416 protein-coding genes, 3 tRNA genes, 1 pseudogene, 1 CRISPR repeat array and 3 riboswitches (2 of these 424 only partly in view) are annotated in these 461,373 nt (G+C 68.2%); of the genes and pseudogenes, 273 read left to right on the forward strand and 147 right to left on the reverse strand.

The features are described 5' to 3' along the window. Window positions 1–77, reverse strand: the beginning of a protein-coding gene (locus TFU_RS04360; RefSeq protein ID WP_011291322.1) for a thiolase family protein. Its footprint begins 1,099 nt before the window's first position; only the first 77 of its 1,176 coding nucleotides appear in the window; its start codon is at window positions 75–77; the stop codon falls past the left edge of the window. A gap of 230 nt (window positions 78–307) precedes the next feature. On the opposite strand from TFU_RS04360, the gene TFU_RS04365 reads away from it, so the two are divergent. Then, window positions 308–997 carry a RibD family protein gene (locus TFU_RS04365; protein ID WP_041428210.1) on the forward strand — a complete coding sequence of 230 codons (690 nt, stop codon included), beginning with the start codon at window positions 308–310 and terminating at the stop codon, window positions 995–997. Beyond that, complete coding sequence (locus TFU_RS04370) at window positions 994–1,455, forward strand: dCMP deaminase (protein ID WP_011291324.1); 462 nt, start codon at window positions 994–996, stop codon at window positions 1,453–1,455. The genes TFU_RS04365 and TFU_RS04370 overlap by 4 nt, the downstream gene beginning before the upstream one ends. Window positions 1,456–1,492: 37 nt before the next feature. On the opposite strand, the gene TFU_RS04375 is transcribed toward TFU_RS04370, so the two are convergent. Next, window positions 1,493–4,009, reverse strand: coding sequence for a DEAD/DEAH box helicase (locus TFU_RS04375; protein ID WP_011291325.1), 2,517 nt, complete (start codon window positions 4,007–4,009; stop codon window positions 1,493–1,495). Window positions 4,010–4,431: 422 nt separating this feature from the next. Here TFU_RS04375 and TFU_RS04380 point away from each other — a divergent pair. Further along, window positions 4,432–4,505, forward strand: a tRNA-Ile gene (locus TFU_RS04380). 188 nt (window positions 4,506–4,693) lie between these two features. On the opposite strand, the gene TFU_RS04385 is transcribed toward TFU_RS04380, so the two are convergent. Together TFU_RS04385 and TFU_RS04390 are read right to left on the reverse strand one after the other, a co-directional pair. Then, window positions 4,694–5,071: a hypothetical protein gene (locus TFU_RS04385; protein ID WP_011291326.1), complete on the reverse strand. Its 378-nt coding sequence runs from the start codon at window positions 5,069–5,071 to the stop codon at window positions 4,694–4,696. A gap of 173 nt (window positions 5,072–5,244) precedes the next feature. After that, window positions 5,245–5,718, reverse strand: a complete 474-nt coding sequence (locus TFU_RS04390; protein ID WP_016188390.1) for a MarR family winged helix-turn-helix transcriptional regulator — start codon at window positions 5,716–5,718, stop codon at window positions 5,245–5,247. A 241-nt stretch (window positions 5,719–5,959) separates the two neighbouring features. On the opposite strand from TFU_RS04390, the gene ctaD (TFU_RS04395) reads away from it, so the two are divergent. Then, a complete protein-coding gene (gene ctaD, locus TFU_RS04395) occupies window positions 5,960–7,582 on the forward strand; it encodes an aa3-type cytochrome oxidase subunit I (RefSeq protein ID WP_370492649.1) in 1,623 nt (540 codons plus the stop codon). A 252-nt stretch (window positions 7,583–7,834) separates the two neighbouring features. Here ctaD (TFU_RS04395) and TFU_RS04400 read toward each other — a convergent pair whose 3' ends face one another. The 6 genes from TFU_RS04400 to TFU_RS04425 all read right to left on the reverse strand — a co-directional run bounded on the left by TFU_RS04400 (window position 7,835) and on the right by TFU_RS04425 (window position 15,638). Further along, a complete protein-coding gene (locus tag TFU_RS04400) occupies window positions 7,835–8,740 on the reverse strand; it encodes a cutinase/poly(ethylene terephthalate) hydrolase (RefSeq protein WP_016188393.1) in 906 nt (301 codons plus the stop codon). A gap of 559 nt (window positions 8,741–9,299) precedes the next feature. Beyond that, a complete protein-coding gene (locus TFU_RS04405) occupies window positions 9,300–10,205 on the reverse strand; it encodes a cutinase/poly(ethylene terephthalate) hydrolase (RefSeq protein ID WP_011291330.1) in 906 nt (301 codons plus the stop codon). Window positions 10,206–10,708: 503 nt separating this feature from the next. Beyond that, window positions 10,709–12,229, reverse strand: coding sequence for a hypothetical protein (locus TFU_RS04410; protein ID WP_011291331.1), 1,521 nt, complete (start codon window positions 12,227–12,229; stop codon window positions 10,709–10,711). Between the two features lie 87 nt (window positions 12,230–12,316). Continuing rightward, window positions 12,317–13,492, reverse strand: coding sequence for a zinc-dependent alcohol dehydrogenase (locus TFU_RS04415; RefSeq protein ID WP_011291332.1), 1,176 nt, complete (start codon window positions 13,490–13,492; stop codon window positions 12,317–12,319). 163 nt (window positions 13,493–13,655) lie between these two features. Then, complete coding sequence (locus TFU_RS04420) at window positions 13,656–14,564, reverse strand: manganese catalase family protein (RefSeq protein ID WP_011291333.1); 909 nt, start codon at window positions 14,562–14,564, stop codon at window positions 13,656–13,658. Window positions 14,565–14,798: 234 nt separating this feature from the next. Then, window positions 14,799–15,638 (reverse strand): SigB/SigF/SigG family RNA polymerase sigma factor, encoded by an 840-nt coding sequence (locus TFU_RS04425; RefSeq protein WP_016188396.1) that lies wholly within the window; start codon window positions 15,636–15,638, stop codon window positions 14,799–14,801. 335 nt (window positions 15,639–15,973) lie between these two features. Here TFU_RS04425 and TFU_RS04430 point away from each other — a divergent pair, with 335 nt between their 5' ends. The 3 genes from TFU_RS04430 (at window position 15,974) to TFU_RS04440 (ending at window position 18,718) form a co-directional block, all read left to right on the forward strand. After that, window positions 15,974–17,041: an SDR family NAD(P)-dependent oxidoreductase gene (locus TFU_RS04430; RefSeq protein ID WP_011291335.1), complete on the forward strand. Its 1,068-nt coding sequence runs from the start codon at window positions 15,974–15,976 to the stop codon at window positions 17,039–17,041. Window positions 17,042–17,168: 127 nt separating this feature from the next. Then, entirely contained in the window at window positions 17,169–17,987 is an 819-nt protein-coding gene (locus tag TFU_RS04435; protein ID WP_011291336.1) for a nucleotidyltransferase, read from the forward strand. Then, entirely contained in the window at window positions 17,984–18,718 is a 735-nt protein-coding gene (locus TFU_RS04440) for a metallophosphoesterase family protein (RefSeq protein ID WP_011291337.1), read from the forward strand. The genes TFU_RS04435 and TFU_RS04440 overlap by 4 nt, the downstream gene beginning before the upstream one ends. 55 nt (window positions 18,719–18,773) lie before the next feature. Here TFU_RS04440 and TFU_RS04445 read toward each other — a convergent pair whose 3' ends face one another. Continuing rightward, the gene (locus tag TFU_RS04445) at window positions 18,774–19,151 is read right to left on the reverse strand and encodes a DUF3140 domain-containing protein (protein WP_011291338.1); all 378 of its coding nucleotides are present in this window, start codon (window positions 19,149–19,151) and stop codon (window positions 18,774–18,776) included. A gap of 163 nt (window positions 19,152–19,314) precedes the next feature. On the opposite strand from TFU_RS04445, the gene TFU_RS04450 reads away from it, so the two are divergent. Both TFU_RS04450 and TFU_RS04455 read left to right on the forward strand, forming a co-directional pair. Continuing rightward, the gene (locus TFU_RS04450; RefSeq protein ID WP_016188397.1) at window positions 19,315–19,761 is read left to right on the forward strand and encodes a DUF6789 family protein; all 447 of its coding nucleotides are present in this window, start codon (window positions 19,315–19,317) and stop codon (window positions 19,759–19,761) included. Window positions 19,762–19,836: 75 nt separating this feature from the next. After that, complete coding sequence (locus tag TFU_RS04455; protein ID WP_011291340.1) at window positions 19,837–20,241, forward strand: ChaB family protein; 405 nt, start codon at window positions 19,837–19,839, stop codon at window positions 20,239–20,241. A 45-nt stretch (window positions 20,242–20,286) separates the two neighbouring features. Here TFU_RS04455 and TFU_RS04460 read toward each other — a convergent pair whose 3' ends face one another. Further along, window positions 20,287–21,291 carry a glycosyltransferase family 9 protein gene (locus tag TFU_RS04460; RefSeq protein ID WP_011291341.1) on the reverse strand — a complete coding sequence of 335 codons (1,005 nt, stop codon included), beginning with the start codon at window positions 21,289–21,291 and terminating at the stop codon, window positions 20,287–20,289. Window positions 21,292–21,419: 128 nt separating this feature from the next. On the opposite strand from TFU_RS04460, the gene TFU_RS04465 reads away from it, so the two are divergent. The 3 genes from TFU_RS04465 (at window position 21,420) to TFU_RS04475 (ending at window position 25,688) form a co-directional block, all read left to right on the forward strand. Further along, window positions 21,420–22,367, forward strand: a complete 948-nt coding sequence (locus TFU_RS04465) for a Rieske 2Fe-2S domain-containing protein (RefSeq protein ID WP_011291342.1) — start codon at window positions 21,420–21,422, stop codon at window positions 22,365–22,367. Window positions 22,368–23,293: 926 nt separating this feature from the next. Then, on the forward strand, window positions 23,294–24,334 hold the full coding sequence (locus tag TFU_RS04470; protein ID WP_155983565.1) for a glycosyltransferase family 9 protein: 1,041 nt from the start codon (window positions 23,294–23,296) through the stop codon (window positions 24,332–24,334). Between the two features lie 130 nt (window positions 24,335–24,464). Then, window positions 24,465–25,688 (forward strand): glycosyltransferase, encoded by a 1,224-nt coding sequence (locus tag TFU_RS04475; protein WP_011291345.1) that lies wholly within the window; start codon window positions 24,465–24,467, stop codon window positions 25,686–25,688. Window positions 25,689–25,718: 30 nt separating this feature from the next. Here the strand turns inward: TFU_RS04475 and TFU_RS04480 are convergent, their stop codons facing one another. Beyond that, on the reverse strand, window positions 25,719–27,752 hold the full coding sequence (locus TFU_RS04480; RefSeq protein ID WP_011291346.1) for a trypsin-like serine peptidase: 2,034 nt from the start codon (window positions 27,750–27,752) through the stop codon (window positions 25,719–25,721). Window positions 27,753–28,125: 373 nt separating this feature from the next. Between TFU_RS04480 and TFU_RS04485 the strand changes: the two genes are divergently transcribed. Further along, window positions 28,126–29,487 carry a cellulase family glycosylhydrolase gene (locus TFU_RS04485; protein WP_011291347.1) on the forward strand — a complete coding sequence of 454 codons (1,362 nt, stop codon included), beginning with the start codon at window positions 28,126–28,128 and terminating at the stop codon, window positions 29,485–29,487. Between the two features lie 111 nt (window positions 29,488–29,598). Here TFU_RS04485 and TFU_RS04490 read toward each other — a convergent pair whose 3' ends face one another. After that, window positions 29,599–30,999 carry a cellulase family glycosylhydrolase gene (locus tag TFU_RS04490; RefSeq protein ID WP_011291348.1) on the reverse strand — a complete coding sequence of 467 codons (1,401 nt, stop codon included), beginning with the start codon at window positions 30,997–30,999 and terminating at the stop codon, window positions 29,599–29,601. A 252-nt stretch (window positions 31,000–31,251) separates the two neighbouring features. Between TFU_RS04490 and TFU_RS04495 the strand changes: the two genes are divergently transcribed. Continuing rightward, window positions 31,252–31,884, forward strand: coding sequence for a 3'-5' exonuclease (locus TFU_RS04495; RefSeq protein WP_011291349.1), 633 nt, complete (start codon window positions 31,252–31,254; stop codon window positions 31,882–31,884). A 246-nt stretch (window positions 31,885–32,130) separates the two neighbouring features. On the opposite strand, the gene TFU_RS04500 is transcribed toward TFU_RS04495, so the two are convergent. Then, window positions 32,131–32,655 carry a GNAT family N-acetyltransferase gene (locus TFU_RS04500; protein WP_016188402.1) on the reverse strand — a complete coding sequence of 175 codons (525 nt, stop codon included), beginning with the start codon at window positions 32,653–32,655 and terminating at the stop codon, window positions 32,131–32,133. A 71-nt stretch (window positions 32,656–32,726) separates the two neighbouring features. Further along, window positions 32,727–33,398 (reverse strand): AAA family ATPase, encoded by a 672-nt coding sequence (locus TFU_RS04505; protein WP_011291351.1) that lies wholly within the window; start codon window positions 33,396–33,398, stop codon window positions 32,727–32,729. Window positions 33,399–33,461: 63 nt separating this feature from the next. On the opposite strand from TFU_RS04505, the gene TFU_RS04510 reads away from it, so the two are divergent. Further along, window positions 33,462–34,211 (forward strand): PIG-L deacetylase family protein, encoded by a 750-nt coding sequence (locus tag TFU_RS04510; RefSeq protein ID WP_049754920.1) that lies wholly within the window; start codon window positions 33,462–33,464, stop codon window positions 34,209–34,211. Window positions 34,212–34,241: 30 nt separating this feature from the next. On the opposite strand, the gene TFU_RS04515 is transcribed toward TFU_RS04510, so the two are convergent. After that, window positions 34,242–34,859, reverse strand: coding sequence for a TetR family transcriptional regulator (locus tag TFU_RS04515; protein ID WP_011291353.1), 618 nt, complete (start codon window positions 34,857–34,859; stop codon window positions 34,242–34,244). Between the two features lie 397 nt (window positions 34,860–35,256). Here TFU_RS04515 and TFU_RS04520 point away from each other — a divergent pair, with 397 nt between their 5' ends. Further along, entirely contained in the window at window positions 35,257–36,027 is a 771-nt protein-coding gene (locus TFU_RS04520; RefSeq protein WP_038043447.1) for a DeoR/GlpR family DNA-binding transcription regulator, read from the forward strand. A gap of 12 nt (window positions 36,028–36,039) precedes the next feature. Here TFU_RS04520 and TFU_RS04525 read toward each other — a convergent pair whose 3' ends face one another. Further along, window positions 36,040–36,441, reverse strand: coding sequence for a VOC family protein (locus tag TFU_RS04525; protein ID WP_016188407.1), 402 nt, complete (start codon window positions 36,439–36,441; stop codon window positions 36,040–36,042). Between the two features lie 311 nt (window positions 36,442–36,752). Here TFU_RS04525 and TFU_RS04530 point away from each other — a divergent pair, with 311 nt between their 5' ends. The 7 genes from TFU_RS04530 to TFU_RS04560 all read left to right on the forward strand — a co-directional run bounded on the left by TFU_RS04530 (window position 36,753) and on the right by TFU_RS04560 (window position 46,534). Continuing rightward, window positions 36,753–37,769, forward strand: a complete 1,017-nt coding sequence (locus TFU_RS04530; RefSeq protein ID WP_011291356.1) for a LacI family DNA-binding transcriptional regulator — start codon at window positions 36,753–36,755, stop codon at window positions 37,767–37,769. A gap of 348 nt (window positions 37,770–38,117) precedes the next feature. Further along, window positions 38,118–39,836: an ABC transporter substrate-binding protein gene (locus TFU_RS04535; RefSeq protein WP_011291357.1), complete on the forward strand. Its 1,719-nt coding sequence runs from the start codon at window positions 38,118–38,120 to the stop codon at window positions 39,834–39,836. A gap of 116 nt (window positions 39,837–39,952) precedes the next feature. Beyond that, a complete protein-coding gene (locus TFU_RS04540) occupies window positions 39,953–40,948 on the forward strand; it encodes an ABC transporter permease (protein ID WP_011291358.1) in 996 nt (331 codons plus the stop codon). Then, a complete protein-coding gene (locus tag TFU_RS04545) occupies window positions 40,945–41,859 on the forward strand; it encodes an ABC transporter permease (RefSeq protein WP_011291359.1) in 915 nt (304 codons plus the stop codon). The genes TFU_RS04540 and TFU_RS04545 overlap by 4 nt, the downstream gene beginning before the upstream one ends. Window positions 41,860–41,862: 3 nt before the next feature. Further along, window positions 41,863–42,813, forward strand: coding sequence for an ABC transporter ATP-binding protein (locus TFU_RS04550; protein WP_011291360.1), 951 nt, complete (start codon window positions 41,863–41,865; stop codon window positions 42,811–42,813). Window positions 42,814–42,817: 4 nt separating this feature from the next. After that, complete coding sequence (locus tag TFU_RS04555; RefSeq protein WP_011291361.1) at window positions 42,818–43,750, forward strand: ABC transporter ATP-binding protein; 933 nt, start codon at window positions 42,818–42,820, stop codon at window positions 43,748–43,750. A gap of 291 nt (window positions 43,751–44,041) precedes the next feature. Then, on the forward strand, window positions 44,042–46,534 hold the full coding sequence (locus tag TFU_RS04560) for a glycoside hydrolase family 2 protein (protein ID WP_041427778.1): 2,493 nt from the start codon (window positions 44,042–44,044) through the stop codon (window positions 46,532–46,534). Between the two features lie 124 nt (window positions 46,535–46,658). Here TFU_RS04560 and TFU_RS04565 read toward each other — a convergent pair whose 3' ends face one another. Both TFU_RS04565 and TFU_RS15575 read right to left on the reverse strand, forming a co-directional pair. Continuing rightward, window positions 46,659–47,225 (reverse strand): class F sortase, encoded by a 567-nt coding sequence (locus TFU_RS04565; RefSeq protein ID WP_011291363.1) that lies wholly within the window; start codon window positions 47,223–47,225, stop codon window positions 46,659–46,661. Then, complete coding sequence (locus tag TFU_RS15575; protein WP_049754921.1) at window positions 47,203–47,760, reverse strand: hypothetical protein; 558 nt, start codon at window positions 47,758–47,760, stop codon at window positions 47,203–47,205. Before TFU_RS15575 ends, TFU_RS04565 begins: the two co-directional genes overlap by 23 nt. Window positions 47,761–48,076: 316 nt before the next feature. Here TFU_RS15575 and TFU_RS04575 point away from each other — a divergent pair, with 316 nt between their 5' ends. Then, on the forward strand, window positions 48,077–48,730 hold the full coding sequence (locus tag TFU_RS04575; protein ID WP_011291365.1) for an HD domain-containing protein: 654 nt from the start codon (window positions 48,077–48,079) through the stop codon (window positions 48,728–48,730). On the opposite strand, the gene TFU_RS04580 is transcribed toward TFU_RS04575, so the two are convergent. Further along, window positions 48,695–48,970, reverse strand: a complete 276-nt coding sequence (locus tag TFU_RS04580; RefSeq protein ID WP_011291366.1) for a DUF4031 domain-containing protein — start codon at window positions 48,968–48,970, stop codon at window positions 48,695–48,697. The two genes, TFU_RS04575 and TFU_RS04580, sit on opposite strands and share 36 nt — an antisense overlap. A 10-nt stretch (window positions 48,971–48,980) precedes the next feature. Then, window positions 48,981–49,430: an Lrp/AsnC family transcriptional regulator gene (locus TFU_RS04585; RefSeq protein ID WP_011291367.1), complete on the reverse strand. Its 450-nt coding sequence runs from the start codon at window positions 49,428–49,430 to the stop codon at window positions 48,981–48,983. A 157-nt stretch (window positions 49,431–49,587) separates the two neighbouring features. Here TFU_RS04585 and TFU_RS04590 point away from each other — a divergent pair, with 157 nt between their 5' ends. From TFU_RS04590 to TFU_RS04620, 7 genes are all read left to right on the forward strand, one after another. Next, window positions 49,588–50,448, forward strand: coding sequence for a tryptophan 2,3-dioxygenase family protein (locus TFU_RS04590; RefSeq protein ID WP_011291368.1), 861 nt, complete (start codon window positions 49,588–49,590; stop codon window positions 50,446–50,448). A gap of 41 nt (window positions 50,449–50,489) precedes the next feature. Further along, on the forward strand, window positions 50,490–51,731 hold the full coding sequence (kynU, locus tag TFU_RS04595) for a kynureninase (RefSeq protein ID WP_011291369.1): 1,242 nt from the start codon (window positions 50,490–50,492) through the stop codon (window positions 51,729–51,731). 408 nt (window positions 51,732–52,139) lie between these two features. Next, window positions 52,140–52,988, forward strand: coding sequence for a hypothetical protein (locus TFU_RS04600; protein ID WP_011291370.1), 849 nt, complete (start codon window positions 52,140–52,142; stop codon window positions 52,986–52,988). Between the two features lie 274 nt (window positions 52,989–53,262). After that, the gene (locus TFU_RS04605) at window positions 53,263–54,354 is read left to right on the forward strand and encodes an ADP-ribosylglycohydrolase family protein (RefSeq protein WP_227480830.1); all 1,092 of its coding nucleotides are present in this window, start codon (window positions 53,263–53,265) and stop codon (window positions 54,352–54,354) included. A 156-nt stretch (window positions 54,355–54,510) separates the two neighbouring features. After that, the gene (locus tag TFU_RS04610; RefSeq protein ID WP_011291372.1) at window positions 54,511–56,259 is read left to right on the forward strand and encodes an ABC-ATPase domain-containing protein; all 1,749 of its coding nucleotides are present in this window, start codon (window positions 54,511–54,513) and stop codon (window positions 56,257–56,259) included. 123 nt (window positions 56,260–56,382) lie between these two features. Next, on the forward strand, window positions 56,383–57,324 hold the full coding sequence (locus TFU_RS04615) for a proteasome assembly chaperone family protein (protein ID WP_011291373.1): 942 nt from the start codon (window positions 56,383–56,385) through the stop codon (window positions 57,322–57,324). 9 nt (window positions 57,325–57,333) lie between these two features. Next, entirely contained in the window at window positions 57,334–58,467 is a 1,134-nt protein-coding gene (locus TFU_RS04620; RefSeq protein WP_011291374.1) for a quinone-dependent dihydroorotate dehydrogenase, read from the forward strand. A 105-nt stretch (window positions 58,468–58,572) separates the two neighbouring features. Here the strand turns inward: TFU_RS04620 and TFU_RS04625 are convergent, their stop codons facing one another. Next, on the reverse strand, window positions 58,573–59,538 hold the full coding sequence (locus tag TFU_RS04625; protein ID WP_011291375.1) for a carbohydrate kinase family protein: 966 nt from the start codon (window positions 59,536–59,538) through the stop codon (window positions 58,573–58,575). Between the two features lie 145 nt (window positions 59,539–59,683). Then, complete coding sequence (locus TFU_RS04630; protein ID WP_011291376.1) at window positions 59,684–60,712, reverse strand: hypothetical protein; 1,029 nt, start codon at window positions 60,710–60,712, stop codon at window positions 59,684–59,686. Between the two features lie 496 nt (window positions 60,713–61,208). Here TFU_RS04630 and TFU_RS16285 point away from each other — a divergent pair, with 496 nt between their 5' ends. Beyond that, window positions 61,209–61,340: a hypothetical protein gene (locus tag TFU_RS16285; protein WP_255266130.1), complete on the forward strand. Its 132-nt coding sequence runs from the start codon at window positions 61,209–61,211 to the stop codon at window positions 61,338–61,340. Between the two features lie 62 nt (window positions 61,341–61,402). Here the strand turns inward: TFU_RS16285 and TFU_RS04635 are convergent, their stop codons facing one another. Then, window positions 61,403–62,476, reverse strand: coding sequence for a coiled-coil domain-containing protein (locus tag TFU_RS04635; RefSeq protein WP_011291377.1), 1,074 nt, complete (start codon window positions 62,474–62,476; stop codon window positions 61,403–61,405). Between the two features lie 384 nt (window positions 62,477–62,860). Between TFU_RS04635 and TFU_RS04640 the strand changes: the two genes are divergently transcribed. The 16 genes from TFU_RS04640 to TFU_RS04710 all read left to right on the forward strand — a co-directional run bounded on the left by TFU_RS04640 (window position 62,861) and on the right by TFU_RS04710 (window position 79,707). Then, window positions 62,861–63,814: a methionine ABC transporter ATP-binding protein gene (locus tag TFU_RS04640; protein WP_038043468.1), complete on the forward strand. Its 954-nt coding sequence runs from the start codon at window positions 62,861–62,863 to the stop codon at window positions 63,812–63,814. After that, on the forward strand, window positions 63,811–64,494 hold the full coding sequence (locus TFU_RS04645) for a methionine ABC transporter permease (RefSeq protein WP_011291379.1): 684 nt from the start codon (window positions 63,811–63,813) through the stop codon (window positions 64,492–64,494). Before TFU_RS04640 ends, TFU_RS04645 begins: the two co-directional genes overlap by 4 nt. Window positions 64,495–64,563: 69 nt before the next feature. Further along, window positions 64,564–65,421 (forward strand): MetQ/NlpA family ABC transporter substrate-binding protein, encoded by an 858-nt coding sequence (locus TFU_RS04650; RefSeq protein ID WP_011291380.1) that lies wholly within the window; start codon window positions 64,564–64,566, stop codon window positions 65,419–65,421. 234 nt (window positions 65,422–65,655) lie between these two features. Beyond that, window positions 65,656–66,954 (forward strand): ABC transporter substrate-binding protein, encoded by a 1,299-nt coding sequence (locus TFU_RS04655; RefSeq protein WP_011291381.1) that lies wholly within the window; start codon window positions 65,656–65,658, stop codon window positions 66,952–66,954. A gap of 343 nt (window positions 66,955–67,297) precedes the next feature. Beyond that, window positions 67,298–68,167 carry a carbohydrate ABC transporter permease gene (locus TFU_RS04660; protein ID WP_016188417.1) on the forward strand — a complete coding sequence of 290 codons (870 nt, stop codon included), beginning with the start codon at window positions 67,298–67,300 and terminating at the stop codon, window positions 68,165–68,167. Further along, window positions 68,167–69,081: a carbohydrate ABC transporter permease gene (locus TFU_RS04665; protein ID WP_011291383.1), complete on the forward strand. Its 915-nt coding sequence runs from the start codon at window positions 68,167–68,169 to the stop codon at window positions 69,079–69,081. Before TFU_RS04660 ends, TFU_RS04665 begins: the two co-directional genes overlap by 1 nt. A gap of 20 nt (window positions 69,082–69,101) precedes the next feature. Beyond that, window positions 69,102–70,532, forward strand: a complete 1,431-nt coding sequence (locus tag TFU_RS04670) for a GH1 family beta-glucosidase (protein WP_038043471.1) — start codon at window positions 69,102–69,104, stop codon at window positions 70,530–70,532. Window positions 70,533–70,640: 108 nt separating this feature from the next. Continuing rightward, window positions 70,641–71,663, forward strand: a complete 1,023-nt coding sequence (locus TFU_RS04675) for a LacI family DNA-binding transcriptional regulator (protein ID WP_011291385.1) — start codon at window positions 70,641–70,643, stop codon at window positions 71,661–71,663. 90 nt (window positions 71,664–71,753) lie between these two features. Next, the gene (locus TFU_RS04680) at window positions 71,754–71,957 is read left to right on the forward strand and encodes a hypothetical protein (RefSeq protein ID WP_081430397.1); all 204 of its coding nucleotides are present in this window, start codon (window positions 71,754–71,756) and stop codon (window positions 71,955–71,957) included. 100 nt (window positions 71,958–72,057) lie between these two features. Then, window positions 72,058–72,750 (forward strand): hypothetical protein, encoded by a 693-nt coding sequence (locus tag TFU_RS04685; protein ID WP_011291386.1) that lies wholly within the window; start codon window positions 72,058–72,060, stop codon window positions 72,748–72,750. Between the two features lie 510 nt (window positions 72,751–73,260). After that, a complete protein-coding gene (locus TFU_RS04690; RefSeq protein ID WP_011291387.1) occupies window positions 73,261–76,494 on the forward strand; it encodes a nitrate- and nitrite sensing domain-containing protein in 3,234 nt (1,077 codons plus the stop codon). A 201-nt stretch (window positions 76,495–76,695) separates the two neighbouring features. Further along, window positions 76,696–77,097: a roadblock/LC7 domain-containing protein gene (locus TFU_RS04695; protein ID WP_011291388.1), complete on the forward strand. Its 402-nt coding sequence runs from the start codon at window positions 76,696–76,698 to the stop codon at window positions 77,095–77,097. 20 nt (window positions 77,098–77,117) lie between these two features. Further along, window positions 77,118–77,612: a DUF742 domain-containing protein gene (locus TFU_RS15765; protein WP_011291389.1), complete on the forward strand. Its 495-nt coding sequence runs from the start codon at window positions 77,118–77,120 to the stop codon at window positions 77,610–77,612. Between the two features lie 34 nt (window positions 77,613–77,646). Beyond that, window positions 77,647–78,234, forward strand: coding sequence for a GTP-binding protein (locus TFU_RS04700; protein ID WP_011291390.1), 588 nt, complete (start codon window positions 77,647–77,649; stop codon window positions 78,232–78,234). Window positions 78,235–78,344: 110 nt separating this feature from the next. Then, window positions 78,345–79,136 carry a class I SAM-dependent methyltransferase gene (locus TFU_RS04705; protein WP_011291391.1) on the forward strand — a complete coding sequence of 264 codons (792 nt, stop codon included), beginning with the start codon at window positions 78,345–78,347 and terminating at the stop codon, window positions 79,134–79,136. Between the two features lie 136 nt (window positions 79,137–79,272). Continuing rightward, entirely contained in the window at window positions 79,273–79,707 is a 435-nt protein-coding gene (locus TFU_RS04710) for a CBS domain-containing protein (RefSeq protein ID WP_011291392.1), read from the forward strand. Between the two features lie 79 nt (window positions 79,708–79,786). Here the strand turns inward: TFU_RS04710 and TFU_RS04715 are convergent, their stop codons facing one another. The 3 genes from TFU_RS04715 to TFU_RS04725 are packed head-to-tail and all read right to left on the reverse strand — an operon-like array spanning window position 79,787 to window position 84,681. Further along, the gene (locus TFU_RS04715) at window positions 79,787–80,941 is read right to left on the reverse strand and encodes an acyl-CoA dehydrogenase family protein (RefSeq protein WP_011291393.1); all 1,155 of its coding nucleotides are present in this window, start codon (window positions 80,939–80,941) and stop codon (window positions 79,787–79,789) included. Beyond that, window positions 80,941–83,031: an acetyl/propionyl/methylcrotonyl-CoA carboxylase subunit alpha gene (locus tag TFU_RS04720; RefSeq protein WP_011291394.1), complete on the reverse strand. Its 2,091-nt coding sequence runs from the start codon at window positions 83,029–83,031 to the stop codon at window positions 80,941–80,943. The genes TFU_RS04715 and TFU_RS04720 overlap by 1 nt, the downstream gene beginning before the upstream one ends. A gap of 24 nt (window positions 83,032–83,055) precedes the next feature. Further along, window positions 83,056–84,681, reverse strand: a complete 1,626-nt coding sequence (locus TFU_RS04725) for a carboxyl transferase domain-containing protein (protein ID WP_011291395.1) — start codon at window positions 84,679–84,681, stop codon at window positions 83,056–83,058. Between the two features lie 99 nt (window positions 84,682–84,780). Here TFU_RS04725 and TFU_RS04730 point away from each other — a divergent pair, with 99 nt between their 5' ends. Together TFU_RS04730 and TFU_RS04735 are read left to right on the forward strand one after the other, a co-directional pair. Beyond that, entirely contained in the window at window positions 84,781–85,353 is a 573-nt protein-coding gene (locus TFU_RS04730; protein WP_011291396.1) for an SACE_7040 family transcriptional regulator, read from the forward strand. 76 nt (window positions 85,354–85,429) lie between these two features. Further along, window positions 85,430–86,785: an NAD(P)/FAD-dependent oxidoreductase gene (locus TFU_RS04735; RefSeq protein WP_011291397.1), complete on the forward strand. Its 1,356-nt coding sequence runs from the start codon at window positions 85,430–85,432 to the stop codon at window positions 86,783–86,785. A gap of 86 nt (window positions 86,786–86,871) precedes the next feature. Here TFU_RS04735 and TFU_RS04740 read toward each other — a convergent pair whose 3' ends face one another. The 3 genes from TFU_RS04740 to TFU_RS04750 form a co-directional block, all read right to left on the reverse strand. Next, window positions 86,872–87,078, reverse strand: a complete 207-nt coding sequence (locus TFU_RS04740) for a heavy-metal-associated domain-containing protein (protein WP_011291398.1) — start codon at window positions 87,076–87,078, stop codon at window positions 86,872–86,874. 36 nt (window positions 87,079–87,114) lie between these two features. Further along, on the reverse strand, window positions 87,115–87,402 hold the full coding sequence (locus tag TFU_RS04745; protein ID WP_011291399.1) for a metal-sensitive transcriptional regulator: 288 nt from the start codon (window positions 87,400–87,402) through the stop codon (window positions 87,115–87,117). Window positions 87,403–87,503: 101 nt separating this feature from the next. Then, window positions 87,504–88,148, reverse strand: a complete 645-nt coding sequence (locus TFU_RS04750; protein ID WP_011291400.1) for a hypothetical protein — start codon at window positions 88,146–88,148, stop codon at window positions 87,504–87,506. A gap of 188 nt (window positions 88,149–88,336) precedes the next feature. On the opposite strand from TFU_RS04750, the gene TFU_RS04755 reads away from it, so the two are divergent. The 3 genes from TFU_RS04755 (at window position 88,337) to TFU_RS04765 (ending at window position 90,074) form a co-directional block, all read left to right on the forward strand. Then, window positions 88,337–88,591: a DUF2630 family protein gene (locus TFU_RS04755; protein ID WP_016188427.1), complete on the forward strand. Its 255-nt coding sequence runs from the start codon at window positions 88,337–88,339 to the stop codon at window positions 88,589–88,591. A 114-nt stretch (window positions 88,592–88,705) separates the two neighbouring features. Next, entirely contained in the window at window positions 88,706–89,368 is a 663-nt protein-coding gene (locus tag TFU_RS04760) for a DUF4126 domain-containing protein (RefSeq protein WP_011291402.1), read from the forward strand. Between the two features lie 52 nt (window positions 89,369–89,420). Next, the gene (locus TFU_RS04765) at window positions 89,421–90,074 is read left to right on the forward strand and encodes an HAD family hydrolase (RefSeq protein ID WP_370492494.1); all 654 of its coding nucleotides are present in this window, start codon (window positions 89,421–89,423) and stop codon (window positions 90,072–90,074) included. Window positions 90,075–90,155: 81 nt separating this feature from the next. On the opposite strand, the gene TFU_RS04770 is transcribed toward TFU_RS04765, so the two are convergent. The 6 genes from TFU_RS04770 to TFU_RS04795 all read right to left on the reverse strand — a co-directional run bounded on the left by TFU_RS04770 (window position 90,156) and on the right by TFU_RS04795 (window position 96,246). Next, window positions 90,156–90,770 carry a superoxide dismutase gene (locus tag TFU_RS04770; RefSeq protein ID WP_011291404.1) on the reverse strand — a complete coding sequence of 205 codons (615 nt, stop codon included), beginning with the start codon at window positions 90,768–90,770 and terminating at the stop codon, window positions 90,156–90,158. A gap of 293 nt (window positions 90,771–91,063) precedes the next feature. Then, complete coding sequence (locus TFU_RS04775) at window positions 91,064–91,519, reverse strand: MaoC family dehydratase (RefSeq protein ID WP_011291405.1); 456 nt, start codon at window positions 91,517–91,519, stop codon at window positions 91,064–91,066. Window positions 91,520–91,670: 151 nt separating this feature from the next. Continuing rightward, entirely contained in the window at window positions 91,671–92,042 is a 372-nt protein-coding gene (locus TFU_RS04780) for a hypothetical protein (RefSeq protein WP_011291406.1), read from the reverse strand. 405 nt (window positions 92,043–92,447) lie between these two features. Then, window positions 92,448–93,578 carry an enolase C-terminal domain-like protein gene (locus tag TFU_RS04785; RefSeq protein WP_011291407.1) on the reverse strand — a complete coding sequence of 377 codons (1,131 nt, stop codon included), beginning with the start codon at window positions 93,576–93,578 and terminating at the stop codon, window positions 92,448–92,450. Between the two features lie 137 nt (window positions 93,579–93,715). Continuing rightward, complete coding sequence (ald, locus tag TFU_RS04790) at window positions 93,716–94,837, reverse strand: alanine dehydrogenase (protein ID WP_011291408.1); 1,122 nt, start codon at window positions 94,835–94,837, stop codon at window positions 93,716–93,718. 113 nt (window positions 94,838–94,950) lie between these two features. Next, window positions 94,951–96,246 (reverse strand): amidohydrolase family protein, encoded by a 1,296-nt coding sequence (locus TFU_RS04795; protein ID WP_041427795.1) that lies wholly within the window; start codon window positions 96,244–96,246, stop codon window positions 94,951–94,953. A 297-nt stretch (window positions 96,247–96,543) separates the two neighbouring features. Here TFU_RS04795 and TFU_RS16290 point away from each other — a divergent pair, with 297 nt between their 5' ends. Further along, a complete protein-coding gene (locus TFU_RS16290; protein ID WP_255266129.1) occupies window positions 96,544–96,678 on the forward strand; it encodes a hypothetical protein in 135 nt (44 codons plus the stop codon). Window positions 96,679–96,732: 54 nt separating this feature from the next. Next, window positions 96,733–98,787 (forward strand): cytochrome c oxidase assembly protein, encoded by a 2,055-nt coding sequence (locus tag TFU_RS04800; RefSeq protein ID WP_041427798.1) that lies wholly within the window; start codon window positions 96,733–96,735, stop codon window positions 98,785–98,787. Window positions 98,788–99,051: 264 nt separating this feature from the next. On the opposite strand, the gene TFU_RS04805 is transcribed toward TFU_RS04800, so the two are convergent. The 5 genes from TFU_RS04805 to map all read right to left on the reverse strand — a co-directional run bounded on the left by TFU_RS04805 (window position 99,052) and on the right by map (window position 103,300). Next, a complete protein-coding gene (locus TFU_RS04805; protein ID WP_011291411.1) occupies window positions 99,052–99,462 on the reverse strand; it encodes a hypothetical protein in 411 nt (136 codons plus the stop codon). Between the two features lie 77 nt (window positions 99,463–99,539). Further along, window positions 99,540–100,292, reverse strand: a complete 753-nt coding sequence (locus tag TFU_RS04810; RefSeq protein WP_011291412.1) for an AAA family ATPase — start codon at window positions 100,290–100,292, stop codon at window positions 99,540–99,542. A gap of 79 nt (window positions 100,293–100,371) precedes the next feature. Next, a complete protein-coding gene (locus TFU_RS04815; protein ID WP_011291413.1) occupies window positions 100,372–101,031 on the reverse strand; it encodes an O-methyltransferase in 660 nt (219 codons plus the stop codon). Between the two features lie 25 nt (window positions 101,032–101,056). Next, window positions 101,057–101,770 (reverse strand): metal-dependent hydrolase, encoded by a 714-nt coding sequence (locus TFU_RS04820; RefSeq protein ID WP_011291414.1) that lies wholly within the window; start codon window positions 101,768–101,770, stop codon window positions 101,057–101,059. 678 nt (window positions 101,771–102,448) lie between these two features. After that, window positions 102,449–103,300, reverse strand: coding sequence for a type I methionyl aminopeptidase (gene map, locus TFU_RS04825; RefSeq protein ID WP_011291415.1), 852 nt, complete (start codon window positions 103,298–103,300; stop codon window positions 102,449–102,451). Window positions 103,301–103,338: 38 nt separating this feature from the next. On the opposite strand from map, the gene TFU_RS04830 reads away from it, so the two are divergent. Both TFU_RS04830 and npdG read left to right on the forward strand, forming a co-directional pair. Further along, on the forward strand, window positions 103,339–103,563 hold the full coding sequence (locus tag TFU_RS04830) for a hypothetical protein (protein WP_011291416.1): 225 nt from the start codon (window positions 103,339–103,341) through the stop codon (window positions 103,561–103,563). Between the two features lie 60 nt (window positions 103,564–103,623). Beyond that, the gene (gene npdG, locus TFU_RS04835) at window positions 103,624–104,310 is read left to right on the forward strand and encodes an NADPH-dependent F420 reductase (RefSeq protein ID WP_041428215.1); all 687 of its coding nucleotides are present in this window, start codon (window positions 103,624–103,626) and stop codon (window positions 104,308–104,310) included. A 74-nt stretch (window positions 104,311–104,384) separates the two neighbouring features. Here the strand turns inward: npdG and pglX are convergent, their stop codons facing one another. The 6 genes from pglX to TFU_RS04865 form a co-directional block, all read right to left on the reverse strand. Next, on the reverse strand, window positions 104,385–108,053 hold the full coding sequence (gene pglX / locus TFU_RS04840; protein ID WP_011291418.1) for a BREX-2 system adenine-specific DNA-methyltransferase PglX: 3,669 nt from the start codon (window positions 108,051–108,053) through the stop codon (window positions 104,385–104,387). 102 nt (window positions 108,054–108,155) lie between these two features. Beyond that, on the reverse strand, window positions 108,156–108,356 hold the full coding sequence (locus tag TFU_RS04845) for a DUF397 domain-containing protein (protein ID WP_016188439.1): 201 nt from the start codon (window positions 108,354–108,356) through the stop codon (window positions 108,156–108,158). Window positions 108,357–108,557: 201 nt separating this feature from the next. Beyond that, complete coding sequence (locus TFU_RS04850; RefSeq protein ID WP_016188440.1) at window positions 108,558–108,743, reverse strand: DUF397 domain-containing protein; 186 nt, start codon at window positions 108,741–108,743, stop codon at window positions 108,558–108,560. Between the two features lie 135 nt (window positions 108,744–108,878). Beyond that, on the reverse strand, window positions 108,879–109,064 hold the full coding sequence (locus TFU_RS04855) for a DUF397 domain-containing protein (protein ID WP_011291419.1): 186 nt from the start codon (window positions 109,062–109,064) through the stop codon (window positions 108,879–108,881). 513 nt (window positions 109,065–109,577) lie between these two features. Beyond that, entirely contained in the window at window positions 109,578–109,763 is a 186-nt protein-coding gene (locus TFU_RS04860) for a DUF397 domain-containing protein (protein WP_016188441.1), read from the reverse strand. Between the two features lie 5 nt (window positions 109,764–109,768). Beyond that, the gene (locus TFU_RS04865) at window positions 109,769–110,623 is read right to left on the reverse strand and encodes a helix-turn-helix domain-containing protein (protein ID WP_011291421.1); all 855 of its coding nucleotides are present in this window, start codon (window positions 110,621–110,623) and stop codon (window positions 109,769–109,771) included. 142 nt (window positions 110,624–110,765) lie between these two features. Here TFU_RS04865 and TFU_RS04870 point away from each other — a divergent pair, with 142 nt between their 5' ends. Beyond that, the gene (locus tag TFU_RS04870; RefSeq protein ID WP_011291422.1) at window positions 110,766–111,116 is read left to right on the forward strand and encodes a hypothetical protein; all 351 of its coding nucleotides are present in this window, start codon (window positions 110,766–110,768) and stop codon (window positions 111,114–111,116) included. Beyond that, entirely contained in the window at window positions 111,116–111,592 is a 477-nt protein-coding gene (locus tag TFU_RS04875; protein WP_011291423.1) for an ATP-binding protein, read from the forward strand. The genes TFU_RS04870 and TFU_RS04875 overlap by 1 nt, the downstream gene beginning before the upstream one ends. Before the next feature lie 513 nt (window positions 111,593–112,105). Here the strand turns inward: TFU_RS04875 and TFU_RS04880 are convergent. Further along, on the reverse strand, window positions 112,106–112,969 hold the full coding sequence (locus TFU_RS04880; protein WP_016188442.1) for a helix-turn-helix domain-containing protein: 864 nt from the start codon (window positions 112,967–112,969) through the stop codon (window positions 112,106–112,108). A gap of 190 nt (window positions 112,970–113,159) precedes the next feature. On the opposite strand from TFU_RS04880, the gene TFU_RS04885 reads away from it, so the two are divergent. Both TFU_RS04885 and TFU_RS04890 read left to right on the forward strand, forming a co-directional pair. After that, window positions 113,160–113,483, forward strand: a complete 324-nt coding sequence (locus tag TFU_RS04885) for a hypothetical protein (RefSeq protein ID WP_016188443.1) — start codon at window positions 113,160–113,162, stop codon at window positions 113,481–113,483. Continuing rightward, window positions 113,483–114,088: an ATP-binding protein gene (locus TFU_RS04890; RefSeq protein WP_011291426.1), complete on the forward strand. Its 606-nt coding sequence runs from the start codon at window positions 113,483–113,485 to the stop codon at window positions 114,086–114,088. The genes TFU_RS04885 and TFU_RS04890 overlap by 1 nt, the downstream gene beginning before the upstream one ends. Before the next feature lie 444 nt (window positions 114,089–114,532). Here the strand turns inward: TFU_RS04890 and TFU_RS04895 are convergent, their stop codons facing one another. The 3 genes from TFU_RS04895 to TFU_RS04905 all read right to left on the reverse strand — a co-directional run bounded on the left by TFU_RS04895 (window position 114,533) and on the right by TFU_RS04905 (window position 118,165). After that, window positions 114,533–115,570, reverse strand: a complete 1,038-nt coding sequence (locus TFU_RS04895; protein WP_011291427.1) for an LLM class F420-dependent oxidoreductase — start codon at window positions 115,568–115,570, stop codon at window positions 114,533–114,535. Between the two features lie 128 nt (window positions 115,571–115,698). After that, window positions 115,699–116,541: a 3-methyl-2-oxobutanoate hydroxymethyltransferase gene (panB, locus tag TFU_RS04900; protein ID WP_011291428.1), complete on the reverse strand. Its 843-nt coding sequence runs from the start codon at window positions 116,539–116,541 to the stop codon at window positions 115,699–115,701. Window positions 116,542–116,803: 262 nt separating this feature from the next. Beyond that, window positions 116,804–118,165: a glutamine synthetase family protein gene (locus TFU_RS04905; RefSeq protein ID WP_011291429.1), complete on the reverse strand. Its 1,362-nt coding sequence runs from the start codon at window positions 118,163–118,165 to the stop codon at window positions 116,804–116,806. A gap of 214 nt (window positions 118,166–118,379) precedes the next feature. Here TFU_RS04905 and TFU_RS04910 point away from each other — a divergent pair, with 214 nt between their 5' ends. Beyond that, complete coding sequence (locus TFU_RS04910; protein WP_011291430.1) at window positions 118,380–120,113, forward strand: NAD+ synthase; 1,734 nt, start codon at window positions 118,380–118,382, stop codon at window positions 120,111–120,113. A gap of 54 nt (window positions 120,114–120,167) precedes the next feature. Here TFU_RS04910 and TFU_RS04915 read toward each other — a convergent pair whose 3' ends face one another. From TFU_RS04915 to TFU_RS04925, 3 genes are all read right to left on the reverse strand, one after another. Further along, window positions 120,168–120,503 carry a hypothetical protein gene (locus TFU_RS04915; protein ID WP_016188445.1) on the reverse strand — a complete coding sequence of 112 codons (336 nt, stop codon included), beginning with the start codon at window positions 120,501–120,503 and terminating at the stop codon, window positions 120,168–120,170. Between the two features lie 204 nt (window positions 120,504–120,707). Next, window positions 120,708–122,525, reverse strand: coding sequence for a carbohydrate-binding module family 20 domain-containing protein (locus TFU_RS04920; RefSeq protein WP_011291432.1), 1,818 nt, complete (start codon window positions 122,523–122,525; stop codon window positions 120,708–120,710). A gap of 352 nt (window positions 122,526–122,877) precedes the next feature. After that, window positions 122,878–126,000 carry a bifunctional [glutamine synthetase] adenylyltransferase/[glutamine synthetase]-adenylyl-L-tyrosine phosphorylase gene (locus TFU_RS04925; RefSeq protein ID WP_011291433.1) on the reverse strand — a complete coding sequence of 1,041 codons (3,123 nt, stop codon included), beginning with the start codon at window positions 125,998–126,000 and terminating at the stop codon, window positions 122,878–122,880. Window positions 126,001–126,062: 62 nt separating this feature from the next. Between TFU_RS04925 and TFU_RS04930 the strand changes: the two genes are divergently transcribed. Continuing rightward, window positions 126,063–126,386: a DMT family transporter gene (locus TFU_RS04930; protein WP_011291434.1), complete on the forward strand. Its 324-nt coding sequence runs from the start codon at window positions 126,063–126,065 to the stop codon at window positions 126,384–126,386. Between the two features lie 199 nt (window positions 126,387–126,585). Here the strand turns inward: TFU_RS04930 and glnA are convergent, their stop codons facing one another. Further along, window positions 126,586–128,010, reverse strand: a complete 1,425-nt coding sequence (glnA, locus tag TFU_RS04935) for a type I glutamate--ammonia ligase (RefSeq protein ID WP_011291435.1) — start codon at window positions 128,008–128,010, stop codon at window positions 126,586–126,588. A 216-nt stretch (window positions 128,011–128,226) separates the two neighbouring features. Here glnA and TFU_RS04940 point away from each other — a divergent pair, with 216 nt between their 5' ends. Next, on the forward strand, window positions 128,227–128,718 hold the full coding sequence (locus TFU_RS04940; protein WP_016188448.1) for an RDD family protein: 492 nt from the start codon (window positions 128,227–128,229) through the stop codon (window positions 128,716–128,718). An 81-nt stretch (window positions 128,719–128,799) separates the two neighbouring features. Here the strand turns inward: TFU_RS04940 and TFU_RS04945 are convergent, their stop codons facing one another. The 8 genes from TFU_RS04945 to TFU_RS04980 all read right to left on the reverse strand — a co-directional run bounded on the left by TFU_RS04945 (window position 128,800) and on the right by TFU_RS04980 (window position 138,340). Beyond that, on the reverse strand, window positions 128,800–129,528 hold the full coding sequence (locus TFU_RS04945) for a DUF4191 domain-containing protein (protein ID WP_011291437.1): 729 nt from the start codon (window positions 129,526–129,528) through the stop codon (window positions 128,800–128,802). 75 nt (window positions 129,529–129,603) lie between these two features. Next, the gene (lipA, locus tag TFU_RS04950; RefSeq protein WP_011291438.1) at window positions 129,604–130,542 is read right to left on the reverse strand and encodes a lipoyl synthase; all 939 of its coding nucleotides are present in this window, start codon (window positions 130,540–130,542) and stop codon (window positions 129,604–129,606) included. 49 nt (window positions 130,543–130,591) lie between these two features. Beyond that, window positions 130,592–131,293, reverse strand: coding sequence for a lipoyl(octanoyl) transferase LipB (gene lipB / locus TFU_RS04955; RefSeq protein WP_041427809.1), 702 nt, complete (start codon window positions 131,291–131,293; stop codon window positions 130,592–130,594). A 339-nt stretch (window positions 131,294–131,632) separates the two neighbouring features. Then, the gene (sucB, locus tag TFU_RS04960) at window positions 131,633–133,375 is read right to left on the reverse strand and encodes a 2-oxoglutarate dehydrogenase, E2 component, dihydrolipoamide succinyltransferase (RefSeq protein WP_011291440.1); all 1,743 of its coding nucleotides are present in this window, start codon (window positions 133,373–133,375) and stop codon (window positions 131,633–131,635) included. An 84-nt stretch (window positions 133,376–133,459) separates the two neighbouring features. Further along, a complete protein-coding gene (gene lpdA, locus TFU_RS04965) occupies window positions 133,460–134,839 on the reverse strand; it encodes a dihydrolipoyl dehydrogenase (protein WP_011291441.1) in 1,380 nt (459 codons plus the stop codon). 80 nt (window positions 134,840–134,919) lie between these two features. Then, window positions 134,920–136,419: a leucyl aminopeptidase gene (locus TFU_RS04970; RefSeq protein ID WP_011291442.1), complete on the reverse strand. Its 1,500-nt coding sequence runs from the start codon at window positions 136,417–136,419 to the stop codon at window positions 134,920–134,922. 206 nt (window positions 136,420–136,625) lie between these two features. Beyond that, window positions 136,626–137,378, reverse strand: a complete 753-nt coding sequence (locus TFU_RS04975) for an adenosylcobinamide-GDP ribazoletransferase (RefSeq protein WP_041427812.1) — start codon at window positions 137,376–137,378, stop codon at window positions 136,626–136,628. Between the two features lie 5 nt (window positions 137,379–137,383). Then, window positions 137,384–138,340, reverse strand: a complete 957-nt coding sequence (locus tag TFU_RS04980; protein ID WP_107491028.1) for a bifunctional adenosylcobinamide kinase/adenosylcobinamide-phosphate guanylyltransferase — start codon at window positions 138,338–138,340, stop codon at window positions 137,384–137,386. Window positions 138,341–138,574: 234 nt separating this feature from the next. On the opposite strand from TFU_RS04980, the gene TFU_RS04985 reads away from it, so the two are divergent. Further along, entirely contained in the window at window positions 138,575–138,781 is a 207-nt protein-coding gene (locus tag TFU_RS04985) for a hypothetical protein (protein WP_011291445.1), read from the forward strand. A 106-nt stretch (window positions 138,782–138,887) separates the two neighbouring features. Here the strand turns inward: TFU_RS04985 and TFU_RS15580 are convergent, their stop codons facing one another. Both TFU_RS15580 and TFU_RS04995 read right to left on the reverse strand, forming a co-directional pair. After that, the gene (locus tag TFU_RS15580; protein ID WP_011291446.1) at window positions 138,888–142,391 is read right to left on the reverse strand and encodes an ATP-binding protein; all 3,504 of its coding nucleotides are present in this window, start codon (window positions 142,389–142,391) and stop codon (window positions 138,888–138,890) included. Further along, window positions 142,388–143,638 carry a metallophosphoesterase family protein gene (locus TFU_RS04995; protein ID WP_011291447.1) on the reverse strand — a complete coding sequence of 417 codons (1,251 nt, stop codon included), beginning with the start codon at window positions 143,636–143,638 and terminating at the stop codon, window positions 142,388–142,390. Before TFU_RS04995 ends, TFU_RS15580 begins: the two co-directional genes overlap by 4 nt. Before the next feature lie 234 nt (window positions 143,639–143,872). On the opposite strand from TFU_RS04995, the gene TFU_RS05000 reads away from it, so the two are divergent. The 3 genes from TFU_RS05000 to TFU_RS05010 all read left to right on the forward strand — a co-directional run bounded on the left by TFU_RS05000 (window position 143,873) and on the right by TFU_RS05010 (window position 146,927). Continuing rightward, entirely contained in the window at window positions 143,873–144,232 is a 360-nt protein-coding gene (locus TFU_RS05000) for a hypothetical protein (protein ID WP_011291448.1), read from the forward strand. 137 nt (window positions 144,233–144,369) lie between these two features. Then, complete coding sequence (locus TFU_RS05005; RefSeq protein WP_011291449.1) at window positions 144,370–146,214, forward strand: polymorphic toxin-type HINT domain-containing protein; 1,845 nt, start codon at window positions 144,370–144,372, stop codon at window positions 146,212–146,214. Between the two features lie 242 nt (window positions 146,215–146,456). Next, a complete protein-coding gene (locus TFU_RS05010; protein ID WP_011291450.1) occupies window positions 146,457–146,927 on the forward strand; it encodes an SMI1/KNR4 family protein in 471 nt (156 codons plus the stop codon). Between the two features lie 207 nt (window positions 146,928–147,134). Here the strand turns inward: TFU_RS05010 and TFU_RS05015 are convergent, their stop codons facing one another. Continuing rightward, window positions 147,135–148,139: an aldo/keto reductase family protein gene (locus TFU_RS05015; RefSeq protein ID WP_011291451.1), complete on the reverse strand. Its 1,005-nt coding sequence runs from the start codon at window positions 148,137–148,139 to the stop codon at window positions 147,135–147,137. Window positions 148,140–148,202: 63 nt separating this feature from the next. Next, window positions 148,203–148,799, reverse strand: a complete 597-nt coding sequence (locus TFU_RS05020) for a DUF3043 domain-containing protein (protein WP_016188454.1) — start codon at window positions 148,797–148,799, stop codon at window positions 148,203–148,205. Window positions 148,800–148,957: 158 nt separating this feature from the next. On the opposite strand from TFU_RS05020, the gene TFU_RS05025 reads away from it, so the two are divergent. From TFU_RS05025 to rpsD, 8 genes are all read left to right on the forward strand, one after another. Further along, window positions 148,958–149,698: a PspA/IM30 family protein gene (locus TFU_RS05025; RefSeq protein ID WP_011291453.1), complete on the forward strand. Its 741-nt coding sequence runs from the start codon at window positions 148,958–148,960 to the stop codon at window positions 149,696–149,698. Beyond that, window positions 149,695–149,979 (forward strand): PspA-associated protein PspAA, encoded by a 285-nt coding sequence (locus TFU_RS05030; RefSeq protein ID WP_011291454.1) that lies wholly within the window; start codon window positions 149,695–149,697, stop codon window positions 149,977–149,979. Before TFU_RS05025 ends, TFU_RS05030 begins: the two co-directional genes overlap by 4 nt. A 141-nt stretch (window positions 149,980–150,120) precedes the next feature. After that, complete coding sequence (htpX, locus tag TFU_RS05035; protein ID WP_011291455.1) at window positions 150,121–151,041, forward strand: zinc metalloprotease HtpX; 921 nt, start codon at window positions 150,121–150,123, stop codon at window positions 151,039–151,041. Between the two features lie 3 nt (window positions 151,042–151,044). Further along, complete coding sequence (locus TFU_RS05040) at window positions 151,045–151,665, forward strand: PspA-associated protein PspAB (RefSeq protein ID WP_011291456.1); 621 nt, start codon at window positions 151,045–151,047, stop codon at window positions 151,663–151,665. Between the two features lie 48 nt (window positions 151,666–151,713). Continuing rightward, the gene (locus TFU_RS05045) at window positions 151,714–152,814 is read left to right on the forward strand and encodes a glycerate kinase family protein (RefSeq protein ID WP_016188455.1); all 1,101 of its coding nucleotides are present in this window, start codon (window positions 151,714–151,716) and stop codon (window positions 152,812–152,814) included. A gap of 207 nt (window positions 152,815–153,021) precedes the next feature. Continuing rightward, entirely contained in the window at window positions 153,022–153,372 is a 351-nt protein-coding gene (locus TFU_RS05050) for a HesB/IscA family protein (RefSeq protein WP_011291458.1), read from the forward strand. A 162-nt stretch (window positions 153,373–153,534) separates the two neighbouring features. Continuing rightward, window positions 153,535–154,509, forward strand: a complete 975-nt coding sequence (locus tag TFU_RS05055; RefSeq protein ID WP_011291459.1) for a carbohydrate kinase family protein — start codon at window positions 153,535–153,537, stop codon at window positions 154,507–154,509. A gap of 344 nt (window positions 154,510–154,853) precedes the next feature. Next, window positions 154,854–155,465, forward strand: a complete 612-nt coding sequence (rpsD, locus tag TFU_RS05060; RefSeq protein WP_011291460.1) for a 30S ribosomal protein S4 — start codon at window positions 154,854–154,856, stop codon at window positions 155,463–155,465. Between the two features lie 77 nt (window positions 155,466–155,542). Here the strand turns inward: rpsD and TFU_RS05065 are convergent, their stop codons facing one another. After that, window positions 155,543–155,779, reverse strand: a complete 237-nt coding sequence (locus tag TFU_RS05065) for a sulfurtransferase TusA family protein (RefSeq protein ID WP_011291461.1) — start codon at window positions 155,777–155,779, stop codon at window positions 155,543–155,545. A 429-nt stretch (window positions 155,780–156,208) separates the two neighbouring features. Between TFU_RS05065 and coxB the strand changes: the two genes are divergently transcribed. The 4 genes from coxB to TFU_RS05085 all read left to right on the forward strand — a co-directional run bounded on the left by coxB (window position 156,209) and on the right by TFU_RS05085 (window position 160,721). Further along, a complete protein-coding gene (gene coxB / locus TFU_RS05070) occupies window positions 156,209–157,027 on the forward strand; it encodes an aa3-type cytochrome oxidase subunit II (RefSeq protein ID WP_038043503.1) in 819 nt (272 codons plus the stop codon). After that, window positions 157,028–158,719 (forward strand): aa3-type cytochrome oxidase subunit I, encoded by a 1,692-nt coding sequence (gene ctaD, locus TFU_RS05075; protein ID WP_011291463.1) that lies wholly within the window; start codon window positions 157,028–157,030, stop codon window positions 158,717–158,719. A gap of 12 nt (window positions 158,720–158,731) precedes the next feature. After that, window positions 158,732–159,157 (forward strand): cytochrome c oxidase subunit 4, encoded by a 426-nt coding sequence (locus TFU_RS05080; RefSeq protein WP_011291464.1) that lies wholly within the window; start codon window positions 158,732–158,734, stop codon window positions 159,155–159,157. A 256-nt stretch (window positions 159,158–159,413) separates the two neighbouring features. Further along, window positions 159,414–160,721: a L,D-transpeptidase gene (locus TFU_RS05085; RefSeq protein WP_016188459.1), complete on the forward strand. Its 1,308-nt coding sequence runs from the start codon at window positions 159,414–159,416 to the stop codon at window positions 160,719–160,721. A 412-nt stretch (window positions 160,722–161,133) separates the two neighbouring features. Here the strand turns inward: TFU_RS05085 and TFU_RS05090 are convergent, their stop codons facing one another. From TFU_RS05090 to TFU_RS05105, 4 genes are read right to left on the reverse strand one after another with little or no spacing between them, the layout of a single operon-like run. After that, window positions 161,134–162,780, reverse strand: coding sequence for a cytochrome bc1 complex cytochrome b subunit (locus tag TFU_RS05090; protein WP_011291466.1), 1,647 nt, complete (start codon window positions 162,778–162,780; stop codon window positions 161,134–161,136). Beyond that, the gene (locus TFU_RS05095; protein ID WP_011291467.1) at window positions 162,780–163,877 is read right to left on the reverse strand and encodes a cytochrome bc1 complex Rieske iron-sulfur subunit; all 1,098 of its coding nucleotides are present in this window, start codon (window positions 163,875–163,877) and stop codon (window positions 162,780–162,782) included. The genes TFU_RS05090 and TFU_RS05095 overlap by 1 nt, the downstream gene beginning before the upstream one ends. Then, window positions 163,870–164,793 (reverse strand): cytochrome bc1 complex diheme cytochrome c subunit, encoded by a 924-nt coding sequence (locus TFU_RS05100; RefSeq protein WP_011291468.1) that lies wholly within the window; start codon window positions 164,791–164,793, stop codon window positions 163,870–163,872. The genes TFU_RS05095 and TFU_RS05100 overlap by 8 nt, the downstream gene beginning before the upstream one ends. Before the next feature lie 16 nt (window positions 164,794–164,809). Further along, window positions 164,810–165,364, reverse strand: a complete 555-nt coding sequence (locus tag TFU_RS05105) for an aa3-type cytochrome oxidase subunit III (protein WP_255266128.1) — start codon at window positions 165,362–165,364, stop codon at window positions 164,810–164,812. 350 nt (window positions 165,365–165,714) lie between these two features. On the opposite strand from TFU_RS05105, the gene TFU_RS05110 reads away from it, so the two are divergent. Together TFU_RS05110 and trpD are read left to right on the forward strand one after the other, a co-directional pair. Further along, window positions 165,715–166,146: a hypothetical protein gene (locus tag TFU_RS05110; RefSeq protein WP_011291470.1), complete on the forward strand. Its 432-nt coding sequence runs from the start codon at window positions 165,715–165,717 to the stop codon at window positions 166,144–166,146. A gap of 217 nt (window positions 166,147–166,363) precedes the next feature. Continuing rightward, window positions 166,364–167,410, forward strand: coding sequence for an anthranilate phosphoribosyltransferase (gene trpD / locus TFU_RS05115; RefSeq protein ID WP_011291471.1), 1,047 nt, complete (start codon window positions 166,364–166,366; stop codon window positions 167,408–167,410). A gap of 64 nt (window positions 167,411–167,474) precedes the next feature. Here trpD and TFU_RS05120 read toward each other — a convergent pair whose 3' ends face one another. From TFU_RS05120 to TFU_RS05130, 3 genes are all read right to left on the reverse strand, one after another. Beyond that, entirely contained in the window at window positions 167,475–167,750 is a 276-nt protein-coding gene (locus TFU_RS05120; protein ID WP_011291472.1) for an Lrp/AsnC family transcriptional regulator, read from the reverse strand. Between the two features lie 32 nt (window positions 167,751–167,782). Beyond that, on the reverse strand, window positions 167,783–168,562 hold the full coding sequence (locus TFU_RS05125; RefSeq protein WP_011291473.1) for a rhomboid family intramembrane serine protease: 780 nt from the start codon (window positions 168,560–168,562) through the stop codon (window positions 167,783–167,785). Between the two features lie 74 nt (window positions 168,563–168,636). Further along, a complete protein-coding gene (locus tag TFU_RS05130) occupies window positions 168,637–170,409 on the reverse strand; it encodes a DEDD exonuclease domain-containing protein (RefSeq protein WP_011291474.1) in 1,773 nt (590 codons plus the stop codon). A gap of 157 nt (window positions 170,410–170,566) precedes the next feature. Here TFU_RS05130 and TFU_RS05135 point away from each other — a divergent pair, with 157 nt between their 5' ends. From TFU_RS05135 to TFU_RS05145, 3 genes are all read left to right on the forward strand, one after another. Further along, window positions 170,567–171,916 (forward strand): NYN domain-containing protein, encoded by a 1,350-nt coding sequence (locus TFU_RS05135; RefSeq protein ID WP_011291475.1) that lies wholly within the window; start codon window positions 170,567–170,569, stop codon window positions 171,914–171,916. A gap of 225 nt (window positions 171,917–172,141) precedes the next feature. Then, window positions 172,142–173,137, forward strand: a complete 996-nt coding sequence (locus TFU_RS05140; RefSeq protein WP_011291476.1) for a C40 family peptidase — start codon at window positions 172,142–172,144, stop codon at window positions 173,135–173,137. Between the two features lie 699 nt (window positions 173,138–173,836). Next, window positions 173,837–174,859 (forward strand): NlpC/P60 family protein, encoded by a 1,023-nt coding sequence (locus TFU_RS05145; RefSeq protein ID WP_011291477.1) that lies wholly within the window; start codon window positions 173,837–173,839, stop codon window positions 174,857–174,859. Window positions 174,860–174,947: 88 nt separating this feature from the next. Here TFU_RS05145 and TFU_RS05150 read toward each other — a convergent pair whose 3' ends face one another. Further along, complete coding sequence (locus tag TFU_RS05150) at window positions 174,948–176,744, reverse strand: AMP-dependent synthetase/ligase (RefSeq protein WP_011291478.1); 1,797 nt, start codon at window positions 176,742–176,744, stop codon at window positions 174,948–174,950. A 328-nt stretch (window positions 176,745–177,072) separates the two neighbouring features. On the opposite strand from TFU_RS05150, the gene TFU_RS05155 reads away from it, so the two are divergent. From TFU_RS05155 to TFU_RS05165, 3 genes are all read left to right on the forward strand, one after another. Beyond that, on the forward strand, window positions 177,073–177,444 hold the full coding sequence (locus tag TFU_RS05155; RefSeq protein WP_152436233.1) for a hypothetical protein: 372 nt from the start codon (window positions 177,073–177,075) through the stop codon (window positions 177,442–177,444). A 129-nt stretch (window positions 177,445–177,573) separates the two neighbouring features. Further along, a complete protein-coding gene (locus tag TFU_RS05160; RefSeq protein WP_011291480.1) occupies window positions 177,574–178,521 on the forward strand; it encodes an ROK family glucokinase in 948 nt (315 codons plus the stop codon). 47 nt (window positions 178,522–178,568) lie between these two features. Further along, window positions 178,569–179,267, forward strand: a complete 699-nt coding sequence (locus tag TFU_RS05165; protein ID WP_011291481.1) for an endonuclease/exonuclease/phosphatase family protein — start codon at window positions 178,569–178,571, stop codon at window positions 179,265–179,267. 49 nt (window positions 179,268–179,316) lie between these two features. Here TFU_RS05165 and TFU_RS05170 read toward each other — a convergent pair whose 3' ends face one another. Then, window positions 179,317–180,057, reverse strand: a complete 741-nt coding sequence (locus TFU_RS05170) for a hypothetical protein (RefSeq protein ID WP_041427825.1) — start codon at window positions 180,055–180,057, stop codon at window positions 179,317–179,319. A gap of 590 nt (window positions 180,058–180,647) precedes the next feature. Between TFU_RS05170 and TFU_RS05175 the strand changes: the two genes are divergently transcribed. From TFU_RS05175 to thiI, 3 genes are all read left to right on the forward strand, one after another. Then, complete coding sequence (locus tag TFU_RS05175) at window positions 180,648–181,466, forward strand: lysophospholipid acyltransferase family protein (protein WP_011291483.1); 819 nt, start codon at window positions 180,648–180,650, stop codon at window positions 181,464–181,466. Between the two features lie 296 nt (window positions 181,467–181,762). Continuing rightward, window positions 181,763–182,788: a 6-phosphofructokinase gene (locus TFU_RS05180; RefSeq protein ID WP_011291484.1), complete on the forward strand. Its 1,026-nt coding sequence runs from the start codon at window positions 181,763–181,765 to the stop codon at window positions 182,786–182,788. A gap of 161 nt (window positions 182,789–182,949) precedes the next feature. Continuing rightward, window positions 182,950–184,218: a tRNA uracil 4-sulfurtransferase ThiI gene (gene thiI, locus TFU_RS05185; RefSeq protein WP_011291485.1), complete on the forward strand. Its 1,269-nt coding sequence runs from the start codon at window positions 182,950–182,952 to the stop codon at window positions 184,216–184,218. 49 nt (window positions 184,219–184,267) lie between these two features. On the opposite strand, the gene aroF is transcribed toward thiI, so the two are convergent. Beyond that, window positions 184,268–185,314, reverse strand: coding sequence for a 3-deoxy-7-phosphoheptulonate synthase (aroF, locus tag TFU_RS05190; protein ID WP_011291486.1), 1,047 nt, complete (start codon window positions 185,312–185,314; stop codon window positions 184,268–184,270). A 292-nt stretch (window positions 185,315–185,606) separates the two neighbouring features. On the opposite strand from aroF, the gene TFU_RS05195 reads away from it, so the two are divergent. Beyond that, window positions 185,607–186,209: a sulfite oxidase-like oxidoreductase gene (locus tag TFU_RS05195; protein ID WP_011291487.1), complete on the forward strand. Its 603-nt coding sequence runs from the start codon at window positions 185,607–185,609 to the stop codon at window positions 186,207–186,209. 10 nt (window positions 186,210–186,219) lie between these two features. On the opposite strand, the gene pknB is transcribed toward TFU_RS05195, so the two are convergent. The 4 genes from pknB to thiO all read right to left on the reverse strand — a co-directional run bounded on the left by pknB (window position 186,220) and on the right by thiO (window position 190,429). Next, window positions 186,220–188,151, reverse strand: a complete 1,932-nt coding sequence (gene pknB, locus TFU_RS05200; RefSeq protein ID WP_041427829.1) for a Stk1 family PASTA domain-containing Ser/Thr kinase — start codon at window positions 188,149–188,151, stop codon at window positions 186,220–186,222. A gap of 103 nt (window positions 188,152–188,254) precedes the next feature. Next, window positions 188,255–189,055, reverse strand: a complete 801-nt coding sequence (locus TFU_RS05205; protein WP_011291489.1) for a thiazole synthase — start codon at window positions 189,053–189,055, stop codon at window positions 188,255–188,257. Between the two features lies 1 nt (window position 189,056). Further along, window positions 189,057–189,257 (reverse strand): sulfur carrier protein ThiS, encoded by a 201-nt coding sequence (gene thiS, locus TFU_RS05210; protein WP_011291490.1) that lies wholly within the window; start codon window positions 189,255–189,257, stop codon window positions 189,057–189,059. Beyond that, a complete protein-coding gene (gene thiO / locus TFU_RS05215) occupies window positions 189,254–190,429 on the reverse strand; it encodes a glycine oxidase ThiO (RefSeq protein ID WP_011291491.1) in 1,176 nt (391 codons plus the stop codon). The genes thiS and thiO overlap by 4 nt, the downstream gene beginning before the upstream one ends. Then, a riboswitch (TPP riboswitch) is annotated at window positions 190,422–190,534 on the reverse strand. It overlaps the preceding gene by 8 nt. A gap of 119 nt (window positions 190,535–190,653) precedes the next feature. Between thiO and TFU_RS05220 the strand changes: the two genes are divergently transcribed. Both TFU_RS05220 and thiE read left to right on the forward strand, forming a co-directional pair. Next, window positions 190,654–191,013, forward strand: a complete 360-nt coding sequence (locus TFU_RS05220; protein ID WP_016188470.1) for an Rv2175c family DNA-binding protein — start codon at window positions 190,654–190,656, stop codon at window positions 191,011–191,013. 72 nt (window positions 191,014–191,085) lie between these two features. After that, entirely contained in the window at window positions 191,086–191,742 is a 657-nt protein-coding gene (thiE, locus tag TFU_RS05225) for a thiamine phosphate synthase (protein ID WP_011291493.1), read from the forward strand. Window positions 191,743–191,781: 39 nt separating this feature from the next. Here thiE and TFU_RS05230 read toward each other — a convergent pair whose 3' ends face one another. Continuing rightward, window positions 191,782–192,699 carry an SDR family oxidoreductase gene (locus tag TFU_RS05230; protein WP_041427834.1) on the reverse strand — a complete coding sequence of 306 codons (918 nt, stop codon included), beginning with the start codon at window positions 192,697–192,699 and terminating at the stop codon, window positions 191,782–191,784. Between the two features lie 184 nt (window positions 192,700–192,883). Here TFU_RS05230 and TFU_RS05235 point away from each other — a divergent pair, with 184 nt between their 5' ends. After that, complete coding sequence (locus TFU_RS05235) at window positions 192,884–193,390, forward strand: YbaK/EbsC family protein (RefSeq protein WP_011291495.1); 507 nt, start codon at window positions 192,884–192,886, stop codon at window positions 193,388–193,390. Window positions 193,391–193,415: 25 nt separating this feature from the next. Beyond that, window positions 193,416–194,024, forward strand: coding sequence for a GNAT family N-acetyltransferase (locus TFU_RS05240; protein WP_011291496.1), 609 nt, complete (start codon window positions 193,416–193,418; stop codon window positions 194,022–194,024). Here TFU_RS05240 and metF read toward each other — a convergent pair. After that, window positions 193,942–194,880, reverse strand: coding sequence for a methylenetetrahydrofolate reductase [NAD(P)H] (gene metF, locus TFU_RS05245; protein WP_011291497.1), 939 nt, complete (start codon window positions 194,878–194,880; stop codon window positions 193,942–193,944). The genes TFU_RS05240 and metF overlap by 83 nt on opposite strands. A gap of 85 nt (window positions 194,881–194,965) precedes the next feature. Between metF and TFU_RS05250 the strand changes: the two genes are divergently transcribed. Further along, window positions 194,966–196,036 carry a polyprenyl synthetase family protein gene (locus TFU_RS05250; RefSeq protein WP_011291498.1) on the forward strand — a complete coding sequence of 357 codons (1,071 nt, stop codon included), beginning with the start codon at window positions 194,966–194,968 and terminating at the stop codon, window positions 196,034–196,036. 403 nt (window positions 196,037–196,439) lie between these two features. On the opposite strand, the gene TFU_RS05255 is transcribed toward TFU_RS05250, so the two are convergent. Beyond that, window positions 196,440–196,937 (reverse strand): transcriptional regulator BldD, encoded by a 498-nt coding sequence (locus tag TFU_RS05255; RefSeq protein ID WP_011291499.1) that lies wholly within the window; start codon window positions 196,935–196,937, stop codon window positions 196,440–196,442. Window positions 196,938–197,455: 518 nt separating this feature from the next. Here TFU_RS05255 and pyrR point away from each other — a divergent pair. The 13 genes from pyrR to metK all read left to right on the forward strand — a co-directional run bounded on the left by pyrR (window position 197,456) and on the right by metK (window position 212,649). Then, window positions 197,456–198,079, forward strand: coding sequence for a bifunctional pyr operon transcriptional regulator/uracil phosphoribosyltransferase PyrR (pyrR, locus tag TFU_RS05260; RefSeq protein ID WP_011291500.1), 624 nt, complete (start codon window positions 197,456–197,458; stop codon window positions 198,077–198,079). Continuing rightward, a complete protein-coding gene (locus tag TFU_RS05265) occupies window positions 198,079–199,020 on the forward strand; it encodes an aspartate carbamoyltransferase catalytic subunit (protein WP_011291501.1) in 942 nt (313 codons plus the stop codon). Before pyrR ends, TFU_RS05265 begins: the two co-directional genes overlap by 1 nt. Further along, a complete protein-coding gene (locus tag TFU_RS05270; RefSeq protein WP_011291502.1) occupies window positions 199,017–200,312 on the forward strand; it encodes a dihydroorotase in 1,296 nt (431 codons plus the stop codon). The genes TFU_RS05265 and TFU_RS05270 overlap by 4 nt, the downstream gene beginning before the upstream one ends. Window positions 200,313–200,395: 83 nt before the next feature. Further along, window positions 200,396–201,559, forward strand: a complete 1,164-nt coding sequence (gene carA / locus TFU_RS05275) for a glutamine-hydrolyzing carbamoyl-phosphate synthase small subunit (RefSeq protein ID WP_038043546.1) — start codon at window positions 200,396–200,398, stop codon at window positions 201,557–201,559. Between the two features lie 92 nt (window positions 201,560–201,651). Next, window positions 201,652–204,963 (forward strand): carbamoyl-phosphate synthase large subunit, encoded by a 3,312-nt coding sequence (gene carB / locus TFU_RS05280; protein ID WP_011291504.1) that lies wholly within the window; start codon window positions 201,652–201,654, stop codon window positions 204,961–204,963. 182 nt (window positions 204,964–205,145) lie between these two features. Continuing rightward, a complete protein-coding gene (locus tag TFU_RS05285) occupies window positions 205,146–206,036 on the forward strand; it encodes a dihydroorotate dehydrogenase electron transfer subunit (protein ID WP_011291505.1) in 891 nt (296 codons plus the stop codon). Between the two features lie 45 nt (window positions 206,037–206,081). After that, complete coding sequence (locus tag TFU_RS05290) at window positions 206,082–207,035, forward strand: dihydroorotate dehydrogenase (RefSeq protein ID WP_038043548.1); 954 nt, start codon at window positions 206,082–206,084, stop codon at window positions 207,033–207,035. Window positions 207,036–207,341: 306 nt separating this feature from the next. After that, window positions 207,342–208,043 carry an orotidine-5'-phosphate decarboxylase gene (gene pyrF / locus TFU_RS05295; RefSeq protein WP_011291507.1) on the forward strand — a complete coding sequence of 234 codons (702 nt, stop codon included), beginning with the start codon at window positions 207,342–207,344 and terminating at the stop codon, window positions 208,041–208,043. Between the two features lie 306 nt (window positions 208,044–208,349). Beyond that, window positions 208,350–208,667 carry an integration host factor, actinobacterial type gene (gene mihF, locus TFU_RS05300; RefSeq protein WP_011291508.1) on the forward strand — a complete coding sequence of 106 codons (318 nt, stop codon included), beginning with the start codon at window positions 208,350–208,352 and terminating at the stop codon, window positions 208,665–208,667. A gap of 182 nt (window positions 208,668–208,849) precedes the next feature. Continuing rightward, window positions 208,850–209,440, forward strand: coding sequence for a guanylate kinase (gene gmk / locus TFU_RS05305; protein ID WP_011291509.1), 591 nt, complete (start codon window positions 208,850–208,852; stop codon window positions 209,438–209,440). A 145-nt stretch (window positions 209,441–209,585) separates the two neighbouring features. Continuing rightward, the gene (gene rpoZ / locus TFU_RS05310) at window positions 209,586–209,852 is read left to right on the forward strand and encodes a DNA-directed RNA polymerase subunit omega (protein WP_011291510.1); all 267 of its coding nucleotides are present in this window, start codon (window positions 209,586–209,588) and stop codon (window positions 209,850–209,852) included. 133 nt (window positions 209,853–209,985) lie between these two features. Then, complete coding sequence (gene coaBC / locus TFU_RS05315) at window positions 209,986–211,224, forward strand: bifunctional phosphopantothenoylcysteine decarboxylase/phosphopantothenate--cysteine ligase CoaBC (RefSeq protein ID WP_011291511.1); 1,239 nt, start codon at window positions 209,986–209,988, stop codon at window positions 211,222–211,224. 231 nt (window positions 211,225–211,455) lie between these two features. Continuing rightward, a complete protein-coding gene (gene metK, locus TFU_RS05320; RefSeq protein WP_011291512.1) occupies window positions 211,456–212,649 on the forward strand; it encodes a methionine adenosyltransferase in 1,194 nt (397 codons plus the stop codon). Between the two features lie 66 nt (window positions 212,650–212,715). Here metK and TFU_RS05325 read toward each other — a convergent pair whose 3' ends face one another. The 5 genes from TFU_RS05325 to TFU_RS05345 form a co-directional block, all read right to left on the reverse strand. Then, complete coding sequence (locus tag TFU_RS05325; RefSeq protein ID WP_011291513.1) at window positions 212,716–213,921, reverse strand: DUF418 domain-containing protein; 1,206 nt, start codon at window positions 213,919–213,921, stop codon at window positions 212,716–212,718. Between the two features lie 219 nt (window positions 213,922–214,140). Then, the gene (locus tag TFU_RS05330; RefSeq protein ID WP_011291514.1) at window positions 214,141–214,605 is read right to left on the reverse strand and encodes a nitroreductase/quinone reductase family protein; all 465 of its coding nucleotides are present in this window, start codon (window positions 214,603–214,605) and stop codon (window positions 214,141–214,143) included. Window positions 214,606–214,681: 76 nt separating this feature from the next. Continuing rightward, a complete protein-coding gene (locus TFU_RS05335; RefSeq protein ID WP_011291515.1) occupies window positions 214,682–215,872 on the reverse strand; it encodes an acyl-CoA dehydrogenase family protein in 1,191 nt (396 codons plus the stop codon). A 74-nt stretch (window positions 215,873–215,946) separates the two neighbouring features. Then, complete coding sequence (locus tag TFU_RS05340; RefSeq protein WP_011291516.1) at window positions 215,947–217,182, reverse strand: CaiB/BaiF CoA transferase family protein; 1,236 nt, start codon at window positions 217,180–217,182, stop codon at window positions 215,947–215,949. Further along, complete coding sequence (locus TFU_RS05345) at window positions 217,179–217,553, reverse strand: DUF3870 domain-containing protein (RefSeq protein WP_016188475.1); 375 nt, start codon at window positions 217,551–217,553, stop codon at window positions 217,179–217,181. The genes TFU_RS05340 and TFU_RS05345 overlap by 4 nt, the downstream gene beginning before the upstream one ends. Before the next feature lie 382 nt (window positions 217,554–217,935). Between TFU_RS05345 and TFU_RS05350 the strand changes: the two genes are divergently transcribed. Continuing rightward, window positions 217,936–218,655: an SAM-dependent methyltransferase gene (locus TFU_RS05350; RefSeq protein WP_011291518.1), complete on the forward strand. Its 720-nt coding sequence runs from the start codon at window positions 217,936–217,938 to the stop codon at window positions 218,653–218,655. Window positions 218,656–218,662: 7 nt separating this feature from the next. Here the strand turns inward: TFU_RS05350 and TFU_RS05355 are convergent, their stop codons facing one another. The 3 genes from TFU_RS05355 to TFU_RS05365 all read right to left on the reverse strand — a co-directional run bounded on the left by TFU_RS05355 (window position 218,663) and on the right by TFU_RS05365 (window position 222,993). After that, window positions 218,663–219,457 carry a nucleotidyltransferase domain-containing protein gene (locus TFU_RS05355; protein WP_011291519.1) on the reverse strand — a complete coding sequence of 265 codons (795 nt, stop codon included), beginning with the start codon at window positions 219,455–219,457 and terminating at the stop codon, window positions 218,663–218,665. Between the two features lie 68 nt (window positions 219,458–219,525). Then, window positions 219,526–221,559, reverse strand: coding sequence for a primosomal protein N' (locus tag TFU_RS05360; protein ID WP_011291520.1), 2,034 nt, complete (start codon window positions 221,557–221,559; stop codon window positions 219,526–219,528). Between the two features lie 108 nt (window positions 221,560–221,667). Then, the gene (locus tag TFU_RS05365) at window positions 221,668–222,993 is read right to left on the reverse strand and encodes a glycoside hydrolase family 6 protein (RefSeq protein WP_011291521.1); all 1,326 of its coding nucleotides are present in this window, start codon (window positions 222,991–222,993) and stop codon (window positions 221,668–221,670) included. Window positions 222,994–223,560: 567 nt separating this feature from the next. Between TFU_RS05365 and fmt the strand changes: the two genes are divergently transcribed. The 9 genes from fmt to TFU_RS16025 all read left to right on the forward strand — a co-directional run bounded on the left by fmt (window position 223,561) and on the right by TFU_RS16025 (window position 231,028). Then, on the forward strand, window positions 223,561–224,493 hold the full coding sequence (gene fmt / locus TFU_RS05370; RefSeq protein WP_011291522.1) for a methionyl-tRNA formyltransferase: 933 nt from the start codon (window positions 223,561–223,563) through the stop codon (window positions 224,491–224,493). Window positions 224,494–224,581: 88 nt separating this feature from the next. After that, a complete protein-coding gene (locus TFU_RS05375; RefSeq protein WP_011291523.1) occupies window positions 224,582–226,012 on the forward strand; it encodes an RsmB/NOP family class I SAM-dependent RNA methyltransferase in 1,431 nt (476 codons plus the stop codon). 43 nt (window positions 226,013–226,055) lie between these two features. After that, window positions 226,056–226,724, forward strand: a complete 669-nt coding sequence (rpe, locus tag TFU_RS05380; protein ID WP_011291524.1) for a ribulose-phosphate 3-epimerase — start codon at window positions 226,056–226,058, stop codon at window positions 226,722–226,724. Between the two features lie 223 nt (window positions 226,725–226,947). Continuing rightward, window positions 226,948–227,078: riboswitch (FMN riboswitch) on the forward strand. A gap of 100 nt (window positions 227,079–227,178) precedes the next feature. Continuing rightward, window positions 227,179–227,796, forward strand: coding sequence for a riboflavin synthase (locus TFU_RS05385; protein WP_011291525.1), 618 nt, complete (start codon window positions 227,179–227,181; stop codon window positions 227,794–227,796). Further along, a complete protein-coding gene (gene pnuC, locus TFU_RS05390) occupies window positions 227,793–228,455 on the forward strand; it encodes a nicotinamide riboside transporter PnuC (protein ID WP_011291526.1) in 663 nt (220 codons plus the stop codon). The genes TFU_RS05385 and pnuC overlap by 4 nt, the downstream gene beginning before the upstream one ends. Before the next feature lie 41 nt (window positions 228,456–228,496). Further along, window positions 228,497–229,729: a bifunctional 3,4-dihydroxy-2-butanone-4-phosphate synthase/GTP cyclohydrolase II gene (locus tag TFU_RS05395; RefSeq protein ID WP_011291527.1), complete on the forward strand. Its 1,233-nt coding sequence runs from the start codon at window positions 228,497–228,499 to the stop codon at window positions 229,727–229,729. A 21-nt stretch (window positions 229,730–229,750) separates the two neighbouring features. Continuing rightward, on the forward strand, window positions 229,751–230,263 hold the full coding sequence (ribH, locus tag TFU_RS05400; RefSeq protein ID WP_011291528.1) for a 6,7-dimethyl-8-ribityllumazine synthase: 513 nt from the start codon (window positions 229,751–229,753) through the stop codon (window positions 230,261–230,263). A 60-nt stretch (window positions 230,264–230,323) separates the two neighbouring features. Then, on the forward strand, window positions 230,324–230,794 hold the full coding sequence (locus TFU_RS05405) for a PH domain-containing protein (protein WP_011291529.1): 471 nt from the start codon (window positions 230,324–230,326) through the stop codon (window positions 230,792–230,794). 93 nt (window positions 230,795–230,887) lie between these two features. Continuing rightward, window positions 230,888–231,028, forward strand: a complete 141-nt coding sequence (locus tag TFU_RS16025; RefSeq protein WP_155983531.1) for a hypothetical protein — start codon at window positions 230,888–230,890, stop codon at window positions 231,026–231,028. Between the two features lie 39 nt (window positions 231,029–231,067). Here the strand turns inward: TFU_RS16025 and TFU_RS05410 are convergent, their stop codons facing one another. The 4 genes from TFU_RS05410 to TFU_RS05425 all read right to left on the reverse strand — a co-directional run bounded on the left by TFU_RS05410 (window position 231,068) and on the right by TFU_RS05425 (window position 235,780). After that, window positions 231,068–231,976 (reverse strand): aldose 1-epimerase family protein, encoded by a 909-nt coding sequence (locus TFU_RS05410; RefSeq protein ID WP_016188478.1) that lies wholly within the window; start codon window positions 231,974–231,976, stop codon window positions 231,068–231,070. 173 nt (window positions 231,977–232,149) lie between these two features. Beyond that, complete coding sequence (locus TFU_RS05415; protein ID WP_011291531.1) at window positions 232,150–234,651, reverse strand: protein kinase domain-containing protein; 2,502 nt, start codon at window positions 234,649–234,651, stop codon at window positions 232,150–232,152. A 155-nt stretch (window positions 234,652–234,806) separates the two neighbouring features. Further along, window positions 234,807–235,133 (reverse strand): DUF2470 domain-containing protein, encoded by a 327-nt coding sequence (locus TFU_RS05420; protein ID WP_011291532.1) that lies wholly within the window; start codon window positions 235,131–235,133, stop codon window positions 234,807–234,809. Between the two features lie 101 nt (window positions 235,134–235,234). Then, window positions 235,235–235,780, reverse strand: coding sequence for a YceI family protein (locus TFU_RS05425; RefSeq protein ID WP_011291533.1), 546 nt, complete (start codon window positions 235,778–235,780; stop codon window positions 235,235–235,237). A gap of 126 nt (window positions 235,781–235,906) precedes the next feature. On the opposite strand from TFU_RS05425, the gene TFU_RS05430 reads away from it, so the two are divergent. From TFU_RS05430 to TFU_RS05480, 11 genes are all read left to right on the forward strand, one after another. Then, complete coding sequence (locus TFU_RS05430) at window positions 235,907–236,383, forward strand: MarR family winged helix-turn-helix transcriptional regulator (protein WP_041427845.1); 477 nt, start codon at window positions 235,907–235,909, stop codon at window positions 236,381–236,383. Window positions 236,384–236,452: 69 nt separating this feature from the next. Beyond that, window positions 236,453–237,157 carry an SseB family protein gene (locus TFU_RS05435; RefSeq protein WP_011291535.1) on the forward strand — a complete coding sequence of 235 codons (705 nt, stop codon included), beginning with the start codon at window positions 236,453–236,455 and terminating at the stop codon, window positions 237,155–237,157. A gap of 81 nt (window positions 237,158–237,238) precedes the next feature. Then, window positions 237,239–238,045, forward strand: a complete 807-nt coding sequence (locus TFU_RS05440) for a prepilin peptidase (RefSeq protein WP_011291536.1) — start codon at window positions 237,239–237,241, stop codon at window positions 238,043–238,045. An 82-nt stretch (window positions 238,046–238,127) separates the two neighbouring features. Further along, window positions 238,128–239,309, forward strand: a complete 1,182-nt coding sequence (gene aroC / locus TFU_RS05445) for a chorismate synthase (RefSeq protein ID WP_011291537.1) — start codon at window positions 238,128–238,130, stop codon at window positions 239,307–239,309. Window positions 239,310–239,342: 33 nt separating this feature from the next. Then, complete coding sequence (locus TFU_RS05450; protein ID WP_011291538.1) at window positions 239,343–239,861, forward strand: shikimate kinase; 519 nt, start codon at window positions 239,343–239,345, stop codon at window positions 239,859–239,861. A 209-nt stretch (window positions 239,862–240,070) separates the two neighbouring features. Then, the gene (gene aroB, locus TFU_RS05455; protein ID WP_011291539.1) at window positions 240,071–241,177 is read left to right on the forward strand and encodes a 3-dehydroquinate synthase; all 1,107 of its coding nucleotides are present in this window, start codon (window positions 240,071–240,073) and stop codon (window positions 241,175–241,177) included. Between the two features lie 153 nt (window positions 241,178–241,330). Beyond that, the gene (gene efp, locus TFU_RS05460) at window positions 241,331–241,894 is read left to right on the forward strand and encodes an elongation factor P (RefSeq protein WP_011291540.1); all 564 of its coding nucleotides are present in this window, start codon (window positions 241,331–241,333) and stop codon (window positions 241,892–241,894) included. Further along, the gene (gene nusB / locus TFU_RS05465) at window positions 241,894–242,322 is read left to right on the forward strand and encodes a transcription antitermination factor NusB (RefSeq protein ID WP_011291541.1); all 429 of its coding nucleotides are present in this window, start codon (window positions 241,894–241,896) and stop codon (window positions 242,320–242,322) included. The genes efp and nusB overlap by 1 nt, the downstream gene beginning before the upstream one ends. A 40-nt stretch (window positions 242,323–242,362) precedes the next feature. Then, complete coding sequence (locus TFU_RS05470) at window positions 242,363–243,121, forward strand: methyltransferase domain-containing protein (RefSeq protein ID WP_011291542.1); 759 nt, start codon at window positions 242,363–242,365, stop codon at window positions 243,119–243,121. A 71-nt stretch (window positions 243,122–243,192) separates the two neighbouring features. Then, the gene (locus tag TFU_RS05475; protein ID WP_011291543.1) at window positions 243,193–244,467 is read left to right on the forward strand and encodes a DNA polymerase IV; all 1,275 of its coding nucleotides are present in this window, start codon (window positions 243,193–243,195) and stop codon (window positions 244,465–244,467) included. A 268-nt stretch (window positions 244,468–244,735) separates the two neighbouring features. After that, window positions 244,736–245,113 carry a DUF3040 domain-containing protein gene (locus tag TFU_RS05480; protein WP_011291544.1) on the forward strand — a complete coding sequence of 126 codons (378 nt, stop codon included), beginning with the start codon at window positions 244,736–244,738 and terminating at the stop codon, window positions 245,111–245,113. A gap of 39 nt (window positions 245,114–245,152) precedes the next feature. Here TFU_RS05480 and TFU_RS05485 read toward each other — a convergent pair whose 3' ends face one another. The 3 genes from TFU_RS05485 to TFU_RS05495 are packed head-to-tail and all read right to left on the reverse strand — an operon-like array spanning window position 245,153 to window position 249,749. Further along, window positions 245,153–247,519 carry a transglutaminase TgpA family protein gene (locus tag TFU_RS05485; RefSeq protein WP_011291545.1) on the reverse strand — a complete coding sequence of 789 codons (2,367 nt, stop codon included), beginning with the start codon at window positions 247,517–247,519 and terminating at the stop codon, window positions 245,153–245,155. Further along, window positions 247,516–248,736, reverse strand: a complete 1,221-nt coding sequence (locus TFU_RS05490; RefSeq protein WP_041427850.1) for a DUF58 domain-containing protein — start codon at window positions 248,734–248,736, stop codon at window positions 247,516–247,518. Before TFU_RS05490 ends, TFU_RS05485 begins: the two co-directional genes overlap by 4 nt. A 26-nt stretch (window positions 248,737–248,762) precedes the next feature. Then, window positions 248,763–249,749 carry an AAA family ATPase gene (locus tag TFU_RS05495; RefSeq protein WP_011291547.1) on the reverse strand — a complete coding sequence of 329 codons (987 nt, stop codon included), beginning with the start codon at window positions 249,747–249,749 and terminating at the stop codon, window positions 248,763–248,765. A gap of 298 nt (window positions 249,750–250,047) precedes the next feature. Here TFU_RS05495 and mraZ point away from each other — a divergent pair, with 298 nt between their 5' ends. The 19 genes from mraZ to TFU_RS05590 all read left to right on the forward strand — a co-directional run bounded on the left by mraZ (window position 250,048) and on the right by TFU_RS05590 (window position 271,981). Further along, the gene (mraZ, locus tag TFU_RS05500; protein ID WP_011291548.1) at window positions 250,048–250,479 is read left to right on the forward strand and encodes a division/cell wall cluster transcriptional repressor MraZ; all 432 of its coding nucleotides are present in this window, start codon (window positions 250,048–250,050) and stop codon (window positions 250,477–250,479) included. A 254-nt stretch (window positions 250,480–250,733) separates the two neighbouring features. Then, entirely contained in the window at window positions 250,734–251,726 is a 993-nt protein-coding gene (gene rsmH / locus TFU_RS05505; protein WP_011291549.1) for a 16S rRNA (cytosine(1402)-N(4))-methyltransferase RsmH, read from the forward strand. A 74-nt stretch (window positions 251,727–251,800) separates the two neighbouring features. After that, window positions 251,801–252,220 carry a hypothetical protein gene (locus TFU_RS05510; RefSeq protein WP_011291550.1) on the forward strand — a complete coding sequence of 140 codons (420 nt, stop codon included), beginning with the start codon at window positions 251,801–251,803 and terminating at the stop codon, window positions 252,218–252,220. A 62-nt stretch (window positions 252,221–252,282) separates the two neighbouring features. Beyond that, window positions 252,283–254,244 (forward strand): peptidoglycan D,D-transpeptidase FtsI family protein, encoded by a 1,962-nt coding sequence (locus TFU_RS05515; RefSeq protein WP_011291551.1) that lies wholly within the window; start codon window positions 252,283–252,285, stop codon window positions 254,242–254,244. A 242-nt stretch (window positions 254,245–254,486) separates the two neighbouring features. Beyond that, on the forward strand, window positions 254,487–256,091 hold the full coding sequence (locus TFU_RS05520; RefSeq protein ID WP_011291552.1) for a UDP-N-acetylmuramoyl-L-alanyl-D-glutamate--2,6-diaminopimelate ligase: 1,605 nt from the start codon (window positions 254,487–254,489) through the stop codon (window positions 256,089–256,091). A 354-nt stretch (window positions 256,092–256,445) separates the two neighbouring features. Then, the gene (gene murF, locus TFU_RS05525) at window positions 256,446–257,858 is read left to right on the forward strand and encodes a UDP-N-acetylmuramoyl-tripeptide--D-alanyl-D-alanine ligase (protein WP_011291553.1); all 1,413 of its coding nucleotides are present in this window, start codon (window positions 256,446–256,448) and stop codon (window positions 257,856–257,858) included. Continuing rightward, window positions 257,855–258,910: a phospho-N-acetylmuramoyl-pentapeptide-transferase gene (gene mraY, locus TFU_RS05530; protein WP_011291554.1), complete on the forward strand. Its 1,056-nt coding sequence runs from the start codon at window positions 257,855–257,857 to the stop codon at window positions 258,908–258,910. Before murF ends, mraY begins: the two co-directional genes overlap by 4 nt. Before the next feature lie 3 nt (window positions 258,911–258,913). Beyond that, window positions 258,914–260,326 carry a UDP-N-acetylmuramoyl-L-alanine--D-glutamate ligase gene (murD, locus tag TFU_RS05535; RefSeq protein ID WP_041427854.1) on the forward strand — a complete coding sequence of 471 codons (1,413 nt, stop codon included), beginning with the start codon at window positions 258,914–258,916 and terminating at the stop codon, window positions 260,324–260,326. Between the two features lie 199 nt (window positions 260,327–260,525). Next, a complete protein-coding gene (ftsW, locus tag TFU_RS05540; RefSeq protein WP_011291556.1) occupies window positions 260,526–261,902 on the forward strand; it encodes a putative lipid II flippase FtsW in 1,377 nt (458 codons plus the stop codon). Further along, a complete protein-coding gene (gene murG, locus TFU_RS05545) occupies window positions 261,899–263,038 on the forward strand; it encodes an undecaprenyldiphospho-muramoylpentapeptide beta-N-acetylglucosaminyltransferase (RefSeq protein ID WP_011291557.1) in 1,140 nt (379 codons plus the stop codon). Before ftsW ends, murG begins: the two co-directional genes overlap by 4 nt. Beyond that, window positions 263,035–264,453 carry a UDP-N-acetylmuramate--L-alanine ligase gene (gene murC, locus TFU_RS05550; RefSeq protein ID WP_011291558.1) on the forward strand — a complete coding sequence of 473 codons (1,419 nt, stop codon included), beginning with the start codon at window positions 263,035–263,037 and terminating at the stop codon, window positions 264,451–264,453. Before murG ends, murC begins: the two co-directional genes overlap by 4 nt. 66 nt (window positions 264,454–264,519) lie before the next feature. Further along, window positions 264,520–265,254, forward strand: coding sequence for a cell division protein FtsQ/DivIB (locus TFU_RS05555; protein ID WP_011291559.1), 735 nt, complete (start codon window positions 264,520–264,522; stop codon window positions 265,252–265,254). A gap of 382 nt (window positions 265,255–265,636) precedes the next feature. Then, a complete protein-coding gene (ftsZ, locus tag TFU_RS05560) occupies window positions 265,637–267,046 on the forward strand; it encodes a cell division protein FtsZ (RefSeq protein ID WP_011291560.1) in 1,410 nt (469 codons plus the stop codon). A 74-nt stretch (window positions 267,047–267,120) separates the two neighbouring features. Next, window positions 267,121–267,846: a peptidoglycan editing factor PgeF gene (gene pgeF / locus TFU_RS05565; protein WP_011291561.1), complete on the forward strand. Its 726-nt coding sequence runs from the start codon at window positions 267,121–267,123 to the stop codon at window positions 267,844–267,846. Next, a complete protein-coding gene (locus TFU_RS05570) occupies window positions 267,843–268,565 on the forward strand; it encodes a YggS family pyridoxal phosphate-dependent enzyme (protein WP_011291562.1) in 723 nt (240 codons plus the stop codon). Before pgeF ends, TFU_RS05570 begins: the two co-directional genes overlap by 4 nt. A gap of 120 nt (window positions 268,566–268,685) precedes the next feature. Then, window positions 268,686–269,207 carry a cell division protein SepF gene (locus TFU_RS05575; protein WP_038043538.1) on the forward strand — a complete coding sequence of 174 codons (522 nt, stop codon included), beginning with the start codon at window positions 268,686–268,688 and terminating at the stop codon, window positions 269,205–269,207. A 39-nt stretch (window positions 269,208–269,246) separates the two neighbouring features. Next, window positions 269,247–269,552: a YggT family protein gene (locus tag TFU_RS05580; protein WP_011291564.1), complete on the forward strand. Its 306-nt coding sequence runs from the start codon at window positions 269,247–269,249 to the stop codon at window positions 269,550–269,552. Window positions 269,553–269,682: 130 nt separating this feature from the next. Next, window positions 269,683–270,525 carry a DivIVA domain-containing protein gene (locus TFU_RS05585; RefSeq protein ID WP_011291565.1) on the forward strand — a complete coding sequence of 281 codons (843 nt, stop codon included), beginning with the start codon at window positions 269,683–269,685 and terminating at the stop codon, window positions 270,523–270,525. 64 nt (window positions 270,526–270,589) lie between these two features. After that, complete coding sequence (locus TFU_RS05590; RefSeq protein WP_011291566.1) at window positions 270,590–271,981, forward strand: hypothetical protein; 1,392 nt, start codon at window positions 270,590–270,592, stop codon at window positions 271,979–271,981. A 139-nt stretch (window positions 271,982–272,120) separates the two neighbouring features. Here TFU_RS05590 and ileS read toward each other — a convergent pair whose 3' ends face one another. Beyond that, on the reverse strand, window positions 272,121–275,303 hold the full coding sequence (gene ileS / locus TFU_RS05595; RefSeq protein ID WP_011291567.1) for an isoleucine--tRNA ligase: 3,183 nt from the start codon (window positions 275,301–275,303) through the stop codon (window positions 272,121–272,123). 375 nt (window positions 275,304–275,678) lie between these two features. Between ileS and TFU_RS05600 the strand changes: the two genes are divergently transcribed. The 3 genes from TFU_RS05600 to TFU_RS05610 all read left to right on the forward strand — a co-directional run bounded on the left by TFU_RS05600 (window position 275,679) and on the right by TFU_RS05610 (window position 277,670). Beyond that, window positions 275,679–275,945, forward strand: coding sequence for a hypothetical protein (locus TFU_RS05600; RefSeq protein WP_011291568.1), 267 nt, complete (start codon window positions 275,679–275,681; stop codon window positions 275,943–275,945). Window positions 275,946–276,195: 250 nt separating this feature from the next. Next, entirely contained in the window at window positions 276,196–276,744 is a 549-nt protein-coding gene (locus TFU_RS05605) for a signal peptidase II (RefSeq protein ID WP_011291569.1), read from the forward strand. Next, window positions 276,741–277,670 carry an RluA family pseudouridine synthase gene (locus TFU_RS05610; protein ID WP_011291570.1) on the forward strand — a complete coding sequence of 310 codons (930 nt, stop codon included), beginning with the start codon at window positions 276,741–276,743 and terminating at the stop codon, window positions 277,668–277,670. The genes TFU_RS05605 and TFU_RS05610 overlap by 4 nt, the downstream gene beginning before the upstream one ends. Window positions 277,671–277,742: 72 nt before the next feature. On the opposite strand, the gene TFU_RS05615 is transcribed toward TFU_RS05610, so the two are convergent. The 5 genes from TFU_RS05615 to TFU_RS05635 all read right to left on the reverse strand — a co-directional run bounded on the left by TFU_RS05615 (window position 277,743) and on the right by TFU_RS05635 (window position 287,067). Beyond that, complete coding sequence (locus tag TFU_RS05615) at window positions 277,743–282,428, reverse strand: DEAD/DEAH box helicase (RefSeq protein WP_011291571.1); 4,686 nt, start codon at window positions 282,426–282,428, stop codon at window positions 277,743–277,745. After that, window positions 282,425–285,832 carry a hypothetical protein gene (locus tag TFU_RS05620; protein WP_011291572.1) on the reverse strand — a complete coding sequence of 1,136 codons (3,408 nt, stop codon included), beginning with the start codon at window positions 285,830–285,832 and terminating at the stop codon, window positions 282,425–282,427. Before TFU_RS05620 ends, TFU_RS05615 begins: the two co-directional genes overlap by 4 nt. 257 nt (window positions 285,833–286,089) lie before the next feature. Continuing rightward, complete coding sequence (locus tag TFU_RS16030) at window positions 286,090–286,422, reverse strand: hypothetical protein (protein WP_011291573.1); 333 nt, start codon at window positions 286,420–286,422, stop codon at window positions 286,090–286,092. Between the two features lie 70 nt (window positions 286,423–286,492). After that, a complete protein-coding gene (locus TFU_RS16035; protein ID WP_016188499.1) occupies window positions 286,493–286,819 on the reverse strand; it encodes a hypothetical protein in 327 nt (108 codons plus the stop codon). After that, on the reverse strand, window positions 286,816–287,067 hold the full coding sequence (locus TFU_RS05635) for a hypothetical protein (RefSeq protein ID WP_041427861.1): 252 nt from the start codon (window positions 287,065–287,067) through the stop codon (window positions 286,816–286,818). Before TFU_RS05635 ends, TFU_RS16035 begins: the two co-directional genes overlap by 4 nt. A 347-nt stretch (window positions 287,068–287,414) precedes the next feature. On the opposite strand from TFU_RS05635, the gene TFU_RS05640 reads away from it, so the two are divergent. The 5 genes from TFU_RS05640 to TFU_RS05650 all read left to right on the forward strand — a co-directional run bounded on the left by TFU_RS05640 (window position 287,415) and on the right by TFU_RS05650 (window position 290,966). Then, the gene (locus TFU_RS05640) at window positions 287,415–287,723 is read left to right on the forward strand and encodes a Scr1 family TA system antitoxin-like transcriptional regulator (protein ID WP_011291575.1); all 309 of its coding nucleotides are present in this window, start codon (window positions 287,415–287,417) and stop codon (window positions 287,721–287,723) included. A gap of 35 nt (window positions 287,724–287,758) precedes the next feature. Further along, complete coding sequence (locus TFU_RS16295) at window positions 287,759–287,947, forward strand: Scr1 family TA system antitoxin-like transcriptional regulator (RefSeq protein WP_219821482.1); 189 nt, start codon at window positions 287,759–287,761, stop codon at window positions 287,945–287,947. Between the two features lie 151 nt (window positions 287,948–288,098). Beyond that, a complete protein-coding gene (locus TFU_RS15775) occupies window positions 288,099–288,344 on the forward strand; it encodes a DUF397 domain-containing protein (protein ID WP_081430403.1) in 246 nt (81 codons plus the stop codon). A gap of 504 nt (window positions 288,345–288,848) precedes the next feature. Next, window positions 288,849–289,763, forward strand: a complete 915-nt coding sequence (locus TFU_RS05645) for a hypothetical protein (RefSeq protein ID WP_011291577.1) — start codon at window positions 288,849–288,851, stop codon at window positions 289,761–289,763. A gap of 351 nt (window positions 289,764–290,114) precedes the next feature. Beyond that, a complete protein-coding gene (locus TFU_RS05650) occupies window positions 290,115–290,966 on the forward strand; it encodes an SAM-dependent methyltransferase (RefSeq protein WP_011291578.1) in 852 nt (283 codons plus the stop codon). A 102-nt stretch (window positions 290,967–291,068) separates the two neighbouring features. On the opposite strand, the gene TFU_RS05655 is transcribed toward TFU_RS05650, so the two are convergent. The 3 genes from TFU_RS05655 to tnpA form a co-directional block, all read right to left on the reverse strand. Further along, window positions 291,069–291,359, reverse strand: coding sequence for a DUF664 domain-containing protein (locus TFU_RS05655; protein WP_081430448.1), 291 nt, complete (start codon window positions 291,357–291,359; stop codon window positions 291,069–291,071). Between the two features lie 86 nt (window positions 291,360–291,445). Then, window positions 291,446–292,639, reverse strand: a complete 1,194-nt coding sequence (locus TFU_RS05660) for an RNA-guided endonuclease InsQ/TnpB family protein (RefSeq protein ID WP_011291580.1) — start codon at window positions 292,637–292,639, stop codon at window positions 291,446–291,448. After that, window positions 292,640–293,038, reverse strand: a complete 399-nt coding sequence (gene tnpA / locus TFU_RS05665) for an IS200/IS605-like element ISTfu1 family transposase (protein WP_011291581.1) — start codon at window positions 293,036–293,038, stop codon at window positions 292,640–292,642. A gap of 595 nt (window positions 293,039–293,633) precedes the next feature. On the opposite strand from tnpA, the gene TFU_RS05670 reads away from it, so the two are divergent. Then, the gene (locus TFU_RS05670; protein WP_104612997.1) at window positions 293,634–294,515 is read left to right on the forward strand and encodes a hypothetical protein; all 882 of its coding nucleotides are present in this window, start codon (window positions 293,634–293,636) and stop codon (window positions 294,513–294,515) included. A 509-nt stretch (window positions 294,516–295,024) separates the two neighbouring features. Continuing rightward, window positions 295,025–295,210, forward strand: coding sequence for a hypothetical protein (locus tag TFU_RS05675; RefSeq protein ID WP_227480842.1), 186 nt, complete (start codon window positions 295,025–295,027; stop codon window positions 295,208–295,210). Between the two features lie 186 nt (window positions 295,211–295,396). Here the strand turns inward: TFU_RS05675 and TFU_RS05680 are convergent, their stop codons facing one another. Both TFU_RS05680 and TFU_RS05685 read right to left on the reverse strand, forming a co-directional pair. Next, window positions 295,397–295,711 carry an AzlD domain-containing protein gene (locus tag TFU_RS05680; RefSeq protein WP_011291584.1) on the reverse strand — a complete coding sequence of 105 codons (315 nt, stop codon included), beginning with the start codon at window positions 295,709–295,711 and terminating at the stop codon, window positions 295,397–295,399. Further along, window positions 295,708–296,439 (reverse strand): AzlC family ABC transporter permease, encoded by a 732-nt coding sequence (locus tag TFU_RS05685; RefSeq protein WP_011291585.1) that lies wholly within the window; start codon window positions 296,437–296,439, stop codon window positions 295,708–295,710. The genes TFU_RS05680 and TFU_RS05685 overlap by 4 nt, the downstream gene beginning before the upstream one ends. A gap of 309 nt (window positions 296,440–296,748) precedes the next feature. On the opposite strand from TFU_RS05685, the gene TFU_RS05690 reads away from it, so the two are divergent. The 3 genes from TFU_RS05690 (at window position 296,749) to TFU_RS05700 (ending at window position 299,962) form a co-directional block, all read left to right on the forward strand. Continuing rightward, window positions 296,749–297,411 carry a PaaI family thioesterase gene (locus TFU_RS05690; RefSeq protein ID WP_011291586.1) on the forward strand — a complete coding sequence of 221 codons (663 nt, stop codon included), beginning with the start codon at window positions 296,749–296,751 and terminating at the stop codon, window positions 297,409–297,411. Between the two features lie 695 nt (window positions 297,412–298,106). Then, on the forward strand, window positions 298,107–298,910 hold the full coding sequence (locus tag TFU_RS05695; RefSeq protein WP_011291587.1) for an NAD-dependent epimerase/dehydratase family protein: 804 nt from the start codon (window positions 298,107–298,109) through the stop codon (window positions 298,908–298,910). A 137-nt stretch (window positions 298,911–299,047) separates the two neighbouring features. After that, complete coding sequence (locus TFU_RS05700; protein WP_011291588.1) at window positions 299,048–299,962, forward strand: serine/threonine-protein kinase; 915 nt, start codon at window positions 299,048–299,050, stop codon at window positions 299,960–299,962. Here the strand turns inward: TFU_RS05700 and TFU_RS16300 are convergent. The 6 genes and pseudogenes from TFU_RS16300 to TFU_RS16310 all read right to left on the reverse strand — a co-directional run bounded on the left by TFU_RS16300 (window position 299,923) and on the right by TFU_RS16310 (window position 304,340). Further along, window positions 299,923–300,807 (reverse strand): ABC transporter ATP-binding protein, encoded by an 885-nt coding sequence (locus tag TFU_RS16300; protein ID WP_370492657.1) that lies wholly within the window; start codon window positions 300,805–300,807, stop codon window positions 299,923–299,925. The two genes, TFU_RS05700 and TFU_RS16300, sit on opposite strands and share 40 nt — an antisense overlap. After that, window positions 300,808–301,629, reverse strand: a pseudogene (locus tag TFU_RS16305) (ABC transporter ATP-binding protein); the annotation flags it as partial. 37 nt (window positions 301,630–301,666) lie between these two features. Continuing rightward, window positions 301,667–302,083 (reverse strand): lasso peptide biosynthesis B2 protein, encoded by a 417-nt coding sequence (locus tag TFU_RS05710; RefSeq protein WP_011291590.1) that lies wholly within the window; start codon window positions 302,081–302,083, stop codon window positions 301,667–301,669. Beyond that, window positions 302,080–302,352 carry a lasso peptide biosynthesis PqqD family chaperone gene (locus TFU_RS05715; RefSeq protein WP_011291591.1) on the reverse strand — a complete coding sequence of 91 codons (273 nt, stop codon included), beginning with the start codon at window positions 302,350–302,352 and terminating at the stop codon, window positions 302,080–302,082. The genes TFU_RS05710 and TFU_RS05715 overlap by 4 nt, the downstream gene beginning before the upstream one ends. Continuing rightward, window positions 302,333–304,165: an asparagine synthase-related protein gene (locus tag TFU_RS05720; protein ID WP_011291592.1), complete on the reverse strand. Its 1,833-nt coding sequence runs from the start codon at window positions 304,163–304,165 to the stop codon at window positions 302,333–302,335. The genes TFU_RS05715 and TFU_RS05720 overlap by 20 nt, the downstream gene beginning before the upstream one ends. A gap of 52 nt (window positions 304,166–304,217) precedes the next feature. Further along, window positions 304,218–304,340, reverse strand: coding sequence for a hypothetical protein (locus TFU_RS16310; protein WP_255266122.1), 123 nt, complete (start codon window positions 304,338–304,340; stop codon window positions 304,218–304,220). A 671-nt stretch (window positions 304,341–305,011) separates the two neighbouring features. Between TFU_RS16310 and TFU_RS05725 the strand changes: the two genes are divergently transcribed. Next, on the forward strand, window positions 305,012–305,584 hold the full coding sequence (locus TFU_RS05725; protein WP_011291593.1) for a hypothetical protein: 573 nt from the start codon (window positions 305,012–305,014) through the stop codon (window positions 305,582–305,584). A gap of 41 nt (window positions 305,585–305,625) precedes the next feature. Here the strand turns inward: TFU_RS05725 and TFU_RS05730 are convergent, their stop codons facing one another. The 3 genes from TFU_RS05730 to TFU_RS05740 all read right to left on the reverse strand — a co-directional run bounded on the left by TFU_RS05730 (window position 305,626) and on the right by TFU_RS05740 (window position 308,392). Further along, window positions 305,626–306,348 carry a PadR family transcriptional regulator gene (locus TFU_RS05730; RefSeq protein WP_011291594.1) on the reverse strand — a complete coding sequence of 241 codons (723 nt, stop codon included), beginning with the start codon at window positions 306,346–306,348 and terminating at the stop codon, window positions 305,626–305,628. A 118-nt stretch (window positions 306,349–306,466) separates the two neighbouring features. Beyond that, window positions 306,467–307,603: a TIGR04222 domain-containing membrane protein gene (locus tag TFU_RS05735; RefSeq protein WP_011291595.1), complete on the reverse strand. Its 1,137-nt coding sequence runs from the start codon at window positions 307,601–307,603 to the stop codon at window positions 306,467–306,469. 111 nt (window positions 307,604–307,714) lie between these two features. Continuing rightward, window positions 307,715–308,392, reverse strand: coding sequence for an LON peptidase substrate-binding domain-containing protein (locus TFU_RS05740; RefSeq protein WP_011291596.1), 678 nt, complete (start codon window positions 308,390–308,392; stop codon window positions 307,715–307,717). Between the two features lie 229 nt (window positions 308,393–308,621). On the opposite strand from TFU_RS05740, the gene hisD reads away from it, so the two are divergent. From hisD to TFU_RS05785, 9 genes are all read left to right on the forward strand, one after another. After that, the gene (hisD, locus tag TFU_RS05745) at window positions 308,622–309,929 is read left to right on the forward strand and encodes a histidinol dehydrogenase (RefSeq protein ID WP_038043568.1); all 1,308 of its coding nucleotides are present in this window, start codon (window positions 308,622–308,624) and stop codon (window positions 309,927–309,929) included. Then, window positions 309,926–311,029, forward strand: a complete 1,104-nt coding sequence (locus tag TFU_RS05750; RefSeq protein WP_011291598.1) for a histidinol-phosphate transaminase — start codon at window positions 309,926–309,928, stop codon at window positions 311,027–311,029. Before hisD ends, TFU_RS05750 begins: the two co-directional genes overlap by 4 nt. Before the next feature lie 72 nt (window positions 311,030–311,101). Beyond that, window positions 311,102–311,695: an imidazoleglycerol-phosphate dehydratase HisB gene (hisB, locus tag TFU_RS05755; protein WP_011291599.1), complete on the forward strand. Its 594-nt coding sequence runs from the start codon at window positions 311,102–311,104 to the stop codon at window positions 311,693–311,695. Next, the gene (locus tag TFU_RS16170; RefSeq protein ID WP_011291600.1) at window positions 311,692–311,853 is read left to right on the forward strand and encodes a hypothetical protein; all 162 of its coding nucleotides are present in this window, start codon (window positions 311,692–311,694) and stop codon (window positions 311,851–311,853) included. The genes hisB and TFU_RS16170 overlap by 4 nt, the downstream gene beginning before the upstream one ends. A 28-nt stretch (window positions 311,854–311,881) precedes the next feature. Then, window positions 311,882–312,517, forward strand: coding sequence for an imidazole glycerol phosphate synthase subunit HisH (gene hisH / locus TFU_RS05765; RefSeq protein ID WP_011291601.1), 636 nt, complete (start codon window positions 311,882–311,884; stop codon window positions 312,515–312,517). A 38-nt stretch (window positions 312,518–312,555) separates the two neighbouring features. Further along, window positions 312,556–313,293 (forward strand): bifunctional 1-(5-phosphoribosyl)-5-((5-phosphoribosylamino)methylideneamino)imidazole-4-carboxamide isomerase/phosphoribosylanthranilate isomerase PriA, encoded by a 738-nt coding sequence (gene priA, locus TFU_RS05770; protein ID WP_011291602.1) that lies wholly within the window; start codon window positions 312,556–312,558, stop codon window positions 313,291–313,293. Beyond that, a complete protein-coding gene (hisF, locus tag TFU_RS05775) occupies window positions 313,290–314,060 on the forward strand; it encodes an imidazole glycerol phosphate synthase subunit HisF (RefSeq protein ID WP_011291603.1) in 771 nt (256 codons plus the stop codon). The genes priA and hisF overlap by 4 nt, the downstream gene beginning before the upstream one ends. A gap of 341 nt (window positions 314,061–314,401) precedes the next feature. After that, window positions 314,402–316,318 (forward strand): ABC transporter ATP-binding protein, encoded by a 1,917-nt coding sequence (locus tag TFU_RS05780; RefSeq protein WP_011291604.1) that lies wholly within the window; start codon window positions 314,402–314,404, stop codon window positions 316,316–316,318. Then, window positions 316,315–318,159 (forward strand): ABC transporter ATP-binding protein, encoded by a 1,845-nt coding sequence (locus tag TFU_RS05785; RefSeq protein WP_011291605.1) that lies wholly within the window; start codon window positions 316,315–316,317, stop codon window positions 318,157–318,159. Before TFU_RS05780 ends, TFU_RS05785 begins: the two co-directional genes overlap by 4 nt. Before the next feature lie 23 nt (window positions 318,160–318,182). Here TFU_RS05785 and TFU_RS05790 read toward each other — a convergent pair whose 3' ends face one another. Continuing rightward, window positions 318,183–319,169 carry a hypothetical protein gene (locus TFU_RS05790; protein WP_016188513.1) on the reverse strand — a complete coding sequence of 329 codons (987 nt, stop codon included), beginning with the start codon at window positions 319,167–319,169 and terminating at the stop codon, window positions 318,183–318,185. A gap of 121 nt (window positions 319,170–319,290) precedes the next feature. On the opposite strand from TFU_RS05790, the gene hisI reads away from it, so the two are divergent. The 21 genes from hisI to pyk all read left to right on the forward strand — a co-directional run bounded on the left by hisI (window position 319,291) and on the right by pyk (window position 342,398). Then, on the forward strand, window positions 319,291–319,641 hold the full coding sequence (hisI, locus tag TFU_RS05795) for a phosphoribosyl-AMP cyclohydrolase (RefSeq protein ID WP_011291606.1): 351 nt from the start codon (window positions 319,291–319,293) through the stop codon (window positions 319,639–319,641). Then, window positions 319,638–320,249 (forward strand): Trp biosynthesis-associated membrane protein, encoded by a 612-nt coding sequence (locus TFU_RS05800; RefSeq protein ID WP_011291607.1) that lies wholly within the window; start codon window positions 319,638–319,640, stop codon window positions 320,247–320,249. The genes hisI and TFU_RS05800 overlap by 4 nt, the downstream gene beginning before the upstream one ends. Then, on the forward strand, window positions 320,249–320,536 hold the full coding sequence (locus TFU_RS05805) for an HGxxPAAW family protein (RefSeq protein WP_011291608.1): 288 nt from the start codon (window positions 320,249–320,251) through the stop codon (window positions 320,534–320,536). Before TFU_RS05800 ends, TFU_RS05805 begins: the two co-directional genes overlap by 1 nt. A gap of 220 nt (window positions 320,537–320,756) precedes the next feature. Further along, window positions 320,757–321,122, forward strand: a complete 366-nt coding sequence (locus TFU_RS05810; protein ID WP_016188516.1) for a CD225/dispanin family protein — start codon at window positions 320,757–320,759, stop codon at window positions 321,120–321,122. 7 nt (window positions 321,123–321,129) lie between these two features. Further along, on the forward strand, window positions 321,130–321,594 hold the full coding sequence (locus tag TFU_RS05815) for a DUF2752 domain-containing protein (RefSeq protein WP_011291610.1): 465 nt from the start codon (window positions 321,130–321,132) through the stop codon (window positions 321,592–321,594). A gap of 202 nt (window positions 321,595–321,796) precedes the next feature. Then, window positions 321,797–322,603: an indole-3-glycerol phosphate synthase TrpC gene (gene trpC / locus TFU_RS05820; protein WP_011291611.1), complete on the forward strand. Its 807-nt coding sequence runs from the start codon at window positions 321,797–321,799 to the stop codon at window positions 322,601–322,603. A gap of 353 nt (window positions 322,604–322,956) precedes the next feature. Beyond that, a complete protein-coding gene (trpB, locus tag TFU_RS05825) occupies window positions 322,957–324,195 on the forward strand; it encodes a tryptophan synthase subunit beta (RefSeq protein ID WP_011291612.1) in 1,239 nt (412 codons plus the stop codon). Further along, the gene (trpA, locus tag TFU_RS05830; RefSeq protein WP_011291613.1) at window positions 324,192–325,004 is read left to right on the forward strand and encodes a tryptophan synthase subunit alpha; all 813 of its coding nucleotides are present in this window, start codon (window positions 324,192–324,194) and stop codon (window positions 325,002–325,004) included. The genes trpB and trpA overlap by 4 nt, the downstream gene beginning before the upstream one ends. A gap of 198 nt (window positions 325,005–325,202) precedes the next feature. Beyond that, a complete protein-coding gene (locus tag TFU_RS05835; RefSeq protein WP_011291614.1) occupies window positions 325,203–325,778 on the forward strand; it encodes a MauE/DoxX family redox-associated membrane protein in 576 nt (191 codons plus the stop codon). A gap of 111 nt (window positions 325,779–325,889) precedes the next feature. Continuing rightward, entirely contained in the window at window positions 325,890–326,903 is a 1,014-nt protein-coding gene (locus TFU_RS05840; protein WP_011291615.1) for a DsbA family protein, read from the forward strand. A gap of 15 nt (window positions 326,904–326,918) precedes the next feature. Further along, window positions 326,919–327,989 (forward strand): prolipoprotein diacylglyceryl transferase, encoded by a 1,071-nt coding sequence (lgt, locus tag TFU_RS05845; RefSeq protein WP_011291616.1) that lies wholly within the window; start codon window positions 326,919–326,921, stop codon window positions 327,987–327,989. 48 nt (window positions 327,990–328,037) lie between these two features. Further along, window positions 328,038–329,186 (forward strand): hypothetical protein, encoded by a 1,149-nt coding sequence (locus TFU_RS05850; protein ID WP_011291617.1) that lies wholly within the window; start codon window positions 328,038–328,040, stop codon window positions 329,184–329,186. An 82-nt stretch (window positions 329,187–329,268) separates the two neighbouring features. Next, entirely contained in the window at window positions 329,269–330,261 is a 993-nt protein-coding gene (locus TFU_RS05855; RefSeq protein WP_011291618.1) for a hypothetical protein, read from the forward strand. A gap of 11 nt (window positions 330,262–330,272) precedes the next feature. After that, complete coding sequence (locus tag TFU_RS05860) at window positions 330,273–331,931, forward strand: bis-aminopropyl spermidine synthase family protein (protein WP_011291619.1); 1,659 nt, start codon at window positions 330,273–330,275, stop codon at window positions 331,929–331,931. Between the two features lie 390 nt (window positions 331,932–332,321). After that, window positions 332,322–336,884, forward strand: a complete 4,563-nt coding sequence (gene gltB / locus TFU_RS05865; RefSeq protein WP_011291620.1) for a glutamate synthase large subunit — start codon at window positions 332,322–332,324, stop codon at window positions 336,882–336,884. Window positions 336,885–336,919: 35 nt separating this feature from the next. Next, window positions 336,920–338,377: a glutamate synthase subunit beta gene (locus tag TFU_RS05870; protein WP_011291621.1), complete on the forward strand. Its 1,458-nt coding sequence runs from the start codon at window positions 336,920–336,922 to the stop codon at window positions 338,375–338,377. Between the two features lie 110 nt (window positions 338,378–338,487). Further along, window positions 338,488–338,874: a DUF2784 domain-containing protein gene (locus TFU_RS05875; protein ID WP_011291622.1), complete on the forward strand. Its 387-nt coding sequence runs from the start codon at window positions 338,488–338,490 to the stop codon at window positions 338,872–338,874. Between the two features lie 8 nt (window positions 338,875–338,882). Next, entirely contained in the window at window positions 338,883–339,338 is a 456-nt protein-coding gene (locus TFU_RS05880; RefSeq protein WP_011291623.1) for a DUF2784 domain-containing protein, read from the forward strand. 28 nt (window positions 339,339–339,366) lie between these two features. Further along, window positions 339,367–340,284 carry a hypothetical protein gene (locus tag TFU_RS05885; RefSeq protein WP_011291624.1) on the forward strand — a complete coding sequence of 306 codons (918 nt, stop codon included), beginning with the start codon at window positions 339,367–339,369 and terminating at the stop codon, window positions 340,282–340,284. 63 nt (window positions 340,285–340,347) lie between these two features. Beyond that, the gene (locus TFU_RS05890; protein WP_011291625.1) at window positions 340,348–340,917 is read left to right on the forward strand and encodes a type 1 glutamine amidotransferase domain-containing protein; all 570 of its coding nucleotides are present in this window, start codon (window positions 340,348–340,350) and stop codon (window positions 340,915–340,917) included. A 59-nt stretch (window positions 340,918–340,976) separates the two neighbouring features. After that, window positions 340,977–342,398, forward strand: coding sequence for a pyruvate kinase (pyk, locus tag TFU_RS05895; protein ID WP_016188524.1), 1,422 nt, complete (start codon window positions 340,977–340,979; stop codon window positions 342,396–342,398). 94 nt (window positions 342,399–342,492) lie between these two features. Here the strand turns inward: pyk and TFU_RS05900 are convergent, their stop codons facing one another. After that, window positions 342,493–343,428, reverse strand: coding sequence for a DUF1266 domain-containing protein (locus TFU_RS05900; RefSeq protein WP_011291627.1), 936 nt, complete (start codon window positions 343,426–343,428; stop codon window positions 342,493–342,495). Window positions 343,429–343,997: 569 nt separating this feature from the next. Next, a tRNA-Leu gene (locus TFU_RS05905) sits at window positions 343,998–344,084 on the reverse strand. A gap of 158 nt (window positions 344,085–344,242) precedes the next feature. Between TFU_RS05905 and TFU_RS05910 the strand changes: the two genes are divergently transcribed. The 5 genes from TFU_RS05910 (at window position 344,243) to TFU_RS05930 (ending at window position 349,233) form a co-directional block, all read left to right on the forward strand. Then, window positions 344,243–344,806: an ANTAR domain-containing response regulator gene (locus TFU_RS05910; RefSeq protein WP_016188525.1), complete on the forward strand. Its 564-nt coding sequence runs from the start codon at window positions 344,243–344,245 to the stop codon at window positions 344,804–344,806. Between the two features lie 277 nt (window positions 344,807–345,083). Next, complete coding sequence (locus tag TFU_RS05915; RefSeq protein ID WP_011291629.1) at window positions 345,084–346,529, forward strand: branched-chain amino acid ABC transporter permease; 1,446 nt, start codon at window positions 345,084–345,086, stop codon at window positions 346,527–346,529. 11 nt (window positions 346,530–346,540) lie between these two features. Further along, window positions 346,541–347,527: a branched-chain amino acid ABC transporter permease gene (locus tag TFU_RS05920; protein ID WP_011291630.1), complete on the forward strand. Its 987-nt coding sequence runs from the start codon at window positions 346,541–346,543 to the stop codon at window positions 347,525–347,527. Then, window positions 347,517–348,398, forward strand: coding sequence for an ABC transporter ATP-binding protein (locus TFU_RS05925; RefSeq protein WP_011291631.1), 882 nt, complete (start codon window positions 347,517–347,519; stop codon window positions 348,396–348,398). The genes TFU_RS05920 and TFU_RS05925 overlap by 11 nt, the downstream gene beginning before the upstream one ends. After that, window positions 348,391–349,233, forward strand: coding sequence for an ABC transporter ATP-binding protein (locus TFU_RS05930; protein WP_011291632.1), 843 nt, complete (start codon window positions 348,391–348,393; stop codon window positions 349,231–349,233). Before TFU_RS05925 ends, TFU_RS05930 begins: the two co-directional genes overlap by 8 nt. A gap of 139 nt (window positions 349,234–349,372) precedes the next feature. On the opposite strand, the gene TFU_RS05935 is transcribed toward TFU_RS05930, so the two are convergent. The 3 genes from TFU_RS05935 to TFU_RS05945 all read right to left on the reverse strand — a co-directional run bounded on the left by TFU_RS05935 (window position 349,373) and on the right by TFU_RS05945 (window position 352,250). Then, window positions 349,373–350,620, reverse strand: a complete 1,248-nt coding sequence (locus TFU_RS05935) for an ABC transporter substrate-binding protein (protein WP_011291633.1) — start codon at window positions 350,618–350,620, stop codon at window positions 349,373–349,375. A gap of 385 nt (window positions 350,621–351,005) precedes the next feature. Further along, entirely contained in the window at window positions 351,006–351,785 is a 780-nt protein-coding gene (locus tag TFU_RS05940) for a DUF554 domain-containing protein (RefSeq protein ID WP_011291634.1), read from the reverse strand. Between the two features lie 39 nt (window positions 351,786–351,824). Continuing rightward, window positions 351,825–352,250 carry a PaaI family thioesterase gene (locus TFU_RS05945; protein ID WP_011291635.1) on the reverse strand — a complete coding sequence of 142 codons (426 nt, stop codon included), beginning with the start codon at window positions 352,248–352,250 and terminating at the stop codon, window positions 351,825–351,827. Between the two features lie 89 nt (window positions 352,251–352,339). Here TFU_RS05945 and polA point away from each other — a divergent pair, with 89 nt between their 5' ends. The 4 genes from polA (at window position 352,340) to coaE (ending at window position 358,183) form a co-directional block, all read left to right on the forward strand. Continuing rightward, window positions 352,340–355,099, forward strand: coding sequence for a DNA polymerase I (gene polA, locus TFU_RS05950; protein ID WP_041427883.1), 2,760 nt, complete (start codon window positions 352,340–352,342; stop codon window positions 355,097–355,099). A 101-nt stretch (window positions 355,100–355,200) separates the two neighbouring features. Beyond that, window positions 355,201–355,629 carry an alternative ribosome rescue aminoacyl-tRNA hydrolase ArfB gene (gene arfB / locus TFU_RS05955; RefSeq protein WP_011291637.1) on the forward strand — a complete coding sequence of 143 codons (429 nt, stop codon included), beginning with the start codon at window positions 355,201–355,203 and terminating at the stop codon, window positions 355,627–355,629. A gap of 409 nt (window positions 355,630–356,038) precedes the next feature. Continuing rightward, entirely contained in the window at window positions 356,039–357,496 is a 1,458-nt protein-coding gene (gene rpsA / locus TFU_RS05960) for a 30S ribosomal protein S1 (protein ID WP_011291638.1), read from the forward strand. A gap of 84 nt (window positions 357,497–357,580) precedes the next feature. Further along, a complete protein-coding gene (coaE, locus tag TFU_RS05965) occupies window positions 357,581–358,183 on the forward strand; it encodes a dephospho-CoA kinase (RefSeq protein WP_016188531.1) in 603 nt (200 codons plus the stop codon). A 127-nt stretch (window positions 358,184–358,310) separates the two neighbouring features. Here coaE and TFU_RS05970 read toward each other — a convergent pair whose 3' ends face one another. Continuing rightward, window positions 358,311–359,597 (reverse strand): GTPase, encoded by a 1,287-nt coding sequence (locus tag TFU_RS05970; protein ID WP_011291640.1) that lies wholly within the window; start codon window positions 359,595–359,597, stop codon window positions 358,311–358,313. A gap of 1,054 nt (window positions 359,598–360,651) precedes the next feature. Between TFU_RS05970 and TFU_RS05975 the strand changes: the two genes are divergently transcribed. The 19 genes from TFU_RS05975 to TFU_RS06065 all read left to right on the forward strand — a co-directional run bounded on the left by TFU_RS05975 (window position 360,652) and on the right by TFU_RS06065 (window position 382,844). Beyond that, complete coding sequence (locus tag TFU_RS05975) at window positions 360,652–362,994, forward strand: ATP-binding protein (protein ID WP_011291642.1); 2,343 nt, start codon at window positions 360,652–360,654, stop codon at window positions 362,992–362,994. A 955-nt stretch (window positions 362,995–363,949) separates the two neighbouring features. After that, entirely contained in the window at window positions 363,950–366,055 is a 2,106-nt protein-coding gene (gene uvrB / locus TFU_RS05980; protein WP_011291643.1) for an excinuclease ABC subunit UvrB, read from the forward strand. A 103-nt stretch (window positions 366,056–366,158) separates the two neighbouring features. Continuing rightward, window positions 366,159–366,638 (forward strand): DUF3060 domain-containing protein, encoded by a 480-nt coding sequence (locus TFU_RS05985; RefSeq protein WP_255266121.1) that lies wholly within the window; start codon window positions 366,159–366,161, stop codon window positions 366,636–366,638. A 287-nt stretch (window positions 366,639–366,925) separates the two neighbouring features. After that, window positions 366,926–367,921, forward strand: coding sequence for a GNAT family N-acetyltransferase (locus TFU_RS05990; RefSeq protein ID WP_011291645.1), 996 nt, complete (start codon window positions 366,926–366,928; stop codon window positions 367,919–367,921). Window positions 367,922–368,125: 204 nt separating this feature from the next. Further along, complete coding sequence (locus TFU_RS05995) at window positions 368,126–369,784, forward strand: CTP synthase (RefSeq protein WP_041427888.1); 1,659 nt, start codon at window positions 368,126–368,128, stop codon at window positions 369,782–369,784. Further along, window positions 369,777–370,400 (forward strand): NUDIX domain-containing protein, encoded by a 624-nt coding sequence (locus TFU_RS06000; RefSeq protein WP_011291647.1) that lies wholly within the window; start codon window positions 369,777–369,779, stop codon window positions 370,398–370,400. Before TFU_RS05995 ends, TFU_RS06000 begins: the two co-directional genes overlap by 8 nt. Window positions 370,401–370,466: 66 nt before the next feature. Then, the gene (locus tag TFU_RS06005; RefSeq protein ID WP_011291648.1) at window positions 370,467–371,432 is read left to right on the forward strand and encodes a site-specific tyrosine recombinase XerD; all 966 of its coding nucleotides are present in this window, start codon (window positions 370,467–370,469) and stop codon (window positions 371,430–371,432) included. Between the two features lie 134 nt (window positions 371,433–371,566). Continuing rightward, window positions 371,567–372,526 (forward strand): ParA family protein, encoded by a 960-nt coding sequence (locus tag TFU_RS06010; RefSeq protein WP_011291649.1) that lies wholly within the window; start codon window positions 371,567–371,569, stop codon window positions 372,524–372,526. After that, window positions 372,523–372,882 (forward strand): hypothetical protein, encoded by a 360-nt coding sequence (locus TFU_RS06015; RefSeq protein WP_011291650.1) that lies wholly within the window; start codon window positions 372,523–372,525, stop codon window positions 372,880–372,882. The genes TFU_RS06010 and TFU_RS06015 overlap by 4 nt, the downstream gene beginning before the upstream one ends. Before the next feature lie 58 nt (window positions 372,883–372,940). Continuing rightward, the gene (locus TFU_RS06020) at window positions 372,941–373,765 is read left to right on the forward strand and encodes a segregation and condensation protein A (RefSeq protein ID WP_011291651.1); all 825 of its coding nucleotides are present in this window, start codon (window positions 372,941–372,943) and stop codon (window positions 373,763–373,765) included. Further along, window positions 373,762–374,343: an SMC-Scp complex subunit ScpB gene (gene scpB / locus TFU_RS06025; protein WP_011291652.1), complete on the forward strand. Its 582-nt coding sequence runs from the start codon at window positions 373,762–373,764 to the stop codon at window positions 374,341–374,343. Before TFU_RS06020 ends, scpB begins: the two co-directional genes overlap by 4 nt. Beyond that, window positions 374,324–375,451 carry a pseudouridine synthase gene (locus tag TFU_RS06030; protein ID WP_011291653.1) on the forward strand — a complete coding sequence of 376 codons (1,128 nt, stop codon included), beginning with the start codon at window positions 374,324–374,326 and terminating at the stop codon, window positions 375,449–375,451. The genes scpB and TFU_RS06030 overlap by 20 nt, the downstream gene beginning before the upstream one ends. Before the next feature lie 25 nt (window positions 375,452–375,476). Beyond that, window positions 375,477–375,839 carry a chorismate mutase gene (aroH, locus tag TFU_RS06035; RefSeq protein WP_011291654.1) on the forward strand — a complete coding sequence of 121 codons (363 nt, stop codon included), beginning with the start codon at window positions 375,477–375,479 and terminating at the stop codon, window positions 375,837–375,839. A gap of 97 nt (window positions 375,840–375,936) precedes the next feature. Continuing rightward, window positions 375,937–377,004 (forward strand): prephenate dehydrogenase, encoded by a 1,068-nt coding sequence (locus TFU_RS06040; RefSeq protein ID WP_011291655.1) that lies wholly within the window; start codon window positions 375,937–375,939, stop codon window positions 377,002–377,004. Between the two features lie 109 nt (window positions 377,005–377,113). Continuing rightward, complete coding sequence (gene cmk, locus TFU_RS06045; protein WP_011291656.1) at window positions 377,114–377,836, forward strand: (d)CMP kinase; 723 nt, start codon at window positions 377,114–377,116, stop codon at window positions 377,834–377,836. A gap of 96 nt (window positions 377,837–377,932) precedes the next feature. Further along, window positions 377,933–379,324 (forward strand): ribosome biogenesis GTPase Der, encoded by a 1,392-nt coding sequence (der, locus tag TFU_RS06050; protein ID WP_011291657.1) that lies wholly within the window; start codon window positions 377,933–377,935, stop codon window positions 379,322–379,324. Window positions 379,325–379,464: 140 nt separating this feature from the next. Then, window positions 379,465–379,965 (forward strand): DUF523 domain-containing protein, encoded by a 501-nt coding sequence (locus tag TFU_RS06055; protein ID WP_011291658.1) that lies wholly within the window; start codon window positions 379,465–379,467, stop codon window positions 379,963–379,965. A 168-nt stretch (window positions 379,966–380,133) separates the two neighbouring features. After that, on the forward strand, window positions 380,134–380,955 hold the full coding sequence (locus TFU_RS06060; protein WP_011291659.1) for an inositol monophosphatase family protein: 822 nt from the start codon (window positions 380,134–380,136) through the stop codon (window positions 380,953–380,955). Between the two features lie 872 nt (window positions 380,956–381,827). Then, window positions 381,828–382,844, forward strand: coding sequence for a glycoside hydrolase family 11 protein (locus TFU_RS06065; RefSeq protein WP_011291660.1), 1,017 nt, complete (start codon window positions 381,828–381,830; stop codon window positions 382,842–382,844). Window positions 382,845–383,224: 380 nt separating this feature from the next. Here TFU_RS06065 and TFU_RS06070 read toward each other — a convergent pair whose 3' ends face one another. Next, window positions 383,225–383,689 (reverse strand): Hsp20/alpha crystallin family protein, encoded by a 465-nt coding sequence (locus tag TFU_RS06070; protein WP_016188540.1) that lies wholly within the window; start codon window positions 383,687–383,689, stop codon window positions 383,225–383,227. Window positions 383,690–384,411: 722 nt separating this feature from the next. Between TFU_RS06070 and TFU_RS06075 the strand changes: the two genes are divergently transcribed. Genes TFU_RS06075 through TFU_RS06155 form a run of 18 tightly spaced genes read left to right on the forward strand, consistent with a single transcriptional unit; the run spans window position 384,412 to window position 401,992 of the window. Beyond that, a complete protein-coding gene (locus TFU_RS06075) occupies window positions 384,412–385,971 on the forward strand; it encodes an acyl-CoA carboxylase subunit beta (RefSeq protein ID WP_011291662.1) in 1,560 nt (519 codons plus the stop codon). A 15-nt stretch (window positions 385,972–385,986) separates the two neighbouring features. Next, window positions 385,987–386,205: a hypothetical protein gene (locus tag TFU_RS16040; protein WP_155983532.1), complete on the forward strand. Its 219-nt coding sequence runs from the start codon at window positions 385,987–385,989 to the stop codon at window positions 386,203–386,205. A gap of 12 nt (window positions 386,206–386,217) precedes the next feature. Continuing rightward, on the forward strand, window positions 386,218–387,678 hold the full coding sequence (locus TFU_RS06080) for an FAD-dependent monooxygenase (protein ID WP_011291663.1): 1,461 nt from the start codon (window positions 386,218–386,220) through the stop codon (window positions 387,676–387,678). 38 nt (window positions 387,679–387,716) lie between these two features. Next, window positions 387,717–388,046: a TcmI family type II polyketide cyclase gene (locus TFU_RS06085; RefSeq protein ID WP_011291664.1), complete on the forward strand. Its 330-nt coding sequence runs from the start codon at window positions 387,717–387,719 to the stop codon at window positions 388,044–388,046. A 44-nt stretch (window positions 388,047–388,090) separates the two neighbouring features. Next, entirely contained in the window at window positions 388,091–389,353 is a 1,263-nt protein-coding gene (locus TFU_RS06090) for a beta-ketoacyl-[acyl-carrier-protein] synthase family protein (protein WP_011291665.1), read from the forward strand. Continuing rightward, on the forward strand, window positions 389,350–390,558 hold the full coding sequence (locus TFU_RS06095; RefSeq protein WP_011291666.1) for a ketosynthase chain-length factor: 1,209 nt from the start codon (window positions 389,350–389,352) through the stop codon (window positions 390,556–390,558). The genes TFU_RS06090 and TFU_RS06095 overlap by 4 nt, the downstream gene beginning before the upstream one ends. Before the next feature lie 45 nt (window positions 390,559–390,603). Next, on the forward strand, window positions 390,604–390,864 hold the full coding sequence (locus tag TFU_RS06100) for an acyl carrier protein (protein ID WP_011291667.1): 261 nt from the start codon (window positions 390,604–390,606) through the stop codon (window positions 390,862–390,864). A gap of 26 nt (window positions 390,865–390,890) precedes the next feature. Continuing rightward, entirely contained in the window at window positions 390,891–391,676 is a 786-nt protein-coding gene (gene fabG / locus TFU_RS06105; RefSeq protein ID WP_011291668.1) for a 3-oxoacyl-ACP reductase FabG, read from the forward strand. 25 nt (window positions 391,677–391,701) lie between these two features. Further along, entirely contained in the window at window positions 391,702–392,646 is a 945-nt protein-coding gene (locus TFU_RS06110) for an aromatase/cyclase (RefSeq protein ID WP_011291669.1), read from the forward strand. A 35-nt stretch (window positions 392,647–392,681) separates the two neighbouring features. Then, entirely contained in the window at window positions 392,682–394,097 is a 1,416-nt protein-coding gene (locus tag TFU_RS06115) for an FAD-dependent monooxygenase (RefSeq protein ID WP_011291670.1), read from the forward strand. Then, window positions 394,084–394,851 (forward strand): SDR family NAD(P)-dependent oxidoreductase, encoded by a 768-nt coding sequence (locus TFU_RS06120; RefSeq protein ID WP_011291671.1) that lies wholly within the window; start codon window positions 394,084–394,086, stop codon window positions 394,849–394,851. The genes TFU_RS06115 and TFU_RS06120 overlap by 14 nt, the downstream gene beginning before the upstream one ends. A 37-nt stretch (window positions 394,852–394,888) precedes the next feature. Beyond that, the gene (locus TFU_RS06125) at window positions 394,889–396,067 is read left to right on the forward strand and encodes a cytochrome P450 (protein WP_011291672.1); all 1,179 of its coding nucleotides are present in this window, start codon (window positions 394,889–394,891) and stop codon (window positions 396,065–396,067) included. A 28-nt stretch (window positions 396,068–396,095) separates the two neighbouring features. Continuing rightward, window positions 396,096–396,290, forward strand: coding sequence for a ferredoxin (locus tag TFU_RS06130; RefSeq protein ID WP_011291673.1), 195 nt, complete (start codon window positions 396,096–396,098; stop codon window positions 396,288–396,290). Further along, complete coding sequence (locus tag TFU_RS06135) at window positions 396,287–397,531, forward strand: NAD(P)/FAD-dependent oxidoreductase (RefSeq protein ID WP_011291674.1); 1,245 nt, start codon at window positions 396,287–396,289, stop codon at window positions 397,529–397,531. The genes TFU_RS06130 and TFU_RS06135 overlap by 4 nt, the downstream gene beginning before the upstream one ends. Continuing rightward, window positions 397,524–399,293: an acetyl/propionyl/methylcrotonyl-CoA carboxylase subunit alpha gene (locus TFU_RS06140; protein WP_011291675.1), complete on the forward strand. Its 1,770-nt coding sequence runs from the start codon at window positions 397,524–397,526 to the stop codon at window positions 399,291–399,293. The genes TFU_RS06135 and TFU_RS06140 overlap by 8 nt, the downstream gene beginning before the upstream one ends. Continuing rightward, on the forward strand, window positions 399,257–400,324 hold the full coding sequence (locus TFU_RS06145; RefSeq protein ID WP_196794329.1) for a ketoacyl-ACP synthase III family protein: 1,068 nt from the start codon (window positions 399,257–399,259) through the stop codon (window positions 400,322–400,324). The genes TFU_RS06140 and TFU_RS06145 overlap by 37 nt, the downstream gene beginning before the upstream one ends. Window positions 400,325–400,358: 34 nt before the next feature. After that, the gene (locus TFU_RS06150) at window positions 400,359–400,994 is read left to right on the forward strand and encodes an NAD(P)-dependent oxidoreductase (RefSeq protein ID WP_011291677.1); all 636 of its coding nucleotides are present in this window, start codon (window positions 400,359–400,361) and stop codon (window positions 400,992–400,994) included. Continuing rightward, on the forward strand, window positions 400,991–401,992 hold the full coding sequence (locus TFU_RS06155; RefSeq protein ID WP_011291678.1) for an acyltransferase domain-containing protein: 1,002 nt from the start codon (window positions 400,991–400,993) through the stop codon (window positions 401,990–401,992). The genes TFU_RS06150 and TFU_RS06155 overlap by 4 nt, the downstream gene beginning before the upstream one ends. A gap of 13 nt (window positions 401,993–402,005) precedes the next feature. Here TFU_RS06155 and TFU_RS06160 read toward each other — a convergent pair whose 3' ends face one another. Together TFU_RS06160 and TFU_RS06165 are read right to left on the reverse strand one after the other, a co-directional pair. Beyond that, window positions 402,006–402,662, reverse strand: a complete 657-nt coding sequence (locus tag TFU_RS06160) for a TetR family transcriptional regulator (RefSeq protein ID WP_011291679.1) — start codon at window positions 402,660–402,662, stop codon at window positions 402,006–402,008. Window positions 402,663–402,764: 102 nt separating this feature from the next. After that, on the reverse strand, window positions 402,765–404,282 hold the full coding sequence (locus TFU_RS06165; RefSeq protein WP_011291680.1) for an MFS transporter: 1,518 nt from the start codon (window positions 404,280–404,282) through the stop codon (window positions 402,765–402,767). A 148-nt stretch (window positions 404,283–404,430) separates the two neighbouring features. Here TFU_RS06165 and TFU_RS06170 point away from each other — a divergent pair, with 148 nt between their 5' ends. The 5 genes from TFU_RS06170 to TFU_RS06190 all read left to right on the forward strand — a co-directional run bounded on the left by TFU_RS06170 (window position 404,431) and on the right by TFU_RS06190 (window position 408,868). Beyond that, window positions 404,431–405,543, forward strand: a complete 1,113-nt coding sequence (locus TFU_RS06170) for an acyl-CoA dehydrogenase family protein (RefSeq protein WP_011291681.1) — start codon at window positions 404,431–404,433, stop codon at window positions 405,541–405,543. Window positions 405,544–405,645: 102 nt separating this feature from the next. Next, on the forward strand, window positions 405,646–406,464 hold the full coding sequence (locus tag TFU_RS06175; RefSeq protein WP_011291682.1) for an SDR family oxidoreductase: 819 nt from the start codon (window positions 405,646–405,648) through the stop codon (window positions 406,462–406,464). Beyond that, complete coding sequence (locus TFU_RS06180) at window positions 406,461–407,144, forward strand: NADPH-dependent FMN reductase (protein ID WP_011291683.1); 684 nt, start codon at window positions 406,461–406,463, stop codon at window positions 407,142–407,144. Before TFU_RS06175 ends, TFU_RS06180 begins: the two co-directional genes overlap by 4 nt. Then, window positions 407,134–407,607, forward strand: coding sequence for a hemerythrin domain-containing protein (locus TFU_RS06185; RefSeq protein ID WP_011291684.1), 474 nt, complete (start codon window positions 407,134–407,136; stop codon window positions 407,605–407,607). Before TFU_RS06180 ends, TFU_RS06185 begins: the two co-directional genes overlap by 11 nt. Window positions 407,608–408,193: 586 nt before the next feature. Beyond that, window positions 408,194–408,868, forward strand: coding sequence for a winged helix-turn-helix domain-containing protein (locus tag TFU_RS06190; RefSeq protein ID WP_227480851.1), 675 nt, complete (start codon window positions 408,194–408,196; stop codon window positions 408,866–408,868). A 1,056-nt stretch (window positions 408,869–409,924) separates the two neighbouring features. Here TFU_RS06190 and TFU_RS06195 read toward each other — a convergent pair. Then, window positions 409,925–409,998: transfer RNA gene (locus TFU_RS06195), tRNA-Pro, on the reverse strand. Window positions 409,999–410,215: 217 nt separating this feature from the next. Beyond that, window positions 410,216–411,397, reverse strand: a complete 1,182-nt coding sequence (locus TFU_RS06200) for an epoxide hydrolase family protein (RefSeq protein ID WP_011291686.1) — start codon at window positions 411,395–411,397, stop codon at window positions 410,216–410,218. 241 nt (window positions 411,398–411,638) lie between these two features. Between TFU_RS06200 and TFU_RS06205 the strand changes: the two genes are divergently transcribed. After that, a complete protein-coding gene (locus tag TFU_RS06205) occupies window positions 411,639–412,100 on the forward strand; it encodes a VOC family protein (protein ID WP_011291687.1) in 462 nt (153 codons plus the stop codon). A 36-nt stretch (window positions 412,101–412,136) separates the two neighbouring features. On the opposite strand, the gene TFU_RS06210 is transcribed toward TFU_RS06205, so the two are convergent. Continuing rightward, window positions 412,137–412,496, reverse strand: a complete 360-nt coding sequence (locus tag TFU_RS06210) for a hypothetical protein (protein WP_016188557.1) — start codon at window positions 412,494–412,496, stop codon at window positions 412,137–412,139. A gap of 617 nt (window positions 412,497–413,113) precedes the next feature. Here TFU_RS06210 and TFU_RS06215 point away from each other — a divergent pair. Beyond that, window positions 413,114–414,040 (forward strand): SDR family oxidoreductase, encoded by a 927-nt coding sequence (locus TFU_RS06215; RefSeq protein WP_011291689.1) that lies wholly within the window; start codon window positions 413,114–413,116, stop codon window positions 414,038–414,040. An 83-nt stretch (window positions 414,041–414,123) separates the two neighbouring features. Here the strand turns inward: TFU_RS06215 and TFU_RS06220 are convergent, their stop codons facing one another. Continuing rightward, window positions 414,124–414,489, reverse strand: coding sequence for a hypothetical protein (locus TFU_RS06220; protein WP_011291690.1), 366 nt, complete (start codon window positions 414,487–414,489; stop codon window positions 414,124–414,126). A 756-nt stretch (window positions 414,490–415,245) separates the two neighbouring features. Between TFU_RS06220 and TFU_RS06230 the strand changes: the two genes are divergently transcribed. The 3 genes from TFU_RS06230 to TFU_RS06240 all read left to right on the forward strand — a co-directional run bounded on the left by TFU_RS06230 (window position 415,246) and on the right by TFU_RS06240 (window position 418,607). Next, the gene (locus TFU_RS06230) at window positions 415,246–416,715 is read left to right on the forward strand and encodes a helix-turn-helix domain-containing protein (RefSeq protein ID WP_016188560.1); all 1,470 of its coding nucleotides are present in this window, start codon (window positions 415,246–415,248) and stop codon (window positions 416,713–416,715) included. 61 nt (window positions 416,716–416,776) lie between these two features. Continuing rightward, window positions 416,777–417,211 (forward strand): hypothetical protein, encoded by a 435-nt coding sequence (locus TFU_RS06235; protein ID WP_173668179.1) that lies wholly within the window; start codon window positions 416,777–416,779, stop codon window positions 417,209–417,211. 949 nt (window positions 417,212–418,160) lie between these two features. After that, window positions 418,161–418,607, forward strand: coding sequence for an ATP-binding protein (locus tag TFU_RS06240; RefSeq protein WP_011291694.1), 447 nt, complete (start codon window positions 418,161–418,163; stop codon window positions 418,605–418,607). Window positions 418,608–418,852: 245 nt separating this feature from the next. On the opposite strand, the gene TFU_RS06245 is transcribed toward TFU_RS06240, so the two are convergent. Beyond that, entirely contained in the window at window positions 418,853–419,668 is an 816-nt protein-coding gene (locus tag TFU_RS06245; RefSeq protein WP_338010693.1) for a helix-turn-helix domain-containing protein, read from the reverse strand. Window positions 419,669–420,350: 682 nt separating this feature from the next. Between TFU_RS06245 and TFU_RS06250 the strand changes: the two genes are divergently transcribed. Continuing rightward, window positions 420,351–420,557 carry a hypothetical protein gene (locus tag TFU_RS06250; protein WP_016188561.1) on the forward strand — a complete coding sequence of 69 codons (207 nt, stop codon included), beginning with the start codon at window positions 420,351–420,353 and terminating at the stop codon, window positions 420,555–420,557. Window positions 420,558–420,937: 380 nt separating this feature from the next. Here TFU_RS06250 and TFU_RS06255 read toward each other — a convergent pair whose 3' ends face one another. Both TFU_RS06255 and TFU_RS06260 read right to left on the reverse strand, forming a co-directional pair. Next, window positions 420,938–421,912: a sporulation protein gene (locus tag TFU_RS06255; protein ID WP_011291697.1), complete on the reverse strand. Its 975-nt coding sequence runs from the start codon at window positions 421,910–421,912 to the stop codon at window positions 420,938–420,940. Between the two features lie 489 nt (window positions 421,913–422,401). Then, on the reverse strand, window positions 422,402–422,890 hold the full coding sequence (locus TFU_RS06260; RefSeq protein ID WP_011291698.1) for a DUF4383 domain-containing protein: 489 nt from the start codon (window positions 422,888–422,890) through the stop codon (window positions 422,402–422,404). A 437-nt stretch (window positions 422,891–423,327) separates the two neighbouring features. Next, a CRISPR array of direct repeats spans window positions 423,328–427,385; the repeat unit is 29 nt; unit sequence GTGCTCCCCACGCACGTGGGGATGGTCCG. A 977-nt stretch (window positions 427,386–428,362) separates the two neighbouring features. Here TFU_RS06260 and TFU_RS06265 point away from each other — a divergent pair. The 4 genes from TFU_RS06265 (at window position 428,363) to TFU_RS06280 (ending at window position 432,111) form a co-directional block, all read left to right on the forward strand. Then, entirely contained in the window at window positions 428,363–429,553 is a 1,191-nt protein-coding gene (locus TFU_RS06265) for a cytochrome P450 family protein (RefSeq protein ID WP_016188562.1), read from the forward strand. 165 nt (window positions 429,554–429,718) lie between these two features. After that, complete coding sequence (locus tag TFU_RS06270; RefSeq protein WP_016188563.1) at window positions 429,719–430,375, forward strand: class I SAM-dependent methyltransferase; 657 nt, start codon at window positions 429,719–429,721, stop codon at window positions 430,373–430,375. Between the two features lie 327 nt (window positions 430,376–430,702). Then, the gene (locus tag TFU_RS06275) at window positions 430,703–431,455 is read left to right on the forward strand and encodes an enoyl-CoA hydratase/isomerase family protein (protein ID WP_011291700.1); all 753 of its coding nucleotides are present in this window, start codon (window positions 430,703–430,705) and stop codon (window positions 431,453–431,455) included. Window positions 431,456–431,577: 122 nt separating this feature from the next. Next, window positions 431,578–432,111, forward strand: a complete 534-nt coding sequence (locus TFU_RS06280) for a sugar O-acetyltransferase (RefSeq protein WP_016188565.1) — start codon at window positions 431,578–431,580, stop codon at window positions 432,109–432,111. A gap of 27 nt (window positions 432,112–432,138) precedes the next feature. Here the strand turns inward: TFU_RS06280 and TFU_RS06285 are convergent, their stop codons facing one another. Beyond that, window positions 432,139–432,453, reverse strand: a complete 315-nt coding sequence (locus TFU_RS06285; protein ID WP_011291702.1) for a DMT family transporter — start codon at window positions 432,451–432,453, stop codon at window positions 432,139–432,141. 25 nt (window positions 432,454–432,478) lie between these two features. After that, window positions 432,479–432,540: riboswitch (guanidine-III (ykkC-III) riboswitch) on the reverse strand. Between the two features lie 384 nt (window positions 432,541–432,924). On the opposite strand from TFU_RS06285, the gene TFU_RS06290 reads away from it, so the two are divergent. Next, window positions 432,925–433,626 (forward strand): TetR/AcrR family transcriptional regulator, encoded by a 702-nt coding sequence (locus TFU_RS06290; RefSeq protein WP_011291703.1) that lies wholly within the window; start codon window positions 432,925–432,927, stop codon window positions 433,624–433,626. A 646-nt stretch (window positions 433,627–434,272) separates the two neighbouring features. Here the strand turns inward: TFU_RS06290 and TFU_RS06295 are convergent. Then, on the reverse strand, window positions 434,273–435,550 hold the full coding sequence (locus tag TFU_RS06295; protein ID WP_011291704.1) for a hemolysin family protein: 1,278 nt from the start codon (window positions 435,548–435,550) through the stop codon (window positions 434,273–434,275). A gap of 179 nt (window positions 435,551–435,729) precedes the next feature. Between TFU_RS06295 and TFU_RS06300 the strand changes: the two genes are divergently transcribed. The 4 genes from TFU_RS06300 to TFU_RS06315 all read left to right on the forward strand — a co-directional run bounded on the left by TFU_RS06300 (window position 435,730) and on the right by TFU_RS06315 (window position 439,496). Continuing rightward, window positions 435,730–436,314, forward strand: coding sequence for a general stress protein (locus TFU_RS06300; protein WP_011291705.1), 585 nt, complete (start codon window positions 435,730–435,732; stop codon window positions 436,312–436,314). 333 nt (window positions 436,315–436,647) lie between these two features. Continuing rightward, complete coding sequence (locus tag TFU_RS06305; RefSeq protein WP_011291706.1) at window positions 436,648–437,526, forward strand: NAD(P)-dependent oxidoreductase; 879 nt, start codon at window positions 436,648–436,650, stop codon at window positions 437,524–437,526. A 176-nt stretch (window positions 437,527–437,702) separates the two neighbouring features. Then, window positions 437,703–438,578, forward strand: a complete 876-nt coding sequence (locus TFU_RS06310; RefSeq protein ID WP_041427908.1) for a helix-turn-helix domain-containing protein — start codon at window positions 437,703–437,705, stop codon at window positions 438,576–438,578. 246 nt (window positions 438,579–438,824) lie between these two features. Then, window positions 438,825–439,496: a DsbA family oxidoreductase gene (locus TFU_RS06315; RefSeq protein ID WP_011291708.1), complete on the forward strand. Its 672-nt coding sequence runs from the start codon at window positions 438,825–438,827 to the stop codon at window positions 439,494–439,496. 91 nt (window positions 439,497–439,587) lie between these two features. On the opposite strand, the gene TFU_RS06320 is transcribed toward TFU_RS06315, so the two are convergent. The 7 genes from TFU_RS06320 to TFU_RS06350 all read right to left on the reverse strand — a co-directional run bounded on the left by TFU_RS06320 (window position 439,588) and on the right by TFU_RS06350 (window position 448,188). Further along, window positions 439,588–440,256, reverse strand: coding sequence for a lytic polysaccharide monooxygenase auxiliary activity family 9 protein (locus tag TFU_RS06320; RefSeq protein WP_011291709.1), 669 nt, complete (start codon window positions 440,254–440,256; stop codon window positions 439,588–439,590). A gap of 217 nt (window positions 440,257–440,473) precedes the next feature. After that, a complete protein-coding gene (locus TFU_RS06325; RefSeq protein ID WP_011291710.1) occupies window positions 440,474–441,562 on the reverse strand; it encodes a hypothetical protein in 1,089 nt (362 codons plus the stop codon). A 240-nt stretch (window positions 441,563–441,802) separates the two neighbouring features. Beyond that, window positions 441,803–442,882: a Zn-dependent alcohol dehydrogenase gene (locus tag TFU_RS06330; RefSeq protein WP_011291711.1), complete on the reverse strand. Its 1,080-nt coding sequence runs from the start codon at window positions 442,880–442,882 to the stop codon at window positions 441,803–441,805. A gap of 173 nt (window positions 442,883–443,055) precedes the next feature. Further along, a complete protein-coding gene (locus tag TFU_RS06335; RefSeq protein ID WP_011291712.1) occupies window positions 443,056–444,813 on the reverse strand; it encodes a SpoIIE family protein phosphatase in 1,758 nt (585 codons plus the stop codon). Between the two features lie 132 nt (window positions 444,814–444,945). Then, window positions 444,946–445,488: a hypothetical protein gene (locus TFU_RS06340; RefSeq protein ID WP_016188571.1), complete on the reverse strand. Its 543-nt coding sequence runs from the start codon at window positions 445,486–445,488 to the stop codon at window positions 444,946–444,948. Between the two features lie 237 nt (window positions 445,489–445,725). Then, window positions 445,726–446,916: an NAD(P)/FAD-dependent oxidoreductase gene (locus TFU_RS06345; protein ID WP_011291714.1), complete on the reverse strand. Its 1,191-nt coding sequence runs from the start codon at window positions 446,914–446,916 to the stop codon at window positions 445,726–445,728. 21 nt (window positions 446,917–446,937) lie between these two features. Continuing rightward, complete coding sequence (locus TFU_RS06350) at window positions 446,938–448,188, reverse strand: cytochrome P450 (RefSeq protein WP_016188572.1); 1,251 nt, start codon at window positions 448,186–448,188, stop codon at window positions 446,938–446,940. Window positions 448,189–448,377: 189 nt separating this feature from the next. On the opposite strand from TFU_RS06350, the gene TFU_RS06355 reads away from it, so the two are divergent. The 13 genes from TFU_RS06355 to TFU_RS06415 all read left to right on the forward strand — a co-directional run. Beyond that, window positions 448,378–448,569, forward strand: coding sequence for a ferredoxin (locus TFU_RS06355; RefSeq protein WP_011291716.1), 192 nt, complete (start codon window positions 448,378–448,380; stop codon window positions 448,567–448,569). A 154-nt stretch (window positions 448,570–448,723) separates the two neighbouring features. After that, a complete protein-coding gene (locus TFU_RS06360; RefSeq protein ID WP_011291717.1) occupies window positions 448,724–449,692 on the forward strand; it encodes a zinc-binding dehydrogenase in 969 nt (322 codons plus the stop codon). A gap of 263 nt (window positions 449,693–449,955) precedes the next feature. After that, on the forward strand, window positions 449,956–450,690 hold the full coding sequence (locus tag TFU_RS06365) for a FadR/GntR family transcriptional regulator (protein WP_011291718.1): 735 nt from the start codon (window positions 449,956–449,958) through the stop codon (window positions 450,688–450,690). A 170-nt stretch (window positions 450,691–450,860) separates the two neighbouring features. Next, window positions 450,861–452,054, forward strand: coding sequence for a thiolase family protein (locus TFU_RS06370; protein WP_011291719.1), 1,194 nt, complete (start codon window positions 450,861–450,863; stop codon window positions 452,052–452,054). A gap of 30 nt (window positions 452,055–452,084) precedes the next feature. Beyond that, complete coding sequence (locus tag TFU_RS06375) at window positions 452,085–452,843, forward strand: SDR family NAD(P)-dependent oxidoreductase (protein WP_011291720.1); 759 nt, start codon at window positions 452,085–452,087, stop codon at window positions 452,841–452,843. 65 nt (window positions 452,844–452,908) lie between these two features. Beyond that, window positions 452,909–453,691: a crotonase/enoyl-CoA hydratase family protein gene (locus TFU_RS06380; RefSeq protein ID WP_011291721.1), complete on the forward strand. Its 783-nt coding sequence runs from the start codon at window positions 452,909–452,911 to the stop codon at window positions 453,689–453,691. Window positions 453,692–454,050: 359 nt separating this feature from the next. Continuing rightward, window positions 454,051–455,214 carry an acyl-CoA dehydrogenase family protein gene (locus TFU_RS06385; RefSeq protein ID WP_011291722.1) on the forward strand — a complete coding sequence of 388 codons (1,164 nt, stop codon included), beginning with the start codon at window positions 454,051–454,053 and terminating at the stop codon, window positions 455,212–455,214. A gap of 168 nt (window positions 455,215–455,382) precedes the next feature. Next, window positions 455,383–456,561, forward strand: a complete 1,179-nt coding sequence (locus tag TFU_RS06390; protein WP_011291723.1) for an acyl-CoA dehydrogenase family protein — start codon at window positions 455,383–455,385, stop codon at window positions 456,559–456,561. Window positions 456,562–456,731: 170 nt separating this feature from the next. After that, on the forward strand, window positions 456,732–457,502 hold the full coding sequence (locus TFU_RS06395) for an SDR family NAD(P)-dependent oxidoreductase (protein ID WP_041427915.1): 771 nt from the start codon (window positions 456,732–456,734) through the stop codon (window positions 457,500–457,502). Between the two features lie 70 nt (window positions 457,503–457,572). Beyond that, the gene (locus TFU_RS06400) at window positions 457,573–458,739 is read left to right on the forward strand and encodes an acyl-CoA dehydrogenase family protein (protein WP_011291725.1); all 1,167 of its coding nucleotides are present in this window, start codon (window positions 457,573–457,575) and stop codon (window positions 458,737–458,739) included. Beyond that, entirely contained in the window at window positions 458,739–459,647 is a 909-nt protein-coding gene (locus TFU_RS06405) for an HpcH/HpaI aldolase/citrate lyase family protein (RefSeq protein ID WP_011291726.1), read from the forward strand. The genes TFU_RS06400 and TFU_RS06405 overlap by 1 nt, the downstream gene beginning before the upstream one ends. Window positions 459,648–459,649: 2 nt before the next feature. After that, window positions 459,650–460,129: a MaoC family dehydratase gene (locus tag TFU_RS06410; RefSeq protein ID WP_011291727.1), complete on the forward strand. Its 480-nt coding sequence runs from the start codon at window positions 459,650–459,652 to the stop codon at window positions 460,127–460,129. Continuing rightward, window positions 460,129–461,373: the 5' portion of an aldehyde dehydrogenase family protein gene (locus tag TFU_RS06415; RefSeq protein WP_011291728.1), read on the forward strand. Its footprint extends 234 nt past the window's final position; 1,245 of the gene's 1,479 nt are visible here — the first part of the coding sequence; its start codon is at window positions 460,129–460,131; its stop codon lies off the right edge, out of view. The genes TFU_RS06410 and TFU_RS06415 overlap by 1 nt, the downstream gene beginning before the upstream one ends.

Consider the following 461,373-nt stretch of genomic DNA (forward strand, 5'->3'; position numbering starts at 1 on the left):
GGGCGGATCCCGGACAGTGCGCCACCGTACCGTCCGAAGGGGGTACGTACCGCGTCGAGGATGTACACGTCGGTCATGGGCACTCCTGATGTACCGGCAACGAAAAACCACCAGTAACATACCGTCCGGTCAGTTTGTGGCGTGGGGTGAGTGGCTCCTCACCCCGGACAGGTGATCCAGGCTGCCGGTCCCGGGCCGTTATCCGCCCAGTCCACGGTGACGGCACGGGACCCCGCGGCCCGCAGCAGACGGGGGCGCACCCGCGGCCTGTGCCGCATTGCGCACCGTCCCCGCTAGCCTGGGCGGCATGGCAGGCGAACGCCCCCGGGTCATCCTCAGTTGCGCCATGTCGGTGGACGGCTATATCGACGACGCCTCCCCTGAGCGGCTGCGGCTCTCCACCGAAGCCGACTTCGATGAAGTCGATGAACTCCGCGCCTCCTGCGACGCGATTCTCGTCGGCGCCGGCACGATCCGCGCCGACAATCCGCGGCTGCTCGTGCGCTCCCCTGAACGGCAGCAGCGCCGCCTCGCCGCAGGACACCCCGCCCACCTGCGCAAAGTCGTGCTGAGCACCAGCGGGGACCTGGACCCCGCGGCGCGGGTCTTCACCACCGGCGACGCCGGCTGCCTGCTCTACGTTGCCGACCACGCAGCAGAAGCCGCCCGCCACCGGTTCGCCGGAACCGCGGGCGTGGAGGTCGTGGCCGCCGGAGCCCCCGACCTCGACCGCGTCCTTGCCGACCTGGCCCGCCGCGGCGTGCGCCGACTCCTCGTGGAAGGCGGCGGAGCCGTCCACACCGCCTTCCTCACCCGCAACCTCGCCGACGAACTGCGGCTGGCCATCGCCCCCTTCTTCGTCGGCGACGCCCGCGCACCCCGGTTCGTCCACCCCGCCGTATTCCCGCACCGCCCCGGCCAGCCCATGCGGCTGGTTTCTGCCCGGAACGTGGCCGGAATGGCGGTCCTCCACTACGTCCTGCGGGAGGAGCAGTGACCACACCCACCGAACGTGATCTGCGCCTGCTGCGCACCGCTGTCGACCTGTCCCGCTCCTGCCCGCCGTCGTCCACCGCGTTCTCCGTCGGCGCGCTGATCGTCGCCGCCGACGGCACCGTCCTCGCCGACGGCTACTCCCGCCGGGACGACCCCCACGACCACGCCGAAGAAGTGGCGCTGCGCGCGGTCGCCGCCGAGGATCCGCGCCTCGCCGCAGCCACCCTCTACAGTTCGCTGGAACCGTGCAGCACCCGGGCCTCCCGGCCCCGGTCGTGCACCAGCCTCATCCTGGACACGCCGATCCCCCGCATCGTGTTCGCCTGGCGGGAGCCCGAACTGTTCGTGGACTGCCGCGGCGCCGAACTGTTGCGCGCCGCGGGCCGGGAAGTCGTCGAAGTCCCCGAACTCGCGCCGCTGGTGCGGCAGGTCAACGCCCACCTGCTCCGCCGCGCATGACCGGGCACGGCCGTGCCCGGTGGGCGCTGCCGCGGTCTTAGAAGGAGTCCTTGCGGTCCACTGCGACCACGTGCACCACTGCGCGTCCTTCCTCGTCGGACGCGGTCAAGTCCACGTGCGCGGTGATCCCCCAGTCGTGGTGGCCTTCCGGGTCGTCGAAGATCTGCCGGACCTCCCAGTGGTCCTCGTGCTCGGTGATGAGCAGCAGGTGCGGGCCGCGCGCGTCCGGACCGGTCCCCAACGTCTCGTGCTCGGCGTAGTAGGCCTCCATCGCCTCTTCCCACGCCTCGGCGTCCCAGCCGTCTTCGCCGTCCAGTTCGCCCAGCTCCGCGTAGCGGCGGAGCGCTGCCAGCTCCACCCGGCGGAACATCTCGTTGCGCACCAGCACGCGGAAGGCGCGCTGGTTGGCGGTGACCGGCTTGGGCTTGGTCTCCACGGGGGCGTCCGTGTCCTGCTCCTGGCTCGGATTGGTGAGCTGCTCCCACTCGTCCAGCAGGCTGGAGTCGACCTGGCGCACCATTTCGCCCAGCCATTCGATCAGGTCCCGCAGCTCTTCTGTCTTGATGTCCTCGGGGACGGTCTGCGTCAGCGCCTTGTACGCGCTGGCGAGGTAGCGCAGGACCAGGCCTTCCGAACGGGCCAGCTCGTAGTAGCCGATGTAGTCGGTGAAGGTCATCGCGCGCTCGTACATGTCGCGCACCACCGACTTGACCTGCAGCGGATGGTCGCCCACCCACGGGTGGCCGCGCCGATAGGTCTCGTAGGCGTGCTCCAGCAGGTCCTCGAGCGGCTTGGGGTAGGTGACCTCCTCCAGCCGCGCCATCCGCTCCTCGTAGTCGAGCCCTTCGGCCTTCAGCCGCTGCAGCTCCTCGCTGCGCGCCTTGTTGAGCTGGGCGGCGAGGATCTGCCGGGGGTCGTCGAGGGTGGACTCGACTACGCTCACCACGTCCAGCGCGTAGTGGGGCGAATCCCGGTCCAGCAGTTCGAACGCGGCCAGCGCGAACGGGGACAGCGGCTGGTTGAGCGCGAAGTCGGGCTGCAGGTCGACGGTGAGCCGCGCGGTGCGGCCCTCCTCGTCCGGCTCTTCCAGCCGTTCTACGATCCCCGCGTCCAACAGGGACCGGTAGATCGCGATCGCTTCGCGGATGTGGCGGCGTTGCTTCTTGGGGTCGTCGTGGTTGTCGGTGAGCAGACGGCGCATGGCCGCGAAGCAGTCGCCGGGGCGCGCGATCACGCTGAGCAGCATCGCGTGCGAGACCTTGAACTGGGAGACGAGCGGCTCGGGCTGGGCGTTGATGAGCTTCTCGAAGACGGCCTCGTCCCAGCCGACGAACCCTTCCGGCGGCTTCTTGCGGACCACCTTGCGCCGCTTCTTCGGGTCGTTGCCCGCCTTAGCGAGGGCACGCTCGTTCTCCACCACGTGTTCGGGGGCCTGCACCACCACGTTGCCGACCGTGTCGAATCCGGCGCGGCCCGCGCGGCCCGCGATCTGGTGGAATTCGCGGGCGGTGAGCCGGCGGACCCGGGAACCGTCGTACTTGGACAGTGCGGTGAACAGGACGGTACGGATCGGCACGTTGACGCCCACGCCCAGCGTGTCGGTGCCGCAGATGACTTTGAGCAGGCCCCGCTGGGCGAGCCGCTCCACCAGCCTGCGGTACTTGGGCAGCATGCCCGCGTGGTGCACGCCGATTCCGTGCCGGACGTAGCGGGACAGGTTGCGGCCGAACCGGGTGGTGAACCGGAAGTTGCCGATCTCCTTGGCGATGGCGGCCTTCTCCGCTTTGGAGCACATGTTGATGCTCGTCAGCGACTGGGCGCGCTCCACCGCCGCGGCCTGCGTGAAGTGCACGATGTAGACGGGCGCCTGCTGGGATTCCAGCAGTTCTTCCAGCGTTTCGTGCAGCGGTGTGGTCCGGTACGAGTAGTACAGCGGCACCGGCCGTTCCGCGGAGGCGACGACGGTCGTGTCGCGTCCGGTGCGGCGGGTCAAGTCTTCTTCGAACCGGCTGACGTCCCCCAGGGTCGCCGACATGAGCAGGAACTGGGCCTGCGGCAGTTCCAGCAGCGGCACCTGCCAGGCCCACCCCCGGTCGGGGTCGGCGTAGAAGTGGAACTCGTCCATGATGACCGTGCCGATGTCGGCGTCGGCGCCGTCGCGCAGGGCGATGTTGGCGAGCACTTCAGCGGTGCAGCACACGATCGGCGCATCAGAGTTGACGCTGGCGTCGCCGGTCATCATGCCGACGTTCTCGGTGCCGAAGATTTCGCACAGGTCGAAGAACTTCTCCGAGACCAGGGCTTTGATGGGGGCGGTGTAGAAGCTGCATTCGTCGCGGGCCAGGGCAGCGAAGATCGCTCCGGTGGCCACCAGGCTCTTCCCGGAACCGGTGGGAGTGTTGAGGATCACATTGGATCCCGACACCACTTCGATGAGGGCTTCCTCCTGGTGGGGATAGAGGGTGAGCCCCCGTTCCTCAGCCCAGGACGCGAAGGCGTCGAACAGGGTGTCGGGATCAGCGGTGCCGTCAGGGAGATGATCGATGAGGCTCACACTTCCATACTGCCTGCTTTCCGCACCTGATCGTTCCGTATCGGCGGGGGAGTCCGGGAAAGAGGCGGGAATACCGCCGAGCGCCTTCGCTGGAGCGACAAGGGGGTGGGCCATCCAGGGGAAGGGACAGGCGGGGAGCAGCGTTGTCCCAGGTGAATCCGGGCTGTCGGGGTGTGTCCTGCGGGGCGCTAGGGCGGGTGCTGTCCCCCGTAGGGGAGACCGTGGGGAGACCCGTCGGACCGGAGGGGACGGGCCGTCGAGGACCGGTGCTTGAGCAGAGCGTCGGACGCGGCCGGGGCGGCAAGTCGGTTTTTTCCTGCCCGCAGCGCAAGGCACTCCCTGATAGAATCGCGGACATCCTGGCCGATCTGTCATCGGTTGGATGTGCGGAGCCCGCCTTCCCCGGGCCCGGTGTCTCGCGCGGGCCGGTAGCTCAGCTGGTCAGAGCAGGGGACTCATAATCCCTGGGTCGCGGGTTCAAGTCCCGCCCGGCCTACCCGTCTTTTCCGGCGGGATGCCCGCAAAACGTTCTTTTCTCGCACCCACCGATTCGTGTCACCGCTGCTTCCGGTGCTTTTCTGTGTCTTCGGCTGGGGCGTACCTGTCTGCGCACGGTAGCAGAGGAGCAGACGCTGGTGCTTAGGCGGGGCAGGGGCGCGGTCCCTGCCGTGGCCTCGGATGCGGTCAGCCGTCGCCGACGTGGCGAAGGACGCCGGAGCGGTCCAGGGCGTACCGGCAGCGGCCGCCGCCGCGGACCGGCAGGGTGATCCCTTCGCTGAGCCGCTCCACCGAGAGGGCGGACAGGTCGATGTGCTCCCCGTCGAGCGGCCCGCCGTACAGCTCTACTTTCTGCTGGCCGCGGCTGAACCGCGGCAGGTGGCGGGGGAGCAGGGTCAGGCCGAAGCCGAGGACCAGGACGAGGCCGGCGGCGACGGCCCACCACAGGTGGCCGAAGTACACCCAGCCGTACATGAGGCTGGGGACCGCGAGGAAGATGCCGAAGACCACCCCTTTGGGGATCGGTGTGGGGGCGGTGACGGTGTTGGGACGTCGGTGTGCCATGTTCTCGCCTCCCATTGGGCCCCTACCCGGCAGGGCGAAGGACCCAGCCAACTAAGGACTTAGTGACCAAATCGTTAGTGCACTAATTGATAGCGTGGATGTTATCCCGGGGGTGGACAGCGCAGACACCGGGTGGGCCGAAAGGAAGAGACCGGGGAGAGGGGATGGCGGGCTTAAGACTCGGCGTCAGTCAGATCGGCGCTCGTGGCGGCCGCATTGAGGCGGGAGAGCACGGCGTTGAGGTGGCGGAGTTCTTCCGGGTCCATGCCCAGCAGGCGCATCATCCGCTCCGGGATGTCCCGGGCCTTCTCCTGCATCTCGCGGCCGGCGGGCGTGAGTGTCACCATGAGCCGCCGTTCGTCGTCCGGGTTGCGCTCCCGGCGCACCAGCCCCGCTGCTTCCAGGCGTTTGAGCAGCGGGGAGAGGGTTGCGGAGTCCAGTTCCAGCAGGGTGGCCAGCTCCTTGACCGACACGGGGGCGTACTGCCACAGCGCGAGCATCACCAGGTACTGCGGATGGGTCAGGCCCAGGGGGGCCAGCACCGGACGGTAGAGCGCGACCACGTTGCGCGCCGCGATGGTCAGCGCAAAACAGACCTGGTTCTCCAGGGCGAGCGGATCGCCGAGGCTGGAATCGCTGCTGTTCACAATCCTCACCCCCACTGAGGGCCTCCCTAGACCCTGTGTAGCATCCTACAAGTAATTAGGACGCAAAGTATTTGTGCGTTAATTCTTTGTCTGTCATTGCCTGTCTGGAGCGTGGCGCGTCCCGGCAGAGCCCTGCCGGGCACCCCGGGACGAGGCGGGCGACCCGAAGGGGAGATGAATCGTGGCCACACAGGTTGCGACGGCACCGAAGCCGTCGGTCCGGGCCCGGCCCGGCTCAAAGATCATCAGCGTGATCACGACGACTGACCACAAGGTGATCGGGAACATGTACCTGATCACCTCGTTCGCGTTCTTCCTGCTCGCCGGAGTCATGGCGCTGCTGATCCGAGCCGAGTTGATGTACCCGGGCATGCAGCTGATGAACAACGAGACCTACAACCAGTTGTTCACCATGCACGGCACGATCATGCTGTTCCTGTTCGCGACCCCGCTGTTCGCGGGTTTTGCGAACGCGCTCGTGCCGCTGCAGATCGGCGCGCCTGACGTGGCTTTCCCCCGCCTCAACCAGCTCGGGTACTACCTGTACCTGTTCGGCGGGCTGATCACGATCGCCGGGTTCATCACGCCCGGCGGTGCGGCGAGCTTCGGCTGGTTCGCCTACGTGCCGCTCTCGGATGCGGTGCGGTCCCCCGGCATCGGCGGCGACTTGTGGATCCTCGGCCTGGCGCTGACCGGCCTGTCCTCGATCCTGGGTGCGGTCAACTTCATCACCACGGTCGTGTGCATGCGCGCCCCCGGCATGACCATGTTCCGCATGCCGATCTTCACGTGGAACGCGGCGCTGACCGGTGTGCTGATCCTGCTCACCTTCCCCGTGCTCACCGGTGCCTTCATCGCCCTGCTCGCCGACCGGATCGTCGGCACCCACGTGTTCGACCCCGAGCATGGCGGGCCGATCCTCTACCAGCACCTGCTGTGGTTCTTCGGCCACCCGGAGGTCTACATCTTGGCCTTGCCGTTCTTCGGCATCGTCACCGAGATCCTCCCGGTGTTCAGCCGCAAGCCGATCTTCGGCTACAAGAGCCTGATCGGCGCCACCATCGCGATCGCCGGGCTGTCGGGAACCGTGTGGGCGCACCACATGTTCCCCACCGGCGCGGTGCTGCTGCCGTTCTTCTCCTTCATGACCTTCCTCATCGCGGTGCCGACCGGCGTGAAGTTCTTCAACTGGATCGGCACCATGTGGGGCGGCCAGCTCACCTTCGAGTCGCCGATGCTGTTCTCCATCGGCTTCATGGTCACCTTCCTCTTCGGCGGGCTGACCGGCATCATGCTCGCGTCGCCGCCCATGGACTTCCACGTGACCGACTCGTACTTCGTGATCGCCCACTTCCACTACACGCTGTTCGGCACTGTGGTGTTCGCGATGTTCGCGGGCTTCTACTTCTGGTGGCCGAAGCTCACCGGCAAGATGCTCAACGAGACGCTGGCCAAGTGGCACTTCTGGACGCTGTTCTTCAGCTTCCACGGCACCTTCCTCGTCCAGCACTGGCTGGGTGCGGAAGGCATGCCGCGCCGCTACGCCGACTACCTGCCGTCGGACGGGTTCACCCTGCTCAACCAGATCTCGTCGGTGTCCTCGTTCGTCTTGGGCATCTCCACGCTGATCTTCTTCTGGAACGTCTGGGTGACCGCGAAGAAGGCGCCGAAGGTGACCGTGGACGACCCGTGGGGCTACGGCTGCTCGCTGGAGTGGGCGACCTCCTGCCCGCCGCCGCGGCACAACTTCGTCTCGCTGCCGCGGATCCGCTCTGAGCGGCCCGCCTTCGACCTGCACCACCCGTATGCCGCTGTCCCGGTTGAGGAGCAGGACACCGCATCGGACGCAGCGGCACGGAAATGACTAGACAGGAGGCGCGCTGACGGGAGGGCGGCGGCGCCTCCATGGCCCGGCGGTGGTCTGGCGGACATCGTCGGCGGCACCGAAGGCGTTCCCAGCTCTGGGAACGCCTTCTTCGTAGGTGCCGGCTTTCGCGGAACCGGGGATGCAGGCGCCTCTCCGCGCCAGGGGAGGCGCAGAAACGGCCGGTGGCGGCCACTGCAGTGGCCGCCACCGGGAAGGAGATCTTGCTGACTCGCTGCGGGACCCTACCGCCTAGAAGGGGCAGGTGGAGCGGTACTCTTCGACCTCGCCGAAGAGTCCGTCGCGCGGTCCGGGGCAGAGGAACTGGGTGTAGCGGGTGTCGTTGTCGACGAACCGCTTGAGCCAGGCGACGCTGTACTTGCCGATGATCTTGTTGGGGATGTTCGGGGCGAAGTGGGTTGCGCCGTCCAGCTCCAGGTAGGCCTTGCTGATCGAGGTCGGGAGGCTGTTGTAGAAGGGCCGGGCGTGGGTGAGGACCGGAGCGATGGTGTCCAGGTCAGCACCGATGATGAGGGTGGGAACCCGCACACTGCTCCAGTTCTTGTTGAGGTGCCACGGGGTGAGCGGGATGGCGGCCTTCAGGTCGGGACGCTGGGAGGCCAGACGCAGGGTGCCGCCGCCGCCCATGGAGTGGCCCATGACCGCCAGTCGGCTGCTGTCGATCCGGCTGCGCACCGCGGACGAGGCGTCGTTGATCATGTAGTCCAGCGCGGCGTTGAGCTGGCGGGCCCGGCTGTCCGGCTGGTCGAGGGTGGTGTTGGTGTCGATGGTGATGACGACGAAGCCGTGGGAGGCGATGCGCTCGCCCAGCCAGGCGACAGAGGCCTGGGTGCCGGTGTAGCCGGGGGAGATCGCCACGGCACCGTAGGTGTTGTTCTCCCGCGGGTAGTAGATGGTGCCGCCGCCGAAACCGTCAGCACCGAAGCGGGAGGCCCGTTCTTCACTCACGGAGAAGGGGCCGCTGCGGGCTTCGAGCAGGGCGTCGGTCGGGTTGGGGCCGCGCTCGTAGGGGTTGGCGGCATGAGCGGGGGCGGCCAGGCTGACCGCGGTCACAAGCGCTGTGGCAGCCGCGGCGGTGAAGCGCAGTGCCCGGGAGAGCAGGGAAGAGCGCTCCCGGCGGGGGGTAATCACAGCCATTGCACGTCCTCTTCGGTTCTGTGCAGGGCCGGGCCGCGCCGCATGCGGGGGCATGCATGGACGTGGACCCGGACTCCCGCCTCGCCACTGGAGGTGAGCGGCGCCGTTGGCGGTAGGCACGCGGCGCTTGCCTCCCGGACGCGGGGGTGCCATGGGTTCCGGGCCGTTCGCGTGGGGTCCGAACGGTCCAGCCCGCGAGCGCCGCGCCTTTCCGCCGCGGGGGTGGAGAAGGCACGGCGCGTGCGACCGGTAGGCGAAGCCGGTGTGCCCGGCCACGTGCGGTCAACGAGCCGCTCAGCAGGCGGAGGTAAGGAGGTTTGGGGTTTATGCGCTCCTTATCTCGACTGCGTTGCCACTATGGGGCAAGTCACAGTGATCATGCATCCGTAAAACCACCAGTGTTGTACCCGAACTTCGTTCGGTATCGGGGGTGCGATGGGGCAAAAAGGGTGGTTTGTCGCATTTTTCGAATGAAAAGGGGGGACAAAACGGCCGGTGGCGGCCACCGCAGTGACCGCCACCGAAAGAATGGGGAGGAAAGACTCGTCGTGTTCTCTTCCTAGAACGGGCAGGTGGAGCGGTACTCTTCGACCTCGCCGAAGAGTCCGTCGCGCGGTCCGGGGCAGAGGAACTGGGTGTAGCGGGTGTCGTTGTCGACGAACCGCTTGAGCCAGGCGACGCTGTACTTGCCGATGATCTTGTTGGGGATGTTCGGGGCGAAGTGGGTTGCGCCGTCCAGCTCCAGGTAGGCCTTGCTGATGGAGCTCGGCAGGCTGTTGTAGAACGGTTTCGCGTGCGTGGCGACCGGCGCGATCGTGTCGAGGTCGGCCCCGATGATCAGCGTCGGCACGGTGACGCTGCTCCAGTTCTTGTTGAGGTGCCACGGGGTGAGCGGGATGGCGGCCTTCAGGTCGGGACGCTGGGAGGCCAGACGCAGGGTGCCGCCGCCGCCCATGGAGTGGCCCATGACCGCCAGTCGGCTGCTATCGATCCGGCTGCGCACCGTGGAGGACGCCCGGTTGATCATGTGGTTCAGCGCGGCGTTGAGCTGCTCTGCCCGGCTGTCCGGCTGGTCGAGGGTGGTGATGGTGTCGATGGTGATGACGACGAAGCCGTGGGAGGCGATGCGCTCGCCCAGCCAGGCGATGGAAGCCTCAGTGCCGGTGTAGCCGGGGGAGATCGCCACCGCACCGTAGGTGTTGTTCTCCCGCGGGTAGTAGATGGTGCCGCCGCCGAAGCCGCTGGCGCTCAACCGGGAGACGTTCTCCTCGCTGACGGAGAAGGGGCCGCTGCTGGCTTCGAGCAGGGCGTCGGTCGGGTTGGGGCCGCGCTCGTAGGGGTTGGCGGCATGAGCGGGGGCGGCCAGGCTGACCGCGGTCACAAGCGCTGTGGCAGCCGCAGCCGTCACTTGCAGAGCTCGGGAGAGCAGGGAAGAGCGCTCCCGGCGGGGGGTCATCACAGCCATTGCACATCCTCTTCGTGTAAGGGCGAAAGCGGAGGGTCGCCCGTGGACGGAGGGAGGAGCGGCACTGGCCACGGCAGGGGCAGACCGGATGTGCGGGGGATGGTGGGCCGTTCACCGTGGGGACACTGAACGGTCCATGCCCACCGGGGCGCCGTCCCCGAGAGTCCGAAGCCGGGCGTGACCGTCGCAGCGGGGGGCCGATGCGGCAGGCACTGGTGGGCGAGGGTCTGCCTCGTCGTGGTCAGCCATTGCGGTAGGCCGCTCACAACGTTGCGGTAAGGAGATCCGGCGGTAACCGGTTCTGTGTCTTAACCGCAACGTCACTATTCGGCATGGGGGAGCCGGATGGCATCCGTGAAATCACCAGTGTCTCGCCAAACCACAGGTCAAATAGTGTGTTTTGCGAGGAAATGTCCATAAATGTGGGGGTGGGGTGGGACAGAGAAAAAGCCCGGAATCCTGACTCCGGGGCTGAAATAGGTAGCGAGAATACCCGCTCGGACTCATTCCGGAATGGACAGCGGGCTCCACGGCGGGAGGTACACCACCCACGACCACGGGTCGTCGGCGGGACCCACGGGCAGCGCGTCCCAGTCAGCGGCCCACTCGGGCGGACCGTCCTCCTTGGCGAGCAGCCCGAACGGTACGGTCCGGCTCACCGCGAGCAGCTCCTCCAGGGTGTGCGTGGTGTTGTTGCCGGACGCCGCCGCCGAGGCGCACCCCGCGTAGTAGGCGATGGGAATGGCCTCGTCCCCGGTGAGCACGCACGGCGGGCGTAGCCCGGCCGCATGCAGCTCCTCGGCGAGCCGGGCATAGTTCTCCCGGGCCGCCGTGTGGACGGTGACCCAGTGGGTGAGGATCGCCCCCTGGATGAGGAGATGTCCGAGGATCGCCACGGCCAACCCGGCACCCAGCACGGGACGCAGCCGGGGCCGGGTCGCCGTCCACGCATCGTGCAGTCCTGCCGCAGCGGGCAGCATGAGCAGCGCGTACGTGGGCTGGAGGAAACGCGGCGCCGTGTAGGAGACGAGGAACAGGTAGGTGAACGCGAGCGACCCGGCGACCACCACAGGCAGCCACCCCAGAGCGGGACGTCCCGCCCGGTGAGCGCCGACAATCCCGCCCACCACCAGTACGACCAAAGCGATCGGCCAGAGCAGGGCAGGCCAGCGCACCAGGTCCTCGGTGCAGGGGCGGCACAGCAGCGGCCCGTCCAACGCGGTGACCACGTACCCCACAGCCAGGGTCCACCCGGTCCCGCCCTGGATCTCGGAGGCCCGAGCCAGCCGGGAGAGCACGCCCCCGTAGGAGAGCTCCGCTTCCACCAGCCACGGTGCCACACCGGCCAGGCCGCCGCCGGCCACGGCCGCGAGCAGCGGTACCCGCCGCCACGACGGCACGACAAGTCCGGCCAGCCCCAAAGGCGCGGTCAACCAGAACGCGTCACTGGGCCGCATCAGCCCGGCCACCGCCAGCATGGCTGCAAGCCCGGCCAGCGCAGACCGGGACACGGGTTCGCGGACCGCGACCAGGAACCAGCCGACCGCGCCCACCGCGGCCATCGCCGTGAAATGGTTGGGCATCGCCGCGGCCGCGTAGAACAAGCTGACCCACAGGCTCGCATACCCGAAGGCTGCGAGCGGCACCACCCCGCTGCGCGGATACAGCCGCAGCCACGGCCAGAACGCCGCGCCCATGGCCACGGCCGCGGCCGCAGCCAGCCACACCCGAAGCGCCACCACCGAGTCGGTGACGAGCACCACCGGCGCGGCCAGCAGCGACACCCCGCGCGACCGGGGCGCGCTGAAGAACGCGGCGGGATTGCGGGGATCGTACTGGCTGACGTAGACGACCTCGTCCCATCCCAGGCCCAGCCACGGCGGGACCAGGGTGAGGCCCGCGACGGCGAACACCGTGCAGACCGCACCCACAACCCAGCCGGGCGCGGGGAGCACCCCGCCGCGTCCGGCCCGCGCCGGGGCCGGTGATGCGCTGGGAAGCGGGGATTGCAGTGCAGAGGACACGTTCCCTCCTCGGTTCACGAGACACAGGAGCAGGGGGGAACGTGGGCGGGCCCGGCGGTCCGCGGCAGTCGGGCCCCGGGACGCAAGTCACGGGTGGAACAGGGTTTTCACCATCCCGTTGTCCTTGTGCTGGAACGCCGCATAGGCGTACGGCGCTTCCGCGAGGGGGAGCCGGTGGGTGGCGAACGAGTCCACACCCAGCGGGTCGTCGTCGGTGAGCAGCGGCAGGATCTCGTCGACCCACCGCCGGACGTTGGCCTGCCCCATCCGGATCTGGACCTGCTTGTCGAACAGGGTGAGCATGGGCAGCGGGTCCGCGATCCCGCCGTAGACCCCGGACAGGGAGATCGTGCCGCCCCGCCGGACCAGGGTGATGGCCGTGTGCAGCGCGGTGAGCCGGTCCACTCCCGCGGTGGTGATGAGGGCGGCGCCCGCCTTGCTGGGCAGGAGCGCGGTCAGGCGCTGCGCGGTCCGCGTGATCGGTGACCCGTGCGCTTCCATGCCCACGGCGTCGATGACGGCGTCGGGGCCGCGCCCGTCGGTCAGGTCCCGGATCGCGTCGACCGTGTCTTCGTCGAAGTGGAAGGTGGTGACCCCGCGCCGCGCAGCCCGGGACAGCCGTTCGGGGACCACGTCGACGCCGAAGACCTGCCCGGCGCCGAGGTGCTGGGCGACCCGGCAGCACATGTCGCCGATGGGTCCCAGCCCTAGCACGGCGAGGCTGCCGCCTGGCGGGACCGCGGCGTAGCGCACCGCCTGCCACGCGGTGGCCAGCACGTCGGAAAGGTAGACGAACCGGTCGTCCGGCGGGCCTTTTGGGACTTTGATCGGGCCGTAGTCGGCGTGCGGGACACGGAGGTACTCCGCCTGCGCGCCGGGGACCGACCCGTAGAGGCTGCTGTAGCCGAAGAGGCGGCCGCCCATGCCGGTCTCCCTGACCTGTGTCGTCTCGCACTGGGCTTGGAGGCCTTGGACGCACATGAAGCAGTGGCCGCAGGCGATGTTGAACGGGACCACCACCCGGTCGCCGGGCCGGAGGGTGGTGACCGCGTCGCCCACCGCTTCCACCACCCCCATCGGCTCATGGCCGAGGATGTCGCCTTCCCGCATGAACGGCGCCATCACCTCGTACAAGTGCAGGTCGGATCCGCACAGCCCGCTGCTGGTGATGCGGATGATCGCGTCAGTGGGTTCCTCGATGGTCGGGTCGGGGACGGTTTCCACGCGCACGTCGCGCGGCCCCTGCCAGGTGAGCGCTCGCATGCTGGTTCCTCTTCTCCTGGTGATCCGGTCGGCCGTCGCGCATCACCACAGGTGACCGGGAACGGCGCCGCGAACCGTGCGGACGGCCGAACGTGCGGCGGCGGACCTCAGGAGTCCGGGCGGTGCAGCGGCGGAATCTTGAGGTTCCGCCGCTGGGCAGCGCCTAGTCGAAGGCGTCTTTGACTTTGTCGGTGAGGCCTTGCCGCGGCCCCGGGGCACGCTGGGCGCCTTTCTCCGAGCCTTGGCCGGGAGCACCCGCGAACGTCCCGTACAGCGAGTCGCGGGGCGGCGGGACGGAAGCCGGTCCGCCCAGCGGTTCGGGGTCTTCCAGGTAGCGCAGGCGGCGCTGGCCGTCCGGGGCGGTCCGCCGCATCCAGCCGCCTTGCGCGGCAGTGCTGCCAGCGGACAGGCCCCAGATCGTGTCGGCATGCTCCTGGTTTTCTTCGTCGAAGAGCGCGTTGGGGGCGATGGCGCCCTCCAACCCGTCTTCCTTGAGCTCTTCGATCGCGGCCAGCCACAGGTTCTGGTGCACGGTGTCCCGGGCGAGGTTGAATTTGAGCATTTCTTTGACACCCGGGTCGTCAGTCATGGCGTAGAGGCGTGCGGTCTGCACTCTGCCTTGCGCTTCGGCGGCGACGTTGGCGTAGAAGTCGGCGAGCAGGTTGCCGCTGGCCACGATGTACTTGCCGTTCCACGGGGTGCCTGAGGAGTCGGCGAGGGTCGCCCCGCCGCCGGACACGATCGCCTGCTGGACGTCCATGCCGCCGACGACGGCCGCGACCACCGGGTCGCGTACGGCTTCGGCCGTGGTGTCGGACGGGGCGCCTTCCAGGAGCCGCGCCACCATGGTGGCGAGCATTTCCACGTGGCCGATCTCCTCGGTGGCCACGTCCATGATGAGGTCCTTGTACTTGCCTTCGATCCGGCAGTTCCACCCCTGGAAGAGGTACTGCATGGTCACGGTCATCTCGCCGTAGGCCCCGCCGATGAGCTCTTGGAGCTTCTTCGCGAACAGCGGATCGGGTTTTTCGGGTTTGGCTTCGAACTGCAGGCGTTTGTCGTGACGGAACATCCTGCTCCCTTCCCCGGGCGGGCAGCCCTGGTCGCACGACGGTCGGATGGCGACGGCTACCCGTGGGGAGGGCAGGTGAACGTCACCGGGTTGGGATGACGGAAGTTTTCCGTCCCCGCCGCCTGGGGATGACCACCCGCTGGTGGCGGGACCGGGCAGGAGAGCAGCGGCGCGGCACTGGGCGTCCGCGCGGGACCGACGGGCCCCGCGCGTCGGCCTGGGAGCGGGGACAGGTCAGTGGTCCCCGACGAGTTGGCGCCGCAGCGTCGTCAGGATCGCGGCGAGCCGCCGTGAGACGTGCATCTGCGACAGTCCGACGATCTCGGCGATCTGCGCCTGGGTCTTGTCCCCGGCGAAGCGGAGCAGCAGGATACGACGGTCGCGGGGCGACAGGGCGGCCAAGGCGGGGCGCAGCGCCGCATGGTCGACGACACGTTCCAACGCGTCGTCGAGTCCGCCCAGGGTGTCGCCCAGGGTGGCGCCGTCATCGTCGGGCCCGAACGGCACGTCGAGGGAGAGCGTGCTGTAGGCGCGGGCCGCGTCGATGAGCTCCAAGGTCTGCTCCTCGTCCATCTCCAGCAGCTCCGCGAGCTCCCGGACCGTGGGCGAGCGGCCGTGCCGCTGGGTGAACTCTGCGGTGACCCGGTTGAGTTCGGCGCGCTTCTCCTGGTATTTGCGCGGGACCCGGATCGCCCAGGTGCGGTCTCTGAAGTGGCGTTTCACCTCGCCGGTCATCATCGGCAGCGCATAGGAGATGAACTCTTTGCCGTAGGCGGGGTCGAAGTTGCGGATGGCGTTGTACAGCCCCACCATCGCGACCTGGCGCAGGTCTTCTTCGGGCTCGCCGCGGTTGCGGTACTGGCGGGCGATGCGTCGGGCCACGGGAGCGTGCAGCTCGGTGAGTTTGAGGTAGATGCGTTCGCGAGCTTTCGGGTCGTCCCGGACCCGGTCGAGTTCGGCGAGTAGCTCGCGGGTCTCGCGAAGATACGCTTCGTCGGCGTGGCGTGGCGGCCGGCTGTTACGGCTGTGACTGCCGTTGGAGCTGTGGCCGCTGTGGGAAACCGAAACGGACATGGGCAACGTCCCCCGCAGGGTCATGGGTGTGGTCCGCGCACCTCGGATGGGTGTGGTGGCCCTGCTTCCGCCCGGCTCTGTCATGGTGCGGGGCGCCTAGCTGGTGTGCGGTGCCGTCGTTTTCGGCGAAAACGGGCCGAAGTATCGGATGTGATGTAGGTCCCCATTTGGACCCAGATTTCGCCACTCACTGTAAGCAAGAGATCACGAAAAGGGAACAGACGCGGCCGAAACCGGGAAGTTGTTTTGCCCGGGGACAACACAGCAGAGTTTGGGACCGGGGCAACCGGGTGAGTGAGTCCCCGCAGTGGTCACACCAACCATGGGGAGGCGCTATGCGGCAACGTCTGGCACTGCTGGGGCTCGCAGCGGCGGCCACCGGGTACGCGGTCCGGCGGGCCCGCCGCTACCCGCTCCGCGACCGGGTCGCGCTCATCACCGGAGGCTCCCGCGGCCTGGGCCTGCTGCTCGCCCGCGAACTGGGCGTGCGGGGCTGCCGGGTCGCGGTGTGCGCCCGCAACGGTGACGAACTGCGGCGGGCCGTCACCGACCTGCGCGCTTTGGGCATCACCGCCCACGGGATCACCTGCGACCTGCGCGACCGCGACCAGATCCGCGCCATGGTCGCGGAGACTGCCGACTACTTCGACGGGCTCGACATCGTCGTCAACAATGCGGGGATCATCCACAGCGCCCCGTTGGACGCGCTCGGGGAGACCGAGTTCGACGACGCGATGCGGATCATGTTCTGGGCGCCTCTGTGGGTGTTCCAGGAAGCCAGACCGCACCTGAAAGGCGGGGTGCTCGTCAACATCACCTCGGTGGGCGGCAAGATCAGCCCGCCCCACCTGCTGCCCTACGCCTGCGCCAAGTTCGCCCACGTGGGGCTCTCGGAAGGGCTTGACGCGGAACTCGTCCGCGACAACATCCGCGTGCTCACCGTCGTGCCCGGCCTGATGCGCACCGGGTCGACCCGCCGCGCCAACTACGCGGGCAACGCCGCCCTGGAGTACGCCTGGTTCTCCCTGCTCGCGGGCACCCCGCTGGTGTCGATGAGCGCGGCACGGGCAGCGCGCCGGATCGTCGACGCCATCGAGGACGGGCGGCACCATCTCACCCTCACCCCGCTGGCACGGGTCGCGACCGCCGCGCACGGGATCGCCCCCGGTTTCACCCAGGGCGTGCTGCGCACCGTGAACCGGATACTGCCGGGACCGGGCACGGAAGGCCCCACCGTCGGTTTTGAGGCCGCCTCCCGCGCCGACCAGTGGGGGATGCGGTTCCTCACCTGGTTCAACGACCGGGCTGGCCGGGACCTCAACCAGATGCCCGAAGCCGGCCGTGCCCCAGTGCCCAAGCCTCGGACGCGGCGCCGGACGCTGCGGCGCCGCACCCGCCGCTGACCGTCCGCACCGCCCGCCGGACACGGCCTGGGGGAAAGGGCCGCGTTACCGCGGGGATTCCGGGTAGCGGTGGAGACCACGCATCTGGCCTGACCGTTGCGCCCGAACCGCGGGGGAGGGCACGCCGATGGAGCATGAACCGCACGTCAAGGAGCTGCTCACCACGCTCAAACGTGCTGCGAGCGCGCTCAAAGCCCACGAGGTGCCGTTCGCGCTCAGCGGAGGGTTTGCGGCGTTCGCGCGGGGAGCGCCCCCGTCCCGCAAGGACGTGGACTTCGTGGTGCTGCCCGAAGACGCCGAACGGGCCCTCCGCGTGCTGATCGGGATCGGGTTCACCCCCGCCGACGCTCCCGAGGACTGGCTGCTCAAAGCCTACGACGGGGAGGTCGAAGTGGACCTCCTCCACACCCCGGCCAACGTGCCGATCACCCCCGCCACGCTGGCCCGCGCCACCCCGCTGGAAGTCGACTCGGTCCGGATGCCCGTCATGGACGCCACGGACCTGGTCCTGCTGCGGATGCGTGCGTTCGGGGAGCACGAATGCGATTTCTCCGGCCCGCTGCTCATCGCCCGCGCATTGCGCGAACAAGTGGACTGGGACCGGGTGCGCGCCGAAGTGGGGGACTCCCCGTACGCGGCTGCGTTCCTGGGCCTGCTCACCCGGCTCGGAGTGATCAGCGGCGGGGAGCAGGAGGGGCGCGTCCCGCCGCAATACCTGGCTGGCCGCCTCCAGCGGACCCTGGCGGAAGACCCGCGTACCGCGGAGCAGGAGATCCGGGTACGCGTGGTGGGAGACGACGTCTACCTGAGCGGACAGGTGTCCTGTCCCCGGCGCCGCGGCAGGGTGCTTGACGTGGCGCGGGAGCAGTTGCCGGGCTACCGCATCCACGACGAACTGTCCGTGGTCCGCTTCGACGGCCCCATCCGAGAGGAGCGACTGACATGATCACTGTCGCTGCCGTGGGCGACGTGCACATGGACCAGGAGATGCGGGGACGCTACCGGCCGCGGCTCGGTGGGCTGGCGGGCGACGCCGACGTGCTGCTCCTGGCCGGCGACTTGACCAAGCACGGCACGGTCGAGGAGGCGCAGGTGGTCGCCGACGAGTTCCGCGACCTGCCCGTGCCCGTGGTCGCGGTGCTCGGCAACCACGACTACCACTCCGATGCCCACGAGGAGATCGCCGCCTTGCTGCGGGCCGTGGGGATCACCGTGGTCGAAGGGGAGGGCACGGTCGTGGCCTGCCCGGGGGGACGACTCGGCGTGGCCGGGGTGAAAGGCTTCGCTTTAGGGTTTCCAGGCCAGTGCGCGTCCGAGTTCGGCGAACCGGAGATGAAGTGTTTCGCCAGGAGCTCGCGGGAAGCCGCCGAACGGCTCGGGGCAGCGCTGGCGTCGCTGGACGCGGACACTGTGGTCGCCCTCACCCACTATGCGCCGGTCCGGGACACGCTGGCGGGGGAGCCCGTGGAGATCTTCCCGTTCCTCGGCAGCTACCTGCTGGCGGAGGCGATTGATGCGGCGGGGGCGGCTCTCGCGGTGCACGGGCACGCCCACCGGGGCACCGAGGTGGGGATGACCGCGGGCGGGGTGCCGGTGCGCAACGTGGCTTTGCCGGTCCTCGGCCGCCCCTACGGGGTGTACCGACTCGACGAGCGCACGACACAGCCCACCCGCTGAGGGGCGCGGCTGCGCCCGGACACGGACGGCGGAGCCCTGCAGGGCGTCTGCGCCGCTAGCCGCTGAGCTCCGGGTCTTCCCCCGGCCGGGGCGAAGTGGGTTTCAACGGGTCGTGGCCCAAGGTCATCAGGGCGTGCCGCCACTCGTCGTCGTCCGGTCGGGGATTCTGCAGCAGCAACGACACCTCGTCCACCACGGTCTGCATGGTGTCCACGTCTTCATCAGTCAGGTCGGTGCGCCGCTTGGTCAGCACGTGGATGATTTTCCGGCCCTCCTCGTCGATGTTCAGCGAGGGGTGGGAGGTGAAGCCTTCCGGGTTCGACGCCTCGGTCAGCAGCCAGGAACGCAGTTCGTTGCCGTTCATGTTGACGAGTTCGTGGAACCGCGTCCACAGCCGGTCGAGAGCGTCCTCGCTGAGACGGTGCTGCGCCATATGTGCCTCCCCGTGACTGCTGCGGATCCGGACATCTCTTGCCGGTTTCGCTACCGAACCTGGTCCGCGGCAAACCCGCTGGCCCGGCAACGTTTGCCGACCGGTGTGCGCGGTACCCGCGAGGACAACCGTGGAATGGCACTGGGCGAGGGAGGAAGGAACCGTGGGCATCGTCCGCGCGGCAGCACAGGGGGCAGTGGCGGGGTTCGCGGCAACCGGGGCGATGAGCGGGCTCCTGGCCGCGGCCTACCGGCGGGGCAAGGATCCGCTGCTCCCCCCGAAACTGGTGACCCGGCGGCTGCTGCCGGGCGGGCGGGAGCGCACTCCGCGCCCGGGGGAGAACGCGGTAACCGTGCTCGCCCACGCCGGGTTCGGGGTGGCGGCGGGCGCCGTCTTCGGCGCCGCGACAGGGGAACGGTCCCCCGGCCTGGTCGCGGGGGCATGCTACGGGCTGCTGGTGTGGCTGCTCAGCTACGAGGGGTGGGTGCCGCGGCTCACCGTGCAGCCGCCCGCGCACCGCGACAACCCGAAACGCGCGGTCACCATGGTCGTGGCGCACCTGGTGTACGGGGCCGCGCTCGCCGCGGCGCTCCGCCGGATGCGCAGGTGATGTTTAGCTGCGAGGGCAGCGGTCAGGCGTGGGGGATAGGGAGGTAGCGCCGAGACGGCAGAGGAGTGACAGCCGATGCCCGCGAAAGATGAGTTGCCGAGCACGCTGCAGCGCTCGTCGGAGAAGGCGCAGCGCACCTGGATCAAAGCCCACGATTCAGCGGTGGAGACCTACGGGGAGGGGGAGCGTGCCCACCGTGTCGCGTACGCGGCGTTGAAGCACTCGTTCGAAAAGGTGGGGGACCACTGGGAGCCGAAGGAAGCCCAGGGGCCGTCGGATCCGCAGGCCGCCAACCCCCGTGCGGGCCGCGGCGCAGACGTGGACACCGCGGAAGGGGTGGACGTCACCGCTTCCAAGAAGCACTTGTACGAGCGCGCCCGCGACTTGGGGATTCCCGGCCGGTCCACGATGACGAAGGAGGAGCTGGTGGCGGCATTGCAGCGGGAGAACCGGGCCCGTACCCGCCAGGCCCGGCAGTGACCTGGACCGCGCCCGCGGGCCAGAGGGCTTGGCCGCGGGGGCCGGTCACCGGGGGAGGGAGGCGAGGAGGTCTGTACACGCTTCGAGTACTTCGTCGGTGGTGATGGCGGCAAGACCCGGGTCGACGCGGGTGGCGCGCGGGTCCCCAGTGGTGCCCGACCACAGGCAGCGGTGCCGTTCCCGGTCGATCCGCGGCCCCCAGGTCGCGGGTGAGGACGGGCCGAACAGGGTCACCGACGGGGTGCCGTAGGCGGTCGCCAGGTGCGCGACCCCGGTGTCCCCGCTGACCACGAGCCGGGCGTGCGCGATGAGGGAGGCGAGCTGGGACAGCCCGGTCCGGCCGGCGAGGTCGTCCTGCGGGGACAGGCCTGCCACGCGGGCAATGCGTTCCGCGAGGCGCTGTTCTGCCGGGGAGCCGGTGACCACCACCCGCATCCCTTGGTCGCGCAGGTGGCGGGCGATCTCCGCGAACCGCAGCTCCGGCCAGCGGCGGGCAGCGAAGGCCGCCCCCGGGTGGATGACCACGGTCGAAGAGGTGTCCTTCTCTTCCGGGGGTACAGGCCACCGCAGGTCTTCGGGGTCGGCGGTGATGCCGTAGTAGGCCAGCAGCCGGCACCACCGGTCGACTTCGTGCAGGTCGACGGTCCATGCCGGGCCGGGCACGATCGCGTCGTCGGGGTCGTAGTGGGCCCACAGCAGCCGCGGGTGGAGCGCGGCAAGGGCACGAGTGCTCTGCGGGCCGCGCCCGTGCAGGTTGACGGCGATGTCGGGTGGGCTGAGCCCGGACCACGGCGGGGTGACGGGACCGGTGACCGTGACGGTCTCCCACGGAAGCCCGGCGAGGGCGAGCAGTTCCGCGGTGGACTCGGGGCCCGCGAGGATAGGCCGGTGCTGGGAGAAGGTGCGGCTCAGCGCGCGCAAGGCGGGGACCGCGGTCACGAAGTCGCCGAGTCCGCGGGCGCGCAGGACGAGCAGGATCGGCCGCTCCCGTTCCCCAGGGGCCAGCGGGGGAAGGGGAAAGGCCGGCACGAAACCGTACTGTTCTTTCATAACCCACACCTACCAGAAAACGACCAGGACAAACGTTGACCCGGGGACGCGGATACCTGGGGTGAGCTTGGTGGGAAACAGGACTGGCGGGCGGTTCGACTGACCGCCCCGCGGGTAGCCGGGCCCGCATGAGACTTGGCGAACCCATTCGGAAGATTGAACGGAACGAGAGCCTGGACCAGATCGCGGCGTTCGCGGAGCGGCTGGTGGACCGGGTCGTCCCCCGGGGGAAGGCCCGCGACCTGCTGCACGGGGTGCCGCTCGGCCATCCGGTCCACCCGCTGCTGATCCAGGTGCCGATCGGCTCGTGGCTGTCAGCGTTCCTACTGGACTTGGTGCCGGGTGGCGGCCCTGGGCTGCGCCGCTCCGCGCACCTGCTGGTGAATATCGGTGTCCTCACCGCGATCCCCGCGGCGATTGCCGGGTGGGTGGACCTCTCCCAGCAGCACAAACGCCAGCAGCGCACCGGTGTGATCCACGCTCTGGCCAACGGCACGGGCATTCTGCTGTTCGGCCTGTCGTCGCTGGCGCGTTCCCGGGGACAGCATTCGACGGGGGCGATGCTCGGCGGCATGGGGTTGAGCGCGGTCGCGTTCGCCGGCATGCTCGGCGGCCACTTGTCCTACTACCGCGCGAGCGGGGCCAACCGCGCCGACTACCTGATCGACCGGATGCCGTCCGAGTGGCACAAGATCGGCATGCTCAAGGACTTCCCCGAGGGGAAACCCGCCCGGGCCCAGGTGGGCGAGGTGCCGCTGGCCGTGGTGCGGATCAAGGACAACGTGCACGCGCTGGTGGGGGTCTGCTCCCACTTGGGTGGCCCGCTCGAGAAGGGGAAGATCGAGGGGGACTGCATCCGCTGCCCGTGGCACGGCAGCATGTTCCGGCTTACCGACGGTGTCGTGGCGCACGGTCCCGCTACCGCGGCCCAGCCGATGATGGAGGTGTCGGTACGCGACGGCGCGGTGTGGGTGCGCCGCCCGCAGGACCGCCCCGCCACGGAGGTTCCCCGTCCCCGAGCCGAAACCGAAGCGGCGCAGCGCAAGGAGAAGGAGAAGAAGACCACCGCACGGTGACCGCTGCCCGGGGAGCCTAAGAGTTTCCCGCGGCCAGCATGCCCGCATCCGGGTGCGGGGCGTCGTCGAACGCCTCGCACCACCGGGCCCCGCCCGGCCTGTCGGCCGGGAGCACCCCTCTTCCGCCCCGCCTCGATCAGACTGCTCTTCCCGTCCCGGCCTGTCCGTCCCCTGCCGTAGGAGGCACGCGGCGGCACCGCTCGTCCCGGCACACCCCGAAATCCCCGGTTTGCCAGGGTTGACGACGTAGTGTTTAAGAAGCGTTTCTCTTGGTAGTCAATGGCCTGCTCCGAGGCGGGAGGGGACGACCTGATGCGGTTGATCGGTGTTGCTGCTGTTCGTCACAGCTCGGCCGCCGCGCATGCCAGCGGCACCACAGCCGGGCCGGGCACCCCGGCAGCACAGTGCCGCCGCGGGCCCCGCGCCACAGCCGCACCGCACCCCGCGTCCCGGGCGTCCAGCCCTGTCCCGCGGCGACGGCGGGCCCGCACCGCCGGATCACCCCACGCGGGGGCGGAGCCGTCCTGGAGGAAGCTGCGCGCGTGCTGACCGGGAGGGTGGAGATGCCGGAGCCGACGCATTCGGTGGTCGTGCCCACGGCGGGACACCCCCGCCCGCCCTTGGACCCGGTCCCCTGGCCGACGTCGGGACTCGACGCCGCACCGCCGACCGCGGCCGCCCTGGCCGACGCCGTGCGGCTGCCGTTCGCCACGCACCTATCCCGGAAGAGCGGAGGGACAAGTCTGGTGTCCGCCACGTGGTTGACCTCGTACCCGCACCGCCCTGCTGGCATCCAGCGGCGGCCAGAGAATTCGTTGACGGTGACCCGGGCCCGCCCTCCGTCCGCGCCGCCGGATCGGCGGCGGACCCCGCCGCAGGCACGCGGGCACACCCGTCCACCGTGCCCTGCCTTCCTGCCGCACAGCGTGGCAACGGCGTTCGAACCGACCCAGCGCCGTCCCACGGTGCTGGTCGCGTGTCTGGACAGCAGCGGCGAAGTGCTCCTGTCCGGTCCCGCGGTCAGAGCGGTGGCGGGGAGCGCGCAGCGGGTGGTCATGCTGACGGATCCGCGGGGCAGCGCCGCAGCCCGGATGCTGCCCGGCGTGGACAGGGTGATCGAGTGGCGTGCGCCGTGGACCAGGGACAGGGAACCCGGCGAGTACTGGCCGGAGCTGCTCGGGTTCTGCGCCGCGCTCGGCGAGGTCCGTCCGGATGCTGCACTGGTCTTCACCTCCGCCCACCAGTCCCCGCTGCCGCTGGCCCTGCTGCTCCGGCTGACCGGGGTGCCGTGGATCGGCGCGATCAGCATGGACGATCCGGGGAACCTGCTCGACCTGCACCACCAGGTTCCCGAGGGGATGCCGGAAGCGGAGCGTCTGCTGTCGCTCGTGGAAGCCGCCGGCTACCAGCTGCGGGCCAGTGACTCGGGTCGGCTCGCTGTGCGCCGCCCGCTCCCGGACACGACGGACTTGACCGGACCGGACGGCTATGTGGCCGTGCACGTGGGCGGGTCGGCGCCTGCCCGGCGGCTGCCGGTACGGCTTGCCGTGGAAGCCACCGCGAAACTGGCCGCTGAGGGGATCCGCGTGGTGGTGACCGGTGCGGCCGAAGACAAGGCGGAGGCCGCGGCCGTCGCGGAAGCGGGGGCGCTTGACCTGGCGGGGCGCACCAGCCTGCCGGAGCTCGCCGACGTGGTGGACCGTGCCGCGGTGCTCGTGGTCGGCAACACCGCCCCCGCCCACTTGGCCGCTGCCGTGCAGACCCCGGTGGTGTCCCTGTTCGCCCCGGTCGTTCCCGCCTCGGCGTGGGCGCCCTACGGCACCCGGCTGCGGCTGCTCGGCGACCAGAACGCCCGCTGCGCGGGGAGCCGGGCCCGCGCCTGCCCGGTTCCCGGCCACCCCTGCCTGAATTCGGTGACCGCCGACGAGGTGGTGCAGGCCGTCCACGAGTTCGTGGGGGCGCGATGACCCCGGCCGGGGCCCGCGTCCCGGCGCGCAGACGCCGCGGTGCGTGCGCGGCACCGCAGCACGTTCCGCGCAACCCAGGACTCACCCGGTTCCACGCCGACGGGAACCGGCTGTTCCAGGAGGTGACACGGTGAGGATCGCCATGGTCTCCGCGTCCGCTAGCCCGCTGGCTGTGCTCGGCGGGGCAGACGTGGGCGGACCGCACGTCTACATCGCGGAACTCTCCGCAGCACTGGCCCGGCTCGGGCACGAGGTGGTCGTCTACACCCGCCGCACTGCAGAAGGGATGTCCGGGGACGTGGTGCTGGGACCGGGGGTGCGGGTCCGGCCCTTGGCGGCGGGGCCCGCTGTCGCGCTCAGCGACGAGGACCTGCTGCCGCACCTGCCCGAGTTCGCGCAGGAGTTGCGGGCGGCGTGGGCTCGCGAGCTGCCTGAGGTGGTCCACGCCTACGGGTGGACGAGCGGTATGGCGGCGGTGGAGGCGGCCCGCGGCAGCGGTACCGCGGTGGTGCAGACTTTCCACGGTCTCGGCACCGCCTACCGCCGGTTCCGGGGAGCTGCGGATCCGCTGGCAGCCGGGCGGATCGCGCTGGAACGGTCGGTGGCCGCGCAGGCCACGCTGCTCATCGCCACGTCGACGGCGGAGCAGCGGGAGCTCCGCTCGTGGGGGGTGGCTGCTGCCCGAATCAGAGTGGTGCCGTGCGGGGTTGACGTGGCGCGTTTCACCCCGGAGGGGCCGCGGGCGCCCCGCGGGGAGCGGCCGCGGATCCTCACCCTGGGCCAGTTGCGGCCCCGGAAAGGGGTGGAGACAGCGATCCGGGCCCTGCCCGCCGTGCCCGACGCTGAACTGGTGGTTGTTGGGGGGCCAGAGGCGTCCGCGGTGCGCACCGATCCCGAGGCGGTACGCCTGCACCGGCTCGCCCGGCGCCTCGGTGTGGCGGATCGGGTGTGCTTCCTGGGCCGTGTCCCGCACGGGGAGGTCCCGGCCCTGCTGCGCTCCGCCGACGTGGTCGTCAACGTGCCGTGGGACGAACCGTGCGGGATGAGCACTGTGGAGGCGATGGCCTGCGGCATTCCCGTGGTCGCTTCGGATGCGGGGAGCCACCGCGACACGGTGGTGCACGAGATCACGGGGGTGCTCGTGCCGCCCCGGGATCCGCGCGCGCTCGGGGTCCGGTTGCGGTCGCTGCTGCACGATGTGGTGGCCGCGGAAAGCTACGGGATCGCCGGGGCGGACCGGGCCGCGGCCCGGTTTTCGTGGGAGACCGTGGCCCGCGAGGTCGACGCGTGCTGTGCGGCGGCATTGGACGCCGCGGGCCGCAGCCCGTGCCTTGCCACCGAGGCGCTGCCGTAGCCGCCTGCCCTGCGGGACCGTGTCCCCCGGTTATGCGGCCAGTCCCGGCGGGGCGGGTACTCCGTCCGGGTGGAGGGCTTCGGCGACGGGGGCGGCCACCTGGGGGTGGCGCAGGTATTCCTCGACGTCGTGGGGGCGCCGCCGCGAGTTGGCGGTGACGACTTCCACGAGCCCCGGCCCCCACACGGGGGTCAGCGGGCAGCCGATGGTGGTGGCGTCCGCCGGGGTCCACGCGTTGAGCCATGCCGTGACCCGGTCGGGGCGGCGCGGCGGCTGGAGGAGGACCCGGGTGTAGACAGCGTCGAGTCCGAGCGGGCTGCCCATGGTGACGAGCAGCGGCACGGTGATGTCGGGGCGGGCCCGGCTGAGCAGGTCGACCGCTACGACGGTGCCGAGGCTGTGGCTGACGATGACGGCCTGCCCGCTCTGCGGGAGGGCGGCGGCGACCTGGTCGAGGATCGCGGTTTTCACGTCCTGGTCGCCCAGGTAGGCGGCGACGTCCCGCAGGAAGAGGGCGATGAGGGTTTCGTCGAGGCCGCTGCGGGCTGCCACCCAGCTCAACTGCCGCTGCAGGCGGCTGGTGAGCGGGGAGAGCAGGCCGAGCGCGGAGCCGCCTTCATGGTCGGTGTTCCCGTGGACGAGTTCGGCGGGCATCCCGGAGCGGAGCGCGGCCTGTTCCAGGAGCGAGGTGTAGATCGCGTGGGGCTCGTCGAGGACGGGGGCGAGTGTTTCCGCGGTGGTGGTGGCTTCGGTGTCTGCCGCGTCCACGGTGAGTTCGGCGAGCAGGTCCCCGTAGTAGGGGAACCACACTGTTTCGGGGGAGATGGTGGGCAGTCGGGCGGCGAGCAGCCCTGAGTTGAGTGCGGCTGTCCACGTGGCGCGTAGCCGTGCGGGGTCTTCTCCGGCCAGACCGCGGCCGTGGAGGAAGACGAGGTGGATGTCGTCGGGGGCGCTGCTGCCGCGCAGCCCGGTTCCGGTGGGCCGGGAGGAGCGGTGGCGTTCCCAGTACGGTCCCGCGCTGGCTGCGGTCTCCCCGGCGAGACCGGATGCGGGGCCGAGGGTGGCGAGCAGTTCGCGCTGGGCCGGGGGCAGGTCGAGCGTGGCGAGGAAGTCCAGGATGGAGCTGACCCGGGTGCCTTCGTTGCCGAGCCAGGCGGCGACCGAGTCGGGGTCGCCGGGCCGCAGCGGGGTGCCGTCGATGCGCAGCCGCTGTCCGCGGGCGTCGCGCCGCGGCACAGCGGAGTGGTGGAGCGCCACGACTTCCCACTGGTCGTTGAAGACGGGCGACCCGGAGCTGCCGGGTTCGGTGTCCGCGGAGTACTGGAGGAAGTCGTCGGTCTGCTGGAGGAGTCGGCTGTCGCGGACCGCGATTTCTTTGAGGCGTCCGCGGGGGTGGCCGATGAGGTTGACCGGTTCTCCGGCCACGACTTTTCCTTGGGTGCGCAACAGCGGGTTCCAGCCGAAGACGTCGCCGGGTGGGCTGCCGTTGGGGCCGGGGTGGACGCGGACGAGCGCGAAGTCGAGTTCCCGGTCGGCGAGGAAGAGCGTGTCCGGGTCGAGGCGGTAGCGCACGGGGACGCGGGGCTGCAGGTCTGCGTCGACTTCGGCGGCGAATTCGGCGACGACCTGTTCTGCGGTCTCGGGGGCGGTGAGTACGTGGTGGTTGGTGAGGAGGAGTTCGGGGGCGACGAGGAATCCGGTGCCGTAGGGGAGTTCCCTGCCGTGGTGGAGCAGGATGAGCCGGGCGATTGAGGCCGCGGCGCGCGCCCCGCGGTAGAGAAAGGCGACGGACTGCAACTGGTTGGCGTCCCCGATGATGCGCTGGTAGATCCGGTGCCGTTGCGCGGGGTCGGCGGCGGTGGCGGGGGGTGCGGGGGCGCGGTGGAGTGCGGCGAGGCGTTCTGCCCGCGCTTTGATCTGGTCGAAGGTGTCGTGGATGAGGATGCCGGTGCGCTGTTGGAGCTGCTGGAGCCGGGCCCGGTTCCGGGCAGTGTCCGTGAACCGCTGTGCGGCGCGCTGTTCCTGCCACCGCCGTTCCACGGTGATCCGGTAAGGAACGTCCATCCGATTCCTTCCTCTCCTCCTCCGGAGGGTGATCCGCCGGCCTCCCTGTTCTCCATGGTCGCTTGCTGACCGGAGAAATGCTGGGAAACGGAGAAAACTGTCGGTTTCCCGGGTGTCATCCGCGGAAGTTTTGGTGTTTTCGCAGCTCACAGCGGGGGAAGAGAGAAATGGCGAAAAAAGATGATAAGAGATGGTTTGTGGCAATCTATCGGAATAAAAAACCGGTTCACCAGAAAACGGCTGAACCGGTTGTGTGAACTGGACCACTAGGGCTATTGTGGCGTCGGCGCCTCAGGAGGGAAAAGCAAGCGGGGCTGCGTAATCCACTCGTGTACATCCCTGCCTACCGGCAGAGTCCTGGATGAGGAAGACCATGAGAAAACGTCTCGCGGTCGCCGCAGCAACCGTCCTTGCGCTGCTGGCGTCCGTCTTTGCCCTCACGCAGCCGGCGAACGCGGCCACCGGGCTCCACGTCAAGAACGGCCGCCTGTATGAGGCCAACGGCCAGGAGTTCATCATCCGTGGCGTCAGCCACCCCCACAACTGGTACCCCCAGCACACCCAGGCGTTCGCCGACATCAAGTCGCACGGCGCCAACACCGTCCGGGTGGTGCTGAGCAACGGTGTCCGGTGGAGCAAGAACGGTCCTTCTGACGTCGCCAACGTCATCTCCCTGTGCAAGCAGAACCGCCTTATCTGCATGCTGGAGGTGCACGACACCACCGGCTACGGCGAGCAGAGCGGGGCCTCCACGCTCGACCAGGCCGTCGACTACTGGATCGAGCTGAAGAGCGTGCTCCAGGGCGAGGAGGACTATGTCCTCATCAACATCGGCAACGAGCCCTACGGCAACGACTCCGCGACCGTCGCCCGCTGGGCGTCGGACACCTCCGCCGCCATCCAGCGGCTGCGCGCCGCCGGATTCGAGCACACCCTCGTGGTGGACGCCCCCAACTGGGGCCAGGACTGGACGAACACCATGCGGAACAACGCCGACCAGGTGTACGCCAGCGACCCCACCGGCAACACCGTCTTCTCGATCCACATGTACGGCGTCTACTCCCAGGCGTCCACGATCACCAGCTACCTGGAGCACTTCGTCAACGCGGGCCTGCCGCTCATCATCGGCGAGTTCGGCCACGACCACTCCGACGGCAACCCCGACGAGGACACGATCATGGCCGAGGCCGAGCGGCTCAAGCTGGGCTACATCGGCTGGTCGTGGAGCGGCAACGGCGGCGGGGTCGAGTACCTCGACATGGTGTACAACTTCGACGGCGACAACCTGAGCCCGTGGGGCGAGCGGATCTTCTACGGCCCTAACGGTATTGCGAGCACGGCCAAGGAGGCCACGATCTTCGGCGGCTCCCAGCCGGGCCCGACCGAGGAGCCGACGGAAGAGCCGACCGAGGAGCCGACTCCGACTCCGCCTCCCGCGGAGGGCGACTGCACCGCCACCTACGCCACCATCGGCAGCTGGGGCGGCGGCTTCCAGGGCGAGGTGACGGTCACCGCGGGCGACTCCGCGATCTCCTCGTGGCAGGTGAGCTGGACCTTCCCCGGCGGCCAGAGCGTGGCCCACGGCTGGAACGCCAGCTTCAGCGGCACGAGCACGGTGACGGCCAGCAACCTGTCCTACAACGGCCAGCTGGGTGCGGGACAGTCCGCCACGTTCGGCTTCATCGGCTCGGGCGACGCGCCTAGCTCGCTGACGCTGAGCTGCACCGCTCGCTGATCCTCTCCGCTCATCCCCACGGGGGAGGAACCACGGAGAGAAGCGGCCCGCGGGGCTGAGCCTCGCGGGCCGCTTGCTGTGCTCAGGGGCGCGCAGCCACCGCGCTGCACATCAGGACTGGAGCTTGCTCCGCACCCACTGTCCGGACGCCTTCAGCGACGAACCGCTCCACGGGCCGCCGGACGCGCAGGTGCCCGGCTGGAAGACCGCGCCGGAACGGAAGTCGTCCGAGTAGTTCCACTTGGTCCACCCGATCTTCCGTTCCGCCATCAGGTCGATGTAGCGGTCGGCCATCTGGAAGTCGTTGGCGCCGTCACCGGTGTAGGTCTCGGTGCCGAACTCGGTGACGAAGACCGGGAACAGCTCGGAGGCCTCACGCAGCGCGTTGAGGTAGTTGTCGCGGTGCGAGGCCGCGTAGAAGTGGAAGGCGTACATGATGTTGGAGGCGTTGACCGGGTTGGCCGCGATCTCGGCGGGGCCGGAGCCTTCGGAGACGCCGAGCGACGACCAGCCGCGGGTGCCCACGATGATCACCGAGTCGGGGTCGCGCTGGCGGATCACCGGGATGACCTCTTCGGCGTAGCTCTTGATGGAGGCCCAGCTCACTCCGTTGGGTTCGTTGGCGATCTCGTAGAGCACGTTGGTCTTGCTGGCGTGGCGCTGGGCGATTTCCGCGAAGAAGGTCTTGGCCCGGTCCAGGTTGTAGTGGGGATCGCCCGGGGTGAGGATGTGCCAGTCCACGATCACGTACAGGCCGCGCGCCGTGGCCATGTCGATGAGCTGGTGCATCCGGTCGGTGAAGCCGCGCGGGTTGGTCTCGTAGCCGTCTTCCTGGATGTACATGGACAGGCGGATGATGTCGGCCTTCCAGTCGTAGGCCAGGGCGTCCAGCGAGCTGTCGGTCAGGCAGTGGTCGAACCACTGGATGCCGTGGGTGCTCATGCCGCGCAGTTGGACCGGGTTGCCGTGCTCGTCGCAGAGCTGGGTGCCGCAGACCTGGACTTTGCCGTACCGCTCGACCGGGGTGCCGGTGCCGGGCTGCGTGCCGGGGTCGGGGGAGGGGGTTCCGGGACCGCCGGGGCCGCCCGGCTCGGAGCCTTCGTCGCAGGGGGCGCCGTTGATGGTGCAGTGGGTGGGTTCGCCGCTGCCGGAAGCGATGAAGCCGAAGGAGGCGGTGCCTCCGGGCGGGATGGTGCTGTTCCAGGAAACCCCGGTGAAGGTGTGGGAGTTGCCGCTGCTGGTGTGCTGGGCGTTCCACACCTGGGCCACTGTAGTGCCGCCGGGCAGGGTGAGGACGACCTCCCACTGGGAGACGGTGCTCGAGGTGTCGTTGCGGACGGTGACGGACGCGGAGTAGCCGTTGTCCCACGAGGATTCTTTGGTGACTGTGGCGGTGAGACCGGCGGCCTGCGCGACTCCGGGGGAGAGGAGCGCGATCAGCAGGGCGAGGGCCGCGGTCACCGCGACAGCGACCGGAGGGCCGCCCTTCCGGGCGGCGGGGGATTTCGCCATGGTTCCTCCAAGGGGAGAGGGGAGGAAGAGCGCTATGGGAGCGCTCCCATATAGGGATGCGCATTCCGCGACAGAATCGGGGAAGGAGGAATGCGCCGTTCTCGTTATGTAGTGAGACCGTAGCACAAAGTCAAGAGCAATAAGTGATCTAGGTCACTCAAAGAAGGAGGGGTGCTGGATGAGGTGAAGTTCCGGGAGCATGGGAGGAACCCCGACGCCTGGCCAGTGCGGCCCAAGGGAGGACGACCGGCGATGCACGACACCTGGACCGCTATCGACTTCGAGACCGCCAACCGCAACCAGGGCAGCGTGTGCGCGGTGGGACTCGTGCGAGTCACCGACGGGCGGATCGTCGACCGCTACACCACCCTGGTCCGTCCCCCGGCCCCCGTCGACCACTTCGAGCAGGACAACATCGCGGTCCACGGGATCACCCCCGAGCACGTCGCCGACGCCCCCGCTTGGCCGCAGGTCCACACGACCATCCTGGAATTCGCCGCGGGCAGCCCGTTCGTCGCGCACAACGCAGTGTTCGACATGGGCGTGATCCGCGCTGCCTGCGCGCACGCCGGCCTCCCCGAGCCCTCGCTCCACTACGCGTGCTCCTTGGACATCGCCCGGCGGACGTGGCCCGCCCTGCGGAACCACCGGCTGCCCACGGTCTGCCGCACGATCGGCTACGACCTGCGCCGCCACCACACCGCGGACGCCGACGCGGAAGCCGCCGCCCACGTCGTGCTCGCCGCACTCCGGCACCACGGGGCCGCCACCCTGGTCGAACTGTGCCAGCGGCTCCGCCGTCCGCTGCGGCGCACCCCCGCGCGTCCGGCACCGCAGCACTGCGCCCCGCAACCGCTGTGGTCCGAGGCCGGATTCAGCGAATAACCGGCGAAGGCCAGGGACCGAGACCATGCCCACCCCACTGCCGCCGCACCCGGCCGGGGGAAGAGTGCCGTGGCGGACGGCGGTACTCCGGACAACGACGGACCGTGCTCCTGTGCGCTCAGTACCTCCGGAAAACGTCCCACCGTCCGCCGAACTGACACGGTGGCTTCGGGGATCTCATCGACGCGTGTCCACTTGCTGGTCAAGCGGCCTGCAGACCACACCCCGCCGCACGGTTGCCGCGGGCTACAGGTCGGACGGGCGGCAGCGGAACACCTGGAGCCGGCGTCCGTCGTAGTACTTGTCGGTTTCGCCGACCCACTCCATACCGATACGGCGTGCCGTGGCGATGGCGCGCTTGTTCTCCGCCCGGGCGACCGCAAACACTTCTTCCAGTCCTTGCTTGAACGCCCACCGGATCAGGGCTCGGCTCGCCTCCGTGGCGTAGCCCTGCCCCCACACGTCGGGGCGCAACTGCCAGTTGAGCTCGAAGTCTTCCTCGAACGGGGGCATCAGCCGCAAGGAGAGGCCCCCGATGACCTCCCCGTCTTCTGTGCGTACCACCGCCCACCGCCCAGCCGGAGGTACCAGGTTCGGCTGCGCCTCGACCCATGCTTCCAGGACCGAGCGCATCGCGGAGACGTCGTCGACCGCTCCCGTGCTGATCCACCGCGCTACTTCAGAGGAGCCGTAGATCTTGTAGGCGGCCTCGACATCGTCGAGGCTCCAGTCTCTGATCAGGAGACGCTCAGTGCGCAGGGGTGGTGTCATGGAACTCATAGGCAGCGATATACCCGATTGGTCCATACCTGTCACATAAGGTTTTCTCAGATTTGACAGGGCTATGGGCCTTTGTCCCGGGCGAACTCTGGCCAGCGCTCGTGGACGAGGGCCTGCACCTGCCGGTCGAGCGCGGGGGCGCCCCGGCGGTTGTCGACGGCCACGTGAGGCGCTGCGGGCGGCTCGGTGGGGCGGACCCGTGCGGTGAACGCGGCGAAGTCCGCGAGCTTTCCCGCATCCTGGGCCCGGCCGCGGGCGATGAGGCGTTCGCGCAGGGTCTCCGCGTCGCTGCGCACCCACACCACGTGCACGGGTGCTCCGCCCAGTTCCGCTACCCAGGCGCGCCACCGGGACAGGTCGCGGATCTGCTGGGTGAACGGGGCGTCCAACAGGACGGGGCAGCCCGCGGCGCGGATCTGCCGCGCCGCCGCGGTCATCCCCCCGTACTCGTGCGGTTTGATGTGCGCGTCGTACCAGGGGCCTTCGCGCTCCCCGTGGGGGCGGCCGTGCGCGCTGAGCAGCGCGGCCACACAGCCGCTGTACAGCGTGTCTTTGTCGAGCAGGGCGGGGACCGGGAAGAGGTGGCGCAGCAGCAGGTCCGCCACGGTGGACTTTCCTGCGCCAGGGGCTCCCGCCACGACCCACACGGGGGCCGGGCACTGCAGGGACGGTGATCGGCTCACCCGTCCAGTGTGGCGTGCCGCAGGCCGTCCTTCCCCGCGGGTCCCGCGCATGCGGCGCGGGGTTCTGGGAAAGTGTCCACCCCACACGGGACCGCCGCTGAAGAGGAGGCACATATGCGCGCCGCACGGTGGGCGGAACGCCGCCGACATTCCATGGACCGGCCGGGAACCTCTGAGGCGTCCTGGCGGGGATGGCCCGCCCTGCGGGAGTTTCCCGCGGTGCACCTGGCGGGGATCACGAGCGCGGTCGTCATCGCCGCGCACCCCGGGGATGCGGTCCTGTCGGTCGGGGGGACGATTTCCATGCTGGCTGCTTCCGGGGCCCGCGTCCGGATGGTCTCTGCCAGCACGGGGGACGTGGCAGACTCGGGAAAACGCGGCACCCCGTGGGAGTGGTGGGGCGAGGTGCGGCATGCCTTGCAGATGCTGGGCGCTGACGGGGTCGAGATCGTCCAGTTGCGGGACTCCGACGGTCACGGCGGTGGCGGGGGCGAACCGCAGGCGGAGACGCTGACCCGGCTGTGTGCGGGCTTCGACCTGTGCCTGGCCCCGTGGGAGGGGGACCGGAATCCCGCCACCGAGCCGGTGGCCCGGGCCGCCCGGCAGGCCGCCGCTGCCTTGGACATCCCGGTCCTGGGCTGCCCGGTCTGGTTGTGGCATTGGGCGCACCCCGAAGATCCCCGGGTGCCGTGGGAGCGGATGAACCGCATCGTCTTGTCCGAGGAGATCCGGCGGCTCAAAGTCGACGCGATTGCCTGCCTGAACGTGTGGGGCGGCACGAGCCGGGTCGCAGCTGACGGGATGACCCTGACCACGGAGAAGGTGGCGCACTTCATCCGGGATGCCGAGCTGGTCTTCCGGTAGCCCGCGGTGCGGCGCGGGCGGCAGTCCGGTTCAGCGGCGGGCGACGCCCAGCAGGTGGTGGAGGACGAGGTCCTCGTAGACGTCCCCGAGCTGCTGGGGGGTCATGCTGGAGGGGTCGTACCAGTTCAGGGTGGAATCCAGGGTGTCGAGGACGGTTGTCGCGGTCACGGGCTCCCCGGAGCCGTCTGCAGGGGTGTACACGCCGTCGGTCCGGCCCTGGTCGATGATGCGGGCGATCCGGTCGTGGTAGGCACGCAGTAGCAGGGAGAGCTCCCGGTAGCGGGGCGGGGAGATCGCCCGCAGGGTGCGCAGCAGGGACCTGCGCAGGGTCAGTTCGACCCGGTAGCGGCAACTGTGCTCGATGTGGCGGCGGACGAGGCGGCGCATCTGCTCTACCGGGGATGCGGGGGCCGTGTTGGCGGGCTCGGCTGCGGTGAGCAGGCGGACCCGGTCCACGACGAGCCGGTAGACCAGGTCGAGCCGCGTGGGGAAGACCCGGCGGAGGTCGTCCGGGTCGACGCCGGCTGCGGCGGCGACGGCGTCCAAGCTGACCCCGGTAGTGCCGTGGCGGGAGAAGAGCTGGACGGCGGTGTCGAGGACGTGGAGAACGAACGGTGCGTCCGGTGCGGCGAGATCAGTGGTCGTCATGATCGCTCACCCGGGCCCGGCGCAGGAGCGGGCTGCGTGGGCCAGTGTTGTGCGGGGGAACCTCCTGTGGGGAGGGGAGTTCGGGTGCAAACTGAGGAGAGGATAGCGCCGCCCGTGTGAGGAAGACGTGAGTTTTCCTCTCTCCCGGAGCAAGGGTGTTCCTCCTCACCCCTTCCGCCCGGGAGCGACCGGCGAATCGGTGGGATATCCCCCGGGGAGGCTTTTCACTCCCGACCCAATGTCCTGCTTTCCTGCCCCTTCCTCAGCGGACGCCTCCGGTGTGGCCGGGGGAACTGGGCGGGAGGGAGGGGCGTTGCCGGAAGAGAGAACTGCTAAGAAAGATATGCGCGTCCCACAGTGCACCCCCGCACCGAACAGAATCGAACGAGGCCAGAAGATGATCCCCGATCAGCGTCGCGAACACATCCTCAAACTGCTGCAGGAACGCAACGTCCTCAGCATCAGTGAGCTCACGTCGATGCTGTCCGTCTCCCACATGACGGTGCGCAGGGATATCCAGGCGCTGGAGAACGAGGGCAAGGTCCTCTCCGTGACCGGGGGCGTCCGCCTGGCCGCACGTCTGAAGAGCGAACCCTCCTATCTGGCCAAGGCCCAGCTCGAGGTCCCGGCCAAACGCGCCATCGCCCGAGCCGCCGCCGAGCTCGTCCGGGAGAATTTCACGATCTTCTTGGATGCGGGGACGACCACGCTCCAGATGGTGCCGCTGCTGACCGACAAGGCAGGGCTGACCGTGGTGACCAACGACTTCAACGTGGTCGGCCACCTGATGGAGTACCCCAATATTGAACTGATCCACACCGGGGGTGTGGTGTCGCACGCGGACCATTCCTCGGTCGGCCAGTTCACCGCCGAGTTCCTCCGCCGGGTCAACGTGGATATCGCGTTCATCGCGAGCAGCTCGTGGGATGTGGAACGCGGTTCCACGACGCCGTCGGAGGCCAAGGTGGTGGCCAAGCAGGAGCTGCTGCGGGTGGCGTCCAAGAGTGTGCTGACGGTGGACAGCACCAAGTACGGCAAGTTCGGTACGTTCACGGTCGCCCGGCTGGAAGAGTTCGACCTCATCATCACGGACGACCGCCTGCCCGCCAACGCGGTGCAGCAGATGCGGGAGCGGGATATCCGCCTGCAGCTCGTCCCGTTGAACTGAGCCGCCTGCGGGTTAGCCCGCGGGCGGGTCCGGGCAGCACAGCTCCAACTGGATGCCGTCGGGGTCTTCGAACATCAGCAGCGGCCCGTGGTCGCCGTGGAGGATCGGGGTGTGCTCCACTTCGAGCGCGTCCAGCCGCTTCTCCCACTCTTCGAGGTCGTCGGGGGAGGAGACGGCGAAGGCGAGGTGGTCCATCCCGGCGTGCCGGGGGTCGAAACGGGCGTTGAAGTGGTCGGTGTGCTGGGTGAGGCAGAGCACCAGGCCGTTGGGGTGGCGGCAGAAGGTGCGTCGCCAGTGCGGGCCGTCCTCGGTCTTGTATTCGTGGAATCCGAGGACGTCGCGGTAGAACTCGACGCTGGTGTCGCGGTTGCGCACGGACAGGGTGATGTGCGCGATTCCCGCCAGACTCGACACGGGCACCCCTTTACGGCGGTGGAGTGGTCGCCGCGCAAGCGTGGAGAACAGGGTAGACACAAGCGTCCAGGGTACGCCTCTGCTTCGGGGAAACGGAACAGGACAGGGGCAATGGTGGAAAATGTGCCGCACCTGTGCTACCGGAACGTTTCTGAACACCAGGGGCGGCTGCTCCTGCCTGGCCAGAGGCATGGGGACGGCAGGAGGTCCCGGACGCGGGGGAACACTCCTCCGGTGACGGTAGAGACCTAGGGCCGTTGCTAACCTCACCTTTAGTGAACCGGTTCATTGAGCCAGCGCGGGGAGACAGGATGAGGCGTCCGACGATCGTGGATATCGCCAAGGCCGCAGGCGTTTCCAAAGGAGCGGTCTCCTACGCGCTGAATGGTCGGCCTGGAGTCTCGGACGCCACGCGGCGCCGCATCCTGGACATCGCCGAGCAGTTGGGCTGGGCGCCGAGCAGTGCGGCGCGTTCCCTGTCGGACGGTCGGGCCTGGGCGATCGGCATGGTGGTGGACCGTCCGGCCAAGACGCTGGCCGCCGAGCCGTTCTTCATGCAGTTGATCGGGGGGATCCAGCTCGAACTCGACGGCAGCCCGTTCTCTTTGTTGATGCGCTCTGCCGAGGACCGGGACGTGGAGACGGCCACGTACCAGCGCTGGCATGCGGAGCGCCGGGTCGACGGGGTGCTGCTGGTGGATTTGCGCCGTGACGACCCTCGACTGCCGTTTGTGAAGGAGCTGGGGCTGCCCGCGGTCGTGGTCGGCGGTCCCGAGCACACCCAGGGCCTGCCGTGCGCGTGGACGGACGACGCGGAAGCCATGGGGGAAGTGATCCGGTATTTGGCCGATTTGGGCCACCGGAGGATTGTCCGGGTGGCGGGTCCGGCGGAGTTCGTGCACACCGAAGTTCGGTCGCAGGCATTCGCCAAAGTGGCGCGCGAAGTGGGGTTGACTCGGGCAGAGATCGTTCACGCGGACTATGTGGAATCCCGCGCCGCGGATATTACTCGCGAGTTGCTTTCTGCGGAGAACCCGCCGAGCGCACTTGTTTTTGACAACGATTTGATGGCAGTGGCGGCGTTGGGCGCGGCGCAGGAGATGGGGGTCCCTGTTCCGGAGCGGCTGTCGATCGTGGCCTGGGACGATTCCCGGATCTGCCAGGTCATCCGCCCTGCGCTGACTGCGGTGGGGCGCGAGGTCACCCAGCACGGGAGAATTGCCGCGTCTTTGCTGATGGAAGTGATTGAAGGGCGTACTCCCCGTTCCCGGCAGACTCCGCCGAGCCGGCTCATCCCGCGGGCAAGTACGGGCCCCGCTGCATTCTGATCACTTCTTGACCTCCGCTTGACCAAGGTGAAGTAAGTTCGTTGTAATCCAGTCAGGTGTGTACGGTGCGGTGGGCGGGTTTGCTGTGCAAACAGCACGTCCCGCGTAAACCGGTTTAGTTTTCATAACACAGTCTTGACGCTAAACCGGTTTATTGATGTTCTTTCGTTCACTCCCGTCTGTGATCTGTGTGGCGGAACGGGCGGGAGGGGAGAGCAACAGCCGCATCTGCTGGCAAAAACCCGCGTGACCAGACGAAAGGCTACGGGGGGCCTTCGTTTGGGAACGCTCCCAAACAACTGTTGCCGGGCCACGCGTCGGTAACAGATGGAGGAGAGAAGAAGAACGATGCGAAACCGCTACAGGTTTCTGATCCCCCTCGCACTGGTCAGCTTGCTGGCCACATCCTGCGGGGGTGACACAGAGGGCGACGGTGGAGCGACAGGGGACTACCCCCGTGCGGAGACCCTCTACACCGGTGGTACCCAGTGGGGGCCGCCGAGCACGTGGAACCCGCTCGACACGGGTAACTACGCCACCGGAACGGTGGGTCTGGTCTACGAGACCCTGTTCCTCTACGAGCCGCAGACTGGAGAATACATCCCCTGGCTTGCGGAGAGCGGCGAGTGGGTCGACGACAAGACCTACGAGCTGAAGCTCCGCCAGGGCGTCAAGTGGAGCGACGGCGAAGACTTCACCGCCGACGACGTGGTCTTCACCGTCGAGATCGGCAAGTACGAGGGCTCCTCCTACCACTCGCTGTGGGAGTGGCTCGAGAGCGCTGAGGCCGTCGACGACTACACGGTCAAGTTCACCTTCTCCAAGGCCAACTACGCGCAGTGGGCCAACTGGCTGTACTTCAACGCCATTGTGCCCGAACACATCTGGTCGGAGCGCTCCGAGGAGGAGATCCTCACCGGCGCCAACGAGGACCCCGTCGGCACCGGCCCGTACCTCTACGAGACCCACGACCAGGACCGCCAGGTCTGGAAGAAGAACGAGGACTGGTGGGCCACTGAGGCGCTCGGCCACGAGGTCAAGCCCACGTACATCGTCGACGTGGTCAACACCAGCAACGAGGCCGCGCTGAGCCAGGTGCTCCAGGGCAACATCGACATCAACAACAACTTCCTGCCCGGTATCGCGCAGCTCGTCCAGGGCGGCTACCAGGTCCAGACCTACTTCCCTGAAGAGCCCTACATGCTCGCGGCCAACACCGCGTGGCTGGTGCCCAACACCACCAAGAAGCCGATGGACGACCCTGAGTTCCGCAAGGCGCTCTCGGCCTCCATCGACATGGACGAGATCGTCAACAACGTCTACGGCGGCCTGGTCACCGAGGCCGACCCCACCGGTCTGCTCCCTGTCTGGGACGACTACATCGACACCGAGGTGGTCGAGAAGCACGCCACCCCGCGTGACCCGAAGGTCGCCAAGAAGATCCTTGAGGAAGCCGGCTACGAGGACACCGACAACGACGGCTTCGTCGAGACCCCTGACGGTGAGCCGATCGATCTGACCCTCATCGTTCCCAGCGGCTGGACCGACTGGATGGAGGCCGCCCGGGTCATCAGCGAGAGCGCGAGCGAAGTCGGTATCAAGGTCACCACTGACTTCCCCGAGTTCAACGCCCTGGTGGACCAGCGCAACAGCGGCGAGTTCGACCTGGTGATCAACAACGAGCGCCAGATCAGCAACACGCCGTGGACCTACTACGACTACATCTTCCGCCTCCCGGTCCAGGACCAGCAGACTACGGTCAACTTCGGCCGCTACGAGAACGAAGAGGCCTGGGAGCTGGTGGGTGAACTCGACGGCATCCCGGTTGAGGACACCGAGAAGATCCGCGAGGTGGCGGGCAAGATCCAGAAGATCCAGCTCGAGGAGATGCCGGTCATCCCGCTCTGGTACAACGGCCTGTGGGCGCAGTACAACAACTCGGTGTGGACCAACTGGCCCTCCAGCGAGTCCGACAACAACTACCTGCCCTCGACCTGGCGCGGCTACTTCCAGCTCGGCAGCATCCTGATGCTGACCGAACTGGAGCCCGCCTCGGAGGAAGAGTAGGCAGCGAGTTTCGAGAAGTGGTCTTCCGGTGATTAGCCCCCGTCCCGCCGCCCGCTCCCGGGGAGTGGAGCGGCGAGACGGGGGCCCCGTATGGCCACCGAGCCCAGGAGGGCCCGTTGCGTAAATACTTCGGCCGCAAGATTTTTGTCTACGCGCTGACCTTCTTTGCAGCAGTCACCATCAACTGGATGATCCCGCGGCTGATGCCCGGTGACCCCATCAAGAGCCGGCTCGCCCGTGCTTCGCTCAACGACGCTGGCGCAGCGGAAGCGTTGTACGGGTACTTCAACAAGATGTTCGGCCTGGACCTGCCGCTCTGGCAGCAGTACCTCAACTTCTGGGTCTCGCTGTTCCAGGGCGACCTGGGGATTAGCATCTGGAACTTCCCCACGCCTGTTATTGACCTGATTTTGGGAGCGGTCCCATACAGTCTGGGACTCCTGCTGCCCTCGATTATCCTGAGCTGGCTCGTCGGCAACTGGTTCGGCGCCTACGCCGCGCGGAGCAAGTGGCTGGACAACACGATCCTGCCCATCGGCTACATCCTCACCGCTACTCCCTACATGTGGCTGGCGCTCCTGCTGGCCTGGAGCCTCGGCATCGTCGCGGGCCTGTTCCCCGCCGCAGGATCGTACGGCCTCTCCCTCCAGCCTGCGTTCACTTGGACGTTCATCTCCAGCCTGCTGGAGCACTGGTTCCTGCCGTTCCTGTCGCTGTTCCTGGTCGCCCTGGGCGGCTGGGCCATCGGCATGCGGAACATGATCATCTACGAGCTGGAGTCCGAGTACTCCAACTACCTGCAGGCGCTGGGCGCGCCGCGTCGCTTGATCCGCAAGTACGCTTTCCGTAACGCCATGCTGCCCCAGCTCACCGGCCTGGCCGTGCAGTTGGGCACGGTGGTCGCGGGCGCGCTGCTCACCGAAATCGTCTTCTCCTACCAGGGCCTGGGCTACCTGATCCTGCAGGCGATCCAGAACCAGGACTTCTTCCTGCTGCAGGGAACCTTCCTGTTCATCGTCATCGGCGTACTGATCGCTAACTTCATCATCGACATCGTCTACGCCCTGGTCGACCCGCGTGTCCGCGTCCAGATGCAGGGAGGAGCCAAATGACAGCCGCGCAGCCGCTGCCCGACCCGACCACGGCTCCGGAAGAGCCGGCGGTCGCCACACCGAAGGCGCCCCGGCTGGAAGCCCTCTACTTCGCACTGCGCAATCCCAAGCTGGTCGTCGGCCTGTCGATTGTGCTCCTGTTCCTGCTGGTGGGCCTGGTCGTCCCGCCGTTCTTGGAGCACACCCCCGGCGAGCGGTACGCGCCTCCGCTGCTGCCGCCGTCGGCAGAGCACTGGTTCGGGACGACGCAGTTCGGCCAGGACCTCTTCACCCAGTTCGTCTACGGCATCCGCTCGACGTTCCTCGTCGGCTTCCTCGGCGGCGGGATCGCAGCCGTCATCGGCATGACGATCGGCTTCGTCGCCGGATACAAGGGCGGCTGGATCGACGAGGTCCTCAACATGCTGACCAACGTCGTCCTGGTCCTGCCCACCCTGGCGGTGCTGTTCATCATCGCCGCCTACGTGGACTCCTATGGCGTGGTGACGCAGTCCTTCTTCATCGGCATGACCTCCTGGCCGTGGGCTGCGCGTGCGGTCCGCTCCCAGGCGCTGTCGCTGAGCTCGCGCGACTTCGTCGACCTGGCCCGCCTGAGCGGTGTCCGGCCATGGAAGATCATCGTCCGCGACATCGCGCCGAACATGAGTTCCTACCTGTTCATGACGTTCATCCTGCTCTTCGGCGGCGCTGTGCTGGCCGCCGCAGGACTGGACTTCGTGGGACTGGGCCCGAACGACGGCATGTCGCTGGGGCTGATCATGCACCAGGCCGTCAAGTGGGGCGCCCTGCAGTTGGGCGTGTGGTGGTGGTTCGTGCCTCCGGGCCTGGGCATCACCGCGATTGTCGGCTCGATGTACGTCATGAACGTGGGGCTGGACGAGGTCTTCAACCCCAAGCTGAGGGAGATGTAGCAGGTGACCCTCGAAGTCTCGGACCTGCGGGTCTACTATCGCACCTTGCGTGGTGACGTCCGCGCTCTCGACGGTCCCACGTTCACTGTCGCCGACGGCGAGATCATGGGACTGGCGGGAGAGTCAGGCAGCGGCAAGTCCACACTCAGCAAGAGCCTGATCCGGCTGGACGGGCGGATGCGCTACATCGGCGGCAGCGTCACCCTCGACGGCGACGAGATGCCGATCTGGGATGACCGGGCCATGGACGAGTTCCGCTACAAGCGGGTCTCGATCATCCCGCAGTACGCGATGAGCGCGATGAACCCGACCCGCAAGATCGGCAAGATGATCGCCGAGCTGCTGGAGTCGCGGGGGGTGCGGTTCCGGGACGTCCGCGACGAGCTGCACCGCCGTCTGGAGCTGGTGGAGCTGGAGCGGGACGTGCTGGACCGCTACCCGCTGGAGCTGTCGGGTGGGATGAAGCAGCGCACGGTCATGGTGATCTCGACGCTGCTCAACCCGTCGCTGCTGATCGCCGACGAGGTGACGTCGGCGCTGGACGTCTCCACCCAGCGGGCTGTCGCTGAAACCCTGGTGGAGTTCCGCGACCGCGAGTTCGTCAAGAGCATGATCGTCGTGACGCACGACATCTCGCTGGTGTACCAGATCGCGGACACCATCATGGTGATGTACAGCGGACGGCTTGCGGAGAAGGCGTCCGCCAAGACCATCATCGAGATGCCCAAGCATCCTTACACCAAGATGCTGCTGGACTCGCTTCCCGAGGTGGGCGTCAAGTACGAGGACAAGCGGTTGAGCGGTATTCCGGGGAGCCCGCCCGGTCTCCTCAATCCCCCGCAGGGGTGTCGCTTCCGGGATCGCTGCCCGCTGGCCGACAAGCAGTGTCTGGAGCAGCCGCCGTTCGTGGAAGTGGAAAGCGACCACCACGTCGCCTGTTGGAAGGCCGAGTGATCAGATGCTGAAATTCGACCGGGTCACCAAGGTCTACAAGGTGGGCGCCTTCGGCGGGGGAGAGTTCACTGCAGTCCGGGACGCCAGCTTCGAGGTGCGTCCCGGCGAGGTAGTGTCCCTGATCGGTGAGAGCGGCAGCGGCAAGAGCACTCTCGGCAAGATGGCGCTGCGGATCGCGTCGGTGAGCAAGGGGAAGATCACCTGCGACGGCATCGACGTGTCCACGCTGCGCGGGCACCGGGCGCTGAAGGACTACTACCGCAAGGTGCAGGGCGTCTTCCAGGACCCTTTCAGCAGCTACAACCCGATTTTCAAGGCCGACCGGGTCTTCTCGATGATCCGTGAGGAGTACTACCCGGAGGTCTCCCAGAGCGAGTGGCAGGACAGGGTGGCCGAGGCGCTGAAGGTGGTGCGGCTCGACCCGAACCAGGTGTTGGGCAAGTACCCGCACCAGCTCAGCGGCGGCCAGTTGCAGCGCATGCTCCTCGCCCGGGCGCTGCTGCTGGACATCGACTATCTGGTGGCCGACGAGGTGATCAGCATGTTGGACGCTTCGACGCGGATCGACGTGCTCAACCTGTTGGCCGACCTGAAGGCGCGGGGGATGGGCATCCTGTTCGTCACCCACGACTTGGCGCTGGGCAACTACATCAGCGACCAGACGGTCATCCTCTACAAGGGTGAGATCGTGGAGCGCGGGGTCACCGAGAAGGTGTTCAGCGATCCGCGCCACCCCTACACGAAGAAGCTGTTCGCCTCGGTGCCGCAGTTCCACAAGAAGTGGGAGGAGGTCGAGGCCGAGCTCCGTGCCAAGGAGGCCGCCGATACCTCCACGCATCCCTACCACCTTGAGGAGGGCCAGGAGGTCCCCAGCGAGCTGGTGCAGGTCTCCGAGGGGCACTACGTGCAGCCTTTCCACCGTCGGGCCGCGGTGTAGTCCCTAGTTCGCCGTCGAGCCGGCCAGCGGCTGGCTGAGAGTCGCTGACCGGCTCTTCGGCGTGCCTGAAAACGGGAGAACGGCTTTTATTGGCAATTTACTGAACCGCTTAATTTTCCTCTCAGCCTCTTGACACTGAACCGGTTTACTAGTCTCATGGGGAACGCGGCGGAACACCGACGACCGTCGTAAGAGTCGGGTGCGACCCGGCACCGGGTTACGCCCCCTCCCTCCTCCAGGCGCCCGGGTCGCACCCTTGAAGTGCAACACCGCTTCACCTGTGGAGACGCCATGGCAGTGCGCATCGAACTGCGCGAGAACTGGGTCCTCCGTGCGGACGATCCCGCCGAGGTTCCAGTGGAGATCGGCCCTGCGGGGATACCGGCGACCGTGCCGGGATGCGTGCACACCGACCTCATGGCGGCGAACCTCATTCCCGACCCTTACCAAGGTCGCAACGAGACCGAGCTCGGCTGGATCGGCCGCACCCAGTGGAGCTACACGACCACCTTCGACGCCACCGCACTGGCTGAGGCAGAACGGATCGACCTGGAATGCGCCGGACTGGACACCGTGGCCACGGTGTTCCTCAACGGTACGGAAGTCGGCCAGAGCCGCAATATGCACCGCTCCTACCGTTTCGACCTGCGCCGGGCGCTCCGAGACGGCACTAACGAACTGAGGGTCGAGTTCGCCTCCCCCTACAGCTACGCCACGGCGCTCCGCGACAAGCTCGGGGACCGGCCCAACGCCTACCCCGAGCCGTTCCAGTTCATCCGCAAGATGGCCTGCAACTTCGGCTGGGACTGGGGCCCCACCCTCGTCACCTCGGGGATCTGGCGGCCGATCCACGTGCACGCGTGGCACACGGCCCGCCTAGCCCAGGTCGTCCCCCTGATCACCGTGGCCCGCACCCACGACGGCAGCCTGGAGGGCCGCGTCCTGGTGCGGGTGGAGGTGGAGCGGAGCGAGCACGGGGAGGACACCGAGCTGGTCGTGCGCGTCCGGATCGCCGACCGGGAGCAGTCAATCGCCGTCCCCGCCGGGGTGTGCCGTACCGAACTGGAGGTCACCGTCCCCGACCCCGACCTCTGGTGGCCCCGCGGCTACGGTGACCAGCCGCTCTACGACCTGCGCGTCGATCTGGCCGCTCACGGGGAGGAACTGGACACCTGGCAGCGCCGGATCGGGTTCCGCACGGTCGAGCTCGACACCGGTGTCGACGAGGACGGCCGCCGGTTCACCATCGTCGTCAACGGGGTGCCCGTCCTCGTCAAGGGCGCCAACTGGATTCCCGACGACTGTTTTGTGAGCCGGGTGGGGCGCGACCGCTACGCCGCGCGGATCGACCAGGCGGTCGCGGCCAACATGAACCTGCTGCGGGTGTGGGGCGGCGGCCGCTACGAGAGCGAGGACTTCTACGAGCTGTGCGACGAGCGCGGCATCCTCGTCTGGCAGGACTTCCTGTTCGCCTGCGCCGCCTACCCCGAGGAGCCGCCGATCACTGAAGAGGTCGAGGCCGAGGCCCGCGAAGTGGTGGCCCGGCTCGCCCCCTACCCCAGCCTGGTGCTGTGGAACGGCAACAACGAGAACATCTGGGGCTACTGGGACTGGGGCTGGAAGGAGGAGCTGGCGGGCCGGAGCTGGGGCGAAGGCTACTACCTGGAGCTGCTGCCGCGGATCGTCGCCGAGGTCGACCCTACGCGCCCCTACTGGCCGGGCAGCCCGTACTCCGGGGTGCCGGACATCCACCCCAACGACCCGCGGTACGCCTCCATCCACATCTGGGACGTGTGGAACGAGGTGGACTACACCGCCTACCGCAACTACCGGCCCCGGTTCGTGGCCGAGTTCGGGTTCCAGGCCCCGCCCACCTACGCCACGCTGCGCTCCGCCCTGCCCGGAGAGGAGCTGCGACCGGATTCGCCGGGCATGCTGCACCACCAGAAGGCGGTCGACGGCAACGGCAAGCTCGCCCGCGGCCTGGCCCCGCACTTCGGCAACCCTGCCGACTTCGACGACTGGCACTATCTGACCCAGGTCAACCAGGCGCGCGCGATTACTCTGGGCATCGAGCACTTCCGCGCCCAGTGGCCCCGGTGCACGGGGAGCGTGGTCTGGCAGCTCAACGACTGCTGGCCGGTGACGTCGTGGTCGGCTGTGGACGGCGAAGGCCGGCGCAAACCGCTGTGGTACGCCCTGCGGGCGGTCTACGCCGAGCGGCTGGCCACGGTGCAGCCTGACGGCGACGGCCTGGTCCTCGTCGTGGCAAACGACAGCAACCGGGAGTGGACCGGGACCGCGCACCTGGCCCGGCGGGCCTTGGACGGCACGGTGCTGGCCGCGGCCGATGCCCCGTTCACTGTGCCTGCCCGCGGCGCCGTCCGGGTGCCGCTGCCCGCCGAGGTGGCGCGCCCCGGGGATGCGACCCGGGAATTGATTACCGCGGACACGGGGGCACGCCGAGCGTACTGGTTCTTCGCTGAGGACCGCGAGATCGCCTATCCGGCGCCGGAGTACGACACCCGTGTCGTGCCGCGTGGCGCGGACCTGTGCGTGACCGTGACGGCGCGGAGCCTGCTGCGCGACCTCTCCCTGTTCGCGGACCGCCTCGATCCGGGGGCCGAGGCGGATGACATGCTGGTCACCCTCCTGCCGGGAGAGTCGCACACGTTCACGGTGCGCGGCGGTGCCCACCTCGACCCTGCCCAGGTGGTCCAGCCGCCCGTGCTGCGCACCGTCAACGACGCGCTGCGCGCCGCGCAGGACAGCATCCCGGTCTGACCAGCCCAGACTCCGGTTCCGGATGGGGTGAGAAAGCGGGCTTTCCGGGACCGGACGGCGGTACGTGGTGGGGCAAGCACCGCGTGCCGCCACCCATGCTGGCCCGGCGGGTGAGGGGTTCGCCTCACCCGCCGGACTCGGCGAGGACGGCGTACACCACGAGGGAGTCGGAGTAGTGGCCGCTAGCCGGGTCGAAGTCCCCGGCGCAGGTCACCAGGCGCAGCTCCGGGCGGTCGCTCGGCCCGTAGACCTGGTCGGTGGGGAAGTCTTCCTTGGGCACCTGTTCGACCCGGTCCACCACGAACACGGGCTGGGAGCCGTCGGCGCGCGCCACGTGGACGAGGTCGTCGGGACGTAGTTCGTTGAGGCGGGCGAAGACCGACGGCCCGCTCCGGGTGTCGAGGTGCCCGGTGAGCACGGCGGGCCCGGCTTCGCCCGGGGAGGCACCGAGCGCGTACCAGCCGACCAGGTTGGGGTCGTCCAGCGGCGGGTCTTCCAGCGTGCCGTCGGGGTTGAGCCCCAGTTCGGCGACGGGCGCGTCCACCCCGATCGACTCGATGGTCAACCGGACAGGAACTGACCGCTTCAGTGGTGTTTCCGGGGTGGCGGGACCGCCGCTGGCGAACGCGGCTGCCACGCCGAGGAGGACGGCCAGCAGGACGCCGACGCTACTTCGCTGCTGGGCGGCCACGGCGCACCCCCTGCCGTAGCGCGACTACGGCGGTAGCACCGAGCAGGAGGAGACCGGCGGCGAGCACGTCGAAGGGCGGGGTCGTGGTGGACGCCGGGCGGGCCAGTCCGCCGCCTCCCGCGTTCGGCGCGCCGCTGGGCGTGGGTGCCGGGGAGGGCGTGGTGTGCTGCGGTGCCGGGACCGCGGACCCGTCCGGGGCGGGCACGGTGACGCTGGCGTACTGCACGTGGCTGGAGTCGGCCGCCCCGCATTCGCCGCGGACCTGGTAGTCGCCGGGTTCCAAGTCGTCGGACAGGACGAACTCCTGTTCGGCCGCGGTCTCCCCGGCCAAGTCGACCCGGGTGGGCGCCGCGAACGCGGGCGAAGAGTACTCCACCCACTCGGCGCTGTCCGGGCAGGAGACCCGCACGAAGACCGTGGAGCCCGGGGCCGCTTTGGGCGGGAACACCGTGATGGCTTCATCGGCGGCCGCGGTCCCGGCCCCTCCGACCAGGACCGCGGCCGCTGTCCAACCGAGCGCGGTGCGTACGCGCATAACCCTCCCCCTCATGTCGCCAGCGCTGCAAGACCCATTGGAAACATCGCAGAGCGTCCCGGGAACACGACGGCCGCCGCTGGCCGGTTGCGGAGTTTTTGCCCGAACTTTCTCCGATATCGGTGGCGCATGGCGGAACGCGCACTTCGGTTCGGGGTGGGGAGGGCCGGGCCGATCCCGCAGGGGCGGAGTGGTGCGCCGCACCCCCGGTCCGGGCGTGTGGCGCGCGGGACGCCCGGGCTCGGCGGATAGATTCGCAAGGGGACGTCTCCGGCACGCCCCGAGGAGGGGACACGCGGTGGGAGGAGGGGCGCCGATGGCCCGACTGTTGTTCGAGTTGGCCGGGGAGTGGAAGCGGCTGGCCGGACCGGGGAGGGAAGCCGCCGCGGTGGGTGCGGAACTCCTGGCCCGGTGGGCGGAGCCGCACCGCCGCTACCACACGCTCGACCACCTCAAAGCGGTGCTGGCTGCGGTGGAGGTGCTCGCGGACGCCGCCCGGGACAGCACCCTGGTCCGGTATGCCGCCTGGTTCCACGACGCGGTGTACCGGGGGGAGCCTGGGGCGGACGAGGAGAACAGCGCGCAGTTGGCGGAGCTACTGCTGCCGTCGTGCGGGTTGAGCACGGAGCAGGTCGCCGAAGTGGCCCGCCTGGTGCGGGTGACCGCCGACCATTCCCCAGAGCCGGGGGACGCCAACGCGGAAGTGCTGTGCGACGCCGACTTGGCGATCCTGGCCGCAGAGGACGCAGAGTACACCGCCTACGCCGCGGCGGTACGCCAGGAGTACGCGCACGTGGGCGACGTGGAGTTCGCGCGGGGGCGGATCGCGGTGCTGCGCGACCTGCTGGCCTCTCCCCGCCTGTACCGCACTGAGCAGGGGTATGCCTGGTGGGAGGAGCGGGCCCGCGCCAATGTGGCGGCGGAGATCGCCCGGTTAACGGAGCAGGCGGCGGGGTTTGCGCCGTCGTAGCCCTGCGGCGTGGAGCCGTGCGACGAGCGTCCGGCTGGAGACGGCGATCGCGCCGAGTTCCAGGGCTTTGGCGTACAGCGTTTCAGGCACGTCGTAGTGGTCCCGGTCGAAGGCGCGCTCCGGGATGCCGAGCGCGCGGGCGAACGCGTGCAGTTCCGCGTATGACGAGTCGCTGACGAGGTGGGACCAGAGCAGGCCGCGCGGTCCCGGCCAGGCAGGAGGGTCGATCAGGACACTCACCGCACCAAGGCTACCGCTCAGCCTGCGGGCGGCTGACGGCCCGCCACGGGATGGGGGAGGACAGCACCATCGTGGAGGAGGGGCGGCCGTGGTCGGCGAGATCGTCGATCAACTGCTCGAAGTGCGCCATCGACGGGACGCCGACGAGGAGCACGCAGCAGGCGTCGCCGGTGACCCGGTAGAGCCGCAGGATCTCCGGGCGGGCCAGCGCGGCCTCGTCGCGCAGCAGGCATAGCGGCCCGTAGCAGCCCATTTGGACGAGGGCGACCACCGACAGCCCTACCGCGTCCAGGTCGACGTGCGCGTGGTAGCCGGTGATCACGCCGCGTTCTTCGAGGCGGCGCACCCGTTCGGCGACGGCCGGGGGCGACAGCGCCACCCGGCGGGACAGTTCGTTGTAGGACAGGCGCCCGTCGGCTTGCAGCTCGGTGAGGATCCGCCAGTCCACCGCATCCAGCATGGTTGACGATCATAAACCATAAGCAGAAAACGGTTTGCGAATGGCAGGAAAAACGTCGTGATCGCCGTGGATTGCGCCTTCCTGGACGGGCGCGCGGCGGGCATCCTGGGAGCCCGGCAGGACAGGTGACGCGCAACCCTTCGGAGGTGATCCCCTCGTGTCCTCCTCCGCTGCCCTCGCCCGCGAGCAGCGCGCCGAGCGCAACCGCGGCCGCCCCACGCTCTCTTTCGACGGCGTCACCCCGTACGCCCACTACACCGCCGTCTCCACGCTGCTGTCGTTGCAGCGCCCCCGCACCGAGGAGCCCGCTGAGACCACGTTCCTCGTCGCCACACAGGTCATGGAGCTGCTGTTCGCGCTGATCCGGCACGAATGGGAGCAGGCCCGCGACGCGGTCGACGCCGATGACGTGCCCGCGGCCCTGGCCGCGCTGCGCCGCGGCCACAAGGCCCAGGACGTGCTGGCCGAGTCTTGGGAGCTGTTGGCTCCCATGACTCCCACCGAGTTCAACCGGTTTCGCGACCAGTTGGGTGAGGCGTCGGGCTTCCAGTCGTACGGCTACCGCCATCTGGAGTTCCTGCTCGGCAACAAGTCGGCGGCCATGATCCGCCCGCACCGTGCCGATCCGCACGTCAGCGCGGAGCTGGAGCGGGCCCTCGCCGAGCCGAGCCTGTACGACGCGGTGCTGCGCCTGCTGCACCGCCGCGGTTTCCCGGTGCCCGCCGAGCGGGTGGAACGCGACTGGACCCAGCCGGCGGAGCCCCATCCGCAGGTGGTGCGGGTCTGGGAGCTGGTCTACGCCGACGACAGGCCCGATAACGAGCTGCTCGCGTTGGCGGAGGCGCTGCTGGACACCGCGGAGCGGGTGACCCTGTGGCGGCACCGCCATGCGATGGCGGTGAAGCGCACGATGGGCGCCAAAGCGGGCACCGGCGGCTCGTCTGGTTTGCAATGGTTGATGAGAAATGTCCAAAAGGATGTGTTTCCGGAGCTCTGGCAGCTGCGGACCCAGCTCTAAGCCCGGGCCCATCCTTCGGTGAAGGTAAGGAGCCGACCACTGTGACCATCCCCCTCACCCGCGAGGACTGCGCTGCACGGGACGCCGCCGACCCCCTGGCCCCGTTCCGCGACGAGTTCGTGCTGCCGGACGGCGTCATCTACCTCGACGGCAATTCGCTGGGCGCCTTGCCCCGGGCCACGCCTGCCCGGGTCGCACGCCTGGTGGAGCACGAGTGGGGCCAGCGGCTCATCGCCAGTTGGAACGAGGCGGGCTGGTGGGACAAGCCCCGCACCCTCGGCGCTCTGCTTGCCCCGCTGCTGGGGGCGGAGGCCGACGAAGTGGTGGTGGGGGACGGCACCTCGGTCAACCTCTTCAAGACCGTGGCGGCGGCGCTGTGGCTGCGGCCGGACCGCCGTGTCGTGGTGGCGGAGGCCGGGAACTTCCCCACCGACGGGTACATCGCCCAGGGGGTGGTGGACCTGGTGGACGGGGCCAGCCTCCGCATGGTGGACGTGGACGACCCCGCCGCCTTGGCCGCGGCCTTGGAGCCCGGGGATGTGGCTGTGGTGCTGCTCAGCCACGTGGACTACCGCACCGGCATCCTGCGCGACATGGCGGCGGTCACCGAGATGGTCCACGCGCACGGCGCCCTGGTGGTGTGGGACGTGTGCCACAGTGTGGGCGCGGTGCCGCTCGCGCTCGCGCAGACGGGTGTGGACTTCGCCGTGGGCTGCACCTACAAGTACCTCAATGCCGGTCCGGGCGCGCCCGCGTTCACCTATGTGGCCCGCCGCCACCACGAGCGGGTCCGCCAGCCCATCAGCGGCTGGCACGGCCACGCCCGTCCGTTCGACTTCGCTCCGGAGTACGAGCCTGCGGCGGGGGCGAGCCGGTTTTTGAGCGGGTCGCAGTCGCTGATCGCTGCGGCCGCGCTGGAGGCGAGCCTGGAGTTGTGGCAGCGCGTGGACCTGGCGCAGGTGCGCGAGAAGAGCCTGGCGTTGACGGACCTGTTCGTGGCGGTGACCGCGGAGGCGGGCCTGGAGTGCGTGACCCCGGCAGAGCACGAGCGGCGGGGCAGCCAGGTGGCGCTGCGCCACCCGGACGACTACCCGATCGTGCAGGCGCTCATCGCCCGCGGGGTGGTGGGGGACTTCCGGTCCCCGGACATTCTGCGTTTCGGGTTCGCCCCGCTGTACTTGCGCTATGTGGACGTCTACGACGCGGCCCGGGCACTGGTCGAGGTCGTCACGTCGGGAGAGTGGCAAGACCCCCGGTTTGCGCAGCGTGCCCAGGTGACGTGAGCGCTGCGGAAGCGGCGTAACCGTGCGGGCGGTCCGGTGATGCGGGCCGCCCGCACGTCGTCTCTCGGGGAGTGTGGCAGAGAGGCCACGCTGGGTGATTTTACCTTTTTATTAACGTTTGGGGCGTTTTTCTCGCTTAGAGTCCTTGTATCCGGTTTGTAATCAGAGCTTGATCAAACCGGGTAAACCGATTGACCCCTTCGAGCGTCTATGGCGCTCGTTGGGTGGAGCCCGCACCTGGCGCGGAGTGCAGCCAGTGCTCCGCTGACCCCCTGACACCGCTGCCGGCGCAGCGGTCGCCCAGCGCGCCCACCCCCTCTGGTTGTGGCACTCCGCCTGTGTGACGCGGGTGCTGGGACGCGGTGTGCGGTTCCGTCACTGTCCTGCCGCCAACCCCTTGGTTCTCCTATGCCCTCTTCCCTGCCTACCGACGACGTGTTGCTGCACGGCAAGGTCAAAGCCTCGTACTTCTGGGACGACGGTTCCGGCATCAACGGCGACACGGGGCCGCCCGCCTCGGGCAAACCCATGCAGAAGGGCCTGTTCGCCGCCCCTAGCTGGCCGCTAGGCACCAAAGGCTACGTGGTCTACGAAGGCAAGACCGCCGAGTTCTTCATCGGCGACCGCGGCCCCGGCGACCCGTCGCAGGGATGCCACGTGATGCTCGACATCGACGGCAAGACCTTCGCCGAGCTCACCGGAGAGTCCTGGAACGAGACCACGTACACGGTCACCGGCGGGGCCGGACACATCAACGTCGAGTACTACATCACGGAGTGGGGTGACGGCCCCGGCACCCCGGGAGTGCCCCACCCCTTCCAGAACCCCTCCGAGCCCTGCCACAACGCGGTCTCCCCGATTCCGGAATCCCAGGAGTCCGCCCCGGAAGAGGCCAGCAGCGAAGAGACCCCTGAAGAGTCGGCCGAACAGCAGTCCGACACGGAGCAGGCCGCCCCCGCCGAGCAGGAGGAGGAGACAGCAGAGGCGCAGGCCGCCCCGCCGTCTCCCGGATCCGGCACCCCGTCCGACAGCCAGCAGGCGGACGCCCCCGCTCCGGCCGCGGACGACGCGGCAGCGGCCGAGCAGACCACCACGGCGACCGAAACCGGCCACGGTGCCTTCGACCTGATGTCCACCGAGGGCCCCATGACCTCGGCCGGGCTGACCATCGTCCTGCTCATCGCGGCCGGGGCCGCGGTCACCAAGCGGGTTGCCAGCCTGCTCCGCCCCACCGGACGCCACCACCGCGCCTCCTGAGAGGCGCAAAGCAGCATCCGCTGCCGAGGATGCGCAGCGAACCCTGCCGGTCCCGGCACCGGGCAGGCAGGGAGGAGACCGCGCCGCACGCCCCCACCCCGGGGCGCAGCGGCTGCCGGGAGCATCCCCGGAGCACACCGCGGGGCAGCGGAGCGGGAGCCGCCCCGACAGGGCGGCAAACCAGGACTAGAGTGCAAAAACCAGGAATTCCCGCCGTAAAACTGGCATGCTGTCCTCTGTTCTCACTTTCTGGACAAAGGACGGTCCCCCCATCGTGTGGCACAGTGAACCGCGTGACACGTACCGGTCACGGGTGCGCGGCTGCCTGCTCGGCGGTGCGCTAGGAGACGCGCTCGGCGCCCCCGTGGAGTTCAGCACACTCGCTCAGATCCGCGCCGCCCACGGTCCTGCCGGTGTGCGCTCCCACGTCGACCCCAGGGCGCTGGTCACCGACGACACCCAGATGACCCTGTGGACTGTGGACGGGCTGATCCGCGCCCGCGTCCGCCAGGCGGTCCACGGCGGAGAGTTCGACCCGACGCGGGCGGTGCACGACGCCTACCTGCGCTGGTACCACACCCAGTTCGTCTCGGCCCCCACCGGGGAGCACCCCGGGTGGCTGGCTGCCCGGAGCTGGCTGTACCACCAGCGCGCCCCCGGCCGCACCTGCCTGCAGGCGCTGCAGGACGCCGTCGGCGGCCGCCAGGAGCGGGGAGCGCCCGCCAGCAACGGCTCCAAAGGCTGCGGCGGGGTGATGCGCAGCGCCCCCTTCGGCCTGCTCCCCGACCACGTCGCCACCGACACCGCCGTCTTCGCCTGGGCGGACCGGGCCGCGGCGCTCACCCACGGCCACCCCACCGGACAACGAGCGTCCGGGGCGCTCGCCCTGCTGATCCGGCGGCTGCTGGCCGGGGACGACCTCGACACCGCGCTGGACGCGGTGCTCACCGAACTGCGCGGCTACACCGGGCACGAGGAGACTACACGGGCGCTGCTCGCCGCGCGGACCGTGGCTGCCGGGGGCGCCCCCAGCGCGGAGCACGTCGAATCGCTGGGCGAAGGGTGGATCGCCGAGGAAGCGCTCGCGATCGCGGTGTACGCGGCACTGGTCCACCGCACTCCCGCGGAGGTCACCGACGCCCTCGCCCTCGCGGTCAGCCACTCCGGGGACAGCGACTCCACCGGGGCGATCTGCGGCAACATTCTCGGCGCCCTGCACGGCGAGGCTGCGCTTCCCCCGGACCTCGCCGACCCAGTCGAAGGCCGCGCCGACCTGCTCCAGCTCGCCGACGACTTCATGCTGGCCTTCGCCTCCCCCGGCCCGCCGACCACCGCCGAGTGGCTGGCCCGCTACCCCGCGGACTGAGCCCGCGGCGCACGGACCGCCTAGAGCCCGCAACCGCACCGAAGGGTCACAGAGCAGAAAAAGTCCGCCAGCTTCGGGGATTCGCGGGCCAGATCCCGCGAATCCCCCTAGCATTCTGGGACGTGGCAACGGACCGTACGGGGGGAGCACATCATCATGTCGGCGGGCTACGGAGGACGGCACCAGCGGAATCGCACCCAGGCCAGCGGTGACCGCCACCGGCGCCGCGAAGTCGAACCGATCCGGGGGCGCCGCGACGAGCAGCGGCTCGCAGAGGAACTCCTCCGCTTGGACGGCGCCTCCTACGGCCGCTACCGGGCCCTCACCGGCGACTGGGACTTCGGCGACTTCACCCTCACCGTACAGAAGGTCCAGGCCGACCCTTTCGCCCCGCCGTCCCGCATCCTGGTCCGCATCCCCGCGGCGACCGCGGGAATGCCGGAGCACGCCTGGCGCGACCCGGTGCGGCGCCGCGCCACCGCCGACTACCTGGCCCGCCGGGCGCGGCAGGTGCTGCGCGGCACCCGGATCCGTATCGACGCGGGAGGCCAGCAGGTAGTGGAGCGCTCCTCCTGCCAGATCCGCGACGGCGCCGTCGAGCTGCGGCTCGGCCTGGAACTGCCCGGGCACGGGCGCCGCATCGACGGGCGCGCCGCGCGGCACGCGCTGTGCGACACCGTGCCCGACCTGGTCGACGCCCTGTGTTGGGAGGCGCTGGACACCGCGGACGCCACAGCGTTCGCGGACAGTGTCGCCGACACGGTGGCGCTCCGCGACCGCCTGTCCGAGCTGGGGCTCGTGGCTTTCGTGGGCGACGGCGCGATCCTGCCCCGCATCAGCGGGATCAGCGACCTGCCGCTGCGGGACGCGGTCCCCTTCACCTCCCCGGAGAGCCTGCGCGTCACCGTGGACCTGCCGCACCGGGGCACGGTGACCGGGATGGGCATCCCCGAGGGGATCACGCTCATCGTCGGCGGCGGGTTCCACGGCAAATCCACCCTGCTGCACGCGCTGGAGCGCGGCGTCTACGACCACATCCCCGGGGACGGCCGCGAACTCGTCGTCACCCGCGCCGACGCGGTGAAGATCCGTGCGGAAGAAGGGCGGAGCGTGGTCCGCACCGACATCAGCGCTTTCGTCCGCACCCTGCCCACCGGGGCCGACACCAGCGACTTCAGCACCGAGAACGCGTCCGGCTCCACGTCGCAGGCCGCGAATATCGCGGAAGCGCTGGAAGCGGGCACCTCGGTGCTGCTGATCGACGAGGACACGACAGCCACCAACCTGATGGTCCGCGACGAGCGCATGCAGCAACTGGTGCATGGCGACCGCGAGCCCCTCACCCCGTTCGTGGACCTTGTCCGGCCCCTCCACCGGGTCCACGGCGTGTCCACCGTCCTGGTCATGGGCGCCAGCGGCGACTACTTCGACGTCGCCGACCACGTGGTCATGCTGGACACCTACCGTGCCTACGACGTCACCAAGCAGGCTCAGTCGCTCGCCCGGCCGCGCCAGGACGCCCCGTTCACGGTCCCCGCGCGCCGCGTGCCTGACCCCGCGTCGATCAGCGCCGCGGCCCGCGGCCGCACCCGGATCAAACGGCGCGACATGGACGTGCTCACCTTCGGGGAATCCGACATCGACCTGCGGTTCCTCTCCCAACTGGTCGACCCCGCCCAGGTGATCGGTATCGGACTGGCGCTGCGCGCCCTGGTGGAAGAGGGGCTGGTCGACGGGAAACGGACGCTCAGCCAAGCCTTGGACGTGCTGGAAGAACGGCTCCGCGACCACGGCGTCACTTTTGTGGGGCGCGGCTACTATGGCGACTACGCGGCGGTCCGCCGCCAGGAGATCGCTGCGGCCCTCAACCGGCTACGAGGCCTCAAAATTCACCGACAGTGCTAAAACGGAAATAGGGCAGTAAGGTGCCTGGTTATTGCCGTTGAGGCATGTATGGCCAGTCAGTTGTGGATCGGTATCCTGAAGACCCGATCACACGGATGAGCGTGAGAACGGAGACCCGTCCAGGTGCGAGATCCCGCTGATCTCTACGAGCTTCGATCTGACCTTCCGGAACTGTCCGAGCCAGTCATGCTGGTGTCGCTGGACGGTTTCGTGGATGCAGGCGCGGCCGGAAAACAGGCGGTGGCGACCCTCCTCGACGGTCTGCAGCACACCGAGCTCGCCACTTTCGACATCGACGGGCTCCTGGACTACCGGTCCCGTCGACCGGTCATGATCTTCAACGAGACCACCTGGGTGAGCTACGCCGAGCCGAAGCTCTCCCTGACTCTGCTCCACGACCTGGAGGGCACCCCCTTCCTGCTGCTGCACGGCCTGGAGCCGGACCGCCGCTGGGAGGGCTTCACCGCGGCAGTGCGGCAACTGGTCGAGCGCCTGTCGGTCCGGTTGACCGTCTGCTTCTACGGCATCCCCATGGCGGTGCCGCACACCCGTCCCGTGACGGCGACACCCCACGCCACCCGCCCCGAGCTCGTCACCGAGCACACGCCGTGGGTCGGCCGGATCCAAGTGCCGGGCAACATCATGTCGCTGCTGGAGTACCGGCTGGGGCAGGCCGGGCACGACGTCATCGGCTACGCCGTGCACGTGCCGAGCTACCTCGCCCAGTCCGAGTACCCACGCGCCGGGCTCGCGGTCCTGGAGTACATCGCGCGCGTTACCGGGCTGGTGCTGCCCACCGAGAAGCTCGCTGAGGAGGCGACCCGGGTCGACGGCGAGATCAACCGGCAAGTGGAGGCATCCGAGGAAGTCCAGCGCGTGGTCCGCAACCTGGAGGCCCAGTACGACAACTTCATGGCCGTCCACAACGGGCTCGATGTCGATGCGCTCCTCGCCGGAGACGAGTCGCGGCTGCCCACCGCGGACGAGCTGGGGGCGGAACTGGAGCGTTTCCTCGCCGAGCACGGCCGCGGCTCCGCGGAACACGACCGCGGCTCTGAGGGATAGAGTCCCTTCGTGCTCTACCAGTTCATCTTCCACACCCTGCTTCGCCGTGTTGATGCAGAACGCGCCCATCGGGTGAGTTTCGCCGGGCTGCGCGCCCTCGCCGCGGTGCCCGGCACGACCCGTCTGATGCGCCGCGTGCTAGGGCCGCGCGAGCCCGAGCTGCGGGTGCGCGTGTTCGGCCGGGAATTCCCTGGACCGCTGGGGCTGGCCGCGGGGTTCGACAAGAACGCCCGCGGTGTGGCCGCGCTCACCGCACTGGGGTTCAGCCACGTCGAAATCGGGACGGTGACCGGCCAGCCGCAGCCGGGAAACCCCCGGCCCCGGCTGTTCCGCCTGGTCGCGGACCGCGCCATCGTGAACCGGATGGGCTTCAACAACGAGGGCTCGCAGGCGGTGTCGGAGCGGCTGCGCGCCCACCGCGCCCGCCGGGCCCGCGACCTCATCGTCGGGGTCAACATCGGCAAGACCAAGGTGGTCCCGGACAGTGACGCTGTCGCCGACTATGTGACGAGCGCACGCCGGTTCGCGGACCTCGCCGACTACCTGGTGGTGAATGTCAGTTCGCCGAACACGCCGGGCCTGCGGGACTTGCAGGCCACGGAACGGCTGCGGCCGCTGCTGAGCGCGGTGCGCCGCACCCTCGACGAGGCGGGACGCCCCGACCTGCCGCTCCTGGTCAAGATCGCCCCTGACCTGGCTGACGAGGACATCGACGCGGTGGCGGACCTGGCCGTGGAGCTGGGTTTGGACGGCATCATCGCCACCAACACCACGGTGTCCCGCGACGGCTTGGCCACTGACCCGGAGGAGGTGGCCGCGCTCGGCGCGGGCGGCCTGTCGGGGGCGCCGTTGAAGGAGCGTGCCCTGCAGGTGCTGCGCCGTCTGCGCGCCCGGGTGGGGGACCGGCTCGTCCTCATCGCGGTCGGCGGGATCGAGACCCCGGAGGACGCGTGGGCGCGGATCCGGGCCGGGGCCACGCTCGTCCAGGGCTACACCGGTCTCATCTACGGGGGGCCGCTGTGGCCGCGCCGCATCCACCGCGGGGTGGCCGCGTTGGCCCGCCGTGACGGTTTCGCGTCGATCGCTGAGGCGGTCGGCGTGGACGTGGACCCTAGCGCCAAACCGTCGACGGCCTCCTCCTAGCCGCCGGGCGCTGGCTGCGGTCTCCGCTGGCTGCCGTGCAGCACAGACCCCTGACGGGCGCTGCCGCGGGTCAGGGGTCTGTCCGTGTCCTGCGCGGGCAGCGGGCTAGAACTCGAGCGGGGGGAAGTCGAGTTCGCCGGGGTCTGCTCCCACGCGGCGGCAGGTGTGCGCGGCGACCCGGTGGGCGTGTGCCACGCACACGGTGAGCTGGGCGTCGGTGAGGGCGGCCAGCCGCTCGCGCCCGTCTGCCCCCAAGGCTCCGGCTTGGCCGAGGGCATCAAGCAGTCCGGCGCAGAACGCGTCCCCGGCGCCGATGCTGTCGACGACGTCGACCGGTTCCGGCGCCACGGACAGCGGCCGGTCCTCGCGGCCCCGCACCAGTACGAGCGTCTGGTCGCCGCCGCAGGTGATGGTGATCAGGCTCGGTCCGCGGCGCAACCACGACCGGCCGACCTCCACGAGCAGGTCAGCAGACCCGGTCGCGGGGTCCTGCTCGTACAGCCAGTACACGTCTTCGTCGCTGACTTTCACCAGGTCGGCGAGGGCGACTTGGCGTTCTACCCGTTCGCGGGCGCTCGCCGGGGTCCCGGCGAGGGCGGGGCGGATGTTGGGGTCGTAGCTGATCACCGCGCGGCCGCGCTGCCGGGCCACCCACTCTTCCACCACGGCCGCGCCCGGCGGCATCGCCATCGCCAGGGAGCCCACGTGGATGGCGGTCACGTCGTCGGCGAGCGGGTCGGGCAGCTCTTCGGGCCGCCACTGCCAGTCGACGGTGCCTTTGACGTAGAAGTCGTAGGTGGCGCGGCCGGTCTCGTCAAGGGTGGCGATAGCCAGGGTGGTGGGCTCGTCGGAGACGACGATGTCGCGGGTGCTGACCCCGCGGGATCCCACATAGGCGCGCAACTGCTGGCCGAAGCGGTCGGTGCTCATCCGGGCGAGTAGGGACGACGGCACGCCGAGCCGGGCCAGTGCCACCGCGGTGTTGGCGGGTGCCCCACCCGGGACGGAACGGTAGGTGCCGCTCTCCGAGCTGATGAGGTCGATGAGTGCTTCGCCTACGACGGTGATCAACGACAAGTCCTTCCGGGACAAGCGGGCTGGGGCACTGTGCGAGGGAGTAGTATCCCGCCCTTCCGGGGCGCTGACAACGCGGCAGCTCAGGAAAGAGAAACGGGAGCGCGGAGAGGGCCCGCGCTCCCGTGAGGGTGGGGAAGCTTTACAGGGAGTTCAGTGCTTCCTCCGCCGCCTTCTTCATGATCTCTTCCACATCGTCGAAGCTCTGCGGCGGCTCATTGGAGTTGAAGTTGCTGACGCTCCACTCCACGGAGATGTTGATGTTGTCCTGGCGGATCAGGACGGTGGTGCGGTTGCCGGGGGAGATGATCTCCTCGGAGGCGAAGATGAGCACCGACTCGCTGCCGTAGTTGAGCTCCTGCTCTTCGATGACTTCCAGGTCGAAGATGGAGCCTTCTTCGTCGGTGGCGTAGTCGTAGTTGAACGCGTAGTCGTCCTTGGCCGCCTCAACCGAGTCGGAGCCGCCGTAGGGGGTGGAGTATTCGACGGTCAGCGTGCCGTAGAGGCCGTCCACCTCGGTGCTCCAACTGCACGTGGCCGAGTTGTCGGTGATGTTCTTCCGGCTGCTGGAGGCACCGAACTCTTCGAGGGTGCCTTCGGAGAGGACCGAGCACGGGTCTTCCGGCGGGGAGTAGGGGGGACCGCCCGAGGGGCCGGTGTTGCCGCCAGTGTCGTCGCCCGTGTCGTCGTCCGGGGCGTCCGTCTGTCCCGTGTCTTCGGTCTGCTCGGTGGTCTGGGGAGTGTCGGCGACCGGGGCACGGTCGTTGCCGCCCCGGTTGAACAGTACGACGATCACCGCGATGACCAGCACGACGATGACGACACCGCCGGCGATGACGATCCACAGTCCCGCGTTGTTCTTCCGGGGTTGCTGGGGGGTCTGAGCGTGGTACTGCGGCGGGTAGGGAGGCTGGTTGGGGTATTGCGGCATGCCGCCCTGGCTGGGGTAGGGACCCGATCCGTACCCCATGGCCTGCTGTCCGCCGGAACCCCCGTCCCCGTAGGGGGCCTGGTAGGGGCCGCTGTGATAGCTGGGCTGTCCCCCGGTGTTGGGATCGGGCTGCCCGCCCTGGGGGCCGTAGGAGCCTCCGTACGGTCCGGGCTGTCCTCCTGGGTTGCCCTCGCCACCGGGGTACTGAGGTGGCTGGGTGTAGGGTCCGTTGTCGCTCATGACTCCCCTCGCGCCGGCTTGGTTATGTCAGGACTGAGACGCGTGTTGACTCTCTCATGGTTCCGATGCTGGTGGTCCCGGGACCGCTGGGACGGCTCGACCGGGGCGAAGTCCTGCGCTCATGACAAAGCGTTGAGATCTTATCCCTCCATAAGAATGAGGGCAGCGTCCCCCTTCCGGGGGGAAAGGAGGGGAATCGTCACCCTTTTGGAACACAGGACTGCTGCTCGGTACCGGATCGTTGCGCGATCGCTATCGACCTGAGGGGAGCGCGGATGGCCGGAAACGGCCAAAACGGCGGACCGGGGCCGGCCTGCGGCGGCGGAAACGGTGCGTGGTCCGGCTGCAACGTGGAGAAACGCAGGGTTCGTCGATGTGATCCGTAGTTGCCGGGGTCAAACCTGTTTGGCCGAACCAGGCTGTTTCATGGGAAGACTTGGGGTTTGAGACGTATGGTGAGGGCGCTGGGGGAGAGGGAGACTACAGGGGGCTAAGAATGCCGTCCCGCGGGGAGCCACCCGAACACGGGTTCTTCGAGTGGCTCGTCTTCCTCACCGCAATCGGGGTGATGCTGTCGATCTGTGTCGGGTGCACGGCGTGGCTGTACGCCCCCCTGTTCACCGGGTGACCTACGGGCCGGGGCGCGGCGCCCGCCTGCGGGAGCGGACACCGCACCCCAGGGGTGTGCGCTCAGAACATCGAGATGTGCACGTGGTCGTAGTGGTTCTCGGTGATGCTGCCGCGGTCGGCCATGCGGCGCCACCCGTCGTTGCGGCGGATGTCCCAGATCTCTTGCCGCCAGATGACGTACATGATGCCGAGGTCTTCGGCGTGCTCCACGGCCCAGTCAGCGATGGCTTGCCCGTGCGCCTGCTGTTCCGGGGTGGGCATCTGCCCGTGGGCGTTGACCATGAAGTCGCAGGCCCGCCCTTTGGGGTGTTCGCCGACGACCCAGCCGCCGTTCGGGCGGTAGCAGCCCACACCGCCGTTCTCGTCGTTGCGGCCGAATTTCTCGATGATGAGGTCGCGCATCTGGCGGGTGCGCGGCGTGAGGTTGTCCGGCGGGGTCATCTCCTGCACTGGGTATTTGGCGATGAGCCTGCGGACTTCCCACCGGCGTTCTTCGAGCTCTTCGAGGTCGGCTTCGGCCTCTTCCAGTTTCTCTTCGGCGTTGGCCTGCGCTTTTTCGTCCCGCTCCATCGCTTCGAGCAGGTAGGAGATCTTGTCGTTGTTGGTGTGGGACAGGTGGTCGACGATGGAGACGGTGTCGATGATCTCCTGCGGGTTGGGGTCGAGCAGGATGCTCAGCGCCGGGTCGAGGCCGTTGCTGGTGTAGGTGGCCACCGCGAGGTAGCGGACTTGTTCGCGGGCTTCGTCGACTTCTTTGCGCGTGGCGTCGGCGCGTTCTTTGGCTGCTTCGGCTTCTTCGAGGACGGCTTCCATGTCGCGGAGTTCGCCGCGGTACTCCTCGCTGAGCTTGTCGGCCCGCTCCAGCAGCGAGTCGAGGCTTTCTGCGGGCGCCACGGGAGCGGCGGGCGCTGCCTCCGCCCGGGGGGCGGTGTGCACGGACAGGAAGGCCGTGACGAGAATGAGGGAGAGCACCGCGGCCGCGAAGGAGAGCCGCTGCGGGCCGTTGACACGGGGGGCGAACAGTTCGGCGAGGTCAGCCAGGTGGTCGCGCCAGGTCCCGTCGGTGGGGTCGGGCGCCCAGAAATCGGCGTAGGGATCGGTGTGACCGTCGCCGCGTGAATGCTTGGACAGCATTTCTTCGCTCCTCGGTAGCCACAGAGGTCCCGCGTGCGGGGTTTACCGGGTGTGAGGGAAGCGGGTCCCCTGCTCCTGGGGTAAGGCCGGAGGCCGCTCGTGGGGTGTGTGGGGGAACAGGCGGCCGGACATTGCTCGGCTGAACTGAGTGTAGGCGGCTTTGCCGCGGAAAACAGACACCTGTCGCGATCTCCCAGTTTCGGGAGGTAAAGGAAAAATCGCTAATTTCTACCTGTATTATGGGTTTTAGGGGCGTCTGGAGGTCCCGGCGGGATACGGGGGGACAGCCTCCCCGGCCGCAACCGCGCCGACCGGAGGTGGTATTGGTGCGGGACTGTCATGTCGAAGCATGCGACTCCTTCGGGGGGAAACGTGATCAACGCTGTGGACCTCCATAAGGTCTACCAGCTCAAGGGGCGTGAGGTGGTCGCTTTACGCGGTGTCAGCCTCCACGTGCCGCAGGGGGAGATCTACGGCGTCGTCGGGCCGAGCGGTGCAGGGAAGAGCACGCTGCTCCGCTGCATCAACCTCCTGGAACGCCCGGATCGAGGCGAAATCTGGGTTGATGGGAGAAATCTCACTGCGCTGCCCCCACCCCAGTTGCGCGCGGCCCGACGCGGGATCGGCATGATCCACCAGCATTTCGCGCTGCTGTCCTCCCGCACGGTCGCGGGCAACGTCGCCTTTCCCCTGGAGATCGCGGGAGTGCCCCGGGCCGAGCGGCGCCGCCGGGTCGCTGAACTGCTGGAGCTGGTGGGCCTGGCCGACAAGGCCGCGGCGTACCCGGCCCAGCTCTCCGGCGGGCAGAAGCAGCGGGTGGGGATCGCCCGCGCGCTCGCCCCGCGCCCCACGGTGCTGCTCTCGGACGAGGCCACCTCGGCTTTGGACCCGGCGACCACGGCCTCCATCCTCGACCTGCTGCGCGACCTCAACCGCGAGCTGGGGCTGACCATCCTGCTGATCACCCACGAGATGGACGTGGTCAAACGGATCTGCGACGCCGTGGCGATCATGGACCGCGGCTCGGTGGTCGAAACGGGGCGGACCGTGGACCTGCTGCGCACCCCCGGGTCGCTGTTGGCGCGGTCGCTGTTCGCACCCCCGCCCGTCTCCGGGGACGGCGTGGTCACGCTGACCTGGGTGGACCAGGCCGAGGAACCGCTCATCTCCCAGCTCACCCGGCTCTTCGACGTGGACGTCAGCATCCTCGGCGGGGCGTTGGAGGAGGTTGCCGGGCATGCCGTGGGCCGGCTCACCGTCCGGATCACCGGGGAGCGCAGCGCGGAGGCGCTCACGTACCTGACCGACCGCAACGTGCTGGTTGAGGAGGTCCCATGACCGGATGGTTGGACGGGCTGGTGGAGCGCTGGCCGCAGATGGGGCCGAACCTGTGGTGGGGCACCCTGGACACCCTTTACATGGTGGGGTGGTCCACGTTCTTCACCGCACTGTTCGGACTGCCGCTCGGGGTGCTGCTGGTCACCACGGACGAGCGCGGCCTCACCCCTGCCCCGGCGGTGCGGGCCCTGCTCAGCGCGGTGGTCAACGTGGGGCGCTCCCTGCCGTTCATCGTGCTGATGGTGGCGGTGCTCTCCCTGACCAGGCTGCTCACCGGGACCACGCTGGGGCCGACCGCCGCCATCGTCCCGCTGAGCATCGGCGCCATCCCGTTCTACGCGCGGCTCGTGGAGACCGCGCTGCGTGAAGTGGGCCGCGACGTGGTCGACGCAGCGCAGGCGATGGGGGCGCGCCGGATCGTCATCGTCGGCAAGGTCCTGCTGCCCGAAGCGCTGCCCGGGCTGATCGCCGGACTGGTGATGACGGTGGTCACGCTCGTCTCGTACTCGGCCATGGCCGGGGCGATCGGCGGCGGCGGGCTCGGCGACCTCGCGATCCGCTACGGCTACCAGCGTTTCGACGACTACTACCTGTGGGCCACGGTCATCCTGCTGGTCCTCGTGGTCCAGGTGGTGCAGAGCGTCGGCGATGTGCTCGTCCGCCGGGTGTCCCACCGGTGAGGCGAGGGCTCGGTCCCCGCATGGGCCGAGCCGACCAGGAATGTTCCATCGAAAGGAGAGGGGCAGGGAATGCGCAAGGCGTTTGCGGCCCTGGGAGCAGTGGCACTGGCCGCGACACTGGCGGCGTGCGGGGCACCCAGCGAGACGGCGCGCAACGGGGGAGCCGACCAGGAGGGGCTGACCACGCTGCGGGTCGGGGTCAACCCGGTGCCGCACGGGGAGATCCTCCGGTACGTCCAGGAGAACCTCGCCGCGGATGCGGGGCTCAACCTGGAGATCGTGGAGATCGCCGACTACAACCAGCCCAACCAGCAACTGGCCCAGGGGGAGCTGAACGCCAACTACTTCCAGCACCGCACGTTCCTGGAAGAGTGGCAGAAGGCCAACCCGGGCGACGAGCTCGTCTACGTCAGCGACGTGCACGTGGAGCGGCTGGGGCTGTATTCGAGGAAGCACGAGAGCTCGGCGGACCTGCCGGAGGGCGCCGAGATCGCGGTGCCCAACGACGCGGCCAACCTGGACCGCGCGCTGCGGACGCTGGAAGCCGAAGGGCTGATCACGGTGGACCCGGAGGCCGGGGCGCTGGCGACCGAGTCCGACATCACCGACAACCCCCGCGGGATTACGGTCACGCCGTTGGAGGCGGCCCAGTTGCCGCGGTCGCTGGACGATGTGGACGCCGCAGTGGTCAACGGCAACTACGCGATCGAGGCGAACCTGACCGAGACCGCGAACGAGCTCGCCTGGGAGCCCAGCGACTCCCCGGACTACATCGAGAAGTACGCCAACGGGCTGGTGGTCCGGGCTGAGGACGTGGACGATCCGGCGATCCGCACGCTCAGCGAACTGCTGCGCAGCGACGAGGTGCGCGAGTACATCGAGCAGACGTGGCAGGGCGTGGTCTACCCGGTCGGCGACCGGGAGTGAGCCGCGGCTGACCGTGCAGCGTGGCGCAGTGCCGCCTGGTTTTTCTGGAAAACCAGGCGGTTTTTTCGTTTTCTGCGGGGGCGCAAGACTTTTCAGGTAACGGTTGTATTTCGCAGGCGCGGTCTGGGATTGACGGATCACAGTGGTGTGGGCCACGCTCTTGGGAGCGCTCCCATGCGGGGGATCACACGGGACGCGCAGTAAGACATTCCCACTTTGAGCGAGGGGTCGCACATGCGAACTTTTCACCGTCGGTACTGGAAGACGACCGCTGCGATGCTGGGCGTAGTGGCGCTTCTCGGCACCTCTGCGTGTAGCGGCGACGATGAAGCCGACAGCGACGGCAAGATCACTCTGACCGTCGACACGTTCGGGGTCTTCGGGTACGACGAGCTCTTCGAGCAGTACATGGAGGAGAACCCGAACATCATCATCAAGGAGAACAACGTCACCGACCTGCACGCCGACTACGTGCCCCAGCTCCAGCAGAACATTGCGGCAGGCAGCGGCGCCGGTGACATCGTCGCCATCGAGGAAGGTATCGTCCAGCAGTTCTTCCTCAGCCAGGGCGACAACTTCGTCGACCTCGCCGAGTACGGCGCGGAGGAGCTGAAGGACAACTTCCTGCCCTGGAAGTGGGAGATGGGCAAGGGCCCGAACGGGGAGATCCTCGGCCTCGGCACCGACATCGGTGGCATGAGCATGTGCTACAACAAGACGCTCTTCGAGGACGCGGGCCTGCCCACCGACCGGGAAGAGGTCAGCGCGAGCTGGGAGACCTGGGACGACTTCATCGAGGTCGGTAAGAAGTTCCAGGAAGCCCAGACCGGCGCCTCCTTCATCTCCACGACCGTCCCCTACTTCAGCGCCGTCAACGCCCAGGGCGGCACCCACACCTTCTTCGACGAGGACAACAACCTCGTCGCGGAGACCAACCCGGTCATCCTGGAGAGCTGGGACCTCATGGTGCAGATGGTCGAGGAAGGCCTCTCGGCCAACCTGCCGATGTGGTCTGACGAGTGGAACGCCGGTATCCAGAACAACGTCTTCGCCACCCTGCCCTGCCCGGCCTGGATGCTCGGCCACATCGAGAACACCGCGGGCGAGAGCGGCCGCGACCAGTGGGATGTCGCGAGCGTCCCTGGCAACGGTGGTAACTGGGGCGGCTCCTGGCTGGCAGTGACCACCCAGAGCAAGCACCCTGAGGAGGCCGCGAAGCTGGCCATGTTCCTCACCAGCCCCGAGGGCCAGATCTCCGCGTGGAACGCCGCCAACACCCTGCCGTCCTCGCCGAAGGCCCTGGACGACCCGGCGGTCACCGAGTTCACCCGCGACTACTTCAACGAGGCCCCGGTCGGCAAGATCTACGCCGAGACCGCCAAGGAGCTGAAGCCCGTCTACTACGGCATCCACCACGCCCAGGTGAGCGAGGAGTTCCGTAAGGCCCTCGAAGCCATGGAGCAGGGCCAGCTCTCTCCGGAAGAGGCCTGGCAGCAGGCGATCGACGGCGCCAAGCGGGCCTCGGGCCAGTAAGCCGTCCCGGAACTCACACGAACCGCGAGTGATGACGCGGACCCGTCCCGTTGCCTAGTCCTCGACGGACGCCCGCAACAGGACGGGTCCGCACACCCCGTACACCACAAATCCCCTAGCTGACGGCCCGTCCCCCGGCTCCCCCTCCTCCCTCTCCCGAATGGCGCGGGCGGGCCGTCCTCTCTTCCATCTGACATCTGACCTCTCACGGTGAGGAGAGCTTGACGTGACTCTTCTTAGGCGTGGCGCCGCCCCGCCCGGGGACAAGGAGGCGACCAGCCTTCCCCGACCCGGGAACGACGCCGTGACGGAGAGGGAGCGCAGGCAGATCTTCTGGACCCGAATGGATCTGCGGGTCACCCCTTATCTGTTCATCGCCCCCTTCTTCATCCTGTTCGCGATCTTCGGCCTGTTTCCGCTGCTCTACACCGTCTGGGTGTCGCTCCACGACTGGACGCTGCTCGGCGGAAACCAGGGGTTCAACTGGTTCGCGCACTACACCAGGCTCGTCCAGGACGCCAAGTTCTGGAACTCGCTGTACAACACCTTCGGCATCTTCGTCGTCGCGGTTGTTCCGCAGCTGCTCCTGGCCATGTACCTGGCCGACACGCTGAGCCGGAGGATCCGCGCGGTCAACTTCTTCCGCATGGGGCTCCTGCTGCCCTACCTCACCTCGATCGCTGCCGTGGCGATCGTCTTCTCCCAGCTGTTCGGTACCCAGTTCGGTCTCATCAACTACGTGCTGGGCTTCTTCGGCATCGACCCGATCAACTGGCAGGCAGGCCGGTTCTCCTCGTGGGTCGCGATCGCGGTGATGATCGACTGGCGCTGGACCGGCTACAACGCGCTGATCTACCTGGCGGCGATGTCGGCCATCCCCCGGGAGATCTACGAGGCCGCTGCCATTGACGGGGCGTCGCGCATGCGGCAGTTCTGGCAGATCACCATCCCCATGCTGCGGCCCACCATCATCTTCACCGTCATCGTCTCCACGATCGGCCAGATGCAGCTCTTCACTGAGCCGGTCATCTTCGGCGACGTGGCGGGCGGTACTCAAGGACAGTTCCAGACCACGATGATGCTGATCTTCGAGGAGGCGTTCCGCTTCAACAACTACGGGTACGGCTCCGCGATCGCCTGGACGCTATTCATGATCATCGTGGTGCTCAGCGCGCTGAACGCGCTGCTCACCAGCAAGATCAAGGGGGCATGATGGCTGCGACTTCGACCCCGTCTTCTCCGTCTGTGTCGGCAGTCCCCCAGTCCGCGAAGAAGCGGAAGCGGAAAAACGGCGGCAGCATCGGTATGCGGGAGGCGACCCCGCTCACCTACATCGGGCTGTCCCTCACCATCCTGCTGTCGGTCTTCCCCCTATGGTGGATGTTCGTCGTGGCCAGCCGCGACACTGCTGCCGCCTCAGCCCGTCCACCCTACCTGTGGCCCGGCGGGAATTTCCTGGAAAATCTGGAACGCCTGTTCGCGAACACCACCGCCAACTTCACGCTCGGTCTGCTCAACTCGACGATTTCCGCTACCGCCGTGGCGCTCTCGGTGGTGTTCTTCTCCTCGCTCGCCGGGTTCTCCCTGGCCAAGCTGCGCTTCAAGGGCCGCAACGTGGCCGCGGTCGGCGTTGTGCTGACCATGGCCGTGCCTGTGCAGATGGGAATCATCCCGCTGCTGATGCTCATGGAGTGGTTCGGCTGGCGCGGCCAGATCACCGCGATCATCGTGCCCTTCATGGTCAGCGGCTTCGGCGTGTTCATGATGCGCCAGTACTGCATCCAGGCGATCCCTGACGAACTGCTGGAAGCGGCGCGTATGGACGGCTGCTCCACGTTCCGCATCTACTGGAACGTGGTCCTTCCTGCCCTCCGCCCTGCGATGGTGGTGCTCGGCCTGCTGACGTTCATGACGCAGTGGAACGAGTTCACCTGGGCGCTGGCGGTGCTGACTCCCGCCAACCCGACCGTCCAGATCGCCATCAACCAGCTCAACCAGTCGGCGTACTCGCGTGACTTCGCGCTCATGTTCACCGGGTCCGTCGTCGCAACCCTCCCCCTGCTCATCCTGTTCTTCGTCCTCGGCCGTCAACTCATCGGCCGGATCATGGAAGGTGCCATTAAGTGACCTCGCAATCGACGACTCCTCTGGGCAATCTCGAGGAGACTCCCAAACCGGATATCCGCTTCCCGTCCGATTTCGTGTGGGGAGTGGCGACCGCTTCGTTCCAGATCGAAGGCTCCACCACGGCCGACGGCCGCGGCCCCAGCATCTGGGACACCTTCTGCGCCACTCCGGGCAAGGTCGAGAACGGCGACACGGGCGACCCTGCCTGCGACCACTACAACCGGTACCGCGATGACGTGGCCTTGATGCGGGAGCTGGGCGTGGGCGCCTACCGCTTCTCCATCGCCTGGCCGCGGATCCAGCCCGAGGGCAAGGGCACGCCCGTGGAGGCCGGGCTGGACTTCTACGACCGGCTTGTGGACTGCCTGCTGGAGGCCGGCATCGAGCCGTGGCCGACCCTCTACCACTGGGACCTGCCGCAGGCGCTGGAGGACGCGGGCGGCTGGCCCAACCGGGACACGGCCAAGCGGTTCGCCGACTACGCGGAGATCGTCTACCGCCGGCTCGGCGACCGGATCACCAACTGGAACACGCTCAACGAGCCGTGGTGCTCCGCGTTCCTGGGCTACGCCTCCGGCGTGCACGCCCCGGGCCGCCAGGAGCCGGCTGCTGCGCTGGCCGCCGCCCACCACCTGATGCTGGGCCACGGGCTGGCCGCTGCCGTGATGCGGGACTTGGCGGGCCAGGCCGGACGTTCCGTGCGGATCGGTGTCGCGCACAACCAGACCACGGTCCGTCCCTACACTGACAGTGAGGCCGACCGGGACGCTGCGCGCCGGATTGACGCCCTGCGGAACCGCATCTTCACCGAGCCGCTGGTGAAGGGCCGCTACCCGGAGGACCTGATCGAGGACGTCGCCGCGGTCACCGACTACAGCTTCGTCCAGGACGGCGACCTGAAGACCATCTCCGCCAACCTGGACATGATGGGCGTCAACTTCTACAACCCGAGCTGGGTGTCAGGCAACCGGGAGAACGGGGGCTCCGACCGGCTGCCCGACGAGGGCTACTCGCCGTCGGTCGGCAGCGAGCATGTCGTGGAGGTGGACCCCGGCCTGCCGGTGACCGCCATGGGCTGGCCGATCGACCCGACCGGGCTGTACGACACGCTGACCCGGCTGGCCAACGACTACCCGGGCCTGCCGCTGTACATCACCGAGAACGGCGCCGCCTTCGAGGACAAGGTGGTCGACGGCGCGGTGCACGACACCGAGCGGATCGCCTACCTGGACTCGCACCTGCGGGCCGCGCACGCTGCCATTGAGGCGGGCGTGCCGCTCAAGGGCTACTTCGCCTGGTCGTTCATGGACAACTTCGAGTGGGCCCTCGGGTACGGGAAGCGGTTCGGCATCGTGCACGTGGACTACGAGAGCCAGACGCGCACGGTGAAGGACAGCGGCTGGTGGTACTCCCGGGTGATGCGCAACGGGGGAATCTTCGGACAGGAATAGTCCGCCAGACCGAGAATAGATAGGTCAAAATCTCGCCGTCCCGGCGGCTTCCACGGTACAAACAAGGAGGATGCCGGGACGGCGCGGTCGTGGGTTGGGGGAACAAGGATGGAGCGTCGGCGACGTCCGACACTAGAGATGGTGGCCGCGTTGGCCGGGGTCGGCCGAGGCACGGTGTCTCGGGTGATCAACGGCTCTGACCAGGTCAGTCCGGCCACGCGAGAGGCCGTGAAGCGGGCGATCAAAGAGCTGGGCTACGTGCCGAACCGCGCAGCCCGCACCCTGGTCACCCGACGTACCGACACCGTAGCCCTGGTGGTGTCGGAAAACAACCAGAAGCTCTTCGCCGAACCCTTCTATGCCGGGATCGTGCTCGGCGTGGGGGTTGCTCTGTCCGAACGGGGATTCCAGTTCGTCCTGGCCACGGGCCGCTCCGGGATAGAGCATGAGCGGCTGGGCGGCTACCTGGCCGGACAGCACGTCGACGGGGTCCTCCTGCTGTCGCTCCACCGCGACGACCCGCTGCCGCAGATGCTGGACGAGGCCGGGGTGCCGTACGTCTACGGCGGCCGTCCGCTCGGCGTCCCCGAAGAACAGGTGTCCTATGTCGATATCGACAACATCGGCGGGGGACGCCAGGCCACCCAGCGGCTGATCGAGACCGGGCACCGGCGGATCGCTACGATCGCGGGCCCGCAGGACATGGTCGCTGGTGTGGAACGCCTCCAGGGGTATCGCGAAGCACTGCTCGCCGCGGGGATGGAGTACGACGAGACGCTGGTGAGCTACGGTGACTTCACCTACGACAGCGGGGTGGCCGCGATGCGGGAGCTGCTGGATCGGGCCCCCGACGTGGACGCCGTGTTCGCGGCCTCCGACTTGATGGGGCTGGCCGCGCTGCGGGTGCTGCGTGCTTCGGGACGCCGCGTGCCCGAGGATGTGGCGGTGGTCGGCTACGACGACTCGACCGTAGCCGAGCACGCCGAACCGCCGATGACCAGCGTCAACCAGCCCACCGAGCTGATGGGCCGGGAGATGGCCCGGCTGCTCGTGGACCGGATCACCGGGGAGACCACCGAACCGGTGCGGCTGGTGCTGGAGACCCATTTGATGGTGCGGGAATCCGGGTGAGGTCCGCACGTCGCCCTGGATCCGCGCCCGCGGTGGACGACACCCGCTGACGCGAGGATAAAGAGGACAACGGGAGGCAGGCGGAAGCCGGTGGAGACGCTCCGAGCACGGTGCGAAGTGGACGACTGCGAGTGGTGCGCGCAGAGCGGTGTTCCGTGCCGCTGCTGCGGCGGGAGCGGCCAGTGGCGGCCGGAGCGGCCGAAACGCGACCCTGACGGGGTGATCGGCTGGATCCGGGTGGTGGAGATGTGCCGTATGTGCGGCGGCACCGGCAAAGAGCACAATCCGCTGTAACCGGCGGCCGGATGAGGGGCCCGCGCAAAGGGGACCGGTAGGTTTCCCCCGAGGACGGTGCCTGGGCGTGGGGCCCGGGACTGCGGACAGGGGGTGCACGATGCGCTGGGTTACCTATCTTTCCCCTAGCGGGGGCGAGCAGCGTCCCGGAGTAGTGGACGACGGCTGTGTGTTCGGCTATCCGGGGCCTGAGGATCTGCCCCAGCTGCTGGCGAAGGGCACTGCCGCGCTGCGGGAGGCCCACCGGCAGGCGTTGGCGGAGCCGGTGGAGATCATCGTGGAGTTCGAGACCCGGTTGTGCGCCCCGTTGGTCCCGGAGCGTCCGCTGACCGTGGTCCGCGTGGAGGCGGACCCGCTCGCCCTCCACCCGGCGCTGGTGCGCGGCACGGATGACGGCGTGCTGCTTCCCCCGGGGACCGGTGTGCTGGACGCCGAAGTGGGCGTGGCCGCGTTCGCCTCCAGCACGGGGGAGGTCGTCGGGTACACGCTCGCCTGCTTGTGGAGCACGCCGCAGCGGAAGACGGTCGCGGTGACGCTCGGTCCGGCACTGGTGACCGAGGAGGAGCTCGACGGTGCCGCGGTTTTCCCGTTCACGGTGAGCGTGGACGACGTGGCGGCCGCCCAGGGGACGGTGGAGCGCGGCCTGCTGGCCCGCCGGGCCGAAGCCGACAGGGGGCCGGTGGGGGTGCTGCCCGCGCGGGTCCGGTCGCTGGCCGCGGGCGCGGAGTTCTTTGTCGACGCGGGGCTGCTCGGCATGTTCGAACTGCGGGTCGGCTCCGGTACGGGCACCTGAGGAGCACGGGGCCGACCCCGCGTGGCGGGGACCGCAGCCTTGCGTGGCGTCCACCACGCTGCCAGGAGTTTTCCACAGACCTTATACGGACGTGCACAAAAAGTTATCCATGTGATGGAATGGGGCTGCGCCATCCTCACAGTACGGGAACTTCTGGCGGAAAAGGGCGCAAAAGACTAGACCAGTGAGACGTAACGGTATACACCGTTTGTAGGTAGTTCCGGTGATTAGGGACGATCGGGGTAGTGCGGGGCACCTGTCCCAATTGGTACGCTAGCGGCTCACGTACGCTGTTCCCGGTTCAGCGCTGCGCGACGCCACAGCCTCCCACTTTGAGGCTCCGCGGCGACAAGATCTCCCTTCTTGTTACCGGGTCCCCTACCCATGACACCTCCGACGGCGCACTGTGGTACGCACAGCGGGCCGGATGGTGCTTGTCCGGTACCCACCCCACGGGGCCTGTGAGTCCGAAAATGCCCCAGGCGGTGACACGAAAGGTTGCGAAGGTCCGTGTCGACACGAGCGACAAACAACGGCGCTGACGCCAAGGACGACGCGCCGGAGCAGGCCGAGAAGACAGAGACCACGGCCAAGCGCCCCGCCAGACGGTGGGACCCCAGGAACTGGCGCGTCCGTTCCCGGTTGGTGGCGCTCGTTGTCGTCCCCACCGCGGCCGCGCTGATTCTGGGAGTCGTCAGATTCTCCGAGAGCGCCCTGAACACGTTCCGGAACGAGCGCACCGAGGCGATGGTGACGCTCGCCGAGGACATCGTGCAGTTGGGCAACGAGCTCGGTAAGGAGCGCATGCTCGTTGCCGCCTACATCGCCGACAACCCCAACCCCACGCGGCGCTCCAACGATCGCGCGGTCGCGCTGCAAGAGCAGCAGAAGATCGTTGACCAAGAGCTCAACGACGTCCGTGCAGGAGCGAACGAACTAGGCACCCCCTCCGACCCGCTCGTCAAGGAGCGGCTCGACATCATGCTCGACTCCTTGGAGAAACTGAACGGGGTGCGGGAGGAGGTCACCAGCACCAGGGTCACGATGCTTCCGGCGGTCACCAAGTACCGCCAGATCATCTCCACGCTCACCGACTTTGTGGAGACGCTGGCCAACGCCACCAACACCTCTTCGGAGCTGCGGGAGAGCGTCCGTGCGCTCAGCGCGCTCGGCCGGGCCCGGGACGACCAGTCCTACGAGGCCGCGCTCATGGTGCACTCCCTGATCCGCGACTCGATGTCCGGCGGTGTGCAGGACTCGATTGAGAGCACCCAGGCGCGCTACAACAACGAGATCCGCAACTTCCGCAACAGCGCGACCCCCGCGCAGGAGGCGCTGCTCGACGAGAACTACGGAGGCTTGGACGTCAGCCGGCTGGGCACCATGCGGCTGCGTGCCCTGCTGCGGGCCGATGAAGGCCAGCCGCTGACGGGGATCACGGACGGGGACGACGCGGACAGCTACCAGCAGACGGCCCTCAGCGCTCTGGACACGCTGGCCAAGGTGGAGAGCTCCCTGGCCAGGATGGTGCGCGCCGAGGCGACCGCCCACAAGGAGCAGGGCCGCAGGCTGCTGCTCTTCGACAGCATCACGGTGCTCTTCGTCGTCGTCTTCGTCTTCTTGACGACCTCGTGGGTGGCGCGCAGCATGGTGATCCCGCTGCGGGTCCTGCGGGACGGCGCGATGCGGATCGCCGCGAAGGACCTGCCCGAAGCGATCGTCCGGATGCGCGAGACGAACGTGCGTCCAGAAGAGGTGAAGATTACCCCGCTCGAAGTCGACTCCTCCGACGAGTTCGGCGAGGTGGCCCGCTCCTTCGACGAGGTGCACCGCTCCGCGCTGCGGCTGGCTGCTGACGAGGCCGCCCTGCGGGCCAACGTCAACGCGATGTTCGTGAACCTATCGCGGCGGAGCCAGAGCCTGGTGGAGCGGCAGCTGCGCCTTATCGAGCACCTGGAGCAGAGCGAGCAGGACGAAGAGCGTCTGGCAGAGCTGTTCCAGCTCGACCACTTGGCCACCCGCATGCGCCGCAACAACGAGAACCTGCTGGTCCTCTCCGGGCAGGACAACACCCGCAAGTGGGCCCAGCCGGTTCCGCTGGTCGACGTGCTGCGGGCCGCGGTCTCCGAGGTGGAGCAGTACGCGCGGGTCAACGTGCGCGCCCCCTCCCACGTGTCGGTGCTGGGCCGCCCAGTCAACGACGTCATCCACCTCATCGCCGAGCTGGTGGAGAACGCCACCGTGTTCTCCGCGCACGACACCCAGGTGTCGGTGACCGCGCAGGCTGTCGACAACGGCGACATCATCATCGAGATCACCGACTCGGGTATCGGTATGTCGGCCGAGGAGCTGGAGAGCGCCAACCAGAAGCTCGCCGAGCCTCCGGTGATCGACGTTGCGGTCTCCCGCCGCATGGGTCTGTTCGTGGTGAGCCGCCTGGCCAACCGGCACGGTATCGAGGTGCGGCTGCGTCCGGCGCACAACGGCGGTATCACTGCCGCGGTGCGGCTGCCCAACGACCTGCTCATCACCCCGGTCGAGCCGACGCCTCCGGCGCTCACCTCGGGGCGTGGCACCACTGTTCCGGACACGTACGCCGAGGCGACCGCGGCGTTCGCGTCGTCGCCGGCTCCGGCGGATCCCGCGGACAGCGTGTGGGAGCCGCGTACCAGCAACGACCGCCCGGTGTGGGAGCCGCGCACAACCCCCTCGGGGCTGCCGAAGCGGCCCGACCCGGCGACCCGTGCCGCCCAGCAGGGCCAGCAGACCCCGCCGGAGCACCCGCCGAGCGGCGAGGACCTGTGGGACGCGGGATGGAAGCGGTCGGTGTCCCGCACCACTTCCCCCCAACCGGTGGCGGACCGTCCGGAGACGCCGCGCACGGAAACCCCGCGTCCGGAGACCCCGCGTCCGGAGACCCCGCGGACCGAGACTCCGCGCACGGAGAGCCCGGCGGACACCACGTCGACGTCGGCGATACCGACGGTGTCCGATTCGCGTCCGTCTGCTGCGGACACCGTGGGATCGTCCCGCACCGGCGGGCAGAGCGTCTACGGCTACTCCCTGGACCGGCCGGGACAGCGCTCCGCTCACCCGCTCGGGGACACGCGCAGCAGCACCTCGGAGCGGCAGGGCTGGCAGCAGAATCCGCTGTCGTCGTCCTACTCCAGCGGTAGCGGCCGCACCGAGCAGCCCGAGGTGCGGGAGGGCTACGGATCCACCGCCTACCTGTCCAAGCGGTACGGCCCGGGAAGCGGAAACCAGAACACGATCATTCCGCCGTCCCCGGAGCACGAGTCCAACGAGCCGCTGCCGATCTTCGACTCCATCGAGTCGAACTGGTTCCGTCGCCGCACAGTGCGTCCGGCGGTGACGACGACGGAAACCGGTCCGATCAGCGCCGTCAGCACGCCCGACGGGCTGGGCACCGAGCCTGCTGCTCCTGCTCAGCAGCAGAGCCAGCAGCCCCGCCCCGAGGACGAGTGGCGTTCGGCTGCGGACGCCGGTTGGAAGACCGCGGCGGAACGGGCCAGTGCACCGATTGCGGGTGGCATTACCGCCTCGGGCCTGCCGAAGCGGATTCCGCGCGCGAACCTGGTGCCGGGTGCTGCTCCGGCTCCGGAGAACTTCAAGCAGATCACGTCGCGCTCCGCGGAGCGGGTGCGCAGCCGGTTCTCCAGTTTCCAGCAGGGCATCCGTCAGGGACGCGACGCCCTGAACAAGCGCTCGTCCCAGGAGGAATAATGTCCGATTTGAAGGTCGGTGTCCCGTGACGTTGCAGCCGACCAGGCCTATGCCAGGGAGTGGATACCAGATGCCCAATGAATTAACATCATCTGCACTTCCCGGACATGGCATCGCAATCAAGTCATCCGCGAAAAACTCTCGGCTGTCGGCCGTTTACCCAATCGGTCGATGTGAAGGCTGGGACCGACAGGAGAGCAGATGAGTCAACCGGTTAATGAACTCAACTGGCTGATCACTGACTTCGCCAATCGTGTGCCCGATGTGGCTCACGCGATTGTGGTGTCGTCGGACGGTCTACCGTTGGCGGCTTCAGCCGGGTTCCCTGCTGACCGTGCCGACCAGTTGGCTGCGATCGCCTCCGGTCTCTCCAGCCTCACACAAGGTGCAGCCCGGGTCTTTGAAGGCGGAGCAGTCGCGCAGACCGTGGTTGAGATGGAGCGTGGGCTGCTCCTTATCATGGCCATCAGCGACGGATCATGCCTTGCGGTGCTCGCTGCCGCCGAATGTGACCTCGGTCTGGTCGGCTACGAGATGACACTGCTCGTAGAGCGGGCCGGCCGGGCACTGACTCCGGCAGCACGCACTCCGGGCGTCCACTGACCCACCACCGACAGGAGGAAGTGGTGGCACCACCTCACGGTAGAGACTCCGGGAGCGCCTCATGGTTTGGCGACCCGTCAGCCAGTGCCTCGAGGCCGCTGTCCGACCCGCTAGCCGGTGGAGAACCGCCTACCACCCCACAGGTCACCGGGCAGCAGTGGTCCATCGGTGAAAGCGCGCCGAGTTCGTTGGTACGGCCTTACGCGGTGACCCGTGGCCGGACCAAGCCGAAGACTCATCTGCCGTTGGAAGCACTGATTTCCACGACCGCGACGGCGCGTAGCGAGTTCGGGACGCTTACTCCCGAATGCCAGGCGATTACCGACCTGTGTCGGGAGTGGCGATCAGTGGCGGAGATCTCTGCCCTGTGCCGGATACCGCTCGGTGTCGCGCGAGTTCTGGTGGCGGATATGGCAGAACAGGGTCTTGTGCAGATCAGGTCGTCGCTGAACACCGACAGCCGGCCCAATGTCAACCTGCTTGAAAGGGTACTCAGTGGACTTCGCAAGCTCTAGCCCGGCCGACGAGGGCGGTGCTGTGGCGAATGCGATGACGTCGGTGAAGATCGTCGTCGCCGGGGGCTTCGGCGTCGGGAAGACGACGTTTGTGGGGTCGGTCTCTGAGATCGTTCCACTGACCACCGAAGCGGTGATGACTAGCGCCAGCGTCGGAGTCGACGACTTGGCGAAAACACCGGACAAGCAGACGACCACAGTCGCCATGGACTTCGGTCGGGTGTCCCTCGACTCCGACCTCATCCTCTACCTGTTCGGTACCCCCGGGCAGCACCGCTTCTGGTTCATGTGGGATGACTTGGTCAAAGGAGCCATCGGCGCGGTGGTCCTGGTGGACACCCGCCGCCTGGCGGACTGCTTCCCGGCCATCGACTACTTCGAAGAAGCGAAGCTGCCGTTCATCGTCGCAATCAACGGTTTCGACTCTTACTTCCCCCACTCGATCAGCGAGGTGCGGGACGCCTTGACGCTCAGCGAGGACATTCCGATCGTGCAGTGCGACGCCCGGGACCGGGCGTCCACCAAGGCGACGCTGATCCGCCTGGTGGAGCACGCGATCGCGGTCGGGGACGCCTCCGCGGAGCAGACTACCCCCACGGGCGGCCACCCCTCCTGGCGGTAGGGAAGATTACCGAGGATTCGGGTCCGGCACCTGGTGCCGGGCCCCCTTTTTTGCCGCGTCTCCCGGCGGTGGTGCTGGACCTGGGTTCGGTGACCAGGAATCATGCGGGCATGACTTTCCACGATGAACGCAGGGCTTTCTGGGAGGAGCGCCTCGACGCGGACTGGACGGAGACCGGGGTCGGCTACCGGGCTTTGGGTCGGTCGTTCAACGAGTGGATGTACCGGGTGCGCCAGGAGGTGTTCGCGGAGCGGGTGGGGGCGCTCGCCGTGGACTGGTCTCGGGCGCGGGTGTTGGACGTGGGCTCGGGGACCGGGTTCTATGTCCGCGCCTGGCAGCGGTTGGGCGCGGTCGCGGTCACTGGCTGCGATTTGACGGAGGCCGCGGTGGTGCGGCTGCGGGAGCGGTTTCCGGGGCTGCGGTTCGAACGGGTGGATATCGCCGACCCGCAGGGGGTGTTCGACGAGGCTGAGTTCGACGCGGTCTCCTGTATGGACGTGCTGTTCCATATCACGGACGACGAGCGTTACGCGGCCGCGGTGAAGTCGATCGCCCACCTGGTGCGGTCTGGCGGGTATTTCGTGTTCTCGGAGAATTTCCTGCACCGTCCGGCCCAGCGCGGCGTCAACCAGGTCAACCGTCCGTTGGAGTGGATCACTGCCCGGTTGGATGAGGCCGGGTTCGACGTGGTGCACCGGTCGCCGTTCCTCATGCTCATGAACGCGCAGGTGGATGCGGGGCCGGTGTGGCGCAAGCTGTGGGGCGGCCTGCTGCGCGCGGTGACGCTCACCGAGCCGACGGGGTGGCTGGCCGGGGCGGCGCTCTACCCGTTGGAGCGGCATTTGGTGCGCACGCGGATGGAGAGCCCGACCACGGAGATCATGATCTGCCGCCGCCGATGAATCTGTTTTGTGGATTTATGTGGTGTTTTGTCCGGTTCGTGGATGTGGTTCGGGCTGGTGGGTAGAAGCCCTCACAGTTCCCGTCCGCGCACAGACCAGCGGATTGTCGCGGGAACGGAACAAAGGGGGGAGAATCATGACCACAGCCAAGGACATCATGCACGAGGGTGTCCAGTGCATTGAGACGAACACGAACCTGGTGACCGCGGCGCGCATGATGCGGGACCTCGGAGTCGGTGCTCTGCCGATCTGCGGGGAGGACAACCGACTGAAGGGCATCATCACGGACCGCGACATCGTGGTGAAGTGCCTGGCGGAAGGCAAGGACCCGAACACCTGTAACGCGATCGAGCTCGCCGAGGGCACCCCGTTCTACGTGGACGCCTCCGACGACATTGAGACCTTGCTGCAGGAGATGACGCAGCACAAGGTCAAGCGGATGCCGGTGATCGAGAACAAGCAGCTCGTCGGCATTGTGAGCGAGGCGGACCTTGCCCAGCACTTGCCGGAGGAAGAGCTCGGCCGGTTCGTGGAGGCGATCAAGTCGGGCCCGCCCGACCACATCGTTTGAGCCGGGTGGCGTGATGACCGCGGGCGGTTCTCTGCCCGGCGGCGGGGGACCGCCCGCCGGTCCGCATGGCTGCCGGCCGCTAGGCGGGCAGTCCGAGTTCCCGGGCGATGACCATCCGCTGGATTTCTGAGGTGCCTTCGCCGATTTCGAGGATTTTGGCGTCGCGGTAGAAGCGTCCGACCGGGTATTCGTTCATGAACCCGTAGCCCCCGAAGATCTGGGTGGCGTCGCGGGCGTTGTCCATGGCCGCGTGGGACGCGACGAGTTTGGCGATGGCGGCTTCTTTTTTGAACGGCTGCCCGGCCAGCAGGCGTGCGGCCGCGTCGTAGTAGGCGAGCCGGGCGGTGTGCACGCGGGCGGCCATGTCCGCGATCTTGAATTGGATCGCCTGGTAGCGGCCGATTTCGCGGCCGAAGGCGACGCGCTGGCCGACGTAGCGCAGGCATTCGTCGACGCAGCCTTGGGCGAGTCCGACGGCGAGCGCGGCGATAGCGATGCGGCCTTCGTCGAGGATACTCAGGAATTGGGCGTAGCCGCGGCCGCGTTCGCCGAGGAGGTTGGCTTCAGGGACCCGGCAGTCGGTGAACACGAGTTCGTTGGTGTCGGAGGCGCACCAGCCGACTTTGGAGTACCGCTGGCCAATAGTGAAGCCGGGAGTGCCGGCGGGGACGATGATCGCGGAGATTTCGGGGCGTCCGTCGGGCCGTTGTCCGGTGACCGCGGTGACGGTGACGAGCGCGGTGATGTCGGTGCCGGAGTTGGTGATGAAGCTTTTGGTGCCGTTGATGACCCATTCTCCGGCATCGAGGCGGGCGGTGGTGCGGGTGGCGCCCGCATCGGAGCCGCCTTCGGGTTCGGTGAGGCCGAACGCGCCGAGGGCTTCTCCGGAGCAGAGCCGGGGCAGCCAGGTGGCTTGCTGTTCAGGGGTGCCGAACCGGTAGATCGGCATTGCGCCGAGGGAGACGGCGGCTTCCAGGGTGATGGCGACGGACGAGTCGACGCGGGCGAGTTCTTCCAGGGCGAGGCAGAGCGCCAGGTAGTCGCCGCCCATGCCGCCGACGTCTTCGGGGAACGGCAGGCCGAACAGGCCCATGCGCCCCATGGCGGCGACGATCTCGTAGGGGAAGGCGGCGCGTTCGTAGTAGTCGCCGATGACAGGCGCGACTTCGGTGCGGGCGAATTCGGCGACGGTGCGGCGCAGTTCTTCGTGTTCGTCGCTGAGACGGTAGGACATCAGCGCGGCTCCTCGGTAGCAGCAGTGGTCGACGGAACGTGGGTGGCGGCCGGGGCGGCCGCCGGGGTGACGACGGCGAGGAGGGCATCAAGGGGAACGGACTGTCCGGGACGGGCGTGCAGTTCGGTGACGGTGCCGTCGACGGGTGCGGCCACGGGGTGCTCCATTTTCATGGCTTCGACGACGGCGAGGGTCTGTCCGGCGCGGACGGTGTCGCCGACGGCGACGGGCACGTCGAGGACGGTGCCGGGCATGGGGCTGCGCACGGCGCCGTCGGCGTGCCCGCTGGTGCGGCGCAGCGGGGCGGTGCGGGGGGCGTCGCGGAAGCACCAGGCCGCGCCCGCATGGCCGAGCCACAGGTCGTGCCCGTCCGTGGCGCGGGTGTAGTGGCGGGCCTGGCCCGCGTAGGTGACGTGCAGGCTGCGCCCGTCTGGGGAGCGGACCGCGGTGGCTTCGTGCGGGTCGGCGTCGGCGACGCGCACGTGGAAGCGGTGCGGGTGGTCGTGGTCGGCGCGGACGCGCACGGTGACGGGGTCGCTGCCGGGCGAGTGGAGCCGCCACACGGTCCACGCAGGTTCGCCGAGCCGCCACCCGTCGGGGATGGTGAACCGGTTGGCGGGGTCGCTGGTCGCGACCAGGTCGAGGTGCCGGTCGAGGGCCGCGGCGGCGAGCACGTCGGGGCCTGCCTGGAGGGCGGGGGCGAGCTCGGGGTGGAGGTGTTCGACGAGCCCGGTGCTGAGCTGTCCGGCGGCGACGTCGGGGTGGGCGAGCAGGGCGCGGAGGAACGCGGTGTTGGTGCCGCAGCCGAGCAGTGTGGTGCGGGCGAGGGCCGCGTCGGCGCGGCGGAGCGCACTAGCGCGGTCGTGGTCCCAGACGACGAGTTTGGCGAGCAGCGGGTCGTAGGCGGAGGTGACGGTGGTGCCTTCGCTGATGCCGGAGTCGACGCGGATGCCGGGCCCGTGGGGTTCGGCGACGTGGAGGATGCGGCCGCCGGTGGGCAGGAAGTTCCGCGCCGGGTCTTCCGCATAGATGCGGCATTCGATCGCGTGCCCCTGCCAGGTGATGTCGTCTTGGGTGAACGGCAGGGCTTCGCCGAGGGCGATGCGGAGTTGCGCTTCCACCAGGTCGATGCCGCGGGTGCCGCGGATGGCGGTGACGGCTTCGGTGACGGGGTGTTCGACTTGGAGCCGCGTGTTCATTTCGAGGAAGAAGAAGCGGTCGGTGTCGTCCCCGGGCACGATGAATTCCACGGTGCCCGCCCCCACGTACCCGCAGGCGCGTGCCGCGGCCACAGCGGCCTGGCCCATGGCGTTCCGCTGCTCGGGGGTGAGCAGCGGGGAGGGGGCTTCTTCCACGATCTTCTGGTGGCGGCGCTGGAGGCTGCATTCGCGTTCCCCCAGGTGGACGATGGTGCCGTGCGTGTCGGCGAGGATTTGCACTTCGATGTGGCGGGGGCGGGCGACGTACCGTTCCGCGAGCAGGGTGGCGTCGCCGAAGGCGGCGCGGGCTTCGCGGCGGGCGGCGGCTGCGGCGTCCGCGAGCTCGTCCGGGCTGTGGACGAGCCGCATGCCTTTCCCGCCGCCGCCAGCGGAGGGTTTGAGGAGCAGGGGGTAGCCGATCTGTGCGGCTGCGGCGGTGAGGTCGGTTGCGGACAGGGGGTGGCCGGGGTCTTCCGCGAATCCGGGGAGGACGGGCACTCCGGCGGCGGCCACGGTCTGTTTGGCGCGGATTTTGTCGCCCATGGCGGCGATCGAGTCCGGGGTCGGGCCGACGAAGACGAGTCCGGCCGCAGTGCAGGCGCGGGCGAAGCCGGCGTTTTCGGCGAGGAACCCGTAGCCGGGGTGGATGAGGGCTGCTCCGCTGGCGTGTGCCGCGGCGATGATCGCGTCCCCGTCCAGGTAGTCGGGGATGCGTAGCGCGCTGTCGGCGGCGCGCACGTGGGGCGCGTCCGCGTCCTGGTCGGTGTAGACGGCGATGGCGGGCAGGGCGAGCTGCCGCAGGGTGCGGATGATCCGCACGGCGATTTCGCCCCGGTTGGCGACGAGGACGGCGGGGGCGGTGCGTAGCGGTGCGGGAAACGGTGTGGTCATCGCGGTGCTCCGTTCTGCTGCGGGCTACATGCGGAAGACGCCGTAGCCCACCGGGTCGAGCGGGGCGTGGCGGGCGGCGGAGAGGGCGAGGGCGAGGACGGTGCGGGTGTCGACGGGGTCGATGACGCCGTCGTCCCACAGGCGCGCCGTGGAGTAGTAGGGGTTGCCTTGCTCTTCGTAGCGCGCCCGGATGGGGGCTTTGAACGCTTCTTCCTCTTCAGCGGACCAGTCTTCGCCGCGTGCGGCTTTCTGGTCGCGGCGTACGGTGGCGAGCACGGAGGCGGCTTGTTCCCCGCCCATGACGGAGATGCGGGCGTTCGGCCACATCCACAGGAAGCGCGGCGAGTAGGCGCGCCCGCACATGCTGTAGTTTCCGGCGCCGAAGGAGCCGCCGATGATGACGGTGAATTTGGGGACGCGGGCGCAGGCGACGGCGGTGACCATTTTCGCGCCGTGTTTGGCGATGCCGCCGGCTTCGTAGTCGCGGCCCACCATGAACCCGGAGATGTTCTGCAGGAAGACGAGGGGGATGGCGCGCCGGTCGCACAGTTCGATGAAGTGGGCGCCTTTGAGCGCGGATTCGGAGAACAGGATGCCGTTGTTGGCGATGATGCCGACGGGGTGGCCGTGCAGGTGCGCGAACCCGGTGACGAGGGTGGGCCCGTAGTCGGCTTTGAATTCGGTGAATTCGCTGGCGTCGACGAGCCGTGCGATGACTTCCCGCACGTCGTAGGGGGTGCGGGTGTCGGTGGGGATGATGCCGTACAGTTCCGCGGGGTCGGCTGCGGGGGGCCGGGGTTCGCGCACGTCCCAGGCGGGTGCGGGCCGCGGGCCGAGGGTGGCGACGATGCGGCGGACGATGGCGAGGGCGTGTGCGTCGTCGTCGGCGATGTGGTCGACGACTCCGGAGACGCGGGCGTGGACGTCGCCGCCGCCGAGTTCTTCCGCGGTGACGACTTCGCCGGTGGCGGCTTTCACGAGCGGGGGCCCGCCGAGGAAAATGGTGCCTTGGTTGCGGACGATGACGGCTTCGTCGCTCATGGCGGGCACGTAGGCGCCGCCGGCAGTGCAGGAGCCGAGGACCGCGGCGATCTGCGGGATGCCGCGCTGCGACATGGTGGCCTGGTTGTAGAAGATGCGGCCGAAGTGGTCGCGGTCGGGGAAGACTTCGTCCTGCATGGGCAGGAACGCGCCGCCGGAGTCGACGAGGTAGATGCACGGCAGGTGGTTGTGCAGGGCGACTTCTTGGGCGCGGAGGTGTTTTTTGACGGTCATCGGATAGTAGCTGCCGCCTTTGACGGTGGCGTCGTTGGCGACGATGACGGTTTCGCGTCCGGAGACGCGTCCGATGCCGGTGATGATCCCTGCGGCGGGTGCGTCGTTCCCGTCGGGGCCGTACATGCCGTGGGCGGCGAGCGGGGAGAGTTCGAGGAAGGGCGTGCCCGGGTCGAGGAGGGCGTCGATCCGTTCGCGGGCGAGGAGTTTGCCGCGGGCTTTGTGGCGTTCGCGGGCGTGCGGGGGCCCGCCGCGGGCCGCGTCGGCCAGGCGGCGGCGGAGTTCCGCGGCGAGGGCGCGGTTGGTTTCGGCGTTGGCGTGGAAGGCGGGGCTGGTCGGGTCGATAGCGGAGGTGAGTGTGGCCGTCCCGCTCATGGTTCCTCCCCCTCCGATGTTAATGAGCATTAACAGGACCGATGTTAATACTTGCTAACATTGGCGTCCAGGATTTGGGGACCATTCGGGAGGTCACGCGTGCGTACCCGCGGGGGAGACCGTCGGGCAGCGATCCTGCGTGCGGCCGCTGAGCTGTTCGCCGCCCGTGGTTTTCGCAGCGTGTCCATCGAGGACTTGGGACGCGCTGTCGGCACGACCGGTCCCGCGCTCTACCGCCATTTCCCCGGCAAGGAAGCGCTGCTGGCGGAGGTGCTGCTCGACATCAGCGAACGGCTGCTGCGCCAGGGCACCGAGCACGTGGCCGCCCACCCGGATCCGAACGACGCGTTGGATGCGCTGCTCCGCGGCCATATCGCTTTCGCACTGGCCGAACCGGCGCTCATCACGGTGCACGACCGGGAACTGCTGCACGTGCCCGAAGAGCCGCGCCGGAAGATCCGCCGCCTCCAGCGCGCCTACCTGGAACAGTGGGTGGACGTCCTGGCCGCGGTGCGTCCCACCACCCCCACGCCGGTGCTGCGCACCGCGGTGCACGCCACGTTCGGCCTGCTCAACTCGACCCCGCACAGCGCGGGGGAACTGGACCGGGACCATCTGGCCGAGCTGCTGTTCACGATGGCCCGCACGGCACTGCTCGCCGCGGGGAAGTAGTCCGCGGGCGTGTTTGGCGCCCTAGTCCACGGGCAGCGGGAAGGGCGAGCAGACGCCTGACAGGGGAGGTCCGACGATGGCACGGCCGCGCATCGTCGTGGTCGGCGCGGGTTTTGCGGGTCTGACCGCGCTGCGCCGACTCGAACAGAGGATTCCGGAAGGCAAGGCCGAGATCGTACTCGTCGCACCCAACGACTACATGCTCTACCAGCCGCTGCTGCCCCAAGTGGCGTCCGGCCTGCTGACCCCGCAGTCGATCGCTGTCTCTCTGCACCGGCAACTGCACCGCACCCACATCATTCCGGGGATCGCCGTCGGCTTGGACACGGACCGGAACACGGTGGTGGTCCGCAAGATCTCCGGCGAGTACTCCTATGAGCGCTACGACCGGCTGATTCTGGCGCCCGGCAGCGTGACCCGGACGTTCAACATCCCCGGGCTGATCGAGCACGCCCGCGGCAACAAGAACCTGGCCGAGGCGGTGTACTTGCGCGACCACGTGCTGGCCCAGCTGGAGTTGGCGAACGCCAGCGACGACCCGGCGGAGCGCGACGAGCGGTGCACGTTCATCGTGGTGGGCGGCGGCTACACAGGGGTGGAGACCGCGGCGTCCTTGGAGCTGCTGTGCGAGGCAGCGTGCAAGCAGTATCCGAAGCTGCGCCCGCACATCCAGTGGCACGTAGTGGACATCGCCCCCCGCTTGATGCCGGAGCTGGGCGAGCATCTGGGGCAGAAGACGATGGAGCTGCTGCGCCAGCGCGGGATCGAAGTGTCGCTGGGGGTGTCGGTCCGCGAGGTGACCGAGGACAAGGTGACGTTGACCGACGACCGGGTGCTGCCGTGCCGCACGTTGATCTGGACGGCGGGCACTGCGCCGAGCCCGCTGATCGCGGCGACCGGGCTGCCCACGGAACGCGGGAAGCTCTCGGTGGGCGCGGACTTGTCGGTGCCCGGGCATCCGGAGATTTTCGGGATCGGTGATTCCGCCGCCGTCCCCGATTTGAGCAAGGGCGAGGACGGGGCGCTGTGCCCGCCTACCGCCCAGCACGCGTCCACCCAGGGGCCGGTGGCGGCCGACAACGTGATTGCTTCGCTGCTGGGCCGGTCGACGAAGCACTACTACTACCGGGACCGCGGCCTGCTCGTGGATTTGAGCGGCCGGGACGCGGTGGCCCGCCCCTTCGGGGTGGAGTTCAACGGGACCGCGGCCTTGGCGTTGACCCGGGCCTACCACTTGTATTCGCTGCCGTCGGGACCGGCCCGGATGCGGGTGGCCGCCAACTGGCTGATCCAGGCGCTGCTGGGCTGCGACGTGTCCCGCCTGGGGTTCCTCAACCGCAGCGTGGAGACGCTGGTGGACGTGGAGGAGTACTCCCGCTACCTCAAACCCGAGCAGGCCAAGGAGCGGGTGGGGCTGGCCGTGGGCGGATAGCCGCCCCACTGCCGTGGTCCGGTACGGCGGGGCACTCGGGTGTGCGGTGCCAGGTGCTGCGGCCGCCGTACCGGAGCGGGCCGGGGTCAGGCGACGACTTCGTAGCCTGCTTCCGCTACCGCGGCGCGGATCTGCTCGTCGCTGAGCGGGGCCGTGCTGTCGATTTCGACCCGCCCGCTCTCCAGGTCCACCCGCACGTCGGTCACCCCGGGCAGTTCGCTGATTTCTTCCTTCACCGAGCTCACGCAGTGCCCGCAGGTCATGCCGGTGACGGTGATGGTGGTACTGGCCATGGTGACCCTCGTCTCTTGGTCGGTGTCCACAAACGGTCAGGAGCGGACCAGTCGGGCGATCGCTTCGGACGCTTCGCGGACCTTCGTTTCGGCTTCGCGGCCGCCGTTGGCGAGGGCGTTGGCCACGCAGTGGTGGAGGTGCTCCTCGAGGAGCGACAGGGCAAAGGATTGGAGCGCCTTCGTTACCGCGGAGGTCTGGGTGAGGATGTCGATGCAGTAGGCGTCGTCCTCGACCATCCGCTGGAGGCCGCGTACTTGTCCTTCGATCCGGCGGAGCCGGTTGAGGTGCTGCCGCTTGTTGTCGTGGTAGCCGTAGGCGGCCATCGCGGTGTTCTCCTGTCGACTGGTCGCTTCCTCGAACAATGATACCCCCCACGGGTATTTCCGGGGTGGGGCGGACGGACCGGGAGCCCAGGCTTCCCGGCTCATTGCTGCTGGTTGTCGCGGTCGCTGGGAGCCGGGCGGGCCGGGCGCAGGCCGAGGCGGCGCAGCTCGAGGGCGGCGAGTTCCGCCACGACCCGCTCGTCTCCGGAGCGCCACGCCTCCGCCGGGTCGTCGTGGAGGCGGCACAGCGCGGGCACGGGCGCGGCGGTCAGGGCGCGCAGCGCGAGCAGGCGGGTCCCGGCCTCGCCGGGAAGCCGGGTGAGCTGCCGGGCCTGGCTGGCCTGCCGGATCCAGCGGAGCCGGACGGGCAGCCAGGCGCCGAGCGCGACCGCGACCGCCAGCACCGCGACAGCCACCGCGGTGAGCAGGGCGAATTCCGCCGCGGTCTGCTGGAGTCCTGTTCCGGCGGCGCTGAGGTCGTCCCCGGTCGCTTCCAGCCGGGCCAGGGGCGCGGCCAGGTCGTCGCCGACGAACGGCACGTTCCGCGCTGCTTCGGCTGCGCTGGCCATGTGGCTGGCGAGGCCGTCGCCCGCGTCGTGGAGGAGGACGCCGGGGCGGGCGAGCGCCGCCAGGGCCCGGTGCAGCGCGACCGCAGTCCACACTCCGAGCGCGATCCAGGCGAGCGCGAGCAGGTCGCCGCCGAGTTGCAGGGCACGGCGCAGGGGACGGTCAGCGTAGATCGTCATGGGGCTCCCAGAGAACAGCGATCAGGGGGTGTCGGACGATACAGGTGTGTCCGGCGTCGACAGTGGGTGTTCCCCCGCCCGCCGCAGCCAATCCGGCGTTCCGGGCATACCTCCGCATACCGTCAATGACCTGCAAAACGTGGCGTGGTGGGCTTGTATGCCGGAGCGCACGGGCTGAGCATGGGGGCATGAACGGACAGCACACTCGTGAAGAGGAGCTCATCCGGCAGATCGGGGAGCTGGTCACCGAGGAGCGTGCGCTGCGGCAGCAGCCCGGGCACCGGTTGAGCGCCGCCGAGTACGAGCGGATCAAACAGGTGGAGCGCGCGTTGGACCAGTGCTGGGATCTGCTGCGCCAACGGCGGGCGAAAGAGGAGTTCGGCGAAAATCCCGACGAAGCGCGCCCGCGCTCTATTTCCCAGGTCGAAGAGTACCAACAGTAATCTTCATGGAATTCGCGGTGTACGGGGAAAACCTCAGCAAAGTAATCCGCGTCTCATCGGCTGAAAGATCCCCTTACGTCTCCTCGCGAGGCGACGGAAGAAAAGGCACCGTGAGTGGAAATACTGACCGGAATTGGCCTGTCATCGTCGGCCGGCCTGAACGCTTACGTTCCTCTCCTGGTGGCGGGGCTGCTTTCCCGCTACACCGATCTACTGTCGCTTGGTCCTTCCTGGCAGTGGCTGGAAAGCCCGTGGACACTGGGAATTCTGGCTGTCCTGCTGATTGTTGAACTGTGCGCGGACAAGATCCCCGCGTTGGACCACATCAACGACATCATCCAGACCGTGGTGCGCCCCACTTCCGGCGGCATTGTCTTCGGTGCGAGCGGAAGCGCGGTACTGGGGGAGCCCGAGGTCGCGGGTGATGCGGCTGCGGCCAGTGTCGGGGGAGACGTCAGCGTGTGGCTGGCGGTTGTCGGTGCGGCGATCGCCCTCTTCTTCCATTTGATGAAGGCCGCGATCCGCCTGCTGGTCAACATGCTCAGCGTCGGAGTCGGCGCGCCGGTGCTCAGCACGATGGAGGACGCCGCCAGTGTGGCGATGGCGATCCTCGCCGTGCTGCTGCCGGTCCTGGTCGTCATCGCGGTCGTGGCCACGGCCGGGCTCGGGATCTGGCTGCTGGTGCGGTTGCGCCGTCGGCGCAAGCAGAAGAAGGCGGAGAAGGCGGCGCAGCAGGACCACCAGCAATGGCCGGAGGCGCAGCAGCCGCACGCCTAGCCCGGTGACAGCGGAAGCTTAGAGTACAGGTGTGGTAGAGCAATCCCTGAGTGTGCGCAACGGTATCCGACACATCGTCTGGGACTGGAACGGTACGCTTCTCGACGACAATCACGCCAATCTCGCCGCGGCCAACCACGTGTGCGAGATGTTCGGCGTGCCGCCGATGACGTTGGAGGACTGGCGGAAGATCTTCCGCCGCCCTCTGGTCCCGTTCTACGAGGAGCTGTTGGGCCGTCCGCTGAGCGATGAGGAATGGCAGCGGCTGGACGCCGCCTACAACAGCTACTATCAGCGGCTCCTGCCGTCCTGCCGGCTCGCTGACGGTGCGGTGGACACGTTGCACCAGTGGCGTCGCGCGGGCGGTACGCAGTCGCTGCTGTCCATGGCCGCCCACGACCACCTGGTTCCGGTGATCACCGAGTTCGGCCTGGTGTCGCACTTCACCCGGGTGGACGGGCGGCAGCGGACCACCGACGCCGATTCGAAGGCCGAGTACCTGGCTGCCCACTTGGACGCCCAGGGCATCGACCCGGCCACGGTGGTGCTCATCGGGGATATCGACGATGACGCGCACGCGGCCCGCATGGTGGGCGCCAAAGCGGTTCTGGTGGCCACGGGGCTGATGAGCAGGGAACGGCTGGAAGCCACCGGGCACCCGGTTGCTGATTCGCTCACCGAGGCGGTGCAGCTCGTGCACGGCTGAGGCGGGCGAGCATGGCAACGGGGCGGCACCCGTGGTGGGCGCCGCCCCGCAGCATGTGTGGCGACGTGGAACCGACTGGGGTCAGCCGAGGGCGACCTTGCGGGCGTCCTCGAACCGCTTGGCCACGTCGGCCCAGTTCACCACGTTCCAGAACGCCTTCACGTAGTCGGCCTTGACGTTCTTGTACTGCAGGTAGAAGGCGTGCTCCCACATGTCGAGCATGAGCAGCGGGTAGGAGCCGGCAGCCAGGTTGCCCTGGTGGTCGTAGAGCTGCTCGATGATGAGCCGCTGGCCGAGGATGTCCCAGGCGAGGATCGCCCAGCCCGAGCCCTGGATGCCGGTGGCGGCGGCACTGAAGTGGGCGCGGAAGGCGTCGAAGGATCCGAAGGCGTCGTCGATGGCAGCGCCGAGCTCGCCTTCCGGCTTGTCGCCGCCGTCCGGCGACAGGTTCGGCCAGAACACGGTGTGGTTGACGTGGCCGGCCAGGTTGAAGGCGAGGTTCTTCTGCAGCAGGTTGACCTTGCTCAGGTCGCCCTTCTCCCGGGCCTCCGCCAGCTGCTCCAGAGCGTCGTTGGCGCCCTTGACGTAGGCGGCGTGGTGCTTGTCGTGGTGCAGCTCCATGATCTCGCCCGAGATCCACGGCTCCAGAGCGGAGTAGTCGTAGGGCAGTTCAGGAAGCGTGTACGGCGCGGACATCTACGCACCTTTCAATCTCTAGAGATCTGACAGTTGACCCCTGCGAAAGCTCGCTGAACAGAAAACTATCAGCCCACGGGAGTTCTGTTCGGTATCGCCTCTGCCACAGGGGTTTTCGACGGTTGCGACCCGCCTTCGCCCTTCGCTACCCGCTGTGGTTTTCCTCATGCGTACGCCCGCGTTGAGCTGGCTTTTCCGGACGGCTGTCCGGTTGCGGCCAGGCGGCGGCCCGGGGAGTGTATCCCCGTGGTCGCCGGGGCGGCCGCAGGGGTGCGGCCACCCCCGGGGCCTGGCTAGGGGACGACGAGGCTGAGCGCTTCGGCGACGAGCGCGGGCCGGTCTTCCCCGTCGATTTCGACCTCGTGCCGCATGGTGAGCAGGATGCCTTTGGGGGTTTCTTTGGCTTCGGCGAGTTCGAGGCTGTCGCGGATGCGGGAGCCCACCCGCACCGGTTGGAGGAAGCGGACTTTGTTGAGCCCGTAGTTGATGGCCATGGCAGGGGATTTCTGCAGCCGGTAGATCTGCCAGGCGAACATGGGCAGCAGGGACAGGGTGAGGAAGCCGTGGGCGATGGTGCTGCCGAACGGTCCGGCAGCGGCGCGTTCCACGTCGACGTGGATCCACTGGTGGTCGCCGGTGGCGTCGGCGAAGGTGTTGATCTGGTCTTGGGTGACGGTGTGCCACGGGCTGTGTCCCAGGTGGCTGCCTTGCGCGGCGGCGAGCGCGTGGATGTCGGCGAATTCTCGCATGCGTGCTGCGCCCCTTTCTCAGTCCGGTCGGCACCCCACCACGAGGAACCGACTGGTTGGTATGGCTTGGGGATTACAGTACCGCCCCGCGAACGGGGACGGGCCGGACGCTCCCCGCTTGCGGGGCGGAGGGTGCCGCGGGCCCCGCAGCCTAGCCGTAGAGCAGCTCTTCCAGGCGGCGCTGGGGCACTTCCAGGTATTGGGCGATGTCGGGCAGGGACAGGCCCGCCTCGGTGAGGCCCTGCACGATCTCCCGCACTTTGACCGTGGCGATGCGGGTGGCTTCGTCAGCCATGTGCACCGCCCGCCGCGCCTCTACTGCGAGCTGGTCGAGATCCTTGTTCACCTGGGGCTGCAAGTCGATGTGGACGGTGCGCTCGTCCAAAGAGAGCTGGGCGCAGACGAACTCCTTGGCTCGTGCGGAGGCTTCGACCAAGGAGGGCGACCAGGTGACCCCCACATCGGCGACCTGGAGCTCCCAGCCGTTCTCCCATTTGCGGGCGTGCACCTCGTACAGAGCCACCGATCTTCCTTTCCGTGGATGCGTGGGTGTGGCTGTCACCCACGGGGTGTGCGGGCAGTGACGCCACCACGAAAGTGCAGCAGCGCGGCTCTCGGCACAAGAGCATTCATAAAGATCTCATCATCAGACGCCCGCCAGGGGATTGGGGCGGTTTTCCACAGCCTCGCGTTGTCCAGCGGGAAAGCTACTGGACAGTGGCCTCAACCGGCCACGCAGCCCACGGGGGAGAACCGGATTGCGTAATGTCCGTAATCTTTTTCTGGTCCTGCCGCGACCAACGCCCGCGCCGCAGTTTCCCACCAGGATCAACAGGGTGTGCCGCGGAGAGCGGCCCGCTGCTGTCCGCGGCGTGGCTGGGCCTGCGCCGCAGGGTTTCGGTCACGGCCCGGCAGGGCGGGCACCCGCTCAGGCGAGGGAGCCCACCGACGCCGAACGCACCGTCAACGTGTCCACGGTCCGCTGGTCCACTTCGTGGCCGAGCCCCGGCTGGGTGAGCGGCACCGCCACCACCCCGTCGTGGGAGCGCACCGTGGGGGAGACCAGGTCAGGCACGAACCGTTCCCCGGCAGGCGGCATCTCGCACGGCAGGGTGGTGCCGGGGAGGGTGGCCAGGGCGACGACCGCGGCCCTGCCCAACCCCGATTCCTGGTCGGAGCCGCACCACACCTGCCATCCCGCGTCCACGGCCCGGTCGTGGGCCCGCCGGGCCTGGGTGATCCCGCCCATGCGGACGATCCGCAGGTTCAGCGCGGACGCTGCTTCCATGCGGATCGCCTCGTCCAACCGTTCCAGGGAGTCCACCGAGTCGTCCAGCGCCACCGGGGTGCGCAGGCTGCGGTTCAACCGGGCGTGCGCGGCCAGGTCCCCGGCAGGGAAGGGCTGTTCGATCGCGAGCAGGCCGTAGTCGTCGAGGGAGCGCAACGCGTCCAAGTGCTCCGGGCTTTCGGTGTAGCGGCCGCCTCCGTCGACTTGCAGCACAAGCGACGGGTACGCCTCCCGGACGGCACGCACCGCCTCCACGTCCCAGCCGGGGCGGATGTGCAGCCGCACCCGCTTGTATCCCGCACCGACCTGCCGGTTCACTTCCTGGACCAGGAGTTCGAGGGAGGGCTGCGGTCCCAGGGTGACTCCGGCGGTGACTGCGGTGCGCACCCCGCCGAGCGCGTGCGCGAGCGGAATGCCGCGCTGCCGGCTCCACAAGTCCCAGCAGGCAGTGTCCAACGCGGCAGCCACGGCAGGCCGGGGAGCAAGGGGCTGCCAAGCGGCTGCAGCCTCAGTGGGACGCTGCCAGCGGTGCCCCACGAGAGCGGGGGCGTACTCGTCCACCAGGGCATCCCACAGGTCGCGGTCGGCGCGCGGAATCTCTCCCCAACCGCTCGCCCCGGTGTCGTCCCGCACCCGGACCAGGATGTGCCGCACGAAGCGGTCGGACTCGCCGGGGGACCGCTGCGGCCGGGGCCGCGTCAACGCCAGTCGGACGAGTCGGATTTCCACGGCCGCCACACGGGTAAGGGTCGTCGGCTCCGTGCGTGACACTGACCTGTCGCCTCCCACATACCGGGTCACGGCCGGGTGTCTGGCCGCTGTCCTGCACCATTGACGGTATCTGTTCTACCGGCCCGACCACTAGAGGAACGGCGGGGTGACGGAAAGACGGTGCCGCGGGGCAGGGGCTATCCCGCGGCCACGACTTCGGTGACGGTGCGCGCCGCCATCCCGTGGGCTTGGGCCACGGCCTCGTTGGTGAGTTCTCCCGCGAACGTGTTGAGGCCTGCGGCGAGCGCCGGGTCGTCGGCGAGCGCGTCCCGCCAGCCTTTGTTCGCCAGGGCCAGCGCGTAGCGCAGCGTGTCTTTGGTCAGCGCCTGCGTGGCCGTGGTGGGCACCGCGCCGGGCATGTTCGACACGCAGTAGAACACCGTGTTGTGCACCGGGTACGTGGGGTCGGAGTGGGTGGTGGGCCGCGAGTCGGCGAAGCAGCCGCCTTGGTCGACGGCGATGTCGACGAGCACGGTGCCGGGTTTCATCTGGGCGACCAGGTCGCTGCTGATCAGGGTGGGGGCTTTCGCGCCGGGGATGAGCACTGCTCCGATGATGAGGTCGGATTCCAGGGCGGTCCGTTCAATCTCGTAGGCGGTGGACGCCAGCGTCCGCACCCGGCCTTGGAACACGGCGTCCGCCCGGCGCAGTTTGGCGATGTCGATGTCGAGCAGGGTGACTTCCGCGCCCATGCCCGCCGCGACTTGGGCGGCGTTCATGCCGGAGACACCCGCGCCGAGCACCATGACTTTGGCGGGCCCCACACCGGGCACTCCGCCGAGCAGGACGCCGCGGCCGCCGTTGGAGCGCTGCAAGGCGGTCGCGCCGACTTGGGGGGCGAGCCGTCCCGCGATCTCCGACATGGGCGCCAACAGGGGCAGGGACCCGTCGGGAAGCTGCACGGTTTCGTAGGCAATCGCGGTGACTCCGTGCTTGAGGAGGGCTTCGGTGCAGTCCCGGGACGCCGCCAGGTGCAGGTAGGCGAAGAGCACTTGGCCGGGGCGGAGCCGGTGGTATTCCTCGGGGACGGGTTCTTTGACTTTGAGGACGAGGTCGGCCGCTCCCCACACTTCGTCGGCGCTGTCGATGATGCGGGCGCCCGCGGCCGCGTATTCGGCGTTGCTGATGGCCGAGCCGACACCGGCGTCGCGTTCGATGAGGACGTCGTGGCCGTGCCGGACGAGCTCCTGGACGCCGGCCGGGGTGATAGCTACTCGGTATTCATGGTCTTTGATTTCACGGGGCACGCCGACGCGCACGGTTCCTCCTCGGTGTCGAGCAGATGTGTTCCCCTACCGATCCCGGTGGCGCGTCCCACTTGTGGGGACGACGACCGGGGTCGCCGCCGCGCCGTGAGACTTCCGCGGTGCCCTTAGCGATAGGCGGACAGCAGGGGACCACCACGCGGCGAGGGGTCGTTGTCCGCGTCTGAAGGTACCGGGATACCGCACAGCCACGTACCGGTCACTCGGCCTTGCAGCCTCCTCCCCCGGTAGGGCCCTCCGTCGGATGCGGGCACCCGTTGGAAGGTGTCCGGTTCGAAAGCGACCAGGTCAGCGTCGTAGCCGACTTGGATGCGCCCTTTGGTGGCGAGTCCCATCAGCTCGGCGGGGCGTTGCGCGGTCCACTGGGTGAGTTCGGCGAGGCCGCAGCCGCGTTTCTGGGCTGCGGTCCACAGTGCGGGCAGGGTCCAGCGGATCGCGGAAATCCCGGTTCCCGGCCGGTTCCCGGAGCCGACCGAGTCGACGATGACGTCCCCGAAGGATTCCGCCCCGTGCAGGAGGGCGTTCCACAGTGCCTGGCGGTTGGCGTCGGACCGCAGCGGGGGACGGCACCGGTAGGAGGGGTCGGTGTCGGGTACGTGCTCGGCGGGCAGGCACAGGTAGTGCGGGCAGGTTTGGGCGCTGACGGGGATGCCGATGTCCCGGGCCGCGGCGAGGATGGCCGCGCATTCCGCGGCGACGAACGGGGAGATGTGGACGCGGGCCCCGCTGGAGCGGGCCGCGGCGAGCACCCGTTCCAGGCCGCGCCGTTCGGCGCGCGGCGGCCGCGCGGCAAGCAGCGCACTGTTGCCGGGGCCGACGACGGTGCCGAGTTCGTTGGCGTCTTCGGCGTGGACGACGATGGGCACGTCCATGGCGGCGACTTCCGCCATGCTCTTGCTGAGGTGGATGTCGTCGAGGGCGGGCAGGCCCATGAGTTCGTCGGACAGGGAGCAGGCGAAGCCGACGACCCCGTTGGCGCGCAGGTCGGCGAGTTCCGCGGAGCTGCTGCGCGGCGTGATCCCGCCGAGGAAGGCGACGTGGGTGGCGCTGTTGCTGGCTGAGGCGTGCAGGTGGGCGCGGAGCGCTTCGGTGGAGGTGATGGCGGGCTGGGCGGGCGCGGGGGCGACGACGAGGGTGGTGATGCCCCCGGCCGCGGCTGCCCGGGTCGTGCGGGCATACCCTTGCGACAGCAGTTGGCCGGGGGCTTGCACGGCAGCGTCGACGTCCACCATGCCGGGCAGGAGTGCGGTCTCACCGAGGTCGACTTCTTTCCGGCTGGGTAGGTCGTCGAAGTAGTCGGCGACGGCAGCGATGCGCCCGTCGGCGACGGCGACCGCTGCGGGACCCACACTCGTGGGAGTGACTGCGCGTCGGGATCGGATGACGAGATCGTATTGGCGCACTTGGCCCCCTTGTGTGGTTGTCGCCGACAGCCGCCCACGCCGGTGCCGCGGCCCGGCGTGGACGTCGGGTGGCGGCGTGGCCGGATGCCCCGCCCCCCTCCAGCAGGGCGCCGGCCAGGTGCCGCTCATGGCCATTGTCTCCACCAATCGGCTGTCGCGGGGGCTTTTCGCCATACTGAAGTTGAGTTTCTACGGTCCGTAATGGATTCTGAAAGTGGCGATACCGACACATACGGTACTTATGCGGGTGGATAACGACGGCGTGTAGTACTTCGTTTAGGCTTGTCGGCAAGGGTGGTGTCCGCACTGAAGGTGATGGCCTGGATTTTTGGTGACGCGGCCGAAATTGTTGTTCCGTGGCTGTGGGGAGCACTCGGAATCGTGGTCGGTGCGGGAATCGCCGCCGCGGTCATCCACCACCGCAAGACGTGAGGACAGAGCAAGTGACGACGGAGCGTGGGCGTGGCTTCCCCCAGTAATCAACGTGTGAGAACGAACGCGCTCGCCGCGGGCGAGACCCTCGTGCTGGTCGCTGCGGCTTCCGCAGCGGTCTGCCTGATCGCGCTGGTGCTCGCCATGCTGCTGGGCGGAGCCGGATACCCCCAGATCACGCCGGGGCTGCCGGATCCGGGAATGCTGACCCGCTGGGGGTTGCCGGTCGCGAAGACGGTGATGGACGTCTCCGCCGCGCTGACGTTCGGCCTGATCGTGCTCGCCGTGTTCCTGCTGCCGGTTGCGCGCAACGGCGAGCTGGGCGAGCAGGCGCAAGGCTATGTGCGCGCCGCCTCGTGGGCCGCCCTGGTGTGGGCGGGCGCGGCCGCAGCCACGCTGGTGTTCCAACTCTCCGACATTTTGGGCCGCCCGGTCGCGGAGATCGTCGGCAACGAGATCACCAGCTACGCGAGTTCGGTCCCGCAGGGGATCGGGCTGCTGTTGACGATCCTGGGCGCGCTGGGCGCCGCACTGATCGGCCGCGTGGTGGTGACCGCCACGGGCGCGGCACTGCTCAGCCTGCTGGTGCTGGTCGGCATGCTGCCGCCCCCGCTAACCGGGCACGCTTCTTCCGCGGGCAGCCATGAGATGGCGATCGTCGGCTTGTCGCTGCATGTGGCGTCGGTCGCCTTGTGGGTGGGCGGGCTGGCCGCCTTGTTCTTCCACGCGATGCGCGGCAGCGGCGAGCACGTGCCGACCGCGGTGCAGCGGTTCAGCACGATGGCGCTGTGGGCGTGGATCGGTGTGGCGCTGAGCGGCCTGGCGAGCGCGGCAAGCCGGCTGACGAGCGTGGCGAGCCTGTTCACCACCGCCTACGGCCAGGTGATGCTCGCCAAAGTGGCGGTCTTCGTCATCTTGGGTGCGCTGGGCTGGGTGCACCGCACCCGCACGGTCCCTCAGATCACCGAGGATTCGGGCCGCCGCCTGTTCCTGCGGTTCGCGGGCGTGGAAGTCGTGGTGATGGCGGCGGCGATGGGGTTGGCGGCCGCGTTGAGCCGCACCGCCCCGCCCCCGGACCTCAACCGGGCCACGGACGCGTTCCGCAACCTCACTGGGTTTTCCATGCCGCCGCCGATGAGCTTGCGGACCCTGCTCACCGAGTGGCGCCCCGACTTGTTCTTCATCCTGGTCATCGTGGCGCTGGGCGGCTTGTATGCGGCCGGGGTGATCCGGTTGCAGCGCCGCGGCGACTCCTGGCCGTGGGGGCGCACCGCCGCGTGGTTCGCGGGCCTGCTGGTGCTGGGCATCGCCTTGCTCACCGGTGTGGGCACCTACTCGTATGTGCTGTTCAGCATGCACATGGTGCAGCACATGGTGCTGTCGATGCTGGTGCCGATCCTGCTGGTGCTGGGCGCCCCGGCCACGCTGGCGCTGCGCGCGCTGCGCCCGGCGAAGCAGCGGGGGGACCGCGGCCCGCGGGAGTGGCTCACCGCGTTCCTGCACGGCTGGTATGCGCGCCTGGTGACGCACCCCGGGTTCGCCACCCCCATGTTCGTCATCAGCATCTACGCGCTGTATTTCACGCCGCTGTTCGGCACCCTGATGCAGGACCACTTGGGGCACGTGTTCATGAACGTGCACTTCCTGCTGTCGGGTTTCCTGTTCTACTGGATCATCATCGGGGTGGACCCGGCGCCGCGGAAGATCCCGTTCCTGCTGCGGATCGTGCTGCTGCTGGTGGCGATGGGCTTCCACGCGTTCTTCGGCGTGGCGATCATGATGAAGTCCGAGCCGCTCGGCATGGAGTACTACGGCCAGTTCGAGGTGCCGTGGCGGGACAGCCTCGCTGACGACCAGTACGCGGGCGGCGGCGTGGCGTGGGCGCTCGGCGAGATCCCGACGATGCTGGTGCTGATCGCGCTGGTGGTGCAGTGGGCGCGGGACGAGGAGCGCACGGAGCGCCGCCGCGAGCGGCACAGCCAGCGCGGCGGTTCGGAGGACGCCGACTTGGACGCGTACAACGCCTACCTGGCGTCGCTGCACCGCCGGACCAGCCAGCAGCAGGGCCAGCCGGGACCGGAGCAGCCGGAACAGGAACCGCAACCCTAGGAGGGGCGGGCCGCGGGCCTGCGTAAACGGGCAGACAGGCGAAGGGGGCCGCCCGCAGGGCGGCCCCCTTGGTGTGTGCGTGTCCCCGCATCCGGCGGGGACACCGGATGCGGGCGGAGTGCTGCGACGGCGAGGGGCGCGCCTGGCGGCGCAATAGCGCGGACCCACCCCCTCACCCAGGGTTGCCGCGCCCGGTGCCGCTCAGGACGCCTCAGGCCGTTTTCTCGGACGTGCCGGTGAGCCCGGGCGGTGCGGGAGCCCGGGTTAGACGAGGAGGAGTGCGGTGACGGCGCCGAGGACGCCGACGAGGACACAGGTGGCGAGCCCGCCCACGTAGAGGGTGGGCCCGGACAGTTGCGGGAGCGCTTTGGCTTGGGTGGCGCGCCGCGCCGCAATCGTGGAGAAGACGAGCGTGGAACCGAGGATGAGCAGGGCCGTGCACAGCGCCACGGTGAACGCGGACGCGAACCCGGCCTGGGGCACAGTGCTCAGCAGACGGCCCGCGGCCAGGGTGGGCAAGGCGAGAAGCAGCAGGGCGATGGCGATCCCGGAGACGAGACGCGGCCCGGTTTTGGTGGAACGGCCGATGAGGGTGAGCAGCAGTCCTTGCAGCGCAACGTTGAGTACGGCCCCGCCGAGGCCGAAGATCGCGATGGTGGTGAGCAGCGAAGTCATTGCATGATTGTCCCACTCTTGGACCGGATCTCTCCCGGGGCCGACACCGCTGTGGATAACTTTCGGCCCCGACGGGATTATGCCCCCGGGCTGCGGCGGGCCTCCGGCGGGGGTGGGATCGCCCGCGGCACCGCAACCGGGGTCTTCCGCGGCGGGGTGCGTGGTACGGGGACGGGACGCGCCGCGGGCACCACCCTGGAAGCAGCCCGGCCGGTGAAGTCGATCCGGTGGAGGCACGCGGCTTCGCCCCGGGTCACGAGGACGAGGGACCGTGCTTCGGGCACGGCCTGCTGCGGGTCGCGCGCTATGGCGCGGCGCAGCGCCAGCCACCGGCGCTGGTGGGTGCGGAAGCTGCGTTCGCTGACGCGGCGGCCGCGCATGTCTTGGCCGCGCCGCGCTTCCGCGGGGGTAGCGTCCACGAACAGCAGGTGGAGTTCCGCGCCGGTGATCCGGCAGTACAGCGCGAGCAGGCGGCGCACAGTCCGGCGCGTACCGGTTTCGTGGACGACGACGGGGGCGCGGCGCCGCAGGGCGGCGAAGACCCGCACGTAGTGCAGCAGGTGGGTGGCCCACCGCCACAGCGGGTAGGGGACGGCCCGCAGATAGGGGGTGAGCCGGTTGCGGGCGTGCAGCGAGTCGAGGACCCACACCCCGTCCCGGGTGCGCACGGGTGCGGTTTCCCGCCCGGACAGCCCGTAGAGGCGGGCCAGCAGGGTGCTTTTCCCCGCGCCGGGAAGCCCGCCGACGAGCAGCAGGCTGTGCCGCGGATAGCGGAGCACGAAGGCGTCGTGGAAGCAGGCGGAGGTGGGGTGGGTTGGGGAGGCGATCACACTGGGGACGTCTCCACCGCGGGTAAAGGGACGGTAAGGGCGGGGCCGCGCCCCGCCCTGCCGCCCTGGTGCGCGGGGGCTATCTGCGCCGCGCCAGGGTGAAGCCGTCGCCGATGGGGAGGATGACCAGGTCGACCCGCGTGTCGTCGCGGGCGTGCACGTTGAAGTCGCGGATGGCTTGCACGCGGGCCGCGGTCTGCGCGGGGTCGAGGACCCGGCTGTGCGAGAACACGTTGTCGGCGAGCAGCACCCCGCCGGGCCGCACCCGCGGCACGAGTTCTTCCCAGTAGGCGATGTAGGACTCTTTGTCGGCGTCGATGAACGCCAGGTCGAACTGGGGTTCTTCGGGGAGGGCGCGCAGCGTGTCGAGGGCGGGGGCGAGCCGCAGGTCGATCCGGTCGGCGACCCCGGCCCGCTGCCAGTAGCGGCGCGCCACCGCGGTCCATTCTTCGCTGACGTCGCAGGCGAGCAGGGTGCCGTCGTTGGGGAGGCCGCGGGCCAGGCAGATCGACGAATACCCGGTGAAGGTGCCGACTTCGACGATGTTGCGTGCCCCGATGAGCTGGGTGAGCAGGGTGAGGAACAGTCCTTGTTCGGGGGCGATCTGCATGCCGACGTGGTCGGGGAAGAGCCGTTCGGTTTCCGCGGCCAGGTCGGTCAGCACTTCGTCGACGGGGGTGCTGTGCGCGACCAGGTAGGCGTGCAGTTCCGGACTGAGGTTTTCTGAGGTGCGTGTCACAGGCCCAGCCTAGGAGACGAGGGGGTCACAGGTCGGGGATGAGTTCTTTCCACGGGAACAGGTAGATGGACATGAGCACGATGGAGATGGTGAGCATGGGGGTGATGACTTTGCGTTCCACGGGCCCGTCGGTTTTGAAGCCGATGTTCTGCCCGAACCGGTATTTCCAGAACGGCCACAGCAGCGGCACCCCCATCTGGGTGGCAATGTCTCCCAGGTAGTGCAGGAGGCACCCGTAGGCCACGGCCAGGCCGAGCCATGAATAGTCGACGCCCGAACTGTAGAGGGCGAGTGTGATTCCCGCGGTGGCGAGCGCGTTGATGAATTCGGCGGCGACCCGGTTTTTCTCCATGCCGTAGCCGAGCCCGTTGAACGCGATCCCGATGAGCAGGAAGACGAATATTTGGGCGGCGAGTTCGGACCAGAGGACGAGGAGTTGCGCGAATCCGCCGAGGAGTAGCGCGAACAGCAGTGAATGGGTGCCGTTGCGGTGCCCGCCGAACGCCCAGTTGAAGAACGCGCCGAGGGTTTCGGTGAACACCCCGTAGGTTTTGGTGATGGTTGCGCTCTTGTGGTCGAGGTCGGGGATGAGCGCGGCGCCCGCGCAGACGAGCCCGCCCGCGATGATTTCCCCGGATCCGAGTTCAAAGTTGATGCCGAGAACGTCCACCTTGTTGAGCAGGGGGACGACAGCCATCCATCCAACCACGCCGCTCAGCGCGTGAGAGTGCCCCATCATGGGCGGAACGGTAGCGGTTCGGAACGGTTTTTGGCGAGTCGGGGGTTGGGAAGCGTACCGGCACGACGACCCGGTGTGAGATTCAGCTCAATGATAGGCGGCAGAAGCCCTGGTCAATGGCCGGATACGGCCACCGTCCCGCACGCGGGCTGTTTTCTCCTCCTGTTTGTGCAGCGAAAACGCGTTTTTCCCGGATAATGCCGGGCACCGGGGGCGGGTGGAACGGCGGGGCAATTCCGCGTGGTTCGACATATGCTTTGGGTAGCCGCCCGTTCCGGCTAGGCCGTCGGGAATCGGCTTGTCGGTTCCCAGAGCTGGACGTGGTCGCCGTGGCCGGTCCGCGGTGCACCTCGGCTTCGGTGCGTTCGGCATGCTCGTGGGGATCATGTCGAGGTGTCATCGGAGCACGGGCGGCCTTTGCGTGCGCGGACGGCCCGGTTCCGCCTGGTGTGCGGGTAGGGGAGTGGTCGGGCGCGCCCCCGCTCAGCGGGCTTATCAGCCTGTGCCGCGGGGAATACTTCCCAGTGCAGCCGCGCGGAAGCGGTGGCATCCGCCGCCACGCACGCGGGGAAGCCACGGCGGCAGGCTCGGCCGCTGGTGTCTGCCGCCGTCGACTTCTTCTCCCAGTGCCTTGAGGACATCCTCCTGTCCCGGCATGCCCCGCGGGCAGCCCGGGTGTCAGGGGAGGGTGAGGATTTCTGCGCCGTCGTCGGTGATGACGAGGGTGTGTTCGAACTGGGCGGTGCGTTTGCGGTCTTTGGTGACCGCGGTCCACCCGTCGTCCCAGACTTCGTAGTCGATGGTGCCCAGGGTGATCATGGGTTCGATGGTGAAGGTCATCCCGGGAACCATGACCGTGTCGGCGCTCGGGTCGTCGTAGTGGGGGATGATCAGCCCGGAGTGGAATTCGGGCCCCACACCGTGCCCGGTGAAGTCGCGCACCACGCCGTAGCCGAAGCGTTTGGCGTAGGACTCGATGACCCGGCCGATGACGTTGATCTGCCGGCCTGGCTTGCACGCTTGGATGCCGCGCATGAGGGCTTCGCGGGTGCGTTCCACGAGCAGCCGGGATTCTTCGTCGACGTCGCCGACGAGGAAGGTGGCGTTGGTGTCGCCGTGCACCCCGTGGATGTAGGCGGTGACGTCGATGTTGATGATGTCACCGTCCTGGAGGACGGTGTCGTCGGGGATGCCGTGGCAGATGACTTCGTTGATGGACGTGCACAGCGACTTGGGGAAGCCCTTGTAGCCGAGCGGGCTGGGGTAGGCGCCGTGGTCGCACAGGAACTCGTGGCCGATCCGGTCGAGTTCGTCTGTGGTGACGCCGGGCTTCACGTGTTTGCCGACTTCTTGGAGTGCTTGCGCAGCGATCCGGCCGGCCACCCGCATGGCTTCGATGGTCTCCGGGGTCTGCACATCCCCAGCGACCCCTTTGACGGGATGTTTCTTACCGACGTATTCGGGCCGGGGGATGGACGGCGGGACCGTTCGTGGGGGCGAGATACGCCCGGGTACCAGCGGGGTAGTCATGGAATACGAGTGTAGTCAGCGACTGACGGGAGAAGTCCGTGTTCGGTAAACGGCGCCGGGATGTCCTTCCCACCCCGGAGGACGGGGAGGACAAGTGGTGGTATTCGCTGAAGACGGGGAAGGTGGAGCGCGGCCCGGGCAGTCCGACGAAGGACCGGCTCGGCCCATACCCGGACCGGGCGTCCGCTGAGGCGGCGTTGGAGCGGGCCCGCCAGCGCAACGAGCAGTGGGAGGAAGAGGACCGCGAGTGGAACGAGTGGTGACCGTGGGTAAACAGGGGGCGGTGTACCACGGCCGACACCCCTGTTGACATGATCATGATTATGGCATCGAAGAGTTCTCCGCACGATCTTCCTGACGTCTCTGGCCTGTCGATTGCCGTGCTGGGGGGCACGGGTGATCAGGGCCGCGGCTTGGCGCGCCGGTTCGCGATGGCCGGGCACGAGGTGATTCTCGGTTCGCGGAGCGCGGAGCGGGCCCAGGCGGTTGCCGCCGAGTTGGGCGAGGGCTTGCCGGTCCGCGGCATGGACAACGCGGGCGCGGCCGAGGCCGGGGACGTGGTGATCGTGGCGGTTCCGTGGGACGGTCACCGTGCCCTGCTGGAGTCGTTGAAGGATGTGCTGGCGGGCAAGATCGTCGTCGACTGTGTGAACCCGCTGGGTTTCGACAAGCGCGGCGCGTATGCGCTGCCGGTTGAGGAGGGGAGCGCTGCCGAGCAGGCTGCCGCGATCCTGCCGGACAGCCGCGTGGTGGCCGCGTTCCACCACGTGTCCGCCGTGCTTTTGCTGGACCCCGAGGTCGAGAAGGTGGATTTGGACGTGCTCGTGCTCGGGGACGACCGTGAAGCCACCGATGTTGTGCGCGCTTTGGCGGCCCGTATCCCCGGGGTGCGGGGAGTTTACGGCGGGCGCCTGCGCAACGCCCACCAGGTGGAGGCGTTCACCGCCAACCTGATTTCGATCAACCGCCGTTACAAGGCCCACGCGGGTATCCGCATCACCGACATCTAAAAAAAGAAGACCTGTACGGCAGTGGCCCTGTCCCGACCGCCACAGGAGGACAGGGCCACTGGGTTTATACCGGGTTAGCTTGCCTTTTTGCGACCACCTCGGCGGGTGGTTTTAGGCCGCCATGCTTGCATGTCGCTGTCGGTGATGCCGGTGCGGTCTTTGAGCTCGGCGAGGTCTTCATCCAGGTAGTCGGCAGGGCTTTGCCCGTACTCATCCGGGGTGGTGTGCCACTGGCGCACCCACGGCCGCAGTTCGACCAACCCGGCTAGCAGCGGGGTCATTTTGTCGCGGTCGTCGACCCAGCCGTGTTCGTCAAGCCGGTTGAACGCTAGATCAGTGAGGGCTTGGACTTGCTGGGCGTGATCCCATCCGGCCCAGCCGAGCACCAGGGAGCCGTCCTGGTCGGTTTCCGCACCCGGATAGGAGATGAAGCGTTCCTTGGGCACATCCAGCTTTCCGCGATTAGCCCAGTAGGAGGGCTTGCGGAAGTCCGCGGAGGTGTAACGCGGTGGCACCGGAATGTCGAGCCGCCGCTCAGGCTCGCCTTCAGCCCGCTCGGCGTTGAGAGCATCTTCTTGGCGCTGGAGGTGCCAGACTTCTTCCCACTGCTGGCGTTTACGCAGGCCGGATTCTTTGTAACGCCATGCCGCCAGGTAGGGCACATGCTCTGCTTCTACGATCTGGGCGATCACATCGGTGAAGTCAGCATCCGGATCATAAAGATCAGCCACAGCCACCGCTTCAGGACAGACATCCCGCAACCGGTTAGCCAACTCCACCACCGTACGCACTCGCGGGGCTTCCTCACCACTCTCAGTGGGGGCAAACCAGATCTGCCGGGTCTCGCACTTGTCCAGCAGCCAGGCTTTCAGCGCCGCCTTTTCCTTCTTCTCCCAAGGCTCGGCATGCCAGCGCCGCTTGTACTCGGGACGCTCCAGAAGAGCGAGGTCTTTGCGGGATTCGATGAACTCGATCCGACGAGCCACCACCCGCTTGTACGCCTCAGGCCAATGCGCAGGAATCTCCGTAATCGGGGTGGCACCATGCCGAGCGAACCATTCGGTCTTCACCTCGCCTGCGGCGAGTTTGCGGGCCAGCACGATCTCAAACGCCCGCTCCCCAAACGCAATCCCCGGCACCGCAGCCGTATCAGGTATCACCAACTCAGCACGCTCAGCATCGCTGATGAGGCCATAACGGTGATAGACATCCCAGTCCAACTCTTCTTGCAGCGCAATCATGCGGGATCGAATCCTGAAATACTCCGCACGCGCCTCATTCAACCCAGCACGGGACGGCGTGCCAGCCTCCACCACCGCTGACGGCTCCAGCAAGGAAAGCTGCTGAGCGAGAGCATCCAACTCCCGAGCACGCTCCAACGGCAAAGAGTCAGGAAGCGGAAACTCCTGAAGCTTCGTACCAGTGAACTCGTACCTTTCCCACTCTTTAAGCCCCTGGCTTCCTTTGTCATAACTGACCTGCTTGAGCCAGAAACAGGCCGTAGAAGAATTCAACACCCCCAAAAGCTCCAGATGCTGATCCTCCGTAGCCCCCTCGGGAAGCTTGATCACCGGAGCAGTACGGTTGAAGACCTTCCCACCCCGATCCAACACGAAGTGGTTGTGCGTGGCCACAAAAGCGAAAGCTATAGAAAGCGGAATCCTGTATCTCTCCGAAAAGAACATAGAGTATTCAAACCAGCTAAGTCCACGCTCTAGCTGAGTATTTCCATATGCAACTCGGTTTCTTAGAATGTTCCTGTATGGATAGAGGAATTTATTAATCGCGTCGTCAGAAAAAGCTTCTAGAGTCTCGCTTTGATAAGGCCAAAGAGAAACCAGTGAATTTCTGATATTCCAGTCTCTTATGGTATCGCCTTCGATGAGTGGGCGCTGATTCTCTTTAGATATTCCGTGGCGCAGGAGAGTGCCTCGACCTACCATATAAGCGCTGTCTTCTCGGGTTACTGCACCAAAACCAATTTCTTCAATTTTTGATTGAAGCTTCTCTTTGCTCCATTTTTGGAAAAATTGCATCAATTTATTAGCGCCGCCGCCGCTTAAACTCCACGGATGTTTCTTGAAGTGATCCCAGGGAAGATTAGAGACACTAATCCATTCGCTTTCGCTTCCTGGTTGTTCGATCTGGTTGGTTATGGCAGACCAGACCAAACCGTCGGCAGGGCTATCCGGCTGAGAAGGTTCCCCCTGAATGCCAAGAACCGCACGGATAGTCGTGGTATGGGTGTTGGGCATGTTACGACCAAACAGGATGACCGTCGGAGTCCCATGCCCAGGGATATAAGCTCCAGAAGTGTCGATGATGTGGGTGAGGCGTACCTGGTTACGGAAGAATTCGTTGATGAGTTTTTTGCCGAACTCGCGTTTCATGAACGAGTTTGCGGTAATCTGTCCAACGAATCCTGCGCCTGCTCCGTCACCACCGGCTCGCTTGGCGAGGTTAAAGAACCGTTCAGCAAACGGAACAGAAAGTGCGTATTCCCGATAGCAGGCTTGGTATCGTTCTCGATAATTCTGGTTTTCTTTCTTGTCTTTAACGGTGATGTAGGGCGGGTTGCCTACCACTGCGTGGTAGCTGTTGACCCCGAGCAGGTCATATTCGGCTTGGTAGTTATAGACATCCTCAGTGGCATAGTGGTGGACCTGCTCATCATCGAACAGAGTCTCCTTGCGCTGTGGGGCTCCTCGCCCGTGGATGAGGGAGTCTCCGGTGGCCACGACGATGGGCCAATCAGGGTTGCCTTGGGAGAGTGTGGTGATGCCTGCTTCTTTCATCGCCGCGATCAGCAGGCGAAAGCGGGCGATGGCGACGGCGTAGGGGTTTTTGTCCACACCGTGGATGCTTCTTAGGGTGCGGGCGATCAAATCCCAGTCAGAGGCCCCGGGGGCGGCTTCCCGCCAACGAGCAAGGATGCGGTGGAAGGCGCCGATGAGGAAGTGCCCCGACCCACACGTGGGGTCGATCAAACGGAAGCCTTGGCTGTTAGCCTGGTAGACACGGCCGCCTTGCCCATCCAGGCCGAATTCGTCGATAGCGGGCTCAAGGGTGTAGTCGAGGATGAACTCCTCAACAAACTCCGGAGTCTGAAAGAGCGCGTAGTTTTCGCGGATGTCTTCAGACAAATCTTGGTAGAGGTCGCCGAGGAAGCGGGTGTTCCAGTCGGGGTCGGTGAAGTCATGGCGGATGTGGCCGTCATCCCCGACCTCGCGCCAAAAAGCGATGAGGTTCTTAGCCGCCTGATGCGAAGGGGTGATAGTCCACATGGGGTTGTGGGCCCGATCAAACAACCCCCGCACAATCGGCGACACACTCATCGCCTCAAACGCGTGGATCAGCCAGTCACGGTCCGTGCGCGACCGGTCCTCAGCCACCCACGCATCCCGCAACTCCTGAGCAATGTCATAACGCCCACTCGCATCCCTGGGCCCAGAGATAAAGGGCTGCTCCAACAGCCGGTTGTCTTCGCAGAAGCGGACGAACACGGTGGCCAACACCCACGCCACCGCAGCCTGCGTCACCCGCTCATCGCGCCAGGCCCCATAGGTAGCAGCTGTGCGCCCAGCATCAAACGCCCGCTGATACTCCCGCTTCAACTCATGGGCAAACGGGATGCCGGTGTGTTCGTTGATCGCTTCCGGATCTTCGCTGCGCTCACGCAGGTCCTCTTCAAGGACGCGGACCTGCTTCTTCAAGTCGGCAAGCAGTAGAGCGTGGTCAACCACCAAGGCCTCCAGGCCACAACAAGGATGAAAAAGGGGGACAGTGTTGGATCATCCTATTGTGGCCCAGGAGGCTGACAACAGAGTCAACAAACCGAAAAAGACTTAGAGACGCTCCTCCCGCGCCGCGCGCAGGAACACCACCCACTCACCAGCAGGGAAGAACAGCGCACCCAGGTCACGGTTCTTGCTGTCACGCACCCCAGTCAGAGGCCCCTCGGAGACCTCCACACACGCGCCTCTCTCAGTGGTGTAGGTCGACGTATGCCAACCCTGAACAGACACGCTGATGTTGTCGGTGACCATGGCTCTCTCGCTATCTGTGTTGGTGAAGTCTGTCAATGGTTCAGGGAGCGGTTACTCGAGAGCGCTTCAGGGCTCTCACCATCTCGCGCGGCTCCTGAGCGACGTCTAGCAACCCCAGCCTCCTAACCGCACCGAGAGTTGGGTATACCCGGACCTCTCGATGCGGTTCAGGAGGCTGATGCTAGGCCCAGGTACCGCCTCTTAGTGGCGCTCTTCTTGTGCCATACGGAGGAACGCCACCCACTCAGCGGAGGGGAAGCGCAACACACCAGCCTCAGGGTGCTTAGAGTCACGGACAGCGGTAGCGCCGGGGAGGTCGGCAACCTCCACGCAATAGTTGTTAACTCCGCTGTAGCTGCTCTTACGCCACACTTGCTGCTCGGTCATTCACTCACCCTTCAATGACTAGGGAGCTTTCTTATGTGGTCAAGATTTGCTGTTCTCTGTAGCCAGTTGAGGAAGGGGAGACAGGGTTTCCTGTTGTGACTAGTCGGAGAAATAACGTCAATATTTCTGACAGGGTTAGATGTTCTTCTCCTTGAGAACCTGAAGGAAGGAGGTCCACTCTGTCGCGGGGAAGACCAGCACGACTGCCTCAGGGTGTTTAGAGTCACGCACAGCGGTGGCATTGGGGAGATCGGAGACCTCTACGCAGTTGTTGTTAACTCCGCTGTAGCTGCTCTTACGCCATACTTGATGCTCGGCCATCCGCAGCTTCCTTTGTCAAGAACCAAGAGGTTAACGGATGAGCCGCAGAAAGTTCGGCAATCTTAGAGAAAAGTTCAATCTCCAGGAAGATCGCGTTGAGCTTCGCTAGCCCTTCGCGCCCACAAAACATGCGCTGGAGACTGGTATCTCCAAGAACCGACACTTAGACTGAGCGGCTTCAGGAACCCATGATGGCAAAAATTTTTGTGGTTGGGAATGTGTCGGCAAAGGACACTTTCTAGTTTCCCTGAAGAGCAACGCAATGCGTCCGATGTCAAAAACACATTAGTGTTCGATGGTAACTCTCATCACGAGAAGAACACCAGTATGATCATCGGACGTTTGAGTGGATTTTTGACCGAAGGGGCTCTTATCTAGAAGTAAGGATGTCGCTTGAGAGATCCGAGAAAAAATTCGGTATGTTTGCCCTTCTGGTCACAATGGGGAAAAGGGGAGATTAGTTTCCCCATTGTGACCATCAGAGCGACAGCGGTGCCGACCCCTCCGGGGAAGTTAGACCTGCTCGCTTTTGGCTGCTCGCAGGAAGGCGGCCCACTCGGAAGCAGGGAAGGTCAGCACGGCTGCGTCGGGATGTTTGGAGTCGCGGATGGCGGTAGCGCCCGGGAGGTCAGCGACCTCAACGCAGTTCTCCAGACCTCCGCTGTAGCTGCTTTTACGCCATGTCTGTTGCTTGATCACTGGGCTCACTCTTCTAGTGACTTGATAACTTTTTTGACCAGGTCCATCGACAGTGTCGGGCTCAACGCCGCCGACTGGGTACGGCTGAACATCACGTTGAACTCCCTGACTTCCTCTTCATCTTCGATGTACAGGATAGAAGTCGGGGTGTCGACGTAGACGATGCTGTTGTCCATTGGGTCGGGGAAGTCCATGATCATGAAACTTCCGGTGGTTGCGGCATGCGCCCCCGCCTTGAACGGCAGCACGTAGATGTCGATGTTGTGCCGGGAAGCCATGTGAGTCAGATGACGAAGCTGGGTGCGCATGACCTCAACCGAACCGACGAGGCGATGGAGCGCTGCCTCATCGATGATGGTCATGAAGTGTGGCGGATCGACCCGGTTGAGGATGTTCTGCCGTTCCATGCGGGCCTTGACTAGACGATCGATCTCCTTGTCTTCGCGGAGTTTGTAGGCCCGGAAGATTGCGTCGGCATAGTCGGGTGTTTGGAGTATGCCGGGGATGACCTGACACTCATAGGAGCGGATGACGGAAGCTTCGCTCTCGAAGTCTGGAAGACCGCTAGGGAAAGCGTCCTTGTACCTGGTCCACCAACCGCGTTCCTTGGCAAGGCGGGCGCACTCGTGCAAGGACTCGCGTATCTGAGGGTCGGTGACACCGTAGACCTCTAGGAGAGCGTCGAGCTCGGCCGCTGGGATTCTCTTTTGTTCGCCGCTCTCGATCTTGGAGATCTTCTGCTGTGGCCAGCCCAGCTTCTCACCTACTGCGGCTGCCGAGAGTCCCTTCTGCTTGCGGAACTTCCGTAACTGTGCAGAGATCCGCCGTCGGCGGATGGTCGGACTGTAGCTCCGTTGCATGCGGCTCACTTTAACTCCCTGCGAGGTTTCGGGTAACACTGGAAAGTAACTTGAAAATCAGTGTTACCCGGAATACTCTCAGTGTCGTGCAAGACACACCCATCCTCTCGCATATGGGTCGGGTTCCGCAGGAGGTTTCCCAATGTCCTCAAGTAACCCCTTAGAAAGGCGTGTCCCTGCTCGCAACCGCACCACCCTCCTCACCGAGCTCGCTGACGAGGTCCGTGCGCTCGGTGGGACTGCGCTGGTCGCCCTGTCGGCGACCGCTCACCCCGTGCTCTACGTGCGCCGCATGGGTGGCCGTCTCATCCCGGTCGTGGTGGTGGAAGACGCCGCCGCCAACCGGTGGTTCATCTGGGGGCGCACCGGGTCGGAGCACGTCTCGCGGCCCAAACAGGCTGCTGCCGCACTCTGCGGTCTGGACCGTCTCCCGCCGCGCTCGTGGGTGAACCCAGTGGCCGCGCGCCGCGCCGCCGCGAAAGGAGCGGCCTGATGACCGACACCGCCAACACCAGCGACAACGACTCCGAACCCGGAGCCGGTCGGCTCCGCGCCGTCTCAGAATTCTGGGAACTGCCCGGCGACCCCGCGTTCTGCCCAGACCTGCGCGGCCGCATCCGACGCAGCCTCACCGGCTTCCCGCACGCCGCCGCGGACGCCGAACTCGTCGTCGCGGAACTCTTCGCCAACGCCTGCCGGCACAGCCTCAGCGGAGACGGCGGCAAAGTCACCGTCACCCTCGCCGGGCTCCGCACCGGCCTCGTACTCGTCACCGTCACCGACCAAGGACCGCGCCCCGACCCGGCCACGGGACGGCCCCGCATCCCCCAAACCCGTCCGCTCGACGGGACGCTCGCCACCGGGGGACGCGGACTGCGGCTCGTCGCCGCGCTCGCCACCGACTGGGGACACTGGCGCACCGACACCGGCGGACACGCCGTGTGGGCTGTCTTCGACCCCCGTCGCTGACCCGCCCGTCCCACCCTCACCCCTGATCCCCACCCCAAGGCCCAGGGCACGCTTCTGCCCGCCGCACCCGGCCACGCCACCCCCGTGGCGGCCACCACCCTGGCCTGCCCGGCACGTGCGGCAACTAAAAGAAAAGGGTGTCCCCGTGCACACCCACCGGGAACACCGTGGAAGCACGCCGGGCACAACCCCAGCCCTGGGAACACCCGAACCCCGCCCCTGTCCAGCAGAGACACGGGCAGGCTTCAGGACTTCCCCTATTGCGGCCTAAAAGGCTGACGCTAACCTCACCGCGGCCAGGCGAACTTTGTCACGCCCGCCCCGCCGCAGCCCGCGCGAAAGCCACCCAATCAGCAGCAGGAAAGCACAAACCGCCCTGCCCCGATGCGGGTGTTTCCACCACCCGTGGGTGGACCTTTCGAGACTTCCCCCCAAGCAGCCGCTTCATGTGTATAGCTAGAAGTGTGCCGCTCGGCGAACCCGAGTGGCGGCCTGGTGAACGGGGACTGTATCTCACCCATCGGCGTCTTCCAGCTCGGCCAGAACACGGCGGAGGTAACCGGGAGTCTCCTGCGGAGGCAACGCCGTGGCCTGCAACAACTCGAACCGCTGCGCATAGGCCGCGACCCTGTCGCCTCCGTCCACGAAACAACCGTGCGGGGGGACGCCGATGTACCCCACCTTCGCACCACCGTCGAGGCGCAACACCGTGAAGGTGGCGGGATGAGCCATGCCCTGCGACAAAGGGAGTACTTGAATGACGAGATTAGGATGCTTCACCAGCTCGAGAAGGTGCGTGAGCTGGGCGCGCATGACCTGCGGGCCGCCCACCGCGCAGCGCAGCGCCGACTCGTCGACCACCGACCAGAACCGCGGCGGATCGTCGCGCTCCAACACCGCGGCCTGCCGTTGGCGCAGCGCAGCACACAGCTTCTGGTACTCCGCGGACCCCGCGGGCACTCTGCGCCGCACCAGCGCGGCCCAGTAGTCCGGATGCTGCACCAGTTCCGGAACCAGGCCGACAGCATACTCCTCGATCAAGGTCGCCTCGTATTCCACGCTGTAAAAATCGTTTCCCGCACCCTCCTCAAACTGAGACCACCACGGTTTATGCCTGCGGGCAGCCTTAGCAATAGCGACCAATTCCTCAAATAACCCGTCATCCGCCCCATACAGGCGGCATAGCGCGGCAACCGATTCAGGATTAAGCCGGACGAAGCGGCCATTCTCAATCCGATAAAGCTTGCTGACATCCCAACCCATTTCTTCGGCGACCTGCTCTTGAGACAACCGCGCCTCCGCGCGCAACCGTTTGAGTTGGCTGACCAGGTAGTGCTTGCGCACTGGAGAGCCCCGGGACACGACCATCGCCTCCATACCGGCAATCTCGTTGCTGAACGATGTGGAACATCATCCCATCCGCGAAACCAGACAAAGTCCAACAATAAAGACCAGTTTTCTTACATGCGTTGCAAGTTACATGGCCTGCATTTAGCTTAAAGCTGTCAGATCACAGGATCTGAGCCGCAGTGACCGCATATCAGCGGTGTCATATGTGAGGAGAGCTATGTCCGCACATGCCGAAAAAGGCGTCCCCCGGCAGGTGTTACTCGCCCGCCTTCAAAAACAGATTCAGGAGCAGGGCGGTTCAGCCTTCCTCGCCCTGTCGGCGAGCTCACATCCGGTTCTCTGCGTCGGCGCCGGGGACTGTCGCACCTCGGTCGTGGTCGTGGAAGACAACGCCGGGGAGCAGTGGTTCATCTGGGGACGCACCGGCAGCGCGCACGTCTCACAGATCGACCACGCTGCCACCGTACTGTGCAACACAAACCCGCGGCCCGCCCGCCCCACGGCAGCAGCGCGCCGCACCGGGGGCAGGGGAGCCGCTTAATGATGGAACACCTCGACCACAGCTACGACGAACACCCGGACGACGTGCTGTCCCCCGCCACATCAGCCTCCCAGCGGGAGGAAGACGAAAAACCGCTCGTCTCCGACGAGTGGGAGATGCCCGCGGAATCCGCGCTCTGCTCGGAACTACGCCACCGGGTCCGCGACATCCTGGACGTCCACTATTCGGCGACTACCGTGGACGACATCGAACTCATCGCCTCAGAACTGTTCGCCAACTCCTGCCGGCACAGCCTCAGCGGAGACGGCGGCAAAGTCGGCATCATCCTCCGCGGCTGGTCCGAGTGGGTGTACCTCGCGGTCGACGACCAAGGCCCGAAAGGCGGTGCGCGCGTGCTCTGGGAGCCGGAGGTGATCGACCCCCTCGCACCCGACGGGCGCGGACTGCTCCTCGTGCACATGCTGACCGACGGGTGGGGCCAGCACTACCACGACGGAACCCACCGGGTCTTCGCCTGGTTCAGAATCGGCTGGGAGCACCCGGAACGCCTTCCGAACCTGAAAGAACTTCCGATCCGCCCCGGGATGCTGTCCGACTTCATCCCCGACGATCCGTCAGACCCTATCTTCAACCACTACTACTAATCGCCCGTCCCGGCAGTCGACTCCCCCAAGGACGAGCGGAACGCCACCCCCGACCTTCGCGCCGCCCGGGCGCGCATCTCCTCCCTGTGACGCTCCCACAATCCGTGCGGACGAGCTGCCCCGGTATTGCTGCAGCATGCCCCCAAACCCCCGCGTGGCGGGGGAGCAGTGCCGTGGACTCGGCCGGGCACCCGGCCGAAGCACACCCGGGCATACCCCCGGGCACACCCGGTGATAGTGCCGCTGACCTTGTGGTCGCTGCGGTACTGGACCCGGCACGGGCGTCGACCCGCCCGCGCCGGAACCAGTACAGCCCGGGTCGGGTCCGTGCCGATCACCAGCCCGCGGCACGGGCCCGACCCGCGGCACCCCAGGGGCCGGGACCGGTACGGGGAAGACCGTTCAACGGTGCTGCCGGTCCCAGCCCGCCCAGAAAAAGGAGAATTAAAGCCAGTTTTTGACCTTTTCGAGCAGTGCGACCGGGTCGCCGCCCACCGGGATCAGGTTCAGGTGGGTCACCCCGGCCTCCCGGAACGCTTCAATCCGTTCGCGCACATACGATTCGGGGCCCACCAGGTTCGTCAACTCGACCATCTCGTCGGGCACCGCCGCGGCAGCCTCCTCCTTCTTGCCTGCCAGGTAGAGGTCCTGGATCCGCTCCGCGGCCTCCTCGTAGCCGTAGCGGCGGGCCACCGAGTTGTAGAAGTTCTTGCCCTTCGCGCCCATGCCGCCCACGTACAGCGCGATCATCGGACGGGCCAAGTCCAGCAGCTTCTTCGTCTCCTCGCCCTCGCCGATCGCGAGCAGGCCGCCCGCGGCGATCTGCAGCTCCCCGAGCTCCGGGGACCGCTTCGCCTTGCCTGCGGCCAGCGCCTCACCCCACACCTGCGGCGCCTTCTCGGGGATGAACAAGTGGGGCAGCCAGCCGTCGGCGATCTCCGCGGTCATCTCCACGTTCTTCACGCCCAGCGAAGCCACGAAGATCGGGATGCGGTCCCGCACCGGGTGGTTGATGATCTTCAACGGCTTGCCCAGGCCCGTGCCCTGGTCCGGCGGCAGCGGCAGCTGGAACACGGAGCCTTCGTGGGTGAGCGGGCCCTGCCGCGCCCACACCTTGCGGCAGATCTCGATCACCTCGCGCGTCCGCGCGAGCGGCTTAGTGTAGGGGACGCCGTGCCAGCCTTCGATCACCTGCGGGCCGCTCGCACCCAAACCGAGAATGGCGCGGCCGTTCGACAAATAGTCCAACCCGGCGGCGGTCTGCGCAATCAGCGTGGGAGTCCGGGAATACAGCGGCAGAATCGCCGAACCGATCTGCACTCGCTCCGTGCGGGCCGCGATATAGCCCATCAGCGAAACCGAGTCGAAACCGTAGAGCTCCGCCACCCACACGGTGTCCAAGCCGACCTTTTCCAGCTCCACCACCTGGTCGACGGCCTGCTTGATATCCCCCGAATAGGTCAACGGCATGGAGATCTGCATGGAAAGCCTCCGCTGTCCGGTGCGCCACAGTCCCGACCATGCTACTACCGAGTACCGTTCTAGTCTCGGGGGAGAAAGAAACCCCGCGGCACGCGCCGCGGGGCCCACACTATGCGGAGCACGCCGACCTAGGCGTAGGAGTGCTGCTCGTCCGGGAACGTGCCCGCCACCACTTCCTCCGCGAAACTCGTGGCAGCGTCCCGCAACTGCTCCGCCAGATTCGCGTACGACTTGACGAACTTGGCGACCCGCGGCGACAACCCGGCCATGTCCTGCCACACCAGCACCTGGGCGTCCGTGTCCGGACCCGCGCCGATCCCGATCGTCGGCACCGTCAACTGCCGGGTGATCTCCGCGCCCACCCGCGCAGGCACGCACTCCAGCACCACCGAGAACACGCCCGCCCGCTCAAGCTCCTTCGCATCAGACAGCAGCGCCTCGGCCGCCTCCTCGCTGCGGCCCTGCACGCGGTAGCCGCCCAGCACATTCACCGACTGCGGCGTCAACCCGATGTGGCCCATCACCGGGATACCCGCCGACACCAAAGCCTCCACCTGGGCGATGACCCGGTGGCCGCCCTCCAGCTTGACCGCCTGGGCGCCGCCCTCCTTCATCAGCCGCGCCGCCGACTCCAAAGCCTGCTCCGGACCGGCCTGGTAGGAGCCGAACGGGAGGTCAGCCACCACCAGCGCCCGCTTCGTCGCCCGCGACACCGCGGCCGTCAACGGGATCATGTCGTCAAGGGTGACCGGGATCGTGGAGTCGTAGCCGAACACCACCATCGCAGCAGAGTCACCCACCAGCAGCACCGGAATGCCCGCCTCGTCGAAAATCCGGGCAGTCAGCGCGTCATAGGCGGTGAGCATCGGCCAGCGTTCGCCGCGCTCTTTCGCTGCGGCCAAGTCCTGAACCGTGACCCGGCGGTTTGCGGAGCCGCCATACAAAGCAGGAGCGGGGGTGTGAGAACTCATGGGTGCGTTTCCTCCGTTGTCTCGAAGCGCCGTTACGGCGTCCCCGGACGTTGTCGGTCGCGGCCGGCGCGGATACGCCGGACGATCTCATCATGTCACGCATGAATTGCGCGTCTCTACCGAAGAGAACCGATTTGTCACCCTATTTCCTCCCGGTGGGCAGCACCAAGCGCCGCAAGGCACGCTCCGTGGCCGCACAGAAACCGAACGCACAGCAAAGCGGGTGGCCTGGCGCGGCCACCCGCATCCGGAAACCGGAACGTTACAAAGTCGGCAGATAGCGTTCGAGCTCGTACGGGGTCACCTGGCGGCGGTAGTCCTCCCACTCCGCCTTCTTGTTGCGCAAGAAGAAATCGAACACGTGCTCGCCCAGCGCCTCTGCGACCAGCTCGCTGCGCTCCATCACCCGCAGCGCCTCATCCAGGCTCTGCGGCAGCGGCATGATCCCCAGCGCCCGGCGCTCCGCATCCGTGAGCGCCCACACGTCGTCCGACGCGCCCGGAGGAAGCTCGTAGCCCTCCTCGATCCCCTTCAACCCCGCGGCCAGAATCACCGTGAACGCGAGATAAGGGTTGCACGCCGAATCCAGCGCCCGGAACTCGATCCGCGCCGAATTGCTCTTGCGCGGCTTGTACATCGGCACCCGCACCAGCGCCGACCGGTTGTTGTGCCCCCAGCAGATGTACGCGGGCGCCTCACCGCCCGCCCCCGCGGACGCCGCGGCATTGCCCCACAGCCGCTTATACGAGTTCACGAACTGGTTGCACACCGCCGTGATCTCCGCGGCATGCCGCAGCAGCCCGGCAATGAACCCGCGGCCGATCTTCGACAACTGGTACTCCGCGCCCGCCTCGTAGAAGGCGTTGCGGTCCCCCTCGAACAGAGACATGTGGGTGTGCATGCCGGACCCGGGATGCTCGGTGAACGGCTTCGGCATGAACGTGGCATACACGCCCTGCTCGATAGCCACCTCCTTCATCACCATGCGGAACGTCATGATGTTGTCGGCGGTGGTCAACGCATCCGCATACCGCAGGTCGATCTCCTGCTGGCCGGGCCCGCCCTCGTGGTGGCTGAACTCCACCGAAATGCCCATCTCTTCCAGCATCATGATCGCGTTGCGGCGGAAATCCCGCGCCAGACTATGCGGCGTGTGGTCGAAATAGCCGCCCTCGTCGCTCGGCTCCGGCAGCTCCCCGCGCTCCGGCTTCTTCTTCAGCAGGTAGAACTCGATCTCCGGGTGCGTGTAGAACGTGAACCCCAGATCAGAAGCCCGGCTCAACTGCCGTTTCAGCACGTTGCGGGGGTCGGCGTAGCTGGGCGAGCCGTCCGGCAGCAGGATATTGCAGAACATGCGCGCCGCACCGTGCGGCTCGTTGCGCCACGGCAGCACCTGGAACGTCGTCGGGTCCGGCTGGGCCAGCATGTCCGACTCATAGACCCGCGCAAACCCTTCTATAGCGGAACCGTCGAACCCGATCCCTTCCGTAAAAGCGGCCTCCAGTTCGGCGGGAGCCACCGCAACCGACTTGAGGTAACCGAGCACGTCGGTGAACCACAGTCGCACGAAGCGGATATCGCGCTCCTCAAGAGTCCGGAGCACGAATTCCTGCTGTCGGTTCACGGTCCACCTTCCTCGTTTCGAACTCGCGGGACATCTGAGGCGTTCTTACCAGACTCCCACTGCCAGTGTGCCCTGCCCGAGTTACCAGCACGTTAAGCGGATTCTGTTCGTCCCTTACCCGGTGTGCCGGGCGGAACACCGAAGCCGGGGGACATGCGGCGATAAAACACCACGAGACGTTAGGCTCACTTCCGTGGCACAACTGCGATTGGCTATGGCCCAGGTCAATCCCACGGTGGGGGACCTCGAAGGCAACAGCGACCTCATCGTCGACTACACCCGTCGCGCCGCCGACGCCGGAGCGCACCTCGTCGTCTTCCCGGAAATGGTGCTCACCGGCTACCCAGTGGAAGACCTCGCCCTCCGCGGCGCCTTCGTCGACGCGTCCATCACCGCCCTGCACGCCCTAGCCCGGCGGCTCGCCGACACCGGGCTCGGCGACCTCCCCGTCGCCGTCGGCTACCTGGACCGGCACCGCAACACCGTGGCCCCCACCCGGGGACAGCCCGCCGGAGCCCCGCACAACGCGGTCGCGCTCCTCTACCAAGGGCAGCCGGTCTTCACCTCCGCCAAACACCACCTGCCCAACTACGGGGTGTTCGACGAAGCCCGCAACTTCGTGCCCGGCACCACGCTGCCCGTCGTCCGCCTCCACAGCATCGACGTCGCCTTCGTCATCTGCGAAGACCTGTGGCAGGACGGCGGACCCGTCGCCGCGGTCCGCGAAGCCGAAGCCGGGCTGCTCGTCGTCATCAACGGCTCCCCATACGAGCGCGGCAAACGCGACACGCGCCTCGAGCTGTGCACCCGGCGGGCCCGCGAAACCCAGGCCACCGTCGCCTACGTCAACCTCGTCGGCGGCCAAGACGAACTCGTCTTCGACGGCGACTCCCTCATCGTCCACCCCGACGGGCGCCTGCTCGCCCGCGCCCCCCAGTTCGAAGAACACCTGCTCGTCGCCGACCTGGAACTCCCGGACGCGGTCGGCGCCGGCATGTGGGGAGCCTCCGCGGACGCCCCGGGCATCACCATCCAGCGGCACCTCGTCTCCGCCGACCCCGTGCCCGCCTACGAGCCGCAGCCCGCCCCGCTCGCCCCGCGCAGAGACGAGATCGGCGAAGTCTACGCCGCCCTCGTGCTCGCCACCCGCGACTACGTGCACAAGAACCGGTTCCCGTCGGTGCTCCTCGGCCTGTCCGGCGGCATCGACTCCGCACTCGTCGCCACCATCGCCGTGGACGCGCTCGGCGCCGACCGGGTCCACGGCGTGCTCATGCCCAGCCGCTACTCCACCGACCACTCCGTCACCGACGCGGAAGAACTCGCCCGCCGCCAAGGCATCAACGCGCGCATCATCCCTGTCGCGCCGCTCGTGGAAGCGTTCGAGAACGCGGTGAAAGTCGACGGCCTCGCCGAAGAGAACCTGCAAGCCCGGGTCCGCGGCCAGCTCCTCATGACCCTGTCCAACCAGGAAGGCCACCTGGTGCTCACCACGGGCAACAAGAGCGAGCTCGCCGTCGGCTACTCCACCCTCTACGGCGACTCCGCGGGCGGATTCGCCCCCATCCGGGACGTGTGGAAGACCCTCGTGTGGGAACTGGCGCGGTGGCGCAACGCCGAAGCGGAACGGAACGGCCAAGTGCCGCCCATCCCCGAGCACTCCATCACCAAACCGCCCAGCGCTGAACTGCGGCCCGGACAGTTGGACACCGACAGCCTGCCCGAATACGACGTCCTCGACGCGCTGCTCGACGACTACGTGGGCACCGACCTGGGCCGGGACGAGCTCGTCGCCGCGGGCCACGACCCCGAGCTCGTCGACCGGGTCATCCGCATGGTGGACCGGGCCGAATACAAGCGCCGCCAATACCCGCCCGGACCCAAGATCAGCACCCGCAACTTCGGGCGGGACCGGCGAGTGCCCATCACCAGCCGGTGGACGGTCTAGACAGCACACGAGGCGGTGGCGAAAAACGGTCCACCGCCTCTTCGGTTTTCGGGCTTACCAGAACACCGCGACTGCGATGTTGAGCAGAGCGAGCAGGCCAGCGGCCAACGCGAGCTTCGGCGCGGGCTTCCGGACGTTGAGAATCGCCAGCACGATCACGATCAGGTTCACCGCAAGCTTGACGCCGATCTTGGCGTGATTAACGGAACCCCCGTTCATCTCGAGGAATCCCACCAAGAGCAGGCCGAGCACCAGTTGGGTGAGCGCGCTGTGCAGCAGCACCTTGGGGGCCTTGGCGTAAGCGCCGAGCTGCTGCATCAGCCATCCGGAGATGATCCCCGCCAGGGTCACGAAGTGAAGAAAAACAAGGAAGGAGTACAAGATTTCCATAACTCGCACACTACTACCCCGGGTAGTCGCTAACGTTATGTGTGCAAGCCCTGCGAAAGACACCGCCCCGGGAGGGGAGGGGCGGTGTCGCCCTGGAAGCGCGCCGGCGGGTGGGATCACGGGGGAAGAGAACACCCGCCGGCGCCTCGCAAACTGCCGCTACCTCCCCGGCGGGGGAGGAACGGGGAGGTAGCGGCCTCAGGGTCAGCGCCAGGAGTCGTAGAAGTTCTGGGAACAGCCGCCCCCGCTGTCATCCACGGTGGCGATGCGGTTGCCGCCCTGCTCCCACTCCACGGTGCCGTCCGGGTTGAGCTTCACGTACTTGTACTCGAAACCGACCCCGGCGGGCAGGTCCACCGCGCCCGACCAGACGGGATAGGTGCCCGAGTCCGTGCGCAGCCGCACCCCCTGGGCGGGCTGCCAGGAGCCCAGCTCGGGGATCGACCCCACCACGGCGACCTCCTGGCCGTACCAGGTGGTGACGGTCGCGTGGAACCGGGCCGTGACCGTGGTGCAGTCGTCCCCGCCACCAGGCGGCGTACCGCACCCGTCCGGGCCGCACGAGCCGGGCGCCTCCACGTGCAGCGCCACCGCGCCGTTCGCAGGCACCGTAGCGGTGAACTTCCCGCCGGACACCTGGTAGCTGGGGCCGTCGCACACCCCGTCGACGAAAGTGCCGTTCGCCACATCGCAGTAGACGCCGTCCGGCAGGGAAGTGGTGAACGTGCGCGTCCACGCGGTGTTCGTCGCGTTGAACGCGGCATACCCGGCGGAGCCGCGGGCGAACGCCAGGCGGCCGTTGCCGTCGGTCACCGCAGACCCGATGCCCTGCCCGGCCACCGCGTTGTGGAAGCCGACCATGCCCGCCACCGCGCGGTGCTCGCACAGCCAGCGGTCCGCCGAGCAGTCGGTGGGCCGGGTCGTGCCGTCGGAGTGCATCGGCGGCCCCGCCTTGTCGTCACCCGACCACGTGTAGCTGGACATCACCTTCGGTGTGCCGTACGGGTGGGCCAGCATGAACTTCTGCGCCAGGTCGTAGCGCGCCCCGTCGGTGTGGGTGAGGATCGGCTCGTAGCGCTGCGTGTCGTGGTTGACCACGAACACCACGGCCTTGTCGCTGGGGGTCAGCCCGCTGCCCAAGCCGGTCAAGTGGGCGATGTTCCCGTTGGCGAACGCGTGGCTGATGTCCCGGTGGTACTGGAACTCGGTGACCGACCCCAGGTGCGTGTAGGAGCCGGTGCTGATCGTGCTGTCCGCGATCACCTCCTGGAAGATGTACGGCTTGCCGCCGCCCCACGCCGGGTGGACGTTCTTCAGGCGGGAGAGGATCGCCTGCAGGTCGCCCTCGGGGATGTGCTTGGCGGCGTCGATGCGGAACCCGGCCACGCCGAGGTCGATCAGCTCGTTGAGGTAGGCCGCGATCCGGTCCTGGACGTAGGGGGAGGACGTCTTCAAGTCGGCGAGGCCGACCAGCTCGCAGTGCTGCACCTCCCACTTGTCGTTCCAGTTGGTGATGTCGCGGCGGCAGTCGTTGAAGTCCTGGCTCTGGTAGATGCCCGGGTAGTCGTACTTGCTGTAGCTGGAGCCCGCGCTGCCCGGACCGGCACCCGCGGACCCGGTGCCGGTCATGTGGTTGATGACCGCGTCGACGTAGATCTTGACGCCCGCCTCCCGGCAGGTGTTGACCATGTCGATGAAGTCGGCCCGGCTGCCGCGGCGGGTCTGGTCGAGCTTGTAGGACACCGGCTGGTAGTCCTGCCACCAGGGGTAGTCCTCAGCGGGCAGGACCACGTGCTCTTGCGGCGGGGAGACCTGGACTGCGCCGAAGCCGTGGGGGCCGAGCGTGGTCCGGCACTCGTCGGCGATCGACTTCCACCGCCATTGGAATAGGTGGACGATGACGTCCCGGTTGCCTGACGGCGCGGCATGAGCGGGGGAAGCCGCGACGGTCAGCGCAACCAGGGACGTGGCACAACCCAGCAGGGCCGCGAGCAGCGCGGCCAGGGATCTGCGCACTCCCATCGGTACTCCAAAAAAGTGAGGGGGGTTCCCGCCTGAAAAAGCGCTTGCGATTTGTGCAATCTTTGCAAGAACTTTCAGGCTGGGATGAAGATAACAACCGATGGGCGGTTTGTGAACCTCTGTTTGCGGATCAGTTTCCGATCACAAGGAGGCAATTTGTCTTAATTGTCGGTTTTATGGGTGTTTTTTGGTGGGGGAGTGGCAGGAGAGTATGCCGTTCCATGCCGGAAAATCCTGCAAAATACGCAATCTCTTGCAGAAGCGGGTGGGGGAGTGCGACACCAGACGACACACACCCGCACCACCCCGCCCGGCCGCACCACAGCCACGGGCAGGGCACAGCCCGACCATGTCAACTGTCGTAGAACACGCGCTCCATCACCGCGCGCGCCCGGCGCGTCGCCCGCCGATAGTCCTCCACCATCCGCTCACCCGGGCTCCCCCCGCCATTCTCCATGCGGTAGCCCAACGCGCTCGCAATCGCCGACCGATCCCGCCACCCCACCGGGATAGAGTCGCCGCCCCTGCCGCGCACCAGCGTGATCGCCCCGCGGATCCGCGACGCCAACCGCCACGCCACCTCCAGCGTCGCCCCGTCGTCCGGATCCAGCAGCCCGCACTGCACCGCCGCGTTCAACGCCTGCAACGTCCCCGTCGTCCGCAACTCCGGCACCCGGTAGGCGTGCCGCAACTGGAGCAGCTGCACCGTCCACTCCACATCCGACAGCCCGCCCCGGCCCAACTTCGTGTGCAACGCGGGATCCGCGCCCCGCGGCAGCCGCTCCGCCTCCATGCGCGCCTTCAACCGGCGGATCTCCCGCACCGCCTGGTCGCTCGGACCCCCCTCCGGATAGCGGACCGGGTCGATCACCGCCACAAACCGTCGGCCCAGCTCGGCGTCGCCCGCCACCGGCACCGCGCGCAACAGCGCCTGGCTCTCCCAATGCGACGCCCACCGCTGGTAGTAGGCGGCATACGCGTCCAATGAGCGGACCATCGGACCGTTCTTGCCCTCCGGCCGCAGCCCCGCATCCAACCGCACCGGCGGCTCCGACGACCCCGGAAACTCCAACAGCCGCATTAACTCCCGCACGATCGCCTCCGCGGTCGCGGCCGCCTCCCCCGCATCCGCCCCCGGCAGCGGATCGTGCACAAACATCACATCGGCGTCGCTCGTATAACTCAGCTCGCTGCCGCCGAACCGGCCCATCGCGATCACACACATGCGCGTGACCGGCTCCGTGCCGCGCTGGCGGGCCACCCGCTCCGTCGCCGCCCGCAACGCGGCATCCACCGTCACCGCCGCGATCGCCGTCAACGCGTCCCCGACCCCGTTGATGTCCGTGACCCCCAACAGGTCCGCGGCCGCCGTCCGCAGCAGCTCCCGGCGGCGCAGCGCCCGCACCGCCGCCACCTGGTTCTCCGCCGTGTCATGCCGCCGCAGCGCCGCATCCGCCTCCGTGGCCAGCTCCGCGTCACTGCGCTGCACCAGGTCGCGGTCGTCAGCGAGCAGCGCCACCGCCTCCGGGGCACGCAGCAGCAGCTCCGTGAAATAGCGGCTCGTCCCCAACAAGTGGGCCATCCGCTCCGCCACCCGCACATCGTCGCGCAACAGCCGCAAATACCACGGCGTCGTCCCCAACGCGTCGCTGACCTGCCGGAACCCCAGCAGCCCCGCATCCGGGTCCGGGGAATTCGCGAACCAGCCCAACATCACCGGCAGCAGCGTGCGCTGAATCGCCGCCCGCCGCGACACCCCGGCCGTGAGCGCCTCCAAATGGCGGAGCGCCCCTGCCGGGTCCACAAACCCCAATGCCTCTAATCGGATCCGCGCATGTTCCAGAGAAAGCTGCACCTCGTCCTCAGGCAAACGCGCGACCGCCTTCAACAGCGGCCGGTAGAACAACTTCTCGTGCAGCCGGCGCACCTCCGTGGCTCGCCGCCGCCACGTGTCCACCACGCCCCCCACCGGATCCGCGGTGAACCCCAAAGAGCGGCCCAGCCGACGCAACGCCCACTGGCCCTTGTCGGACTGCGCGTCCGGCAGCAAATGGGTGCGGCGCAGCCGGTACAACTGGAGCAGATGCTCCACCCGCCGCAAAAAGCGGTACGCATCCGCCAACGCCGCCGCATCCTGGCGGCCCACATACCCGCCCTGGGACAGCGCCGCCAACGCCTCCAACGTGTTCCCCGAACGCAGCGACTCGTCCCGCCGCCCGTGCACCAGTTGCAGCAACTGCACCGCAAACTCGATATCGCGGAGCCCGCCCCGGCCCAGCTTCACCTCCCGGTCCGCCTGGGCACGTGGCAGATGCGCCTCCACACGGCGGCGCATCGCCTGCACGTCCTCCACGAAATTCGGCCGCCCCGCCGCCTGCCACACCAGCGGGCTGATCGCCTTCATGTAGGCCGCGCCCAACTCCGCGTCCCCCGCGATCGGCCGGGCCTTCACCAGAGCCTGGAACTCCCACGTCTTCGCCCACCGCTCGTAGTAGGAGACGTGCCCGCCAAGCGACCGCACCAGCGGACCGTTCCGCCCGTCCGGGCGCAGCGCCGTGTCCACCTCCCACAGCGTGCCCTCAGCGTCCGTGGCCGTCGGCACCTCCAACAGCGCGGACGCCAACCGGGTCGCCGCCGCCAACGCCGCAGCCTCGTCCGGGCAGGCCTCGGTCGGCTCAGCCACGAACACGACGTCCACGTCGCTCACATAGTTGAGCTCCCGACCGCCGCACTTGCCCAACCCGATCACCGCGAGCCGGCAGCGCTCCGCCTCCTCCGGGAACCGGGCGCGAGCCAGCGCCAGCGCCCCCTCCAGCACGGCCGCCGCCAAATCGGCGAGCTCCGCGGCCACCTCCTTGAGATCCTGCACCCCGGTGAGATCCCGCCCGGCCAGCCGCAGCACCCGCCGCCGGTACGCCAACCGCAGCGCGTGCGCCGCCTCCGCCGCGTCCCGCCGCGACACATCCGCCACCGGGGCAGGGGAGTAGGGGTCGGCGCCCACCACCGCCAACAAGCCCGCACGCAGCTCCTCAGCGTCCGGCGGGCGGGCCGCGTCCGCGCCCCGCAGCTCCCGCCAATCCCCCGGATGCCGCACCAGGTGGTCGGCGAGCGCCCGGCTCGCCCCCACCACCTGGCACAACCGCTCCCGGAAATCCGCGTCCTCGTGCAACGCGGACAGCAACTCCCCCGGATCAGCCGACCGCTCCAGGATCCGCACCAGCCCGAACAAGGCCAGATCCGGGTCGGCCGCCCGGCACAGCGCGTCCACAATCACCTCGTGCGCGGCGTCCGCCAACCCGCTCTCCGCGAGCAGCCGTGCCGCGCGCGTCGCATCGCCGAACCCTCGACGGGCCAGCGCCCCCACACTCGTTCCCGTGCTGTCCCGACTCGCCACAGCACCACGGTAACTCTCAACGCGACCGCATAGGCGGTGCAACGGACGCCACCACAGGCGTCCCCCCACCGAATGCACCATGGCCACCCCAAAGAGACACTCTGGGGGAGTACTCACCAATTGCGGGCTTATGTGGGGGAATCATGCAGTGGCTGCTCCTCATCGGTGCGATCCTCACCGAAGTCACCGGAACCATCTCACTCCGGCTCTCCGACGGGTTCACCCGTCTCGTGCCGTCCCTCATCGCGCTCACCAGCTACGGGATCGCGTTCACCCTGCTCGCCCAAGTCCTCAAACTCGGCATGGGCGTCGGCGTGGCCTACGGCATCTGGTCGGCGCTGGGCGTCACCCTCGTCGCGGTCATCGGCGCCGTGTTCCTCGGCGACACCCTCACCTGGGTCCAGATCGTCGGCATCGTCCTCGTCATCGCGGGCGTCGCCGCCCTCGAACTCGGCGCGGCCCGCTAGCCGCGGCCCCCGCACCGCTGCCCTCCCCGCAACAGCCGGTGCGGGGCCTGCGGTACTACCGAGGCGACCCGGCGCGCGCCCATGCAGAACCGCCCCGGTGGGGCGCCCCACACCTGGGACACCCCACCACACCGGAGCCCTTCCCCCGGGTCTCCACCCTGCTGCGGCCCGCAGTGCGGAATACGGGCCGCGAGCAGGATCAGACGTCGTAGTAGAGCTCGAACTCGCGCGGGTGCGGACGCAGCCGGACCGAGTCGATCTCCACCGTGCGCTTGTAGTTGATGTACGTCTCGATCAAGTCCTCGGTGAAGACACCGCCCTCCACCAGGTACTCGTGGTCCTCCTCCAAGTGGTCCAGCGCCTCCTCCAGCGACGCCGGCACCTTCTCGATCTCCGCGGCCTCCTCCGGCGGCAGCTCGTAGAGGTCCTTGTCCAGCGGCTCCGGCGGCTCGATCTTGTTCTGGATCCCGTCGATCCCCGCCATCAGCATCGCGGAGAACGCCAGGTACGGGTTGGCCGACGGGTCCGGCACCCGGAACTCCAGCCGCTTCGCCTTCGGGTCAGACCCGGTCAGCGGGATACGGATGCACGCGGAACGGTTCCGCTGCGAGTACACCAGGTTGATCGGCGCCTCGTAGCCGGGCACCAGGCGGTGGTAGGAGTTGATCGTCGGGTTGGTGAACGCCAGCAGCGACGGGGCGTGCTTCAACAGGCCGCCGATGTAGTAGCGGGCGATGTCGGACAACTGCGCGTACCCGTTCTCGTCGAAGAACAGGGGAGCGCCGTCCTTCCACAGGCTCTGGTGGCAGTGCATCCCCGAGCCGTTGTCGCCGAACAGCGGCTTCGGCATGAACGTCACCGTCTTGCCCGCCGCGTTCGCCACGTTCTTGACGATGTACTTGTACAACTGGACCCGGTCAGCCTGCTGCAGCAGCGTGCCGAACTTGATGCCGATCTCCGACTGGCCCGCCGTGCCCACCTCGTGGTGGTGCAGCTCCACCGGCAGCCCCACCTCGATCATGGTGCGCACCATGCGGGACCGCAGGTCGCTGTAGTGGTCGCTCGGCTCCACCGGGAAGTAGCCACCCTTGTAGCGCGGCCGGTAGCCGAGGTTGCCGCCCTCCCGCTTGCTGCCGGTGTTCCACGCGCCCTCCACCGAGTCGATCGCGTAGAAACCGGTGTTCGGCGCGGTCGCGAACTGGACGTCGTCGAAAATGTAGAACTCGGCTTCCGGGCCGAAGTACGCGGTGTCCGCGATCCCCGTGCTCTTCAGATACGCCTCGGCCTTGCGGGCCACGTTCCGCGGGTCGCGGCTGTAGGACTCGCGGGTCAGCGGGTCGTGCACGAAGAACGTGATGTTCAGCGTCTTGTATTCGCGGAAGGGGTCGAGGACAGCGGTGCTCAGGTCCGGCAGGAGCAGCATGTCGGACTCGTGGATCGCCTGGAAGCCGCGGATCGACGAGCCGTCGAACATCTGCCCGTTCGTGAGGAAGTCCTCGTCAACCTTCTCGGCCGGAAGCGTCACGTGGTGGACACCACCGAACAGGTCGGTGAACCGGACGTCCACGAACTGAACGCCTTCGGTGCGGATATAGGCAAGAGCCTCGTCAGCGTTGCTGAACACGATTACCTCCGTGCAGGTTCACAGGACCGCGGGGATGGACGTCCGAGATGTCGCGAAGATCCTCCGCCACCTCCCAGCCACGTAAGTGACGCTAAGAGCAGCCGATTTCCTGGCCGTGTCCCGAATGTTTCGCCGATGTTACGGCCGCTTTTTTCCCCCCAAACCGGGACACCGGGCCCCGTCACGCCCACCGCGCACCCCCAGTACGGTGAAGACATGGGCGAATCGAAAGACCGCGACGGGCAGGCCGCGACCACCGACACCCCCACCGGGAACGAGGCGGAATTCCGCTACCGAGGCAGCCGGCTCGGCTTCCCCGAAACCGGCCCCGGATCCGTGCCCGGCTTCGGCCGCCGCCTCATCGCCGTGATCATCGACTGGATCCTCGCCAACTGCCTGGCGTCACTCCTGTTCGGCACCCCCGTGCTCGGCGGAAGCACCACCCCCGCCGCAGGGGTCACCCTATGGCTACCACTCTTCGTCTTCGCGGTGATGACCGCCGCCCTGCTCGTGCTCTTCGGCACCACGGTCGGTAAACGCCTCGTCGGCATCCGCATCACCGCCACCGGGGAACGGAACTGGCCCTGGCCCGTGGCCATGGTGGTCCGCACCCTTCTGCTGTGCCTGGCGCTCCCCGCCGTCGTCTACGACCGCGACCAGCGCGGCCTGCACGACCGGGCTGCGGGAACCGTCAACCAGCGCCTCTGAGGCCCGAAAACGACAACTGGCGCTGCCGGAACCCGGGACACCCGGTTCCACCAGCGCCAGAAAACCCTGGACGAAACAGGATCAACGCGGCCGGGGGCGCGGCATCTTCGGCATCTTGACCCCCTTAGGGATCGGGCCGCGCGGGGCCTGCATCGCCGGAGGCAGCGCCTTCAACCGGTAGCGCAGCTCCGACAACTGCGGCTTGTTCATGCTCGGCGGCAGCTTGAGGATCCGCTTGCGCAGCTCAGCAACCTTGACCTGGCCCTCACCGTTGCCGACCGTCATGTCGTAGATCGGCGTGTCGTAGGCCACCCGCATCACCCGCTTGCGCTCCGCGGCGATCAGCGACTTCAACCGGTTCGGGTCGCCCTCGCCGACCAGCACCACCCCGGGGGGACCCACCGCCCGGTGCACCACGTCCATGTTCCGGTTGGCGTTCACCCCGGCGTCCACCGTCCAGTTGCCGCGCAGACTCTGCAGAATCGCCAATCCGGCGCCCAACTGCCCGTCCAGCAGCTTGTACTGCACCCTCTGCGCGCTCTGCGAGAACGTGATGAGACCGGCAAGCAGCGCCAACGGGATACCGAGCACAAGCGGATACAGCCAGGAGCCCGTGAGGACGGCAACCAGGATCGCCACGGCCAGAACAGCCACCATCACCCCGAGTGCGATCGGGATGCTCTTCGGACTGTGCTGGTGCACGATCTTGGCGACCATGCCGAACTGTTTGAGCCTGCCGGGCTGTTTCGCGGCGGCACCCTGAGCCGTACCGGCCGGGGCGGTCTTGGAGTCCTTGGGCTTCTTGGCCATACCTCAAGGATAGGTCGGGAAAAAGGACATGTGGGACGGCGGCGGGCGACCACCGCCGCCCCAGGACAAACAACGTTACGATTTCGCGTCCGCCTTGCGACGCTCGATCGCCTGGCGGTACAACCGGCCCGCCCGGTACGACGACCGCACCAGCGGACCCGACATCACCCCGGCGAAACCGATCTCCTCGGCCTCCCGGCCCAGCTCCACGAACTCCTCCGGCTTCACCCACCGGTCCACCGGGTGGTGCAAGCGGGACGGCCGCAGGTACTGGGTGATCGTCAACAAGTCGCACCCGGCCTCGTACAGGTCCCGCATCGCCTGGCTGATCTCCTCCCGGGTCTCGCCCATGCCCAGGATCAGATTCGACTTGGTGACCAGCCCCGCCTCGCGGGCCCGGGTGATCACCTCCAAAGAACGCTCGTAGCGGAACCCGGGACGGATGCGCTTGAAGATCCGCGGCACCGTCTCAATGTTGTGCGCCAGCACCTCCGGCCGGGAGCTGAACACCTCGGCCAGCAGGTCCGGGTCGGCGTTGAAGTCGGGGATCAGCAGCTCCACGCCGGTGCCGGGGTTCAACTCGTGGATCTTGCGGACCGTTTCCGCGTACAGCCACGCGCCCCCGTCGTCCAAGTCGTCGCGGGCCACCCCGGTGACCGTCGCATACTTGAGACCCATCGTGCGCACCGACTCGGCGACCCGCAGCGGCTCCCCCCGGTCCAACGCCGCCGGCTTCCCGGTAGCGATCTGGCAGAAGTCGCAGCGTCGCGTGCACTGGTCGCCGCCGATGAGGAACGTGGCCTCCCGGTCCTCCCAGCACTCGTAGATGTTGGGGCACCCGGCCTCCTGGCACACCGTGTGCAGGCCCTCGCGTTTGACCAGGGCGTGCAGCTCGGTGTACTCCGAGCCCATCTTCGCCCTGATCTTGATCCACGGCGGCTTCTTCTCAATCGGGGTAGTGCTGTTGCGGGCTTCGATCCGCAACAGGCGGCGGCCCTCGGGAGCGATGCTCACAGCCGGCCTTCCTTTCGTTTCGCTTGTGGCGCGTGCCCGCCGACGTGGCTCATGCGTCGACGAACTCGGGGAGAACGGGCCATCCCGCGATCCTGCGGTAGCTGGATGCACCGAGAACAGCGGCCAGGTGGTGTTCGGTGGCCTCCAGGATGTCGCCCACCCCCACCGTGCGGTCCAGTTCGGCGGTCAGGGAGGTGACCCCGGCGTCCCTAATCCCGCACGGCACAATCCGGTCAAACCACGACAAGTCGTTGTTGCAGTTCAGCGCGAACCCGTGCATCGTCACGCCTTTGGCGATCCGGCACCCGATCGCGGCGATCTTGCGCTCCGGCAACCCTCGATCCGGGGCAGCGGCAAGCCACACCCCCGTGCGGCCCTCCACCCGCATCCCCGACAAGCCGAAATCACCGATCACCCGGATGATCGCCTCCTCCAGCATGCGGACATAGGCGACCACATCCAGCGGAGCCGGCAGTTTGACGATGGGGTAGGCGGTGAGCTGGCCGGGGCCGTGCCAGGTGATCTTGCCGCCCCGGTCGATGTCGATCACCGGGGCACCCGGGTCGGTCAGCGGACGGTCCCACGGGCCAGTCCGCTTTCCCGCGGTGTACACCGGTTCATGCTCCAACAGCAGCACCGTGTCCGGCACCTGGTCCGCGACGCGGCGCTTGTGGAGCTGCCGTTGCAGCTCCCAGCCCTCCATGTAGGGGACCGGGGACTCACCCAACCAGTGGTACAGGAGCTCACTCACACTCTTCACCTTATGCGCTGCCCCGCCCCAGCGGACGCGCGGAAGACGCCGCAGCCCTGCCGCCCCTGAAGAGCCGAGGAGACGGATTTCCAGGAAACAGCCCCATTCACAACTTTGAGTGATAGCCTGATTACATCAAGCTTGTCCGGCGGTTCGCCGCGACAGGCACGTCTCGGCACCGGGGCACGGAAGCCGGGCAACTGAAGACCTTGGTGGTGGGGATCACCAGGGGATGATGGTGGGGTATGCGGTGGGGCGGCACCACACGGTGCCGCCCCACCGTGCGTACGGTGATCGGCCACCCCCGGCCCACGCCGGAAGCGGCCGACCCCGCGGCTCCTACTTGAGCCCCACAGCGTCCTCGAACGCGCCCTCCTCCAACCGGCGCTTCACATCGGAGAGGAACCGGGCCGCATCCGCGCCGTCGATGAGCCGGTGGTCGAAGCTCAACGACAGGTACACCATGGACCGGACCGTGATCACCTCGCCCAGCTGCGGCTCCTCGACCACCACCGGACGCTTCACCACGGTGCCCGTGCTCAACACCGCCACCTGCGGCTGGTGGATGATCGGCGTCTCCACCAGCGCGCCGTACGCGCCGCTGTCCACCATGGTGAACGTGCCGCCGCTCAACTCGTCCGGCACCAGCCGCGCCGTGCGCGCCCGCGCCCCCAAGTCGTCGATCCGCCGGGCCAGCTCCCGCAGCGACAAGCGGCCCGCGTCCTTGACCACCGGGGCCAGCACACCCTGCTCGGTGTCGACCACCACCGCCAGGTTCTCGGTGTCGTGGTAGGTCACCTCGGTGCCGTCGATCACCGCGTTGAGCTTCGGGTGCCGCTGCAGCGCCTCCACCACGGCCAGCGCGAAGAACGGGAAGAAGCCCAACTCCACGCCGGTCTCGGCGGCGAACCGCTCGCCCACCTGCTCCCGCAGCCGGGCGATCGCGGTGACATCCACCTCCACCACCTGGGTGAGCTGCGCCGCCGTGTGCAGCGACTCGACGATCTGCTCGGCGAACGTCTGCCGCAGCCGCGACATCGTCTCCGTGCGGCCCCGCAGCGCCGTGTCCGCGGCCGCGGGCGCCGGTGCCGCAGCAGCACGCTGCCGCTGCTCCCGCATCCGCCGCGCTGCCTCCAACACGTCCTGCTTGCGGATCCGGCCACCCACCCCGGTGCCCTTCACCTGGGACAGGTCCACACCCTCCTGGGCGGCAAGCTTCCGCACCAGCGGGGTCACATACCCTTCACTGGTCGCGTCCGTGCCCAGCACCTGGCCGGTGCCGCTGATCGTCTCCAAGTCCACGGTCGGGGTCTCATCGTCCCGGGTGCGGCGCGGCTGCGGTGCGGGCTCCGTGCGGGCTGCAGCTTCCGGCTGCGCAGCAGGCTGCGGTGCGGGCTCGGGCCGTGCCTCCGGCTTCGGCTCGGGTGCGGGCTGCGGAGCCGCCGGGGCAGCAGGCGCAGCAGCCTGCCCGGCAGGACTGATCAGCGCGATCTGCGCGCCGACCTCAACAGTCTCGTCTTCGCCGACCAGGATCTTCGTCAAGACACCGGAGACGGGGGAGGGGATTTCGGTGTCAACCTTGTCTGTCGAGACTTCGAGCAGCGGCTCGTCGGCCTCGACCGTGTCGCCCTCCTGCTTCAGCCACTGGGTGACCGTGCCCTCGCTGACACTCTCCCCCAAGTTCGGCATGGTCACCGGGGTAGCGGCACCGGCGTCAGCCACCGGAGCAGCGGGCTCGGTGCGGGCCTCCGCGGCAGGCTGCGGAGCAGGCTCCGGCTCCGGTTCCGGCTGGGCCGCCGGCTCAGCCGCCGTCTCGGGAGCGGGCTGAGCCGGCGGCGCCTCCCCAGCCGGAGTGATGATCGCGATCTGCGCGCCGACCTCAACAGTCTCGTCTTCGCCGACCAGGATCTTCGTCAAGACACCGGAGACGGGGGAGGGGATTTCGGTGTCAACCTTGTCTGTCGAGACTTCGAGCAGCGGCTCGTCGACCTCGACCGTGTCGCCCTCCTGCTTGAGCCATTGGGTGACAGTGCCCTCGGTGACGCTTTCGCCCAGATCGGGCATGGTAACGGGAGTCGACATGGGTTCCTCTTGAGTGAGCGGTCACAAGAACGACAGAGAAAGATGATGGGCGGGCTCCCTCGGGCACCCGCCCATCTCCAAGAATCAGTCGTGGACGTGCAACGGCTTGCCCGCTAGCGCCAAGTGGGCCTCGCCCAACGCCTCGGACTGGGTCGGATGCGCGTGGATGAGCTGCGCCACCTCAGACGGCAGCGCCTCCCAGTTGTAGATCAGCTGGCCCTCGGTGATCAGCTCGCCGACGCGGCTGCCCACCATGTGCACACCCAGCACCGGGCCGTCCTTGGCCGCGATGACCTTGACCGCGCCCTGGGTCTGCAGGATCTGGCTCTTCCCGTTGCCCGCCAAGTTGTAGACGAACTCGGTGGTCTCGATCCCGCGTTCGGCCGCGGTCTTGGAGGTGATCCCCACGGACGCCACCTCCGGGTCGGAGTAGGTGACCCGCGGAATACCGTCGTAGTCGATGTTCACCGGGTTCAGCCCGGCAATGTGCTCGGCGACGAAAATACCCTCGGCAAAGCCGACGTGCGCCAACTGCGGCGTGGGGATCAAGTCGCCCACCGCGTAGATGTTGCCGACTCCGGTGTGCAGGTTCTCATCGACCTGGACGAAGCCGCGCTCCAGGCGGATGCCGACCTCCTCGTAGCCCAGCCCCTGGGAGACCGGACCGCGGCCCACCGCCACCAGCAGCAGCTCGCCTTCCACGGTCTTGCCGCTCGCCAGCGTCATGCTCACCCCGGTCTCGGTGAGCTTCACGCTCTCAAACGGGCTGCCCAGCTCGAACTTGATCCCGCGCTTGCGGAACGCCCGCTCCAGCAGCTTGGAGCTGGACTCCTCCTCCGCCGGGACCAGGTGCGGCAGCGCCTCGACAATCGTCACCTCGGCGCCGAACGAACGCCACACGCTGGCGAACTCGACGCCGATGACACCGCCGCCCAGGATGATCGCGGACTTGGGGACCCGGTCCAAGCGGAGCGCCTCGTAGCTGGTGATGATCCGCTCCCCGTCGATCTCCAGACCAGGGAGCGAACGCGCCTGGGACCCGGTGGCCAGGATGATGTGCCGACCCTTGTAGGCCACCCCGTTGACCGTGACCTCGTCGACACCGGTCAGCTTGCCCTCACCCTCGACCAGGGTGATGCCGCGGGCCTTGATCAGACCGGTCAGGCCGCGGTGCAGACCACTGACGACCTTGTCCTTGTACTCGTGGACACGGGCCATGTCGATTGTGTCGAACGAGGCCCGGACACCGAACTTCTCGCTGGCCCGCACCGTGTCGGCGACCTCACCCGCGTGCAGCAGGGCCTTGGTCGGAATACAGCCGTAGTGCAGGCAGGTGCCGCCGAGCTTGTCTTTCTCAATCAGGGCGACACGCATGCCGAGTTCGGAGGCGCGGATGGCGGCCGAGTAGCCACCGCTACCGCCGCCCAGGATGACGAGATCGAATGTGCCGCCGCTTTCACTCACGGGAAGGACACTCCTTTTCCTGCGGTGTGATCACACACCGGTGGCGAGCCCGGACGCGGCTCATAACGTCCGGTCATGGGTTATTCGGCTCTTTGAGCGAGAGACTCGGCGAGACGGACAAGGGTGCGTGTCGCTGCGCCGGTGCCTCCCTTAGGCGTGTAACCGTGGGGTTCACCCTGGTTGAACGCTGGCCCGGCGATGTCCAAGTGCGCCCACTTGACTCCGTCTGCGATGAACTCCTTGAGGAACACGCCGGCGCTGAGCATGCCGCCCCAGCGCTCACCCGCGACATTGGCGATATCGGCGACTGACGAGTCCAGTCCCTTGCGCAGCTCCTCGGGCAGCGGCATGGGCCAGGCCGCCTCACCCGCGGACGTGGCAGCAGCCACCACCTGGTCGCGCACCGCGTCGTCGTTGGCCATCACCGCGAACACGCGGGTCCCCAACGCGACGAGCTGCGCCCCGGTGAGCGTGGCCACGTCCACGATCAGATCAGGATTGTCCTCCTGGGCGCGCACCAGCGCGTCCGCCATCACCAGGCGGCCTTCCGCGTCCGTGTTGAGCACCTCCACGGTCTTCCCGCCGTAGATCCTCAACACGTCAGACGGACGCTGCGCGGTTCCGCTCGGCATGTTCTCGGCGATCGCGAGATAGCCGACCACATTCACCGGCACCCGCAGCTCGGCGATCGCGCGCATCGCGGCCAGCACCGCGGCCGCGCCGCCCATATCGGACTTCATCCACTCCATCGCGGAGCTGGGCTTCAGCGACAACCCACCGGAGTCGAAGGTCATGCCTTTGCCGACCAGCGCCAGCGTCGTCGTCGCCTCCGGGTGGCTGTAGGACAGGCGAACCAGACGCGGCGGGCTGGACGACCCCTGGCCGACACCGATCAGACCACCGTAACCGCCCTCGGCCAGCGCCTTTTCGTCAAGGATCGTGATATCCAAGCCGTGGTCCCGGCTGACCTGCTCGGCGATCCCCGCGAAGTCGGCGGGACGCAGGTCCGCGGGCGCGGTGTTCACCAGGTCGCGGGCGAGACAGACCGCGGAAGCCACCACCGTGGCGCGCTGCACCGCCTCAGCCGCGTCCGCAGCCCCGCTGACCACAGTCACCGAGCTCACCGGCTCCTTCGTGGAACCCGTGCGGTAGCGGTCAAAGGAATAGCTGCCCAGCACAGCGCCGAGCGCCGCGGCAGCGGCCAGCTCACCGGTGTCCGCGGGCAGTGCGACCACCACCCGGGACTTGCCGCGCAGGGCACGCAGCGCGGCACCCGCGGCGCGCGCCACGACGTCAGCGGAGACCGATGCACCGTCCGCCGGGGCCGGTCCCAGCCCGACCGCGACCACCACGGGGGCCGCCACAGCGCCCAGGGACGGGACAGTACGCACCTCCTCCACCGCTCCGGTGGCACCCAGCAGGGCCAGGGCCGAGCCGAGTCCGCCAGAAAAAGCGGAATCGACCTCGGAAGCACCCGACGCCGGCACGAGGCCGTCGTCTCCCGAGTGGTAGCCGACGACGACCGCGTCAGCATCGAGCGAACGTGGGGATTCGGATTTGACTTCCAGCGACGTGCTCACGGTCCTGATGCTAGTCCTTGCGTTGTACGGGCCGACACACGCATAGCGGGCGCGCCCTGAATTCTGTGACGGACATGGGGGAACGCTTGGCCGCGCCGAAAAGACGTGTCGAATTCGCTGGCTGGGAGTTCACGTCGGAAACCCGGCGGTACCAAGACAACCCCGAGTGATTTTATGTGAATCGGTGTGATTCTGCTTACAGATGCTTACAGGGCTGCTGCGGTGACCAGTGCGGCCCCGGCGGCGCTCTCCACCAGCGCACCCAACACATCACCGGTGATCCCGCCCAACCGACGGCACACCCACACCAGCACTCCGCCCGCCACCACCAGACCCGCAGCCACTGCCGCACACCACGTCCACTCCACCAGGCCCACGGCCAGCACCACGCACGTGACCGCGGCGGCGGCGGGATAGGGCACAGTACCAGACACGAACGCGCCCAAACCCTCCGGCCGTGCCGCACCCACCAGCCGCGTGCACGCCCACGTGATCGCCAACCGCCCCGACACCAGCGCGGCAGCCAACCCGGCCACCGCCGCCCCCGTCCCCTCCTCCGCCAGCGCCGCCACCGCCGCCACCTGGAGCAGCACCACGAACACCAGGGTGATCACACCGAACGGGCCGATATCGGACCGCTTCATGACCGCGAGCGCCCGGTCCGCGTCCGCCCCGCTCCCCAACCCGTCGGCCACATCCGCCAGCCCGTCCCAGTGCAGACCGCGCGTCAGCAACGCCACCGCGCCCACCGCCGCCACCGCGGCCAGCAGCGGAGACACGCCCGCCCACAGCGCCCCCGCCAGCACGGCCCCGGACACGGCAGCCAACAGCACCCCCACCAACGGCGCCGCGGCCATCGCCCAGCCCGCCACCCGGCGATCCACCCGGGACACCGGCACCGGGATCGCCGTCAACGTGCCCAGCGCCATCCGCAGCCCGTCCGCACAGTCCCGCAGCATCCCGCTCACGACAGCGACAGCACCCGCCCGGCCGTGACCAGCACGACCTCCTCCGACTCGGCGGCCAGCCTCTGGTTCACCCGGCCCAGCCAGTCCCGGAACAGCCCCCCGCTCACCGTCGGCGGTACCACACCCGACCCCACTTCGTTCGTCACCGCCACCACGTAGGCCGCGCTCGTCCGCCACGCCGCCACCAGCGCGTCGATCCGCTCCTCCAGCCGCTGCTCCGCGTCCGCAGGCACCTCGTCCGCCCACATCCCGCACTCGCCCATGACGTGCGCCAGCCACGTGCCCACACAGTCGAACAGCACCGCGCCGTCCGCCTTCGCCAGCACCGCCGCGACATCCGTCGTCTCCACCGTGCGCCACCACGCCGGGCGGCGCGACCGGTGTGCGGCCACCCGCTGCGCCCACGCCGCATCCGCGTGCGGATCCGGGGCCGGGCCCGTCGCCACGTAGAGCACCTCCGGCTCCCCCAGCAGCCGCAGCTCCGCCTCCGACGACTTCCCAGACCGCGCCCCGCCCGTCACCAGCACCCGGTACGGGCCGTGCGGCCGCGACGGCGGCCACGCATCCGGCGGGCACCGCAGCTCCTGGCCGTCCAACGGGGCCAACGCCCCCCACAGCCGGGCCCGGCGGTCGAACTCGGCCGGAGAATGCACCCGGTGGTCGCCGCCCACCGCCACCACGACCGTGGTCAGCCCCACCACGCCTGCCCGCCGCAGCGCACCGATCGTCTCCGGCGACTCGCCCACATCCACCAGCACCAGGTCTGCCTGGTGGTCGGGACGCGGATCCTCCGGATCGCTGTCCGGCGGGGGAGTCGCCGGAGCGTCAGGCCGCGCAAACAGCAGCCGGCCGCCGTCCGCGCCGTCCACCCGCAGCCCGTAAGGCGTCTGCGCCGCCGAATAGCCGGCCGGAAGCAGGTTCGACACCAGCCCATCGGGGGAGGACAGGCTCAAGACATCGTCCACGGTGACCCGAAGCGGCAACCGACGGGACTGGACAGCGAGGTTGCAGGAGGCACAACGGCAGTGAGGGGCGGGCCACCCTGCCGCCCCGGCTGTTCCGGCGAGACGAATACGCACGTCCGTTAGTTAACCGTAGTGGACCGGTCAGGATGTCTGAGGACGGCTGGGATTCCCGTCTCACCAGACACTTTGCGTGACCGGAAAGAAGAAAAGTGAGGAGCATCCATGGCGTGGAGCTGGCGGTACGAGAAAGCCGATGGGACCGTGCTCAGCGGTGAAGACCTCCCCGACACCCTGTTCCCCTCCCGCGGCGACGCGGAAAGCTGGCTCGGAGAACACTGGCGGACCCTGCGCGAATCCGGAGCAGAACGGGTCGTCCTGCTCAACGAAGGCGTCGCCAAATACACGATGAGTCTGAACGACGAGATCTAGGCGGGACACCAGCCGCCCACCCCCGCAGCAGCGCCCCGGGCAGGACGCCCGGGGCGGCACCACGCGCACCCCCAAAGAGCGGGGGTGCGCAGCAGGACCGGGACGCTCACACGGTCACGCGTTCCGCGTGGGTGAACCGCGGCAAGCGGTGGACGTGCACCCGGTCCTCCGGCAGCACGTCGCGGGCCAGCTCAGCCAGGTGGGCGTGGTGGGTCAACACCACCGGCTGGACCCGGTCCGCCACCGACTCCAGCACCCGCAGCCCGGCCGCAGCCCGCTCGTCGTCGAACGTCATGAACACGTCGTCGAGCACGAACGGCATGGACTGGTGCTCGGCCGCATAGTGCTCCACGGTCGCCAACCGCAGCGCCAGATAGAGCTGGTGCCGGGTGCCCTCGCTCAACGCCCCCATGTCCACCAGCTTCCCCGTGGCGCGGCGGACCCGCAGCACGGTCGTGCCGTCGTCGGCTGTCTCCGTCTGCAACTCGCGGAACCGGCCCACGGTGAGCTGCCGGAACAGCTCCTCGGCCCGGCGCAGCAGCGGGCCCTGGTGGGCCTGCCGGTACTCCTCGATGCACCGCAGCAGCAGCGTGTGCGCGAGCACCAGCCGCGTATGGGTCTCCGCGTTCTGGGCGATCCGGGCCAGCACCTCCTCCCGCTCCTGGGCGGCCTGCGCGGCCAGCGCCGACCCGTCAGCCTCCCCCAGCTCCCGCTCCGCTTCAGCCAAGTCGCGCACCGCGGCGCGATGCTCCTCCTCCGCCGCGGCAATCTCCTGGCCCAGCTCTGCCAGACGGCCCGCCAGCTCCTCCCGGTCGACCCCGGCCGCAGCCTGCTCCGCCTCCGCGACCCCGCCCGGCCACGACTCGGCGAGCGACCGCTCCACCAGCGCCACATCGTGCCGCAGCTCCCGCACCTGCTGGGCGCGGTCGATCGCCGCCCGCAGCTCCGCAACCGAATCGACGCCCGTCTCCTGGCACATCTGCGCGCACTCGGCTTCCACCGCCTCCAACCGGGCCTGGGCGCTGCGCGCCTTCCCGCGGAGCGCCTCCACCTCCTCACTCAGCGCCTGGCGCCGCTGCTCCTGCGCGCTGTTCTCCGCCACCCGGTGCCGCAGCGCGTCCAGGGCAGCGTGCCGCTGGGCAGCACTGTCCGGCACGGGCAGGCCGCAGGCCTCGAGCACCGCGCCCACCCGGTCGTGGAAAGCAGCGATCTGCTCGCGCAGCTCCTCCGCCTCCGCGGCCCGCTGGTCGGCCTCGGCGAGCCGGGACGCCGCCTCCGCGCACTGGTCGAGGTCGTGCAGCACCTCCTTAGGCAGCCGGTCCCCGGACACGGGCACCGACGCCACAACCGTGCGCCACTCCTCCTCCCAGGCGCGCAACCGCTCGGTGACCGCGTCCAGCTTCGCCTCGGCCTCCACCAGGGACCGTTTCGCCTCCTGGACGGTCCGCTCCTGGTCGGCGCGCTCCTGCGCGGCCTGCTCGCGGCGGGCGCGTTCCGCGGCGGCCCGCTCCCGCAGCTCCCGCACCACCGCCTCCACGTCCGCGTCCTCCGCAGCCTCCGGAACCTCGGCCCCCGCGTCGCGGAGCGCCCGGCGCAACTGGTCGGCGTGGGCCGCGGCCCGCTCCCGGCGATCCGCCAGCTTGCGGCAGGCCGCCGTATGCTCCTCCTGGCGTCTGCGCAGCTCGGCGAGCCGGTCCAGCACCGTTTCTGCCGCATCCACGTCCGGGGCAGGCAGCAGCGGGTCAGGCCACAACGCCTGCCACTGCGCCGCGAGCTCCTCCCCGGCCGCACGCGCGGCCGCGGCCTCGCGCTCCGCCAGCGCCAAGCGGTGCTCCAACACGGTGATCTGCTGCCGGGCCTGCTGGCGTTCCGCGATCCGCTGCGCCCCGGCCAAAGCCCGATCAGCGAGCTCGTCCGCGTCGCGGACCGCGCGCTCGTAGGCGTCCGCCGCCTCCGCATCCGAGCCGTCGCGGACCCGCTGCCACAGCGCGTCCCGCTGCCGGCGGGCCTCCGCCAACGCCTCCTCGGTGGGAACCGTCTCGTCTTGGGTGAGCTCTGCCAACCGGAGCCGTTCCCGCGTCAGCTCCGCACGCACCTGGGCGCACTCCTCGTCGGCGCGCCGCTGTGTTTGCGCATGCTCGTCCGCGCGCCGCCGGTAGGCGACCACCTGGTCCCGCAGCGGGGCGTGCGCGGCAGCCAACGCGGCACAGTCCGCGGGATCCCAGCCCGCGTCCCGTGCGATGCGCTCCAAGGCAGCGGCGGTCTCATGCACCGTGTCGGCCGCGGCAGTCATCTCGTCGAACAGCGTGGCAGGCAGCGCATCCAACGCGGCAGCCAGCGCAGCGCTGTCGCCCGGGTCAGGCAGCGCGTCCAACCGCTCCTGCTCGGCGGTGTGGCGGCGGCGCTGCTGCGCCACCTCCCCGCGGGCCTCCTCCACGCGGGGAAGCAGGTCGGCATAAGCGTCCGCGAGCTCCCTCACCCGGTTCCGCGTGGCCTGGTCCACGGCAGGCACCGCGGGACCGTCCGCCCCGGCCGGGTCGGGGCGCACCTCCTGCAGGATCTCCCGCGCCTCCTCCCGCAGGCGCGCCGCCTGGCGTTCCAACGCAGCGAGCCGCTCTTCGTCGGCTTCGATCCGCTCCCGGGAACGGGCCAGCCGCTCCACCTCCGGGGCCGCGTCCAGCAGGCGCGCATCCACCACCAGCCGGTCCAGCTCCTCCTGCTTGGCCGCGAGCTCGGCCGTGCTGTCCGCGAGCGTCTCCTCGGCAGCACGGGACTGCTCCTCCAAACGGGGGAGCCGGTCGGCGAAATCCAGGGGGGCGAGCGGGCCCTCGGCTTCCAGCTCCGCGATCCGCCGCACCTGCTGAGCACGCGTGTGCAAGGCAGGAAGCGCCTGCTGCAGGGCGGTCCACCGTTTCTGCTCCTCACGGAGGGACGCCAGCTTCTGGTCCAGGTCCTTTTCCCGCTGCCGCTGTTCCGCAACGGCGGCCAGCCTGCGCCGGTAGTCCGCAATACGAAGCTGCGCCTCCCCGATCCTCCTGTTCAGATCCTGGTATTCGCCCAGCTCCTTGTTGATCGTCGGCCCCCGCCTCCCCTGCGGGCGGAACAGCGCGTCCCGCTGCTTTCTCAGCCGTTCCACCAAAGCGCGTAACTGGGGGTAGGCGCGAGCGGACAGCAACGCTTCACCGACGTCGCCGCCCCCTTCCAACAGCGACTCCCCGCCGCGCTCAAGCTCCTCGAGAGTGAGCGCGAACATGGAGAGGAACGTCGAGCTGCTCACCCCGCCCAGCAGCCGCTGCACCACGCTCTCATCCAGCGGATTCCCCCGCGGATCAGTCAACGAGTTCTTGTCGCGCTTGTGGCGGACGAACTCCACGACCCTGCCGTCGTCGCTGCGGACCACAGCCCGCAGCTTCATGTCCGGTTTGTCGTGCACGAAGTCGTAGGGGGTCTGTTTAGGAATCTTGTAGAACAGGTCGTGGAGCGCGCGCAGCGCGGTGCTCTTCCCCGCTTCGTTAGGGCCGTAGACGATGTGCACCCCGGGGGCGCCCAGCGGCAACGACAAATCGGTGAACGGTCCGAAAGCCAGCAGGTCCAGGCGTTCGATCCTCACTGCGCACCCCCCAGCTCAGCGGCCAGCAGCTCCACCGCCTCCGCCAACAGGTCGCGCTGCCGCTGCGGGTCGCTCAGCTCTTCCCGCAGCTGAAGAGGCAGTTTGCCCAGCAGTTCGGCCGACGCGATGACCTCGGTGAGCTGCTCCGGGGATGCGGAGAGCCGGGCCGCGGTCCGCCACAGCTCACCGACCAGCTCGTCCGCGTGGGCGGCGTCGAGACGCTCCTCAGGGGGAGACGTCTTCACCCGGAGCTTCTCCAACCAGGTGTCCGGGCGCTGCGCGGCGATAGCGCGCAGCTCGTTCAACAGCTTCTCGTGGTCGCGGTGCAACTGCTCGTGGGCGTCCGTGGGGCCTTCGACCACCACCCGCACCGCGTGGACGCGGTTGGGTTCGGTGTCCCCGGCCAGCTCCTTGTCGAGCTGCTCGGAGACCAGGGTGAGCACGTCGGATACATCGCGGGCGCTGCGCACATCCACCCGCAGCTCGTGCCAGCGAGCCGCCGTGTCGAGGTCGTGGTGGCGCAGCCCTGTCACCCGGTGGCGGTCGTCCACGGTGACCAGCGTGCAGCCTTTAGGCCCGGCCTCGCGGACGTTCCGCCCCTGAATGTTCCCCGGGAACACCACTTTGACGTCGGCGTCGTATTCCACCTGCCGCTGGTGGACGTGGCCCAGCGCCCAGTACTCGTAGCCGTGGTCGACCAACTGGTCGATACGGCACGGGGCGTACGGCTCGTGTCCTTCTCGACCGGTGAGCGCAGTGTGCAGCAGGCCGACGTTGAACAAGCCGGACCGCGGCGCGGGATAGTGTTCGGCCAGGTTCGCCCTGACCTCCCGCTGGGCGAACCCCTGGCCGTGGACGGCGAGCCCGCGCTGCTCGTCGACCACCGTGGCGGGGCGCTCCGTGGGAAAGTAGTGCACATTCTTCGGCAGGGAAGCGGTCAGCGTCCGCGTCATCAGGTTCGCCGCGTCGTGGTTGCCCGCGATCAAATACACCGGGATGCCGGCGTCGCACAGCCGGGTCATCTGCCGGGTGAAGAACAGCCCGGTGTTGTAGTCGGGCCAGTCCCCGTCGTAGATGTCCCCGGCGAGCAGCACCGCGGTGACCTCCTCCTCTAAGGCGAGAGTCACCAGGTTCTCCAAAGCCTGCCGTGTCGCCCCGCGCAACTGGTCGGCCGGGGCCCCCTCGTACCGGGAAAGGCCCCGCAGTGGACTGTCGATGTGCAGATCAGCGGCGTGGAGCAACTTCATGGATCTCCTCCGGGGGAAGACGGAAGACAGCGGACCAGCATGCCATGACCTGGGATAGCGTGCAGCGGATCGCGGGAACATCCCCAAAAGAGAGGACACCGCGGGGTGCTGCTCCGGAATGGAAAATGAATTCGGTGCTACGGTGCGGGAAATCTATGCTGGGGGTCGCTGGTCGGTCACGAAAAGCAGTGGCGCCCAGTGAAATACCTACCCCCTTATCTGCACGGAGCAGGAATGGCGCAGGAACTTCCCAGGTCAGTGAAGGCCATCAGGATTCTGCTGTTCGTGGTGGCGGCACTCACGTTCGTGGTCGCAGCGGCACTGTTCATCGCCGGGGGAGCGTCTGCCTACGCCTTCGGGTATGCGCTCGCGCTCTCCCTGCCGGGGGTCGTGCAGCTGGGGCTGGGACTGCTGGTGCCTAAAGGCGGCGGCGGAGTGTTCTACGCCATTCTCGTCACCGAGATTCTGCTGGTCCTCGTCACCCTGGCCGCCATAGTCGGCGGAGACGGCCGAGTGACCGAACTCGTCTTTCCCGTGGTCATCCTGGTGCTGTTGAGCCGCCCTTCCGCGCGCAACTTCTTCTTCGACCGCTGACCGCCGTGTTTGAGGCCCGTGTTTTAGTTCCTGGGGCCCTATACACGGTAACGGAAAGCCACTAATTTCATACATTCCGCACCCGTATGTGCGGCGTTGGTGTGGCTAGGGAAAAGCGTCGCTGAAACAGGTGGGTAGTGCTCAGACGGATTCACGACCCGGAACGGGGAGCATCGTTCACGGAATATGCCGGGGTCCTCGTGCTGGCCGCGGCAATCGTGGCCGTCCTGGCATTCTCCGGTATCGCGGCACGCGTCGCTGAAACAGTCGACTCCGCGGTAGCGGCCATCCTCGGCGGCGACCCCATGGACGCCCCTGAGGGAGACGGCACCACCCCGAGCGGGGGAGGGGGCGTTACGCCGGACGGGTCCGGGGAAGGGGCTGGCCAGCCCGGCACACCGGACTCCCCGCCGGAGAACGCGCCTGCGGACGGCACCGGCTCTGACGAGGGCACCATCGTGCCCACGGGGGGTGGAGGCAGCGGGCCGACCGCGGCCGACCAGAACACCGGTGGCGGACTCTTGGACACGATCAGCCAAGGGCTGAAAGACGTCGGCACCGGCATCTGGGACGCGGGCGCCGACTTCGTCACCGGGATCAAAGACGACGCCGTCGGCCTGTGGGAAGGCGCCAAAAAACTGTGGAACGACCCGGGGCAGTGGTTCTCGGACGCCAAAGACAGCATCGTCGAAGGCGCCAAGAACACCTGGAACCAGGTGACCACCGACCCCGGCGGGTTCTTCCTCGACCTGCTCGTCAGCGATGAGGTCCAAGAAGACTGGAAGAACGGCGACAAGACGCATGCCGTCGCCCAAGGCATCGCGGAAAACCTCATCGGCCTGATCCCCGGCGTCGGCTGGTACAAGAAAGGCAACCGGGCCCTCAACGTCATGGGCGGCAAGGACCGCGGCTCCGAGACCACCCCCGGACCGGTCCGCGCCGACGGGGACCAGCCCGGCGACAACCGCCGCAGTGACGACGAAACCACCCGGCCCCCGGCGCGGCCGTGCCGGGGCAACAGCTTCGTGCCGGGCACGCTCGTGCTGCTGGCCGACGGCACGTACGCCCCCATCGAAACCATCACCGTGGGGGACGACGTGTGGGCGTTCGACCCGCGCACCGGCACCGAAGGCCCCCGCACCGTCACCGACCTGCACACCAGCCACAGCACCACCACCCTGGTGGAGCTCACCGTGGACGACGGCACCGAGCACGGCGGTGTCGTGGTCGCCACCGACGCGCACCCGTTCTGGGTTCCCAGCCTCGCCACGTGGGTGGCCGCCATCGACCTGGAACCGGGCACGTGGCTGCGGACCAGTGCCGGAACCTGGGTCCAGGTCCGTGCGGTAGCGGTCCGCACAGCCGAAGCCCAGCGAGTCCACAACCTCACCGTTGCCGACCTGCACACCTACTACGTTGCGGCCGGAGCAGCCGACGCACTCGTCCACAACGAAGCAGGGTGCATCGACAAGTCCCACCCCATCGAGGTCGAAGCCGGCCCTGAAGCGGCCCAGGAGTGGCGGAAACGCTGGGAAGAACAAGGACAGGCCCTCAGCCACCGGCGGAACGTCGCGGTCGCCGACATCCGCATCGACGGTTTCAACGCAGGGCAACTGGTGAGCGTCAGCGGGCAGAACGGACGTCCCGGCACGGTAGAGCTGCCCGCAAACCCCCGCTACACGCCGAAACCCGACATCAACCGCGACGGCTCGGTGGGAAACACCCGGGAATACGAGACGGAACGCAAAATCCTGGAGCACGTGGCACAGCAGTTGAACCCGCGCAACCCGGACGGGAGCATCACCGCGCCGCGCACCGACATCACCGGGGAAATCCACCTCTACACGGAGCTTCCCCCATGCCATTCCTGCGGTCGCGCCCCCTCCGGTGACGATCCGGGAGGGATCATCGAACAGTTCAAGAGAGAATTCCCGAACATCGACGTGAAAGTCACCTACGGCGACGGGCAGACCTACCCCTGAGCCTGAAAGAAAGGAGAAACAGAAAGCTCGCGCAAGGGAGCAGGCCCGGGGAAGCCGACGGCTCAAGGCACGGAACGAACCATTAGTCGCGGGTCGGCGCCACCCCCGGGCAGAATTCAGGCTGTCCGCGGCCCGCAGGCAGAACAACGGGGTGCCCGCACACGGCGCCCCGGCCACAAGCGGAGAAACAGGGAACGTCCGAGCAGCACCCTCGGGCTTTCGGGGAAGAAGAGGTGACGGCCATGGGAAGAAGCGACTCTGCGCCTTTCGACCCTGAGTGGTTCACGAAAGAACTGATGGAACGGGGAATCGCCACCCCGGAGCAGATCACAGGCTGCACCCCGGAAGAAGTCGCCGAGGTGCTCGCGGAGAAAAAGGACGTTTCCGTGCCGCAAGCCTACGTCGACTTTCTACGGTGCGCCGGGCGGAGCGCAGGAAGCCTCTTCCAAGGCTCCGACATCCACTATCCGGACTGCCTGGGGATCAACGCATATGCCGAAGAGTTCGCGCGGGACGACGACCCTGGGCTCACCACGGAAGGGCGGTTCTTCTTCTACGTCCACCAGGGCTACGCGTTCTACTTCTTCGAACACGGCAAAGACGGCGTCTGGAGCTACGTCGAAGGAGACGGCGAGCCGCGGAAGTACGCGGCCACGTTCGTCGAATTCCTCAGCAGCCAGCTCGACAACGCCACCCGGACGGCACGCCGGTAGGACAGCCGCCCGATCCGTCGGGAAACCCCCGTGCCCCGGCAGGCGCCGCACCGCAGCCGACACCCGCACACACCCGACGCGGCACGCCCGGGCGGACGCGAACCGTCCACCCAGACGTGCCGCGCACGATATTCAGGGCGCCGTCACCCTGCACCGGAAACTGGGAGCACACGCACCCGTGCCCGGAGGGCAGCAGACCCGCCCAGGCTACGGCCGCTCCTTCGGGCTCGCGGTCAGCGCCGGGTCGCGCTCAACAGCGTCCCCCAGGATCTCGTCGATACGGCGCATCAGCTCGGCGTCGAGCTTCACCCCCGCCGCCTTGGCGTTGTCCCGCACCTGCTCCGGCCGGGACGCGCCGATGATCGCCGCCGACACGTTCGAGTTCTGCAGCACCCACGCCACCGCCAACTGCGCCGGAGTCAGCCCGGCCTCCGCGGCCAGCGGCAGCAACTGCTGCACCCGCTCCAGCAACTGCTGGTTGTCGAGGAACTTCCGGATGAACTGGGCACCCGACTTCTCGTCCGTGGCCCGAGAACCGGAAGGCGGCGGCTGCCCCGGCTTGTACTTGCCGGTCAGCACGCCCTGCGCGATCGGCGACCAGACGATCTGCCCGATGCCTTCCCGCTTGCACAGCGGCACCACTTCGGCTTCGATCACCCGCCACAGCATGTTGTACTGCGGCTGGTTGGACACGATCCGGTCGAAGCCCATCTCGTCGGCGATCTTCAGCGCCTGCTCGATCTCCTCGGCACGCCACTCCGAGACACCCACGTAGAGGACCTTGCCCTGGCGCACCAAGTCGTCGAAGGCGCGCAGCGTCTCCTCCAACGGGGTGGCGTAGTCGAACCGGTGCGCCTGGTACAAGTCCAGGTAGTCGGTGCCCAACCGGCGCAGCGACTCCTCCACCCCGCGGATGATGTGCTTGCGCGACAGGCCCCGGTCGTTCTTCCCCGGACCCACCGGCCAGTACACCTTGGAGAAGATCTCGATGCCGTCACGGCGCTGCCCTTTGAGCGCCTTGCCCAAGACCTCCTCGGCACGCCCCTGGGCGTAGACGTCGGCGGTGTCGAACGTGGTGATGCCCTCGTCCAGCGCAGCGTGCACGCACGCTATCGCCGTCTCCTCTTCGACCTGGGAGCCGTGGGTGATCCAGTTTCCGTAGGCGATTTCGCTGACAACAAGTCCGCTCTTGCCGAGATGACGGAATTCCATGACCGTACACCTTAATTGCTCGGCCCACCGAACTTACTCGGAAGTACGGCCGTTGTGGCGCAGTCAGCGGCGGTGCTTCGCCAAAAAGTCGTCTCCCACGTTCACCCGAGGCTTCGGCAGCCGCAGCTTGCGGATCTGCACCTGGCGCATCACCGCGTACATGCCGGAACCGCGGACGTTCTCCGTCTCCTTCGGATAGTGCTCCGCGATCAGCTTCTTGACGCGGCGCGCCGTGAAGAAGCCCTCGATGACGATCGTCACCATCATCATGGGCCACACCACATAGGCGGCGAACAACTGGACCTCGGGCACGGGCACGAACATCAGCACGATGATGGCCAGCGAAAAGTACAGGAAGAACTCGCTGAGCGTGCGGCGCGAGTCGACATAGTCGCGGGCCAACGCACGGGCCGGACCGAGGTCCTGGGGCCGGAAGTAGCGGTCCTCCGGCTTGACCAGCCCGGCACGCTCCCGCTGCCGCCTCCGCCGCTCCCGCTCCCACATCAGCTTGTAGGCTTCCCGACGCGTCTTCGGGGCGGACAGCGGCCTGCGGAGCTCCCGGGCTGCTTCCTTGCGTTTGGGAGTGGGAACCCCCTTCTTCGGGGAGTATCCCTTGCGGGCAGGCGCTTTGTCGGTCTCAGACTTGGTGGAATTGCTCATGACCTGCTCTTGGGATGCTGAGGCGGAGCGACGACGGAACACACCCATCAGGGTAGCCGCTCACCACTCATAGCGGCCCTCGGGCAGAGCGCATAAGGTTGAAAGAAGCGCCCGCTGGGAACAGCCGATACGGACCGAGAAAGAGGACGGCCACGCCGATGAGCGTGTTTCAGCGACTTTCCATGATCTTCAAGTCCAAGGCGAACAAAGCCTTGGACGCCGCGGAAGACCCGCGGGAAACCCTTGACTACTCGTACCAGAAGCAGTTGGAACTGCTGCAGAAGGTGCGGCGCGGGGTGGCTGACGTCGCTACTTCCCGTAAGCGTATCGAACTGCAGATCCAGCAGTTGGAGCAGAAGGCCGCCAAACTGACCAACCAGGGTCGGGCCGCGCTGGCGCAGGGCCGGGAAGACCTCGCCAGGGAAGCCCTGGAGCGCAAGTCCGCGCTCCAGCCGCAGCTCGACAGCCTGCACGAGCAGCACGCCCAATTGCAGAGCGAGGAGCAGAAGCTCACTCTGGCCGCCCAGCGGCTGCAGGCCAAGGTGGAAGCCTTCCGCACCCGCAAGGAGACCATCAAGGCCACCTACACCGCCGCCCAGGCCCAGACCCAGATCAGCGAGGCGCTCACCGGCATCTCCGAGGAGATGGGCGACGTCGGACTGGCGATCCAGCGCGCTGAAGACAAGACCGCGGAACTCCAGGCCCGCGCTGGCGCCGTCGACGAACTGCTGGCCTCGGGGGCGCTGGACGACCTCAGCGGTGCGCCCCGCGACGACATCCAGGCGGAACTCGACCGCATGGCCAGCACCGACGCGGTGGAGCGGGAGCTCGAAGCGATGAAGCGGGAGCTCGGCCAGGGCGGAAACGCGCCCAAGCAGATCGAGGGAGGCGGCGCGTGATCGTCCGCATCATGGGCGAAGGGCAGCTGGACCTGTCCGAAGCCGACCTCGACGTGCTCAACGACTTCGACCGCAAGCTGGAAGAGGCCATCGAATCCGGTGACGAGGCCCGCTTCCGGGTCGCGCTGCACGACCTGCTGGCCAGAGTGCGCGCGGACGGCAAACCCCTGCCCGACGACTCCCTTCAACCGTCGCAGTACATCCTTCCGCCGCCCGACGCGAGCATGGAAGAAGTGCGGGCCATGCTCGGGGACGAAGGGCTCATCCCCGACAGCCTGTAGCCGCGCTCACCGGTCCGGACGGGGCCGCCACGACCCTGGCGGCCCCGTGTTTCGTTTCCGGCCCTCCGGTCAGTGGGCGTCCGGGGCCCTCCTGCCCGACCTCGTAGGGGTGTACCCGGACCCGATGGAAGGCGGTGTGACGTGGCACGCACCAGGTTTATCCCCGACCGAGGGCTCACCGTCCGCATGGCGACCACCATGGTCCTGCTGGCCCTCGTCTACGCGGCGTTCGTGGTAGCGCTGCTGTGGGCCGGCATGCCGTGGTGGCTCGTCCTCCTCGTCGTCGGGGGCGTGGCACTCGTCCAGTACTTCGCCTCCGACCGCATCGCCATGGCCGCGCTCGGCGCCCGCGAAGTCACGCCGCAGCAAGACCCCGAACTGCACGCGGTCGTCGACCGCCTGTGCGCCCTCGCGGACATGCCGAAACCGAAAGTCGCGGTCGCGCACACCGACGTGCCCAACGCATTCGCCACCGGGCACAGCCGGGGAAGCACCATGGTGTGCGTCACCACCGGGCTGCGGCGCCGGCTCGACAACGTCGAACTGGAAGCGGTGCTCGCCCACGAACTGTCCCACGTGGCGCACCGCGACGTAGCTGTGATGACCGTCGCCGCCTTCCTCGGTATCGTCGCGGGCTTCCTCGTCCAAGCTGGGACCCGGTTCGCGCTCCTCACCGGCGGCGGACGCAGCCGGGAAGGCGGGCCTGCGCCCGCGGTCATCGCGCTGCTCGTGGTCGTGATCAGCGCGATCGTGTGGGCGTTGAGCTTCCTGCTGACCCGCGCCCTCTCCCGCTACCGGGAGCTGTCAGCCGACCGCGCCGCCGCCTACCTGACCGCCCGGCCGTCCGCGCTGAGCAGCGCACTCGTCAAAATCAGCGGGGACATGGCCCGCATCCCCACCCAGGACTTGCGGCAGGTCGAACCGTTCAACGCGTTCTTCTTCACCCCCGCGCTGAGCGGGAAAGGCGTCAGCCTCAGCGCGCTCCTGTCCACCCACCCCCCGACCGAACAGCGGCTCGCGCAGCTCGCAGAGATCTCCCGACAGTTGGGAAGGGGAGCCTGAACCGTGGCCCGGCACCACCGACGGAGCCTCCGGCGGCGGATCACCGACCTGGTCGACACCCTGCTCGGCCGCACCCGGCCCCGCCGCGCCAACCTGGACCAGCTTTTCGCGCTGCCGTCCGCCGCGATCACCCTCCGCGTCGCCACCGGGCTGCGCCCCACCGGCCACGCCTCGGTCGCGTTCCGGCCCGCCGAAGGCGAAGCGTTCGCCACCGTGCAACAGGAGATCCTGGACCTGCTCAACACCGGCAGCGGGCCGACAACCGAAGTGCAGCGGGACGAGTACGGCTACACGTGGCTGGTAGTGCGCTCCCCCGCCAGCGAAGAAGGAGGAGGACTCACCGGCCTGGTCACCGACCTGCACGCGGTCAACTCCAGCCTGGAAAGCGCCGGGTTCGGGCCGTCCCTGCTGTGCTCGCTCGTAGTCTTCGCTGCCCCGGACGGGCGGCGCCTCGCCCTCGTCTACCTGTACAAGCGGGGAACGTTCTACCCCTTCGCCCCCAAAGGCGACCACGACCGGGACAACGCCCTCGAACTCCAGGTCAGCGCCGCACTCGAAGGGGAACTGGCCATGGAAATGGACAAGAGCCGCTGGTTCCCCGTCTACGGTGCGCCCGGCCTGTGACCGGCCCCGCTCCCGTGCTTGGCGAGCGCTTTCCGGCACACTACAGGGGTGCGTATCGTGATCGCTCCTGACAAGTTCGCTGGAACCCTCACCGCGGTCGAAGCAGCCGAAGCCATCGCAGACGGCTGGCGCTCCGTCGACCCGGACACCCACTGCACCCTGGTGCCGCTCTCCGACGGCGGCCCCGGATTCGTCGACGTGCTGCACACGGCGCTCGGCGGCACCCTCGTCGCCACCGAAGCCACCGGGCCGCTCGGCACCCCGGTGCAGGCCCGCTTCCTCCTCGTCGGACAGACCGCCTACGTGGAAAGCGCCCAAGCGTGCGGCCTCCACCTGCTGCCCGCTAAAGACCGCAACCCGGAAACCACCACCACCTACGGGGTAGGGGAGCTGATCGGCGCAGCCATCGACCGCGGCGCCACCACCGTCGTCGTCGGCCTGGGCGGCAGCGGCACCAACGACGGGGGAGCGGGCATGCTCGCCGCCCTCGGCGCTACGCCCGCCGAACCACTGCGGAGCGGCGGCGGTGCCCTCACCGGCCTAGACCGCGTCGACCTGGCCGCGGCCCGCGCCCGCGTCGCCGGCATCCGGCTCATTGCCGCCACCGACGTGGACAACCCGCTGCTCGGCGCCCACGGCGCCAGCGCCGTCTTCGGACCGCAGAAAGGCGCGGACGCCGCCCAAGTCCAGCGCCTGGACGCCGCGCTCGCCCACTTCGCGGACCTCACCGACCCGGAGACGACGCTGCGCGCCACGCCCGGAGCCGGGGCAGCCGGCGGGCTCGGCTACGGACTGCTGCTGCTCGGCGGCACCGTCGAATCCGGGGTGCGCAGAGTGCTGGGCGCGGTCGGCCTCGACACCCTCGTGGCCTCCGCCGACGCGGTCATCACCGGGGAAGGGTCCTTCGACTCCCAGTCCCTGCGCGGCAAACTCCCGCATGGGGTAGCGCAGACCGCGTCCCGGCACGGCGTGCCCTGCGTCGTCCTCGCCGGCCGGGTCGCCGTCGCGGAAGAAGAAGCCGCCGCGGCAGGCGTCACCGCAGCCCACTCCCTCGTCGAATCCGCGGGATCAGTGCAGGCCGCCCTGGAGCACTCCGCGCGGGAACTGCGCCGCCTCGCAGCCCGCGTCGCAGCGGACTGGCCGCGCTGACCTGCGGTAACGACCGTGATACAGGCAGCAGGCGGGAAGAAGAAAGACACGTCACAAGTGTTCCGGGATAGCGAGCGTCTCCCCGGAGCACCTACTCTGAAGAGTGCACTGCACAGGGAATGCTGCAACGAGCCCTGACGTTTGACGCGTCAGGAATCCTAAGGTCGCCCAAGGCGGCGGCCACCCCGTTTTGGAGGAGTTTCGCACATGACGGCTGAGACTGACGCCACCACGCAGGGGGTCACCCTCACTGACGCGGCGGTGGAGAAGGTCAAGTCGCTGCTGGCCCAGGAAGGCCGCGACGACCTGAGACTGCGTCTAGGAGTGGCGCCCGGAGGCTGCTCGGGACTGCGCTACCAGCTCTACTTCGACGAGCGCACGCTCGACGGAGACATCATCACCGACCACAACGGGGTCGAGCTCGCCGTCGACCGCTACAGCATGCCCTACCTCATGGGCGCCACCATCGACTTCGTGGACACGATCGAGAAGCAGGGCTTCACGATCGACAACCCGAGCGCGCAGAACTCCTGCGCCTGCGGTGACTCCTTCCACTGATGGGTCACTCCCCGCACACCTCGCCGTGAAGGCTACGGGCCCGCCCCACCCCCGTGGGTGAGCGGGCCCTTTCGCTGTTCTGCGGCTTACCGCACTCTTCGAGCGGGGTGGATACAGTTGTGCCGTCTGTAACCCGTTTCTGACTCCGAGGAGTCCGTCGCTGTGCGCATCGCGGTCACCGGATCCATCGCTACCGACCACCTGATGACCTTCGAAGGCCGGTTCGCCGACCAGCTCATCGCCGACCAGCTCACCCAGGTCTCCCTGTCCTTCCTCGTCGACGAACTGGAAGTACGCCGGGGAGGGGTCGCCGCCAACATCAGCTTCGGCCTGGGCTGTCTCGGACTGAACCCGATCCTGGTCGGCGCGGTCGGCGCGGACTTCGCCGACTACGCCGCCTGGCTGGAACGCCACGGTGTCGACACGTCCGGGGTGCACGTCTCCGAGATGCGGCACACCGCCCGGTTCGTGTGCACCACCGACCGGGACCACAACCAGATCGCCTCCTTCTACGCGGGAGCGATGGCCGAGGCGCGCAACATCGAACTGTGGCCGCTCGCCCAGCGCCTCGGCGGCATCGACCTGGTCGTCGTGGGAGCCAACGACCCGGAGGCGATGATCCGGCACAGCGAAGAATGCCGGGTGCGCGGGATCAACTTCGCTGCCGACCCCTCCCAGCAGCTTGCCCGCATGGAAGGGCCGGAAGTGCGCTCCCTGGTCGAAGGCGCCCAATACCTTTTTGCCAACGAGTACGAAAAAGCGCTGACCGAGCAGAAGACCGGGTGGAGCGACGCGGAAGTGCTCGCCCGCGTAGGCACCCGGGTGACCACCCTGGGCGCCAAGGGGGTGCGCATCGACCAGGCCGGAGAACCCAGTCTCCACATCCCCGCCGCCCACGTCTCGGAGGCAGTCGACCCCACCGGTGCGGGCGACGCGTTCCGCGCCGGATTCCTCGCCGCCCTCTCCTGGGGGCTGGACCTGGACCGCTGCGCCCAGGTCGGCAACGCCACCGCTGCCCACTGCCTGGAAGTGAGCGGCCCGCAAGAATACCGGCTGACCAAGGAAAGCCTGCTGGAGCGGATGGCCCGCTCCTACGGCGACGACGCAGCGGCCGAGGTCGCCGACCGCATGTCCTGACCCGGCGGGACGGCTGTGCCCGGGAAGCGAACCGCCGCGACAGCCCCGCGGTTGGTCAGCGCACCTTCCGAAGGCGCGTAGAGTAGATACCCGACCCTCGTGTCCGGGCATCTCGGTGGTGACCTGTTTCTGGTCCACGCGCTCGGCATGAAGCAGCCCGGGCGCTGAGACGCGTGCCGGGATCTCTACGCCACGCCGCCGCGTGCGGGGTCATCGCGGCGGTAGGGAACAGCCCCGTCCCGCAGGAGACGGGCAGGGCCGTCGAACGACGCCTCCCAGAACTAGGCGAGCCTTACCTGGGATTCCCACCTTTGTGTGAGAACTGAACACTGTGGAGGACTTGAATGCGCTACACCGGACCGAAGGTACGGTTGTCCCGGCGCGCTGGCGTTCCCTTGACCCGTAAGGCGGTCAAGTACTTCGAGAAGCGTCCTTACCCGCCCGGTGAGCACGGCCGTCGGGTGCGCCGCTCTACCAGCGACTACGCCGTCCGTCAGGCGGAGAAGCAGAAGCTGCGCTGGTACTACGACCTTTCCGAGAAGCAGCTGGCCCGCGTCTACGAGAACGCGAAGAAGCGTCCGGGCCGTACCGGCGAGGAGATGATCGCCGAGCTCGAGCTGCGGCTGGCCACCGTGCTGCTGCGGGCGGGCTTCGCCGCCTCCATCTACGCGGCCCGCCAGTTCATCAACCACGGCCACATCACCGTGGACGGCAAGAAGGTGGACATCCCCTCCTACCAGGTCAAGCCTGGCCAGATCGTCAGCGTGCGGGAGAAGTCGCGCAAGCTGGTCCCGTTCATCGAGGCCGCCGAGGGCGTGCACGCCGACGAGAAGATCGCCAGCTACCTGGCGGTCAGCCACAAGGACCTGACCATCGCCGTGGTGGACCGGCCCAAGCGCGAGCAGGTGCCGGTTCCCTTCGACGAGCAGCTCGTCGTCGAGTACTACGCCCGCTGATCCAGCTTGGGCACTGGGGCCGCACCTCTGCACGGCACGGGGTGCGGCCCTCGCCGTGGCAAGGGCGCCCGTCCTCGTCAGTACATGCGCTGCACGTGGAAGGCGCTCCCCCTGCTCAACGGGACCTCGCGCAGGAACGTGTGCCGCTTCATCCGACACCACGCCGGAATGTCGGTCCGTGCCGCTGGATCATCGGCGGTGACCGCGATCACTGATCCAATCGGCACTTCCCGTAGACGGTTTGCGAGCATGATGATCGGCACCGGGCACTTGCGGCCGATCGCGTCGATGGTCAGCAGCGGCTGCTCCGACACGGGGCTTCTCCTTGTCTGACGAAGGTGTGTCCTAATCTTTACCCCGACGGGTCGCTAAGAGGTACCCGGTGAAGCGCCTCGTGATCACGGCGATAATCTCGGCTTAGCCAGTCCTGCGGTTCCAGGGGCCGCCAAGGTTACGGTCAAGGGCTAAGCCCGCACAACGGACGTTGTGCAACACGCTGACCAGCGGTCCCCGGAGAAGGGACGCTGGAGCGTCGCGATAATGTTTCCGCTTGACAGGCTTTTTTGGCATAGGACCCGCCCGCACACAGTGCGGCATCACCGCTGGGAAGGCAATCCGTGAGTCCGACCCGCCATAGGAATCGGCGCCACGCGCTGCGCCGATGGGCACCACGCGGCGCCGTGCTCGCCGCGCTGGCTGTGGCCGCGACCGGCTGCGCGTCGAACGAGTTCACTCGTCTGGGGCTGCCGGAGCCGATCACTGAGCAGGCAGAGCGTGTCGTCACGCTCTGGCAGGGCTCGTGGGTGGCGGCGTTCGCGGTCGGCATTCTCGTCTGGGGGCTGATCATCTGGTCGGTGATCGCCTATCGGAAGCGCTCTGAGCAGCTGCCGCCTCAGGTGCGCTACAACATGCCCATCGAGGCGCTCTACACCGTTCTGCCCATCATCGTCGTCTCGGTGCTGTTCTACTTCACGGCCCGAGACCAGACCTACCTGCTGGAGACCGACGAGCCCGCTGACGTCTACGTCGACGTGAACGCGTTCCAGTGGAGCTGGCAGTTCACCTACGAAGACGAGCTCGACGTCAACGGCAATCCTGTCTCTGTCGCCGGGGTCCCGTCCACCAGCAAGGACGAACTTCCTGTCCTGGTGCTGCCGAGCGACAGCGTTGTGCACTTCGACCTGGAGGCTCCGGACGTCATCCACTCGTTCTGGATCCCCGCGTTCGCGTTCAAGCTGGACGTCATCCCGGGACACCCGAACGAGTTCCAGGTCAAGATCAAACCCGGCGTTGAGGGAGACTACGAGGGCCGGTGTGCAGAGCTGTGCGGTTACGACCACTCGCGTATGCTCTTCACCCTCCGCGTAGTCACTCCTGAGGAGTACCGGGCGTGGATCGAGGAGCAGAAGGCCAACCCCCAGGAGCTGCCCGCGGTTCCCGACCTTGAGGAGGAGGCTCCTGCTCCCAACCCGGGCCCGGCCACGGCCACCCAGGACTCCTCCGACACCGCGGCCACGGCTGACGATGCCGCGACCACGGCTGAAGAAGAGGATGGTCAGTAGATGACGACGACGGTTGAGACTCCGACGGCGACCGTCCGGGCATCCGCCACAGCTCGGCGGGCCACCCCGGGCTCGAAAATCGTCAGCTGGCTGACGACAACCGATCACAAGGTGATCGGGTACATGTACCTGATCACCTCGTTCGCATTCTTCCTGCTCGCCGGTGTCATGGCGCTGCTGATCCGGGCCGAGTTGATGTACCCGGGCATGCAGCTGATGAACAACGAGACCTACAACCAGTTGTTCACCATGCACGGCACGATCATGCTGTTCCTGTTCGCGACGCCGCTGTTCGTCGGGTTCGGGAACGTGCTGCTGCCGCTGCAGATCGGGTCACCCGACGTGGCCTTTCCCCGGCTCAACCTGTTCGGGTACTACCTGTTCCTGTTCGGCGGCCTGATCGTGGTAGCCGGGTTCATCACGCCCGGCGGTGCGGCGAGCTTCGGCTGGTTCTCCTACGTGCCGCTCTCGGATGCGGTCCGTTCCCCGGGGCTCGGTGGCGACCTGTGGATCATGGGTCTGGCCATCAGCGGTCTGAGCACCATCCTCGGCTCGGTGAACTTCATCACCACGGTCGTGTGCATGCGCGCCCCCGGTATGACCATGTTCCGCATGCCGATCTTCACGTGGAACGTGGTGCTCACCAGCGTGCTCGTGCTGCTGGCCTTCCCGGTGCTCACCGGTGCCTTCGCCGGGCTGGCGGCTGACCGCATCATCGGTGCGCAGATCTTCAACCCCGAGCACGGCGGGCCGATCCTCTACCAGCACCTGTTCTGGTTCTTCGGCCACCCGGAGGTCTACATCATCGCGCTGCCGTTCTTCGGCATCGTCACCGAGATCCTCCCGGTGTTCAGCCGCAAGCCGATCTTCGGCTACAAGAGCCTGATCGGCGCCACCATCGCGATCGCGGGACTCTCCATCACGGTGTGGGCGCACCACATGTTCCCCACCGGCGCGGTGCTGCTGCCGTTCTTCTCCTTCATGACCTTCCTCATCGCGGTGCCGACCGGCGTGAAGTTCTTCAACTGGATCGGCACCATGTGGCGCGGCCAGCTCACCTTCGAGACGCCGATGCTGTTCTCCATCGGCTTCATGACCACCTTCCTGTTCGGTGGCCTCACCGGTGTGATCCTGGCCTCCCCGCCGCTGGACTTCCACGTCACCGACTCGTACTTCGTGGTGGCCCACTTCCACTACACGGTGTTCGGCACCGTGGTGTTCGCGATGTTCGCGGGCTTCTACTTCTGGTGGCCGAAGTTCACCGGCAAGATGCTCAACGAGAAGCTGGGCAAGCTCCACTTCTGGACGCTGTTCTTCGGCTTCCACGGCACCTTCCTCATCCAGCACTGGCTGGGCGCGGAAGGCATGCCGCGCCGCTACGCGGACTACCTGCCGGCGGACGGCTTCACGCTGCTCAACCAGATCTCCACGGTCTCGTCCTTCGTCCTCGGTGCGTCCACCCTGTTCTTCCTGTGGAACGTCTGGACGACCGCGAAGAACGCTCCGAAGGTGACCGTGGACGACCCGTGGGGCTACGGCTGCTCGCTGGAGTGGGCGACCTCCTGCCCGCCGCCGCGGCACAACTTCGTCTCGCTGCCGCGGATCCGCTCTGAGCGGCCCGCCTTCGACCTGCACCACCCGTACGCGGCGACCCCCGCGGTCGCTGAGCCGGCCACGGCGAGCACGAAGTAGAAAAGGAGCACCATGCGAGTTCAAGCACTCCTGTTCATGGGTGTTTCCAGCTTCTTCGGCGCGGTCGCCGTGATCTACGCCCTGGGAAGCTGGTACCTCACCGGCCAGGTGGAGTGGACCGGTACAGTCACGCTCGCCATTGCCATCGGCTTTGGGTGGATGGTCGGCTTCTGGCTGCTCATGGCAGCCCGGCGCAGCGAGCACTACCACGGCCTGCCGCCGGAGGAACGGCTTGATGCGGAAATCGAGGAGGGGGCCGGCGAGTACGGCTTCTTCAGCCCGCACAGCTGGTGGCCGCTGTTCGTCGCCATGGCAGTGGCGTTCACCGCTGTGGGCGTTGCGGTCGGCTGGTGGATGACCGCGATCGGCCTCCTCGCGATCATGCTCACCGTCATCGGCTGGGTCTTCGAGTACTACCGCGGAGAATTCCAGCACTAGACCGATTCCAGAACAAAACAGGGCGGCGCTTCCTTCGCGGAACGCCGCCCTTTCGATATCTTTCTGATCACGGGCCACGTACGTGTCGAAATTGTGACACGTAACGACGGCCCTTTTTGCTTTTTTCCTTAAACTTTCCGGCCGGGCAACGCGTCCTACCACGGCAGAACCATGTTTAACCGGACGAGATCAGACACTGGAGGTCGCACGAGTGGAGGGTAGAGCAATCCAGGCGGCTCGCCGTCTTGGGGTTGGAGTGACGGCGGCAAGCCTCCTCTTCACCGTGGCGTGCTCCGGTACAGAAGAGGCCAGTGGGGTCCGCAACGAGTCACCCACCGCAGAACTCACCATTGTTCCCGCGAACGGGGAAACCGAGGTCAGGCCAGACACTCCCATTACGGTGACCGCGACCCGGGGAACCATTGAGGATGTCCAGGTCATTCAGACCCCTCTCCCCGAGGAGGGATCTGAGGCCTCAGCTTCTCCCGAGGCGGAGAACACTGCTTCCGACGAGTCGGAAGAAGGCCCGTCCGAGGTTGACACGATCACCGGCACCCTGAACGAGGACAAGACCGAGTGGGTCAGCGACTGGACGCTGATCCCCGGCAGCACGGTCACCGTAGTGGCCAAGGGGAAGAGCCCGGAAGGGGACGTCACCGAGTTCACCAGCGAGTTCACCACGCTCGCGGCTACTCCCGGCAAGCGGCTGGAGATCCAGTCGAACTTCCCGGTCAGCGGGGACGTCGTCGGTGTGGGCATGCCGGTCATCATCAACTTCGACCTGCCTGTGGAGAACAAGGCTGCGGTTGAGGCGGCTCTCGAAGTGATCTCGGAAAAACCCACCCAGGGAGCGTGGAACTGGTTCGGCGACCAGACCGTCGTGTTCCGCACCGAAGAGTACTGGGAGCCCTACCAGAAAGTGACCGTCAACATGCGCTTGGCGGGCGTGCAGGCCGCCGAGGGCGTCTACGGGGTCAAGAACTACCAGCTCAACTTTGAGGTGGGCCGGTCGCAGATCAGCGAGGTGGACAACGACACCCACCGGATGATCGTCACCCGGGATGGGGAGCAGATCAAAGACTTCCCCATCAGCAACGGCAAGGGCACAACCCGGGCCTACACCACCACGTCGGGCATCCACCTGACCATGGAGAAGTACCAGCACCTGGTCATGGACTCCTCCACCGTCGGTATTCCGCCAGGACACCCTGACTACTACCGGGTGGACGTCAACTACGCGGTACGTTTCTCCAACAGTGGCGAGTTCACCCACGCCGCACCGTGGAACGGTTCGCTTGGGCAGGCCAATCTCAGCCACGGGTGCATCAACATGAGCACCGAGGACGCCCGGTGGTTCTACGAGAACTCCTACATGGGCGACCCGCTGATCGTCGTCGGCACCGACCGGGAACTGGAAGTCGACAACGGCTGGGGCTACTGGCAGCGCTCCTGGGAGGAGTGGCTGGCCAACAGCACCCTCGGTGAGCCGGACCGCACCGACGAACCCGGCTCGCCGGGCCGTCCCCACGGCACGATCGGAGAGCAGGCCGAAGCTGCAGAGTAAGCAGGAGTCGGCTGCACCGCCACACGGCGAAGGCCCCCGCACCGCTGGGCGGGGGCCTTTCTCGTGCCAGAAGGTGCGCAAGCGTCTCAGTCGGGCACAGCGGGCGTATTCCCCCTTCCCCCTGCCGAAACCTCAGGGAAGGCCTGGCGCGTCGGGAAAAGCGATCCTGGGCGCGTTAACGCGGTCCTGCGGTCAGGCGGCCGCTGGTGCGGGCCGCCCAGGGGCCTGCCCCGGCCTGCCCACGGCAACCCCAGGGTGCGCCCTCTCGTCGCTGCGCGGCCATCCCCGGCCACTGCCCACACCACAGCGCGCCCTTCCCGCCGCGCTCCAGGCGTGCTGCGCGCACAAGAGAAGGCCCGACAGGGAAACCCCTGCCGGGCCTTCAGCCGGTCTGTGGGCGGCGTAACGCCGGTCAGTGCTGTCCGGCCTTCTCCTCGGTGCGCTGCTCGCCGTGCAAGGCGGAGTGCGGCACCACGTCCTCGAAGGACACGTTGTCCTTCGTGTACCAGTGGGCCAGCCGGATCCGGAGCTTGCCGAGGAAGCCGCGGGCAGCGGGAGACTCCACCCCGTTGGCGTCCACGGTCGGCGGCACCGTCCGGAAGCCCTGGTACTTGGCGCTCTGCAGCACCTCGACCGTCTCCGGCGAGGACTCCTTGTGGACCTCGATGAACTCACCACCGGGGAGCTGCGTAATGGTGCCGCTCTCGTAACCGTGCTCCAAGGTCGCACGGTCCCGACGCTGCAAACCAAGGCAGATCCGCTTGGTGATGATGAACGCCAGGATCGGACCCACGATCAAGGCGATCCGGAAGATCCACGTGGTCGCAAACAGGCTGATCTGGAACGTGTGCGACAGGATGTCGTTCGAACCAGCCAGCCAGAGCACACCGTAGAAGGTGATGCCGGCGGCGCCCAGGCCGGTGCGGACCGGGACGTTGCGCGGCCGGTCGGCGATGTTGTGCGCCCGCTTGTCCCCGGTGATCCACGCCTCCAGGAACGGGTAGATCGCCAGACCGCCGAAGAGCAGGCCCATGAAGCCGAGGCCAGGGACCAGCACGCCGGTCACGACCGCGTACCCGCCGATGTCGAAGTCGAACCAGTCGGGGAACAGGCGGAGCGACCCCTCCAGGAAGCCCATGTACCAGTCAGGCTGGAGACCCGAGGTAATGGACGTCGGAGTGAACGGGCCGAACAGGTGGATCGGGTTGATCTGAACGAACGCGCTCAGACCCGTGATGGCCGCGAACGTGAAGAAGAAGAACCCGCCTGCCTTGAGCGCGAAGCCTGGGAACATCGGCGTACCGATGACCTGCTTCTCGGTCCTGCGCGGTCCTGGGTACTGGGTGTGCTTCTGGTACCACAGGATGATGAAGTGCGCTGCGATCAGCGCCAGCAGGATGCCCGGCAGCAGCAGGATGTGCAGCATGTACAGGCGAGGAATGATCGCCTCGCCGGGGAACTCACCGCCGAACATGAAGAACGACAGGTAAGTCCCGATCACCGGGATCGCGAGCAGCACACCCTGGAAGATGCGGACACCCATGCCGGACGGTAGGTCGTCAGGCAGCGAGTAGCCGAACAGGCCCTCGACGATCGCGATCGAGAAGATCGCCACGCCGATGAGCCAGTTGATCTCGCGCGGCTTGCGGAACGCCCCGGTGAAGAACACCCGCAGCATGTGGACGACCAGCGAAGCCACGAAGATCAGCGCTGCCCAGTGGTGGATCTGCCGGACCAGCAGACCACCGCGCACGTCGAAGGTGATGTGCAGGGTCGAGGCGTACGCCTCGCTCATCTCCACCCCGCGGAGGCGCTCGTACGAGCCCTCGTAGACGGTGTGCGACATGCTGGGGTTGAACCACAGCGTGAGGAACACACCGGTGAGCAGCAGGATGATGAACGAGTACAGCGCGATCTCGCCCAGCATGAACGACCAGTGGTTCGGGAAGACCTTGCGCAGGTTCTTCTCCGCGGTCTTGGCGAGATGGAAGCGGTCGTCGATGTAGTTGCCGATGCCGCGCAGCGCCTTAGGCGCCTGTGGTGCCTGGTTGTCGCTCATCAGTCCTCAACTCCAGCGTCCCAGAAGGTGGGGCCGACCGGGGCGGAGAAGTCTCCGGCCGCGACGAGGTAGCCCTCCTCGTCGACCCTGATGGGCAGTTGCGGCAGAGGCCGGTGCGCCGGGCCGAACACCACTGCTGCGCCGTTCGCGGCGTCGAACGTGGACTGGTGGCACGGGCACAGGATCCTGTGCGTGGTCTGCTCGTACAGAGCGGCCGGACATCCCACGTGGGTGCAGACCTTGGAGTAGGCGACGATGCCGTCGTGGGTCCACTCCAACTGCTGCTGGGACATCCCCGGACCGAAGTCCTTCGGGTCCATCTTGATCAGGATGGTGACCGCCTCGGCCTGGTCGTTCATGCTCAGACCGTGCTCGGGGTCGTCAGGCTCGGGCAACACCGAGATCATGCTGCCCGGGACAAGGTCCTCAGCCCGGATGCGCCGGTTCGTACCCTCGACAACCAGGTAGGTGCCGTCGCGCCAGATGGTGCGCTTGAGCTTGTCGCCAGGGAGCGGACCCATGTCGCGCAGCAGCACGACCGGGGCCAGTCCCAGCGGCACCATGGCCAGCAGCAGGGTGCGCCGCAGCAGCGGGCGCTTCAGAATACCGCTCTCCTGGGCGCCCCGCATGAAGAACTCACTGAAGGAGCTCTTCTCCTCCTCCGACGAAGGAAGTTCGTCGTAGGGGGAGGAGACCTCGTAGTGCGGCAGGACTCGGCGGACCCACACGGTCATGCCCGCGCCGATGCTGAACAGCGCCAGCGCGAGCGTTCCGCCGAGCAGCATGTTCGCCCACTGGGCGGTTTCCGGGTCAGCGATCGAGGGTGTGCCGTCGCTGTTTGCCGGGAACATGAAGTAACTGACGAAGAACCCGATGCCCGCGAGGAACGCGACGAGGAACCACAGCGAAGCCATCCGCTCCCCTCGCCGCTGCACCTCCTCTGGACGGACATGGGTCTCTTCAGCCGGGTACGGACCCTCGTGCCGGCGGTGCGGGGCATCTTCGGCAGTGGCCAACGTGGCACCCTCGCTCGTGGGGGTGCCGATGACCCGTTCCCGGGACTTATCGGCGTCGTTGTGGTTGGTGTTGTCAGTCATGGGCTCGCTGCTTCGCGGTGATCCAGATCGCGCACGCCACGATCAGGCTGATGCCGATAGTCCAGCCGATGAACCCCTCGGCCACCTGGCCGACCCGGTCCAGGGAGAAGGGGCCACCAGCGTTCGGCTCGTCTTGCAGATTCTTGACGAACGAGATCAGTGCCTGCTTGTCCTCCGGGCTGATGGTGTCGTCGTTGAACACCGGCATAGCACCGGGGCCGACGATCATCGCCTCGTAGATGTCCCGCGGAGAGGCCTCGTCGAGTTCCGGAGCCCAGCGACCGTCGGTGAGCGCACCACCGGCACCCGACCAACTGTGGCAGTGTGCGCAGTTGGTCAAGTACAGCCGCATACCGGTCTCGACATCGCCGCCGCCGACATAGGCGGCGTAGTTCTTCTCGTATTCGGCCAGCGCCGCCTCGTACTCGGCGTCGGAGCCGAACTCTCCGCGCTGCGGTGCGTCGCCGGGAACGTCGTACGGGATGCCCGGACCGCCACCGAACGCGCTCTCCACGTAAGCCGCGAGGTCCGCGATCTCCTGGTCGGAGTAGACCTGCGGCCGGCGGGGCATCTGGACGTTGGGGTCAGCGGACGGCATACGGCCGGTACGGACGTAGAAGTCCACGGCCGCGGCGCCGACGCCCTCCAGGCTGGGCCCCCAGGCAACGGCACTGCCCGTCTCTTCCTTCGTGCGGCCCTTGCCGTCTTCGCCGTGGCAGCTCATGCAGCTCTGCGTGTAGATCTGCTTGCCGTTGGCGATGTCGACCTCGCCTTGCTCGGCAGCCACGGTGTCAGCCACGGCGTGGTTAGAGGTGGGCGAGATGAAGGCGTAGCCCACCCCGAGAAAGGCCAGCGCAACGATGACGACGACATACCCCGCCAGGGGATGCCGTCGTCGCGCGGTAATCCATTTCACGGTTTCCCCGTTCGGGTCACTGGAGTAGGTAGATGGACGCAAACAGACCGACCCAGACGACGTCGACGAAGTGCCAGTAGTAGGACACAACGATCGCGCTCGTCGCCTGCTGGTGAGTAAAGCGCTTCGCGGCGTACGTGCGTCCCAGCACGAGCAGGAACGCGAACAGGCCGCCGAGGACGTGGAGACCGTGGAACCCCGTGGTCAAGAAGAACATCGAGCCGTAGGCGCTGGAACGCATCGTCAGCCCCTCGTGCACGATGAGCTCGTAGTACTCGTACCCCTGGCCGATGATGAAGATCGCGCCGAGGAGGAACGAGATGAAGAACCACTTGCGGAGCTTCTTGACGTCACCACGTTCCGCGGCCCACACGCCGAACTGCGCGGTGAAGCTCGAAGCCACCAGAATAGTCGTAATGGTCGTGGACAGCACGATGTTGAGATGCGCGTCTGGCCACGGCCCGAGGTCGGGGTTGCCCTTGGTCACTGATCGGATGGTGAAGTACATCGCGAACAGCGACGCAAAGAACATGAGCTCGTTGGCCAGCCACACCATGGTGCCAACGCTCACCAGATCAGGACGCTTGGCAGCGCCATGCACTGGTGTCGGTCCTATCTCTTGATTCGCGGTTACTGTCGCCACGCAAGCATTATCGCGGTATCTGACAGGGGGTGTTCCCCGACCCCCCGTAACGGGGTCAAGAAGCGGGTGTCTGCCGGTCAAGGCGCTGAACTCGTTCTACTCGGCGGGGCCCCGCCGGAGCGGCCGGAGCAGCGAGACCGCCCCCCGTTTTCGGTCCGACCCTATCGGTTCGGTCAAGGTATCCAATAGAGACTAGAGAGAGGCGGCACCCCGTCGTCACCAGCACCACGAGGGATAGGCTCGCACAGAGCACCCCGGCCAGTGTAAGGACGGTAACCATGGCGAACACCGGAACCGACAAGTCGGCGTTGATGCGCGTCCTCGTTTACAGCCACGACGCCTCCGTCCGCGAGCAGGTACGCCTCGCAATCGGCCGCCGACCCGCGGCCGACCTGCCCAAGGTCGAGATCGTCGAGTGCGCCACCGCGCCTGCGGTCCTCAAGCGCCTTGAAGAGACCAAGGTGGACGTGGCCATCTTCGACGGCGAGGCCCGGCCCGCCGGAGGGATGGGACTGTGCCGGCAGGTCAAGGACGAGATCTTCGAGTGCCCGCCGGTCCTGCTCATCGTCGGCCGCCGTGACGACGGGTGGCTTGCCGCCTGGTCGCGTGCGGACAAGGTCGTCAGCCATCCCATCGACCCCATCGCCCTGGCCGAGTCCCTGGCCGAGCTGATGCGCGAACGCCTCCGTCAGCTCGCCATCACCCAGTAGGCCCGGAAGAAGCGGGTAACAGCGACCGTGTCACTCGCCAGCGCCGCCGCGGAACCCCGCGGCGGCCGGTTCCTCCGGCCCTTCGCTGACGCACTGCGTCATGGGGCGGACACCGCCCGATGGCGTCGCCTGCCGCGCCCGGCCACCACACCCGGCGCCCTGTGCTCCGAAGTGTCCGTCCCCCACCGGTGAAAGCAAGGAAGCAAGGAATCCTCACGTGAGTGAACGAACCTGGTCCCACCTGATCAGCGCACTGCTGAACGGCACCTCTCTGACGGCCGACGACACCAAGTGGGCAATGAACGAGATCATGTCCGGTTCGGCCACCGACGCCCAGATCGCGGGGTTCGCGATCGCGCTGCGCGCCAAGGGCGAAAGCGTCGCTGAGGTGCGGGGTCTGGCCCAGGGCATGCTCGACCACGCGGTGACGATCTCCGTCCCCGGCGCCACCCTCGACATCGTAGGAACCGGCGGCGACCGCGCACACACGGTCAACGTCTCCACCATGGCCTCGATCGTCGCCTCGGCTGCCGGGGCGCGGGTGGTCAAGCACGGCAACCGGGCAGCCTCCTCCTCGTGCGGCACCGCCGACGTGCTGGAACGGCTGGGCGTGATCATCGACCTGGACCCCGCGGACGCGGTCGCGGTGGCCGAAGAGGTCGACATCACCTTCTGCTTCGCGCCGCTCTACCACCCCTCGCTGAAGTACGCGGCCAAGCCGCGGCGCGAGCTCGCCGTGCCCACCGTCTTCAACTTCCTGGGACCGCTGACCAACCCGGCCCGGCCCACCGCCTCCGCGATCGGCGTCTTCGACCGGAACATGTGCGAGATCATGGCCGGGGTCTTCGCCGAGCGCGGTGTGAACGCCCTCGTGTTCCGCGGCGACGACGGGCTGGACGAGCTCACCACCACGACGACCTCGTCGGTGTGGATCGTCGCCGACGGCTCTGTCCGCTACGAGCAACTGGACCCGGCAGACCTGGGCATTCCGCGGGCCACCCCGGAAGCGCTGCGCGGCGGAGACGTCGAGTTCAACGCCCGCGTCGTCCGCGAGTTCCTGGACGGCCGCCCCGGCCCGGTGCGGGACGCGGTCCTGCTCAACGCGGCTGCGGCGCTCGCCGCCGCCGAGGGGGTCACCGGATCCCTCATCGAAACCCTGCGCGCCCAGTACCAGCGGGCTGCGGAAGCCGTGGACAGCGGCGCGGCCAAAGCGAAACTGGACGCGTGGGTGGAGAGCAGCCAGGCCCGAGCCAAGCAGCTCTGACCGGTTTTCCGGACACATTCCGGCCGCGGTCCGCCCGCGCGGGGCAGGCCGCGGCCGACCGCCGCTACAGGCCCAGCGAGAACGCAGCCTCCAAGTCGTGCTGCGAATAGGTGTGGAACGCGATGTGGGTGTCGGAGGAGAGCACCCCGGGCACCTTGTTGATCCGGTTGGGGATCACCTCAGCCAGCTCGTGGTGTTCCCGCACCCGCACAATCGCGATCAGGTCGATCTCCCCGGTGACCGAGTAGACCTCGCTCACCCCCTCCAAGTCAGCGATCGTCTTCGCGACTTCGGGAATGCGGCCGACGTCGACTTTGAGCATCACGATCGCGGTGATCACGTGTCCTCCTCAGGGATGACAGCCCGACGGCCCTAGTGCACGTCGGACAGGCGGGCGCCCGCTCCCCAGCGGACGCGGTAGACGAGCAGCCCCACAACCAGGCCGGTGAGGAAGCCGTAGACGTGTGCGGCGTAGGCGACGCCACCGTCCTGCCACTCGTTCGGAGACAGTCGGCTGCTCAGGTAGAGCAGGTAGTCCAGCGCGAAAAAAGTAGCGACCAGCACCCAACCCGGCAGCCGCACCGGGAGGATACCGAAGAGCAGAGTCGTCACCCTACTGCGGAACTGCACCACAAGATAGGTGCCGAGCACCCCGGAGATCGCCCCCGAGGCCCCCACCATCGGCACCGCAGCCGGGCCTTCCGCCAGCGAGAACCCGTAGCACGCCGCCACCCCGGTGCCCAGGTAGATGAGCGGGTAGCGGAACCTGCCGAGCCGGTCCTCCACGCACGGGCCGAACACGAACAGGTACACCATGTTCCCCGTCAAGTGGAAGGCGTCCGCGTGCAGGAACATCGACGTCACCGCGGACAGGCCCGGCCAGATCACCGTCGAGGGGAGCGGGCAGGGCGTGAAAGCGGCCGCCTGCTCAGCGGTGAGCCGCGTCCCGGTGAGCAGCGCGGCGGGGAAAGCGGCCCACCGCAGCAGGTACTCCTCGATCGCGCAGCCCCGGGACTCCGGCGCCCCGTACCAGACGGCCAGCAGTGACATGGGGGACAGCAGGTAGACGGCCACGTTCACGGCGATCAGCGTGTAGGTGACCACAGGGACCCGGCGTACCGGATAGTCGTCGCTGAGTGGAATGCCTGCCATTGCCCCCGTGTCCTGCTTTCTGCGGAACTCCTGTGGTGGTCCAAGTCTGTCAGTATTGCCGGGGAGCTCCGGATCTATGCCGGCGTATGCCGGTAGATCCACTGCCGGTAGCGTTCCGCGCCGCCGACGGGGGAGACCCACGACCCCTCCACCTCCAGCAGCCGGACGTCGGGCGCCTCCAACCAGCGCAGCAGACACTCGGTCTCCGCGGCGTCCGCGCGCGGCAGCGCACCCGCAGGGGGCGGCACGCTCTCCGCGGTGCGCACCAGGGTGCGCAGCAGCGTGTGCGGATCAGCACCGGGACGGAGGCGGGCGCTGCCCGCCAGGCGGCCGTACCGCACCACGCACACCTCCCAGTCCGCCCCCGCAGGCCGGGCCGCCACCAGGTGCGGGACCGCGCTGAGAGCCCGCACCCGCTGCGTGCGCACCGCAGCCGCCAGGAACGCCGACAGCCGGTCCCGGTGAAGGGCCGCCTCCTCGTAGCGCAGCTCGCGGGCGAGCGTGTCGATCCGCGCAGTGAGGGCCGCCACCACCGCGGACACGTCACCAGTCATCGCCTGGGCCACGGCCTGGACGTGCGCGGCGTACTCGGCGGCCGACTGGGCTCCGGTGCACGGCGCCCCGCAGCGGCCCATCTCCGCCAGCGCGCAGGCCGCATCGGGGCGGGGCGGGGTGATGCGGTGCGTGCACTGGCGCACGGGGAACGCCTGGTGGAGGGCGTCCCGGGCTAGCAGGGCCGTCCGGGAACTGGAGAACGGCCCGAGGGCGCCCAGGTAGTTGTCGCCCACCTGCCGCACGACGGCCAGGCGCGGGAACTCTTCCGCGGTGATGACCAGCCAGGGGGCGCGCTCCGGGTGCCGGGACCGCCGGTTGTAGGGCGGTTTGCGCGCGGCGATCAGCCGCAGCTCCCGGACTTCGGCTTCCACGGCCGTGGCGCACACGATCGGCTGCACGCGGACGGCCCGGCCCACCATCTCCTTGATCCGCCCGCGCTGTTCCGCGGCGGTGAAATAGGACCGCACCCGGGCCCGCAGGTTGACGCTTTTCCCCACATACAGCGGGTCGCCGGAGGCGTCTTCGAAAACGTAGACGCCGGGCGCTTCCGGAATCCCGTCGGCCAGGTGGCGTTTGCTGCGCTGCCCGGAAGTGACAGGGCTGCGGAATGCGCGCAGCTCCTCCCATGTGTCCACACCGCGGGCACGGAGCCGCCCCACCAGGCCGCGCAGCACGTCCGCGGTGGCGCGGGCGTCGTCGAGCGCCCGGTGGGCGGGCGGGTGGGCACCGAAGACCCGGGCGAGCGTGTCGAGCCGGTGATTGCGGACCTCGCCGCGCGGGACGAGGCGGCGGGCGAGCTGCAGCGTGTCCAGCACCGCGGGGGAGGGCCAGGGGATCCCGTGCCGGGCACACGCGGCTTTGAGGAAACGCACGTCGAACGGGGCGTTGTGCGCGACCAGCACGGTGCCGGGACGGAACCCGGCGAAGTCCAGGAACGCGGAGAGCGCCGCCGCAGGCGAGGGCGCGGACTCCACCATGGCCGTGGTGATCCCGGTGAGCAGGGTGATCGACGCGGGCACAGGGGCGTGCGGGTTCACCAGGGTGGTGAACTCGTCCAGGACCTGTCCGTCGCGGAGACGCACCGCCCCGACCTCGATCAGCGCTGCCGTCGCCGGGTGGGTGCCGGTGGTCTCCACGTCGACCACCACGAACGTCACGTCCGTGAGGGGGCGGCCCAGGTCGTCGAAAGACCCCTGGACCAGGTCCTTGGGTACTGTCACCCCGCCAGGGTACGGCCCGGCCAGCGGTGGAGGGCCGCCGAGGAGCGGCACACGGTTTTCCCAGAAGAGCATGGAAAGATGGGGAAGACTGCCCGGAGCGCCGCGGTAGCCGGCGGGGACGCCCAGGTGTGATCGCGGCCGGGAGGGGCAGTCACACCGGCAGCAGCATAAGGAGGGAACAGACTGTGTGGGCGGCGACGGCGTCACCCGGAGACGATGGGGCACCGTCATGACAGACGATTCCGGGAATGCTGAGGAACGCGGACCGGAGCACGCGGACGACGAGACCTTGGACCGGCCGCTCCCCGAAGCGGTGCGCACCCGAGTCATCGAATACGGGGCCGAGATCCTCGGCATGATGCTCCCGACGGAGATCCCGCCGAGGCTGCGGAGGATCGCCAAGTTCGAACCGCGCCGTCGAGCGCGCCTGGCCGGACCTGACATCGCTGCGCAACTCGAGGCTGACGCAGAGTTCCGTTCCCGCGTCGCTGAGCGGATGCGGCAGGCGTGGCCGTCTCTCGTTGCGGAGCTTGACCAGGGGGAGCTGCCCCCCGCCGTGGACCCGGTCATCGCCGGGGCCGTCCTCTACGTGCTGCGGCCCCCAGGGTGGGCGGCAACCGTCCAGCAGATCCACGACGAACTGGAGCGCGAAGCCCGGGCCAAAGCCGCGGACGACACCGCGGAAACCCTCGTCGAACTGCAGACCAAACTGGACGAGATCAAAACCCAGCACCGCCAGGAAGTCCTCCGGCTCCGCGCGGAGCTGCGGGAGCACAAAGCGGAGATCGCGGAGCTGCGCCGCAAGCTCCACCACGAGCGCCAGCGCGCCAAAGAAGCGGTCCGCGGCGCAGAGCGTTCCATCGCCGAAGCCCAGGAGCACAGTGACGCCGCCGCGGCCCGGCTGCACGCCGTCGAAGCGGAGAACCGGAGGTTACGCAACCGGCTCGCTGCCGCGGAAGCCCAAGTGGAGAACGCCCGCCGGGCGGCCCGCGCGGCGCGCGGCGCCGAAGAAGCCCGCCTGCGGGTGCTGTTAGACGTGCTCCAAGAAGCCGCGCAAGGACTGCGCCGCGAACTGGCCTTGCCCGCGTCGATCACGCTCCCCGCCGACCTCGTGGCCGCCGAAGCGCGGTCAGGCACCGCGGAGATGCCGGGGCAGGGCCTGCCGGACGACGACCCCAAGTTCATCGACCAACTGCTGACGATCCCGCGGATCCACCTGCTCGTCGACGGCTACAACGTCACCAAGACCGGCTACGGTGACCGGCCGCTCGCTGACCAGCGCGCCAAGCTGCTCGCCGGTCTGGAAGGGCTCGCGTCCCAGACCAAAGCCGAGATCACGTGCGTGTTCGACGGCGCGGAAATCGACTCCCCGATCGCGCTGGTGAATTCCCGTCGGGTCCGCGTGCTGTTCAGCAGTCCCGGGGAGACCGCCGACGAATTGATCATCCGGCTGGTGCGGGCCGAACCGGAAGGGCGGCCCGTGGCCGTGGTCACCTCGGATAAAGAGATCATTGCGGCGGTACGGCGGGAAAAAGCGCGGACCGTCGCGTCCCCCCTGCTCCTCCGCCGTTTGGAATGAACGGTGCTGAGCTGGGAGAAGACGCCTGTGTCGAAAGTGGCAATTCTCTGCCACGGTTGAGCGGGTGGAAACTGGTCCGCTAAGTTCTCTAACCGGGGTCGTGGCTGTGCGCCCGTCCGGTGCTGCCGACTCCACACAACTTCCCTCGCGTCGTACCCCCCGACGCACCCCCCACGTCACCTAACCCCTCACGGTGAACCAGATTTAAGGAGCGTGTACCGCGCCATGACTAGTCAAGGTGGACGGCGCGCGGCTCGTCGAATCGCGACCGGACTTGGTTTCGTAGCGGCAAGCAGCCTCGTGCTGCCTCATGGGACCGCGCATGCTGAGCCGACCAAAGAAGAGGTCGAAGCCAAGCTCGAAGAACTCCACGAAGAGGCCAGCGCCCTCGTCGACGAGTACAACGCGGCCAAAGAGGAATACGACGCTGCCAAGGAAAAGGTCGAAGAGCTCGAAAAGCAGCTCGGGGACGAGGAGGAGCGCTACGAGGAGCTGCGGGAGAAGGTCTCCAGCTTCGCCAGCGCCGCCTACATGTCCCCCGACCTGGAGGCGGTGACGACGATCCTCTCCGTGGAGGACCCGGCGGACATCCTGGAGCAGTCCGCGGACCTCAGCTACCTCTCCGAGACCCAGCGGGCGGAACTTGAGGAGTTCTCCAACTCTTCCGAGCGGTTGATCCAGCTCAAGGAGGAGAACGAGGAGCTGCTCAAGGAAGCCGAGGAGAAGAAGGAAGAGGTCGAGAAGAAGCAGAAGGAAGTCGAAGAGAAGATCGAAGAGCAGGAGGCCCTGCTCGCCCAGTTCCCGGATGCCGACCCGCTCACCTCGGGCTCCAGCTCGACTGGCGGCACGTACACCGGTCCTGCTTCCGGCAACGCCCGCACCGCTCTCGACTTCGCCTATGCCCAGCTCGGCAAGCCCTACATCTGGGGCGGGACCGGTCCGGATGGCTACGACTGCTCCGGGCTGACCATGCGCGCCTGGGGTGCGGCCGGGGTGAGCCTGCCGCGCACCACGTACGCGCAGGCCACCGTCGGCACCCGGGTCAGCTACAACAGCATGCAGCCGGGCGACCTCGTCTTCTTCTACCCCGAGCTGAGTCACGTGGGACTGTACGTGGGCAACGGGCAGATGATCCACGCCCCCAGCTCGGGACGGACCATCGAGGTGGTCTCCCTTTCCGGCTACTGGAGCCAGCACTTCCAGTTCGCGGTGCGCCCGTAGCCCGCTCACGAGGGGAGCGGAACGGGGGTTCCCCTGGGGGAACGGGACGGCCGTGCCCGCACGGGCAGAGCTGCGGTCCCGTGGGGTGAACCGCCGTCACCGGGCGCCGCGCACCGGTCGTTGCCTGGGGGTGGCGGCACGTGCCGCCACCCCCAGGTGTTTTTCCGAGGGCTGCTCCCCGGCGGCAGGCTGTGTGCTGTCCCGCTGGCCCAGCCCGCCACGACGGGGCCGGAACGGACGGCGGCCCGGGAGCGGTGCGCGCTTGGCCCTGGCTTGGCCGTGGCGTGGCGTCCGCATGGCCGTGACTATTCCAGCCTGATCCGGGCCACGGCCCGCAGCAGCGGGATACGTCCGCTTTTCCGCGCCAGACGGGGATTCGGGCCGATCATGCGGTGATTTTGGACTTGACGAATTTTGTGCAGAACATAACGAATTGGTTGAGAGTGTTGGCGCGGATGCACTATGTTCATCCCGAGCGGAGTCGTGACTCTCGCCATCACCCGATGGCAGCGACCGCTCCCGCCGCACTCCGCGATCTCTCTCGCACCTTCAGACCGCGGAGACCGGGGAACCTCCCTCCCGGCGCGTAATCCCCACTCCACCGTGCCGGAGAGTCCTTCTGCTGACGGGGCGTCTCTCCCGCCCTGTACTGCCCAGTCCTACCGGTAGGCGGAAACGGGAGAAAGGTGTGCCACAACCGTGGATGATGACCGCCATCACCGTGGCTTCTGGCGCCGCCGTCTGACGGCCGCGGGCGTCATCGCCGCAAGCCTCCTCGCCCTCACCCCCGGGGTCGCCTACGCCGAGCCGACCGCCGACGAGGTCCGCGAGGAGATCGAACGGCTGGAACAAGAGTTCTCCGAGCTCAACGAGGCCTACAACAAGGCGAAAGAAGAGCACGAGGCCGCTAAGGAGAAACTCGAAGAGATCACCGAGGACCTGGAGGAGACCGAAGAGGAACTCGACGGCCTCCAAGGGTCGATCAGGGTGCTCGCCAACACCGCCTACAGCGGGGTCGACTACAGCTCGCTGGTCTACCTGATCGGCTCCGACAACCCCGACGACATGCTAGTCCAGTCAGCGGACCTGCACTACCTGTCGGTCAGCCAGCAGAACAAGCTGGAGCGCTACACCGAGCAGCGGGAGAAGTTGGAGCAGCTCCGCCAGGAGGCGGAAGAGACCGAGCAGGAAGCCCAGGCCAAGCTCGACGAAGCTGAGGAGGCCCGTGAGGAGGGCGAGGCGCGGATCGCCGAGCAGGAAGCCCTGCTCGAAGAGCTCACCGCGGAAGAGCAGGCTGCGGCGACGGCCGGGATCAACACGGTCAGCTCCTCGGGGACGACCTACACCGGTCCGGCCACCGGCAAAGCCAAGATCGCCCTGGACTTCGCCTTCGCCCAGATCGGCAAGCCCTACATCTGGGGCGGGACTGGGCCGAACGGCTACGACTGCTCCGGGCTGACCCAGGCCGCGTGGGCGGCCGCGGGGGTGAGCCTGCCGCGGGTCTCGCAGGACCAGTTCTACGCCGGCCAGCGCGTCTCCTGGGAGAACATCCAAGGTGGCGACCTGCTGTTCTTCTACGACAGTGTGGCGCCCACCCACGTGGGCATGGCCACCGGGGACGGCCGGATGATCCACGCCTCCACGTCGTCCAAGCCGATCGGCGTGGTGGAGCTCACCTCCTACTACCGGCAGAACTTCGTCGGGGCGGTCCGTCCCGGCTAACCGGCCCCGCCAGGCCTGGCCAACATGACAGGGCTCCCGCCGCATGTGCGGCGGGAGCCCTGGTTCATTCCGTGCCGGAGAGGCCCGGTCACTCGGCGTAGAGCGCCTCGATCTCCGCGCTGAACTGCTTTTCGATGACGTGCCGCTTGAGTTTCAGCGACGCGGTCATGTGGCCTTCAGCCTCGCTGAAGTCCACCGGCAGGATGGCGAACTTCCGTACCGACTCGGCCCGGGAGACCGCCTTGTTGCCGTCGTCCACCGCCTTCTGCACGGTGGCCCGCAGGTCGGGGTCGTCCACCAGCTCGGCGATGGTGCCGGTCTTGTTGTGCTGCTTCTTCCAGAACTCGAAGGCTTCCGGGTCGATGGTGATGAGCGCGGCGACGAACTTGCGGTTGTCGCCGACGACCATGCACTGGCTGACGATCGCGTGGCTGCGGATCCGGTCCTCGATGACCGCGGGGGCGACGTTCTTCCCGCCTGCGGTGACGATGATCTCCTTCTTCCGCCCGGTGATCCGCAGGAAGCCTTCCTCGTCGAGTTCGCCGATGTCGCCGCTGCGGTACCAGCCGTCCTCGGTGAACGCCTCCTTCGTCGCCTTCGGGTTGTTCCAGTAGCCGCGCATCACGTTGTCGCCCTTGACGAGGATCTCCCCGTCGTCGGCGATCCGGATCGACGTGCCGGGGATGGGGCGGCCCACCGTGCCGATCTTGTTGGTGTCGGGGGCATTCGCGGTGGTGGGGGCGGACGTCTCGGTCAGACCGTAGCCTTCCAGGACGGTCAGGCCGATCCCGCGGAAGAAGTGGCCGAGCCGCTCACCCAGGGCGGAACCACCGGAGACGGCGTACTTGGCCTGCCCGCCCACCGCAGCCAGGATCTTGCGGTAGACGAGCAGGCTGAACACGGCGCGCTTGAGACGCAGCCCCAGGCTCACCTTCCCGGTGTCCAGCGCCTTGCTGTAGGCGATGGCGGTCTCCGCGGCCTTCCGGAAGATGTCGCCCTTGCCACTGGCGATGGCCTTCTGCTCAGCCTTGTTGTAGACCTTCTCGAACACGCGGGGCACGGCAAGCAGGAACATGGGGCGGAACGAAGCGAGCGCGTCCAGCAGGTCCGGGCCGGTGGAGGGGAAGTGGCCCATGACGGTCTTCGTCTCCACGCAGCCGACCTGGATGATGCGGGCCAGCGAGTGCGCCAGCGGGAGGAACAGGAGGGTGGAGCGCCCCTCCATGGTGAAGACGTCCTTCATGGGGCCGCTGTTGACGCTCATGACGTCGAAGGCCAGGTTGCGCTGGGTGAGCTCGCAGCCTTTGGGACGGCCGGTGGTGCCCGAGGTGTAGATCAGGGTGGCGAGGTCGTCGAGGCCGGTGGCGGCGCGGCGCTCCTCCACCACCGAGTCAGCCACGTCCGCGCCGGTGGCGACGAAAGCGGGGAAGCTGTCGCTTTCGATCTGCACGATGCGGTCGGGTTCCAGGAGTTGTGCGGAGACAGCCCGGACTCGTTCCGCGTGCTCGTCGTTCTCCACGAAGGCGAGCGTGCTTCCCGAGTCGCGGAGGATCCACTCGACCTGCTCTTCGGAGGAGGTGTCGAAGATGGGGACGGTCACTCCGCCGATGGTCCAGATGGCGTAGTCGATGACGGTCCACTCGTAGCGGGTCCGCGACATGAGCGCTACCCGGTCGCCGTGGTTGATCCCGGCGGCGATGAGCGCCTTGGCCACGCCCATGACGTCGCGGTGGAATTCAGCGCAGGTCACGTCTCGCCACGCACCGTCCACGAGCCGCCGGAACATCACGGCGTTGGGTTCCTGAGCCGCACGGGTGAAGACGGTGTCAGTGAGTCGTGTATCCGGGTCAAGTTCCTTTACCGCGGGGGTGGTGTACTCACGCACTGTTCAGCTCCTGATGTTGTGCGGGCATGGCAAGAGAGTGTGACGACGGTAACAATTTACGCTACTGGTTGGTAGCATTTGTGCCTATTTGGTACCGGATGGTGATCCGGCTGCCACGCCCCGAACTGGACCGTTGTACTGTCCGTGACCGCGCGTGCCAGTGAGCCGGGTCCGGCGAGGTAAGTATGGCGCACCTCGCCTGCGAGGGGAGGTTTCGGGGCATATCGTGGAACTCGGATCAACAGTGCGCGGTTGGCAATCTGGCGCAGACAGTACCGCAGCAGACGGTTACGGTGAGAAGAGGCAACCGAGCGACAGACGGATGACCATGGCCAGTTCCCACCGCAACCAGGATCCGAGCGAGATCATCGACGAAGCGCTGCGCCTCGTGGACGCCGTGCAGCGCAGGCTGCTCACCGCCGCCATCCGGCGGCAAGTCCAGAACGCCGCCTCTCCGCCGCCGCGCAGCGATGATGTATGGGCAGAGGCGATCCGGCAGGAGACAGAGCCGGAGGCCCCGCTGACCGACCAGGTGCTCGACATCGCGCGCGAAACCCTGCCCGAAATCGGCCGCCACCTGAGCGCCGCGGGCGCGCTGATGTTCGACGCTATGAGTCGTAGTCTGTCCGCGGTGGAGCGTTCGCTGCGGTCCCGTCCCGGGAACGGCGCCGCCGGAACTCCCGCTGACGGGGAACAATAGACCCGTCAGCGCAAGGGTCGACCGGCCAGGCCGATCGTCGACACTGGTTTAATCCAATGGTTTACTCCATTCGGCGAGTCCCAGGGCACTCGGACGTGAGCTCGGGCATGAGGTGAAAGGGAGCCGACCATGCGGTTGACGATCGGCGTGGACATCGGTGGCACCAAGGTGGCCGCCGGCGTTGTCGATGTTGACGGCCGGATCCTGACGAGGGTCAAGCACCCCACTCCCGCCGACGGCGACGCCCTCGCCGATGTGGTCTGCGACACCGTTGACGAACTCGCGGGACATTACCCCGCCGGCGCCATCGGCGGAGTCGGCGTGGGTATCGCCGGGTTCGTCGACGAGAATCGTTCCACCGTCATCTTTGCCCCCAACCTGGACCTGTGCAAAGAACCACTGCGCGACCGCATCCGGCGCCGGATCGACCTTCCCGTCATCATCGAGAACGACGCCAATGCGGCGGCGTGGGGCGAAGCACGGTTCGGCGCAGGCCGCGGCGTCGACCATGTGGTGTGCGTCACCCTAGGCACCGGGATCGGGGGCGGCATCATCCTCAACGGGCAACTGTTCAGAGGCCGCTACGGGGTGGGCGCGGAAATCGGCCACTACCGCGTAGTCCCGGACGGGCGCCTGTGCGGCTGCGGCAACCGGGGCTGCTGGGAGAAGTACGCCAGCGGACGCGCCCTCGTCGCTGAAGCGCGCGAGCTGGCCCGCACCGACCCCCGGCGCGCCAAGCGGCTCCTCGACTTCGCGGACGGCGACCCGGAACGCCTCCAAGGGCACCACATCACCCAGGCCGCCCTCGAAGGCGACGCTGCCGCGCTGGAATGCTTCACCACCCTCGGCACCTGGGTGGGGCAAGGGCTAGCCGACCTCGCCGCGATCCTCGACCCGGAACGGTTCGTCATCGGCGGCGGGGTCTGCGAAGCCGGAGAAATCCTGCTCGGCCCGATCCGCGACTCTTTCGCGCGCAACGTCACCGGCCGCCAGGTGCGGACCCTCGCCGACATCCGGATCGCGGAACTCGGGTCGGCGGCGGGCATCGTGGGTGCGGCCGACCTCGTGCGCTGCTAACCGAAAAGAGCATGGGAGAGGCGCGCCAGGCGGGGTAGCCGCCGGATATGGCCGCTGTGCTGCGCGTGCTGTCCTACAACATCCGGTCCCTACGCGACGATCCCCTGGCCGTCGCGCGGGTCATCCGGTCGTGCCGCCCTGATGTGGTCTGCCTGCAGGAAGCTCCCCGGCACCTGCTGTGGCAGACCAAACGACGGTGGCTGGCCCGCCGCTGTGGTCTCCGCCTCGCGGTGGGCCGCCGCCCCGGCGGCCTGGAAATCCTCACCGCCCCCACCCTCGCAGTCGACCACTGCAGCCACCGCCTGCTGCACCGCTATCCCCGGCTGCACCAGCGCGCCTTGGCCATCGCGCTGATCCGCCGGGGCCGCCGCCGCATCGCCGTGGCCGTCAGCCACCTCGACCTGCAGGCGCGGGCCCGGTACGCGCACGCCGCCCAGCTCCTCGCCTTCCTGGGAATGCAGCCCGCCCCCGCGGTGCTGGCCGTCGACGTCAACGAGCGGCCCGACGGGCCAGCCTGGCAGATGCTCGCCACCCACCTGGTGGACGCGGGCGCCCACGGCCCGGAAGGCGGAGAGCCGACCTTCCCGTCCTGGCGGCCCCGCAGCCGGATCGACACGATCTTCGTCGACCGGCGTCTTACCGTGCGCGCCGCAGGAATCCCCGCGGCACCGGCCCGCCGCGACCTCGTCGCAGCCAGCGACCACCTTCCGGTCCTCGCGGAGATCGCCTTACCGGGCGAGGAATAGTCCGCCTGCCCGCGGGCTGCCCACCCGGACAGCGACTCGGGCCGCGGGCCTAGACCACCGCCCCGTCGTCCGGACCGGAGGGCTGGTCGCCCATGCGGATCAGCAGCACGACAAACCCCGTCACGAACGAGCACAGCGCCACCAGCACCAGCCAGCCGGGCACCGCCATGCCCAGCAGGGTGATGACCAGCAGCAGGACGGGCCCGCCCAGCAGACCGGCCCAGGCGAGCCTGCCGACCAGGTCCCCACGGGGCAGCGGCGGCGGGGGAGGAGGGACGTAACGCTCCTGGTCGCTGTCGTCGACGTCGGCGGGCTCCCCCACCGGGGGGTGGAACGGCCGAGGCGGCAGCACGTGGTCCTCGGCGTCGTCCGGATCCTCCGGTTCGGGGCGGTCGGAGACGTTCTCTATCTCAGGCCAGGTGGACTCGGAAGCATCGGAGGTGTAGTACCGCGCCACGAGATCCGCCCAGACCTCGTCCGGGTCTGTGTCGGCGTTCGGGGACGGCTCCGCGTCCTCCGCCTGGTCCGCACCCTCCGTGACACGGTCGGCGAGCTCCGGAAGTTCGGCGCGCAGCACCGCCACCGCGGCCGCGCGCTCCTTAGCGTCCACGTACAAGCGGTCCGTGGCCTCCGTGTCCGCGGACTCCGCCGCGGGGCCCACGGTGACCGCGTAGGCGGCGATCCCGGCCCGGCCGAGCGCTTCGAGCATCGTGTCGGCGAGCGCGGGGGTGAGCAGGAGCAGCGGGACGTAGGAGTCAGCAAGCAGACCATTGCCGCGGCGCTCAGTCATGTCCGGCCCCTTCCCCGCGTCCGGCGGCGCGCACAGAAGCGCCCCAGCCGTCGACGGCGGTCCCCGTGCCGCGTCCGCAGGAAGGAACCGCGGCATGGACCGTCCTCGGTGTGAAGGATACGCAGCGCTCCCGGAGCGGGAGCACCGCCAGTGCTCCGGGAACCGTCCAGGACAGGCTGTCAGGCAGCGCGGCGGCCTGCGCTTCCCGTGGCGGCCAGGGCGGGGCAGCGGGGAACAGCTCACAGGGTGGGACGGCTGCTCTGGGTGCTGGCCGTGGTGTGGGGCACGCCGGCCGCGGGCTCCGGGGAGATCCATAGCACCGGGTGGTGCTGGTCTTCCGGCACAGCGCAGCTTCCGCGAACAACGGCATTGCAGACCCTTCCAGGCGGTGAGACGGCCAGCGGGGGGAACACTGGAATTACGAAACTAGCCGAGCGCCGCGGCACTCGGTAGTCCTCTTCGTCCGTGGCGCCATGGTGGCTTTGGCGGTGTCCCCCACCAGATGGGAAGATGACCACGATTGTCAGTGGCAGCGGGAGAACGACTATGGCCGTGCCGGACGGGCACTCCCGCATAGGCAGAGGTGAACCGTGTTCTACTGGGTGCTCAAGGCAACTCTCGGACCGGTGCTCGCGGTGCTGTGGCAGCCGCGTGCCTACGGAGTGGAGAACGTCCCTCGCCACGGGCCTGCCATTTTGGTGGGCAACCACCTGTCCTTCTCGGACCATTTCTTCGGTCCGCTACCGCTGCCCCGGAAGATCACCTTTCTCGCTAAAGCCGAATATTTCACCGGAAAAGGGATCAAAGGCTTTCTCAGTCGCCTCTTCTTCACCGGCGTAGGCCAGATCCCCATCGACCGGTCCGGAGGCAAGGCGAGCGAGGCGGCGCTCCGCACCGGACTGCGCGTGCTGGAGCAGGGCAAGCTGCTGGGCATCTACCCTGAGGGCACCCGCTCCCCAGACGGCAGGCTGTACCGGGGGCGCACCGGGGTGGCCAGGCTCGCGTTGGAAGCAAAAGTCCCGGTCATCCCGATGGCGATGATTAACGCGGACAAGATCATGCCGCCCGGCAAGATCATTCCGCGGCTCGGTATCCGGCCCATCGTCAAATTCGGCAAGCCCATGGACTTCTCCCGCTACTACGGGCTGGAGAAGGATCCGCGGGTGCTGCGGGCGATCACCGACGAGATCATGTACGCCCTCATGGAACTGTCCGGGCAGGAGTACGTGGACCGCTACGCCCAGACAGTGAAAGCCGAGCTGGCGGCCGCCGCCCAGCAGGAGAAGAAAGAGGAGCAGCAGTCCCGCAAGGAGCAGCGGCGCGCCCGACGGGAAGCGAAGCGGCGGGAACGCGCCCGCCGCAAGGCGGAACGCAAGCGGAAGAAGAAAACGGAGTCCGCACAGCCGTGATTCCGCTCACGCTGCCGGGCTGCGCCGGACAGAAACTACGGCGCAACCTGGTCGTTTGGAAGACCGATCACGGGTAGTGACCCGCGCGGGAAAAGCCACGGGACGAACGGACGGACGCGCGAGTTGGCCTCGACTCTCGCGAGCGCTATGGTCTAGACCATACGATGGTTGCTGCGTGAGAACGCGGTCCTGCCGTGTGCGTTCCGCGCCCGCGGGGCATCGCCCCGGCCGGGAGCGGTCGTTTTCGTGACTCCCGTGGCACACGGGATTCCAGACGATTCAAGGAGTACACGCAAATGCGAGTCGGGGTACTGACCGGGGGTGGCGACTGCCCGGGCCTGAACGCGGTCATCCGTGCGGTGGTCCGTAAGGGCATCAAGGAATACGGATACGAGTTCGTCGGATTCCGTGACGGGTGGCGCGGCCCCCTGGAAGGCGACACCATGCCGCTGGACATCGAGGCGGTCCGCGGCATCCTCCCGCGCGGCGGTACCATCCTCGGCTCCTCGCGCACCAACCTCATGAAGATCGAGGGCGGTGTCGAGCGGGTCAAGGACAACATGGCCGCGCTCGGGGTGGACGCGCTCGTCGCAATCGGCGGTGAGGACACCCTCGGCGTCGCGCGCCAGCTCCACGACCACGGTGTCAACGTGGTCGGTGTGCCCAAGACCATCGACAACGACCTCAACGCCACCGACTACACCTTCGGCTTCGACACTGCGGTCAACATCGCGACCGAGGCCATCGACCGCCTGCACACCACCGCCGAGTCGCACCACCGTGCCCTGGTCGTCGAGGTCATGGGCCGCCACGCGGGCTGGATTGCGCTGCACGCGGGCATGGCGGCCGGCGCCAACGTCATCCTGATCCCCGAGCGCCCATTCGACATCGACGAGGTCGTCGCCTACATCGAAAGCCGCTTCAAGACCAACTACGCGCCGATCATCGTGGTCGCCGAGGGCGCCCACCCGAAGGAGGGCCAGCTCACCCTGGCCAGCGCGGAACGCGACTCCTTCGGCCACGTCCGCCTCGGCGGCATCGGCCAGCGCCTCGCCGAAGAGATCGAGGCGCGCACCGGCAAGGAAGCCCGCTCGGTGGTCCTGGGCCACGTGCAGCGCGGCGGTACGCCGTCCGCCTTCGACCGGGTGCTGGCCACCCGGCTGGGCCTGCACGCCATCACCGCGGTCCACGACAAGGACTTCGGCAAGATGGTCGCCCTGCGCGGCACCGAAATCGTCCGCGTTGACCTGTCCGAAGCCACCGACCAGCTCAAGACTGTCCCGGTCGAGCGGTACGAGGAAGCCGAAGTCTTCTTCGGCTAAATTCCCGTAGGATTTCTCGCGGCTCCCAGCGGAGAATGCTGGGAGCCGCGGTCGTGTCCGCGTGAAGAGAACAAAACGCTTGCGTCCCTGGTTGATACTGGGAGGTAAGCAGTTTTCTCTGCACTGATCCCATCCGACTCGCAACCACCGGAGGTATTGCCATGTCCGCCTCGCTCGACTCCACCACCGTCGACGCGCGTGCGGACGGCGCGGTCGGGACAGCCGCGCAGGAGCTGGGCGAGCTGTGTGTGCTCCTGAAGCTCGGGGAGATCGTGCTCAAGGGCAGCAACCGGCACCTGTTCGAGCGCCGTCTGCAGAACAACATCCGCGCCGCCGCTAAAGGCCTGCCCGAATTCCGGCTCTCCCAGCGCAAAGGCATCATCATGCTGCGCATGCCCGGTGCCTCCGACCTCGAAGTGGCCCAGCTGGCCGAGCGCATGCGCAACGTCATGGGGATCGTGTGGGTGCACCTGGTGCGCCGGGTCGCCAAAGACGTGGACACCGTCACCCAGGTCGCGGTGCAGGCCATGGCCGACCGCTCCGGCTCTTTCGCGGTGCGGGCCCGCCGCCGGGACAAGCGTTTCCCCATGATCTCCTCGGAGCTGGCCGGGCACGTGGGCGCCGCGATCAAACGCGCCTACCCCCACCTGACCGTCAACCTCTCCCAGCCCGACCACACGGTCCAGATCGAGGTCGACAAAGACGAGGTGTTCGTCTTCACCGACGGCATCCCCGGCCAGGGCGGCCTCCCGGTAGGCATGAGTGGACGCGGCCTGGTCCTGCTGTCCGGCGGGATCGACTCCCCGGTCGCGGCCTACCGCATGATGCGCCGCGGGCTCCGGCTCGACTTCCTGCACTTCTCCGGCATGCCGTTCACCGGACCGGAGTCCATCTACAAGGCGTACAGCCTGGTCCGGCAGCTCGACCGCTTCCAGAACGGCTCCCGGCTGTACGTGGTGCCGTTCGGCAAGGCCCAGCAGCAGCTCCGCAACTCCGGCGCGGAACGGCTGCAGATCGTCGCCCAGCGGCGCCTCATGCTCAAAACCGCGGAAGCCCTTGCCGACCGGCTCAACGCCAGCGCGCTGGTCACCGGGGACGCCCTCGGCCAAGTGTCCAGCCAGACCCTGGCCAACATCACCGCCCTGGACGACGCTGTGGACCTGCCGATCCTGCGTCCGCTGATCGGCATGGACAAGACCGAGATCATGGACCAGGCCCGCGCCATCGGCACGCTCACCATTTCCGAGCTGCCCGACGAGGACTGCTGCACCATGCTCACCCCGCGGCAGGTGGAGACTGCGGCCAAGATCGCCGATCTGCGGCAGATCGAGAAGCGACTGGACGTTGAAGAACTCGCCGAACACCTGGCCAGCAACGTGCAACTGCACCGCCCCAGCTTCCTGGGCGAGGAGGAGAACACCGCAGCCTGACCGGACCTTCCGCGCCCGCCGCACCCGGCCGCGACGGGCGCGGGTCCGGTTACACGCCGGCGCCCACCTGCGCCACGCTGGGCGTGAGCGTGCGGCCCACGAGCGGCGGCAGCGCCGTCACCACGTGCGCCAGCTCGGCCAAGTCTGCGTGCGTGAGCGCCTGCGGCCCGTCGCACAGTGCCGTCTCCGGAGCAGGGTGCACGTCGACGATGAGGCCGTCCGCGCCCACCGCGATCGCCGCACGCGACAGCGGCAGCACCAGTTCCCGCTTGCCGCCCGAATGCGACGGGTCCACCACCACGGGCAGGTGCGACAGCCGCTGCGCCACGGCGACCGCGCTCACGTCCAGCGTGTTACGGGTCGCTTTCTCGAACGTGCGGATGCCGCGCTCGCACAGCACGATGTTCAAGTTGCCGCGCTGCGCAATGTACTCGGCGGCCATCAGCCACTCCTCGATCGTGCTGCTCATCCCGCGTTTGAGCAGCACCGGCTTGCCCGCGTCGCCCACGGCTTGCAGCAGCGCGAAGTTCTGCATGTTGCGGGTGCCGATCTGCAGCATGTCGGCGTAGGAGGCGACCAGCTCCACGTCGGAGGCGTCCACCACTTCGGTCACAATCGGCAGGCCGGTCTCCGCACGCACATCCGACAGGATCTTCAGACCGGTCTCGCCCAGGCCCTGGAACGCGTAGGGGGAGGTCCGCGGCTTGTAGGCGCCGCCGCGCAGCAGCGCGGCACCCGCACGCTTCGCCATCAGCGCCGCTTCCAAAGTCTGCTCCGGGGTTTCCACCGCGCAGGGACCGGCGATGAGTGTCATATGGTCGCCGCCGATCGGTACCCCAGCAACCTGCACGACCGACCGCTCAGTCGTGTTTTCCCGGCTGACCAGCTTGTAGGGAGTGGAGATGCGCAGGATGTCGGCGACGCCGGGGAGGGCACGCAGATTAAGCGTCTCGAACCGTTCCACGTCGCCTACCAGGCCGATGATGGTCCGGCTCACCCCCCGGGTCACGTAGGCCTCACCACCCACCGAGGCGACGAGGTCAACGATGGAGTCGATGGTGTCGGAAGGGGCGTCGGGCGCCATAACGATGACCATTGAACGCTGTCCTTACCAGGTGCTGTGGAGAGTGTGGGAGCAGCGGTGACCTGGACAGAAAAACAGAAAAGCCCTGGACCGTTCGGCCCAGGGCTTCCAAGTCGTCCGTGTCAGCGCAGCGCTCGTTGGGCGACCGGGCCCGTGGGCCGGTAGCCGTAAAAGCGCCAAAAGTACCGCTGCATGGCAGCGACTATAGCGCACCGCGCCGCCGCCGCTGAAGCCCACGGGGGTAGGAGCGCGCGCACGGGCACCTGAAAAGATGGTCCTGGGATGAGTATCGGGAGAAGAACGATTGTCTGAGCGACGGCTGCCGCCAGGGCAGTACGTGCCGAACGAATGGCCTGCTGTGCACTACGGCCCGGTACCGAAATTCCGCCCGCACCGCTGGGATCTGCAGGTCTACGGAGCCACAGCGGACGGGACGCAGTACCGGTGGGACTGGACCGAGTTCCAGACCCTGCCGCGCGTCGACGTGGTCACCGACTTCCACTGTGTGACCAGATTCACCAAGCTCGACGTGCGGTGGCGCGGGGTGGCCGCCTCCACCGTGCTGAAACTCGCACCCCCCGCCGAGGACGCCACCCACGTCATGGTCTGGGCAGAGTACGGCTACAGCGCCAACCTGCCCCTCGACGACTTCCGGCGTCCCGACGTCATCCTCGCCACCCACCGCGACGGCAAGCCGCTGGAACCCCAGCACGGATACCCGGTGCGGCTCGTCGTCCCCCACCGCTACGGCTGGAAGAGCGTGAAATGGGTGCGCGCCATCGAATACCTCACCGCGGACCGGCGCGGCTTCTGGGAGGAGCGCGGCTACCACAACCTCGCCAACCCGTGGCTGGAGCAGCGCTACTCCTACCAGGAGGACCCCGGGGACGGGCCGCCGCTGGACTGAGCGGGCCCGCTCAGTCCAGCCCGATCCAGAGCCGGTCCTCCCTGCCCCGGTCCCGATCCCGCTCCCGGCCGAAGGGGGACGTCCAGATCTCGATCGTGGAGCCCTTCGGCGCCTCGCCCTTGGGGTTGTAGTCGCCGACCCGGTTGCCGATCACCTGGTGCACGGTGACCTCGAAGCCCCGCTCCTCCAGCTCCTTGCGGGCCTTGTCCACCTTCCACCCGCGGATGTCGGGAACCTCCACCAGTTCCGGACCGGACGAGACGGTGAGGGTGACGCTCTGCCCCGCCCCCACGGTGGTCTCCGCCTCCGGCTCCTGGGAGATGACATGGCCTTCGGGGACCTCGTCGTGGTGCTCCTCGACGACCGTCACCTCCAAGTCGCTGGACTCCAGCAGGCGGCGCGCATCGTCCACCTTCTGGCCGACCACGTTGGGCATGGGGAACCCGGCGCTGATCGTCAGCGTCACGCTCTCCTCGCGGTTGGCCTTCTCGCCCGGGGCCGGCTTGGTGGTGATCACCGTGCCCGGAGGGTTGTCAAACGAGGTGATCTCGTCTTCCACGATGTCGGTCAGCCCCACCTCTTTGAGGGCGTCCCGGGCCTCCGCCACCGAAGCACCTTCGACGTCGGGCATCTCCACATACTGCGGCCCCGCCGACAGGATGAGGGTGACGAGCGTGTCCGGCAGCAGCCTGCTCCCAGCCTCCGGGTCGGTGGCAGCGACCGTACCGGGCGGCGCCTCGTCGCTGTAGGCGGGCTCTTCCGCGGTCTGCACGCGGAAACCCAGCATGCGCAGGTCCCGGCGGGCCTCGTCGCTTTCTACGCCGACCAGGTCGGGAACCGTCTCATAGCGGCCGTCCACCATCCACCAGCCGAACCCGACCGCCACGACCAGCAGCAGCACGGTGGCGACCAGCAGCGGCGTGCGGAGACTCGGCCGCGGCGGCCGGTCGTCCTCGTAGTCGTCGTACTCCACGGGGGGAAGCTCGACCCCCTGCAGGGTGCGGGTGGCGTTGTCCGAGTCTTCCGCCGTGTCCCCGGCAGGGGCGGGCGCCATCTCCATCACAGAGGTCACCGCGGCGGACGGCTGCTCGTCCAACGCTTTCTGCGCGGCGAAGACCGCGGCAAGGAACTGGCCGGCGTTGGCGAGCCGGTAGGCGGGGTCGCGTTCCGTGGCGCGCACCACCAGCGAGTCCACTTCCGGGGGAATCCCCGGCACCACCCGGGACGGGCGGGGGACGTCCTCGTTGACGTGCTGGTAGGCCACGGCGATCGGAGAGTCACCGGTGTGCGGCTGGCGGCCGGTGAGCAGCTCGTAGAGCATGATGCCGCACGCGTAGACGTCGCTGCGGGCATCCGCGGTGCTGTGCGTGATCTGCTCCGGGGACAGGTAGGCGGCGGTCCCCATGAGCGTGCCGGTCTTGGTCAGCCCCTGCTGGCTGGCCTCCGCGGCCCGGGCCAGCCCGAAGTCGGCCACCTTGATCTGGCCGTCGTGGGTGATGAGGACGTTCTCCGGTTTCATGTCCCGGTGCACCATGCCCGCCTGGTGGGCGGCGCCCAGCCCGGCGAGGATCGGCACCATGATGCGCAGCGCCTCGGCGGGGGAGAACCGGGTTCGCGCCTTCAACGCGGCGCGCAGCGTCTGGCCCGCCACGTACTCCATCGCCAAGTACACGTGCCCCTGGTCGCTGCCCTGGTCGTAGACCTGGACCACGTTGGGGTGCGACAGCTTGGCGACCGCGAGCGCCTCGTTGATGAACCGTTGGACGAACTGCGGGTCGCGCGCCAGGTTGGCATGCATCACCTTCAGCGCGACACGGCGGTCCAGCCGGAGATCGTGAGCGAGGAAGACAGTCGCCATACCGCCGTTGGCGATCTTCGATTCGACCCGGTACCGATGGGCGAGGGTCGTTCCCACTAGCGCGTCCGCAGCCGTCATGTCCACGAGGGGAAGTTTACGGGGGAAAGCGGAAACTGACGGTCTCACCACGGTTTCGGCACGCAGCAGTAAAGAAACCCGGGGCGGGACCACGGTCCCGCCCCGGGTTTCAGCCCTCGCGCGGCGGGGAGGAGGCGTGCGCGTAGCGGCGGATCGGGATCCGCCCGGCCAGCCGGGCCCGCCGACCAGCCGACACCGCCTCCCGCATCGCGTGCGCCATCAGCACCGGATCCTGGGCCCGAGTGACCGCGGTTGCCAACAGCACCGCGTCGCAGCCCAGTTCCATGGCGAGTGCCGCATCGCTTGCGGTGCCGATGCCCGCGTCCAAAATCACAGGGACGTCCAGCTCTTCGACGATCAGTTCGATGTTGTGCGGGTTGCGGATGCCCATCCCCGAACCGATCGGCGCCCCTAACGGCATCACCGCGGCACACCCCACCTGCGCCAGCCGGCGGGCCAGCACCGGGTCGTCGTTGGTGTAGGCGAGGACGACGAACCCCTCGTCCACCAGCCGTTCTGCGGCGTCCAGCGTCTCCACCGGGTCAGGAAGGAGGGTGCGCTCGTCGGCGACCACCTCCAGCTTCACCCAGTTGGTCTCCAACGCTTCACGCCCCAGCCGCGCAGTGCGCAGCGCGTCGACCGCGGTGAAGCAGCCTGCCGTGTTGGGCAGCGGGCGGACCCCGGTTTCCCGGAGCACATCCCAGACCGACCCTTGGGCGTTCGGGTCAACCCGGCGCATCGCCACAGTGGTCATCTCGGTGCCGGAGGCACGCAGCGCGTCCGCCAGCACGTGCAGCGACGGAGCACCCCCGGTGCCCATGATGAGCCGGGAATGGAACTTCTCCCCGGCGATCACCAACGGGTCCTCGAAGGTGTCGGCGCGGGTCGTCCCGGTCGCAGCGTCGGTCAAGTCAGCCCCCCTGCACAGCGGTGAGCACGTCCACCCGGTCGTCGGGGGAGACCACGGTGCGCGCCCAGTCGGTCTTGGGCACCACCTCGTCGTTGACCGCCACAGCCACGCCCGACTCCGCCCGGGTCAGGGAGCGCACCACGTCGGCCACCGTGGTGTCCGGAGCGAGCTGACGCGGCTCACCGTTGATGATCGCGTTCACGATGTTTCAACCCCTTTCGATGGTGAGGATGAGGGAAGGAAGCGGTCTGCGGCGAGATGGCTCGCATAGTCGGGCAGCCGCCCCGTACTCAAGACTTCGGCCATGACATCTCCGGTCACCGGGGCCAGCAGCACCCCGTGGCGGTAGTGGCCGACCGCAAGGTGCAGCCCGCGCACACGGGTGGGTCCCAGCAGCGGCTCGTTGTCCGGCGGCCCGGGGCGCAGCCCCACGCACGTTTCGACGATCTCCAGTTCCGTGACCCCGGGTACGAGCTCGCGCGCGTCGCGGAGCATCTCCCAGACCCCGCCGACGGTCAACCGGGTGTCGAAGCCCATCTCCTCCTGGGTGGCCCCCAGGATCACCTCGCCATCGGCCCGCGGCACCAGGTAGACGGGGGAGCCGGTGACCAAGCCGCGCACGGTGCGGGTCACCAGCGGCTCGGCGCCCACGGGGGTGCGCAGCCGCAGCAGCTGCCCCTTGACCGGGCGCAGCGGGGGCACCACTCCCTCGGGCAGTCCGACAATGTCGGAGCTCCACACGCCCGCGGCGAGCACCACCTGGCCCGCGTCGAGAGTGTCGCCGCTGTCCAGCACGACGCCGCGCACGGCGTCCTCGCCCCCGACCACCTCCCGGACGTGCCCGGCGACGAACAGTGCGCCGCGGGCAGCGGCGGCGGCACGCAGCGCCTCAGACAGGCGGCGCGGATCCACCGAGTGGTCGTCAGGGGCCAGGAAGCCGCCCCGCACAGTGGGAGCCAGCATCGGCTCGAGCCGGCGGCATTCGCGTGAGGTGAGCCGTTCGGTGCGGATACCGAGACGGTCGCGTAGCTGCTGCAGTTCCGCGAGCGTGGCCATGTCGTCCGGGTCGAACCCCACCTGCAGGGTGCCTTCGGTGCGGTAGCCCGGGTCGACGTCGGTGTCTTCTGCGAGCTCGGCGATGAAATCGGGGTAGCGCTGCTGGGACCGCAGCCCCAGACGGATCAGCGACTCTTCCCCGAACACCGCTTCGGTTGCGGGGGTCAGCATGCCCGCCGCCACCCCGGACGCGGCGCCCGCCTTCTCCGCGGACACGACGGTCACCCGCATCCCGAGGCGGGCAGCACGCCATGCGGTGACCAGGCCAATAAGTCCGCCCCCAACGACAAGGGCGTCCGGGGCTGAGCGCAACTGCACGGCGCGCCACTCCCTTCGCCGGTATGACCCGGATCAGGTTCTGCGGTCGGAGGCGGACAGCCTCCCTCTCAGCCGGGTTCCGCCCCGGCTCCCGCGGGTTTTCGCTTTCGTCCGCATTCTAGGTCGCCCGTGACTGGGGAAGCCAAAGGTCCGACATGTACGCCTAAAGCGATCACGGTCGGTCGAGAGGATTCGGCGCGCGCCAGATGTGGAAGATTGGGACCGTGACACAGATCGATCGCGACCTCGACGCGCTCGTCGGAGAGTGGCTCACTCTCCAGGAAGCGGCCGCGGCCCTCGGTGTGAGCCAGAACCAGGTCCGGCAGATGATCCGCAACCACCGGCTCCTCGGCGTGGTCCGCGGCGGAGAACTGGCGATTCCCGCGGCGTTCATCACCAACGGCACCATCCTCAAAGGCCTCCAAGGCACCCTCACCGTGCTCGCGGACAGCGGTTTCTCTCCGGAGGAGGCGCTGCGCTGGATGTTCACCGCAGACGACAGCCTGCCCGGCACTCCGCTCGATGCGATCCGCGGCAACCGCGGCACCGAGGTGCGCCGCCGCGCCCAGGCGATGCTGCTGTAAGACACCCCGTCGCCGGGTACGCTGCACCCGCCCCGCGGGACAGGCGCTCGGCGACGATCTAGGGTGGGAGCCGTGGACGAGACTCTGCGAAAGCGGTTGGAATCCGCCCGGCTCTACCTGTGCACGGACGCCCGCGCCGACCGAGGCGACCTGGCCGAGTTCCTTGATGCGGCGCTCGCCGGGGGCGTGGACATCGTGCAACTGCGCGACAAGACCCTGGACGCGCGGGACGAGCTCGCCGCGCTGGAAGTCGTGCGTGAGGCGTGCGACCGCCACGGGGCGCTGCTCGCGGTCAACGACCGGGCCGACATAGCCCACGCCGTCAACGCCGACGTGCTGCACCTGGGACAGCGGGACCTGCCCGTGCGCTACGCCCGCGCGATCCTCGGGGACCGGCCGCTGATCGGCCGCTCCACCAACGCGGCGGAGCTGTCTGCGGCCGCCGACCGGGAAGAAGGCGTCGACTACTTCTGTATCGGCCCGGTGTGGGCGACCCCGACCAAACCGGGACGGCCCGCTGCCGGGCTCGACGAGGTGGCGCGGGTCGCCGCCCTGCACCCGCAGCGCCCCTGGTTCGCGATCGGCGGGATCAACGAGGACAACCTGGACCAGGTGCTGGCCGCGGGCGCCCGCCGGGCTGTCGTGGTCCGCGCCATCACCGAAGCCGAAGACCCGCGTGCGGCGGCGGCGGAGCTCAAACGCCGCCTCGTGGCAGCGGCCGCAGCCTGACCGCGGCCCGCCCCCGCCCGGGCGGGCCGGAAAGGGCGCTCAGCGGGGGCCGAGCGCGCTACCGGAGCCGCTGAAGAGCGGCGCGTGGGACAGCGCGCTCGGATTCTTCCGCAGGTAGCCCTCGAGGGAGCGGGCAGGGTGGCCGGTCAGCCGCAGTACGGTGCGGTTGGCGGTGCTGAGTTCCCCGGCGGCGATCGCCGTGCAGGCGCTCACCCGCTCCGCGATTTCCCGGGCGGTCAACCCCTGCGAGGAGAGGAAGTCGATGGCCTCCTCCGGGGTTTGCGGAACGTAGACGATGGTGCGTCCGGTGAGCGTGGACAGGCGGGTCGCGGTCTGCCCCAGCGAGACGGCTTCCGGACCGGTCACGTTGTAGATGCGGTTGACGTGCTCTTCCGGGGCGCGCAGCACAGCGGCGGCGACGTCGGCGACATCGTCCCGCGACACCCACGCCACGGTGCCTTCCCCGGCCGGGCCGCGGATCGTGCCGTCCTCGCCGATCCACTCGGGCAGGAGGTCCAGGTACAGGCTGGGCCGCAGGAAGGTGTAGACCACCCCGGTGGTGCGCAGGTACTCCTCGGTGGCGTAGTGCTCCCGGCCGAGGACGCAGGTCGCGGCGGCGCTCGCGTTGAGGAACGACAGGTAGACGATGTGGCGCACCCCTTCGGCCACGGCCGCGTCGATGACGGCCCGGTGGAGTTCCTCGCGGTTCTCCGCGTGGTCCGCGGCGACGAGGAACAGCACCTCGGCGCCGCGGACTGCGCGGCCGAAAGCGGCAGGATCCTCGTAGGCGGCCAGGACCGCGCTCGACTTCGGGAGTTCGGGGGCGCGGTTGAGGTCACGGACAATGAGCCGCTGCGCAAGGCCCAGCCGTGCCAACTGGGCGGCTACTTTGCCGCCGACGGCTCCGGTCGCCCCAGTCGTCGCGATAACACGTTCCGCTCTCAGATCCTCACCCATAGTGTTTATCTTCGGCAAACAGTCCCGGACGTGCACTGACCGGCGCGCCGGACCGCGCGCGAAACGTGCCGGTACCGCCCCGCGCAACGCGGCCCCGGCACCGGGAATCCCCCACACGCGCGGGATGCCCGCACGCCTGCCGGAAGCTGAGCACAACCCGGGGGCTATGTCCTAGGATCGCGCCATGCACCCCAATGTTCGCGCTGTCGCCGAACTGCTCGCTGCCCACGGCGCTTCCGGCACCGTCAAAGAGCTGCCGGACTCTGCCCGGACCGCCGCGGACGCCGCGGCACAGTTGGGCTGCGAGATCGGCGCGATCGCCAACAGCCTTGTTTTCGCCGCGCGCTACGACTCGGCGGACACCTCCCCCGATACGCTCCACCCGGTACTCGTCCTCACCAGCGGCGCCCACCGGGTCGACACCGGCAAAGTCGCCGCCCTCCTCGACGCAGCGGAGGTCGTCCGCGCCACCCCGCAGTTCGTCCGGAAACACACCGGCCAGCCCATCGGCGGGGTCGCTCCGATCGGCCACCCCAAGCCGCTTCCCACCCTGGTCGACGAGTGGCTGGAGCGTTACGAGACTGTGTGGGCCGCCGCAGGCCACCCCAACGCGGTATTCCCCACCTCGTTTACGGAACTCTGCCGCCTCACCGGGGGAAGACCGGCTGACGTGGGGCAAGAGTCGTCCTAAGAGACCGGGAACACCTGGGGGCGGTGTGGAAACCGAGATCGAGTTCTGGGAACTGGCCGCGCCAGCCTTCATCCGCGCCCTGCCCGCGCTGATGGAGATCTACGCGGCTGCCATGGCACCGCCCCCACGGCAGCTGCCGGGGCGGCAGGCCATCATGCGCCAGCACGCCCACTATCCCCGGTTCCATTCCGTGGTCGCGGTGACCGGGGAGCGCAACGCGGTCGCGTTCGCCTACGGGTTCCACGGCTGCCCCGGGCAGTGGTGGCACGACGTGGTCACCGCGGAACTGGGGCGCATCGACCCGGAAGGGGTGCGCCGCTGGTTCGCCGACTCGTTCGAAGTCGCCGAAGTCCACGTGCTGCCGGAGTGGCAGGGCAACGGGATCGGCCGGGCACTCCTGTACCGGCTGCTGGAGCCCCGGCGGGAGCGCACCGCGGTGCTGTCCACTCCCACCGGGGCCACTCCCGCCCACGGGCTCTACCGTTCGTCAGGGTTTGTGGATCTGATCACCGGATTCCGGTTCCCGGGCACAGTGGACCAGGAGTTCACCATCATGGCAGCGCAGCTACCGCTGCCGGCTGGGTGGCGCCCACGAGCCGGTGGTAGACCTCGCGGGTCGCCGTCGAACGGTTGAACGTGATGAAGTGGATGCCCGGCGCCCCTTCGGCGAGGAGCCGTTCGCACAGCCGAGTGGCGTGCTCGATACCGAGCGCGCGCACCGCCTCGGGGTCGTCGGCGACCCGTTCGAACTCTTCCGCCAGCCTGCGGGGGAACGGCGCTCCCGACAACTGCTCGGAGCGGGCGATCGTGCTGAACTTCGTGACCGGCATGATCTCAGGGATGATGGGCACGTCGCAGCCCCGGGCCGCGACCCGGTCCCGCAGCCGCAGGTAGTCCTCGGCTTCGAAGAACATCTGGGTGATCGCGTAGTCCGCTCCTGCCCGGCATTTGCGGACGAAGAAGTCCGTGTCGGTCTCCACGTCGGGGGAGCGGGGGTGCTTGTAGGGGAATGCGGCCACCCCGACGCAGAAGTCACCGCTCTCCTTGATCAGCCGCACCAGTTCTTCGGCGTGGGTGAGGCCCTCCGGGTGCTTGACCCATTCGCCCAGCGGGTCGCCGGGCGGGTCGCCGCGCAGCGCGAGCATGTTGCACACCCCCGCCGCCGCGAACCGGCCGATGAGGTGGCGGAGCTCCCGCACCGAGTGGTTGACCGCGGTGATGTGCGCCACGGGCAGCAGAGTGGTGTTGGTGGCGATCTTCTCGGTGACGTTCACGGTCCGGTCCCGGGTGCTGCCGCCCGCACCGTAGGTCACCGAGACGAAGGAAGGGCGTAGGGCCTCGATCTCCCGGATCGCCCGCCAAAGCATGCGCTCCCCCTCGGGCGTTTTCGGGGGGAAGAACTCGAAGGAGAACGTGGGCTCTTTACGCGCCAACAGTTCGCTGATACGGCGCGGACGAGGCGCCGGGCGCGGCGTGGGTGATCCGAGCATGTCTCCCACTGTAATCGACCATATCGGTGGGGTTTGGGTGTGTCGTGGTGAAGACGGGCGGCGGAACAATCGGTAGCCTGCCCTTATGAGCTCCTCGCACTTGTCTCCCGTCGCCTTCGTGCGCCCCCTTGTCGATGCCGAACTGGCGGCCTTCGTCGCGAGCCGACGCCCGCTGCTGCTGGAGATCGGCGCGGAGTGGGAACCGGTGCTGGCCGCCCTCGAAGCCATGATCAGCGGCGGCAAGCGGCTGCGGCCGGCGTTCTGCTACTGGGGATGGCGCGGCGCGGGCGGGGGAGAGGAGCCCGGCCTCTACACGGCCGCGGCAGCCTTGGAGCTGCTCCAGGCGTGCGCGCTGATCCACGACGATGTGATCGACAACAGCGACACCCGGCGCGGGCAGCCCGCCGTGCACCGCAGGCTCGCCGCCCTGCACCGGGAGTCGGGATGGCACGGCGACCCCGACGAGTTCGGCCGGGGCGCGGCGATCCTGCTGGGGGACCTGTGCCTGGCGTGGTGTGAAGACATGTACCAGTCGAGCGCGCTCCCCGCGGAAGCGCTCGCTGCGGGGCGGGGCCCCTTCGACCTGATGCGCACCGAGGTGGTGGCCGGCCAGTACCTGGACTTGGTGGAGCAGGCGCGCGGCGCGGACACCGTGGAGGCAGCGCTGCGGGTGATGCGGTTCAAGTCGGCCAAGTACACCATTGAGCAGCCCCTCCACCTGGGTGCAGCGCTGGCGGGACGGTACGCCGAGCTGGCCCCCGCCTACACCGCCTACGGCATCCCGTTGGGGATCGCCTTCCAACTGCGCGACGACGTCCTCGGGGTGTTCGGGGACCCGGAGGAGACGGGGAAGCCTGCAGGGGACGACCTGAGGGAGGGGAAGCGCACGGTGCTGGTGGCAGAGACGCTGCGCCGGGCGGCAGCGGACGACGCCGAGCAGTTCCGGCGCCTGCTGGGCGACCCCGAGCTGGGGGCCGAGGAGATCGCCTGGATGCGTTCGGTCATCGTGGACAGCGGTGCGCTGGAAGCCTGCGAAGCCCGGATCGCCGACTATGTGGCCGATGCGACGCAGGCCCTGGAGAACGACGTGATCGCCGACGACGCGCGTTCCGCGTTGGCGGACCTCATCGTCGCTGCCACCGCACGTAAGCACTAGCCTGCCGCGGGGCTTGCTGTCCGGGAAGCGGTCGGGGCGTGCGGGCTGCGGGGTTGCCGGTGTGCCGTGCACTCTGCGTGCGCTGCGGGGCTCTTTCCGCCAGGGTTGACGAACATGTGTTCGAAGGTGTTCACTGGGAGTGTGCGCGGCGGCTTCCTCGCTGCCGGTGAGGAAGGCTCCCGCGGTCGTCGTTTCGGGGCGGCGCCCCCCTGACGTCCCGAAACCTCGCCGGTCGGGCGGGAGGAGGGGAAGCCTCTCGCCCGACCCTCCCAACGGCCCCCTGCGGGGTATGCAGGCAAAGCATGGTAAAGGCGGCTGGCTGCACAGCCAGCCGCCTTTACCATGCTTTGCGGCGTTGTCCCGGACGCCCTCAGCGGTATGGTGCCCGGGCCGTGCGCGAGCCTTAGAAGGCTTCCACTGCGCGCCGCGCCTCGGGGTCGAGGACGCCCCAGTTGATGAACTCTTCGGTCAGTTCAGCGGGCGACCGGTCGTAGATGACCGCCAGCGAACGCAGATCCTCCTGGCGGATGGACAGCACCCGGCCGTTGTAGTCGCCGCGCTGGCTCTGGATGGTGGCCACGTAACGGGCGAGGGGCCCGGCCTTCTCCTTGGGCAGTTGCTGCATGCGCTCCAGGTCGATGACCAGCTTGGGCGTCGGACCCAGCGGGGCGGGTGCGGGCTCGCCCGGCAGAAGCTCCGACATCGGCACGCCGTAGAACTCGGCGAGGTCGGCCAGCTTCTGGACCGTGACCGCGCGGTCACCGCGCTCGTAGGAACCGACGACGACAGCCTTCCACCGCCCCTGCGACTTCTCCTCTACTCCGTGCAGGGACAGTCCCTGTTGCGTACGGATGGCACGCAGTCGGGCACCCAGAGCTTTCGCGTATTCCGATGGTGGCATTCTTTCGTGCTCCCCGGCATGAAAAGTGGCTGAAACAGGAGGCGGGATCCGCTGCGGGTCCGGTGGAGAACCCCGTCGCATCACACCGACCTAGTGCGGCTCAGTCGGCGACTCGCGGCATCACACCCCCACAATGGTTACGCACAGTGACGGTAGGGCGGGAAGAGTGCTCAGGTCAAGCCGTTGGGTGAAAACGCGACGATTCAGTGGCCAAACTGTGTGTAAGTGAGACGACTCTCATAGGTCTCCTCAACAGGACATAACACCCTGGTCGATTTTTCCTGAATGTCACCTCCTGCGAGGTTCCTTCCCTGCTCATCTCGTCACCACGTAAAGAAAGCGTACCTTCCGAATCCGAAAGATTGCGCAGAGTCAAGATCTAAGAGTGTGATTACTCTCATAATCCCTGGATGTTGGGCCCATGCTACGTCATGCGCGGAAAGTCGTCGCTGGTACCGTGAGAGCCGTCCGACGTCCTTTAACGACCTGTCCAGTGAGGCAGGGAAGGAGGTCCGCTTGTGCATGCCCACAACCATGCCGGCGGTGAGCGACCAGACCAGCGACGAGCGGTTCTGGAAGGCCCCGAGATCTCCCGGGCGCTGACCCGCATCGCCCACGAGATCCTCGAACGCACCAAAGGGGGCCACGACCTCACCCTTCTGGGCATCCGCACCGGAGGCGTGCCCCTCGCGCAGCGGCTCGCCGAACGCATCGAACGCGTCGAACAGCGCCCGGTCCCCTGGGGCGCCCTCGACATCACCATGTACCGCGACGACCTGCGGCTCGCCCCGGCCCGCGCCCTCGGCAGCACCGACATTCCCCCCGAAGGCGTCGACGGGCGGACCGTAGTCCTCGTCGACGACGTGCTCTTCTCCGGCCGCACGGTCCGCGCCGCCCTGGACGCCCTCAACGACCTGGGACGCCCGCGCGCCGTGCAACTGGCGGTCCTCGTCGACCGCGGCCACCGGGAACTCCCCATCCGCGCCGACTACGTGGGGAAGAACCTGCCCACCTCGCTCCGCGAAAGCGTCACCGTGCTGCTCGAAGAACTCCACGGGCGCGACGCGGTCCTCATCGGCCCCGCCAAGCCCCGTCCCGGAGCGCCCGAGTCCGCCGCAGCCACCCCGGGAGGAGCACGCTGATGCAGCACCTGCTTTCCGCCGGAGACCTCACCCGAGACGAGGCCCTGCTCATCCTCGACACCGCGCGGGAACTCTCCCAGGTCAGCGAACGCTCCGTGAAGAAGCTGCCGACCCTGCGCGGCCGCACCGTCGTCAACCTGTTCTACGAAGACTCCACGCGCACCCGGATCTCCTTCGAAGCCGCCGCCAAACGCATGTCGGCGGACGTCATCAACTTCTCCGCCCGCGGCTCCAGCGTCTCCAAAGGAGAAAGCCTCAAAGACACCGCGCTGACCCTGCAGGCCATGGGCGCCGACGGGGTCGTCATCCGGCACAGCGCCCCCGGAGCGGCGCGCCGCCTCGCCGACTGGGTGGACGGCGTCGTCATCAACGCCGGCGACGGCACCCACGAGCACCCCACCCAGGCGCTGCTCGACGCCTACACCATGCGGGAACGGCTCGGCCGCGTCGAAGGCCTGCGGGTCGCCATCGTCGGCGACATCCGGCACAGCCGCGTCGCCCGCTCCAACGTGCTGCTGCTCACCACCCTCGGCGCCGAGGTCACCTTGGTCGCCCCGCCCACCCTGCTGCCCGTCTCCGTCGACACCTGGCCCTGCGCGGTCTCCTACGACCTCGACGAAGTCCTGCCCAAGAGCGACGTCGTCATGATGCTGCGGGTGCAGGCCGAGCGGATGCACTCCTCGTTCTTCCCCTCCGCGCGCGAATACAGCCGCCGCTACGGCCTGGACGCCGACCGCCTGGCACGGATGGCCGACCACGCCATCGTCATGCACCCGGGCCCCATGGTCCGCGGCATGGAGATCTCCGCGGAGGTCGCCGACTCCGCCCGCTCCACCGTCACCGAACAGGTGACCAACGGTGTCAGCGTCCGCATGGCCGTGCTGTACCTGCTGCTCGGCGGTGCCATCCACAGACCGGGAAACCAGGGGGAGCCCCGATGACGACCACCACGCGCTACCTGATCCGCAACGCCCGCATCCTCGGGGGCGAGCCCACCGACCTGCTGCTCGCCCACGGCCGTATCGACGCGATCGGCCCCGACCTCCCCGCTGACGGCGCCGAAGTGGTCGACGCCGCCGGGGCCATTGCCCTGCCCGGACTCGTCGACCTCCACACCCACCTGCGGGAGCCTGGACGCGAAGACGCAGAAACCGTCGCCACCGGGTCGCGGGCCGCCGCCATGGGCGGCTACACCGCCGTCTTCGCCATGGCCAACACCGACCCCGTCGCCGACACTGCCGGCGTCGTCGAACAGGTCTGGCGGCTGGGCCGGGACGCCGGATACTGCGACGTCCACCCGGTCGGGGCGGTCACCGTCGGCCTGAAAGGCGAACGCCTCGCCGAACTCGGCGCCATGGCGGACTCCCCGGCCAAAGTCCGGGTCTTCTCCGACGACGGCATGTGCGTCTCCGACGCCCAGCTCATGCGCCGCGCCCTGGAATACGTCAAAGCGTTCGACGGCGTCATCGCCCAGCACGCCCAAGAACCGCGCCTCACCGAAGGCGCCCAGATGAACGAAGGCGTCGTCTCCGACCGCCTGGGGCTCGCCGGCTGGCCCGCCGTCGCCGAAGAAGCGATCATCGCCCGGGACTGCCTGCTCGCCGAGCACGTCGGCTCGCGGCTGCACGTCTGCCACGTCTCTACCAAGGGGTCGGTGCAGATCATCCGCTGGGCCAAGAGCCGCGGCTGCGACGTCACCGCCGAAGTGACCCCGCACCACCTGCTGCTCACCGACGAGCTCGCCGAGAGCTACGACCCGGTCTACAAGGTCAACCCGCCCCTGCGCACCGCGGAAGACGTCGAAGCGCTGCGTGAAGGACTGGCGGACGGCACGATCGACATCGTCGCCACCGACCACGCCCCCCACCCCAGCGAAGCCAAAGAAACCGAGTGGAACCAGGCCGCCATGGGCATGATCGGCCTGGAAACCGCGCTGTCGGTGGTCCAGCACACCATGGTCGACACCGGCCTCCTCGACTGGGCCGGAGTGGCGCAGCGCATGTCCGCCACCCCCGCCCGCATCGGACGCCTCACCGACCAGGGCCGCCCCATCGCCGTGGGAGAACCCGCCAACCTCACCTTGTACGATCCCACGGCGACGCGCGTGATCGACCCTGCGACGATGGTGTCGAAGAGCCGCAACACGCCCTTCGCCGGAATGACCCTGCCCGGACGTGTCCTCGCCACCTTCCTCCGCGGGGTACCCACCGTTCTCGACGGGAAGATTCAGTGAGCACCAGTCACCACGCCCCAGCAGCCGTCCGCCTGCCCACCGCAGCAGCGGACGCCCAGCGCCAGAGCGACCAGACAACCACCATGCCCGCAGAGGGGAACAAGAACGTGCAGGTACCCGCGATCCTGGTCCTGGAGGACGGCCGAGTCTTCCACGGGGTCTCCTTCGGTGCAGAAGGGGAGACCTTCGGTGAAATCGTGTTCCACACCGGAATGACCGGATACCAGGAGGTCCTCACCGACCCCTCCTACCACCGCCAGATCGTGGTGATGACCGCACCGCACATCGGCAACACGGGGGTCAACGACGACGACGCCGAATCCCACCGGATCTGGGTGTCCGGATACGTCGTCCGCGAACCCTCCCGCATCGTCTCGAACTGGCGGGCCCAGCGCACCCTCGAAGAGGAACTGCGCCGCCAAGGAGTCGTCGGCATCGCCCTCTCCGGCACCCGGGCGCTCACCCGCCACCTGCGCGACAAGGGTGTGATGCGCGCCGCCATCAGCACCGTGGAAACCGACCCGGACAAGCTGCGGGAACGCGTCCTCGCCAGCCCGCAGATGGTCGGCGCGAACCTGGCCGGAGAGGTCACCACCGCCGAGCCGTACACGGTCCGCCCGCCGGACGGCGTCCCCGTCCGCTTCACCGTCGCAGCGGTCGACCTCGGCATCAAAGCGATGACCCCGCAGCGGCTCGCCGAACGCGGCTGCGAAGTGCGGGTGCTGCCTGCCCACACCACGGCCGAGCAGATCCTCGCCCTCAACCCGGACGGCGTGTTCTTCAGCAACGGCCCCGGCGACCCTGCCGCCGCCGACGCCGTGGTGGAGACCATGCGCGGCATCCTGGACGCGGGCACCCCGCTGCTCGGCATCTGCTTCGGCAACCAGATCCTGGGACGCGCCCTCGGCCTGGAGACCTACAAGCTGCCCTTCGGCCACCGCGGCGCCAACCACCCGGTCCGCGAGACCCGGACCGGGCGCGTCTACATCACCAGCCAGAACCACGGATTCGCGGTCCGCGCGCCCCTCGACGGCCCGTTCGACACTCCCTACGGCCGCGCCGAAGTGAGCTACATCGGCCTCAACGACGGCGTGGTGGAAGGACTGCGGCTGCTCGACCGCCCCGCGCTCAGCACCCAGTTCCACCCGGAGGCCGCCTCCGGGCCCCACGACGCCGCGGACGTGTTCGACACCTTCGTGGAGATGATGACCGCCCACCGGCAGGCCCGCGAGGCCGCGCGCGCCTGACCTGTGTCGCGCAGCTCGGCGTTGCCCGCCGGGACTGCTGGCGGGCCGCCACCCCTGACGTGATTTGCGATACCTGAGGAATACCGACGACTATGCCGCGCCGTACTGATCTTTCGTCTGTGCTCGTGATCGGCTCCGGGCCGATCGTCATCGGCCAGGCGTGCGAATTCGACTACTCGGGCACTCAGGCGTGCCGGGTGCTCAAAGCCGAAGGGCTGCGGGTGATCCTGGTCAACTCCAACCCGGCCACGATCATGACCGACCCCGAATTCGCGGACGCCACCTACGTGGAACCCATCACCCCGGAGATGGTCGAGAAGATCATCGCCAAGGAGCGTCCCGATGCGCTGCTGCCCACCCTGGGCGGCCAGACCGCGCTCAACACCGCGGTGGCGCTGCACGAGGCCGGGGTGCTCGACAAGTACGGGGTCGAACTGATCGGCGCCAACATCGACGCCATCCAGGCCGGGGAAGACCGCGACAGCTTCAAACGCGTCGTGGAGCGGGTCGGTGGCGAGTCGGCCCGCTCGGTGATCTGCCACTCCATCGAAGAGTGCCTGGCCGCCGCCGAAGAACTGAACTATCCGGTCGTGGTCCGCCCCTCCTTCACCCTGGGCGGCGCCGGCTCCGGGTTCGCCCACAACGAGGAGGAGCTGCGCCGCATCGCGGGGCAAGGGCTCGCGCTCTCCCCGACCACCGAGGTGCTCCTTGAGGAGTCCATCCTCGGCTGGAAGGAATACGAGCTGGAGCTGATGCGCGACGCCAACGACAACGTGATCGTCGTCTGCTCCATCGAGAACCTCGACCCCATGGGCGTGCACACCGGCGACTCCATCACGGTCGCCCCCGCGATGACGCTCACCGACCGCGAATACCAGCGGCTGCGCGACCTGGGGATCGCCATCATCCGCGAAGTCGGGGTCGACACCGGCGGCTGCAACATCCAGTTCGCGGTCCACCCCGAGACCGGGCGGACCATCGTCATCGAGATGAACCCGCGCGTCTCCCGGTCCTCGGCGCTGGCGTCCAAAGCCACCGGGTTCCCCATCGCGAAGATCGCGGCCAAGCTCGCCGTCGGCTACACCCTCGACGAGATCACCAACGACATCACCGCCAAGACGCTGGCCAGCTTCGAGCCGACCCTGGACTACGTCGTCGTCAAAGTGCCGCGGTTCGCGTTCGAGAAGTTCCCCGGCGCCGACTCCGGCCTGACCACCACCATGAAGTCGGTCGGCGAAGTCATGGCGATCGGCCGGTCCTTCCCCGAAGCGCTGCAGAAGGCCATGCGGTCGCTGGAGAAGAAAGGCAGCTCCTTCACCTGGACAGGAGACCCCGGGGACAAAGAGGAGCTGCTGCGGGCGGTCCGGACCCCCAGCGAACACCGGCTGCGCCAAGTCCAGCAGGCCCTGCGGGCCGGGGCCACGGTCGCGGAACTCCACGAGGCCACCAAGATCGACCCGTGGTTCCTCGACCAGATCCTCCGGTTGGACGAGAAGGCCCGCGAACTCGCCGCCGCGCCCCGCCTCGACGCGGACCTGCTGCGCTCCGCCAAACAGCTCGGCTTCTCCGACGCGCAGATCGGCGAGATCACCGGCCGCTCCGAAGAAGTCGTGCGGGAGCTGCGCGACGCCCTCGACGTGCACCCGGTCTACCTGGCCGTGGACACCTGCGCCGCCGAGTTCCCCGCGACCACGCCCTACCTGTACTCCAGCTACGACGAGGAGACCGAGGTCCCGCCCAGCAGCAAGCCCAAGGTCATCATCCTCGGCTCCGGACCCAACCGGATCGGCCAGGGCGTGGAGTTCGACTACAGCTGCGTCCACGCGTCCTTCGCCCTGTCGGAGGCCGGCTACGAGACCGTCATGGTCAACTGCAACCCTGAGACGGTCTCCACCGACTACGACACCAGCGACCGGCTGTACTTCGAGCCGCTGACCCTGGAAGACGTGCTCGAAGTGGTGCGCGCCGAACAGCAGACCGGCGAAGTCGTCGGCGTGATCGTGCAACTGGGCGGCCAGACCCCGCTCGGCCTGGCCAAGAAGCTCAAAGAAGCCGGGGTGCCGATCGTGGGCACCAGCCCCGAGGCGATCGACCTGGCCGAAGACCGCGGCGAGTTCGGCCGGGTCCTGGCCAAAGCCGGGCTGCCCGCCCCCAAGCACGGCACCGCCCAGTCCTTCGACGAAGCCCGGGCCATCGCCGAAGAGATCGGCTACCCGGTGCTGGTTCGCCCCTCCTACGTGCTCGGCGGCCGCGGCATGGAGATCGTCTACAACGAGGCCATGCTCGCCGACTACATCGAGCGCAACGCGGAAGTCAGTGCCGAACACCCGGTGCTGGTGGACCGCTTCCTCGACGAAGCCATCGAGATCGACGTGGACGCCCTCTACGACGGCACCGAACTGTACCTGGGCGGTGTCATGGAGCACATCGAGGAGGCGGGCATCCACTCCGGCGACTCCGCCTGCGCTCTGCCCGCGATCACCCTGGGCCAGGAGGACATTGAACGCATCCGCTACTCCACGGAGGCCATCGCCGCCGGGGTGGGGGTGCGCGGCCTGATCAACGTGCAGTACGCGCTCTCCGCCGGCGAACTCTACGTGCTCGAAGCCAACCCGCGGGCGTCGCGCACCGTGCCGTTCGTGTCCAAGGCCACCGCGGTCCCCCTGGCCAAGGCTGCAGCCCGGATCATGCTGGGGGCGACCATCCAGGAGCTGCGCGACGAGGGCCTGCTGCCGCGGCACGGCGACGGCGGCACTCTGCCCCCGGACGCACCGGTCGCCGTCAAGGAAGCGGTCCTGCCGTTCAACCGCTTCATTGACCGCCACGGCCAGGGCGTGGACACCGTCCTGGGCCCGGAGATGCGCTCCACCGGTGAAGTCATGGGCTTGGACGTGGACTTCGGCACCGCGTTCGCCAAGTCCCAACTGGCCACCTACGGCACGTTCCCCACGTCGGGAACCGTGTTCGTCTCCGTGGCCAACCGCGACAAGCGCACCATGATCTTCCCGGTCCGGCGGCTGGCCGACCTCGGGTTCGAGATCCTGGCCACGGAAGGCACCGCGCTGGCGCTGCGCCGCCACGGGGTGCAGGCCCGCGTGGTGCGCAAGCACAGCGAAGGGCCTGGACCGGACGGGGAGCCGACCATTGTGCAGCGCATCCACAACGGTGAAGTGGATCTCATCGTCAACACGCCGTTCGGCGGCCCCGGCCAGTCCGGACCGCGCCTGGACGGCTACGAGATCCGCACCGCCGCAGTGGCGCGCGGCGTGCCCAGCGTGACCACGGTCCAAGGCCTGGCCGCCGCCGTGCAAGCCATCGAGTCGCTGGTCAACGGCAGGATCCAGGTGCGTTCGCTCCAGGAGCACGCCCAGCGGCTGCGCGACGCATCGCAGGCGACCGCGTAGGGTCGACCGCTGCCCCTCGGGGCGGGCGGGCATTCCCGTCCCCGAGGGGCAGCCGGTTGCGGAACAATGGGACAGCGAGCGCCCGGGGAGCGGGGTTTCTCCGCGGGCCCCCTCGCGGCCCGTCGCAACGACGTCCGGGAAGCGCTCGAAGCGATGGTGGAGACCGGGAGGGGACCCTCTCAGTGAGTGACGTGCGGCCGGTGCAGATGAGCAGCCCGGTACTGACGGTGCGGCAGGTGGACGCCTACCACGCCATCACGGTGGTCGCTCCGGGGATTGCGGAGCGGTTCCGGTCAGGGCAGTTCGTGGCTGTGGCGGTCGGCGGCGAGCACTCCGCCATGCTCACCCGGCGGATGTTCGCGATCCACGAGGTCAAACCCGACTACGGCGGCACCGTGGAGTTCCTGTTCACGGTGCGCGGCAAGGGGACCGCCTGGCTGGCGGAGCGGCGCTCCCGCGACCTGCTCGACATCATCGGCCCGCTGGGGCGGCCGTTCCCGCTGCCGCGCGACCCGGTCAACTGCGTCCTCGTCGGCGGCGGCTCCGGCAGTGTCCCGCTGTTCCCGCTCGCCCACGCGCTGCGGCGGCGCGGCTGCCGCGTGGACTTCGTCCTGGGCGGGGCCACCGCCTCACGGGTGTTCAACGCGATGACCGCGCGCCGGATCGCGGAGACCGCGACTTTCACCACCGACGACGGTTCGCTGGGCACCAAGGGCCGGGTCACCGACGTGCTCGCCCAGGTGATCGAGGAAGCCTACTCCGACGTGGTGTACGCGTGCGGCCCGATGCCGATGCTGCGCGAAGTCACTGCGATCGCGATGCACTACGGCATCCCGATCCAGGTGTCCGTGGAGGAGACCATGGCCTGCGGCACCGGGATCTGCATGTCGTGCGTGGTCCCGGTGGTCGGCGAGGACGGGATCACCCGGATGGCGCGCGCCTGCGTGGACGGCCCCGTGTTCCGGGGCGAGCGGGTGCGGTTCGACGACGTCGGTACAGTTCCGTTCGACGCTCTAGGAGCCCCTGGCTGGAAGGCGCGGAGCGTCGAGGACCAGGCCCGCGAGGCTGGGTGAGTGACGATGCCCTTGGACGCGGAGACGGTGGCGGAGACAGCGGCGATGATTCCCGATCTGCGGGTCAGGCTGGGGGAACTGGAGCTGGCCAACCCGGTGGTGACCGCGGCCGGATGCGCCGGGGCCGGGCGGGAGCTGGCGCGGTTCTTCGACATTGCGCGGATCGGCGCGGTGGTCACCAAGTCGGTCACCGTGGAGCCGCGGGCCGGCTGGCCTGCGCCGCGTATCGCCGAGACCCCGAGCGGGGTGCTCAGCACGGTTGGCTTGCAGGGGCCAGGCATCGACGTGTTCGTGCAGCGGGACCTGCCGTGGCTGCTCTCCCGCGGGGCGCGTGCCGTGGTGTCGGTGGCCGGGGGGAGTGTCGACGAGTACGTCACGCTCGCCCAGCGGCTCTCCGAAGCTCCCGGGGTCACCGCGATCGAAGTGAACCTGTCCAGCCCGGACTTGAGCCGCGGGGGCGAGCATTTCACCGCGGACCCCGAGGCCGCAGCCCAGGTGGTGGCGGCGGTGCGGGAGACCGCACGGTCCGACATCCCGGTGTTCGCGAAACTCTCCCCGGACGTCGCCGACCTGGTGGCGCTCGCCGGCAAGTGCGTGGCTGCGGGCGCCGACGGGCTGGCCCTCGTCAACACGGTGCGGGGCATGGTCATCGACGTCGACACGATGCGTCCCGCCGTGGCCGGGGGGATGGGCGGCCTGTCCGGTCCCGCGATCCGGCCGATCGCGGTCGCCTGCGTCTACCAGGTGCATGCCGCATACCCGGAGGTGCCCATCATCGGGATGGGCGGGATCGGCACCGGCCGGGACGCGCTGGAGTTCCTGCTAGCCGGGGCGAGCGCAGTAGCGGTCGGGACCGCGCTCTTCCACGACCCTTCGGCGTGCATGCGCGTGCTGCGGGAACTGGAGCGGGAGCTGATCGACCGGGGAGTGGAGCGGGTCGAGTCGCTGATCGGGGCCGCCCACCATGGGATGGGAGGCCTCGGCGTGGCCGCGGGATGAGCGGCCTGCCGCTTCCCCCGGCGTGGCGGGCACCCACACCGCGCTGAAACGCGCGGTAACGTCCTGCGCTGCTGCGCGCGAGTTTTTCCTCTGCCGCCGGATGCCGTGCCGCAGAGAACGCGTTGAGCGGGTTCTCTGCGGCACGCGGTCGGGATGCGGCATACGGTGTCCCGGGCGGACTGCTGCCGTCCGCCGCGCCCGATGCGCTAGGAGGCCGGAGCGCCGTATCCAGCGGCGCGCCTGTTCCGTGCCCTGCCGCGTGCGGCGGGACGCGGAAAACAACCACGACACGAAGGAGGACCACTGTTGGCCGCACCCATCGCCGTCGCGCTCGACGCCCCGGATGTGGAGACCGCTTCCCGCTGGGCCGCCGCGGTCGCCCCGCACGTCAGCACCCTGAAAGTCGGGCTGGAGCTGTACCTGCGCTACGGGCCCGCGGTTGTGGAGGCCGTGCGCGGTGCGCGGGAGACCGCGCTGTTCCTCGACCTGAAACTGCACGACATCCCCGCCACGGTCGCGGGCGCTGCCCGATCGGTGGCCGGGCTTGCTCCGGCGTTCCTCACCGTGCATGCGGCCGGAGGCGCCGACATGGTCCGCGCCGCGGTGGAGGCGGCACCCGAGACGCGGATCGCCGCGGTGACCGTGCTGACGTCGCTGGACGAGGCCGCGCTCGGCGCGGTGGGGATGCGCGGCCCGGCGAGGGACGCGGTGCGCCGGCTTGCGGTGCTCGCAGTGGAGGCGGGGGCCCGGGCCTTGGTGTGCTCCCCGCAGGAGGCGGCTATGGTCCGCGCCGAGGTCGGCCCGGACGTCACGCTCATCACCCCGGGGGTGCGGCCGGCCGGGGCCGCCCAGGGGGACCAGGCGCGGGTGGCGACTCCCGAGGCGGCGCTGGCGGCCGGGGCGGACCTGCTGGTCATCGGACGGCCCATTACCCGCGCACCGGATCCGGGGGCGGCGGCTGCGGCGCTCGCCGCAGAGCTCCAAAAAACCGGGGCGTCCCCCTCCTGACCGGCCAGGATCTGTTACGGTCATCCATCGGTTCCCGGTTTCTTCGTCCGAAATACGGTTTTCTGGCGTTGATGTGGCGAACCTCACGTCAATGTCGTCAGTGGTGTCCGGGGCTCTGTCCGGATTGTCAAGCAGGCAGAAAACCTACAAATTGACGACATTGGGTAATTGGTAGGGTGCTTAGCGTAATTCCTTGAAGGAAATAGCGCATGAAAAGCGCCTTTGCGTTGCCGAAGAGGGGCGGAACCTACTAACTTGCGCAGGCGTCCGCCCTCTGAAAACGAGAGAAAACCGAGGTGACCCGGCGTGGCCCTTCCTCCCCTCACTCCTGAACAGCGCGCCGCGGCTCTTGAGAAGGCCGCGAAGGCCAGAAAAGAGCGCGCGGAGGTCAAGCACCGCCTCAAGCACGGCGGTATCTCGCTGACCGAGGTCCTCAAGCTCGGCCAGACCAACGAGGTCATCGGCAAGATGAAGGTCTCCGCCCTGCTCGAGTCGCTCCCCGGCGTAGGCAAAGTCCGCGCCAAGCAGATCATGGAGCGGCTCAACATCGCCGAGTCGCGGCGGATCCGCGGCCTGGGCGCCAACCAGCGTGCCGCGCTGGAAAGCGAATTCGGCGGCCAGTAGTTCAGGGGAGCTACGGCGCGCCCACTGTGCGCGCCGCTACTGTGTGGACCGGCTCGTCGCTGCACGGCGGTGACGAGCCGGTCCCCGTTGAACTGGTATAAAAAGATCCACCGCGGCGCGAAGCCGCGGCGACGAACCACCGTCCATCCCGTGCGCAGCGGGAGCCGGGAATCGGAGAATCAGTGCCTGTTGAGTCCGGAGCCGGTAACGACCAGCCGAAACGTCTCACAGTCCTGTCTGGTCCCTCCGGGGTAGGAAAGAGCACCGTCGTCAAAGAGCTGCGCCGCCGCCGTCCCGAAGTGTGGCTCTCGGTGTCGGTCACCACGCGGCCCCCGCGTCCCGGCGAGACCGACGGGGTCGAGTACTACTTCGTCGACGACGCCGAGTTCGACCGGCTGGTTGCCGAGAACGAACTGCTGGAGTGGGCCGAGTTCGCCGGCAACCGCTACGGCACCCCCCGCGAACCGGTGCTCAAGCGGCTCGCCGCCGGACAGCCCGTGCTGCTGGAGATCGATCTCAACGGCGCACGCCAGGTGCGCGCCAACATGCCCGACGCGTTCCTGGTGTTCCTCGCCCCGCCGTCCTGGGAGGAGCTGGTCCGCAGACTCACCGGGCGCGGCACCGAATCCCCCGAGGTCATCCAGCGCCGGTTGGAGACCGCCCGCATCGAACTCGCCGCCGAAAAAGAATTCGACGTCACCCTGGTCAACACGTCAGTACACGAAGTCTGCGACGAACTGCTAGCTTTGATAGCTGCGCCGTCAACACAGTGACCAGGCGCGTCCCGGGGCGCTCGGCCTGACCACTCCAGGCACGGGACCGCTGGAGCGGTCCGCGCCTCGCAACCTTCTTCCGTCCGCACTCCCGGCCGCCGCGCTGTGCGCGCGGGGCCGACCGATCGTCGAGGGGTTAGGCACCTTGGCTGGTACACCACCTGTTGCCGAAGGCATTACCAACCCGCCGATCGACGAGCTCCTCGAGGTCGTCGACAGCAAGTACAGCCTTGTCACCATGGCTGCCAAGCGGGCCCGGCAGATCAACGCCTACTACGCCCAGCTGGGCGAGGGGCTGCTGGAGTACGTGGGCCCGCTCGTCGAGACGCAGCCCCAGGAGAAGCCCCTGTCCATTGCGCTGCGCGAGATCCGGGAAGGACTCCTGACCGCGGAAACCCAGGAGGAAGCGTAGCCGTACCCGCTGCCGGCTTCCCCCGACCGGAGAACCTCACCCCGCCCGTTTCCGCCAGACGGGCGGTGGATAAGGTCACGGTCGGCGGGAAGCCGAACTAGTTGTGCAGCGACAAGAAGGGACGGTGCCACCGATGGCGGCTCAGCGCGCACCCCGGGTCGTTCTCGGTGTAGGCGGGGGGATCGCCGCCTACAAGGTCTGCGAACTGCTGCGCCGTCTCACCGAGTCCGGGCACCACGTCCGGGTGGTCCCCACCCGGGACGCGCTCCGCTTCGTGGGCGAGCCCACCTGGGCGGCGCTCTCCGGCCAGCCGGTCGCCACCGAGGTGTGGCAGGACGTGCACGAAGTCCCCCACGTGCGGCTGGGACAGCAGGCAGACCTCGTCTTCGTGGCTCCCGCCACCGCCGACCTGCTCGCCCGCGCCGCCCACGGCATGGCCGACGACCTGCTGACCAACACGCTGCTCACCGCGCGCTGTCCGGTCGTGTTCGCTCCCGCCATGCACACCGAGATGTGGGAGCACCCGGCCACCCAGCAGAATGTCGCCACGCTCCGCGCGCGCGGAGCGATCGTGCTGGAACCGGCGACGGGACGGCTGACCGGGGCCGACACCGGCAAAGGACGGCTGCCGGAGCCCGCCGAGCTGTTCGACGTGGCCCGCAGGGTGCTCGCCCGCGGCACCCTCGCCGCGGACCTGACCGGGCGGCACGTGGTGGTCTCCGCGGGCGGGACGCGGGAGGCCCTCGACCCGGTCCGCTTCCTGGGGAACCGGTCGAGCGGGCGGCAAGGGTACGCACTGGCCGCTACCGCGGTGGCGCGCGGCGCCCGCGTCACCCTCGTCTCTGCGAACGTGGCGCTTCCCGCCCCGGCAGGAGCCGACGTGATTCCGGTCACCTCGGCTGTGGAGATGCGCGAAGCAGTGCTGGCTGCGGCTGCCGACGCCGACGCGGTCGTCATGGCTGCCGCGGTCGCCGACTTCCGCCCCGACACGAAGGCCGCCGGGAAGATCAAGAAGACCGGGGGACCGCCCCCCACGATTACCCTCGTAGAGAACCCGGACATTCTCGCGGAACTCAGCCGGAACCGCCCCCGCAAGGACCAGGTCATCGTCGGCTTCGCCGCGGAAACGGAGAACGCGGTCGCCTACGGCCGCAATAAGCTCCAGCGCAAGGGGTGCGACCTGATCGTGGTCAACCAGGTCGGAGAGGGGATCGCGTTCGGCACCCCGGACAACGAGGCGGTGGTCCTCGACCGGGACGGCCGAGCCGTGGAGATCCCCCGCGGTCCTAAGGAAAACCTTGCCGACCGGGTATGGGATCTTGTCGTGGAACGTCTTGGCTCCGTGAGCAAAACCCCTGATACTGGGCGGTAGCACAATAGCTCGGCCAGCTCCGGAGGAGGTTTGCCGGGAGCCGGGGCGCGCGAGAAGTGCGCCACGATCCACAATCCGACCCGCACAATCGGTCCGGCATGTGCTGATCCCCACTACAGTGAACCAGTAAACCAACTGCGTCGGTCGGGAACAGCCGAGGCGCTCTCCCGGGCCCCCGGACCGGCCGGCACCGACAAGTCAGCCAGCAGCCGCTGCAAGGAGTCCCACACCGTGTCCCGTCGACTTTTCACCTCCGAGTCGGTCACCGAAGGCCACCCCGACAAGATCGCTGACCAGATCAGTGACGCGATCCTCGACTCGATGCTCAGGGATGACCCCCACAGCCGGGTCGCGGTGGAGACCCTCATCACGACCGGCCTGGTCCACGTCGCCGGCGAAGTGACCACATCCACCTACGTCGACATTCCCACCATCATCCGCGAGAAGATCCTGGAGATCGGCTACGACTCCTCGGCCAAGGGGTTCGACGGCGCCTCCTGCGGAGTGTCCGTGTCGATCGGCGGGCAGTCACCCGACATCGCCCAGGGCGTCGACAACGCCTACGAGGCCCGGGAGGAAGAGATCTTCGACGACCTCGACCGGCAGGGCGCAGGCGACCAAGGCCTCATGTTCGGCTACGCCAACAACGAGACCCCGGAGCTGATGCCGCTGCCGATCACGCTGGCCCACGCCCTGTCGCAGCGACTCGCTGAAGTGCGCCGCGACGGGACCATCCCCTACCTGCGGCCCGACGGCAAGACCCAGGTCACCGTGGAGTACGACGGGAACCGGCCCGTCCGGTTGGACACCGTGGTGGTCTCCAGCCAGCACGCGCCCGACATCGACCTGCGGGAACTGCTCACCCCGGACATCAAGGAGCACGTGGTCGACCCGGTAGTGGCCCGCTACAACCTGGAGGCCGACAACTACCGACTGCTCGTCAACCCCACCGGACGGTTCGAGATCGGCGGCCCGATGGGTGACGCCGGGCTGACCGGCCGCAAGATCATCGTCGACACCTACGGCGGCTACGCCCGCCACGGCGGTGGCGCGTTCTCCGGCAAGGACCCGTCCAAGGTGGACCGCTCCGCCGCGTACGCCACCCGCTGGGTCGCGAAGAACATCGTCGCCGCCGGGCTCGCCGACCGAGTCGAAGTCCAGGTCGCCTACGCGATCGGCAAAGCCCACCCGGTCGGCGTGTTCCTGGAGACCTTCGGCACCGAGAAGGTCGCCCCGGAGCAGTTGGAGAAGGCGGTGCTGGAGGTCTTCGACCTGCGTCCCGCCGCGATCATCCGCGACCTGGACCTGCTGCGCCCCATCTACTCCCAGACCTCGGTCTACGGCCACTTCGGCCGGGAGCTGCCCGACTTCACCTGGGAGCGCACCGACCGCGTCGACGCTCTCAAGGCTGCCGTGGGCGCCTGATCCAGAGTTTCCTGCCGTAACGCCGGTGGGGCCCCGTTACGGGACCCCACCGACGGTGGTGCCGGATCAACGCCGCGGGCTACCGGTGAACCGCGAGACGACGGACTTCTGCACCCACTCCAGCGGTCCGTACCGGAAGCGCCGCAGCCACAGCGAAGCGCCGACCAGCAGGCCCAGGCTGACCGCGGTCCACAGGCCCAACGTCCACCACGGCTGGGCCCCGCCCAGCTGGGCCGCGAGCCCCAACCCGAACCCGTAGCACAGCAGGGCGCACACCACGTTCTGGGCGATGTAGCCGCTCATAGCGGTGCGGCCCAGGGCGGAGAAGGCGTTCGCCACCACCCCGAATTTGGACAGGCGGTCCACGACGACCCCGATCAGGCCGATGTAGCCCACCGCCACCACGGGGGCAGCCACGTAGCGGTCGAGCAGGAACAGCTCAGCACCCCCGAGCGCGGTGGCGAGGTTCAGCGGAAGCCCCACACCCAGACCCCAGCAGGCCAGCCGGACCCGCAGCCGTCGGCCGGACACGTCCGGGTGGAACGCCCCGGCACGCAGCAGGCCCACGCCGATGAGGAAGAGCGCCACCAGCAGCCCGAAAGTGATGATCGGCTCGATGCGCAGCAGCAGCGCATGGTCCAGGCGGAACAGCACCTGCTCCAGGTAGCTTCCCTCGGCGTACAGCGCGGTGAGCTCAGCGGTTTCGCGGGCGCTCGGCTCCTGGACGTTGGCGGTAGCCAGCGCCGCGGTGACCAGCGTCATGAACAGCACGTGCCCGGTGGCCGCCGTCCACAGGACGATGCGGCGCGTCCGCGGAGAGCGGGTGAGCAGCCAGGCGACGACCAGGCCGGTCACCGCATACCCCATGAGCACGTCCCACGCGAACACCAGCACGAAGTGGAGGGCCCCCTCCACCAGCAGGAACAGGGCTCGGGCCAGGTACGTGCCCGGCCAGCGCCGGCCGCGGCGGGCCGCGGAACCGTATTGGATGGCGAGCCCAGCGCCGAACAGGATGGCCAGCAGGGCAAGGAACTTGCCGTTGGCGAGGAAACGGAAGACGCTCTCCACCACCTGCCCGACCCCGGAGGCCGACACCGTCAACTCGGTGGAATACAGCGGCGTGACCTCCCCCAGCGGGGCGGTGAACAGCCACACGTTCGTGGCGAGCGTGCCGAGGATCGCTGTCCCGCGCAGCACATCGAGCAGCGGCAGACGGCTGACAGGAGGAGAATCGTGGGCGAGCGCGGTCGATCGGTGTTCCGTTGCGGTCATGTGTCAGCGGCCCCTCTCGCATGCAAGTGACACCGCGATGATCGCGGGGCCGCGGTCCCCGGCACATCAGGAAGAGGAAGGAAACCGCGTACTACTTTCGGAGGACAGAGGCGGAGTGTGTGCCGGACCGTGCCGCCACTCCGCAAGGAAGCGCGGCACGGTGGCACGCCGCACTGCTGCTGCCCGGGGCAGCAGACCCCTGCCCGGACCCGGGGAAGGTCAGATCCGGACCACGGTGCTGCGCACGATCTCGAAGACCGGGTGGTGCACCGCCTCCCGTTCGAACTCTTCCAGGGACGCGTCCGGGCCGACCCGGAAATAGGGGCCGACGACGGCAGCACGAGGATGGTTGAGGTAGTCCCGCAAGACCGGGGCGGCCCGCTGCGGACCGACCTCTTCCACGCTGATCAGCTCAATCCAGCCACCGCGGCGCAGCGTCGCATACCCCTCTTTGCGGAGGTTGCGCACCCAGCCCACCTCCCCGTAGGGAGCGACCAGGAAACGGCCGTCGGTGTTGTCCACCACGCTGACGGGAACGGTGCGGAGGAACCCGGTCTTCGCCCCTCGAGTGGTGAGTAGATGCAGGTCCCGAGTGCCTAGTCCGTAGGCGACCGCCCCGCCGATGACGGCGTTGAGGACCCGCCGCACCCGGGTCATTCTGAACCGTTTCGTCCCGTGCTCCATCGCACCCCTTCCTCTCACACCCCTATTGTGGGGGGTGGTGGAATGCTTCGCCTCTGCGGCATACCCGGGCAATCCGCTACCGGAACGCGGAGATTCCGGTGACCGCCTGGCCGAGGCTGAGCGTGTGGATCTCCTCCGTGCCCTCGTAGGTGGCGACCGTCTCCAGGTTCAGCAGGTGCCGCAGCACCGGGTAGTCCAAGGTGATGCCGTTGGCGCCGTGCACGGATCGGGCCTTGGCGGCTACCCGCTGGGCCGCGGCCACGTTGGCGAGTTTGCCGAAACTCACCTGGTAGTGGTGGCATGCCCCCGCTTCTTTGAGCCGCCCCAAATGCAGGGCGGTCAGCGACGCCTGGTTGACGTCCACCACCATCTCCGCGAGTTTGCGCTGGGTGAGCTGGAACGCGGCGATGGGCTGGCCGAACTGTTCGCGGGAGGTGGCGTATTCCAGTGCTGCCTCGTAGCAGGCGCGGGCCGCGCCCGCCGCACCCCAGACGATGCCGTACCGGGCCTCGGTCAGGCACGACAGGGGAGCGCGCAGCCCTGCTGCGAGCGGCAGCCGCGCGGAGTCGGGGAGCCGGACCTCGTCCAAGGAGAGCGCGGCGGTGATCGACGCCCGCAGGGAGAGCTTGCGTTCAATCACCGTGGCCGTGAACCCGGGGGTGCCGGCGGGGACGAGGAACCCCCGGATCCCCTCTTCGGTGCCCGCCCACACCACGGCCACGTCGGCGACTGACCCGTTGGTGATCCACATCTTGGTGCCGGTGAGCACCCAGTCAGCACCCACCCGGCGGGCCCGGGTCCGCATCGCCCCGGGGTCGCTCCCCGAGTCCGGTTCCGTCAGGCCGAAGCAGCCGATCGCCTCCCCCGCGGCCATGCGGGGCAGCCACTGCTGCTTCTGTTCTTCCGAGCCGTAGCGGTGGATGGCGGTCATGGCGAGCGACCCCTGCACGGAGACGAAGCTGCGCAGCCCCGAGTCGACCGCTTCCAGCTCCCGGCAGGCCAGCCCGTAGGCGACCGCGCCCGCCCCCGGGCACCCGTACCCGTCCAAGTGCATGCCGAGCAGGCCGAGCTGCCCGAACTTCCGGGCTAGGCCGTGCGGGTCGGGGATTGTGCCGGCCGCAAACCATTCAGCGACGTGCGGCAGCAGCTCGCGACGGCCGAACTCGCGCACCGTGTCGCGCACAGCACGCTCCTCCGCGCTGAGCGAAGAGTCCACGGCCAGAAAATCCAGCGGGTCAGGGGCGGCAGGGCCGTGACTGGTGGACACGAGAACTCAACTCCTCCACACATTCGGACAGCGACAGCAGAACAGCACGGTACCGACTGGCCGGAATGGCGCGGTCAGTGGACGGGGTGCTGGACGACAGTGCCGCGCTCCACCAGGGCGGTGATGCGCTCCTCCGACAAGCCGAGCTCGCGGAGGACTTCCACCGAGTGCTGCCCCAGCAGCGGGGGAGGCAGCACGGCAGGACCGTGCTGCGGGGCTGCGCCGGTGAAGCGGAACCCGGGGCGGATCAGCTCCACTGCGCCCAGCACGGGGTGGTCGACGGTCATGGTCGCCTCATCCCCGGAGGCGTCGGCGGTGCGGAGCGCTTCAGCCACCCCGCGCACCTTCCCCACGGGCACCCCGGCGTCGCTCAACAGCGCGGTCCACTCCTCGGCGCTGCGCTTCGCCAAAGCGGCGGTGAGCTCCGCCACGAGGATGTCCCGGTGCGCGACCCGGTCCGCGTTGCGGCGGAACCGCGGATCCTCGGCGAGGTCGGGGCGCTCCACGACCGTGCACAGGGCGCGGTAGAGCGCGTCGTTGCCGGCGGCGATGATGATGTCGCCGTCAGCAGTGGGAAACGTCTGGTAGGGGACGATAGACGGGTGCGCGTGCCCGACCCGCTCCGGTTCTGCCCCGGTGACCAGCGCAGACTGGCCTACTTGGACGAGCGCGGAGAGCGCCGAGTTGAGCAGCGAGACGTGGATGTGCTCCCCGCGCCCCGTAGTGGCGCGCCGCACCAGGGCCGCGCAGACCGCGGTGGTGGCGTTGAGGCCGGTGAGCACATCCGCGAGCGGGATCCCGATCTTGGTGGGCCCGCCCTCCGGCGTGCCCGTGGTGCTCATCAGACCGCTCTCACCTTGGATGACCACGTCGAACCCGGGACGGTCGGGGCGGAGGTGCCCGGGACCGAACCCGCTGATCGAGCAGTAGACCACCCCGGGGTTGTCGGCGGCCACGTCGGCATACCCCAGGCCCAGCCGTTCGGCCGTGCCAGGCCGGAAGTTCTGCACGACCACGTCGGCCCGCGCACACAGGGTCCGCACCGCGGCCAGCCCGTCCGGGTCTTTGAGGTCGACGGCCAGGCTCCGCTTGCCCCGGTTGAGCGCGAGATAGTAGGCGGACTGGTCGCCCGCCCACGGCGGGCCCCATGCGCGGGTGTCGTCCCCGCGCTCGGGATGCTCCACTTTGACCACGTCCGCGCCCAGGTCGGCCAGCAGCATCGTGGCGTAGGGCCCGGCGAGTACCCGGGACAGGTCGGCGACGAGCATCCCGGAAAGCGGGGCGGAGGACGGGGCAGGCGGTGCGGTCACGGCCGGTCCTCCCCCGCACGCTGCGTGGTGCGCAGGTGCAGCCCGGACTCCAGGCAGCGGCGCAGCGCAGTGGCTAGGGCGGCACCGGACTGTCCCGCGTAGCGGGTCTGCACGCGGTGCACGATCTCCGCGAGGTCGTCGTAGATCGACAGGCCTTCGACGAGGACGCGGAAGAACTCCCGGGCCAGCTCGGTGATCAGGGTGCTGTCTGCGGCCACGATCCGGCCGGTGGACCGCTCTACCGCCAAGACGACACCGAGCCGTTCGTACTGGTGTCGGCCTGCCACGGTGTCCGGCAGCCGGGCGTATCCGGAAATGAGGACGACGTCAGGGTTGTCCAGGAGACGGCGTGCATGCTCAAGCACGAGCAAAGCCCTCTTTCATGACACAGGAAGGCATACGGGACTCTCGCGCTGGAGTCTCACGCCTGGCAGGACGTCGGCGGGAAGTAGTGCGGGACTTCTCGATGGCGTCCTCGGCGAGAGGGCAGGCTTTTTCAGTATGCCTGCGCGCCGCCGATCATTGTCAAGGGTCGGGGTTCCTAGAGAAATGCCCATAAGGCGGGGGCGGTGCGGCCGAAGAGCGGGTAGGCAGCATAGTGGGAAACACCGTGAGAATTGCCCGATAGGGGATTCTCCGCGGAGACGCTACGATCAGGAGGTCAGTGACCGAGGTCACGGTGGGCGAGCGCGGAGTTGAGCCACCCGCTCGTCGGCCGCGTCCTCGCCGGCCGACGGTTGGGGGAAGGTAATCGTGATCGAACAGCGGCAGGCACTGCCCTTCGACGACGAACCCCGCTCCCTGGGCGGGCACGCCCCCCGGGTGATCCCCCTCGACGACCACCGCACCGGCAGCCGCCCCCCGGCGGACGCCCAGAAACGCGCCCAGAACCTCCGCCTGGCCGAAGCCGAGCGCCGCTTCCTCACCCGCTGTCTCAGTTACCTCATCGTCGACGTGGGCATCCGGCAGTACGTGGATTTCGGGTCCCGGGTACCGCACACTACCGGGGTCCACGCCCTGGTCACGGAGCAGTGTCCCGACGCCCGCGTGGTGCAGGTCGGCATCGGAACCGCGGTGCCGCTGCATCCGCGGGCGTCGGCGCTTCAGCCCGCCATGCTCTGGCTGGAGCAGGTGCGCCCCGACGACGTGGCCGCGCACCTCAGCCTGCGCGGCCGTATCGACCTGGGGGAGCCGGTGGCAGTGCTCATCGACGTCGACCTGCTGCCTGGCGGGGACGTCCGCGACCTGGTCCCCGCGCTGCACCGCGTCCTGGCGCCCGGCAGCCACCTGGTGCTCCGCCAGCGCCCCGCCAACCCCGCCGACCCGTACGCCCGAGCGCTCGCCGCCGCGCTCTTCGACCCTTTCTGCCTGGTGGAACCGGGGGTGGCCGACCTCGCCTGGTGGCCCTACCCGGATGAGGAAGTCGTCGCTGAAGGAACCGGGATACTGGCCGGGCTGGCCCGCCGCTGCTGATCGGCGGTCACCTGGAGGCGCCCTGCTGTTCCCAGGAGCGCCACGTCTCCCGGTAGACCCGGACCAGCCAGGCGTCCGCCCACGCATGGTCGGCCTGATCGGGCAGGTCGGAACGGGCGATGAGGTCGACCAGCCGCTGCTCGTAGTCGGCGGCCACGTCCAGCACCTCGTCGCGGCTGTGCCGTCCTTGGCGCAGGTCCCGCAGCCAGGTCCGCCACGGTTCCCGCATCGGCAGGGTGAGACGTCCGGTCTCCAGCAGCTCCACCCCTTGGATGCCCAACCGGACCAGGTGGGCGGCGAATTTCACGTCGAAACCGTACCTGTCGACGAGCTCGGGACGGTTGGTGTGCCGTCCGCCGCGGCGGCCCAGCAGGCGGTCCCGCTGGTCGCGCAGATAGCCCAGGAACCGGCGGCCGGCAGTCCGGGACACGAACCGGTCCGCATGGGCCCGCAGCTCCCGTCCCACGTCGGTGATGCGGACGATCGCCGTGTCGGGCACGAACAGCGGGATCAGCACCGTGGGGTTGCCTGCCAACGCGAGCCGGGTCCATTTCCGCAGGGAGTACACGGTCACGTCGAGGTCGCCCGGACCGGAGCGGGACCCCTCGGGCTGGGTGCGGTAGAGGTACTGTTCGAACGAGCGCAGCCCGATGACGTATTCGGGCGGCTCGATGCACATGCCGATCTCGTCGCGGTCGCCGTGCCCGGGCACGGCAATGCCGTGGACTTCGGAGCCGACCTGGCACCGCAGCACGGTGCCGCGTTCGGCGATAGCGGCGAACTCCGGTGTGGAATGCTTCACGGGACCTCCCCGGGGGGCGGGCTCGGCCGCTGTGGCCGGGCTGGGCAGGAGACAGCGAGCGAAGCAGGCTACAGCACGTCGAGCGGGTCCACTCGCACGTGCACCGATTTTTCTTCCCGGCGGGCGCTGCGGGCCGCGCTCGCCGCTTTGAGGGCCGCGGACAGTTCCCGGGCCGCGGCCCGCCGGATGCGCAGCAGGGCGCGTTCGGTTCCGTCGGTGCCGACGGGGACCGGGCCGAGCAGTTCCGCTGCTTCGGGCAGGTCGAGCTGCGCGAGGAACTCCCGCACCCGCTCCGGGTCCCCCGTGACCGACGCCATGGTGACCGCGGGCGGGAAGCCGAGCTCCCGCCGTTCCGCGAGCTCCCGTTCCGCGAAAGCCGCCGGGCTCCACCGGATGAGCGCCTGCACGGCGGGGAGCGCCGCATCCGCCAGCACGACGACCTGGCCTCCCTCGGCTGCGGGGCGCACTAGCGCGGCAGCGTTGCACCAGCGGCGCAGCGCCTCCTCGGCGGCGCGCAGGTCGGCCCGTCCCAGCAGGGCCCAGCCGTCGAGCAGCACCGCCGCCGCATACCCTCCAGGCACTGTCGGCTCGGCTCCCGGTGTCGCCACGACCAGTGCCGGGGTGGCGGGGACTTCGGTGAGCACTTCGTCGCGGCCCGACGTGCGCACCGGCAGGGCAGGGAAGGCCCGCCCCAGTTCTTCGGCGGTGCGGCGCGCCCCCACCACGGTGGCGCGCAGCCGGGGGAATTCGCAGGACGGGCAGCGCCAGTCTCCGGCGATGTGCCCGCACCAGCGGCAGTAGGGGATGGCGTGGGCGCTGCGCAGGGCGAGCGGCCCCCGGCAGGCGGCGCAGCGGGCCGGAGTGCGGCAGCGGGCGCAGGCCAGCGCGTTGAGGTAGCCGCGCCGCGGCACCTGGAACAGGACGGGGCCGTGGCGTGCGGCCTGTCGGGCTACCCGCAGCGCGAGGCTCGGCAGCCGGGCCGTGCGGGCCGCCTCGTCGCGGGCGAGTTCCGCGTCGTCGCCCGCGGCTCGCACCAGGGGGGCGCGGCGCCGGACGAGGGCCCGGTCGGCGACGATCGGGTGCGCCCACCCCGATTCGACGAGGAGGGCGCTTTCCGCGGTCCGTGTGTGGGAGCCGATGAGGACCGCGGAGCGGCTGTAGTGGGCGCGCAGCGAGAGCACGGTGCGGGCGTGCGGATAGGGGGCGTGCGGGTCGCTGTGCACGTCGTCGCCGTCGTCCCACAGCACCACCAGGCCCAGGTCGCGGACGGGGGCGAACATGGCGGCGCGGGTGCCGACCACGACCCGCACGTGGCCGCGCAGGACCGACAGCCAGCGCCGGTAGCGTTCGGCGGGACCGAGCTCGGCGGTGAGCGCGACGTGGTGGCCGGGGCCGAGCCGCGCGGTCAGCGCTGCGTCGAGGCTCGCCACGTCGCGCCCGGTGGGCACGACGATGAGGACTCCGCGTCCCGCGACGGCCGCGGTGTGGGCGGCCGCCGCGATCGCGTCGCGCCACTGGGGCCCGGGCAGTGCGGTCCACACGGCGCGCGGGGCTCGCTGGTCGCGGAGTGCGGTGAGGAACGCCGGGCCGGTCGGATAGTCGGCCCAAGGCCCGGGGTCGGGGTCGGGTTCGGGGAGCGGGGGTGGTGGGGGCGGGGTGTGCGGGGTTTCTTTCTCGACGCGGGCGTGCCGGGGCGGGATGGCCAGCCGGAGCACGTCGCTGAGCGTGCCCGCGTAGTGGTCGGCGACGATCCGGGCCAGTGCGGCGATCTCCGGGGTGAGGACCGGTTCGGGGGAGACCACCTGGTGGAGGTAGGCCAGCCGGCCGGGGAAGTCGGAGGTGTCTGCCCGCTCGAGCAGGAAGCCGTCGAGCAGCTGCCCGTTGAAGCGGACCCGGACCCGGCAGCCGGGCACGGCGTCCTGGTCCAAGGATTCGGGGACCCGGTAGTCGAAGGGGTGGTCCAGGTGGGGCAGCGGGGTGTCCACGACGACGCGCGCCACGGACCGGGTGGGGGCTGGGCGGCGGCTGCGGGGACGCGAGGGCTTGGAGGCGCGCGGCGCTTCGAAGAGGGCTTCCTCAGCGGGATCGGTCTGGTCAGACATGGCTTCTCTGTCTTACCAGAGCCGCTGGTGGTGCAGCGGAGGTCACAAAAAAAGGGGTGGCTTAGGCCCCAGCACGGCCTAAGCCACCCAGTGCACTGCCAGGAGGGGTCAGCTGGCGGCGCAGGTAAGGGTCGGAACAGAGTTGGAGTTGCCCTTAGAGCCGACGAAGCCGAACTCTGTGGAGGCTCCCTGGGAGAGCGTTCCGTTGTGGCCGACGTTCCGCGCGGTCACCGAGGAGCCGCTGGTGGACACGTCGGCGTTCCAGGCGTTGGTGATGGTCTGGCCGTCGGTGAAGGTCCACGTCACGGTCCAGCCGGTGATGTTCTGGTTCGCGGTGACCGTCACGGTCGCCTGGAAGCCGTCGTTCCACTCGTTGGCGATCGTGTACGTCGCCGTGCACGCCCCCGAGGAGCCGGGAGGCGGCGTGGGGGTCGGAGTGGGGGTGGGCGTCGGGTTGGGGTTCGGGTTGGGGTTGGTGCCGCCCGCGGCGATCGCCATCTCGTAGGCCGCCTGCGGGACGAACTGGCCGGCGCCGGCGATGCAGCCGTCGGCCTCACCCGGCAGCTTGATCCACAGGAAGGCGTCGATCATCGGGTCGCCGGTGTTGGTGGTGCTGGGCGTGCCGATGGCGCGTCCGCTGGGGTCGCACCACTCGTTACCGGCGGGGCCGTTGCCGTTGCGGCTGGTGTCGATGACCGCGCGCAGGGACGGGTTGCCGATGGCCGAGAGCACCGCCTTGGCGTAGGCGACCTCGTCAGCGGTCCACCGGTAGTTGGAGGTGTTGGTGGCGATACCGTGCGCGCTGTTGGAGATGTCGGCCTGCTGGAGCCAGGAAGCCATCTGTGCGGGCGAGTGCCACGCGGAGTGGCCGGCGTCGAAGTAGATCCGCGCCTGCGAGGACCCGGCCTTGAGGGCCTTGCCCGCGTACGCCATCGTCTCCAGGACTTCCTGCTGGACGTGCTGCATGCAGCTCGACATCAGCGAGATCAGGTCCGGTTCGACGATGATGTAGGCGGGACGGTTCTTCAGTCCGGCAGCGAATTCGTCGATCCAGGACCGGTAGGCGCTGTGACTGGGGGCGCCGCCGCTGCTGTGGTTGCCGCAGTCGCGGCCCGGGGCGTTGTACACGACCAGGATCGGGATCTTGCCGGCGGCCTGGGCGGCGCTCATGAGCGCGTCGACCTGGCCGGTGATCTGCCCGGGGTTGTGGTGGGCGAACCAGGTGCCCTGCGGCACGCTGGCGATCCGGTCGCGGATTACCGGGGTACGCGGGTCGTTGGGGTTGTTCCGCACCCATTCGGCGGAGGACATGTTGGGGTTGACGTAGAACGGAGAATCATTGGCCGCCGCTTGCGACGGGAAGGCCAGAGCAGCCGCGCTGACCAAGGCCGCCGCCGCGGCGCCCAGAAGAGCGCGAAGAGGTCTGGGGGACATTCGGGGCTCCTAACGAGCACAAGGCTCAAAAGAAGTGAGGGGCACGAAGAGGAGCGCATGGCTGGGAGCGCTCCCAGATCGTTTTCCGTTCGGACGATAACCATTGGCAAGGGAGCTGTAAAGACCGCGCCTACTCTCCGTTGCGGTTTTGTTCCTTGGTGAAACGGAGAACTCCCAAAGAAAGCCGTAAAAGCGACAAAATGGGTGAATGTCTAGGGTGACAAGGGGATTCAGACGTCAGATCATCCATATCGATAATGGGCGTCACAACGGAGTCGGAGGAAAATAGCAGAAAAAACGCGGAAACACAGGGGAAAACCCGTGGTGGTCGGAGGTAGGAGAACTCCGGAAACCCGCCGGAGAAAAACGCGTGGCGTAACTACCGGCCGGGCAGGGTAGTGCCGGGCAGCGGGAGGACACCGGCGCACTCCCCGACGCCGTGGCACAGCAGGACCGAGACACCCGCGAAGATCAATACGCTTGGACCACGGTCGGACAGAACCGGCAGCAGGAGAGCCCTGCGGTGCAGCGGCCGTGGTCTCACCATCGCGGATGAGGGGGTCGTACATGAGACTGGTCTTCGCGGGCACGCCCGAGGTGGCCGTGCCGTCCCTGGATGCGCTACTCGCCTCCGAGCACGAGGTCGTCGCGGTCGTGACCCGGCCCGATGCGGCCGCAGGACGGGGCCGCCGCCTCGTCGCCAGCCCGGTTGCGCGCCGCGCCGCCGAAGCCGGAATCGAAGTCCTCAAACCCGCGCGGGCCGACGACCCCGCCTTCCTCGACCGGCTCCGCGAGCTCGCCCCCGACTGCTGCCCTGTGGTGGCCTACGGCGCACTGCTCCGGCAAGAAGCCCTCGACATCCCCCGCTACGGCTGGGTCAACCTGCACTTCTCCCTGCTTCCCGCCTGGCGCGGCGCTGCCCCCGTGCAACACGCCATCCTGCACGGCGACGACATCACCGGAGCCACCACCTTCCAGATCGAACGGGAACTCGACGCCGGCCCCGTCTACGGCACGGTCACCGAGCCCATCGGCCCCCGCGACACTAGCGGAGACCTGCTCGAACGCCTCGCGAAATCGGGCGCGGAACTCCTGGTGCGCACCATCGACGGCATCGCCAAGAACGAGCTCGTCCCCCGCCCGCAGGGCAGCGAAGGCGTCAGCTACGCCCCCAAACTCACCCCCGACGACGCCCGGGTCGACTTCACCGCCCCCGCCCTGCGCGTCGACCGCCTCATCCGCGCCTGCACCCCTGCCCCGGGCGCGTGGACCCGCTTCCGCGGTACCCGGATCAAACTCGGCCCCGTCGAACCCCTTCCCGACGCTGCACCCCTGCCCCCCGGCCAGCTCGTCGCCACCAGCCGGGACGTGCTGGTCGGCACCGCCACCCACCCGGTGCGGCTCGGCGAAGTCCAGCCGCAAGGCAAGAAAGCCATGCCCGCCGCCGACTGGGCCCGCGGTGCCCGGATCGGCGACGGGGAACGCTTCGGAGACGACTGAGAATGCCGAGGCAGACCGATACCCTCGTTGGTGAGGGACGTACCGCAAGACACAGCGTCACCACGATCAGGGACGAGGCGGCTCAACCGTGACCCAGAGATTCTCATCCCCGTACCGCACGACCCGGCGCAGCCCTCGCGGTTCCGCGTCGCGGACCCGCCCCCGGGACCCGGCCCGCCGCGTCGCCTACGACGTGCTGTACGCAGTCCAGACCCGCGACGCCTACGCCAACCTGCTGCTGCCCGTCCTCCTCCGCGAACGGGGGATCACCGGACGGGACGCCGGGCTCGCCACCGAGCTGACCTACGGGACTCTGCGCCTCCAAGGCTCCTACGACGCTGTCCTGGACGCCTGCGTGGACCGCTCCCTGCGCTCCGTCGACACCGAAGTCCTCCCCCTGCTGCGCATGGGCGCCCACCAACTGCTGTCCATGGACGTCCCCCCGCACGCCGCGGTCAGCAGCACCGTCGACCTGGCCCGCCGGATCGTCGGCCACCACCGCGCCAGATTCGTCAACGCGGTCCTGCGCAAAGTCACCGCACGCGACCTCACCGGATGGCTGAGCGTGCTCGCCCCCGACCGGAAGACCGACCCTGTCGGACACCTCGCGATCACCCACAGCCATCCCCGCTGGGTGGTCCAGGCGTTCGCGGAAGCGCTCGGCGACGAGACCAGCAGCGGCCTGAAAGAGACCGAACGGCTCCTCACCGCCCACAACGAGCGGCCCCGCGTCACCCTGCTCGCCAAACCCGGGCGCGCCACCGTCACCGACCTGGTCGACGAAGGCGCTGTCGCCGCCCGCTACTCGCCGTACGGGGCGGTCCTCCCGGAAGGGGACCCCGGCATGCTGCGCCTGGTCCGCCAAGGCCGCGCCGTCGTGCAGGACGAAGCCAGCCAGCTCGTCGCTCTGGCCCTGAGCCGGGTGCCGGTCTCCGGCCCTGACCAGCAGTGGTTGGACATGTGCGCCGGACCGGGCGGAAAAGCCGCCCTCATGGCCGGACTCGTGGGGGAGCGCGGCGGACGCCTGCTCGCCGCCGAAGTGCAGCCCGCACGGGCCGGACTGGTCGCCCGCGCCGTCCACCGGTCGCTCGGCAACTCCGCCCGCGTCATCGTGGCCGACTCCACCCAGCCGCCGTGGCGGGACGGCATTTTCGACCGGGTGCTCGTCGACGCGCCGTGCACCGGCCTGGGCGCGCTGCGCCGCCGCCCCGAGTCGCGGTGGCGGCGCACCCCGGAGAACCTCGCCGAACTCGTCCCGCTGCAGCGCGCCCTGCTCAACCGGGCCCTGGACGCGGTCCGCCCCGGCGGAGTGGTCGGCTACGTCACCTGCTCACCGCACCTCGCGGAGACCCGCGGCGTCGTTACCGACGTCCTCGCCGGACGCGACGACGCGGACCTGCTCAACGCTGCCCGCCACCTGCCGGAAGTCCCCGACGTCGCCGCCGACCGCTTCGTGCAGTTCTGGCCGCACCGTCACGGCACCGACGCGATGTTCCTGGCGCTGCTGCGGAAACGCTGAGCCGGTCTGACCTTGAGATTCGGCCCCAATACACTCTCCTTCCGTGGCAATCCAGATCTCACCCAGCATCCTTTCCGCCGACTTCGCGCGCCTGGCCGACGAAGTCGAGGCCGTCGCCGGTGCCGCCGACTGGCTGCACGTCGACGTCATGGACAACCATTTCGTGCCCAACCTGACCTTGGGCCTGCCCGTCGTGGAGTCCTTGCTCAAGGTGGCGCCGCTGCCGTTGGACTGCCATCTGATGATCGAGGACCCGGACCGGTGGGCCCCGGCCTACGCCGAAGTGGGCGCGCAGAGCGTCACCATCCACGCCGAAGCCGCCAAGGCGCCGGTACGCACGCTCCGGGCGATCCGTGCGGCCGGGGCCCGCGCCGGGCTGGCACTCAACCCCGCCACCCCGGTCGACGGGTACGCCGACCTCCTGGGTGAGATCGACATGCTGCTGGTCATGACGGTCGAACCCGGTTTCGGCGGCCAGAAGTTCCTCGACCTCGTGCTGCCGAAGATCCGCCGCGCCCGCGAACTCATCCGCAACGCCGACGCTTCGGTGTGGCTCCAGGTCGACGGCGGAGTGAGCGCGGAGACGATCGAACGGTGCGCGGAAGCCGGGGCCGACGTCTTCGTGGCAGGCTCCGCGGTCTACGGCGAAAAAGACCCGGCGGCCGCCGTCGAGCACCTGCGCGCCCTCGCAGAGCGGGCCACCGCCCGCTAGACCCGCGGTCGGACCGGCTCCCGCACCCGACTGGTCCGACCACCGCGGCATCCCGCCCGCACGATCCGTTTCCTTTCCGTCACTTTTGTTGCAGGTGATGAACGCAATAAGAACAAAAAGTATTTTTCCTGCAACGAAGAGTGAATAGTGCGGGATTCGGTTCCCCACCCTGGTCTGGCCGCGGAATACCCCTCCGTGGCACACTGTTGGGCAAGAAGTACACACGCGTGCTCCGGGGTCGGTGAAAGTCCGAACCGGCGGTGACAGTCCGCGACCCAGTCGAAGCCATCGGCTGGTGGAACCGGTGAAACTCCGGTACCGACGGTGAAAGTCCGGATGGGAGGTAGTACGTGGTGGATCTGTGCGGTACTCGCTGCTGTGTGCCGCGGCAGTCCGATGGCGTCTGATGCCGCCTTACCCCGGAGCCTGACCTGGCTAGGGGGAAGGCTCTCGCATGTTCACCGGCATCGTTGAAGAACTCGGCACGGTTGTCGAGGTCACCCCGGTGGGATCGGATTCCGCGGATGCGATCCGGCTCACCATCCACGGTCCTGACGTCACCTCAGACGCGTCTCCCGGCGATTCCATCGCGGTCAACGGGGTCTGCCTGACCGTGACCGAACTGGCCGACGGCCGGTTCAGCGCCGACGTGATGAAGGAGACCCTGGACCGCTCCAACTTGGGCGCGCTCACCGTCGGCTCCCCGGTGAACCTGGAACGCGCCCTCAAAGTCTCCTCCCGGCTCGGCGGCCACATCGTCCAAGGGCACGTGGACGGCACCGGCGTCGTCACCGAGCGGGTTCCCGGCACGGACTGGGAAACCGTCACCTTCTCCCTGCCCGCCCGCCTGTCCCGCTACGTGGTGGAAAAAGGGTCCATCGCCGTGGACGGGGTGAGCCTCACCGTTGCCGCCTGCACCGACTCCTCGTTCACGGTCAGCCTGATCCCTACCACGCTGCAAGCCACCACCCTCGGGTTCGCCACGGTAGGCACGAAAGTCAACATCGAGGTCGACACCCTGGCCAAATACGTGGAGCGCCTGCTGGGCGACCGGGTGGGCGGTATCCGATGAGCGGCCCCGGCAGCGCATGGCTGGAGTGGGCCTACGCCGGGTTCACGCTGTTCGGTGAGCATGTCCGCTGGGCCGACCTGATCGGCAACCTCGCGGCCCTGGCCACCGTGGCGCTGGCGATCCGCCGCACCCTGTGGACCTGGCCCGTCCAGCTCACCGGCACGTTCCTGCTCTTCGTGGTCTCGGTCGACGCCCACCTGGTCGGCAACGCGCTCAAACAGGTGGTCGTCGCGGGGCTCGCCGTCTACGGGTGGTACCGCTGGGCGCGCGGAATCCGCGACGAAGGAGACCTCGCGGTACGCCCCGCCCACCGGGCAGAACGACTCCGCCTGATCGCCGTCCTGGCCGGAGGAACCGCCGCCGTGGGCTGGTTCTTCACCGTCACCGGCTGGTCCTGGGCGCCGTGGCTGGACGCGTTCATCTTCGTGGGAAGCGCAGTGGCGATGTACGCCCAAAGCCGCGGGCTCGTCGACTTCTGGGTGGTGTGGATCGTCGTGGACATGGTGGGCATCCCCATCACCGTGCTGTCCGGCCTGTGGGTGAGCGGTGTCGTCTACGGCGTGTTCTTCGTGCTCGCCGTCCTCGGGCTCCGCAACTGGATGCGCCACTACCGGGCCCGCCGCAACGCTGAGGCCCCAGCAGTGCACTCGTTCGCCTGACCGTCGTGACCTACCGTTCCTGCCGCACAGAGGAGTTTGCCGTGAACCGCACCGCCAGCCCCATCCCGCTGGACGACATCGACGAGGCGCTCAAAGCCATCGCCGCGGGACGCCCGGTCGTCGTCGTGGACGACGCCGACCGGGAGAACGAGGGCGACCTGGTCTTCGCCGCCGATGCGGCCACCCCCGAACTGCTGGCCTTCATGATCCGCCACACCTCCGGGGTGGTGTGCGTGCCGATGCTTGGCGAAGACCTGGACCGGCTCAACCTGCCGTTGATGACACCGCGCAACGAGGACCGGCTGCACACCGCCTACACCGTGACCGTGGACGCCCGTACCGGGGTGCACACCGGCATCTCCGCCGCGGACCGTGCCCGCACGATCCGGCTGCTCGCCGACGAGGCCAGCGAGCCCGGCGACTTCGTCCGGCCCGGCCACATCTTCCCCCTGCGCTACCGTCCCGGCGGGGTGCTGGTGCGGCGCGGGCACACCGAAGCCGCCGTGGACCTGGCCCGGCTCGCTGGCCGCCGCCCCGCCGGGGTGATCGCGGAGATCGTCAACGACGACGGCACCATGGCCCGGCTGCCGGAACTCCGCGCCTTCGCCGACGAGCACGGCCTCGCCCTGGTCTCCATCGAACAGCTCGTGGCCTACCGCCGCCGCACGGAGACCCTCATCGAACGGGTCGTGGAGACCCGGATCCCCAACCGCTACGGCGAATGGCGGGCGGTCGGCTACCGCTCCGTCGTGGACGACTCCGAGCACGTGGCCCTCGTCTACGGCGACCTCGGCACCGGGGAGCGGGCGCTGGTCCGGCTCCACTCTGAATGCCTCACCGGGGACGCGTTCGGCTCGTACCGCTGCGACTGCGGCGACCAGTTGGACGCGGCCATGGCGCGGATCGCCCAAACCGGTGCCGGAGTGATCGTCTACCAGCGCGGCCACGAAGGCCGCGGCATCGGCCTGCTGCACAAGCTCCGCGCCTACCGGCTCCAAGACCAGGGTGCGGACACGGTGGACGCCAACCTGCAACTGGGGCTGCCCGCCGATGCCCGCGAATTCGGCACCGGAGCGCAGATCCTCCTCGACCTGGGCGTGCGGTCGGTGCGGCTGCTGAGCAATAACCCGGACAAGGCCGCCGGGCTGGCCGCGCACGGCGTCGTGGTCGACGAGCGGATCCCGCTCCCCGCCGCCATCACCCCCGACAACCTGCGCTACCTGCGTACGAAACGCGACCGTATGGGCCACGACCTGCCGGGTCTGGCCTCCTGACCGTGGTGGAGAGCAGTAACGATGAGCGGAGCTGGACGGCCTGAGTACACGGTAGACGCCCAAGGGCTGACCCTCGGGGTGGTCGCCACCCGGTGGAATGCCGAAGTCGTCGAACCGATGCTGGAGCGGGCCCTAGCCGCGGCTGAACAGTGCAAGGTGGCCGAGACGACGGTGGTGCGGGTCGCCGGAGCCGTGGAGATCCCCGTCGTCGCCCAGGAACTGGCCCGCACCCACGACGCCGTCGTGGCGCTGGGCGCGGTTATCCGCGGCGACACCCCCCACTTCGACTACGTGTGCCAGTCCTTCACCCACGGGCTGACCGAGGTGGCGCTGCGGACCGAGGTCCCCGTGGGCAACGGAGTACTGACCTGTGACACCCTGGAACAGGCACGGGACCGTGCCGGCCTCCCGGACAGCAAGGAAGACAAGGGATGGGAGGCTGCGGTAGCGGCACTCGACACCGCCCTCGTGCTCCGCAAACTCCGGGACGCACGAGGACAACGGGACGGACGGCCGCGGCCGACAACCACGTGACGGAAGAAGAGCACAGAGGGGAAGCCAGGCGTGCCGATCCAGGATGCGGGAGACAGGGGCATGGTGAACGGGATGAACCGGCAGGCGCCGCGTGCGCTGCCGGTGACCTTCCGACCACGCAACCTCCGCATCGTCGCCTACGGACTCGCCGCGCTCATCATGGCGACCATGGTGTTCCTCGCCGTCATCATGCCCCCGAACTGGGGGATCCAGGACCGCATCTCGCTGATCCTGGTGGGCGCGCTGATCGGGGGCGGGCTGCGTTTCCTGGCCCGGCCCCGGCTCGAGCTGACCGAGCACCGGGTGACCGTGGTCAATGTGATCCGCACCCACGTCCTGGTGTGGCCGGAGATCATCGACGCCCGAATGCCGGTGGGGGAGCCGTGGCCGAGTATCGACCTGGCCGACGGCTCCACCCTGGCGGTGATGGGGATCCAGAGCAACGACGGGGAACTGGCCCGGGCCTACCTCGAAGAGTTCCGGCACCACCTGCGGGAGCGCGGCGAAGCAGCAGAACCCAGCCGCGGCTGAGTCCGCGGGCGTCCCGGCCCCGGCCAGGGCGGTAGGGATCCTTCAATTCCTGTCATAACGAGGTAAAAACCTGGCCGAAACTGAGAACCTTCCGTGGAGCGGAAACGTCCTAAGGACATGGGCTCCAAACATTGGGGAAGGAAGTACCGCCATCAGAGCCGGATCGACCGGATCGTCATCACTCTGCTGTGGCTGACGATCATCGTCCTGGCGCTGACCTCGATCCTGACCTAGGAGCCCCGGAGCCGCGGACGCCCCGCATGACGTGCCGCGTCACTCCGGGGTAGAGGTGATGCCGAAGGACGACTCGATACTCTGCCCCGGGTCCAGCACGATCAGGTCGGTTCCGGTGACGAACGCATTGGGCGGGCAGGTCATCGGTTCGACAGCCAGATGGCGGCGGCGTTCCGGGCCGGGATAGTCGGCGGAGAACACTTGGAGCCACGGGTGGCTGTCATCGGCCCAGAGGCCGACGCACAGCTCCCCGGCGCTCAGCACCGTCCAGGAACGCCCCGCCTCGTCGAAGCGCAGGCCGGTGAACGCCGTGTCCAAGACGGTGGGGCCGACCTGCCGGGGAGTGCGGAAGTCGTAGTCGGTGCCGGCCACGGAGCGGACCGGTCCTGTGGGGATCATCCGCTCGTTGACGGGCTGCCATTCCGCGGCGGGAAGCTGCAGGGTGACCTCGTCGACCGGGAGTCCCAGAGTGAGGTAGTTGTGGCTGCCGTGGCCGTAGGGTGCCGGGCCGTCCCCCGTGTTCTGCGCCCCGATGCGGACGTGCAGCCCGTGGTCGGGGTCGAGGCTGTAGCACACCCAGAACTCCATGCGGAAGGGGTAGCCGGGCGCGCCGTCGAACGCAAGGGTGAAACGGACCGAGTCCGCGGTGATCTGGCTCGGCTGCCACAGGAGTGTGCTGGTCAGCCCATGGATCGCGTTGTCGAGTTCCGGTTCGGTGATCTCCAGTTGGTAGGTGGTCCCGCCAAAGGAGTACCGACCGTGGTCGATCCGGTTCGGCCAGGGGAGGAGGATCTGTCCCTGCGCGAGTTGGGGGCGGCCCTCCGGGTATCCCCAGACGAGTTCCCGCTCACCCCAGTGCAGCGTGCGCAGGGCGGCACCGAGCGGGTCGACTGTGGCGCGGTACTTTCCCGCTTCCAACGTGATAGCGGAATGCGAACCCTCGGCCATTTTCTGCACCAGTTCTCCGATTTGTGGGGCTGACGAACCGTTTGCGAATATAACCCTTTTCCGCTTCCCGGAAACCGGGGTGGCCGGGGGCGGTCAGTTACTCTGGGCTGCCTACCAGGCACATTGTGTTCCACAAGAGTTTGGTTAGATTTTCGGCACCCCCGCAGCCCAGCTCAGCCGGCCAAGAGCGCGGCGGGAATCAGCACCCCCATGAACAGGAAGAACAGCCCGTGGGCCAGTGCTCTGACCACGACGAGCACACTGGCGACCACCGCGAGACGGTAGGCGACCAGCCGGGTGCGGGCACTGCGGTGCTGATTGGCCGCGGTCCGCCCCAAGGCGAACAGCAGCACCCCCAGCAGGACCGGGAACCACCAGACCAGGCCGATCCCGCCCGGCAGCAGCTCCAGCAGCGACGAGCAGAGCTGGGCGGCCAAGGTGACCAGGCTGTTGTCGCGGATCGCCTCCGCCCACCCGAACGCGGTCACCACCCACTCCTGGTCGGTGAACAGGCCGCCCTGGGACTCCCAGAGCCACAGCCCGCACCCGTCCAGCAGCCCGGCCAGCGCCGCGGGCCGGGCGAAACGGCGGCAGCGGCCCGCCGCCATGGCCCGCTGGAGCCGCGCCATCCCGCGCTCCATCCGCCGCGCTTCCCGGCGGCGCCGCCGCTCCTCCCGCGCCTCCGGCGTATGCCATTCGAACGGGCCGGTACGCCGCTTCTCCCACTGCCGGGCCAGCCGAGCCCGCGTCGCCGACCAGCGGGACTCGACCGACGAGGTGAACCGCTCCCAGCGCTGCTGGCGCCGCTCCCGGGACTCGGTCGCCGCCCGGGCCCGCTGCGCGGCCCCCGCCTGCACCGCGCTGGGCAGCAGCAGGACCGCGGTGACCAGGGCCGCCCGGGTGCTCCGGGCCGTGCGGTCGCCGCGGAGCGCAGTCGTGCGCTGCTCGGTCCACCACCGGGCGCGGGCAGCATCACCGTAGCGGCCGGGCAGCCACGAGCGGGTCAGCAGCAGCCGCCGGTAGCGTGCCGCGGCCTCGGGGTCCAAGACGAGTTCGGCGGCGCGCGCCCAGGCCGCATCCCAGTCGTGTTCTTCCGGCGGGGTGAAGTCGGGTGTCTGCGCCAGCCCGTCCACGGTGGCCCGCACCTGCCGCATGATGAGCGGAACCTCGTGGTGCACCAGTTCCAGCAGCTGGCAGCGCCGGGTTTCGTGGCTGCGGCACCGCGGGTGGGTGCACCAGTGCCGAGCCGCCGACTGCACGGCCCCCCACTCGATCGCCTCGCGCAGAACCGCCTGCTGGGTGCTTTCCCCGCGGGCGAGCTCCAAGACGCCTTCGGCGGTGATCTGGTGGCCCCGGTAGCGCGGGGGCAGCCCTGGCACGTACTGGGCGGCCAGGGCGCTGATCGCGACGTGCGCCCGCTCCGGGCGGGTGCGGAGCTGCTTCAGCGGGGCCGGGTCGAAGGTGAGGTCGTGGACTTCGCGGGACAGCCACGTCTCCACCTCCTGGTGGCGGCGTTGCAGCCACACCGCCCCCTTATCGAACCGGTCCATCAAGTCGAAGGCGAGACTGGGCGGGTCCTCGTGCGCCACGCCTTCGAATGTGATGGGCCGGTGCTTGCGCGGCCGGGCCACGCTGGGGCGCTCCCCGCGCAGCCACTGGCGCACCTGGGCGTCACCCCAGCGCGTCTTAGGGTCCGGGGTGAGCAGGCCGCGGATCAGGAGCCGCCAGCGTTCATCGGCGACCGCGGAGAGGTCCACCGCGGTACTGCGGGCCGTCAACCAGTTGCCGCTGCGCGGGGGACGCTGCCCGGTGACCAGCTCGTGCGCGATCACCCCCAGCGACCACCACGCGGCCGGGGCTTCCCGGCGCCCTTCGATCACCTCGGGCGCGGCGTAGGCCTCGGTGATGGCCTGCCCGCCGTAGATCTGGCTCATCGTCGCGCGGACGGCTCCGCCGAAGTCGGTCAGCGCGAACACCGGAGGATCCAGGGAGCGGATCAGCAGGTTCTCCGGTTTGACGTCGGTGTGGTTGTAGTTCAGCGACTGCTGCCAGTAGCCGAGGCAATCGCTGAGGGCCGCGATGACGGCGCGGGCCTGGTCGTCGGGGAGCGGGGCCTGGTCGATAAGGGTGCGCAGCGAGCCCAGCGCGAAGTACTCCTGCGCCTCCCAGGCGATCTCCTCCCCCCACGGAGCGCGGGCATACCCGTAGCCGTGCAGCACGGGGATGTGCGGGCTGACCGTGCCCAGGGCGCTGATCCGGTCCAGCAGGTCCCGGTTGATGTCGTGTCCGGACCGGTACAGCTTGAGCGCGATCGGCGGTCCGTCGCGGCCCACCGGCACGGCCCGGTAGACCACCGCCTCGCCGCCCGCGCCGACATACTCCTGGACGGTGTAGCGTTCCCGCAGCTCCGCAGGGATCCGGTATTCGACTTCGCTGGCCGGTCCTTCCAGTACCCGCCAGGCGAGCCGCCCCAGCCTTCCCCGGCGCCGCACCGGCCTGGTCAGCACCGCGGTGCGCGGCTCGGCCGCGGGAAGGCGCCGCGTGGCGCCGGGCCGCAGCAGCGCGGTGAGCTTGCGGGTGACACCCGGCTCCGAGGGGGTGAGCTGGACGGTCGGCTCGACCGCCTCGATTTTGCGGGTGGGCGACTCAGGGTCAGAGGGTTGGGGAACTGTCATCGGGAAGCGACGCTCCAGGAACGGTGGGCCGAACTGTCGGCCCTTCTCAGGGTAGGTGACCGGGCGCGGCCCAGGCGCGCTTTCCGGTCATCCGATGAGACGCAGTGGAGCGCGCCGCGGATGCGTCGCAAGGGCACGGGACCGCGCCAGGCAGCTCAGTGCTCCGTCCCCTCCTGGGCTTCCCCGCGCGGGGCGACGCCGAGCCGCGCGCAGGCCTCCCGGTACAGCCGCACCACTTCGGTGCGGATCTGGGCGCGTTCGGTGAGCGGCTGGGACCAGGGGATGCGCACGGCGACCTCTCGGCCGTCGACGGTGGCGGAGTACTCTCCCGCGGTGCCGTCCAGACCGGTCATCCGCGCCGCAGTCGCCTCCGGATAGCCGCCGAAAGCGCGGACGATGAGCAGGGTGTCGTCCGGGTGGTCGTCGTTCATGTGCTGCGTGACTGCGGCGACGACGTCGGGGGAGAACGGGGTGGCAGACACGCTGACGTCCTTTCGTGTGCGGAATGAATGCGGGGCCGCCGGTGTGCACCGGCGGCCCCATCACGATAGCGAGAGCGCTGGAGAAAGCCTGTCGAGGAGGGTCAGTCCTGCTTGAGGGTGAACTCGGCGTCGATCTCGATCGTGATCTTGTCGCCGACCACGACACCGCCGCCGTCCATCGGCATGTGGAGGTCCACGCCGAACTCCTTGCGGCTGATCTCAGTGGACGCGTGGAAGCCGGCGCGCTTCAGGCCGTAGGGGTCGGTGGTGGAGCCGTTGAACTCCAGCGCCAGTTCCACCGGGCGGGTGTTGCCCTTGATGGTCAGGTCACCGGTGAGGACGAAGTTCTCCCCCTCCTGGCGCAGCCCGGTGGAGGTGAAGGTGAACTCGGGGTGGTTGGCGACGTCGAGGAAGTCGGCGGAGCGGACGTGCTCGTCGCGCTGCGCGTTGTTGGTGTTGATGGAGCTGGCGTCGATGGTGGCGACCACCGAGGACTGGAGCGGGTCTTCCGGCACGGTCAGCGTGGCGTCAAACTTCTCGAAGCGGCCGCGCACCCGGCTGACCATCATGTGCCGCACGCTGAAGCCGACCTCGGAGTGGGCGGCGTCGATCGTCCACGTGCCTGCGGGGAGCTGCTGTTCGGTCATGGTGGTTTCCTCCCAGGGGTGATGGATGGATCCGTGGAACAACGTTGTTTAATATACAACAACATCCGAAGAATTTTCTTCCTGAGAAGAAAAAGTGAGTGCATGGAGAGAGAAGGCGTAAGTACGATGGCCGCCATGGACGCGGTCAACTGGCTCACTGAGGAAGAGCAGCGCCTTTGGCGCAGCTTCCTCACAGTCAACTCCCTGCTCCAGGAGCGGCTCGACCGGGACCTGCGGCGCAGGAACGGGCTCACCCTGGTCGAATACGGCATCCTGGTCCACCTGTTCGAGGCGGAAGGACGGCGGATGCGCATGCGCACCCTCGCCGAGACGGTCCTCGTCTCCAAAAGCCGCCTCTCCCACCAGGTGGCCCGCCTGGAGCGGGACGGATACGTGCGCCGGGAAGACTGCGTGGAGGACCGGCGCGGCTTCTGGGCGGTCCTCACCGACAAAGGCGCTGAAGTGCTGCGGGCCGCCGCTCCCGGCCACGTCGCGCAGGTGCGCGAATACCTCTTCGGTCGGCTGACCGACGAACAGACCGCTCAACTCCGCGACATCCTGGCGGTCCTCGAACGCGGACTGCGCGACCCCACCGCGCACTAGACCGCGACACCCGCGCATTCCCTGGGAGTACACTCAGGGGACCCGCCACTACGCAGTAGAGTCACCACTGTGGCTGGACCTACCATTATCGGCGCGCAGCAGTTCCGTAACGACGACGGCAGTGCTGACCCCCGCGTCCGGGAGAAACTCGACGCCTATGCCCGAGGCAGGGTCGGCGACCGCCAGGTGCTCGAAACGCTGCGCCACTCGCGGCTCCTCGTCCCTGTGGTGGCACGGCCGGTGAAAACCGCCACCGGCCCCGACGGCCGCGTCCGCGAAAAACGCAGCGAAGTCGCGATGCCCGTGCTCATCGGCAAGGACGGGCGGCGCGGTGTCCTCGCCTTCACCTCGGTCGACACGGTCAAACGCTGGCGGGAAGACGCCCGGCCCATCCCGGTCACCACCCAGGACGCCTGCCGTGCCGCCTACGAAGACAAAGCCGACGCCGTCGTCATCGACGTCGCAGGCCCCGTCACCTACGCGATCCAAGGCCGCTTCCTGAGCGCCCTCGCCGAGCACGGCATGGTGCCCGAGCCCAAAGACGACCCGCAGGTTCTCGCGCTGATCTACCGGATCACCCACACCGAATTCGGTATCGAGCGGGTCCGCATCCACGACTCCGAGCGGGCCGACATCGGCATCCGGCTGGAACTGGAGCGGCGCGACGACGAAGTGATCCGCAAAGTAGCCAAACGGCTCGCTACCGAACTCGCCGTCATCCTGCCCGGGGGCGTCGAGCTGAGCGCAGTGGTCCGCGCCCGCCGCGACCGGTGAGACGCATCTCACCTCCCGCAGCGGTCCCGGTGTCCACAGCCGCGCGGATCCCGCTGCCGCCGGGGGCGGGAAAGCGGCAGAATGCCGGACATGTCCTCCGCGCTGCCGCTCGCCCTCGCCATGGCCCCCCTCGGCGGCCTGCTCGCCTTCTTCACCGGGCGCGTCGTCGTGCTGTTCCCCGACTACCCGCCCAGCGACGACCCCGCCTCACCCGGTCCGCCGCCGCCCACCCTGCCCCGCTCGGGACAGGTCGTGCCCTGGCCGCCCTGGTCCCCCCTGCCGTGGCGGCTCGTGCTGACCGGACGCGGCCCCGGCGGTGAAACCGTCCGCGCCCCCTGGCCCACCGTGGCCGCCGCGGCCGCCGCGTTCGCGGCAGTCGGCTTCGGCGCCGCGCACCGCTCCGCCGCCGAAATCGCGGCCCTCGCCTTCCTCGCCCTGTGGGGCACCCTGCTCTCCAGCATCGACCTGCGGGTCACACGCTTGCCCCGCCTCCTCGTCCGCCCCGCCTACCCCATCGCCCTCGCCCTGCTCGGGGCCGCTGCCCTCACCACCCCCCACGGCGGCACCGCCTTCCTGCACGCCCTCGGCGGCATGGCCGCCCTGTGGGGCTTCTACCGGCTCCTGCGGGCCATCTACCCGCCCGGCATGGGATGGGGCGACGTCACCCTCTCCGGCCTGATCGGCCTCTACTTGGGCTGGGACGGCTGGACCCCCGTGGTCAGCGGCACCTTCCTCGCCTTCCTCGCCTTCTCCTGCGTGGGCCTCGGACTGGTCCTGCTCGGCCGGGCCAGCCTGAAAAGCCACCTGCCCCTCGGCCCGTTCATGGTGGGCGGGGCCCTCGCTGTCCTCCTTTTCGGCGACCCGATCCCGCTGCTCCTCGCCGCCTAGCCCCGCCCGCCGCACGCGGGAAACCGGTCAAAGGGTGAGATCGATGTCGCTGTGCGGGACAGGACGTGAAAAGATCGGAGTCATGTTGCGCTGGCTGACCGCTGGGGAGTCCCACGGGCCGGCACTCGTCGCGATCCTGGAGGGCCTACCGGCCGGCGTGTCCGTCACCTCGGACGACATCGCCGCCGCCCTGCTCCGTCGTCGCGCCGGGTACGGCCGGGGCGCCCGCATGAAGTTCGAGAAGGACGAGGTCTCCATCATTGGAGGGATCCGTCACGGCCGCACCCTCGGCGGGCCGGTGGCGATCCAGGTGGGCAACACCGAATGGCCCAAATGGCAGAAAGTCATGTCCCCCGACCCCGTGCCCGCCGAGGAGCTCGAAGGGGTGGCGCGCAACGCCCCCCTGACCCGCCCCCGGCCTGGGCACGCCGACCTCGTGGGCATGCAGAAGTACGGCTATGACGAAGCCCGCCCGATCCTGGAGCGCGCCAGCGCCCGCGAGACCGCCGCGCGCGTCGCCCTGGGTGAAGTCGCCCGCCAGTTCCTCCGCCAGGCGCTCGGCGTGGAAATCGTCAGCCACGTCGTGGCGATGGGCAGCGTCTCCGTCCCCGACGACGCCCCCATCCCCGCCCCGGAGGACCTCGCCCGCGTCGACGCCGACCCGGTGCGCTGCTTCGACCCGGAGACCAGCGCCCGCATGGTCGCCGAAGTAGACGACACCCGCAAGACCGGCGACACCCTCGGCGGAGTCGTCGAAGTCATCGCCTACGGGCTGCCGCCCGGCCTGGGCAGCCACGTCCACTGGGACCGCCGCCTCGACGCGCGGCTGGCTGGGGCCCTCATGGGCATCCAGGCGATCAAAGGCGTGGAATTCGGCGACGGCTTCCGCACCGCTGCCCGGCGCGGTTCCGCCGCCCACGACGAGATCGACGTCGGCCCCGACGGGATCCGCCGCCGCAGCAACCGGGCCGGCGGCGTGGAAGGCGGCATGAGCACCGGCGACCCGCTGCGGGTCCGCGCCGCAATGAAACCCATCGCCACCGTGCCCCGGGCCCTGGACACCATCGACGTGAGCACGGGCCAGCCCGCCCAGGCCCACCACCAGCGCAGCGACGTCACCGCGGTCCCGGCTGCGGGAGTCGTCGCCGAGGCGATGGTCGCCCTGGTGCTGGCCGACGCCGCCCTGGAGAAGTTCGGTGGAGACTCGGTCGCGGAAACCGTCCGCAACCTGCGCGGCTACCTGGACTCGCTGATCGTCCGGTAATCGCGCCCCTCTGGGAAGTGCAAGGAGTTCCCGATGAGCAGCCGACCCCTCGCGGTCCTGATTGGCTCCCCCGGTGCGGGCAAGACCACCGTGGGCCGGGCCCTCGCCGAGCGACTCGGTGTCGACCTGCTCGACACCGACGCCGAGATCGAACGGCGCGCCGGTAAAACCGTCAGCGACATCTTCGTCGAGGACGGTGAAGAAGCGTTCCGGGCCTTGGAACGGGAGGTCGTCGCAGAAGCCCTGGCCAGCCACCCCGGGGTCGTGGCCCTCGGCGGCGGGGCGATCCTCAACGAGCAGACCCGCGCCGACCTCGCCGGCCACCGCGTCGTCTACCTCGAAGTGGAGTTCGCCGACGCGGCCAAGCGAGTGGGCTTGGACACGGCGCGCCCACTCCTCCTCGGCAACCCGCGCGCCCGCCTCAAAGCTCTGCTCCGCGAACGGCTGCCCATCTACCAGAGCCTCGCCACGCTCACCGTCTCCACGAGCGAGCACACCCCTGAAGAGGCCGCCGAACTGATCGCGAAAGAACTGCCCGCCGCCGGCGACTGAAACGTCCGCCATCGCGGCACCCGACGGGCCCTGCGGAAACCGGGGAACGCCATCCCCCACGCCCGGGGCCCGTCCCCAACCGACAGAAATTGAGCCCACCCCGCAACCGGCACGGGCGGCACACAGCGCTGCGGTGAACGCATGCCCGCCCGCGCTCCCGGTTGCCCGGGGGAGAACACCCAAGGCGTACAGCAGCGAGTGGAGCAGCCATGACGGTCACCCGCATCGGAGTCGGGGGCACCTCCACGCCCTACGACGTAGTCGTGGGCAACGGCATCCTGGGAGAACTGCCCGCCCTCGTGGGGGAGCGCGCCCAGCGGGTCGCAGTCATCCACCCCGACACCCTGGAGGAGAAGGCCCGGCCCGTGTGCGAGATCCTGCGCACCGCCGGATACGACGTCTTCCCGCTCCCCGTCCCGGACGGGGAGGCCGCCAAAGACGTCTCCGTGGCCGCAGACCTGTGGGCTCGGCTCGGCCAGGCTGCCTTCACCCGCACCGACGTGATCGTGGGCGTGGGCGGCGGGGCCACCACCGACCTGGCCGGATTCGTTGCAGCCACCTGGCTGCGGGGGGTGCGCGCCATCCTCGTGCCCACCACCCTCCTCGGCATGGTCGACGCCGCGGTCGGCGGGAAGACCGGGATCAACACCGCTGAAGGGAAGAACCTCGTCGGCGCGTTCCACCCGCCCGCCGGAGTCGTGTGCGACCTCGACACCCTGCCGTCCCTGCCGCGGGAGGACTACATCGGCGGCCTCGCCGAGGTCATCAAAGCCGGGTTCATCGCCGACCCGGTCATCCTGGACCTGGTCGAAGCCGACCCGGAGGCCGCCACCCGGCCCGACGGCGCACACACGCGGGAACTCATCGAACGGGCCATCGCGGTCAAAGCCGAGGTGGTCTCCGCTGACCTGCGCGAAAGCGGACGCCGCGAGATCCTCAACTACGGGCACACGCTCGGCCACGCCATTGAACGCGCCGAGAACTACACGTTCCGGCACGGCTACGCGATCTCCATCGGCATGGTCTTTGCCGCCGAACTGGCCCGCCTGGACGGCCGGATCGATGCGGCGCTCGTGGCCCGGCACCGCCGTATCCTGGAATCGGTGGGACTTCCGGTGCGCTACCGCGCCGACGCCTGGCCCGCCCTGCGGGACACGATCCGGGTGGACAAGAAGACCCGCGGCGCAACCCTGCGCTTCGTCGTCCTCGACGACGTGGCCGCACCCGCGATCCTGGCCGGTCCCTCCGATGCCCTGCTGGCCCAGGCCTACCAGGCGGTGAGTGGCGTCGCGCCGGACGCGCCCGACACCGACTAGACTCACCCATGAGCGGTTCCGGCAGCTCATCACAATCGCCCGCATTCGACCGGGCAGGCCGGATAGCGAATCCCTTGTCGGGGAGCCGCGCACCCCAAGAGCGCGGCCGCGAACCACGAAACTGTGCCCTACTGGCTGAGAGAGACGACTGAAGTGGCGACGACGAACGACCTGAAGAACGGCATGACCCTCCGGCTCGACGATGGTGAGCTGTGGAACGTCGTTGAATTCCAGCACGTCAAGCCGGGTAAGGGCGGCGCTTTCGTGCGCACCAAGCTGAAGAACGTCACCACCGGCAAGATCGTGGACAAGACCTTCAACGCCGGGGTGAAGGTCGAGGTCGCCACCGTCGACAAGAGGGAGATGCAGTACCTCTACTCGGACGGCGACTCCTACATCTTCATGGACACCGAGACCTACGACCAGATCTACGTTCCCCGCGAGGTGGTCGGCGACAACGCCAACTACCTGCTGGAGAGCGCCATTGTGACGGTCGCCGTCAACGAGGGCACGCCGCTCTACATCGAGCTTCCGGCCTCCGTGGAGCTGACGATCGCCGAGACCGAGCCCGGTCTGCAAGGCGACCGCTCCACCGGCGGCACCAAGCCCGCCACGCTGGAGACCGGGGCCGTCATCCAGGTGCCGCTGTTCGTCACCACTGGAGACAAGGTCAAGGTCGACACTCGGACTGGCGAATACTTGGGTCGCGTCAACTGATGGGTGGGTCACGGCGCCGTGGGTCACGGCACAAGGCCCGAGTGCGTGCGGTAGAGATCCTCTACGAGGCCGAAGTCCGCGGGGTACCGGTCTCCGAGGTCATCGAGCGCCGCCGGGCGCAGACCGAACCGCCGATCAACGAATTCACCGAGCAGCTCGCCACCAGAGTGGACGAGCACCGCGCGCGGATCGATGAACTCCTGGAGACCTACGCCATCGGCTGGACACTGGACCGCATGCCGGTGGTGGACCGCAACATCCTGCGGATCGGCGTCTACGAACTGCTGTGGGCCGATGACATTCCCGACGGGGTAGCGATCGCGGAGGCAGTGGCGATGGCGAAGGAGCTGTCCACTGACGAATCGCCGGTCTTCGTCAACGGTCTGCTCTCCCGTCTGATGGAAAAGAAGCCATCACTGTCGCTGTAGCGTCGCCCCACCGAGCGGGGCGGGAGGGAAAGGACTCAACGTGGACTCCTCCAAGGTCAGCTCCGGGCGCGCCTCCAGCGCCGCACGCACCGCAGTGGTTTGGGAGGCGTTGACCGCCGAGCTGGCACGCCTGGCAGAGGAGTTCGTCGAGCCGTTGAACATCGTCGATGCGGGCGGCGGCACCGGGGGTGCCGCCGTGCCCCTCGCGAGACTCGGCCACCGGGTCACGGTCGTCGACTCCAGCCCGGACTCCCTGGCAGCGTTGGAACGCCGCGCTGCCGAAGCCGGGGTGCGGGTGAACGCGGTCCAAGGGGACGCGGAAGGCCTGCGGGAACTGCTGCCTGAAGCGTCCGCGCACCTGGTCTTGGTGCACAACGTCGTCGAGCACGTGGACGATCCGCTAACCGCGCTGCGCGACGTCGTCTCCATCACCCAGCCTCGGGGAGCAGTCAGCGTGCTCGCGACGAACGCGGTCGCCGCGGTCCTGCACCGGGCGCTGGCCGGGCACCTCGCCGATGCGCTGGCCCTCCTGCAGTCGAACGAAGGCCGGTGGGGGCCGAGCGACCCCATGCCGCGCCGCTACACCGCGGAGCAGCTCACCGCACTCGTCCGCGAGGCCGGTCTGGAAGTGCACGAACTACGCGGGGTGCGGATCCTCGGCGACCTCCTGCCCGGCCGCGTGTTCGAAGACCCGCAGACCCCCGACACCCTGCTGGCCGTAGAGAAGGCAGCCTCCGCCCACGCGGAACTGTCGCGAATCGCCACCCAGTTGCATGTGATGGCGCGGCGTCCCGCCTAGCCCCCGCTTCGGCGCACTACCCCTGCTCCGCGGCCCCGGCACCACTACCATGCTGGACAGGAGGGCGTGGGATGAGTCGTCGACAGTTGGAACGCGGCGAACCGATGCGCGGGGTCATGACCGACCGCGGCATTGTCCCGTACGAGGGTCACCCCGTCAACGACGCCGACTGCACCATCCTGCACATCGACATGGACGCCTTCTTCGCGAGCGTGGAGGAGCTGCGCCACCCCGACGTCGTCAGGCGTCCCGTGCTCGTCGGCGGCACCGGGCCGCGCGGGGTCGTCGCCTCCGCCAACTACCAGGCTCGCCGCTACGGCATCCACTCTGCGATGCCGATGTCCCGTGCCCTGCGGCTCTGCCCGCACGCGGTGGTCTTCCCGCCCGACCACGAGACGTACCGGCGCGTCTCCGCCGGCGTGATGGACCTGCTGCGTTCGATCACCCCGCAGGTGGAGCAGCTCTCGGTGGACGAAGCGTTCCTGGACGTGGCCGGGGCAGACCGCCGACTCGGCGGCGGACCGCTCCACATCGCCCAGCTCATCCGTGCCCGGATGCGCGCAGAACAAGGGTTGACTTGCTCGGTGGGGATCGCCGCCACCAAGTTCGTCGCCAAGCTCGCCTCCACCCGCTGCAAGCCCGACGGGCTGCTGGTGGTCCCCACCCGGCACGTCACCGCGTTCCTGCACCCGCTGCCGGTCGGCGCCCTGTGGGGGGTGGGGGAGCGGACCGAGCAGGCGCTGCGGCGCATGGGGCTGCGCACGGTCGGCGACGTGGCTCGGACCCCGCCTGATACGCTCCGCCACGAACTGGGGCAGGCGCTCGGAAACCAGCTCGCGGAACTCGCGTGGGGATACGATCCCCGGCCGGTCACCCCGGAGACCGCGGACAAGAGCGTGAGCACGGAGGAGACCTTCCCCACCGACATCCACGACCCTGAGCGGATCCGCCGCGAACTGCTGCGCCTGTCCGAGAAAGTCGCCCGGCGGCTCCGCGCCTCCGGACAGGCGGGACGTACCGTGGGGGTCAAACTGCGCCGCGCTGACTTCAGCACAGTTACCCGTTCCCGCACCCTGCCGGAGCCCACCGATGTGGCCCGGCAGATCGCCGCGGTGGCCCGGGAGCTCTATGCTGCCTCCGGACTGGTGGGCGCCCCGCTGCGTCTCGTCGGGGTGCGGGTGGAAGGGCTGGTCAGTGCCGACCGTGTCCACCACCAGTTGGCGCTGGATGAGGAAGGCCCGGGGTGGCGCGCCGTGGAGCGGCTGCAAGACGAAGTGGTGCGCCGTTTCGGAACCGGTGCCCTCCGACCAGCATCACTGGCATTATGTGAGGAAGATGACGTATGACGCGGCAGGTTTTCCCCCCTGCGAGCGTTGTAGAGGGTGAGGCGGTCCGAGAGGCGGACCAGGAATACGATTCCCCGGAGTGACGGGAGGGCGGGCAGGCGAGTGGAAGCCAGTGTGGTCGAAGGTACTGTGGTAGACGGAAGGGGCTCGTGCGCACATCTTTTCTTTTCACCGAGCGCTAAGTCCCCGTATTCTGGGCATATCACTGGCCATCAGATAGTTGTTCAGCACCCGTTGCCCCACCCGGGGACTGCTTTTGGGAGGCGCCGTGCCGCTCTCTGAACACGAGCAGCGCATGCTCGAACAGATCGAGCGGGCGCTGTATGCGGAGGACCCGAAGTTCGCTCACACCGTGCGGCAGACGAACCCGCAGGTCCACTACAAGCGTCGGCTCATCAAGGCGTCGATCGGCTTCGTGGCCGGCATCGGCCTCCTCCTGGGAGGCATGGTCTTCCAGACAGTACCGGTCAGTGTTGCCGGCTTCCTCATCATGTTGGTGTGCGCGCTGTGGGGGCTGTCCGGGTGGCGGCGTGCCGCCGGAAGCAGCTCTTTCACCATCGACAGAGGGTCCAAGCGCCAGCAGCGCCCCGGCATGATGGATCGGTTGGAAGAACGCTGGCGTCGCCGCCAGGAAGGCGAACAGTAAGAACACCCCCGCAGGCGCTGACCAGTCGCCCGTGTGACGTCACGCGTGTGGGTCGCGGCGGGGAGCACGGCCCACACGCCCGGCTGTGCCCGAAACCTCCGGGCTGCGCAGGTGGGGGGCCTGCCACAGCGAGCGGGGGAGGAACAGCGCGCGAATCCGGGACGTGCGGGGAAACGATGCGGCGAGCGCCCGCCGCACAGTACGGCAGTCGTCGGCCAGGTGGGAAGCAGCGGGAGGACGCGGGGCGTAGCGTGCCGTCTCCTCGGCTGTCACGATCCGGTGCAGCGCGTCCCGAGCCTGCGGGGTGACCCGCCCCTGGGAGACCAAGAGGCGTTCCACGGTGCGCGGGCTGTGCGCCGGGTTCCACTCCCAGCCCAGGTCGATCAAGTCGTCGCGCAGTTCTGACCAGGCGGCACGCACGTGTGCGGGCACGTCGGCAGCCCGCCGCCACCGCAGCAGACGCACCAGGCGGCGCAGGAGCGCGGGCAGCACCAGCATCAGGGCTGCTGCTGCCGCAACGATCCCGGCGTTGGTGAGGACGGCATCCGTGCGGGGCGCTCCTGTGCCCGGCGCAGGAGTGGATTCTGCCGCGGAAGGCTCCGCGGGCTCGCGGGTTTCTTCCGGGGCGGACGGCTGCGCAGGAGTGTCCTGCGGTGCGGGAGCAGACGGCGACGCAGGCTCCGAGTCGTGCGGCGACGGCTCGTGGACGGGGGCCCGCTCCGGGACGGTCGCAGCGTACTCGGGGACCGCAGCGTTAGGCTGGCCTTCACCCGGCGTGGGTTCGAAACGCAGCCAGCCGTAGTTCGCGAAGTACAGTTCCGGCCAGGCGTGGGCGTCGCTCTCCCGCACCATCCAATGCCCGGAGCCGATGCGCTCCCCCGAGGTGTACCCGACGGCGACCCGCGCGGGAATCCCCACGTACCGGGCCATGACCGCCATCGCTGACGCGAAATGCTGGCAGTACCCGGTCTTGCTGTCCAGCAGGAAGTAGGCGAGCGGGTCCGCGTTGTCGGGGACCCGGGGCGGGTCCAGGTCGTAGGTGAATTCCCCGCTGGTGAACCACGCTTGCAGCGCGAGCGCCTGGTCGAAGGGGGAGTCCGCGCCCGACGTGATCTCCTCGATCAGCTGGGTGACCTCCTGCGACAGCGGTGGAAGGTCCACGTACCGCTGGTCGACCCGGAACGCGGTGGCGGCGGGGGCCGCGCGCAGCGCGTCCTCGTCCGGCACGGACGAGATGCTGGTGACCCGGTAGGTGAGCCCGGCGGCGTCGTCGTTGGGGGAGAACACCATGAGCGTCTCAGGGTCCACATACCATTCGCCGTTCACCTGCACGTCCCGGCTGGGGTAGGGCAGCGGCAGGAAGTCCATACCCCGCGCCTCGGTGGAGATCGTGATGTCGGTGACCACCGATTCCGCATCCGAGCCGGTGGAGAACCCTGGCGGGTGCGGGATAGTCCCGTTGAGCAGGTCCTTGGTGGAGGCTTCGACCGGGGACATGGTCCAGGTTTCCCCGTTGAACGAGTCGAGCACGTGGGTGCGCAGGTACTCGGGGGCGGGGTCGCTGGTCCGGTACTCCAGGACACGGCGGTTCCCGGTCGAGGTGAGTGTGCCCCGCAGACTCGTCAGCGGGTCCACGGTGCTCACCGTGCGCCCACCCGACCGCAACTGGTTGATCAGGGAGAACACGGAGCCGTTGCTGACGCCGGGCAGGAGCGCGGGCACCAGCAGGGCCAGCACGATGCAGACCGCGGCGGTTCCGGTCACGCCCAGGCCCCACAGCCCTGCCGCGGCAGCGGTCCACGCCCCCGCCTCCCAGGAGACGGTCCGGACCAGCGAGTCCCCGGCGAACAGCAGCAGGAACCCCACCGCGGCCCAGGTGAACGCGGCCCCGTCCACCCCTTCGTGGTGGACGGTCAAGGGTACCGCGATCAGGGACAACAGGGCGGCCGCGGCCACACCGGGCACACGGAGGGTGACCGCGATCCAGTGGGCAGAAATGGTGAGGACGCCCAGCAGCAACGTCACCAGCAGGACGATTCCGTCCGTGGCCGGCACCGGGATGACATGGGTCTGAATGTCCGCGACCCCGGAGAACGCGAGCGCGATGATCTGGTCGACCACGCCCGGTGTGGGGAGGATGCCCAAGGGTGCGGTGTCCCGCAGCACGTGCGCGGTCACGGTGATGGCCAGCGCCACCAGTTGCACGAGAGGGGTGACCACTGCGGGGACGCGGATCCACTGGGTGACCGCGCCCGCGGCTGCCACGGTGACCGCTGCGCTCGCCGGCCGCGTCCACCAGTCCGCGTCCGCGAACAGCGGTCCCAAGAGGGGGAGCATGCACAGAGCGGAAGCCGCCGTGGTGAGCGAGAGCAGGGCCGCTAGAAGCGCCTCCTTGACGGGTCTCACCGTGCCTCCCCCGAACTCCGCCACAGGTCAGGCAAGTCGTCGAGCCGATGGGGACACAGCACCCGCCATCCCGCGTCCGCGAGGCGGCCTGCGGCACGGTCACGCTCCTGGTCGGTCCACGCGGCCTGCGGCGCAAGCACCGCGATCCGCGGCCGGGTCCGGTCGGCCGCGCAGGCCGCGAGGGCGGCGACTTCGTCGCTTGTGAGCGCTCCCACCACGGCGACGAGGACGCCGCGGCCCTCGGCCGGGCTGCGCGACAGGCGGGTGATCTCCGCCAGCAGGGACGGCTCCGGCACGGGCTGGGCGAGGGCGAACAGGTCCAGCACGGCGTCGCGGTGGGCGGGGGACGCGGCTGCGGCAGCCACGCCCAGCAGTCTGAGCTGGTGTCCCCGGTCCACGAGGTGGACCGCGATCGACGCGGCCAGGGCCACCGTCTCCTCCAGCGACGACGCGGTGGGGAGGACGGTGTGCGCGGCAGCGCGAAGGTCCACGAGAAGGGTACTGCGATCGCGGTAGGGCTGTTCTTCCCCGCGCACCATGAGGTGGCCGCGCCGCGCTGTGGACCGCCAGTGCACGCGGCGTACATCGTCCCCGGGGCGGTAGGGGCGGGGCATGGTCCCCGCCTCCGGCCCGGTGGGCACCGGGCGGGGCCGCTGGCCGTCCACCAGGGCTGTACCGGGCAGCGGGACGGCAGGCAGGTCCACGGTCCGGGGGAACACCAGCAGCGGCGTCTGCGGGTCGAGGGTCCGAGTGAGCCGGGCACAGCCCAGCGGATCGGTGACCCCCACGACGAGCGGGCCGATCGAGTGGCGGCCGCGCACCTGCGCAGCCAGCAGATAGGACAGGGTCCGCTGCTCCCCGGGACGGAGCAGTCCCAGAGTGAAGCGAGGCGATGCGCCGAGCGCGGGCGGCAGCCGGTCTTCGACGAGGACCGGCCCGGCGGGCAGCGGCCACCGGTTGTCCGAATAGGACAGGGTGACCGTGGCCTGGCACTCCGTCCCCACGGGGAGGCGTGCCGCGGACAGCGTGCGGGTGTGCGTCACACGCCGGGGCGCGCTCACCGCCAGCAGCACCAGGCTGGCGAGCGGGAGCGAGACGACGAGGACGGCGACGCGCAGCAGGTCGCGTTCGGCAAGCAGCAGCGCGCCGACCCCGACCGCTGCCCCCACAGCCACCAAGGTCCACCCGCGCGGGGTGAGAGCACGCAGTACGTCCACCGTCCCGGTCGTGTCCTTACCAAGCGTCAACTGTGGGTGGGGATGGGAACTTGGGCCACCAGTTCATTGACCACTTCGGCGGGCGGCCGGTGCAGCGCAGGGTTGGGCAGCAGGCGGTGCGCCAGCACGGGAACGGCGAGCGCCTGGATGTCGTCGGGGAGCACGTAGTCGCGGCCGTCCAAGGCAGCGTAGGCGCGGGCGGCCCGCACCAAGTGCAACGTCGCCCGCGGGGACGCCCCCAGGGACAGGGCCGGCGTGGTCCGCGTGGCGGTGACCAGGTCCAGAGCGTAGCGCTTGATGGCGGGGGCGACGTAGATGCGCCGGATCCGTTCGATCATCGCGTTCACTTCGGCGACCGTGGTCACCGGGGTGAGCTGGTCGAGGGGGGAGTGCGCCGCGTGGGCGTCGATCATGGCGAGTTCCGCGCGCGGGTCGGGGTACCCCATGGAGACGCGCGCCATGAACCGGTCCCGCTGCGCTTCGGGGAGCGGATACGTGCCCTCCACCTCGGTGTCTACGGGGTTCTGGGTGGCGATCACCATGAACGGCCTGGCGAGCCGCCGCGTGACCCCGTCCACACTGACCTGCCCCTCTTCCATGCACTCCAGGAGCGCGGACTGGGTTTTCGGGGAGGCCCGGTTGATCTCGTCGCCCAGCACGATGTTGGCGAACACCGGCCCGGGACGGAACTCGAACTCCCGCCGCTGCTGGTGGTAGACGCTGACCCCCGTGATGTCGCTGGGCAGCAGGTCAGGGGTGAACTGCACCCGGCTCACTGTGCAGTCGACGGCCCGCCCCAACGCCTTGGCCAGCATGGTCTTTCCCACGCCTGGGACGTCTTCGATCAACAAGTGCCCCTCGGCCAGCAGGACGGTCAGCGTGATCCGGATGACCTCAGGTTTTCCGGTGATCACGGTTTCGATCGCCGACCGGACCCGGTGGGCGGGGGCCAGAAGGCCGCTGACGCCTACGGGACTGTCGGCGGGACCGCCCACCCAGGTGTCGAGCGACACGTGTCCCCCTCGTCATGTCGTGACTGTCCAACACGAGGCTAGGGCCAAAGCGGAGGTTTGCAAACAAGAACGGGGCGGGGACACGCCGTGGCGCGGCGCCGGTGTCGGTCGCGCGCGGCCGGGAAACCACCAGGGCTCGCACAGTTCCTCCACCTTCATCCACCCCGTATCACCTGCGGTTTTGTCGTGTTTCTCCGGGTTTAGAGGGCGGTTTGCTGTTGACGGTGGAGGAAAGTGGAGTACAGTGGAGCCAAGTGGAGGAAAGCGTCGTCGCGGTGACTCGGGAGTGAAGAAGACGATGTTTCTCGGCACGCACTCGCCGCGTCTCGATGAGAAGGGACGCATGTTCCTTCCCGCGAAGTACCGCGACGAACTCGCGGGCGGGCTGGTGGTGACCAAGGGGCAAGAACGCTGCCTCTACGTCTTCCCGATCCGGGAGTTCGAACGGATCACCCAAGTCCTCCGCGCAGCCCCCGTCACGGCTAAAGCGGTACGCGATTACAGCCGTGTCTTCTTCGCGAGCGCCTCCAACGAGCTTCCCGACCGGCAAGGTCGGGTCACCATACCGGCCAACCTGCGCGCCTACGCCGGCCTCAACCGGGACTGCGTGGTCATCGGGGCCAACACGCGCCTGGAAATCTGGGACGCCCAGACCTGGGCCGACTACGAGGCCGAGCAGGAGCAGGTCTTTGCGGAACTGGCAGAGGAGGTGTTGCCGGGGGTGCTGTGACCTCACGGGACTGCAGCGCCACCACATCAGCAGCGCCGCGAGCCACACCAGAGGTCACGACCGTCATCTCTGTCGGGTCCAGGCCTCCAGACGCGGCCGACCAGGTCTCACCTGGCGCATCTTCCCCGGCGCCAGGTGGCCAGCAGGGTCCTCGCGACCGCTTCCGGTAGGTGTGTCTGGAGGTCTGGTCGCACCCGGTCCGGGAACGACGGCCAGGCGGGAACGGGGGAGGCGACGACAGGGGGGAGACGTCAGTGACAGGCGACGCGCCGCAGAGCGCACCACAGCACCGCGGCAGCCCCGCCCCAGCGCACGTACCGGTCATGCTGGAGCGGGTGGTGGAACTTCTCGCGCCGGCTCTCCAGCAGCCCGGCGCGATTGCTGTGGACGGCACCCTCGGCCTCGGCGGGCACGCCGAGGCACTGCTCCGTGCCCACCCTGGCCTCCGCCTGGTGGGTGTGGACCGCGACACCACCGCACTGGAACGCGCCCGGCAGCGGCTCGCCCCCTACGCGGACCGCATCGACCTGGTGCACGCCGTCTACTCCGACATCCCCCGCATCCTGGACGAGCTCGGGATCGACCGGGTCCACGGACTCCTGTTCGACCTGGGCGTGTCCTCCCCCCAACTCGACGAAGCCGAACGGGGCTTCGCCTACTCCTATGATGCGCCGCTCGACATGCGTATGGACCGCACCCAGGAGCGCACCGCGGCCGACATCGTCAACACCTATCCCGCAAGCGAACTCACCCGGATCTTCCGCGTCTACGGCGAGGAGCGGTTCGCCGCCCGGATCGCCCAGGCCATCGTGCGGCAGCGCGCCAAAGAACCGGTGCGCACCACCGGGGTGCTCGCGGACCTGGTCCGCTCCGCCATCCCCGCGGCAGCCCGCCGCAGCGGAGGCCACCCCGCGAAACGCGCTTTCCAAGCGCTGCGGATCGAAGTCAACTCCGAACTCTCCATCCTGGAACGCGCCCTTCCCGCGGCACTCTCCCGTCTCGCTGTAGCCGGACGCATCGTGGTGCTGTCCTACCACTCCCTCGAAGACCGCATCACCAAGCGGGTCCTCACCGAGCTGAGCACCGACAGCACCCCGCCCGGACTTCCCGTGCCCCTCCCGGACCGGCAGCCGGAACTGCGCCTCCTCACCCGGGGAGCCGAACTCCCCACCGAACAGGAGACTGCCGCCAACCCCCGCGCAGCGTCGGCCCGGCTGCGGGCCGCGGAGCGGACACGGGAGCCGTGACCACCGGCCCGCCAGGGCCCGCACACGGGCTTCCCACGGGAAGCCACACCCACGATGGCGTCCGGGAGAACACAGTGGAGACCAAGACCGTAGAGCGCACGAAGACTGCACAGAGCACGTCCCGCACGGCCCGGCCGCGGCCGCGCGCCGGACACCCCGCGGCGGCCCGGAGCGGGCCGCGCACCCGCCCGTCCGCGCCCCGCCTGCCGTTCGTGCTCCTTGTCCTCGGCCTGCTCGGCGGGGCGATGATCACCCTGCTGATGCTGCACGCTGTGCTGGCCGAAGACACCTTCGAGATCGCCACCCTGCAACGGGAGAACCGGGAACTCAGCCAGCAGGAGCAGACCCTGCGCGAACAGGTCATGCGGGCAGAATCGCCTGAGGCGATCGCTAAAGCAGCCGAGGAAATGGGGATGTACCCCGGCGAGGAGCCCCAGTTCCTCGACCTCGACAGCGGCCAGATCACCGAAAACCCACGCAGCACCGGCGAGTGATCAGGCACGGACTGGACCGCACCACTGTGGCAGGCCACTGAGCAGGGGGGAACAGTACACCGGTGAGCACACCGCGCGACCGCAGTCCCAAAGATCCGCGCCGGCCGGCAGCGGCAGCACGCAGCCGGCACGGGCACCGACCGCGTTCCGCGCAGCCTGCACGGCGCTCTCCCCGGCCGAGCGCCGAGGCGGCGCGGCGACGCGCTGTGCCGCGCAACCGCACCGGCGCCTCGGCGGGGCGCCGGCCGCACCCCGCCCCGAGCATCCGCTCCCCGCTGCGCCGCCGGTTCCGCCGCGGCGCGATCCAGCCGCGCATCCGGGTCATGGGCGCCATCCTCGGCACCGTGCTGCTCCTTTTCGCGGCCCGGCTGGTGCAGATCCAAGGCTTCAACGCCGACGACTACGCCGAGGCGGCCGCCAACCTGCGTCTCACCACCATCGAAATCCCCACCGTGCGCGGCGATATCACCGACATGGCGGGGCGGCCCTTCGCCATGTCCGTGGAGGTCCGCACCGTCTTCCTCGACCCGGCTGAAGTACGCGACGACCAGCGCGAAGAGATCGTCCAGGAACTGTCCCGCCGCTTCGACCTGCCTCCCGAGGAGATCGTCGCCAAGCTCAACGCCCGCGTCGACGGCCGCCCGTCCCGTTACGAGGTCGTGCAGCGCGGCGTGCCGATCGAAGAATGGAAGGAGATCCGCGAACTCGGCTTCCACGGCGTCTCCGCGGAACGCGACTACAAGCGCGTCTACCCGGAAGAGACCGGCGCCGCCAACCTCGTCGGCTTCGTGGGCCTCGACGGCCACGGCCTGGAAGGACTGGAAGCCGTCCTGGACTCCACACTCGCCGGGGAGGCCGGCCAGCAACAGGTGGAGGTGGGCAGCGACGGCACCCAGATTCCCATGGCGGGCGGCCTCATCCGGGAGCCGGTCCCGGGCCGCACCGTCCGGCTCACCCTCGACCTGGACCTGCAGTGGTACGCCCAGCAGGCGTTGAACAGGCGCGTGGAGGAGCTCGACGCGGAAGCAGGCTCCGTGGTGGTGATGACCCGCGACGGCCAGATCAGAGCGATGGCCAACTACCCCACCTACGATCCGAACAACTTCTCCGCGGTCAGCGCCGAACAGCGCCGCAACGGCGCTGTGGCGGACGCGTTCGAACCGGGCAGCACCGCCAAAGTCATCACCGTGGCCGCGGCCCTCGAAGAAGGACTGGTGACCCCGGACACCGTCTTCACCGTGCCCAGCTCGATCCGCCGCTACGACCAGGTGTTCCGGGACGCCAACCCGCACCCAACCCAGCGGCTCACCGTCAACGGGATCATGGCCACCTCCAGCAACGTGGGGGCCATCCAGATCGGTGAAAAGGTGGGTGCCGAGAAAATGTACGAGTACCTGCGGCGTTTCGGTGTCGGCCAGCCCACCGGGCTGGACCTTCCCGGGGAGAACACGGGCATCCTCACCGCGCCGGAGCACTGGTCCGGCACTGACCTGCCGTCGGTCTCCTTCGGCCACAGCGTGTCGGTCAACGCCGTGCAACTGGCCAGCGTGTACGCCACGATCGCCAACGACGGGGTCCGCGTGGCCCCCACACTCATCGCGGGCATGGAGGACGCCGACGGCGAATTCGAAGCCGCACCCGACCCGGAAAGCGAACGGGTGATCAGCGCGGACACCGCTGCCGACCTCCGGTTGATGCTGGAAGCCGTCACCGAGGAGACGGGCACCGCCCCCCAAGCCCGCGTCGAGGGCTACCGGGTCGGCGGCAAAACCGGCACCGCCAACCGGATCAACCCGGAAACCGGCAAATACCAGGGCGGCGGCTACGTCAGCTCCTTTGTGGGTTTCGCCCCCGCCGACGACCCCGAACTCGTGGTCTCCGTGGTCCTGCACAGCCCGAAAGGCGAGTACTACGGGGGTGAGGCGGCGACCCCGGTCTTCACCGACGTGATGTCGTTCGCGCTCAAAACCGCGCGCATCCCCCCGACCCAGACCGAGCGTCCCCCGCTGCGTCTCATGGAGTGATCCACGCCCGGCCTCCTACGAAACAGGACACACCGGCCGGAGACGCTTGCCACACCACCGCGCGGTACCCGATGCTGTCGGGCATCCGCACGATACGAGGTCAACGGCCCAATCCCGGCTCTACCCGCACGTTGCGCCGCGGCGGGCCCGGAAGCCGGGGGCGGTACCGGTGCGCCCCGGCTCCTGCGCGACGTTGACCTCCACTAGCGGTGAACCGATAACCTCACGAGGTGTCACCCGTAATGCGACCCGAACACGTCCAGCCACGTCTGCTCTCCGAACTCGTCCCACTGCTCGGACCGGACGCCTTCGTTACTTGTGTCGACCCCGCGGAGCCGCCCCTGGGCACCGCGCCCACCCCTGCCGCTACTGACCTCGAACAGGCCAGCAGCGTGGACTCGGTGGTGGTGACCGGTGTCACCCACGACTCCCGCGCGGTACGCCCCGGGGACCTGTACGTGGCCGTCCAAGGGCAGCGTGTCCACGGCGCTAAATTCGCCGCCCAGGCAGCCCGCGCCGGCGCGGCGGCTGTGCTCACCGACCCCGCTGGATACGACCGCGCCGCCGCCACCCGGCTGCCCGTCATCACCGTGCCCGACCCCCGCTCCCGGCTCGGGGACGTGGCCGCCTGGATCTACGGCCATCCGGCTCGGGAACTGCTGCTCATCGGCACCACCGGAACCAGCGGCAAGACCACGGTCAGCTACCTGGTGGAATCCGGGCTGCGCGAGGCAGGAATGCGCACCGGTCTGGTCGGCACCGTGGAGATCCGGGTCGACGACGAGCGCATCGACTCTTCCCTGACCACCCCGGAGGCCACCGAACTGCACGGCCTGTTCGCCCTCATGCGGGAGCGCGACGTGGCCGGCGCCGCCATGGAAGTCTCCAGCCACGCCCTGGCCCTGGGCCGGGTGGCCGGAGTGCGCTACGACGTCGCCGTGTTCACCAACCTCTCCCAGGACCACTTGGACTTCCACGCCGACCTGCACGACTACTTCGAAACCAAAGCGCGGCTGTTCACTCCCGAATTCGCCAAAGTCGCCGTGGTCAACCGGGACGACTCCTTCGGGCGGACCCTCATCGACCGGATCACCGAACAGGGCGCGATCCCCGTCACCACGTTCTCCGCCACCGGCGACACGGCAGCGGACTGGTATGCCACCGACGTCGTGCTCGAAGCGGGCGGCAGCCGGTTCCGGGTGGTCGGCCCCGGAGGCATGGCCATGGACGCTTCCGTGCGGCTGCCGGGCCCGTTCAACGTCGCCAACGCCATGGCCGCGATCGTCGCCCTCATCGAAGCGGGAGTGCCGCTCCCCACCGCGGTGGCAGGCGTGGCCGCGGCCCGCGGCGTGCCGGGCCGCATGGAACGGGTCGACGAAGGACAGGACTTCACCGCCATCGTCGACTATTCGCACAAACCCGGGGCGATTGAGGCGGTTCTCACATCGCTGCGCCCCATCACCGAAGGGCGCCTCACCATCGTCGTGGGCTGCGGCGGCGACCGCGACCGGGGGAAACGCCCGCTCATGGGCGAGGCAGCGGCCCGCCTGGCCGACGCGGTCATCCTCACCGACGACAACCCGCGCAGCGAAGACCCGGTCACCATTATCACCAGCATGCTTGAAGGCGTGGCGAAAGTGCCTGTCGCGCAGCGCGCCCGCATCACCGTGGAACCGGACCGGCGGACCGCGATCGAACTGGCCGTGACCCGTGCCCAGCCCGGAGACGTCGTGGTCGTGGCCGGCAAAGGGCACGAACGCGGCCAGCACGTGGGGGACCGCATCCTCCCCTTCGACGACCGGGACGTGCTCCGCGAAGCGATCCGCGCCCGACTCGACACCGACTGACCTGCGCAGACCCCGCAAGGGAATGACGCCGGCGCGGGTGGGGACTCCGCGTGAGGGCCCGCAGCCCGCTGCCGTTCGCCACGCGCGGACGGCGTGTCGGACACTTCCCCACCCTGCCGGTTTTTTCGGCGTTAAGGTTCAAAACGGATCTCACTCATGCCACATTCGGGTCTGAGCGCAACCCGGGTGGGCGATCTTGTTCTAAGGTTAGGTGCGGCAATTCTCAGCCCGGCACCGTGGCGTCCGCATGCCGCTTTCGCGGCTTTTGGGCAGCATCCCCATTTCTCGCACGCTGTTCACTGGCAATCACGACGCTTCCAGCGTGGTGGACCGGGCCCGACATGAGGAGTGGATTTGATCGCGCTGACGCTCGATCGGATCGCCAAGATCACCCGATCACGACTACGCGGATCGGCGCAGCCCACGGACACTGTCGACGGCCCGGTGGTCATCGACTCGCGGGAGGCCGCTCCTGGTTCGCTGTTCGTTGCCTTGCGAGGCAGCCGTGTCGACGGCCACGACTTCGCTGAGGCCGCGGTCAGAGCCGGAGCGACAGCCGTTCTGTGCTCCCGCCCCGTGGACGCGCCCCATCTGCTCGTCGACGGCGGCGACGACGCGGTAGTAGCGGCACTGGCGAAGCTGGCGCGCGCGGTCGTAGCGGAACTCCCCGACGCGGACATCATCGGCGTCACCGGGTCGTCGGGGAAGACCACGACAAAAGACCTGCTCGCTCAGACGCTGCAGCGGATCGGCCCCACCGTCGCGCCCCCGGGATCGTTCAACAACGAAATCGGTCATCCGCTCACCGTGTTGCGGGCGGACCAGACCACCCGTTTCATCGCGTTGGAGGTCGCCGCGCGCGGCGTGGGACACATCGCGCACCTGTGCCAGATCGCGCCGCCACGCATCGGAGTCGTGCTCAATGTCGGCAGCGCCCACATGGGCGAGTTCGGCAGCCGGGACACCATCGCCCAGGCCAAAGGCGAACTCGTGGAAGCGCTTCCCGCGGCCGCGCAAGGAGGGGTCGCCGTCCTCAACGCCGACGACGACGCCGTCATCGGCATGGCCTCGCGCACCGCAGCGCGAGTCGTGAGCTACGGCCTGGCCCCCGACGCCGACGTGCGGGCTGAAGGCATCGCCCTAGACGAACGCGGGCGTCCTCGCTTCACCCTCGCCATCGGCGAGGACACCGCCCCCGTGAGTCTGCGGCTCGTCGGCACCCACCAAGTGCACAACGCCCTGGCCGTCGCCGCAGTCCTCCGCGAACTCGGCGAACCGGTCACCGCTATCGCCGCGGCACTGAGCGAAGCCGGACCGGTGAGCCGCTGGCGCATGGAGGTCACCGAGCGGCCTGACGGCGTAACCATCGTCAACGACGCCTACAACGCCAACCCCGAATCCATGAGTGCGGCACTGCGCACCCTGGCGACGCTGGCCTCCGGCCGCCGCGCTTTCGCGGTCCTCGGCCACATGGCCGAACTCGGCTCCGCGCACCGGACCGAACACGAACGGATCGGACGGCTGGTGACCGAAAGCGGAGTGGACGTCCTCATCACCGTCGGAGAGCAGGCCGCGAGCATCGCGGACGGCGCCGCCTCCGTTGCCGACTGGAAAGGGGAGACCGTCACGGTCGCCGACGTGACCGAGGCGGTCGCGGTGCTCAAAGAGCGTCTCAGACCCAAGGACATCGTCATGTTGAAGGGATCACGAGTGGCTGGGCTGGAGCAGGTAGCCGAGCAGCTGATCGATGTGGAGGCGGCTGAATGACCGGCATCATCGCAGCTGCGGGGATCTCCCTGCTGGTCTCCTTCCTCCTCCTGCCCCCTCTGATCAGGATCCTCTACCGGTTCAAGTTTGGACAAGAGATCCGCGACGACGGTCCGCAAGGCCACAAGACCAAGCAGGGCACGCCCACCATGGGCGGTATCGCCATCATCTTCGGCACGGTCGTCGGCTACTTCGGCGCGCACGCGGTCACCATGACACCGCCGACCGTCTCCGGCGTGCTGGTGATCCTCCTGTTCGTCGGGCTGGGCTGCGTAGGATTCCTCGACGACTTCATCAAGATCTACAAGCGCCGCAGCCTGGGCCTGCGCAGCGGTGCGAAAATGCTCGGCCAGATCATCGTGGGCGTAGGGTTCGCCATCGGCGTCACCATGTTCCCCAACTCCTACACCTACACGCCGGGCTCCACCCACCTGTCCCTGCTGCGCGACTTCGGTCCCCCCATGGCCGTGTGGCTGTTCGTGATCTGGGCGCTGCTGCTGATCGTGGCCACCTCCAACGCGGTGAACCTCACCGACGGCCTCGACGGCCTGGCCACCGGAGCGACCATCCTCTCCCTCGTCGCCTACGTCATCATCGGCAACTGGCAGCTCCGCCAGAGCTGCATCAACGCCCTGGAGCCCAACTGCTACACGGTGCGCGACCCCCTCGACCTGGCCGTGGTCGCCGCAGCCGCGCTCGGCGGGTGCATCGCCTTCCTCTGGTTCAACGCACCCCCCGCCAAGATCTTCATGGGCGACACCGGCTCGCTCGCGCTCGGCGGCCTGCTCGTGGGACTGGCCATCACCACCCGCACCCAGCTGCTGCTGCTGGTCATCGGAGGTCTGTTCGTCCTCATCACCGCCTCGGTGATCATCCAGGTCGGCTCCTTCCGCCTCACCGGGAAACGGGTGTTCCGCATGGCGCCCCTCCAGCACCACTTCGAGCTGAAAGGGTGGGCCGAAACCACGATCGTGATCCGGTTCTGGATCATTCAAGGGCTGTTCGTCGCCGCAGCGATGGCCTTGTTCTACCTGGAATGGATGCCTCGATAAGCGATGAGTGACACCGCGATGGAGCTGAGGGGACGCCGGGTCTGCGTCACAGGACTGGGGGTCTCCGGACCCCCTGTCGCCCGAGCACTGCTGAAACACGGGGCGCACGTCACCGTCGTGGAAGGCCGCGACGACGACGTGAACCGGGAACGCGCCCGCACCCTGCGAGAACTCGGCGCCACCGTGGAACTCGGTGAGCCCACCACACTCCCCGCGGGAACCGACCTCGTCGTCACCTCACCCGGCTGGCGGCCCGACGCGCCCGTCCTGGTCGCGGCGGCCGACGCCGGGGTCGAGGTGATCGGCGACGTCGAACTGGCCTGGCGGCTCCGCCCCGCCGGCCAGGTCTGGCTGGCCGTCACCGGCACCAACGGCAAGACCACCACGGTGCGCATGCTCGAAGCGATGCTGCGGGCCGACGGGCGGCGCGCCCTCGCCGTCGGCAACGTGGGCACCCCCGTCATCGACGCGGCGCTCGCCGACGGCCCCGACCGCTGGGACATCCTCGCCGTGGAACTCTCCAGCTTCCAACTCCACTGGTCCGCCACCGTGCAGCCGCACGCGGCCGCGATCATCAACCTCGCCCCCGACCACTTGGACTGGCACGGAGGCATGGAACCCTACGCGGCCGCCAAGGCCAAGGTCTACGGCGCCGGCACCATCCGCATCGTCAACGCCGCCGACCCTGCGCTGCGCGAGCTCGCCGAAACCCACGGCGACCCCGCTGCACCGCTCGTCGGATTCAGCCTGGACGTGCCGCGCGCCGGAGAACTCGGACTCGTCGAGGACCTGCTCGTCGACCGCGCTTTCGTCGCCAACCCGCGCACCGAGGCCACCGAACTCGCCACCCTGGCCGACGTCACCCCCCGCGCACCGCACAACGTGGCGAACGCGCTGGCCGCCGCCGCACTCGCCCGGTCGATCGGCGTCGCCCCGGAGGCGGTGCGCACCGGACTGCGGAACTTCCAGCCCGAACCGCACCGCATCGCCCACGTGGCCACCATCGACGGGGTCGACTACGTCGACGACTCCAAAGCGACGAACGCGCACGCCGCCGCCGCTTCGCTGGCCGCCTACCCCTCGGTGGTGTGGATCGCCGGCGGCCTCCTCAAAGGCGCCGACGTCACCGGCCTGGTGCGGCAGGCCGCGAGCCGGCTGCGCGGCGTCGTCCTGCTCGGCGCCGACCGGCACCAGTTGCGGGAAGCGCTCGACACGCACGCCCCCCACGTGCCTGTCGTGGACGTGGCCCGCACCGACGAAGGCGCCATGGCTGAAGTGGTGGCCGCCGCGGCCCGGCTCGCCCAGAAAGGCGACACCGTGCTCCTCGCCCCCGCAGCAGCCTCCATGGACATGTTCACCAACTACATCGAACGGGGTGAAGCGTTCGCCCGAGAAGTCCGTGCACTCGCCGGCTGAACCCTCAACCGCCACCGGCCCCGCCGAAAACCCGTGAACTTTTTGGCGGGCCGGTGCGTCTGCGAAGACATGGAGTCAGAAAAAACCCCAACACGCCGGTTATGTGCATGTCCTCGGCCCTGCTAACCGCCAAACTGGTGCAGCACGGTGCATCACGCACCCCATGGAGTGCTCAGGCGGCGTGGGAGGGAGGAGGGACATGGCGGCCACCACACCGGTTTCCTCGGCTACGGGGGGAAGAGGCGCCGGCGCGCGCAGAAGAACGCGGAACGCGAAGACGGACGGCGCCGTGCTCAGCCGGGTCAAGGAGTTCACCCGGCTGCTGGACCGTCCCCTGACCTCCTACTACCTGCTGGTCGGCAGCAGCGTCCTGCTCATCGTGCTCGGCCTGGTCATGGTGCTGTCCTCCTCCATGGTCGACTCCTACACCGAGACCGGCTCCGCGTTCTCCCTCTTCTTGAAGCAGGCGGTTGCCGCGCTCATCGGCATCCCGCTGATGCTGCTGGCCTCCCGGCTGCCTCCGCGGACTCTGCGGCTGCTCGGCGGACCGCTGCTCCTGGTGTCCATCGTGCTCCTGGTGATCACCACGTTCCGCGGAGTCGAATACTACGGGGCCACCCGCTGGCTCAACATCGGCGGGATCACCGTGCAGGCGTCCGAACCAGCCAAGCTCGCCTTCGCGCTGTGGGGAGCGAACCTGCTGGCCCGCAAAGAAGAACTCCGGGAACTGACCGAATGGCGGCACCTGCTGGTCCCGCTGCTGCCCGTCTGCGGAATCCTGGTGCTGCTCGTCCTCATGGGCAGCGACCTGGGCACCTCGTTCGTGCTGATGGCTGTCCTCGTGGCGCTGCTGTGGATCATCGGCGCCCCCGGCCGCCTGTTCTTCGGAGTGGTCGGCCTCGTCGGACTCCTGGTCGCCATCATGATCGCGGTCGAACCCTACCGGCTGAAACGCCTCACCGCCTTCCTCAACCCGGAAGCCGACCCGTTCAACAGCGGCTACCAGTTGCTGCACGGCCTGTACGCGCTGGGCACCGGCGGCCTCCTGGGCGTCGGTATCGGGGCGAGCCGAGAGAAGTGGGGCCACCTGCCCCACCCGGAGAGCGACTTCATCTTCGCCATCATCGGCGAAGAGTTCGGCCTGCTCGGTACGCTGCTGGTGATCGGGCTTTTCGGGGTTCTTGGCTACTCGGGGCTGCGGGTCGCGGCCCGGACCACCGACCCGTTCGTCCGACTGTCCGCGGTGGCGATCACCACGTGGATCTGTGTGCAGGCGATGGTCAACATCGGCACGGTCATCGGGGTGCTCCCGGTGACGGGCATCCCGCTACCCTTCGTTTCAGCCGGGGGATCGTCACTCATCCCCACAATGTTGGGCATGGGGGTCCTACTGGCGCTAGCCCGGAACGAGCCCGCCGCACGCAGCGCACTCAGTGCTCGAGGCCCTACATACCCCCAAAGGGCTCTAAGCTGGCTTGGCCTGGGTAACAGCGCGGGCCGCACAGCCCCAGGCGCTGACCGGGCTCCTAAGACACGCCCGACGCAGGTTCAAGCGAGGAGGAATCGGCGACGATGAGGGTAGTCCTCGCCGGCGGCGGCACGGCCGGACATGTGGAACCCGCACTGGCACTGGCCGATGCGCTACGGCGGATCAACCCTGACACCCAGGTGCTGTGCCTGGGTACGAAGCGAGGACTGGAGCAGCGGCTCGTCCCCATGCGGGGCTACGAACTGGCGGAGATCCCCGCTGTCCCGCTGCCCCGGAAGCTCACCCCCCAGTTGCTTTCCGTCCCCGGCAGGCTGGCCAACGCGATCAGCACCGCAGCCAAGCACCTGGACCGTGTCCAGGCCGACATCCTGGTCGGTTTCGGCGGCTACGTGGCCACCCCGGGATACTTGGCTGCACGCAGTCGCCGCATCCCGATTGTGGTCCACGAAGCCAACCCGCTGCCCGGCCTGGCCAACCGGCTCGGCGCCCGGCTCACCCCCCACGTGTTCACCGGGCATCCGCACACGGAGATCCGCAACGGCCGCTACATCGGCATCCCCCTGCGGACCCGGATCTCCAACCTGGACCGGCTCGCTGTGGGCGACAAAGCCCGCTCCAAGTTCGGGCTCCGCCCCGACCTGCCGACCCTGCTGATCTTCGGCGGCTCCCAGGGGGCCCAGGCCATCAACCAGGCCGCTTTCGACAGCGCCGAAGACTTCTACCAGGCAGGCATCCAGGTGCTGCACGTGGTCGGCCCCAAGAACGCGGACGGCCCCGAAGACCGCACTCGGGGCGGCGTGCCCTACGTGGTGGTGCCCTACGTCGACGAGATGGAGCTCGCGTACGCAGCGGCCGACATCGCCATGTGCCGCTCGGGGGCGCTCACCTGTGCGGAACTGACCGCGGTGGGCCTGCCCGCCGTGTTCGTCCCGCTCGCGATCGGTAACGGGGAGCAGCGGCTCAACGCTGAACCGATCGTGCAGGCGGGCGGCGGCCTCATGGTCGCCAACTCGGAGCTGAGCCGCGACTGGATCAGAGAGCACCTCATCCCGCTGCTCACAGACACTGATCGAATCGTGGCCATGTCGGAGGCCGCGGCGCGGCTGGGACGCCGGGACGCCGACATGGCGCTGGCCCGCGAGGTCATCGCGATCGCCCGCGGGGAACGGCCGACTCCAGAGATGCCCATCGACTATTCGGAGGAATCGGGGGACACCCGATGAGCCTGGTCGAACCGACCGAACCGGTCGAAGTCGACAAGCTGGGCCGCGTCCACTTCATCGGCATGGGGGGCGCGGGCATGTCCGGAATCGCGCGCGTGCTGCTGCAGCGCGGCGTGGAAGTGTCCGGCAGTGACGCACGGGACAGCGCCCTGCTCCGGGAACTGGAGGAGCTCGGCGCGACCGTCCACGTCGGCCACGCCGCCGAGCACGTGGGGGACGCCGACACGGTCGTCGTCTCCTCCGCGATCCGCGACACCAACCCGGAGCTCGTGGAAGCACGCGCCCGCAACCTGCGCATCCTGCCGCGCGCCGCGGCCCTCGGCGCACTGCTGCTGGGCCGCTGCGGGGTCGCCGTCGCGGGAACCCACGGCAAGACCACCACCACGTCCATGATCACCGTGGTGTTGCAGCACCTGGGGGCCATGCCCGGGTATGTCATCGGCGGGCAGCTGGTCACCACCGGGCTCGGCGCTGATGCGGGCGCGGACGACATCATCGTGGTGGAGGCCGACGAAAGCGACGGCTCCTTCCTCATGCTTTCGCCCCGCGTCGCGGTGATCACCAACGTCGAAGCCGACCACTTGGACAACTACGGCGACCTGGAAGAGATCCACGACAAGTTCGCCGCATTCATCGGCCGCGTGTCCGAAACCGTGGTGGTAGGGGTGGACGACCCGGGGGCGCGCCGGGTCGCCGAGGTCGCCCGCCAGCGGGGGCTGAAAGTCCTCACCTACGGCGAAGCCGACACGGCCGACTACCGGGTCCGCGACATCACCGTGGACGGGTTCACCACGATGTTCACCATCGACCCGCCCACCGGGGACCCGGTGCACTGCACCCTTCCCCTGCCCGGCCGGCACAACACGCTCAACGCCGCTGCCGCTGTCGCTGTCGCCGACACCATCGGCTACGACCCTGAAGTCGCGGTGGAAGGACTCGCCGAATTCGCGGGGGCGGCCCGCCGCTTCGAATTCAAGGGCGAAGCGAACGGGGTGAGCGTCTACGACAGCTACGCCCACCACCCCACCGAGATCGCCGCCGATTTGGACGCCGCACGCGCCGCACTCGACTCGCAGGCCGCCAAGGGCGGGAAGGCCGGCCGGATCGTGGTGCTGTTCCAGCCCCACTTGTACAGCCGGACCCGCATCTTCGCCGAAGAGTTCGCTGCCGCGCTCACCAAGGCGGACGAGGTCGTCGTCCTCGGGATCTACGCTGCCCGCGAAGACCCCGAGCCGGGGGTCACCGCCGAGCTGATCACCGAGCGCATCGGCCACGACCGGGTCTACTACCGTCCCGACCGCGACGCCGCGGTCGAATGCGTGGTGTCGGTGGCGCAGCCAGGCGACATCGTGCTGACCATGGGCGCCGGGGACGTGACGGAGCTCGGCCCGCGCATCGTCGAAGCCCTCGGATAAGCCGGGCCCGGCGCGGGCGCCGCGGTATGCTGCCGCAGTCGACCACCGGGGAGCGGAGGGAGGAGGGTGACGGTCGAAGAGCGGAGCAGCGCAGCGGTCTCCGACGAGGGCGCGTCCCGGCCGGACCCGTGGCAGGCCGCCTTCATCATCCTGCTGGTGAGCGGCCTGGTCGGGGCAGTGCTGTGGGTGCTGTTCGGCTCGCGCCTGCTCGCCGTCCGCCAGATTGAGGTCACCGGCCTGGACCGCCTCGCGGAGACCGAAGTGCTGGCGGCCGTGGATGTGACCCCGGGGACCCCGCTGGCCCGGGTGGACACCGACGCTGTGGCGGCGCGAGTGTCCGAACTACGCCTCGTGGACTCCGTGGACGTGCAGCGCGGCTGGCCCGCCACGCTCCGTGTCGCGGTGACCGAACGCGTCCCTGTCTTCGCGCTGGCCGCAGCAGACGGCGGCTACCTCCTCGTGGACCGGGAAGGGGTGTGGGTGGAGAAGAGCGAAGCGGAGCCGGAAGGCTACCCGCTGCTCCACGTATCCGGCGACGTCGAAGGCAACCCCGCGGTGGCCGACAGCGCGCTGGTGCTTGCCGCACTCCCCGACGCTCTGGCCGCGGATGTGGCAGCCGTGGTGGCGACCGACCGGGCCCGCCTCACCCTGGAGTTCACCACCGGGGCCACAGCGATGTGGGGAGACACCGAACGGGCAGCGGACAAGGCCCGCGCCCTGGAAGTGCTCATGGCGCAGCATCCCCCTGAACCGGGACGCCACTACGACGTGAGCGCTGAAGGGGTGGCGGTGGTCCGGTGATCTTCCTAACCCTGCCTGCCCAGGGCGGGATGGACGGTGCGCTTACTGGCGTATCCGACACCGAAGTGCGCGACACGCCGATAGGCTGAAGCGGTGGTTAGTTGCCCGTTACCAGGGTGGCGGCTTACTGTCAGAAAGCACAGTCTTTAGTTGACATAACGACAAGCATTCCCGTGCCACAGTGATGGTGCGGGCGGGACGTGGACGTGCCCGCACGGTCCATGCCCCACCCGGGCATCTCCCCGGAGGCGCCCGGAACCACGAAGCAAGCAGAACCGGACAGCTTTCGCGCCGAACCGGTTCCGGGAGGGACGTCCCCCACGGCCGATCCTCCCGGAGGGGCGGCGCGGCTGGCAAGAAGCGAGCGGAAAGGCCCCTCGTCGTGGCAGCACCGCAGAACTACCTCGCGGTCATCAAAGTCGTCGGGATCGGCGGCGGCGGTGTCAACGCCGTCAATCGCATGATCGAAGAGGGTCTCAAGGGCGTCGAATTCATCGCCATCAACACCGACGCTCAGGCGCTGCTCATGAGCGACGCCGACGTGAAACTGGACGTCGGCCGTGAACTTACTCGAGGTTTGGGAGCGGGCGCCAACCCCGATGTGGGGCGTAAGGCGGCTGAGGACCACCGCGAAGAGATCGAAGAGGTCCTCAAGGGCGCCGACATGGTCTTCGTGACCGCCGGTGAGGGAGGAGGCACCGGCACGGGCGGCGCCCCGGTAGTCGCCAACATCGCTCGCTCCCTTGGAGCGCTCACCATCGGTGTCGTCACCCGCCCGTTCAGTTTCGAAGGCAAACGGCGCGCCACCCAGGCTGAGGCGGGGATCGCGATGCTGCGTGAGGAAGTAGACACGCTCATCGTCATCCCCAACGACCGCCTCCTGTCGATCTCGGACCGGCAGGTGAGCGTCCTCGACGCCTTCAAAGCCGCCGACCAGGTGCTGCTGTCGGGTGTGCAAGGCATCACCGACCTGATCACCACCCCCGGGCTGATCAACCTGGACTTCGCCGACGTCAAGTCGGTCATGTCCGGGGCGGGCTCGGCTCTCATGGGGATCGGATCGGCACGCGGAGACGACCGCGCGGTCGCAGCAGCCGAGATGGCGATCTCCTCGCCGCTGCTGGAAGCCAGCATCGACGGCGCCCACGGAGTGCTGCTGTCGATCCAAGGCGGTTCCGACCTCGGCCTGTTCGAGATCAACGAGGCAGCACAGCTCGTCGCCAACTCCGCGGCCGCGGAGGCGAACATCATCTTCGGTGCGGTCATCGACGACGCGCTCGGCGACGAAGTGCGGGTCACGGTTATCGCCGCCGGGTTCGACGAACCCCAGGTGGAGTCGCCATCCCCCACCCCCTCCCGTGCGGTCAGCGCACCGACCACGCCCGCGGCGCCAGAGCGGTTCACCCCGCCACCGCCTCCTCCGCCGCCGCTGCGTACTGTGGAGCCGCCCCGCTCCGAACCGCCGACGCCGAGCCTGGCGCGCGACCCCCGTCCCACGACGGAACCGGACAGCGGGGCTGAGACGGCAGCGGAACCGGCCGCAACAGAGGAACCGCAGTCGGACAGCGCGGCAGCCAGCGAGGCCAAGGAGACCAAGGACACGCCGGCGAATCGGGACGAAGACCGGCCCTACCGGCCCGGAGGCCTCTACCCCATGGGAGGGGAGGGCGGGTACACCCGTCCCCGGGTCTCCGACAGCCCGTTCTCCCGCAGCGGTGAGATCCCCACACCGCGACGCCGCGTCGTCTTCGACGAAGGCGACGACCTCGACGTCCCCGACTTCCTCAAATAGCCGCATCCGGGCCGGTCCTCGCGGACCGGCCGCACCGTTCGCTCCCCCACGAATCGGATAAGGAGGTGCTCCCCGTGACGGGCACCGTGGTCGAGTTGGCCCCCGGGATACACGCCGGATTCACCGGCCGTGCCGGAGGAGTCAGCGGGGAGCCGTACGCGACCCTGAACCTGGGCGACCACGTGGGTGACGACCCTGCAGCGGTGGCGGAGAACCGGAGACGGGCCGCCCTCGGGTTCGGGATCTCCCCCGACCGCGTGGTGTGGATGAACCAGGTGCACGGCGCCACCGCGGTGACCGTGACCGGATCCGGCCAGGCGGGGGACGTCGACGCAGTCGTCACCCCGGAAGCAGGCCTCGCCTTGGCGGTGCTGGTGGCGGACTGCCTGCCCCTGCTGGTCGCGGACGCCGCAGCCGGGGTGATCGGCGCGGCGCACGCGGGACGCCCGGGCATGGCGGCGGGAGTGGTGCCTGCCCTGGTGGCGGAGATGGCCCGGCACGGGGCGCGCCCCGAGCGGTGTGTTGCCCTCCTGGGGCCCGCGATCTGCGGCCGCTGCTACGAGGTGCCCCGCGACCTGCAGGACAGGGTGGCCCGCACGGTTCCAGAAGCCCGCTGCACAACCGCGGAAGGCACACCAGGACTAGACATTCGAGCCGGAGTCACCGCACAGTTGACGAACTTGGGCGTGACGAATATCACTCATGACAGTCGGTGTACTCGGGAGAGCGCCGACTTGTTCTCCTACCGCAGAGACGCGACCACCGGACGGTTCGCCGGATATGTCTGGAGGGTCCCATGAGCGGGGAGGCACGACGCGCAGAGCTCGCCGCGAACCTGGAACGGGTCCGCGAGCGGGTCGCTGCCGCCTGCGCGGCGGCAGGACGCAAGCCCGAGGAGATCACCATCGTCGCGGTGACCAAACAGTATCCGGCCTCTGACGTGCGTCTTCTCGCGGAACTGGGTATCCGCGACATCGGCGAGAACCGCGACCAGGAGGCGGCGCCGAAAGCAGCCGAATGCCGTGATCTCGATCTCACCTGGCATTTTGTCGGTCAACTGCAGACAAACAAAGCCCGCTCGGTGGCCCGCTACGCTGACGTGGTCCACTCCGTGGACCGGATGCGGCTCGTCACTGAGCTGGGACGCCGGGTCCGCGCCGCGGAACGTACGGTGACCTGCCTCATCCAAGTCAACCTGGACCCCGACTCCGAACAGGGCGTCCTAGGCCCCCGGGGCGGTGCCGACCCCGGTGACGTGCCCGCCCTCGCGGAGGCAGTGGAAGCCGAGGAAGGACTTGCCCTGGGAGGTGTGATGGCCGTCGCACCGCGCCAGGGTGATCCACGAGAAGCCTTCGACCGGCTTAAAACGGTCGCTGAGGAACTCCAAGCTCGCTACCCTCATGCCACGGTGATTTCCGCCGGGATGAGCGGAGACCTAGAAGCCGCAATTGAGCGGGGAGCGACACATCTGAGAATAGGTACGGCGTTGCTTGGCAATCGGAGGTTGATCGTGGGGTAATGTCCCCAGATGAACCCTGGGGCATACGCTGTTCCCTCCTCCGCTCAGGGGTGGACGGGGACCGAATCCATCGGCAAGTCATCTGCGGTGAATCACCACAGGGACGACGGAGGACAAGAGATGGCCGGCGCGCTGCGCAAGATGGCGGTCTACCTCGGCCTCGTGGAGGACGACCGTTACGATCACCGTTACGCGGACGAATACGATGACTTCGAGGACTTCGACGAGCCTCTCGACGAGCGGCCCAGTCGGAATCGTAGTCCCCGCGACGACTCTCGAAACAATGCTGTGACGGATTCCTCTGATCACTCTCCGTCACGAAATGAGCGACGTTCCCCCGCTCCGGCGCCCGCTACCGCAGATCTCGCCCGTATTACGACACTCCATCCCCGCACGTACAACGAAGCGCGTACCATCGGAGAGCATTTCCGTGAAGGTATTCCGGTGATCATGAACCTCACCGAGATGGTCGACAGCGACGCTAAGCGACTGGTCGACTTCGCGGCGGGTTTGATCTTCGGCCTGCACGGAAGCATCGAGCGTGTGACGAATAAAGTGTTTCTGTTGTCTCCGGCTAATGTTGAGGTGACCGCTGAAGACAAGGCACGTATCGCGGAGCGAGGGTTCTTCAATCAGAGTTAGAGCAGCACACACATCCAGCGAGGCAGCCGGAGTACGAGAGTGAACATCGTCCAAGTCGTGCTCGGCAACGTTCTGATCTTCGTCCTGTACCTCTTCCTGATCGCGCTGATCGGACGGTTGGTGTTCGACCTGGTTCAGATGTATGCCCGATCCTGGCGGCCCGCCGGGTTGGTATTGGTCTTGGCCGAGACGACCTATACGATCACGGACCCACCGCTCAAGTTCCTGCGCCGCTTCATCAAACCCATCCGGTTGGGGAGTGTCGCACTCGACTTGAGCTTCATGATCCTGTTCCTTGTGGTGATGATCCTCCTCCAGATCGTGGCGTCTGTCATGACCGTGTAGCAAGATCCGAGAGGCAGGAAGGTAGGCTCCGGTTCCAATACATGCGTCTTAACCATGATCTGGAGTGCCATAAGGTCACGATCAGGTAGCGTCCCTACGGACAGAGTCCAAGCGCGCCAAGGAGACGAACATGCCGCTGACACCTGCGGATGTACGCAATAAGCAATTCAGTACAACCCGGCTACGACCGGGATACGACGAAGAAGAGGTCGACGCCTTCCTCGACGAGGTTGAGGCTGAGCTCGACCGTCTGATCCAGGAGAACGAGGAACTGCGCGGCAAACTCGCCGAGTGCCTGCGCGGCAAGGTTCCCCCTGCGGGAATGAACGACTTCCAGCCCCAGGAGCCCCCCGCTCCTCAGGAGGCCCCCCAGCCTGAAATGCCGATGCGGCAGCCTGAGCCTGCCCCGGCAGCCGCCATGGGCCTACCCGGCGGCGAAGACAACATGGACACCGCGGCACGGGTGCTGGCTCTCGCACAGCAGACCGCTGACCAGGCCATCTCGGACGCCCGCCGCGAGGCCGACGAGACCCTGGGCCGGGCCCGCCACGAGGCCGAGGACATCCTCAGCAAGGCCCGCCGCCAGGCCGAGCAGATCATCAACGAGGCTCGCGCCCGGTCGGAGAACCTTGATCGGGATGCCCAGGAGCGCCACCGCCAGGTCATGGGCTCGCTCGTGCAGCAGCGCGACGAGCTGGAGCACAAGGTCGCCGCGCTCAAGGACTTCGAACGCGAGTACCGCAGCCGGCTCAAGGAGTACTTCGAACGGCAGTTGCGGGAGCTCAACGAGGGAGCGCCCGACTACGGCAACAACCCGAACACCACGGGCGGTTTCCAGACCATGTCTGCTCCCACGGGAGGTAGCCCGTCGCTGCAGCACACCAACCCGGGCACGGGGAGCACGAACCCGTTCGCGTCACCCGAACCGGCACCGCATGGCTACCACCCGGGTGATCCGCACGATCGCCACTGAGTGACGGTCGACGGTCACCCCGGTCCTGTCCGTTCTCTCGATTCCTAAGTAAGGCGCTCACCCGGTGATCATCGTCTGCCTGGTGCTGGTCATAGCGGCGTTCGTCGTGATGGGCACAGCACTAGCCCTCGCAGAGCTGACTCTGGTCAACATCGCGCTCGGTCTCGGCGGGCTCGCCGCTGTACTGCTCGCGGTGGAGTTCGTCCGCAACAGGAAAGCCCTGTTTGGGCCGGGCCGTGCGGAGTCACTGCCCGATCACCGGAGTGCCGGACTCCCCGGGGCCGTGACCGGACCGGTACGGACGGACGATGTGGGGAAGGCGTCCGTCCCGCCTCTGGGCACGGCAGCGGCTACCGGCCAGGTGGCAGCCCCGACCACCAGCGTCGGCAGCCCTCCCGTGACAGTCCAGGACGACGGAGACAGGACCGCGGTAGTCGGGATCTCCGTCCCCGCGCCGGTTTCCGAACCGGTGCGGGAGGCATCCATTCCACCCCCTGCGGAGGCACGCGACGCTACGCTGTCCGAGCCTCCCCAGGAGGAGCAGCACGAATCCGCCGAATCCAGCAGCGGCAGCTCTGCGGACGACACCCCCACTGCCGCGGCATCCCAAGAGGACGCCGACGACGCAGTCGAGGCCGTCCCAGCCTCCGAGCCGGAGGACCGTGCGGCGGGAACGGCGGAGGACACCGACCCGGTCGACACCGACGACCCGGTCGACGAAAACCCGCCCGTGGAGACTGTCGCGGAACCTCCCTGCTCCGACAGCGACTCCGACGACAGCGCGGCAGAGCATTCCCCGGATATGGAAGCCACCCAGGAGCTCCCTGTCCTCGCCGACCAGCTGCACGGGGCAACCGCGGTCGACACCGACGGTCCTGCAGCCGACAGCGAGGAAACCCCGGACTCTGCTGCGGAGGAGCTGACAGTCGACTCCGAGCGGGACGCGGAAGCGGACGACGGCGAGTCCGAGGACACCGCGTCTGTCGACGCCGCCATCGCGGAACCGGATTCCGAGACTGCAGACAGCGACGAGGAGTCCGAGGCCGCAGACAGCGGCGGCGCTGACACCGCCGAATCCGATCCGTCCGGTGACGACGGCGCCGCGCCCGGCAGCGCCGACCACGACGACTCCCCGGCGGATCCTGCGGACGACACTGATCCGGACGTCGACGAGACGGCCGTGATCACCTTCCGCGAACCAGCCGAATGGAATCCGCCTTTCGCACTGCCGTCCCAAGAGCAGTACGAAAACAAGAGCGTTTCCGCTGCGGCGATCGCCGAGCTCGCCGCCCGGTGGACCCCCACGGGCAGCGACCTGGGCACGGAAGCGGCTGCCGCTGAGACGGAACCGGACCAGACCGGATCCGACACATCCACCGACTCCGAGGACGGTTCCGACCCTGCCGACCCGCCTCGCAGCAGTACCACCGCCGCTGCAGACGACGCCACATCCTGAGACGTCGCCGTCCCGGCCCACCCGCCCCCGCGAGTATCCCCACCGGGGCCGCGGTGCCCGCCGACGGTCGGATTGAGGAAACGACTCCACGACAACGGGGCCGTGAACCCGAAAGGTCCACGGCCCCGTGCGACGTGTCTTAGGCCTTCCGCAGCCGCAGGGTGATCCCGAACTCCTCCGAGACGACCTCGTAGGCGTCGGCGTCGCCAGTGCCCTCGGTGAAGGACACCGCCAGCACTTCGCTGCTGATCGCCTCCGCGTGCTCAGCCATGGCCTGCGCTGTCATCTCGTCGGTCGCCGACCACCACAGGTGGATACGGTCGGAGATGTTCAACCCGCTGGACTTGCGCGCATCCTGCACCAGACGGATCACCTCGCGGGCAACACCGGCCCGGCGCAGCTCCGGCGTCAACTCCAAGTCCAACGCCACCGTCTCACCGGCCTCCGACGCCACCGTCCAGCCTTCCCGCGGCTGCTCGGTGACCACCACTTCGTCAGCGGAGAGCACCACCTGCTCCCCGTCGACGTCCACGGTCGCCGCATTGTCCGCGCGCAGCCGCTCCACCAGCGTCTTAGCGTCGGCCTCCCGGATCGCCTGGGCGACCCGCGGCGTGGTCTTGCCGAACCGCTTGCCCAGGGCACGGAAGTTCGGCTTCACCGAGTAGTCCACCAGGTCGCCGCCGACCACCGACAGCGGGTCGAGCTGCACCACGTTGAGCTCTTCCGCGATCTGCGCGCGCAACTGCTCCGGCAGCTCCGCAAAACCCGGGGCACCCACGAGCGCCCGCGCCAGCGGCTGGCGGACCCGCTGCCCCGAGTCCACCCGGGCCGCCCGGCCCAGCTCCACCAGGCGGCGCACCAGCGCCATCTGCTCCGACAGCGCAGGGTCGATCAGCGACTCGTCGGCCTTCGGCCACGACGCCAAGTGCACCGACTCCGGAGCATCCGGACGGCGCAGCGCCTGCCACACGTGGTCGGTGATGAACGGCACGATCGGCGCCATCAGCAGGGTGAGGGTCTCCAAGCATTCGAACAGGGTGGCGAATGCCGCAGCCCCCTCAGGCGTGCCCGCACCCGCCCAGAACCGGCGGCGCGACCGGCGCACATACCAGTTGGACAGGTCGTCGATGAACGTGGTCAACGCCCGGCCCGCCAGCGCCGTGTCGAACCGCTCCAACGCGTCGTCCACGGTCTTGATCAGCGAGTGCAGCTCGGAGAGGATCCAGCGGTCCAGCAGCGGCCGGTCCTGCGGCGCCGGCGCGTCCGCCAACTGCTCGTGGCTCCACCCGTCGCCCGCACCCGCGTACAAGGTGAAGAAGGACGCCGAGTTGTAGTAGGTGAGCAGGACCTTGCGGACAATCTCCTCCAGGACCGTGTGCCCGACCCGGCGCGGCATCCACGGCGAACCGCTGGCCGCCATGAACCAGCGCAGCGCGTCAGCGCCGTGCCGGTCCATGACAGGGATCGGCTCCAGGATGTTGCCCAGGTGCTTGCTCATCTTGCGGCCGTCTTCGGCGAGGATGTGGCCCAGGCAGACCACGTTCTCGTACGAGGAGCGGCCGAAGACCAGCGTGCTGACCGCCATCAGCGAATAGAACCAGCCGCGGGTCTGGTCGATCGCCTCGCAGATGTACTGGGCGGGGAAGTTCGCTTCGAACTTCTCCTGGTTGCGGTGCGGGGCACCCCACTGCGCGAACGGCATCGCACCGGAGTCGAACCACACGTCGATGACTTCCGGCACCCGGCGGGCCACCCGCTGCTCCAGCGGCAGCGACGGGTCCGCGTCCGGGTCGGGGATGACGATGTCGTCCACGTACGGGCGGTGCGGGTCCAGGTCGGACAAGTCCTGCCCGCTCAGCTCGCTCAGCTCCTTCAAGGAGCCCACACAGATCCGCCGACCGTCCGGGAACTCCCAGATCGGCAGCGGTGTGCCCCAGTAGCGGCTGCGGGACAGCGCCCAGTCGACGTTGTTGCGCAGCCACTCCCCGTAACGTCCGTCCTTGACGTTCGCCGGAACCCAGTTGGTCTTGGCGTTCTCCGCCAGCAACTGGTCCTTGATCGCGGTCGTCTTGATGTACCACGACGGCACCGCGTAGTACATCAGCGGAGTGTGGCAACGCCAGCAGTGCGGATAGCTGTGCTCGTAGTCGAGGTGCTTGAACAGCAGGCCGCGGTCCTTCAGGTCCGCCACGAGGGCAGCGTCCGCGGTCTTGAAGAACTCGTCGCCCACCAGGTCCAGGTGCTCCTCGAACGTGCCGTCGTTGCGCACCGGGTTGACCACGGGCAGCCCGTAAGCGCGGCAGACCTGCATGTCGTCCGCACCGAACGCGGGCGCCTGGTGCACCAGGCCGGTACCGTCCTCGACGGTCACATAGTCGCCGAGCACCACGAAATGCGCGGGGGAGTCGAACTCCACCAGCTCGAACGGCCGCTGGTAGGTCCAGCGTTCCAGCTCCGCGCCTTTGAACCGCTGCCCGGTCAGCGTCCAGCCGTCACCCAGCGCCGCACCCACCAGCGGCTCGGCCACGACCAACTGCTCAGAACCGTCCGTGGCCACCACATAGTCCACCTCGGGGTGCACGGCCACAGCCGTGTTGGACACCAGGGTCCACGGGGTCGTGGTCCACACCAGCAGCGCGGCCTGCCCGGCGAGCGGGCCGGACGTCAGCGGGAACCGCACATACACCGACGGGTCGGTGACTGTCTCATAGCCCTGCGCGAGCTCGTGGTCGGACAGGGTGGTGCCGCAACGCGGACAGTACGGGCTGATCCGGTAGTCCTGAACCAGCAGGCCCTTGTCCCAGATCTGCTTGATCGCCCACCACACCGACTCCACGTATTCGCGGTCCATGGTGCGGTAGGCCTCGTCCATGTTGACCCAGTAGCCCATGCGCCGCGTCATCTCGGTGAACGCGTCCACGTTCCGCAGCACCGACTCGCGGCAGCGGGCGTTGAACTCGGCGATCCCGAACGCCTCGATGTCCTTCTTGCCGGAGATCCCCAGTTCTTTTTCGACGGCGACCTCAACGGGCAGGCCGTGGCAGTCCCACCCGGCCTTGCGTTCGACGTAGAACCCCTTCATCGTCTTGAACCGGGGGAACACGTCCTTGAATACGCGCGCCTCGACGTGGTGCACGCCGGGCGTCCCGTTCGCGGTCGGGGGACCCTCGTAGAACACCCAGGTCGGGCCGCCCTGTGTCTGCTCTAGGGACCGTTCGAAGATCTTGTGTTCTTCCCACCGCCGCAGCACCTCGTGCTCCATCGCAGGCAGGTCGATCTGGGCGGGAAGCGTGGGGAACGGTCGAGTCGACTCCTTCGACACGTGGCGTACCTTTCCATCAGGGGTGCTGGTCACCTGACGGAGGGACGAGGCAGACGCCCCGCGGTACCACCCTCCTTGGCCGCGCGGCCGTCGTCCTGCCGCGCGCCCCACTCGTTGCTGATCGGCCGGTTCTACTGAGCGTCCGCACAGACGCCGTTCTTCCGGCGGCTCCGGGGTGATCTTCCCGTGCGGTCATACCCCCAGGCTTCCACCGTCCCCGGGTCGCTCATGGCTGTGTCCGCCGGTACTCGTCCCCATCAACGCCTTGCTGGGTTGAGGATATCCCAGGAAGCAGCACCGTCCGGCCGCCGTTTTCCGGCTGTAACGTGACCGGGGCATACTTGCGCCGAAAACCGCGAGACCGAGGAGGAAACGGTGACCCGAGCGACCCACGAGGGAGCCGTCCTGGTGACGCTGGCGGAACGCGACGCCGCGGAAGAACTCGCCGAGCAGTTGCAAGAGCAGGGGTACGCGCCCTGCACCGTGCACCGGGACATGTACGCGGGGGAAGACGACGCCGAAGACGTGGACTGGATCGTGGAAGTCCGCACCGGCCCGGACGGTGCTCCCGCCGTCATGGATGAGGAAGGGCTTGCCGCGCTCGCCGAAGAATACGGCGGGTTCGTGCACGTCGAAGAGTAACGGCCGCTGCGCAGCCAGATAAGGGAATCAGGTTGGCGCATAGAATGAGGGCTGGCCCGCACGCCACGCGGACGGAACACCGACGGCCGCGAGACCACGGAGGCGGCGGTACGCCGTATCCCACGTTGAGGAGTTCCCGCTGAGTGACGTCGACCCCGCTCAGGGCATCGAGAGTACTGAGGCTGAGAACGCGTCCCCACAGGACCGCCCGCGCCGGATAGGGCTGCTGCTGGCGGTTGCCGCCGGGCCCTTGGTTGCCGACTTCGTCACCAAGGAGATCGCGCTCGCGTACTTCTCCCCCCGCGACCCGATCGTGCTTCTCGGCGGCCTGCTCAAGCTGACACTCGTGTTCAACCCGGGGGCAGCGTTCTCCATCGGTACCGGGATGACCTGGGTGTTCAGCCTGATCATGGTGGCGGTCATCGGCACCATCCTGTGGACGGCACCTCGGCTGCGCAGCGCCGGATGGGCGGTGTCGCTGGGGTTGATCCTCAGTGGCGCCATAGGCAATTTCATCGACCGCGTGTGGCGTCCCGACACTCGGGAGATACCGGCGGCACTCGTGGGTCCGGACGCGCCAGGGACGTGGGTGGACCGGCTGTTCCATCCGCCGTCCCCGTTGCACGGTCACGTCGTGGACTGGATTCAGGTGCCCTACTGGCCGGTGTTCAACATCGCCGACTCCGCGATCGTGTGCGGCGGTGTCCTCGCCGTGCTGTTGGCTTTCCGTGGGATCAACATTGACGGCACGCGCGAGACAGACGACAAACGCGGTGCGACGCGAGGAGACGAAGCGTGAGTGATCACCGGAGCATGCCGGTACCTGACGGGTTGGAAGGCGATCGGCTCGATACGGCAATCGCCCGCCTCTTCGGCCTGTCGCGGACCCGTGCAGCCGAGCTGATCGCTGAAGGCAATGTGCTGGTCGATGGTGCGCCAGCAGCGAAGTCCGACCGGGTGAACGCCGGGGCGTGGCTGGACATCACCCTGCCCCCGCCCCCGAACCCCCCTGCGCCGCGTCCCGAGCCGGTGCCGGGGATGCGCATCGTGTACGAGGACGCCGACATTGTCGTGGTGGACAAGCCCGCGGGCGTGGTCGCCCACCCCACGATCGGCTGGTCGGGGCCGACCGTGGTGGACGGGCTGCTGGCCGCAGGGGTCGCGGTCGCGACCAGTGGTGCCGCCGAACGGCAGGGCATCGTGCACCGCTTGGACGCCAACACCACGGGGCTGATGGTGGTCGCGAAAAGCGAGATCGCCTACAGCTCGCTGAAACGCGCGTTCAAGGAGCGCACAGTGGAGAAGGTCTACCACGCGCTCGTGCAGGGGCACCCTGATCCGCTGCGCGGCACGATCGACGCGCCGATCGACCGGCACCCGTCAGGGGACGGCCGGTTCGCGGTGGTGGCGGGCGGCCGCCCGTCGGTGACCCACTACACCACGTTGGAGGCGTTCCGCGCGGCCAGCCTGCTGGAAATCGACTTGGAGACGGGCCGCACCCACCAGATCCGCGTCCACATGTCGGCGATCCGCCACCCGTGCGTGGGGGACACCCTGTACGGGGCGGATCCCACGTTGGCGGAGCGGCTGGGGGTGCACCGGCAGTGGCTGCACGCGATCCGGTTGGCGTTCACCCACCCCACGCAGTACCGCCGGGTGGAGTTCACCAGCTCGTATCCGGAGGATTTGGCGAAGTCGCTGGAGATTCTCCGCGCAGAGTCGTGACGGCATGCACGGCCCCCGCGGAAACCCTCTGAACACGGGTTTCCGCGGGGGCCGTGCCCCCTCCCCGACCGGTCAGGTCAGCGAGTGCAGCGCGGCGAGCGCGTCCCTGCGCACCAGCAGGTCGTGGCGGGTCTGGTTGCGATAGGTGCGCAGACACCCGTAGCAGGACGTCTCTTCCCCGCACTCGCAGTTCTCCACCCGTTTCCGGGCGGCGAGCAGCACTTCGCGGAAGTGCGTGGCAATCCGGACGGCGCCGCCTGCCCCGCCAGGCACCGTGTCGAACAGCACCAGGCTGGTGGTCTGCCCGGCCTGGAAGAACAGGGTGCCGTCGATGTCGTCGCGGCTGATCTCCAACGCGGCTGACGCGCCTTCCAGCAGAGCGTACAGCAGCGAATACCGGGTCTGGGGCGACGCTGTGGTGATGTTCAGCTTCCCGTGGAAGGTGATGTCCACGAGGTCGGTTTCGTACTTGTGCCCCAAGGACAGGCGGCTGAGCGGGCCGGTGCACGGGATGCCTTTGAGCGGGTGCGTGTGCTCTTTAGGACGCTTCTGGGCTGCTCTGCCGCCCCAGCCGCACCATTCACAGATCCAGAATCCGCGTCCAGACGGCCCTTCGGAGAGCGCCACGAGTTCCCCGCGGCTGCCTGCCAGGCACACCACTTCGCCTCCGCTGGGCAGCGGCCACCGTCGTTCCACGGGGTCGACCGCGAGCCGGAGCACGTGGGTAGAGCCGTGCCAGGACCGCTGCGGCGGAGTTAGGCCCGCGGCTTCCGTCTTGGGCAGGGCCACGAAACCGAACTCGGGAATGCAGTACTCGGTGGGCGTGCCGGTGGCTGCGGTCCCGCAGGCCGCACAGACTTCAGCGAGCCGTTCCGTGCTCTCCGCGTAGTAGCCGCAGGTGTCGCACACCCGGTAGGAGAAGCGGCGCAGCTCCCGCCCGGGCAGCCGGTACACCCCGCCTGACTGCCATTTTCTGCTGCCCGCCACGATCTCCACGCCTGGCGCGTACTCGTAGATCGCTGAGGTGAGGTCGCGGGCCAGCTCAAGTTTGCTGCCCACCGGCTCTTCGGCATGGTGGGTGCGCAGTTCCACGGTGTCGACGGGGAATCCGTACTTGGGCAGCACGTTGCGGGTCGCCAGGAAGCTGAGCAGCGAGCGGCGCACGATGGTGTTGATGGTCTTCCCGAACCGCCCAGCCAGCAGGTCGTTGCGTTTCTCAAAGGCTGCCACGCGGCGGCGTTCAAAGTCGGCGACGTCCTGGTCGACTTCGAGACGCAACTGCTCCAAGTGTTCGCACAGTTCGGCAACCCACCGGTCGTCGTCCACCCCGATGTCGGCGGCCACGTTGCTCGGCAGAATGCGCCGCAGTGCGGCCCTGATCTCCTCAGGGACCGGGGTGAGGAAGTCAGCCACGCGGGTCACCGGTGCGGGTGCTCCGTTCTCCCCGGGCAGGAAGAACGCGCCGACCGTGGCCCAGGCCTCCCCGGTGGCGCGGTGCCAGTGCCGGAAGAACGCGGCCAGCGCCACCGAGTGGGCGTGGCGGCGGGCGATGCGCTCGTTGGCGAGCGGCACGTAGGGCGCGCGCACCTGCCCGGCGATCATCTGCTCGGGCTCCTGGTAGCGGAACAGGTCGTGGGAGCGGCGCTGGGCGTGCGTGACCACCAGCGCGGCCGAGTCGGTGCGCCGCCCGGCGCGTCCGGCGCGCTGCACGTAGTTGGCGGTGGTGGGCGGCATGTTGTGCAGCAGCACCGCCTGGAGCTCGCCCACGTCCACGCCGAGCTCGAAGGTGGTGGAGCAGGACAGCATGTTGACGCGGCCCTCGACGAAGTCCTCCTGGATGCGGGCGGCCTCCTCGGTGGACCACTGCGCGGTGTGCTCCTGGGCGCGCAGCACCACCGGGTTGAGGCTGCGGTAGAGGCGCCGGTAGTGGTCGTCGTCCGCCTCGGGGGCGGGCGGCGTGAACGGGTGGAGCGTGCCGGGGCAGTTGAGGGTGGGGCACACCCCGCGCACCGACACCGGGTGCAGGCGGCGGCAGCTGTCGCACTGGTGGAGCGGGGCGTGCGCGCCCACGGGGGCCAGCAGCAGGGCGGTGTGGTCGACCCGCCACACCGTGCCGAGGACGCGGTCGCTGTCCGAGCACAGCCACCCCTCGCCCTCGCGCCCGCCGCCCAGCCCGGTGAGCAGCTTCCAGGCGCCGCGCAGCAGGTCCTCGGGGGTGAGCGAGGGGTCGGCGACGCCGAGCCGGTCCAGCAGCCGCCGCAGGTAGTCGACGCGGCGGTTGCTGGCCTGGCCGGGCAGCCAGGAGATCACCTTCCGCTTGGGGGCGGGGCCGCTCTCCCGCACGTAGACGGGGCCGCGCCGGGGCGCGAACGCCTCGTCGTCGGGGGCCACCCCCTCGGGCATGGTCAGCGCGCCCTGCTGGCGCAGGGTGCGCACGAGCTCGCCGAGCAGGTCCCACGCCTCGTCCTCGTCCAGCCCGAGCATCCGGGTCAGCGCCGGGGGCAGCCGCACGCCCTCGGGGCGTTCCATGCGGACGCGCAGCAGGCCGCGCCCCTCCAGGGACTGCCGGTCGTCGGTGGCGACGAGCTCCCGCATCACCCACAGGCCGGCGGCGTGCTCCCGGCGCTGGCGGGAGACGCGCCGCTCGAAGCTCCCGGCGCGCGCGGCCCGCCGCGCGGTGTGGCCGATCAGGTCGTCGACCCGGAAGTCGTCGGCGGCGTCGAAGCCGTGCTCCAGCCCCTCGAGGATGAGCCGCCGCTGCTGCAGCAGCGAGTAGCTGTGCTCCAGGTAGGGCGCGAAGAACGCGGCGGCCTGGCGGCTGTCGCTGAACGTGAGCAGTTTGCGGCCCCCGCCGGGGCGGTCGGCGCGCCCGGCGTCGGCGTCCTCGGGCAGCGCCTGGTAGAGCGCGGTCGCCACCACGGCCGCCGCGGCCTCGTTGCCGCTCTCCAGGCGGCGCACCGTGTCGAGGCCGCGCGCCCCGCAGGACAGGCAGCCGCTGGGGCGGCCGTTCCTGCTGCGCAGCTTCCGCACCGCGCGCACGGCACGGCCCGGGCAGCCGGAGACGCAGGCGCGCGCCGCGGTGCCGAGCGCGCCGCAGCCGACGCACAGGTGGTCGTCCTCGGGGGTGGTCCGCGCGACGGGCTCCTCCAGGGTGTCGTCATCGTCGTCGACGGCGATCGGGGAGTCGCCCAGGTGCAGCCACAGGACCTGGTCCTGGGGGCGGCGCTGGGGCAGGAAGCGGACCGCCGCGTCCTCGGCCGCCGTGGTGCCCACCAGGTAGGCGTCGCCGCAGCGTTTGCAGGCGGCGAGCTCGAACGCGGGCGCGTGGCAGTCGAGGCAGTGCTCGTGGCGGGAGAGCCAGACGTGCGGCCCCTTCCCGGACAGGCAGGTGAACGCGCCCTCGGTGGCGCGGGTGAACAGGTGGTAGCGCGCGGAGAGCAGCGGGTTGCCGTCGGGGTCGCGCACCCGGCTGCCCAGGGCGACCAGGGCGGCCAGCGCGGCGGCGGGCCGCACGGTGCCGTCGTGCTCTCCGGCGAAGACCCGCACGGCCAGGTCCTCCAGCGGCTGCGGGCCGCCGTCGGCGAGCAGGGCGCGCAGTTTCCGCATGCGCTGTTCGGCGGCGAGCACCCGGTAGGCGTCGCCGTCGGGGACGCCGTGCCGCCGGGCGGCGGCGACGAGCTCGGCCCCGGGGTCGGCGGCGCGGCCGATCGCCGCGTAGTCGGCGGCCGACAGCGGCCCCCACGGCCGGCCCGGGGCGTCGGTGCGGCGGGCGGCGGTCACCAGGTCCTGCCGGTCGGGGTCGGTCGCGTCCCACTCGAACGGCGCGTCGAAGAACAGCCGGGACGCGAACGTCATCACCGCCTGCGGGTCGTCGCCGACGGTGGCGCTGGTGGCGATGCACTGCAGGCGGCGGCCGGGGGCGACCCGGTCGCGCAGGCGGCGCAGCAGCATCGCCAGTTCGGCGGCCTTGGCCCCGTCGTAGACGTGCGCCTCGTCCAGGGCGACGAACCGCCAGTGCCCGGCGTGCTCGCCCTCGAACAGGTCGAGGTCGGCGGGGCGCAGCAGCAGGTACTCCAGCATCGCGTAGTTGGTGAGCAGCAGGTGCGGCGGCCTGCGCCGCATCTGCTCGCGGCTGATGAGCTCGTTGGGCAGCGGGTCGCGCTGGCCGTGCAGGCGGTGGTAGGAGTCGAGGGCCTGCCGGTCGCTGTCCTTGGTCTCGCCGGTGTAGCGGCCGAAGGTGATGTGCGGGCTGCCGGAGAGCAGTTCCCGCAGCCGTTTGAGCTGGTCGTTGGCGAGCGCGTTCATCGGGTACAGCAGCAGCGCGCGCACGCCCGGCCCGAGCTCGCCGCGCCGGTGCTGCTCCTCCAGCTCGTTGAGGATGGGCAGCAGGAAGCTCTCGGTCTTGCCCGACCCGGTGCCGGTGGCCACCACCAGGTTGCGTCCGGCGCGGGCCTTGCGGATCGCCTGCTCCTGGTGCAGGTAGAGGGGGCGGTCCAGGTGGATCGCGGGGCCGCCGGGCGCGGCGAAGGAGGGCGACAGCACGCCTTCGGCGACCAGTTGGCGCGGGGTGGCGCCGGTCCGGTAGGGCGGGGTGGCCTCCAGCAGCGGCCCCTTGGTCAGCAGCGGGCTGCTGCTGATCTGCTCCTCCAGGGCGTCGGCGAGTCCGCGGTCGCGCAGCGGCAGCAGGGAGCGCAGGTAGCGGCGGTAGCTGTCACTGATCAGGGCGCTGACGCCGATGGGGTCCAGGGTGGTGGTCACGCGGTCGGCTCCTTGAACAGTCGGGCGCGTTCGGTTCCGGCGAGGGTGAGTTCGGCGAGGACGAGGTCGACGGCGGCGAGGTCGGGGGCCGCGGCGGCCAGTTCCGCCCACTCCTGCCGGTAGCGCTCCACCAGCCGTCGGCAGTCGTCCACGTCCCGGGCGGCCAGGCGGGCGGCGGTGGCCAGCGCGGCGGACAGGGCGGGCAGGTCGCGCCAGGACCCGGGCCGGTCGGGGCGGCGGCTGTCGATCAGGGCGCGTGCCGCTGTCCGGTAAGCGTCGGGGAGCCGGTCGCACACCGCGGCGGTCAGCTTCAGGACGGTGGCCGCCCGGGAGCGCACCCTGTGCAGCGCGGTGCTGTTGCGCACCCCGAACAGGGCGAGGGCGGCCTGGGAGCGGTTGTCGGCGTCCAGCAGCGCCCGGGGCACCACTCCGGCGGCCCGCCACGCGGCCCTGACCTGAGCCTCGGGCATGCGGGCGAGGTGTTCGGCGGAGGCGTCGAAGCGGCCGACGCGGGCGTGCGGGTCGGCGTCGCCGGCCAGCAGTTGCGCGGCGGCGGGCCCGCAGCTGTGCTCCAGCTCCTCCAGCAGTTCGGCGTGCTCGGGCCGCTGCCGGGCGGGGTCGGTGGGGATGCGGGGCAGCAGGTCGCTGGTGGCCAGGGCGGCCGCGGCGGGCAGCCGCTGCCACAGCCGGACCGCCTCGTCCACGGTGACCCGGTCGTGCTGGGGTGCGGCGGCCAGGCCGCTGGCGATGAGGGTGCGGACGCTGTCGGCGGGGTCCAGTCCGGCGGAGCCGTGGGCGAGCAGCGCGGTGACGGGGTGTGCGCCGAGGGCGCGGGCACAGGCGTCGACGGCGGCGCGGTCCACGCCGACGGAGACGAGCCGGTCGGCCAGGCCCACGACCCGCCACAGCCGGGCGGCGGTCTCGTCGGTGCCGCGCAGCCGGTCGGCGTCGGCCTCCCCGGCGAGGACCCGGGAGAGCAGCACCTCCTCGGGGTCGTCGGAGTCGGGGACGCCGGGCGCGGGGCAGGTGAGCCGGTTGGCGTCGCGCCGGTCGGGCCAGTCGGGCCACTCCGCCGCCGACCACGGGTCGTCCACGGCCAGCAGCACCTCCAGCGGGCCGCCGTCGCGCAGGTCCTCGGGCAGGGCGATGCGGCCGTCCTTGGACACCGGCACCACCCGGGGCGGCCGCCACGGCGCGCGGTGCGGGTAGAGGGCGGCATCGACCCCGGGCATGCCGGGGAAGTCCGCCAGGACGACGGCGCCGTCCTCCTGGTGCGCCCCGGTGGCCAGGCGGCGCGGGCTGACCACGGCGACGTGCAGGACCCGGTCCCGGTAGGGGGCGGCGATCCGCAGGTGCCGGTGGGCGGCGGCGGTGTCGCCGATCTGGGCGATCGGGTAGCGGACGGTGGCGCCGCCCCGGTGCGCCGCGGGTTCCACCCGCTGCACCACGTCCTCACCGGAGATCACCGACAGCGGCCCGGGCAGCCCGCTGTCCTCCTCGCCTTCGGGGAGGCGCAGCAGCAGGTCGCCGACCCCGGTCACGGTCTCGGTGGCCAGCCGCAGCGGCTGGGGCCGCCACTGGGGGCTGGGGTCGCCGGTGCACAGTACGGCCAGGTGCGGCGGGCGGACGGTGACGGCCAGTTCGGCGGCGGCGGTGCGCAGCCGCGCCGCGAGCGTCGCCTCGCCGGAGCCGAGCCGCTGCGCCTCCGGTTCGACGTCCAGCCCGTCGGGTCCGGCCAGGACGGCGTCCACCGGTTCCAGCCCGGTGGGGGTGAGCGCCCGGAAGGCGGGCTCGTAGCGGGCGGTGAGCCCTTCGGCGACGGTGAGGTGGCGGCGCAGGCCGCGGCCGAGAGGGCCGCGCACGGTGACCAGGAACGAGCCGAGCACGGGGCGGGGCAGGCCCTCCAGCGGGCTGACGCGCTGCCCGCTGCGGCCGGTGGCGCCGGCCAGCAGCCGTCCGGTGTCGGCGTGCAGCACGTCGATGTGCCAGTCCACGGCCTCGCCCTCGGCGTCGGGCAGCACCACCACGGGCAGGTCGGCGTGGACGGGGGAGCCGGACGTGGTCGACACGCCCCGCACGGGAGCGGACTGGTCGAGGTGGGGGCGGGCGCGGCCGTGCACGAGGCGCTCGGGGCAGCCCTCCAGGCCGATCCGGTCGCCGCGGCGCAGGGTCACCCGCAGCAGTGTCCACCCCTCCCAGCCGTAGGGGGTGTCGCCGACCAGGTCGTCGCCGGTGTCGCCGCCGGAGCGCAGCAGGGCCCGGTCGGCGGGGTGCAGCAGCCACAGGCGGCCGGGCGGCAGCGCGAGCCGGGGGTCGAGCGGGTCGCCGTCGTCGGTGAAGACGAGCAGCGGGTCCTCGGGGTCGACCAGCGGCAGGTGTTCGGTGAAGCCGGTGTCGCCGAGTTCCACGCGGACGGTGCGGCTGGGGGCGGGCAGCGGGAACAGGGTGGGGGAGGCGGTGCCCGCGGCGGCGGCCCACCGGCCGTGGCCGCGCACCTGGTACGTGCCGCTGTCGGTGGTGATGCGCCAGCGCACGATGTGGTCGTCGCTGTCGCCGATGACGGGCAGCGCGACGTGCACGCCGTGCGCGTAGGGGTCGAGGCGCAGCCGGGGCCGGGCGCCCTGCTGCCGCCGGGGGCCGCCGGTGGCGGGGCGCGCGACCGGGGTCCCCGACGCGGCGGCCCGTTCCAGGGCCTCGCGGGCGGGGGCGAGGAAGCGCGGCGGCAGGCCCACGGACCGGCAGTCGGCGTCGGGGTCGTCACGGAGCCGGTCGAGCAGGTCCAGGCAGCGGTCGACGACCTCCAGGGCGTAGTCGCCGCCCTCGGTGATGAACCGCCGCGCGGGCACGTCGAGGCTGTTGAGGCGGTGCCGTCCGGACACGGCCCAGTGGTGGAAGGCGGGGGCGTCCAGGCCGGGGGTGCGCACGCTGCGTTCCAGCAGCAGGGTGAACACGTCGCCCAGGCAGTAGGTGGGGATGCCCGCGTGCATGAGGATCGGCGTGACGTAGGGGAAGTGCTCGTCGGGGAAGGGGTCCAGGCCCAGCCGGTCCAGGGCGCCCAGGAACGCCTTCCCCCAGGTGTCGGCGTCCTGCCGGGCGGCGGGCACGCGGGCGGTCTCCCACAGTGCGGGCCAGAACGCGCCCTGGGAGTAGCGGGCGGTGGCGATGCCGGCGGTGACGGCGGCCACGCAGGCGGGCCAGCGGAGCAGACGGGGCTCGCGTCCCCGGTCGAGGGCCTGGGTGAGGACGCGGCCGAGCGCGACCGCGGCCTGGTCCAGGTGTTTCTGGGGCAGCACGGTCTCGCTGACGAGGGAGCGCGACTCCAGGCGGGGCCGCCACTCGGCTTCGCGGATGTCGAGCAGTTCGGTGGGGGTGACCTGGCGGGGCTTTCGGTCAGGGGAGGGCATGAGGGCTCCAACACGCGGGGGCGGACGCGAGCGGGGGCGGGGCCGGAACGGGGGAGTTACGTTGCTGCGAACTTAGATGATGTACGAAAACTATGTCAATCCCATTCTGTTTCGTCTGTTGTTGTTTGGTGCTCGGTGTACACAGACTGGCTGGAACGTGCCGCCGTGTCCGGTTCTCCGAGGTCGCGGAGGAAGAACACCGCCGGGCCGGGAGGGCGTCCCGGCCCGGCGGCGCACTCTCCGCTCCCCGCCCTTGTTCACAGGGGGCAGACGGAGACGGTCACGGCGAGGCAGGCGTACCCGCCGAGGAGCGCGCCGAGCAGCGCGGCCAGCACGATCAGCTCCCGCTGCTCTGCAGAGCACTCTCGGACACGCCGGTGCCGGGCGTGCCGGCCGCGGGACCGCCGCGGCCGGACCGGCTCCGACGGCGGGGGAGCGTCGGGGCGGACCACGCGGTGCGGCGGGTGCGGCTCCCGGCAGGCGTACATCCAGGCGGGCAGCACGGTCTCGGGCGGGTCGTCGGGCACCCAGGGGCGCGGCGGGCGCATCCGGGGGCGGGGCGGCGGCGACGGCGGAACGGACACGGGCATGGTGCGGCTCCGTGGGGGTCGGGACGGCCGGGCGGCCGTCGGGCGGAAAGAAGGTCGTGGTGTGCCCGGGTCAGGTCGGGGGGTTGCGGGTGACCTGGCGGGGGCGGGCGATGGTGTGGCCGGACAGACGCAGCGAGGGCGGAAGGCCCGGGGAGTCGGTGTAGCCGGTGACGGTGCGGGGCGTCGGGTCGCCTCTCAGCCACACCCGGGTGCCGACGGGGTAGGCGGCGCGCAGTTCGGCCTCGCGGCGGGCGCGGGCCACGGCGGCCAGGCGGGCGGCCAAGGCCTCGATGCGGCGGGTGGACAGCTCGGCGCCGTCGCGCCAGACCCGCTGGCCGCGCACCCGGTAGACCTCGTCGGTCTCCTGCCCGTCCGGGGTCTTGGGGGTGGGGGTCATGCGGGCTCCTCGGGCTGGTCGGTGGGCTGGTCGGGGGCGGCCGGCAGGCGCGGGGTGGCGTAGACCCAGCGGCCGTCGACCTCCTGGTAGAGGCCGGTGACGCCGCGGTTGGTCAGCAGGAAGTAGCGTTCGCTGCCGTGGTCCTGGGCCATGCGGTCCAGGTGGGCGGCAGTGAGCACCAGGCCGTCCAGCGGCCCGGCGTACAGGGTCACGAACCCCTCGCCGGAGGGGGCGGTGTCGTGGTCCATGGGTGCGGTTTCTCCACTGGTCGGGCGCCGCGCAGGGGGTGGTCCCCTGCAGCCAGCGCGGCGGACAGGTGAGTGCGGGTCGGGCGCTGCGAGGGGCGGGCTGGCCGGGGGACAGCCTCACCGCGAAGAACCCTTTTCTATAGGGTCCACTCATTTGGAGTTTTAGTCGATTTCAATAGTGGATCCAGTTGGTTTGTGTTGAGATGTAGAGCATGGTGGACACCCAACACCCGGTGCGGATTCGGTTTGGGGTCGAGCTGTGAAGATTCAGGCAACTATCTGGGCTTTCGCAGGCTGAGGTGGCCAAGGCGAAAAAATGTTTCTCCGTCGATGTTCAGTGCTATTGAGTGGGGAACACGACTTCCCACAAAGGATTTTGCGGAAAACTGGACGCTGTCTACAACACAGGAAGCTCCTTCACCCGGCTGTGGATCAGCCTTGCAAGCCGGGAAGGAGCGCCTGACTGGTTTGCTGGCATCATCGCTTTGGAGCGGGTAGCAACCGAGCTCCGCGAGTACCAAACGGTCCTCATCCCTGGACTTCTCCAGACAGAGGACTACGCGCGAGTGGTCATGCGTGAAGGGCGTCCTATTGCGGGGAAAGACGAGATCGATCGGCTTGCGGAAGCTCGCGTCAAACGGCATGAAGTAAAGTAGTTGAGGGACCTGACAGGCCGCTACTGTGGTTCGTTGTGGACGAAGTCGTCCTCCGCCGCCGTTTCGGAACGCCAGAGATTATGCGAGACCAACTTCACCATATAGCGAAATTGGTGGACGAGGACCGAATCAAGTTCCAAGTGATTCCCCAGGACGTCTGGTATCCCATCCCGGACTGTCCGGACCGTTTCGCATCATGGCGTTCTCGGATCGCTCACCACTAGCTCATGCAGAGCACATGATGGGGAATTTGTCACTGGCACACTTGAAGATATACAGCGATGCAACACTATCTTCGGTGCGCTGCAGGCGGAGGCCTTGCCTCGACGTGAACCCCCTCAAGATCCTTCATGAAGCGAGAGGAGAACTCTCGCGATCAAGAGCCTTGACTGGCGTAAATCCAGCTGCAGCGGCGGTAACGCGGGAGCTTGCGTCGAGGTCGCCATTTCCTGGCGCAAGTCCAGTCACAGCAACCAGACCGGCGGCAACTGCGTTGAGGTCGCTGGGACTCCCGAGTCAGTCCTGGTGCGTGACATTCAGAACCGACACCTCGGTCACCTGGGTTTCATCCAGGCTGAATGGGTCGCCTTCCTCGCAAGTGTCAAGAACGACCGGTTGTAGCCGGGAAGGCTCAAGAGCATCCACTGCTGTATCAGCAGATGCCTCTCAGGCTTGTTCGTCCAGCTCCTCGACCAGGTGAGCCCGGCGGTCTCGGCCTGCCCGCAGCCAGGCACTTTCGATAGCGAACCCGGACTCCAGGTGTGGCGGCACGGACTTGTCCCGCCACCGCCGCACCCCTTTGTCCCACTAGCCGGTCACGCCCTGTGCAGGCGCGATGGTCAACCGTGCCGGTCGTAGGAACAAGACTCCGTTTCCCAGGGGGCACCTGCTGGCGGTGTGGCGATAGCCCGTTGCTGTCGACTGCGCCGCCTCTCGGCGCTGAGCGGTCAAAGGCGGGCAGCCCAGGACACTCTACCGAGAGTTAACATGGCTTCACTTAATCAGCGAAAACTTTGCAAACATAGTTTTGTCGTGGTGTAATCGTCACACGCTCTTCGGGTTGCGGGCTTCTCGGCTGAGGGCCTCGAGCCTTGCGGTATCCATCCCCCACCGTTGAGGAATGCCATGAACTGTCCCCGCTGCACTGCACCTGTCCGCGGTCCGTTCTGCAGCCACTGCGGTCTTCCCCTGGGGCCTGCCGCCGTCCCACCGCAGACGCCGGCTCCCCACGCCTCGCGTAAGGCTGCCTGGCTGGTGATCGGGGGAGTGCTCAGCCTGGTGCTCCTGCTCATCCTCGGTTTCCTCGCCGTCCAGTACGGCCCGCGCCCCACCCGCCCCACTGACGTCGCAGTGTTCCTCGAAGAGTTCGAGGGACAAGGGAGTTCGCTCGATCCCTTTGTCCTCGTCTACGAGGACGAGGCGGAAGGCACGGTGGTCTACGCCTCGGTGTCGGTGGAGGACGACCTGGGCGGCAGCATCCCCGCGGACTGGAAGGAGCAGTTCGAAGGGGTCCTCTGGGCACTGTGGAAGTACCTGCCCGGCCGTTTCGACCTTGCCGTGGTCGGCACCCACTACTCCGGCTCCTACTACAGCCGGTACATGGGACGGGTGACTCTGCGCGAGGAGTTCGGTCCCCGGCCGTCCGGGCTAGACAGTGCACCCCCGGTGCATGACGAGAGCAAGCCGACTGAGGAAAGGCCGGGGGAGTGCGCGAGCGCGGGGGAGTGGGCCCGCTTCTGTGACCGGGCGCCCCTCATGATGGACACTCCGGAAACCCTCGCCCTGGTCCGGAAGACCTGTCCGGGAACGGTCCGCTTGTCCTCCCTGCCTGCACCCGCTGCGGTGACCCGGTGGGACGGCCTCCTCGACCGGACGAGCGCCGTTTTCATGCTCAACGTGCCGAAGGAGGAAAGGCCAGACCTGGTTTTCCTTGACCATGGCGAGGATGCGGCGGAGTATCTGAGCGTCTCCTGCAGTGTCCGGGGCACCCGCACGTCTGAGACCTACACCCGCAGGGAATACGAGTCTGCGCTGCGCTGAGCCAGCACCAAGGTGCTGTCCGAAAAGAGGGGTTTTGCGGGTTCTTTTTGCGGCGTGCGAGCAACAATGATCATGGCGAGACGCCTGGTGCTGGTGGAGGGGCGGTGCCTGCTCAGCGCAGGAATCTCTGCGAAGCCCAGGACTAAAAACCGGCAGAAAGCCATAAGTGCGACATTTCGATTCCTTATGAGGAAATGGGTTGCGGGCGTCGTGACCACGGGAAACGAGCGTGCTGCGGCGATGACGGTTGAAATATGAAATTAATTGCGTCAAAGATCGGTAAATTCTTGCTCTAACGATTACTATCGTCACGACGGCAATGAGCGAAATCCCGTGAGGAGTGTGCGTCAGGTGTCCGGACCGACCCGTCCGATGTCTCCGGAAATCCGTACCGATCAGCCCACCGTCGCCCGAATCTACGACTATGGGATGGGGGGTAAGGACAATTTCGAGGTCGACCGCCAGGCGGCGCTCGCTCTGGTCCAGGTCTCGCCCGAAATGCTCGACGTCGCGCGGGAGAACCGCCTCTTCCTCTACCGCGCGGTGCGCTACCTGGCGCGCGAGGCCGGAATCCGCCAGTTCATCGACATGGGCAGCGGCATGCCCACAAAGAACAACGTGCACGAGGTCGCCCAGCAGTTCCAACCGGACGCCCGGGTCGTGTACGTCGACATCGACCCGATCGTGTTGGCGCACGGGCGTGCGCTGCTCGCCGGAGACGGCAACACCACGGTGATCACGGCGGACATGGCCCAGCCCGAGCAGATCCTCGCCAGCGAGGACCTGCGCGCCCTCATCGACTTCGACCAGCCGGTCGGCCTGCTGTACTTCTCGGTCCTGCACTGTCTGCCGGACAGTGCCGACCCGGGGGGTGCGCTGCGGACCATGCTCGACGCGGTGCCGTCCGGCAGCTATCTCGCTATCTCCCATCTGTGCAGCGACGATGTGGCTGCGGGGGACGCCTTCACCGCAGAGATGCTCGCCCTGGGGCCGTGGGGGCGGGTGCGCCGCCCCGCGGAGCTGCACGCGTTCGTCGCCGGTCTGGAGCCCGTCGAGCCCGGCATCGTCGACGTCGCCCAATGGCGGCCCGACCCGAACCAGCCGCCGCTCAGCCCCGTCCCCGAGCCGCTGCGCCCCTACGTCGGCCGCTCCTCCGAGACCAAGAAGATCTGGGAGCTCGGCGGCGTGCTCCGCAAACCCTGACGTCGGCCGGCAGCGGGCCGTGGAGTGCCGGTCACGGCCCGCGCCAGCAGGCTCGCCACCTCGGGGCGCTGCGTTCCGAGCAGGACGGTAGGCCGCGCTGTCTCAGCGGCCAACCGCGCCGTCGATCTGCTCGCGGAGGATGTCAGCGTGCCCGGCGTGGCGGGCCGTCTCCTCTACCAGGTGCACCAGCACCCAGCGCAGCGAGGGCGCGGGGCCGTGCTCGCGCAGCGACCGCACGCCGGGACGGTGGAGGTCGTCACAGGCCAATGCGATCTCCGTAGTGCGCTGCGCCATCTCCCGATACGCGGCCACCGCTTGGGCCACGGTGTCGTCCGCGGTGATCCGCACCTGACGTTCCCGTCGTGGACCTGTCTCACCGCGGTAAGCCCACATGACCCAGTCGTGCTCTACCGCGGTGAGATGTTTGTTGACTTCCTCCCCACGCCTGAAGGCGGGGGATTCCCGTGGCTGAGGCGCGTTCACGCTGCCTCTACCTTGGGTGGTTGGCGCTTCACAGACCGCCCAACGGCGAGGTCTCCACGCCCTGTCACCGCCAGCCCGGCGGCGAGGATGTTCTTCGCGGCGTTCACGTCGGCGTTGGCCTGGTGGCCGCAGGCGCGGCACCGGAACTCCGCTTGGCTTTCACGGTTGTCCGGCGCGCAGTGCCCGCAGGCATGGCAGGTCTGCGATGTGAACGCAGGTGGCACCCGCAGAATACGGGAGCCGTGGTAACGAGCCTTGTGCTCCAAGGCGGTCAGTAGTCCGCCCCATCCCTTGGCCAGGATCGCCCGGTTCAGCCCAGCCTTGGCGGCGACGTTCCTCCCCGGCTCGGCAAGCGTGCCTTTGGCAGAGGCGGTCATGTTTCGGATGTTGAGGTCCTCCACAACGACCAGTCCGTGGTCACAGGTGAGGCGGTTGGCGGTCCACGCCAGGAAGTCGGTACGCCGGGCGCGGATGCGGGCGTTCAGCTTGGTCAGCTTCGCCCGGGTGGCCGCGCGCCGGTTGGAGCCCTTCCGTTGCCGGGCGAGCTGCTGCTGAAGACGCTTGAGCCGTACCGCTTCCCCTGGGGTGACGAACTCGCGGTCACGCATCCACCCGGACGAGGTGGCGACTGCGACAGTGACACCACGATCCACCCCCACCGGGGGTTTGCCATTCGGTGCGGACTCCATCAGCCCGTCTTCGACGCAGAAGGAGATGTACCAGCGCCCACCGTCCTTGAGCACGGTGGCATTGCGAAGTTGCCCGCCGAGCGGGCGTGTCCACCGGAAGCGGGTCCAGCCCAGCTTGGGCAGCTTGACCCGGCCCCAGCGACGGGAGATTCGCTCCACGGTGATCTGCTTGGGATCGGGGAAGCGGAACGTCGGCGCGTTTTTCCGCTTGGAGCGCCAGCGGACCTTGAACGTGCCGTGCGTCTTGCATGCCCGCTCAAGGTCGCGGAGCGTTTGCTGAAGCGTGTGCGACGGGGCCTCGGCCAGCCACGGGAAGTCCTTCTTGGCCTCGGCCATCTGCCGCGCCTGCTCTACGTAACCGATGAACGCGCCGCGCCGCCGGTACTGTCGGCGCTGCTCCAGCGCGGTGTTCCACACAACCCGGCAGGCGTCACCGATCTTCTCGGCGAACTCCTCCTGCTCGGGGGTGAAAGCCAGCAGGTAGCGGCGTCCGGTCAGCATTCAGCGTCCCTTCTGCTGCTCGACGTACCGCTTCACCACCGCCAGTGGCGCGCCGCCGACCGTGGCTACGAAGTAGGAGTTCGTCCACAACGTCGGCAGCCGGGACTTCAGGTGCGGGAACTCCTCCCGCAGCACGCGGGACGAGCGGCCCTTGATGGCCTTCACCAGACGGTGGATGCCGTACTGCGGATCGACTTCAACCAGGAGGTGGACGTGGTCGGGCATGACCTCCATCTCCACCAGCCATGCCCCTTTCTCGTCTACGACCTCGCGAATGAGGTCCTTCAGGCGTTCTTCGATCCGGCCGCCCAGCACGCGCCGCCGGTACTTTGGGCACCACACGACGTGGTACGCGCACTGGAAGACGACATTGCTGTTCGACCGCAGTGTTACAGCCACCCGAACAGTATACAGCTTGGATCTATCTAATGTCTGAGGATCGAGAGGGATGGGCTAACCCCACGGCTGAAGCCGGGGGTCTGCGCCCAAGAATTTCGATCAGAACCTGAGGAGACGGCCGAAAGCTCCTACGATTCTCGGGGATAAAAGCGGGTCTCCGTCGGCCTGGGTAGTCCGGAAGCGGAAGAAGAGGAAAACGCGGTCACGCGCTGGAAACCGCCGGCGGCGGCCATGTCCGGCACACCTGACGGGTGCGCTGCCCGCGCGGGATTTCCGGCGTGCAGGGGTCGGACAGCGCGCACTCACCGCCACGTCGAGGAATTCTGGGGTCCGGTACGTCGCACGCCATTGTGGGGATACGCACCAGATTGGTGCGGTGGTACTGCGGATCCGCGGCGGGGCTGCCGGAAACATCACACCTGGGGATGGAGTAACAGCGCATTATTTCCGAGAGAAATGGTCTACATTGTGGGAGCGCTCCCAAAGAGTGATTGGACCACCGACCATGACTGTTTCTCCATCCCCCGCCCCTGTCGCTGACCGAAGCGCCACGAAGCACCCGCCGGTGTGGTGGCGGCGCACGGTAGGTGCCCTTGTGTTCGCACTCGCCTCCGCAGTGATGGCGGTGGCGGCGCTCACCACCGTCTTCGCGCCGGTTGAACTGTTATGGCCGGACGACTCTTTCCCGTTAGCCCCTGGAGCCGTCATCGCCCTTGGGCTTGCGGGACTCCTGGCCCTCATCGGGCTGTGGGGAGTGCTGCGCCAGACCCTGCACAGCCTCGGCGTGCCGCGAAGCGCCGTGTTCACCACCTTCGCGCTGGTCGTCCCCCTGGGATATGCGATCGTGCGGGCCGCGGTGTACGGCACGGTCCTCAGCGTGTGGTGGACGACAGGGCTTTCCGCGGCCTGCGGGGTGGTGGTCTGCCTGGTGGCTGCCAGCCTGCACAAGCGCAGGACAGTGCCGATGATCCTCACCGGGATCACGTTCGCCACCCTCATCGGCGGGGTTGTCACGGAGAGCCAGGTGACGCAGACTGTGCTGCGCGCTGAATACGACCGGTATTCCGCCATCCCGGTGCTCCGCCACCCCGACTGGACGCTCACCAGCGTGGAGCCCCACCCGGAGCAGCAAGACGTCCTCGTGGAATACCGGCACGTCAAGAAGGCGAGCGCCCAGCCGATCCAGCTCTACGTGTACCGTCCTGAGGAGACGAACGGGCGGTACAAGGGGCAGCCTGACGACCACAGGATCTACCAGGTCATCGAATACGACGGCTTCACCGTGCTCAGCGACCCGTTCAGCGGTCCAGTCCTCCACATCCCCCTCGACATCTCCACCCGGGTACAGGTCGTCTGGGAAGGGGCCAGCCAAGAGGACCTGGTTGAGCTAGCCGGGTACATCGGCGCGGCGACCGATGTCGAACGCGCGGAACTCCGCGGCACGATCGGCGCTTCCCGGTACCGGAAAGTGGCGTAAGCACGGCAGCGCCGCGAGGCGCTCTGTGCCCGCTTTCCCTGCCAGCGGCACCGGGGTCCCGTAACGCCGAGCGACGGTCGGCTTCTCTGCGCAATCGTCCAGCACCGACCGGGCATCCCTCGGCACGTGGGGTGCAGCAGAGCTGACCAGTGCCGCGGTCACAGCCTGAGCCAGGGAACGGCAAGCCTGTGCCACGTCCAGAGTATCCAGGGCATCCACGGACAAGGCCCCCTGGTGGGGTGCCCGTCGAGCCGAGGTGTCTCGGCGGGCAGGCACGTCCGGCGACAGTGCAGCGGCCCTGGCCGACACCGATTTCTCAGAGACGACTTATCCGGATGACTCTGGCAGGGAATTCCGTGTCGCGGAACAATTCTGTGTGCGCAGATGTGAAGAAAAGGGATAAGACCGGGCTTTAAGGTGTTGTCTATTGGTGAGGGCGCTGTTACTCTCGGGCAATATTTGTTCTCCAGGTGAGAAAGGCATTCGCTATGCCTGACAAAGAAGAGGAAATGGCTAGCCCGACCGTCCGCTTCGTGGAGAACAGCGAGACGGCAGCGCAAGGCGACCTGCTGGCCGCTGTGCCCATGGGAGACCTAGACACCCTCCTTGCAGGCGAGACCGAGGAGCGTGCCGCACCAGAGGCGGTGCTCCGGGCGTTCGAGCTCTACCTTTCCCAGGAGACGCAGCGGGGATAGCCCCACCAGCGAACCGACAATTCGGTCGATAAGGGGGCGAAAAGCAGGAATAGGAGAGAAAAGGATTTTCTGTACTCTATTGCTGTCCTGTGACGCCCCCGCGACCGGATGTCTTCCCCAGCGGAAGGACATTCCGAATCCGCTGCACCACCCGGGAAACCCGGGGTGCTGAATTGCTCCGGCGCTTCAGCCCAGTCCGAGCGCCCGCAGGCTCGCCGTGGTCGCCGCGGCGATCACCAGCACGAGCAGAAAAGGGACCCGCAGGAGGAGAGCCACCACCGCGGCCGCGATCCCGCCGAGCCGCGGCAGGTCGACGACCAACTGGTTGCCCTCCGCTACGGTTTGCAGGGCGATGAGCGCGGCCAGCAGGGCCACGGGGACAGCCATCGCGAACCGGCGCACCAGCGGGTGGTCGAGAAGCGCACGCGGCGCCGCCATTCCCGCGTATTTGAGCAGATAGCAGCCGAGCCCGGTGGCCACCACGGCGATCCACAACATCATTTCCCGTCCTCCTCCACCGTGGTCTGCGCGGTGTCCGCGGCACGGTCCCCCAAAGCGAGCAGGGCAGCGATCGACGCCAGCAGCACCGAGACGCCCGGCGGCAGCAGGGGAGTCGTGGCCAGTGCGATCGCGGCCCCCAGCAGCGCGATAGCCAGCACGCGGTTCCCTTCCTTCAACCGCGGCCACAGCAGGGCCAGGAAAGTCGCCGGACCCACCACGTCGAGACCGAAAGTCGCAGGGTCGCCGATGCGCTCGGTCGCGATCGCGCCGATCACAGTGGTGGCGTTCCACAAGAGGAACAGGGTGGCGAAAGTCGTGGTGAAGCCGGCGCGGATGTCTGCCCGCCCGTGCTGCGCCAGAGCCACCGCGGTGGTCTCGTCGATCACTCCGTGAGCGGCGAGGGCCCGCGCTGGGCCGCGCCAGCCGAGGAGCTCGCTCATCCGCAGGCCGTACAACGTGTTGCGGAAGCCGAGGAGCAGCGCGCCCACCGCCCCCGCGATGAGGTTTCCGCCTCCAGCCACCACCCCGGCCAGCGCGAACTGGGAGGCGCCGGTAAACGCCAGCAGGCTGAGCACGCACGCCTGGGCAACAGAGAGGCCCGCGGTGGTTGCCGTGGTGCCGAAAGCGAGGCCGGAGAGGCCGACAGCGAGCCCGACCCCGAACCCGTCGCGGACGGGGGGTCGGCGCGCCAGCGCGAAAAGGCGGGACAGCGGGGTTGGACGATTCACGCCAGAGAACCTAGCCGACCCGCAGCCGAAGACAGAAACCTGACCTGGCTATCGCCGCGGCGGGCGAGACCCCGGTGAAACCGCCATAGCGGAGCGTGCGCGCCCGAAGGGGCATCCGGCCAGCGGTCAGGCGTCCCGTCGCGGACCGTACGGGGGAGGAGGGGACAGGATGTATCAATCCCCGAGAATGTGAATTTCATTCGACTTCCCCGGGGTACAGTAGTCCACAGACTTACTCGTAAGTAACATCGTGGTGGTTGCGGCGATTCCCACCGAGTTCACCTGTGACGAAGGGCTAATGACAATCCCATGACGGTCGATGCACACCCGATCGCTGACCTGCCTAACCCGGCCGACTACGGGTTCACCGTGGTCGACCGCCACGAACTCCCCGAGGAACTCCGCACCTTGGTCGCCCAAGTGCGGGAACTGGTCGACGCTGTGGCACACACGGAGGCCGACCCGGACGAACTCGCCGAAGCCAACCGGATCGTCAAAGAACTCACCGGGCGGCTCAACACCCGCCGCCGTCCCGTCGGCGCCATGGTGCGGCAGACGTGGGACGGCGGACGAATCGACTACAACACGATCGCGAACGCGGTGAGCGGCCCCGCCAACCCGATGGCCCCCCTCCAGAACCTGCGCGTCGAAGGCGACGGCCTCTACGGGGAAGTCACCCTCGACAGCTTCTACGAAGGCCCTCCCGGATTCGTGCACGGCGGGTGGGTCGCCGCCCTCCTCGACCAGGTGCTCGGCGAAGCCACCGCTGTCTTCGGCCGCGTCTGCCTGACCGGCAACCTCACCGTCGACTACCGCCGTCCCACACCGCTCAACACGCCGCTGGTCGTCTCCTCGCGGATCACCGGCGTGGAACGCCGCAAAGTGTTCGTCTCCGGGGAGATCCGCTGCAACGGCGAAGTCACCGCGGAAGGCCGGGCCATCATGGTGCAGTTGGAAACCCCGCCTGCCTAGCCCCACAGTCCACCCCCACGTCCCGTGGGCCGGGAAGGCACCCGAAACCAGCACGGGCGAGCCGCCGCACCAACCCACGGCCCCCAGGCAGGCACTCCCAGCCCTGCGCCCCACCCATCCCCACAAACCCCCTGCTGCCCGACCCAGCCACCCCGCCCCGGCAGCAGAGCCCGCGCCCAGCCGGAGACCCTAAGCGTGCGGGCCGGACACCTCGCCACCCCACGGGTGCACCGGCCCACCCAGGCAGCACACCGGCCCCAGCCCCCTGTCTACGCCGCGCTGCGCCCCGTCCTCAGTTCCGAGGCACACTCGAGCCGAGACCGGCATGGGACATCCGCGCATTCCTGTGCCCGCCGGGTAAGCCATCGAACAGCACCCGCAGGGGAGCAGGCGCCTGCCCTGCCAGGCCCGGGAAGCGGCCAGCAGCCGAACAGCGGTGCTCCAACGCCCCGGGGGCACAGTCCCACGAGGACACCCCTGAGCGAAGCGGCAGTCAGCCCCGAGGTCCCGCCCGCGAAGGCGCGGGATGCCCGAACCCCGCCTCACACGACCGGCAGGCGGCACCCCCTCTGCCGTCAGCGCCGCCTCCCCGCAGCCAGACACGAAGTACGGAACCCGGCCGGCGCTGCCTGCCTACGCCCTGCGGAAACCGCCCCGGCTTCTCCCCCGATCGGCGCACCTAGAAAGATACGCCCATGACCGAACGCATCCTCATCACCGGTGCAGGAGGCCGGATCGGCACCCTGCTGCGCCCCCGCATGGTCCGCCCCGGACGTATCCTCCGCCTGCACGACCGTCGCCCGCTCGAACCCGGGCCGGGCGTGGAGATCGTCACCTGTGATGCGACCGACCTGGACGCGATGACCGAGGCGATGGACGGGGTGGACGCCGTAGTCCACCTGGCTGCCCGCAGCACCGAAGCGCCGTGGGAAGAAATCCTGCACACCAACATCCACGGCGGATACGTGGCAGTAGAAGCGGCCCGCCGGGCCGGAGTCACCCGCATGGTGCTGGCCAGCTCCAACCACGCCGTAGGATTCCACCCCCGTGCTGCGGGCACCGCCCCCGACTACCTGTTCCCCCGACCCGACACCTACTACGGGGTCAGCAAAGTCGCCCTGGAAGCCCTGGGCAGCCTGTACGCCGACCGCTACGGCATGGACATCATCTGCCTGCGCATCGGCTACTGCGGACCCCACCCCCTCGGCCGCCACGGGCTGGCCACCTGGCTGTCCCCCGACGACTGCGCGAACCTCGTCGAAGCCTGCCTGCGCGCGCCCTCCCCGGGATTCCGGGTGGTGTGGGGCGTCTCCGACAACACCCGGCGCTGGTGGTCCCTGGACGAGGCCCGTGCCCTGGGATACACCCCCCGCGACGACGCTGAAGTGTTCGCCGACAAGTGGGAAGGGGACGCTCCGGAAGAAGACCTCGACCCCGAAGGGCCCACCGTCGGCGGTCTCTTCTGCGAACCCGACCTGGACGCCGACCGCCTCACCTAGCCGGACATCCGCCCACCCGCGGGCACTCCAGGACCACGCCGGGATTTCTCCCCGCACCCATGTGAGAAAAGTGGGCGGTTTGGGAAGTGGCGGCCGGTAAGTGAGTGCCTGACTGGTTTGCGTTCGGGGGGACTTTCATGGCGGTTTCTGGTGAACTGGGCACGGTTCCCTACGCCCTCGTCGACGACGTCGAAAGCACCGACGAACCCGAGGAAGAGCCGGAGCAGATCGGCGGGCACCGGATCGTCGAACGGATCGGCACCGGAGGCGCCGCGGCGGTCTACGCCGCCCTCGACTCCGCAGGCCACTGGGTGGCAGTCAAAGTCCTCCACCCGATGGTCGCCGCCAACACCACTTGCCGGAACCGGTTCGCCCGCGAAGTCGCCCTGCTGAGGGAGGTCGCCGACACGTACACGGCCCCGCTCCTCGACGCCGACATCCACACCGAGCGGCCCTGGCTGGCCATGCGCTACATCGCAGGCCCCACCGTGGGCCGCCGCGTCGACGCGGAAGGACCGCTCATGGGGGTAGAGCTCCTCGAGTTCGCCGCCGGGCTGGCCGAAGCGGTCGCGGCCCTCCACCGTGCCGGGATCGTGCACCGCGACCTCAAACCCGGCAATGTCCTCCTCGCCGGAGACGGCCCGAAGATCATCGACTTCGGGATCGCCCGGCGCACCAGCGAAACCGGCGACGCGGACAGCGGCAAGATCCTCGGGTCCCCCGGGTGGATCAGCCCAGAACAGTTCCACCACCGCGTTCCCGGACCCGCCGCCGACGTCTTCGCCTGGGGCGGCCTCGTCGCCTACGCCGCCACCGGGCGGCGGCCGTTCGGATCCGGCACACTGCGGCAGACCGTGGAACGCGTCCTCCACGGGGAAGCCGACCTGCGCGGCACCCCCAGCCTGCTGCTGCCCTGGGTGCAGGCCGCCTTGGACACCGACCCGGACCGCAGGCCCGCGGCAGCGGAACTCGCCGCAGCAATCGGCGCCCTCCGGGACGGGCACCAGCCCGTTCACGACGCGAGAAGCTGGGCTTCGATCAGCTCCCGGTAGAGGTCGTCGATGAGAAGCAGGTCGGTGTGTCTGCCCACGGCCCGAATCCGGCCGCCTTCCACAACCGCGATCCGGTCCGCGTCCACCACCGTCGACAACCGGTGCGCGATGATGATGACCGTCGTCGTCTTCGCGATAGCGACGACCACGTCCCGCAGCGCGGTCTCGTTGGTCGCGTCCAACTGCGACGTCGCCTCGTCCAACAGCAGCAGCCGGGGCCGCCGCAGCAGGGCCCGGGCGATCGCCACCCGCTGGCGCTCACCCCCCGACAAGGTGGTGCCCCGGTGGCCGACCTGCGTGTCCAACCCGTCCGGCAGCCGCTCCACGAGAGAGGTGAGCCGGGTGAGTTCCACGACCCGCCGGATCTCTTCTTCGTCGGCGTGTGGGGCCGCAAAGCAGAGGTTGTCGCGCAGCGTGCCCGCCAGGATGGGGGCGTCCTGCTCCACGTAGCCGATCATGGACCGCAGCCGGACCAGCGGAATGTCGCGCACGTCGACGCCGTCGATGGCGACCACGCCCTCATGCGGATCGTAGAACCGCTCCACCAGGGAAAACAGCGTAGTCTTCCCTGCCCCGGAGGGGCCCACCAGTGCGGTCAGCCCGCCCGCGGGCACGTCCAGCGTCACATTCCGCAAGGTCCACGGCCCGTCCTCGCGGTACCGGAACGACACCCCGGTGAACGAGACCGAAGCCGCGGAGGTCGCGGCCGGGGTGCGCCGCGGCGGTACGCCGATGTGCTCCACTGGGAGCTGCTCCACTTCCGCGATGCGGCGCATCGCAGCCAGCCCGCTCTGCAGGCTGCTGACCGCCTGCGCCAGTTGGGCGACGAAACCGGTGAGCCGCATCAGGTAGAGCAGGAACGCGATCAGCTCGGAGACGTCGATCGCCCCCATCGCTACCCGGGCGCCGCCTGCCCCCAGCACCACGAGGAACGCGGCCTGCGACGTGACGACAACAGCGACGTTGGTCGCCGCGGTCCACGCCGCGGAACGCACCCCTTCCCGCCACGCGGTCCGCACCGCGGCCTTGGCCGCGCTGATCTCCCGCCGCTCCGCTGAGCTGGCTTTGAGCGTGCGGAACGCGCCCAGTGCGCGCTCCACCAGCGCGCCCACCTCGCCCACAGCCCGCTGCGAACGTTCGTTGGCCCTGCGGATCGGCGGCATCATCACGGCCGACCCCACCCCGATCACCCCGATCACGGCCAGGCACACCAGCAGCAGCGGCAGGTCGATCCAGGCCATGAGCACGATCGAGCCGATCGCGACCAGCAGCGCGCTCCCGGAGTCGACCAGGGCCTGGCCGGCCGCGGAACGGATGTAGGTGGTGTCGGACGTCACCCGGGAGAGCAGGTCGCCGGGCTTGAGCCGGTCGAGCTCGGGCACGCGGAGCAGCAGAATGTGGGAGACCAGGCGTCTCCGGGCCGCGGCGACCATGCTCTCGGCGGTGCGGTGCAGCACATAGGAGCTCAGCCCGGCAAGCGCGGCCCCGCCGACGACCAGCACGGTGAGCAGGGCCAGCAGCCAGCCCAGCGGGGACCCTTCTCCTAGTGCGTCCACCACGGCCATGGCCACCAGCGGCTCAGCCAGGGTGCCGATACCGCCGAGCAGTCCGAGGAGCGCACCGAAGGCCACGGCCCGGCGGTGCGGCCACAGGTGGGCGACGAGCAGGCGCAGGGAGCGGGGAGGAGACAGAGGCACGGCAGGGTCAGTCCACGGTGATCAGACGGCTGAAGTAGTCGTAGCCGACGCCTTCTTCCACGAGGCGTCCTTCGGCCTCCACCCAGGCGTGTCCGATGAACGGCGGGCGGCGGGGAACCCCCACACACCAGGTGGCCCAGGTGCCGCGCATCCGGCACAGCAGTGCGATAGCCAGCGAACGCTGCAGGCAGGCCCGCAGTCCGGCGCAGCGCAGGCTGACCGCGAGCACCGCGTCCCGGGCGGCTTTGGCCTCTTCGTAGGTGGCGGGCCGCACCTCGCCCCGGAGACGCAGCAGGGTAGCGCGGATCCGCTCCGGGGGTTTGCGGGCCAGGAGCCGGGCCGCTCCCACCGCGCAGCGCGCCGCCCACTTCGTCCGCCACGACAGGCGCACGTTGCTGCGCTGCAGCACTACGTTCTCGCTCATGGCAGCGCCATCCCGTTCTCTTTCAGGCTGGTGACGAGCGCGGCGATGTCGCGTTCCGCGTCGGTCCGCTCCACCTCATATTCGCTGGTGAGGAACTGGGCCACGTCGGCGGGGGAGTGCCCGTCCAGCAGCCGCTGCACGATCAGCGCCGCGGTGTCGTTGAGCTGCCAGTACTCACCGCTGCGGCCGTCCAGCAGCACCATGCCGTAGTCGGTTTGCGCGACTGAGATCTCGGGACGTAGCCGGAATTCAGCTCCTGTTGTCTCCACCGTTTGCTCCTTGGAGGACACGTTCGCGGGACCGCAGCCACAGCTCGACGGTGAGGGTGAGCTCCATGCCCCAGTCCGGGCCCCGGAACGAGTAGGGCTGTTTGACCCGTTCCACGAGCACGTCGGGGTGGATGAGCCCCAGTTCCGCCAGTCGGGACTCCCGCCATATCTGGATGATGCGATCGCGTTGTTCGGTGAACCCCTCCGCAGCGAGCGGAGTGCCGTCGGTCTTCGACTGGCGGGTCAAGAACTCCGCGGGGAGGAGGGAAGCCATGGCCGTTTTCATGAGGGACTTGAATTCGAACGGGTTCATCCGGCCTTCGTGGCGCACCTGAAGGCAGGCCTCCACCACGCGGTCGTCGAGGAACGGCGATTCCATGCGGGGCAGGTCGCTGCTGCCGAGCTGGTGCAGCAGTCGCAGGTCGCGGCCGGCCGCGCGGATCGCGGCCAGGTCAGCGTGCCTGCCTCGGGTCGGGGCGAGAGGCTCCAGCGACTCCAGGACCGCGTCGAAGCGGGCCAGCACGCGCTCGCGCGCCTCGGCGGTCAGCCACGGCCCGCACTTGGGCAGGACGTCCCATCCGAACAGGGAGCGGCGCGGCGGTTCTCCCGTGGCGATGGAGTGCCGGATATCGGCAAGCCATGCGCGGAGGTCACGGCGGTCAGCGAGCGAAGCGAAGGTCTCTGACAGCGACAGTCCCGCCAGGAGGCGGTGGCCGCGGATGAGCGGCAAGGCAGTCCACGGCCGCTGCCAGAGCAGATCGTGGTAGAGGCTGAGCGATCCGGTGAGGAGCTGGTCGCCGCCCAGGCCGTCCATGTGCAGGCGGGAGCCGTGGGCGCGGGCCGTGTGCAGCCGGCTCAGAATGCGCGGCGTGCTCAACATGGCCACGGACGGTTCGTCCAACAGGGGGAACTCCCCGTCGAGGCCAGCGTAGAAGCCGGGGATGTCCTCGGGGGAGAGCACCACGTGCTCCACCGAGGGAAAGGACTGGTGGGCGATCTTCGCCCAGCGGAGATCATCGTCCGTGTCAAGGCCGCTGCTGAAGGTCAGGGCGACGACTTTGGCCGGGCCGCGAGCGGCCAGGGCGCAGAGGGGAGTGGAGTCGAGCCCGCCGGACAGGTCGGCGCTAACCACTCCGCCACCGCGGGTGCGGGTGTCCACGGCTCCGGCCAGGGCAGTGCGCAGCAGGGGAGCTGCGGCGGTGACGGCGAGTTCCGCTTCCGGGGGATGCCACCACTGGACGACCCGGTGGCGGCCGTCATGCAAGCCGAGGCTGAGGTAGTGCCAGGCGGGGACGTGCTCCACCCCGGGCCATGGGGGCAGCTCGCTGAGCGGGTAGGGCAGGCCGTTGAACATCCGCAGCGCGAGCACGTCCGGGTCGGGGGAGACGCCGAGTACCGCGGCGAGCACGTCGGAGCGGTCCGCGGCGATTCGGGCTGTACCGACGTGGGCGTGGAAGACTCGGCGGAGCCCGGACACGCTTCCTTGGATCCGCATCTGGTCGCCGACGACCACGACCAGGTGAAAGCTGCCGTCCAGGGTGCGCGCGATGCGGTCGAACTGGGCCACGTCGTCGATCTGGGCGAGTTCCGCACGCAGCCGCTCAGGCTCAGCCGAACAGTGTCCGATCACGGCGAGGCGGCGCTCCCCGGCCTCGACCAGCAGGAGCTGGTCGGCGGGGAGCGCGCCTACAAGCCAAGGGCGTCCCGAAGGGTGGGACGCCAGCGTCTGGGCTGCCGGAAGGCGGTCGGTTGCCTGCCCGAGAACGTCCTTATCAGGGAAAACAGCGAAGTAAGGACTGATGCAACCGACCACTGGTCCTCCGGCGAGAATGACAGATATTTTTGTGTGGAATTCCTACTATCTATCAGATGAAGCGCGGGAAGACGAAGATCAGCTCGAGGCCCCATTCCGCGGTGTACCAGCCGGTGGCCTCCTTGAATTCGCCGACCTTAGCGAGCTGCGGAGCGGTGTACTTCTTCTTTTCCATCTCTACCTCTCCTTTGGAATAGCCGTATCGGAGTGAGCGCTCTGTGTAACTGCCGGCACGTGGCACAAAGGTTAGGGGATCTAGTGACATATGGCAACAGATGAGGTCAGAAAGGATTGGTAAGACGTTTAAAGGAGAAAAAGACCGCGTGGTCTGTCGGATAACGTCCCGGTGAAGACGATCGTTTCTGCTGCTCAAAACGGGTTTTATTGGGGTGCTGTCCGGTCTGCGGTTGCGTGTGGGGCGCAGGGGAGAGGTCTGATGAGCGAGGTGTTTCGCCCCGGGATGCGTGCGGGTTCTGCCCTGGAGTGTGGGATCCGCCGATCCGGCGCTGACCACTGGTTTCGTGCAGTTGAGAACAAAAAAGAACGGGCGCTAGAGAGAGGTGGGGTGAAAAAAAGATTGCCGCCCGGCTGCCAGAAGAAGACCTTGTGCAGGAATAGATCCGAAAGTATTTGAATATTCAAAGACGAGGGGAAGAATTTTTCGGGATTTCTCTGGTCTAGCGAAAAGGTTTTCGCAGGAAGAACAGGGGATGCGGGCCGCTGTGGCCGGGGGCACACCGGTTTTTCTGTTGAAGAGGCGGGCCGGCGGTGGTATGTCACCCTGTCTCCCCCGCAGGGGATACGCTCAAGGCGGTACGACCCGGAGAAGACAGGTGGGAGCCGGTCATGGGGCGCACACTCGCCGTGGGAGCAGTGGTCTTCGGCGGAGTCACCCTGCTCGGGGTGCCGCTCGGGCTGCTGTGGTGGCTGATCGCCCCGCGCCCCGAGGCGACCGTCACCTCGCAAGGGCTCGCCTACTACCCGCTCTCCCAGACCTGGTTCGCGGTCGACGGCTACTACTCGATCATGATGCTGGTCGCCGGACTGGTGGTCGGCTACACCTGCTACCTCCTTCAGCAGCGGATCTCGCACCGCCACCGCCTGGACCTGCGACTGGCCACCCTGCTCGGCCTCGCCGCGGGGACCGTGGCGGGCTCCTTCACCGCCTGGGGAGTGGGGGCTGGACTCGACTTCCACGCCGCAGAACGCGCGCTGGCCCTGGCCGCCCCGGGTGACGTCGTCCCCGCGGGTCTGACCTTGCGGGCCCACAGCGCGCTGCTCCTGTGGTCGTTCAGCGCCGTCCTCCAGTACGGCCTGTTTGAAGCGCTCATGCTCCGTCAGAGCGACAAGGCCCGCGAGGCCGAGAAGACCGCGGAAGAGGCGGCCGCCCCGCAGGAAGGCCGCCCCAGCGCTGCCTAGACGGCGGGAGTGCTCACCCAGCCGAGGCCCCGACGGGCGAGCTACAGCTCTTCATCGTCGGAGAGGTCATCCTCCGCGAGGATGCGGTAGACGCTCTTGCGCGCCTTGACCAGCAGTTGCTTGACTCGCTCCACCTGGGCGTCGGTGCCTACCTGGGAGACCTGGGCCACCGCCGCGGTCAACTGGGAGGCGAGTGACGCCAGCTCCAGATGCCGGGCGTGGGTCTCCTCGTACTCTTGCGCGGCGCTCTCCCACGGCGGGGTCAGCTCCGCAGCGTGCTCGGCAACGTAGGCGTGGCCCTGCTCTGTCAGCTCATACGGGCGGCGACGGCCCACGCCGGTAGCGGCGAGCGTGACGAGGCCTTCGCTTTCCAGCTGCTGCAGCACCGGGTAGACCGAGCCGGGGCTCAGCCGCCACACTCCGTTGCTGCGCTCGCGGCCCTCCTTGATGATCTCGTAGCCGCTCATCGGCCGTTCAGCCAGGAGCAGCAGGATGCCGGTGCGCACGTCGCCGCGCCGGGCGCGCATGCCGCGGCCGCCCCGGGGACCATGGAACCCGAAGGGGCCCCGCGGGCCGCCGAAGGCCGGGCCGCCGTGCGGCGGCCACGGGCCGGGGGGAATCGGCGGCGGGAAACCGCCGTGGTGGGCGAAGTGCCATCCGTGGTGGTGGCCAGCGTGACGACGTGCGCGGCAGCCCGCAGCCCGGCGGAAGAAACTGCCCGGCCCGACCGTGCGCCACCCCGCAGGTATCGCCATAGCGACCATCGTCCCCTCCTCTCCGAACACATAAGACAGTCTTTTGACTATCGACATTTAAACGATATATCGGATATCGATCGCTGGCAATGCCTGGGAGGGAAGAGTTCACTGGCCGTAGCAGGGGTCAGGGACGCTCACCGGGCGGCCGGTCCCGGTGGTGCCCGTCCCGCGGCGGGGGAGACGGCAGCGGCGGGATCTCCCCGCGCGTCATCCAGTTGCCCCGCCTCCCGTCCCACCCGAAGTCGCCCCCCACCCCCCGGTCCACGGCGCCGAAGGAGGAGGCGCAGGCCGTGGCGAAGGCGATCAGCCGCCCCACCCGAGGCGACCCCAGCGCCAGAGCCTTGCCCGCCCGCAGCCCGCGCAGCCCCACCACCGCGGTCGCCTGCAGCAGCGCCCGCACATCCCGGCGCGCTGCCAGCTTCGCACGGGCCTCCGCCAACAGCACGTCCCCGGCAACGGTGCGCGGCCCCAGCCTGCCCCCGGTCGCCCAGTAGGCCGCGTACGACACGAACCAGCCCCCGAACAGCACCGCGGCAACCAGCGACTCCGCCCGCGAAAACCCGCCCACCGCCCCGCTCACCGCAACCACGAGCGCTGCCATCCCGACCGCCCCCAGCCCGCCCGCAGCGCGGAACGCCACATGCAGCAGGAAGGGATAGCCCAGCAACACGACCAGCAGCAGCGGGACAAGAGAACGGTTCGCCGGTGCCGACGACACCGTCCACCCCACCAGGAACCCCGCGGCCAGCACCGTCACGGCCCCTAGCACCAACTGGGACAGCCACGCGGCCCTGCGGAGCACGGCCATGGCGCGCAACCGCTCCGGCGGCAGGAACAATCCGAGGCGGCGCAGCCGCCACAGCACAGCAGTGATCGCATCCCCGCACGTCGCTGCGGAGACCAACCGGTCCACTGCGAGGGGGCGGTTGACCGCGAGGCGGACGGAGAGCGCCCGCACGAACGGGGAATCCGACAGGCCGGGCGGAGCTGGAGCAGACTGCTGCGCGACCCCGGCCACCATGCCCGGACCCCACGCGGTGATCCGCCCAGTGAGGAACAGCTCGGCTACCGCGACCTCCCCCACCCGAGGGCGTCCCCCCGCAAGCAGGGCGAGTTCGTACGGGTCGAGTTCATCCACACCCACCGGGGGACGCCGCGGACCGGACGCCCGCACCTGCGAATAACGGATCCGAGTCGCCGCATAACAGAACGTGATGAGCAGGTAGTGCAGCACCGTGCCCCACACGATCGCGGCGACCATCGCGGACTCCTCGCCTGTCCTGTGTCAACCGGATATTGATCACAGTAGGCTGGTCCGCCGCGTCTGGAAAGAGCGGCACGCCCCGCAGGCCCCAACCCCGCACCCCGCCGGTCAGTTCAGGTTGATCACCTGGTGCGGGAAGCGCCCCGCAGGAAGCAACCGCAACGCAGAAAGCACCCGGTTTTCTCGCCGGAGCAGCTCCACGGCGCGGGCCAACCGCTCCGCCGCGGAGTCGGCCTCCAACAGCGCCTGCTTGTCCGGCATATCCAGCACGATGGCGTCGGCCAACGCGTAGGAGGCCGCCACCGGATCCTTAGGAAGGTCCGTGTCGTCGGCCACGATGATCCCAATCCGGTCGAGACGCTCCAAGTACACCGCGAAGTGGTGGGCGGCGCGCTCCCGCCACACCTCGGCCTCCTCGCCGACCTCCTCCGCCAGCGGCACCGTCTGCGCCCGCAGGTAGGGCGTGGTCCCATCCGGGGCGAGCCACTCCACCGCCCGGAAACGCTCCACCCCCGTGACCACGAGGTCGACACTCGAATTGGGACGGCGCTGCACCGTGCTGATCTCGGCGGTGCACCCCACGTCGGCCCACTGGTGCGCTGCTTTCTCCCCGACCTCGTGGCCCAGGGTGATGCCGACGACCCCGAACCGGCGGGGCTGGTCTGCCGGCAGGCTGAGCAGGTCGTTCACCAGGGTCAGATAGCGGTCCTCGAACACGTGCAGGGCCATGGTCATCCCAGGGAAGAGGACCGAGCCGAGTGGAAAGAGCGGCAACGTGGTGGACATCGTCCCAGTATGCCCGGCCGTGGCGGACGGTACGCGCCCGCAGACCGGGCCTGCCGCGGCGCGCCGAGACTCGACAACTCCCGGCAACAGCAGTGCGGACCAGGCGGCCCTCCGCCGCGGCAGCGCTCTACGACGAGGAGCCGTCCCGCCTCGCGCTGTCCAGGACAGGAGACCCAGGGGAGCGCTGCCCCAGGCGCTGCGGTGCGGCACCACCCCTACAATGAGGTCCGTGATCTCCCGAATCGATCTTCGAGGCAACCCCGCAGACCCGCGCGCATCACTGCCGCGCGCTGAGATAGACGTCGCGTCCGCAGTCGAAAAAGTCCGACCCATCTGCGAAGACGTACGCCATCGCGGGGTTGAGGCGTTGATCGAGCTAGGGGAGCGCTTCGACGGCGTGCGCCCCGCCCACATCCGGGTGCCCGCCGACGCGCTGGAAACCGCCCTCGCCGGACTTGACCGGACCGTGCGCGCCGCACTGGAAGAGGCGATCCGCCGGGCCCGCATCGTCCACCGCGACCAGCGCCGCACCGACACCACCACCCGGGTCGTGCCCGGAGGAACCGTCACCGAACGCTGGGTGCCCGTCGACCGGGTCGGGCTGTACGTGCCCGGTGGCCGTGCCGTCTACCCCTCCAGCGTGGTCATGAACGTCGTGCCTGCCCAAGAAGCCGGGGTGCCCTCCCTCGCCGTGGCCTCCCCGCCGCAGGCCGAATTCGGTGGACTGCCGCACCCCACCATCCTGGCGGCCTGTGCCCTGCTCGGCGTAGACGAGGTGTACGCCGTGGGCGGTGCCCAGGCCATCGCCATGTTCGCGTACGGTGCGGGCGAGTGCGCTCCCGTCAGCATGGTGACCGGCCCCGGAAACATCTGGGTCGCCGCCGCCAAACGCCTCCTCAAAGGCATCATCGGCATCGACTCCGAGGCAGGGCCGACCGAGATCGCCATCCTCGCCGACGACACCGCCAACCCCGCCTACGTGGCAGCGGACCTGATCAGCCAGGCCGAACACGACGTCGTCGCCGCCTCGGTCCTCGTCACCCCGTCAACCGCCCTCGCCGACCGCGTGGAAGCCGAACTCGCGCGCCAGGTTCCCGCCGCCAAGCACCGGGAACGCATCACCCAGGCCCTGGGCGGCCCCCAGTCCGGCATTGTCCTCGTCGACGACATCGACCACGGCCTGGACGTCGTCAACGCCTATGCCCCCGAACACCTGGAGGTCATGACCGCCGACGCCCAGTCCGTTGCCGCCCGCGTCCGCAACGCGGGAGCGATCTTCATCGGCGACCACTCTCCGGTGTCGCTGGGAGACTACTGCGCGGGTTCCAACCACGTGCTCCCCACCGGCGGGGTGGCCGTCCACTCCTCGGGACTGAGCGTGCAGAGCTTCCTGCGCGGCATCCACGTCGTCGAATACGACCGTGCCGCACTGGCCGAAGTCGCCCACCACGTGGTGGCCCTCGCCGAAGCCGAAGACCTGCCCGCGCACGGTGCGGCTGTCACCGCGCGCATCCCCCGGGAGGAACAGCAGGCGTGAGCGACTTCGGACACACCGGATTCAGCATCGACGACCTGCCGCTCCGCGACGACCTGCGCGGCCAGGCCCCCTACGGCGCCCCCCAGTTGACGGTGAAAGCGGTCCTCAACACCAACGAGAACCCGTACCCGCCGTCCCCGGAACTGGTGGAGGCGATCGGCCGTGCCGCCGCGGAAGCCGCCGTCGGCCTCAACCGCTACCCCGACCGCGAAGCAACCGCCCTGCGCCAGGCCCTCGCCGACTACCTCGGCCACGGGGTGGACGCCGCCAACGTGTGGGCAGCCAACGGCTCCAACGAGATCCTCCAGCAGATCCTGCAGGCGTTCGGCGGGCCCGGGCACAAAGCCCTAGGGTTCGAACCGTCCTACTCCATGCACCCGATCATCGCGCGCGGCACCGCCACCGAATGGGTGTCGGTCCCCCGCACCGCAGACTTCGACGTGGATGCGGACGCCGCCGTCGCCGCGGTCAAAGAACACGAGCCGTCCGTCGTCTTCCTCACCTCGCCCAACAACCCCACCGGGACCGCGCTCCCGCTGGCCACGGTGGAGGCGATCGCTGCAGCCGCCCCCGGTGTCGTCGTCGTGGACGAGGCGTACGCCGAATTCCGCCGGGAAGGGACCCCCAGCGCGCTGTCGCTGCTGCGCACCTACCCCAACGTCATCGTGTCGCGCACCATGTCCAAGGCGTTCGCCATGGCAGGGGTCCGCTTGGGCTACCTGGCCGCGCACCCGGCTGTCGTCGACGCCCTGCAACTGGTGCGGCTGCCCTACCACTTGTCGACCGTGACCCAGGCGGTAGCCTTGACTGCCCTGCGGTACGCCGACGAACTGCTGAGTGCGGTCGCCACCCTCCGCGCCGAACGCGACGCCCTCGTCGACTGGCTGCGCGCCCACGGCTTCGAGGTCGCCGACTCCGACGCCAACTTCGTCCTCTTCGGGCGGTTCCCCGACCGCTCGGCGGTCTTCCAGCACCTTCTGGACCAGGGGGTGCTCATCCGGGAAGTGGGACCGCCCGAATGGCTGCGGGTCACCGTCGGCACCCCCGAGGAGATGGCGATCTTCCGAGAGGCGTTGCTCACGGCGACGGGGCGCGCCTGACCGCGGTCCTTGCCTGACAGATAGATTCGATATCCGGCGGATGTGTATCGCCACGACGAGGAGAACCAGCCCATGAGCCGCATCGGCCGCGTCGAACGCGCCACCAACGAGACCAAGGTTTTCGTCGAGGTCAACCTCGACGGCACCGGTGCCGCCGACATTTCCACCGGCGTCGGTTTCTACGACCACATGCTCCACCAGATCGCCAAGCACGGACTGTTCGACCTGACCGTGCGCACCGAAGGCGACCTGCACATCGACGCCCACCACACGATGGAGGACACCGCCCTCGCCCTGGGGGCGGCGTTCCGGGAAGCCCTCGGCGACCGGAGCGGGATCCGCCGCTTCGCCGACGCCAAAGTCCCCTTGGACGAGGCGCTCGCCGAAGTCACCGTCGACATTTCGGGCCGCCCCTACCTGGTGCACTCCGAACCCGAAGGCATGGCCCCGATGATCGGCCGGGACTACGACACCACGATGACCCGGCACATCTTCGAGTCCTTCGTCGCCCAGGCGCGGATCACCCTGCACGTCCACGTGCCCTACGGGCGCATCCCCCACCACATCGTGGAATGCCAGTTCAAGGCAGTGGCCCGCGCGCTGCGGTCCGCCTGCGAACGCGACCCCCGCGTCACCGGGGTGCCGTCCACCAAGGGCACGCTGTGAGCACAGCGATCATAGGGGTGTTGCTGATCGGCCTCAGCGGCCTGCTCGTCGGCGGCACCCTGTCCCTGTGGAAGATTAACCGGGTCATCGCCGCAGGGTTGGCTGTCTGCGCACTCCTCGCCCTTATCGCCGGAGTGCTCCGCCTCGGCTACTTCTGACCGTCCACACAGGAAGGCTCGTCCATCCGTGCAGCCACGCGTTGTCATCCTCGACTACGGATCGGGAAACCTCCGTTCCGCGCAGCGGGCCGTGGCGCGCGTCGGCGCCCACGCCACGATCAGCAGTGACCCGCACACCGCGTTGGAAGCCGACGGGCTCGTCGTCCCCGGAGTGGGGGCGTTTGCAGCGTGCATGCGCGGACTGCGTGCGCTCCGCGGCGACCGCGTCATCGGCAAACGCCTCGCCGGAGGCCGGCCCGTCCTCGGTATCTGCGTGGGCATGCAGATCCTGTTCGAACGGGGAGTCGAAAACGACGTCGTCACCGAAGGCTGCGCGGAATGGCCCGGCACCGTGGAACGGCTCGACGCTCCCGTCATCCCCCACATGGGTTGGAATACCGTGGACGCGCCCGCGGAATCCGCCATGTTCGCCGGAATCGACAAAGACACGCGCTTCTACTTCGTCCACTCCTACGGCGTGCGCACCTGGGAGATGCAGACCACAAGCCCGCACCTGAAACCGCCGCTGGTTACCTGGTCCACCCACGGCACCCCGTTCGTGGCGGCCGTGGAGAACGGTCCGCTGTGGGCCACCCAGTTCCACCCGGAGAAATCCGGGGACGCGGGCGCCCAACTGCTCGCCAACTGGGTGGCGACACTGTAGCGCCCCTGTGCTCGTACGCCCGTGAAAGGTTCACCACCATGGCGCCCATCCTTGAACTCCTTCCCGCCGTCGACGTCGCCGGCGGCCAGGCAGTCCAACTCGTCCAGGGCAAAGACGGAACCGGCGGCCGGTACGGCGACCCACTCAACGCCGCGCTGACCTGGCAGAACGCCGGAGCCGAGTGGATCCACCTCGTGGACTTGGACGCTGCGTTCGGCCGCGGCCACAACCGGGAACTCCTCGCCTCCATCGTCGGCAAGCTCGACATCAAAGTGGAACTGTCCGGAGGGATTCGCGACGACGAGTCGCTGAACGCAGCCCTGGCCACCGGCTGCCACCGCGTCAACATCGGCACCGCCGCGCTGGAAAACCCCGACTGGTGCGCCAAGGTCATCGCAGAACACGGCGACCGGGTCGCGATCGGTCTGGACGTCCGCGGCACGACCCTGGCCGCGCGCGGCTGGACCCGCGACGGCGGCGACCTCTACGAGACCCTGGAACGGCTGGAAGCTGCGGGCTGCGCCCGCTACATCGTCACCGACGTCAACAAGGACGGCACCCTCAAAGGCCCCAACCTCGACCTGCTGCGGGACGTGTGCTCCCGCACCGACAAGCCGGTCGTCGCCAGCGGCGGTATCTCCAGCCTCGACGACCTGCGCGCACTGGCCGCGCTCGTGCCCGAAGGGGTGGAAGGCGCCATCATGGGCACCGCCCTGTACGAGGGCGCGTTCACCCTGGAAGAAGCCCTGGCTACCGTGCGCGAGGTTGCCCAATGAGCCTGGCAGTACGCGTCATCCCCTGCTTGGACGTGGATGGGGGCCGGGTCGTCAAAGGCGTCAACTTCCAGAACCTGCGGGACGCGGGCGACCCGGTGGAGCTGGCCCGGCGCTACGACGCTGAAGGCGCCGACGAGCTGACGTTCCTCGACGTCACCGCGTCCAGCAGCAACCGCGAGACCACCTACGACGTGGTGCGCCGCACCGCCGAGCAGGTGTTCATCCCCCTCACCGTGGGGGGAGGGGTGCGCAGCACCGAGGACGTCGACCGGCTCCTGCGCGCCGGAGCAGACAAGGTCAGCATCAACACCGCGGCCGTGCGGCGGCCCGAACTGATCCGCGAAATCGCCCAGGAGTTCGGCAGCCAGGTCCTCGTGCTCTCCGCGGACGTGCGCCGCACCGTCAACGGCACGGCCACCCCCAGCGGTTTCGAGATCACCACCCACGGGGGCCGCCAAGGGACCGGCATCGACGCGGTCGAATGGGTGCAGCAGGCTGAAGAGCTCGGGGCCGGGGAGATCCTGCTCAACTCCATGGACGCCGACGGCACCAAGTCCGGCTTCGACCTGGAGCTCATCCGCGCAGTCCGGAAAGCGGTGAACGTGCCGCTCATCGCCAGCGGGGGAGCGGGCGCGGTCGAACACTTCGCCCCCGCCGTGGACGCGGGCGCCAATGCGGTCCTCGCCGCCAGCGTGTTCCACTTCGGGGAGATCACCATCAGCGACGTCAAAGCCGAGCTGCGGGCCAAAGGCTACCCGGTGCGCTGACCCGCGGGCCGCACCTGGACTGTTCCCTGCCGGTGGGGGGACGGGAGCGCGCTCCCGTCCCCCCACCGGCATGCCATGCCGCGGCCGCATCCGGACAGCAGCAGCCGCACACCCCGTCGAACACCGGACCCGTCTGCCCAGCTCATCGAGCTAGAACCGGGGGAGCGGGGCAGTCCCGGCAGGAGCGGCACGGCCAGCCCAAGCCCTCGGACTGGAATAAGTTCGGCAATCCCCGGCGCTGAACCTGACCGGTGCACCCTGACGGTCCGGTAGGTACGGTGAGGAACCGTTGCGCCTGCCAGGGGAGCACTGCACACCACGACAACACAACGGGGGGATGAATGGCGCAGGGGCCAGCCGCAGCGAAGCCCGACGTCAGCTCTCGAGTCTTCACCGAGGGGATGCGCATCCTGTGGATCGCCATCCGCACGGAACCGTGGGTCTTCAGTGCCGCCGTGGCCGGTGCAGTCCTCTACGCGGTCGCCGCTGTCGCCTCAGCCTCCGTCCTCGGCGCCGTCGCCGAACAGGTCATCCTGCCCGCCATCATGGAGCAGCGCACCACCGTGGCCGCGGTCGCCACCGCGTCCGCGGTCGTGTTCGCGGTCGGCTTCCTCAAAGCCCTCGGACTGGGGGCGCGCCGCTTCTACGCCGGGCTCATGCAGTACCGCATGCAGGCGCGCTACCGGCGCGCGGTCGCCCGCCGGTACCTGGAACTCCCGCTGGCCTGGCACCAGCGGCACCCCGCAGGGCAGCTCCTGTCCAACGCCAACGCCGACGTTGAAGCGACCTGGCAGCCGCTTGCCCCGCTCCCCATGGCCGTGGGCAGCACCGCCATGCTGGTGATCGCCGCGGGGGCGATGCTCGCCACCGACCTCGTGCTCGCCCTGGTGGGCTTCGTCGTCTTCCCGCTCCTCGCCATCGCCAACCTCGTCTTCCAGCGCCGCGTGTCCCCCGCAGCCACCCACGCGCAAGCCCTGCGCTCCCAGGTGAGCGAGGTCGCCCACGAGTCCTTCGACGGCGCACTCGTCGTCAAGACCCTGGGACGCGAAGACATGGAGACGGAACGGTTCACCCGGGCCGCGGAACGCCTCCGCGACGCCCAGATCCGCGTGGGCCGGATGCGGGCCGCATTCGACCCGCTGCTGGAGGCACTGCCCAACCTGGGCGTGCTCGTGGTGCTGCTCATCGGGTTGATCCGCTTGCAGCGGGGCGACGTCACCGCAGGCGACATCGTCCAGATCGCCTACCTGTTCACCCTGCTGTCGCTCCCGATCCGCTCCCTGGGCTGGCTGCTCGGGGACCTGCCCCGCAGCGTGGTGGGCTGGCGGCGGGTCAGCGCAGTGCTCAACGCGCAAGGAGGCACCGACTACGGCAAGGAACGGCTGCACGGCGAGGGCGGCCTGGCGGTAAGCGTCCGCAACCTCAGCTTCTCCTACGCCGACACCTCCCCCGCCGACCTCGGCCGGGACACCCTGGAAGGCGGACGCGGCCTGGACGCGACCGGAAACGAAGAAACACCACGCATCACCGTGCTGCGCGACGTCACCCTGGACCTGGCGCCGGGGAAGGTGACCGCCCTGGTCGGCCCCACCGGGTCCGGGAAGTCCACCCTCACCATGTTGCTGGCCCGCCTCGTCGACCCCGACCACGGCGACGTCCTGGTGAACGGGGTGGACGCCCGCCGCTACGCCCCCGGGGAACTCGCCTGCGCTATCGCGCTCGTGCCGCAGACGACGTTCATCTTCGACGACACTGTCCGCGACAACATCACCCTGGGCTTGGACGTCGACGACACCGAAGTCTGGCAGGCCCTGCGCCTCGCCCACGCCGACTCTTTCGTGGCGGCCCTGCCCCGAGGGCTCGACACGCGGCTGGGGGAGCGCGGCACCAGCCTGTCCGGCGGGCAGCGGCAGCGCCTCGCCCTGGCCCGCTCCCTGGTGCGCCGACCCCGACTGCTCATCCTGGACGACGCGACCTCCGCGGTCGACCCCCAGGTCGAAGCCCGGATTCTCGGCGGGCTACGGGAAGCCGACCTGGCGGGAGCCACCGTCGTGGTCGTGGCCTACCGCCGGGCCACTATCGAACTCGCCGACGAAGTCGTCTACCTCGAACAAGGCACAGTCCGCGACCGGGGCACCCACGAAGAGCTGCTGGCCCGCTCCCCCGGATACCGCCGTCTCGTCACCGCCTACGAGCAGGCTGCCCAACGGCGCGCTGCCGCCGCGTCCCGATCCGCCGACCAGGAGGCTGTCCGATGAGCGCCCCGACCCGTACCCGGACTTCCCCCGCCCAGGCCCCCGCGGAGGCTTCCACGCCTGCGCCCACCGCGCCCGCCCTGCACCGGTCTACCGAGTCAGCGTGGGCCACTCTGCGCCGCGGGGTCGCCCTGTCCCCCGAATTCACTCGCGGCCTGCCGGTGACCGTGGCCCTCGCCGTGGTGGCGACCCTCGGCAAAGTGATCGTGCCGCTCGCCGTCCAGCAGATCATCGACAACGGGCTGCTCGCCGAAGGCGGACCCGACATCGGCTTCGTGGTGGCCACGGTCGCGCTCTGCACAGCCCTGGTCGTCGTCACCGCGCTGTGCTCCTACCTGATGAACGCGCGCCTCTACCAGTCCACCGAATCCGGGCTGGCCACGCTGCGCCGCACAGCGTTCCGCCACGTGCACGACCTGTCGGTGCTCACCCAGAACAGTGAACGCAAAGGCGCCCTGGTCTCCCGCGTCACCAGCGACGTCGACCAGATCAGCACCTTCATGCAGTGGGGCGGCATCCTGCTCATCGTCAGCACCGGCCAGTTGGCGATCGCCACCGTGCTCATGGCCGTGTACTCCTGGCAGTTGACCCTGCTGGTGTGGGTGTGCTTCCTGCCCCTGCTTTTCGGGGTGCGCTGGCTGCAGCGGCTGCTCTCCAAGGCCTACCTGAAAGTCCGGGAACGCACGGGGGAGATGCTCGGCGTCATCGGGGAGACCGTGGTGGGCGCCGCGGTGATCCGCGCCTACGGCACTGAGGAGCGCACGGCGCGGCGCATCGACCGGACCGTACTGGCCACCCGCAACGCCCAAGTCAAAGCCCAGCGCCTCTCCATGGCGGTCTCCCCGCTGGCCGAGCTCGTCTCCGCGTTCACCTACGCGGTCGTCATCGCGGTCGGTATCTGGCTGGGGGTCATCGGCTCGCTCACCGCGGGACAGCTCGTGGCCTTCCTGTTCCTCATCAACCTGTTCGTCGCCCCCATGACGATGGCCACCGAGATCTTCAACGAAGCCCAGAACGCGATCGCGGGCTGGCGACGGGTCCTGGGGGTCCTCGACACCGAACCCGACATCGCGGATCCGGGAGCCTCCGGCACCCCCCTGCCGCACGGCCCGATCTCCATCCGCTTCGACCACGTCAACTACGCCTACCCCGGCGGCCCCCGCGTGCTCGACGACATCACCGTGGAGATCGCCCCGGGCAGCCGTGTCGCCGTGGTCGGGGAGACCGGTTCCGGCAAGACCACCTTCGTCAAACTCCTTACCCGGCTCATGGACCCGGACGAAGGCAAGATCCTGCTCAACGGGGTGAACCTGCGCGAAGTGGCGTTCTCCTCGCTGCGCTCCCGCGTGGTGCTGGTCCCCCAGGAAGGGTTCCTGTTCGACAGCACTCTGGCCGACAACATCCGCTTCGCTCGGCCTGAGGCCACCGACGAGCAGATCACCGAGGCGATCACCCAGTTGGGGCTCAGCGAATGGCTGGCGGGCCTACCGCACGGCCTGGCCACGCCCGTGGGGCAGCGCGGCGAGTCCCTGTCCGCGGGGGAGCGGCAGCTCGTTGCCTTGATCCGGGCCTACATTGCCGACCCCGATCTGCTCATCCTGGACGAGGCCACCTCGGCGGTCGACCCGGCCACGGAGGTCCGCATCCAGCACGCCCTGGACCTCCTCACCCGGGGCCGCACTTCGGTGGCGATCGCGCACCGGCTGTCCACCGCGGAGGCCGCCGACGAAGTGCTGGTCTTCGACCGCGGCCGGATCGTCCAGCGCGGCACCCACGCCGAACTGGTCGCCCGTCCCGGCGTGTACGCGGACTTGCACGCCTCCTGGGTGCGCAGCTCCGCGTGAGCAGCCTGCGGTCCGCGGTTGGATCAGGCGTCGCGCTCCCGCCACCAGTGCAGGGCGAGCAGTTCGCTGACCAGCGGGTCCACGAGGAGGCGCACGTCTGGATCCTGCTCGCCCGGGTAGCGCAGGCTCATCGCCGCCCCCGGCACGTCGCCCCCTACGGCGGCGAAGACGCCGCGCAGCGCAGTCAGGTGGGCGGCGAACCGCTCGTCGAACCGCGACCCGGTGAACAGCAGGGCACGGTAGTCCTGGAGCGCAGCCAGGTAGCGGTCGACGTGCGACCATTCCCCGGTCTCGCAGGCGTGCGCCACCAGGACCGGGCCGCGCCGCAGCGTCAACGCGCCGAACTGGGCAGCAGGCAGCAGTTCCGCGGGCGCCACCAGGGCGGTGCCCGCAGGCCCGTGCAGCGTCTGAGCCAGGGCGGGCACCCAGTGGGGGGAGCGCTCCCACAGGTCGGTGATCGAGTTCGCGGCACGGCGCAGGGTCGCCGCCGGGTCAGCCACCCCGGGAGTGGACGCGCCCAGCCGGGCCGCCAGCACCAGCAGCAGCGCCACCGCCTGCTGGTAGGCCAGGACCTCGAGTTCCCGCGCGGTATCCCCGGCCATGAGGGGCGCCACAATATCGGCGTAGCGGGCCTCCGGAGCCTCCGGGGACTCGGCGAGCACGATCACCGGGCTGGAGCCCGCATAGTGCTCCAGCGACTCGCACAGCTCCCGCCGCCCGCTGCCCAGTGCCACCGCGACCACCAGCGTGTCCGGACCGCCCGGGGGAAGCTGGGCCCGGGTCGCTGATTCCGCGAACGCTCCCAGGCCGGCGCGGCGCAGCCGCATGCCCGCGGCCTGGCACGCGTAGTAGCCCGCCCCCACCCCCAGCAGCACGACCGCGGCAGGCTCGTCGTCCAACAGGGACGGCAGCGCCGTGTACGGGTCGTTTCGGGCCAGGTGGTCGGCCAGCCGGTGCAAAGCCGCGGCTTTAGCGGACAGGTCGGTCGCGAGTTGGTCGACGGTTACCAAGGCTCCTCCTCGACGGTGCGCGCGGTGGCGGGAAGCCGCCCGCACGTCGCGGTGCGTTTCCCGCCCCAGATAAGCACAGCCCGGTCCGGGAACGCGATCCCGCAGCCGTAGGCTTGCAGGTATGAGCGGTAGCCCTCCCCAACTGGACCCCGAAATCGCAGCACGTCTCAAACGCACCCCTGACGGACTCGTCCCCGCCATCGTGCAGCAGTACGACACCGGGGAGGTCCTCATGCTCGCCTGGATGGACGACGAAGCGCTGCGCCGCACGCTCACCACCCGGGCCGCCACCTACTGGTCGCGCAGCCGAGGCGAGTACTGGGTCAAAGGCGCGACGTCGGGAAACACCCAGCGGGTCGTCTCGGTGTCCCTCGACTGCGACGGCGACACCCTGCTCGTCAAAGTCGACCAGACCGGCGGGGCCTGCCACACCGGGGACCGCACCTGTTTCGACGCGGACCGGCTGCTGTGAGCAACAGCACTCCTCGCCCGGTCCGCCGCGAGTACCTGGCCGCGCTTGCCCTGCTCGCGCTGGGCGCAGTCGCGCTGCTCGCCGCTGCCCCGCAGGTGTGGGCTGCGGTCCGCATCGACCTGGCCGAGGACCTCGCCCCCGTCACCGTGGAACTGTCCGCCGCCGAGCTCGCCCCGGTCTCTTCCGCGCTGGGCTGGACCGCGCTCGCCGCGCTCGCGGCGGTGGTAGCGACCAGGGGAGCGGCACGGCGAGCCGTGGGGGCCCTGGTCGTGCTGCTGGGGGTCGGTGCCGGCACCGCTGTTGTGCTGGGAATACGCCCCGCGGCGCTGGCGGCTGCCGCGGAGCAGGCCACCACCGTGGAGGGGACACTGGGCGACCCCGCTGTGGCATGGCAGTGGCCTGTCCTGGCGGGCGCAGGCGCGGTACTGCTGTGCGTCGCAGGGGTGCTGACCCTGGTCAGGGGTACTGCATGGCCGGTCATGAGCAGTCGGTACGATCGCCACAGCGCCCCCCGCGCGACCCGTACCGGTGCTCCCGCAGATTTGTGGCGGTCGCTCGACAGCGGCGCGGATCCCACCGATGAGAACGCTGAACCTAAGGAGCGTTGATGGCCGAACACCATGACGACCACGGCAACACCGTTGCCGGCTGGTTCCTCACCATCTCGTGGATCGTCGTCTGGCTTGCATCCGCGGTTGCGATCATCGCTGGTCTGAACTTCCTCACCTGCACCCTGGTCGGGTTGGGCGCCAGCGTGGTGTGTGCTGTCGTGGCCGGTGTGATGAAGAAAGCGGGACTGGGTCGCAAGGCGCCCCGCCCTCGCCCGATGACCCGCGAAGAGTACGAGGCGAAGCTCGCCCAGCAGACCAAGAACAGCGAGAAAGCAACGGTGTGACCGCCCGGTCTCCGGGACTTGTTCCGGGGACCGGAGCAACCGGATGGTGAGGGCCGCTGCTCCCGCTGCCAGACCAAGCCAGGCATAGCGCGCAAAAATCTGGCATTATTCGGTCGTTCGTGTGCATCCGGGGCAGTAGGTTCAACCGTGACACCCGTTGGATCCTCTCCCTGGATTGCGACGCGTCCTGAAGAAACGCAATTACGGAAAGACACGAACGATGAGCTACGGTCCTCCGCCCGGTCCGCCCCCCGGTGGCTTCACCCCGCCCCCCGGCTACCCCAGCGGGGGTCAGCCTGCCGCGCAGCCGCCCAAGAACTACCTGTGGATGAACATCCTGGGCATCCTCGGCTGCACGGTCATCGGCATCATCGGCCTGGTCTTCTCGCTTCAAGTCAACAAGAAGTGGGAGATGGGTGACTACGCCGGAGCCGAGAGTGCGTCCAGCACCGCCAAGATCCTGGGGATCATCGGCGTGATCGGCTTCGCCATCGGGATCGTCATGCTGCTGCTCAGCATCATCTTCACGGTCATGCTGGGCGCCGCCGTCACCAGCGATCCCTCCTACCCCTACACCACTCCCTGACGACACCATGGTCGAGCCGTCGATACCAGAGAGACGGCGCCGCCTGCATCCTGCGGCGGCGCCGCTCGCTCTCGGCGTTCTCGGCCTCCTCGGCGCGGTCGTCGTGCACGTCGTCGACCCCAACGTGCCGGGGCGCTATCCCGTCTGCCCGTGGCTGACGGTCACCGGAACCTACTGCCCGGGCTGCGGGACCACCCGGGCGCTGCACGCGCTCACCTACTTCGACATTGTCGGCGCCGCGCAGATGAACCTCCTGCTGCTGGCCGTACTGCCGTTCCTCGCGTTCGCCTACGTGCGCTGGGTGTACCGGTCCTTCCGCCCGCCGCCCACGCCTCCCGCACCGCCCGCGCCGCTCCATCCGTTCTGGACGTGGGCCCTGCCCGGAGCCATCCTCGTCTTCTGGGTGGTGCGCAACCTCCCCTTCGCGACCTTCCTCGCCCCCGGCGGGGTCCCCGCGCCGATCCTGTCGTAACCGGGTCCCGAGCACTACTGTCGGAGCGGCAGCCGCGGGCCGCCACCGAAACAGCGGAAAACCGTCCGTCTGCCCGCGGAAAACCGCAAAGAGCGGTACCGGTGTCCGAAAGAGTCCTGGGATGGATACGATCGGGACATACGGCGGGAGTGAGCGCTCTCGCTCCCAGTGACCCAGTCGACAGCAGAAGGGGCCCCCTTACGTGAGCGTGCTCGACGAGATCATCGACGGAGTGCGCGCGGACCTCGCGGAACGCCAGGCCGCCGTGCCCTTGGATAAGCTCAAAGAGCAGGCCGCGGCCCTACCGTGGCCCAAGGACGTGGTGGCGGCGCTACGCGCTCCCGGAGTCCAGGTCATCGCCGAGGTGAAGCGCTCCAGCCCTTCCAAGGGCGCTCTCGCCGCGATCGCTGACCCCGCCGCGCTGGCACGCGACTACGCCGCGGGCGGCGCCTGCATGATCAGCGTCCTGACCGAGCAGCGCCGTTTTGCCGGCAGCCTGGCCGACCTGGCGGCGGTCCGCGCCGCTGTGGACACGCCGCTGCTGCGCAAGGACTTCGTGGTCAGCTCCTACCAGTTGTGGGAGGCGCGGGTCTACGGTGCGGACGCGGTCCTCCTCATCGTGGCTGCGCTGTCCCAGGACGCCCTGGTCTCCCTGGTGGAGCGGGCCGAATCCCTCGGGTTGACTCCGCTCGTCGAAGTGCACACCGAAGAAGAGGTCGAACGTGCCTTGGACGCCGGAGCCACGGTGATCGGTGTCAACGCCCGGGACCTGAAGACCTTGAAGGTCGACCGCGGCACTTTTGCCCGGTTGGCTCCGCTGATCCCCGACGACAAGATCAAGATCGCCGAGTCGGGGGTGCGCGGACCCCACGACCTGCTCGCCTACGCGAGCGCGGGAGCCGACGCCGTCCTGGTGGGGGAGAGCCTGGTCATCGGACGCAAACCCCGCGAGGCCGTTGCCGACCTGGTCACGGCAGGTGCCCACCCCGCGCTGCGGGACCGGCACTGACCGCCGCCCACGGACCCTCTCCGTGCGCCCTGCGGACCGCCGCGGTCCGGCACGGGCGCCGGAGAGCCCATGCCCGGTGGTTGGCGGAGCGTCCCTGACGCGCTACCCGCGGCGGGGACGTTTCCCGGCATACTGTCGGTAGGCGCGGCGTGATCCGCAGCGCCGTTCCGGGAGCGATACGCGTCGAGGAACCGGCGAGGCGCGCGACGACCGCTCCCCGGTCCACCCGACCCGCAGGGCGACCGCGGACGTCCCACACAGCCCCACTGCTCTGTCCGGCTGGCGGAAGCGGGTTCTGCCGCGACCGACCGTCCACCCGATGCCGTGCCCCCGCCAGGGCACCTGGAGACCTGATGACAACCAACAACACACTTCCCGTGCCTCCCTACCTGGGTGAGGGCGGGCACTATGGCCGGTTCGGCGGCCGGTTCAGCCCAGAGGCCCTGGTCGCCGCGCTCGACGAGGTCGCCGTGGCCTGGGAGAAAGCGAAGAACGACCCGGACTTCCAGGCGGAACTGCAGCGTCTCCTCACCGAGTACACGGGCCGCCCCAGCCCGCTCACCGAAGCCCACAACTTCCGCGAGCACTGCAACGGGGCCCGGATCCTGCTCAAACGTGAAGACCTCAACCACACGGGCTCGCACAAGATCAACAACGTGCTCGGCCAGGCGCTGCTCACCAAGCGCATGGGCAAGACCCGGGTGATCGCCGAGACCGGGGCCGGGCAGCACGGCGTGGCCACCGCCACCGCGTGCGCGCTGCTCGGACTGGAATGCGTGATCTACATGGGCGAGGAAGACACACGCCGGCAAGCCCTCAACGTCGCCCGCATGCGCATGCTCGGCGCCGAAGTCATCCCGGTCACCGTGGGCAGCCGGACCCTCAAAGACGCGGTCAACGAGGCCTTCCGGGACTGGGTGACGAACGTCGAGACCACCCACTACCTGCTGGGGACGGTCGCCGGACCGCACCCGTTCCCGTCCATGGTCCGCGACCTGCACTACATCATCGGCGCAGAAGCGCGCCAGCAGGTCCTGGACCGCACCGGGGCCCTCCCGGACGCGGTCGCCGCCTGTGTCGGCGGCGGCTCCAACGCCATCGGGATCTTCGCGGCGTTCATCCCCGACGAGTCCGTGCGGCTGTACGGGTTCGAAGCGGGCGGCGACGGCTTGGACACGGGACGCCACGCCGCTTCCATCACCGGCGGAAGCGTCGGCGTCTTCCAAGGCGCCCGCACCTTCGTCCTGCAGGACGAATACGGACAGACCGTGCCCAGCCACTCCATTTCCGCCGGGCTCGACTATCCCGCGGTCGGCCCCGAGCACGCCTGGCTGGCCGAGAGCGGACGCGCCACCTACGCTCCGATCACGGATGCGGAAGCCATGGAAGCGTTCCGCCTGCTGTGCCGCACCGAAGGCATCATCCCGGCGATTGAAAGCGCGCACGCGCTCGCCGGGGCCCGGAAGATCGGAGCCGAACTGGGACCGGACGCCACCATCCTGGTCAACGTGTCGGGCCGCGGCGACAAGGACATGACGACCGCCGCCACCTACTTCGGGCTGCTCGACGACGAGGGGAAGCAGGACCGATGACCGTGTTGCGCCGCAAACTCGCCGAAGCCAAAGCAGAAGGGCGAGCCGCACTGGTCGGCTACTACCCGGCCGGTTTCCCCGACGTCGCGTCCTCCATCCGGGTCGTCCAAGCCATGGTGGCGGGCGGCTGCGACGTGATCGAAGTAGGGTTCCCCTACTCCGACCCCACCATGGACGGCCCCGTGATCCAGCAGGCCGCTGACCGGGCGCTCGCCGCGGGCACCACCCCTAAGGACGTGCTCGCCGTGGTGCGCGCCGTCGCCGACGCCGGGGCCGCGGCCCTCGTCATGTCCTACTGGAACCCCATCGAAAAGTACGGGGTGGACGCGTTCGCCGCCGACCTGGCCGCCGCCGGAGGGTCGGGACTCATCACCCCGGACCTGATCCCCGAAGAAGCCGAGCCGTGGATCAAGGCCAGCGACGCCGCGGGGATCGACCGGATCTTCCTGGTCGCCCCGTCCTCCACCGACGAGCGGCTCGCCAAGACCTGCGCGGCGTCCCGCGGATTCGTCTACGCCGCCTCGCTGATGGGGGTGACGGGGACCCGCGACAAGGTGGCCGCGACCGCGCGGAGGCTCGTGGAACGCACCCGCGCCGTCACCCGAGACAGCGGACTGCCTATCTGCGTCGGACTCGGGATTTCCAACGGTGCCCAAGCCGCCGAAGTCGCTTCCTACGCCGACGGGGTCATTGTCGGCACCGGCTTCTGCCAGCGGGTTCTGGACGCGCCCGACGTGGACACCGCATGCCAGCAGGTCCGCGACTTCGCCGCGGAACTCGCGGCGGGGGTGCGTGCGGCCGCTCGGTGAGAATCTGGTGAGATTTCTCCGCCACAGCCCTCCGGCACATGCCGGAGGGCTAATGTGCGTGTGCAGAGACGCCGCACCAAGACTCTGAGTTTTTGTGACTCTCTCAATACAGAGAGTAGTAGTCTCTTGTCGTTCCCGCGGCGTCCCCTAGCCAGGCGCACCGCGCCCACACACCCAACCACCACGTTCAGGAGAGGCATGTCGACCGGCACCGAGGAGAACGCCCTCAGCGGCGGAGCGGACAGCATCCGAGACGAGGCGCCACCGGCGGAGCCAGCCGCCACCTCCCGGTGGGCGGCAGTCCAGCCATGGCTGAGCCTGATCGTGCGCGTAGCCCTGGCCGGAATCCTGGGATACGCCGGATACACCAAAGTGATCGTGCCCGCGCTCTCCGTCGAGTCGGTAGCCGCCTATGAGCTTTTCGGAGAGACCCTCAACCAGCTCATCGGCTACACCCTGCCCCTGTTCGAACTCGCCCTGGCCCTGCTCCTGCTCGCCGGGCTGGCGACCAGGGTCACAGGGATCATCTCCGCCCTGCTCATGGCAGTCTTCATCGCGGGCATCGCCTCGGCCTGGGCCCGCGGCCTCACCATCGACTGCGGCTGCTTCGGCACCGGAGGCGTGGTCGACGCCGACGAGACCACCTACGCGCTGGACATCGCGCGTGACCTCGGCTTCATGGCGTTGGGACTGTTCCTCGCGATCTGGCCGCGTTCCCGGTACTCCCTGGACGGGGCCCTTGGCCTCTACTCGTCCTCAGACGAAGAACGGTAAAAATCCACCAATTCTGCCGGCGGGCTGCCCGCACGGCACAGCGACACGGACGGCGGTCACGCCCCGCTCCGGTCAACACTAGGGTTCCAGCAAGAGAATGGTGATCGGCTGATGAGCAAGGAGTCGCGGCGCACCAACCGCGAGCGCCTCAGGCAGGAGCGCATCAAGCAGAAAAAGCGGGCCAAACGCAACAGACTCCTGGCCACCATCGGTGCGGCGGTTGCCGTGATCGCCCTCGTCGTGGGCGGTGGCTACCTGATCGTGCAGGCGTCCAACGGGACCTCCGCGGAGGAGTACACGGGCACTCTCGCTCCCCAAACCCTCCAAGAGGACGGCAGCGTCGTCATGGCACTCGACGGTGTCGCCGCACCCGTCGTCGAGGTCTACGCCGACTACCAGTGCTCCCACTGCGCCCGGTTCGAAATGATCAACGGGGACACCCTCAAAGAACTGGCCGCGCAAGGGGAAGCGATCGTCCACTATCGACCGGTGAGCATCTTCGCGGACGCGGGCGACCCCGCGGGAGCGAACTCGCTGCGCGCGGCCGCCGCAGCCCGGGCCGCCGCCGAACACGGCAAGTTCGTCGAATACAGCGACATCCTCTTCGACAACCAGCCCAGCACCCGCCAGCAGGGCTACGCCGTCGACGACCTGATCGCCTGGGGAGAAGAAGTCGGCATCACCGATCCCGCCTTCGCGGAGCGCGTGCGTTCCGAAAGCGAGATCGTGGAGGAGTTCGTCACGAACTACTACCCTGAACTGTCGACCAAGGCGCGGGCTGAGATCCCCGAGGACCAGCTCCGCACCATGCGGCTGAACGACCTCATCGAATGGGGGGAGGACAACGGCGTGGACTCCTCGTTCATGGACGGCAGCCACGTCCGGTCCGTGCTCGACGCCACCGCCGCGGTCAACGCCAAATATTCTGAGGGGGCCAACGCGTTCGGCGGCACCCCGTCCATCTACATCAACGGGACGCTCCTGGGCAACGAAACCTACTCCGCGACCGACTTCCGCGAGGCGGTCCTGGCCGCACCCCCCGGCCAAGTCGACACCCGTCCGGCAGCGGAGGAGGACACCGATGCAACGCCCTCGGAGCCGCCGTCTCCCTCCCCACCGGCCTAAGGAAAACCCGAAGTTATGACGAGTCCGTTGAGCACTACCGCGGGCGCGGCCGAGCTGGGCCGCGCCCTTGCGGCTATTCCCAGTCCCGGTATGAACGCCATCGAACTGGGACCCTTGAAGATCCACTTCTACGCGCTGTGCATCCTGACCGGGGTCATCGCAGCGGTCTACTGGAGTGAACGCCGCTGGAAAGCCCTGGGCGGCCGCCCCGGGACCATCCTGGACCTGGCGGTACCCGCGGTGCTTCTCGGACTCATCGGCGGGCGCCTCTACCACGTCATCACCGACTACGACCTGTACTTCGCACCGGGGAAAGACCCCATGGGCGCCCTCTACATCTGGAACGGGGGACTGGGCATCTGGGGGGCGATCCCGCTGGGCGCGCTCGGCGTGTGGTGGGTGGCCCACCGCCGCGGCCTGTCGCTGTCGCAACTGTCGTTCGCTATCGCCCCGACTATCCCGCTCGCCCAAGCGTTCGGACGCTGGGGCAACTACTTCAACCAGGAGCTGTTCGGCGCCCCCACCGACCTGCCGTGGGCACTGCACGTGACCCCCTACGACAACGGTGCCCTGCGCCCCGGCATGGTCCCCGGCGCGGAGACCTACCACCCCACGTTCCTCTACGAGTCCCTGTGGTGCCTCGCCCTCGCCGGGCTCCTGGCCTGGCTGGGCCGCCGCTACACTGAACAGCTCCGCGGCGGACGGCTGTTCGCGCTCTACGTCATGGGCTACTGTGTGGGACGGTTCTGGATTGAATACCTGCGGGTCGACCCCACCCATGAGATCCTCGGCCTGCGCCTCAACAACTGGACCGCCCTGGTCGTCTTCCTCGGCGCCCTCGCCTACTTCGTGTGGGCCGGACAGCGTCTCGACACCTTCTCTTCGCGGGTCGTGCCCGAAGGCGAAGACGAAGGCACGCAGATGATCGCGGCCGAGACCGAGGAAGAGGAACCCGACACTGTCCTGAGCACCGAGACCCCGGAGAAGGAAGAGGAGCCCGTATCCTCGCGTTCTTCACTGTCAGGGCAGAGCACCGAGACCACGCCGCCCGAATCCACCACCCGGGAAGACGAGCCACGGGACTGACACACAAGGTTTTCCCCCTCGCCGTTCACGGCGAGGGGCCCGCACCCCTTGGATGAGTACGTGAAGCTGGACAAAGCCGAACCCACCGGGCGTCGCGCCCGCTCTCGTTCGGGATCCCAGCCCACCACTGGGTACCGCCAGGACGAGTACTACGACGACTTCCCCGAAACCGACCACCGGTCGAGCGGAGCCCACCAGGGATCCCGCAAAGGCCGCCGCTCCACTGGGCGGATCACCAACAAGGTGAACGGCCGCGGCCGCAGAAGCGCGAAAGCCGGCCGCGGCGGAGCCGCGGAACGCGGCAGGACCGCCGCGGACAGTCCGCGCCGCGCCAGCCGCACCCGCAAACCGAAGGCAGTCGACCGTGTCTCCCGGTTCTCCGCTTCCGCGCTCCGTAAAGTCACCGTGCTCGGCGACCGGCCCGAACAGGTCGTCTACACCCTGGCCGAGCAGAGCCGCCAAAAACACGGCACTTATGTGCTCATCACCCTGCTGGTCCTAGCGGTCATCTCCCTGCTCGCGCTGCTGGCCGCCCTGGTCATGCAAGTGCTCAATCCGGAGGCCGCGGCCAACCGGACCCCCGCACCCATCGTCCAACCGCCCGCCGGGCACAGCACGCTGCGCCCGGAACTGTTCCACGCCCAAGGCCAGCAGGACATCTTCGACCCGATCGCGGAACGCGACCCCAACGCGGAACCGCTCACCGAAGAGCAGATCTTCGGCCCAGTCCAGGAGCTGTCGCTCAACGGGATGGAACTCACCCTGCGCGAATCCGAGGTGACCGACACGTGTACCGCGGTGGTGTGGGGTGAAGAACTCGCCCAGACCCTGTCCACCGGCTCCTGCACTTCCGCGGCCCGCGGCGTCTACCTGGACAGCGACGACGAGTACGTGGCGCAGTTCACGCTCTTCGACCTGGCGGACGCGGAAGCCGCCACCGCCACCCTGGAAAGCCTGGACTCGGACCGCAGCCCCGGCTTCGTGCTGCCCATGAAGGACGACATCAAGGGACTGCACACCGGCTACAGCCAGGCCACCGCCCAGGCCATGGGTCACTATGTCGCGGTGTTCTGGGTGGCCCGGGCCGACGGCGGCGAACCCTCCGGGGACGACTCCATGGCCACGCTCAACGTCGCCGCCATGGACGCTGCCCTCGTCGTCTACGAACAGGTCCGCGACGCCAAGGAAGAGGAGTGATCCTGCCGGCACCCCGCCGGAGAGTCCTCTATCCTTCCCTACAGCCCTCCCGAAACCGTTCCGTTCAGCGAAGAGGTCACAGGTGTCAGCTACCGAGTCGCCCGTGTCCGGCGCCCCTGGCCGACGCAGGAAACCCCCGGCCCCCGCCCCCCAGGACCACGCTGGGCGGAGTCGGGGAACCCGCCGCCGCAAAGGCGGGCGACGCGCGAACCGACGCTCCCCCCTCATCCCGATCCTCGTCGGTGCGCTCATCATCGCGGTGATCGCGCTGGTCGTGACCGTGGTCCTCCAGTTCACCGGATCGAGTGACTCGCAGACCATCCAAGCCATGCCCTCCCGCTACCAGGTCTACGAGTCGGGGCAGGCCAACGAGCTCCTCGCCAACCGCGACGACGACCCGCGCCCCTTCACCGAACGCGACTTCTTCCGCGAGGGCGACACCGACATCAGCTCCCGGGAACTGACCTTCACCCTGCACGCCCAGGACATCACCGAGAACTGCACCGAAGCGGTGTGGGGTCCGCGGGCCGTGGCCGCGGTGGAAGGCGCTGACTGCTCCCAGGTGGTGCGCGCCGCCTACCTGTCCGACGACTACTTGGGCGTGGCCGCGGTCTTCAAACTCCGCGACATCGAGGCCTCCCGCGCGCTCGCCGACGGGCTTGCCCCCGCCGACGACGACCCGGAAGGCGGCGGCGGATTCCTCGTCCCGCCCACCACGGAAGAGCCGTTCACCCAGCTCGGCTCCGGCTACAGCTCGGCCGAAGCCACCGTCAACGGCCACTACCTGCTCGTGCTGTGGGTGCAGTCGAAGACCTCCACCTCCACTGAGGAGATCGAGGTGCTCCAGCAGCCGCTGGTCACGCTGAGCCGCTTCGACATGCCGATCTACCAGCGGATCAACGAACGCAAGAACTTCTTGGAAACCCAAGGCGAAGGCACTGGGGACGCCCAGGAGCAGGCCGAGGACACGGGGGCGGGCGAGGCGCCTGCCGGAGACGCCGGGATGGGCGAGGCGCCCGCCGGGGACACCGGGATGGGCGAGGCAGGCACCGGTCTAGCCGGGGAAACCGGGTAAGCCGCATCCCGATGAGCGACTCGACCACCCCGCACGCCCTGCTCGCCGCGCAGGGCGTGCACGCGGCCCGCGGCCACCTGGTCCTCGCCGCACTCTCCGACGGGCGCTGGTGGACCACCCGCGACCTGGTGCGCGCCACCGCGGTCGCCCACCGGGTCGTCGTGGACACGCTGGCCGCGGTCGACACGGAACTCGAACGCGACGGCGACCGGGTCCGGCTCCACGACCCGGCCCGGTACGCCCGCCTCGCGGACCGCCCCCGGCTCGCCGACCCGGTGGGCCACCTCGTCGACGCCTACTCCGACGTCGAAGCGGAACTCGGCAGACTGGTCGAAGCAGCGCCCCCGCCCCGCACCGACCTGGACCACGTGTCCGCCACGGCCCGCACCGCGCTCCGCCGCGCCCTGTTCCTCACCACCCGGTTCACCACCCACGGCGCCCGGCTGCTCTGCGTCGGCGACCACGACCTCACTTCGCTCGCGCTGACCCTGGTCGACCCGGACGCGGAAGCGATCGTGGTGGACATCGACGAGCGCATGCTCGACTACATCGACACCGCGGCGGCCCGGCTCGGTCGGAACGTCCGCTGCTACTTCGCTGACCTGCGGGTCGGCTTGCCGCCCGCGGTCCGCGGCAGCGCCGACCTGGTCTTCACCGACCCGCCCTACACACCGGAAGGGGTGGAACTGTTCGTCCGCCGCGGCTTGGAAGGCGCCGTGGATCCGAAGAACACGCGCATCCTCCTCGCCTACGGGGCCAGCGAAACCACCCCGGCGCTCGCCGCCCGCGTCCAGCAGCGCTTCACCCGCCTTCACCTGGCCATCGAAGCGCTCTGGCCGGACTTCAACCGCTACCTGGGGGCGGAAGCGATCGGTGCGGCAAGCGACCTGTACGTGCTGCGCGCCACCGCCCGCACCCCCGTGGGCCGGATGCGGGGGACCACGACACGGATCTACACCCAAGGGGCCCAGGCCCGCGAAGCCGCCGCACCCCTCACCACCGCGGATCTGGCCCGCATCTGGGGAGACACCCCGCCCGACGTCTGTGTGGGCGAATGGCCGACCCCGCTTCCCGACGGCGTGCGCTCCGTCTCCGTGGCCGCGTGGCTGGCCGAACCGAACCAGGTGCAGCGCGCCGCCGTGAACCTGACCGGCGGGGCCGACGCCCTCGTACCACGCGTGATTCTTGTCTCACCTGCCGTGGAGCTGGTCGTGGTAGTGGACTCGCACTCCTCCCACGTCCGGGATGCGGCCGGGCAGGAAGGACTGCGCCGCCTCCTGGGCCCCCACCGCCCGGTCCGCTTCCTGCGCGGCGTGCCCGACCCCCGGCGCACCGTCATCCGCGTCGGCGCAGCCTCCCGCCGTCCGGACGCCACCACTGATCCGGTCGACTGGCTCGCCTCCTACCTGCACGACCGCGCCCACGGCTCGGTCGCCTCCGTGCTGCGGCAAGGCCTCGTCCGGCTCGCCGCCCACACCCGCCGTCCCGTCAACAAAAAATGGGCGCGCACTCACGTGGCCGAGGCCCTGCCGTGGCTGGCCGGGCACACCCTGCTGGACCTGCCTGCACACCGGTTCTCTGCGCTCTACGACGCCCTCGACGGACTCGTCGCCGCCCTGCCGGCCCCGGAAGAACCCGCTCCTCTACCGACCCCGCCTGGTCACGAGTAGGCCACGGACCTTGTAGGCTTACTCCGCTCGATGAAATCTCTCCTCCGAGAGGTTTCCCGACACCGTCCGCGGGATACAACACGGCACGCTGCACCTGTCCCACAGGTCCCGCGGACCTCTGCCGGACCGACCCTTTCCAGGGCCCGCGGACTACCGCAGCACCGCCCAGGATGCGGTCCGCAGCCCGGAACCCTCGGGCTGTTCCACAACTGAATCCGCTGGTGGCACTGCCTCTCCCACCCTTCGGGCCCGACAGCACGCCCGGAGCGTCGAGCATCGCCGCATGACCCGGGAAAGCAGTACGCCGCCACGCAAACGCAGCAGGGCCAACGTCGTCCCTCTGCGCTTTCCGTTACACGAAGCACAGAGCAGAAGACGACAGGAGGGCCAATGGCTGCAGGCCACAACAGGCGTCCCACCGGTCAATCCCGCCCCCGCGCCACAGCTGAAGGGCTCTACGACAGCTCCTACGAACACGACTCCTGCGGTGTGGGTTTCGTCGCCGACCTGACGGGACGCCGCAGCCACGCCATTGTTGACCAGGCACTCACCGTCCTCCGTAACCTCGACCACCGCGGCGCTTCAGGAGCCGACCCCGACGACGGCGACGGGGTGGGCATCCTCACCCACATCCCCCACGAGCTCTACCGCGACGTCTGCGGTTTCCCGCTCCCCGACGCTGGGGCCTACGCCGCAGGAATCGCGTTCCTCCCCACCGACGAAGCCGCCCGCGCCGCCGCGGTCGCCACCATCAACCGCATCGCCGCAGAAGAACACCTCACCGTGCTCGGCTGGCGCGACCTGCCCGTCGACCCGCGGCACTGCGGACCGGTGGCCCGCGAAACCATGCCGTTCTTCGCGCAAGTGTTCCTCGCCGGCCGTCCCGGGACCCCCACCGAAGGGCTCACCGGGATCGACCTGGAACGCTACGCCTACTGCGTGCGCAAGCGCGCCGAACACGAAGCCGGCGTCTACTTCGCCAGCCTTTCGCCGCGCACCATCACCTACAAGGGCATGCTGACCACACCCCAGCTCAAGCCCTTCTTCCCTGACCTCGCCGACCCGCGGTACACGTCGGGGCTGGCGCTGGTGCACTCGCGGTTCTCCACCAACACCTTCCCGTCGTGGCCCTTGGCGCACCCTTTCCGCTACATCGCCCACAACGGGGAGATCAACACGGTCAAAGGCAACCGCAACTGGATGCGGGCCCGCGAAGCAACCCTCGCCAGCGACCTCATCCCCGGCGACCTCTCCCGGCTCTTCCCCATCGTCGACCCCGACGAGTCCGACACCGCGTCCTTCGACGCCGCTCTTGAACTGCTGCACTTGGGCGGACGGTCCCTGCCGCACGCGGTGCTCATGATGATCCCCGAGCCGTGGGAAAACCACACCGAAATGGACCCGGCGGTGCGGGCCTTCTACGAGTTCCACGCCATGCTCATGGAGCCGTGGGACGGACCGGCCTCGGTCACCTTCACGGACGGCACGGTCATCGGCGCGGTCCTGGACCGCAACGGCTTGCGCCCCGGCCGCTACTGGGTCACCGACGACGGGCTTGTCGTCATGGCCAGCGAAGTCGGAGTCCTCGACATCGACCCGGCGCGCATCGTCCGCAAAGGCCGGCTGCAGCCCGGGCGGATCTTCGTCGTCGACACCGCGCGCGGCCGCATCCTCGACGACGCGGAAGTCAAAGCGGAACTCGCCGCCGAACACCCCTACGCCGAGTGGCTCGCCGACAACGTGGTGCGCCTCGCCGACCTGCCCGCAGTCCCAGCGGAGCCCGTCGACGACCTCGTCCACCACCAGCGGGTCTTCGGCTACACCGAAGAAGAGCTGCGCCTGCTGCTCACGCCCATGGCCCGCACCGGCGCCGAAGCCGTCGGCTCCATGGGCACCGACACCCCGGTGGCGGTACTGTCCCACCGGCCCCGCCAGCTCTTCGACTACTTCACCCAGAACTTCGCCCAGGTCACGAACCCGCCGCTGGACGCGATCCGCGAAGAACTGGTCACCAGCCTCCGCACGGTGCTGGGCTCAGAGGAGAACGTGCTCTCCCCGGACCCCGAAGACTGCCGCCGGATCGTGCTGGACACCCCCGTCCTCCAGGAAGCCGAGCTCGCCGCCCTCCTGCGCGCCGGCAGCGTGGACGGCGACCCTGCTTTCCGCGCCCACATCGTCCGCGGCGTCTACCCCGCCTCCGGCGGTGGTAAAGCCCTGACCGCGCGCCTCGACGAGATCTGCGCGGAAGTGTCCCAGGCCATCGCGGACGGTGCGCACCTCATCGTGCTCAGCGACCGCGGCGCCGACGCCGACCACGCGCCTATCCCGTCACTGCTGCTCACCGGCACCGTCCACCACCATCTCGTGCGGGAGAAGACCCGCACCGAGGTCGGCCTCATCGTGGAATCCGGCGACGCCCGCGAATGCCACCACATCGCCCTGCTGCTGGGCTACGGCGCCTCCGCTGTCGTCCCCTACCTGGCTCTGGCCACGGTCCGCGACCTTGCCCGCAGCGGCGTCATCCCCGGCATCGACCCGGACACGGCCGCCCGCAACACGGTCAAAGCCTTCGGCAAAGGCCTGCTGAAGATCATGTCCAAGATGGGCGTGTCCACGGTCAGCTCCTACACGGGCGCGCAGATCTTCGAAGCCCTCGGCCTCGGCCAAGAGGTCATCGACCGGGCGTTCGCCGGCACGACGTCGCGGCTCGGCGGCATCGGCTTCGACGTGCTCGCGGAAGAAGTGCGCCGCCGCCACGCCGCCGCCTACGCGCCCAACCCTGCCGCGCACCGCCGGCTCCCAGTCGGCGGCGAATACCAGTGGCGCCGGGAAGGCGAACCGCACCTGTTCAACCCGGAGACCGTCGCGAAACTCCAGCACGCCACCCGGACCGGGAGCTACGACCTGTTCAAGGAGTACACCGCCAAAGTCGACCAGCAGGCCGAAACGCTCATGACCCTGCGCGGCCTGTTCACCCTCCGCGAAGGCGTGCGCTCGCCCGTGCCGCTCGACGAAGTCGAACCGGTCGAGTCGATCGTCGCACGCTTCTCCACCGGGGCCATGTCCTACGGCTCCATCTCCGCGGAAGCCCACGAAACCCTCGCCATCGCCATGAACCGGCTCGGCGGCAAATCCAACACCGGGGAAGGCGGCGAAGACCCGCGCCGCTTCACCCCGGACCCCAACGGGGACCTGCGGCGCAGCGCCATCAAACAGGTGGCGTCCGGCCGTTTCGGCGTCACCGCGCTCTACCTGACCAACGCCGACGACATCCAGATCAAGATGGCGCAGGGCGCTAAGCCGGGGGAGGGCGGCCAGCTGCCCGGCCACAAGGTCTACCCGTGGGTGGCGGAAACCCGGCACTCCACCCCCGGTGTCGGCCTGATCTCCCCGCCGCCGCACCACGACATCTACTCGATTGAGGACCTAGCCCAGCTCATTCACGACTTGAAGAACGCCAACCCGGCGGCGCGCATCCACGTCAAACTGGTCTCCGAAGCCGGGGTGGGCACGATCGCCGCGGGAGTGGCCAAAGCCCACGCGGACGTGGTCCTCATCTCCGGGCACGACGGCGGCACCGGGGCGTCCCCGCTCACCTCCATCAAGCACGCGGGCACCCCTTGGGAGCTCGGCCTCGCCGAAACCCAGCAGACCCTGCTGCGCAACGGGCTGCGCGACCGCATCGTCGTGCAGGTCGACGGCCAGCTCAAAACCGGTCGGGACGTGATCATCGCCGCCCTGCTGGGCGCGGAAGAGTTCGGGTTCGCCACCGCGCCGCTCGTCGTCTCCGGGTGCGTCATGATGCGGGTCTGCCACCTGGACACCTGCCCGGTAGGGGTGGCCACCCAAAACCCTGAACTGCGTAAACGCTTCAGCGGCAAGCCCGAGTATCTGGTGAACTTCTTCACGTTCATCGCCCAAGAGGTGCGCGAATACCTGGCCGCGCTCGGCTTCCGCAGCCTGGACGAGGCCATCGGGGCCGTGGAGCTCCTCGACGTGCGCGACGCTGTCGACCACTGGAAAGCGTCCGGGCTCGACCTGTCCCCGATCCTGCACCGGGTGGAGCCGCAGCCGCACGACCACCGCCGCCAGGTCCGCGCGCAAGACCACGGCCTGGACCGGGCCCTGGACCGCACCCTCATCCAACTGTCGGCGGGCGCACTGGAATACGGCGCCCCGCTCACCCTCGACCTGCCGATCCGCAACGTCAACCGGACTGTCGGCACCATGCTCGGCCACGAGGTCACCAAACGCTACGGCGCCAAAGGTCTGCCCGACAACACCATCGACATCACCTTCACCGGCTCCGCCGGCCAGTCGTTCGGCGCGTTCCTCCCCCGTGGGATCACGCTGCGCCTTGTCGGCGACGCCAACGACTACGTCGGCAAAGGCCTGTCCGGGGGACGGATCATCGTCCGCCCCGCGGACACCGCCCCGTTCGCCGCTGAAGAGAACATCATCGCCGGCAACGTCATCGCCTACGGCGCCACCTCCGGGGAACTGTTCCTCCGCGGCATCGTCGGAGAACGGTTCTGCGTCCGCAACTCGGGGGCGCTCGCCGTGGTCGAAGGGGTCGGCGACCACGGATGCGAGTACATGACCGGGGGCCGCGCCGTCATCCTCGGACCTACCGGACGCAACTTCGCGGCCGGCATGTCCGGCGGCATCGCCTACGTCCTCGACCTGGACGAGCGGCGTGTCAACACCGAGATGGTGGACATCGACCCGCTCGACGACGCCGACCGCGCCTTCCTGAAAGAGGTGCTCACCCGCCACCACGCCGAGACCGGCTCCCCGGTGGCGCAGCGCCTGCTTGCCGACTTCGCCACCGCGGTCACCCGCTTCGCCAAGATCATGCCGCGCGACTACAAGCGCGTCCTGGCTGCCGTAGCCGAAGCCGAACGTGACGGACGTGACGCGGCCGAAGCCATCATGGCCGCCGCCCAGTCCTGACATCTCAACACCCGCGAAAGGAGGGACGACAACCCATGGCCGACCCCAAAGGCTTCCTCAAGATCACCGAACGGGAGCTGCCCTCCCACCGGCCCGTGCCCGTTCGGATCCAGGACTGGCGCGAAGTCTACGAGGACTTCGACCGCGCGGCCCTCATCAGGCAGGCCTCCCGCTGTATGGACTGCGGCATCCCGTTCTGCCACAACGGCTGCCCGCTCGGCAACCTCATCCCCGAGTGGAACGACCTGGTCTACCGGCACGACTGGCGGGACGCCATCGAACGGCTGCACGCCACCAACAACTTCCCTGAATTCACCGGCCGCCTGTGCCCGGCCCCGTGTGAGTCCGCGTGCGTGCTGGGCATCAACCAGCCCGCCGTGACCATCAAGAACGTCGAAGTGTCGATCATCGACCGGGCCTGGGAAGAAGGCTGGGTCCGCCCGCAGCCTCCCGCCCAGCACACCGGGAAGAAGGTCGCCGTCGTCGGCTCCGGCCCCGCAGGGCTCGCCGCCGCCCAGCAGCTCACCCGGGCCGGGCACACCGTCACCGTCTACGAGCGGGCTGACCGGATCGGCGGACTGCTGCGCTACGGCATCCCCGAATTCAAACTGGAAAAACGGCACCTGGAGCGGCGGCTCGCCCAGATGCGCGCCGAAGGCACCGAGTTCCGCACCGGCGTCAACGTCGGCGTGGACCTCACCGCCGACCAGCTGCGCGCCGACCACGACGCCGTCATCCTCGCCGGAGGCGCCACCGTGTGGCGGGACCTGCCCATCCCGGGCCGCCACCTCGCCGGCGTCCACCAGGCCATGGAATACCTGCCGCTCGCCAACCGGGTCCAGGAAGGCGACTTCGCTACTCCGCCCATCACCGCGGAAGGCAAGCACGTCGTCGTCATCGGCGGCGGCGACACCGGCGCCGACTGTGTCGGCACCGCCCACCGCCAAGGGGCGCGCTCCGTCACCCAACTGGAGATCATGCCGAAGCCGCCGACCACGCGGCCCCCGCACCAGCCGTGGCCGACCATGCCCCTGCTCTACAAGGTCACCAGTGCGCACGAGGAGGGAGGCGAACGTCTCTACTCGGTCAACACCCTGGAGTTCCTCGACGACGGAACAGGCGCGGTGCGTGGCCTCAAAGTCGTCGACGTCACCCGCACCGCGGAGGGGTTCGCACCGGTGCCCGGCACGGAACGCGAAATCCCCGCCCAGCTCGTCGTCCTCGCCCTGGGCTTCCTCGGCCCGCAGCGGGAAGGGCTCCTGGAGCAGCTCGGCGTGGCGCTCGACGAACGCGGCAACGTGCAGCGCGGACCCGACTACGCCACCAGCGTGCCAGGAGTGTTCTGCGCGGGAGACATGGGCCGCGGGCAGTCCCTCATCGTGTGGGCGATCGCGGAAGGGCGCAGCGCTGCCGCCGCCGTCGACGCCTACCTGTGCGGGGAAACGGCCCTGCCCACCGCGATCCCTCCGACCGCGCGGCCGTTGACGCTCTGAACCGCCCTCGTGGCCCCTGGCCTCAGGCGCTGCGGCGCCCCCGCCAGGGGCCACGGGCCCCGGTCAAGGCTCCTGCGGGAAACCTGGCGCTTCAGGGTAGCGGCGGCAGCGTGCGCTACCCGCTGATCGCCGATACGGTCATGGCCGTCCACTTCGCGTTCCTGGCCTACCTCGTCTGCGGGGGGGTTCTCGCGTGGCGGTGGCCCCGCATGTTCTGGCCGCACCTTGCAGCCGCCGCCTACGGGCTCGGCACCGTGGTCGTGGGCTGGCCGTGCCCGCTCACCCGACTGGAGAACTGGGCCCGCAGCAAAGCCGGACAGCAAGGCCTCGACCCGGGAGGGTTCATCTCCCACTACCTCACCGGTGTCCTCTACCCGGCTGACCGCCTGCCCCACGTCCAAGCCGCCGTGGGCGTCATCGTCGTCCTGTCGTGGGCCGGGGCCCTGTGGACGGTCCGCCGCCGCAGCCCTACAGCCCTGCGCCTGCCGCACCGGTGAAAACCCTGATGGCTGGCGACGCGTCTGCCCGCTACCGTCCGGGTATGGGGTATCTGCTCGTGGCCGAAGCCGCTATGGCGGTCCACTTCCTGTTCATTGCCTACGTCGTCTGCGGGGGGTTCCTCGCGTGGCGGTGGCCCCGCATGTTCTGGCCGCACCTCGCAGCCGCCGCCTACGGGCTGGGGGTCACCGTCATCGGCTGGCTGTGCCCGCTCACCTGGTTGGAGCACTGGGGGCGTGTCAACGCGGGACAGCACGGACTCGACGCGGAAGGGTTCATCTCCCACTACCTCACCGGCGTCATCTACCCCGCGGAATACCTGCGGGAAATCCAGCTCGCCGCGGCTGCGGTCGTCGCACTCTCCTGGGTCGGCGCCGCCTACAGTGCCCGCCGCCGTGCCCGCCGCGCACACGTCCACGCCACCCCACGCCTGCCCGAAAAATCCGATTTCCCGGAGGTTTGAAGTCGCGTTTCGGCGGCACGTGCCCACCATGGACACCACAACACGAGACATGCTCCACGCCGCCGAACACTTCATCGCCCGCAACGCCCGGCTCCTGGACCGCTACCGGTACGCCCACCACTTCCAAAGCGAACCGGCCCGCACCGTCCGGGCAGTCCTCAACACCTACCGCAACGTCGACGGCGGGTACGGCAACGCGCTCCACCCGGAACTGCGCGGCCACGGCAGCCAACCGATCGTCACCGCCCGAGCCCTGCGCATCCTCGACGAACTCGGCTACCTGCCCGCCAGCCTCGTCGACGCCGCCTGCCGCTACCTGCGCAGCGTCACCCAGCCGGACGGGGGAGTCCCACCTGTCCTGCCGAACGTCCGCTACACCGAATCCGCCCCCTGGTGGCGGGAGCACGACGACTTCGCCAGCGCCCTCAACCCCACCGCGGCCATCGCGGGCCTACTGCACAAGCACCGCGCCACCAGCGAGTGGCGGGACCGCGCCACCGCCTTCTCCTGGCAGCGCATCTCGGCCCTGAACTGGACCGACGCTGAGGAAGCCGAAGCGGTCTGCCTCTTCCTCCAACACGCGCCCGACCAGGAGCGAGCCCGCGCCGAATTCGCCCGCCTCGCCCCCGTGCTCCGCGCCACCGTAGCCCTCGACCCTGCCGCGCACGGCCGTGCCCACACCCCGCTGGACCTGGCGCGCCGCCCCGACGACTGGGCCCGCACCCTCTTCTCCGACGCGGAGATCAACGCCCACCTCGACGCGCTGGCTGCCGCGCAGGAAGAGGACGGCGGGTGGCGGTACCGGGACACCTGGTCTCCCGGGCCCGACATGGAACAGCGCGGCGCCTACACCGTGGACTGCCTGCTCACCCTGCGTGCCTACGGGCGCCTGTCGCGCCCCGCATCGGGCAGCGTGCCCCGCCCCACTCCACCGGCGCGCGCATGAACCCTCCCGCTCTGGGCAGAGGACCCCCGACCCTGTCCGCACACCAAGGGGAGAACGACTGCCATGGCCCGCACCGCACTCGACGGAGTCGACGTCGCTGTCCTCATTGCTCCGGAAGGCGCCGAACAGGTGGAGCTCACCGTCCCCTGGGACGCGATCCGTGACGCTGGGGGCCGCCCCCGACTGATCTCCACCACCGGCGGCCGTGTCCAAGCCTTCGACCACCTCGACCGGGCCGACACGTTTACCGTGGACACCACCGTCCACCAGGTCACTGCCCACGACTTCGACGCGCTCCTGCTCCCCGGAGGAGTAGCCAACCCCGACTACCTGCGCACCCATGAGCGCGCGGTCGCGTTCGTCCGTGAGTTTTTCGACACAGGGCGGCCGGTCGCCGCGATCTGCCACGCCCTGTGGATCCTCATCGAAGCCGGAGTGGTCCGCGGCCGCACTCTCACGTCGTATCCCAGCCTGCGCACGGATCTCGTCAACGCCGGGGCCACGTGGGTGGATCGAGAGGTCGTCGTCTCCACTGAAGGCCCCAGTACGCTCATCACCAGCCGCAACCCCAAAGACCTTCCGGCGTTCACCAAAGCCATCGTCGAGGAGTTCGCGGTGAAGACAACAGCGTGACGCTCACTCGCAACTTGGTTTAGACCAATTGCCAACAGAAAAGCTCTAAAGTGTTACACGTGACACGTCGAGCAAAGATTGTCGCGACCCTTGGACCGGCTACCTCGAGCCCTGAAGTCCTCCGCAAGCTCGTCGACGCCGGCCTGGACGTAGCGCGACTCAACCTCAGCCACGGTACCCACGACGACCACCAAACCATGTATCGCAACGTCCGCGCCGCAGCGGAGGCCAGCGGACGTAATGTCGGTATTCTCGCCGACCTGCAAGGGCCGAAGATCCGTCTCGGGACGTTCGTCGACGGATCCGTGACCCTCAGCCCCGGTGACGAGTTCACCATCACCATCGACGATGTACCCGGGGACCGCCACCGGGTCTCCACCACATATAAAGGACTCCCTGGTGATGTCCGTCCTGGCGACCGCGTCCTCATCGACGACGGTCGCGTTGTTTTGGAATGCGTCAAAAGCACCAGCACGGATGTCCACACCCGCGTCATCGTCGGCGGCCCGGTATCCAACCACAAAGGGCTCAACCTGCCCGGGGTGTCGGTTGCGGTCCCCGCGCTGACCGAAAAAGACGAACGGGACCTGCGCTGGGCCCTGGAGCAGGGCGTCGACATGGTGGCGCTCTCTTTTGTGCGCAGCCCCGCCGACGCGGAAGACGTCCACCGGGTCATGGACGAGATGGGCGTGCACGTCCCCCTCATCGCCAAGATCGAAAAACCTCAGGCGGTGGAGCGGCTTCAGGACATCATCGAGGCTTTCGACGGCGTCATGGTCGCCCGCGGCGACCTCGGTGTCGAACTCCCCCTCGAAAATGTGCCCATGGTGCAGAAACGCGCCATTGAACGGTGCCGGGACAAAGCCAAACCGGTCATCGTCGCCACGCAGATGCTCGAATCCATGATCCACAACCCGCGCCCCACGCGGGCTGAGGCTTCTGACGTGGCTAACGCCGTCCTCGACGGCGCGGACGCAGTCATGCTCTCCGGCGAGACCAGCGTCGGAAAGTACCCCGTGGAGACCGTGCAGACCATGGCGCGGATCATCGCCGCCGCCGAACAGGAGTCCCTGCGCGCCTCCCACATCCTCCACCGGGTCCCGGAGACCGTGGGCGGGTCGATCGCCCGAGCCGCTGCCGAAGTCGGAGCCACCGTGGGCGCCAAGGCCCTTGTCGCCTTCACCAGCAGCGGGGAGACTGCACGCCGGCTCGCCCGCTACCGTTCCCCCATTCCGCTGCTGGCGTTCACCACCGAGCCTGCCACCCGCGCCCAGCTCTCCCTCACCTGGGGTGTGGAAACCCACCTCGTGCCGTGGGTGGACAACACCGACGACATGGTCCGCCAGGTCGAGAACGAACTCCTGGACATGGACTACCAGAAGGGCGACAAAGTCGTCATCGTCGCGGGAAGCCCGCCTGGCACCCGAGGGTCGACCAACATGTTGCGCGTGCACCGTATGGGTGACGCCATCTCAAACTGATGATGACCCGTTCCTACCGTGGCCGTTCCCCGGCGGGGTGACCACGCCGCACCCCGCCCGGGGAATCCGGCACATCCCACCGAGGGGAAGCCCGCTACGGGCGAGTCTCGTTCCGTTCCCCCGCCACAATCCGGTCGAGCGGCATGTCCCACGGCAGCAGCCGCCACGGGCTCGCAGGATCAGTGGTCAACAAGCCCAACGCGTCCCACATCCGCTCCGCACCCGCGGCAGCAGCACCGTCCTGGTCGAGCAGCCAGCCCGCGTGGAACGCCGCGGACAACTGGCTCCACCCCCCGAACCGCGGCTGCAAGTCCGCGGCCACCCGGCGGAGCAGTCCTTGAGTCTCCACAGGGCTGAGCCAGTTCAACGTGGCGCCCCCGCAAATCAACGGGACCAGGTAGACGGCCCGCCACCACTGGTAGGCGCCCACCACCACCGTGTCAGCGGACTCTTGGGCCCCCGTCACGGTGCGCAGCCGCGCGACTTGCTCGGGGGTGAGCACCACCGTCCGATCGGGGGCAGAACGGTCCGCGCAGCGGCTGCGCGCGATCCCGGAACGCAAATCCACGAGCAGGTCGGTATCCGGCGCGGTGTGCAGCTCACGCCACAGGCGTTCGATCTCGGCGAGCAGCCCGGCCCGGTCGGTGATGCCCCGCTCCCGGGCGAACGTGCGCCGGTACCGGCCCCGCAACTGGGGGCGGACGATCACGTCCCACGGTTCTGCCACCGCCACCCGGAAGGGGGCGGCCACCGCGGCAACCCACCGCTCCGTGCTCAGCGGAGCGTCCGGGTCCTTGGTGCGCAGCATGGGGGCTTCCTTCGTCTCCACGACCAATCCCGCGAACGTCCCCGCGATCAGGGCCGCCGTGGAGAGCAGCGACCACCCGGGAAACCCGGCGACGAGCAGCACCACGGTGAGGAGCGCGAGGGGGGCCATCAGCCACGGCAGACGGTGAGTGGACGCCCAGGACACCACGGCCCACGCACCGATCGCCAGTGCGCCCACGATCCCGGCCACCGCGGTGAACACCTGTCACCCCTTTCCTCGCCGTCCGTGGCAGGACGAAGCAAAACCGACTCTTCCAGGATCGAGTACCGAGAGCAGCGACGGAAACCAAAGCGGCATGTTGTACTCAGGTTGTGGCCGGGATGTGATCCGCTATGGCCCTAAGCAGCCAAGAAACTGCAGGTAGTAGAGCTATCCACGCCGATCGCCAGCAGGAAGTGGCGCAGCACACACCCGGATGGGCCCGTTACGGCAGGGTTTCTGGACGGCCGGTGCGCCCCGTTGCTTCGGAACCGCAACGGAGCCACCCCGTGCCGCGCACCATGCCGCCCGCCTCAGGCTCTGGGCAGCGTCCCCCACCACAGACGGGTCGCGGGCGGGCCAGTCCTGCTCCGTCCCCGGCCGGAGGCAGGAAGGGGGCAGCCCCGGCACGGGAGAGTCGGACACGAGCCTCGAAATATTCCCGGAAAAGTGAGCGAGGCCACGGCGGGACAGGTGCGGCCCCGGTCAGCCAAGAACGGCCGGAAAACCAAACGAAAAAGCCACCTGGTTTCAGGTGGCTTCCCCGCAGATCCGGAGCGGGATGACATCTCTGGTGCCGAAGGCGGGACTCGAACCCGCACGCCCTTACGGGCAGACGATTTTGAGTCGTCAATGTCTACCAATTCCATCACTTCGGCTTGCTGACCAGCCACATTCAATTATATGTCAGCACCTCGGAGGCGTCCTTGGCTTTTCCGATAAGCCAGCGCCTCCCAGGGATAGGCCGGCCACGGCGATGCGAACCATCTTAGCGGATCTCTGTACCCTCTTGTTTGTGACGCAGACGCAGAGCCGCGTGGTGATCGCGGAAGACGAGGCCCTGATCCGACTGGATCTCAAAGAGATGTTGGAGGAGGACGGCTACGAGGTCGTGGGAGAGGCCGGGGACGGGGAGACCGCGGTCCGCCTCGCCACCGAGCTGCGACCCGACCTCGTCATCCTCGACATCAAGATGCCCGTTCTGGACGGCCTGTCCGCCGCCGAGCGGATCGCCGCAGAACGCATCGCGCCCGTAGTCATCTTGACCGCGTTCTCCCAGCGTGACCTGGTAGAGCGCGCCCGGGACGCCGGAGCAATGGCCTATCTGGTCAAACCCTTCACCAAGAGTGACCTGGTGCCCGCCATCGAGATGGCGGTCAGCCGGTACGCGGAGATCACCGCACTGGAAGCCGAGGTCACCGGACTCACCGAACGTCTCGAAACCCGCAAGATCGTCGAGCGTGCCAAAGGGCTGCTGCAGAAGAAGTACGGTCTCAGCGAACCCGAGGCGTTCCGGTGGATCCAGAAGAACTCCATGGACCGCAGGCTCACCATGCGCAAGGTGGCTGAGACGGTAGTGGAGACCCTCAGTGACCAGTAGCCAGCCCCCGCCCCGGTGCACCCCCCGTAAAGTTCCCGGCCGCCCACCCTCGGTGGACGGCCTTTCTTCTGCCTTGACCAGCTAAGACAGGTCAACTGCAGAAGTGTTCCGATTGCGTCACGGTTGCACACGAAGTCATGACGTTTGGGTCACGTGGCTTAAGCGACCCTGAATGAAATGGCTAAATCGGGCTAAACTCGCGCCACCGAAGCAGCTAAGTATCCGGCCCGTGGGTCAAGCCCCAGGGCCTTTTCAAGATGCGCAAGGGAGCGCGCACGTGCGCAGACGCCTCGTGACTGTCCTCCTCGCCGTAGTCACCGCCATCCTGGTGACACCGGCTGTGGCGGTGGCAGACACTCAGGGCGGTGAGACGCTCAACGGTCAAATCCGCAAACCCGAGACCGTGGCAGGGATCGACATCACGGTCTTCCAGGGGGACGAGGAGATCGGGACAGCGACCACCGACTCTGAGGGGAGATGGGAAGTAGCGTTGCCCGGACCGGGCAACTACCGTGTCGTATTGGACGAGGAGTCCGTTCCCGATGAGTTCGTCGTTGCAGACCAACCCGGAGCCGAACACGCCGACGTCAACGTCCGGCCGGGACAGCAACGCACGGTGATCTTCGTCCTCGCCTACGCCGACGAAGCGAGCACCGAACCGTCCCCGAGCCAGAGCAGCGACGACGCTGACGACGGGGCAGGGGCCGCAGCCAGCGATACGGAGGATGGCCTTGCCGCACCGGGTGTCTCCTCCAATGCTTCTTTCGGCACCAAGGCCATCCAGCTCACTGTTGCCGGACTGCTCTACGGGCTCATCATCGCTATCTCAGCGGTCGGCCTCTCCCTCATCTTCGGGACGACCAAGCTGACGAACTTCGCCCACGGCGACATGGTGACCTTCGGCGCCCTCATGGCCCTCCTGGTCAGCGGGATGACGCTGTTCGCCGGACTCCACACCGCGGTCACGAACCTGCTGGCCGACGTGTGGCTCCTCGGACCGGTGCTGGGCTTCGTCACCCGTCCCATGGTGCTGGGCACGGTGGTGGCGGTCCTCTTGGGCGCGGCCCTCGGCGCATTCCTCGAGCGGTTCATCTGGCGGCCGCTGCGCAAACGCAATGTGGCGCTCATCCAGATGTTCATCGTCTCCATCGGCCTGGCAATGGTGCTGCGGCACGTCCTGATGGTGGCGTTCGGCAGCAACCGCATGTCCTACCCGGACTTCCAGCTCCAGGCGATGCTGCGGCTAGGGCCGATCGCGATCACCCCTCGAGACCTGGTCCTCATGATCCTCTCCGTGCTGGTGCTCGTCGGGGTCGCCGCCCTGCTGCAGTTCACCCGAGTGGGGAAAGCGATGCGGGCGGTCTCCGACAACCGGGACCTCGCCGAATCCTCCGGCATCAACGTGGACCGGGTGACGCTGTATGTGTGGACCCTGGGCGGAGCCCTGACCGCGCTCGGCGGCGTCTTCTACGGCCTCAACCAGATCGTCCACTGGCAGATGGGCTTCCACCTGCTGCTCTTGATGTTCGCCGCGGTCATCCTGGGCGGTTTGGGCACCGCCTACGGAGCGATGGTCGGCGGACTCATCATCGGCCTGGTGGCGCAGTTGTCCACGCTCTGGTTCCCCTCGCAGCTCATGAACGCGTGGGCGCTGGGACTCATGATCATCATGCTGCTGGTTCGGCCGCAGGGCATCCTGGGCCGGCGTGAGCGAGTCGGCTAGGAGAGGGACGGATGGATATTCTGCAGGTCCTTGCCGACGCCACGCGGTCGGCGATCGGCCCGGTGGCTGCCGTTTACGCACTCGCCGCCATCGGTTTGAACATGCACTTCGGCTACACCGGCCTGCTCAACTTCGGGCAAGTGGGCTTCATGCTCGTGGGCGGCTACGGTGTCGCGGTCAGCGTCAGCACCTTCGGGCTCCCCCTGGGAGTGGGCTTCCTCATCGGCATCGCCTCCGCCGTGGCCCTCGCCCTGGTGCTCGGCCTACCGACCCTGCGGCTGCGCGCCGACTACCTGGCGATCACGACAATCGCGGTAGCCGAGGTGGCGCGGCTCATCTACCGGGCCGAGTTCCTCCGCGACATCACCGGCGGTGTCTACGGCCTCCAGAGCTTCTCCACCGCCTTCTACCAGTGGAACCCCTTCCCCTCCGGCACCTACGGTTTCGGGTGGCTGAGCTTCAGCGCCCGCGACCTGTGGGTGATGACGGTGACGTGGGGCCTGGTGCTCGTCGGCAGCGCGGTCATGTGGCTGCTGATCCACAGCCCGTGGGGGCGGGTCATCAAAGGCATCCGCGAAGACGAAGACGCGGTCCGCAGCCTCGGCAAGAACGTCTTCGTCTACAAGATGCAGAGCCTGATCATCGGCGGCGTCTTCGGCGCCCTGGCCGGCGCCATGCTCGTGGTCAACCAGCAGACCATCACCCCCGACCAGTTCATGCCGCAAGTGACGTTCTACCTGTGGGCGATCCTCCTGCTGGGCGGTGCCGGGCGCACCCTCGGCCCGGTGCTGGGATCGGTCGTCATGTGGTTCCTGCTGTCCGTGACCGACAGCGTGCTGCGCCAGCTCATCGCCGCCGACGTGATCACCTTCATCGCCAGTTCCGAGATCGGCGGCGTGCGGCACGCCCTGGTGGGTGTGGCGCTGCTGGTGCTGATCATCTTCCGGCCGCAGGGGCTCATCGGCAACCGCAAGGAGATGCTGATCAATGTCAAGTGACGTGAACGGAGCCACGGTCGACCGGATGGCCGGAGTGGACCCGGTACCGGGGGTTGCCAAACCCGACCCGATCCTCGTCGTCGACGGGGTACGGCGCAGCTTCGGCGGTCTGACCGCGGTCGACGTGGAGCACCTCGAGGTGCAGCGCGGCACGATCACGGCGTTGATCGGCCCCAACGGAGCAGGAAAGTCCACGCTGTTCAACCTCTTGACGGGGTTCGACCGAGTAGACAGCGGCACGTGGACGTTCCAAGGCAAGCAGCTCAACGGGCTGGGGGGACACCGGATCGCCCGCGAGGGCATGGTCCGCACCTTCCAGTTGACCAAGGCGCTGACCCGGCTGACCGTCATGGAGAACATGCTGCTGGCAGCGCCAGGCCAGACAGGGGAGCGGATCCTCGGCTCCTTCCTGCGCCCCCAGTGGCGGAAGCAGGAGGAGGCCAACCGGGCCCGGGCCGAGCAGTTGCTGGAACGGTTCAAACTGCTGGCCAAGAAGGACGAGATGGCGGGCAGCCTCTCCGGCGGGCAGCGCAAACTGCTGGAGATGGCTCGCGCGCTCATGGTGAACCCGACGATGATCATGCTGGACGAGCCCATGGCAGGGGTCAACCCTGCCCTGGTGCAGTCGCTGCTGGAGCACATCACCGCCCTGCGCGACGAGGGCATGACAGTGCTCTTCGTCGAGCATGACATGGACGTCATCATGGGGATCAGCGACTGGATCGTCGTGCTGTCGGAGGGGAAGGTCATCGCTGAGGGACGGCCCTCTGACATCCGCGCTGACCAGCGAGTGATCGACGCCTACCTGGGTTCTGGGTACGAGGAATCCGGTCGCGAGCCGCAGACCGACACCGGAGAAAGCCATGAGTGAGCAGGAGAAGACCGGTCCCGGCGCGCTGCCGGACGAGGCGTCTGTGGAAGCCCAGCAGCAGGCGCGCGAGGAGATCCTCAAGCACGCCGCGGCGGAGGAGATCGGCGACGACAGCGACTACCTGCTGGTGGCGCGCGACCTGGTCGCGGGATATGTGCCCGGGGTGAACATCCTCAACGGATGCACGCTGACCCTGTCCGAAGGCGAGATCGTGGCGATCATCGGCCCTAACGGGGCAGGCAAGTCCACGCTGATCAAAACGGTCTTCGGGCTGATCCCGGTGCGCAGCGGCAGCCTGTCGCTGCGCGGGGAGAGCATCGTCGCACTGCCCGCGCACGAGCTGGTGAAGCGCGGAGTGGGCTATGTCCCGCAGACGAACAACGTGTTCCCCTCCCTGACTATCGAGGAGAACCTGCAGATGGGGGCCTACCTGCGCCCCAAGCAGTTCGCTGAGCGGTTTGCGGCGGTCGCCGAACTGTTCCCGCTGCTGGCCAAGCGGCGCAAGGCCAAGGCCGGGTCGCTGTCCGGCGGTGAGCGCCAGATGGTGGCGATGGGACGGGCGCTGATGATGAACCCGTCCGTGCTGCTGCTGGACGAGCCGACGGCAGGCCTGTCCCCCCTCTACCAGGAGGAGGTCTTCCAGCGGGTCAAGCAGATCAACGCCACCGGGGTCTCCGTGCTCATGGTGGAGCAGAACGCGCGGCGCTGCCTGCAGATCAGCGACCGAGGCTACGTGCTGGACCAGGGGCGGAACGCCTACACCGGCACCGGCCAGGAACTGCTGAACGACCCGAACGTGATCGAGCTGTACCTGGGGACGCTGGCGAAAGCCTGACCCTGCCCGTCGCAAAGGGGGTTCTGGACCAAGTCCAGAACCCCCTTCCTTATACGGGTAGCAAGTCCTGCCCCGGAGGCGCGCAAAGAGCGGGGGCCGGAACCTGGTGGTTCCGGCCCCCGCGGCGCGAGGAGGGCTGCTAGTTGCCGCCGCTTTCCACGTAGTCGAGGATCTCGTACTCGCCCTTGTCGTTGAAGCCGTAGATCATGAAGGAGGCAGCGGTGACGTTACCGTTGTCGTCGAAGTCCAGCGGACCGCTGATGCCGTCGTAGTCGATGTCAGCACCCTCGGCCAGCAGGTCGCGGCACTCGACGAACGAGGTGCACTTCTCACCGTCGCGGGTCACGTTGACCATCTCGGACACGAAGTCCTTCGGGTCGGTGCTTCCGGCAGCTTCCGCGGCAAGCGCGATGGTGATGGCGCAGTCGTAGACCTGCGCGGCGAACTGGTAGTCCTGCAGGTCCGGGTTGAACTCGGCGAGAGCCTGCTCGAACTCGGGAGCGTTCACGCCGGGAGCGGTGCCCGTGAACCCGGCGAGCACCGAGGGGTCGTCCGCGTTGACTCTCGAGCTGAGGTCACTGGAGTTCATGCCGTCGGCGCTGTACATCTGGTCGGCCTTGAGACCGGCTTCCAGCAGGCCGGAGATGGCCTGGACGCCTTCCTCGAAGGAGGCGAGGAAGACCGCTTCGGGCTTGGAATTGACGACAGCGTTGACCGCAGCGTCGAAGTTGGTGGCGTTGGGGTCGTAGCTCTCCTTGGCGGTGACCTCCGCGCCGCTGGCCTCCAAAGCTTCGCTCACCGAGTTCGCCAGGCCTTCACCGTAGTCGTCGGCCCGGTAGATGATGGCGACGCTCTGGTGGCCGTCGGCGAGGATGGTCTCGGCGAGCACCGGGCCCTGCATCAGGTCGCTGGGCGCGGTACGGAAGTAGTAGCCGCCGTCGGGGTAGTCGGTGAGGTCAGGAGCGGTGTTGGAGCCGGAGCACTGCACCACCTCCGCACCGGTAATGGAGTCGATGACCGCCTTGGTCATACCGGAAGCGGCAGCACCCAGGATGGCGTCCACCCCCTGGTCGAGGAGGCGGTTAGCGGTCTCGTTGGCCTGGGCCGCGTCGCCGGCTTCGTCACCACCGATGAGCTTGGGGAGCTCGGTGCCCAGCACACCGCCGGCGTCGTTGATCTCCTGGATCGCGTACTCGGCTGCGCTGATCTGCGGCGGTCCGAGGAAAGCCAGGTCGCCGCTCTCGGGGAAGATGTAGCCGAACTGCAGGCCGTCCCCGTCGCCTCCGCTTCCGCCGTTGTCGTCGTTACCGCCAGCGCCGCATGCGGTGAGTCCCAAGGCCAGCGCCGCGACCGCGGCAGTGAAGCCCAGTGCCTTTGTGTGAGGCATCCATCTCTCCATTCGACCCGCGTTGCTCGCGTGTGAATCTCCACGTCTGCCCGGCCGCCATGTTCCGACGGACTTAACGGTGGGCGTTAGCGGAGCTTAATGCCGGAATCTGCGGTTCAGGAAGATGGTGGGAAATGTCGCAGCCGAGTCGGGTTCATGCTGTTACTCACCTGTAGCCGAAGATTTGGGGAGTATATGCAGCTTCTACAGAGAGTTATCGGACGAGGGGATTCCCAGCTCCGCGACGGGAAGATTCGGCGCACAAAAACTCCGGGAAAACGGAAGCGGAAATAGGTTTTCCCGCGCGTCAACCGGACCGGTTCCGAGAGCGGAAACGCGGCCCGCCCTTGGACGGTCCGGTGCGCATCGCCTCCGGCAAACCCGGTCAGAAAGCGGCGACGAGTGCGGTGAGGAGAGGCGCGACGAACAAGGCGGGCAGCAGGTCGGCGACGGGCAGATCGCGGATGCGCAGCAGCCGCAAGGCCACCCCGACCAGCAGCAGCCCACCGGTCGCGGTGAGCGCGGCGATGTGGGCGTCCGGCAGGACACTGCCCAGCGCGACCCCCAGCAGGGTGAACGCGCCCTGGTAGACGAGGACCGGCAGAGCAGAGGCGAGGACCCCTGCCCCCAGGGCCGCAGCAAAAGCGATCGAGGCGAAGCCGTCCAGCGCGGCTTTGAGCACGAGCTGGTCGATGCCGTTCCCCAAGCCGTCGCTGAGCGCGCCGAGGATGGCAAGCGGGCCGACAAGGAAGACCAGGGACGAGCTGACGAATCCTTCGACAAAACGTTCACTGGCGGAGGGACCGGCCGGAGAGTCCTGGCTCGGAGCCGTGGCAACCGCGGACATACGCCGGGTCAGCGTGGCGCGCACCAGAGTGCCGAGCCGTTCGAGCCGCTGCTCGATCCGCAGCAGAGATCCAATGATCCCGCCAATGAGGAGAGACCCCAGCACGATCAGCGTGGGCGCAGCACCGCCGACCGCCGCGCGCAGCTTGGGGGAGAGCACCTCGGCGGCGTTGAGCGCGGCGATAAGGAGCACCACCAGGCCGAGCGCATCGGTGACGACGGTCCGCGTGCGGTCGGGGAGACGACCGCCCAGGGCGAGGCCGAGACCGGAGCCCGTGACGATCGCGATGATGTTGATGAGGGTGCCCAGGCCGGGCATTCCAGCCTCCGAACGTCGTTGCGGGGATGGGGGAGGGCCTCAGCGGCCCGGCGCGTCGCGCAGCATACAGGTCAGCCGGGACGTGCACACCCGCCGCCCCTGGTCGTCGGTGATCTCGATGTCCCAGGTCGCCAGAGTGCGTCCAGTGTGGACGGGCACCGCCACTCCCGTGACCCAGCCCGAGGTGACACTGCGGTGGTGGGTCGCGTTGATTTCGATACCCACCGCGATGCGGTCCGGCGCGGCCAGAAGCGCCGACCCGATAGACCCCAAGGATTCCGCCAGCACACAGGAGGCCCCGCCGTGCAGCAGACCGTAGGGCTGGGTGTTGCCTTCGACCGGGATCCGGCCGACCACGCGCTCGGTGGAGGCTTCCAGTAGTTCCATGCCCATCCGCTCGGCCAAGCCGCCCAGGTTGGGGTTGTGCCCGAGAAGTTCAGCCAGCTTCTCGCCATCCACAGCCATTACTGCTCCCTCACGGTGAACGGGAAGGTCAAGGCGGGACCGCCGCGGGAACCGCGCAAATGTCTTCTGCGCATCCTAGGATTCGTCGTGTGGTGAACACACAGGCGACCCCCGAGCAGACCCGTCCCGCCGAGACCGGTGAAGGAGGTGGGCGCCCCCGGCTGCTCCTCGTGGACGGCCACTCCATGGCCTTCCGCGCGTTCTACGCGCTCCCGGCAGAAAAATTCGTCAACAGCGCAGGCCAGGCCACCAATGCCATCTACGGCTTCACGTCGATGCTGGTCAAGCTGCTCCGCGAAGAGCAGCCCACGCACATCGCCGTGGCCTGGGACCGCTCCGAGCCCACGTTCCGGCATGAGGAGTACGCCGAGTACAAGGCGGGCCGCTCCGAAACCCCGCCGGAGTTCCCCAGCCAGGTGGGCCTGCTCCAAGAACTGCTTGGGCTGATCGGGGTCACCAGCCTGTCCGTCCCGGGATACGAGGCTGACGACATCATCGCCACGCTCACCACGCGGGGTCTCGCCGAAGGCATGGACGTGCTCATCGCCTCCGGGGACCGCGACACCTTCCAGCTGGTCGGCGAGCACTGCACGGTGCTCTACCCGGGCAGGAGCCTGTCCGACCTGATCCGCATGACCCCGGAGGCGGTCGAAGCCAAGTACGCGGTGCCGCCGGAACGCTACTGCGACCTGGCGGCCCTGGTGGGGGAGAAGTCCGACAACCTGCCCGGAGTGCCGGGGGTGGGGCCCAAGACCGCGGCCAAGTGGCTGGCCAAGTACGGGTCGCTCGACGCGCTCGTCGCCCACGCCCACGAGATCGGCGGCAAGGCTGGGCAGAACCTCCGCGACCACCTCGACGACGTCCTGCGCAACCAGCGGCTCAACCGGCTCGCCACCGATGTGGAGCTCGGCGTCGACGTCACCGGGATGACGCTGGGCCACTGGAACCGCGACGGCGTCAACCTGCTCTTCGACAACCTGGAGTTCGCCTCAACCCTCCGCGACCGCCTGTTCGCCGTGCTGAGCGAGCAGGCGGGCGACGACAGCGCCGAACCCGTCCAAGACGAAGGGTTCTCCGTCGAACTGGTCGACCCGGCACCCGGCACCTTGGGCGACTGGCTCGCCGCGGAGATCGCCGCCGGGGCCCGCACTGGGGTGGCCCTGGAGTGGAGCGGGGAGCGGGACGGTGACATCATCCGCCTGGCGCTTGCCGTCCCCTCGGGCCGCGCGGTCTGCCTCGATCCGACCCAACTGGACCCCGCGGACGAGGCCGCGCTCACCGCATGGCTGGCCGACCCCGCCTATCCCAAGGTGCTGCATGGCGTCAAATGGGCACTGCGCGCCCTGTGGGCCCGCGGCTGGACCCTGGACGGGGTCGAATCCGACACCGCAATCGCCGCCTACCTGCTGGAACCCGGGCGACGCAACTTCGAGCTCGCCACCCTGTGCCTCCGCTACCTAGGCCGGGAACTGACAGAGCACAACGCCGAAGGCGCTCAGCTCACCCTGGACCTCGAAGGGACCGGCGACGACCAGGACACGGCCCGCCGCGAACTGGCGCTCCGAGCCCTGGCCACGGTGGAGCTGGCCTTGGCCTTGGACGCCGAGCTCACCCGGCGTGAAGGACTCGACCTGCTCCACAACCTGGAACTCCCCCTGGCCGAGGTGCTGGCCCGCATGGAGGATGCGGGGATCGCCGCCGACCTCACCTACCTGCGGGACTTGGAAGCCGAGTTCGCCGCCGCAGTCCGCCAGGCAGTCGACGAAGCGCACCGCCTGGTGGGCCGCGAGTTCAACCTCGGATCGCCCAAACAGTTGCAGCAGATCCTCTTCGACGAGCTGGGGCTGCCCAAGACGAAGCGGATCAAAACCGGCTACACCACTGACGCGGACGCGCTGGCGTGGCTGGCCGCGCAGACCGACAACGAGCTCCCCGTCATCCTGCTGCGCCACCGCGACCAGACCAAGCTGCGGACCACGGTGGAAGGGCTGATCAAGACGATCGCCGAGGACGGGCGTATCCACACCACCTTCCACCAGACGGTGACCGCCACGGGACGGCTCAGCTCAGCCGAGCCCAACCTGCAGAACATCCCGGTGCGCACCGACGCCGGTCGGCGCATCCGCCGCGCCTTCGTGGTCGGTGAAGGCTACGAGCAGTTGCTCACCGCCGACTACAGCCAGATCGAACTGCGCATCATGGCCCACCTGTCGGAGGACGAGGCGCTGATCGAAGCGTTCCACAGCGGCTTCGACTTCCACGCGCAGATCGCTTCGCGGGTCTTCCGGATCCCGGTGGACCAGGTCGACGGGGAGGCACGCGCCCGGATCAAGGCCATGAACTACGGCCTGGCCTACGGGCTGAGCGACTATGGGCTGGCCCAGCAGCTGGGTATTTCGCCGAAAGAAGCCCGGGTCCTCATGGAGGAGTACTTCTCCCACTTTGGGAAGGTCCGCGACTACCTCGAAGCCGTGGTGGTCCGGGCACGGCGCGAAGGTTACACCGCGACGATCCTGGGCCGCCGCCGCTACCTGCCCGACCTCAACAGCGACAACCGGCAGCGGCGGGAGATGGCTGAGCGGATGGCGCTCAACGCGCCCATCCAAGGGTCGGCCGCGGACATCATCAAGCTGGCGATGCTGCGCGTGGACCGGGCGCTGCGCGAGAACGGGCTCGCCTCGCGGATGCTGCTGCAAGTCCACGACGAACTTGTGCTGGAGGTCGCCCCCGGCGAGCTGGACACCGTGCGGGAGCTCGTGGTGGAGCACATGTCTCAGGCGCAGCAGTTGCGGGTTCCGCTTGCCGTGTCGGTGGGGGTGGGCCCCAACTGGCATGACGCAGCTCACTGAGCCGGTCGGTCACGTGGTCGGCAGAATCCGGTGAATTTTCCGGAAGAAGCGCTGAGTGAGGATAAAATTACGACAAAGTGTGATCGGCGAAGGCTGCGGTGATGCGACGGAATCCACTCGGCGCCCCTCGCGTGGAGCTGCGCGACGACGAACTGGTGTGGCGTTTCTCTCGTTCCTCGGGTCCGGGTGGGCAGCACGCCAATACTGCGAGCACGCGGGTCTCGCTGTCCCTGGACGTCACCACCACCGCGGTGCTCACCGAGGAACAGCGGGAGCGCGTCCTGCGGCGCCTGGGCCCGCGGCTGGTTGACGGGGTGCTGACCGTTTCAGCACAAGATTTTCGCTCCCAGGCCCGCAACCGGGAAGTCGCCTGGGAGCGCCTGGCGGCGCTGCTCAGCGAGGCAGCTCGGCCTCCAGCGCGGAAAAGACGGCCTACCAAGCTGTCCCGGGCGGCCAAGGAGCGCCGGCTGCGGGAGAAGCGACACCGCTCCGCTCTCAAACGCCTCCGTTCGGGGCGCTACGAGGAGTAGCGTGCACTGAAGGGAATTTTTACCCACTGGAAACCTTCAAAGACGGAGCCTTGGCTTGTAGCATCCGTGGTGGACCCCGGTCAAGGTCCCTGAGAGGTGAGTCTGCTCCCTGCTCAGCCACTCGCACAGACGCAATAGGATTGATACCGGCGCTCCCCTGGTCTCGAATTGACCACGGGGCAGTCCTCCCATAGGCTGTGGGGAGCGTTGTGGATTCGCATGCACACACTCGATTCGGGGTTCGCCCGGGGTCGGGGAAGACCGACCGGTCGACGTGCGGATTAGAGGACGGCCACATCTTTGGTGTGGTGGACCTCCCATCCGGGCGTTTCCTGTCGGATCCGAATCAAATGTGTTCTCACAGCGTGTCCAAACTTCTATCCATGTCCGTACCGGAGTCCACCCACACATGACGAGCAGCACCGAGGCCACCTCGACACCGCAGGTAGCGGTCAACGACATCGGTTCCGAGGAAGCCTTCCTCGCCGCGATCGACGAGACCATCAAGTACTTCAACGACGGTGACATCGTCGAAGGCACCATCGTGAAGGTCGATCGAGACGAGGTCTTGCTCGACATCGGCTACAAGACCGAGGGTGTGATCCCCTCACGTGAACTCTCGATCAAGCACGACGTCGATCCACACGAGGTCGTCGCTGTCGGGGACCATGTCGAAGCTCTTGTTCTCCAGAAGGAGGACAAGGAAGGCCGCCTCATCCTGTCCAAGAAGCGCGCTCAGTACGAGCGGGCTTGGGGCACGATCGAAAAGATCAAGGAAGAGGACGGCGTCGTCACCGGCACCGTTATCGAGGTTGTCAAGGGCGGTCTCATCCTCGACATTGGCCTTCGCGGCTTCCTGCCCGCTTCCCTCGTCGAGATGCGTCGCGTGCGCGACCTGCAGCCCTACGTGGGCCGCGAGCTCGAAGCCAAGATCATCGAGCTTGACAAGAACCGCAACAACGTCGTCCTGTCGCGCCGTGCCTGGCTGGAACAGACCCAGTCCGAGGTCCGCCAGACCTTCCTCAACACCCTGCAGAAGGGCCAGATCCGTAAGGGTGTGGTCTCTTCGATCGTCAACTTCGGCGCGTTCGTCGACCTCGGCGGTGTTGATGGTCTGGTGCACGTGTCCGAACTGTCCTGGAAGCACATCGACCACCCGAGCGAAGTGGTCGAGGTCGGCCAGGAGGTCACGGTCGAGGTCCTCGATGTCGACATGGAGCGCGAGCGCGTCTCCCTGTCGCTGAAGGCCACCCAGGAAGACCCGTGGCAGCAGTTCGCCCGCACCCACCAGATCGGACAGATTGTTCCGGGTAAGGTCACCAAGCTGGTGCCGTTCGGCGCGTTCGTGCGGGTCGAAGAGGGTATCGAGGGTCTGGTGCACATCTCCGAGCTGGCCGAGCGCCACGTGGAGGTCCCCGAACAGGTTGTTCAGGTGGGCACCGAGATCTTCGTCAAGATCATCGACATCGACCTGGACCGGCGCCGCATCAGCCTGTCGCTGAAGCAGGCCAACGAGAGCATCTCGCCGGACCAGACCGAGTTCGACCCGACGATGTACGGCATGGTTGCCGAGTACGACGAACACGGCAACTACAAGTACCCGGAGGGCTTCGACCCGGAGACCGGCGAGTGGATGGAGGGCTACGAGGCCCAGCGCGACGAGTGGGAGCGCCAGTACGCTCTGGCTCAGGCCCGCTTCGAAGCGCACCGCAAGCAGGTCCAAGAAGCCCAGGCTGCCGAGGCCGCGGCTGCTCAGGAGCAGCAGGCCGACGACGACAGCGGTTCTGGTCAGGGCGGCGGAGAGCTCGCCTCCGACGAGGCCCTGGCCGCGCTGCGGGAGAAGCTCGCGGGCGGCGGCGAAAGCTGATCCGCTCCATAGGCTGACGGGGGTCGCCCACGATCGGGCGGCCCCCTTTTTCGTGTGCCGCGGGCCGTCCGTAGGATCGTCGGCATGCTGAAAGTGGGACTGACCGGCGGGATCGGTTCGGGGAAGAGTTCGGTGGCGCGCCGTCTTGCCGCACACGGGGCGCTCGTCATCGACGCGGACGCTATCGCGCGGGAAGTGGTCGAACCGGGAACCCCCGCGCTTGCCGAGATCGTCGCCGAGTTTGGTGACCAGGTGCTCACCCCTGAGGGAAGACTGGACCGGGCCCGGCTGGGGGAGATCGTTTTCGCTGACGAGACCAAACTGGCTCGGCTCAACGCGATCGTGCACCCCCGGGTGGGGGAACGCACCCAAGAGCTGATGGCGCAGGCAAAGGAGGGCACGATCGTCGTCTATGACGTGCCGCTCCTCGTCGAAAACAATCTCGCCGACCAGTACGACGTGGTGATCGTGGTGGACGTCCCGGTCCACACCCAGGTGGAGCGGGTGACCGCGAACCGGGGGATGCCTGAAGAACAGGTCCGTGCCCGGATCAACGCCCAGGCCAGTCGGGAGCAGCGCCGCGCGGTCGCCGACATCATCATCGACAATTCGGGAACCGAGGAGGAATTGGACGCCCGGGTCGCTGAGGTGTGGGAGGAACTGCAGCGGCGACTGCACTCCCGGTAGCCGGCAGCGGCGAGCTGCTGCCGCGGCAGTGTCCGGCCCGGGCGTCGACTGCCCCACCAGGGGACCAGGGGCGCTCCGGGTGAAATCCGATAGAGCCTAAGGCTGAGACGGGGCCTGTGCGACGTGATCAGCCGCTGAAAGCCTGGAGGAAATAGGAGACAGCACGCCCGGCGAGCTCAGCGCCAACCTTCACTGCTTTCGAGAACCAGTTTTTGATGCGTTCACGCACTGTCACCTTGTGCTCTTCATGCTGCCGGGGAATTTCAGCGGCTGCCTTCTCCCGTTCCTTGAGCCGCTCCTCGTCCTCCTGAATGCTGCGGCGCTCGGCCTCGAGATCGTCCTCCACCGGATCCGGCTCGGGGGTGGAGACTGGGGTGAGACGCTGGGGGCGGCTGGAACGCTCCGGTGGGGCGGTCTTCTCCCTCTGGGAGGAGCTCGTCAGTGACAAGCGTCTTTCGCGTTCGTCGAGTGCTTCTTCCCGCTCGGTGAGTTCTTGCTCCCACTCGGCCAGTTCTTCCGCGCGCTTGTCCAGTTTCTTCGCGCGCTGGGTCAGGCGTCGTGCGAGCTGGGTAAGAGCCTTCTTCTCCTGAGCGAGGAGTTTTTCCTTCCTGCGAAGCAGCAGCTCGCGCTCTGCGAGCTGCTGTTCACGTTCCCGCTCCTGCAGCTCCTGGACCCCTCGCGAGACGGCTTTGTCCCAGCTCGCCAGCGTCTCCCCGGGAAGACGCTGCACTACCTGGCCCAAGAGGACGAAGATGTTCCAGCCGTGCAGCGCGTCGTAGGGGACGATCTGGTCAAGGGAGAAACGTGTGCGGTACCGGCCACCATGGATCCCCTCACATAGGTCCTGGTAGAAGGCCTGGCGGGCGCGTTCTACGGCCTCGCGGTCAGCTTCCGTCGCAGGTCCGGCGATCCCGTTGAGCCTGACTGAGCGCCGTTCCCCCTCGATGAGGGTGGTGATCGACTCGAGACGGTTGTAGGCGAAAACGATCTGCTCCGGGGCTACCCCGCAGGAGATCAGCAGATCCACGGTGCTCTTCGTCGCGGAGTTGAACGGCCGAGGAGGGTTGACGACCACGAGGAAACCGTCTGCCTCGGCGACCCTGCGCCGGTACATCTCGCGGTACTCACGGTCGTTCTTGGGGGTGTCCCCAAGGCCGGGGAGGTCGACGATGTCGATGTACTGGCCGTGGGCTTCCCACTCGTACAGCGTGTCGGTCACACTCCCCCGGGAGAAGTCTCCGACAGCACCCACCTCTCTACCGAAGAGAGTGTTGATCGTCGTGGTCTTTCCAACCCCGGTCTGACCGCAGATGACGATGTTCGGTTTCCGCTGCTTGGGCAGCTGTACGCCCCTCTGGCGCAGCATTTCCAGGAACTTCTCGACCTCCTGGTCGGTCATGTTCTCCGCTGACATTGATCACCTTCCTTTCTTGGGGAAGAAAGCGACCGCAAATATTCTCTTCCCGCAGAAGAGAACAGGATAATCCTGTGTTGCTTTCAGGAAATATGTCCGGCTTCTGGATGGCGAATCGCTGTCTTTTTATTGACGCGCGGGGCGGTGCTCCGGTTCCCTTGCGTTCCGGATAGGAAATGTCCGAAGCCGGAGCAAAAGAGAACTGTTCTTCCCGTCGGAGGACTTCCGCATGCGGAAGGGCTGTCGGCAGCCGGACGGAATTCCGGGCAGTGCAGAGCGGTCGAGCGGTGATCCGTTTCAAGCGGCAGCGGATATCGACCCGAGGATTCCGAACTCCGGGGAAGGACCCCGGCAGCGCCTGGATGTGCGTATCGAGCTACTGTGCACCGACCCATGGCGGAAGCCGCAGCAGCAAGAGAGCGGGCCCTGCGGGCAGAGAGAAGACCATCCACCGGGGGAGAAAACCGGGCTGACGGGGAGGACTGTGCGTTCGCGATGCCCCGGAAGCTGCTGTTAGCGCAGGGTTGCGGGGAGCGCGCCGTCAACGGTCCCCGGAGCCGTGCGGCGGCGCGAGTCGCGTGGGATGTCGGAGCACTCTCCCACTGAGTGCGCGGGTGTCTGCCCATCCCAGGCCGCTGCTTGCTTCGGATCCGTATCCCCGAGCGGAGAAAGACACAGGCTCCGGCCGCGGACGGTCTGCCAGACCGAAGTGAAAACACCGGATTGACTGCGCGACAGGGCCTGCCTGATGATCAAATTGACAATTGGCCGGGCTTTGCATCGAGAGGAATACTGGTAGACGGCCGAGTGATGAGTGAACGGAGGGCTGGTGGGTCGACAGGCACGACCAGGACGTCGTCTCAATCCAGTATCCAAACCTGAAAGTCCCGCTGGAAGATTCGCACTAGAGTTGCGTGCGTTGCGTGCGGATGCGGGAACCCCGTCCTTTCGGACGCTTTCCGCCCTCACAGTCTCTTTAGGAGAAGGATATTCCGATACAACCCTGAGCAATGCGGCATCCGGGCGCGAATTGCCCACACTGGGAGTCGCCGTGATGTTTGTCCGGGCCTGTGCCGCATACGCCCGAGCCCATCCCGAGCAGGCGGTCGGCAGCGCAGAGGCATGGGAGGAAGCCGCTCTGCTCGAACAGTGGCGGCAGCGGTGGTATGAAGCCCGCAACGAACAGGCCGCTACGCAGCAGAGCCCCACCTCTGTGGGGGCCGACCCGGAACCCGGCTACGCCACGACGGCGTTTGCCACCGGAACCCTGCCAGCCGAGGTCACGTCGTTCGTAGGCCGCAAAACCGACCTGGCCGCGGTAGAGGAGCGGCTCGCCCACGGCGGGACGGTCACCCTCGTCGGCACAGGGGGAGTAGGCAAGACCAGGCTCGCCCTGCACGTAGCCCGCCGGGTGTGCGACCGTTACCGGGACGGCGTGGGGCTCGTCGAATTGGCGTCGGTCACCGATCCGCAGGCCGTGGTGTGGACTGTGGGAGCAGCACTGCGGATCCCGGACGGCTCCGCAGACGCGTCCGCGGACACGCTGGCCGCAGCCCTCGCCGACCGGGAACTTCTTCTGCTCCTCGACAATTGCGAGCACCTGGTGGAGAGCTGTGCGGTCCTGGTGGAGACTCTGCGGCGGCGGGCGCCCGGCGTGCAGATCCTGGCCACCAGCCGACGCCCGCTGGGCTGTGCAGGGGAGCAGCTCTGGCAGGTGCACCCCCTGTCCGTGCCTGGGTCCGCCACCCCGCTGGAGCACCTGACACGGTACGAGTCGGTCGAACTGCTGGTGGACCGGGCCGCAGCGGTGGTCCCGGGCTTCACGGTGGACGAGGACAACCACCGGGCGGTGATCCGGCTGTGCCAATTGCTCGAGGGGGTGCCGCTGCTGGTGGAACTGGCCGCCCGCGGACTGCGGGTCCTCTCCCCGCGGCAGTTGCTGGAGCGGTTGGAGGAGGGACTGTCCCTGCCGGACAGTTCGGTGCGCACCGCCCCGGACCGGCACCGGACGCTGCGCGCAGTGCTGGACTGGAGCTACGGGCTGTGCACTCCGGACGAGCGGCGGGCCTGGGCCCGGCTTTCAATCTTCGGTGGGGACTTCACGTTGGAGGGCGCCGAAGCAGTCCTGGCCGAGGCCGGCTGGGAGACAGACAAGGCGCTCCACGCGGTCACCGGTCTTGTGGACCAGTCGGTGCTGACCGCCTACGACGCTGAAGGGCAACGGTACTACCGGATGCTGGAACCGGTGCGGCGCTACGGCCGGGACCGGTTAGCGGAGAGCGGAACCGCAGAGGAGACGCGCCGTCGGCTCCGCGACTGGTATCTGACCCTGGTGGAGCGCGCGGAGAGCGCGTGGAGCGGTGCCGGGCAGGCACTCTGGTTCCGGCGGCTCCGCCGCGGCCACGCCGACCTGAAAGTGGCGCTGCGCGCAGGGCTCGACGATCCCGCGACCGTCCGTCGCACGCTGCGGGCTATGGGCACTCTGTGGCCGTACTGGATGCTGTGCGTGCCGCTCAGTGAGAGCCGCCACTGGTTGGAGCTGGGGCTGCAGCGGTGCCAGGAGCCCGGGCCGGAACGAGACAAAGCGTTGTGGGTGTGCGGGTTCGTCGCGGTACTCCAGCGGGACCTCGATACGGTGGACCGCTGCGCCCGCGAGATCGAACAGGAAGGAACAGGCGGGACGCGGACAGAATCCGATGCGGCCCTGCTGCGCAGCCTGGCGGCGCTCTCCTGGGCGGAAGCGGGCACCGCGCGCGCCAAGGCACTGCGGGCGCTGCAGGGGTATCGCCGCCACGGTGACGAGTTCGGGGAGCAGGTCACTCTCGGGCTGCTCACTTTGATCGGCGAGGGGGACCAGGCGACGGTAGCGGAGTACCACCGGAAAGCGGTGGAGCTGAGCCTACGCCGCGGGGAACGGTGGCACCGCTCCTATCTGCTGTCCACGTTCGGGATCTACCTCTGGCGGCAGGGCGAGGCCGATGAGGCGGCCGCCCACTTGGTGCGCAGCCTGGAGATCAGCGCAGAGTTCGACGACCGGCTGGGCGGCGCGATGGCGGTGAACGCGCTCGCGTGGATTCTGGCGGAGCATGGAGACCCCGGGCTCGCGGCCCGCCTGCTGGGAGCGGCCCGGACTTTGCTGGGCGGGGGCGTTCCCCAACTGTTCGGGTTTCCCCAACTGCTGTGGGAGCACCGGCGCTGCGCGGCGCGGCTCCGTGCCGAGTTGGGTGCGGACGGGGTGGCTCGGGCACGCGAGGAGGGGGCACGGCTGGGGCTTGCGGAGATCGTGCGTCTCCTCCACGAGTCCGGTCTTCCGGCCTGCGGGGGTGGATCCGTTGCGAGGACGGGGGAAGGGGACGGCGAGCTGGCTGGGGGCGCCGCCCTGGGCTGCGCACGGTGAGCACTCGAGGCCGGGTGGCGGCACACCGCGCAACCCCGGTCGGTCGACGGTGCCCAGCGGGGGGAGGGGACGGCTTCCCTTGGGACGGGCCGCGACGGACCGCCGCGTTGGGGAAAGGCGAGTTGTCTCCTGTTTTTCGGGGAAAAACCGGTTTCTCTGCGGGAAAACCGGGAAGAGTGCGTTTTGCGCCGCTGGATTGTTCAACGGGAAATAAAGTCGTCATCAACTGCTCGGAATGTTGTCCCGAGAATTCTGTTAACGCATCCTGATTGCGGATCCGTGTGCGCAGGATACGGTGGAAAGAATCCTGGGCAGTAGATGATGCGACGCTGTGAATACGCGGAATTGTCTCACAGTAGAAAGAAGCCAACGGTTCCGGTCAGGTGCCGCGCAGAGGGGAGCCTGCACGAGCCCAGGGTCGTGTCTCGGGAGAATATCCCCACGTCAGAGTGGTGAGAAGAGGGCAGCTTCCCGGCTGTAGGCAGCGGTAGGGCTGCGTCTGAGACGTCCCCGTTCGTGCTCTTTGTCCTGCCGTTCACGTATTTTCCGAGAGCTGGAGGGTAGGGGAGTATTCCGGAAAAGCACGTGCAGAGTGCTATGCCGTGCCGCCATCCCAAAATGAGAGCGAACCGTAACAGGAATAACGGTCTGTCCACGTCCCGTCGGGTTCAGCATCCTGAGGGATCGCCACCCGCTTTCCGGGCTGCCCGGCCGTATCCGCCCGTATTCCACCCCACGACGAGCAGTGTGATAAGCAGCACCGTGCTCCTCGCCTCCGTTGGCAAGAAAAGCGGTATTCCGACGCAGCCGGCAGGGGTGCGGCAGGCGGAGCGTTGCCGCCGGACACAGCCCACCCCAGGAACGCTGGCTGAGGACGAACGGCGGAACCCGGCTGTCAGCGGCGGACCCTAGAGTGGGACACAGGCGGGAAGACGGAGAACACGCAGGGGGACGTATGCGACCGGTCACCGACATCCAGCGCACGGACAGGCCATTCGAAGTGGTCACAGACATGGTCCCGGCGGGTGACCAGCCCGCCGCGATCGAGGAGCTCGCCCGACGGATCCAAGGCGGGGCGGCCGACACGGTCCTGCTGGGCGCCACCGGTACCGGAAAAACCGCCACCGTGGCTTGGCTCATCGAGCGGCTGCAGCGCCCCACCCTGGTCATCCAGCCCAACAAGACGCTGGCCGCGCAGTTCGCCAACGAGCTGCGCGAGATGATGCCCCACAACGCGGTCGAATACTTCGTCTCCTACTACGACTACTACCAGCCCGAGGCCTACGTCCCGCAGACCGACACTTACATCGAGAAGGACTCCTCCATCAACGAGGAAGTGGAGCGGCTCCGGCACTCGGCCACCACGGCGCTACTCACCCGCCGCGACACCGTTGTCGTGGCGTCCGTGTCGTGCATCTACGGCCTGGGCACCCCGCAGGAGTACGTCGACCGCATGGCGACAGTCGAAGTCGGCATGGAGATCGACCGCGACGAGCTGCTGCGCCGGCTCGTGGAGATGCAGTACACCCGCAACGATGTCGCGTTCACCCGCGGCACGTTCCGGGTGCGGGGCGACACCGTGGAGATCATCCCGGTCTACGACGAGCTCGCGGTCCGGATCGAAATGTTCGGCGACGAGATCGAACGGCTCATGACCCTGCACCCGATCACCGGCGAAGTGCTGGGGGAGAGCGACCGCGTCTACATCTTCCCCGCCTCCCACTACGTGGCTGGGCCGGAGCGGATGCGGAAGGCCATCGCCGGCATCCAAGCGGAACTGGAAGAGCGGCTCGCGGAACTGGAAGCGGCCGGCAAGCTCCTCGAAGCGCAGCGGCTGCGCATGCGCACCACCTACGACGTGGAGATGCTGGAGCAGATGGGCACCTGCGCGGGGGTGGAGAACTACTCCCGCCACTTCGACGGGCGTGCCCCCGGAAGCCCGCCCAACACCCTGCTCGACTACTTCCCCGAAGACTTCCTGGTGGTCATCGACGAGTCGCACGTCACCGTGCCGCAGATCGGCGGCATGTACGAGGGGGACGCGGCACGGAAACGCACCCTGGTGGAACACGGCTTCCGGCTCCCCTCGGCGATGGACAACCGGCCGCTGACCTGGGACGAGTTCCGGGAACGCACCGGTCAGACCCTCTACCTGTCGGCCACCCCGGGCCCGTACGAGCTGGAACGCGTCGGCGGCGACGTGGTCGAGCAGGTGATCAGGCCGACCGGCTTGGTGGACCCGGAGGTGATCGTCAAACCCACCGAGGGGCAGATCGACGACCTCGTCCACGAGATCCGGATCCGCGCCGAACGCGACGAGCGGGTGCTGGTCACCACCCTGACCAAGAAGATGGCCGAGGACCTCACCGACTATCTCACCGACCTCGGCATCCGGGTGCGCTACCTGCACAGCGAGATCGACACGCTGCGCCGGGTGGAGCTGCTGCGCGAGCTGCGGGTCGGTGTTTTCGACGTGCTTGTCGGCATCAACCTGCTGCGGGAAGGGCTCGACCTGCCCGAGGTGTCGCTTGTGGCGATCCTCGACGCGGACAAGGAAGGATTCCTCCGCTCGGAGCGGTCACTGATCCAGACGATCGGCCGGGCCGCCCGGCACGTGTCGGGGCAGGTGCACATGTACGCCGACACGGTCACTGACGCCATGGCCGCGGCGATCGAGGAGACCAACCGGCGGCGGGCCAAACAGCTCGCCTACAACGCGGAACACGGCATCGACCCCAAGCCGCTGCGGAAGAAGATCGCCGACATCCTCGACTCTCTGGCCCGCGAGGACGCCGACACGGCCGAACTGCTCGCGCGCAGCCGCGGGGAGAAGCGGGGCACCCCCACGCCCCGGTCCGGTGCGCTGTCCGGCCCCGACCGGGTCGCAGAGCAGGCGAAGAACCTTCCTCGGGAGGAGCTCGCCGCCCTCGTCGAACAGCTCACCGAGCAGATGCACCAGGCAGCAGCCGATCTGCAGTTCGAGCTGGCTGCCCGGCTCAGGGACGAGATCAAGGAGCTCAAACGCGAACTCCGCGGAATGGAGGAGGCCGGAATCGGCTGACTGCCCGCCGCAGCGAACTTTTCTGCCTCGCACGGGATCTCATCACGTAAATGGCTGTTGGAGGGACAAGGCGAGGGAGACGGGGAAACGGATGCGGTGCCGGGTGGCGGCTCTCACCAGCGCAGTTGCACTTGCGGTGGCTGCGGTAGCGGGATGTTCGGGCGGGCTCAGCCTGCGGGACGACAGCGGAGCGGGGATCTCGATCGACGAGGACGGCGACATCTCGGTGGGGGACGGCACCACCGAGATTGAGATTTCCGGTGGGGGAAGCCCGGGATCGTCGGACGGCGGCGCGCTCGTCACCGACGAGCTCATCACCATCGCCACTGACGGGGGCACGGTTGACCAGGAGTGCGGTGGGCGGAGTGTGAACGTGGTCGCCAACAGCGCCACCGTCGCCCTTACCGGCTCCTGCGCCTTGCTCACCATCACCGGAAGCGACAACCAGGTGAGTGTGGAGTCAGCCACCGAGGTGAGCGTGCTGGGTTCGAACAACACCGTCCGGTACGCCTCGGGGGATCCTGTGGTCACCGATTTGGGGAGCGGAAACAGCGTTGAGCCGGGAGGGAGCTCCGCGCCGTGACCACGCCCGCTCTGCCGGTCTTCGACGGGTTTCCTGAGAAATCTTTGGTTTTGGTTACGGTTGAGGGGTTTGTTGGCTTATAGGTAGACCGTGGAAGATTGTCGGACGACAATTTCAGAACGAAGACACAAACTTCTGAGGTTTTGCCTGCATTCTCCGGTCTGAGGCGATAACGTACGCTTCGGTAGTCGATATGCGACTTTAGGTAATCGACAAGGGTTCTAGCGGCGGGGCGCTAGGAACCCCCGGTGCGTACGCGTGAGCGTGCCACCGCCAGGGAGGGATGAATGAGCGGCTATGTCGCGCGGGTGTGGCATGACAATCCGCCGAACGGGACAGCCGAATTTGACAGACTCGTGGCATCGGTGGCCAAGCGCTGGGCAGCGGTTGACCCGCTGCTGCCTGAGCCGTCGCATCCGAAGCTCAACACCAACCCGCTGCTGACCGTCAGCGACGAGCTGGGCCGCCCCATGGCGATCGGCGCTATGCGCTACTCCTGGTACCAGCCCGGAGAGGCAGGACGGACCTGGGGAGTCCCCGACCAGCACTGGATCACCCCACTCGTGGGCGGCTCCGACCCGGAGGGGGCGCTCGACTCACTGCTGACCAGTTGGCGCGACCAGTTGGAAAGACTGCCCACCGGGACAGGGTCAGAGTCCGCGGCCCTGCTGACCTGGCCTGCCCGTGACGTGTGCGGGATCCGTCCGCTGCAGCGCCACGGCATGCAGCCGGTCACTGTCATGGCGGTCCGGGAACGCCGCCGCGGCGTGCCTCCCGCACTGCCGCCGCGGGACGTCACGATCCGGCTCGCCGACCTCCAGGATTTGACCGCCGTGGTCAGCCTGGTCATGGAGGAGCACCGTTACGAAGAACACTTCGGCAGTGTCTTCATCCAGCCGGAGACCGCCGAGCAGACCCGCAAGGTGGCGGCCCGGGCATTGAGCCGCAACCCGTCGTGGATCTGGCTGGCGGAACGGCGTGGCCGTCCCGTGGGACTCGTGTGGGTTTCCCCACCGCACCGGGCACGGTGGGTCGCCCCCCTCGTCAACGCGGCACCCGCCGCCTACATCGGCTACGGAACTGTGGTCGAAGAGGAACGGGGGCAGGGCATCGGCACCACGCTGATCAGCCACGCCCACCATGCCCTGGACACCCACGGCATCGCGGTCACCCTGCTCAACTACTCGGTCACCAACCCCCTGTCAGGCCCGTTCTGGCACCGGATGGGCTACCGGCCGCTGTGGACCACGTGGGAGGTCCGGCCGGCACTCGCCTTGCGTTGAGCCTCCGGTTGCGGGTGCGGACCGGACCACGGCCGGTACCCGCAACCGGGCGGCACCCACTGGCCCCAGCCCATCAGGACAGGGTGTTATCCTGGGAGCCCGTGGAGTCCGCAGAGTTTGTTCGGCCGTGTGCCGTTGGCGGACACCGCACGGTCGCCTGACGGACGTAAGGCGTTCCGTAGCCGCACAACCACGGGAGCAATCTTGGCATCCGCCGCGAGTAGCAAACACCTTTTCGTCACCGGCGGCGTCGCCTCCAGCCTCGGCAAGGGCCTGACCGCTTCCAGCCTCGGACGACTGCTGAAGTCGCGCGGGCTGCGGGTCACGATGCAGAAGCTTGACCCCTACCTCAACGTCGACCCTGGAACGATGAACCCGTTCCAGCACGGTGAGGTGTTCGTCACTGACGACGGGGCAGAAACCGACCTGGACATCGGCCACTACGAGCGGTTCCTGGACACCGAGCTGTCCGCCTCAGCCAACGTCACTACTGGGCAGATCTACTCCAGCGTGATCGCCAAGGAGCGCCAAGGCGCCTACCTCGGCGATACAGTGCAGGTCATTCCGCACATCACCAACGAGATCAAAGCCCGCATCCTCGCCATGGACAGCGAGGACGTGGACGTGGTCATTACCGAGATCGGCGGCACGGTCGGGGACATCGAATCGCAGCCCTTCCTCGAGGCAGCCAGGCAGATCAGGCACGAGATCGGCCGCGACAACTGCTTCTTCCTGCACATCTCCCTGCTGCCGTATCTGGCGCCCGCCGGTGAACTGAAGACGAAACCCACCCAGCATTCGGTGGCTGCGCTGCGCAGCATCGGCATCCAGCCTGATGCGATCGTCTGCCGCGCTGACCGCCCGATTCCCACCAGTCTCAAGCAGAAGATCAGCCTCATGTGCGACGTGGAGGAGGGCGGTGTCGTGGCCTGCCCGGACGCTCCCTCCATCTACGACATCCCCAAGGTGCTGCACCGCGAGGGCTTGGACGCCTTCGTCGTGCGCCGCCTCGGGCTGGCCTTCCGCGACGTGGACTGGACCGAGTGGAACGACGTGCTCGACCGGGTCCACAACCCCGAGCACGAAGTCACCATCGCCCTAGTCGGTAAATACGTCGACCTCCCCGACGCCTACCTGTCGGTCACTGAAGCGCTGCGGGCCGGAGGGTTCGCCCACCGCACCCGGGTCAACATCCGCTGGGTGGCCAGCGACAACTGCACCACCCCGGAAGGCGCCCAACGGGAACTCGACGGGGTCCACGGGGTCCTCATCCCCGGTGGTTTCGGGGTGCGCGGCATCGAAGGCAAAGTGGGGGCGATCCGCCACGCCCGTGAAAACGGCATCCCCCTGCTCGGCATCTGTCTGGGCCTGCAGTGCATGGTCATCGAATACGCCCGCGACGTGGCCGGGCTGCGCGGCGCCAACAGCCTCGAGTTCGATGACAAGGCGGAACACCCGGTCGTCTCCACCATGGCCGACCAGACCGACGTGGTCGCCGGGGAACGCGACATGGGCGGCACGATGCGGCTCGGCCTGTACCCGGCCCGGCTCCGCGAGAACACGCTCGTCCGGGAACTGTACGGAGGGGCGGAAGAAGTCTCCGAACGGCACCGCCACCGCTACGAGGTCTCCAACGCCTACCGGCCCGTCCTGGAAGAAGCGGGACTGGTCATCTCCGGAGTCTCCCCTGACGGATCCCTGGTGGAGTACGTGGAGCTGCCGCAGGACAAGCACCCGTTCTTCCTCGGCACCCAGGCCCACCCGGAGCTGCGCTCCCGGCCCACCCGCCCCCACCCGCTGTTCGTGGGATTCATCGAGGCCGCGCTGAAATACTCGGCGGGGACAGGGATCGCCGATGGGTGACGACACCGGGATCGTCGACACCCCCGACTCCTGGCCGGTCGAACGCTCGGAGACGCGGTACCGCAGCCCCATCGTCGGCATGGTCACCGACTGGGTGCGTATGCCCGGCCGGGACGGTGAGGAGACCGTGGCCCGGGACCGCTTCGTCCACCCTGGAGCGGTCGCGGCCCTGGCCCTCGACGACGCCGGGCGGGTGCTGCTGCTCCGCCAGTACCGGCACGCGGTCCAGCACCGGCTGTGGGAGCTGCCCGCCGGGATCCGCGACGTTGACGGGGAGCCCCCGTTGCGTACCGCGCAACGGGAACTGCTGGAAGAAGCCGGATACCGGGCGGCCACGTGGCACGAGCTTGCCGACTTCTTCCCTTCCGCAGGGTTTTCCACGGAACGCATCCACGTCTTCCTCGCCCGTGACCTCGTCCGCGTCCCCGAGGAGGAAGTGGACTTTGTCCGCATCCACGAGGAAGCGGACATGCCCATCGAATGGGTTCCGCTGGACGAGGCGGTCGCCGCAGTGCTCGCGGGACGGCTGCACAACGCCGCCACCGTCATCGGGATTCTCGCCGCCCACGCGGCGTCCCGCGACGGTTTCGCGTCCCTGCGCCCCGCGGTCGAATAATCATGGTGGCGGCGGTCCGGCCCCGGGCCGCCGCCACTGCACCGACCCGGGGAGGAGCCAAGCGGAATGCCCGAGCAGGCGTCTCGTCTTCACACAGCGGTACGCGGATACCTCGACCACTTGACTGTGGAACGCGGGCTCGCCGCCAACACCCTCCAGTCCTACCGCCGGGACCTCAACCGCTACCTGGACTTCCTCACCGCCCGCGGCATCACCGACCTGCGCGACGTCCGCGCCGACGACGTCGCCTCCTTCCTGCGCACCCTGCGGGAAGGCGACGCCCACCACCGGCCTTTGGGCGCCAACTCCGCGGGACGAGCCGTGATCGCAGTCCGCGGCCTGCACCGGTTCGCGCTCCGCGAAGGACTCACCGCCCACGACCCCGCCCACGAGGTACGGCCCCCCGCCCTCCAGCGCAGACTCCCCAAAGCCATCACCGTGGCCCAAGTGGAGGCGCTGCTCGCCGCAGCCGACATCGGAGGCGGTCCGCGCGCACTGCGGGACCGCGCCCTCATAGAACTGCTGTACGGCACGGGGGCGCGGATCTCCGAAGTCGTCGGCCTGGACGTGGACGACGTCACCCGGCTGCGCCCCGACCCGCACGCCGACACCGAAGTCGCGGCGGTGCGGTTCCGCGGCAAAGGCGGTAAAGAGCGCATCGTGCCGGTCGGCCGGTATGCGCGCACCGCTGTAGACGCCTACCTGGTGCGGGCCCGTCCCGGGCTCGCCGCTGCCGGACGCGGCAGCAGCGCCCTGTTCCTCAACGCCCGCGGAGGCAGGCTGACCCGGCAGGGTGCGTGGGCGGTACTGCACGCCGCCGCTGAACGGGCCGGCCTCCGCGATGTGTCCCCGCACACCTTGCGCCACTCGTTCGCCACCCACCTCATCGACGGGGGCGCGGACGTGCGCGTCGTCCAAGAGCTTTTAGGGCACGCCTCCGTCACCACGACGCAGGTCTACACCCTCGTCACCGTGGACCGGCTGCGGGAGGTGTACGCTGCAGCACATCCCCGGGCGCGAGTGTCGCGTTGATTCACCGCATCCGACACTCTAGAGTCGCCGCACGAACGCAATAGTGTCGACAAATCGAGTTTTTCCAACGGCCTGTCAACCGGTTCGGCAGAATTCGGTGTGATGACGACCGGTCCGTAGGGAGGTCCTGGGTTGTGAGCTGGTCCGGATACGACAACGTGGGCACGCCAGCATCAGCGGATGCTGCGGCGGCCGAGCCGGCGAACAGCCCCTGGGCGCAGGCGCCCAGCGCGGGGGCGGCACTAGGCGGGGTGAACCGGCCGAAACCGGAATTTCCGGAACCGGAACCCCTCGACCACCACGGCCCCGCCCGCATCGTGGCGTTGTGCAACCAAAAAGGTGGGGTCGGCAAGACCACTACCACCATCAACCTGGGGGCAGCACTCGCCGAGTACGGACGCCGTGTCCTGCTCGTAGACTTCGATCCCCAAGGCGCACTCTCCGTGGGGTTAGGCCGCCGCGACCCGCGTGAACTGGACCTCACCATCTACAACCTGCTCATGCAGCGCGACGTCACCGTCGACAAAGTGCTGCTCACCACGGAGATCGACGGGCTGGACCTGATCCCCAGCAACATCGACCTGTCTGCCGCGGAAGTCCAACTCGTCGGTGAGGTCGCCCGCGAGCAGATGCTCAGCCGCGCCCTCGCACCCGTGGTCGACGACTACGACGTGGTCCTCATCGACTGCCAGCCGTCGCTGGGCCTGCTCACCGTCAACGCCCTCACCGCCGCCCACGGCGTCATCGTCCCCCTGGAATGCGAGTTCTTCGCGCTCCGCGGCGTCGCCCTCCTCATGGACACCATCCAGAAAGTCAAGGAGCGGCTCAACGACCGCCTGGAGATCGACGGGTTCCTCGGCACCATGTACGACCCGAGGACCCTGCACGCCCGCGAAGTGCTCGCCACCATCATCGAAGGCTTCGGCCCCAAAGTGTTCCACACCGTCATCCACCGGACCGTCAGATTCCCCGACGCCACGGTCGCCGGTGAACCGATCACCCAGTTCGACCCCTCGTCGGCGGGCGCCCGTGCCTACCGGGAACTGGCCAAGGAGGTGCTTGCCCGGTGGTCCCACGGCGTTCCCGACGCGTGACGCGGTCCGGTGCGGAGGACACGCTCGTCCGCCCCGCCGCGTCCCGCTCCGAAACGCCTACGACCCCCGCAGAGGCAGCAGCCCCGGGCACGCCCCAGCGCGGGCGGGCCCGGCACACACGACCGCGCATCGCGATACCGCCGAGCGGACGGCAACGCCACGAAGAGAAGATCACCGTCTACGTCTCCGAGGACGAACTCCTCGCCTTGGAGCAGACCCGGCTCGTGCTGCGCGCCGACTACGGACTCACCGTTGACCGCGGCCGGATCGTGCGGGAAGCGATCGCGGTCCTGCTCGCGGATTTTGAGGAGTACGGAGAGTCGAGCATGCTAGTGCAGCGACTCAGCGACCCCTGAACCAGCCGGTGACTATGACCCATCGACCGATCCCGCCGGGGCACGCCCCGGACCACCGATGACCGACCAAGAGTCCCCCGAGCGGGGGTTCCTCGTCCACCTCGACAACTTCGAAGGCCCCTTCGACCTGCTCCTCACCCTCATCTCCAAGCACAAGCTGGACATCACCGAGGTAGCGCTGTCGAAGGTCACCGACGAGTTCATCGCGCACATCAAGGCCTACGAAGACTCGTGGGACCTTGACATGGTCAGCAACTTCCTGCTGGTGGCCGCGACCCTCCTCGACCTGAAGGCGGCCCGGCTGCTTCCCCGCGGGGAAGTGGAGGACGAAGCCGACCTGGCCCTGCTGGAAGCCCGCGACCTGCTGTTCGCCCGCCTCCTGCAGTACCGGGCCTACAAGCAGGTCGCTGCCGTGTTCGCGGAACGGCTCGCCGCGCAGAGCCGCCGCTGGGCGCGCGCCGTCCCCCTCGAACCCCGCTTCGCCGACCTGCGTCCTGACGTCCTCCTCACCCTCGGCCCCCAGGAGTTCGCTGCCCTAGCCGCCCGCGTCTTCACCCCGCGTGAACCGCCGAGCGTCCCGGTCACCCACATCCACCAGCCCAAAACTTCCGTGGCAGAACAGGCGGTGCTGGTCGTGGCGGAACTGCGGGAGCACGGCACGCTCACCTTCACCGAGCTCACCCGCGCCTGCACCGATACGTTTGAGATCGTGGCGCGGTTCCTCGCCCTGCTCGAGCTGTACCGGAACGCTCACGTCAGCTTCGACCAGCCGGAACCGCTGGGGGAGCTGCGGATCACCTGGACCGGCAGCAGCGAAGGCGACGTGTCAGTGGCCGACGACTACGGACAGACCAAAGACCACGACGAGGGGAGGGCCCCGTGAGCCGCACCACATCCGAGGTCGACCTGACCGTGCTCCGCCGCAACTTGGAAGCCGTGCTCATGGTGGTCGACCAGCCAGTCTCCGCCTACGAACTGGCCCGCGCCTTCGGCACCGACGTGGAGACCGTCACCCGCGTGCTGCGGGAGACAGCACGCGAGTACACCGAGCAGGGCCGCGGCTTCGACCTGCGGGAAGTAGCCGAAGGGTGGCGCTTTTACACCCGTCCCGAATGTGCTGAAGCCGTGGAGCACTTCCTCCGCGACGGCCACGAAGTGCGGCTCACCCAGGCAGCCTTGGAGACGCTCGCCGTGGTGGCCTACCGCCAGCCCGTCTCCCGCGGCAAGGTCTCTGCGATCCGCGGTGTGAACTGTGACGGGGTTATGCGTACCCTCGTACTACGAGGGCTGATCGAAGAAGCCGGCCAGGACCCGGAGTCAGGCGCGATTCTCTATCGCACCACCAGCTATTTCCTGGAACGGCTAGGATTGCGCAGTCTCGACGAACTTCCCGACCTCGCCCCTTTCCTACCCGACGACATCGAAGGTCTCGACGACACCGGTGAACAAGCCACACGATGACAGCATCCGCCGCCGTGGCGGCGGCCGACCGCGCGGTGGGCGCGGCCATTTCGAACAGACGGGACGCCGCGAGCACCGGGACCGCCGCGGCGCACATTTCGACCAGGACACCGGGGACGACCGGAGGACTGCCCCCGGCCGGAAGCAGCGGGACGGACAGCGTGGGGAGCGCACGCAGCGTGCCCAAGCCGAACGGAGGCAGCGGCACGCTCACGACCCCCGCGCCCGGCGCTCCGGCCGCGGGGGACGCGGCGCAGAACGGGGACTGTCGCCGCAAGCCCGCGCCCGGCTGCGGATCCTCCGCGACGAATACGATCCGTGGGACGACGATCCCGTCGACCCGGACGAGGAGCGCGACACCTACGTGGACGTTCCCGGCGGCATCCGGCTGCAGAAAGCCCTCGCCCAGGCGGGGGTGGCGAGCCGCCGCGCCTGCGAGGAGCTGATCGCTGCAGGCCGGGTCAGCGTCGACGGGCAGATCGTGCGGCGTTTCGGTGCCCGCGTCGACCCGGAGAAGTCCGAGATCCGCGTGGACGGTATGCGGGTAGTCACCTCCCAGAACCTGCGCTACTACGCGTTGAACAAGCCGCGCGGGGTGGTCAGCACCATGTTCGACCCCGAGGGGCGGCCCACGATCGGCGACTACGCCGCCCAGATCGGCCCCATCGAAGAACGGCTGTTCCACGTCGGCCGCCTCGACACGGACACCGAGGGCCTGATCCTGCTCACCAACGATGGGGAGCTCGCCAACCGGCTCACCCACCCCCGCTATAAAGTGACCAAGACCTATCTTGCGAAAGTGCCCGGACCCGTCCCCCGCGACGTCATCCGCCAGATCCGCAAAGGGGTCGAACTGGACGACGGATTCGTCAAAGTGGACTCGTTCCGGGTGATCGACAACATCGAGCCGAAAGCCCTGGTCGAGATCAGACTGCATGAGGGGCGGAAGCACATTGTGCGCCGCCTCATGAAAGCGGTGGGTCACCCCGTGTCTGACCTGGCCCGCACCCAGATCGGACCGGTCGGGCTCAACAACCTGAAGAGCGGCACCATCAGGGCCCTGACCTCGCAGGAAGTCAGCGAGCTCTACACTGCCGCAGGGATGTAGCCCAGGGATATCGGGAGGACGAAAAGTGGCGGTACGAGCAATCCGTGGGGCGGTCCAGGTCGACGCCAACGAACGGGACCTCATATTAGAAGCGACCGCGGAGCTGATCGAAGAGGTCATGCGCCGCAACCAGTTGACCACCGACGATTTCATCAGTGTCCTGTTCACCGCGACCCAGGACCTCAACGCGGAGTTCCCGGCGCTGGCCGCACGCAAGCTCGGCTTCACTGACGTCCCCCTCATCTGCTCCACCGAGATCGCAGTGCCGCACGCCCTGCCCCGTGTGGTGCGGCTCATGGCGCACATCGAAACCGACCGGCCCCGCTCGGAACTGCACCACGTCTACCTGCGCGGCGCCCAAGTCCTGCGGTTGGACATCGCGCAGTAGCCGGCAACGGGAAGGCGGGCGCGCTGCGGTCCACCGCCGGGTGCCCTAGCCTGGGCGGAAAACCGGAGACGGATAGCCGACAACGGGAGACAAGGCCATGGTCGAGAGTGCGGTCGTGATCGGCACCGGGCTGATCGGAACGTCGATCGCGTTGGCGCTGCGGCAGCGCGGTGTCGACGTGGCACTCAGCGACCGCGACTCCGCAGCCCTGGAGCTGGCCTGCGAACTGGGCGCCGGCACCCCCCTGGTCGAGGACCTGCCGGAGCCCGCGGACATCGCCGTGGTCGCGGTACCGCCTAGCGCGGTGCCCGCGGCCCTCCGCGACGCGCAGCAGCGCGGCCTGGCCCGCGTCTACACGGATGTGGCCAGCGTGAAAACGTCCGTGGTCAGGCAGGCAGCGGAGCTCGGTTGCACGATGGCCAGCTACGTGCCCGGCCATCCCATGGGGGGCAGGGAGAAGCAGGGGCCCAGTGCGGCCCGCGCCGACCTGTTCCTCGGCCGCTCGTGGGCGCTGTGTCCCACCCCCCAGACCGACCCTGTCGCAGTGAAAACCGCTACCCTGCTCGCGGAACTCTGCGGGGCCAACCCTCTGGTGGTCGACGAGACAGCCCACGACAGGGCGGTGGCGCTGGTCTCCCACGCCCCCCACGCGGTGTCTGCCGCGGTGGCTGCCTCCCTGCTCGACGGGGACGACACCGCGCTTGCCCTGGCCGGGCAAGGCCTGCGTGACATGACACGCATCGCCGGAGGGGACGTGGACCTGTGGCGGGAGATCCTCAGCCACAACGCTGGCCCCGTGGCCGCGGTCCTGGAGCAGGTCGCTGCGGACTTGGCGGCGGCCGCTGCCGCGCTCCGCACCGGCACCCTGGACACGGTTGTGGACCTGCTGCGGCGGGGCCGCGCGGGGCACGCGCGGGTCCCCGGCAAACGCGGCATCGGCCCCACCCCCGACTACGCGGTGCTGTCGGTGGTGATCCCGGACGAACCGGGAGCATTGGGTCGCCTGTTCGCCGCCGCGGCCGAGGCGGGTGTCAACGTGGAGGACGTGCGGATCGACCACTCTCCAGGGCTGCCGCTGGGTGTGGCCCAACTGTCGGTGGTCCCCGAAGCCCGCGACCGGCTGGAGCGTGCTCTCACCGCGGGCGGATGGTCGGTGCACCGTTGAAGGGTGCCGGACCGCGCCCATCTCCCCGAAAGGACTCTGCGAGGCTGAGCGGGCTGTAGGCTGAACCGGAAAAGACGACAAGGCGGACGTTGTGCAGGGAGCGGTAGACGTGAGCGGGCAAGGGCACGGCGAGGGGTTCGTCATCGCCATCGACGGTCCTTCAGGATCGGGAAAGTCCAGCACAGCCAAGGGTGTGGCCCGGGCACGTGACCTCAAATACCTCGACACCGGCGCCATGTACCGCGCCATGACATGGTGGATGCTGACCCACGGGATCGACGTGTCCGACCCTGAAGCGGTCGCTGAGGCAGCCCCACGCCCGGTGATCACCATGGGTATCGACCCGGATGCGCCCACCGTTCACGTCGACGGGGTTGACGTGGCCCAGGAGATCCGCACCGACATCGTCACCGCCAACGTCAGCGCAGTCAGCGCCGTGCCCCGAGTACGGGAGATCCTTGTCGCCCGCCAGCGCGAAATCATCGCTGAAGCGTGCGCGACCTCACCCGGGATTGTCGTGGAAGGCCGCGACATCACCACGGTGGTCGCCCCCGAAGCCCCGGTGAAGCTCTTCCTCACCGCGAGCGCGGACGCCCGGGCCCAGCGGCGCAGCAGAGAAATGCAGTCCACCGACGTCATGGCTACCCGGGAGGCGCTGGTCCGCCGCGACCAGTTGGATTCGACCCGCGCCGTGGCCCCCTTGACCCAGACCCCGGACGCCATCGAATTGGACACCACGGGTCTGACGTTGGACGAGGTCATCGCACTGGTGGTCAAACTCGCCGACGAGGCGCGGGAGGCGGCCAGCCGACCTTCGCCACAGCCCCGCTGAGAGACGCGGGACCCCGTGCCGACCGGCACGCGGGCCATCCAGTCCTCACGACACGCATCCTGGGCGCGTGGGGACTTGCTACCGGGAGTATGCGTGATGAGTGACAACGCCGACGAGCGCACCACAGTGGCCGCTAGCGACGAAACCACCCGCGTCAAACCTGTCGTGGCCGTGGTGGGACGCCCTAACGTAGGCAAATCGTCCCTGGTCAACCGGATCATCGGACGTCGCGAAGCAGTGGTGGAAGACGTTCCGGGGGTGACCCGGGACCGGGTGGCCTACGACGCCAACTGGCAAGGGCGCGAATTCACCCTCGTCGACACGGGCGGCTGGGAGACCAACGCTAAAGGACTGGCCGCCATGGTGGCGCGCCAAGCCGAATACGCCGCAGAAACTGCCGACGTGATCCTGTTCGTGGTGGACGCCACGGTCGGAATCACTGACGAGGACGAGGCCGTCACCCGCGTCCTGCGCGCCACCAAGCGCCCCGTGGTGCTGGCCGCCAACAAGGTGGACGGCCCGCTGGGCGACGCGGACGCGATGGAGCTGTGGAATCTGGGGGTGGGGGAGCCGTACCCGGTCAGTGCCCTGCACGGCCGCGGTATCGGCGACCTGCTCGACGCGGTCCTCGACGCCATGCCGAAAGAACCGCCCCCTCTCGAAGAGGCCGCGGTCGACGGGCCGCGCCGGGTCGCCTTGGTGGGACGGCCCAACGTCGGCAAGTCCAGCCTGCTCAACAAGCTCGCCGGGGAAGAGCGTGTGGTCGTGGACTCGGTGGCGGGCACCACCCGGGATGCGGTCGACGAGCTCGTCGAACTCGGCGGGAAAACGTGGAAGTTCATCGACACCGCGGGAATCCGGCGCCGGTTCCGCGCCCTGCAAGGCGCGGACTACTACGCGACGATGCGTACCGCCACCGCGCTGGAACGCGCCGAGGTCGCCGTGGTCCTGCTGGACGCCAGCGAACCCCTGGCGGAGCAGGACCTCCGGATCATTGACCAGGTCATCGAGGCGGGCCGGGCCCTGGTGCTGGCGTTCAACAAGTGGGATCTGCTGGACGACGAGCGCCGCTACTACCTGGAGAAAGAGATCGACCGCCAACTGTTCCGGGTGAGCTGGGCGCCCCGGGTCAACATTTCCGCGAAGACCGGGCGGCACGTCGAACGGCTGGTTCCTGCGATCGAACAGGGCCTGGAGAACTGGGAGACCCGCATCTCCACGGGGCGTCTCAACGCCTGGTTCAAGGAGCTGGTCTCGGCCGTGCCCCCGCCCGCACGCGGCGGCCGGCAGACCAAGATCCTGTTCGCCACCCAGGCGGGGGTCCGGCCACCGCACTTCGTGCTGTTCACCACAGGGTTCCTGGAAGACAACTACCGCCGGTTCATCGAACGGCGGCTGCGGGAGGACTTCGGGTTTGAGGGCACGCCCATCAAACTGACCATGCGCATCCGGGAGAAGAAGAAGAAGGGGAAGGCCGCCCAGCGCTAGGACCGCGAGGGCCTGTCTGCGCGCCACTGCGCCGGGAAGCGGCCGCAACCCCGGCTGCGTGCACTGCTGGCGGGCTGGACCCTTCGGACAGCCCGCCAGCAGCCGGTCGGACGGCCTGGATCCGGGCGGGGGAGGAAGCGATGGAACGGATACTGGTCAGCGCCTGCCTGCTGGGGCGGGCAGTGCGGTTCGACGGACGGGCGAAAACGATCAACCACGAGATTGTGGCGCGCTGGCGAGACGAAGGACGGCTCGTTCCGTTCTGTCCGGAAGTGGTCGGAGGACTTCCGGTTCCCCGGCCGCCCGCCGAGATCGAAGGCGCGCAAGGGGCCCGCGCTGTCTTAGCGGGACAAGCGCGGATCCGGACCCGGGACGGCCGCGACGTTACCGCGTTCTTCCTCCACGGCGCCCAGGCCGCCCTGCGCGCTGCCCAAGAGCACGGGGTGCGGCTGGCCGTCCTCAAGGAGAAAAGCCCGTCCTGTGGGGTCCACCAGGTGTTCGACGGCTCGTTCACCGGTACGACCGTCCCGGGAATGGGGCTGACCACTCTGCTGCTGCGCGACCACGGCATCGACGTCTTCACCGAGCACGAACTTCCGCAAGCCCAGGCCCGGCTTACGGAGTTGGAGACGTCTCGCTGACGTCCGACCTCTTCCGTGCCGTTCGGGGCTGCGGAAGCGCCCCCGTGAGGGGAGGAGCCGGCTGCCTAGCGTGGCACGGTTGCGTAAAGTCCTGCACGGAGCCGGCGGCAGAGAGCGGATCCCGCCGCCGACCCTCCCCCCTTTGTTCCCGCCGACCGGAGGACCTCCATGCCTCAGTCTGACCTCAAGGCCTTACTGTCCGTCGCCCACCACGCTGTTGATGCGGCCGTCGACTACGTGCTGTCTCAGCCGGTGACGGGGATTCGGAGCAAAGGCGGCCGGGAGATCGTGACCGACATCGACGAGGCCGTGGAGCACCTGGTCCGCGACCGGTTGCTGCGGGACACTCCTGACCTGGGGTTCCTCGGGGAAGAAACGGGAGCTACGGGCGACTCCGCCACCTACTGGGTGCTCGACCCGGTGGATGGCACCACGAACTTCTCCCACGGCTTGCCGTTGAACGCGGTGGCGCTCGGGCTGATCCACGACGAGCAGCCGGTGCTCGGTGTGATCGCGCTGCCGTTCCTCGGCAGACGCTACTGGGCGGCCCGCGGGCACGGCGCCTACCGGGACCACACCCAGATCACCGTGTCGGAAACGACCGATATTTCGCGGGCCTTGGTGGCGCTCAGCAGTTACGGCGGTTGGGCTGACTTCCCGGTACGCGACCTGCTCTCCGCGGAACTGGACCGGGTCCTGTCCGCGCGCGCCCAAGGGGTGCGCCGCCTGGGCGCCACAGCCGTGGACCTCGTGTTTGTGGCCGAGGGCGCGTTGGACGTCAGCGTCACCTTGGGCAACCGCCCGTGGGACACGGCGGCGGGGACCGTAATCGCCCGCGAGGCTGGTGCGGTGGTGGTGGACAGCGACGGCAGCCCGCACACCCTGCGGTCCAAGTGCACGGTCGCGGTGACTCCTGGGCTGCGTGACGCCGTGCTCCCGCTGCTCGCGGTAGCCCGCCACACCCCGTACTGGCCTGCCGCAGCGGACTGACCCGGGCCCGCGGGGAAGCCGGTGACGGGGCGGGCACAGCGCCGCACCCTTGTGGGGGTATCGGCCTGGTAGGAGCGAGCGCAAGGGGGAACGGCGCACTGGCCGTGTAGCTGCGCCAGAATAGTCGGGCCAAAAGACGGTTCAGGAGTTCTCTGCTGACGGGGGCTTGCGAAGAGTACGGGGGCATGCCGGGGTGCTGGAGCTGGACGGGGTGCGGCACATTCTGCTGCGGTCGGCGCGGGATGCGTCCCATGGAGTGGGGTGCCCGCAAGGGATCGAGCTTGCGCAGTGGTCGGACTGTGCTGCGCGGCGGGCTGGGGTCTGCCGCGCTACGAAGCGGACTGCAGCGTGTCGGGAAGGCACCGTAGCGCGGGACACTCCGCTGCGACGTCTGTGGATGTCTGCGGCCGGTTCCGGAGAGCGCGGGGCGGCTGCGGCGGGCTGTGGGCTGGACTGGTGACCCTCTTCCCGACCGGGTCTCCCGGTTTTATTCGGAAAGGTATCGAAAATTTTCGAACAGGGAAAACCGCCGCGCAAGCCGAAGAAAGACGGTCGGAGGCGGGGAAGAGGCGCGTAGATCTGATGTTCTTCACGAACTTTTGACCAGGGAAATTTCCGGAATCTTCCGGAATCTATTGACAACTCCATAGAATCGGGCGAACACTGTCGGTATCGACAGCTCTTGCCCGCTGTCGAGCCAGGTCAGCTACTGCGGCCTGGGTCCGGTCGTCGACGACTCGACGTGTGGCTCACCTAGCCGCGTCATCCCCGACGCCGAGGAGCGGCGACCACTGACCCCGGTCATCGCCCCCCACCAGGTCGCAGGATGCTCCCTGGTCCCCTCCAGCCCGTACAAGGAGGAAACACCCACAATGAACCATGCCCCCGCCAGTCTGAAGAGCCGGAGACGCTTCCGGCCCAGACTGCTCATCGGCAAGGCGTTCGCCGCGGCACTCGTCGCGGTCGTCACGATGATCCCCAGTACTGCCGCCCACGCGGCCGTGACCTCCAACGAGACCGGGTACCACGACGGGTACTTCTACTCGTTCTGGACCGACGCGCCTGGAACGGTCTCCATGGAGCTGGGCCCTGGCGGAAACTACAGCACCTCCTGGCGGAACACCGGGAACTTCGTCGCCGGTAAGGGATGGGCCACCGGTGGCCGCCGGACCGTGACCTACTCCGCCAGCTTCAACCCGTCGGGTAACGCCTACCTGACCCTCTACGGGTGGACGCGGAACCCGCTCGTGGAGTACTACATCGTCGAAAGCTGGGGCACCTACCGGCCCACCGGTACCTACATGGGCACGGTGACCACCGACGGTGGTACCTACGACATCTACAAGACCACGCGGTACAACGCGCCCTCCATCGAAGGCACCCGGACCTTCGACCAGTACTGGAGCGTCCGCCAGTCCAAGCGGACCAGCGGTACCATCACCGCGGGGAACCACTTCGACGCGTGGGCCCGCCACGGTATGCACCTCGGAACCCACGACTACATGATCATGGCGACCGAGGGCTACCAGAGCAGCGGATCCTCCAACGTGACGTTGGGCACCAGCGGCGGTGGCAACCCCGGTGGGGGCAACCCCCCCGGTGGCGGCAACCCCCCCGGTGGCGGTGGCTGCACGGCGACGCTGTCCGCGGGCCAGCAGTGGAACGACCGCTACAACCTCAACGTCAACGTCAGCGGCTCCAACAACTGGACCGTGACCGTGAACGTTCCGTGGCCGGCGAGGATCATCGCCACCTGGAACATCCACGCCAGCTACCCGGACTCCCAGACCTTGGTTGCCCGGCCTAACGGCAACGGCAACAACTGGGGCATGACGATCATGCACAACGGCAACTGGACGTGGCCCACGGTGTCCTGCAGCGCCAACTAGTCCTGCCGGATAACCCCAGCTGTGGCGCGGCGGTTCAGGGGGCCGCCGCGCCACACCCGCGAGCAGAGCACTCCGCTCGCGGATTGGTCCGGGAATGCGGTGTGCGCTGGCCCTCCCCCCACGAAAGGGCCGGCGCACGGTCATCCCGCCGGCGAGCCGCGGCGTTCCCTCACCCGTGGCACCGGTACCCAGGGTCTTCCAGGGGATGAACAGCGAACACAGACCCCCGAGGGGATAGGGGAAACGCACGGGGCCCGCTGCTGTCGCAGCGGGCCCCGTTGCATGGATTCTGACGGTCGGAAGCCACCGCAGCCACCCCCTGGTCTTGCGCGCCGGGCAATGGTGGCGACCGCGGTATGCGCGCGCTGCCCACGAGCGGATTACCGCTCGGTAATGGCGATCCGCCGCGGCTTGAGCGCCTTGCTCTTGGGGATCCGCACGGTCAAAACCCCCTGGGACAAGGTCGCGTCCACCCCGTCAGGGTCGATGTCCCGCGGCAGGGTGACCGCGTAGTGGAACCGGCCGACGCTGCGGGTGCGGTGGCGGAACCAGCCCTCGCGCTCCCGCTCCTTGCGTTCTCCCGTGATCACCAGTTCCGTCCCGGACAGGTCGATGCTGATGTCCTCGCGGGAGACACCCGGGACTTCCACCTCGACCAGGTAGGCGTCCTCGGTCTCGGACAGGTCAGCCAGCGGCGACCAGCTCAACGGGTCCGCGGTGAGGCCGGAAGTCCGCTCCAGCACCGAATCCATCCACCGATGCAGCTGCGTGTGGAGTTCGTTCAGCTCCCGAAACGGGTCCCATCCGGTTGTCGGCTGAGAAGAACGGACGACGGGCAGTGCCATGTCTGTACCTCCTCGAACTCGTTGGTGACCGCCGGGAGGCGGTGGGTTCAGGTGCGGAGGCCTTGCGGCCTTGCGCCGGTGATCATCCCCAAATTTGAGTCCCATAAACTCAACTTTGTTGAGTGTGTTGCGTGTCACTGGTGGGGGAGGGGCGGGTCTCCCCACCAAGCCCAGCTGGAGTCGGCTGGTCGACAGCACCCCACCGACGCGCCGCGCACCGCGCAGTCGACCACGCCCCTGCCCGTGCAGGTGCATTCGCAGAACTACCGCTGGGCCGCGCCCATCAACCAGGACGAACGGGCCTCTCACCCGTGCCATGAGTCGGGGACCAGCGCACCAGGCCGTCTAAGAGACCACGACCTCGACCGCACTACCGCACGCCAGGAGGAGAACGGGACACGCTAGGCCCAGGCCTGCTGCGGTGGACGCCGTGCACTCCATGCCCCGAAGCCGCCCACGGCCGCCGAGCCGCCCGCGCGGCCACCCCAGTGGCACCAGCACCGACCGAGCCCCAAGGCCACCCGGACCCACGGCGCCCCCTGAGCACCGTATTTAGCGCTCTTCAAATTCGGTTTTTACATTCTTAGTTGTCTCTTAGCGTCTGCCTAGTTGAATTATCGGGGATCTGCGTAGATCATTCTTATTGAAAACAAAAACTTTTCTCCCGGTGTGCAGACGTTTATTTTTATTGGCAGTCCACCAAAGCGAACCTCGTGATCTCAATGGGTGCGGAATCTTATTTTCAGAAACTCGTGGACGACCTTGCAGCGGTCCGGTCCACCGTCGTGGCAGGAGACCCCAGAGCCACAGAACGCCAGCGCTCTCTTGGGAAACTGACCGTACGGGAGCGGATCGACCTCCTGCTCGATAAAGACTCGTTCCACGAGATCGGATCTTTCCGGCGGCACCGTTCCGTGGGGTTCGGAATAGAGAACAAAAGACCGCACACCGACGGAGTCGTCACGGGATGGGGACGCGTCTACGGGAGAAAAGTTTTCGTCTACGCGCACGACTTCCGGATTTTCGGCGGATCTCTCGGAGAAGCGCACGCAGAAAAGATCCAAAAAATCATGGACCTCGCCTACGAGGCCGGCGCACCCGTGGTCGGGCTCAACGACGGGGCAGGGGCACGGATCCAGGAAGGAGTGGGGGCCCTCGCCGGATACGGCGGGATCTTCTCCCGCAACGTCCGCGCCTCAGGCGTCATCCCCCAGATCAGCGTCATCCTAGGGCCCTGCGCGGGAGGCGCCGCCTACTCGCCGGCCCTCACCGACTTCGTCTTCATGGTCCGCGGCATCGCGCAAATGTTCGTGACCGGGCCCGACGTGGTCCGTGCCGTCACCGGCGAAGAAATCACCCAAGAGGAACTCGGCGGTGCCGACACCCACAGCAGCGTGTCCGGAGTCGCGCACTTCGCCTACGACAACGAGCACGCCTGCCTCACCGACGTGCGCTACCTGCTGAGCCTCCTCCCCAGCAACAACCGGGAACTGCCACCCCACCTGCCCACCGACGACCCGCCCGACCGCCCCTGCACCCGGATCAGCAGCATCGTGCCCCCCGACCCCGCCAAGCCCTACGACGTTCGCGACGTCATCGCCGACATCGTCGACGAGGGCGACTTCTTCGAAGTCCACGAGGCATGGGCCCCCAACATCGTGTGCGCTCTCGCCAGGCTCGACGGGCATGTGGTCGGTGTCGTCGCCAACCAGCCGACCCACCTCGCCGGCGTGCTCGACATCCACGCCAGCGAGAAAGCGGCACGGTTCGTCCAATTCTGCGACGCCTTCAACATCCCCCTCGTCACCCTCGTGGACGTTCCCGGGTTCATGCCGGGCACCGCTCAAGAGCACGGAGGCATCATCCGGCACGGCGCCAAACTCCTCTACTCCTACTGCAACGCGACAGTGCCCCGCGTCCAAGTCGTCATGCGGAAGTCCTACGGCGGCGCCCACATCGTCATGGACTCCCTCTCCATCGGATCCGACATCTCCCTGGCCTGGCCCACCAACGAGATCGCGGTGATGGGCGCTGAAGGCGCAGCCAACGTGGTCTTCCGCAAAGAAATCGCCGCAGCAGAGGACCCCGACGCCGTCCGGGCCCGCAAGATCGCCCAATACCGCGAAGAACTCATGCACCCCCACTACGCGGCAGAACGCGGCTTCGTTGACGAGCTCATCGACCCCGCCCACACCCGGGCGGCACTCATCAGCGCACTCGCCGCCCTCCGCGGCAAACACGCCGAACGCCCCGACCGGAAACACGGCAACCAGCCCACCTAAGACACGGAGCAGCGCATGGCGGCCCACCGAGAACACCGAACACCAGACCCCCGGACTCCTCCCACCCCCCGCGACGACCGCGTGCCCCCCGACGCAGTGGCAGGGATCATCGCCCTGCTCTACACCCGGTCCACGCCACCGCCCACCCGCCACCACACCCCGGCCGAGCCCAGCCCGGCACCGTCCTGGAAGGCCCGGCGCCCCGCCCCCTGGGCCCCGCCCGGCCAGCACTGAGAGGAGCACACGTTGGACGCTTCCGTCATCGTCGTGGGCGCCGGCCCCACCGGACTCATGCTCGCCGGTGAGCTGCGGCTCGCCGGAGTGGACGTCATCGTCCTGGAACGCCTCACCGAACCCACCGGACAGTCCCGCGGACTCGGATTCACCGCCCGAACCCTCGAAGTCTTCCACCAGCGCGGACTCATGGAACGGTTCGGCGAGGTCACCACCTCCTCCGCCGGCCACTTCGGTGGACTGCCCCTCGACTTCTCCATCCTCGACGGCATCCACTTCTCCGCCAACAGCGTCCCCCAGTGGGTCACCGAGCGCATCCTCGCCGAATGGGCCGTGGAACTGGGGGCGGACATCCGCCGCGGCCACGAAGTCGTCAAAGTCGCCGACACCAACGACGCGGTCGAAGTCCTCGCCCAGACTGCCGACGGCGACGTCACCCTGCGGGCCGCCTACCTCGTGGGCTGCGACGGAGGACACAGCACCGTGCGCCGCCTCGCGGGATTCGACTTCCCAGGGGCGGAGCCGACGATGGAGATGTTCCTCGCCGATATCGTCGGCGCCGACCTGCCGCCCCGCCCCATCGGGGTGCGCACCCCCGGCGGCATGGTGATGAACGCGCCGATCGGCTCCGGCATCGACCGCATCATCGTCTGCGAACGGGGGCACACCCCGGGCCCGCGCAGCGCTCCGCCGCCCTTCTCCGAGATCAGCGCTGCCTGGCAGCGCCTCACCGGAGAGGACATCAGCACCGCCACCCCGCTGTGGACCAGCTCGTTCACTGACGCAGCACGCCAAGTCACCGAATACCGCAGAGGCCGGGTGTTCCTCGCCGGAGACGCCGCCCACGTCCACCTGCCCGCAGGAGGACAAGGGCTCAACGTGGGCGTCCAAGACGCCGTCAACCTCGGATGGAAGCTCGGCTCCGTGCTCCGCGGCACCGCCCCCGAACACCTCCTGGACACCTACCACGCCGAACGCCACCCCGTCGGCGCCCGCGTGCTGATGAACACCCAGGCCCAAGGACTGCTCTACCTCAAAGGAACCGAGGTCGAGCCGCTCCGGGAGCTCTTCGCGGAGCTCATGACCTACGACGAAGTCAACCGCCACCTGGCCGCCATGGTCAGCGGGCTCGACATCCGCTACGAGGGCGGCCCCGAAGACCACCCCCTCCTCGGCCGACGCCTCCCGCCCCGCGACCTTCTCGTGGACGGAAACCCCACCACCACCCACCGGCTCCTCCACGCCGCCCGCGGCGTCCTCCTCGACCTGGCGGACTCCCCCGACCACCAGCACACCGCGCAGCGGTGGCGCGACCGGGTGGACGTGGTCACCGCGCGCCTCGCTCCCGACAGCCAAGGACTCGAAGGAGCCCGGACCCTCCTCATCCGCCCAGACGGATACATCGCCTGGACCGACCCCGGCCGGGAAGCGCTCGCCGACGCACTCCACCGCTGGTTCGGCGACCCCGCCTAACCCACCCCCCAATCCGCGCACCGCGAAAGGACCGCACCATGCACAGCACCCTCATCGTCGGCCGGATGCGTCCGGAAGACCAAGACGACGTCGCCCGCCTCTTCGCGGCCTTCGACGCAACAGAAATGCCCCACCTGATGGGCACCCTGCGCCGGGAACTCTTCACCTACCGGGGGCTGTACTTCCACCTCCAGAACTTCGCCACCCCTGACGGCGCCGCCAACATCGCGAAAGCCCGGTCCCATCCGCTCTTCCAGCAGATCAGCAACGACCTCAGGCCTTTCATCACCGCCTACGACCCGGACACGTGGCGTTCCCCCGCGGACGCTGTCGCCACCCGCTTCTACCACTGGTCCGCCTCCTCCTGAGCACGAGGCCCCCACACAGCCCGGCGAACAGCACGAGGAGCAGCATGACACGACGCGTAGTCATCACCGGCATCGGGGTGATCGCACCCGGCGGGATAGGCACGCAGGCCTTCTGGAACCTGCTGACCGAAGGCAGGACAGCGACCCGCCCCATCTCCCTGTTCGACGCGAGCGTCTTCCGGTCCCGGATCGCCGCCGAAGTCGACTTCCACCCCGAAGAGCACGGACTCACCGCCCAGCAGGCCCGCACCATGGACCGGGCCGCCCAGTTCGCTGTCGTCGCCACCCGCGAAGCCATGGCGGACAGCGGCCTGACCATCGACCGCCCAGACCGGGTCGGCGTGGTCGTAGGCAGCGCCGTCGGCGCATCCACCAGCCTGGAAAACCAGTACCGGCTGTCCAGCGACGACGGACAGCTTGACCCCGTCCGCTACGACCCCGCGGTCACCGACCTCTACCGGCACTTCGTGCCCAGCTCGTTCGCTACCGACGTGGCCTGGGAGGTAGGGGCGGAAGGACCAGCCACCGTGGTGTCCACCGGGTGCACCTCTGGACTGGACTCGGTGGGCTATGCCGCCGACCTGGTCCGAGAAGGCATCGTCGACGCCGTCGTCGTCGGCAGCACCGACGCCCCCCTCACCCCCATCACCTCGGCCTGCTTCGACGCGATCAAGGCGACCTCACCCCGCAACGACACCCCCGCCACCGCGTCCCGCCCGTTCGACCGCACCCGCAACGGCTTCGTCCTCGGTGAAGGATGCGCCATGTTCGTCATCGAGGAACGCGAGCACGCCCGGGCCCGCGGCGCCCGCATATACGGCGAACTCGCAGGCTACGCCACCCGGTCCAACGCCTACCACATGACCGGGCTCCGCGCGGACGGCCACGAAATGGCGGAAGCCATCCGGGTCGCGCTGCACGAGGCACGCGTCAACCCCGACGACATCGACTACATCAACGCGCACGGCTCAGGCACCAAACAGAACGACCGCCACGAGACCGCCGCCTTCAAAAAAGCCCTCGGCAGCCACGCCTACCGGACACCGGTCAGCTCCATCAAGTCCATGATCGGCCACTCCCTCGGCGCGATCGGCTCCATCGAAATCGCCGCCTGCCTCTTGGCCATGCGGGACAACATCGTGCCGCCGACAGCCAACCTGACCGAACCCGACCCCGAGTGCGACCTCGACTATGTGCCAATCACCGCGCGTGAGCACCGAGTCGACACGGTGCTCACGGTAGGCAGCGGCTTCGGCGGCTTCCAAAGCGCGATGGTCCTCACCACAGCGGACAGGAGGCTCCCATGACCACCACAGTGGTGACCGGACTCGGAGTGATCGCCCCCACCGGCCTCGGCGTCGACGACTACTGGAAGGCCACCCTGGAAGGCCGCAACGGCATCGCGCCGATCACCAAGTTCGACGCGAGCGGATACCCCAGTTCGCTCGCGGGGCAAGTCGTCGGATTCCACGCCGCCGACCACCTGCCCGGCCGTCTCCTGCCGCAGACCGACCACATGACCAGAATGGCGCTCGCCGCCGCCCAGTGGGCATGGGACGACGCGGGCCTGGACCCCGCCCAGTTGCCGGAGTTCTCCGCCGGAGTGGTGACGGCCAGCTCCTCAGGCGGCTACGAGTTCGGTGAACGGGAACTCCGCAACCTGTGGGCCAAAGGCGCCAGCTACGTCAGCGCCTACCAGTCGTTCGCCTGGTTCTACGCGGTCAACACCGGTCAGATCTCCATCCGCCACCAGATGCGCGGCCCCACGGGAGTCCTCGTCTCCGACCAGGCCGGGGGAGCAGACGCGATCGCCCACGCCCGCCGGCAGATCCGCAAAGGCGCCCGTGTCATGCTCGCCGGGGGTGTCGACAGCTCCCTGTGCTCCTGGGGGTGGATCGCCCACCTCGCTTCGGGACGGGTCAGCACCGCGGACGACCCCCGCCGCGCCTACCTCCCGTTCTCTGCCGACGCCCGAGGGCACGTGCCCGGGGAAGGCGGAGCACTGCTGGTACTCGAAGAGGAAACCGCAGCCCGGGCCCGCGGCGCCCGCATCTACGGGGTTGTCGCGGGCCACGCCGCCACGCTCGACCCTCCGCCCGGAAGCGGCCGTCCCAGCACCCTGGAAGCGGCCCTGCGCGGCGCCCTCGCCGACGCGGACGTCCACCCCGACGAAGTCGACGTGGTCTTCTGCGACGGCGCCGCCATCCCGGAACTCGACCGGATCGAAGCCGCAGCCATCAACGCCGTCTTCGGGGAAGGGGCCGTCCCCGTCACCGTTCCCAAGACCATGACCGGACGCCTCTTCTCCGGGGCGGTCGCGCTCGACGCTGCCGCAGCCCTCCTCAGCATCCGCGACGGCGTCATCCCACCCACCATCAACGCCACCGCCGCCCCCGACCTCGGGCTGGACCTGGTCACCGAAACCCCTCGGAGCCTGCCCGTCCGCATCGCCCTGATCGTCGCCCGCGGAATCGGCGGCTTCAACTCCGCCCTCGTCCTCCGCGCGGCCTAACCCTGCCCGCCCGGATGCTCCGGGCCGTTCCCGAAGGAGACACCCATGTCCACAACCGAGTTCACCCTTGCTGACCTGTGCCGCATCCTCACCGAGGCTGCAGGAGCCGACGGAAGCACAGCCATCAGCGACGACGCCCTGGACACGGAATTCGAAGAACTGGGCTACGACTCCCTCGCCCTGATGGAAACCGGGGCGCGCATCGAACGGGCCTACGGAATCCGCATCGCTGAAGAAGACCTCGCCGCGGCACTCACCCCGCGGGCGCTCATCGACCTCGTCAACCGCATGACGGCCGCCGCCTGACCCTGATCGTTCTCGGAGGATTCAACGTGACATCCACACCTCGAACCGCGATCGTCACCGGAGCCACCAGCGGCATCGGGCTCGCTGTGGCCCGAGAACTGGCCAACCGGGGCCACCGTGTCTTCATCTGCGCCCGCAACGGGGAACGGGTAGCGGAAACCGCCAAACAACTCTCCGACAACGGGAATCTCCCCGTCGACGGCCAAGCCTGCGACGTCCGCTCCCTCGACGACATCCGGGCCATGGTCCGCGCCGCGGTCGAACGCTTCGGCACCATCGGCATCCTCGTCAACAACGCGGGACGCGGGGGAGGCGGGGTCACCGCCGACATCCCCGACGACCTGTGGGACGACGTCCTCGCCACCAACCTCACCAGTGTGTTCCGCGTAACCCGGGAAGTGCTCACCACCGGCGGAATGCGCGAAGCCTCCTGGGGACGCATCATCAACATCGCCTCGACCGCCGGCAAGCAAGGAGTGGTCCTGGGCGCGCCCTACTCCGCTTCCAAACACGGCGTCGTCGGATTCACCAAAGCCCTCGGCAACGAACTCGCGCCCACCGGGATCACCGTCAACGCCGTATGCCCCGGCTACGTGGAAACCCCCATGGCGGAAGCGGTTCGGCAGCGCTACGCCCAAGCCTGGCAGATCAGCGAGGACGAAGTCCTCGCGAAATTCCAAGCCAAAATCCCGCTCGGCCGCTACTCCACCCCCGAAGAAGTGGCCGGACTGGTCGGCTACCTCACCACCGAGACCGCAGCGTCGATCACTTCACAGGCACTCAACGTCTGCGGCGGCCTCGGCAACTTCTGACCACCACAGAGAGGACACAGACACCATGCAGCCGACCGGATCCCGGGAAGACCGCCACACCATTGTCGTGCAGGCCCCCGCAGCCCGGGTCTACGAGCTCATCGCCGACGTCGAACAGTGGCCGCAGCTCTTCCCACCGACCATCCACGCCGAACGGATCGAACACTCCGGAAACCAGGAACGCATCCGCATCTGGGCGACCGCCAACGGCGACGTCAAAGGGTGGACGTCGCGCCGGACTCTCGACCCCGCCGCGCGGCGGATCGACTTCCGCCAGGAAGTCTCCGCACCCCCCGTCGCCGCCATGGGCGGATCTTGGATCCTCGAGCCCTTGGACGAGCACAGTTGCCGGGTCGTGCTCCTCCACGACTACCGGGCCGTCGACGACGACCCGGAGAAACTGGAGTGGATCAGCCAAGCCGTCGACCGCAACAGCACCGCGGAACTCGCCGCCCTCAAAACCGGGGTCGAAACCCTCGCCAGCGGCGACGACCGACTGCTCAGCTTCGAAGACAGCGTCCGCGTCCACGGGTCAGCCAAGGACCTCTTCGACTTCATCAACCGGGCCGACCTGTGGGCCGAACGCCTGCCCCACGTGGCCCGGGTGGAACTCACTGAAGACACCCCCGGCCTGCAGATCCTCGAAATGGACACCCGCAGCACCGACGGCACCACCCACACCACCCGGTCGGTGCGGGTCTGCCTCGACAACCAGCGCATCGTCTACAAACAGCTCGTCCTGCCCGCCCTGCTGTCCCTGCACACCGGGCGCTGGACCTTCGTCGAGGACGGCGACAGCACCATCGCCACCTCGCAGCACACCGTGGTGATCAACACCGACCGCATCACCGACGTGCTCGGAGCAGGAGCCGACCTGGCTCAGGCCCGGAAAGCAGTCCGGGAAGCGCTAGGCGCCAACAGCCGAGCCACTCTCGGACTGGCCAAGGCCTACGCCGAGGAACGCCGCTGAGCCGCGACCACTCGGACAGGGGACGGGACTGACACATGAGATCCACGCAGGTACTCGTAGTGGGGGCCGGACCCGTAGGCCTGGCTCTCGCCGGCGAACTCCGCCTCGGCGGAGCCCAGGTCGAGGTGGTGGAGCAGCGCGCAACACCCATGACCGAGTCCCGCGCATCCACGGTGCACGCGCTGAGCGCGGAACTGCTCGACCAGCGCGGCCTGCTGACCGCGCTTGGTCCCCCCGACCCCGTGCGCACCGGGCACTTCGCGGGACTTCCCCTCGACCTCGGCGACGTGCCCTCGCCCCGGGCCGGCGTGTGGAAGGTCCCGCAGACCAGGCTCGAAGCGGTCCTCACCGGGTGGGTCCACGGCCTCGGGGCCGTAGTGCGCCGGGGCACCGCGCTGCGCAGCCTCCGCCAAGACGCGGACGGGGTGGAAGCCCGCCTCGAAGGCCCGTCCGGTCCGGAGACCGTGCGCGCCGACTATGTGGTGGGCTGCGACGGCCAAGACAGCACGGTGGCCCGAGTCGGCGGGTTCGACCTGGCCGGCACCGGACCCCAACGCCACCTGCTCCGCGCCGACCTCACCGGTGTCGACGTCCCCACGCGACGGTTCGAACGGCATCCCCGCGGCCTCGCCGTCTCAGCCACCGACCCCAGCGGCCTCACCCGCATCATGGTCCACCGCCGCAACTGGGGGCCCGCCAACGACGCCGGGCCCCCAGCCCCCGACGACATCATCGACGCCTGGCACGACGTCACCGGGGACGACCTGTCCGGAGCCCGCGTGGTGTGGGCCGACAGGTTCGACGACACGTGCCTGCACGCCACCCGCTACCGCAACGGGCGGATCCTCCTGGCAGGGGACGCCGCGCACCGGCAGATGCCCGTGGGCGGCCAAGCGCTCAACCTCGGCCTGCACGACGCCTTCAACCTCGGCTGGAAACTGGCGGCGCACGTGACCGGACGGGCCCCCGACTGGCTCCTCGACAGCTACGACGAGGAACGCAGACCCGAAGCGGCACGCACCCTCGCCCTCATCAGAGCGCAAACCCTGCTCCTGCTCGGCGGCCCCGAAGTGGAACCGCTGCGCACCCTCCTCGCGGAACTCATGGCATACCCGGCGGTACGCCGACAGCTCGCCCTGCGGATCAGCGGACTCCACATCCGCTACGGTTCGCCCACCCCTCTAGACCCGGCAGTCGGCCGCCGACTCCCACCCGACCTGCTCGGCCCCGCCGACCAGGAACGCCTGCGCACCCTGCTGGCGACCGGGCGGGGCGTGCTGCTCGACCGGGGCAAAGCAGGCTGGCTGCTGCTGCGCCCCGACGGGTACACGGCGGCCGCCGGAACAGCCGACACCGATCCAGCACCGGAACTCGCCCGGTGGTTCCCCGCCGACCCCCGCCCCGTCCCCACCCTCACCACCGGCCAGGAGGACTCCCATGGGCAGATGTGACGGAAAAGTCGCGCTCGTCACCGGAGCCGACCGAGGCATCGGAAAAGCCATCGCCCACCGGCTGGCCCAGGAAGGAGCGACCGTCGCCGTCCACTACGGGTTCAGCGCGGACCAAGCCGACCAAGTCGTCCACGAGATCACGGAGCGGGGAGGGACAGCCGTCGCCGTCCACACCCTCTTCGGCAGGCCGGACGACGGGGAACGCCTCCGCTCCGCCCTGACCGAACAGCTCGCCACAGTCCTCGGCGCAGCAACCGCCCCACGAGTAGACATCCTGGTCAACAACGCCGCCACCGAGGTGACCGCCCCGCCCTCCGACCTCGACCCGGCCGACGTCGACCACCTCATGCGGGTCAACGCCCAAGCACCCCTCCACATCGTGCGCGCCTTGGAACCCCTCATCCCCGACGGGGGCCGGATCATCAACATCTCCAGCGGACTCACCCGGTTCGCCAACCCGCCCGAAGTCGCCAACGCGATGGCTAAAGCCGCCTTGGAGATGGTCACTCTCCACTTCGCGAAACACCTCGGCCCGCGCGGCATCACCGTCAACACCGTCGCCCCCGGAGTCGTAGACACCGGGCATCCGGGACTAGCCGACCCCGCCGTCCGCCGCTCCCTCTCCCAGCTCTCCGTCTTCGGACGGCTCGCCACCCCCGCCGACATCGCACCGATCGTGGCCTTCCTGGCTTCCCCCGAAGCCGGATGGATCACCGGCGCCTGGATCGACGCCACCGGAGGCTCCCTTCTCTGACTCCGCATCCCTGCCCAACCACGCAGAAAGGCACCCGATGACGACCCTCGCCCCCTCCACCGACCTCGACTTCTACTCCGAAGAAGTCATCCTCAACCCGTACGACACCTACCGCAGGCTCCGCGACACCGCCCCCGCAGTGTGGCTGGAGCGCTACCAGGTGTGGGCCGTCACCCGCTACGACGACGTCTACGCGGCCCTCCACGACCACCGCACCTTCGCCTCCGGCTACGGTGTGGCGCTCAACGACCCCCTCAACGAGAAAATGAAGGGCAGCGCCCTCGTCAGCGACCCGCCCTACCACGACCATGTGCGCGGCGTGATGGGCGGCCCCCTCACCCCCAGGGCACTCCGCAAACACCACGACTACTTCCAGGAGCGCGCCGACGCCCTCATCGACCACCTCCTGGAACTCGGCCGTTTCGACGGGGTCCGCGACTTCGCCCAGATCTTCCCGCTGTCCGTCGTCCCCGACCTCCTCGGCTGGCCCGCTGAAGGACGCGAACACTTCCTCGACTGGGCCTCCGCCGGATTCCAAGCCCTCGGCCCCATGAACGAACGGGCGCTGCGCGACCTGCCCACGCTCAAAGGCATGTGGGAGTACATGGCCGAGATCGTCCGCCCAGGACGGCTCGCCCCTGGAAGCTGGGGCGCCGCCCTGGTCGAAGCCGCAGAGAAAGGAGAAGTCGACAAGCAGCTCCTCCCCGCACTCATCGGCGACTACCTGGTGCCGTCCCTCGACACCACCGTCTCCGCCCTGTCCACCATGCTGTGGCAGCTCGGCGAAAACCCCGACCAGTGGCGCATGGTCCGAGAAGACCCCTCCCTCATCCCCAACGTCCTCAACGAGTCCATCCGCTACGAAGCCCCCATCCGCGCCCTGTCCAGATACGTCACCGAAGACACCGAGATCGGCGGCATCCCCCTCGCCCGCGGCAGCCGGGCACTCATGGTCTACGCCTCAGCTAACCGGGACGAACGCCACCGGAAAGACCCCGACACCTTCGACGTCACCCGCAGCAACGCCAACACCCACGTCGGGTTCGGCCACGGCATCCACGGATGCGTCGGACAAGGACTGGCCCGCCTCGAAGGCCACTCCCTCCTCAACGCCCTCGTGCGCAAAGTCGCCCGCATCGAAGTGGGACAGCCCACGTGGCGGGTCCACAACACGATTCGCGCCATGACGACCCTGCCCGTCGAGTTTTCCGCCTGACCTGGCCGATGACGCGGAAAGGAGACCGATGGACATCCACGTCGACTACGCCCGGTGTGAAGGACACGGGCTGTGCGAGGAAGTGGCCTCCTCGCTCTTCCGCCTCGACGACGAAGGCGAACTGGTCACCCTCTTCGACGGGGAACGAGTGCCCGAAGGCTACGAGGACGACGCGATGCGCGCAGTCCGCGCCTGCCCGGTCAGCGCTCTGAGGGCACAATGACCGCGCCCGCCCGCACCAGACGGCTTGTCGTCGTCGGGGCGTCGCTGGCGGGACTGCGCGTAGTGGAGGGGGCCAGGGACGCCGGATTCGACGGCGAGCTGACCCTGATCGGCGACGAACCCGTGGCCCCCTACGACCGCACCGTGCTGTCCACCCGCTTCCTGGAAGACCGCGAAGAACCGCAGACACCGGTGTACCGCCCGGCCGACGACCTGCGCCGCGACTTGGACGTCGACCTGCGCCTGGGGGTGGCCGCCCACACGCTCGACCCCCGGTCCCGGACCGTCCACGCGGGAGGCCACACCATCCCCTACGACGCGCTCGTCATCGCCACCGGGGTGCGGCCCCGCACCCCCGGCTGGGCCGTCAACCTCGCCGGAGTGCACCTGCTGCGCACGGTCGCTGACGCCAGGGCGCTGCGGAAATCCTTGGCCCGTTCCCGCCGCGTCGTGGTCGTCGGCGGAGGCTTCATCGGTTCCGAGGTTGCCTCCAGCGCGCGAACCCTGGGCCTGCACGTCACCATCGTCGAAGCCAGGGACGTCCCCTTCGCCGCAGCATTGGGGGAGACAGCCGGACGCCTCTGCGCCGCCCTGCACCGCGCCCACGGCACCGAACTCCGCTGCGGGGTGACCGTCACCGCGCTCGACGGGACAGGACGCGTCGAGAAAGTCCTGCTCTCCGACGGATCTGTCCTCAAAGCCGACACGGTCGTCGTCGGCGTGGGCTCCCACCCCAACACGGAGTGGCTGAAAGGCTCAGGTGTCGCGTGCACCGACGGAGTGGAATGCGACGCCGCGCTGCGCACCACCGTGCCCGGGGTGTACGCGGTGGGGGACGTTGCCCGCTGGTTCAACCCATGGCTGGGCAGGAAAGTCCGCGTCGAACACTGGACGAACGCGGCCCACCAGGCAGCCGCCGTCGCCCGCGGGATCGCCACCGGCCAACCGGACACCCCCCACGCGTCCATCCCCTACTTCTGGAGCGACTGGTACGGCCGGCGGATCCAGTTCATCGGAGAGCCGACCGCCGACGAGACCGCCGTCGTCGGCGACCCCGCCCGGGGAGAGTTCGCCTGCCTCTACCGCACAGGCGAGCGGATCACCGGGGCCCTCACCGTGGGCGGCAAAGGCGCCATCGCCAGATACCGCACCGCCATCCGCCGACGCGCTGCCTGGCAGGACGTCCTCCACACCGCCCTGGACCGCGCGAAGACCGTGCAGACAGGAGGAACACGTGCGTAGAGTCCTGATCGCCAACCGTGGAGAGATCGCGGTGCGGATCGCCCACGCGTGTCGGGAGGCAGGACTGGTCAGCATCGCCGTGTACGCTGACGCGGACCGGGACGCCCTGCACGTCCGCGCCGCCGACGAAGCCTACGCGCTGCACGGCGAGACCGCAGCCGACACCTACCTCAACATCAGCAAACTCCTTGCCGTAGCCGCCGCCAGCAAAGCAGATGCAGTCCACCCCGGGTACGGGTTCCTCGCCGAGAACGCCGCGTTCGCCCAGGCTGTGCGCGAGGCCGGACTCACCTGGATCGGTCCGAGCGCCGAAACGATCGCACTGCTCGCCGACAAGGTCGCCGCACGCCGCATCGCCTGCGACGTGGGAGTCCCCGTCATGCCGGGAACCGGTCGGCCCGTGACCACAGCAGCAGAAGTCGCCGACTTCGCCCGCAGCCACGGATACCCGGTCGCGGTCAAAGCCGCCCACGGGGGCGGCGGCCGCGGGATGCGCATCGTCCACGACACCCGGCAGATTCCCGAGCTGCTGGAAGCAGCGGTACGCGAAGCCGCCAGCGCCTTCGGCCGCGGAGACTGCTTCGTGGAACGCTACGTGGCCCGCCCGCGCCACGTAGAAACCCAGTGCCTGGCCGACGCGCACGGCAATGTCGCCGTCCTGTCCACCCGAGACTGCTCGATCCAACGCCGCCACCAGAAGCTCGTGGAGGAAGCCCCGGCGCCGGGGCTCACCCCGCACCAGTGGGAGCTCCTCCGCGAAGGGTCCGCAGCCATCCTCCGCACAACCGGATACGTGGGTGCCGCCACATGCGAGTTCCTCCTGGCGGAGGACGGCACCCTGTCCTTCCTCGAAGTCAACACCCGACTGCAGGTGGAGCACCCCGTCACCGAAGAAGTCACCGGGGTCGACCTCGTCCAGGAAATGCTCCGGATCGCCGACGGGCAGCGGCTGGAACGCACCGACTTCCCGGTGCACGGCCATGCCGTGGAGTTCCGCATCACCGCGGAAGACCCCCACCGCGGCTTCGCCCCGGTCGCGGGCCGTCTCGACCAGCTCGTCTTTCCCACCGGACCGGGAATCCGAGTGGATACCGGATACCAGCAGGGCGACACCGTCCCCCCGCACTTCGACTCGCTCATCGCGAAACTCATCGTCCGAGGGGACACTCGCGCACACGCCCTCGCCCGGGCACGGCGCGCCCTCGCCGACGTCACGGTCGCCGGCGTCCCCACCCTTCTCCCGTTCCACCGGGCCCTGCTGGACACCCCGGAATTCACGGCGGACGTGCCACGCATCCACACCCGCTGGGTGGAAACCAGCTTCCCTTTCCACCTGCTTGAAGAACTACCCCGGGGCACGGCACCCGCGCAGGCGCCCCCCAGCGAATCCCGCGAACGGGTCCTGGTCGAGGTCAACGGCCAGCGGTTCGAAGTCAGCGTGCCCACGGCACGGTCCACCACCGCTGTCCTCCCTCGCCCGCGCCGAGCAGCGAGGACCAGCCCGCCCTCGCGCGGCGGGTCCCGCGCCGGAACCGCGGTAACCGCGCCCACCCCCGCAACCGTGGTGAAGGTCGTCGTCGCCGACGGGGACGCTGTACAGCCGGGAGACACCCTCCTCCTCGTGGAAGCGATGAAAATGGAGCAGCCCATCACCGCCCACCGCGCCGGGATCGTCCGCGGGCTCGCCGTGGAAGCCGGCACACCGGTCGCGCAAGGAGACCTTGTGTGCGAGATCGTGGACGCGCCGGAGGCAGACCGGTGAGCACGGGGATCAGCATCGCCGCCAGCGCATCGTGGCTGCCGCGCCGCGTGCGGACCAAGGATGCCGAAGCCCGCGGAGAATGCCCGCCGGGCACGGAAGAACAGCTCGGCGTGGAATCCGTGACCGTGTCCGACGGGCTGTCCGGACCGGAGATGGCAGCCCGCGCCGCCCGGATCGTCATGGCGCGCTCCGGCGCCTCCCCCAGCGACATCCGGCTGGTCCTCCACGCCAGCATCTACTACCAGGGCCAAGAACTGTGGGCCCCCGCCTCCTACGTGCAGCGGGCCGCCGTAGGCAACGACTGCCCCGCCTTCTGGCTGGGCCAAGTGTCCAACGGCGGCATGGGGGCCATGGACCTCGCAGCCACCCACCTCGCAGCCGCCCCGGAATCCTCCAGCGTGCTCATCACCACCGGCGACCGCTTCTCCCCGCCGGGCTTCGACCGGTGGAACAGCGATCCCGGCACCGTCTACGCCGACGGGGGCACTGCCCTGCTCCTCACCCGGGGACGCGGGTTCGCCCGACTGCTCAGCATCGCGTCGACCTCGCGTCCCGAACTGGAGGCCATGCACCGCGGCACGGCACCCTTCGGCACGGTCCCTTTCACCTACCGGGACCGGGTCGACCTGGGCGCCTGCAAAGACGAGTTCATCGCGGAGGCCGGACGCTCCTTCACCCTCGCGCAGATGGCGGACGGGCAGCGCCAAGCGGTGAAGGATGCGCTGGCCCGCTCAGGCACCGAACTGGCCGACATCGACTGGTTCGTCCTTCCCCACCTGGGGCGACGGCGGCTGTCCGCCACTTTTTTCGTCCCCTTCGGAATCGACCCGGAGCGTTCGACCTGGCGTTGGGGCCGAACCGTGGGGCACCTCGGCGCAGGAGACCAGTTCTCCGGACTCACCTATCTGGTGGAAAGCGGGGCAGCCCAGCCTGGGCAGCGGATCCTCATGGCCGGGGTAGGCGCCGGGTTCAGTTGGACGTGCGCGGTGGTCGAGATCGAAGACCGTCCCCCGTGGGCGGTAGCGGCCTGATCCGGGGCACCGCAAAAAAGAACGGAGCAGAACCATGAAACTCATCGTGTTCGGCGCCACCGGGCGGACGGGAACCCACCTGGTGCACCAGGCGCTGGAACGAGGGCACCAGGTGACGGCAGTAGCCCGAGACCCCTCCCGAATCTCCCTGGAACACGAAGCCTTGACCACGGTCAAAGCGGACGTGACGTCGGTCGAGGCACTGCGCCCCCTGCTCTACGGACAGGACGCGGTGCTGTCCGCGCTCGGCGCGCGCCGCAACCGGGAAGCGGGGATCGTCGCCCAGGCAAGCCGGGCGGTGGTGAGCGCCATGAAGGAGAGCGGAACCCGCAGAATCCTGGTGGTGAGCGCGGCCCCGGTCGGACCGTCCCCCAAGGGAGAGAAGTTCGCTATCCGCTTCCTCCTCACCCCCCTGGTCCGTCTCGCCTTCGCCCCCCAGTACGCCGACCTGGCAGAAATGGAGGAAGAACTCGCGGCCTCAGGGCTGGATTGGACGGTGGTGCGTCCGCCGCGGCTGCTGGACGGGCCCGGCACCGGCACCTATCGGAGCGCGCTGGGATCGAACGTGCCCAACGGCACTTCGATCACCCGCGCTGATCTTGCCCGCGCCCTGCTGGACATGCTGACCAACGACGCCACGGTGGGCCAGGTCGTGGGGGTGGCGCAGTGAACCAGCATGTCCTCGCACCCCCTGTGGCGCTGCTCCTTCCCGGGCAAGGCGCCCAATACCGGAGGATGGGGGCGGCGCTCCACGGATACGACCGGGTGTTCACCGAGGTGATGGACGAGTTCCTGGAGCTGCTCGGCGCGGACGGGGAGCGGCTGCGGGAACTGTGGCTGACCGGCGAGCCCGCCGACGGTGTCCACGACGGCCTCAACGCCCAGCCCTTACTGTTCGGGGTGGCCTACGCGGCAGCGAAAAGCCTGGAGCACCGGGGCCTGCGACCAGCCGTCCTGCTCGGCCACAGCATCGGCGAATTGTGTGCGGCAACCCTCGCCGGCGTGTGGGATCTTCCCGCGGCCGCCCGGATCCTTGCGGCCCGCTCCTCGTCCCTGGGGAAGGCGCCCCGTGGCGGCATGCTGGCGGTGGCGGCAGCCCCTGACACCGTTGAACCGCTCATCCCCGCCGAGTGCGCCCGTGCGGGGGTGGCCGTCGGCGCCGTCAACGGGGCCGCCCAGACGGTCCTGGCCGGTCCGGAGGCTGAGCTCGCCGCCACCGACGCGGTCCTCAAAGCCAAAGGGATGACGACGCGTGCGGTCAGAACCGCACAGCCGTTCCACTCGCCTGCCATGGCTGAAGCGGCACGCGTGTTCCAGGAGGCTATCGCCGCCGAGCAGCGCAACAGTCCCGCGATTCCCCTCGTCTCCTCGCTGACCGCAGAACCGGTCACTGAACAACAGGCGCTCGACCCCGGATTCTGGGCGTCGCAGATGTCGCGGCCTGTCCTGTTTTGGCCGGCGTTGCAGGCGCTCGACCGGCGCGGCGCACACACCTATGTGGAAGTCGGACCGGGCAAGGGCCTTGCCGCCGCGGCACGGCGGCTGCCTACCGTGCTGGAGGGGAGCAGCCGGGTCGTCTCCACGCTTCCTTCGGAACGCGGGGACACGGTCGCCACATGGGAGTCCGCGCTGGCTGCGCTAGCGTCAGCCGGGCACCTAGCCGGGTGAGCATCGGAACAGGTCAAGTTCTGTCCTGCTTTTCTTCTGTGCTGTCTGTGCCCTCCTCGACGGCGATGAGGGCACGGATAGCGGGAGCAGCCACTCGGAGCACATCGTCCAGTTCCGCTTCGGCCAGGCCGGGAATGCGCAGCAGATAGCGGCCGCTGGCGATTCCCATCATCATGGCGGCGAAGAGTCCGGCCCGCAGCTCAGGGTCGGGTCCTTTCATGTGCTTCATCACCCGTTCCACGGAATGCGTGGTGATATGCGAGCGCAGCAGGTCAGCCGCCTCCTTGTTGGTCATGCTCACCCGCAGCAGCACCGCCATGGGACTGTGGGGGTCCCTCGCCCAAGCGGAGAGCATGGAACGCAAATAGTTCTCGGCAGACTGGTCGGGGGCGTCCGCGGTGAGTTCGTCGATGGGGATCGTCCAGTACACGCATTCGCGGAAAAGCTGCTCTTTGCTGCCGAAATACTTGATGACCGAGGATTTGTCGGAGTTCGCCTCCGCGGCGATCATGCGGAGTGTCGCCTTCTCGTAGCCGACCTCGGCGAAACACTTCCGCGCCGCGGCCAGGATCCGCCGCCGGGCGCGCAGCCCTTTGGCCGTCCACGGGCGCTTGTCAGGTGAGTCCGGTGAAGCAAGGGGATCGTGGTCCCATGACACCTGGCCAGTCATTGCGCTACCGCCTTCCGTTCTTGGAGTGTGCCTGTCCCACCTAGATACCGGTACGCGTCCTTGCAGGCCCCTGCAAGGACGCGCCGCAGGTCTTCTCCCAGGTCAGGCCTTTCTGTCCGGTCGGGCGGCGGGGCCTGGTGTGGTCATCAGGGACGCGACGAGGAGCAGGGCAAGGGCGTAAAGGCCGGCACCGACGAGGAAAGCCCAGCCGAAGCCGTGGGTGAGTGCCTCGGACGCCTGCACGACCAGAGCGATCTCTCCCTGCTGTCGCCCCTGCTGGAGAAGAGCAGTGGCGTCGGGGAGGAGCGAGTGCGTTCCGGTCAGGGCCACGGTGCTCAGCACTGCTAGGCCGAGGGCCCCGCCGACCTGCATGCCGGCGTTGAGGATACCTGAGGCGATACCCGACTGGCCGGGCTCGACGCCGCTCAACGCCCCCAAGGTGAGGGGGACGACGCTCAGTCCGAGTCCGACACTGGTGAGGACCATCGCCGGCATGAGGTGCAGCAGGTAGGAGGAACCGGGGGAGATCTGGGAGAAGACCACCATGCCGAGGGTGGCGGCAGCCAGGCCGGGCACGATCACGGTGCGGGGGGAGAACCGGCCGAGCAGCCGGGGGCCGAGGATGCCCGAGGCCACGCCCATGCCGGTCGCGAAGGGAAGGTACGCCAGGCCGGTGGTCATCGCATCCCAGCCCTGTACCTGCTGCATGAAGAGCGTGAGGAAGTAGTAGGTGGCGAACATGCCGCCGCCCACCAGCAGCATCGTGGCGTAGGCGGCTCCCCGGTTGCGGTCGCGGAGCAGACCCAAGGGCATCATCGGGTGCGGGCTGCGCGACTGGATGACGAGGAAGCAGGACAGGAGCAGCAGAGCGGCAAGGCCCGCGCCGAGGGTCACCGGGTCGGACCAGCCCGCATCCCCGCCGCGGACGATGGCGTAGACGAGGACGAGAAGCCCGAGGCTGCCGGTGAGCGCGCCGGGAAGGTCAAGCCGTCCCCGGACCCGGGAGCCTTCCACCAGGACTCCGGTCCCGGCCAGGACGGCCAGGCAGATGGGGATGTTGACGAATAGCACCCAGCGCCAGTTGAGGAATTCGGTCAGGAGGCCGCCGAGCAGCAGGCCGATGATCGAGCCGAGGCCGGACATCGCCCCGTACACGCCCATGGCCCGGTTGCGGCTGGGGCCTTCCGCAAAGGTGGTGGCGATCAGGGAGAGGGCCGTGGGCGCGGCAATAGCGGCGGCGACCCCCTGGCAGGCGCGGGCGGCGATGAGAACCGTTTCCTGGGTGGCAAGCCCGCCGGCAAGGGAGGCAGCAGCGAAGAGGGCTAGCGAGAAACGGAAGACCCTCCGCCGCCCCCAAAGGTCACCGATCCTCCCGCCGAGCAGCAGGAGGCCGCCGAAGGTCAGGGCGTAGGCGTTGACTACCCAGGACAGTCGCCCGGCCGGGATGTCGAGCGCGGTCTGCACGCTCGGCAGCGCAATGTTCATGATCGTGCCGTCCAGCACGAGCATGAGCTGCGTGGCCGCGATGAGGGTGAGAGCGATGCCGGTACGAGGCGTCTGCTGCGGACCGGCCTGCTCAGGGGCGCTTTGTGTGGACTGTGAGTGCGGCGTGGTGGCCATAAAAGACTCCAGGCGTCAGGGAAGGCCGCCATGAAAAAGCGGACAGTCGGTATGCAAAAAAGCGTACAAGAGGTTGTTTTTTGGTGCCAGGCTTTCTAGCATCAACCCGTCGGCGAAAGTCGCCGCACCCTTTCCGAAGGGATGCACGATGCCCTCTGCCGCAGACCGACGCCCCCCAATCGAACAGCTCACCGCCCTCGCTTCCGCTACCGCAGCCCAAACTGACCTGGATCGACGCGTACCCCCCGAGACCATCGACCTCCTCACCGACGCCGGCTTCTTCCGCTGGTCAGTGCCGGCCGACTACGGCGGAGCCGCAGGTTCCTTCACCGACCTGGCCCGCCACGTGGTCCACCTGTCCCGGCACTGCCCCTCCACCGGGTGGCTCGCCTCGCTCTTCGGGCACTCCGGCCGCTACGTCGCCTGCCTGCCTGAAGAAGGCCGGAAAGAAGTGTGGGGCAGCAGCCCCGACGTCCGGATCGTCAGCGTCGTCAAACCGCTCGGCCGCGCCACCCGCGTAGCGGGCGGCTGGCGCCTGAGCGGCCGGTGGACCTACGCCAGCGGGGTGGAGTACTCCGACTGGGCCCTCCTCGCCGGGCCCGCGCAAGGACCCGGATCCGATGGCGGCCCACCGCGCTTCTTCGCTGTCCCGCGCAGCGACTACACCTACGAGGACACGTGGCACACCCTGGGCATGCGCGGGACGGGAAGCCACGACATCGTCATCGACGACGCCTTCGTCCCCGACCACCGCACCTGTCTTCGCGAAGACGCCATGCAAGGGCGCACCGCGGAAGGGGACCGCCGCTACGCACCCACCCGGGCCGTCAACGGCCTCACCTTCGTCACCCCCGCGCTGGGGGCTGCGCTCGGCGCACTCGACGCGGCCCTGCCCCTGCTCAAAGGCCCCGCAGCCGGCCCCCGGGCAGCCTCACACCAGGCGTACCAGATCGCCTACGCCCGCGCCGCGGGACAGATCGACGCGGCACGTCTCCTTCTGGACCGGGTCGCCGAAACCGCAGACGCAGGCCGGTTCACCCCCGAACTCGTGCAGCGGAGCAGGCGAGACTCCGCCCTCGCCCTGGAAATGCTGACCTCTGCCGTCGACGCGCTCGCCCGCACCGGCGGTACCCGCGGACAGGCCGACAGCCACCCCTTGCAGAGGTACTGGCGCGACGTCCGGTCCGTGTCCGGACACGCGGTCATGCAGTTCGAACAGGCCGGTCTCGCCTACACGCAGAGCCTTCTTGCCGCAGGCTGACCCCCTTTTCCAGCACGGGGCCGCCGCACCACAACAGCAGCATGCGGGAAGAGCGGCCCCCGTTGACGGTGCGATGAACCCACAAGGAAAGGCAGAGAGACCATGATTTTGGTGACCGGGGCGACCGGGCATGTAGGACGGCCGCTCACCCAGATGCTGGTCGACGCCGGGGCCCAGGTGCGGGCGGTGAGCCGGACCCCGGAGAAGGCGGCCCTGCCGCCTTCCGTCGAAGTCGTGCCGAATACCGACCCGCCGCTGGACGGTGTGGAAGCAGTCTTCATCAACCTCGCTGCCCTCCCGGAAGGACCGGAGAAAATCGTGGCCCGCGCCAAAGAGGCGGGGGTGCGACGCCTGGTCGGCCTCTCGTCCTACTCCGTCCTCGACGACAATCCCCGCAACGCGATCGCTGTCCGCCACCGGGAGCTCGAACGGGTCGTCGTGGACAGCGGCCTGGAATGGGTGCTGCTCCGCCCTGCGGGCGGGTTCGCCACGACCGCCCTGGAATGGCGGGACCAGATCCGCGAGCGCGGCGTGGTCCGCGGGCCGTTCGCCCGAGCCCACTCCGCTCCCCTCCACGAAAAAGACATCGCCGAGGTGGCGGCTCTTGCCCTGCTCACCGACAAGCTGCTCGGCACCCGGCCCATGTTCAGCGGCCCCGAGTCGGTGACCTATGAGGAGCGGGCACGCCTGATCGGGGAAGCCCTGGGCCGCGAGATCGTCTTCGAAGAGATCTCCGCGGAAGAGGCCGTGGAGGAGTGGGTGCGCGCAGGAATCCCTCTCGGAGCGGCCCGGGCGCGGATCCACATGTTCGCGCAGCTTGTCGACCGCCCCCACGAGATCTCCCCGCTGGAACCCATCACGGGTAAACGGGGCCGGACCTTCGCCCAGTGGGCGATCGACCACGTCGGTGATTTCAGGTGATCTCCCGGACAGGTCGGCCCACCGCGGGGCATGCCGAGGGGAGCAGACGCGAGCCTCCCCTTCGCCTCGTAGTGGTGGTGGCGAGCGCGCGCAAAGGCAGAAACGGCGGGTGCGTCGCACAGTGGTTCCTGGAGCAGACCACGGGGCGGTCCGAGCTGGAGGTCGACACGGTGGACACCGCGGTCTTCCCGCTGCCGCCTGAACCGCACCGCGACCCCGACCCCACAACAGTCCAAGTGCTCTCTCGGCTGACTCCACGGCTGCGCCGCGCAGACATGTTCGTGTTCGTCGTCCCCGAATACAACCGCAGCTTTCCCGCTTCCGTGAAGTCGCTGATCGACTGGCACACCGCAGAGTGGGAGGCCAAGCCCGTGGGTTTCGTCTCCTACGGGGGCAGGTCTGGCGGGCTGCGCGCGGTGGAGCACTTGGGACAGGTCTTCACGGAACTCCACGCCGTCACTGTCCGGAACACCGTGAGCTTCCACAGTGTCGAGGAGCAGTTCGACTCGGAGGGACGCCCCAAGTCCCCCGAGGCTTGTGCAGTCGCGGCTCAGAACCTGCTCGACCAGCTCGTGTGGTGGGGGAGGGCGCTGCGTCGCGCTAGGGAAGAGAGCCCTTACCGGGGATCCGCCCGCGATATCCGCTCACAGATGATTGAGGAACCCCAATATGTCCGATAACGCCAAGGTTCGGTTTGGCGACAAGCTCGTTCAGGTGCACAACGAGCTGCGCTCGTGGATTCGCGCCATCCAAGAAGAGATCGAGGAATTCCTCGACGAGCGCGACAAGCTGGACTCGGGAGAGAAAACCGTCCCGACCCTGGCGTACCAGTTGCGTAAGAATTGCCTCGACTTCTGCCACCAGTTGCACGGACACCACGTCACTGAAGACGAGCGGTTCTTTCCCGCGTTGGAGGAGCAGTTCCCGGAGCTTCGTCCGCAACTAGAACGGATGAGGCAGGAGCACACGGTCGTCGCCGATCTGATCTCTCGAATTAGGGCGACTGTTTCCGAGGCGGGCGACGGAGATGCCGAGAAAACGAAGAAGGAGTTGGCGTCGCTCGTAGCACTCCTGGAGGACCATCTGGACTACGAGGAGAAATACATCGTTGAAGCGATGAACAACCTTCCCTCCACCGTCTGACGACCTGCTGGGGCCGTCAAGCATCAGTAAGGGGTGCAGCTCAGCGTCCGCGCGTCCGCGCAGGCGCTGAGCTTTTCTATTCCGTTGGGGGAGAGGCCAGGAAACGGTGGGGAAGGTACACAGAAAGGCTGTAGTCGAGCGGAAGAGAGCTCGATAGAAGACGGTGTTTTCAGTGCGCGCTGCAGGTTGCTAAACATCATCGACCATTGGTCAGATTCTTGGAACTAATATCATCCACACCTGTCTGATGTTCCGACGTCCGGATCTGGTCTTCTTTCGGAAGAGCTCTGGTTTTTATTGTCTTCTTACGGTCGCTTCCCTAGCGCGCGGAGAATGACCCCTTCTGAGCTTTGATTCCTCGATAGGCGCGCGAAAGATCGAGCTATTTTATCGTTCAGCCAACGTGTGTGATTTATGTCACATTTGGACTCTTTGTGATCAGGATAAGATTTCAAAAGTCCCATATATGAGTTTGGTCATCGTTTGGGTTAGTTGCGAACTTTTGAGTTGAATTTCTTGGTGTACCTCGTCCGCATTCCCTTTGTCAAGAGTGCTCTGATCCGAGGTTGTTGTGCGCGTATTGCTAGTGGACAGTGATCAGGAAATGGTAAGAGCGGTATCGAAAGATCTGCAGGAGGCCGGCTTCGACGTGCGAGCCGCTGCCACGGGAGCGGGAGCACTGGCCCGCCACAGGGAAGCCGACGTCGTCCTCTTGGAGGTCTCCCTTCCCGATCTCGACGGATTCCAGGTCTGCCAGAGGATCCGCTCTCGCTCTTCCGTGCCCATCATTTTCCACAGCGTCAAGGCCACCGAGCGGGACCGCGTGCTTGGACTGAAACTCGGCGCCGACGACTACGTGGTCAAACCCTGCGGCACCTGGGAACTGGCCGCCCGAGTAGAAGCAGTGCTCCGCAGAGCAAGGGTCGCGGAAGTCCGGATTCCCCGGCAGGACCGGGGAGGCGTTGCCGTTGTGGGACCACTGCGCGTCGACCTCAACCAGCGCCAGGTCGAAGTCGGGGGCAGAAAAGTACCGCTGACCTACAAGGAATTCGAGCTGTTACGAGTCTTGATTGAACGCCCTGGGCACGTCGTCAGCCGGGCAGAGATTATGCACAAGGTATGGGGCTACACCCCGGAAAGCGATACGAGGACCCTCGGCGTGCACATGGTCTCCCTGCGAAGAAAGCTCGCGCTGCCGTCGCTGATCGAGACAGTGCGCGGCGTGGGCTACCGGATCACCAGCGAGTTCGCGGCCGGATAGCCGACACACCCCCACCGAGCCCTACCCCTCCGCAGCGTGAAAGCCGGGCGAGCCTCCCCAAGCTTCGGAAGAGCGGTCCAGCGGATCAGCGCAGAGCCCATCGAAAAGCTCTTCCCGCCAGGCAGGGAGTGCTGAGCACACCAGGGGCAGACCCGGCAGATTCCCGAAGCACCCAGGCACGCGGCCATAGCGGAACGCACCGGCGACCAGAACAGGAGAACACGAGAGTGCCGAGCCGAGTCCGCCCCCAGACTGAAGGGGAACAGCAACGATTCCATGCGGTCCCACACCACGTTCTTCCGGCAGTTTCGATTGGACGCGCCGCGAGTGGACCGAGTATTGAGGAATCCTGCGAAGCTGCGAGACCGGGAGCAGCAGCCTCGTGACCCTCTGGCGTCCGTCTGGCGACGTGCGCGAGCGTAGCCGGGGCATCCGGTGGACACGGGCCGGGCAGCAGGGACGACAACGGGACGGCGGGCACCATGCACCGCGCTGATGGCCGCACCAGCGTAGGGTGCTCTCCACGGCAGCAGGTGCCCTCCGGCAGCACCAGGGCGGCCCAGGGCACAAGACCGACGTCTCAGAGTCACTGGTGTTCCAGGGCAGCGGAGTCCACGGCAATACGGTTGGAAGGCACTCAGCGCCCCGAAGGCTGAGGGGACCTTGCCGTGGGGATGCCGAGGCGGAGCTGCCCGGGCTGGAATGGTGACGACGAACAGATCGGTCCACGATGCGCCTGCCGACCGCTGCGGATCACCGCCCTAGGCGAGGCCCTGGGCAGTCCACTGCCTTGGATCTCGGAAGCTGCTTGTCCCTGGGGGACGGGCGTCTCTTTCACTGCTGCCCCACCCCACCGGGCAGGAGCCCGTCACATCCAATATGTGATGTCGCTCACAAATCGTGCTGGCGGGGGAGAGAAGCCTGCTGCCTGCACAACCGGTACGCCAGACCTCCCGAACCTGCACCGACCACGAGACAACCGGGACATCCGATGCCCGAACACGTGTGAAGGCCCGCCACCAGTTCCGGTAGCGGACCTTCACACCGTGTCTTCTGTCGGGACGGCGGGATTTGAACCCACGACCCCTTGACCCCCAGTCAAGTGCGCTGCCAAACTGCGCCACGTCCCGGTGGCGGTCGCTTCCGCTCGCGCCAACGGCTTTAACTGTAGCGCATTGTGCGGCATGGTCGTAACAGCATCGGGCGCGCATCGCGAAGCTGATACCGGACAGTGGCCCGCGCGGGCTGCCGAGGCCGCTCTCCTACGCCGACCCGTGCCGGTCACAGTTCCTGGGCTGCGGCACGAGAGGGCGCAGCCGGACCTGGCTGTCTTGCACGACCCAGCGCTCACCCGGCGGCGACGGCACGCAGCGACCGGAAGAATTCGCGGATGTCGTTGAGGAACAGCTCCGGCTCCTCCAACGCAGCAAAATGCCCGCCTCGGTCCGGGACATCCCGCCAGTGCACGATCGTGTTCGACTCCTCCGCAAACCGGCGGATCCCGATGTCGTGCGCGAACTGGATGGCGCCGGTGGGCACTCCCGAGTTGCGGGACGTCTCCTCTGGTGCGCCCTGGTGGGCATAGCCCACATACGCTGCGGATCCCGCGCAGCCGGTGAGCCAGTACAGGGAGGCGGTGCCGAGCACAAAGTCCCACCCGAGAACCTGCTCGGGCAGGGCTTCGGGCGGATAGGTCCAGGACCGCAGCGTGTCGATAATCCACGCGAGCTGCGCGACCGGGCTGTCGGCCGCCATCACCCCGATGAGGCCGGGGCGGGCGGATTGCAGGGCCACGTAGCCGAGCCCCGAATTCAGGAACTCGCCGATGCGGCGCATCCGGTCTTGCTCCAGCGGGGAGAGGGCAGCGAAGGCCTTCTCGTCCATGTCCCTGGCGACGTTGCCGAGCGCCCCGTTGACGTGCACTCCGATGACCCGGTCCGGGGCAAGCCGTCCGATCTGCGGGGCGATCGCGGCACCGAGGTCTCCGCCTTGGACAGCGAAACGCTCATAGCCGAGCCGGTCCATGAGGGTAAGCCACGTGGCGGCGATCCGGCTGATCGTCCAGTCGGTGCTGTAGAGGGGAGTGGAGAACGTGAAGCCGGGCAGTGACGGGATCACCACGTCGAAAGCGTCCGCTGCGGTGCCGCCGTACGCTTCGGGGTCGGTCAGCGGGCCGATCAGGTCCACGAATTCCAGGAATGAGCTCGGCCAGCCGTGGATGAGAAGCAGGGGAACCGATCCGGGCACGGGCGAGCGGGCATGGATGAAGTGGATGATCTGCCCGTCGATAGGGGTAGTGAAGTGCGGGAGGCGGTTCAGGCGGGCTTCGAAGGAGCGCCAGTCGAACTGCCGCCATTCCTCGACGAGGGCGCGTAAGTAGGAGAGCGGAACGCCGGTGCTCCAGTCGTCGCCGGGAAGGGGATGTGGATACCGAGGTGCCTGCAGTCGGAAACGCAGGTCGGACAGGGTCTCTTCGGGGATCGCGATACGGAACGGCGTGAGAGCCGACTCGTCGTGTGAAGGACGCATAGCCTTCTTCTTCCAGCGACAGCGGCCGAGCTATGTCCTGAATTGTCAAATTTTGTGAAATTCGAGCGTGGGATGGTGGCTTCAGAGCCTCTCCGCTGCGGAATTCAGGCAGGACACGCCGCACAGACCTGGGAGAACCCACAGCAGGCCAGAGGCGGCCGGCGTGCCCTCCGTCCCCGCCGGAACCCGGGCCGGGCACGGCCGCCGTTGATTGTCAGCAGCGGAGGGTAGAAAGAGGCCCATGGCCACACCGGTGCATTGGAAACTCGTCATCGACGCGCATGATCCGCACGCCCAAGCGGACTTCTGGGCGGCCGCGCTCCACTACGAGGTGGAAGACAACAGCGCACTCATCGAGCAGCTCCTCGACCAGGGCGTCGTGTCACCGGAGATCCTCACCGAGCACCACGGACGGCGCGCCTGGCGGGACGCGGCAGCAATCCGGCACCCTGACGACCCTTACGATCCGCACAGCGGCACGGGGCTGGGACGCCGTGTGCTCTTCAACCGGGTGCCGCTCGCCGAGAAGAAGACCACGAAGAACCGCGTCCACATCGACCTGCACCCTCCGCGGGGAGAGCGGGATGCGGAAGTGGCGCGGCTGCGTGGCCTGGGAGCCCAGGTCTACCGGCACGTCAAAGAGGCGAGCGGCGAGTGGGTGGTGATGACCGACCCGGAAGGCAACGAATTCTGCGTGCACTAGCCCGGTGCGGGGAGCTACCCAGTGGTGCCGGACCGGTCAGCCGTCGGGCTCTTTGCTCTTGCTCACGTGGTGGAAGGGGCACGGCACCGGCAGCGAAAAAGAGAAGTAGACGAGTCCTCCCACTGCAGTGGGAAGCGCGATGAGACCCCAGCGCCACTCCGCTGTCCACGCCCACAGGCACAGGAATGCCACGGTTGTGGCCATGAGCAGCATGGACATCCACCAGAAGGGGCCTTGCGGCCGGATTTCCGGCTCTTCTGCCTGGTTGAGCAGGAGCATCGCCCGGTCCGCGTCAGCCTGGGTGACGGGGCCGCCGTCCGCGCGCGTCACGATCAGCATGGTCGGCTGACCGTCGAATACGGGATGGACGGCCACCTGCCAGAGCAGTGGGCTCATGATGTCTCCAATGAGGATGCGGCGCAGAGGTTCATCCCCGTTGACCACTCGCTGGAGTGCGGGGTGCCAGGGTGCGTTCTTTCCCCGCAAGAAGCGATTGACGCGTAAGGTAATACCCTCCCTACTCTGCGTTAGACAATTCTTTCGGTGGCGTGGCACAAGTGTGGGGCGGAAGAGTGCAGCAGTGTCCGGATTGTCAGCACGAGCGCTGGACTGAGGGGAGTGGCCAGGGGAGTCGTGCAGGAAAGGACTGCTGGGACTGGGCTGTGCGGAGTATCGGAATGGAGCGGGCTCTTTTCCTGCCATTCGCGGGATAAAAAGGACAAATCGTGATCTACACCATAAAGGTGAAGTTTGATTGTGATCCATCCGAATATCAGACGAAGAACGTCCATCATCCCTCACCTGCCGCCCGCCACGACACGCGGACTGCGCTCCCTGTCCGGACAAGCGATCTGTCTTTACCGAGAAAAACCATGGTCCCCGAGGGTGCAGTGGTCGTCCCGCTTAACAGTCCTGCCTAGGGGTAGCGGACAGGTGTCCTTTGCCGGACACCGGTGGAGGCGCCGTCCCACTCGTCAGGGAAACCCAGTCCTCCCCACCTGAAGGCAGGCCCCATGAATCACGGAACACCATCCCCGCTCCACGGAAAAGTCGCTCTCGTCGCCGGAGCCACCCGGGGCGCGGGCCGGGGAATCGCGGTCGAACTCGGCGCCGCCGGAGCCACGGTCTACGTGACAGGGCGTACCACGCGCACCCGGCGCTCGGAGTACAACCGCCCTGAAACCATCGAGGACACCGCCGACCTGGTCACCGCCGCGGGCGGCCACGGCGTTGCGGTGCCAACCGACCACCTGGTGCCTGACCAGGTCCGCTCCCTTGTGGAGCGGATCAGTAGCGAACAAGGACGGCTTGACATCCTCGTCAACGACGTGTGGGGCGGTGAACTCCTCTTCGAATGGGATGTGCCTCTTTGGGAGCACAACCTGGACAACGGCCTGCGGATGCTGCGGCTAGGCGTGGACACCCACGCCATCACCAGCCACTATGCGCTGCCGCTGCTCTTACGCCGCCCCGGCGGCCTCGTGGTCGAGGTCACCGACGGCACTGCTGAGTACAACGGCTCCCATTACCGCAATTCATTCTTCTATGACCTTGTCAAAACGGCGGTATTGCGCATGGCCTTTGCCCTCTCCCGCGAGATTGGGCCGCGCGGGGCGACCGCGGTGGCGGTGACCCCTGGGTGGCTGCGGTCCGAGCTCATGCTGGACGCCTACGGGGTGACGGAGGAGAACTGGCGGGACGCCCTTGCCCAGGAGCCGCACTTCTGCATCTCCGAGACGCCGCGCTATGTGGGGCGGGCCATTGCTGCCTTGGCCGCTGACCCCGACGTTGCCCGCTGGAACGGGGCATCCCTGTCCAGCGGGCAATTAGCGCAGGTCTACGGCTTCACCGACCTTGACGGCAGCCAGCCGGATGCCTGGCGGTACCTGGTCGAGGTCCAGGACGCGGGAAAACCTGCTGACCCCACCGGGTACCGCTAGACCGCTGTCTCCTACCGTTCCGGAGGCACGGTCGGTCAGGCACTGCCTGGACAACCGCTGTCACCGTCGCCACGGCAGCCCGGTCACAGTCGGCGAAGGCCTTCCAGCACTCGCTCGAGCAGGCGGCGGTCGACACAGGGAGGAGGCGTGTCCACGACCAGGGCAGCCTCCCGCAGCAGCTCGACCAGCATCGTGACCTTGGCCAGCGGTATACCCGAGTCGAGCGCCAAATCCAGCACCCGGGTTCCGGCAGGACCCGCGCGCAGACAGGACGCGTACACCACGGCCGCGGGACGCGGCAGGTCGGTGGGCAGGGGCATGCGCGGATCGTGGACCCGCACCGAGTGGAGTTCGGTCACCGGGGGGCGGGTCCGGCGCCGCCGGCCCACATAGCCAGAGGCCCCGAGGGGACGGTACTCCGGGAGTCCGGTGCCGATCTCCCACCGCATCGCGGTACTCCGCCGTCTCCGAGGAAGCGAAGGCAATGGGGCGGAAGGACAACCGTTCTCCCGGTGCCACGCCACCGCAGGATGGTGGACTGGTCCGAAGAGTTCGTGGACACGGTTCCCGGTCTGGGCTTCGGGTGACCTGCCGCCGCGCATGGTTCCTCTTCCTTTTAGTCCTCGAAGAGAGCAGCGTCTGGTTTCCGGTTGCGCCGCCCTCCCTATTGAGCGGGATGCGGCCCTCCCCAGTCGAGAGGGGGGAAACAGACATCGCTCATCGTCGGAAACTCCGATTACTCGGTACGCCGGTTTCCCCGGCCCGAAACATCCCCGAACAAAACAGAACACTTTGCAACGCGTTGGACCGGGGAAGCCCAGGAAACAAAGGTTCTGTAGGGCAACAGCGGCAACCCGACTGACCGTGAACCGCAGTAATCGCTGGTCCGACCCCACAACACGGAATGTCAAGAGACAAGAAGCAGCACAGAAAAAGCTGTCGCCACGGTCGAGAACCAGGCGGTAAGAAGAGACCGGGACATGCCTCGGCTTAGGAAATCTTCGAGGCCAGCACGGCACAATCAACCGGCATTAACGCTGATGAAAGGAGTGCTGCCGCCGTAGAAGCCCGATGCGGGGCCCGGAATCGGCGCTGCCCCGCTCCACCGGGCATTCCCCACCCCTTAAGTGGACCGATTCTCCCCCAAAGGGGATCCTGAATCCGACAACGTGTCCAGCCGTCTCTCACTCGCGGAGGAGGAACCGGTGCCTCGACCCCCCAAGCCGCTGCGGCCTGAGCGGTCCCCCGCCGACTGGTTCGGCGCGGAGCTGCGGTACTGGCGTGAACACCGGAAACTGACTCAGCGGGAACTCGCGCAACGTGTATGGGTCAGCACGAGTCTGGTTGGACGCATCGAAGTCGCGGAACGCTCCTGCCCACCCGATTTAGCGCGACGTTTCGACGAAGTTCTCGAAACCGGGGGAGTGCTCAGCCGCGCGCTGCGTTTGATCAATGCAACCGAAGGGGATTCCGACACAAAGTCAGAGAAGGGCGGAAAAACGGCCGATCCCCCAGCCAGAAATCCGCTCTCCGGGTCTTCCCGTGACCTGTGCCCGGCAGCGGGAACGATCCGTGACATCGCTGAAACCACGGTGAATGACCTGATGAAACGCAGAGACGCGCTGGCAGCAGGCGGTGCGCTAGTCGTCGGAACGGCGCTGACAGAAACATTGGAACGCTGGCTGGTTCCCCTCCGCAAACCAGTCACGCGGCAATCCGGCGCCCCAGAGGAAACAGAGCTCGAACGGATCGAAGCCGGAGTAGCCGCCTTGCGGCACTGGGATGACCGGTGGCGGCTGGGCATCAGCCGCAAAGCCGTGGTGGCCCAGTTGTCCGAGGTCGCAGACATGGCTGGAGAGATCCGGTCCGCAGCAATCCAACCCCGCCTCTTCCTCGCCATGGCCGAGCTTTCCCGCATTGCGGCGGCAATGTCCTATGACGAGGGCGACCACCCCAGCGCACAGAAGTACTACACGCTCTCCCTGCGCGCCGCACACCAGGCAGGACCGGACTACGAGCTGTACGGGGTGGGAGTGCTCGCCGATATGGCCCGGCAGATGCTTGACCTGCACCGGCCCCAAGACGCGTTGGAGATCTCCCGGCTCGCGTTGGACGGGGCGCGCACCCGCAAAGCACCCCCCGCGATGATGTCCATGCTCTACACCCGGGAAGGCTGGGCCTATGCCCGGATGGGACGCGTCCAGGCCTACCGGCGGACAGTCGCGCAGGCAGAAGAAATGCTCGAAAACGACACTGCGGAGCCGCTCCCCGAATGGGTGCGGACCATCGACCGCGCAGAACTGTCCGGGGTGGTGGGCGCACGCTACCGGGACCTCGCGCAAAACCAAGACGATCCGGCAGCGAAACGGAAGAACGCCGAAGAGGCACTCCACTACATCACGCAGGCACTGGAGCTGCGGCCGCCCACCCGGCGCCGCAACCAGGCATTCGACCTCATCGGCCTGGGGCGCACCTATCTGCTGCTCAACGAGCCGGTAGAGGCCGCCAATGCGGTCTGTAATGCTGTAGCCGTCGCAGGAGGGCTGAGGTCAGGCCGGGTACGGCGGCGCCTCCAGGACTGGTATCGGGAAGCCGAACCGTTCCGCAGGGAACCGGTGGTGGCGGAACTACGCGAGGAATTGTCCCGTACGCTCCTGGCCAAGAGTCAAACGTGATGAAGGGGATGCAGGAGTGCGAATTGGGATTACCGGGCATTCCAACCTGACTGCCGACAGCATGGATCTGGTGCGCCAGGCACTGACTGAGGCGCTTACGCCTTACGCGGACGGTGAGCTTGTCGGGGTCTCCTGCCTGGCCCGCGGCGCTGACCAGCTTTTCGCTGAAGCAGTCTTGGCTGTAGGCGGGCAGTTGGAAGTAGTGCTGCCGTCCGCGGACTACCGGGAGACCAAGGTGAAACCGGACAACTTGGAACAGTTTGACCGGTTGCTGGTCCGCTCGAGCCTGGTGCGCTACATGTCGCACCTGACTGCGGGCAGACAGGCCTATGAGGATGCGAACGAGGCGGTGATCGGCAGCGTCGACCGGCTCTTCGCGGTGTGGGACGGCCAGCCCGCTTCCGGGAAAGGCGGCACCGCGGACGCGGTGGCGGCTGCCCGGGCCAGGGGCGTGCCGGTGGATGTCATCTGGCCGGAAGGAGCGCGCCGCGAGTAATCATTTTTTCGGTTGTTCGGGAGCGTTCCCACGGCCTGGAGACTCTTCGACGCGAAAAGTCAAGGCCTTGAAACCGACAATGTGCTCCCGGGCCGAGGGGTGCTGAGCGGAAACTCCGCGCCTCAGAAAGGAATGCGACGGTTTGCCGTCCGCCGCCGTGGGCGGCAAACCGTCCAGCCGCCTACGATTCCACTGTGCCGGCCGCGGTCAGCCCAAGACGGTCCTTCACGCGTCTTCCGCCGCCCGGCACGCTCGCCTCCTCCCGAGTGACCGGCGAGAACGCCGCCACCAGCGTGCTCCGCCGCGACAGTTCGGCCCTACCCCGAGACATTTGCCGGGAGGTTAAAAGCCCCACGGTGGCCGAGGCCAGCACACGCACGGCCCCTACCCTGCACCAGCCGGGACAGCGGTACCTGTCCGCCATTCCCGAAACGGAAGGCTCACGTCTTCACAAAGGCTATCTGAACCCGCGCTCTCTGACCGTCGAATGGATCAGGAACTTCCGTTGCGAAGAGCTCCGGAAGCGCAGAGAAAAGATATCGGCCAGCGCATCCGCCACCCCGGACGAAAGAAAAGTCGTTTTCCCGGTTTCGGGAAAGCAATGTCAGAAAAAGGAGCTCTCTCGCTTTTCAACGAGTAAGAATACGCGTAGCGTGATAGTCGTCCTCTGCGGCGGGGGAGAGCAGTGTGGCTGCGGAGATCCCACAGCCCTGCCTGCTTCCGGGAAAACCACGGAACCGGCCTAGGGCGAACCCTGCCGACCAGGGCGTCACACGACCGCAATGCCGGGGCCCCAGCCGAAGACGGCACGAGGACGCCTCGCCCCGCCTGAGCACATGATGGGGGATGCGATGGTCAAGGTTGCCTGCCACGTGTCCGAATCACCACACGCGCACCACCGAACGCTCCGTCTCCTCTCCGCCACCTCTACCGAAGGAGCGGTGGCAGGATGAACGTATCCTCCACGGCCTTCGCCGGTAGCCCGTACAGCGTGGCTGAAGCCCGCGCATTCGTCACCGCATGCTTGCGGAGCAACCCGTACACCTTCGTCCCTGACGAGGTAGTGGAACGAGCCGAACTGATCACCTCCGAACTCGCGACGAATGCGCTCCGCCATACCCGGTCCGGGGACCCGGGAGGCTCCTACGAGGTCCATGTCGCCGTGGAACACTCCGAGATCCGGGTGGAAATCCACACCCGGGAGCCCCGGCTGCCCCACACCGTGCCGCACGTGGTGTCCCGCGCGAACGATCCCACTCGGATCACCGGCCGCGGCCTCTACCTCGTCGACCTGCTCGCCACCCGCTGGGACAGCCTGGCACCCCCCTCCAAAGGCGTCTACTTCGTCCTCCACTGGAAAAACACCGTCGACTACCCTCTCGCCAGACGCGATTGAGGCTCCCAATGCCGGGGACTACCGGCAGGGAAGGACCACCCCAGCAGGGGGTGAGTCCGCTCGCGCGTGCAGGCCAGGAACCCGACGGGGGCCGCGGCCAAGCGCAAAAAGCTCCTATCACCCAACCTTTGCGCGCAGCTATCCGCGGGAGCACCCCGGGGATACAGTGCCGCAGCGGTCCGGCTGGCCGGGGAACCCTTAGGTAGTCCGTCACGGACGTACCGCAGCAGTCTGCACACTGCGCGTCACAGCTTTTCGTGGAGCTGGGCCATCAGCCTGCGGGAACAGCCCAATGGGAGGGCCGCACCCCGCAAGTCGGAGAACAGTTGGGAATAGTCCTCCACCGCTTCCGGATCGTCCGTGGGCTTTCCTGCCCGGCGAGTCTCCACGTACAGGACCGGGTTCTTCCAGGGAACCGTGAACAGCGCAAAACCGTTCGACAGCCCCGGATGGTGCTCACTGTCGTACGGCACCACCTGGATCGACACGAACGGCCGCGAACTCTCCTGCAGCAGATGGCCGATCTGGCGGCGCATGACCTCACGGCCCCCCGTGGGGCGGCGCAGCACCCCCTCGTCCACGACCACGATCAAGCGGGGCGGCCGCTCCTGGTCGAAGATCGCTTTACGTTCCATCTGCCCCCGGACCAGCTCCTCGATTTCGGCTGGAGTGGCCCGGGGATGGCTGACCCGAAGGATGTGCGCGGCATACTCTTCGGTCTGCAGCAGACCCGGCACCATGAGCGGGTGGTAGACCCAGATCTCGGAGGCCGCCCGTTCCAGGTCGGCCACCTGCTCATACCAGGGCGGCAGACCGGCCCCCCGAGACCGGTCCCACAGCTCCGTCAACGTGCCGGGTATGCCGAGCGCGGCGTCGATACGTTCCACATGGTCCCTTTTGATGCCGCGTGTGCCGCGCTCCATCGCGCTCAGCATGGTCGGCGAAAGAGCAACCAGCTTCGCCAGCTCTTCCTGGGAAAGTCCAGCGTGTTGCCGGTGCTCCCGAATCTTCTGTCCGATCTTTACCCAAGGGCCCCCGTCTTTCTGCACACCTTTCCTCACTTCTGCACTGATTCAGCACAGTTGATCGTCGTGTCGGACTTAGTGCTTCACTTTAGTCAAACTCATGGAAAGCAACTGCAGGTTTGGGAATGGTGAATAGCGAAGGCGCGAGCGGAAACGCTTTCTCCGCTCCAACCTTCGCAAACATTCCTCATTCGGAATAACGGTGACAAACCAGGAAAACTCTTCGAAAGTGTCGTCGGCTAGGGGGTGACTCGTGGATTACGACGCTGCCTGCACCAGGCCCCACCTGCCCCGCGGCCGTCGCCCGCGCGGCCCGACCCAGCACACCAAGCGGTGATGGGAACTGTCTGTCCTTGCCCTTGACCGCCGCACCTCAGTCTCCGCGCGGCAGGCAGCACACACCCACTGCGTCGAAAACAGTCCACCCACCGTCCGCTGACACCACCCGCAACCATGCCCGCCACGAATACGACCTGACCCCTGCCGGGAAGCCTCCGCTGACCCGGACTGCTCCACCGCAGCCGAGGAACTCAGCTTTCCCCTGCTGGGCCGACAACATCCCCTCCTCGTGATGGCCCGGCCAATTCCTGGACGGGCGTACCGCCTCCTCCCCGGTACGCCCGCCCGGGGCAACCGTCACCTCACCTCTGCGGGAACGGATCATCCTTCTCCCCTCCCGGCACCCGTCCCCGCCCATCGGCCCTACTCAGGCACACGTATGAACCACATCGACCACCCCGTAACCCTGTACGCCGGACCGTTAGACGGCCTCGTCATGCCCGCCGCTGAACTGGAGGAGCTCGTTCGGGAGTACTGCGGCGACCGCCTCGTCTTCCTCTCCTGCTTCGGAGTGAGCGGCCTCTACCAGGAGCAGGACGGCCAATGGGTCTACGCCGCTCCGGGACTGCTCGACAAGAAGCGGTGAACAGCATCCCCGCCCCACGCCTGGCATAGGCCCCATCCGCTCCCCAGAGAGACACGCCAGCGCTGCAGACCGTATTCTGGACCAAAAATGACCGGAATAGGCGCGGGCCTTGGTGGATGCCGTCGCCGCACCCACCATCGAAAGGAGAAACCCCACCCCAACCACCAGGTTTCGTGGGGATTCCCAAGAGTGTTCCCCCTTGCGCGGGGAGGGTGGACCGGCCCCAGGCAACACCCGGTGAAGCACTCTCGCCGCTGCGAGGCCCGCACCGAGCAGACCGCCGGTCCACCCCCGCGACCTGTGGAGCGGATCAGGGTTCGACCTGATGAGGGAAAGCCGAACCCTGATGTCTGCACCACCGAGGAAAGCGGGAACGCTTCCTAGTCGTCGTCATCGTCCTCGAAAACCTCGCCGATGGCGTCCATGATTTCACCCGCCACGTAACCGGCAGCCATACCCCCGATGACCCCCATGGCGACCCCGCCCAAGCCGCCCCCACCACTGTGGTGCTCCGGATGTCCGTAGCCCGGCGGGGGATAGTGGCCGGGATGTCCGTGGCCGTAACCACCGAAAAGGCTGCGGTGCTGGGACAACGACTGGGCAACCCACGAGTCGACCTGCGCCACCCAGTCCACGCGGTCGACATCAGCGTGTGAAGCCCGGAACCGGCCGTAGATGTCCGCACCCTCGGTGAACAGCCCACCGCGCTTGTCGAACTCGATGATCACGTCGACGCCCTCCGGGTCGGCGACGAAACTCACCTCGACCTCGTTGATCTCGTGGGCGTAGCGCGGCGAAGGGTGGAACTCGATTTCCTGGAAGAACGGGAACTGCTGCGCAGTGCCCACCAGGTGCCCCTGCTCCAAGTCCATGTGCTTGAGCACGAAACCGAGCCGGGCGAACGCGTCCAGGATCCGGTCCTGGACAGGAAGCGGATGGATGAGCACCGGGTCCAAGTCGCCCTTGTCGACGGCGTGGGCAATGGCCACATCAGTCCGCAGCCCCACCCTGGCCCCCGGAAGCGGGCCCCCGCCCGCCGCGGTGATCGGTGCCTGCCACGGCACCGGGTAACGGAACGGAATGGAATGGCGCTGCCCAGGCCCGAGCGGGAAGGCGCCGGTCACCGGGAAACGGGCGAACTCGACGCGGGAAACCCCTTCGGTGTCCCCGGCCTCCACTTCCACGGCCGAGGCGAGACACACGCTGATCTCCTCAATGAGCACCTCACTCTCGCCCCCGACCAGTTCAACAGTCCCCTCCAGAAACTCGCCGGGCCGAGTGTGGGGGGAACGCAGCACCGTGTCGACGCTGGGGCCTCCCACCCCGAAAGCCGTAAGCAAACGCCTGAAAACCATGCTGTCCTTTTCAACAGGTAGAGAAACGTTCGCGGCGATCACCGCGGCCTCACCGGGCGCGGCACCGTAACGCCATGGGAGACGTTCCGGTCCAGCGGAGAGTTCCACTAGCGTGAACGTTAAAGGAGACCACAGAAAGCACTATGCCGACAACTCCAAGTTATTGCAGCTCAAAAGCGCTTTTGTGGGGGTGAGGCAAGGGAAGGGGAGCAGAGCGCCCCGGTGCAGCGAGACACCCGCTCCCTTTTTCTGCAGGACCGTTATGCGGTATTGGGCCTAGCGCTATCAGACAAACTGCGGCCGGACGAAGAACAGAAGCCGTGGACAACGGCCAACAGTATTCCCTCGCCGGTGCTGCTCAATACCCCGTGACCCCACGTCGCCGGCACAGCGCACCCTCGGTTGAGGACATCCCCACCCCGGTCAGAGCGGTGGGCACACTGCTGTCCCACTGGTGGATGCGCTCGAAGAACCCCGAACAGTCACCGGCTACTCCGGAACGCCGCGCCCGGGCCGCACCACGAAGTAGAACGAGAGCATCAACGTGCTCACCAGGAACCGCATCCAGTCGTCGATCCCGTTGAAGGAAATGAAGTTCGCCCAAAACGGGATCGGGCCGAACAGCTTGTCCACAGTCGTGAAGTCAAGCAGTACCCCGAAGAACCACAGGGCCAGGTAGACCAGACCGCCGAGCAGCAGGTACAGGCGCGAAAAACGCGCCCCTTTCCACGCTGCGGCCAACCCGGCAACACCCAAAAACAGGTGCAACAGGTTGTGCAGCACCGACACCTGGAACACGCCGAGCAGTCTCGCTTCCGAGTAGTGCCCGGACAAGGCCATCGAAGAGTAGTCGCTGGTGACACCTGGGATGAACCCGAGAATCCCGGCCAGGAGGAACAGGCCGCCCATCACACCAGCGGCAATCCGGGCGGGGCGCCGTGTTGCGTCAGCAACTTCCCGTGTCCGTTCCAGCAGCATGGCGACCTCCCATGTCGACTAGCCTTCCCTCTACCCGGCGGCCACGCTGAAACACGGTCGTCCCAGGGCTGGCCTTTCGGAGGCGAGACCAGGACGTCTGCGGACAGCAGACAGTCCCAGGAGCATTGCGAGGATGCCAACGTCGCTTTCCCCGCCAGTGATCTGGCGGCAGGCAGAACGACGCGCTTCCACCGGACAGTCGGTTGCCGTCGCCGCAGGCCGATGGGTTTGCACCCCGCCTCAACCTAGAAAGACTGTCCCGGTCCTGCTGTGATGAATCCCAGCGGAGGGCAAGGCCCGGCCAGTGTCAGGCAATTGGCTGCCCAGAGCAGAGATTCCGGCTAAATTGACCTATGCGAGCGGTGGGCCGAACCTCCTGATACCCAGAAGATTGATAACGAGAAGATAACGCCCTCTAAAGCTGCAGGTCATCTTCTGTGCTCCCCACGCACGTGGGGATGGTCCGCCTCTGCCGTTGGGGCCACCCTGGGGTCTGGGGTGCTCCCCACGCACGTGGGGATGGTCCGTGGAGGACTCGGGAGCGGGGGAAACGGCGACGGTGCTCCCCACGCACGTGGGGATGGTCCACGGCCGGGAGTTGCCGCTCCCGGCCTGACCAGGTGCTCCCCACGCACGTGGGGATGGTCCGTGGGCGGGCAGCCGCAGATGGCAGGGCGTGCAGTGCTCCCCACGCACGTGGGGATGGTCCGGCCTGGCTACGGAACTTGGCTGAGCGCGGCTAGTGCTCCCCACGCACGTGGGGATGGTCCGCAGGTCTACCGCGGCCGTGGGATCTGCCTGGAGTGCTCCCCACGCACGTGGGGATGGTCCTCCATCGGTTAGGGGGGAACTGGTTCTCCCCAAGTGCTCCCCACGCACGTGGGGATGGTCCGGCCAGCTAAAAACAGGGCCGCCCAACCGGGCGGTGCTCCCCACGCACGTGGGGATGGTCCGAGCTCATACAGCGCTGACAACGTTGCGTGCGTGTGCTCCCCACGCACGTGGGGATGGTCCGGCCAGCTAAAAACAGGGCCGCCCAACCGGGCGGTGCTCCCCACGCACGTGGGGATGGTCCGAGCTCATACAGCGCTGACAACGTTGCGTGCGTGTGCTCCCCACGCACGTGGGGATGGTCCGCTAGGTGGGCAGCCCACAGCGGCCGCAACCCCGTGCTCCCCACGCACGTGGGGATGGTCCGTTTCTCGGTGCCCAGTCTCGGAGGCGGATCATGTGCTCCCCACGCACGTGGGGATGGTCCGGAAACGTGGTACTAGGGTTTCTGCGGCACTGGGTGCTCCCCACGCACGTGGGGATGGTCCGTGTCAGCGACCTGGATGTGTGAACGAGGCCACGTGCTCCCCACGCACGTGGGGATGGTCCGGATGTCCGGTGCTTCGTCGAGATAGGCGCGCCGTGCTCCCCACGCACGTGGGGATGGTCCGCGCGGAGTGGGGATGGCATGCGGGGGAGCACGGTGCTCCCCACGCACGTGGGGATGGTCCGGTCGAATTCGGCCCTCCATCCTGGTCCGTCGAGTGCTCCCCACGCACGTGGGGATGGTCCGTCTATTCCGACGACCGGGGTATCCTTCAAATTGTGCTCCCCACGCACGTGGGGATGGTCCGTCCACCCGCACGACGACAGGGAGGCGTGGCGAGTGCTCCCCACGCACGTGGGGATGGTCCGGCACGTCTAGAGGCGCTGCGCGCTCTGATGGTGTGCTCCCCACGCACGTGGGGATGGTCCGTAACAACAAGGGCTGCTCCTATCCCGCATGGGGTGCTCCCCACGCACGTGGGGATGGTCCGCCGGACGTCCTGCCACTGTTCCGCCCCCGCCCGTGCTCCCCACGCACGTGGGGATGGTCCGGGTCGCGCCACCGTGACGGCCGTGGTGGCTGTGTGCTCCCCACGCACGTGGGGATGGTCCCAGGACGACGCCCACGGACGGGGCGCCGTCCTCGTGCTCCCCACGCACGTGGGGATGGTCCGGCGACACTGTTGTGATCGGCACGGGTCGTGGCGTGCTCCCCACGCACGTGGGGATGGTCCGAATCGCGGGAGTCAGAACGGAAAGTAGACGCCGTGCTCCCCACGCACGTGGGGATGGTCCGTTGTGACACCGATACCCGCGCTGGCCGGCCGTGTGCTCCCCACGCACGTGGGGATGGTCCGAGCCCACTGTCCCACTTGAGCTGATCCAGCAGGTGCTCCCCACGCACGTGGGGATGGTCCGGGGGAGTGGAAACGCCAGCCGCAATCCATGTTGTGCTCCCCACGCACGTGGGGATGGTCCGTAGACTTTGGTGACTGCCTGGTTGAAGTAGCGGTGCTCCCCACGCACGTGGGGATGGTCCTGGAGGCGGATCAGGCAGCGGCCGAGGTGGCTCGTGCTCCCCACGCACGTGGGGATGGTCCACCGCAACCCCTAGGACACAACGAGACACCCGAGTGCTCCCCACGCACGTGGGGATGGTCCTGAGTTCATCGGCCCATTCGAGTACGACCCGGCGTGCTCCCCACGCACGTGGGGATGGTCCGCCCGGAGACGTTTTCCAGTCCGGGGACACTCGGTGCTCCCCACGCACGTGGGGATGGTCCGGCGGAGAAGTGGGCCGCGGCCGCAGTGGGTCTGTGCTCCCCACGCACGTGGGGATGGTCCGCCTGTCCCCGCGTAGCCGCGCCCCGCGCTCCCGTGCTCCCCACGCACGTGGGGATGGTCCGATCTCTTCGCCCTCCCAGGCGGCCCAGGAGATGTGCTCCCCACGCACGTGGGGATGGTCCGGTTTCCGAGTGAGGGAGAACCCGCATGACCCGGTGCTCCCCACGCACGTGGGGATGGTCCGTTCACCGGCCCCGAAACCGGTTTCGGCCCCGGTGTGCTCCCCACGCACGTGGGGATGGTCCGCCGAGCGCCGCCTCGGCGAACTCCAGATCAACGTGCTCCCCACGCACGTGGGGATGGTCCGAGCCCGGGCCCGCACGGGCCGGCCGTCGACGCGTGCTCCCCACGCACGTGGGGATGGTCCGACTACGTCTTCGGGCGCAGCAGCGCCGCACACGTGCTCCCCACGCACGTGGGGATGGTCCGTTTTCACACCCTAGGCTTTCCCCTTGCCTCCCGTGCTCCCCACGCACGTGGGGATGGTCCGACCTCCACGCCGATGCCCTCACGGCGGAGCTCGTGCTCCCCACGCACGTGGGGATGGTCCGGTTTCCGAGTGAGGGAGAACCCGCATGACCCGGTGCTCCCCACGCACGTGGGGATGGTCCGTTCACCGGCCCCGAAACCGGTTTCGGCCCCGGTGTGCTCCCCACGCACGTGGGGATGGTCCGCCGAGCGCCGCCTCGGCGAACTCCAGATCAACGTGCTCCCCACGCACGTGGGGATGGTCCGAGCCCGGGCCCGCACGGGCCGGCCGTCGACGCGTGCTCCCCACGCACGTGGGGATGGTCCGACTACGTCTTCGGGCGCAGCAGCGCCGCACACGTGCTCCCCACGCACGTGGGGATGGTCCGTTTTCACACCCTAGGCTTTCCCCTTGCCTCCCGTGCTCCCCACGCACGTGGGGATGGTCCGACCTCCACGCCGATGCCCTCACGGCGGAGCTCGTGCTCCCCACGCACGTGGGGATGGTCCGTCGCTTCCCCGGGGGCGCGACGGCCGCGCCCCGTGCTCCCCACGCACGTGGGGATGGTCCTGGGCTAGTCGACCCCGGTGGCTGAGACGACGAGTGCTCCCCACGCACGTGGGGATGGTCCTCCGTCAGTTAGGGGGGAACTGGTTCCCCCCATGTGCTCCCCACGCACGTGGGGATGGTCCGACCGCGCGGAGAAGGTCGTCCAAACGCACTCCGTGCTCCCCACGCACGTGGGGATGGTCCTGGTGGTGTTCCTTTCTGTGGAATGGGGCGGCAGTGCTCCCCACGCACGTGGGGATGGTCCGAGCTCGACGATTCGGGGAGCCAACCTCATCTTGTGCTCCCCACGCACGTGGGGATGGTCCGTTTTACGGACCCCCCAGTGCGGCGAAGGAGGAGTGCTCCCCACGCACGTGGGGATGGTCCGGGCAGGCAAATCAACCTGCAGTCCTAGGCCGCAGTGCTCCCCACGCACGTGGGGATGGTCCTCGCCACCCCCATGCGAACGTTCCGCCGCTGGGGTGCTCCCCACGCACGTGGGGATGGTCCTGTGGAGGGTAGACACCTCGAGTGTCCCCGGACGTGCTCCCCACGCACGTGGGGATGGTCCGAACAGATCCACAGCATGGTCAGCAGACACCTGGTGCTCCCCACGCACGTGGGGATGGTCCTGCGCGGGACGTGATGATCATGGCGACCGTGTGGTGCTCCCCACGCACGTGGGGATGGTCCCGTCTAGAGAGGGCCGCGCAGTATCTACGTGAAGTGCTCCCCACGCACGTGGGGATGGTCCGCATCTCGCCGGGCTTGTACTTGCCTCGCTTGAGTGCTCCCCACGCAGGTGGGGATAGTCCGACATGCCTCTAGGTACGAAGGTTCTCGTGGGGTTGCTAGCTGCAGCGCAATAGTGTTCTTGTTGTTCGTGGCTGGGTGCGCTGCCGCTATCGTCTCTCTACCTGATAATCCCGACCGGGGACAATGAGAGCTCGACCGAAACGCCTACTCCGCCAACTGAGTCACCGAGTCCGGAACCCAGTTGAGGAACCCAAAACGGGAGATGATCCTGAAGAGATCGGTTTGAAGAACTTGGGTTTCCTCTAAATCCTGAAAGTGTGGTGCACAGTGATTATCTAAATGCTGTGCGCGAGATTGTGCGGGGTTGCGGCCCTCGATGCAGATTCGATTGTGGCCTGTCGCCTAGATGTGTGTTGGATTTTTCTAGACGAAGGAGAGAGAATCTTGGCGCTATATTGAACAGGTCTAGCTGTACGAAGACTTCAATTACGGGGCCATGCTGACTTTGCTGGAGGAAGTAGAGCAACTGCTAGATGTAGTGCATGAGCATCTCTATCCCTGCTGGTGAGCCAGGCGTGAACCCGTCCTGCTGTCCGCAGCAGGACAGGGAAAACAAAGTTTGTTCGTATAGTTAATGACGTATTTCTATGACTGTTGAGCAGCACAGTCCCTGTCCTTTTACGATGTGACATTCCTCAGTCACTCGGTATGCTCTCAATTCTTGAGAACTTACGCCGGTGCGCATCCAAGAGTCTGGCAAGCGCTGCCCTGAATTCATGTGTTCAGTGGCGAGTCCTCCTCTTAGCTTCGCTGACGTTTCCGTTGAGTGGACAACGTCTGGTTTGTTGGCGTAGCTATCGCTGATCCGCAAGCCAAATGTTTCGTTGGGTTGCGCTTTCCTCAATAGATGTTGATGATCGTCAGCAGTCTATTCGCAGAGTACAAGATCGAGGGAATTCTTCCTCTTCTGGAGAAAAGGTGCTCGCGCTGGGTAAGAGACTCTCGGCTGTACTTTTCGACCTGCGGTAGGAGTCGCCTTGTCTTCCCCAGCGCCCCAGATTGTGCTTGACACGGAGAGAGGTCTCACGGAGGCCGACATTCACGCCCTTGCTGAGCACGGACCGGTGGTTCGGCTCAGCGTGATGGGGCTGGACGTATGGGCGGTCACCGGCTACGAGGAGTTGCGTACGCTCATGGCCGACCCTGAAGTGAAGCGCGGAGTGGAGCATTGGACTGCCGTGGCCCAGGGCAAGGTTCCGGCAGAGCATCCGCTGGTGAAGCTGGTTTCCATGGGATCGATGCTCAGCAAGAATCCCCCCGAGCACACCCGGCTGCGACGCCTTGTGCAGCATGCGTTCACTACTCGACGCGTGGAAGGGCTGCGCCCGGTCGTGCAGGAGTTGACGCGCGCCTGCCTGGACCGTATTGACGCCTCCCAGCCGTTCGATATCAACGCGGCGCTGTCTCACCCGGTGCCTGTGGGGGTTATCGGTCGTTTGCTGGGGATTCCCGAAACAGATCAGCCTGCTTTGGATTCTCTGGTCACGCGTCTGCTGTCGGGCACCGACGCCACAGTCCACGAAGAGTTGTACGCCTATGTTGCGGCCATGGTGGCGGCTCGACGGGAGCAGCCTGATGACGGTTTGATTAGCGCCCTGCTGCACGTCCATGACGACGACGGCTCCACACTGTCGGAAGAAGACTTGATGTGGACGGTGGTGCTCCTCGTTGATGCCGGGTTTGAAACCACGGTGGGGCAGATCTCCAATTCGGTGCGGTTGCTATTGGAGCATCCGGACCAGCTTGCCCTGGTCACGTCCGGTGAAGTGCCGTGGGAGCGGGCAGTGGAAGAGTGTCTGCGGCATACCGCGTCGGTGGTGATGCTGCCGTTCTGTTTCCCCACTCGGGAGAAGGAATTGGGCGGGTACACGATTGGGGCTGGGGAGCCGGTGATGATGGTTTACGGGGCTGCTAACCGGGACAGCCGGGTCCATGCTGCCCCGAAAGTTTTCGATGTGACCCGCTCGGATAGCCGCCACATCACGTTCGGGCACGGCCCCCACCACTGTTTGGGGGCACCGCTGGCGCGCCTGGAACTCAACGTGGTGCTTCCGGAACTGTTTGCGCGTTTCCCGAAACTGGCGTTGGCGGAGAGGGACATCCCGCGGGTGAAGAGCCTGTTTGTGAACCGTCCCAGCGAATTGTGGGTGACTGCTGGGATGGGCTGACATCCCGACAGCTGAGATTTTCCGCCAGGGGAGGGCCGAGGCTGCAGGCCTGTCTTCGCACGGCTGACGCTCTCCCCGCTGCCGTATCGCAAAGGTGGTGCGGGCGTGCCGCGGGTTCGGACAGTCAAGGAAGACCACCGTGCTGGAGTTTGGTGTGCTAGGGGCATGACTGGACTGCTGCGGCGGTTGCACGCTGTGCTTGACGAGTTCAACGCCGCCTATCCGTGGGACCACAACGCCTACTACCACCGGTGGATTCTGCGGCAGCTCCCCCCGCGTTTCGGTCGTGCTCTCGATGCCGGATCCGGGAGCGGTGACCTGGCCCGGCTGCTGGCTGGGCGTGCGGATCGGGTGTGCGGGATCGATATCGACCCGGTGATCACTGCCCGGGCGCGGGAGCTCACCGATCCCGCGGCACCCGTGGTTTTCACGGTCGGTGATGTGCTCACCGATACCCCCGCAGGCCCCTATGACGTGGTGACGTGCGTGGCAGCAGTGCACCACATGCCGTTGGCTGAGGCGCTCACCTGTTTTCGGGATCTGCTCGCCCCGGGAGGCACCCTGGTGGTCGTGGGCTTGTATCGGGCGCACGACCCGATTGACGTCTTGTTGGACGGTGTCTCGGTTGTGCTCAACCCGCTGATTGGCTGGGTGCGTCACCGGGGACGCCGTGCGCCGCGGCCGGTGTCTATGACTGCGGTGACCACGCCCGCCACCATGACGTTCGCGGAGATCGTTGCGGAGGCCCGGCGCGTCCTGCCAAGGGCACGGCTGCGCCGTCGGCTGTTGTGGCGCTACACCCTGGTGTGGCGGAAACCGTGACCGCGGGCCCGGGCAGCCGCGAATCCGGTGTCTTCTGGGCTACCGGCACCTGACCGGTAGCCCGGGGCGCGGCAGTGTCCCGGGAGACGGGGCCGGTGCTGTCGGGCACGGCCCCTGGGAGCAGGGTGCGGGAGGGGCGTTACCGATCAGTGACGGGGTGGTGTCGGTGTGGAGGCGGGGCAGCAGACTGCCCGGGGGCGCCGCTGGGGTGCGGGGGCGGGGCGGCCTAGTGTGGCGCTGGTAATCCCCGTGGCGGTGCCGCTGGCGAAGTGTTTTCGGGCCCGCCACTGGAAGACAGCAGGATTCGAGGGGAAGGTGGTGGGTCGGATGAGTGGTGTGCGCTGCGTGGTGGACGGGGGGATTGCGCGGATCACGCTTGCCCGTCCGGACGCGTCGAACTCGGTGGACATGGCGGCCGCACGGGCTTTTGGGGAGGCGGTTGACCAGGCCGGGGACCCGGCGGTTCGGGTGGTGCTCCTCACCGGCGAGGGGAAGCGGTTCTGTGCCGGCGGGGACGTGGCGTCGATGATGGCGGCTGAGGACCGGTCGGGGTATTTGAACGAGCTCGCTGCCACGCTGGGCGACGGGCTGCTGCGGTTGACAGAGTTGGCTAAGCCGGTGGTGGCCGCGGTGCACGGGGCGGTCGCCGGGGCCGGTCTCGCGTTCGTGCTCACCGCTGACCTGGTGGTGGCGGCGCGTTCCACCAAGTTCCTCATGGCCTATGCCGGGGTGGGGTTGACGCCTGACTGCGGGGTGTCTTATCTGCTTCCCCGAGCGGTCGGGCAGCAGCGGGCGTTGGAGATGGCCTTGATGAACCGGCCGTTGACCGCAGAGGAGGCACGCGAGTGGGGACTGGTCACCGAAGTGGTTGATGACGAGGCGGCGGTCAGCCGGGCAGAAGAGGTCGCCGCGCAGCTTGCTGCGGGGCCCGCGTTTGCTCTCGGCCAGGCGAAGCGGCTGCTCCGCTCGTCGTGGACGGTGTCACCGCAGCAGAGTGTCACTGATGAGGCGGAGACGATCAGCCGCGCGATCGGTACCGATGATGCGGCCCGGTTGATTGACGCGTTCTTGAAGCGCTAACCGTCGGGTGCGGCATCCCGCGGCTGGGCGGGGTGCCGCGGACAGGCAGGGCGCAAGTAGGCTGGGGCAGGCATTCCGCTGGGCGGAAACGGGAGGCGACTGTGGCAGGGCAGAAGGAACGCATGCTCGCAGGCGAACTGTACATTGCCGACGATCCTGAGCTGGCGGCTGACCTGCGGCGGGCGATGAAGCTGATGGAGCGGTTCAACACGGCTCCTGCGGAGGACGCTGACGGGCGGCGGGCGATCCTGGCGGAACTGTTGGGTGAGGTCGGGGAGGATGTGGAGATCCGCCCGCCGCTGTACGTGGACTACGGCTACCAGATCAGTATCGGACCGCGGACGTTCGTCAATTTCGGGGCGGTCATGTTGGACGTGGCGCCGATCCGGATCGGCGCTGACACGCAGATCGGCCCGAACGTGCAGTTGTTGACCCCCACCCATCCGTTGGATCCCGAGTTGCGGCGCGCCAAGTGGGAGGCGGCCGAGCCCATCACGATCGGGGAGAACGTGTGGCTGGGCGGCGGCGTCATCGTCTGCCCAGGGGTGACGATCGGCGACAACACGGTGGTGGGCGCGGGGGCGGTGGTCACCCGTGACCTTCCGGCGAACGTGGTCGCGGTGGGGAATCCTGCGCGGGTGATCCGCGAGCTTTAGAACCGTGTGGGCTCGGCGGGAAGCGGCTTATTCCAGTACTCGAAGCCCGACGATGCCGCTGATGATGAGCAGGAGGCAGCAGATTTTCGCCACGCTCACGGCTTCGCCGAGCCAGACCATGCCGACGGTGGCGGTGCCGACCGCGCCGATACCGACCCATACCGCGTAGCCGGTGCCGACGGGGATGGATTTGAGGGCCAGGGACAGGCCAACCATGCTGAGCACCATGGCGACGAGGAAGATCACCGAGGGCCAGAGCCGGGTGAAGCCGCGTGAGGCGTCGAGCGCGATCGCCCATACGGTTTCGAGGAGTCCGGACAAGATAAGGAGCAGCCAGGCCATCTCCGCCTCCGAGTCGTAGGGAAGTGCCGCGCCGTCTTGTCCTGACCGGGTACGGCGCACCTCGTCCGGGGCTGAGGCTCGGGGCCCCGCCGTCGGATCAGGTTAACGGAGCGGGGTGAGTGGTCATGCCGGCGGTGGGCCGGGACGGGGTTTGGTGGACCGTGCGGGCTGCACGCGGGTGCGGCGGGGTGGGGTGAGCGGGGCGTCTGGTGCCTGTGGTCTGCGAAGGGCTCTCTTGCGGGCAGGTGCAGGGGCTGTGGCTGGTGCAGCTGGCCTGCGCAGAGGGTTCGCCTGTGAGAAGAGCCATTCTTGATGGGCGGTAGAAAAGCGCTCCAAAAACGGGTTAAGGCAACTGGTTATTTGCGCGATGCCAACTGGTCAATCCCTTCAAAGCGAAATCCAAACTACGGTTGGTGGGGGGAACGTTTAAATGCCTGAATAATGGCTGGGACAGGAGTAGGGTTCCCCCTGATGACACGGAGGTATGAGGGGAAGATCGTGAAAGAGGCAGAGTCGCATGCGCTCACCGAGGAATTCTTGATCCGACCGCCACGTCAGGAGCGGAGCCGTCGAGCGTGGGCGCGGGTGCTGGAGGCCGGTGCTTCCCTGTTCGAAGAAGGCGGGTATGAGGCGTTCACCATTGCGGCTGTCTGTGAGCGCGCTAAGGTTGCCCCTCGGGCTATCTACGACCGCACTCCCAGCAAGGATGCGCTTCTCGTTGCTGTCTACGAGTACTGGGTGAACCGGGTCTGGGAGGAGATGCGGATTTTTGACGACGAGGAGCAGTGGATCGGTCTTGACGGTCCTGAACTAGTCACACGGCTCTTCACGGAGCTCGGCAGCATCCTTCGTCGCCACGAGTCCTTCACCCGGTCACTCATGGCTCTTTCACCCACTACCCACGACAGGATCTACCGGCGGGTCCAGTGGTACAACAGGCAGCTCATCGACCGGCTCACCAACCTGTTGCTGCTGGCAAAACCGCAGATCACGCACAGTGATCCGGAGACAGCGGTGCAGATGTGCCTGATTGCTGTCTACTCCGCGCTGATCGTGCACGTCGGGTGCGGCGCAGTGCTGGCGCCGGCTTCTCTCGACCGTGACGATTTCAACCGGCATCTCGCGGAGATGGCGCTGCGCTACCTGCTGGGAGCGGAGCCGCAAGCAGCGTGAGGGGAGCTCGGGAGCAGAGGCTAGACACCAAGGAAAATAGCCACAGGTAATGACACCCAGCGTTTTCTTCTCTGGAAGATTTTTCTCGGCTGCCGATGCGGAAAGGGTGAGAGCGAAGGGGGAGAATGGCTCTCCGGCGTTTCCGAAGCGCTGTTTTCGTTTTTGGTGGAGCCGAAGCTGTGTGAAGAAGCCTCAAGGAGCCTCCCGTTGCTGGAGTTGTGCAAGGATTTCAGCACAGTACCTCGGAGACTATTGGCGCTAGTGCGTCTTCCTGGTGCAAAGTCGAGGCGACTGAGCTGGCTGGTTGCTAAAGTGTGTCGATTTTAGCGAAGAAAGATCCTCGACAGTGGCTGATTTATCCCTTCGTGGGGATCGATAGGCCTTTTGTTCCTCGACGTCGAGCACTGATGCGTACTGTCCGTTCCGGTTTTCGTAGGGCGGGGGGAAGTATGAGACGGGTTCAATTTCTGTGAGAACCGTTTTCCGGGTTCCGTTCAGCCCGCCCTGGGACGCGGTCAGCGGTGTCCCAACGGGACGCCTGCGTGGTGCAAGCTCCCCTGCACCGAGAGACGAAGGTGGAGGGGAGCTGTGTTGTGCGGGCGGTTCGCGCTTTTCTGTCGCCGGTGGCCCGGCACGTTAATAGCGGTCACTCCGGCGTTGCGTGCGGGCTGAGCACGACTTCGGTGATGGCCCGGCCGTTCACAGCTGCGACCGTGGCAGTCCACGAGCCCAAGACCACCTGCTCCCCGGGTTTCTCGGGGATGTGGCCGAGCTGGGCTAGCAGCATCCCGGCCACGGTGACGTAGTCGCCTGCGGGCCGGTCGGTGAGGTGCACGTCCAGCTCGGGGAGTTCGTGCACGGGGAACGTGCCGGGCAGCCGCAAAGAACCGTCGGGCAGCCGGGTAACGGCGCGGGGAGCCGTGTCCGTTTCGTCGTAGATGTCTCCCACGATCTCCTCGAGCAGGTCTTCGAGGCTGACGATGCCGTCGATCGCTCCCGTGCCGTCGACGACGAGCGCCAAGTGCTGGCGTTCCGCGATCATGCGTTCCAAAGCCAGGGAGACCGGCAGGGAGTCGGCGAGCAGCAGCGGGGCGCGAGCGGCTGCGCGAGCGCTGCCTTCCCCCCGCAGCAGATCCGCCCAGTGCGCGACTCCCACCACGGTTTCCAGGTCGTCGTCAGCGACGACCGGGGCCCGGGAATGCCCGTGCTCGGCGAGGAAACGTGCCGCGTCCTGGGCGGGCATGGACGCGGGGACGACAACGACGTCGCGGCGGGGGATGAGGACGTGTCGCAGGTTCCGGTCGGCGATCTCGAACGCCCCGGTGAGAATGGTGCGCTGTTTGCGGGTGATGTTGGGCTGGGTGGCGAGCAGGTCACGCAGCTCCTCTTGCGACATTTCTTCCCGGGTGGCTGCCGGGTCGCCTCCGCTGAGCCGTACCACCAGGTCGGTGGAGACGCTGAGGAGCCACACCGCGGGCCGAGACAGCACGGAGAGCAGGGTGAGCGGCCGGGAGATGAGCACCGCCCAGGTTTCCGCCCGCTGCATGGCGATGCGTTTGGGAGCGAGCTCCCCGAAGACCAGGGTGATGAAAGTCAGCGCTACGGTGACCAGCACGATCGCCACGGGCGGGGCAGCTGTGCCGAAGACTGTGCTGAGCGGCGGAATCAACGGCTGGGCGAGGGAGACCGCAGCGGTCGCGGAGGCAAGGAACCCGGCCAAGGTGATACCGATCTGAATGGTGGCCAGGAACCGGTTGGGGTCGCGGGCGAGGCGTGCCACAGCACGCCCGCCTGCCCCGCGCCGCTCGAGCTGCCGTAGCTGGCTTTCCCGCAGGGTGACGAGCGCGATCTCGCTGCCCGCGAAGACCGCGTTCGTCAACACCAGAACTGCGACGAGCGCGAGTTGAACCGTGTAGTTCTCCATGGGGCCTCTTCGGACGGTGCCCCGTGGCCTCTACCCGCGGACATCAAAAGAGCAACACGCTGCGCGCAGGGGAGCACGGCTTTCCGGACGGTGGGGTGCACGGGATAACAGGACAGCCAGCGGATACCGTACGGGGCTGCTGCCTGCCGGTTCGCGGGCAAGAGGCGGGAAGTAGGCGGGTGGATGATTGGACCGCGCCGCTGGGGGCAGCCGTGCCAGAGAACGCGGAACCGCTGTGCGGTCCCGCCCAGGTGGACGAGTCCACGGAGGCGATGATGAACGGTCCCGAGTTCAACGCTCCCTCCGGCAGCATCCCCGCGCAGCGAGGACAGCGGCGGATCGCGAGCTATGCCACGTACGCGGAAGCGCAGCGGCTAGTCGATCGGATGTCCGACCGGGGATTTCCCGTGGAGCATGTGCGCATCATCGGGGACGGTGTGCGCACAGTGGAGCAGGTCACCGGGCGGATGACCAAGGTGAAAGCGGCCCTGGCCGGCGCAGGGACAGGGGCCTGGCTCGGCCTGTTCGTCGGCCTGCTGTTCGGCTTGTTCGCGATCGGCCCGGCATGGTTCTGGGTGATCCTGGTCAGCGTGGCGATCGGTGCGCTCTGGGGTGCGGTCTTCGGGTTTGCTGCGCATTGGGCGACCCGGGGGCAGCGGGACTTCTCCAGCGTGCAGAGCCTGCAGGCAGAGCGCTACGACGTCTACGTCAATGCCATGCACGCTGCGCAGGCAGAACGTTTCCGCCAGGAAGCGAACCTCTAGCCTGCTGGCGGGCGCTGCCAGGCGAAAAACGGCAGCACCGGGAAGACACCTGTGCCCAGACCGGCTGTCCCGCGGGACGGCCGACGAGGCGTCTCGGAACACCTCATCGCGGTTCCTCTCGACTGACAAGGACGCCACCGCTGCCTAGATCCTGCTCGTGGAACGGGCACGGGTACCCCGCGTGGGCGCGCGGCTACGCGGACTTGGTAGGGATGGTGGTGGCCCGGCGGACGCGCCGAGCGAGGGCCGGGGCGGTCCCGCTGATCCGCAGTGGTCCCCGGTCGCGCAGCGCGTCGCCGCGAACTGATCCGAGTGGAGAGGAACCGCAGCGCTATGGCCCGTATCGCTTTCATCGGACTGGGCATCATGGGAAGCCCGATGGCCGTCCACTTCCACAATGCTGGACACCAGGTTGTCGGGTACAACCGCACTCCCGCGAAGACGAAGGCTTTGGTGGAGGCCGGAGGAACCGCTGCGGCAAGCGTCTCCGAGGCGGTCGCCGATGCGGACGTGGTCGCGCTCATGGTCACCGACACGCCTGACGTGGTCGAGGTTCTCACCGGTGCGGGCGGCGTGTTCGAGACGGCCAAGCCTGGCACGCTGATCATCGACTTTTCCACAATCCGCCCCGATGTGACCGCTGATCTTGCCGCCCAGGCCCGCAGCAGGGGATTGCGCATGGTTGACGCCCCGGTGTCCGGGGGCGAGGTGGGCGCGCAGAACGCGACCCTGTCCATCATGGTTGGCGGCACCGAGGAGGATTTCGCGGCCGCCCGACCGTTCCTCGAAGTGGTCGGAAAGACGATCGTGCACGTGGGGCCGAGCGGTTCGGGGCAGACGGTGAAGGCCGCCAACCAGCTCATTGTGGCGGGGCATCTGGCGGTGCTCGCCGAAGCGATCGTCTTCTTGGAAGCCTACGGGGTGGATGTGTCGGCCGCTCTGGACGTCCTCGGCGGCGGGCTGGCGCGCTCCGCGATCATGGAGCACAAGGCTGAGCTGATGCGTCGCCGCTCGTTCACGCCGGGGTTCCGGCTCGACCTGCACCACAAGGATCTCGGCATTGTCACGACAGCTGCCCGGGAAGCCGGGGTGGTGATTCCTGTGGCGGCTGCGGCCGCGCAGCTCATTGCGGCAGCGCGCGCAAACGGTGACGGCGACCTGGACCATTCTGCGCTTTTCCGCACGATTGCTCGGCTCTCCGGGCGGGACTGAGCCACGCGTGCAGCGCCGTGCCCCGGCCGGTGGAGTCCGTCTGGCAGGGCAGGAGTACGGCGTGGCTGGGCTGCGTGAATGCAGCGGCCCAGCCACCTGACCGAATCGGGCATACAAGATCGGGCGGGGCCGCGGGGGCTCCTTCTAGCGTGAAACAGCAGAGGAAGGAGATCCAGGTGCTGGACCGGCTCAACCAGGCCATGGAGTACATCGAGCGCCACCTCGACCAGCGGATCGAGGGTGCTGAGCTGGCGCAGATCGCGGCCACGTCGGAGTACCACATGCGGCGGCTCTTTTCTGCACTGGCGGGGATGCCGCTGTCGGAGTACATCCGACGGCGGCGGCTCACCGTTGCCGGAGCCGAAGTGCTGGCGGGGGACCGCACCCTGCTCGACATTGCCGTGCGCTACGGCTACGGCTCGGCGGAGGCGTTTGCGCGGGCGTTCCGCGCCATGCACGGGGTAGGGCCGGGGGAGGCCCGGCGCACCGGTGCGCCTTTGCGCTCCCAACCTCGGATGTCCTTCCGGCTCGTCGTTGAAGGGAGCACAGACATGCGATACCGGATTGTGGAGAAGGACGCTTTCCAGGTGGTTGGGAAGAAGGCGCGCGTGCCTCTCGTCTATGAGGGGCCTAACCCGGCCATCGTCGAGTTTGTGCGGAGTATCGACCCTGGGACACTGCAGCGGCTGGCGGAACTGTCCGATCAGGAGCCGCGGGGAGTGGTCGCAGCTGTTGCCAACATCGCCGGTGAGCGGGTGAGCGCACCGGAAGGCACCGAACTGGACTACTACCACGGGGTGGTCACTAGTGCGCCAGCACCCGAGGACATGGCGGTGCTGCCCGTGGCGGCAGGGCTGTGGGCGGTGTTCGAAGTGGAGGGAGAGGCGCCGTACGCCATCCAATACCTGTGGCGGGACGTGTTCACCCAGTGGTTTCCCGCCAACCCCTACCAGAGTGTGCCGGGGCCGGAACTGTTGCGCACCACGATGTCGCAGGACGGAGCCTATGTAGAAGCCGAACTGTGGGTCCCGGTGGAGCGGGTCGAACGGTGAAGCGGGAAGAGGACGCGAGCCGGGGCTGTTGATGACAGTGGCCGACTGCGGTGCGGTCGGCCACTGATACCCCCGTAAGCACCGGTGAGTGAGGATGTTGATGGAGACGCCGCAGCTTCCAGAGACACCGTCTGCTGGATCCCGCGACCCGCACGAGGACCTGGAGGCTCCTTCACCGCCCCCCGGGAACGGACTGGTCATCGTCGGGGAGAGTGACGCCCCGACCTGCACGGACGGGGTGTGCTGGTGAGCGCCCCGGACCGGGCTGTGACCGTCGAGGTCTGGTCGGATGTGGTGTGCCCGTGGTGCTACATCGGCAAGCGCCGCCTGGAGCGTGCCTTGGCGCAGTTCGAGCACGCCGATGAGGTGGAGGTCGTCTGGCGGAGCTTCCAGCTCGACCCGACGTTCCCCGCAGGGGTCCGCCAGCCTGTGCCGCAGATGCTGGCGGAGAAGATCGGCGGCACACTCGAGCAGGTCCGGCAGATGAACGCGAGGGTCACCGCATTGGCCGCGGAGGAGGGCCTGGAGTACCGCCTCGAACAGGCCACGATGGTGAACACGTTCGACGCCCACCGCTTGACCCATCTGGCCAAGGCGCATGGCAAGGGGGATGCCGCGCACGAGCGGCTGCTGCGCGCCCAACTGGTGGAGGCGCAGGTCCTCGACGACGCGGACACGCTGGTCCGGTTGGGTGTGGAGATCGGGCTTCCCGAGGAGGAGACCCGCCGGGTAGTGGCGGGGGACGATTACGCCCAGCAGGTGCGGGACGATTTCGCGGCGGCACGCACCCTCGGGGTGCGCGGGGTGCCGTTCTTCGCGTTGAACCGGGCGTTTGCGGTGTCCGGCGCTCAGCCCGTGGAGACGTTCGTGTCCGCGCTGCGCGCCGCCTACACCCGCGCTCGGCCCGCCCCAAGCTGAGGACGTCGGGCCGAGCCCGGGTGAGAGAAGGAAGGGCCCCGCCGGTGTGGCTGCCGGCGGGGCCTGCACTGTTCCGGTCAGACCTGGTGCATCAGACGAAGTTCACGTCGCTGCACAGGTAGTAGGTCTGGTCCATGTGCGAGGCCTTCCAGATGGTGAAGACCACGTGGCGGCCGCTGCGGTTGGGGGCGTGGACCGTGAACTGGATGTTCTGGGCCGGGGGGTAGCTGCCGGTCTGGTGCACCAGTTCCAGGCTGTCCCAGGTCAGCGGCTGGGTGGTCGGGTCGAAGCCCTGCTTGGTGACGTAGACCAGGAAGTAGTCTGCGCCGTGGCTGGCCTGGTCGTACAGGTGGATGGTGAAGGTGTTGTTGACGTCGGTGGTCTTCCACGGGCCTACGGCGTCCATGGAGCGGTAGCGGCCGCCTTCGGTGAGGCCACCGCTGCACAGCTGGCCGTCGGGGAGGGCAGCCCGGTGGTTGCCGCCGACCCAGTCGCGGTACAGGCCGTTCCAGTTCCACATGGCGTTGGGGTTGTCCTGCCAGGCCTGCCAGCACATGGGGTCTTCGTACTGCATGTTGGGGTTGAGGTGGTCGTGGCCCCAACGCAGCCAGCAACCGTAGTTACGGGTCGCGGGGTTGATGACCGACCCGTGGGCGGACGCGGGGGCGGTCCACTGGGTCAGCCCGAGAAGGGCTGTGAAGAGGACCGCGAGAGCCCGTACTGTCCACCGGTGTTTCCCGGTACGAGAGTAACGATGCATTAGTGTTCTCCAAATTTCCGGATGTGGGGGCTCCGGGCATGGGAACGCTCCCATGCTGAGAGAAATATTACTAATTGGAATTGATCAAAAACAGAGAGTGATAAAAATAAGAGAATATTTCCCTTTTGTTTCATAAGTCGGATTTTTTAAATAAAATGACAGAAGTGAAATGGGTGATGATTTGGGAGGTTATGTCCCCCGGGAGTCCTGCAGCGCGTCAGTCCTGCTCGGGAGAGGACAGCACATCGGCGGCCTGTGCCAGCCACTGGCCTGCAGCCAGGGCGTCGCGGATGCTGGCGTCGCGGGCCTCGCGGATCGCCTCCAGGTCTGCGGCTGTGGCCAAGTGGTCGACGCCGAGCTGTGCCGCGGTGGCTTCGGCGAGCAGCTCCCCGTAGGCGCTGTCCCGGCTCCGTGCTTCCTCGATCTGCTCCCACTCGCGCTGCCGCTGCACGGCCAGGCGCACTTTCTCCCCGTAGTCGACGATGGCAGCGACCCGCCGCTCGATCGCCTCGTGCACTGCGCGGATCGCCTCCCGCTGGGGCCGCAGTGACGCGCGCACGGTGGCAGAGACGGCGTTCTCCTCGCGTTCCGCCAGCTCAGCACTGAGTTTCTGCTGCTGGTAGAGCAGGCGCGCCAGCTGCCACTCTTGATCTTGCACGATCATCGATGCCTGCTGGCCGTCGAAGGCTTCGCCGAGGGCCGCCGCGGACTCCTCGATGAGACGTCGAGTCCGCTGGACATGCAGCAGGAGTGTCTGCCCGTACTCGTCGAAGTCGTCGGGAATGAAATAGCGGTCGTGGTGCGTGCGGGGAGAGTCGTCCGCGACGAGCACACCGATCGTCACCAGAATCCCCAGGAGGGCGGTGACAACGGAGGCCAGGATGACAATACCGTCGTGGCCCAGCCAATCTCCAAAGGTGATCAGGCCACCAAAAAGGAAAAAGGCAGCTATCCCTCCCAGCCAACCGCGGACGCGGAAAGCAGCCACAATCCCTGCGAGCATGAGCAGCGTGGCGATCACAGCGAAGAAATCCATGAAAGTGGAAACCGCCCACGCCACTGCTGCAGTAGCCCCTGCGGTCAGGGCCACAAGGAAGACCGCGCTGACTGCTCTGCCCCCGGCAGAGCGCGGTCTGACCTCTTCGCCCCTGGTGCGGCTGGGCTTCTTCTCGGCAGGAAGCAAAGAGCCGGTGCGACGGGCGAGCCGCTCTCTTACCTCGGCAGGCAGTTCGGGGTCGAAGATCGGGAGTAGTTGCGCGACTCCCTCATCCTCGTGCTTGTCGTGGGAGGACATCGCGACTGGCACTCTCTTTCCCAGCTTCCTGTTCGAGAGGACGGGATGCTGTGGGATCCCGAATGCCTTCGATGCTCTATGGCGCGGAAGACCGCGTCAAATCTCGGGGACGTTGCCGGGAGCTTCCAGGGCGGAGAGCGGGGTGCGGTGCGCCCTCCGTGCCAGTACGGTTGGGGCCTCCCCGCGGGGAGGCCCCAACCGTACTGAGAGGACGAGGAAGTGTGAGAGGAAAAGCCAGGCCGTCGGCAGCGATCAGAAGGTGAGGACCGTGCGTGCGCCGAGCGGGTTGTCGAGGGCGGCCAGGGCGCTGTTGACCTCGCTGAGGGGCACCCGGGCGGTGAGGAGTTCGTCGAGTTTGAGGCGGCCGTCCAGGTAGAGCTGGCAGTAGAAGGGGATGTCGATCCGGGGGCGGGCAGAGCCCATCTTGGATCCCTGGAGGCGTTTTTCCAGCAGCAGGTCGGTGGCGCGGATGCTCACCTGCACCTCGGGGTGGGCCACACCCACGACGGTGGCGGTGCCCTTGGTGTCGAGCATCCGGAAGGCCTGCTCCATGGTCGCGGCGATGCCGACCACTTCAATGGCGTGGTCGACTCCGCCGCCGGTCAGTTCGCGCACGGCCTCCACCGGATCGGTGGTGCTGGCGTCGATGGTGTGGGTGGCGCCGAATTGCCGGGCGAGGTCGAGTTTGTCGGCGAGCCGGTCGATGGCGATGATCTGCGCGGCCCCGCACAGTCGGGCTCCTTGGATCACGTTGAGGCCCACACCGCCACAGCCGATAACGGCCACAGTCTGACCGGATTGCACCTGGGCGGCGTTGCGTACCGCGCCCATGCCGGTGATGACGGAGCAGCCGAGGAGGGCGGCGCGGTCGAGCGGCATCTCCTCGGGCAGTTTGACGACGGCGCCTTCGTAGACGAGGACCTGTTCTGCGAATCCGCCGAGGCCGACGAACGGTTCGACGGGGGTGTCGCCTTGGGAGAGCCGCGGCGGCTGGCCGGGGTCTCTGGAGCGGCGCTTGTGCGCGCAGTGCTGGAGTTCGCCGCGCATGCACCAGCGGCAGGTGCCGCAGAAGGCGGAAGCACAGGTCACCACGTGGTCGCCGGGTTCGACGGCGGTGACGGCGCTGCCTACCCGTTCCACGATTCCTGCGACTTCGTGGCCGAGGATGAGGGGCAGGGGAAGGTCGTTGGCTCCCTGCTGCATGGTCCGGTCGGTGTGGCAGACACCGGAGGCTGCGACGCGGATGAGGACTTCGTCGGGGGCGGGCTCGGAGACAGTGACGTCCTCGATCACTAGGTCCTTGCGGAACTCGTGCAGGACGGCTGCTTTCATCAACGCTCCCAGAGGGGTCGGCAATGAGACGCAGATAACAATATATTGCTTATTATTAATTTCATAGATGTGAGTGATCTGAGTCTCATTGGGTGCTGGAGAGTGCGGGCAGCCGCCCGCCGCACCGAAGCCTGCGGCACGCCCAGCCTAAGAAGCGGGCGCGGGCCTCGGGATCAGGTGGGGGATGCGCTGTTGATCTGCGTCTTCGGGGTGCACGGGACCATCTGAGGGTCGGTGACACGGAGCGCGAGGAGCGCCACGTCGTCGTCGTGGCCCGCGGCACGGACCCGGGAGATGAGCCCGTCGCACAAGTCCGCAAGGGAGGAGTGCGCCAGGCGGGCAGCGTGGTCGCGCAGCGACTCCAGGCCGGTGTCGATAGGGCGCGCAGCCGATTCGACCAGGCCGTCGCTGTAGAACACCACGGTGGTCGACGGTGTCAGGGTGGTGGTGAAGTTCTGGCGACGCGCAAAGGGGACGACGCCGAGCAGAGGGTCATTCTCCGCGTCGAGAAAGCGGCTGTGGCCGTCGCGGTCGAGCAGCAGCGGGGGCGGATGCCCAGCATTGGTCCAGGCCAACTGCCATGAAGAGTCCGCTGTCCGTTCCAGCCGGGCGAAGATGAGGGTGGCCATGGTGGGGGCGTCCAAAGTGACCAGCGCCTGGTCGAGCCGGGAGACGATCTCCCCGGGGGTGGACGTGTGGTCCCAGGCGAAAGCGCGCAGCATACTGCGGATCTCGGCCATCTGGGCGGCCGAGCGCAGGTCGTGTCCTGTCACGTCGCCGAGCACCATGGTGAGCGTGCCGTCCGCCAAGGTGAACGCGTCATACCAGTCGCCGCCGACCCGGGAGGACTGGGGTGCAGGGTAGTAGCGTGCCTCCATTTCGAGTCCGGGGATGCGGGGAAGCTGCGGCAGCAGGTAGCGCTGCATGGTTTCTGCGACTCGGCGCTGCTGCTCGTAGTCGAGGGCGAGCCCGGCCTGGTGGGCGATGTCGTCGACCAGGGTGATCTCGGTGGAGGTGAAGTCGGGACGCTCCTTGGAACGGCCGAGGGTCAGCACGCCGAGGATGCTGCCGCCCCGGCCGCGCAGCGGAGCGGCGATCGCGGAATGCATCCCCGTGGTGGCGAACAGTCGCCGCTGCACCACGGCCATCTCCGCGTCCGGGGGCACGCTGTAGTCTTCGGGGCTGATCCGGGACACCGGGGCGCCTTTGAGGACCCGGGAGAGCGGCATCTGCGACTCCGGGGGAACCGGTGGGAGCGAGCCTTCCAGTTCTTCGACCCGCACGTGGCGGTTGTCGTGGTAGTGTATCGCCGCGGCCCGGCGGACGTGGCCGTGTTCGTCGATCAAATCCACGATGGCCCAGTCGGCGAGGCGCGGCAGCACCAACTGCACGACTTGGCGCAGGGCTTCCGCGATCTCCACATGGGAGGTCAGCACCGTGGTGGTTGCGGAGATCAGCGACAGGTTCGCGGTCAGCGCTGCCACATGGTCGGGGTCGTACGTGCCGAACATTTCAGGGTCGAAGACCCGTTCGTGGAACAGCACCGCCGTCCCCGGATCTCCGTTCTCCAACCGGTAGGGGGCGACCAGCCACACCACCGGCAGCAGTCCGCCGTCGCCGCACATGAACCATGCGCTGCCCGCACGGATGGTGAATTCGTGCTGGTAGTCCTGGGTCAGTTTGCACTCCTGGGGCGACAGCAGGGTGCCGTTTGCGCTCCGATGCAGTGCGTCATGCGCGTTGCTGCCGACCAGAAGCGCTGCGGACCAGCGCAGGATCTCTTCAGCACGCGGGTTCACTGAGACGATGCGCTCTTGTGCGTCGGTGACGTAGATCCCGATGTCCAGGCCGGTCAGGACCTTTTCGACAAGCAGCGGGTCTGCAGCGGCGGCCTGGCCACTGCGCTTGCCGTGCTCTGCCTGGTGTCTCATGCCGGAACTCTCCGCGCAGGTGCGACTGCTCCTCCAACGCCGTTCCTCTGCCCCGGCCGCAGAGCAATAACCCCGGGCATAGGGCTGGGGCGGTGCCCGGCACCGCCCCAGCCCTGCTGTGGTCGGGGCTGGTCAGGCGCAGTGGTCGTAGACGCTGACCCCGGAGAGCTCGTCGTTGCCGACCCTGCCGTACGGGAAGTTGCCCGCCCGGTTCTTCGGGAAGAACGCGGCCGGCTCGGTGCCTGGAGCGTGGACGTGGAAGTAGCCGCAGAACCCGTAGGAGGCCCACGAGCTCGCCTGGTCGTTGAATTTCTGCGGGATGTAGTACAGCCCGGGTTCGACAAAGTAGAGGTGCCAGCCTTCGCGTTCAGCCCGCGACCCCCACGGCCCGTGCTCCGCGACCACGACGTATGGGACGTAGTCGTCGTCGCAGCGGCCATGGTGGTGGTGTCCGCAGTGGTGGTGGCCGCTGCCGCGGTTCGAGGCCATGGTGTCCCGGGCAGGCTGGAGGCATTCCGCGGAATCGGCGTCCCCGCCGTTAGGGACCAGGGTTACCGCACAGTTCGGCAAGATCACCGGCTGGTGGTCGACCTCGGCCGCGGCGTTGGGCGTGCTCGTGGAGACCAGCACACCGGTCAGGAGTCCGGTGAGAGCAAGAGTGATGGAACGGCGCATGACTCCCCCAATGTCACGTCTCTTAGTGACCTTATGGTTACATAGCGTTCCTATTGGTGGGAGTCTTCGTAGCCGTGTCGCCCTCGTTTCCCCGCGGGACAGGGCAGCAGGACCCTGGGAGAAGAGGTGGGGCGGGCGCCAGGAGTCCCACCTCACCTGGCAGGAGCGCACAAAGAACCGTCCCCGGTGCTGGGGGATCAGCACCGGGGACGGTAGCGGCGGTATCCCCTGGAGAGGTCAACGCCCGCGAGGTGGAGCGAGTTTGGCCTGCGGGTCGCGCAGGGCGGCCTCGTCAGGGCGGGCTCCCGCGGCGATGGCCATGCGCGCGTCGATCATCAGCCGCGGCGCGTCGATGCTCAGGTGCGCGGTGAGGCGCCCCTCGGCATCCACCCAGGCTGCGGCCCACTGCGGGGTGCCGTCGCCCCGGATGACCAGCGTGTCCTCCGGGCTGTGGTGTCCCACGTACTGGATCTTGTGACCGAACTGGTCACTCCAGAAGTAGGGCACCGGATCGTGGACAGGCAGCGGGTCCTGGCTGGACGGGTCGTGGAGCAGAACGCCAGCGAGAGTGCGGGCTGCTTCTCGCGCGTCGTCCCAGTGCTCGACCCGGATCCGGGTGTTCCACCGCGGCGACCAGCGCACCGCGACGTCGCCGAGGGCGTAGATGCCCGGCAGGGAGGTGCGCAGGTGCTCGTCCACGACCACCCCGGTGTCCAGTGCGATCCCCGAACCGGACAGCCAGTCGACGGCCGGACGTACCCCGATCCCGGTGACGACCACGTCGGCGTCCACCTGCTCGCCGTTGGCGAGCTGCACCCCGGTCTCGGTGACCTCGGCGACTCCCGTGTCCAGCCGCAAGTCCACCTCCGACCACCAGGGCAGGAAGCGCTGGCCTACGTCTGCACCAAGCGCAGCGGAGAGGGGAGCGGGCCCTGCTTCGATGCAGGTCACCGAGCATCCCCGGCGCAGGGCCGCGGTTGCGACCTCGGCGCTGATCCAGCTCGCTCCCACCAGGACCACCCGCTGTCCGGGCTTGAGTTCGGCCCGGAGCTGGGCCGCGTCCTCCACGGTGCGGACCGTGAACTGGCGTCCCGGGCCGGGCAGCCGGATCGGGGAGGCCCCGGTGGCGATGACGAGCGCGTCGTAGGACAGCTCTCCGTCAGTGGTCTGCACGGTGCGCGCATCGGGGACGAGCCCGGTGGCGGCGACCCCGAGCCGCACGTCCACCGACAACTGGGCGTAGTCGGTGGGGAAGGTGGAGTCGTGCTCCTCCTCAAGAAGTGCAGCCTTCGACAGCGGCGGCCGGTCGTAGGGGGGATGCGGCTCGGCGCAGAGCATGACCAGCTCGCCCTCGTATCCCCGGCTGCGGAGCTGTTCGCAGGTTCGGGAGGCGGCGAGGCCGCCTCCCACAATGACGATCCGTTCCATAGTGGGCGTTGGCGTGCGGGATCAGCCGATGACCGCTTCGGACAGGGGAAGCACCCGCTTGCCGGGGGTGAACTTGGCGGGGATGCTCCGGAAGCCCACGTTGGTGCCCTGGTCGTGGAAGGGCACCAGGGCGTCGAAGTCGATCGTGTAGTCGGGCATGCGGGTGAGGATCTCCTGCAGCAGCCGCTTGGCCATGAACCGGCCGAGGTGGGAGCCCGCGCACCGGTGGACACCGATACCGAAGGCGACGTGGCGGTTGGGCCACCGGTGGATGTCGATGGTGTCGGGGTTCTCGAACTGCTCTTCGTCCCGGTTGGCCGACGCCCACGAGAGGAGGACCCGGTCGCCCTTCTTCATCGAGCAGCCGTGGAACTCGACGTCGCGGGTGACGGTGCGGGCCAGAGCCTGCGTGGGGGAGAAGACCCGGAGGAACTCCTCCACAGCGCGGTCGAGCAGGCTCAGGTCGTCGATGAGTTCCTGGCGGACGTCGGGGTTCTTGGCCAGCCAGACGAGGGCCTGACTCACCAGCGAAGCCGTGGTTCCGGTGCCGCCGGAGACGAGCAGGTCGACCATGGCGAAGACCTCCTCGTCGGTGATGGGACGGTCGTCGACCTTCTGCGACACCAGGAAGCTGATGACGTCGTCCTTGGGCTCCTGGCGGCGGGCCCGGATGGTGTCCCACATCTGCTGGGACAGGGCGGGAAGCTCCACTTCGACGGCGTGCCGGAACGCCTCGCTGTCCTGGGGCTCGGCCAGGGTGGCGCGGTGGGCGTCAGCGTAGCGCTTCCAGTCCTTCACGGGCAGGCCCAGCCAGTCGATGGTGACGATCGCGGGCACACCGATGATCGTGGTGAAGTCGCACTCGCCCTTTTCGATGACGCTGTCGACGAAGGCGACGGTGTACCGCTCCACCATCTCCTTCATCCGTTCCACCGCGGCGGGCGCGGTGACCTGGTTGACGATCTTGCGGTACTTCCGGAACTCCGGCGGGTCGACCTCGATGGGAATGTGGTGGTACATCGGGGTCGGGGGGATGACGATGGCCAGCCCGTCAGTGCCCGCCGCCTCACGGGTGGAGGAGAACAGGTCGTCGTCGCGGGCGGCGTCGAAGACGCTCTGGTAGTCCGACAGCACCCAGTAGCCGCCGTGGGCCTCGGTCCAGCCGCGCTTGTGGGTCTGCCGCAGCGCGCGGTAGGCGCCCACCGGGTCCTTGGCGTGCTCCGGAGAGTGGTGATCGAAGTGGATCACCGGGCAACGCGTGGGGTTGCTCATGCTGTGTGCCCTTTCCTGTCCTGGTTCGTGCGCGGAAGTCCGTTGTGAGCTGTGCGGATATGGTCTGTGACGAGATCTCGTATGGTGTGTGATCTTTATTGCGGTCCTGGTGATAATCGTTATACTCAAAAGCATTAATGTCAAGATGGCCAGGGAGAATAGGGATCTCTGGTCCCTAAGGAGGGCAACATGCGCGTCCGAGTCGACGGAAAGCAGTGCCAAGGGCACGGTGTGTGCTACATGACCGCGCCCGACGTGTTTGCGCCGCGCGAAGAAGACGGGCACGCCTACGTGCTCCACGAAGAGGTGGGCCCCGAACTGGAGGCGGCGGCCCGGGATGGAGCCGAGGCCTGCCCGGAGCGGGCCATCACCGTCGAGTGAGATCGTCGGACGCGGGGCCGCGTCTCTTCTTCTCTTAAGAAAAGAGGCGGGCCCCGGCGAACCTGCCCTTTGACGCGGTGCCGTGCCGGGAAGCCCACGGAGCGACATCTATACTCCGGCACACGGATGCGCTCGCGACCCGAGGGGAAAGTCAATGTTCGCCGTCTACGCCGAGAGTTTCTCGTCCGATGACCCGCTGTCTGCGCTGCGCCTGGGGGAGCGTCCCGACCCCGAACCCCCAGCGGGCTGGACGGTGGTCACGGTCCGGGCCGCGTCGCTCAACCACCACGACGTCTGGTCGCTGCGCGGGGTGGGTCTGCGCGAAGAGCAGCTGCCGATGATCCTCGGCTGCGACGCTGCCGGGTACGACGAGGACGGCAACGAAGTCGTGGTCCACGCTGTCATCAGCAGCCCGGACTGGGTGGGGGATGAAACCCTCGACCCGCACCGCTCGCTGCTCAGCGAACGGTACCAGGGGACGTTCGCGGAAAAAGTGGCTGTTCCCCGACGCAACCTCGTCCCCAAGCCCCGGTCGCTCTCCTTCGAGGAGGCTGCCTGCCTGCCGACCGCGTGGCTGACCGCCTACCGCATGCTGTTCACCCAGGCTGAACTCAAGCCCGGCGACAGCGTGCTGGTGCAGGGCGCGGGTGGGGGAGTGGCGACCGCGCTGATCGCGCTGGGCCGGGCCGCGGGGCTGCGGGTCTTTGCGACGAGCCGGGATGCCGCTAAACGCGAACGCGCCCGTGAACTGGGCGCCCACGATACTTTTGCGCCCGGCGAACGGCTTCCCGTGCGGGTGGATGCGGTCATGGAGACGGTCGGCCGGGCGACCTGGTCGCACTCGGTCAAGTCGCTGCGTCCCGGGGGCACGGTCGTCATTGCAGGGACCACCTCGGGGCCCCAGCCGGACAACGCCGAGCTGACCCGGATCTTCTTCAAGCAGATGCGGGTGCAGGGTTCCACGATGGGCAGCCGACGGGAGCTCGAGCAGTTGCTGAGCTTCCTCGACCTCACCGGAGTTCGGCCGGTCATCCACGACACGATGCCGTTGGAGCGGGCGCGCGACGGGTTCGCCGCCATGGTGGCAGGCGACCTGTTCGGCAAGATCGTCTTCACGCGGTAGGCCCGACGCCGTTTCGGCAGCGACCCAGTGGGGTCGTGTTGCTCCCGGGACGGTTTCGCGCTACGTAGTGGGTGGTTCGCCATTGTGTTCTGACATGGCGCCACCCTTTTTTCTTTGCCGTAGCGCAATCTCTAGCACTCTGTGCTTGAGATGTTGCTTTTCGTATTACTAGGAAGCTAAATTAGTTTAACTATGCGTATCATTAATCTATCTGGCGATAATCACGCCGCCAGAGGATCGACCCCGAAGTGGAGGTGCTTGCCATGGCCCACCCACCCCTGAGGCCACAGAAGACAGCGATGCTGGTCGCCCAGCAGATCGTCGCCGACATCCACCGGCGCGGAAACAGGGTGGGTGACCGACTCCCCCCGGAGCGGGTGATGCTCGACGAGTACTCCGTGGGGCGAGGAACCCTCCGTGAATCGCTGCGCTTCCTGGAACTGCAAGGGGTCATTTCACTGCGGCCGGGTCCCGGGGGCGGTCCGATCGTCCAGCAGCCGGATGCGAGCAGCCTCACGACCACGCTGACGTTACTCATGCAGTTCGAGAAGGCGCCTTTCCGGACGATCACCGAGGCGCGCACCGCGCTGGAGCCCATGATGGCCCGCCTGGCTTCGGAGCGCATGAGCGACGAGAAGCTCAAAGAGCTCAAAGAGAGCGTGGACATGATGCGCGACAACCTGGAAGACCAGGAGGTCTTCCTGGAGCAGAACCGGCGCTTCCACGACCTCATCGCCCACGGCTCCGGCAACGTGATGTTCGGGTATCTCGTGGACTCCCTGCTCGGCATCCTCGACGGTTCGGCTATCGGTATCGACTATCCCCAGTTCCGTCGGGCCGCAGTGCACAAGGCCCATCTGAACATCTACGAGGCGATCGCCTCTCGTGATCCGGAAGCCTCGGCTGAAGCGATGGCGCAGCACATTCACGAGTACGTCCGCTACGCCGAGAAGAAGTTCCCCGAGGTGCTCGACGCTCCTATCGTGTGGAGCTCTTGAGCTTCCCCGCTGCCGCGCGCTCCGCAGCAGTGAACAGTGCTCCCATGGGGGAGCGCTGGACGGCGACAGAGTGGCGGTGGTGGCACGCCTCCCGTCTTCCCTGGTCACGTCAGAGCGTCGCGCTGTGCCTACATATAGACGAATGATCCAAATCATGATAAGAAATACGTATGGCAAAAGCGCGATCCAACGATGTGGTCATCGTCGACGCGGTGCGCACCGCCGCCGGTCGCGGACGTGAGGGCGGAGCCCTCGCCGACGTCCACCCGGTGGACCTGCTCGCCCAGACGCTCCGCCAACTGATTTCGCGCCACGACCTCGACCCGGGGACCGTGGACGACGTCATCATTGGCTGTGTGTCGCAGGTGGGCGAGCAGTCGGCGACCCCCGGACGCATGGCCTGGCTTGGCGCTGGTTTCCCCACCCATGTGCCGGCGACAACGATCGACCGCAAGTGCGGCTCCAGTCAGCAGGCAGTCCACTTTGCCGCCCAAGGCATCATGGCCGGCGTCTACGACATCGTGGTCGCCGGCGGTGTCGAGTCGATGAGCCGCGTCGTCATGGGTTCCGCGCGTATGGGCGCTGACCCCTACGGCACCCTCGTCGCCAAGCGCTACCACCCGGGCCTCGTCTCCCAGGGAGTGGCGGCCGAACTGGTCGCGGCGCGCTGGAACCTGGACCGCACCGCGCTGGACGAGTACTCGGTCCGCTCCCACACGCTGGCCGCCCAAACCCAAGAAGCAGGACTGTTCGACCGGGAGATCATCCCGGTGGAGACGCCGTCCGGCACGGTCAACCGCGACGAGACGATCCGCCCCAACAGCACCGTCGAGAAACTCGCCACCCTCAAAACCGTCTTCGGCACCCCCGAGCTGTCCGAGCGTTTCCCGGAGATCGAGTGGCGGATCACCGCGGGCAACTCCTCCCAGATCACGGACGGGGCCAGTGCGCTGCTGCTGATGAGCCGCGCCAAGTGCGAAGAGCTCGGCTACACCCCGCGTGCCCGCATCCACTCCATGGCGGTGTGCGGTGACGACCCGCTGCTCATGCTGACGGCCCCCATCCCCGCCACCCGGAAGGTCCTGGAACGCTCCGGCCTTTCGCTGTCCGACATCGACCACGTCGAGATCAACGAAGCCTTCGCTCCGGTCCCCCTGGCCTGGCTCTCCGAGTTCGACATCGACATCGACAAGGTCAACCCCCGGGGCGGCGCGATCGCGCTAGGCCACCCGCTCGGCGCCTCGGGCGCGCGGCTGATGACCACGATGCTGCACGCCCTGGAAGACAACGACCAGCAGTTCGGCCTGCAACTGATGTGCGAGGCCGGCGGTATGGCCAACGCCACCATCATCGAACGCATCTGACCGCGACCACTGACTTTCGGAGGAGACAGCGTGGACGTCAACGGAGCTTCCGTCGTCGTGACCGGAGGGGCTTCCGGGCTGGGAGCCGCGACCGCGGCACGGCTGGCGAAGCAGGGAGCCCACGTGGTCATCATCGACCTGCCGCAGTCCAAGGGCGCGGAGGTCGCCAAGGAGATCGGCGGGCAGTTCGGCCCCGCGGACGTGACCGACACCGACGCGGTCAACGCCGCGCTCGACCTCGCCGAAGCCAAGGCCCCGCTGCGCGCCCTGGTGCACTGCGCGGGACGCGGCGCCACCGTGCGCGTGGTGGAGAAGGACGGCAGCCCCGGGTCTATGGAGACCTATGAGGAGATCGTCCGGGTCAACCTCTTCGGCACGTTCAACATGCTGCGTCTGGCCGCCGCCCGGATGGCGAAGAACGACGTCGTCGACGAGGAGCGCGGCGTGTGCGTGCTGACCGCCTCGGTCGCCGCCTACGAGGGGCAGATCGGGCAGATCCCCTACGCCTCGGCCAAGGCCGGTGTGGTGGGTATGACCCTCGTGGCCGCCCGCGACCTGGCGTCGAAGAAGATCCGGGTCGCCACCATCGCCCCCGGGGTGTTCGACACGCCGATCCTCAGCCGCTTCCCGCAGGAGCTCCGCGACGCCCTCGGCAAGTCGGTGCCGCACCCCAACCGGCTGGGCCACGTCGACGAGTACGCCATGCTCGCCCACCACATCATCGAGAACAAGATGATCAACGGCGAGGTGATCCGCCTCGACGGTGCCCTGCGCATGAGCGCGCGCTAACGGAGAGCCCCGACCGCACAGCGTCCCGCCGCCGCAGCGGCGGGCGGCAGGAGAGAGAAGCGACGATGAGCACCACCAACGACGACGCACCTGAGGTTCTGGTCGAAGAGCGCGGCCGGGTGCTCGTGATCACCATGAACCGGCCCCGGGTCCGCAACGCGATGTCGCAGGCGATGGCCTACCGCATCGCGGAGGCCCTGGAGACGTTGGACAGCCGCCCCGACTTGAGTGTCGGCATCATCACCGGGGCGGGCGGCACTTTCTGCGCGGGCATGGACCTCAAGGGGTTCGCCCGCGGGGAGCGCCCTGTCGTCCCGGGCCGCGGGTTCGCGGGACTCGTGCAGCAGCCGCCGAAGAAGCCGCTGATCGCGGCGGTGGAAGGCTACGCCTTGGCCGGGGGCTTTGAGATCGTGCTTGCCTGCGACCTCATCGTGGCCTCGCAAGAGGCGAAGTTCGGCCTGCCCGAGGTGAAGCGCGGGCTGACCGCGGCGGCGGGCGGCCTGCTGCGCCTGCAGCACCGCATCCCCTACCACCTCGCCATGGAGCTGGTGCTGACCGGGAAGATGTGGCCCGCGACCGAGGCCGCCGAAGTCCACCTGGTCAACCGGCTCACCGAGCCGGGCAAGGCGTTCGAGGTCGCGCTGGAGCTGGCCGAGGAGGTCGCCGCCAACGCGCCGCTCGCCCTGGCCGCGTCCAAGCAGGTGCTGGTCCGCTCGGTGGACTGGCCGCTGGACACCCAGTTCGAGAAGCAGGAAGAGTACGTCAACCCGGTGCGCGAGTCCGAGGACGCCAAGGAAGGGGCGCGCGCGTTCGTGGAGAAGCGCGAGCCGCGCTGGACCGGACGGTAGCCGGAATAAGAGCAGACAGGCATCGAGGGCGCTCGAGCGGGCGCCCTCGATGTATCGAAGGGGGAAACCAGCACATAATTGCTGATCAACATAACCATGATTATGGTATGATTCTGCTTGTGCGAGGGGTGTGACGACGATCCCACTGGCTTGTTCGGCGGCCTTCTGGTGCGGGGGAGAGCTCCCGTGGGTGGGAGGCGTCGTGGGGGGAGTTTTAGCGCCCGGCGCACCTCAAGGGTGGCGGGAATGCCGCACTGAGGGGAGTCGTGCTGGAGGCGGTGCGACGTCTGTTGACCCAGGGGGAGCCGGATGCTGAAATCTAGTATAATGATTAACCAAGACCGGAAGGGGGCAGCCCCATGACGGCCAGACCCGTCGATGAGTACACGGAGATCCGCGAACTGGCTTCAAAGGTCGCCCGCGAGGTATACGGGCCGATCGCCGAGCAACTGGACGTGGAACGGAAGCCGATCTCCCGCGAAGAGCGGATCCGTCTCGGGGAGCTCGGATTCCTCGGCATCGCCCACCAGGAGCGTTACGGCGGTGCCGGAGCCCCGCTGGCCCAGGCGCTGGCGGTGATTGAGGAGTTTGCCCGGGTCTGCCGCCCGGCCGCCTTCCAGATCTTCGAGGCCAACACCGGTCCGGCCCAGGTGATCAACTACCTGGGGACTGAAGAGCAGCGCGAACGCTGGCTGCCGGACATCATCTCCGGTGAGAAGACCATGGCGGTCGCTATTTCCGAGCCCGACGCCGGATCGGCCGCAACCGACATGCGCACCACGGCCCGCCCCTCCGGCGACGGCTACGTCATCACCGGAACCAAACGGTGGATCTCCAACGGCGGTGAAGCCGACCTCTACCTCGTCTACGCCCGCCTCACCGACGAACCCGGCTCCAAGGGGATCGGCGCCCTCGTCGTCGAGAAAGGCACCCCCGGCCTCAGCTTCGGTCCCCCCGAACGGCTCATGGGCTTCCGCGGCATTCCCTCCGCTGACGTCATCCTCGACGAAGTCTGGGTCCCCAAGGAGAACTTGGTCGTCCCCGCCGGCGGTTTTGGCAAGCTGTTCGGAGTCTTCTCCATCGAGCGGCTCGGCAACACCACCATGAGCCTCGGCATCGGCCAGGAGGCACTCGACCGCACCATCGCCTATGTCCAAGAGCGGGAGCAGTTCGGCAAACCGCTCATCGAGTTCCAAAGTGTCCAGATCACTTTGGCCGACATGGTGATGCAAGTGGACTCCGCGCGCCTGCTGCAGCAGCGCGCCGCGGCCAGCGCCGAGGGCGGGAAGCTGCCCGACCCGCTGCAGGTCTCCCTGGCCAAGTGCGCCGCCAACGAGATGGCCAAGCGCGTGACCGACATGGCCATGCAACTGCACGGCGGCAACGGGTACACGGAAGAGTACGGCATCGAGCGGCTGCACCGGGACGCCCACGGCTGGGCTATCGCGGGCGGTACCCCGAACATGCAGCGGATCCGAATCGTCTCCGAGCTGCTGGGCCGCAAGTTCAACCAGCGCGCCTAGCACCTGGCCCACAGGGATTTCCTGGATCAGCGGTCGGCCCCCGCCACACGCGGCTGGACAGCGGCGGCATGTCGCGGGGGCCCGCCCACAGCGACGTTCGCGGAACGCCCACCAGGTCCCGGGCGGAAGACACGCCGCGCGTCGAAACGGTCCGCCGCGAGCTGGACCGTGGACCAAGACAGCTTCAGACGAGAAGGGGCGATCGTGGAAGAGGGGCAGATGTTCGACCTGGGACCGCGTCACCGCGAGATCCAGCGCATCGCGCGGTCCGTGGCCGAGCGGGTGGAAGAGTACGCTGACGAGGCAGACGCGGCGGTCGAGGTCCACCAGGGCGTGGCAGAGATCCTGCGGGAGAGCGGTCTGGCACGCCATGTGGTTCCCGCCGCCTACGGGGGAGAAAGCGACGTTCTCGACCCACTGGCGATCGCCGTCATCCGCGAAGCGCTGATGTACACCTCGGCCCACCTGGACTCCCTCTTCGGCATGCAGGGGGTGGGCAGCTACTCGCTGGCGGTCGGCGGAACCGAGGAGCTCAAACGCGAGTGGCTCCCTAAGGTGGCGCGCCTGGAAGCGATCGCCGGACTCGCCCTGACCGAACCGGACATCGGCTCCGACCTGCGCGGGGTCACCACGACGATCGAGGCCACCCCCACCGGGGTGCGGGTCAGCGGACGCAAGTCGTTCATCACCAACGGCGGTGCCGCCGACTTCTACTGTGTCCTCGGCCGGGAGGGCGAGGGCTACTCCATGGTGCTGGTTCCCGCCGACACCCCCGGGCTGACGGTCGAGCGTGGCGACGACCTGATCGCTCCGCACATCCTCGGCGAACTGCACTTCGACGGTGCGGAAGTGCCCGAAAACCACCGGCTCGGCGTGCCGGGTAAAGCGTTCTCCCTCATGCTGCAGACACTCGCGGTGTTCCGGGTCACCGTGGCGGGCTCGGCGGTCGGCCTGGCCCAGGCTGCGCTGGACGAGGCGCTACGCCACGCCAAGACCCGTACCCAGTTCGGCCGCCCGCTCCTGGAACTGGGGGCAGTGTCCCAGAGCCTGGCCCTGTCGTGGACCGAGGTGGAGACGGCCCGGGCCATCACCTACCGAGCGGCAGCGCTCGCCAAGAACGATCCGCTCGCGCACCTGGACTACTCCTCGATCGCCAAGGTCAGCGCAACGGAGGCGGCTGGACGAGTGGTCGACCGCGCGGTGCAGGCCATGGGCCGCTTCGGGCTGATCCGCGGGTCCAAGATCGAGCGCCTCTACCGCAATGCCCGCCCGCTCCGCATCTACGAGGGCGCCACGGAGGTCCTGCTCGACTCCCTGGCCCGCAGGCTCGCCAAGCGCAGCAGCTAGACGTCCCCGCCAGCCGCAGCGGATGCGGTTGTGCTCTGCATAACCGCATCCCTTGACCCACCTCACACAGAAAACTATTATGATGATTACGACTAATAGGGTGTGGGGTGTGTCGCGGCGGGGGAGCCCACACGGACGACGACACGACACCACTGCGAAAGGACGCGACAATGCGCCGTTTTGAAGGACGTATCGCCGCCATCGTCGGCGGTGGATCCGGTATGGGCCGCGCCATCTCGCACCGCCTGGCCTCAGAGGGAGCCACCGTCTACGTCGCTGACCTCAGCGAAGAGTCCGCGAAGAAAGTCGCCGAGGAGATCACCGCCCAAGGCGGCAAGGCCGTTCCCGTCCAGGTCGACGCCACCAACAACGACAGCCTCCGGGCGCTGTTCGACCGCATCCGCTCCGACCACGGCGTCCTCCACGTCCTCCACGCCCAAGTCGGTATGCCCGGCCCCGGCGGCATCGAGACCAGCGACGAGGAGTGGCAGAAGAACATCGACGTCAACATCAAGAGCGCCTACTACACCTGCACCCTCGGCTACGACCTCCTCAAATCCGCCAACGGCAAGGGGTCGATCACCATGACCTCCTCCACCTCGGCGCTCGTCGGATCCCCCTTTAGCCCCATCTACTCGCTGACCAAGGGCTCCCTTGTCCCCTTCGCCCGCGCCCTCGCACTCAAGGGCGCCCCGGACGGCATCCGCGTCAACGTCATCTGCCCCGGCACCGTGCAGACCCCCATGCTCGCCCAGTTCTTCGGTCGGGAACCGGGAGCCGACGTCTCCGAGCTGACCAAGGACTTCATCAAGAACATCCCGCTCGGCCGCGGTGCCCAGCCTGAAGAGATCGCCTCGGTCATCGCGTTCCTCGCCAGCGACGACGCCAGCTACGTCACCGGCGTCACCATCCCTGTCGACGGCGGCCTGACCGCCAAGTAGCGACCTGGACACCACCTCGTCCGCGCGGGAGCACGGCCCCGGGCGGACGAGGGCTGAACGGGAGGACCCCATGGACTTCAGCAAAGACACGGTGCACGAGGACATCCGCCAAGCAGTCCGGGACCTGTGCGCCAAATTCCCCGACGAATACTGGATGAAGCACGACCAGTCGCAGGAATTCCCCTGGGAGTTCTACAACGCCATCGTCGAGGCGGGCTGGTTGGGCTTGACCGTCCCCACCGAGTACGGCGGCGGCGGACTCGGCGTCACCGAAGCCGCCATCGTGGAACAGGAGATCGCCGCCTCCGGCGCGGGCATGAACGGATGCAGCGCCGTCCACATCGGCATCTTCGGTTTCGAACCGATCATCAAGTACGGCAGCGAAGACCTCAAACAGCGTTTCCTGCCCCGCCTGGTCAGCGGTGACCTGCACGTGTCCTTCGCCGTGACCGAGCCCGACGCCGGCACGGACACCACCAACCTCTCCACCTTCGCCCGCAAGGTCGACGGCGGCTGGCTGGTCTCCGGCAAGAAGGTCTGGATCACCAAGGCCCAGGAAGCCGAACGGCTCATCCTCCTGGCCCGCACCACCCCGCGCGACCAGGTGGCCAAGAAGACCGACGGGCTCACCCTGTTCTTCGCGCCCATGGACCGCGAACGGGTCACCGTGCGCCCCATCCCCAAGATGGGCCGCAACGCGGTCGACACCAACGAGCTGTTCATCGACGACCTGTTCGTTCCCGACGAAGACGTCATCGGCGAAGTCGGAAAGGGCTTCAAGACCATCCTGGCCGGGCTCAACGCCGAGCGGGTCATCTCCGCCAACGCCGCCATCGGCATCGGCCGCGCCGCCCTGCGCCGGGCCACCAACTACGCCAAGGAACGCGTCGTCTTCGGCCGTCCCATCGGCAAGAACCAGGGCATCGCCTTCCCCCTGGCTGAAGCCCTGATCAAACTCGACGCCGCGGACCTGATGTGCCAGCAGGCCGCCTGGCTGATCGACAACGGCTACCCCGCGGGACGGCAAGCCAACGCCGCCAAGTTCCTGGCTGCCGAAGCCGGATTCTTCGCCGCGGACGCGGCACTGAGCGTGCACGGCGGCTACGGCTACAGCAAGGAGTACCACATCGAACGGTACTTCCGGGAAGCCCGGCTGATGCGCATCGCCCCCATCAGCCAGGAAATGGTCCTCAACTACGTGGCCGAGCACGTTCTGGGTCTGCCGAGGAGCTACTGATGCGGCCGTACCGTTCCGTTCTCTTCGTCCCCGGCCACCGGCCCACCTGGGTGGACAAGGCCGTGGCCTCCGGGGCGGACGCGATCGTCCTCGACCTGGAAGACTCGGTGCCCGAGGCGGAGAAGGCAGCCGCCCGCGCCACCGTCGCCGAGTCCATCCGGCGGGTGCGCGCCACCAACTCCGACATCGGGCTGTTCGTCCGGGTCAACCCGCTGCACACCAAGCTGACCGGGGCCGACTTGGAAGAAGTCGTGATCCCCGGACTGACCGGTATCTTCGCTCCCAAAGTGGAGCAGGCCACCGATGTGCTGCGCTACGACGCGCTGCTCGACCACTTCGAGACCCGCAACGGGGTCAGCGGGCTGGAGTACATCATCCCGGTGGAGACGGTGAAAGCCATCCACGCCTGCCGTGAGGTGGCTGCCGCATCCCCGCGGGTGGGCGCCATGATCGGCCCCACCGCCGAGCACGCCGACATTGCCAGGGCCGTGGGATACGAGTGGACCCTGGAAGGCACGGAGACGCTCTACCACCGCAGCCGGATCCTGCTCGCCTGCCGAGAAGCCGGGATCCACGCCCTCACCGGGCTGTGGGAGGACCTGGACAATCTCGACGGCCTGCGGGAGTTCGCGCGGCGCGGCCGCCAGCTCGGCTACCGGGGCATGATCGCGATCCACCCCAGCCACGTCGCGGTCATCAACGAGGTCTTCACACCCTCTGACGCCGACATCGCCTTCTACCGAGGCTTGGTCGAGGCGTACGAGAAAGCTGCTGCGGAGGGGGTCGGCGCACTGCGCTACCGGGGCGTGCACATCGACAAGGCCCACTACGACAAGGCATTGGAATGGCTGGAGCGCGCCGAGCAGTTGCGGGCGCGTGACGCCGCGAGCGCGGAGGAGGCGAAATAACGATGCGAGGGCTGTACTACGAAGAGTTCGAGGTGGGCAAGGTCTACAAGCACCCGTTCACCCGGACCGTCACCGAGATGGACAACATCCTGTTCACCTCGCTGACGATGAACTTGCAGCCACTGCACCTGGATGAGGAGTTCGCGAAGACCACCATCCACGGCCGGCGCGTCTTCAACAGCCTGTTCACCCTGGCGCTCATCGGTGCATTCCACGTGCCCGAGCTGACCATGGGCACCACCCTGGGCAACCTCGGCTACGACGAGGTCAAGTTCCCCCACCCGGTCTTCCACGGCGACACCCTGCGCGGTGAGACCACCATCCTCGACAAGCGCGAGTCCAAGAGCCGCACCGACTCGGGGATCGTCTGGTTCGAACACCGCGGATACAACCAGGACGACGTCTTGGTCTGCGTGTGCCGCCGGGCAGGTCTCATGCTCAAGAAGCCAGCCAACGCCGACGACAACAAGGGAGAGGCCTGATGAGCATCAGCAGCGAGCGGATCGCAGCCCTCCGCGACTATGTCCCCGAGGTACGCGAGCTGACCATCGACGGCAAGCCGGTCAAGCCCGCCGGCGAGACCTGGGACGTCTACAACCCCGCCACCGAAGAGGTCATCGCCACCGTCAGCGGAGCCACTAAAGAACAGGTCGACGAGGCGATCCGGGCCGCCCGCACCGCCTTCGACACCTGGTCGAAGATGTCGGGCGAGGAGCGGTCCGCCGCCATGCACAGCCTCGCCGACCGCTTGGAGGCCCGGTGGGAGGAGCTGCTGGCCTCCATCGTCAACGAGGTGGGCACCCCCGTCTCCACCGCCGAGTTCCTCCAGGTGAAGATGGGTCTCGGCCACCTGCGCTGGTTCGCTGACGCGGCGAAGAAGGACCGCACCGTCCACCTGGGCCCCTACGACGTGCCCGTGCCGACGATGAGCGACGTCGACCACTACCCGGTGGGTGTGGTCGCCGCGATCACCGGCTACAACTACCCGCTCAACCTGGCTGGCTTCAAGTACGGTGCGGCGCTGGCCGCGGGCTGCACCGTGGTGCTGCTGCCGTCGCCGCGCACCCCGCTGACCACCCTGCTGCTCGGCGAGATCATCCGCGAGTCGGACCTGCCCGACGGGGTGATCAACGTCGTCCTCGGTGGGGCGGACATCGGCCAGTACCTGTCCTCCCACCCGGGCGTGGACAAGGTGTCCTTCACCGGTTCTGACGCGGTGGGCGCCAAGATCATGGAGCAGGCGGCGGCCAACCTCAACGACGTCGTCCTGGAGCTGGGCGGCAAGTCCGCCAACATCGTCCTGCCCGGCTGCGACGTGGAGTCCTTCGCGGTGGACATGCACATGCGCTGGTCCCGCAACTCCGGCCAGGGGTGTGCGGCACTGGCCCGGCTGCTGGTCCACGAGGACCTCTTCGACCGCTTCATGAAGGCGGGCGCCGAGGCGTTCCCGAAGATGAAGGTCGGCGACCCGTGGGACCCGGAGACCCACATCGGCCCGCTGATCCGCCCCGATCACCGCGACCGCGTCAACGGGTTCATCACCGAGGCGCTCGAGCAGGGCGGCAAGGCGCTCCTCCAGGTGGAGACCCCGCTGCCGGAGAAGGGCTGGTACGTCAACCCGATCCTGCTGGGCAACCTGCCGCACAGCGCCCGCGCCGTGCAGCAGGAGATCTTCGGCCCGGTCGCCGTCGTCCTCACCTACAAGGACGTCGACGAGGCGATCCGG

The organism is Thermobifida fusca YX (genome assembly GCF_000012405.1).
Taxonomy (GTDB): Bacteria; Actinomycetota; Actinomycetes; order Streptosporangiales; family Streptosporangiaceae; genus Thermobifida; species Thermobifida fusca.

Coding starts and splice junctions, on each gene's coding strand:
- TFU_RS04365 (WP_041428210.1), top strand. CDS start 308: ATGGCAGGCGAACGCCCCCGGGTCATCCTCAGTTGCGCCATGTCGGTG.
- TFU_RS04385 (WP_011291326.1), bottom strand. CDS start 5,071: ATGGCACACCGACGTCCCAACACCGTCACCGCCCCCACACCGATCCCC.
- TFU_RS04400 (WP_016188393.1), bottom strand. CDS start 8,740: ATGGCTGTGATTACCCCCCGCCGGGAGCGCTCTTCCCTGCTCTCCCGG.
- TFU_RS04405 (WP_011291330.1), bottom strand. CDS start 10,205: ATGGCTGTGATGACCCCCCGCCGGGAGCGCTCTTCCCTGCTCTCCCGA.
- TFU_RS04415 (WP_011291332.1), bottom strand. CDS start 13,492: ATGCGAGCGCTCACCTGGCAGGGGCCGCGCGACGTGCGCGTGGAAACC.
- TFU_RS04420 (WP_011291333.1), bottom strand. CDS start 14,564: ATGTTCCGTCACGACAAACGCCTGCAGTTCGAAGCCAAACCCGAAAAA.
- TFU_RS04425 (WP_016188396.1), bottom strand. CDS start 15,638: ATGTCCGTTTCGGTTTCCCACAGCGGCCACAGCTCCAACGGCAGTCAC.
- TFU_RS04430 (WP_011291335.1), top strand. CDS start 15,974: ATGCGGCAACGTCTGGCACTGCTGGGGCTCGCAGCGGCGGCCACCGGG.
- TFU_RS04435 (WP_011291336.1), top strand. CDS start 17,169: ATGGAGCATGAACCGCACGTCAAGGAGCTGCTCACCACGCTCAAACGT.
- TFU_RS04440 (WP_011291337.1), top strand. CDS start 17,984: ATGATCACTGTCGCTGCCGTGGGCGACGTGCACATGGACCAGGAGATG.
- TFU_RS04445 (WP_011291338.1), bottom strand. CDS start 19,151: ATGGCGCAGCACCGTCTCAGCGAGGACGCTCTCGACCGGCTGTGGACG.
- TFU_RS04455 (WP_011291340.1), top strand. CDS start 19,837: ATGCCCGCGAAAGATGAGTTGCCGAGCACGCTGCAGCGCTCGTCGGAG.
- TFU_RS04460 (WP_011291341.1), bottom strand. CDS start 21,291: ATGAAAGAACAGTACGGTTTCGTGCCGGCCTTTCCCCTTCCCCCGCTG.
- TFU_RS04465 (WP_011291342.1), top strand. CDS start 21,420: ATGAGACTTGGCGAACCCATTCGGAAGATTGAACGGAACGAGAGCCTG.
- TFU_RS04480 (WP_011291346.1), bottom strand. CDS start 27,752: ATGGACGTTCCTTACCGGATCACCGTGGAACGGCGGTGGCAGGAACAG.
- TFU_RS04485 (WP_011291347.1), top strand. CDS start 28,126: ATGAGAAAACGTCTCGCGGTCGCCGCAGCAACCGTCCTTGCGCTGCTG.
- TFU_RS04490 (WP_011291348.1), bottom strand. CDS start 30,999: ATGGCGAAATCCCCCGCCGCCCGGAAGGGCGGCCCTCCGGTCGCTGTC.
- TFU_RS04495 (WP_011291349.1), top strand. CDS start 31,252: ATGCACGACACCTGGACCGCTATCGACTTCGAGACCGCCAACCGCAAC.
- TFU_RS04500 (WP_016188402.1), bottom strand. CDS start 32,655: ATGACACCACCCCTGCGCACTGAGCGTCTCCTGATCAGAGACTGGAGC.
- TFU_RS04505 (WP_011291351.1), bottom strand. CDS start 33,398: ATGCGCGGGACCCGCGGGGAAGGACGGCCTGCGGCACGCCACACTGGA.
- TFU_RS04510 (WP_049754920.1), top strand. CDS start 33,462: ATGCGCGCCGCACGGTGGGCGGAACGCCGCCGACATTCCATGGACCGG.
- TFU_RS04515 (WP_011291353.1), bottom strand. CDS start 34,859: ATGACGACCACTGATCTCGCCGCACCGGACGCACCGTTCGTTCTCCAC.
- TFU_RS04520 (WP_038043447.1), top strand. CDS start 35,257: ATGATCCCCGATCAGCGTCGCGAACACATCCTCAAACTGCTGCAGGAA.
- TFU_RS04530 (WP_011291356.1), top strand. CDS start 36,753: ATGAGGCGTCCGACGATCGTGGATATCGCCAAGGCCGCAGGCGTTTCC.
- TFU_RS04535 (WP_011291357.1), top strand. CDS start 38,118: ATGCGAAACCGCTACAGGTTTCTGATCCCCCTCGCACTGGTCAGCTTG.
- TFU_RS04545 (WP_011291359.1), top strand. CDS start 40,945: ATGACAGCCGCGCAGCCGCTGCCCGACCCGACCACGGCTCCGGAAGAG.
- TFU_RS04555 (WP_011291361.1), top strand. CDS start 42,818: ATGCTGAAATTCGACCGGGTCACCAAGGTCTACAAGGTGGGCGCCTTC.
- TFU_RS04560 (WP_041427778.1), top strand. CDS start 44,042: ATGGCAGTGCGCATCGAACTGCGCGAGAACTGGGTCCTCCGTGCGGAC.
- TFU_RS15575 (WP_049754921.1), bottom strand. CDS start 47,760: ATGCGCGTACGCACCGCGCTCGGTTGGACAGCGGCCGCGGTCCTGGTC.
- TFU_RS04575 (WP_011291365.1), top strand. CDS start 48,077: ATGGCCCGACTGTTGTTCGAGTTGGCCGGGGAGTGGAAGCGGCTGGCC.
- TFU_RS04585 (WP_011291367.1), bottom strand. CDS start 49,430: ATGCTGGATGCGGTGGACTGGCGGATCCTCACCGAGCTGCAAGCCGAC.
- TFU_RS04600 (WP_011291370.1), top strand. CDS start 52,140: ATGCCCTCTTCCCTGCCTACCGACGACGTGTTGCTGCACGGCAAGGTC.
- TFU_RS04610 (WP_011291372.1), top strand. CDS start 54,511: ATGTCGGCGGGCTACGGAGGACGGCACCAGCGGAATCGCACCCAGGCC.
- TFU_RS04630 (WP_011291376.1), bottom strand. CDS start 60,712: ATGAGCGACAACGGACCCTACACCCAGCCACCTCAGTACCCCGGTGGC.
- TFU_RS16285 (WP_255266130.1), top strand. CDS start 61,209: ATGCCGTCCCGCGGGGAGCCACCCGAACACGGGTTCTTCGAGTGGCTC.
- TFU_RS04635 (WP_011291377.1), bottom strand. CDS start 62,476: ATGCTGTCCAAGCATTCACGCGGCGACGGTCACACCGATCCCTACGCC.
- TFU_RS04645 (WP_011291379.1), top strand. CDS start 63,811: ATGACCGGATGGTTGGACGGGCTGGTGGAGCGCTGGCCGCAGATGGGG.
- TFU_RS04650 (WP_011291380.1), top strand. CDS start 64,564: ATGCGCAAGGCGTTTGCGGCCCTGGGAGCAGTGGCACTGGCCGCGACA.
- TFU_RS04655 (WP_011291381.1), top strand. CDS start 65,656: ATGCGAACTTTTCACCGTCGGTACTGGAAGACGACCGCTGCGATGCTG.
- TFU_RS04660 (WP_016188417.1), top strand. CDS start 67,298: ATGGATCTGCGGGTCACCCCTTATCTGTTCATCGCCCCCTTCTTCATC.
- TFU_RS04665 (WP_011291383.1), top strand. CDS start 68,167: ATGGCTGCGACTTCGACCCCGTCTTCTCCGTCTGTGTCGGCAGTCCCC.
- TFU_RS04675 (WP_011291385.1), top strand. CDS start 70,641: ATGGAGCGTCGGCGACGTCCGACACTAGAGATGGTGGCCGCGTTGGCC.
- TFU_RS04685 (WP_011291386.1), top strand. CDS start 72,058: ATGCGCTGGGTTACCTATCTTTCCCCTAGCGGGGGCGAGCAGCGTCCC.
- TFU_RS04695 (WP_011291388.1), top strand. CDS start 76,696: ATGAGTCAACCGGTTAATGAACTCAACTGGCTGATCACTGACTTCGCC.
- TFU_RS04700 (WP_011291390.1), top strand. CDS start 77,647: ATGACGTCGGTGAAGATCGTCGTCGCCGGGGGCTTCGGCGTCGGGAAG.
- TFU_RS04705 (WP_011291391.1), top strand. CDS start 78,345: ATGACTTTCCACGATGAACGCAGGGCTTTCTGGGAGGAGCGCCTCGAC.
- TFU_RS04710 (WP_011291392.1), top strand. CDS start 79,273: ATGACCACAGCCAAGGACATCATGCACGAGGGTGTCCAGTGCATTGAG.
- TFU_RS04715 (WP_011291393.1), bottom strand. CDS start 80,941: ATGTCCTACCGTCTCAGCGACGAACACGAAGAACTGCGCCGCACCGTC.
- TFU_RS04720 (WP_011291394.1), bottom strand. CDS start 83,031: ATGACCACACCGTTTCCCGCACCGCTACGCACCGCCCCCGCCGTCCTC.
- TFU_RS04725 (WP_011291395.1), bottom strand. CDS start 84,681: ATGAGCGGGACGGCCACACTCACCTCCGCTATCGACCCGACCAGCCCC.
- TFU_RS04735 (WP_011291397.1), top strand. CDS start 85,430: ATGGCACGGCCGCGCATCGTCGTGGTCGGCGCGGGTTTTGCGGGTCTG.
- TFU_RS04740 (WP_011291398.1), bottom strand. CDS start 87,078: ATGGCCAGTACCACCATCACCGTCACCGGCATGACCTGCGGGCACTGC.
- TFU_RS04745 (WP_011291399.1), bottom strand. CDS start 87,402: ATGGCCGCCTACGGCTACCACGACAACAAGCGGCAGCACCTCAACCGG.
- TFU_RS04750 (WP_011291400.1), bottom strand. CDS start 88,148: ATGACGATCTACGCTGACCGTCCCCTGCGCCGTGCCCTGCAACTCGGC.
- TFU_RS04755 (WP_016188427.1), top strand. CDS start 88,337: ATGAACGGACAGCACACTCGTGAAGAGGAGCTCATCCGGCAGATCGGG.
- TFU_RS04770 (WP_011291404.1), bottom strand. CDS start 90,770: ATGTCCGCGCCGTACACGCTTCCTGAACTGCCCTACGACTACTCCGCT.
- TFU_RS04775 (WP_011291405.1), bottom strand. CDS start 91,519: ATGCGAGAATTCGCCGACATCCACGCGCTCGCCGCCGCGCAAGGCAGC.
- TFU_RS04805 (WP_011291411.1), bottom strand. CDS start 99,462: ATGACTTCGCTGCTCACCACCATCGCGATCTTCGGCCTCGGCGGGGCC.
- TFU_RS04820 (WP_011291414.1), bottom strand. CDS start 101,770: ATGATGGGGCACTCTCACGCGCTGAGCGGCGTGGTTGGATGGATGGCT.
- map (WP_011291415.1), bottom strand. CDS start 103,300: ATGACTACCCCGCTGGTACCCGGGCGTATCTCGCCCCCACGAACGGTC.
- npdG (WP_041428215.1), top strand. CDS start 103,624: ATGGCATCGAAGAGTTCTCCGCACGATCTTCCTGACGTCTCTGGCCTG.
- TFU_RS04845 (WP_016188439.1), bottom strand. CDS start 108,356: ATGGTCACCGACAACATCAGCGTGTCTGTTCAGGGTTGGCATACGTCG.
- TFU_RS04850 (WP_016188440.1), bottom strand. CDS start 108,743: ATGACCGAGCAGCAAGTGTGGCGTAAGAGCAGCTACAGCGGAGTTAAC.
- TFU_RS04855 (WP_011291419.1), bottom strand. CDS start 109,064: ATGGCCGAGCATCAAGTATGGCGTAAGAGCAGCTACAGCGGAGTTAAC.
- TFU_RS04865 (WP_011291421.1), bottom strand. CDS start 110,623: ATGCAACGGAGCTACAGTCCGACCATCCGCCGACGGCGGATCTCTGCA.
- TFU_RS04870 (WP_011291422.1), top strand. CDS start 110,766: ATGTCCTCAAGTAACCCCTTAGAAAGGCGTGTCCCTGCTCGCAACCGC.
- TFU_RS04875 (WP_011291423.1), top strand. CDS start 111,116: ATGACCGACACCGCCAACACCAGCGACAACGACTCCGAACCCGGAGCC.
- TFU_RS04880 (WP_016188442.1), bottom strand. CDS start 112,969: ATGGAGGCGATGGTCGTGTCCCGGGGCTCTCCAGTGCGCAAGCACTAC.
- TFU_RS04885 (WP_016188443.1), top strand. CDS start 113,160: ATGTCCGCACATGCCGAAAAAGGCGTCCCCCGGCAGGTGTTACTCGCC.
- TFU_RS04890 (WP_011291426.1), top strand. CDS start 113,483: ATGATGGAACACCTCGACCACAGCTACGACGAACACCCGGACGACGTG.
- TFU_RS04895 (WP_011291427.1), bottom strand. CDS start 115,570: ATGCAGATCTCCATGCCGTTGACCTATTCGGGGGATATCAAGCAGGCC.
- panB (WP_011291428.1), bottom strand. CDS start 116,541: ATGAGTTCTCACACCCCCGCTCCTGCTTTGTATGGCGGCTCCGCAAAC.
- TFU_RS04910 (WP_011291430.1), top strand. CDS start 118,380: ATGGCCCAGGTCAATCCCACGGTGGGGGACCTCGAAGGCAACAGCGAC.
- TFU_RS04915 (WP_016188445.1), bottom strand. CDS start 120,503: ATGGAAATCTTGTACTCCTTCCTTGTTTTTCTTCACTTCGTGACCCTG.
- TFU_RS04920 (WP_011291432.1), bottom strand. CDS start 122,525: ATGGGAGTGCGCAGATCCCTGGCCGCGCTGCTCGCGGCCCTGCTGGGT.
- TFU_RS04925 (WP_011291433.1), bottom strand. CDS start 126,000: ATGGTGCATTCGGTGGGGGGACGCCTGTGGTGGCGTCCGTTGCACCGC.
- TFU_RS04930 (WP_011291434.1), top strand. CDS start 126,063: ATGCAGTGGCTGCTCCTCATCGGTGCGATCCTCACCGAAGTCACCGGA.
- TFU_RS04940 (WP_016188448.1), top strand. CDS start 128,227: ATGGGCGAATCGAAAGACCGCGACGGGCAGGCCGCGACCACCGACACC.
- TFU_RS04945 (WP_011291437.1), bottom strand. CDS start 129,528: ATGGCCAAGAAGCCCAAGGACTCCAAGACCGCCCCGGCCGGTACGGCT.
- sucB (WP_011291440.1), bottom strand. CDS start 133,375: ATGTCGACTCCCGTTACCATGCCCGATCTGGGCGAAAGCGTCACCGAG.
- TFU_RS04975 (WP_041427812.1), bottom strand. CDS start 137,378: ATGCTGCGGGACTGTGCGGACGGGCTGCGGATGGCGCTGGGCACGTTG.
- TFU_RS04985 (WP_011291445.1), top strand. CDS start 138,575: ATGGCGTGGAGCTGGCGGTACGAGAAAGCCGATGGGACCGTGCTCAGC.
- TFU_RS04995 (WP_011291447.1), bottom strand. CDS start 143,638: ATGAAGTTGCTCCACGCCGCTGATCTGCACATCGACAGTCCACTGCGG.
- TFU_RS05000 (WP_011291448.1), top strand. CDS start 143,873: ATGGCGCAGGAACTTCCCAGGTCAGTGAAGGCCATCAGGATTCTGCTG.
- TFU_RS05010 (WP_011291450.1), top strand. CDS start 146,457: ATGGGAAGAAGCGACTCTGCGCCTTTCGACCCTGAGTGGTTCACGAAA.
- TFU_RS05015 (WP_011291451.1), bottom strand. CDS start 148,139: ATGGAATTCCGTCATCTCGGCAAGAGCGGACTTGTTGTCAGCGAAATC.
- TFU_RS05020 (WP_016188454.1), bottom strand. CDS start 148,799: ATGAGCAATTCCACCAAGTCTGAGACCGACAAAGCGCCTGCCCGCAAG.
- TFU_RS05025 (WP_011291453.1), top strand. CDS start 148,958: ATGAGCGTGTTTCAGCGACTTTCCATGATCTTCAAGTCCAAGGCGAAC.
- TFU_RS05050 (WP_011291458.1), top strand. CDS start 153,022: ATGACGGCTGAGACTGACGCCACCACGCAGGGGGTCACCCTCACTGAC.
- rpsD (WP_011291460.1), top strand. CDS start 154,854: ATGCGCTACACCGGACCGAAGGTACGGTTGTCCCGGCGCGCTGGCGTT.
- ctaD (WP_011291463.1), top strand. CDS start 157,028: ATGACGACGACGGTTGAGACTCCGACGGCGACCGTCCGGGCATCCGCC.
- TFU_RS05080 (WP_011291464.1), top strand. CDS start 158,732: ATGCGAGTTCAAGCACTCCTGTTCATGGGTGTTTCCAGCTTCTTCGGC.
- TFU_RS05090 (WP_011291466.1), bottom strand. CDS start 162,780: ATGAGCGACAACCAGGCACCACAGGCGCCTAAGGCGCTGCGCGGCATC.
- TFU_RS05095 (WP_011291467.1), bottom strand. CDS start 163,877: ATGACTGACAACACCAACCACAACGACGCCGATAAGTCCCGGGAACGG.
- TFU_RS05110 (WP_011291470.1), top strand. CDS start 165,715: ATGGCGAACACCGGAACCGACAAGTCGGCGTTGATGCGCGTCCTCGTT.
- TFU_RS05125 (WP_011291473.1), bottom strand. CDS start 168,562: ATGGCAGGCATTCCACTCAGCGACGACTATCCGGTACGCCGGGTCCCT.
- TFU_RS05130 (WP_011291474.1), bottom strand. CDS start 170,409: ATGCTCTTCTGGGAAAACCGTGTGCCGCTCCTCGGCGGCCCTCCACCG.
- TFU_RS05135 (WP_011291475.1), top strand. CDS start 170,567: ATGACAGACGATTCCGGGAATGCTGAGGAACGCGGACCGGAGCACGCG.
- TFU_RS05140 (WP_011291476.1), top strand. CDS start 172,142: ATGACTAGTCAAGGTGGACGGCGCGCGGCTCGTCGAATCGCGACCGGA.
- TFU_RS05155 (WP_152436233.1), top strand. CDS start 177,073: ATGGCCAGTTCCCACCGCAACCAGGATCCGAGCGAGATCATCGACGAA.
- TFU_RS05160 (WP_011291480.1), top strand. CDS start 177,574: ATGCGGTTGACGATCGGCGTGGACATCGGTGGCACCAAGGTGGCCGCC.
- TFU_RS05165 (WP_011291481.1), top strand. CDS start 178,569: ATGGCCGCTGTGCTGCGCGTGCTGTCCTACAACATCCGGTCCCTACGC.
- TFU_RS05170 (WP_041427825.1), bottom strand. CDS start 180,057: ATGACTGAGCGCCGCGGCAATGGTCTGCTTGCTGACTCCTACGTCCCG.
- TFU_RS05180 (WP_011291484.1), top strand. CDS start 181,763: ATGCGAGTCGGGGTACTGACCGGGGGTGGCGACTGCCCGGGCCTGAAC.
- thiI (WP_011291485.1), top strand. CDS start 182,950: ATGTCCGCCTCGCTCGACTCCACCACCGTCGACGCGCGTGCGGACGGC.
- aroF (WP_011291486.1), bottom strand. CDS start 185,314: ATGGTCATCGTTATGGCGCCCGACGCCCCTTCCGACACCATCGACTCC.
- TFU_RS05230 (WP_041427834.1), bottom strand. CDS start 192,699: ATGGGTGAGGATCTGAGAGCGGAACGTGTTATCGCGACGACTGGGGCG.
- TFU_RS05235 (WP_011291495.1), top strand. CDS start 192,884: ATGCACCCCAATGTTCGCGCTGTCGCCGAACTGCTCGCTGCCCACGGC.
- metF (WP_011291497.1), bottom strand. CDS start 194,880: ATGCTCGGATCACCCACGCCGCGCCCGGCGCCTCGTCCGCGCCGTATC.
- TFU_RS05250 (WP_011291498.1), top strand. CDS start 194,966: ATGAGCTCCTCGCACTTGTCTCCCGTCGCCTTCGTGCGCCCCCTTGTC.
- TFU_RS05255 (WP_011291499.1), bottom strand. CDS start 196,937: ATGCCACCATCGGAATACGCGAAAGCTCTGGGTGCCCGACTGCGTGCC.
- TFU_RS05265 (WP_011291501.1), top strand. CDS start 198,079: ATGCAGCACCTGCTTTCCGCCGGAGACCTCACCCGAGACGAGGCCCTG.
- TFU_RS05270 (WP_011291502.1), top strand. CDS start 199,017: ATGACGACCACCACGCGCTACCTGATCCGCAACGCCCGCATCCTCGGG.
- carA (WP_038043546.1), top strand. CDS start 200,396: ATGCCCGCAGAGGGGAACAAGAACGTGCAGGTACCCGCGATCCTGGTC.
- carB (WP_011291504.1), top strand. CDS start 201,652: ATGCCGCGCCGTACTGATCTTTCGTCTGTGCTCGTGATCGGCTCCGGG.
- TFU_RS05290 (WP_038043548.1), top strand. CDS start 206,082: ATGATTCCCGATCTGCGGGTCAGGCTGGGGGAACTGGAGCTGGCCAAC.
- coaBC (WP_011291511.1), top strand. CDS start 209,986: ATGGCGGCTCAGCGCGCACCCCGGGTCGTTCTCGGTGTAGGCGGGGGG.
- TFU_RS05325 (WP_011291513.1), bottom strand. CDS start 213,921: ATGACCGCAACGGAACACCGATCGACCGCGCTCGCCCACGATTCTCCT.
- TFU_RS05330 (WP_011291514.1), bottom strand. CDS start 214,605: ATGGAGCACGGGACGAAACGGTTCAGAATGACCCGGGTGCGGCGGGTC.
- TFU_RS05360 (WP_011291520.1), bottom strand. CDS start 221,559: ATGTCTGACCAGACCGATCCCGCTGAGGAAGCCCTCTTCGAAGCGCCG.
- TFU_RS05365 (WP_011291521.1), bottom strand. CDS start 222,993: ATGTCCCCCAGACCTCTTCGCGCTCTTCTGGGCGCCGCGGCGGCGGCC.
- fmt (WP_011291522.1), top strand. CDS start 223,561: ATGAGACTGGTCTTCGCGGGCACGCCCGAGGTGGCCGTGCCGTCCCTG.
- TFU_RS05385 (WP_011291525.1), top strand. CDS start 227,179: ATGTTCACCGGCATCGTTGAAGAACTCGGCACGGTTGTCGAGGTCACC.
- pnuC (WP_011291526.1), top strand. CDS start 227,793: ATGAGCGGCCCCGGCAGCGCATGGCTGGAGTGGGCCTACGCCGGGTTC.
- ribH (WP_011291528.1), top strand. CDS start 229,751: ATGAGCGGAGCTGGACGGCCTGAGTACACGGTAGACGCCCAAGGGCTG.
- TFU_RS05405 (WP_011291529.1), top strand. CDS start 230,324: ATGGTGAACGGGATGAACCGGCAGGCGCCGCGTGCGCTGCCGGTGACC.
- TFU_RS05410 (WP_016188478.1), bottom strand. CDS start 231,976: ATGGCCGAGGGTTCGCATTCCGCTATCACGTTGGAAGCGGGAAAGTAC.
- TFU_RS05415 (WP_011291531.1), bottom strand. CDS start 234,651: ATGACAGTTCCCCAACCCTCTGACCCTGAGTCGCCCACCCGCAAAATC.
- TFU_RS05425 (WP_011291533.1), bottom strand. CDS start 235,780: ATGACCGAACAGCAGCTCCCCGCAGGCACGTGGACGATCGACGCCGCC.
- TFU_RS05430 (WP_041427845.1), top strand. CDS start 235,907: ATGGCCGCCATGGACGCGGTCAACTGGCTCACTGAGGAAGAGCAGCGC.
- TFU_RS05440 (WP_011291536.1), top strand. CDS start 237,239: ATGCCGGACATGTCCTCCGCGCTGCCGCTCGCCCTCGCCATGGCCCCC.
- aroC (WP_011291537.1), top strand. CDS start 238,128: ATGTTGCGCTGGCTGACCGCTGGGGAGTCCCACGGGCCGGCACTCGTC.
- TFU_RS05450 (WP_011291538.1), top strand. CDS start 239,343: ATGAGCAGCCGACCCCTCGCGGTCCTGATTGGCTCCCCCGGTGCGGGC.
- aroB (WP_011291539.1), top strand. CDS start 240,071: ATGACGGTCACCCGCATCGGAGTCGGGGGCACCTCCACGCCCTACGAC.
- nusB (WP_011291541.1), top strand. CDS start 241,894: ATGGGTGGGTCACGGCGCCGTGGGTCACGGCACAAGGCCCGAGTGCGT.
- TFU_RS05475 (WP_011291543.1), top strand. CDS start 243,193: ATGAGTCGTCGACAGTTGGAACGCGGCGAACCGATGCGCGGGGTCATG.
- mraZ (WP_011291548.1), top strand. CDS start 250,048: ATGTTTCTCGGCACGCACTCGCCGCGTCTCGATGAGAAGGGACGCATG.
- TFU_RS05520 (WP_011291552.1), top strand. CDS start 254,487: ATGCGACCCGAACACGTCCAGCCACGTCTGCTCTCCGAACTCGTCCCA.
- mraY (WP_011291554.1), top strand. CDS start 257,855: ATGACCGGCATCATCGCAGCTGCGGGGATCTCCCTGCTGGTCTCCTTC.
- murD (WP_041427854.1), top strand. CDS start 258,914: ATGAGTGACACCGCGATGGAGCTGAGGGGACGCCGGGTCTGCGTCACA.
- ftsW (WP_011291556.1), top strand. CDS start 260,526: ATGGCGGCCACCACACCGGTTTCCTCGGCTACGGGGGGAAGAGGCGCC.
- murG (WP_011291557.1), top strand. CDS start 261,899: ATGAGGGTAGTCCTCGCCGGCGGCGGCACGGCCGGACATGTGGAACCC.
- murC (WP_011291558.1), top strand. CDS start 263,035: ATGAGCCTGGTCGAACCGACCGAACCGGTCGAAGTCGACAAGCTGGGC.
- TFU_RS05570 (WP_011291562.1), top strand. CDS start 267,843: ATGAGCGGGGAGGCACGACGCGCAGAGCTCGCCGCGAACCTGGAACGG.
- TFU_RS05575 (WP_038043538.1), top strand. CDS start 268,686: ATGGCCGGCGCGCTGCGCAAGATGGCGGTCTACCTCGGCCTCGTGGAG.
- TFU_RS05585 (WP_011291565.1), top strand. CDS start 269,683: ATGCCGCTGACACCTGCGGATGTACGCAATAAGCAATTCAGTACAACC.
- TFU_RS05620 (WP_011291572.1), bottom strand. CDS start 285,832: ATGCCCTCCCCTGACCGAAAGCCCCGCCAGGTCACCCCCACCGAACTG.
- TFU_RS16030 (WP_011291573.1), bottom strand. CDS start 286,422: ATGCCCGTGTCCGTTCCGCCGTCGCCGCCGCCCCGCCCCCGGATGCGC.
- TFU_RS16035 (WP_016188499.1), bottom strand. CDS start 286,819: ATGACCCCCACCCCCAAGACCCCGGACGGGCAGGAGACCGACGAGGTC.
- TFU_RS05635 (WP_041427861.1), bottom strand. CDS start 287,067: ATGGACCACGACACCGCCCCCTCCGGCGAGGGGTTCGTGACCCTGTAC.
- TFU_RS05645 (WP_011291577.1), top strand. CDS start 288,849: ATGAACTGTCCCCGCTGCACTGCACCTGTCCGCGGTCCGTTCTGCAGC.
- TFU_RS05655 (WP_081430448.1), bottom strand. CDS start 291,359: ATGTGGGCTTACCGCGGTGAGACAGGTCCACGACGGGAACGTCAGGTG.
- TFU_RS05660 (WP_011291580.1), bottom strand. CDS start 292,639: ATGCTGACCGGACGCCGCTACCTGCTGGCTTTCACCCCCGAGCAGGAG.
- TFU_RS05675 (WP_227480842.1), top strand. CDS start 295,025: ATGGCTAGCCCGACCGTCCGCTTCGTGGAGAACAGCGAGACGGCAGCG.
- TFU_RS05680 (WP_011291584.1), bottom strand. CDS start 295,711: ATGATGTTGTGGATCGCCGTGGTGGCCACCGGGCTCGGCTGCTATCTG.
- TFU_RS05690 (WP_011291586.1), top strand. CDS start 296,749: ATGACGGTCGATGCACACCCGATCGCTGACCTGCCTAACCCGGCCGAC.
- TFU_RS05695 (WP_011291587.1), top strand. CDS start 298,107: ATGACCGAACGCATCCTCATCACCGGTGCAGGAGGCCGGATCGGCACC.
- TFU_RS05700 (WP_011291588.1), top strand. CDS start 299,048: ATGGCGGTTTCTGGTGAACTGGGCACGGTTCCCTACGCCCTCGTCGAC.
- TFU_RS16300 (WP_370492657.1), bottom strand. CDS start 300,807: ATGCGGCTCACCGGTTTCGTCGCCCAACTGGCGCAGGCGGTCAGCAGC.
- TFU_RS05710 (WP_011291590.1), bottom strand. CDS start 302,083: ATGAGCGAGAACGTAGTGCTGCAGCGCAGCAACGTGCGCCTGTCGTGG.
- TFU_RS16310 (WP_255266122.1), bottom strand. CDS start 304,340: ATGGAAAAGAAGAAGTACACCGCTCCGCAGCTCGCTAAGGTCGGCGAA.
- TFU_RS05725 (WP_011291593.1), top strand. CDS start 305,012: ATGGGGCGCACACTCGCCGTGGGAGCAGTGGTCTTCGGCGGAGTCACC.
- TFU_RS05730 (WP_011291594.1), bottom strand. CDS start 306,348: ATGGTCGCTATGGCGATACCTGCGGGGTGGCGCACGGTCGGGCCGGGC.
- TFU_RS05735 (WP_011291595.1), bottom strand. CDS start 307,603: ATGGTCGCCGCGATCGTGTGGGGCACGGTGCTGCACTACCTGCTCATC.
- TFU_RS05740 (WP_011291596.1), bottom strand. CDS start 308,392: ATGTCCACCACGTTGCCGCTCTTTCCACTCGGCTCGGTCCTCTTCCCT.
- hisB (WP_011291599.1), top strand. CDS start 311,102: ATGAGCCGCATCGGCCGCGTCGAACGCGCCACCAACGAGACCAAGGTT.
- priA (WP_011291602.1), top strand. CDS start 312,556: ATGGCGCCCATCCTTGAACTCCTTCCCGCCGTCGACGTCGCCGGCGGC.
- hisF (WP_011291603.1), top strand. CDS start 313,290: ATGAGCCTGGCAGTACGCGTCATCCCCTGCTTGGACGTGGATGGGGGC.
- TFU_RS05780 (WP_011291604.1), top strand. CDS start 314,402: ATGGCGCAGGGGCCAGCCGCAGCGAAGCCCGACGTCAGCTCTCGAGTC.
- TFU_RS05785 (WP_011291605.1), top strand. CDS start 316,315: ATGAGCGCCCCGACCCGTACCCGGACTTCCCCCGCCCAGGCCCCCGCG.
- hisI (WP_011291606.1), top strand. CDS start 319,291: ATGAGCGGTAGCCCTCCCCAACTGGACCCCGAAATCGCAGCACGTCTC.
- TFU_RS05805 (WP_011291608.1), top strand. CDS start 320,249: ATGGCCGAACACCATGACGACCACGGCAACACCGTTGCCGGCTGGTTC.
- TFU_RS05810 (WP_016188516.1), top strand. CDS start 320,757: ATGAGCTACGGTCCTCCGCCCGGTCCGCCCCCCGGTGGCTTCACCCCG.
- TFU_RS05815 (WP_011291610.1), top strand. CDS start 321,130: ATGGTCGAGCCGTCGATACCAGAGAGACGGCGCCGCCTGCATCCTGCG.
- trpB (WP_011291612.1), top strand. CDS start 322,957: ATGACAACCAACAACACACTTCCCGTGCCTCCCTACCTGGGTGAGGGC.
- trpA (WP_011291613.1), top strand. CDS start 324,192: ATGACCGTGTTGCGCCGCAAACTCGCCGAAGCCAAAGCAGAAGGGCGA.
- TFU_RS05835 (WP_011291614.1), top strand. CDS start 325,203: ATGTCGACCGGCACCGAGGAGAACGCCCTCAGCGGCGGAGCGGACAGC.
- TFU_RS05840 (WP_011291615.1), top strand. CDS start 325,890: ATGAGCAAGGAGTCGCGGCGCACCAACCGCGAGCGCCTCAGGCAGGAG.
- lgt (WP_011291616.1), top strand. CDS start 326,919: ATGACGAGTCCGTTGAGCACTACCGCGGGCGCGGCCGAGCTGGGCCGC.
- TFU_RS05860 (WP_011291619.1), top strand. CDS start 330,273: ATGAGCGACTCGACCACCCCGCACGCCCTGCTCGCCGCGCAGGGCGTG.
- gltB (WP_011291620.1), top strand. CDS start 332,322: ATGGCTGCAGGCCACAACAGGCGTCCCACCGGTCAATCCCGCCCCCGC.
- TFU_RS05870 (WP_011291621.1), top strand. CDS start 336,920: ATGGCCGACCCCAAAGGCTTCCTCAAGATCACCGAACGGGAGCTGCCC.
- TFU_RS05880 (WP_011291623.1), top strand. CDS start 338,883: ATGGCTGGCGACGCGTCTGCCCGCTACCGTCCGGGTATGGGGTATCTG.
- TFU_RS05885 (WP_011291624.1), top strand. CDS start 339,367: ATGGACACCACAACACGAGACATGCTCCACGCCGCCGAACACTTCATC.
- TFU_RS05890 (WP_011291625.1), top strand. CDS start 340,348: ATGGCCCGCACCGCACTCGACGGAGTCGACGTCGCTGTCCTCATTGCT.
- TFU_RS05920 (WP_011291630.1), top strand. CDS start 346,541: ATGGATATTCTGCAGGTCCTTGCCGACGCCACGCGGTCGGCGATCGGC.
- TFU_RS05925 (WP_011291631.1), top strand. CDS start 347,517: ATGTCAAGTGACGTGAACGGAGCCACGGTCGACCGGATGGCCGGAGTG.
- TFU_RS05930 (WP_011291632.1), top strand. CDS start 348,391: ATGAGTGAGCAGGAGAAGACCGGTCCCGGCGCGCTGCCGGACGAGGCG.
- TFU_RS05935 (WP_011291633.1), bottom strand. CDS start 350,620: ATGCCTCACACAAAGGCACTGGGCTTCACTGCCGCGGTCGCGGCGCTG.
- TFU_RS05940 (WP_011291634.1), bottom strand. CDS start 351,785: ATGCCCGGCCTGGGCACCCTCATCAACATCATCGCGATCGTCACGGGC.
- TFU_RS05945 (WP_011291635.1), bottom strand. CDS start 352,250: ATGGCTGTGGATGGCGAGAAGCTGGCTGAACTTCTCGGGCACAACCCC.
- arfB (WP_011291637.1), top strand. CDS start 355,201: ATGCGACGGAATCCACTCGGCGCCCCTCGCGTGGAGCTGCGCGACGAC.
- rpsA (WP_011291638.1), top strand. CDS start 356,039: ATGACGAGCAGCACCGAGGCCACCTCGACACCGCAGGTAGCGGTCAAC.
- coaE (WP_016188531.1), top strand. CDS start 357,581: ATGCTGAAAGTGGGACTGACCGGCGGGATCGGTTCGGGGAAGAGTTCG.
- TFU_RS05970 (WP_011291640.1), bottom strand. CDS start 359,597: ATGTCAGCGGAGAACATGACCGACCAGGAGGTCGAGAAGTTCCTGGAA.
- TFU_RS05975 (WP_011291642.1), top strand. CDS start 360,652: ATGTTTGTCCGGGCCTGTGCCGCATACGCCCGAGCCCATCCCGAGCAG.
- uvrB (WP_011291643.1), top strand. CDS start 363,950: ATGCGACCGGTCACCGACATCCAGCGCACGGACAGGCCATTCGAAGTG.
- TFU_RS05990 (WP_011291645.1), top strand. CDS start 366,926: ATGAGCGGCTATGTCGCGCGGGTGTGGCATGACAATCCGCCGAACGGG.
- TFU_RS06000 (WP_011291647.1), top strand. CDS start 369,777: ATGGGTGACGACACCGGGATCGTCGACACCCCCGACTCCTGGCCGGTC.
- TFU_RS06005 (WP_011291648.1), top strand. CDS start 370,467: ATGCCCGAGCAGGCGTCTCGTCTTCACACAGCGGTACGCGGATACCTC.
- TFU_RS06020 (WP_011291651.1), top strand. CDS start 372,941: ATGACCGACCAAGAGTCCCCCGAGCGGGGGTTCCTCGTCCACCTCGAC.
- TFU_RS06040 (WP_011291655.1), top strand. CDS start 375,937: ATGGTCGAGAGTGCGGTCGTGATCGGCACCGGGCTGATCGGAACGTCG.
- der (WP_011291657.1), top strand. CDS start 377,933: ATGAGTGACAACGCCGACGAGCGCACCACAGTGGCCGCTAGCGACGAA.
- TFU_RS06055 (WP_011291658.1), top strand. CDS start 379,465: ATGGAACGGATACTGGTCAGCGCCTGCCTGCTGGGGCGGGCAGTGCGG.
- TFU_RS06060 (WP_011291659.1), top strand. CDS start 380,134: ATGCCTCAGTCTGACCTCAAGGCCTTACTGTCCGTCGCCCACCACGCT.
- TFU_RS06065 (WP_011291660.1), top strand. CDS start 381,828: ATGAACCATGCCCCCGCCAGTCTGAAGAGCCGGAGACGCTTCCGGCCC.
- TFU_RS06070 (WP_016188540.1), bottom strand. CDS start 383,689: ATGGCACTGCCCGTCGTCCGTTCTTCTCAGCCGACAACCGGATGGGAC.
- TFU_RS06075 (WP_011291662.1), top strand. CDS start 384,412: ATGGGTGCGGAATCTTATTTTCAGAAACTCGTGGACGACCTTGCAGCG.
- TFU_RS16040 (WP_155983532.1), top strand. CDS start 385,987: ATGGCGGCCCACCGAGAACACCGAACACCAGACCCCCGGACTCCTCCC.
- TFU_RS06085 (WP_011291664.1), top strand. CDS start 387,717: ATGCACAGCACCCTCATCGTCGGCCGGATGCGTCCGGAAGACCAAGAC.
- TFU_RS06090 (WP_011291665.1), top strand. CDS start 388,091: ATGACACGACGCGTAGTCATCACCGGCATCGGGGTGATCGCACCCGGC.
- TFU_RS06095 (WP_011291666.1), top strand. CDS start 389,350: ATGACCACCACAGTGGTGACCGGACTCGGAGTGATCGCCCCCACCGGC.
- TFU_RS06100 (WP_011291667.1), top strand. CDS start 390,604: ATGTCCACAACCGAGTTCACCCTTGCTGACCTGTGCCGCATCCTCACC.
- TFU_RS06110 (WP_011291669.1), top strand. CDS start 391,702: ATGCAGCCGACCGGATCCCGGGAAGACCGCCACACCATTGTCGTGCAG.
- TFU_RS06115 (WP_011291670.1), top strand. CDS start 392,682: ATGAGATCCACGCAGGTACTCGTAGTGGGGGCCGGACCCGTAGGCCTG.
- TFU_RS06120 (WP_011291671.1), top strand. CDS start 394,084: ATGGGCAGATGTGACGGAAAAGTCGCGCTCGTCACCGGAGCCGACCGA.
- TFU_RS06125 (WP_011291672.1), top strand. CDS start 394,889: ATGACGACCCTCGCCCCCTCCACCGACCTCGACTTCTACTCCGAAGAA.
- TFU_RS06130 (WP_011291673.1), top strand. CDS start 396,096: ATGGACATCCACGTCGACTACGCCCGGTGTGAAGGACACGGGCTGTGC.
- TFU_RS06135 (WP_011291674.1), top strand. CDS start 396,287: ATGACCGCGCCCGCCCGCACCAGACGGCTTGTCGTCGTCGGGGCGTCG.
- TFU_RS06150 (WP_011291677.1), top strand. CDS start 400,359: ATGAAACTCATCGTGTTCGGCGCCACCGGGCGGACGGGAACCCACCTG.
- TFU_RS06160 (WP_011291679.1), bottom strand. CDS start 402,662: ATGACTGGCCAGGTGTCATGGGACCACGATCCCCTTGCTTCACCGGAC.
- TFU_RS06165 (WP_011291680.1), bottom strand. CDS start 404,282: ATGGCCACCACGCCGCACTCACAGTCCACACAAAGCGCCCCTGAGCAG.
- TFU_RS06170 (WP_011291681.1), top strand. CDS start 404,431: ATGCCCTCTGCCGCAGACCGACGCCCCCCAATCGAACAGCTCACCGCC.
- TFU_RS06175 (WP_011291682.1), top strand. CDS start 405,646: ATGATTTTGGTGACCGGGGCGACCGGGCATGTAGGACGGCCGCTCACC.
- TFU_RS06185 (WP_011291684.1), top strand. CDS start 407,134: ATGTCCGATAACGCCAAGGTTCGGTTTGGCGACAAGCTCGTTCAGGTG.
- TFU_RS06200 (WP_011291686.1), bottom strand. CDS start 411,397: ATGCGTCCTTCACACGACGAGTCGGCTCTCACGCCGTTCCGTATCGCG.
- TFU_RS06205 (WP_011291687.1), top strand. CDS start 411,639: ATGGCCACACCGGTGCATTGGAAACTCGTCATCGACGCGCATGATCCG.
- TFU_RS06210 (WP_016188557.1), bottom strand. CDS start 412,496: ATGAGCCCACTGCTCTGGCAGGTGGCCGTCCATCCCGTATTCGACGGT.
- TFU_RS06215 (WP_011291689.1), top strand. CDS start 413,114: ATGAATCACGGAACACCATCCCCGCTCCACGGAAAAGTCGCTCTCGTC.
- TFU_RS06220 (WP_011291690.1), bottom strand. CDS start 414,489: ATGCGGTGGGAGATCGGCACCGGACTCCCGGAGTACCGTCCCCTCGGG.
- TFU_RS06235 (WP_173668179.1), top strand. CDS start 416,777: ATGGATCTGGTGCGCCAGGCACTGACTGAGGCGCTTACGCCTTACGCG.
- TFU_RS06240 (WP_011291694.1), top strand. CDS start 418,161: ATGAACGTATCCTCCACGGCCTTCGCCGGTAGCCCGTACAGCGTGGCT.
- TFU_RS06250 (WP_016188561.1), top strand. CDS start 420,351: ATGAACCACATCGACCACCCCGTAACCCTGTACGCCGGACCGTTAGAC.
- TFU_RS06255 (WP_011291697.1), bottom strand. CDS start 421,912: ATGGTTTTCAGGCGTTTGCTTACGGCTTTCGGGGTGGGAGGCCCCAGC.
- TFU_RS06260 (WP_011291698.1), bottom strand. CDS start 422,890: ATGCTGCTGGAACGGACACGGGAAGTTGCTGACGCAACACGGCGCCCC.
- TFU_RS06270 (WP_016188563.1), top strand. CDS start 429,719: ATGACTGGACTGCTGCGGCGGTTGCACGCTGTGCTTGACGAGTTCAAC.
- TFU_RS06275 (WP_011291700.1), top strand. CDS start 430,703: ATGAGTGGTGTGCGCTGCGTGGTGGACGGGGGGATTGCGCGGATCACG.
- TFU_RS06280 (WP_016188565.1), top strand. CDS start 431,578: ATGCTCGCAGGCGAACTGTACATTGCCGACGATCCTGAGCTGGCGGCT.
- TFU_RS06285 (WP_011291702.1), bottom strand. CDS start 432,453: ATGGCCTGGCTGCTCCTTATCTTGTCCGGACTCCTCGAAACCGTATGG.
- TFU_RS06290 (WP_011291703.1), top strand. CDS start 432,925: ATGACACGGAGGTATGAGGGGAAGATCGTGAAAGAGGCAGAGTCGCAT.
- TFU_RS06295 (WP_011291704.1), bottom strand. CDS start 435,550: ATGGAGAACTACACGGTTCAACTCGCGCTCGTCGCAGTTCTGGTGTTG.
- TFU_RS06305 (WP_011291706.1), top strand. CDS start 436,648: ATGGCCCGTATCGCTTTCATCGGACTGGGCATCATGGGAAGCCCGATG.
- TFU_RS06320 (WP_011291709.1), bottom strand. CDS start 440,256: ATGCATCGTTACTCTCGTACCGGGAAACACCGGTGGACAGTACGGGCT.
- TFU_RS06330 (WP_011291711.1), bottom strand. CDS start 442,882: ATGAAAGCAGCCGTCCTGCACGAGTTCCGCAAGGACCTAGTGATCGAG.
- TFU_RS06335 (WP_011291712.1), bottom strand. CDS start 444,813: ATGAGACACCAGGCAGAGCACGGCAAGCGCAGTGGCCAGGCCGCCGCT.
- TFU_RS06340 (WP_016188571.1), bottom strand. CDS start 445,488: ATGCGCCGTTCCATCACTCTTGCTCTCACCGGACTCCTGACCGGTGTG.
- TFU_RS06345 (WP_011291714.1), bottom strand. CDS start 446,916: ATGGAACGGATCGTCATTGTGGGAGGCGGCCTCGCCGCCTCCCGAACC.
- TFU_RS06350 (WP_016188572.1), bottom strand. CDS start 448,188: ATGAGCAACCCCACGCGTTGCCCGGTGATCCACTTCGATCACCACTCT.
- TFU_RS06355 (WP_011291716.1), top strand. CDS start 448,378: ATGCGCGTCCGAGTCGACGGAAAGCAGTGCCAAGGGCACGGTGTGTGC.
- TFU_RS06360 (WP_011291717.1), top strand. CDS start 448,724: ATGTTCGCCGTCTACGCCGAGAGTTTCTCGTCCGATGACCCGCTGTCT.
- TFU_RS06365 (WP_011291718.1), top strand. CDS start 449,956: ATGGCCCACCCACCCCTGAGGCCACAGAAGACAGCGATGCTGGTCGCC.
- TFU_RS06370 (WP_011291719.1), top strand. CDS start 450,861: ATGGCAAAAGCGCGATCCAACGATGTGGTCATCGTCGACGCGGTGCGC.
- TFU_RS06380 (WP_011291721.1), top strand. CDS start 452,909: ATGAGCACCACCAACGACGACGCACCTGAGGTTCTGGTCGAAGAGCGC.
- TFU_RS06385 (WP_011291722.1), top strand. CDS start 454,051: ATGACGGCCAGACCCGTCGATGAGTACACGGAGATCCGCGAACTGGCT.
- TFU_RS06395 (WP_041427915.1), top strand. CDS start 456,732: ATGCGCCGTTTTGAAGGACGTATCGCCGCCATCGTCGGCGGTGGATCC.
- TFU_RS06400 (WP_011291725.1), top strand. CDS start 457,573: ATGGACTTCAGCAAAGACACGGTGCACGAGGACATCCGCCAAGCAGTC.
- TFU_RS06405 (WP_011291726.1), top strand. CDS start 458,739: ATGCGGCCGTACCGTTCCGTTCTCTTCGTCCCCGGCCACCGGCCCACC.
- TFU_RS06410 (WP_011291727.1), top strand. CDS start 459,650: ATGCGAGGGCTGTACTACGAAGAGTTCGAGGTGGGCAAGGTCTACAAG.